This is a genomic window from Acinetobacter sp. 16 (genome assembly GCF_033439925.1).
In the GTDB taxonomy this organism is placed as follows: domain Bacteria; phylum Pseudomonadota; class Gammaproteobacteria; order Pseudomonadales; family Moraxellaceae; genus Acinetobacter; species Acinetobacter junii.
Genome location: NZ_CP137746.1, coordinates 979,201 through 1,440,573, shown reverse-complemented (window position 1 = coordinate 1,440,573; position 461,373 = coordinate 979,201). Strand labels below are relative to the sequence as shown.

The following is a 461,373-nucleotide window of genomic DNA, read 5'->3' as shown; positions in this document are numbered from 1 at the left end:
CGGCCGCTGCCACGTAGACGAACTGCGGCTGGTCGGTGCAGTCGCCGGCCGCGTAGATGTTCGGGTTGCTCGTGCGCATGCCTTGGTCGATAACGATGGCCCCTTGCGCATTGACAGTGACCCCCGCCGCGTCCAGCGCGAGGCTGCGCGTATTCGGTGCCCGACCGGTGGCAACCAGCAACTTGTCAGAGCGCAATTCACCGTGTCCGGTGGTCAGCACGAATTCGCCGTTCACATGGGCGACCTGGCTGGCTTGCGTGTGCTCCAGCACCTCGATGCCCTCGGCACGGAAAGCGGCTGTCACCGCCTCGCCGATGGCCGGGTCTTCACGGAAGAACAAGGTATTGCGCGCCAGGACCGTGACCTTGCTGCCCAGCCGGGCAAAGGCTTGCGCCAGCTCCAGCGCCACCACCGACGAGCCGATTACGGCAAGGCGTTCGGGAATGGTGTCGCTCGCCAGGGCCTCGGTGGAAGTCCAGTAGGGTGACTCTTTCAAGCCCGGAATCGGCGGGACCGCCGGGCTGGCACCCGTGGCGACCAGGCAGCGGTCGAACATCACGACGCGCTCGCCACCCTCGTTCAAACGGACGGTAAGGCTCTGGTCGTCCTTGAAGCGCGCCTCACCGTGCACAACGGTGATGGCCGGATTACCGCCCAGGATGCCTTCGTACTTGGCGTGCCGCAGTTCGTCGACGCGGGCCTGCTGCTGGGCCAGCAGCTTACTGCGGTCAATCGTAGGCACAGTTGCCGCAATACCGCCATCGAACGGGCTTTCCCGGCGCAGATGGGCGATGTGGGCGGCGCGGATCATGATCTTGGACGGCACACAGCCGACATTGACGCAGGTGCCGCCGATGGTGCCGCGCTCGATCAGCGTGACCTGCGCGCCTTGCTCGACGGCCTTCAGTGCTGCCGCCATTGCCGCGCCACCGCTACCAATGACGACGACCTGCAACGGGCGTTCGTTGCCACTGGGCTTATCAGCGGCCCCTATCCAGCCGCGCATCTTGTCGAGCAGGCCGGCGCGGTTGTCCGTCGGTGGCGCATCGGCAAGCGTTGCCTCGTAGCCCAGTCCGGCCACGGCGGTAGTCAGCGCATCCGATGACGTGCCCGCCTCAATGGCGAGTTGCGCTGTGCCCTTCGGATAGGACACCAGCGCCGATTGCACGCCGGGCACTTTCTCCAAGGCTTCCTTGACGTGAGCCGCGCACGAGTCGCAGGTCATCCCGGTGATTTTCAGGGTGGTCATGTATTTTTCCTTTTCTGTGGTGGCTACGGCTGTTGCCGTCAGCCACGTTGTTCTGGCAATTCACAGCTGTCCGGCCCGCAGCGGCGATGTGCTGGCGAGATGAAATCCCAGACCGACACCCCAACCATCAAGGCCAGGCCGACATAGAGCAGTCCACCGCTCTGCCAGCCGTAAGCCCGCATTAAAAACACCGCTGCCAGCACCAAGATCGGGCCTATCGTGCCGAGCGCCGTGCGTCGCCACTGTCGATGATTGAGCCAAGCGATAGCATTGGCGAGTAACGTGATGCCGGCGAACATCGGCAGCAGGATGCCAATGAATAGCCCCTCGTACTGGCTCAAGAAGCCCAGTCCGATGGCCGCGCCAAAGCTGGCGATGGCAGGAAAACAGGCGGCGCAGCCCATCGCGGAAACGACGCTGCCGAGCGCGCCGGTTTTGCCAGCGATGCGCGTGATGAGTCCCATGTGTCGCTCCCGAGTTCGGTTAACGGATCAGCGTTTGAGGCTGGACGGATAGCCCGCGTCCTCGGTCGCCTTGGTCAACTTCTGGACGTTGGTCTTGGCATCGTCGAAGGTGACGACGGCCTGGCGCTTGTCGAAACTTACGTCGGTCTTGCTCACGCCCTCAACCTTGGAAAGCGCGTGCTTGACAGTGATCGGGCAAGAGGCGCAGGTCATGCCAGGCACGGACAGCGTGACGGTCTGAGTGGCGGCGAACACGGGGGCAACGAAAGCGGCGAGAGCGAGGGAGGCAAACAGCTTTTTCATGATGAACTCCTGATTAGTAGAAAAATGGCATGACGTAGGGAAAACCAAGCGCGACCAAGACCAACACGGCGACGAACCAGAAAATGAGCTTGTAGGTGGTGCGCACTTGCGGAATCGCGCACACCTCGCCCGGCTTGCAGGCTGCGGTCGGTCGGACGATGCGCCGCCAGGCAAAGAACAGTGCAACCAGCGCCGCGCCGATGAAGATCGGCCGATACGGCTCCAATACCGTCAGGTTGCCGATCCATGCCCCGCTGAACCCCAAGGCGATCAAAACCAGCGGCCCCAGGCAGCAGGCCGACGCAAGAATGGCGGCCAGCCCACCGGCGAAGAGCGCGCCGCGCCCGTTTTGTGGTTCAGACATACGCTTGTCCTTTCAAATTTGGTTTGGATAGCTTAAGCTTACTTCCGTAGTTATGTACGGAGTCAAGCGATATGCAAATTAATTTTGAGAATCTGACCATTGGCGTTTTTGCCAAGGCGGCCGGGGTCAATGTGGAGACCATCCGGTTCTACCAGCGCAAGGGCCTGCTGCCGGAGCCAGACAAGCCCTATGGCAGCATTCGCCGCTATGGCGAGGCGGATGTAACACGAGTGCGGTTCGTGAAATCGGCCCAGCGGCTGGGCTTTAGCCTGGACGAAATCGCCGAGCTACTGCGGCTGGAGGATGGCACCCATTGCGAGGAAGCCAGCGGCCTGGCCGAGCACAAGCTCAAGGATGTGCGCGAGAAGATGGCCGACTTGGCACGCATGGAGGCCGTGCTGTCTGAACTGATGTGCGCCTGCCATGCGCGGAAAGGGAACGTTTCCTGCCCGCTGATTGCGTCACTAAAGGGCGAAGCAGGCCTGGCAAGGTCAGCTATGCCTTAGCGTGCTTTATTTTCCGATTTCTGAGGTGCCCCCACCCAGAGAGTGACCCGCTTGCCGTGGATGGGCAGATCACGATAGGGAACGTCACGCTTGCCGAACCGTACGAACTCACCCTGCACGCCGCATTCCTCGCAGGCGATGGGATCGGGCACGTCCACCTCGAAGTGCATTTCGTCGTCGGTTGATTTGCAGCCCAGTACTTGGTATTGCGGCAGGTCAAGGATGTTGTCGGGAAGTTCGGTCATGGTGTTGTATAGGCGTAGGTGTCAGTCAGATCCATCCGACTCGGCATTGGTGTTTGCTTTTTTACCCAACAAGCTGCTGGAAACTAAAAGTAAGGCACCGAGGACAATTGCAATATCAGCCAGGTTGAAGGCCGGCCAATGCCAGTCTCGCCAATAGAAATCAAAGGAATCCACAACATAGCCGCGAAAGACCCGGTCAATCAGGTTGCCCATGGCGCCACCGAGGATAAGACTGTAAGCGATGGCTTCTCCTTTATGACGATTTTCAAGGATCAGCTTGATCAGAAAAATCGAGACCACTACCGCGATTCCGATAAAAAAGTAGCGCTGCCAGCCTCCACCATTCGCAAAAAGACTGAATGCGGCACCGGTATTCCATACGTGTACCCAGTTAAAGAATGAGGTCACTGAAATAGACTCGCCATATGCCATTGATTGTTGCACCAGCCATTTTACGGCCTGATCAGACGCTGCCAGCAGGCCCGATATGGACAATAGGGCATACGGCGAGAGCTTTTTGCCAATAATGAGCATTATTTAACCCTTCAACGCCAAAATGCGTCTAGCACCGTTAAGTACAATTACCCCCACGATGGTGCCGATAATCAGATCCGGATAATTGGACCCGGTCCACGCGACCAGAGCGCCGGCGGTGATGACCCCCAGGTTGATCACCACGTCGTTGGCCGAGAATATCCAGCTTGCCTTCATGTGCGCTCCGCCCTCCCGATGTTTGGATATGAGCAGCAGACAACTGGTATTGGCAATCAATGCGACGAAGGCGATCGCCATCATCATCAGCGATTCAGGCTCACTACCGAAAACAAAGCGTCGCACCACCTCGACGAGTACGCCGATAGCCAAAATCAGTTGCAGTACCCCTGCCAGATGCGCGGCACGTACCTGCATTTTCGCACTGCGCCCTACGGCATAGAGAGCCAGACCATAGACGGCTGCATCGGCAAACATATCCAGGGAATCAGCGATCAGGCCGGTAGACTGGGCGATCAGGCCAGCAGTCATTTCCACCACGAACATGATCGCATTGATACCGAGCAACACGCGCAGAGTGCCTGACTCCTGCGTAGCAGAGACTGCCGAGCTCTCAGCGGCCTTGATCGTCTCTGGGTCGGCAATGACGGTTTCCTGAAGCGAGGCGCCTAGCCCCAAGGTCGCCAGTTTCGCGGTAATGGGCTCAGCCTCGCCGTCATGCACGACCTTCAACCGGCGGTTCGACAAGTCGAAGGACAGTGCCCGAATCCCCTCAACGCCGTTCAGGGCCAGGCGAATCATGCGCTCTTCTGATGGACAGTCCATCTTCGGCACGGCATAAACACTGACCCATCTCCCTGGCGCCTCGGAGGAGGCCTGCATATCGATATCCGCCGCAGGCCTTGCATGGTCGCCACAGGGGCCTCCGCAGTTTTTACTCATGATATGACTCCACTTGAATGTGATCGGGTTTTCATTTAAAACTATATAGTAGCTATAATGTCAATAGCGTAGAGAATCCGTTGCGGAGGAACCCGATGCGTATTGGTCAGTTGGCACAGTCAGTAGGGGTAGATACACAGACGATCCGCTTCTACGAACGGCAGGGCTTGTTGCCGCCGCCTGGTCGGCAGGAGAACAGTTACCGTGTCTATACCGAGAAACACGTTGAGCGGCTGGCCTTTATTCGTCGCTGCCGCATCCTGGATCTGTCACTGGCAGAAATTCACGAACTAAAGCGCTATCAGGACGACCCTCATCAGTCCTGTACCGCTGTCAATGCCTTGCTCGATGATCACATCTCTCATGTGCGCTCGCAGATAACCGCTCTACAGGCGCTTGAGAAACAACTCGTTTCACTAAGAGCGCGTTGCAACGATGACCGGGAAGTTAAGGCGTGTGGGGTTCTTGCTGGAATTAGCGAGGGAAGCATGCATCAGCAGTAGGTTGGAGTGCCAACCAGATAATCCGATGAGATGCCGGTTTGCCTCACTCTCATGCAAAGGTAAGATCAACCATTTAATCCGCTTACCCAAAAAAATTAAGGGAGCCAAAGCTCCCTTCAATTAGTGACTAGCCAACTTGTTCAGAATCCATTAATTGACTTACCAAACTGACTAGATAATTCAACTGTGCTCAATTCACAGCTCTAACACTCTGCTGCAACCCCTGCTGAATCTCCTGCACATAGCTCAATTGCGCTGAATGCTCTGTATCTACAGCACTGTCACTGTGTGGATAAAACTCCTCCAGCAATTCCATCCCCTCCTCTGCATGCACCTCAAACTTGGCATTGGCAAAACCCTGCCGTGCAATCTGATCTAATGCCGCCTGATCAAACCCTGCCTGTTTTCCCTGTTGGTCAATCTCCTTGGCTGTCTGAATTGCTGTTTGTAAATCCACGCCTTCCCGTAACGTTAAATCCACGTAATACACGGGCTGACGATAGCTTTGGGTTGTGCTTTTCCCACGCAACGTGAGCTGCAACGGCAAACACGACAACAAACCACCTGATGCCGCATGGTAGTAATTCAAACGTGCTGCCAAAGTGCGAATGCTGTTAAAACCAGTGGTTCTGAAGATAAAAGTCCCAAACTCATCGGCTTCGCCTAAATTGACATGCAGGCGTCCATAAGGCTTACAATGTCCACCCTGTCCAAGTGGGCATAAGTCGGGGGATGGACAAGGATGTTGCTCTACACCTTGTGATGTCATACGCTGACACGTCTGACCATTCCCCACACAAATCGGGCGACCTGTCTGTCGGTCAAATAAACTATATTCAGCTCGAAGATTGAGTTCAGGGTCATTGAAGATCATACGTACAGGGATGCTACGCAGCTTTTGATTCGGTGCTTGACTACGCAATTGCTCATCCAAGGGGTGTTTAATCCAACCGTCCTTACCCTGTATTTGACTGGTAATGGTGAACTGATCGTCTTTCTCTGGCAGACGCTTGCCATTCTTTTCTATTACACGGCCAATACTGATCCGTCCCAAGATGGGTGGTGTGATTGCTAAACCTTTAATCATGTTGAAATTCCTCTGTCGTTGAGATGTTTAGATGTGTTGTCCTATGTGCTTAAAATAAAATCGGCATAAAAAAATCCCATGCAGGGCTGCACGGGATTTCAGATTTCTTCTTGCTGAGTGATTAACTCTAAACTTTGAGCTAATCGTGATAAATGTTGAAACGACGACTGCCTGCTTTCTGCAGTGGGTACTGTTGGATGAGTTCAGGTTGGTGCTGAAGTAAGGACTTGATGTCTAGGCTGATACTGTCCTTGCTCTTTTTCCAAGTCACCGAGCCTTGCTGAAATACGGCACGTTCATGTTCCTGTATCAGTGCCTGAACACGGTGTTTAAGTAGGTCAAATTGGCTTTGGTGCTGTTCAATCTGCTGTTTCTCCTGTATCAGCTGATCAAACAGTTCATTGGCAAGTTCCACCTCCGTTAGATCAACACAGCTCAGTGGGGTATGTTCAGGATAGAGCTGTTGTAAAGCTTTGGCTGCCGATTCACTGGCATCCACTGCTGGTGGAACATCATTTTCTACACATTCCCAAAACAGCCGTTCTGCCTGAATGATCTGTTCAATCAGAGCTTCATTACGACTGACTTTGTAGATTTTGGTTTCCTGCCCACACAGCAACACACAAATATGTGCCGCTTGCTTGCCTGTCACCGCCAGTTGATGTTGTACCTGACACAACACGTATAACGGCACACCATCTCGCCACAGTTTAGCGCCATATTCTCCTGCGGTTTTACATTCCAGTATTTGTACGTCTTCATTGCCCACTACGGCATAATCCAAGTTCGCCAACATAAAGGCTTTGTCAGGATCAGGGTGCTGCAGTACCGCATTGACCCGACGGACTTTATTATTGGTGTGCATGCTGTAGTATTCTGCGACCAAGGGTTCTAACTGCTTGCCCCAATATAAAGGTGCATGCCCTGAGCTTTCATCTTCAATATTTTGCTGTACCCGTCCTGTTTTAATCATCCACAGTTCTAGCATCGACATATAAGGATTCAAGCCACAGGCAGCTGCGGCATCACTGCTGCCTATTCCCTGTTTACGCACTTCCAGCCATGCCTGATAGTCCAGTTGTTTGGTGTTGATCAGACGTTTGGCATTTAAACTACGTTTTGAACCTGATTGACTTTGTTTAAGCTTGTGATTGGCTACAGTTGGTAAATACTGAGATTGAGACGTTACTGTTGGGTTTATAATCTGATTCATGGGTTTATCCTTCTATCATTGATTTTAAAACGGCATAAAAAAAGCCACATCCGAAGATGTGGCAAAGAGGGATCGTTAATTAGGAGGACACTTGATCGTACTGATCACATGCCCTGATGGTAAAGTTTCAAGATTAAATTCAGCTTAAGCCACTAAGCGTAAAGCTTGCTCCAATCCACGTTGTTTCAATGCTGCCCCTGCACCAAACCATGCAGAGTCAAGGCGGTGATCGGTACTCATCGCACGACGTTCATGATCTACAAATTCGGTGATTGCACAAAGCAACCCATAAGCGGTGTCTTTGGCTGAAGATAAGTCTGCCCCACGTCCCTGACCGTTAAACATATTCATGACTTTGGTCATAGCACGTCCATTCGGTTCAGTTTTATTGGGCTGTGGATTGGCTTGGGATGCAACATTACGGTAGTACTGAATAATGTTATCCTCCTGTTCCATTACACTTAGGCTATTGTTGTTAAATACCGCATCAAAATAAGCCGCTGCTTCTTTCTGGGTGACTTTACGTTGGGTGAGTTGTTTCATTTCATACATGTGGTCGTACCATGTCTTGACTGAAATACCGAGTTGATCTTTGACTTTGTCGGCATCAAACTTGGTACTGTGCGGTACTTTGACCACGCCTGCATTGGAACTCTGTCCACGTAAGGCAATGGCTAAAGTGTTGTTACACACCACACGGATATTGGTGAATTGTGCTGTGGTCGCCAACGTACCGTCACATGCGGTTGCCAGCAGAATATAGCCATTGCTGACATCCCCACCTTTCAATTCTGCAGTTTGTCCTGTACGTGCCAAAGCCCAGAACTTTTTCCCACCTTTAAGCACCCCTGCGGTTTCCAATTCAAAGCCTGATTGTTCGGTCAGATCACGGTAGAACTCCAGAATTTCCATCGGTTGGACTTCTTGATAACGCTGACTCACCACCGATAAAGGAGCATGGGTATCTGAACGGTACAGTACCCGTTGTTCTTCATACGGCATGATGATGCTTTGTCCACGTGAGTTTTGAGCCATGTAGCTGACATTGGAGGATTCAATGCGCCAATCCATGCCTGCCTGCTTGGCCCAGACTTCAATCGGTTGGTTTTGGCTAAGTTGATTGCCCAGACCATGCCATGGGGTTTGTCCGATATACGCCATTTGTTCAAGTTGATGTGCCATTTTTATTATTCCTTAAATAAAAGTGAAAGATGTAAAGATGCAGAAATGTGCTGAAAGGGTTTAATTTGAACAATCCAGCTATTCAAAGATGTAACCGTGTAAAGTCAGTGATGCAATTACGGCACCCATGCAAACGCTTGTTGGCAATCCAAACAGAGATACTGCTCGGCATTGCTGTAGTATTTTTCAAAGGCATACTGACTCACCACCACCAGTACGCCACCCACCACTACCCCAACAGCTGCACCGAAGAGCGGTGAAAAGCCTGACTTGCGAGCGACCTGCATGCCAAACATCGCCATCTGTGTAGGTGAAATACAGCGTTGTAACTGTTCAAAATAGTTAAAGTTGGCGTTGCCTGAATCGGTGTATCTGACATGGCTAGACTGACAGTAGGGGCATTGAATAAAGGACATTGAGTATTCCTTGTTAAATGAATTGGGTACGAAAAGCTGAATTGAGGGCATAAAAAAACCATGCCCATTGAGGACACGGTTTGATTGAGTTTTTGCTTTGTCGTGGAGAGTCGAGGGTCGCTATTGAAAGCTATAGCTTGCAGTGCCTTTGTCAGTTTCGACATCAACACGCACTACATTGTCATAGCCACAGCCTTTTAATTTCAGTCTTAAACGTAGACCCATTTTAAAATGCTGTGGATATTCCAACGATCTGCGGTAGCCTTCATAACTGCATTCACCGTTGTTGATCAGCACATTGGTGACATCAATCGGATCTGCGCTGTTAGAACGGATGGTCAATACCGTAGCGGATTGATTTTGCGCATACCAGTTACTGGTATCTTTGACATCCAGTTCTACCGTAAATGTATTTGGATCAAGGCCAGAGTTACACCCACTCAACAACATTCCTGTCGTTACAGTCACTGCCAGTAGGATCGGTTTAAAAAATTGCTTCATACATTTCATCCTCAGCAGTAGTTATAGCTCACGCCATAATCGCCCGTATTTAAGTCAATACTGACCAGATGGATTTCACAGTCTGTGCCATTATCAAATTTATAGACGTAGTAGCGATTACCCGCTTGCTCCGACTCCAGTGCGCCATGTTCTTGCAAGCTAAAGTCTTGCACTGATTTGCCTGTATCTTTTACGGCTTTGGCAAAGATATAGCGTTGATACTTGTCTATATTGTCCTGCTCAAACTGAGGCAGTTCATCATAAGGCAGCATCGACAGTAAGGTATCCGCCGCCTTAAGGTTTTGATCAAACTCAAAACTCAGCAATTCAGGTTCATGATCTGATGGACTTAGACTTTTTCTTCCCGTGGTCAATTCTTTGACATCGATCCCATCCACTTCTGCTGCTGCAATCTCAGTGGATACTGCTTCTGAACCGGCGGATTCTAAAAGTTGTGCAGAGCTGACCTCAGAAGTGTTGGCTGGAACCGTTTTTTCAGTTGCGTATTTAGGGCTAAAGAAGTAGAAGCCTGCGATGCTGATCAAGGTCAGGGCTAAGATTGCCGCCAAGCCCAATATGGTTTTTTGGGTCATTTGAATGTTCCCCTCATTTAGTTGGGCACAGTGACTTGACCATTCTGCGCATTAAAGTGAACAAAGCGTGGACAACCACCTTGAAAGTTCACCGTGAAATTACGCCAACCACGATTGCCAGGATTGGTTTTATAAAGACATTGATAAACCCCACCGCCTGTATGACGTGCTTGAACAAGGTAGGATTCACTGGCTTGTGCAAACCAGCCTGCCTGCGCCAATGATGCGCCTGCAAGTAGTGATGAAATCAGGGTCGTTTTTAGGAAAGTTTTAAACATCATCATTTTCTCTTTTTATAGGCATCACTGGTCTTGGTCTTAATCAGACACAGTGTTCCCCATGTCATAAATGTTGGAATGAATATCTATGTTTTTTGAAGTGTTATAGACGATAAAGCACACAAATCTACGCCCCTCAAAACAGCATGAGAGATTCATCTTCATATCGGTAATATGTACTTGAAAAAGTTTTATTCTTAGAAAGTCATGGACACAGCTATGCACAAAATACACGGCATCAGGTCTAATCACCCAACGGCACAAACATGAAAAAAGAGAAATGTAAAAGACGGTCTTGATGTAAGCGCATGGCGTACTCCTTGTGTGAAAGAGTTCTACCAGAATCACTGTCAATTGATGGTGGCAGAACGAGAAAGGGTTGACAGACTGACACACAAGAATCAGCACGTACAAGGCGTCCCTCCCTCGCCCTACCGCAACGAAGGGGGACGAACGAGTTCGCCACCAAAAAATTACTTTTTTGATGTGCTAGATGATAACGGTCTGTCAAAACCGACTGACGATGTAGGTCAGCAGGCTAGGGATAATCTGCGCAATGTAGAGCGTCAAGCAAGCTAAATAAATGGGGAGTGAAAATATTTATAATTAAGAAATGTTTGAATAAGAATATAGTTAGATTTAGATACAGTTTTTTAAACTACATTCCTTAATCTTCTAAATACGGCTAAAAGAAACCAATCCAATCCAAAATTTGATGAGGGGTAGGTTGTGGGGTGAAACCACAGACAAAAAATAAGCCCTTGTAAAAACAAGGGCTTATTTAGATATTTGGCGGAAGCGGTGAGATTCGAACTCACGGAGGACTCACACCCTCGTCGGTTTTCAAGACCGGTGCATTAAACCGCTCTGCCACGCTTCCATGTGCGTAAGAATACAAAGCTTGATTCCTTTATTCAAGAAAAATTTAACTGCAATGTATTCAAATGCATAATGTTTCATCAATTATCAAAGTTTTGCTGCTAATTCAGCACCATCACGAATCGCACGTTTTGCATCAAGCTCAGCAGCAAGCTTTGCACCACCAATAATATGATATTTAGCAAAGGTATTCTCACCTTCTTTTGGCATCAAATCTTTTACAGATTCTTGACCAGCACATACCACGATCGTATCAACACGCAATAACTGATCATGACCATTATGCTCGATCCACAATCCTTCATCAGTCACAGATTTATATTGAACGCCTCTTAACATACGTACTGCATGTTTTTTGAGTTGTGCTCGATGAACCCAACCAGATGTTTTACCTAAACCGATACCTAGAGGTGTCGTTTTACGTTGTAATAAATAAATTTGACGAACTGGCATTTCCACTTCAGGACGTTGAGTTCCACCTTCAGAAATATAGTCTGGATTTGGATCAACACCCCATTCACGCTGCCATTCAGCTAAAGGTTGTGGTTGAGGCTGATGCGGTGGCTTTAACAAAAATTCTGACACATCGAAACCAATACCACCCGCGCCAATAACTGCGACTTTATGCCCAACTTCAGCGCCTCTTAAAACTTCAGCATAAGATAAAACTTGTGAAGCAGTACTGCCCTGAATTTTTAAAGCACGAGGAACAACACCTGTTGCCACGATAACTTCATCAAAACCTTCACGTTCAAGTTGTTCACGATTTACGCGAGTGTTCAAACGTAAATCAACTCCAGTTTGTTTAAGTTGAACTTTAAAGTAACGAATCGTCTCATGGAATTCTTCTTTTCCTGGGACAACTTTCGCTAAGTTAAATTGACCACCGACATCATCACTTGCTTCAAACAACGTCACTGCATGACCACGACTTGCAGCGACTGTAGCTGCTGACATTCCAGCAACACCACCACCTACCACAGCAATACGTTTTGGTTTTTTAGTTTTAATATAAACCAATTCAGTTTCATAACACGCTTGTGGATTAACTAAACAACTCACACGTTGATTTTTAAACGCATGATCTAAACATGCTTGGTTACAGGCGATACAGGTATTAATCTCATCTACACGATTGGTTGCAGTTTTATTTACCCAGTATGGATCAGCTAAAAATGGTCTTGCCATTTGCACCATATCTGCTTTACCTGAAGCAATAATTTCTTCTGCAACATCAGGCATATTAATACGGTTTGAAGCAATGATTGGAACAGAAACATGCTGTTTAACATGAGCCGTATAGTCTACAAATGCAGCACGAGGCACAGAAGTGACAATCGTTGGGATACGTGCTTCATGCCAGCCAATCCCTGTATTTAATAAAGTCACGCCTGCTTTTTCAAGTGCCTTTGCTACTACGATCACTTCCTGCATTGTATTTCCGTCATGCACGAGATCCAGCATGGATAAACGGAAGCAGATAATGAACTTCTCACCCACTTTGGCACGGATTGCTTTTACAATTTCCACAGGAAAACGCATACGGTTTTCAATATCACCACCCCAGCGATCGGTGCGCTTGTTCACGTGGCTGCTAAGGAATTGATTGATTAAATATCCCTCTGAACCCATGATTTCAACACCGTCATACCCTGCTTTTTTAGCTAGGCTTGCACAGCGTGCATAGTCATCAATTGTAGCCAGAATTTGTGAATCTGACATTTGTCGTGGTTTAAATGGGTTAATTGGTGCTTGAATTGGCGAAGAAGAAACTGAAAATGGATGATATCCATAACGACCAGAATGCAAAATCTGCATAAGAATTTTTGAACCATGCTTATGCACAGCGTGAGTAACAAGACGGTGATGAGGAATATCCACCAAACTATTCATCGTACCACCCGCTGGCAATAACCAACCTTGACGGTTTGGAGAAATACCACCAGTGATAATAAGACCTACGCCCCCTTTTGCGCGCTCACCAAAATAAGCTGCAAGTTTAGGATAATTAAAAAAACGGTCTTCTAAACCAGAGTGCATTGAACCCATCACAACACGGTTTTTAATGGTCGTAAAACCCAAATGTAATGGTTTTAAGATATTTGCATAGCTAGTCATGGTATTCCTTCTATATTTATTGGCTTTGCAACTTGTTGCATAGTACTTTAACTGAATTTTTATACGTGTTTATGACTTTTTTTAAGAAAATGCTGACACTAAAGTCAAAACAAATGTAACCGTTATGATTTACATCTTAAAAATTCAATATTCCACATGAAAGCGCACATAATTTTTCTGCTTAGTTTTTTCTTTCGGGAAAACAAGCTCAATGAAAAGTGTTACAATAGCTCCGATTTTTTATTCTCAAGACCACCTATTCGGGGTCTTTACTAATAAACGTTAGGACAAGCAATGACTGATAATGCAACTATCTTGCAGCACGTACCTGTAGGCAAAAAAGTTGGGATTGCCTTTTCTGGTGGTCTCGATACTTCAGCAGCTTTATTGTGGATGAAGCAAAAAGGTGCGGAACCTTATGCTTATACAGCAAACTTAGGTCAACCTGATGAAGATGACTATGATGCTATTCCAAAGAAAGCTGAACAATACGGTGCAGTCAAAGCTCGATTAATCGATTGTCGTTTACAACTTGCTCTTGAAGGTATTGCTGCAATTCAATGTGGTGCCTTTCATATTAGCACTGGCGGTGTACCTTATTTCAACACAACACCTTTAGGTCGTGCAGTAACAGGTACTATGCTTGTGACAGCAATGAAAGAAGATGATGTGAACATCTGGGGTGATGGTTCTACTTATAAAGGTAACGATATTGAACGTTTCTATCGTTATGGTTTATTGACCAATCCAGCTCTGAAAATCTACAAACCGTGGTTAGACCAAACCTTTATTGATGAGTTAGGCGGTCGTGCGGAAATGTCACAGTTCCTCATCGACAACGGTTTTGACTATAAAATGTCAAAGGAAAAAGCGTATTCAACTGACTCTAATATGTTGGGTGCTACTCACGAAGCTAAGGATTTAGAATACCTCAATGCAGGTATCAAAATCGTAGACCCAATTATGGGCGTTGCTTTCTGGAAAGAAGATGTAAAAATTGATGCAGAAGAAGTATCAATTACTTTTGAAGAAGGTTTCCCTGTTGCATTAAATGGCCAGCGTATTGAAGATCCTGTTGAGCTGATCTTAGAAGCTAACCGTATCGGTGGTCGTCATGGTCTTGGTATGTCTGACCAAATTGAAAACCGTATCATCGAAGCAAAATCTCGTGGTATTTATGAAGCGCCTGGTATGGCTCTATTGCATATCGCTTATGAGCGCTTAGTTACAGGTATTCATAACGAAGACACGATTGAACAATATCGTATCAACGGTTTACGTTTAGGTCGTCTACTTTACCAAGGTCGTTGGTTCGATTCTCAAGCGCTTATGCTTCGTGAAACAGCACAACGTTGGGTAGCTAAAGCGATTACTGGTACTGTCACTTTAGAATTACGTCGTGGTAATGATTACACGATTATGAATACCGAATCTCCTAACCTCACTTATGAAGCTGAGCGTTTAACAATGGAGAAGGGTGATTCAATGTTTACACCAATGGATCGTATCGGTCAGTTAACGATGCGTAACCTCGACATTACCGATACACGTGCAAAACTTGGTATCTACACTGAAACAGGTTTACTTGCTGTTGGTCAAGGTTCTGCAATTCCTCAATTGGAAAGCAAATCAAAGTAAGCGATTGATAAGTAAATTATCTTACAGAAAAGGCTGAATATATATTCAGCCTTTTTTAATAGCTTAATAAGAATCGATGGTAAACAATCATTCCACAAATAGAACAATATATCTCAATTAAAGACTATTTATAACCATTATGAATCGATATTATTACTATCAAGCAAAACATAAGAATTAGGAGATGAAAGATGAATGCTTATCTACATCGTAGTGAAAATCGCGGTCATGTAAAAGCTGGCTGGTTAGATACTTACCATAGTTTCTCATTTGGTAGCTGGTACAATCCGAAATACATGGGTGTGAGTGCATTACGTGTAATTAATGACGATACGATTGCAGCACATAATGGTTTTGGTACGCATCCGCATGACAATATGGAAATTCTAACCTGTGTACTAGATGGCACCATTTCTCATAAAGATAGTATGGGTAATGAAGATCAAATTAATGCAGGTGAATGGCAATTAATGAGTGCGGGTACAGGTGTAACCCACAGTGAAATGAATAAGCATGATAAAGCAGTACATCTATTACAGATTTGGATTCAACCAAATGTTCAAGATGCTGCACCGACTTATCAGCAAATTCAGCTCAACCCAAAGGATCATCCTAACCAATGGCATCTAATCGCAGGCGATGAATCTGCACCAATGTTGATTCGTCAAAATGCTGAAGTAAAAACAGCTGTACTTGAGAAAGATCAACAATTAGAAATCACAGCAACGAAAAAAGTGAACTATGTTCACGTGGTTTCTGGTGAAGTTATGATTGCTGATCATCATGTAAAAGCTGGCGATGCTTTACTATTTGATGAGACTGCAACAATCAAGGGGCTTGAAGATGCCCAAATGATTTGGTTTGACCTACCATAAGTCGAAGTTTAACTCGTATCTCTCCCTCTGAGGTACGAGTTTTTTTAATCATGGTTACTACTATCACAACTGTTAGAATCCGAATTTGATTCATCACTAGAACGACATTCATCAGAATGCCGATCGTCATGTTCCTTATATGAATTAGATGCGGAAGTTGTTGAAGAATATGAATGACTATAATCAGCATTATCCTGTATAGACTTAACTTTCTTCGCTAATAAGATTAAGAAAACCAAACCAATGGTAAAGACTAAAATAATCAATATCAGCACCACAATCCCCTATTGCTACTCTAATTTTTGTTCCCAAATATAGCTTAGATTTTCTTCTAAAAATTGGCATTAAAAAAGCCCGATTAACGGGCTTTTCTACAACCTTGAACATTTTTAAAAACAATCAAAATTGTTTCGTTCGTTGTTAGCTGTGTATACAGGTTGTCATATCTTTGTTCATTTAGGAAAGATTTCTCTTAAATCCTAAATAGTATATGACCTCCTTATTGATTAAATTATCACCAATACTAATCTCGGTCAAGTAGCATTAAATTACAAAATCTAGGGTTAAATGCTTTGCAATTTTAACTAAGCTTAATCATAGTTATTTTTCAATTAATAGATTAAATAGCATGGGTAATCCCCCCTAAAAAAAATAGGATCTAAAAGTAGAATTTTCTCTTAAGATACGAGCAGGAGATTCTGCATGAAAACATCTAAATTTACTGACAGTCAGATCATGTCCATCTTGAAACAGGCAGAATCTGGCACACCTGTAGCGACCCTTTGCCGTGAACACGGCATGAGTAATGCTACCTTTTATAAATGGCGTGCCAAATATGGTGGTATGGATACATCATTAATGGCTCGACTGAAAGAGCTAGAAGCCGAAAATACCAGACTTAAAAAGATGTATGCGGAAGAGCGATTAAAGGCCGAAATCATCCAGGAAGCGATGGCAATGAGCAGCACTGCTGCGCAAGGGTAAAGCCATCTTGCCGGCGTAAGATGGCACAACAGGCAGTTGCCCAGCATGCCATTAGTATTCGTTTGGCTTGTAAAGCATTTGGCATTAGTGAAACCTGCTACCGCTATCAAGCCAAACTCAGCGATGACAATGCACTCATTGCTGAACAGCTCATTGAACTCACTGAGGAAAATTCCGATTGGGGCTTTGGTTTGTGCTTCTCGTATTTACGGCATGTTGAGAGTTGCTGCTGGAATCACAAGCGGGTTTACCGCATTTACTGTGAGTTGGCACTGAATCTGCGTATTAAACCGAGAAGAAGACTAAAACGGCATGCGCCTGAACCATTGAAAGAACCAATCCGAGAAAATCAGGTTTGGTCATTAGATTTTATGCATGATCAGCTTTCCGATGGTCGCAAGTTTCGATTATTGAATGTGATTGATGATTACCGCCGCGAAGGCCTAGCCATTGAAGCAGGGTTCTCATTGCCCACAATCAGGGTTATTCGTACGTTGAATCAATTGCTGGAGTGGAGAGAAAAACCGTTAGTGATCCGATGCGATAATGGTCCCGAATTTATCAGTCACGAATTTGTGCGCTGGGCTACTGAGCACGGTATTCGTATTGAATATATTCAACCGGGTAAGCCACAGCAGAATGCGTATATTGAACGCTCGCTATAATCGGACCATACGTTATAGTTGGCTGAGCAAGCATTTATTTGATACTTTGGATGAAGTACAAGATTATGCAACAAACTGGTTGTGGCATTACAACCATGAAAGACCACATCAAGCTAACAAAGGAAAGCCACCTCTAATGGCTGCTTAACCTCTACTTTTAACTTCGGTTATTTATGGGAGGATTACCATAAAATTTCAGCAATTCATTTGGACAATTTTTCAATACGGCTTCAATACGTTCCAACCAATGATATTCATGATTAAATTCCTTCAAGAACAAAAATAATATACATATATAATTATAGAGCTGATGATGTGCTTTCAGAGGAGCGTTCTTCCCCTTTTTAGGAGGAAAGACAAATGTTCTATTAAATAAGCGGCCCTGATGAGCACAGACATTTCGTAAATATGTAAGAGCATGTAACCATGACTCTAATATTTCTGGTGACAAGTCAAACTGTTTTGCAATTTGTTTACGATCTTTACTATGAACTAGATGTTGAAATAACCTAGACCATGTTCCCAAAGGTAAAACTTCCGCAATCATCCAACATGGCGGGTATTCTGGCGTATCATATTCTTGATAATAATGATGTATAAATGTTTCTCTTAGCTTTTCCTTTTCACTACCAGCATCTGCTTTTTTCGAAGTAAATTGCTTAATTCTACTAAGAAAACCCGATGCTTGAATTGATCAGAACATTGAAACAATGTTTCATTTAAAAACCAATGAGAGCTATTGTACTTAATTGATAATTCATGATTTATAACATTTCTTACTTCCACTTCAATACGGTCTATCGCTGCTAAAATAAGACTACGTAGTTCAGAGTCAATTAAACTAATGTCTATTAAAGTATCAAACTCAACATTGGAATGAAAAGTCTGTAACCTTTTACTGTTGTCACTTGAATTTAGCTCAATTAGGGTAGCATTGTCTTTCAAACCTTTGTGCAACAAAGCCAATAGCTATTAAAAGATTACAGACTTACACGCAGACGCTTTGAGATTTGATTGATCAATTAAACTTTGAGCAGATAAAAATAATTCTCTTGAGTGTCGCCATCCAAGTTCACAATGTTCTGCTGCTGCCCAAACCAATATTACTTCCGCTTGAGCGATCTCAGCCTGAGCACATGAAAAACCTTCATTTTGTTTTAATAATTCAGCATTTGCCCAAAGATCTCTGCGCATGACACTTGATTCAGAAAGAATAGCAGTTGTCAGCGTAAATTTTTCAATTTGTCCTTGTTCTAGTGCCTCAATAATATATTTTGCTTGTTGAAGTGCTTCAGTTCTCGCAGAACTTGGACTCTTTTCACTTCCTTCGTGAGCAGCGTAACTTAACCATGTTAAGGCTTTTATCGCTTGATAATATGCAATATTTTCAGATGGTTTTAAATAAGGTATCAGACGTGTTTGTAATGCCGCAACTTGCTTATCTTTAGGATTATAAGGCTTCTGTTGATTGACATCTTGTACCAAAGAACTAGATTGCTCTCCAACAATAATTTGCTCAGATGCAGACTCAGCAAATACAGAAGTGCTTACTGCAAGCAAACTAGCAGAAACCCCTATATAAAAATAAGAACACATTTTATATAAATTATTGTGAAGATATTTCATGTTTATGGTTCTCTCGAAGCATTTATTCCAGCGTTATTACCAGCAAATAGATTCTCATCGAATTTGAATCTAAAACGAACATAAGCGCCCTGAATTGTTGTATCACTATCTACTAGATCATCATCTTTATAACCTGAGAAGTTATAGCCACCTGACAACCATAGATTTGCTGCAACGAGATACCCAACCTCACCACCCAAGAGAACTCGACGCACTGAACTCATATCAGACCATAATACACCTGTATGTATTCCTGCATCCCATCTTTCATTGATGTCATATATAGCTCTTGCACTGAACATGTGTGTCATACCTGTAGACTCTAAACCAGAGAATGTAGCCTGCACATTTTTCAACGCATATTGACCCGACAAGGTAAAATCACGTGTTGGATGATAATTTAAATGGTTCGAGAAAATATAAACATGTTTAAGATACGGATTGTTTAAATCAGTTTTATTATCATCATAACGATATTCAACTTTAGCTAGTGCATCAAAACGATTGTGTTCTGTATCACGATAAGCCAATCCTAATTGGAAGCGATCCACTAAACGATCACCGCTACTATCATTTTTGCTATCTGTTAGGCTAACAACATTTTTTGCCAATAATGTCACATCATCCGAATATTTATAAGCAACGCCTAAATTGTTCAATATCGTATCTGATTGATCTGTCCAACGTGCTTCAATGCGAGCAACAGCTTTCCAGTTAGGGTTCTTTAAATATTCAATACCTAAAGATGCTGCTGTGCTATCAGAATTTGAGTTATTGGCATTTGATAATGATTTAGTTTGCTCAAAACTCGTATTGGCATAAAAACCTTTTTCAAGTTCCCATCGATTACGTAAACCAATTGCTGCCTCAGCCTCTCTCGCACTAATACCATCCCGAACACGATATTCACTGAAGGCTGTTCCATTATTGTTATATTTACTATCAAGACCGAATACTGTTACATTGCGGCGTTGATTACTATTCAGATCATAAAGACCACCAATGCTTGAAACTAATTCGTGACGACCATAAGCACGGAGTTTGGAATTAATTTGATAATTTGCGCCCAACGCGAAAATACGACGACCCGCTTCAGAAATGTCTTGTTCATATTCAGCAAAGACATTCGAACCTTGCCAAGGTAGTTGACTGATTAATTTAGAGCGAACTGTGACACCATGATATGGTGCAACTTGTGTTGTATTCAGTGTTGCTGAATTAGATGACTCATCATAATACTTTAAACCAAGTTCTACAGCCAAAATACGGTTAATTGCCCGTTCAATACTTGCTGATACACCTTGATTTACGCCACTTAACTGATCTTCTGTGCGAATCGCTTCAAGCTTAGCTAAGCCGATTTTATTTAATTGTACACGTCCCTTAATGCCACTCTCTTTACGACCAGCAGTAATAGGTGCCGCTGTATTATAAAATTCTCTATCAGCTTGGTTATGATAAACTTTCATTTCCAAGTCTTTATAAGAATAGTTTAATTCAACTCGTGCAGCATCACCCGATAACTTACCAGTTGCATCTGGTTTCACATTTCCTGACGTCGATGAATTTAAGTCATCATTAATATTCTCTGAACGAGCAAACTCAGCAATGAATTTACCTTTATCATTGGCAAATTTAACGACAGTATTCACACTTGCTAACTGATCTTGAGTTAGTGGGTTATTACTCTTCACATAAGAACCACCCACTTTAACTTTATCGGTGACTTTTACAGAACCAGACACACCACCAACCGTATATTCTTCACCACCTTGATCAGATTCAACTGTAATTCGTAAATATACTGGGTTTAAGTCAGGGCGAATTCAAACATGAGGTGCGACAGTTTGAAAAGTCTTATGATAATCAACAAGCTGAGCAAATTTCTCTAATGGTGTAAGCCAATCTAACGCTTTTCTAGGACGAGTATTCAGTGACATGGCAACTTGATTTAAATAATGCTGATCTGCCTGATTTAAATCAATCCCTTTAGGTAAATATTGCCTAATTAAACCATTCATATTTTCGCATGTGCCTTTTTGCCAGGGTGAATGTGGGTCACAGAAATATACATCTATGCCTAAATCTTCTTCAAGTATTTTATGTTCTGCCATCTCGCGTCCACGGTCATAGGTCAACGTTTTACGCAGTTCTGCAGGTAAATATTTCAGAGCTTCAGTTAAAGCCTTGCGCACTGATTCTGCCTTTGCATCAGGTAATGTTGCCAAGATACAGAGCCGTGTATTTCGTTCAATAAGTGTTGCTATCGAACTTTTATTGTCTTTACCTTTAATTAAATCAGCTTCCCAATGACCCGGTATTTTTCTTTCTTGAACTTCGGCTGGGCGCTCATGAATAGTTTTAATATCCTGTAATATAGAATCTTTTTTAGGTTCACCGTTAGCTTTTCGCTTTTTATTTTCATGACGTAGACAGGATAATAAGTCTTTTTTCAACTCACCCTTGGGTAATGCTCGTATCGTTGAATAAATCGTTGTATGGCTTACATTCATTGTTTGATCCAAATCAGGAAATGTCTTTAAACGCTTTGCTATTTGCTGAGGAGACCATAAACAACGGATCGCTTCAACAATAAATTTCCAGAGGATTGAATCGATTTTGAGTTTTCTGTGACCACGTCTACGTCTAGCAAAAGTGTTATCAGAAGCATATCGAGCTTGATAAACGTCATTGATGCTATTTCTTTTAAGCTCACGATAGATCGTACTAGGATGTCTTTTAATAAGTTCAGCAAATTTTCTGGCTGAAAAGCCTTCTTTTCTTGACTCAAGCATTAATGCAGTACGATCTTCAAAGTTAAGATGATGGTATGACAATTTTATATACTCCATAAACCCTTTAAATTAATTAGGTGGTTTATGTCGCACTTCAAGTTTTACTCTGCCCCATTACCTAAACTATAAGGACCTGAAATGCCCATAGCACGTTGTTCATTCACAACTTGTTGTGTATTTGTCTGTGCAGCAAACGCAGTAACTTTATATTTATCAGCTTCTACTGTACTACGAACACCTGTCAATGAACGGTTATATTGACCTAAAGATAAGCCGTCATCATTTTCAGTACGTGTTACGTAGTCACCATACATTGCATATGAACGTCCTTTATCGACACGAACATACAATTTACTAGTAGATTGAGCATCAAAGCCTTTGGCAGCAGAGTCACCATAAACTGGGTAATATTCATCTGGACGAATATCACGGAATAATCTTTGGTTTTTATCTTTATCTGAATCATATGCAAGTGTAAGCAGGTATTCACCTTTTACCTTACCTTTCAAAAATAATGCAGCACGACCCGTTATATTGCGCTTACCGTCTTTTGAAGCTGAAATCTCATTTAATTCTTCTTCAAAACCATCATTTGAATTAATACCACTCAATTCTTTAGGGTCAAACTTTTTGAAATTAAAAGAACCTTCAACCATACCTACAGCGATAATCGGTCTTAAATCAGGTAAGAAACGAATAGGTGTGCTTGAGTGGAATATACCACTTTCAACTGATAATGTTCCTTCACCGGCTTCAATTGGCGCTTGAATTGGAACAAGTAAAGTTCCACCTTCAACGAATACTTGAATACCTGGCTGTTTTGGAATTGTTGCTGTTATACAAATCGCTTTCGCCCACAGCAACTGTATTGACTAATCGATCACGCGTACTATTTTTTACACTAGTATCTGTTACGGAAGTTGCGGTAATGTCGAAATCCATTGTACTTGTAGAAGTACAATTCGCTGGGAAATAAACCCCTAATTTAATTCTTTTTGAAGTGCCGTAAGCCAATCCACCTGTATCAATGACACCATCGCCATTAGTATCTGTCAGCAATGTACGACCATCTGCATGATATAAACGAACTACAGCACAACTTGGTACATTACTTTTAACGAAGCTTAAATTATAAGTATCCGTCGCCTGTCCTGTATTCCAAACATAGTTATCAAACTGGATTTCTTTTGCTACACCCCCAAACGTATTATTTTGGGAGTTTAAGTTATTCAAGCCACCGTTTGGCTCGCCATCATCATTCGCGTTACTTGGGCTATTGTTAAGTACAACACCTAAGGTTTGCTGAACGTTAAAAATTACAGTATTGGTTAGCGTATTTTTCAGAATAGCATTTGATGCATTGTATTGTTGATAGTCGGCGGTATTGGCAACTTTTTCGGCAGCATTCGCATTCACAGTGACTTTAAAACTTACTGTGCCTTTACTTAAAGCTGCCACACTTGCAAGCTCTACATCTACTTGCCCATTATTCACTTTATATTTTATTGGCGCATTTGCACCCGTCTCAACATCATCAGCATCAGTTAACGATCCTGAACCATTTCCCCAACTACCGCTACCCGATTTATATGTTACATCTGTAGCTAATATATCTCTCAATACGAGTTTTGCTGCCGCAGTACCCGTATTTGTATAAGCTAACGTATAAGTAATTTCCGTGCCAGTTTTACCCGTGCTAATATTCTGTGATTTCGTCACTTGAATTACAGCATCATCCACAACTTTTGCTGTGTCACTAACGGACATAGCGATCGCATTATCATGCTGGCTTGTAGCTGTTAAAGTAAAATTAGCAACGTTATTTGCAGTTAGGTTGGTTGGAATACTTCCAACGACAACTAATGAGGCAAACTCGCCAGCTTCTAAGCGAAAACTTGTGGTCGAATTCAGTAGATTATTATTATCATCAGGCTCGCCATTCTGATCCCGATCGATGTAAATGGCTACATTATCTAGATTAAATTGATCATTCGTTAACTGAGTAAGGCTTAATTTATAGTCGTCTACAATGTTACCAGTGTTGGTTAAAACATGAGGGAAGTTAACTTTGCTTCCGATAGTTCCGATATTTTGCTGATTACTTTGTAAAGTTAAAGAGTAAATTGGTTGAACAGTTAAAATAACTGCATTTGAATTAATAACTTGCAGATTACCTTGTTCATCATAGAAGTCACCACTTGCAATATTGGTGATACTGCTTCCTGCTTTAGGTTGGGCAAATGCAATAGAACTATGAAATCCAACAAATAAGCCAAATAAAGCGATAAATGAAGTTTTTGAGACAGCACTTTTCTTGAATCGGCTTATCATGTTTCAGAACCCACAAAAAATTAATAAAGTCTTATTAGCATTTTGACAAAAGCATACTGTAAAAACACAAAATTGAACACAAAAAAATCAAATAAAGTGTTTTATATCTAAACACTTTATCTTACGATAAAATTCCATTCTATATCTGCATACTTACTAGACCTATTTCATAAATCATTTTTTACTCAACTCCAAGTTATAAATTCCAGCAATTAGATTGAATCTCAAACCAAGTCTTTTAGCTCTATTACGATAATGCTCCGCAAGGATCTTGAAAGTTTTTAGACTGCCAAATACATGCTCAATTGCTATTCTTCTTTTATTGATTTCCTGATTATAGTTTTTATTTCAGGATCCAATTTACAGCGTCTTTTGGTTTTTACGGCAACAGGCTATTGGGATACAAAGTATAAATCCCCTGATAACCCTTTATCTGCAAGAACAAAGGCTCCTGAAGGAATATGGTTTAAATTTCGTTTGAACAACTCGAAATCATGCATTGCATCGCGACTGCTACATAAACTCAGAATTTGCTGAGTCTTGTAGTGAATCATGGCCTGTACTTTAAAGGTATGGGTCTTTTTCTTGCCGCTATAGCTTTTCTTCTATTTTTTAGGCATTTGGATTGGAATTTCCGTGGCATCTATGATCACAACATTCCAGTCGATGCCTTCGCCCTCGGGTAAATCTTTGGGTAAATTAAACAGATTGGACCAAATCAGGCAGTCTTCAACATGACGGACAATTCTTGAGGCTGTGGGGTCTGAAATCCCGTAACTCGCCGCAACGTGAAATAAGGTTCGGTATTCCCACCAATCGCTTAGACAGAGCAGAACCTGATCCTCCAGAATTAACTTGGGCGGTCTGCCTTTGGCAGAGACATGCATTTTCAATTGGTCAACCATTAAATAAAAGATTGATCATGAGATGCCTGTGTATCGCTTAAACTGAGGATCAGAAAGCTTGTTTGAATCGATGTATTTCATCCGCAGATTATGCACGAATGTCAAGAAATCTAGAGTATAAATATTAACCAAAAAGAAGATCGTTTTTTGATTTATGAAAGAGATCTACTGTTTAAATTAGGGGCTTAGGAAGTTAAGCATATCAAAAAGTATGGTAACTTCCTTATATGAAAGCAAAAAATAATTGCCGCGCTTCACTGGTTTTTGCATAAATCCACCTTGGTGTCGTAGCAGCACCAAACACAAAACCCAAGTGTAAACTTGGGGGCGTTTTGGTGCTAAAACGAAAATAATAAGGTGTTTTTGACGCAGATTTTGACGATTTTAAACCATCAAGCTGACCAATTTAGCATTAAAAACTCTTAAATTGCCTTAATTTTAGCGACTTAACTAATTGATAATTAAGTATAAAATTTTGGTAGGTATATCCAGACTCGAACTGGAGACCTCTACGATGTCAACGTAGCGCTCTAACCAACTGAGCTATACACCTAGAATGAACAGCATAATATTCATTTTTTATAAGCTTCACAAGTTTTTTTGAACCTGTTTTAGTGTAATCGCACAGTCTTTAAGCAAATGCTTAAAGAGCATGAGATTATTTTCATTCTTTTGCTCCTTAAAAATAATTTTTTGATATAACACAATAAGTTGTTCAAATGATTGATGACCATTAGCCTGTTCAGATAAACGATGCATCCACATCTGAAATGTCTCAGAATGTCTTTTTCGCAAGTGAATGGGCAACTTTTTCTGAAACTTTTGTATTTCACGGTCGTAAGACGTTTGTTTGGATCTTTGCACCCACCAATAATAAGCCGCATACAAAATTAGAATTGATCCAAATCCTCCGATTAAAATAATCACATAGGCATAACTTGAATTTAATCCTAAACGTGATAACCAATTTTTTTGCTTTTCTACGTCATATCCAACGACTTTACTCTGCCATTGATAACTTAAATAATCACTCCAAATTCGCATGTTTTTTAGCATTTTAAACTGCTGTAAACGCCAAGCTTCTGATTGCTGATCACCCCAAACTGTTTCGTCTTGGGCTAAATAATTTTGCATGCCTGTGTCAATTCTTTGCGGCGCAATCATCGCTGTTGGATCAATTCTTTGCCATTTACCATTTAGATAAACTTCACTCCATGCATGTGCATCTAATTGTCTTACTTCCCAACTCTGATTATCAGGTGCTAGTTGCCCCCCTTGATAACCTGTTACCACACGGGCAGGAATACCTGCATAACGCATTAACATTACAAAACTAGATGCATAGTGCTCACAAAACCCTTTACGACTTGAAAATAAAAACTGGTCTATGCGGTTTCCACCCAAAGTTCCAGGAGTTAATGTGTATACAAAACCATTTTTGCGATACCAAGCTAAGACACTTCGGATATATTGGTTCGGTTGATGTTGGCTCTGATTCAATAATGTTTCTGCGAGTTTCTGTGCTTTTGGATCTAATCCTTCAATATACCGAGTGTTTATTTCTATTTGTATTGGATTCAAAACTTCTGATTGGGCAGATATTCTGCCTAACCACAACATTTGTATTGGTTGATTTCGCTTTATCAATTTTGATGGGCGAATACTATCATCCTGATAAACCTGTAAATATCGTTCTTGAGGAACTGAATATTCAAGTCCCATGATCCAATTGGATTGTTCATCAGCTGATAAATATTGGTATTTAACTTGTTTTTGAGTAGCGTAATTCACTCGCTTCAAACTTTGATTTGAATAATGACTGGTCCACGTTGAACCATCATACATATCCAATACCAATGCTCTCCAATATAAATCATTTCGACTCGGCAACTGATTCATATTTGCCACAATACGAAATGCTAGAGCTGATGATTGCGACAGCTCCGCAATATCACCTGGTGACATACGATCACTAATCCCTGTCGTCGCGCGATCTTGTTGAATTGGAATTGCCCACAATGGGGGTAACCGCGGGAAGAAAATAAATAATAAAATAAAAAATGGGGTCGCTACTGCTACAAATTTAAATATCTGCTTTAAATCACGTCTGAACTGGTTTGATGCTGATTTTTGCTGAAAAAGTGCGGTTTGAATGCGATATAACCCAACCATACACATGATAAATACAGAAAATACGATTAGCGCCATCCAGAATGCTTGACTATGCAATAACAGACTAGCACTGACAAATAGTGCGAAGTTAAATACAACCAATAGATCTCGAGTATTTTTAACTTCCATTGTCTTTGCAATTAAACAAGTACAAAGAAATGCAACTCCTGCCTCCACACCAAACAAGCTTCGGTATTGTAAAAAGATCAAGGCAATTGAAACTATCGTAAATGGAACAAGTATCCAATTCGAAAATGCTGTGATTTGGTTCTTTAAATATCGCCAAACCAAAACCAACAATACGACAGCCCATAGACCACTCAAAGTAAATGGAATAAAAGGGATTTGCCCAATCAGTATTAAGGCTAGCGCAACTAAAATACAGAAATAAATTTGTTTATTCATCATCAAGCCTGCGCCAGCAAAAGTTTAGCCTTGATTAACTGTGATTGACCTTGTCCACTTTCTAATCGTGCATGAGGCAATATCACAGCATAGTCATCGCCCAATAGTTCGCATTGCTCAATTAAACCCATCATAAAACTCAGTTTTTGTTCATGCCCTTGTGCAGGTATTTGTTGATAATCTATTTCTAAATATTGATGATTGGCTTGAGTTTCGAACATTTTAATAAAAAATCCTTGTCCTCTTGCAACCTGTTTCCAAGCTACATTCTGATAGGAATCACCATGTTGAAATGCTCTTAGCTCTTTAAACTCATCTAAGCTGTCTTGAGTATTGGTAGGTTGGCTTTTATGTTCTTTTTGCCAATCGTGAGCTTTGGGAGCAATCCACACCTTATGCTTAGGATATAAATAAGTCCATGCACGCACTAAACCGAATGGGTAAGTAGAATATATTTTTATGGGTGAAAAATCGTATTGTCCTCGAGTATTTGGATAAAATGGCAACTCAAAAATTTGTTGAGTATGCTCAAAGCAGAAAAAATGTTCTTTCTCTTCACTAATTATTCTCAAATATCGGGTGAAGATACTTTTTTGTTTAAACATTATTTTTAGTGTAAATGAGTTATCCACTTGCCCTATTTCAGGAAAGACAAGCTCTATATCCAGCCGATGTAACTGCTTAAAAGTAAGATAAAAACTAATCCATAAAATTGCACTAATTAAAAAACAAAAACCTAGAATTAACGCTATTATGTAGCAACAGCACAATAAATAGAGTGATTCGCCATTTAAAATAATTCCTTTACACATAAGGAAAGGGATTATGGCTGAATCACATATCGTATCAGGATTAACTAAAAAACGTGCGGAATTGCTTGGTCAAATTGAAGCACATCAAAAAGAAATTCAACGTATCTCTGAAATGCTACTGCATGTAGATCACACTATTAAGTTATTTTCACCTGAATTTGATCTAAGAAGCGTTAAATCTAAGCGTACAAATCAAAGAAACCCTTATTTTGGAAGAGGTGAACTACAGTCATTAGTCTTAACTTGCTTGCGTGAAGCAAAAGAGCCAATGAACTACAAAGATTTAATGATGAAAGTTTTGGACATTAAAGGCATAGATTCATCTGTAGGCAATGATATTTCACCTAGCTTCATCAAAGTGCTGAACCGATTAAGAGATAAAGGTATTATTATAGCCCATAGCAATCATCGTCCTCATTTGTGGGGCATAGCGGATTAGCAGACTAAACGCTCTGATTTACGCTTATTGCCCTGCCAATAGCCACACCAATCTTTATGTGTTCGAGTTTGAGCGCATTTCATTAAAATATCAGTAAAGATTTCACCATTCGACCATCTACGAGTATCTTCACGATAAGCAGCTTCATTGGCATAGTTGGCAAGGTACATCACACCAAACTTGTGCATCTGCCCTAACTGCATACGTCTGAACCGACTAAAATAGCTTTCAGCAAGATTATTGGTCACACCATCTTTAGAACGGTATTCATATTGATGATTGACACGCTTAGTCGTGAAACGAGCATTTAGTGTATCGTATGCGGTACTTTCATCTGCATGGATTGTTGAGCCGTGTTTGATATGCTGATTGGCAAGATGATTAATGTCTTTTTGGTTTTCACTATAAACTACATAAGTTTTGGTTTTATCAGCACCTTGTAGATTACTGTTCATTGCTTTTTGGCGTAGTACCACAATGCACCGTTTATTTGGATTTTGATATTCAGCCTTGCGCCGATCTACACGGTCATCCTTGTGGTTTTTAGGGCGTACATAGCCATTTACATACGCACCATCCATGTGAACATCACCTGATAGTAATTCATCGTCACGCTGATCTATAAGGCTTTCACGGATTTTATGTGCCAATACAAAAGCAGTCTTATACTGAACACCTAAATCCCGACCTAACTGCAAAGCAGATAAGCCTTTTACAGCGTTAGAGTAAATGGCAATAGCAGCTAAATAGATTTTGAGTGGTAGTTTGTGAAAGGCAAAGATCGTACCTGATGTTACGCTGAACGTATGATTACAGCACTTGCAACGCCATTGCTTGCGTCCACGTATGAAATAGTGATGATCTTGGGTATCGCAATGAGGGCATATCGGTTGTTCTTTTCCCCACCGCATTTCTTTGAACAATAAGAAAGCTTGTTCATGGGTGATTTGCATAATTTCATATACAGATAAAGTACGAGCCTTTGCTGATAGTAGGAAATGTTGCTTAGATTCTTTTTTCATAAAATCACCCATCACAAACAAGATATGCTTAATATATTGTAATAGTTTTAATCATCAAATATAATGATTTAAAATATTATAGCGACATGCTATGTCGTTTATCTTTTATGAGGTCAAACCGTGAGTGACGATGAATGGAAAGACTATGCCAAAGGCTTAATTAAGGCAGAAATTGCCCGAAAAAATATAAGCCTGATTGATCTATCCAAAAAGCTTGAAGCAATGGGTATATCAGAAACACCACAAAACATTAGCAACAAGATCAATCGTGGTACGTTTGGGGCAATATTTATGCTTCAAATACTTAAAGCGATTGATTGTAAAGAAATTCGACTATAACCACTTACCAAACCTAAATAGGATATTCTTAATGTCTGATAATTCACTGAAAAAAGGCAGATACACACGCCATAGCAATAAAATTGGGCTTTACTCCACAAGCCATGATCGAATTGGTTTTTTAAATAATAATAACGATGTGGTTTTAAGCTTCCCTTTTAAAGATACTGTGCTTGAAGCAGGTATGAGTAAAGAGGATTCAGGGCGTGAAGAACGCTTTTTACATCAAGAAATTGATGGAAAAGATATTGATACGTTATTTGAGCCAAAAGCATTGACTAATTTTCAATATTATTCGCACCCTTGCACAGCACAGCACAGCACAGCACAGCACAGCACACAGTAGACGAATCTGAAACTAAAATAAATTTTTTTGATCAAAATGGTGAATTACAACAAAACCTTTTAATTAAAGGTAATAACCTACTCGCTTTGCATTCTTTGAAGCAACGATTTTCTAATGCAGTAAAATGTATATTCATTGACCCACCTTATTATTTTATAGATACAAAACCTGCGGACACTTTTGCATATAATTCAAACTTTAAATTATCCTCTTGGTTGGTTTTTATGAAAAATCGCCTTGAAATTGCTAGAGAGTTTTTAAAAGAAAACGGCATTATTTTCATCACTATTTCAGATGATGGCGCACATTACCTAAAGGTATTAGCAGATGATATTTTTGGACGGGAAAATTTTATTGCGGATGTAATTTGGCAATCAAGAAAATCTATTTCTAGTGATGGTTTATTATCTATTTCAAGCACACACGTTCTTACATACGCTAAAGACAAAACAGCAATCAATAAGGCTCATTTTAAATTAGCCTTGGATATAGAGGGTTTTGATCTAGAGGATGAACTAGGTAAATACAAAATTGAACCATTTGATGCTCCTAATGTCCGTGAAAATTTAGAATATAAGATTACCAATCCTAATAATGGAGATGTTTATACGCCACCTAAAGGTCGTCATTGGCGTACAACAGAAAAAGAATACCTCAGTTTACTTGAAAGAAATCGCATTCAATTTGGTTCAAAGGGCTTAACTAAACCACAATTAAAAGTATATTTAGAAGATGCTATTGAAGCAGGTAAAGGAAAAGCTGGGCGAATTCAAACATGAGGTGCGACAGTTTGAAAAGTCTTATGATAATCAACAAGCTGAGCAAATTTCTCTAATGGTGTAAGCCAATCTAACGCTTTTCTAGGACGAGTATTCAGTGACATGGCAACTTGATTTAAATAATGCTGATCTGCCTGATTTAAATCAATCCCTTTAGGTAAATATTGCCTAATTAAACCATTCATATTTTCGCATGTGCCTTTTTGCCAGGGTGAATGTGGGTCACAGAAATATACATCTATGCCTAAATCTTCTTCAAGTATTTTATGTTCTGCCATCTCGCGTCCACGGTCATAGGTCAACGTTTTACGCAGTTCTGCAGGTAAATATTTCAGAGCTTCAGTTAAAGCCTTGCGCACTGATTCTGCCTTTGCATCAGGTAATGTTGCCAAGATACAGAGCCGTGTATTTCGTTCAATAAGTGTTGCTATCGAACTTTTATTGTCTTTACCTTTAATTAAATCAGCTTCCCAATGACCCGGTATTTTTCTTTCTTGAACTTCGGCTGGGCGCTCATGAATAGTTTTAATATCCTGTAATATAGAATCTTTTTTAGGTTCACCGTTAGCTTTTCGCTTTTTATTTTCATGACGTAGACAGGATAATAAGTCTTTTTTCAACTCACCCTTGGGTAATGCTCGTATCGTTGAATAAATCGTTGTATGGCTTACATTCATTGTTTGATCCAAATCAGGAAATGTCTTTAAACGCTTTGCTATTTGCTGAGGAGACCATAAACAACGGATCGCTTCAACAATAAATTTCCAGAGGATTGAATCGATTTTGAGTTTTCTGTGACCACGTCTACGTCTAGCAAAAGTGTTATCAGAAGCATATCGAGCTTGATAAACGTCATTGATGCTATTTCTTTTAAGCTCACGATAGATCGTACTAGGATGTCTTTTAATAAGTTCAGCAAATTTTCTGGCTGAAAAGCCTTCTTTTCTTGACTCAAGCATTAATGCAGTACGATCTTCAAAGTTAAGATGATGGTATGACAATTTTATATACTCCATAAACCCTTTAAATTAATTAGGTGGTTTATGTCGCACTTCAAGTTTTACTCTGCCCTGCATCAACACTTTGGTCTGATGTAACACCTGATACAATTTTATGGACTTCTACTGATACCACCACAAACGCAACAAAGCACCAACAAGCCATGTTTGGTGATGTTGTATTTGAGAACCCAAAACCTGAAAATCTAATTCAACGTGCAATAGAACTATCAACTGATGAAAATGACATCGTTCTAGACTACCATTTAGGTTCAGGAACAACATGTGCTGTCGCTCACAAGATGGGACGCAGATGGATTGGTATTGAGCAAATGGACTACATCGAAGATATAACCAAAGCTCGCTTACTGAAAGTCCTTGAGGGTGAACAAGGTGGTATTTCTAAATCGGTGGATTGGCAAGGTGGTGGTTCATTTGTTTATTTTGAGCTAAAAAAATATAACCAAGATTTTTTAAATCAAATTATGGCAGCGAATAGCAAAGGCGAATTGGATGAAGTCTATGCTGATATGGCTAAAAATGCCTTTCTAAAATTTTGGTTTGATAAAAATGAGTTTGAAAAGGACGAAAACTTCCGTTCCCTTGACTTAGATCAACGCAAGGAATTGTTGATTAGCATTTTGGATGAAAACCAATTGTTTCTTAACCATGCTGATATGCGTGACAGTCGTTACCATGTTTCAGAAGAAGAAATGAATTTAACCGATTTATTCTATGGTGCTAAAAATGACTAAACGTGTAAAAAATAAAGTTAAAGATACGCTAGACCAATTTTTATTTAGTCAAATTGAATCTAACCCTGAATATCAGGAATGGGTGCAAGATTACAAACTCCCGACTTATATAACTGATAACATCTCAAAGACATTACGTGATTATCAAGAAGTTGTGATCAAGCATTTTATTTGGTTATTTGAGCAAGACCCTGACAAAGCAAAGCATCTACTTTTTAACCTAGCGACAGGGACGGGTAAAACGCTCACGATGGCTGCTGCTATTCTGTATCTATATCAAAAAGGCTACCGCAATTTTGTGTTCTTGGTACACCAATTGCAAATTAAGAATCAGGCGGTAAAAAACTTCACCGATTATAAATTTGACAAGTATTTATTTAATCCTAAAGGGGTTAAATTAAATGGTAAAACTATTCATATCCGTGCGATTGATCGCTTTCAAGATGCCCAAAAAGATGCGATTAACTTCATGTTTTTCAGCACAGCACTGTTATATAATCGCCTGACAGAAGACAAGGAAAATAGCTTAACTGCTCAAGATTTTGCGGATAATGCTGTTGTGGTGATTGCCGATGAAGCACACCGTTTAAACGTAGATACACGTAAAAAACTCAAGAAAACCGATGAAGAAGATATTCGCAATTGGGAAACGGCTGTTCAATCGGCAATCTATGCTCGTCCCGATAATTTACTGTTAGAGTTTACCGCTACCGTAGATTTAGAAAACCCTCTCATCCATAAAAAATATCGTGATAAGTTGATTCATCGTTACGATTTTCTGCAATTCAATAAGGATGGATACAGCAAGGAAGTCGGCTTCCTTTATAACGAAGAAACGCAGATTGAAGATCAAAAGCGTTTATTGGTCATCAATGCGGTTGTGATGAGTGAATACCGCAGATTACTTGCTGATCGTGAAATGAATGTTGAGATTAATCCGATTATTTTGATTAAATCCACTAAAATTGCTAAGAGTGAGGAAGATCGGGAGTTTTTCCATAAAGTAATTAGTTCACTCAAAATAAGTGACTTAGATCATTTAAAAAACTTAAGTTCAGGCACACAGCAATCACTCATAGAAGAAGATCGAAACCGATTTATCTCTCAAATGTTTAGTTGGCTTGGTTCACGAAAATCAGGGCTGGTATCCTCTCAAGACCCTAATGGCTTAAATGCGTTTATTGCTGAAATTAAAATGCGTTTTCGTGAAGATAACAGCATGCCGTATAACAGTAAGGAGAAGGAGAAAGCATATCTACTTCCTCATTTAGATAGTAAAAGAAATGTCATTCGAGCAATTTTTTCTGTTAATGCACTCAATGAGGGATGGGATGTATTAAGCCTGTACGACATCATTCATTTTGATATTTCAGAGTCTAAAAAAGTATCACTACAAGATATTCAGTTGATTGGTCGTGGTGCAAGATTGTGTCCATACAAACTGCCAAGAGCTTATAAGATTTCTCAAATTGGAGGGTTATTTGATGAAGAACATAGTTATGAGTTCGACCCATTCAAACGTAAATTTGATAATGCACCTCATGAGCATGGGCGTATTTTGGAAACTTTCTTCTACCACTTTGTTAAAACAGGCACGTTCTTAGATAACTTGCAATATGCCTTACTCGATGAGGGAATTGTCAATAAAAGTATGGAAAAACGGACGATTAAACTCAAGTCCGAATTCCTCAATAGTGAAACCTATAGAAAAGGTTTTGTATTGGTTAATCAACAACTACACCGCAGTAAAACAACGGATACAGAAATTGATGCTACTTTTAGGAGGGAAATCAAAGCAAGTACCTACCGACTTTATACAAGAAGCTTAACGGATAAAGAGCAAAATAGTATTCAGGCAGGGATTCAGTATAAAACCATTCATTTAACGGATGAATACTTTTCACCGTTTATTATCCGTAAGGCATTAATGTCATCAGAAAATAATTTCTTTCGATTTAACCATCTGAAAAATCATATTGTTGGGATAGAGAGCATTGATGAGTTGATTGAAAAATATCTACCTTTATATGAGATTAAATATTCGTATTCGGAAGGTAAGGATATTGATCAACTTGAAGCCCATGAAAAACTGCAATTATTGGTCGGTGTGATTCTACCCGAAGTGCGTAAAGCCATAGATCGGCACATGCCACAAATTACAGGAAGTCATATTTTTAGACCAAAATCACTGTCGTCTATCTTTCAGCAAGAAAAGAACATCTACTTGGTTTCATTCCCTATCCAAGATTTAGATGGTGAAACAAGTGATCATGCACCTGATGAACGTGCAAAACCACAGTCAAGCCATGACAACCCCGATCTACAGTTTGATGTTGAAACTGCCGATTGGTACGCCTACAGTGAGAACTATGGCACAAGCGAAGAAAAACGCTTTGTTAAGTTTGTTGCAACTCAGATTGAAGAGCTTAAATCACGCTACAAGGGTGCAGAAATTTACTTGATACGCAATGAACTGGACTATTGGTTGTTTAGTCCTAAAGATGGTCGAAGGTTCAGCCCTGACTATATGCTGATCATTAATGATGCTGAAAATGGCGAAATGTACTATCAATGCCTAATTGAGCCTAAAGGCGGTCATTTACTTGAAAAGGATGCTTGGAAAGAGGAAGTATTGATAAGTTTGGACGATGAAAGCCAAATTGTTTTTGACGCAGAACAAGATGATTCAAAAAACTATGTTGAGTTCTTAAATGAAGTCAAATCGCATGGTTATAAAGAGGTCAAGTGTTTAGGCTTTAAATTCTACAATACAGAACCACGCACTGAATCAGAGTTTGCCATTGATTTCCAAACAAGAATGCCGAGTTAATCTCGGCTTTTTCTAAATGTAAGCAATTGATTATTATATCTTTGTGCGGTTGCTACATAATATCGTAAATGTAAGCAATTGATTATTATATCTTTGTGCGGTTGCTACATAATATCGAGAATTAAGTTATTTGCGTAGTTAATACCTGCAATAAACGTAATCAAAATTAGCACAAGATATAGAAAACCTTGCCTATATAAAAAGATCAAAATATCTTTTTGTGTAAGTCGCTTCTTTTCATCAATTTGGAATCGTTTTGCAATCCAGTTTTGTAGTGGATGCTTGAATAATTTTTGCATATCCCACTCTCAACTAGAATGCCTCTACCGATTCTAAAATTTTTCTTACTTCATTTTCACCCAAACTGAGACGATGTGAAACTACAGATATAAACACCATCTGCACGTCGTCTGTCGTTACAAAAGCTCGCCCTTCTACTAATGCATAAGCTTGGGATGCAGCTTTTAATGCCAATACTCCACGTGTTGATAAACCATGACGTTGCTTACGTGTTTCAGCGGCCAAATCTAAAATATAGTTAAGTACAGCATCACTTAAAAAAACTTGTTTAGCGAGTTCACGTAAATGCAAAATATCCACTTGATTAAATACAGAATCCAATTGATGAATAAGAAGCTGACGTGAACTTTGTTGAAGTAAAAGTTTTTCAGCTTGGCGAGATGGATAGCCCAAAGACAAACGCATTAAAAAACGATCTAGTTGAGACTCAGGCAAAGCATAGGTTCCACTTTGAAAAAGTGGGTTCTGCGTAGCAAGCACCCAAAAAGGCTGAGGTAATTCATAGTGAATACCATCAACTGTAACCGCCCCTTCTTCCATTGCTTCGAGCAACGCGCTTTGCGTTTTAGGGCTACAACGATTAATTTCATCCGCAAGTAAAATTTGAGTAAAGACAGGGCCTTTTTTAAATTCAAAAATATGTTCTTTTTGATTAAAAATATTGATACCAATCACATCACTCGCCAGCATATCATTGGTAAATTGGATTCGTTGAAAATGCAGTCCCGCCAAACGAGCTAAAGCACTGGCTAATGTTGTTTTACCCAAGCCAGGTAAATCTTCAAATAGCACATGACCACCAGCCAGCAAACAAGTCAGCGCAAGTTTAGTTTGTTGCGGCTTATCTAAGATCAGCTCATTAACCTGAATAAGGAAACTTTCTATTTTATGGCTAAAGCTTTTAATATCTTGTTCTAGTTGCTGATTTTGTATTTTTTTTTCTTGAACAGAAGCTTTTTCCATGCCCCACATAATTCTATCCCCAAAATAAAACAGTGTATGCCTCAACATACACTGTTTTGATTTTTTTTCAAAGAAATCAAATGACTTCTAGCAAGGACATTTTTTCATATTCCCGCCTGACGATGGGTAACGCGCATCGACACAGTGACGATAAAAAGTCTTCGCATCCATCGGTGTCAAATCTGGATGATGCTGTTGCATATGTCTGAGATAGTTTTCGTAATCTGGTACTCCAACCATTAAACGGAAACTTTTTTGCAAGTTCTGCCATAGAAGTGCGATACGAGACCAATTTCTTGGTGAGAAAATCAGGTGTTTTTGCGACATAATAGTGAATTTAATAATCTTCACGATTAAGGAACCACCTTCTTTCGCAATTTTGAAATCCATGCTTATTCTCCCTTCACGCTATTCGCAGTCATCGGTACATCTGAATAAACAGCAGGTGCCTCATTCACAGTAGGCGTTGAACTTGCTAATGCTTTGCGAATTGCTCCGATAGATGCAATTACCATTACGATAGCAACAATCATAAAGAATCCACACAACACCGCGTTGATTTGATTGGACATCACAATTGTTTGCATCTCTGCTACTGTTTTCGCCGGAGCGAGTAGCTCCCCACGTGCAATCGCATCAGAAAAACGGTTCGCTTGAGCAAGAAAACCAATCTTTGGATTCTCATGGAAGATTTTTTGCCAACCTGCAGTCATAGAAGTGATAAATAAGAAAACTGTTGGGACGATTGTGACCCATACATATTTCTCTTTCTTCATCTTGAATAAAATCACCGTACCCAAGATTAATGCCATTGATGCAAGAATTTGGTTACCAATACCAAAGAGTGGCCATAACGAATTAATACCACCTAGAGGATCAACTACACCTTGATAAACGAAGAAGCCCCAGCCAGCAACCGCAACAAAAGTACCAACTAAGTTTCCAAAAAAAGAGCTAGATTGTTTAACCGCAGGTACAACTATCCCGACCGTATCTTGCACCATAAAACGACAAGCGCGTGTTCCTGCATCCACCGCGGTTAAAATAAATAATGCTTCGAACAAGATCGCAAAGTGATACCAAAAAGCCATCATTGAACGACTATTGAAAATTTCAGAAATGATATGTGCCATACCAATCGCAAAAGTCGGTGCACCGCCTGTGCGAGATAAAATGGAACTCTCACCCACTTCTTGTGCGAGTACTGTTAACATTTCTGGTGTAACGATAAAACCTAAATTACGGACAGCTTCAGCAGCTGTATCAACCGTTGTACCCAGCACTGCTGCAGGAGCATTAATCGCAAAATAGATTCCTGGATCAAGTACAGTCGCACAAATCATTGCCATAATGCCGACAAAAGATTCCATCAACATTCCACCGTAACCGATCATACGAATATTTACTTCGTTATCGACGAGCTTAGGCGTGGTACCAGAAGAAACTAGCGCATGGAAACCAGAAATGGCACCACAAGCAATCGTAATAAATAGAAATGGAAATAATGTCCCTGCGAAAACAGGTCCTGTACCATCCACAAAATGCGTAACCGCAGGCATTTTCAAATCAGGCATTGCAAAGACAATACCGATTGCTAAGCCAGCAATTACACCAATTTTAAGAAATGTTGATAAATAATCACGTGGTGCTAACAGTAACCAAACTGGTAAGACTGATGCAATAAAACCATAAATGATTAATGCCCATGTCAATTGCGTTCCACTTAAGGTAAATAACTGTCCCCAATACGGATCTTTTGCGACATCACCACCAAAAACAATCGCGGCCATCATCAAGACGAAACCAATGATAGAGACTTCTGCAATTTTACCTGGGCGCAGATAACGCATGTACACGCCCATAAATAATGCAATAGGAATCGTTGCAGCAATACTGAATACACCCCAAGGGCTATGAGCTAATGCTTTAACCACAACCAGAGCAAGTACCGCAAGAATAATGACCATCACGCCCAATGTACCAAGCATGACGATAACACCAGCAAAAGTACCCAATTCCTGCTTTGCCATTTCACCTAATGAACGACCATCACGACGTGTGGAGATAAACAGCACAAGAAAATCTTGAACTGCACCTGCAATCACCACACCGACGAGCAACCAAATTGTTCCTGGTAAATAACCCATCTGAGCCGCTAGAATTGGTCCCACTAAAGGACCAGCACCAGCAATCGCCGCAAAATGATGCCCAAATAATACGTATTTATTGGTTGGAACATAATCCAAACCATCGTTTAAACGATGAGCTGGGGTTAATCGCCTTGGGTTTAATTCAAAAACCTTGTTTGCGATAAATAAACTGTAGAACCGATATGCAATGCTATATACACAGACAGCAGCGAGAACCAACCAAACTGCATTTACATGCTCACCACGACTCACCGCCAATATCCCAAAAGAAATTGCCCCGATAATGGCAACTAAACTCCATAGAATCTTAGAGGAAAGCGATGTTTTTGCTTGTGTTATCTCCATTCAAAACCTCTCAAATATTTCACTTTTGGTGATTTGGATTTCCATTCCTATATTTTCTTTAGAAAATATCTTCGTGAGTTTATCGTTTATTAAAATAGATTTATCTAATACTTTGGCATAAAAAAAGGGATGATTCTTTATCATCCCTTCGATAATCGTATACTTTGTGTTTAACGATTATGCACGCTCTAGGTAGTCACCAGTACGAGTATCTACACGAACGCTTTCTTCTTGCTGAACGAATAATGGAACACGTACCACAGCACCTGTTTCAAGTTTCGCAGGCTTACCGCCACCGCCAGAAGTATCACCACGTACACCAGGATCAGTCTCAACAATTTTGAGCACAACAAAGTTTGGTGGGCTTACCGTTAAAGGTACACCATTAAATAACATGATTGTACATTTTTCATTTGAATCATCTTTTAACCATTTTGCAGCGTCGCCCATTGCTGTTTTATCAGCAGCGATTTGCTCAAAAGTTACTGGATCCATAAAGTTCCACATTTCGCCATCGTTGTAGAGGTATTCCATTTCTACTTCTACAATATCAGCAGCTTCTAAAGAATCACCTGATTTGAATGTTTTTTCTAATACTTTACCAGAGCGAAGGTTACGTAATTTTACGCGGTTAAACGCCTGACCTTTACCTGGTTTTACATATTCATTTTCCATGATTGAACATGGGTTACCATCCAGCATGACCTTAAGGCCAGCTTTAAAATCATTTGTAGAATAATAGGCCATGAAAGGCGCACTCCAACTTAAAACTCAAATCTATTAATGCTAGACTAGGCCAATAGCCTTTAGGCTAACACTATTTTAACGTATGGCATGATAAACTATTTACTTCAAGAGAAAAACTGGCAATCACAACTCAGTGATCTAATTACTGATCCTTTAGAGTTGTTAAATCTGCTTGAGTTATCCACTGAACAGTTATTATCAGGGGCAATCCTTGCCTCTGAACAGTTCAAATTACGTGTTCCACGCGCATTCGTCGGAAAAATGAGCATTGGAGATCCTTTTGATCCCTTATTGCTACAAGTTTTACCTCATCATTTAGAACTTGAAGATCATCCCGAATTTGTTACTGACCCACTTGGTGAAGAAGCAGCTAATCAAATGGCTGGAGTTCTACATAAATATCAATCACGTTTTTTACTGACTTTAACTGGTGCATGTGCGATTCATTGTCGTTATTGTTTCCGTCGCCATTTCCCATACCAAGAAAACCTACCCAAAAATGATGATTGGATTAATATCAAACAGTATATTGAGCAAAATCCACAAATTAATGAAGTTATTTTGAGTGGCGGAGACCCCCTAACTTTATCAAATCGAAAATTATCACTTTGGTTGGAACGTCTAGCATCTCTCCCTCAGATTAAGATTCTGAGAATTCATTCACGTGTTCCCGTCGTTATTCCAAATCGAATCGATGAAGAGCTGATTTCTATATTAAAAAACAGTAGGCTACGCATTGTAGTAGTGATACACTCAAATCACGCAGCTGAACTTGACGACTTTACTTGTTCAAAGTTATTACAGTTATCAGAACACCATATTACAGTGCTAAATCAAGCAGTTTTACTCAAAGGTGTGAATGATTCTGCAGAAATTTTGAATAATTTAAGTTTGCGTTTATTTGACGCGCGTGTAATGCCTTATTATCTTCATGTATTGGATAAAGTAAAAGGCGCTCAACATTTTGATTTAAGGTCTTCAGAGATAGATCATATATATACTGATGTTTTAGCGAGTTTACCTGGATATCTTGTCCCTAAACTCGTAAGGGAAATTGCGGGCGAAAAAAATAAAACACCGCTTTTTGGGGTTCAAACGTTCTGAGATTGATTACAATGATGGATAATGCATTTTCGGATATTTTTCAAGTTTCCACTGTTTTAAGAAGGGATAAACTCAGTTTTTGTGATTCAAACACTAAAAGCTTGAACGAATGGATTTCAACACTTGCCATAATGCAATTGGGTGATACCTCTAAAGCATTATTCTCAGCTTTACTTGAGCTAAGTGAATTAGAATGTTCAGAAACTTTACGTTTTGATTTAATACAGACACTACACCCTACCATCGAAAATGTTTTAGGTAGTCTAGAAAAGAATTTTTTTAATCAAGGTGTCATCACCTCTGATCGTAATGAACATATTATAGAACTAGCAATGCTTTTGCGTTGTTACTTCGCAGCGATTTATATCAACATTGTTCGCAGAAGTAGCGATCAACTTGAGCATCAAAAATTTTCATTTTTTGCATTAAATCAAAAGAAAAATCTCCAGACTGCAAGAACCTTAGCGACTTTCCAAGCATTACAACAACTCACTCAACTCCTGTATCAGCAACATATGCTTTATAGTGAACCTGTTGCAGGACAATGGCTGATTGCTCACCAACTGTATGATGCGGCTGTAACTCATAAATATCATCACACCACTTTGGAACAACCAGCAGGTAAACCAAGCCTCAATAATGTTGCTCAAGCTTATGCACAACTTATTTTGCTAGATATCTTTAACACCAATCAAATTCGCCAATCTGAAATTCAAGCTTTATTCCAATGTAGCTTTGACTGGGCGAAAATGCTGCAACTATTACCAAAGGAAACTGAATTAACCAAATATGTAGTTGATACCAGTAAAGATCACCCGCCTATTTATAACAAGAAACAGAGTTCAGGATTTAATCCAAATATTTTTATCAGCACCAATAGTCTTTTAGATCATGTCACTGCAACACTTCACAAAAATGCAGAATATATTTCTAAAAATGAAAAAATCTATTTAGCTCCTGCCTTGAAATTTCATGTTCAAACGATTCTTGGCACCACTGCTGAACGACGTCACGAGCGTTATGAGTGCTCTGCACAGTTGCATATTTGTTTTGGATTACTCACCGCTCATTTCTATCTATCTAAAGCAAAGAATTTCGCTGAAACTCTTCAACTTGAACATGGCTATGGATTACAAAGCGAATCTCGCTTTTTGTCATCGTGGGATAAAAAAGAATCTTCTGACAATCAAGAATCTTCCATCCAACGTTTAAGCCGTGAAAGTAAAGCAGTTTATCAAGCAGACATTCTTGATATTAGTGTAAATGGATATCGTATTAAATGGACGACTGAAGCACCTAAAAACCTTCGGACTGGTGAATATATCTTAGTGAAAGAAACCTCACATGGTCATTGGCGAGGAGGTGTTATTCGTTGGCTTAAACAATCCAGTGAAAAAAGCCTTGAACTCGGTTTAGAGGTTTTAGCACAAGATATTTTCCCATGCGCAGTACGTATTCAATCTGACCGCCATGTGAGTAATTACCACCCTGCACTTATTTTAAAAAATCAGAATCTGGATGAAACAAAAACAACAATCATATTGCCAGGTTCGCAAATTTTCAGAGAACAGCAAGCTGTTCATTTACGATTGGGGAAAGAGGAAGTAAAAGTGTACTTATTAACAGCACAGTTAATTACCCAAAGTTTTGTCCAGTTTGATTTCGAATTGCTCAATGAAGAAGATGAACCTAGTCTTCAAAAATTTATGGCACAAAAGAATATGGATACAAATGATCAAGATTTATGGGAAGCATTGAAGTGAGAAATTCTTTACTCTCTAAAAAGTTAAAACGTACTGAAACACGCTTATTAATTATTGATGATAACCAACTTCGTTATAATCAAATTTTGCAATTATTTTCTGCACAAGAACATCAAGTCCAAGCTTGTCTATTGGATGATTTTAAAACATTTGAAAAGCAACTGAATCTACCTTGGGATATGGTGCTTTTCGGTCGAGCTTATGATTTAAAAATCGAACAAACTCTCTCTTTGATTCAAGCATCATCACAACCTAATTTGCCCGTTTTATTTCTTGAACCAGAAGACTTCGATGCACAACAGTATCAAAACTATATTCACAAAGGCATCTATGACGTTCTTAGTTTAAAATCCCCTGATCATTTTTATATCAGCATCATTCGTGCTTTATCATATAGTCGATTGGTACAAGCTGAACATCGTCTATTGAATGAATTGGAAGCCGCACAAACACAAGCACAATCTTTAGTTGCAGAAACTCATAAAGCGGTCGCAGTATTACAAGAAGGAATTCATTTCAGTGCCAACAAAGAGTATGCGACTCTTTTTGGTTTCGAGAATGAAGATGATTTGATTGGTTTACCATTACTAGATGTTTTACAACCTGAAGATTTGGCTCAATTTAAACTACGCTTCAAGAAGATTTCTCAAGGTCATTTTGAACATGCTCGCTTTGAGATCAAAACACTCAATTCAAATGTAAAAAACAATCCATTACATGTAGAGTTTTTACCATCTGGAAATGATGATGAAATTCAACTCAATATCGAATGTCCTTCTCAAGCCACACAAAAATCCGAACCAACTACAGTCGCGCCTACTGTAACGATTGCTCCAGCAGAAAAACTTTCAAGTTTAAATTCATCTTTACAACAAATTAATCGCCATCTTAACAATCATCCTGCAAATGTAAATGCCTTAGTTTTATTTGGCTTAAATCATTGTCCAAATGAAGTTTTTCAATCTGATTGGCGTGGAACAAAGTCTTATTTTTCAAATATTCAAAATTTCATTAAAGAACAAGTCAACGTCCCAATTCATCAAATTGAAACAGCACTCTATGCCGGGTTAATCCAAGCTGAATCCAAAGAAGTATTAAATTCATTATTGATTGGTTTAAATGGTCTACAAAAACCTCAACTTCTTGTGACAGATAATCACACCTTTCCACTCCAATTAAAATTAGGATATTGTGAGTTAAATCAACCAATTTCAAATGAAACTGCTTTTGAACAATTACTCTCAAAAGCTTTTTCTACCCCACTTCCTGTTTTCAATAGTCAAAAGATAGATGCCGATATCGGTCTTACAACCGAACATATTCAAACCTCTGTTAAATTAACCTTATTACAAGAGTTAAAACAGAAACTAGATGCTGGATCCATCCAATTAAAATATCAACAACTATATGATAAGCAGGATCAACATACTCATACCTATGAGGTTACAGCAGGGTTTATTCATGATAATCAATGGATTGATTTAAGTGATCTAGCCGATTTAAAAGATGATCCTGAGTTATCTGTACAACTTGACCGCTGGATTCTTGTAGAAGCGTGTAAACAACTACACAACTTTATTACTCAATATCCAAAAGCTAAACTAATCGTTAATTTGAACCATCACATTCTAATTAATGATAAAAAATTACCTGAGTTGGTCGCAAAACTTCTTACAATTATTGGAAGTAAACAAGCTCATCCGCTTATTGTTCAGTTCTCAGAGCATAGTCTGCAACAAAATCTGTCTCAAGCTCAGCAGCAAGTCGCTCTACTCCGTCAATACGGTGCTGAAATTTCAATACGCAATTTTGGTGATTCACTTTATAGCGAATCTATTCTTACGCAAATTGATACCCAATATTTATGCCTACATAGCAAACTTTCCAAGATGTTAGCTAGCGAGAAAGATATGGCAAAATTACAGGAAAAAATTATGAATTTCATCGGTATGAAATCTGTAGAAATTTTACTGACTGATTTAAATGACATGAATTTATTCGCAAATGCTTGGAATGTTGAAGCGCGCTTCTTACAAGGCAACTACTTCCAAAAGAAACTTGATCGTTTAACTGACGTACAGGATCAATAGAAATCTACAAGCCTCTCCTTTTATAAAGGAGAGGCTTTAGAGACAACAAAAAACGGACATATAGCCCGTTTTTTGTTTTTCTTGATATTAACGTTTGATAGAACGTGACATACCAGAGAAACGTTGCTTGAACTTGTCGATACGACCACCAGTATCTACATTCTTTTGTTTACCAGTATAGAATGGGTGGCAAGCTGAACATACGTCAAGATAAAGAGTTTCTTTACCAAGTGCAGAACGAGTTTCGATTACGTTACCGCATGAGCAAGTAGCAACTAATTTTTCGTATTTAGGGTGAATATCGGCGCGCATGGTCGATGCTCCTATTTAGTAAGAAAGGCTTAAGCTGTTATCGCAATTGATCACTCTCAAGATGAGGAAAGCAGAGTTTTAATACTCGCAGATCAATACCACAACAGACCATTTCTTTTGACTCACCGAGACATCTTAGGTCAGAGCAAAGCCAACAAGTGGCAGAGATTATACGCGAATAAATTATATTTTGCGAACTATTCCTGCATTGATTTTGACCAATGATTCGCAATTACCCCACAAACCATCAACTGAATTTGATGGAAAATCATGATGGGTAATACAATCATCCCCAAAGGCTGCCCAATAAAAAGAATTTGAGCCATTGGAACACCACTCGCTAAAGTTTTTTTAGAACTACAAAAGAAAATCGTAATTTGATCCGCCTGATTGAATCCCAACCATTTAGGCAAATACAATGCAAGTAACATTACTACGGTAAGTAAAACTGAACATGCCAGTGTTAAATAAATCAATGTAATTCCACTTACTTGTTGCCATAGACCAGCGACAACTGCGCTACTAAATGCGCCATAAACAACCATGAGGATTGAACCCTGATCAAAAACCTTTACAACGCTCGGAAATTTACGCATTTGTGGGAAAATAAATGGTCTTAATAATTGACCTAATATAAATGGCACAAGCAGCAATAATGTAATTTGTACAATAGATTTTGTCGGGTCAAAATCATGTTGACTTTGCCCTAAGATAAAATAGCTGACCAAAATCGGTGTGATAAACATGCCTATAATATTAGAAAAGGAAGCACTGCACACTGCACCCGCTACATTCCCTTTAGCCATAGACGTAAATGCAATCGAAGACTGAACCGTGGAAGGTAAGAAACACATAAACAAAAAGCCCCAATATAACTGTTGCCCCAATACTGGTTCTAAAACAGGTCTCGACAAAAGTCCAATCAATGGGAAAATCAAAAAAGTAAAAATAAAGACTAAGGCATGCATTCTCCAATGCAACATTCCCTCTATGACAGCTTCACGTGATAATTTTGCACCATGTAAAAAGAAAAGAACGGCTATTGCGACTGTCGTTAAAATATTAAAATAATAAGCAAGCTGACCTGATATGGGTAACAATGTGGCTAATAAGACCATGAGTACCAATAAAATCGTAAAGCGATCTAGTGCTAATAACTTCAACATAATTCTTTCCCTGACCTACCCTCAAAATAATAAAAAAGCCCAATATGATATTGTTGACCATTTGATCAAACCATCATACTGAGCTCTATAAATAAAGCTAGTTTTTAAATAATTAGACCTCAGTCTAACGCATTAAAACTAATTATTTCTTGCATTCTGATCTTGTTGAATAAGTTCAACTTTGTAGCCATCTGGATCTTCAACAAAAGCAATGACCGTCACACCACCTTTCATAGGCCCAGCTTCACGGACGACCTTACCGCCACGTGCTTTAATCTCTTCACATGCTTTATAAGCATCATCAACACCAATTGCGATATGACCATAAGCATTGCCTAAATCATAACTAGATGTATCCCAATTATGAGTTAATTCAAGAACCGTATTGTTCTGCTCATCACCGTAACCCACAAATGCGAGTGTAAAACGTCCTTCTTCGTAATCACGTTTGCGAAGTAATTGCATACCAAGCACTTCAGTATAGAACTTGAGAGATTGTTCTAAATTACCTACTCGTAGCATTGTATGTAACATGCGCATATTTATTCACCTGTCTGTTGTGTTGTTTGGTTTCGTTCATGATCACGTAATAATTTCGCAACCCAAACCACTAAAATTAGAATCGGAATACCGATTAAAGTCGTCATTAAAAAGAAATTTGGATAACCAATATTACTCACAATTGTTCCTGAATAACCACCCAATAGTTTTGGCGTTAATGTCATTAAAGAACTAAAAATTGCGTATTGAACCGCTGTAAATGAAACACTGGTTAAACTCGATAAAAAAGCAATGAATGCTGCACCAGCCAATCCAGATGCTAAATTATCCATAATAATCGCCAAATATAACCATAAGGTACTGTAGCTTTTAATGACTTTACCAGAAAGTTCAACTGAGCTTTTTTGATCTGGTTGGATTACTTGCACTGGCTGAACATCCATATCTAAAGCGGAATCTGGATGTGTTGCTGTATCAATAAAATAAGGTCTACTTGTAGCTAATTCAGTTTGGTCGTTGTTTTTAAAATTAACGGAAGCTTTAACTAACTTCGTTGGAGAGTTTAATAAAACCTTCCCATCAACTGCTCCAGTGAATATTCCATGAGGATCAATTTTAGCTACAATTTCTTTATCGTCAACCATAATGACAACTGGACGCTCTGTGTCTAATGTATCAACATTTACGCCAGCAAGCTGACCTTTAATAACTAAACTTTGCTTTAAGTCATTTGAGCTAAGTTGATCATTACCACTCATTGGTAATAATTGAATCTGAGGCTTTTGTGATGCAATCAGATATGGAACTGTTAATTGATACTTTGAGTCCGCTTCTTGCTGATATTGACTAGTAACTTGGATATCTTTTGCTTTTAATAACTGTTCACTTGGTACAGATAATTTCCAATACCCCACCTCATCCGTATCTACTTGATAGTGTTTATCTGCGATTTGTACCTCAACCTGAGCTAAAGGTTTGCCTGAGTTTACCAAGCCGATAAAAATCAAATTGGTAGAACTGGCTAAAACAGCACCAACAAACATTAACTTCATAATATTCATTCGCTGTGCCAACAAGCCCCCAAGAAAGCCACCGACAAGGCTAAATAAAACACCATATATTTTTACTGCTTCAGCAATTTGCTCTTTAGTAAAATTCAAGTCCTGATAAAAAACATTTGAAATGACGCCAGCAATAATGTCTGAAATTCTAAAAAAACCAATAAGCAGTAATAATACTAAAGCGAGTTTCAGACCGTAGCGTTTGAAGAAATCAAGAATCGGCGCAACCCATGTTTCTTTCGCCATCTGCTGATTTACGACACCAGCTTTTACTAACCCAGAACCAACCAATAAAGCGACTGCTGTTGCGGTCAAAAAGCGAAGCGCTTCTAAACCAAATAAAGCTGCGGTATCTTTAATCTCAGCCGAAGTGGTGATGTAATTTGTGAGATTACCTGAATAGATATAGCTCACGACAAAACTTGCAACAGCAACAAAAAATACCAATACCAAACGATAATAATCTGTCTTTTTATAGTCTTTATAAATTCGATTTACTTGTGGTTCACGAATACTTAGAGTAGTGATGATCCCGACACTCATGACTGCTGCCATGGCTAAGTAAGTATACTTCCAAGCTTCGTAGATATAATTCCCCTTGGCAGTTCCTAAGTAAGCCGCAAGAAATAATGCACCAGCACCAGCAACAATCATTCCGATGCGATAACCTGCATTGTATGTCGATGCTAAGACAGTTTGCATTTCTGTTTCAGCTAACTCGATACGATAGGCATCAATCACAATATCTTGCGTAGCTGCGGAAAAGCCAAGTAATACTGCCCCAACCGCCATTTGAATAATATAACTTTGACCAAGAGCTGGGTCTGAAAATGCCATGATACAAATCGCACATATAATTAAACACTGTGCAATTAATAGCCATGCTCGACGTCGCCCTAATGTGCGTGTTAGAAATGGGACAGGCAACTCATCAATTAATGGTGCCCAAACAAATTTAAAAGAATAGCCTAATGCAGCCCAACTAAAAAAAGTTACTGCGCTTTTTTCAATTCCTGCCTCACCTAGCCATAAAGATAAGCTAGAAAAAATGAGTAAAATCGGTATCCCCGCTGAGAAACCTAAAAATAACATAATCAAAGCACGGCGATCTAAAAATGCTTTAAATGCAGATGCCCAACCTGTGGTTTGTGTTGTCATTGGTTATTATTTTCCATGAACATGCCTGAATGTGCCTATTCAATCGTTTCTTGTGTTTGCTTGCAAGTTGCTTTGTGCAACGATTGTTTTGTTTTGTCGATAAAAAACACAAGTTCGCTTGATCTTTAGACCTAAAACTGTATACCTTTAACAGAAGTTATAAATACTTCTAAACATCTGCGAAATCTAACCAAATTGACACCGAATGTTAAATGATGAATCACACCATTTATGTTTGTTCGCAAGTCATGAGATATGTTTAGATGCATCTATAGTTCTAATTTCAATTATCGTTTATTTGTTGGATATCAATAGTGACCCAAAAACTTGATCAAATGACTGCAACCGCACTTTCTTTAACACCAACAAACACAACTACAGCAAATTTAAATACCTTTCCAAGCGCTTTTGACCAGACGGATATACAAGAAACATTAAAAAGAACCTCGCTAGCTTCGGAACAACTCACTCATGTTCCAGACCTAGTCAAAATTCCGAATTCGACGAAACGAATCAAACCGCTCAACAATTTTTTAGGGCAAGATCGAGCACGTGCCTCTGTTGAAGCTGGAATCTCTCTGCCTTATTCAGGTTACAATATTTTTGCTGTCGGAACTGCTGGACTTGGTAAACGGACGATGATCAAACGTTTACTGCAACAGCATGCCAAAACGATGCCAACACCTGATGACTGGGTATATGTTAATAATTTTAAAAATCCTAGACAACCTATCGCACTTCGCTTCCCTGCTGGACAAGGCGTAAAGTTCCAAGCTGCACTTCAACAAACTTGGCAAACCATTCTTAAACAATTAGAACGTCGCTTTAGTGCAGAGACCTATCACAATCGAATTGAACGTATTCGTCAAGACACGGGTGATGTACAACAACAAGCACTGTCCGAATTAACCAAAGAAGGCGCAGAACTCGACTTAAAACTCATTTCAAGAAATGACAAGCATGTTTTCGTGCCGATGCAATTAATCGACAATGAATATCAAGAATTAACACAGCATGATATTGATGCTTTAAGCCAAAAAGAACGTTCTGAACTAAGCTCTAATATCCGCTACATGGAGAAAAAGTTAGAGCGTTTAGGCTTACATCTAGGCGATCTTGAAGACGATGCTCGAGATAAAGTTTCACTTTTAAATAGAGATATCGCAGCACAAGTTGTTCTACCTCGCATGGAGCAAATTTTAAATAAAAATAAAGACGTTAAAGGTTTAGAAGAATATTTAAAGCATTATGCCGAAGATGTTATAGAAAACGTTGAACTGATCTTAGAACAAGAGGAAGATGATTTCACGCCTGCTTTGTTCAATCGCGTTCCTTCAAGATATCAAGCCAATGTCATTATTGCCAATAAACCGAATAGTGGTGCTCCTGTTATTTTTGAAGACTTCCCAACCCATTACAACTTACTTGGGCATGTCGAGCAGCTTACTCACAACGGCACAATTACGACAGATTTTACATTAATTCGTCCAGGCTCTTTACACCATGCAAATGGTGGTTTCCTTATGCTTGAAGCTGAGCAATTGCTAGAACAACCCTACGCTTGGCAAGGTTTAAAACGCGCATTAAAGTCAGGGCAACTCAAACTATCGTCTTTGGAACATATGCTGACATTGACAGGTAGTATTTCGATTGAACCTGCCGCTGTTCCACTAGATATTAAAGTCGTATTACTGGCTGAACCTGAAATTTATTATGAAATTTTAGAAGTAGAACCAGAACTTGGTAGCGTATTTAAAATTCGTGCTGATTTTACAGACACATTACAACGTAATGACAGCAATGAACAAGCATATATGCAGCTTATTGCTGATTATGTTCAAGCCGATAAACTTTTACCTTTTGATCGTTCTGCCCTCGCTGCACTGTTAACTGACTCTAGTCGTCAAGCTGAAGATCAAAGCTCTTTGTCACTGCATGCTTCGACACTGGGTGATTTGATTCGTGAAGCACATCATCACGCTTTTAAGAGTGGTGATAAAATCGTAACAGATCAACACGTCAATCAAGCATTACATCATCGCCAATACCGTTTGGGTTATTTACGAGAGCTTTATTGGCAAGACTTATCACGAGGTACTCAATTAATTGAGACTTCGGGGCATCGCTTAGGTCAAATTAATGCCCTCTCTGTTATTCATTATGCTGATGTTGAGTTTGGTCTCCCATCACGTTTGACTGCTTCTGTCTATCAAGGCGGTGGGGATATTCTTGATATTGAGCGAAGTGTAGAACTTGGCGGTTCTCTACACGCAAAAGGCGTGCTGCTCATGGCTAGTTTCCTTAAAGCTCATTTTGGTCGTGAACAAATCCTACACTTCTCTGCTGCTCTTGCATTCGAACAAAGTTATGGACAAGTTGATGGTGACAGCGCAACAGTTGCCGAACTTTCTGCTTTGATTTCGGCTATTTGTCAAATTCCAATTGATCAATCTTGGGCAATCACAGGCTCTATGAACCAACTTGGACAAGTACAACCTATCGGCGGCGTAAATGCCAAAATTGAAGGTTTTTATGATGCTTGTAAATTGCAGGGATTAACAGGAAAGCAAGGGGTTATTATCCCTCGTCAAAACATGCAACATCTAATGCTACGCCAAGATGTTATTGATGCTGTTAATAGTGGTCAATTCCATGTTCATGCAATTGATACGATTGACCAAGCTTTAGAAATCCTGATGGCTCGTCCTGTTGGAACACTCGATAAAAAAGGTCGATATAGCAAAAACTCAATCTATGCTGCTGTGATGGAACAACTTGAGTATTGGCAAGCGATTGAAGATGGTGAAGCAGTTGAAGATGATGAACCAAAGAAAAAGAAAAAGCGTAAAAAAACCAAAAAAGATGAAGTAGATTCAAAAGCAGCTGAAGAATCAACCGCACAAGCGAAAAACTTAAAATCGCTGCGTAAACACAAGAAAAAATAAGATGAAAAAAGCCATGTTCTGATGAGAACATGGCTTTTTTATTTAGGCCACGCCCTGCAAGGAACGCCCACCAGGAAGCTGAGCAAAATATTGTTTTAAGGCATCTATACAGCGATGGACTTTCATTGGATATTGTTCACGTTTCGAGGTCAATGCATGTAAGGTATATGCTGGCATATTCCAATCAGGTAATACCTCAACTAAAGACCCATTCACTAACTCTTTTTGGATATCCATATATAGAATACGCGCGATCCCATGCCCTTGCTGGCACAATGATTTTGCAACAAACACGTTATTTGTACTTAAGCGTGTTTTCATATCGATATTTACCACTTCCCCACTTAAACCATGACGAAATGAGAAATGCTGATAATTTTGCATTAAAGTCACAGGCAACAATTCATGATGACGTAAATCTTCTGGTCTCGAAATCGGAGGGGCTTGGTTTAGATAACTTGGTGAAGCAACAAGCACCTGATCAACTCGTGCTAATGGCACTGCTGTTAACTGATGATCATCGATTTTGAGGCTCATGCGGATTGCAATATCAATTCGCTCTTCAATTAAATCAATATAACGATGATCGGCTTCAAAATGGATTGCAAGTGCTTTGTGTGCAGACATCCAGTGAGAAAGTGCTGGAATAACATGAAGCGCACCGAGTTCTGGTGTCGTTGCAATACGTAAGTCACCGACTAAATCATCGCGCAATTGATTGATGCGAATTTTGCCACGCTCTGCTGCTGCAAGCATTTCTTGACAGCTTAAAAAGAATGCTTGACCCGCTTCTGTAAGGCTTAATTTTCGTGTAGAACGATGAAGCAAAGTCACATCCATATCTTGTTCTAAAGAACGGATTTGTTGACTGACTGCGCTTGTTGTAATTCCCAGTTCTCTAGCAGCACCGCTAAATGAACTTTTTTCAACAACGCACGCAAAGACCCCCATTGCACGCAACTGATCTAGCATAGACTTCCCTCTCAAATTATTAATATGCTTATTGTTCTAATTAAAGCAATCAATATGAGTATACAGAGAAGTCTACTCCTAGACTAGAGATTCTTAACAATTTGTTGAAAGTTTGTTAAACAAATAATGATGTATATTTAGTTAGGTAAAACAGTGGTTGGATTAACAGGTTTACCATCTAATCTAACTTGGAATTCCAGCATGACTCTAGTCGCTCCTGAAGAACCCATTTCAGCAATCTTTTGACCAGCCGTCACATTGTCACCGCTTTTCACCAACATTTTACTGTTATGTGCATAAGCAGTAATGTAACCATCAATGTGCTTGATCAGAACCAAGTTGCCGTATTCTTTTAGACCATCCGCTGCATATACAACTTGACCATTTGCTGCTGCATAGACTGGATCACCCTCATTTCCACCATAACGGGTTCCTTTAACATTACTTGCCAAATTAAAACCTTGAATCACAGGACCGTTGCTAGGTTTTACCCAGCGTAAACCCGATGCTAAAGTTGAAGCAGTTGGTGGATTGACAGGTGTTGGCGTAATAACAGGTGTTTTTGGTACAACTGGCTGTTGAGTCGGTAAGTTAATCGTTTGACGTTGGATAGGAGTTGCTTGAGTGATCGCCTGTGTCGACGTAGTACGCTGACTGACTGAGCCTTTAAGTCTTAGTGACTGATTCACGTAAATTCGATATGGAGCTGCAATATCATTTAGTGCAGCAATATCTAAGTAGTTCAAACCATAGCGGTTTGCGATCCCACTCAGTGTATCCCCTGAACGCACTGTATAGTAATTAGGTGCATTCACGTAGCGTGCGCCACCTTTGTATTGTGGTTTAGATGCACACCCCGTCACAATTACTGTCGTTGCTACTGATAAAGACAATAGGATTGTTTTAATCATTTTCTTTGTTAGAAAAATCGAGACTTGGTTTGAATGCATCTTCACCCTCATCGAAACCTGAATTATATTTGCGCCTAAGAGTATCAAAAAAGTGAAAAAAAACGAGTTCTCACTTTCTATATTCACAAAGTTACAACATAGCAACCGCTAACCATTAACAAGAACATGTAAATTATCTAAAATCGCGTAGTTCGTTGCATCCATTTGAATTGGAGTAACACTGACATAACCATTCGACACTGCAAAAAAATCTGATTGAATATTGCTAGAAACAGCCTGAGGATCAGTTACTGCCTCTCCAGCTAATCCAATCCAATAAACTTGTCTTCCTCGAGGGTCAACATGACTACTTACAGGTTTAGATTGCGCTCTTCGCCCTTGATACGTCACTTTTGTACCTTGGATTTGAGCCACATCTGGAATATTAATATTAAAAATATGACGAGGTGGTAAAATAGGCAATCCATTTGCAATAAAGTCATGGACCCATTGTGCTGCTTGCGCATAATGCAGAGGGTGTTCATATGATCGAACATTTGAACCTGCCAAAGAAACAGCAATCGCAGGATGTTTCATTAACCGTCCTTCAAATGCAGCTCCTACCGTACCTGAGTACAATACATCATCACCAAGATTTGCACCGCTATTGATACCACTCACAACTAGATCAAATTCAAAATCAAATAGACCATTCATTGACAAATAAACACAGTCCGCAGGCGTTCCATTCACTGCCCAGACGTCTTCAGAGATTTGAACTGGTCGCAAAGGACGATCTAATGTCAAAGCACTAGAATAACCACTCCGCTCACTTTCAGGTGCAACCACAACCACTCGACCTAATGGCTTTAAGGCCTGCGCTAAAGCTTGTAGCCCTGGGGCAAAAACACCATCATCATTTGCAATCAAAATATTCACTAAATTCCAGTCTCTTCAAATATTACTAGGGAGTTTTTTCAATTGAATTATTCATAGAATTATATATATTTATAACTTCTTAGTATTAGAAATTTACATTGCCATGAGACATTTATCTAATTTTATTCGATTTTTTGGGGTGAGTTTCACACTTGTAGCAGCATCTGTAGCATTTGCTGACGAAGCGGTTTCAGTCAAAGAAGCAGATGCATTAATCAAAGATGATATTGCAAATGCACAAGTACTTATCGAAATGTGTCCAAACCTCATCGGTAAGAATGCAAAATTTGACCAAAATATCAAAAAGATGGTCGGTTCTTATTTAAGTAACTACTCGGACAAGACTGCATCTATAGAGAGCTTACAAAAAGATGCTGAATTTCAAAGTCTGCTCAAAGATGCACGTTCTGCTGCAACAGAAGTTGAGAAATCAGAACAAAAATCAGTATGTGAAGATGTCCTTAATTTCGAAGAATAAGCTTTGATCTAGGTAAATGTGGTTTTATTTCTAAGATTTAAGATCACATTTTCTCCATTGTTTCTACAGCAAAGATACAAATTTCAATCTCAGTTATGCTATAAGTTATTCAAATTCTTTAAGTCTTGTTTTTGAGTTTGATTTCTTATGACTAAAAATGTTTTAAAAACACTGGGTTTATCATTTCTCTTAGCGTCTACTGCATTTTCTGCAACCACTTATGCAGCAGAAAAAAAATCAGAAACCGAAAAAATTGAAGTTACTCCGACCTCAGAAAATGTCACTCAACAAGAGTTAGCTGCAATTTATGTGCTTTCTGAAATTTGCCCTCCATTAATCGGCAAAGATCTTAAGTTTAATAAAGCCTACGACAATCTTGTTAAAGCCTATTTAGATAATGATCCAAAAGCTGTTGATGTACTCAATAAGCGTGCAAAAAGTAAAGATTTTCAAGCTGCTTTGACAGAAGCACGTAATGATGCAAAAGCCGCATCTGATGAAGATAATCGCCAAATTTGCGACGATGTTAGAAATTATTATTCTAAGTAACCGATTCGTTACAATACTGTGTTAAAAAGCCGACTTCCCCCATAGAAGTCGGCTTTGCTTTGTCCTAAAATGCTAGGCTCTTCTGCTTCACACAAGATATTGGAACGATCTAGAATGAATCAAAAAAGCGCTCTTGCTGCATTATTACTTTTGCCAAGCTTTTCATATGCAGCAACTGTCCTATCTGCTCCACCAGAACTAAATAATAAATCCTATGTATTAATGGATTATGAGACAGGACAGATTCTCGCTGCAAAAAATGAAAATGAAAAACTTGCACCTGCTTCAATGACTAAAATGATGACAAGCTACATCATTGAGCAGAAACTTTTGAAGGGGGAATTGACTGAAAACGAACAAGTACGCATGAATGAATCTGCGTGGTGTCGTGGAAGTAGTACAGAATCATGTATGTATGTACCGCTTAATGGGACAGCAACTGTTCTAGAAATGCTTCGCGGTATTATCATCCAATCAGGTAATGATGCTTCTAAAGCAATGGCTGAACATATTGCGGGCAATGAAGGTACATTCGCCCACATGATGAACCAAGAAGCTAAACGCGTTGGAATGGTAAATACACACTTTATCAACTCAACAGGTATGCCTGCTGATGGTCATTACTCAACTGCAAAAGATATGGCAGTTCTTGCTCAGCATATTATTAAAGACAGCTCAAAGTATTACCCAATTTACTCTGAAAAAGAATTTACATTTAACGGTATCAAACAAGGTAACCGTAATGCCCTTCTCTACACAGACCCAAGTGTAGATGGTTTAAAAACAGGTCATACTGAAGAAGCTGGTTACTGTTTAACAACATCAAGCAAACGTGGTCCTATGCGTTTGATTTCTGTGATTTTTGGTACACCAAGCATGAATGAACGTGCGAGCCAAACTCGTACATTATTGGCTTGGGGTTTTGCAAACTTTGAAACTGCTAATGTTCAACCAGCAAATCAAGTTTTAGCAAAAGCAAAAGTATGGTTTGGTAAAGAAGATGAAGTTCAAATCGGTTTGGCTGAAAACTTCAACGTAACTATGCCTAAAGGTCAAGCTGACAAAATCAAAACTCAAATCGTCGTTCAACCAAAACTGAATGCACCTTTGGCTAAAGGTCAAGTTGTAGGTAAATTAGTTGCAAGTCTTGATGGAAAAGTGATTGCTGAAAAACCACTAGTTGCATTAAAACCTGTTGAAGAAGCAGGCTTCTTTGCTCGTATGATCGACCATATCAAACAGTTCCTTAGCAACTTATTCTAATTCTTAGAGTAAACAAGCTAATCAAGCATTCATGCTATTTAGTATGAATGCTTTTTTATTTTATAATTCATGCAAATTATTTATTGTATTTTCTCATGGCTAAAAACATTCGCCCTTATTTAGATCATTACCCTGATATTGATACGAGTTGTTATATTGATGAAATGTCAGTAGTCATCGGGGATGTCAAGTTAGCTGAGAATGTTTCAGTTTGGCCTTTTGCCGTTATTCGCGGTGATGTCAATTCGATTCAGATTGGTAGAAATAGTAATGTACAAGATCATTGTATGTTACATGTCAGTCATAAAAATCAATCCAAACCAAATGGTTCACCTTTAGTAATTGGTGATGATGTGACTGTAGGTCATCATGTGACCTTACATGGTTGTACTATTGGCAATCGTGTCTTGATCGGTATTAATACCGTTGTTTTAGATGACGTGATTATTGAAGATGATGTCATGATTGGTGCTGGTAGTCTTGTGCCGCCACGTAAAGTCTTAAAAAGTGGTTATTTGTATGTGGGTAGCCCAGTCCAGCAAGTCCGCCCTCTCACAGATAAAGAAAAAGCATTTTTACCTTATTCAGCGCAAAATTATGTAAAAGTGAAGAATGATTATAAACAAAACTAATTTATTAATTCTGTTTATAATATTAACGAAAACCACGGATGATTATGAATAGAACAACAATATATTTGGGTTTATCTATATTAACGATTAATATCTTAACTTCATGCTCTCACTATAAATCTGATAGTGAAATCATGAGTACCGACTCTTATTATGCAACAGCTGAAGCAGCTTCATTGAGTTTCATAGCAAGTGATTTAAAGCATCATCAAATTTTTACTAATAATTTAAATAAATGCCCAGCCTATACATCTCCATCTCAACAAACTCCTCTATCAAATTCATACAGAGATATAATATCTACTTGTGAAAACAATAAATTTAAATGCTATCAGTCTTGTGTGGAAAATGATGCAGTGGCCTGTTATTTAGCAGCGTTATCATTACAAGAAGCAAATTATAAACTTCCAGCCGAACAAGTATTTCAAAGAAGTTGTGAGCTTGGCATCGCCTCTGGCTGTACCAATAGGGCTGCTGGAATGTTGGACTACAAAAAACACTTAACCACTGAACAAAAGAAGTGTATTTTTTCAACATTTGAGAAAACTTGTGACTGGCGCGATCCTTGGGGATGCACCATGTTTGCAGACCAATTAATTTCTGAGGAAAATACTGAACCTAATTATAAAAAAGCTTTAAATGTTCTCAATTATAGTTGTAAACATGGTGATACTGATCCAGCATGCCAATCGGCAAAGAGACTACGAAAATTTATTAATAGTAAAATTAAACCTGATTAAAGCAGTGGGTGGCTAAATCTATGATTCAGCCACCATAGCCAAAAACTCTCAAATTTTGTAGAATACGTTTTTTAAAATCATGGTGCTTTCTATGACCGCTTGGACACCTCATGTCACAGTCGCCACTGTAGTTGAAAAAGACGGACGTTTTCTGTTTGTTGAAGAACACAGCGAAGGCTTTGTACATACCGTGTTTAATCAACCTGCTGGTCATATCGAATGCGGTGAAACGATTATTGAAGCAGCGATCCGTGAAACCTTAGAAGAAACAGGTCATCATGTAGAAATAGATCATTTGCTTGGAATCTATACCTATACCCCTCCCATGTTTCCAGATCGCACATATTATCGTTTTTGCTTCTTGGCACATGTCACCTCGGTTGAGGAAAATGCACAACTAGATATCGATATTGTCGGTGCAGTTTGGATGAGTTTAGAAGAGCTACAAGAATCCGCTCGTGCGCGAAGCCCATTAGTTTTAAAAGTAATTGAAGATGCCCTCGCTGGTAAGAAATATCCTTTATCGCTTATTTATGAGCACCCTTTCTCTCCCTCATTAACTTCTCATTTGGATGCTTAATTAGATGCAACAACGTGTCATCGTCGGTATGTCTGGTGGTGTAGACTCCTCAGTTTCTGCCGCGCTTTTACTTCAACAAGGATATCAAGTTGAAGGTCTGTTCATGAAAAACTGGGAAGAAGATGATGGTACGGAATACTGCACAGCCCTTGAAGATTTAGCAGATGCGCAAGCCGTTGCAGACAAGATTGGAATTAAACTGCACACCGCAAACTTTGCCATGGAATATTGGGATCGTGTGTTTGAGCATTTCTTAGCTGAATATGCAGCAGGTCGTACTCCCAACCCAGATATTCTATGTAATAAAGAGATTAAGTTCCGTGCGTTCCTCGACCATGCTATGACTTTGGGTGCAGACTTTATTGCAACAGGTCACTATGCACGTCGTGGTGTAAGCACGCAAAACTCTCGTGGTGAAACCTATGCACCATTACTACGTGGTGTAGATAATAATAAAGATCAAACTTATTTTTTACACGCTGTTCATGGTCGTGAAATCAATAAGACGCTGTTCCCTGTCGGTGAAATTGAAAAGCCTGAAGTTCGTCGCATTGCTGAACAACTTGATTTAGCAACAGCGAAGAAAAAGGACTCAACTGGTATTTGTTTTATTGGTGAACGTCGATTTACCGACTTCCTTAAACAATATCTTCCTGCTCAAGCTGGAAAAATTGTCTTAGACAACGGCAAAGAAGTTGGTGAACATCACGGCTTAATGTACTATACGCTCGGTCAACGCGGTGGCATCGGTATCGGTGGTATGAAAGGTGCGCAAGAAGGTGCATGGTTCGTACTTCACAAAGACATTGCCAACAATCGTCTCGTCATTGGACAAGGTCATGAGCATCCACTTATGCAAAGTAAACAGCTTTGGAGTGAAGCGATTGATTGGGTTGCGGGTGAACAAGAAATCCCAACTACGGGTTTCCGATGCACAGCAAAAACTCGTTATCGTCAGCCTGACCAAGCGTGTACAATTTATCGTGACGAACATACAGAAAATGGTATTCGAGTTGAGTTTGATGAACCACAACGTGCTGTAACTCCAGGGCAAAGTGTGGTGTTTTACTCAGGAGAGGTGTGCTTAGGCGGTGGTGTCATTCACCATACTGATGCACCTCAACCAGATTTTATTTAAGGATATTGGAATCGAAGCATGGCGGAGTTACCCTTTCAGCACACCCAAGCGTTGAATGTAAGACAAAACCGTGCTTTAGCATTGGCTGCTGTCTTCCAAGCAACTCAGCTGACCCATATGACTGCGATGGCGGGACAGCAGAGTATTGGAGATAGTGGTAATTTTTATTTTGAACTACTGATCAAAGCAAGTTTAAATATTCGTCCAGCGACCAACAATGCGACTCAAACTTTAGATTTCTTTAATCAACTGGCTGATATTTCGCTAGGTTTAAAAACATTAGAAGGTTGTATTACTCAACCATTTAATACTGCACCAAAATCCAGAGTCCCTAAACTTTCGACAGCTAAACTTCCCATGTCCTATGCTATGGCATTATTGCAGTTGGAAAAGAAAGTTTATAGCAATCCTGAATACGTAAAAATTATCGAAACGGCTCAACAAAAGATCCTAAAACAGTTGTCTTTTTTCGATAATAACTATTTGCACCCAAGTATTATTGCCAATTTAGCTCAGACCTATGTTGAAACTGCTGGGCAAATTAATCCACGTATCCTTGTCCGTGGTAATGCTGAAGCTTTTAAAGATATGAATCATACAAATCGAATCCGTGCTTGCCTCTTTACAGGTCTACAACTTGCGCATTTGTGGCGACAACTAGGCGGTAGTTCATGGAGTATGATCTTTAGTAAACGTAAGCTTTTACAAGATATTCAAGCTCTTGCTCGTTTGCAGTATCAGGTCGTTTAAACCCGATGCTAGAGCGAATTTTTTATACTGTTTTACAACCTCTATAAATCTCTCTTTAGGAATAAATAAAGTTCTGCAAGAGAGACAAACTTTAAGGAATCTGTATGAATGCTTTAACCGCACTCTCACCACTTGATGGACGTTATGCGAGCAAATGCGATGCGCTACGCCCTTTTTTGTCTGAGTTTGGTTTAATCCACGCTCGTGTCACTGTTGAAGTGCGTTGGTTACAAGCACTTGCAAATCGTGCAGAAATCATCGAAGTACCTGCATTCTCTGCTGAAACGAATGCTGCTTTAGATGCGATTGTGACGAATTTTTCTGAAGAAGATGCAAACCGCATTAAAGAAATTGAACGCACAACGAACCATGATGTAAAAGCTGTTGAATATTTCCTTAAAGAAAAAATTGCCAATATTGATGAATTAAAAAATGCGGGCGAATTCATTCACTTTGCATGTACATCTGAAGACATCAACAACTTGTCTCACGCATTAATGCTTAAAAATGGTCGTGAAGTTCTTGTTGCAAGCATGAAGCAAATTCTACACGCAATTTCAGCTTTAGCTACAACACATGCTGAACAGCCAATGTTATCTCGTACTCATGGTCAAACTGCTAGCCCAACAACTTTGGGTAAAGAAATGGCGAACGTTGCTTATCGTTTAGCGCGCCAAATCAAGCAATTTGAAAATGTTGAATTATTGGGCAAAATCAATGGCGCAGTAGGTAACTACAATGCTCACCTTTCTGCTTATCCAGAAATTGATTGGGCTGCACATGCACAAGCATTTGTTGAATCTTTAGGTCTAAACTTCAACCCATACACCACTCAAATCGAGCCACATGATTACATGGCTGAATTGTTCGATGCATTACGTCGTTACAACACGATCTTGATCGACTTTAACCGTGATGTTTGGGGCTATATCTCTCTTGGTTACTTCAAGCAAAAATTAAAAGACGGTGAAGTTGGTTCTTCAACAATGCCTCATAAAGTAAACCCAATCGACTTCGAAAACTCAGAAGGTAACCTAGGTATCGCAAATGCGGTATTGGGTCACTTAGGTGAAAAACTTCCAGTTTCTCGTTGGCAGCGTGACTTAACTGACTCAACTGTTCTTCGTAACATGGGTGTTGGTTTTGCACAAAGCTTGATTGCTTTTGATGCTTGTTTAAAAGGTATTGGTAAACTTGAACTCAATGCGAACCGTTTAAATGAAGATTTAGACCAAGCACAAGAAGTTCTTGCTGAGCCGATCCAAACAGTAATGCGCCGTTATAATGTTGAAAAACCTTACGAAAAATTAAAAGCACTTACTCGTGGTCAAGCAATGACACGTGAAATGATGGTGAACTTCGTTAATGGTGATGAACTTCTTCAAGTTCCAGCTGATGAGCGTGCTCGTTTAGCAGAGCTTACTCCTGCTACATATACAGGTAATGCTGCTGAACAAGCAAAACAAATCAATGATTTGATTAGCAAAATCTAAGCTGATCATTCAATCATAAAAAAGCAAAGCCTCGGCTTTGCTTTTTTATTTAAATCAATAAATTAAAATTTTCGAGCCATTTTGAAATATTTGCAAAGCCTAATATTTGTGCACCAAATTTTTGGCTAGTTCTAACAATTTCTAGAAGTTGAGATGCAACTGCTATATCAGCAATCGTCTGCTGATCTCCAACCAACCAACCTGTCTGATTTAAAACCAACTCAATACGTTCTAAGTGTCTAGTAAATTCAGCTTCAATATCGGCTTGAGCCATACGACCTGTACCTTGCATCTTTACTTGAAAACCCAATGCCGATTTCAGTAATGGCTTCATTAAATGCTTTTCAAATGCAGGACGACCTTCTGAGCTGATTTCAACAACTTGATTGAACGCTTTTTTATCACTTACACGAAAATGCACTTCATAAAAATACAAGACTTCATCCGCCCAATCTTCCCAAAGCTCTGTGTAAGCACATTGCATAGGATCTTCAGGATAAAGTCGAGGAAGCTCGGGAAAGTGTTGATCTAAATAACGTGCAATTCGAGTGCTATCTTGAACTCGCTCGCCATTAATATCCACGACAGGTAACTTGCCGACTTTACTAAGCAAAGGGACTTTGCTACCCAGTAAGCCGTTGTAATTTATTGTTTCAAAAGGAATACCTTTGAACTTCAACATCCGTGAAACTTTTTGACAAAAAGGTGAAATTTCCCACTGATGTAGAACAATAGAGTTTGACATTTTTATATCTCATTTGAATGAATTGAACATATTTTTATGATGTTTCACATGGCCATCATAACAAGTTCAAGTCCATTCAAAACAATAATCTTAAAATCATGCTGAACGGCGAATAATCATATTTGTCGCAGTTGCATGTGCATACAATTTTCCATCCTCATCGCGAATATAACCCTCAGAAATTACAAGATTACGCCCAACATTGATGACTTTTCCATCTGCAATCAACGGAGTGTTAAATGGAATCGGACGACACATTTTGATATTAAGGTCTGTTGTTCCATATGACTCACCCGCAGCCAATACTGTATGTGTTGCACAACCTGTGACTGAATCCAAAATTGTTGCTGCAAAACCACCATGCACACCGCCTAATGGATTGGTATGTCGTTCATCAGCAATCGCACTAAATACGATTCGTCCCTGTTCAACCTCTACAGGTTTCATCGGCATTGTCTTTGCAATTCCAGGCTCAGGGAAGTGACCTTGTGCAAATGCTTGCATGATTTCCAAACCCGTCATTTTTAAAGGATTCATTGATTTTCCTCGATCATTATCATTAAAATTTATCAAAAATATAACTTTTGATGGTGTTCGCAATTTGTTGTGGATGGCTCACTATGCCCCAATGCCCTGCTGCAACTTCACTATACTGTACGTCAGTTACCCATTCTTCCATATCTTGGCTCATAAAACTTGGCACAAATGGATCTTTGGTCATGACCAGCATATGTACAGGAATCGTTGTTTTACGCTGTGATGGATTAAGCAAAGGTTGAACCAAATTCTCACGATATAATCCCAAACCACTGATTGAATTGCGTAATTGATAAGGGTCTACATGCGCATCTGTGTTTTCTATATATCCAACAATCGATGGCCAAATTTTTGTCAAACCTAATCGCCATGTTAACTCTGGCAATAAAGGTAATTGAAACATTGCCATATAACCTGAACTGATCGCACGTGTCACCACATTACGATACCCTTGGAATGAACCTTGGTTCCATTGACGTTTGAACCACCAACCGACGTGATCAACACTCGGTGTCATCGCAGTGTATGATTTAATTTGAGATTTCAGCGTATCTCCTAACACCGCCTCCCAGCCTTGTAATGAACCCCAATCATGCCCAACCACATGAACAGGTTGTTTCGGGCTTACAAGACTAATCACCGTACTCAAGTCTTGTACCAAGTATTTAAATGCATATTCAGATTGATTTTTAGGAATATCTGACTGTCCAGTTCCACGAACATCATAGGCGTAGACATTTAATTCGGGATGTAAATGTTCTGCCATTTGATTCCAAACTTCAGCAGAATCTGGATAACCATGAATCAATACAATACTTGGTTTATCTGCAACAATCTGTCCCCAATGATATACAGCGAGTGAGAGATCTCCAGACATAACAAATTGAGTCGTTTTTTCGAGTTTTTTCATGATGAAGATATCCTCGACTTAGCTTTTCAATTTTGTTGATTGTTGCATTGCTTGAGCTGCTAACACGGCAGGTGACTGATTGATATAGGCCTGTGCAAGTTCAGTTGAGCCCTCAAAATAAGGGTGATAACTTGGTTTGAAGAATCGAAGTGCTGTTGTGAAATACCAAATTGGGCCTGGTGTGTATTGATTTTTGCCAGCACGATGCCATGCTTTCCAAAATTTTAATTGTTTAAGACTAGTCATATCGCGTGGCATATCGGGATCAGCTTTTGCTAGTTGTGCTGTACCAGCGGCCATCAAATAAGTAAATATAGGTGCTGTTGCCAACATGATCCCTGCTCGCATCAAATAGCTTCCATTCAAATGTTGAAATAAATCGTAAGCCACTGTGCGATGTTCTACCTCTTCTGCTCCATGCCAAACAAATAAATCACTCACAACTGGATCACAACCACGTTCTTGCCATTTTGCCTCGGTCAGAACATATTGCCCTAGAGCACAAGTAAAATGTTCAGCAGCAGCAACTAAACCGACTCGAAGATCTAACCATGTTTTTTGCAATGGTTTGGGTAATGTACGACCTAAAGGTTGATCAGCCAATAAACGGTCGAATAAATAGACAACACGCTGATATTGGTTTTCAACATCAACACCATATCGCTGTAAATATTCCTCAATCGATATTTTATGTGCCTGAGAATGAATTGCTTCCTGACGGATAAAAGTTTTTACGTCAGCTTTGAGTTGCTCATCCGTGATATGTGGCAGTGCTTTATTGAAGATACGGCAGAAAAAATATTCTCCACGAACCAAAGTAAAGCTGAAATGATTAACGTTGTGGCTCGCGATAGGATCTTGAGGAATCCATTGTAATGGTGAGTTTTCCCAAGCGAATTGAACTTGTCGTGGAATCATTTCCCAATCAGCTGTTGAAACTCGGTTTGGAATTGCCTTCATCATATAGACACCTTTCGATCATCATTTTGCGTTTTCTTGTGCCTTCTATTCAATGTTGATTGAGTTCAATCTTTTAACAGAACCCATCTAGACCTTTAACATTTCAACTTGTGAATGAATGCTAAATCGATAACTGAACAGCGAATTGGCAAAGAAACCTTTTAATACATATTAGTTCTTTTTTGGAACTAACTAAAAGTACGATATCTGTGCTATGATGAATTGTCAATCTAATGGTGTTTTCATTAAGGAAAATGTCCCTTAATGACAATAATTAGCCTATTGAGATAATATTGAGGTCTATATGAAATGGCATGAATTGGGTGAAATGGGTTGCCCTATTGCGCGTAGCTTATCGATTTTCGGTGATCGATGGACTCTCTTGATTATCCGCAATGCTTTTCTTCGCACACGTCGTTTTGATGATTTTCAAAAGCAGCTCGGTATTACACGGCACTTACTCACTGAGCGTTTGAATCGCTTAGTTGAAAATAAAATTTTTGAAAAAGTGTTATATCAAGAAGCACCAAAACGTTACGAGTACAAACTTACAGACAAAGGTTTAGCCCTCTATCCAATTATTATGGCAGTCACGACATGGGGCAATTATTGGCATAATGAAGATAATAAATATCCAATTTTGGAATATTTGCATAAAGACTGTGGTCATAAGACCAAAGCAACCATGACATGTCAGAACTGTCATGGTGAGTTAACTGCGAAAAACACCCTAGCCTATTATGATGCGATGGAAATGGATCAGGTTGTAGAGAACGCTTTAAATAAATAGGTAGGTATTCAAAACTGTTCTGCTTATTAAATAATGAAGAGTAATGATGATTACTCTTCATTTGAACGTAGAACTAGAAACTAAAACCAATATTCAAATTGATGCGATAAAGCCATTTATCACTATTTGGCGAAACCGTAGACGTAAAACCTGTAGCATTGGTAGCTCCACCGATAATATTCGAGTTTTTCCCCCAAGTGTAATCCGCCCATACCATGAAAGGTGAAGCAATAAACATCATCCCAGTAGTATTCATCTGCGAGTCAGACCAATCCTCACGTTTTTTATCTAAATAACTATAATCATTGTAAAAACGGATTGCTTTGAGTTTGCCCATATCTTGCACAGGTAATGTGTATGCGAGGTTTAAACTCGCAATAGTTCCTTCGGAAGCAATGAAATATGCTGGCGTTAAACCATTTGCACCCATCAAGGTCATATCATCATTTACACCATCTGGATTTTTTGCATCATATTGATAATGAATCACTGAGCTTTGGACATTGAAACGTTTGTAATTATTATCAGTATGCAAACCCACTGCATAATATTTGCCGTTGTCATCCGTGATTTTATTATGCAATTGAGCAATTGCACCTGATACACCAATTTCTTGCTTACCAAATTCCATTTCTAACTTACGAACAATCCGTGTATTCACTTGATGACGCTTTTCATTTTGATAGGCTTTTTGTGTTGGAAATGCATTTTCAGCCAAATCATCATAAGTCGCACTTTCAGGTGAATATCGAAGATTAGTTGCGAGCATCTCAGGATAATAGCCTAGCTTCACATCCCAACCTTTGTTGTTAAAATTCCAGTTCAAACCTGGAGCGATGTTATTCCCATAACCCAAAAAGAATGGAATATGATAAGTCCATCCATTTTGCGGATAGGGATAAATTGCAAAGGGTTTATAAACAAAACCTGCTTCTATGCTGTTATGTTCATCCAAATGATATCCCACATAGGCTTTTTCAATTGAGCGCTTCTCTTGATCTTGGAAAAGGTAGCTGGTATTGAAATAGGCATCATCAAACTTGCCTTTCAGATCAACTCGAAAAATATCAAAATATAGTTTTCCAAAACCTCCATTTGGCCCCTCCCAATTTTCATAACGTTGATTCAAACGCACCACTCCACCCAGTTTGACAGAATCCGTTCCATCCTCACTTTTCCATTCCAGTGCTGAACTTTGTGCATATACATTTGATACCGCGCTCATCGACAGTGCTGCAAGCATCATGACTAATGTCTTTTTCATATCATATTCCTTCGCTTCGATACCAACCGTCCTGTTGGCTTGGATTATTGTTTTACCTGTAAAACATAGTTTTTATTGTTTTGTAGGCAAAAAAATTTGCCTACAAATTTTCTAACATCAGTCATCTCAACCAATGTTTAAATTACTCAGTACAATTTCTTTTGTGGTGGACCTGCAAAGTTCAGAGGTCCAATTGAATGCATATCTAGCTCAATCACACTTGGCCCTTGGAAATCAACTGCCTGCTGAATGACTGTTCTAAACTCTTCTGCACTACCGACTTTCCAACTTTTCACGCCCATCGCCTCACCCAAAGCCTGGTAATCAGGTGTGTGTAATTCGTTGAAATACTGGCGTCCTCCGAAGTAATTATTTTGAATACCACGCATTACCCCATAGCCACCATCATTCATGATCATCAGTACCATATTGGTATTTTCTTGCGCCATCGTCGCAATTTCACCTATCCCGAGCATCAAACCACCATCACCGACTAAACCAATCACTTTTTTGTCAGGATTGGCAATTGAGGCACCAATTGCGGTAGCTAAACCTAGACCAATCGCCCCTGCTAAAGAGTGAATATTTTGATTTGGTGATTGTACTGGAAATAAACGACTGCCCCACGTACTGCCTGACATCGTAATATCACGAACAAAAATGCCATCTTGTGATAGTGCTGCACGAAGGTGATCACAGATCAACGCATATTGATCAAGCTGTGTACGTAAAACATTGATTGCTGCCTGTTTCGCATCAACAACTGCTGCATCATATTCAGTATCTATTTTAGATACGCCTGCTAAACCTGTGAGAACACGTTGCAACACATCTTTGGCATCACCACAAATGAAATTACGAATTTTGTAATTACGTTGTTGTGCAACAGGATTAGCATCTACCTGAATAATATTTTCAGGGAACTGCACTGAATAGGTTTTGGTTTCGTTACTACGTAAGCGAGACCCGACTACAACCAATAAATCAGCATCTTTTAAAAGTTGTTCAACGCCTGCGGAGTTATGAAATGCACCTAGACTACGTGGATGATCATCTGCTAACACACCACGCGCATGGGTTGAAGATACTACTGGAATACCCAAGTCAGCTATTGCTTTGACTTCATCCACACTATTGAGCGTACCACCACCGATCCAAAAAATTGGACGTTTGGCTTTTTTGATTTCATTAACAATCAAATCGACTTCAACTTGATCTGCTTGAGGTAATTCCAGTGCTTTGACTGGACCTAGATTCAGTGGTAGGTCAATTTCTGCTGCTTGAACATCAATCGGTAGCTCAACACTGACTGGCCCCATTGGGACAGTCGTTGCGACGCGAATCGCTTCACGGATTACGCCGACCGCATTGTCAGGGCTGGTAATACGAAAAGCAGCTTTGCTCGATGCACGTAAGAAAGTCAGTTGATCTTTGGTTTCATGGATAAAACTTGCATCACGATCTAAATATTCACGTTCAACTTGACCTGTTAAATGCAACACTGGACTGCCCGCATTCATTGCTTCAATCAATGAACCCACCGCATTTCCTGCACCTGCACCTGTGCTCGTTAAGGCAACACCCAAACCTTTAAAGCGTGAATGACCATCTGCCATCGTCACTGCACCTGCTTCACCACGCGCCGCCACAAAGCGAATTTTTTCACGGCGACCTACGGCATCAGCAATTGGTAAATTATGAATTGAAATGACGCCGTAGATACTATCAACTTGATGCGCCTCTAAAACACGAGCGATTGCTTCGCCTACATTTACACGTTCTGTCATTACTATATTCCTCGAAAACTTGTTCTATCCATGAATTTATTAATCGCACCAAGGATTTGGCTGTTCGCTTAATCCCATATAAATGCTTTTTTGTTGCATATACGCCATGATGCCTAAACGACCTTTTTCACGTCCAATTCCACTTTCTTTGAAACCACCAAAAGGGGCAGAAATCGAGAATTTCTTATAGGTATTGATCCAGACTGTACCGACTTCTAAAGCACGCGCAATCTGCCATGCCTTACGGTAGTTTTCAGTCCAAATCCCAGCGGCCAAACCAAAACAACTGTCATTGGCTTGTACGATCAAATCGGCTTCATCGTCATATTTCATGACTACCAGCACAGGGCCAAAAATTTCTTCCTGACAAGTTTGTGCTGAATTATTGAGACCTGTGATAATGGTCGGTAAATAAAAACTACCCTTTGCCAACTCACCATCCGTCAATGCCTGACCACCAACCAAAACTTGCCCACCTTCTTTTTTGGCCAATTGAACATAAGCATCCACAGAAGCTAAATGCTTCGGATTGATCAAAGAACCCAAATGCACGCCTGCGGTTTCAGGATGTCCAACGCGCAAGCCTTTGGTAATTTCAACTAGACGCGTTAAGAATTGATCATAGATACTGCGATGCACAAATAAGCGTGATCCTGCAATACATGCCTGTCCCGCTGAACTAAAAATGCCATAAGCCACACCTTTAGCTGCAAGCTCAATATCGGCATCTTGCATGACGATAGTTGGTGATTTTCCACCAAGTTCTAAAGATGTGGTAATCAACTTGTCAGCGGCAATATGTGCTAAATGACGTCCTGTGCTGGTTCCACCTGTAAATGAAATTTTTCGTACTAATGGATGCTTTACGATTGCATCACCAATCACCGAACCACGTCCAACCAGTACACTCAATAAACCTTTAGGTAAACCCGCTTCTTCAAAGATTTTTGCTAATTCAAGCGCGATCAAAGAAGTCACTTCCGCTGGTTTTAGAATGACTGCATTACCACCTGCTATTGCAGGTGCTAACTTCTGCACTTCACTGGCTATCGGTGAATTCCATGGTGTAATCGCTGCCACAACCCCAACAGGTTCATGCACACTCATGGTCATAAAATCTGGCGCACGTTGTGTGGTTAACTCATCATTTAAGGTTTCACACGCCGCTGCGACATAACGTGCTGTTGCAGCCGCACTCAAGGTTAAGGCACGCGTCTCAGCCAGTGGTTTACCGTTGTCTCTTGTTTGTAGCTTTGAAAGTTCATCAACACGCGCTTCAATAATGTCTGCCACTTTATACAAAATCCGAGCACGCTCGTGTGGCATGCTGTTGCGCCACTCCGCCTTGCGCCATGCCAAATCAGCCTTTTCAATCGCTTCATTGACATCATCCAAACTCGCCGTTGAAATCTCAGCATTCACAGATTGATCTGCTGGAAACAAACTTTGAATCGTGTCACCTCGACCTAATCGCCATTCTCCAGCGATATAAATTTCCTTTACCATGATCAAATCCTTTAAATCTGAATTGCTTGAACACTATTGCGACAGGCACGAATCACACTGAGTGCAGCCAATGTCGAAGTTTTCGGGTTACTCGCCAAAGGCACACCGACCAACTCAATTGTCATTTCACCGAACACACCTTCTGCCACAATGGTGTGCTTGTTTTTATTGATGTTTGGATCAACTGTGAGTTCCACCATGGTTTCATCCATTCCCAAACCTGCAAGCGCAATCGTCGCTGCAACATTGGCATTGGCTGGAAACTTCAATGCAGCTTCACGAGCCGTACCACGGAAAAAAACCGTTGCTTCGCTCACCTGATCTAAATCAACCAATTGCTCTGCATAACTACCACGCCAACTTTTTGGACTTTTGCAGCCCTTATAAGTGACCTTTTCCAAACCACCTTCTTTAGCCGCTGAGATTCCATCAATTCCAGCAATCGCACCTGCCAAAAGATGTAAATGGGCATCATGTTGTTCAGCCGTATTTTTTAGCTGAATCAAAAACTCGTTATCAGCCAAAGTTCCAACCGAGATCAACCCAATAGTCCAACCTTTTTCCAATACCTTTTTCGCATGCTCTTTCACCGCAGCTTGACCCGCAACTTCAATCACGTAATCAGGTGTACCCTGACATTCATCAATCGAGCTAATCACTTGTACTTCAGATGAAACTTGCGCCTGAACTTTTTCAACACTCCGTGCTGGTACCACAATCCATTTAAGTTGTAAGTCTTGCGGCATATGGGCATACACTTCTGCTGCCATCGCGCCAAAACCAATCATCATCAACTGTTTCATGTGCACACCTTATAAATGCTTATTGAATCCGCCAGAGACATCTATCGTTGAACCTGTGGTATAGGATGCTAAAGGTGATGCGAGAAAGACCAAGGCACGTGCAGGTTCTTCGGGCTTACCTAAACGTTGCATCGGGATACCACGATTTTTAGCAATATTGCCTGTCCATTGTTCCCATGACAGATTTGGGTCTGAACGTGTTTCAAAACGGCGTTTCCACTGTGCTGACTCCACCATACCCAAAAGAATTGAGTTCACACGGACACCATATTGAGTAAATTCATGTGCCAGTGAATGCGTTAAATTTAATAGCGCAGCACGTGCTGATGAAGTTGCGATCATGTGCGGTTCAGGTTGCAGGGCTAACAATGAATTGACATTGGTGATTGAGTCACATGCTGAATCTTTTAAATCATTTAAAAATGCGCGAACGGGATGTAATACGCTGAAATACTTCAATTCAATTTCTTTCATCCAATCTTCGTCTTGGGTATTTTCAAAATTCGACACACGACCTTGACCCGCGTTATTGATCAACATGTCGACATTACCTAAGTTTTGCTTTACATCTTTTGCAAATCGTTTTACATCTTCTTTATCCAAAACATTGCAGATACTGGTGTAAATATTGGCATGTGGATATTTCTCTAAAATATAAATTTTCGATGCAGCTAAACGCGCTTCATCTCGACCACACCACGCCACCTTTGCACCTTCCGCAACTAACATTTCCACAGCAGCCAAACCAATGCCTGACGAGCCACCTGTTACAACTGCTACTTTTCCTTCAACTTGGAAGCTCATATCCATATCTCTCGTTTAATTAATTTGCCGATAAAACAATGTCGTTAAACTGATCAGGTTGATCGATATAACTCAGATGACCTGCATCTGTAATGAGATGACATCGGCTCAATTGCATTTCCATCGCCAGCTCCATGATGGCTTGAGCAGGCGTGATTTCATCTTTATCACCTGCAATCACCACACAAGGAACTTTGAGATCTGTTAAATAATTTCTAATCTCGTCATACGCCAACAAATACGATGCTCGCGTAAAACCGTCTAAAGTAAGCTGCCCCATCACCTCACTGACCAATGCCAGTGCTTGAGGGTCTTGTTTATAAATTAAATGTGGACCACGGTTTGCCGCCATCCCCGCATTGCCCAAGCTTTTCAACATATTTGGGCGTTTCAGATAAACCTGTGCTTTGGTATCCTCATCCGAGCGTTGATAACCCTGCGCCGCATTGGCAATGATTAGGGTTTCAACTCGTTCAGGGTAAAGATGGGCAAAAGCACTTGCCTGTAATGCACCTAATGAATGACCTATAATGATGGATTTAGAAATCGCCAATGCATCCATAATTGCTAGTACTCGCTGAGCATAATTGGTTGCATTTGGCTGCTCCGTATCTAAGTTCTCAGATAAGCCATAACCTGGCGCATCCCAAGCAATCACATGAAAATGATGACTGAGTACAGCAAGCTGATTGACCCATGAAGCAGAACCTGAGCTGATACCATGTAAAAGAATCAGTGCTTGTCCGTGTCCAGCTTCGCGATAGGCTTGTACCTGACCATCAATCTCAATGGTTTTCACTGAGTATTGGGCTAAAGTGTCAATCAAAGTCATCATTTCATTCCTTTGTTATAGTTAATCGCTTTGATTAACGTTTGATTTGAGACAATGGATGCTCAGGTGGATAGTTTGGAATAGTTGGTTTTCCAGCACCTAACATCACACACATCAAGGCATCTTCCTGACCTGGATTAAACAAACCACGATAAATACCCGGTGGAATTGAAATCAGATCACGCTCTTTCAATTTGGTTTGAAATTTCTCACCGTTATGCTCAATGAACAGATCAATCTCACCACGTAACATGAAAAACACTTCTTCCACATCTTGGTGGATATGCAATGGACCTTCGCATTGCGCAGGTAACACCATGGTTGAAAAGGTAAAGTTTTCGGCTGGAACTGTATTGCCATCATTGACTACACCTGTTGCTCCAGTTCCCATATAACGCATTTGCGCACGACGATATTTCGGGTCGTAATCTGCTTGGAACTTCAACGCATCGAAGTCATATTTACGTGTTTCAAAACGCGCAATACGTGTGTTTAGCCAACCCAGTTTCGCCTTATCTTCAGCAATTCCCATTGCACCCTGAAAGCGTGGGTCTGCAAATAGAACCGCAATACTAATCTTGTCGAAAAATGCGAGAACAACACATACCATCAGGACAAAAGCAGGAACCCAATGCTTAAATCCACTTTTCTCTTCATTACTCATACTTCATTCCTTCGATTGAGTTATGAACTGGAATTAAATGTTTATGGTTTTAATTTCATGACATTAAATTTAGGGTCTGCTAATAATTTTGGGTCTAATACGGTATTGGACTGCATCCAACGTTTAGCCAGTTTGATTAATTTTGAATCATTGATTGCAATCATATTGATTAAGCAATTTTGATGATCTAAATACAGATAACTACATTGATCATCTGCACTTTTTCTCACCACAATCTGTTCTGTTCTTTCAGGTTGGTAACTACCTAGTATTTGAATATTGAAGTGGTACTGATCTGACCATAACCAAGGAATATCGGTATATTCTGTTTCCATGCCCAACATCGATTTTGCAGCTGCAATTGCTTGGTTCTGCGCATTTGCCCATGACTGAATGCAATAACCTAAACTTGGATGGATTGCGACATCAATCCAGAACTCGCCACCTGGACCAAAATCTTTGCGATAAGGAATCGAGAGACGTAACCAGCTTGCACCAGTATTGGCATATGTCGTCTTGCTGACAAACTGAGATCCAACTCATCCTTGCATCCTCACCTGTTTTATATATAAAACATTATTTGATATAACAAACCTTAATAAAGAATACTCCTATGATGTTTTTTTTGTAAAACTATATATTGTTTAAAATCATAAGCTTGATATTTATTACACATTCATTTACGTTTTACTTAGAAAATTTTGTTTTATATATAAAACTATCTTTTAACTCTACTTTGCAGTTAGAATAGATTCTTAAGAAAATTAAATTTGTAATGCTTTGCGTTTTTATAGGAAAATTAAGCTGATGAACCAAACGATAGAAACAGACTCTCAAGAATCTGAACTCACAAAAAATGATGATCGCTATTTAGTACCCGGTTTGGTACGAGGCTTAGCAATTTTGCAGGCATTTGATCAACAAACCCAAGAAATGACGATCACTGAGATCGCTGAAATTTTGGATGTAAATCGTTCTAGTGCTTTCCGTCTGATTTACACATTAGAATCATGTGGCTTCCTTAGAAAAGCATCTCAAAAAACCTATGCACTTGATTCAAAGGTGATGGAACTCGGCTTCAACAGTTTGTCTAAACAGTCTCTTTTAGATTTAGCAACACCGTTGATGAAAGAACTACGCGATCAAACTAAACTTGCAGTACATTTGTCCATTTTAGAAGGTACACATATTGTCTTTATCAACAATGTGCAATCGAATGGAACATTTACTAGCAATATAGGTCTAGGCACTCGCTGGCCTGCTCATGCGACTGTGATTGGACAAATGCTATTAGCAGACTTATCTGAAATTGAAATCCGTGATCGCTATAAAAATTTCAACCAATGGGAAACTTTTTCTGAACTCACCCCAAAGAATCTTAAAGAGCTACTTCAACGCCTCAGTTTTGTTAAAACACAGCGATCTATGATGGTCAGTTGGGGACATTACAATCATGATATGGCAGCTTGTGGCGCTCCAATTTTCAAACAATCTACAGGAAAAATGACTGCTGTATTGTCTGTAAGTTGCCCTTTAGCAACCTATGAAGAACATTATTTTAAAAATGAAATTGCAGAGATGGTTATCCAAACAGCGGATAAAATTTCTAAATTTATTTATTAGACTAAGGTTAAGTTCATTTTTCTAAAATATTTAGACATTGAGAGTATTCATTAAAATATTTAGTGAATACTCATCAAAGTAAATTAATTTCAAAATACTCCGAAATAAAAAAGCCCTTGTATCAAACAAGGGCTTTTTTATTAATTTGGCAGAGGATCAAGGACTCGAACCTTGACGAACGGTTTTGGAGACCGTCATGCTACCATTACACCAATCCTCTATAACAGCTTGATTAACTTATTTAGTCGTTAATCACTAAAAAGTAAAAGATTACTTTTTAAAATTTGGTGGGGGCGAAGAGACTCGAACTCTTACACCTTGCGGCGCTGGAACCTAAATCCAGTGCGTCTACCAATTTCGCCACGCCCCCGATGGATGTGTATATTAGTGATAAACTTTCTTGCTGACAAGCCTTTTTTATAAAAAAACCATGCATCTGAAAGCTAATGCTTTTTTCATGAGCAAACGAAATTTTTAACCAAATAAAAAAGCCCTTGTTTGATACAAGGGCTTTTTTATTAATTTGGCAGAGGATCAAGGACTCGAACCTTGACGAACGGTTTTGGAGACCGTCATGCTACCATTACACCAATCCTCTATAACCGCATGATTAATTCATTTCTGATTTAACCATAAAAAAAGCAAGATAACCTTGCTTCTTAAATTTGGTGGGGGCGAAGAGACTCGAACTCTTACACCTTGCGGCGCTGGAACCTAAATCCAGTGCGTCTACCAATTTCGCCACGCCCCCGATGGGTATGCATATTAGTGACAAAGCGGCTTTATGACAAGACTTTCTGATAAAAAACCAATTCAAGTGAACATATAATATTCAAATCAAAGATTTATGTTTATTTTTACAACAAATTTATTGTTCGAATCGCATTTCTTAGCTCTGCAACTGAGCCAAAGCGTTCATCCATTTTTTTCTTTAATAAGCCATCAAGTATCGGCAAAAAAAACTGTAGAGAATCTGGAAGTTTGATCTGTAACTGTTGGCAATGCAGTATTGCCCAATCATGATAGGTTTTTGCAGATAATCTCGATTGACAGAGCCATTCATATAGAATAATTCCAAAAGCGTATAAGTCACTTTGTACAGACTTGGGTTGACCATGAAACAGTTCAGGTGCCATGTAATGCGGTGTCGCGGTCAATAATTTCTTCGTACTAATAATTCGTTGACTCTGCTCAAAATCAATCAATCTACAAGTATCTAAATAACTTCTAAAATGCTCTGATTTCAGATCACCATGTATCCAACCACTTTGATGAAGTGCTTCAAGGGCATTTAAAGCAAGTAAAATTTGTTTTCTGATCTCGTGCAGATCATTTTCAGGACTAAATTTTATAAAAAAATCGTTCGTATCTAACGTTAATAGCCCTTCTCCACTTTGCCTCGTTTCATTTAAAAAATTCAGCTTGGATAAATCAATAACGTTATAAGGGACTAAAAAATCCGAACTAGCAATCTTATTTTGGCGATAAAACTCTAATTCGGCGTTAAATGAATCTTCTAAAACTTGGTTGTGTTGCTCAACATGAAACTTTAGCCAATATTTTTTATGACCTTGAGTTAATGTATATAAACGCCGTCCATATGAATGGCTTTTTTGTTTGGTCTGTAACGCTATCTCATCAAACGAATGATCTAAGTCAGAGATCAACATAATAGAATTCATTCTGCTGCTTATTTTCTTGCTTACGTAATGATGCCAAACAATGTTCTATTGTTTTACCGATCCGCGCATGCGTTTCTATTGAGGTGATTTTTGGCCATGTTGCTCGCTCACCTTCTTGCTGCAAAATCTTGAAAATCCTAGGTCGAGGATTTTTTAACATATAGTTATAATGGCGCAAACCATATTTAGCGATGATATTTACATCACCATAATAACGCTGTCCAAGTATGCCATAGCCATGATCAAGTACTCGACGGATTGGGAAAAAACCTCCCATATAATTTCGTGTTAAATCCATCACTTCCATCGCAATCGCTTTCCCTTGATGACGGACAATGCGTTGAGGCCAACTTAATACATCTCTACGAAAACGATCTGTGTCGCTCTGCATAAATGGCACAATATGAGGATTCACCTGACTGGCGATGGTGTAGTTAATATTATAAAGACGCGCCATTTTTTCCTGAGGAAAATCACTACGCATACTCCCATCCACCCATTTTGTCTTTGCCATATAGGGTGTGTGTTGTCCATCGTAACGCTTACTGGTTAGATGCACAGGCGGAAATAATACAGGTACGGCACAAGATGCTAACACTGCGCTCCAAACCAAAACATTAGGTGCAGTTAATGCATTCATAATTCTAGGATTTTGAGCAGTATTATGCGGTGCTACGACAATATTAATATGTCGTTTAGATTGTTGATATGCCTCAGCAAAAGTTAAATCACCCAAATTATTCATTAAGAATTTTTTGAGATACATCACATCAGCCAAACCACCATGCCCCTTAATTAGCTCAGTCACGGTGCGAAAACGGAATGCATCACTAAAAAAATGCTGTCCACCAAGCAACTCAGGGATCTTATCGTTCTTTGAAACACCAAGCATACCCGTCATAATCGCTCCAGCACTCGACCCAGACAGAACACTTGGCATCAAATCTTGCTCAAATAATGCTTTACAAACGCCTGTATGAAACAAACCCAAAGTTGCCCCTCCAGAAAACATGAGGGCTGGTTGTCCATAGGCTTTTTGGCATTCTTCAAAGAATTGAATTTTCTCTTTTAATTGGAAAGTTATACATTCGCTCGAGGCGAGATATTGAAAACAATCACTCACAAGTTCTACATAGTTTTCAATAATTTTTTTTGTTCCTACATATGTTTCAGCAAATAACATCGGATGACCAATATTTGCAAAATCATAAGATAATCCTTCACGGAGAACATAAATTAAATCAAGTGTTCGATGTTGAGTACGATATTTTTTTAATAAGGTGTATCGATTTGATAATGCTTCGGCATCAAAATAGGGCGACTGATTATCGTACTTCCACTCCTCTCTGCCAGATTCCTCATCCAGTTTTAGCGCGATTTCCTTCCATTCTTGATAACTTCTAGCATGCTGCAAATCCTCTTTTAGGACATCAACCCGATGTTTTTGATAGCTATTTTTCTTTTCTCTTACTTTATTTAGCATCGTCTGTCCTATCCCGTCTTCATTTTTCTATTCATGCACTTATACAATGCAAAAACCTACTTAAACAATCAAGTATAAATTCTTGTTATTGTGCATCGTTTTGATGATATTTCCTTTATTTTCGTGCAAGCAGTGCTAGTATCAATCTTCATTAATCACTGAGTTTTGTGTGTTTTTATGGCTATTTTAGACTTACCAGAATCTATTCTTGCATCTTTGTCGAATGTTTTGACTCAATTACAGCATGTTCTGCCACAACCGAAGCAACCGACTGATTTTTCTGCAATCGCTTTTAAATGGGAAAATCAAGAACTGATCGCCATACAACAACCTAAAAAAATGTATCTGGAAGATCTAAAAGGAATAGAGCGTCAAAAAGATAAAATCATTCAAAACACCTTGCAGTTTTTAAATGGCCTCCCTGCCAATGATGTTTTATTAACAGGTTCTCGTGGCACAGGAAAATCCTCAATTGTTCGTGCTTTACTGACAGAATACTCTGATCAAGGACTACGTTTAATTGAAATAGAACGTGATGATTTATCTGATTTACCCAAAATTCAAAAACTGATTGAACAACGTTCTGAGAAATTTATTGTTTATTGTGATGATTTAGCATTCAACGCAGAAGATGAAAATTATCGCAGTTTGAAAAGCGTGCTAGATGGTTCTCTTCAATCAGGTTCGAGCAATTTTATTATTTATGCGACGAGTAATCGTCGTCACCTTCTACCTGAATTTATGCATGAAAATACCCCAGTACGGAAAGTAGACGTACCTCAATACACTGAATTACACCCACAAGAAGCGATTGAAGAAAAAATATCTCTTTCAGATCGTTTTGGAATGTGGCTTTCATTCTACCCAATGGACCAGCAACTATATTTGCAAATCGTTGAACATTACATTGTTAAAGCAGGCTTAGAATATAACGATATTGTTCGAGGCGAAAGCTTGAAATGGTGTCAAGCACGAGGGCAACGTTCTGGTCGTGCAGCATACCAATTTTCTAAACACTGGATTGGTTCAAAAAATTTAGAAAAGTTAGCGAATAAAGATCAAACATAAACTCCTCAGATACTTAACTTGCTTCTTAATAGCACTCGCAATTGTTTCTTCTTCATTAAGTTTTATAAAAACTAGGAAACAATTGCGTTGTCAAAGAACTCTGATTTCAATTAGAAAAACCATATAAATTTCATGTGACTATAAAACAACACCACCTGGTAAGTCAGCATAATTCTCTTTCTAACATTTCCGATAATCATCTAAAACAAACAAATTTCGCTAGCAGATTAGTTTACTTTTCTATAATATTAGGTAGATCGGTATACTCAATACAAAACCATGAGCAGAAAGTCAGCCAAACAAAAAATCTTAGATGCAGCATCTATCCTGTTTTATAACGATGGGATAACCAATACTGGCATTAATAGCATTACAGACAAAGCGCAAGTGGCGAAAATGTCGCTCTATAATAATTTCCCCACGAAATCAGATTTGATTAGCTGCTACATCGAAGCCCGTCATCAAGAATGGTTAGAATTATTTGAAAAAAGGAAAGCTCAAATTCACTCACCTATTGATGGCATTCTCGCTATTTTTGATGCTTACCATGATCATGCAGAGTTTGCCTATGAAAAAGGTTTTAGGGGCTGCGGCTTGTTAAATGCAGCAGCTGAGTTTCCTGCTCATAGTCCTGAGCGTCTAGCAGTCAAAAAGCATAAAGATGAAATTGAAAACATTGTTACTGGCTATCTAATGCAACAATTTGAAGATTCTAAGAAAGTCCAAGAACTTGCTCTTTTAATTTCTTTTATTTTAGAAGGCTCAATTGCTAGAGCTGGTTTAGAAAGCTCAAGCGTCAAAGTATTTGCAGCGAAGCAAATGGTTCAACGATTATTAGAACAAGAGATTAAAAATTGAATAGCAAAACTTCAAACCTCAGCTCCCACTCTGGTTTTATTGCAGTTTTGATTGCCTCAATTTTATGGGGTACTACTGGAACTGCGGCATCTTATGCGCCTAATTTAAGCCCTCTTGCAATAGGAGCAATTGCAATGGGTGGCGGTGGATTACTACAAGCCTTGCTCGCTCATAAAAAGATTTTAGATCATCTACCACAAATCAAGTCTTACTACTCTTTGCTTCTGATTGGAATGATTTCAGTAGCCATTTATCCTCTCGCTTTTTACAGCTCAATGCGTATGGCTGGAATTACGATTGGAACGGTAGTCTCAATTGGGTCAGCACCATTATTTACTGCGTTATTAGAAAAAATTTTCGATAAAAAAGCACTTTCATTGAAATGGTTTATTAGTTTTATTTTTGGTGTTATCGGAGTATTACTTTTATCTGTGGGCGAAACACACTCTCATGGACCAACACAAAGCATTTCGACAGATCAAAAAACCATTGGAATCATTCTCGGATTGATTGCAGCTCTCACCTATTCACTATACTCATGGGCTGCTAAAAAAATGATTGATCGAGGTGTAGATTCAAAAGCATCAATGGGTTTAATTTTTGGTTTTGGCGCTTTAATCTTATTACCAACATTATTTTTTACGGGTTCAAACCTCTTTGATGAGTCTGTAAATCTTTATGTTGTTGCCTATATGATGTTGATTCCAATGTTTCTTGGCTATCTACTATTTGGGTATGCGCTAAAAACAATCTCCGCAAGCACAGCAACTACGCTTACTTTATTCGAGCCACTCGTTGCTGCTTTATTCGCAGTTCTTTTAGTCGGTGAGCAATTAGCACCGATTGGTTGGGTTGGCATGGTTTTGATTTTTGTTTGTTTAGCCGTGTTGTCTAAAACAGACCGTCCAAAATAATTTCGAGTTTCAACCAATATTAAATAGCATAGAGCTATGATCAATAATTCAATATAAAAATTTAAATCGCAGATGCAGAAAATAAACTTTCTCTGCATCTGTTTTTTCTAATACGTTAGTTACTTAGATCAATATTCTTGCGCTAATTTTTCCAAAGTAAATAACATTTTTTTCACCACACTTCTTTTATGCTGCAACATATTTTTGATATTCGCTGGATTGAAACCAGTTAATTTCGCAATACAACGACTGGTCATATATTCACCAGTTTTCTCAAAATGCTTTTCACTCAAAAGTGTTTTGGCATTCGAGAATCTAACCGCTAGCTTATAGTCGCTTAGTTCAGACCATGCACCTGTTTTATATTCTTGAAAATCAAATTCTTTCTTCTGTTGAGCTGGTTTATCTCGAAGAATATTACTCAAACGATTGATAATGATTTTTTCTTCACTTTGTTCAATTAATTGATAAAGTTCAGTTTCTTCAAATGAACGGCCCAAAGAAAGATCTTTTTTATATTGTTCAATCACTTTCTCTTTTGATGTCTCGTTCTCATCACCTTGTTGAATGAGGCATAGAATCTTATATAAAGATTCTAATCGACCACATGTAAAAATATAAGAAATCTTCAACTTGTACTCCGCTATGAGTTTTAGCTCATCAAAATAAATAATTTATTCGACACTTTAACACGATAGCTGTAGCTCCTGAGCTTCAAGCTACACATTAATCAATGATTTGATCTTTAAATGTCTTAACTTAGAACAGAAGATATTTAACCGACCAAATATCAGGTCGGTTCTAAGTCTGTCATCGGCCATCTAGGTGTAGTTGTGACCGCCAAACCATCTTGTTGCCCTGCTTTTAAACGTTGATAACCAGCAAAGGCAATCATTGCACCATTATCTGTACATAAGGCAGGTTCAGCATAATAAACTTGCGCTTTGATCTTTTTCAAAGAGGTTTCTAATTGCTCACGTAAGCGAACATTCGCACTCACACCTCCAGCAATCACCAATCGTTTCAAACCAGTTTGCTTCAAAGCTTTCACTGATTTTTTAACCAAAGTATCAACGATTGCTTCTTGGAAAGAAGCTGCGATATCTGCATCACGATTTTCTTCACCCAATTTTTTCAACTGAACAGAAACCGCAGTTTTCAAACCACTAAATGAAAAATCCAAGCCTTGATGTAACATCGGGCGAGGAAATTCAAATGCTTGTGAATTACCTTGCAAAGCTAATTTGGCAATATTAGGACCACCTGGGTATGGCAATTTCATCATTTTTGCAACTTTATCAAATGCCTCACCCGCCGCATCATCTATCGACTCGCCAAGTAATTCATATTGACCAATTCCATAAGCTGCCATCAGTTGCGTATGACCACCTGAAACTAGTAAGGCTACAAATGGAAATTCTGGTGGAGTTTCAGAAAGTAAAGGCGCAAGCATATGACCTTCCATGTGGTGTACACCGATGGCTGGTTTGTTAAATGCAAAAGCCAAAGTGCGTCCAAATAATGCACCTGTCATTAACGCTCCCATGAGTCCTGGTCCGCGTGTATATGCAATTGCATCTATTTCTTGTTTTTTGACCCCACTTTGCTCAAGCAACTGATTAATCAAAGGAATCATTTTTCGTACATGATCACGTGATGCAAGTTCAGGAACGACACCACCATATTCAGCATGCAGTTTGATCTGACTATATAGAACCTGTCCACGTAAGCCGAGCTCGCTATCATAGAGTGCTAACCCAGTTTCATCACACGAAGTTTCTAAGCCCAAAACAATCATTAAACTGCCTTTACAACGATCAAAAATAATATCGAAGCTATTATAGACTTGTGATCTGAGTTGTAAATGAGTAAAATACTGACCTTCACTTGCGATCTAGTGCAATCGTGCATTGGGTCTTATCCATAATCTTAGAGGATTTTACATGCCACAAGTTAAGTTGAAAGAAGGCGAACCAGTAGACGTAGCTATCCGTCGTTTCAAACGTTCATGCGAAAAAGCGGGTGTTTTAGCTGACGTTCGTAAGCGCGAATTCTATGAGAAACCAACTCAAGAACGTAAGCGTAAAAAAGCTGCAGCAGTTAAGCGTTATCAAAAGAAATTGACTCGCGAATCTGTACGTACTACTCGCCTTTACTAATTAATTTGTGATTGATTGCTGAAAAGACTATGACCACTTTAAAAGACCAAATTACTGACGTATTAAAAACTTCAATGCGTGCCAAAGATATGGCAACAGTAACGGTCATTCGTGGTCTACAAGCAGCAATTAAGCAAATCGAAGTCGATGAGCGCATTGAGCTTGACGATGCTCAGGTTCTTGCGGTCATTGAAAAACAAATTAAACAACGTAAAGAATCGATCAAGGCCTTTTCTGGCGCTGGTCGAGATGATTTAGCTAGTAAAGAACAAGCCGAAGTTGAGGTTATTTCTCAATTTCTACCAGCAGCTATGACTGAGGAAGAACTTGATTCTATCATTGAGCAAACGATTGCTGCTCAAGAAGCTACTAGCATGAAAGATATGGGTAAGGTGATGAATTCTCTACGTCCGATCATAGCCGGGCGTGCCGATCCTGCACAAGTATCTGCTAAAATCAAAGCAAAATTAAGCTAAGCTGCTTTTATCCCCCTCTCTATATTAATGTAAATGGATTCATTTAAATGAACCCATCTATCTATATCAATTAAAATTACACTGAATATTATATTTTTTCAGCATTTGCATTTCTTTTGATTCTGCAACTTGATTAATCACATCTTGTTTCGTCATCGTTGCATATTGTCCAGTCAAAGATGATCGATTACGCTCAATTGCTTGATATAAATCCTGCACATATTGATTGGTAATACCACAGAATTTTGCCTGCTGTTCAGGACTAAAACGCGAAAGTTGAGGATCTAAACTACGCAGAAAACCACGCATATCCTGCGCATAATTTGCAGTAATCTTCTCTACAGAATTTACATATTGTTCAACAGAACTCGCTGAACTCACCCCGATCATGCTTATTGCAAAAATAAAAATAAAAATCTTTTTCATAAATCTTTTAACTTCTCAGTTATTCCTTACGCAGGACATCTTATCTTAATTCAACAAAATTTGGCTTATGCTCAGTAAAAAATTCTTCCTTTGGTGCAGGAAGTTTGCCCTCTGTAACAGAGCCCAAACGCAAACGAATAATATTGGGTAGATCAGTACGATACGAGTAAATTGGACTTCCACAATTCTGGCAGAACACACGAGCTTTATTGGGAGTATGAAAGTATTCTTTTAATTGATCTTGTCCAGATATGAATTGGAATTGGGTTTGATCAATTGGACTATTCCAGCCTGCGATACTACCTTGAGCTTGTTGACAATGCTGGCAATAACACAAAATGCTCTGTTCGATTTCCCCATCATATTGATATTGAACTGCTCCACATAAACACTGTCCTTTTATCATTATTTTCCTCAATTATTAAATTTTCATTCGGCGATCATCTTGCATTTGTTTTAAACGAGAATCAATTTTTGCTGACATCGCCATATTACCTTTCGCCAAACGTTGGGCATGTAGCATTGATTTTATAGCATTTTCTTCATGACCTGACCAATATTCAGCTTCTGCTCGATAACATAAAACATTAATCGCTTGCAAAGGTGAACTCTTATCTAGATTGGTTGCCTGTTGTAATAGTTGCCACCCCTCCACGTCTCTTTGATTTTTATGTATAAATCGTTGTACTAAGGTTTGGGCTTCAGCTGCTTTACCTTGTCTTATAAGCACTTCCGCTAATTTATAAGATAAAGCACGATTTTCAGGCATAGTGCGTTGGATTGAATTGATACTGTTATAAGCCAGATCAATTTTATTTTGACCTAGATAAATATCCGTTTGGATCAATGGAATAAGTACGTGATTTTTTAATTTTAATTTGACTTGATCAAGGCTGGTCTGGGCCTGTGCGTAATCGCCTCGCTCTAAATAAAACTTACTGATCGCAAGTAATCCCGCAACATTCTTTTGATTAGCCAAAGCTTGAAGTTGATTTTCTGTCGCCTGATTTGATACGACATAGGTGTACCATTTCATGATATCAAAATCGAGATCATAAATTTTTGGTTTCACTCGAGGTAACTGGTTTGCACGTAATCGCGCCTCACTCATACGTTCCGTGGTTAATGGGTGGGTAAACCAGAAATCTGGTAGGAAACTGACTCGGCTAGTAGCACGATGCATCGTTTCGAAATAGTCAGCCATACTTTGTGGATTGTAACCAGAGGAATACATGAATTGCATACCGATACGATCCGCTTCACGCTCTTGATTACGACTATAACTCAATTGCTTATCCATTAAGGCAGCTTGAGTACCTAGCATTACAGCGGAGCCAACATCACCATCAGCTTGTGAAGCAATCGCAGCTCCTACGAGGATACCTGCTAAAGCAAGCAATCCTTGCCCTTTGAAGGCTTCTTGGGATCGGCTGTAGTGACGTTGCGAAACGTGTGCTATCTCGTGAGCCATAACGCCAGCAATCTCATCGATATTTTTCGCAGAAGTGATTAAACCCGTGTTTAATGCAAAGAGACCACCAGGAACTGCAAAAGCATTAATTTGGGGGTCTTTAATCACCACTAGACCAATCGGCTGCCCAAGCTGAGTTTGGCTGAGAATACCTGAAAACACTTGAAGAAACTGATCTTCCAACCATGCATCTTGTACAGTTGGCATTTGACGACGCACTTCACGATAGACTTTCTCTCCGATCAATTTTTCTTTTTGCTGATCAAGCAACCCAACACCACTACCGATATCAGGTATTTCAGTTTGACCTGAAATTTGCGGAGGTAAAAAGACCTGTGTATGACTAAGTTGAGTCGTGGCAAATAAGCCACATGCGAGCAGCAACGGTCTCAAGTGGTTTCTCTATGATTCTACTGGAAAAATTTAATATACCATTTGATTTAGGAGAAATTTGCAACGAAGTGTTATAAAAGACAGGAAAATCCTGTCTTACTTTATGATTTTTGAAATTCTAAAGAATTACTGGTCAGGCGAATAACGTTGATCAATACTGAATTTCTCTGGAAATTTAGCATTAATTTCTGCATAAAAAGCCATAATCTCGGTCATATCTTTTTGATAATCACCTGATGGATAAACAATTTTACCAATACCTGTTTTCTTTTTTGCATAATCCATATATGCCAATGCAATAGGTACACCTGCATTTACAGCAACATGATAAAAACCTGTTTTCCATTGTTCTTGTTTCGCACGTGTTCCTTCTGGTGTTACAAGCATCACAAGTTTAGGATGTGTTTTAAATAGATCACTCATCAACTGAACCATGCTTGGTCTTTCCTGACCTTCTTGCTTAGCACTGCGATCTATTCCTATTCCGCCCATCGCACGCACAAAAGGGCCAAATGGAAATTTCATATAGCTGTCTTTGATCGTCAAACGAACATTTACACCTAAAGCTTTCAATGCTAATCGTGCATATAGTGCATCCCAATTACTGGTATGTGGCGCTGCGATCATGACACATTGGTCAATATCCAAGTCCCAGTGATTATCAATTTCCCACCCCATCAAACCCAAAGTTTGTTCAGCTAATTTCTCGAACACAACAACCCCAAACGCAATTTCAAAGGGCGCAAGTGTACCAATAATAGCCAGTTTAAAATGCTAGACTAGATGAATAATTCAGCAATCAACATGTAAGAATTTATTCAAACTTAGGATTGACTAGATAACGAGGTTGTCGATCCTCAAGTGCATCAATAAGATTTTGATAAGCAAGATGAACCATTTTTTTGCGTGTTTCGAGAGTTGCTGAACCAATATGAGGGGCAGTCACCACATTTGGTAGTTGGAATAATGGTGATTCTTGCAAAGGTTCTTTTGCATACACATCTAAGCCTGCTGCAAAAATTTTGTTTTGTTGCAATGCATCGATCAATGCTGACTCATCCACTACAGAACCACGTGAAATATTGACGAACACAGCATGTTTTTGCATTAAATCAAATTGAGCTGAACCAATTAAAGCTTTAGATTCTTGATTTAAATCTACAGCCACCACGATGAAATCAGACTGTTGTAACAGTCGATCTAAATCACAATATTGAGCATTATATGCTTCTGCAACTTCTATTTTTTCACGGCGATTATGATACAAAATATTCATGTTAAAGCCATGAAAACCTCGTCGAGCAATTGCTGCGCCGATATGCCCTAACCCGATAATCCCTAAAGTTTTACCGAAAACATCCATACCGAACTGTTCAGTTGATACTGTACGCTTCCATTGTCCCTGCTTTGTCCACGCATCTAATTGAGGGATTTTTCTTGCTGCGCTCAGCAGTAAACTAAATGCTAAATCAGCAGTCGTCTCGGTTAATACATGAGGTGTATTAGCAAGCCAGATTTTTCTTTGATTTAAATAATTAATATCGTAATTATCATAACCAACTGAAACTGTTGAAATAATTTTTAGTTTTTGTGCTGTCACTAAATTAGTTTCGTTGAGTAAACGACCTGCTCCTATCATCGCGTCAGCATCAGCAACTTCTGTTCGGATCTGCTCATTAATATCACCCATTTTGGGATTCAGCACGACCACTTGATAATCTTGCTGTAACTTGAGTAATACATCCTGATCGATTTGGCTGAATACAACGACTTTCTTCATGATAAGAGTTCCGAACCTTATTGCATAAGTTGCCACAACCGTTTTTTAAGTAGAGGTTGTGTAATCATTTCTTCTAAACTGGCTAAATGTAAAATATTAGAATGTTGAATAAATTCAAGTTTTCCTAAACATAATATTTTCTTGTTATTTGAAGTCGCATCTAAAAATCCTTGAATATAGGATGGTAAACCACGACTGTCCTGAAATTCAGCTAAAGGAAATGGCCACTTTAGCTCAGCATAGTAGCCAAGTTTAGCTTTTTGAATATTTTGCCAAAGTTGCTGTTGTTCAGCATTTAATTGACTGCTCTCAACCAAAATTGAACAGTTCTCTAAGACATACATTTGTAATTCAAATGACTGTACAGAACCTTCAACAACTATCTGCGGTTTAGCTGTCGTTGCCTCTCGAAGAATTGGTTTAGGCGTAATTTCTTGTGGTTGTGATTGAACTTCAACAATTGGTTCTGAGATGATTGGTTCTAAGTCATGCGCTTCAACAAGATCTGATGCGAAGGAAATTTCTTCAATAGGTGTATTATTTTCAACAACCTGATCTCGCCATAGATGTGCAGCAGTATTTTTTTCACACACAACATCTTTAGGAATCCAAATATCAATTCCTATCGCTGCTAGTATGTTTCTTTGCTGCCCAATCATTTGACTACTCTTTCTACCACGTTAGATCATCACAATACTTGTAATGCTGCATAGTCTACCATAAACGGCTTCCCCCTTTATGGCTTCGTTTTATCCAATCACCCTTCTCTGATCAAGACATCTTTCAAGATTTGAAATCTATTTTCACTTAGTTAAAGACACAAATTTCTTAGGTCCTTCCATTTATCGACTAATCCCAACTTTTTCATCATTTTGTCGCTTTCTCTTTTTATTACTAGTCTGGACCGAATGCTCAAATGAAAAGGTGGACTGAATCTATGCTAATCCTTTTTGCTATCGTTGTTTTGCTCTTGCTTGGCATAAGTATTTTATATACACAACATCCCTTATTTGGAAAAATCCCTACTGGTGAACGACTCAAACGTATCGAAAACTCTCCTAACTATCGTCAGGGTCAATTTAGAAATCGACTAGATAAACCTGATATGGCTGACTGCTCCCACACCTTTATTGAACTGTATAGAACATTTATTAAAACTATTCCTCATCGTAGACCCAAAGACATTATTCCCTCTATCAAAACCAATTTACGTACACTCGATCCCAAACAAGATGTCATGATTTGGTTTGGGCATTCTTCTGTTTTTATCTAACTGAATGGCAAAACCTTTTTAATTGACCCAGTGATGAGTGGCAAAGTTTCCCCTCTGCCTTGGGGAACACGTGCTTATCGAGGTACAGATATTTATACAGTCGAGGAATTACCCGAAATTGACTATTTATTGATCTCACATGACCATTATGATTATCTGGATTATAAAACCATTTTGCAACTAAAGCACAAAGTCAAATATGTCATTACTGGTCTCGGTGTCGGAGAACACTTCGAGTACTGGGGCTATTCAAAAGAACAATTGATCGAACGAGACTGGGGTGACAAAATTGAATTTGAAGGTGATATTACGATCATCACCGAAACAACTCATCATGATTCACGGCGTGCCTTTAAAGGCGGTAAAAATCTCTGGGTATCCTTCATCATACAATCACTGAATAGAAAGATTTTTTATACAGGTGATGGAGGCTATGACAAACATTTTGTGGAGATTGGTAAAAAGTACGGACCTTTTGATTGGGCATTGATGGAAAATGGTCAATACGATGCTGCTTGGCGCTCCGTACATTGTCATCCAGATGAAGTTGCACAAGCGACAGAAGAACTCCAAGCACGTAACATGCTACCTGTGCATCATTCTAAGTTTAGCCTCGCAAAACACCCTTGGAATGAGCCAATTAATCGTATTGTAAGATATTCAAAACAAAGAAATTATCGACTTGCCACCCCCATGATCGGTGAATTGGTTGAACTCGATAATGAACAACAAAGTTTCAAGCAATGGTGGGCAAATATACGTTGAGCGATTCGATTAAAGAATCAGATAGAGTTTCTGATTCTTTATTCAGCTCTTAAATTTTTAAGATTAAATCTAAAACTTAGCCATTTAGATAAGTTTTACTTGACTTGTTGTTTTTTTAACCATAATACTTACCCATATGGCTAAGTATGATTTTCAACTCGATCTGTTATTTAATGCTTTAAGTGATCCTACACGCAGAGCAATACTCACTCGTCTTGCAACAGGTGAAGCAACAACCACCTCACTTGCAGAAGAGCATACGATGGCTTTGCCCTCTTTTCTTAAACATTTAAAAAAATTGGAAGAAGCGGGACTGATCACAACAACAAAAAATGGCAGAGTGAGAACCTATGCTCTTCGCCCCCATGCGTTTAGCCCTTTAAAACACTGGTTGCAAGAACAACAAGCCATATGGGAAACACGCTTAAATCAATTAGATAACTATGCATTAAATTTACAAAGGAAAAGAAAAAATGAATCTTGATCCCCAAACAGATTTAAAACTAGAACGAACTGTAGCTGTTCCACGTGAGTTACTTTGGGAATGCTGGACAACTCCAGAGCATATAAAACACTTTTTTATTCCTAAACCTCACTCCATCGTGTCCTGTGAAATAGACTTGAAAGTAGGTGGAAAATTCAACACCTTGTTTGATGTTGATGGCAATCAGATTCCCAATAATGGTGTTTTTCTAGAAGTCGTTGATGGCGAAAAATTAGTATTTACTGATGCTTATACTGAAGAATGGAAACCCAGTGAAAATCCATTTATGACAGCAATTATCCTATTTGAAGATCTCGGAAATGGATCAACGAAATACACAGCTATTGCACGCCATCGTACTCCTGAAGCACGACAACAACATGAAGATATGGGTTTCTTTAGTGGTTGGGGAACGGTTGTTGATCAACTTGAAGCCTACGCTAAAACGTTATAAATAAATATTTTAGGTAAAAAAAGACAGGTTTAGCCTGTCTTTTTTATATATTAACATTTATATATTGCTCAAAAAATCTAGCTAACTCTGAGCACTTCATTCCATTTTGTTAAATAGCTAGGAGATTTGAAGCTCTGAGACATCGCCCAAGCTCGTCCATTTGGCGTAATCAAACGCCCAAGCGTCATTTTATCTTTACCAAATTTTTCATTGATATGATCAAATGTCATCGATAAACTTTTACGTGCCAGCATTTCATCCGTATCATGAAATAAATCAACAGCATGACTATGTTGTGGAATGATATCTAACAAAATGACTTCTGCTTTTTTATAACGGTAACCTTTTTGATAAATTCGGTCTAATCCTATTTGCACAGCCTTCAAAATCTCTAAACGATCATCACTATAATCAGCCAAATACACCACTGTAAATGGACGATAATTCTCTGCTTTATTAAAACGATTTGTACGGATACTAACACCGATCGCCTTACATAGAAGTTTTTGCTTCCGTAACCGTTCAACTGCTCTTAAGGTAAATTCAGTCAATGCTTCGCTTAGGCTATTTTTATCTTGAATTAATTGCCCAAAAGAACGACTACTTAATACCTGTCGTCGATCAGCCAACACGTCTTCAATTTCTAAACAGGCGATGCCACGCAACTCTTTAACTGTATTTTCCAAAACAACAGAGAAATGTTTTCCAATCATTTTCGGATCTGCTTCAACCAAATCCATAACTGAATGAATACCCATCACTTCTAAACGTTGGCGAATCTTACGACCTACGCCCCACACCTCACCTACTGCGGTATGACTCAATAAATCCTCGATCACACAAGGATCTTCATCAACCATATTACAGATACTGTTAAAACATCGATGGGTTTTTGCTAAATGATTTGCAATTTTTGCCTGTGTTTTGGAATATCCAATGCCTATACAACAAGGTAATCCTAACCAGTTTTTTATGGTTGTTAGGATAGTTTGAGCATATTCTGTTAAATCAAAATGATGCTGATATGCTGTTAACTCAAGGAAACACTCATCAATCGAGTAAATTTCTTGTTCACATGGAGCAACGAAACTGCCCAAAATATTCATAAATCGCCGTGACATTTCTGCATACAACGCATAATTACTTGAGAAAACGGCAACCTGATACTTTCGAATAATATCTTCGATCTGGAAAAAGGGAACCGCCATCTTGATACCCAATTGTTTTGCTTCATGCGAACGCGATACCACACAGCCATCATTATTTGAAAGTACCACAACGGGATGCTTTTCTAGCTTCGGATTGAATACCCGCTCGCAACTCACATAACAATTATTCACATCAATCAAGGCAAAAATACGTTGTGGCAGTGGCATTGGATCACCTCATCGGCTTTAAGTTATAGGTCACGACGCCCCAAATCACCAACTCCTGTCCTTCTTGTATATAAATATTTTGATAATCAGGGTTTTCAGCTTTTAACCAAACTTTGGGTGGACTGAAATGATGATCAATCATCAAACGCTTTACCGTAAAGTCATTATCAATCAGTGCAATGACGATATCACCAGACTTTGCAGGGATACTTCGATCAACCACTAAGGGATCATCAATATCAATGCCAGCATCCAACATGGACAAGGAATTTGCTTTTACGATAAATGTCGAGTTTTCATTTCTAATTAAAAACTCATTTAAATCCAAAGCTTGCTCAACATGGTCTTGTGCAGGCGATGGAAAACCTGCTGCAACACGTTCCGTCGCCAAAGGAATATGGTAAATTCGATCATTCTTTGCTTGAACACTCTGAACTTTCAAAGAAGTGCTGAGATCGGTATTAATACCTGTCTTGGCATTATTCAATAACCAGTTTTTAATGAAATCAACTTGTGATTCAGGAACACGTATTACTTTGGTGGGTTCGCTAAATTGAGCTTTACGACCAGCGTTGGTTCGAGCCCCACCATGTTCAAACTCAGTTTTTTTGGACATAACTCACCCCTCCCTTGTTTTCATCGCCTTTATTTAATCTAACTTGAAAAAGTTACAAATTCAAGTTGACGAAAAATTAATTTTGCATAAGAATAAATTTCATAGATCAGATTTTGGCTTGTTTAAGTTAACAAGGATGTCAAACAAACTAACTTTCGATAATTAAATCATATATTTAGGCAACTTACGCTTTGATAGTATTTGATTTAACAGATTGATTATTTTGATCTTTTCAGCAGTTAGGTTTTATTCAAGATTTTTTGATGTGGAGACATGAAAAATGAACAATCAACGTGATGCTATTCTTGGCTATGCTGACGAAAAACACGCTTATTTTATTCGTCTCATTGAGAACAATACCGTTTTGGGTAGTTGTTATGGATTATTCTGTGACAGCCCCAATAGTGAGGCGGCTGAAAGTATTATGACAACTTTATTTTTAAAGAAATCTTTTTGGCTCAATGGTTCTGAATTTCAAGATATTATTCAAGGACTAAATCCAATTCAGTAAAATCATTGATGCAAATTAACTCAGATACGAAACAAGTTTCCGTTCGTGTAAATTTATACAGTACAAGCAACACATTCAGATATTAAGCAAATAATTCATATAAAAGACTCATGATCAATAAAAGATATTTCAGTAAAAAACCACTTAAACCTTGATTTAAGTGGTTTCTTTTATTTCATCAAGATTTATATAAAGCGTTTGTCATTTACTGGAGCAACAAGTTTATAAATTTTTCCATCTGCCTCATTTTCAAAGAGCAAATCGATATTTGGATGAATAATTTCACCATCAACCTCAATATGTTCCACTCGCTTAAAAAAAGGAATGTCTTTATCTTCAAGGTCATTAAGCTGAGCAATTACAATTGATTCATTTTCTTCTTGGTCTTTTACGACCACTGTCACCTTATTCATAGTATTCCTCATTTAATAATAATTCCTGATTAGACTATGCCCTATAGATCAAAGTCTGTCTAACAACGGGTTGTAAGAAATATTATAAGTATTAACAGACTGTTAATTTTTCATCTAAGTTATTGAAATAAAAAATATAGGTTTACAATTATGTGTAACACAGAAAACGTAGTGCAAGAAAACTGATTAAACAAAAGGCTGCCGAAGCAGCCAATATTTGTACTAATTTCCACGATAAGTTGAATAACCATAAGGGCTGAGTAATAAAGGAATATGATAATGTTTCACGGTTCCATCCACTTTAAAAATCACAGGAACTTCTGGAAAAAAGGTCTGTTGCTTTTGTTGATTGAACCAAGCCTCAGTTTTAAAGGTCACTTTGTAAATCCCTTTTTCCAAGGCTTTGTTCTCAGGATATAGCGCAGTAATTCGCCCATTTTCACCCGTAAGTTTCTGATTCAACTTAATCCACTGATCACCAGAGCTTTTTTCAAGAACAACTTCAACATTTGCTGAAGGTAAACCATTTTCCAAATTTAGAACATGGACACTCAATGGGTTCTGTTCAGCAAATGCCGCTGAACTGAATAAGATAAGCGAATAAGGTAAGATTTTCTTTAACATCACAAACTCCTCACAGATTTTTCAATATTTGGATGGCTGATGTAGCACAGTAATCATCGTTTTTAGCACCGCCTGCTCCAGCAACACCAAGCGCTCCGACCACTTGATTTTGGTATCGAATAGGTAATCCACCACCCAATAACAGCAGCTTAGAAACGGTGGTCAAATTTTTTGCATCAGGATTGCTATTTGCTGTTTGACTCAAAGCCAAGGTCGCTGTTTTCGTTGATAATGCTGTAAATGCTTTTTGCTCTGCAGCATCTAAATTGTGTGGACCCACCGACTCATGGCGGTGTGCATAAAGCGTATTACCACCTTGATCAACGACTGCGACTGCAATATTTTGCTGAATGTTTTTGCATACACGCTCAGCTTCACAGGCTATTACTTTGGCTGTTTGAAGATCTAATGAATAAACTTGCTTCAACTCCACAGAGTGTGCAACAGTGCTACTGAACAGTAACGTTAAACCAAGAATTTTAAGCTTATTCATATTGATTCCTGCCTGATATGCTTTGAAAATCTTAAACAAATCCATTCCGCCACAGCATGACAATCACATTACAAAATTGTCATGTTCACAAAGAGTCTGAACAAAAATGTGTATTCTGATTATCGAAGATGAAACGAAGATCGCGTCTTATTTAGTAAAAGGCTTGATTGAGTCAGGCTATACAGCGGAGTGCGTCCATTCAGGACTAGAAGGTTTGGAAAGATTAAAAATGAAATCCTATTCTTTGGTGATTTTAGATGTAATGTTGCCTGATCTTGATGGCTGGGATGTATTGAAAATACTTCGCCAATTTTCTAAGATTCCCGTGATCTTTTTAACTGCAAAGGATCAGATTTTAGATCGTGTCAAAGGCTTAGAACTGGGTGCAGATGATTATTTAGCAAAACCATTTTCCTATATTGAATTACTTGCTCGGATCAAAAGTCTTTTAAGACGCCAACAATATAATCAAGAAAATGAGCTCTCGATTGCGTCATTAAAGATGGATTTAACACAACACAAAGTTTGGCGAGAAGATATATTAATCGACCTTAGTAAGAAGGAATTTAACCTACTTCGATTTATGCTTCTGTATCAAAATGAAATTATTACGCGCCGCCAAATTGCATCAGAAGTTTGGAATATTAACTTTGATACAGATACTAACTTTATCGATGTTGCTGTACGTCGCTTACGCAGCAAAATTGATGATGGACATGATTTAAAGTTAATTCATACGATTCGGGGCTTAGGTTATAAGCTATCGGTTCAAGCATGATGAATCATATCTTTCGCTCATTAGAATTGAGACTCACCCTACTGGTAACTTTTTGCAGCGCTCTCGTTTTATGCGTAGTGGCAATGATTAGTTATGTTGGGATTAATCAAATTTTAATTATCCAACAAGATCGTGCTCTGACGAACCGAATTGAACGACTCGAAATACTTCTACAAGATAGTGAAAATATAAATCAAATTGTTGCTCGTCCTAAGCTCTATCAAAATATGTTAGGCAACCAAGATAACTTGTTTATTTTAATGGATCATAATCAACGTCTAATTGATATTAATCCCTTAAATATTCCCCTTCCCAAATTGGCAACCTCAAGCAGCATCCAATTTACAGATTTGACTCAGACCGAACACCCAACACGCTTGTCATGGAAAACGATCAACATTCATCAAAAGCCTTATGTACTCATTGCGGGCAAGCAATGGTCTGAACGTCTCAATATTCTTGAGCCATTCCGTAACGATTTATTGGTTTCAGTGAGCATCGGGGTTGTACTGATTTTTATATTATCTGCTCTGGCTAGCCATTTTGGACTCAGTACATTAAGAAAACTGCAACAACAAACTCAGGCAATCAATGTCCATCAATTGCAGCAACGAATTCAGCTTGATCAAGCTCCATCAGAAATTGAACAACTGACAGCAGACATCAATACCATGCTGAATCGAATTGAAATCGGATACCAGCAACTCAACCGATTCTCAGAAGACATTGCACATGAATTTCGTACCCCACTCAACAACCTGATTGGACAAACGGAAATCATGCTCATGGGTGAGCGTACAGATGAGCAATTTAAAGAACTGCTGTATTCAAATTTAGAAGATTACCAACGCCTAAAACGTATGATTGATAGCATGCTGTTTCTTGCACGTGCGGATCGTCAGATGGTGATGTTAAATAAACAATGGGTCGATTTACCCAACTTGGTTGAGACGATTTGTGACATTTTTGAGCATCAAGCCGAAGAACAAGCTTGCCAGTTTATTTTGCAGTTAGAACAAACCCAAATATTGGCTGATCCAGAATTACTGCAACGAGCACTTTATAATTTAATTTCGAATGCACTGACACATGGTGGTTTGCAACGTCAGATCTATATTGGCAGTCGAAACAACAAAAAAAATGAACCAAGCTCCACGACTAGTTTATATGTGATCACCAGTGATACGAGCATTGCAAACGAGCATCTTGATTCTCTGTTTGAACGCTTTTATCAATGTATTTCTAGCCGCCATCAAAGCAGCCAAACTGGAGGTCTTGGTTTATCCATCGTTGCCTCAATTATGACCCTTCATCAAGGTGAATATTTGGCTTACAACACTCCAGATGGTATTTGCTTTGAACTCATTTTTCCGAATGATTGCGATAAATAAGCTTTAAAGGTATAGACTTATAACCATTCACTTGTATCATCCGCGACTGGCGTTCCATGCATAACGTGCATAATCATTGCATAGGCAATACTTCCTTTAAATGGAATTTCAGGCAGTTGATCAAATTTGAAGAACTGTGCATCACTAATTTCTTTTTCCTGTATTTTAATTTCACCTGAATGATATTCAGCTTTAAATGCAACCATTAAATTACTTGGAAATGGCCATGGCTGGCTGGCGAGATACTGAATATTTTTGATATTTAAACCAACCTCTTCCAAAGTCTCTCGACGCGCTGCTTCTTCTAAGGTTTCCCCGACCTCCACAAAGCCTGCAATTAAACTATACATGGTCTTATTACGCGTTGTTCTTGCAAGCAGTATCTCATCATCCCCTCTTGTGATAATCGTAATCACACAAGGATTAACACGTGGATATTGGTTATAACCACAACTTGGACACATCATCGCAAACTGATCAGTACTTTGTTGCGTCTTGTCACCACATCGCCCACAAAACTGATGGTTACGTCGCCATTCTAAAAGTTGTACAGCTCGACTTGCTTGCTCAAACTGTTGGTGATTCCAATATTGTAAAAGCTGACGTATCGGTACCAGCTGATAGCCAACAGGTATGTTTTCATTGGGTAATAGATCTCGCGCAACGACCTGCTCGTCCTCTGACAGTACTAAATCACTGTGCAATTTTTCAACTCGTGGTAATTGAAACTGTTCATCAACTAAAAGTTGTTGTTGCTGAAAAATATAAGCAATCGATAGATTTGACATTACATTACCTTAAATTCAATAACATGAGATATATCAATAGAAATGCTAGCAATCCCCAAAAGGACAATTGAGGATAGCAAACGCAAAATTAATGGTGCTTATATTGACGTGAGCAGTAGCCGCGACTGATCTCAGGTGAACGTAGTTGCAAATGCTTGGTTTTTCGACCTGTCACCCGTTTACGCCAGAGTTTAAAACTACTGGCTTGCAAATTTTGCCTCATCAGTTTGATTACAGCAGATTCATTCAGACCATATTCGCGCTCTAGCGCTTCAAAAGGTGTTCGATCTTCCCATGCCATTTCAATAATTCTTGAAAGGTCACCATCATCATAATTTTTAGTATTCAACATAAAATGAAATCACTTCGCTGTCGTTCAATATCAATCTGTTAAATTTCCTAACAAAGCATAAGTAACTCAGGATGAAGAAAGTGTGATTTTTCGAGTTATTCTTTTCATTTGAAATAATATTCAGCACATTGAAAATTAAATAAATGATCAAAGAATCATCCCAATTATTTTTTCAAGATTGACTAATCATCTAAATGCCGATAGTTATCTTAGACAATATTACTGAGGATAATTCTGATGTTTTTGCTAAATGCTGATTTTTCAAAGTTCGCAGTCGTCAAACCTAGAGACTATCAATGGGTAAAATCACCTGGCGGCGAAGTAGAACGTGTCATGTTAGACCGAATTGGCAATGAAGCAGCTAGAGCAACAAGTTTAGTCAAATACGCGCCTCTAAGCTTATTTCCAAAACACCAACATCCTCATGGCGAAGAGATTTTGGTATTGTCTGGAATGTTCACTGAAGATGGTAGCCAACACTATCAAAAAGGATGGTATTTGCGGAATCCGCATAACTCTAGTCATATTCCATCTAGTGAGATGGGCACCTTGATCTTTGTCAAACTCAGACAAATGTCCGAGACTGAAACTGAAGCTGTTCGTATCGATACCCATAACCCGAATAACTGGAAAAAAATGGGACATCGAGACATCTGTGAACTTTACCAATCTCAGCTAGAGCATACTTATCTAGAAAAAATCATGCCCCTACATCCCATCGAATATGATGTAAAAGGTGGTGCTGAAATTTTAGTGATTGAAGGTGAAATCAGCCATAGTGAAGAAACTTATCCAAAAGGTTCTTGGTTACGTATTCCCCCACAAGCAGATTACCAACTTCAATCAGGTCAACAAGGCGCAACACTTTATCTAAAAACAGGTCATCTGCTCGCCATGATTCAGTCAACTCATAAAATTTAATGAGCGACTCCGAAATACATGTTTCAATCAAAGATGATGAAGCAACTAGCGATGCGTATGAACTGACATCACAATCCCAAAACCTGCCAATAAGGTGATAATAGCTGTACCACCATAGCTCATAAATGGTAATGGATCTCCTGTCACAGGAAAAATTCCACTGACCATACCTGAGTTAACAACGACATATAGAAAAAAAGACAATGCTAATGAACCGACAATTAAGCGTCCGAAATTATTAAATGAGTTCAATCCGATCATAAAACAGCGGATGATGATTGCTGCATATAAGCTAAATAGAATCACCACACCAATAAAACCAAACTCTTCTGCATAAGTTGACATAATAAAGTCTGTATGCCGTTCAGGTAAAAACCCAAAATGTGATTGAGTGCCTTGTAAATAACCTTTTCCTGAAAACCCACCCGAACCAATCGCAATTTTAGACTGAATAATATTCCAACCTGAACCAAGGACATCAGCCTCAGGATCAATCAAAGTTGTGATACGCTTTTTTTGATAGCTTTCCAATAAAAAAGTCCAAGCAATCGGAAGAAATAACATCACTAAACCCATAGAGCCTAGAATTAATTTCCAAGAAATACCTGCCAAAAACAATACAAACAGACCACTGGTGAGGATCAGAATGCCTGCCCCCAAATCAGGTTGTAATGCGACTAAAAGTAAAGGAATGACAATTAAAACCAATGAAATCAGAATATGAAATATTCTAGGTGGCAAAGCATTTCTAGATAAAAACCACGTGATCATCAGCGGCATTGCAAACTTCATCAGTTCACTTGGCTGCATACTTCCTAACAATGGAATGGCGATCCACCGACGTGCACCCATTCTCACTTCACCGATAAAAAATACAGCGATGAGCAGTACTAAACTCACAGCATATAGATAAGGGCTAAATGCCTGATAAACTTTTGGAGGAACTTGAGCACAAATAAAAAGTGCTACAAATCCTAAAAGGAAACTAAATCCTTGTTTGAATACCAACCCCATATCTTGAGCCGATGCACTATATACGACGATTAAACCTAAGATCGCATTTAAAATGAGAAGGCTCAATAACCAAGGGTCGAGATGTAATTTATGCCAATACGAAGAATTATTTTTGAGATGCAAACCATCTCGAATGGAATAACGTAAAAATCGGGATTGCGGAACAGGCTTCATGGTGATCTTAAAAATAAGAAAAACGAGCAGATAAATCTGAACTAAGGCGATGGAGTATATATTTAATTTGTTTCTGTGCTCAGATTATTACTTTTATTTTTGTGAATCTTTGATAAATTTGCAGGTACCATTTAAATCAAAGGTTTTATACATATGGACCCCTCACCTTTAAGGCGTATCTTTGGCTCTCTCAGTAGACAGCTTGGAGAACTAGGATGATAGAATTTCTTTTAGACCCTAGCATCTGGATCGCGTTATTAACTTTAATTGTACTCGAAATCGTACTTGGCATTGATAACTTAGTTTTCATTGCAATTCTTGCAGATAAACTTCCTCCAGAACAAAGAGATAAAGCAAGAATCATAGGTCTTTCATTAGCCCTTATCATGCGTTTAGCCCTGCTTTCCATTATCTCTTGGCTAGTTACTTTAACAAAACCTATTCTCCATATATGGACTCTGAGTTTCTCAGGTCGAGACCTAATCCTACTCTTTGGTGGTCTTTTCTTACTCTATAAAGCCGTTACAGAATTACATGAAAAAATAGAAGGCAAACCTGTACATAAAACCCAATCAAGTGTTGCTTATGCAAGCTTTGGTATGGTGGTCACTCAGATCGTTATTCTAGATGCAGTGTTTTCTTTAGATTCTGTGATTACAGCAATCGGAATGGTTGACAATATTTATGTCATGATGGCAGCCGTGGTGATCGCTGTTGTAGTGATGTTGATTGCATCAAAACCATTAACAAACTTTGTAAATAAGCATCCTACTGTTGTTATTTTATGCTTAAGCTTCTTACTACTGATCGGTATTAGTTTGATTGCTGAAGGTTTTGGTTTCCATATCCCGAAAGGATATATCTATTCGGGTATTGCCGTTGCAATCCTAATTGAAGGTTTCAACCAATTTACTCAACGAAATGCTGAAAAACATGCATCAAAACTACCTTTAAGACACCGTACTGCAAACACAATCTTCAAGCTCATGGGTGGCAAAGAGCAAAATGACCCAACGATTATCGATAACAACGATGATTCATTCGGTGCCGAAGAACGCTACATGATCGGTGGTGTGTTAACTCTGGCTGAACGCTCTGTTTCATCGATTATGACACCTAGAGATCAAATTTCTTGGGTCAACATCGATGATGATATTGAAGATATCAGAGCTAAAGTACTTGCAGTACCTCACAGCTTATTCCCTGTCTGTAAAGGCAATTTGGATAAAGTCATTACTGTTGTACGCGCAAAAGAGCTGATCGATTGTTTGGATGAAAAAGAAGAATTGCAAAATCTTTTAAAACGCCAACGTCCAATTTTTATTTTTGAAAAGATGAAAGTGATAGATGCAATTAATACTTTGCGCTCTTCAAAAGGCTCTTTAGTCATGGTGACGAATGAATTTGGAAATATCCAAGGATTGATCACTCCATTAGATGTATTTGAAGCAATTGCTGGTGAATTCCCAGACTCGGATGAACAACTGGATTTGACGAAAGTATCTCATCAAGAATGGGTAGCATCTGGCTTATTAGACCTTTATCAACTTCAACTTGAATTAGGCACACTTGAACTAGTTCAAGAAGGTTCAGGCTATGTAAGTGTCGCTGGTTTATTACTAGATAAATTAGAAGGTCAAGTTGATGTCGGTTCTACATTGACCTATGAGGGAATCTATTTCGAAATTATAGAAATGGATGGCACTCGCATTAAGAAAGTCAAAATTATTTATCCGATCTAAATCCAACCATAAAAAAAAGAGCCTTTCAAAAAGGCTCTTTTTTTTTATATCTCAATCTGACTACCAATTTCGACAACACGATTCGTAGGGATTTGATAAAAATCGCTAATAGGACTTGTATTCTTTTGCATCGTAGCGAATAAATGTTTTCTCCATGTAGTTAACTTATTATCCGCTTTGTAGATCAATCTTTCGCGTGACACAAAGAAACTGATTTCCATCAGATTATATTCAAAATTAATTTTATTGAAAATTTTCTCTAAGACCATAGGTACATTCGGCTGCTCTTTAAAACCATAATTGATTTGTATCCGATAAAAGCCTTTCTCTAAAACTTCGAACTCATATCTCAGTTCATCTTGCACGTATGGGATATCCGAAACTTGCACCGTTACCAACATATTTTTGTCATGAAGAATCTTGTTGTGCTTGAGATTATGCAACAACGCATGTGGTACTACAGATGGAGAACCTGTCAGAAACACAGCAGTACCAGATACCTTATTCATATCTGTACCTAGATATTTAATAAAGGTTTCTAACTGCAACGTATCGCTTTGGAGTTTTTCCTGCAATTGAACCCGCCCTTTCTTCCATGTCATCATCAATGTAAAGACAAAGACAGCGATAAGCACAGGCACCCATCCACCAATAAAGAACTTAAGTAGATTCGAACCTAACAGCACTAAATCAATAAAAATGAATGGTACAGCGAATAAAACCAGTTTCCACGTTTTCCATTTCCAGTAACTATAAGCAAGAAATGCAACCAAAAGCGTATCGCAGAACATGGTAATCGTTACAGCAAGACCATAAGCACCTGCTAAATTACTACTTGTTTTAAAGAGTAAAACTAGGAATAAAATTGAAATATATAGAATCCAATTGAGTAAAGGAATGTAAATTTGACCCACTTCAGACGCTGAGGTATGTAGTACATTCAGACGAGGTAAATAACCCAATTGAATCGCTTGTTTCGCCATCGAAAAAACACCACTAATCAATGCCTGTGATGCGATTACAGCTGCTGCGGTCGCAATAAGAATCATTGGATAGAGGAAAAAGGATGGTACAAGTAAATAAAATGGATTGGTAATCGCTGTAGGATCTCTTAGCAATAAAGCACCTTGACCTGCATAATTCAACATAAGACAAGGCAAAACAACGAGGAACCAACCAAGGCGTATCGGAAGAACACCAAAATGCCCCATATCAGCATAAAGCGCTTCACCACCTGTGACGGTCAAAACGACAGCGCCCATCACAAAAAATGAAATATACGGATTGGTGATAATAAATTGCAATGCCCAATGTGGACTTAAGAAAGCCAAAATCGTTGGGCTTTGAATAATACTCACAAACCCAATCGCACCAATAGACAAAAACCAAAGCAGTGTAATTGGGCCAAAAAACTTACCCATTACGGCAGTTCCATGTTTTTGTACAAGAAACAATGCCGTCAGAATGCCGATACTGATCGGTAATATAAATTTATCAAATGCTGGAGCCGCAACAGAAAGTCCTTCCACAGCCGATAACACAGATATTGCGGGTGTAATAATGCCATCACCAAAGAACAATGAAGCACCAATAAACCCTAAAGCTGTAATCAGAATTTTTGTTCGATTAGAAAGACCTGGCTGACGTAAATTCAAGGCAAGTAATGCCATGATTCCACCTTCGCCATTGTTATCTGCTCGCATTATCACCATCACATATTTAAGAGAGACGATCAACATGATGGTCCAGAAAATAAGCGATAAGATTCCTAAAATATTAATTTCATTGATTGGCATTCCATGTGTTGCATGAAAGCTTTCTTTAAGTGCATAAAGTGGGCTAGTTCCAATATCGCCAAAGACTACACCAAGTGCAGCTAAAGTCAGTATGGGTACACTAGCTTTCTCTACCGTCTGATTTTGCATGTTGTAAAAAAACACTTCTAAAAGTTAAAGTGATACTAGCACTCAATCTATCACTCCCTAAATAATTTATTTATAAGCCAGTTAAATATCTAATATTTAATTAAATAATTACTTATTCAAGTTAAATCACTCTACCTTTGAGTTAATTAAAATAGCGCCAATAAACATGCTCCATTCCTTCAAAAAAACTCCACTTGAGAAGAATTATCAGTTATTATTTGGGCAAGAATTATTCCTGTGAATTGACCATGAATGCTCATACCGTAACGTTGGCTAATGTCTTAACGATTCAAAAACTTAGCAAAAAATTCGGTGAGCGTTTTGCTGTAAGTCAAGCATCATGGTCTGCTCAAAGCGGTCAGATTATTTGCCTGCTGGGACATTCGGGTTGCGGTAAGACAACCATGCTACGTCTGATCGCCGGCCTAGAGACTCCTACTGAGGGTTCTATCCAGCTAGAAAGAAAAGTTTTATGGGATCAATATCAACAGGTTCAAGCTGAAGAACGCAATATCGGTTTTGTATTTCAAGACTATGCTCTCTTTCCACATTTGAGCGTGTTGGAAAATGTGATGTTTGGATTGAAAAAAATCCCGAAGCACGAACGTCAATCTATTGCTGAAAATGCGTTAAAGCATGTCTCTATGTCGCATCATATTCATAGCTATCCACATACTTTATCTGGTGGTGAACAACAGCGTGTCGCTTTAGCTCGTGCACTCGCACCTAAACCTCATGTTTTGCTTATGGATGAACCATTTTCGAATTTGGATCATCGTTTACGTGATCAAATTCGACAAAGCACCATTGATATTTTAAAACAGACTTCGACCACAACTATCATTGTGACTCATGATCCTGAAGAAGCACTTCAAATTGCTGATCAGATTATTTTGATGCATCAGGGTAAAATCATTCAAAGTGGTACGCCTAAGCAGCTTTACTTCCAACCGAAAACACTTTTTGCAGCACGTTATTTTTCCGATTTGAATGAAATAAAAACCCAAATACAAGATCAACAACTGCATACGATTTTTGGAAATATTGATATTCCAAAACATTTGACGAGTAATAACCAGATTCGTTGCTATTTTAGACCCCACCAATTACGTGTTAATCGGATAAAAACTGAAAATAGTCTAGCTGCTAAAATTATTTCGTCGAACTTCTTAGGCTATTCACAACTACTTAAATTAAAAATCGAGGCAGAAGATAAAGTGTTAAGTGCTTATGTTGAATATTCTCAACATTACGACCAAGCAGACACCGTCTACCTATCGTTAGATTTATCTCAGTGTTTCTTTTATGAATCTAATGATTCAATCGAAATCCATCAATCATCCACTTAACTGGTATTTATTATTCAAGTTTCTTCTTTTTAGGGATCAAAAATGAACCAACGAATAAAACTTCATGCGCTTTCAGTTAGTCTTGTCGCACTCAGCAGTGGTTGGGTAAATGCCGCTGAGGTCAATCTCTATACCACTCGCGAACCTGTGTTAATTCAACCACTCTTAGAAGAGTTCAATCAAAAAACAGGTATTAAAGTAAACACTGTTTTTATCAAAGATGGAATGCTGGAACGTGTTAAAACTGAAGGTCGCCGCTCACCTGCAGACGTCATGCTGACAGTTGATTTCGGTAATTTGGTTGATTTGGTTGAAAATGGTTTAACTCAACGAGTGAACTCTAAAGTTTTAAATACCGCGATTCCAGGTAACTTACGTGCAGCCAATGGTCATTGGTATGCGCTATCTATGCGTGCTCGTGCAGTATATGTTTCTAAAGAACGTACACCACTAAAAGCCATCAGTTATGAAGATCTCGCAAATCCAAAATGGAAAGGCAAGATTTGTATCCGCTCTGGTAGCCATCCTTATAACACATGGCTAATTGCATCCTATATTGCTCATCACGGCGAAAAAGCAACTGAGCAATGGTTACGTGGTATCAAAGCAAATTTAGCTCGCCCAGCGAGTGGTGGTGATCGTGATGTTGCACGTGATATTCTCGGTAAAATTTGTGATATCGGTGTTGCAAATACCTACTACGTAGGAACAATGCGTAATGGTGATGCTGAGCAACAACGTTGGGGCAATGCAATTAATGTTGTATTACCTCGCTTTAAAAATGGTGGAACGCATATCAATGTATCAGGTGCAGCTGTAGCAAAATATGCACCAAACCGTAAAGAAGCAGTTCAATTATTGGAATTCTTATCTTCAGACCATGCACAAGCAATCTATGCACAAAGTGGTTATGAGTATCCAGTAAAACCTGGTGTGAAGATTGATCCAATTATCGCAAGTTTCGGAAAGTTAAATATTGATAACGTCCGTCTGAGTGAAATTGCAAAATATCGTAAAGCAGCAAATCTGTTAGTCGATAAAGTTCAATTTAATCACTAAGTGATTTTATGGGCAGGTCATCCATTTTGTTTTGACCTGTCCAATCAAACTTCTTAAACCTGCTCTTCAATAGTTTCTTAATCTCTAATGACCAAAAATAAGCATCACTTTAATTTATTTACATCGCTCAGTGGGGTATTGACCTTACTTGCTTGCTTGCCTGTTATTGCATTGGTTTTAACAGCAATTCAGGGTAATAGTGATATTTTTGGGCATCTGATTCAGTATGTTCTGCCCCCTACTTTGGTTGATACCAGTATTTTATTATTTGGTGTTGGGCTACTCACGATTTTAATCGGGACTGGTAGCGCATGGTTAGTAACCGCATATCAGTTTAGAGGTCGAGCTTTTTTAGATTGGGCGCTGCTGCTTCCCCTTGCAATACCAACATATATCATCGCTTATAGTTATATCGATATTTTGCATCCTATCGGACCAGTACAAAGCTTTCTAGCAGCTAACTTTGGTTGGGAATCTCAACCTGCTTGGTTTCCGAATATTCGCTCTGTTTGGGGCTGTATTTTTCTATTAAGTTTTGTCTTATATCCTTATGTCTACTTAAGCACACGTGCAATGTTTCTCATGCAATCAGCTAGCTTGATTGAAGTTGCACGCAGTTTAGGGCTCAACCCAAACCAAGTTTTTTTTCGAGTCGCGATTCCTTTAGCTCGCCCAGCAATCGCTGTGGGGGCTAGTTTAGCTTTGATGGAAACCATCAATGACATCGGTGCAACCGAGTTTCTAGGCGTCAAAACCCTAACTTTGTCGATCTACTCAACGTGGACGAATCAATCCGATCTCGCTAGTGCTGCACAAATTGCCATTTTCATGTTGATCATTATTACTTTATTGGTCGTTATTGAAAGACTGGGGAGACGCAAACAACGCTATATGAACTCTGCTCAACGTAGTCGATTGATGCCAGCACAACAACTCAGTGGCACAAAAGGTGGTTTATGTTTAACGCTTGGATTAATCCCTATCACCATTGGTTTCCTCATTCCATTCATGCATTTATTGGTGGAATCTTATAAGCGTTTCAAGTATGCAGGTTTTTCAAACTATTTATTACAAGCATCAATCAACACTTTATTTTTAGCTACAGTTGCTACAGTGATCACGATTGCAATCGGATTCTTTATTGTCAGTGCGGCACGCTTTAGCCAAATTACATCGTTTAGCCGAATTGCTAGTTTAGGTTATGCAATACCTGGGACTGTGTTGGCTATTGGTCTTATGTTATCACTTGGTAAAATTGATCATGCGGTAGCTGATTTTCTTGAATTTAAATTAGGAATTCACACAGGCTTACTCTTTTTAGGAACAACTTTTACCCTTATTTATGCCTACAGTGTACGCTTTCTTGCAATCGCAATTGGTGGAATAGAGTCTGGATATAATCGTATCCATGGCGTATTTGATGACGCGGCTCAAAATTTAGGCCGAAATCAATTTTTAATATTAAAAGAAGTTCATCTTCCACTACTCCGCCCTGCAATCATCTCTGCGGCATTACTTATTTTTGTGGATTGTATGAAAGAATTGCCGGCCACCTTGTTACTTCGACCTTTGAATATGGAAACCCTCGCAACTCAGTTATATGCTGAAGCCTCAAGAGGAACATATGAAGATGGAGCAATTGCAGCATTATTAATTGTTTTAGTGGGTTTGATCCCTGTCATTCTGCTTGCTCGTATGAGTAAAGTGTTAAACAAATAAATAAGATTTTAGCGATATAGCGAATTCTGCTATATAGTCCCCAAATAAGAAAGGGTTGTATTTAATCAATACAACCCTTTTTTCTATGTCTACCGAATCATCGATTAGAAACGATAACGAACACCGGCTTCAAATGAACGCTCAGGACCAACATAAATCCCTTGACGTAAACTCGCGATATAACGCTTGTCCTCTAAGTTTTTAACTGCGCCATAAAACTCAACTTGATCATTCAAGGTATAGCGAGTTGTTAAATCGACAGTCGTGTAAGCATCGATTTTTCCAGTAAAGAATCCTGAAGTATTCTCAACAATCGGTTTGGTATTTAATTCATCAGTAAACTGAGAACCTGTATAGTTTGCACTCAACTGACTACGCAAACCTGCATAGGTATAACCTACCCCAAGATTTGCCACCCATTCAGGTGTATATGGTACACGGTCACCATCTTTTGATTTTAGTGAACCATTTTTGTTGTAACGATCGCCTTTGAACTCAGCATTTGCAATCCATGTAAGATTAGCAAACACATCGAAACCATTCTCAAACTCTAAACTTACAGCACCTTCAAGCCCTTGGTTGTATGTTTTACCACCATTGGTCGATTGGAAATCTGAGTTACTGTTAGCTGGAATAATTTGATTGTCAAAGTCCATACGGAAAGCAGTTAACTCGTAACGAACTGCATCTTGCTGACCTCTTAAACCCAACTCCCAACTTACCGCAGTTTCTGCCTCTAGTTTTTGATCTTTCATTCCACTGAGTGAGTCACCATTTAGTGCAGGTGAGAATGCCTTGTAGACACTAGCGTAAAGCTGAACAGCTGGAATGAATTGATAGGTGACACCTAATCCAGGCATTACTTCAGTATTTGAAGTTTTAACTGTTTCATTCTTTTGTTTATCATCACGTTGTTGTTCATAGCGTTCAACACGAACACCAGGCGTTACAGACAATTGATCTGAAATATCGAAACGGTTTTGAGCATACAAAGCAACACTCTTCGCGGAATCTTTGGTATCTTTTGCTGTCGTACCTGAACGAGGTGTAGCACGTTTCGCATTAATCGTAACGTCATCCATTTTCTCATTCATCAAGCGCAAGCCAATCTCAGCTTCACCAGGAATATTAAAAATAGTATTTTTGGCGATCAGACGAGTTTCCGCTCCAATACGTTCAAAAGCACGATTATTGCCACTTACATTATCAGTATAAATCCAACGACCTGCAGCTTGTGAAGCTGTAGCATTCACGCCATAGCGCCAGTAATCACGATTCATTTCACTCCAATACAGCAATGTTTGAAGTTCAGTGTCTGGATTAATATCCCAACGATGATTGATATCAAAAGAATTTCGCTCTGTTAAGAACCAATCATCAGGAGCAGGATTATTCTGTTTCTTGGCATGATACTCACCCAAGAACTGACCACGATATGAAATATTGGCATCATTTTCATAATGAGTAAATTTAACACCAACCCATTGATTATCACCGATGGCTGTACCTGCTTTGATAACGGCATCTTTCATTTCATAGCCTTTATCCATGAAACCGTCACTTTTCGCCCAACTTAAAATCGCTCCAACATTGCTATCTTTCGTTGGAGAACTGCCACCCAATTCAACAGTTGTCTTATAGGTATCCCAAGATCCAATTGATAGATCAACAAGAGCACCATCTTTAGGTTGTTTAGTACGATAATTTACTACACCACCAATATTCATAGGTCCATAACGCAACGCAGAAGATCCCTTAAGAACTTCAATGCTATCCATACGTTGAATACGAGGATTATAATAACGACCATTTCCAACAAATAAGCCAGCCGCTACAGGTACACCATCTTCTAAAATAAGTGTTTTGTAATCAGCCGAACTAATTCCTCGCATACCAATATTGGCAACAATTGCAGACTCCTCTTCAGGTTTAACATACACACCTGATACGCGTTTTAAAATTTCTTCAGTAGAGCTTGGAGTGAATTGTTGAATTTGCTCTTGGCTTACAATTACCGCTGCACCTGGAATTTTTGAAATTGAATCTTCTTGTGAGCCAATCACTTGAATCGTAGGTAATACAACAACTTGTTGAGTTTGTTCAGTAGCAGCATAAAGCATTGGTGCAAAACCACCAAACAGCAAACCACTCATAACAATTTGATTTTTAATAAATAAATACTTTTCCATGTGACCCCTATAATCAATCATCAGATTGAAATTCAGATTAAACTTAAAATAACCTTAAAAAACCTCGCAATTATAATACAAATAAAAACAATTATCAGTTAATGATTCAATATGAGTGGTATTTTTGTTGCTATCAGGTTTCTAAAGCAAAATTCTTCTGGTGCTACATCTATTAAAAAATACTGATAATTTTCGAATATATAGGGTGTGTTGACACTTTTAGCTTAAAAAAATAGCGAAGTAGTAAAATCAAATCGCCAAACCCAATTTTACTATTCGCTATGCCTCGTACCATGCTGACAGATCAACACTGGCAAAAGTTGAAAACTATTTTGCGTAATTTATCTATTCATCACAACTCAAATTTACGTAATTTTATTGAAGCTATTCTCTATAGAATTAGAACAGGCTGTCCGTGGCGAGATATTCCTTCCTATTTCGGTCAATCAAACTCTATTTTCAAACGTTTTAATCGTTTGTCAAGCAGCGGTAAGTTGCTTAGATTATTCAAATTATTAGCATCATGCCCCGATATGGAGTGGATTTTTATTGATGGCTCTCACGTACGTGCTCATCAACATTCTGCCGGTATAGCGAATCAATCCATTTCTAAAAGTGTAGGAGGAAACTCCTCAAAAATACATTTGATTGTTGATTCACATGGCAATCCTATTGATTTCATGATTACCGATGGCACTACACATGACATCAAAGTTGCACCTGATTTAATAGCAACATTAGATTTAAAAGAGACAGAAGTGGTATGCGCAGATAAAGGCTATGATTCAGAACCACTGCGTGAGCAGATCAGAAAAACAGGAACAAAAGCGAATATACCAAAGAAAATAAATAGCCAATCGAACAATGATCATATGGACTGGTATTTATATAAAATCAGGCATTTAGTTGAAAATATGTTTTGTAGATTAAAACAATTTAGAGGGATAGCTACTCGATATGACAAGCTCAAAAGAAATTATCAAAGTGCTGTTGCCTTAGCCTGTATATTTTTATGGCTACCTTTATAGGTTTAATTATGAACAGTAAATGTCAACAGACCCTAATAATTAAGGATTTAAGACACTGATCTACTCGACAAACATGACTAATACTGGGTTAAGATACCTTTTTAGTTCTTCTGTAAATTCTGCGTGCAAACATGAGACTTAGCACTTAAATCATTAAATAAAACCCTACCTTCCTCAATGAAGGCTTAGGAGTAACAAATAAAATAAAAAAACTAACTTACTCTTTTGTTGCTAATTTCCTCATTCATTTTAGGAATCCTTTTTGTCAATCAAGCTCAATTTGTTAAGATGGCTGTCGAAAAAGGGTTTACACCAAAACTGTATTTTATAATTTAGTGATTTTGATATCGAAAGTTAAGATTTCTGAATTTCGATCAATTTTAGGCAGTAATGGTAAAACTTCATTTAGTAATATATTTTCAATTTAAGGACTTATAACGCATGAACAGTGACTCAGTTATGGCTGATCTCTCATCTCACACGCCGATGATGCAGCAATACCTCAAAGTCAAGATGGAGTATCCACATGCGCTTTTGTTCTATCGTATGGGTGACTTTTACGAACTCTTTTTTGAGGATGCCCATTTAGCTGCAAAATTACTTGGTATCACGCTAACCCATCGTGGCAAAACAAATGGTGAACCAATTCCAATGGCAGGTGTTCCCTACCATTCCGCTGAAGGATATTTAGCACGTTTAGTAAAGTCAGGTCGTACCGTTGCAATTTGTGAGCAAGTTGGTGAAGTTACGGGGAAGGGACCTGTAGAACGTAAAGTAGTCCGAGTTTTGACACCTGGTACCTTAACTGACGATGCGCTTTTATCAAGTTATCAATCCTCAAATTTAGTTGCTCTGTGTATACAACAAAATCAAATTGGTTTTGCATTACTTGACTTGAGTGCAGGTATTTTTAAAGTTCAACAACAGACATATAAACAAGAGCAATTGCCAATAGAACTTGCTCGCTTGATGCCAAGTGAAATTTTGATTGATGAGGATTTAGTCGATCAAAACATCATCGAACATATTAAGAAAAATCTAGATTGTCCAATTACCAAAAGACCGAATGTAGATTTTAATCAAAATAATGCTCAAAAGACGTTGTGTGACCAGTTTGCTGTTTCCACCTTATCAGGCTTTGGGTTAGATCCAATTCCTCTGGCAAAGGCGGCTGCGGCTGCGCTTATTCATTATGCTAAAGAAACACAAAAAACGGCTCTACCTCACATCCGTTCTATACAGATCGAACAGAGTACAGATTTTATTGCTTTAGACCCAATTACACGTCGTAACCTTGAAATCATCGAACCGTTATTTGAGCATGGAACATCTTTATTTCAATTAATCAATGATTGTCAAACTGCGATGGGTGGTCGCTTACTGAGTCGCACACTCATGCAGCCCATTCGAGATACAGCAATACTCGATGCTCGTTTGGATGCAATCGAGCAATTATTGAAAGGTTATCACGAATCACCTGTTCGCTTAGTTTTGAAAGAAATCGGCGATATTGAGCGTGTACTCAGTCGAGTAGCTTTGGGTAGTGCTCGACCACGTGATTTAGTTCAACTTCGCCAAGCCTGTGCTCAAATTCCTTTTTTACGACATGCTTTAGCGCCTGTCCTCAACACTGAAAAATCCAAACTATTAATTGAGCTTGATCAGCAACTTGGTGATTTCAAAAGTCTACACCAACATCTTATTGCAGCAATTGTTGAAAACCCTCCTGTACTTTTACGCGATGGAAATGTAATTGCAGAGGGATATGATGATGAATTGGATGAATTACGCAAAATACGTGATCATGCGGGTCAATTTTTAATAGATTTAGAAATCAAAGAGCGTCAGCGAACAGGCATCAATACGCTGAAAATTGGCTACAATCGTGTAAGCGGATACTATATCGAATTAACACGAGCTCAAGCTGAGCAAGCCCCTGCCGATTATATTCGTCGTCAGACACTTAAAAATGCTGAAAGATATATCACACCTGAACTTAAAAGCTTTGAAGATAAAGTACTTTCGAGCGAATCTCGTGCGCTCGCTCGTGAAAAACTACTGTTTGAATCTTTATTGGATGAATTACGCCAAAATATTGCTCAATTGCAGGTGATGAGTGCTGCTATTGCTCATATCGATGTTTTAGCAAATTTTGCACATCAGGCAAGATTAAATAATTGGGCAAGACCTGAATATACACCAGAAACTTGTATCAAGATTCAGGCGGGTCGACATCCAGTGGTTGAGTCATTAAACAAAGCTCCATTCACTCCAAATGATACATTCCTTGATCATCAACATCGCATGGCGATCATTACTGGCCCCAATATGGGTGGTAAATCCACGTTTATGAGACAAACAGCTTTAATTAGCTTGCTCGCTTATTGTGGTTGTTTTGTCCCAGCGAAATCAGCAAAACTCGGCTCTATCGATCGTATATTCACTCGTATCGGCTCAGCTGATGACCTCTCTACAGGCAAATCAACATTCATGGTTGAGATGACTGAAACTTCTCAAATTCTACATCATGCAACAAGTCAGTCTTTAGTATTGATGGATGAAGTCGGACGTGGAACCAGTACATATGATGGCTTATCTCTAGCATGGGCATGTGTACTCGATTTAACCAAACGTATTAAGTGTTTATGTCTTTTTGCAACACATTATTTTGAATTAACAGAATTGGGTAGCGAAGCTGGAATTGACAACTATCACGTCACCGCACAAGAGTTAAATGGTAATTTAATCCTATTGCATAAAGTACAGCATGGACCTGCAAGTCAAAGTCATGGTTTACAAGTTGCAAAATTGGCTGGTATCCCTGCTAATGTGATCAAAGATGCACAAAAACGTTTGAAAATACTGGAAAAACAGCAACATCAGCATTTACAAAACTCTGTGCAAAATGATCTGTTTAGTACAGTTGAACATGAAATAGAAACTAAAGTTGTTGAAAAAGTGATTAAAGTAAAAATGCAATCACCTGCTTTAGATCTTTTAAAGCAACTGGACTTAGATGACCTTACCCCACGCCAAGCTTTGGAACATCTTTATCAACTCAAAGCTTTATCTAAAAGCTCAGATACTATTGAAAATTAACCCTATGTTAGGTTCTCTACTATATTAAAGTTAGAACCTAGCAAATTTTAATTTCTAATTAAGTTTGAAAATGCGTCTTTTATCGTAGGATGAAGTGCAAATAGATTCAGGTTATTGAGAGTTATTATCAACAAAACTCATATAAATCAGCCCTTTTCATTGATACGAATAATAAATATCAATAAAAGGAATTGTTTCTATCTGCATTTTTTGCCTAAAATACGCTATTGAAAATGAAAACCATATTTTTTAGGTAGCTGCCGCCATGACCTTTGTTGTCACAGAAAATTGTATCAAATGTAAGTATCAAGATTGTGTTGAAGTTTGTCCTGTAGATTGTTTCTATGAAGGTCCTAACTTCTTAGTCATCAATCCTGACGAATGTATCGACTGTGCACTTTGCGAACCAGAATGCCCTGCAAATGCAATTTTCTCTGAAGATGAGTTACCTGAAGGTCAAGAAGTGTTTATTGAATTAAATGCTGAATTATCTGAAAAATGGGCTGGCAATAACATTACTCAAATCGGTGAACAACCTGCTGATCGTGAGGAATGGAACGGCAAACCAAACAAGCTTCAGTATTTAGAAAAGTAATTTTCAAAAAGGCCAGTTTTACTGGTCTTTTTTATACCTGAATCACACATTTCTTTGCAATTGTGCCATTTTTAGCCCCCTATTTTGCATTAAAATAGGCACTATACTAAATGTGAATTGCTTTTTTATGATGCGAAATAAATTACAGGGTCTGTTTTCATTATTTGTCATCCCTGTGATGATGGTTGGTTGTGCCACGTCTCCAAAGAAAGTTAGTCCAAGCAAAAGAATATATATTCCTGAAGAACAAGTAGCTTTTAATCGTCCAATCCCTACAAAAACAGAACCTGCATCTTATCGTCAGTGGTTAGGTCAGGGAGAAAACTACGCACGTGTACGCGAATATGAACATTTCTTAATGCGTAATAATGTCGCACATATTATTCCTAGTTTTGAATTGCTCAAAACAGCAAGAGACTGGCAAAAGTGCGGACGTTCAGAATACATGGTTCCAAATCGTGAATTATGGAATAACTCACTTTCAACATTACGAGTATTCAAGTATTTAATCGCTGCAAAAATTCTTACTGATTTCGAAGTTACCTCAGTTTATCGTGATCTCCCACTGAATCAGTGCGCAGGTGGTGCAAGTTCATCAAAGCACTTATTTAATTCCGCAATTGATTTTCGTATTGGACCTGAATACCCTCAACCCCAAGATTATGCATATATTGAACAAACAAAATTCAAGTTATGCCAATTTTGGATTCAGCATGGTCAAAGCCTAGATCTCGGTATTGGATTATATAGTTCAGGTCAAATTCATTTGGATACTCAAGGTTATCGCACTTGGGGTCCTGATTTGACTCGTAATACATCTCTTTGTAACTTCTAAATTGTAAAACTCGAGTAAAAATGAGGTCTTTTGATCTCTTTTTACTTTCAGCACTCATGATTCCTTCAGCATTCAAATTGCACTTCGAAGATAAATGTTTAAAATGCAGCTATCAAATTTATAGGTAAATACAACCATGCAACAGTTGTGGACAGACATTGATGAATATATTAATTCACATCTCATTCCCACAGACGAGAGACTTCAACATGCATTAGATAACACTGACCAGCAGGGTTTTTCTAATCATCTAGCTGTTGCACCTAACCAAGGCATGTTTCTACAAATGTTGATTCAAATGAATCAATGCAAGCGTGTGCTCGAACTCGGTACATTTGCTGCTTATAGTACAATCTGGTTGGCGAAAGCACTGCCTGCTGATGGATATTTGCTTACTGTGGAAGGACGGGATACACACGTGATCCTTGCCCAAGAAAATATTGATTATGCCAATATGCCAACCCAAATTGAGCTTAAAAAAGGTCGTGGCGTTGATATCATGAATCAATTAATTAATGATAATAGTGAACCTTTTGATTTCATTTTTATTGATGCAGATAAACAAAGTTATCCAGAATATTTTGAACTCAGTTTAAAATTGGCACGCTCAGGCACTATCATTGTGCTAGACAATGTTATTCGCTCTGGTGATATCTTAGATTCAAATAATAAAAAACCAAGTATTGAAGGTATCCGCCAAGCTTTTACTGCGCTCCAGAATCATCCTCAACTTTTATCGTGTACTGCTCTACAAACTGTTGGATCGAAAGGGCATGATGGCTTTGCAATTGCAATCGTCAAATAGAGGTTAAAAAATAAACTTTTACTTTTTAATTATAAATATCAATAAATTAAGTATATCAAGGTTGCTTTTCCATATAGTTATCCACAGGAATTGCGGATAACTATATGGAATAAAATGAACTACTTAGCAACAAGCAGCGGTACATTTGCATTTCTAAATATCGTGGTTGTGATGCTACCCAAGAAAAACTGATGAATCTTACTGTGACTAAATGCACCTAATACAATCAGTTGAATATCATGTTCGCGTTGATATTCCAAAATATTTTGTGCTACATCGCCATAACGATATATTGGTATTACATCTAGACCAGCACTTTTAAGATATTTCTCAGGTTCAGTCAGCATCTCTGGATGATCACCAACATACAGTAAATGGCATTGCAGTTTTTTCAATAAATCACTTTGAGCAATTCTCTCCATCATCTTTTGACAAGTCGGAGAGTATTCATAAGCAAAAATAAAACGTTTTGGTGGTGAAAAATGCTCCCCTACGGTAATTACCGTGCAATTCGCCCCACGAATAAAGTTTTCAACATTACTTCCAATTGGTTTATTTTTTTCAGCAGCGCGTTCCCCGACTCGCCCGATGATTACTACATCATTTTCTTTAAGAATATTAAAACTCTGTTCAAGAAAATCACCTTTTTCTTGAATTTTGGTGCTAGTCAAACCGTAATTTTTTTCAATTAATTCAGAGATATGTTTCAGTAAATTATTACTATAATCCAAGGCTAATTCGCTTTGCTTTTGTTCTAACTCAGCCAATTCTTTAAGTAACATGGCATTACTTTCAAAACCGATTACACCACTAATTTCACCTAAATGGTAACTGGCGGGATAGTAATCTAGGATTTGTAAAAGGACTAATTCTCTTTGAGTTTGCTTGGCAACCCAAACTGCAGCCTCCGCCACCGCATCGATACAGGGTGAGGAATCGATACATGCAATAACGCGGTTCATAATCGCCTCTCTTTAGGTTCAATACCTTAGGTCTTCTACTTATTTTTAACTTAACACAGATAGATAGCAGGTTGGTTAAATTTATGTATAGAATCTCTTGAGAGTTTTCTAGTTAATTCTTATTTCCGATAACGAATCAATTTTGCAGGGTTTCCAGCCATAATTGCATGTGGCTCAACATCTTTAGTAATCATACTATTCATACCAATAACCGCATGATCACCAACTTTAATCCCATCCTTAATTCCAACATGAGCTCCTAACCAAACATCACGTCCAATTTCTATGCCTAGTGAGCGAACTGCTTGCTGATAGATCGGTCGATCTAAATCCATACCATGGTCAAAAGCATACAGATGACTATATGCTGCAATTCTAACTTGATCATGCAACTTAATACCTGCGCGACCTCCATCAAGAATACAATGGTGGTTGATCGCGACTTCAGAACCGATTTCTAACGGTCCATGTAAAGTACAATCGCCAGCAATAAAAGTATTATCGCCGATAGTAATTTTACGTCCTCGCTCAGCAAAGATATGTGCTAAAGGTGAAATAAAACAATTGTTGCCAATTTCAACTGTTTCCATTTCCATTAAATAGTTCTGATATTCTTTTTGCCATTCTTCCGCCCATTCTCTATGTTTGGGTTTTAAAGACCAATATAACCATGGCATATAGTTCAATCGATGTTTATGCTGTTCACGATATTTTAATAGTGGATCATGCGTCATCTGTTTGATCCTCAATAAGTTTAAGCTGCTCGCGACCACGCGTTATATCTTGAAGCTTGAGCTTTAATGGTTCAATCTGGTGTATTTGCACTTGTGCCTGAATACTAACACCCGTTTCAGTATAGTTTTCTAGAAACTCTATTTGCTGTTGTAGTAATTCATATTGAATAATAGCCCATTCGTTAAATGCACAACTAAAAGTAATCTTCTTTTTCTCAATTAATTCTATTTTTTCAGCGAGTAGCAGACACTGTCCTGCACACCCACCATACGCCCTGACTAAACCACCAGTGCCTAGTTTTACTCCGCCATACCAACGATTCACCAATACAATAACATTGGTTAAGTCATTCCCCTCTATCGTTGCTAATATCGGGCGACCTGCTGTACCTGAAGGTTCGCCATCATCATTGAACCGTACATGATGACCTATTTTCCATGCCCAGCATTGGTGTGTCGTCGAGATGTCCTTTGTCTCTTCTAAAAACTTTTTTACTTGTTGCTCATTTTCTACAACACTCGCAATCGCCTGAAAGCGACTTTTTTTAATTTCTTCTTCAAAGGTAACGGTTTGAGCAATGGTAAAAGGCATAAAAACATCAATGCAAATTTAAAAACAAAGTATAACGTCTTAAGGTTCAAATAAAAAACCTCGCAATTGCGAGGTTTTTTGAGTTTAGCTTGCTTATCTTTCACGCAAAGCTTCTTTGGCCTTATTAAATGGTTTAAGTAGATAATCCATAACTGTTTTTTCACCAGTGCGGATATCAACTGTCGCTACCATACCTGGTGTGATACCAAACGCATGACCTGCTTTATTGAATAACTTGTCAGAGTCAGTGCGGATATAAACACGATAGTAAAATTGGTCTTGTTTAACTTCATCTCGAATCGTATCAGGAGAAATTACTGTTACTTTTCCAGTCAAACCACCGTAGATCGAATAGTCATATGCAGTGATTTTCACTAAGGCTTCTTGACCAGGTCGAATGAAAGCAATATCTCTTGGAGAAATACGTGCTTCAATTAACAGTTTGTCTTCTAAAGGAACAATCGTCATCAATTTACCGTTTTGCGGAATAACACCACCAAGAGTTGTTACATCAATTTCTTTAATCACACCACGCACAGGTGCTTTAAAGATTGCACGTTGTAAACTATCACTGCGTCCCATCACAACTTGTTGTTGCGTTTCAATATCAGTATTTGCCTTCGATAGCTCTTCTCGGGCTTTTACATAGTATTGATTACGTGTGTCATTCATCTTATTTCTAAGATCATTGGCTTCACGCTTGAGTCTAAGTACTTCTACTTCACTTGCAGCACCTTTCGCAACAAGTGGTTCAGTCATCATCAATTCTTGTTGAACTAATTGTAAAGCTTGTTGGTAACCAGCTAATGATTGTTCTAAATTTTCACGTCTAGAATAATAAAGAGCGGTCTCTTCTTTGACTAATTTAGGTTCTTTGAGCACTTCTGCAGGAAATGCTAAAGGAGTTCCATTCACTTCAGCACGTAATCGCGCAGCAGTCGCTTGAGCAGAAGTTAAAAGTGATTTTGATTCACCGACATTAGATGCGAAGCGTGTTTGATCAAGTTGCGCAAGGATTTCACCTTTTTGAACAATATCACCCTCTTGCACATTTAACTTCGTAAGAATACCACCTTCTAAAGATTGAATAGTTTGCTCTTTAGATGAAGGGATAACCTTACCCGTTCCTGTAGAAACTTCTTCTAGATTAAATAACCAAGCCCAAGTCAAAAAAATCGCTAAACCAATACATACAATCCAAATCACAAGACTTGAACGTGGTAAAGCTGGCTCTTTGTAGGATACATTCATGGAACGGTTGTTAGCTTGTTGTTCGCTCATGAATCTTCCCCTTGTTTAATTTGTTTTTGTTGACCTGCTGATTGATTTAGAACTTGATCTCTTGGTCCATCCATTACAACCTTACCTTCGTTCATCACGATGATACGATCAACCAACTCAAGCACAGCTCGTCTATGTGTTGCGACGACTAATGTTCTGTGTCCTAACCAGCCTTTTAAGTGATCAATTAGTTGTTTTTCGGCAATATCATCAATCGCAGCAGTCGGTTCATCGAGTAATAAAATGTTAGGTTGGCGAATCAGTAATCGTGCTAACAGCAATGCTTGCTTTTGCCCGCCTGAGAAGCCTACACCACCTTCTAAAACTAAATGATCTAAGCCCTCTTTTTTCTCTTGCACAAAGCCTAAAGCACCTGTCACTTTTAAAGCTTTTAAAATGTCATTATCTTTTGCTAAAGGCGCACCTAAGGTCAAATTCTCACGAATTGTTCCGTAGAATAAATGTGCATTCTGATTCAACAATGCCATATCACGGCGCACATCAGCAGGATCGATTAAGCTAATATCGAGACCATCCAAATGCACAGAACCATTTGATGGTGATTGCATACCAGCCAATAATTGTAATAATGTTGATTTACCTGCACCGTTACGACCTAAAATCGCAATCTTTTCACCAGCTTTAATTTTCAAATGACGAAGTGCAAGAATTGGACGAGAATCTTCTTCTGTGTATTGGAACATAACATTTTAAGTTCATAGTCCCCATTTAACACTTCTTTATGAACCAGATGCGCTTGATCAGGTTGATCAACAGGTTTCTGCATTAATTCATCAAGACTTTTCTTCGCAACCTTAGCTTGCTGTAAACGTCCTAAAATCCCTGTGATTTGTGAAATAGGGGCAAGCATTCGTGAGGAAAGGATCGAACACGCAACCAAAGCACCCGTTGTCATCTCGCCTTCCATCACGGCAAAACATCCAACTAATACAACAGCGGCATAGGTTAAACCTTGAATTTTTTGTGTCCAAGCAGTTAATACACCAACGATCTTACGTTGTTGCATACTAATATCCGCAGACACCTCATTCATATGATTCCATTGGTTTTGGAATCTAGATTCTGCTCGTAATAACTTAATATCTTCAATACCTTGTACCGCTTCGACAAGGATCGCATTTCGAATAGATGACTCTCGCATGCCTTCTTGAGCTAACTCAGCTAATTTCTTTTGTACCAAAATACCAGGCAAAATCATTAAAGGAACAACAAGCAACATTACCCAAAAGAGATTCCCACCGATAATCGCAAAGATAATCAGAAACAGGAAGAAAAATGGTAAATCAGCTATCGCACCCATTGTTGTCGATGTAACTAAATCACGAACACCTTCTAACTCACGAATTTGTGAAATAAAAGTACCAGTCGATTTAGAACGTTCACTATTTTTAATTCGTAGTGCATGACCAAAAACACGGTCTGATATTCTTAAATCTGCACGCTTTCCAATAATATCGGATAGGTAAACACGAGCAACACGAAGTACAAACTCAAAAATGGCTGCGATTAGCACCCCACCCGCAAGCACCCAAAGCGTCGGGATCGATTGTGATGGCACAACGCGGTCATAAACCTGCATAGAGAAAATAATCGTAGCTAATGCCAAAATGTTTGCCATTAACGAGGCAAACATAATATCTATATATCGCTTCCAATCTTGAAGAACGATTGACCAAAACCAGCTCGTTTCATACGGCTTGATGTATTCATCAATACGAGCGTCTGGGACAGATTTTTCAGGGCGTAAGATATAGACTGTTTTTATATCTTGCTTAAGTGAACTTATTGAAAACTTTTGTGATAAGCCTTGATCACCACTGAGTTGAACACTGACATTTCCTTCTGAGTCAGCTTTATCGACAACACCAACTTGCCCATCTTTAAATTCAACTAAAATCGGCAAACGCCAAGGGTTGATCATTTCCTCTGTAAATGACACTTTACAAAGGTTCAAACCAACCTGTCGGCTCATTAACAATAAAATTTCATCTAAATTTTGATTTTGATTCCAATCTAATTGTAAACGAACACGCTCTTCTGATGGCTCTATTCGATAATGCTTAGCAATTGTTAAGACCGCTTGTAACCACGGCTGATAGTTTATTTTTGTCATCATGGCTGAACTTCAAACCCCTGAATGGAAATATTATTTAAGCCATAGGCTTGACGTGAACGTCCTGTCGTTGCGATGTACTGAGCAATGTTACTGTAAATATCATAACGTGCTGTTTCTAATTCTGAATTTGCACCATGAATTGCCTGCTCAGCATTCAATAAATCCACAAGTGAACGTGTCCCTAACTTATATTGTTCTTGATACAATTCCTTGGTTTGGACTGCCACCACTCTCCTAGACAAATTTCGTCTATTCTCACCGTAGTCGCTTGTCGACTCATTAAGACTTGCATCTGTCTTTGTTTGTTTTCAATCTGTTCTCGACTATTACGAATTTGATCCAAAACTTGTAGATAGACTGCATTTACTTGAGCTTTAGCAGCTTCCTCAGCAAAACTTGCTGCTCGAATCTGTGAAGAAGTTGCTCCACCTTGATAAAATTGGCTCGTTGCCTCCAACATTATTGCACTATCAAATCCACCCTCTTTATCATTATTTGGATTTCTGCCATTGATCGCTTGGGTCAACTCTCCTTTTACGGACAAAGTAGGAAATCTGCTTAACTGTGTTTGTTGTTTTTGTGAACGTGCTACAGCAATACCTGCTTGAGCTGCAATCATTTGTGGAATTGTATTGAATTGAGGTTCTGCATATAAATCAGATTGTTTCACCAAATCCTCAGGAATAGTCCACTGAATCTTACTGACGTCAAAACCAAGCAAAGTGTATAAGTGTTGTTGATTTTGGCTCAATAAAGATTGTTGAGCGATTAACGCGGATTGAGCAGACTGCAAATAAGACTGTGCTTGTATCGGGTCCGCTTGGCTACTGATACCAGCATTAGCCCTTAGATTCGCCATCTCTTGTATGCGTTTAATACCTGCTATTTGCTGATTCGCGATTTGAATAAGTTTTTTATAACGTTGAATATTAATAATCGTTTGTGCAACATCGAGTGAGATATCATCAATTTTCACCAAAACATTGGCTTGTTCCACAGCAAGTCTTGCTTGTTCTGTATTGACACCAGACTTCACTTTACCGAAGTCATAGACCATTTGAGATGCACTCAAGGCAAGAACTTGCTGACCTCTTGAACTCTTTTGTGTCAAATCACCTGTATTCATACCACCCGTAATCTGCGGATAGTAACCAGCTTTAGCAACATCTATATTTGCATTTTGTGCAGCAAGAGTTGCTAAAGTCTGAGAAATTTCAGGATTACGTTGAACTGCGATCTGTACAGCATCTTTAAGTACGCGAGGCTGACTTTGTATAATCGGTACAGACGCAGGCTGCATAGGTCGCCCGCTACCGACTACGGGTAAATTATTATTCGATGGTGTCACCGTGAAATTACTTAGCTTTTGCATGTTAGCAACTTTGAAATCTTGGTTGCTTTTCGGTGCAAGCAGCTGAGCAATATTATTTTTTAAACTGTGATATTTTTCACTCGGTGTTTCTGCATGTACTACAGGTACGGAAAACGAAAATACACATAATAGCCATTTCAAATCTATACATGTTTTGTGTGTTCCATCATCTACATTTAAATCGTTGTTAATGCTCATATTCTTTTCAAATTGTTATCATTTAAAAGCCCATTCATTCTACTCATTTTTAAAATAAAAACACCATGCGAAAACTACAATTTACACATCGCTTAAATGTTTGTTTTTTGTAATATAGATCACACTTTTTTGCTTATAACTTAGCTATTATTAGCTTTGACCGTAGATTTATTAAATTAAAATCAAATACATAAAAAAGAAGAATGAAAAATATTCCAGTAAAAGTCACGTATCTATTTATTATTTCTATTATTTATAAAAAGAAAAAGAGCTATTTAGCTCTTTTTCATATTGCTCAAATGGCTATTTTTAAACCACAAAATCATCACCTAAATATACTTTGCGCACTTGCTCATTATCTAAAATTTCCTGAGGGGTACCTTCTGCAATGACTGCACCCTCACTCACAATATAGGCTTTTTCACATATCGCTAATGTCTCTCGAACATTATGATCAGTAATCAATACGCCAATACCGCGCTCTTTCAAAGTTTGAATAATATCTTTGATATCACCCACAGAGATTGGATCGACACCTGCAAATGGCTCATCTAGCAACATAAACTTAGGATCTGCTGCTAATGCGCGAGCGATTTCCGCACGGCGTCGCTCACCACCTGATACGCTCATCCCTAATGAATCTTTGATATGGCTAATTTTAAAATCATTCAATAATTCATTGAGACGTTGCTGGCGCTGTTGCTTATTTAAGTCTTTTCTTGTTTCCAAGATCGCCATAATGTTTTCAGAGATCGTGAGCTTTCTAAAAATAGAAGCTTCTTGTGGAAGATAGCCAATCCCTTTTCGAGCACGCTCATGCATCGCAAGATCAGATAAATCGAGATCATCTAAATGAATCTCTCCTTTATCCATACGTACCAGACCGACAACCATATAAAAGCTCGTCGTCTTTCCAGCACCATTAGGTCCCAGCAAACCCACAATCTGCCCGCTCTGCATTGTAAAAGAAACATCTTTTACAACCCAGCGCTTACTATAATTCTTTGCTAAGTGTTTGATACACAAAGTTTGTGGTTGTTGTGCTGATTGTTCCATTAATCACGCGCCCCTGGGAAGCTTTTAGAACTAGAAGGTGGAATAATGATTTGAACTCGATTGGTAGATGAACCTTGAGCCTCAACATCACCTTTATTCATACTATATTTCAAAGTATTACCACGGATGCTAGAACCATCTTGATATAGATAAGCTTTTCCTGACAAAGTAATAATCCCAGTGTTCGCATTATAAATAATAGTTTGAGCTTCGCCTCTTGCTAAGCCCTTATTTACATCCATTTGCTGCTGAAACTTCGCTGGTTGGCCCTTTGCAGTAATGGTTTGAATTTCTTTCTTACTATTTAATGTTGCAACAATAGAATCTGCTTGTAGCTTCATCGTTCCTTGCTCAATGACAACATTACCCGTATACGTTGTGATACCTGTTTTATCATTATAAGTCGCGCGATCAGCAACCAATGATAATTGTTGATTACGGTCTGAGGGTACGGCAAATGCTGAAACTGAGCTAAATGCAACTGCTATACACGCAACATGTTTTAGGAAAGCTAAACGATATTTAGAATTAGGAATTAGGCGCATACTTTCCTCGAACTTTGAAAAACTCATATTGACCATTGTTTAAATTTGCTTTCAGACCTTGGCTGACGAAAGCTGAATTTGGTGATTGCACTGTAACTTGATGTTGTGTTTCCAACTCTCTCGTTTTTGGATACCCAGTCAACTCATCAGTACGAAACTCCATTTTGTTGCCTTGATCTGATAATTTTGTTGCGACAACATCACCCATTAAAACAATTTTAGTATTGTCGTCATAACCTTTGGCTTGCTTTGCATAAAAAGTCGCATCAGGCTTACCTTGTTTAAACATCACGGCATTGAGTTGACCCAACTGTGAAGTTTTTGACTGCATATTTTGTTCTAATTGCTTGATTTCAGCACGAACGTACAAGTTACCTTGTTCATCCGTTTGGGTTAGGTGAACACCCTGAGCTGAATACGTCATATTTTTAGCCGATTCAACATCAAGCTTTTTCGCTTTGCCGCTATAGTAATAGTAGCCACCGCTAATAGAAGCAACCACTACAGCAACAACATATAAAACTCTGGTATCCATAAACAGGGTTACCTAACCTTTGGGTAGTTCATTCTATATTAATGTGGTACAGCTAAGTATTTTGCAAGTAGCTCTTGGTAAACACCTTTTGAAGTAAGCAACATGTCACAAACTTCTCGTACAGCACCACGCCCACCCATTGCTTGGGTGACAAGATGAGCACGACGACGTACTTCCTCATGCCCATTCGGTACAGTAATACTCATACCCGCAATTGCAAATGCAGATAAGTCAGGCCAATCATCACCCATGTATAGACAATCTTCAGGGAGAATATTGAACTGAGCACAGGCTTCACGTAATGCTGCACCTTTATCTTCACGCCCCTGAAATACTAAATCAACGCCTAAATCTGACATCCGTTTTTCAACTATATGGCTTTTTCGTCCCGTGATAATGATCACTTTCATACCAGCCTGTTGAACCAATTTCATTCCTAAACCATCACGAATATCAAATGATTTAATTTCATCACCCGAATTCGTTAATGTTACAAAGCCATCGCTTAAGATTCCATCGACGTCTAGCACGAGTGCTTGTAAATGACGTGCTTGTTCTTGTAAAGCATAAGATGCCATGGCTTAATTTACTCCTGCCTGAATTAGATCATGCATACTAATAACACCAATAACTTTATTGGCATCATCGACAACTACAAATTGATTGATTTTACGCTCATGCATTTTTTCTAATGCTTCTACTGCGCGAGCTTCCTGAGAAACCGTAAGTGGATTTTTAGTCATGACTTCTGCAACAGGTAAATTAACATCAAAACCTTGCTGATGATCGATCATACGACGTAAATCACCATCAGTAAAAATACCGAGCAATCTATCCTGTTCATCAACAATGGTCGTAAGACCAAGACGTTTATCAGAAATTTCGTATAACACCTTATTCATCGGTGTATCAGGTTTAACTTTGGGTAATTCTGAACCTGTATGCATCAAATGTTTTACATGTAAAAGTAAACGTTTCCCTAAAGCTCCAGCAGGATGCGAACGAGCAAAATCATCTGCCGTAAACCCACGCGCCTCCAACAAAGCCACAGCCAATGCATCACCAAGCACTAAGGTTGCTGTCGTACTTGATGTAGGTGCTAAACCTAATGGACAAGCTTCATCAGCGGCACCTAATGTTAAAGGTACATCAGCATTTTGTGGCATTGGCCCTTTATCATCACGACTAATCGTAATCAGTGGAACGCCTAGATGCTTAATCAAAGGCATAAGCATCATAATCTCATCACTTTTACCAGAGTTTGAGATTGCAATCAGCACATCACCACGCACCAGCATGCCTAGATCGCCATGTCCTGCTTCACCTGGATGCATAAAAAATGAAGGCGTACCTGTTGAAGCAAAGGTCGCCGCCATTTTCCGTCCAATGTGACCAGATTTACCCATTCCAGTAACAACAACACGACCTGAACATTGCAATAAAATCTCACATGCACGATCAAAGCGTTCATCTAATTGTGTTGCAAGAACTTCAATCGCTTGCTGTTCGATGCGCAGCGTTTCTAGCGCGCTTTTTTGGAAATTTATCGTTTGTGACATGCAAGTTTGACTCAAAATAATGTTCAATCTACATAAGCGTAGATGATTTTAATCAAAAGAATTGCGGAGATTCTAGCATAACTGTTTGTGAGAGACGTTTCTAAATGTATAAGATTTCTTAGAAAATGAACAAATATAGAACCCCTATAATTTAATCAGTTCATTCCTTTAGAACATGTTTTTTTATGCGGATAACTTTATGAAAAATGATGCATACGTTATGATGTAACGCTAATTTTGTTGAGTGTTAAAAGCCCTTATGCAACCTTTTGTTTTATATAACTCTGAGCAACGTAAAAAAGTTGAATTTGTCCCACGCAAAGAAGGTCAAATCGACATGTATGTCTGTGGTATGACCGTTTACGATTACTGTCATATCGGACACGCTCGAGTTATGGTTGCATTTGACTACATCATCCGTTTCTTACGTAGTCAAGGTTGGAAAGTACGCTATATCCGCAATATTACTGATATTGACGATAAAATTATTGCGCGTGCTAATGAAAATAGAGAAAGCATCCAACAACTTACTGCACGATTTATCGAAGCGATGAATGAAGATGCTGCTAATTTAGGTTGTGCTGCGCCAGATGAAGCTCCGAAAGCGACTGAATACATTGATCAAATGCAAAACATGATCAGCAATTTGGTAGATAAAGGTGCTGCCTATCCTGCAAGCAATGGTGATGTCTATTTTGAAGTCACAAAATTCGATAAGTACGGTCGACTTTCTGGCCGTAAACTCGATGATATGCAAGCAGGTGCTTCAGAACGCGTAGATGTTGAAGTTGAAAAGAAACATCCTTTTGACTTTGTACTTTGGAAACATGCAAAGGAAAATGAACCTGCTTGGGCATCTCCTTGGGGTAATGGTCGCCCAGGTTGGCATATTGAATGTTCTGCAATGTCGACTTGTTGCCTGGGCAATCATTTTGATATTCACGGTGGTGGTTCAGACTTAATGTTCCCTCATCATGAAAATGAAATTGCACAAAGTGAAGCTTCAACAGGCGAACAATATGTAAATTATTGGATGCATGTTGGATTCATCAATGTCGATGGGGAGAAAATGTCTAAATCACTAGGCAATTTCTTTACGATTAGAGATGTGATGGAAAAATTCCATCCAGAAGTGATTCGTTACTTTATCGTCTCCTCACACTATCGTAGTCCAGTCAATTTTTCTGATGTTGCTTTAAAAGAAGCTAAAACTGCGTTGAGTCGTTTCTATCATTCATTTAAAGCCTATCAACAAACATATGGTCAGAAAACTGTTGATGCATTAGATCAAAGTTTTGTTGAACGCTTTAATAACGCAATGTGTGATGATTTCAACACGGCTGAAGCGATGGCTGTTCTATTCGAGCTTAATAAAGAGTTAAATCGCGCAGTTAAAGAAGAACAAGCTGAACAAGCAACAGTTCTCTACTCAACTTTACGTCAGCTCACAAATATTCTTGGTCTAGTTCAACACGATGTAGACGAATTCCTTAAATCAGATATCGGACAAGAAGCTCTAACACTTTCTGATGCTGAAATTGAAGACTTTATTCAGCAACGTGTAGATGCGAAAAAGGCTAAAGACTTTGCCAAGGCGGATAGTATTCGACAGTCTTTACTCGATCAAGGCGTGGTTTTAGAAGACACTCGCCAAGGTACAATTTGGAGACGTGCTGATTAATTCAACACTTAGCATTATAGAGAGTTGACAGTTTAATGAAATTCTCTATAATGCGTCCATATTGCGGGAATAGCTCAGTTGGTAGAGCATAACCTTGCCAAGGTTGGGGTCGCGAGTTCGAGTCTCGTTTCCCGCTCCAAAATTTAAAAAAGCTCTAGTCATTTGATTAGGGTTTTTTTTATTTCTTCTCATTCGATCATAAATCTACAAATAACTGTTTGGCGAATCCAGATTATTATCTATCCATCATTAAGCTTCCTAAACAAATTAAATAAAAATCATAACCATGGTTTGGTAATCCTCCCATAAATAAACGAAGTTAAAAGTAGAGGTTAAGCAGCCATTAGAGGTGGCTTTCCTTTGTTAGCTTGATGTGGTCTTTCATGGTTGTAATGCCACAACCAGTTTGTTGCATAATCTTGTACTTCATCCAAAGTATCAAATAAATGCTTGCTCAGCCAACTATAACGTATGGTCCGATTATAGCGTTCAATATACGCATTCTGCTGTGGCTTACCCGGTTGAATATATTCAATACGAATACCGTGCTCAGTAGCCCAGCGCACAAATTCGTGACTGATAAATTCGGGACCATTATCGCATCGGATCACTAACGGTTTTTCTCTCCACTCCAGCAATTGATTCAACGTATGAATAACCCTGATTGTGGGCAATGAGAACCCTGCTTCAATGGCTAGGCCTTCGCGGCGGTAATCATCAATCACATTCAATAATCGAAACTTGCGACCATCGGAAAGCTGATCATGCATAAAATCTAATGACCAAACCTGATTTTCTCGGATTGGTTCTTTCAATGGTTCAGGCGCATGCCGTTTTAGTCTTCTTCTCGGTTTAATACGCAGATTCAGTGCCAACTCACAGTAAATGCGGTAAACCCGCTTGTGATTCCAGCAGCAACTCTCAACATGCCGTAAATACGAGAAGCACAAACCAAAGCCCCAATCGGAATTTTCCTCAGTGAGTTCAATGAGCTGTTCAGCAATGAGTGCATTGTCATCGCTGAGTTTGGCTTGATAGCGGTAGCAGGTTTCACTAATGCCAAATGCTTTACAAGCCAAACGAATACTAATGGCATGCTGGGCAACTGCCTGTTGTGCCATCTTACGCCGGCAAGATGGCTTTACCCTTGCGCAGCAGTGCTGCTCATTGCCATCGCTTCCTGGATGATTTCGGCCTTTAATCGCTCTTCCGCATACATCTTTTTAAGTCTGGTATTTTCGGCTTCTAGCTCTTTCAGTCGAGCCATTAATGATGTATCCATACCACCATATTTGGCACGCCATTTATAAAAGGTAGCATTACTCATGCCGTGTTCACGGCAAAGGGTCGCTACAGGTGTGCCAGATTCTGCCTGTTTCAAGATGGACATGATCTGACTGTCAGTAAATTTAGATGTTTTCATGCAGAATCTCCTGCTCGTATCTTAAGAGAAAATTCTACTTTTAGATCCTATTTTTTTTAGGGGGGATTACCGTTTAATCAGATTTACCAAAAGTTCAAGAACACTTACACTCATCCCCTACACTTTTTTTCATAACTCTCATAATTTAATCCTTTGTGTTTTTTTAAATTAGGTTTAGTAAAAATGAAAAAATCTACTATTGCCCTATCGATTGCATCTATTTTTCTTGTAGCTTGTAGCAAAACAGAGAATAAAAAACTGAAGAACAAGCACCGACTTCTGCCACAAGTGAAGTAGTAGCAGAAACTACAGTTACAGATAACGCACATACTGCAGAAAATGCTTTAGATTGGAATGGTACTTATAAGGGTGTATTACCCTGTGCTGATTGTGAAGGTATTGAAACTAAATTAGAGTTAAATTCAGATAAAACGTATGAAATTAAAGAAACATATCTCGGTAAAGGGGATGGTAAACCTTTTGAAAGTAAAGGTAGTTTCCAATTCGATAGCAAAAACCCTTCAGTGATTGAACTAGACCAAGCAGGTGATGGACGTAAATATTTTGTCGCTGAAGGTTATCTTAAAGCTTTAGATTTAGAAGGTAATGAAATTACAGGCGAGTTAGCTGATAAATATCAATTGAAGAAAGAAGCTGAATAATAGATTTTCTGCTTAATTATTTTTCTAGAAACATAATAAAAAAAACCCTGCATAAGCAGGGTTTTTTCGAATCAATCAGAAGCGATTAGCCACCAAATTGGTTCATTGTGTTTTTGCTAGCATCACCAGCTTTAAGTGCGTTCTCACCAGCAAAGATTTCTTTGTGATCATCACCGATGTCAGAACCAGCCATTGCTTGGTGTTTAACACATGCGATACCACCGCGGATTTCTTTACGTTGTACGCCAGCAACATAAGCCAACATACCTTCTTCACCGAAGTAACCTTTAGCAAGCTCATGAGTAGAAAGAGCAGCTGTGTGGTAAGTAGGAAGAGTGATCAAGTGGTGGAAAACACCTGCTTCACGTGCAGCATCAGCTTGGAAAGTACGGATCTTTTCATCAGCATCAGCAGCTAATTCAGAGTTATCGTACTCAGCGCTCATTAATTTAGCACGGTCGTAACCAGATACATCTTTACCTTCAGCAACCCAACGGTCATACGCTTGTTGACGGAAGTTTAAAGTCCAGTTGAACGATGGAGAGTTGTTATAAACAAGTTTCGCGTTTGGAACTTGTTTTTTGATGTCGTTTACGAAACCAGCAATACCAGCAACGTCTGGAGTTGGAGTTTCGATCCAGATCATGTCAGCGCCGTTTTGTAAGCTAGTTACACAGTCAAGCACAACGCGGTCGTGTTGAGTGCCTTCACGGAACTGGTATAAACCAGAAGCTAAACGAGTTGGGCGGTGTAATTTGCCATCACGCTTGATAAGGATTTCGTCATCAGAAGCTTCAGAAATATCGATTTCTTTAGTGTCTAAGTAGCTGATGTATTGAGAAGCTAAATCACCTTTCTCTTTAGATACAGGGATCTTTTGAGTTAAGTCAGCACCTTCAGAGTCAGTACGTGCAACGATAACACCTTCGTCAACACCAAGCTCAAGGAATGCATAACGTACAGCATTGATTTTAGCTAAGAAGTCTTCGTGTGGAACAGTTACTTTACCAGCTTGATGACCACATTGTTTAGCGTCAGAAACTTGGTTTTCGATTTGTATTGCACAAGCACCAGCTTCGATCATTTGTTTAGTTAACAAATAAGTTGCTTCTTCGTTACCGAAACCAGCATCGATGTCAGCAATAATTGGCACAACGTGAGATTCAAAGTTGTCGATTTGTGAAATGATTTCAGCAGCTTTAGCAGAATCACCAGCTTGTTCAGCTTTTTGTAAAGCGCGGAACAAATCATTTAATTCTTTAGCGTCAGCTTGACGTAAGAATGTATAGATTTCAGCGATTAGTTTAGGCACAGCAGTTTTTTCGTGCATAGATTGGTCAGGAAGTGGACCAAATTCTGAACGAAGAGCAGCAACCATCCAACCAGAAAGGTAGATGTAACGTTTGCTTGTAGTACCGAAGTATTTTTTGTTCGCAATCATTTTTTGTTGCGCGATGAAACCGTGCCAGCAACCTAATGATTGAGTGTATTTGCTTGAATCAGCGTCATATTCAGCCATATCTTTACGCATGATAGCAGCTGTATATTTAGCGATGTCTAAACCAGTGTGGAAACGGTTTTGAACCATCATACGAGCAGCATCTTCTGGGCGAATCGCACCCCAAGTACCACCTAATTTTTCTTTAACGGCACGAACGTGCTCTAAAGCTGATTGATATGTCATGATATTTTCCTTTCAGGGATTGGCATCGAATGCACGCTGAAAACCATGCTTTTTTATAGGCTAGATTTCAAGCACTTCATCAATATGTTGCACAGCTTAGTCTTTGCCAAGAGATTAATCCAATATTCTTGGGTAATTTTCGGTATTTTTTTTTGAAATATGCCTTTGAACATGAACTTATAGCGAGTCCAAGTCATTACAAACCATTGTTTTAAATAATATTTAATTAAGCTTAACAATGAGATTAGAAAATCAAATTTATTAAAAATGAATATCTTTTAATCGCTCATCTTTCAGAGTTCCACCCCTAAAATTTTATCAAATTGACATTTTTAGCCATTTAATAGGTCATTTATTTTGTTATTTACTAAACAACTGTGCTTGATATCTTTGGTTAATTCTAAACCAAATTTAGATGTACTTTAGTTTTTCTCAAATTGCGTTTTTAACTATGCTTTTTGGCGGATTAAATTACACAAAAGCCTTTAGATATGTCATAATTCAACACAATTTAAATATTTTATTCTCGGTATTTTTTTTATGAATCTGGAGCGGGTCGATCTCAATTTATTAATTTATCTTGATGTACTACTTCGTGAAAAAAATGTCACACGCGCAGCAGAACAATTAGGCGTTACTCAGCCTGCCATGAGTAATATTCTAAGAAGATTGCGTAATCTATTCAATGACCCCCTGCTTATTCGCTCTTCAGAAGGTATGACTCCAACTGAACGTGCTTTAGAACTACAACCCCGTATTCGTGATGCCCTTTCTGATCTATCAATGATCTTAGAGCCGCGAACTGAATTTAGACCCTATACAAGTAATCGCGTTTTCCGAATCATGACATCGGACTATGCTGAAGCAACTTTAGTACCGAGATTAGTTAAAGCTCTTCGTTCTGAAGCACCAAACGTTGTACTCGACTTTTTAACTCCAAGTGATGTTTCATATCGTGATATGGAACAAGGTAAAGTTGATTTAGCAATTAACCGTTTTAATGAAATTCCTCAAAGCTTCCACCAAGTGTTAGTTTGGCGTGATAGCTTTAGCTGTATCCTTAATGACAAACATCCAGCTGTCACCCACCTCAATTTAAAAAGCTATTTAGATGCTCAACATATTTGGGTTTCTAAAACTGGCATGGGCGTGGGTTTTGGTGTTAACCCTGATAAACAAGCTGGTTTGGGCTGGATTGATCAAGCCTTAGAGCGGATTGGTCAACGACGTAAAATTTCAGTATTTACACGTCATTATCAAATGCCAGCGCTTTTAGCTCAAAATGTAGATTTGATTGCGACGCTACCAACACGTATGGCGCGCCTTCAAACTCAAAATCCGAAATTAGTCATCAAAGACCCTCCATTTTATATTCCAGAATTTGAATTAAAAATGGCATGGTGCCCTTTACTCCACCACCATCCTGCACATCGTTGGTTAAGACAATTAATTTTATTTGTCGCACGCCAAATGATTGAGGAAGAAAACCGTGAATTTTTTATAAATAATTCACAATTTTCACAATACTAAAACAAGCTATTGTAAAAATATTGCGAGTTTGTTGAAATATCAGCAAATTCTACTTCTTTTGAGAATATGCTGTTTTCATAAATAAGATTATTACACTGAGGTAAAGATTGAGTTACCTCAGTGCTTTTTTTGTGTTACAACATATTCATAATAATGATGAACCACAGGTGATATGTGAGTCTCTTCCAAAATATTATAGTTATTATTCTACTGATTTCAGCAGCTGGTTTTTTATCACTTACTGAAATTGCACTTGCAGGTGCTCGAAAAGTTAAATTAAAAATCCTCGCAGAATCAGGTGAAACCCGCGCACAAAAAGTTTTGGATTTACAAGAACAATCCGCTGATTTCTTTGCCGCATCACAAATTGGTTTAAATGCAGTTGCGATTCTGGGTGGTATTCTAGGTGAAGCAGCTTTTCGTCCATTTTTTGTAGAAATGATTAAAGGTTTTTATGCTGGTCCTTGGTTAGAAACCATTGGTTTTGCCCTATCATTTACTATGGTCACTTCACTATTCATTTTATTTGCTGATTTAATGCCAAAACGCTTGGCAATGATCGCTCCAGAAAAAATTGCAATTAGCGTTATTGATCCCATTCAAGTTTTTATCAAGGTTTGCAAACCCTTAGCTTGGGGAATTAATGCGATTGCAAACTTGTTATTTCGCTTATTTAAGGTAAATACCATTCGTGATGACAACATTACCTTTGATGATATTTCAGCAGTAATGGATGCAGGTGCACAAGCAGGTGTATTACAAAAGCAAGAACATCACTTTATTGAAAATGTATTTGAACTTGAAGAACGAACTGTTCCCTCAAGTATGACTACACGTGAAAACGTGGTTTATTTTACTTTGACGGAACATGAAGATAGCATCCGTCAAAAGCTAGCTGAATATCCTTATTCAAAATTTGTTGTGTGTAATGAACATATCGACCAAGTTATTGGTTATGTCGACGCTAAAGATATTTTAATTCGTATCTTAAACAAGCAATCCTTCACACAATTGAATGAATCAACTATTCGTAATGTACTCATTATTCCAGACACACTCACCTTATCTGAACTACTAGACCGTTTTCGCTCAACTAAAGAAAAATTTGCTGTTGTTATCAATGAATATGCTTTAGTCGTTGGTGTTATCACCCTGAGCGACATTATGATTACCGTTATGGGTGATTGGGTCACACCAATGGATGAAGAGCAACAAATTATTAAACGTGATAATCACTCTTGGTTAATTGATGGCAGCACACCAATTGAGGATGTAAAACACGTTCTAGAAATTGAAGAGTTTCCAGAAAATGAAAACTACGAAACGATCGCTGGTTTCATCATGTATCGTTTGCGTAAGATCCCTCGCCCTGCGGATGCGGTAGAATATGCAGGATTTAAATTTGAAGTCGTCGATATTGATCATTATAAAATTGACCAATTGTTGGTAACTCAGATTATGCCAAATCAAGAGAATGCTTTAAAAGATCACGAAGAATAATGTAAATATAAAAAAGCCCAATATTGGGCTTTTTATTTAAAAATAAACCAAACAAGCATAGCGATTAAAAAAAGAACAGCAACTAAAAACTGAATACCACTGCGACTACGTTGAGCCAATTGTTCTTGTATAAATACTTGCTCATTTGGGTGAGTATCTAAATAACGATCTACTAAATCTTTAGACTCTTTCAGACCTAGACCCGTTTTTTCACGTGTTATTTTTATCGCATCAATTAATTTACCTGACCTTAATGCAATTAAAGCTTCATGTGGTAACTCTTCCATTTGAGTCATGTGCCAAACATCCTTGTTATTCTAATCCATTAATTTATAAAAATTTTTATATGATAATTATTTAGTTACCACCATACAAAGAAATTAGTTCATCTAATGTCGCTTGATAATGAATAAGAATATCTTCTGATAAAATTTTATATGCATTATCAAATTGCACCATTGGCCAACCTTCTTTCCAAAATGGGAAAATATTATGCAAACCTTCTGTCACAATTGCATCTTCGCGTGTGATAGCTTGAGAAACCTGAGATAAAACTTGAGCTGTTTCTGCCCCATCAATTGCTAAATAATCAATACCACGTACTTTTAAGATTCGGATACGATCTTTTTTATAACGTATTTTTTTGGCCTGTCCTGCATTTAGCCCCAAAGCTAAAGTAACAGCCTCTACAAACTTCTCTTCAAAACTATTATTCAGCGCAACCAAAGCATTTTTGTGTGCTTCTTGACGACCAACTTTCCCACCATTACGAATGATCTCTTTAGCTTCAACATCAAGCTCATCTTTTTTCATAGACTGTAAAATGTCTAAAATTTCGATATCGCTTAAATACTCAGGAGATTGTTCAGTCATGGGAGTCCAAATACAAAAATTCAAAGCGCTATTGTCGCATAAAAGTAAAATTAAAACAGAACTAAAATATTCTTATGTAATGCATAAAAAGATGAAATAAAAAGTTAATTGTACTCTGGATGAATAATTTACTTAATGCCTAAGCATTTATAATCTATAAAAAAACCCGCTTTCGCGGGCTTTTATAAATCAGTTCAGATAATTATAAACGAACTAATTCAACAATTTGTTCTGCTGCTTCTTCAACAGTTTCAGCAGTTAGGTCTGTATCCGTACCTTCAACGGTAGTTGTAATGACAACTACACCTGTTTCACGTAACAAATTGATCTGATCAACTGATAATGTAGATTTTGCAATCGCCACTACACCCTGTTGGATCAATGAACTTTCTAAGGCTAGAGCATTTTCGATTAATTGTGCAGAAATACCTATCACAGCAGGTTTCTGACCTAAACGAGCAGCACGATCTTCGGCAGTAACTGGATTGCTATGCGCAGTCCACTCAACAGCAGCTTCAACCATACCTGCACCAACCGTAACGTTGCTTAAACGATCAATAAAGATAAATGAACCTGTATAACGACTGTCTTGGTATTGATCAAATACAACTGGTGCATCAAACTCAATAACCACATCAGCAATTGCATTCAACTCAAGCTCTTCAACTTGTGTATGTTCAAGTGTATTGACATTAACTCGGAAATTAATCGCTGTAACTTTAGCTGGTACAGTTTGAGTACCAATCTTCACGTTATAAAGTTTACCTTTAACTAAAGGATGTTCAGTCATCCAAACAACTGAAGCACGAACGCTACGTGAAATTAAAGGTTGCTCGCCTGCACGAACCAATACATTACCACGTGAAATATCAATTTCATCATTCAATGTAAGTGTCACTGCTTGACCAGCAGCTGCGCTTTCAAGATTTCCATCAAAAGTTACAATTTCTTTAACTGTTGATTTCTTACCTGACGGTAGTGCTACGATTTCATCGCCTACTTTGATTTCACCAAGCGCAATCGTTCCTGCAAAACCTCGGAAATCAAGGTTTGGACGATTCACGTATTGAACAGGGAAACGGAATTCATGTTTATTCGATTCACGTTTGATTTCCACTGATTCAAGAATATCCATCAGCGTTTGACCTTTGTACCAAGGTGTGCTCGCAGATGGATTTACAACGTTATCGCCATTGAGAGCTGAAATTGGAACAAAAACGATATTTTCTGGACGACGGTTGCCTAACTGATTTACAAACGCATCATATTCAACTTGAATTTCATTGAATCGAGTTTCAGAAAACTCAACCAAATCCATTTTATTGATCGCAACTACGATATTTTTGATGCCGAGTAAACTTGCAATGAAGGTATGACGACGTGTTTGTGTCTGAACACCATATCGCGCATCAATCAAAATGATTGCAAGGTCAGCAGTTGATGCACCAGTCGCCATATTGCGCGTGTATTGCTCATGCCCTGGTGTATCCGCGATGATGAACTTACGTTTCTCAGTTGAGAAATAACGATACGCAACATCAATAGTAATACCTTGTTCACGTTCAGCTTGTAGACCATCTACAAGTAGTGCAAGGTCAGGTGCATCACCTGTTGTACCTACTTTTTTACTGTCTCGAGTAACTGCTTGCAATTGATCTTCATAGATCAACTTTGAATCATAAAGTAAACGACCAATAAGCGTTGATTTACCATCATCGACGTTACCGCAAGTCAAAAAGCGTAGGAGGTCTTTATTTTCGTGCTGTTTTAAATATGCCAAGATGTCTTGGCTAATAAGATCTGATTGATGAGACATTGCTCAAAACTCCACATATTCTTTAGAAATCATTTTAATCTCCCTAAATCCCTCTTTCTAAGAGAGATTTACTTTAGGAAATTAGAAGTAACCTTCCTGCTTTTTCTTTTCCATCGAGCCAGCTTCATCATGGTCAATCATTCGACCTTGGCGTTCTGAACTAGTGGCCAAAAGCATTTCCTGAATAATTTCAGGCAAGGTATCTGCTTCCGATTCGACTGCACCTGTTAATGGATAACAGCCTAATGTACGGAAACGCACCGATTTCATTTGTGGAACTTCACCCTCTTTTAAACGCATACGCTCATCATCTACCATGATCAACGTACCACTACGCTCTACAACTGGGCGAACTGCTGAGAAATAAAGAGGAACAATTTGAATGTTTTCTAGATAGATATATTGCCAAATATCTAACTCAGTCCAGTTAGATAATGGGAATACACGAATGCTTTCCCCTTTGTTTACTTTACCGTTGTAAAGATTCCAAAGTTCTGGACGTTGGTTTTTAGGATCCCAACGGTGTTTCGTATCACGGAATGAATAAACACGTTCTTTCGCACGTGATTTCTCTTCGTCACGACGTGCACCACCAAAGGCAGCATCAAATTGGTATTTATCCAAGGCTTGTTTTAAGCCTTGAGTTTTCATGATATCCGTATATTTTGAACTACCGTGATCAAATGGGTTAATCCCAGCATCACGTCCTTCTTTGTTCTGATGAACAATCAAATCAAAGCCATGTGTTTTCGCCATGTTATCGCGGAAAGCAATCATGTCCTTAAATTTCCAACCCGTATCCACATGTAGTAATGGGAATGGGAGTTTCGCTGGATAGAAAGCTTTTAATGCTAGATGAAGCATAACCGCCGAATCTTTACCAATCGAGTAAAGCATCACAGGGTTTTCAAACTCAGCAGCAACTTCACGGATGATGTGAATACTTTCAGCCTCAAGCTGTTTGAGGTGAGTTAATCTATTCTCAGTCATGTACACTTCCTCCTTTATTCATGCTACCCATAAAATCTATAAGCGGTCTTACACCACCACTTGGAAGACCGTGTGGAGGAACGAGTATCATAACAACTCCAATTTTTCGTGATATCGATGTTATTACCAGAACTTAATTAATGATCTAGTAAGGTTTATTCATTATAATAATTTAGAGAGAGTTCTTTAGCTTGTTTTTTCATATCAATATGCAAAATTATGATATGAATATATAACTTCATTATAAAAGTGAAACCGTCTATTTTAATTCTAGAGTAAGAAAAGAAACCTGTTTCAGCTTCTTTTCTTGGGATTATGATGTTTAAAATTAGAAACGGAACATGTTACGTTCTAATGGAATTTCAACACCTACAGAAACACCACCATCATTGCCATTTAAATCTGAATCACTTACCCAACCATTAATCTTAAGTGGAATTGTTGGCTTTAAATAGTGTGTCCAAGTCAAGTCTAAACCTTTCACAGTATCATCTTTTGGAAATGCAGCATTAATCGTCAAATTAGATTGATTCACTTTGGCATAGATCGCACGCCCACTTAAGCGATTCATTACATCAAAACGAATATCACCGCCGACTGAGTACATTTGTCCATCGCCACCTATTGCATGACCTAATGGGAAACCATGTTGATAATAACCATCAGTGTACTGATGATGGTTATAAGAAATTCCCTTTGCTTTTCCGTTTGTTCGTGTATCTGCCCATTCAGCATAAAGTTGATATGGCATATTTTTGTAACTCGAAGAGAAATCAGCACCAGCTAGGTAAAGATATTTAGCTGGTAAACCACCAGCCTCATCTTCACCGACAAATTGAGTATATAAGCTCATTGGAACATTCAACAACGGTTGCAGTAATAAACGCCCATCAAAACCAGCGATTTGGTTTGATGCATTTTCATCACCAGTACAACCGCTATCATCACAACCATTGTCTTTACCAATCATTGCGTTCCAATAAGCTTTAAAACTATTTGGCTGACCTTTACCACCAATCTGAACTGTACGTGAAGCTCCCAATTCAAGATACGGCAAAGGTTGTGCAGTTAAACGTAATCCAATCAATTTTGCATCTGGTACAGCTTTATAGTCATCTAATTGACCTGCAAAAGCCTGATATTGCCAAGGTCCAATCCAAGACAACCATTTTGTTTCAAAAGCATCTTGAACTGCACGTTGTACAGTCACACCATATACAGGGCGACTTGCATCGCCACGAATTAAGCTACCATCATGCCCTGGTCCCCAATAAGTTGGAATTTGACCTGCAATAACCCATTGATTCCAAAGCTTACCTGCTATATAAGAACCCTCTACATTTGCATCATTTCCATTATCAATTAATGGATCTTTTTCACCATTTACACGAAGTTTAGCATCCCAATTGTCACCACCAGCATTCAATTCAGCTGCGATTTGATATTGAGATTTTTGGTTATCACCAAATGCTTGAGGAACTGTCTTTAAATCCGTACCAGCATGCAAACCCACTTTTACAGTTGCATTGTCTGCCTGCAAAGTGTTTATCACAGAGTTCACAACTTTTTGCTGTGTATTATTAGTCACTTTCGCTTGTGACAACGCTCTTTGAATTTCATCACCACTTAACGGCCATGTAGATGTACTGATTTGAATGACACCTTGCTGGTTTAACCAATTTAGATCAGTACGTAAATTTTCATCGTTGAGCACTAAGCCTTGCGCAAAAATAGTGGATGAAAACGAGGCAAATAATGCGATAGAAAGCGATTTTTTTAGAAACATGTCCAAACTGTTCTCAAGTTTATTTATGAGCACATAATCGTTTTTTTAGAGACACATTTCAATCCTCTAACCAAACAATTACATTTCTTAACGCAGAAAACAAAGAAGCCACTCTTAAGAGTGGCTTCTTTTATTAATCAGTCAAATGTTTAATCTTTACGACGCATATGCGGGAATAAAAGTACATCACGAATACTTGGGGCATTCGCAAACAACATAACGAGACGATCAATACCAATACCTTCACCTGCTGTTGGCGGTAAACCGTATTCTAGTGCTTCAATAAAGTCCGCATCGTAATGCATTGCCTCATCATCACCAGCATCTTTCTCAGCAACTTGGGCTTGGAAACGCTCTGCTTGATCGATTGGATCATTTAATTCTGAGAAACCATTTGCTAACTCACGTCCACCGATGAAAAACTCGAAACGATCAGTAATATGTGGATTATCATCATTACGACGTGCAAGTGGAGAGGTTTCAGCAGGATATTCGGTGATAAATGTTGGCTGACGCAGCTTAGTTTCAACTGTTTCTTCAAACACGATGGTTTGTAACTTACCTAAACCAAAGCCTGGCTTAACCTGCTCTTTTAATACTTCTTGAGTAAACTTAGCCAAGAAATCACGGTCATTTACATTTTCAGGCGTGAAATCTGGATTGTGTTCAAGAATCGCATCAAACATTGAGATTTTCTTGAATGGACCTTTAAAGCTATATACTTCTTCACCATAAGGTACATCTGTTGTACCCAAGATATCGATTGCAAGTTTCTCAAGCATATTCTCAGTCAATGCCATCAGATCTTTATAATCAGCATATGCTTGGTAGAACTCAATCATCGTAAATTCGGGGTTGTGACGAGTTGAAACACCTTCGTTACGGAAATTACGGTTGATTTCAAATACACGTTCAAAACCACCTACCACTAAACGTTTTAAGTAAAGCTCAGGCGCAATACGTAAATAAAGTTCCATATCTAAAGCGTTGTGGTGTGTTACAAATGGTTTTGCAGATGCACCTCCAGGAATAACATGCATCATTGGCGTTTCAACTTCCATGAAACGCTCATTGGTTAAAAATGCACGAATACCTGCAACAACTTTGGCACGAATTTCAAATGTTTTTCTTGTTTCTTCGTTGACAATAAGATCTAAATAACGTTTACGGTATTTTGCCTCGGTGTCAGTTAAACCGTGGAATTTATCTGGTAATGGGCGTAATGATTTGGTTAGTAATTCAAAACCTTCAAGATGCACATATAAGTCACCCTTACCTGAACGACCAATATAACCTTCTGCAGCAATAATATCGCCAAGGTCTAAGCTTTTTATTGTTTCTAAAATATCAGCAGCTAAACCTTTACGATCAACATAAAGTTGGATACGACCAGTCATATCCTGAATCACCATAAATGATCCGCGGTTCAGCATGACACGACCAGCAACTTTTACATAAACCTTTTCACCGCCTTCAATTTGCGCTTTATCTAAATCTTTAAATTGCTCTTGCAAATCAGCAGCATAGTGCTCACGTTTAAATGTGTTTGGCCAAGGGCTTTTGCCAGTTTGTTTGGCAGTATCTTGGATTTGCTTTAATTTGGCATGACGCTGTGCGATTAAATCGTTTTCGGAAAGTGTCTGTTCAGAAGTCGATTGAGCGTTTTGTTGCGTCATCTCTGCCTCGATTAAGTAAAAAATGAAGTGACATAGAATAGCAGATCACAACCCATTTTCGTATTGTTTCAACCAGACAATTCAAAAAAATGAAGATTTTATAAAATTTTCAAACTGATACTTTGCAAATTTAGAACAAAAACCCAAGCCGAATTAGACTCATTTTTCTGCTAAATGTTTAACCATCGCCAATCCTTGATCAAAGCCATTATTCATCATCTCTTCGTATTCAGGTTGAATATCGACTTCTACATGAAGTTGCGTTTCTCCATTGTAATCAACCAACAAATATTTTTCCAAAGAGCCAGCCCAAGCTTTCACATCCTCACTATCAAAATCCTCTTGACCATCTTTAATCATTCCGAGGTGCTTGAAAACAATTTCATTCGGCTCATCTATTCGTTCTATTGTCGATACCATCCCATTTCCATCACCATCAGTAAAATAGGTTTTACCACCTACTTTCCAATCAGACTTCATTTGGGAATCACAAGAAAAGAATTTTGTCCAAACATTATAGGTTTCATTTCCCCATAATATGTCCCAGACTCTTTCAGGAGTCGCATAAATTCTAATGTTGTAACTTAGCGTTTTCATAAATATAACGTCCTTATTATTGTGATAATTCATCATAACTGATTTTCAAATGTATGTTTTTTATTCAAACCAAACTTATACGTTTCATTATTTTCAGCAAATAATAAAGTCCTCGATATAGAAATAATTAGAGCAATTACTCAAATAACAAGACTTTCGGCCCAAATTGCCATACCACTTTTTACATAAATGATTAAACTCTTGCATTTACTTTACTTAAATGTCGTTCTGCGTAAAAATCTAACTCCCGATCAACACAAGTTAGTTCTTTTGCAGCGATCGTAACGACATTATGGAATAGTTTTACTGAAAGGCAATTTGAGCATACCTATCAGTTTGGAGAGTCACATGAAAAAATATCAATGTATCGTTTGTGGTTGGATTTATGACGAAGCAGAAGGCTGGCCACAAGACGGCATTGCAGCAGGGACAAAATGGGAAGACATCCCAGATGATTGGACTTGCCCAGATTGCGGCGTTTCAAAAGCTGATTTTGAAATGGTTGAAATCTAAATAGAACTAAAAGACCATGATCATCATGGTCTTTTTTTCTTATGTTTTATTTTTAAATTAAAAAAATTGGAGAATGTAATGCATCCTATCGTCATCATCGGATCAGGCATGGCTGGTTATACTGTTGCACGAGAATTCCGTAAACTGAGTCCTGAACAAGAACTCATGATGATCTGCGCGGATGATGCGGTAAACTATGCTAAACCAACATTATCCAATGCTTTTGCAGGTAATAAAGCACCTGAACAAATTGCTCTAGGTGATGCTGCTAAAATGGCAGCCCAACTCAATATGCGTATTGAAGCGACAACTTTGGTAAAAGAAATCCATCCTGAAAACCATGAAATCACGTTAGAAAAAAATGGTGAGATTTTTAAACAATCCTATTCAAAATTAGTTCTTGCAGTGGGTGCAAATCCGATTCGTTTAGCAATTGCGGGCGATGGTAGTGAAGATATTCACGTGGTCAACTCATTAGTTGACTATAGTGTATTCCGTGAAAATCTAGCAAAACGCAAAGACAAACGCGTTGTGATTCTCGGAGCTGGATTGATTGGCTGTGAATTTGCGAATGACTTATTACATAGTAACTATGACGTTACGGTCATTGATTTAGCACCTCAACCACTTGGACGCTTATTACCAACTCATGTTGCTGAAGCATTTAAAACCAACTTAGAAGAAGCTGGGATTAAATTTGCACTTTCAACTACAGTTGAGAAAGTTACCAAAATTAATGATGGTGAAGACTACGCTGTGACTTTGGCGAATGGACAAACTTTGGTTGCAGATATTGTTCTTTCTGCTATCGGTTTACAACCAAACACTGCTTTAGCCAAAGCTGCCGATATTCAAACTAGTCGAGGTATTATCACAAATACACTACTAGAGACCAATCAAGCTGACATCTATGCAGTGGGTGACTGTGCTGAAGTAAATGGAACTTTGCTTCCATACGTCATGCCTATCATGCAACAAGCACGTGCTTTAGCAAAAACTTTAAGTGGTCAAAGCACAAATGTTCATTACCCTGCTATGCCAGTTGCGGTAAAAACACCAGCTGCACCTCTTACTGTTTTACCTGCACCAGTTGATGTTGAAGTAAATTGGCAAACTGAAGAGTTTGATGATGGTATGCTTGCTAAAGCAACTGATGCTGAAGGGACATTAAGAGGTTTTGTTTTATTAGGTGCAACTGCTGGTAAACAGCGTTTAACTTTAACTAAACTCGTACCGGACTTGATTCCTGCTCAAGCTTAAGGTTTTAATAAGAGAGTTTATTGAGAAATGGGTTCCAATAAACTCTCTTCCGAAAGTAGATAAAAACAATTCAACTTGGAATGAATACCATGAACAGCGCACTTCAATTTAATGTCTCTCCTTATGCTCCATTTATGCAAGAAACCAAAGTTACTTTGGGTAATGGCATTGAGTTACATGTTGAGGTTGGGGGAAATCCTGAGCATCCAACAATTTTGTTGGTGATGGGTTTAGGCGCGCAAATGCTGTTTTGGCCAGATTTTTTTTGCAAATCCCTAATTGATCAAGGATTTCGTGTTATTCGATTCGATAATCGTGATATTGGTTTATCTTCAAAAGTTCGTCATAAAGGACAACGGCTGAATACTATGAAACTCATGAGTCGATTCATGGTCGGATTAACCAATGAAGGTGCGCCCTACACGCTTTATGATATGGCTGACGATGTAGCTATGCTAATAGATCAGCTAGGTTTAGAAAAAACCTATATTATCGGTGCCTCTATGGGTGGCATGATTTCACAAATCGTAGCAGCTAAATATCCAGAAAAAGTTGAGAAAATCGGCCTTTTATTTACAAGTAATAATCAGCCGTTTTTACCACCACCTTTTCCAAAACAGCTTTTTAGCTTAATTGGAAAACCTGAAGCTCATGATGAAGATGCGATCGTCAATCATAGTTTAAAAGTATTTCATATTATCGGCTCTCCTGGATACGTTAACCAAGTAGAAGCAATTCAGACTATTCGTAAATTATATCGTCGTAGTTTCTACCCAGCGGGTGTACTTCAACAATTTTTAGCAATATTATGTACAGGTTCATTGCTGCCACTTAATAAGACTATTAATCAACCAACATTAGTGGTACACGGTTCAAAAGATCGCTTATTACCGCCAAGTCATGGGAAAGCGGTTGCAAAAGCGATTTCTGGTGCTAAGTTTGAATTAATTCATGGAATGGGGCATGATATTCCTGCACATTTCATTCCTCAACTTAGTGGTTTGTTTGCACATCACTTTAAATCATCACACTAGGACACTATGGCTGCATTACCCTCATTAAGACAGCTATCATATTTAGTTACGTTGTCAGAAACTTTACATTTTACTGAAGCAGCTCGTCGATCATTTGTTACCCAATCAACATTATCGGGTGGCATTATGGAATTGGAGCGTCTTTTAGGTGGCGTCTTAGTTGAGCGTGATCGTCAAAACGTCCGTTTGACTCCTCTAGGTGAACAGGTTGTTGCCCGTGCGCGTGTATTACTAGCTGATGCACAAGATTTGATGCGCCTAAGCAGAGAAATGAGCGAACCATTAACAGGTGATTTGCATCTTGGAATTATTCCTACAATCGCACCTTTTATCTTGACGCAACTTTTAGATGAAGTTCATCGTCAACTTCCTAAAATACAACTTCATCTACATGAAGCACAAAGTGAGAAAATTGTCGAAAAATTAGAACACGGCAATTTAGACATGATCGTTCTTGCTTTGCCATTCGATACTCGTGGTTTAAAAGTTGCTGAAATCGCTAAAGAAAACTTATTTGTTGTTTACAATAAAAAAGATAAGAATGCAGCTGAAGCAACTTCATTAGATGATTTGGATTTAACACGTCTCATGCTTTTAGAAGAAGGACATTGTTTACGTGATCATACACTGAGTGCTTGCCCAGTCGGCGAACGTAAAAATGATCATCGTTTAAAAGCGAGTTCACTACCAACGCTTGTTGAAATGGTGTCTTCTGATTTAGGTTTTACTTTATTACCTGAGATTGCTTTGAAGAACAGTATGATTCACTTTAATGAAGAAATTGCTGTCAAATCGATCGGTGATGCCCCAAGCCGCACACTCGCTTTAGTGACTCGCAAAAGTACTCCACTACAAAGCGAGTTCGATGTGATTTTTCAGATTTTGAAGAAAATCACTGCGCATCTAGAATAAAATAAAATGCCTGTAATATGAATTACAGGCATTTTTTAAAGAAAAACAGTAAAAATTTCTATTTTATTTCCAATAAATTAGGACTTACGCACTATTATTTATAGATTCTCTGTGGTAGCAGATGATTTTTATCGAGAATAAAGTCATCAATGAAGTTTTTGATCATTGGCCTAAATAATTTCTTCTGCCAACGATATATATTTTCAAAGATCCGCTCAAACTGGTTCTTTTGTATCTCAACGTAGGCCATCAAGGCTGAAAAAATATGATTCAAAATCAGTTTAGATCGTCTTACTTGAAACTTTTCAATATGACAAACCTGTTTAATCACCCGGTGATATTGCTCTATTTTCCAATGACTTGAATGTAATTCATGAAATCCCTCAAAGGACAATAAATCATCTTCATCTTGATGCACAATATAAAACCTCTGCTGTTCTTTTAACTGAGTCTTAAATAATTGTACAAAGCCAAAATCTTTGAGCCAGACTACTTGACCCTGATGGAAATCTGGCAATAAACGCAGTTGAAACCATTGTCCTTTTTCTGGGGAAACCTTACGGTTACAGTCGATACCAAACATAAATCGAATACCATATTTTCTTATGGTTTTTAGATTTCCAGTCGATGAATACCAACTATCACCTGTAATAAATTGAATCTTTGCACCCCAACTGAGTACTTCACTTAACATATCCATAAAGTAATCATTCTTGGTTTTACTTTCAGATTTGTCATAAATTCGGAAATTAATTGGAATATTTTGACCATTTTGATCTGTCGCATACAAGGTAATGAGATTAATACCCTTGACGGATCGGTGGTGTTTGCCTGACCAAAAATAGCTAACTAAGTCCATATGTTGACTATATGGTTTATCTAAAACAGTATCATCAATACTGACTATAAGTTTGTTATTATCAATATGTTGAATTGATTCTTGATATAGGTCGTGAGGTGTGTAATCTTCACGCTCTAGAAAGCGATTTACACTATCATGCGAGATATTATAAGTCTCGGCAAGTTGTGTGCAGCTAATAGAGTTCGGTTCTGTCATGAGAAAGCCCATATAAATGGGTAGAGTACAAGTTGCTGTAGAAGCATGTTTAATTCGTCTGATCACAGATACTTTATAAAGTATTTTAGTACTTTTTTGAATCCGTCAATGCGTAAGTCCTATAAATTTACTTGCTCAACCTGTACATCACTCATGCGTCGACCTTGATCTAATAATTGGTCAAAATAAGACTCAACCACTTTAGCTTGATCAGCTGTATTTTCAACTTTATACATGTTTTGACGAAATTCGTTGCTAGAGCGTAAACCTTTCGTATACCAAGCAATATGTTTACGGGCAATACGGCATCCTGAGTATTCACCATAAAATTGATACAGCTCAGCTAAATGCCCCATTAAAACTTGTTTCACTTCTACAATTTCTGGTGCCGCCAAGTGCTCACCTGTCTCAAGATAATGCGCAATTTCTCTAAAAATCCATGGTCGTCCCTGAGCAGCACGCCCGATCATAACAGCATCAGCACCAGTATAATCTAAGACATATTTTGCCTTTTCAGGACTATCGATATCACCATTCGCAATCAAGGGAATATTTATGTTTTTTTTAACTTCACGAATTAATTCATAGCGAGCAGTATTTAAATACATATCTTCACGTGTACGACCATGCAAGGCTAAAGCTGCCACACCAGCATCCTCGGCACGCTTCGCGACACGAAGAATATTTTCCTCACCATTTAAAAAGCCAAGGCGTGTTTTTAAAGTTACAGGTACATCCACTGCTGCAACGACAGCATCTAAAATCCTTGCCACGAGATCTTCATCTTGGAGTAATGCCGAACCCGCGAGTTTATTACATACTTTTTTCGCAGGACATCCCATATTAATGTCAACGATTTGCGCGCCATTCGCAACCTGATATCGTGCAACTTCAGCAAGTTGCTCTGGATCAGAGCCAGCTATTTGTGCTGAAATTGGAGCAAGTTCACCGTCAAAATTAGCTCTGTACAAACTTTTTTTACTCATGCGAAGCGTTTTATCAGCGGTCATCATTTCACTAACCGCATGACCTGCACCAAAGTATTTACATAAGGTTCTGAACGGCCTATCGGTTACACCCGCCATCGGCGCGACAAAAATAGGGGAATGCTTTGATTTATCAAACAATTCTGCAATTACGTTGTTTTTATTCAATTTTCACTTTCCCATATTCTTAAAGGTTTTACATCATTTTCAATCATTCTTAACTATTCTTTACGCCTTATTTGCGCCATAATCACCCTTGTGGCGTAAATCCAACTTTATGGCGTAAATATGGGAACAATTGCAGAACGAATTACAGCAGATGGTAAAACTCGATACAGAGCTCAAATACGAATAACTCGTAAAGGCTTACCACCATTTATTAAAACAAGAACTTTTGCAAAAGAGTCATTAGCCAAAGAATGGATTAAGCGACTTGAAGCAGAGATTTTGGTTAATCCTGCTATTCTAAATCCAGAAGCTAAGGTTGTGTCAAAAACTTTAGAACAATTCATCACTCAATATTTAGATGAAATTAGTGATGAATTTGCTGATACCAAAACTGCAGCACTAAAAAATATCTGTAATTATGATATTGCCCATAAAGATGCATATACCCTTTCACGTCAAGATTTCTCATCATTTGCCATTGAACGACGAAAAGGCAATCCAATTGAAATGATAGATGGAGTTGCCCCAGCAACTGCATTAAAAGATTTATCCCATATCTCATCGGTCCTAAACCATGCTGAACTTGTATGGGGTGAAGATGTTGCACATGCAAAAAATGAATTGTCACATTCGCTGATCGGTCTAAAAAAAGCTCGTATTGTTACTAAATCAAAGGAACGTGATCGTTTAATCACATCAGAAGAACTTCATATTCTGACCAATCACTTTTATAAAGGCTGGAAACGAGTTCGCAATGCTATTCCCATGCACCTGGTCATGTGGCTTGCGATCTATACAGGTCGTCGTGAAGGTGAACTATGTGAAATGCGTTTAGATGATTTTGATAAAAAAAATAGTCAGTGGAAGATCAGAGACGTTAAAAATCCAGATGGGTCGAAAGGAAATCATAAGTTTGCACATTTAGAACCTAATGCCCTCCTCATTATTGAGGAATTACTTGAACCTTCTACTCGAAAAAGAATGCTCGAGCTGGGTTATAGTGATGAGCTTTTATTACCTGTCAATGTACAGACAGTCAGTGATTATTTTCGTAGAGCATGTCGTTTAAATGGAATTGAAGATTTAAGGTTCCATGATTTACGCCATGAAGCTGCAACACGCTATGCAGAGGATGGCTTTACGATACCGCAACTTCAAACAATTACATTACATTCATCATGGAATAGTCTTAAACGGTATGTAAACCTAAGAAAACGTGGTGAACGTTTAGATTATCAGACAGCTATTCAATTTGCCCGACAACAATATGACGATAATTATTCTAAATTTGCTTTAAAACAAAGGTATGTATCAGCTGCTGATATTGCGGATGCAGAGGAAGCTTATTCTCAAGTCCAAACACCTGATGTTATAAATACTGAATTTTCTTTTATTAAAGAACAGTTGGAAAGATTTATGAAATCATTTCGCCCAACTAAAAGTGTTAAAGATATGTATAAAGAAAAATCCAATATACAGAACATATTTGCATGGAATGATGTGCAACAGTCTTTTGTAGTCCCATACATACAAAATGCTTGGGAAAATTGGTTTAATGATAATGGGGCTATTGATTGGAAACAGCTTCCAGATGATACAACTCACTTTAGCATCAAAGGGTTAGACGTATTAAAAATTGAAAATGAACGTGTGTATAAATGGGAAAAAGAAATAGAAAAATGGTTCGATATTACTAAATATTTTGATGCCGATATTTCAAACCTTATCAAGAAATAAACCCTCAATTGAGGGTTTTATTTAGTTCTGGCCAACTATCGTATAACCTCATTGCGTCCAGTGAATGTCCATCAGCTTTTTCTGCCAAGCTTCGATATTCTGCTGTGCAACTTTCGAGTAGCTCTGAGTTGGCAATGGTGTAGTTAATGATGGTTTGCTTGGGAGCACTGGACAAACGTTTGTTGGCTTCACTGAGTTGCTTTGACAACCCATTAGCAGCCAAGTCAGCACTACGAGCGGCAGCATTCGCATCTTGTATTTTTTTAATCGCATTTTGTTCTACCTCTATAATTTTAGCTGACCATGTTTGCATAATGGCGGCTTTTTCCTCTTGAGCCTGATCAATTGCATCTTGATAAGGCTTAATAGCATCAGCTACTGCTTTAGTTTTAACTTTTTCAGCATTTGCCAATTTTCCAGCAAGAGAATTGGCATAAAAAACATATCCAAAGATAAATATCATCAAGCCTAAAATAATGTATTTGTAAAATTTACCTAACACAGCATCAATCATTTAAACCACCCTTTAATCATAGAAAGTTTATTTTTACGATCATCAAAGCCATTTAAACCGCCATTAATACGACGAGTAATCGTGGTTACATCATCATAATCTGCAAATACATTTAAGTTATTTTCAGACCAGTATTTGCAAGCTACAAGCATTCCAACACTTGGCAGCGCAACAATTGTAGGGTTATTTTCAAAATCAATTCCAAGTTCTTGACCATACTTACGATAATTAGCTCGACCAGTTAACTGGATTGGTCCTCGACCTTTATAACGCACACCGTCGCCTTTGTTTACATTACCTAAGTCTTTTCGACCTTCATAAGCTGCACCTGAAGCAATTTCTTCCATATAGCGAAAATTTCCGCTTTCATGAGCAAGTTGAGCAAGGAAATGACAAAAGCGTAACTGCGTCTTGATTGAATATGTCTCTAAGTGCACATTTGCTGCTAATGCTAATTCAGTAGCTCGTGCAGGATTAGCACCAAGTTTTTGAAATACAGCTGTTAAAGTATTACGCCCAAGAATTCCATCAGCTTTCACGCCAACGGCTTTTTGAAGTTGTGTAATATCGAGAGTATTCATTGTTCACCACCTTTACCATTACTAAGTATTGAAATAAATGCAGCTTTGACCTCACTAATAACCTCAGATAAAGGCTTACCATGCATCAGTGCAATGGATTGATAAAGAATGCCAATCGCTAATAATCCAAAAACTGCAAACATAAGCATCACAAAGCCTTGCGCCATGTGAGAATATTTTGATAATTCGTAATATTCAATAAATGCTGAACCACCATAAAGGCTGACTGAAACACTAAATAAGAATTTACCGATTACCCCTAGTGAAACTTGAATCTTCCCCTCTTTATCAATGTCACCACTTAATACTAGGGCAAGAATAGCCCCCACTACGGCAGGCACAACTTTGATGATCCATGGAATTGTGTTTTCTTGCATAACTTGCCCCGAAATAAAACTCTACTTTATTTCGTAGAGTTTTATTTAAAGGCGGTTATTTAGCGAACCTTACAGGGGGTTGATACTGCTCTAAAATTAATCTATCGTAATTTCATATAATTATTATCTTTGAGATGCGCATGAGTGTATTAAAAATTACAACATTTATTTTACTGTGTATTCCAGTAAATCTATATGCAGGGGTTTACAAATGGGTTGATGCAAAAGGTAATGTTACCTATTCAAGTAAGCCACCACCAACGGGTGCAAAACAACAGAAGATTGAAACGATACGCTCGCTTGGATCAGCTCCTGCTCCTCAACGAACATATTCACAGAGCAATCGAAATTCTGCGCAACAATCCTATCAGTCGCAAAATTATAGCCAGTCTCAGCAACCGACACGCTCTACTGAAGATGAAGCATTGCGTCAAAAAATTATTCAGGAAGCTAGTACACCTTATAAAGGAGCTGGTGGTAGATTAACGGCTAATCAGCAACGAACTTTAGCAGCAATGAATGGTGTAAATGTATCGAGTGGTGATAGTTATTCAAACTCAAATAGCTCCTACTCAGCACCAATGCCTCAACGTCAACCAGCCCCAACACATATGACAAGTTGTGATGGATCGGGTTGTTGGGATAATCAAGGCAATCGATATAATGGCAATAATGGTACTTATTATAATAATGGTCGTGTTTGCCGTGATATAGGTGGTCAAATGCAGTGTAACTAAGTTATAAAACATAGAAGATTAGAGAAGCCACCATAAGGTGGCTTTTCTATCACTAATTATTCACCAAAAGCAAAGTAACCAGCTTCACGCGCATCTTGACGATTCCGTGACAAATATATGCCATCTTCCGCACGATCTATGCGACGTTGGCGATTACGATAACTTTGATTAAGGTTCATTCTAGTTATACGACGTGATGGATTTTTGTCATTGAAACCTTGAATTTCTTCCCAAATTTCATCCATCTCTTGTTGGTCATCCATCATTTTCGCTCGTGACCATAAAGCCATTAAACGACTACGACGCTCATTAAGCTTTCGGTTAAGCTGATAAATTGCTGTTTTGCCTTCACTGGCTGTACGAACATCAGATGGTGAGAACCCCATACCTTGGACAAGTAAATCCATTGAACTAACTTCATCCATGATAGATACACCAGTTTTGTCTTGTACACCCTCATCAGCATAACGATAGGTTTTAGCAAAGTTTTTAAGAAACACTGGCAGCATACTTTCCACTCCACGTAGATTATGCCCTTCTGAAATTTCCTGAGCACCTTTTGCAATATTTGCCCCAATTCCACCGATAGGACCTAAAGCTGCTGCCGATGCTGAATCCCACCATTTTTTCCCCTCAAGCCCTTCTTGTACGTCTGGTAATAAAAGATTGTTAATACCAACGCGACCAGAAATATCCACACCAATACCACGTGGCGCACCTTTCATTAGCATATTTGAAATCGTTGGTCCAAATGCTTCAGCAAGATAGTTCCGTAATGCAACTTCAGCATCCCAAGGGTCATCGTCATCCCCACCCATCCAAGATGCAACCGACAACAACATTCCAACCATAGGTAACCCAAGCGTACCAGCAAAAGTTGCGTGCATTGCCAAAATAGCAGCAAGTGATTTACGAGCTTCTTTTCGTTCGGCTTCCGTTTCACCTTTGATTGACTGATATGTCTGACGAGCCAATGTGTAAACCATGTTCTGACCAAACTGTTTAAACAGTAAAAGAACTTTAGCAACATTACCTTGCATGATGCGTGGACGGTTTCCGGAACTATAATCAAAATGCCCCTTATACGTTGCATCTACAGCTTGATCAAATGCTGAATCATGCTTTTCACCTGATTGACGTGCTAGACGATATGCTGCAATAAAAGTGACTTCACGGTTAAATCGTTCAGCACTATGGAACATGACACTCGCTGCACGCATAATCGGGCGTGTTTTCCACATAATTCCACTATCTTCACCTTGGGCTATACCAGCTAAATCATGTGCCTGAGTTACGTCAATCACACCACGTGCCACAGCGTCTTCATAAGCCTGTTTTTCATCTTTACTTAGGAATTTAGAAATATCTGAACTAATCGTTTTGTAAAGGTCAGTCTTTGAGCCTTCCCACTTCACTTTATGAAACTCTACACCCTTCCTAAAATCATTGGATGCTTTCAGTAACTCATTAGCTGCTTTGTCAAAACCCCATTTGGCACCCATGATCGGATATGCAACCAATGCTGTCTGCGATAAGTTGACCATAGCCGCTGCTGGTGATAGCCCCAGGTAATAAATAAAGCCCAAACTGGTTAATGCACTTGATAAAGGATGCCCTTTAGGGTTCATTAAGTTGTCATGACGTTTGTTCATTTCATCAATGACACGTTGAGCTGTCGGCTGATCATAACTATCATTAAGCTTACTTTGTTCAGATGCGTATTTCTGCATATCATCAAGCTGCTGTGCCAACTGATCACCATATCGCAATTTGGCAAGATAACCTGCGCCATGAAACATATTCTGAGCAAATGCACGACGAGCATCCTGACTGAATCCAGCAGTACCCTTTCGATGGATACCATGTTTTGCCCAGGATAAATCAGGCATAGATGATAGATATAATTGACTTAAAGTGTCTTCAAATTCTGCCTGTTCAGCTGTGGATAATCCAAGATTATCAACCTCAGCAAATAGGTTAGTCATAAATCCACGGCCAACGGCATCACGAGAAGCATTAAACTCTTTATCCAACACGACTCGATCAGTTTTATAATGAGGATATTTTTGCATTAATTCTGATCGTAGACTTTGTGCTTCTCCCATGGTTTCAGCACGGCTAACGCTCTCAACTTCACCATTTTGATTACGCATCACCACTACATATTTACCAAAACGAGCCAATGGGAAATATACTCCTTTGACATAACCGAAGAAGTTATCATCCATCTGTTTAAGTAAATCAGCTTTCTTTTGACTAGAAAGTTCTGATCGTAAGATGCGCTCTTTAATTGCTTGATGTACTTTTGCATAGTGCTTTTTATAAGCATCACGTGCTTTTAAATACATTGCCTGAGCTTCAGGTGATAATGAATTGTAATCATCACGTAATTGCTTATATCTGGAAACACTGTCCCCTTTCACATAAGGCTTTGTAGGGTCAATTTTTGCTAAAGTCGAATCATGCATTAACTCTGCAAGTTGATCTTCATCGTTTAAATTTGCCCATTCACGCACGATACTATCAGCTTCAGCACCAGCATCGTTCTTATCAGCATCCATTTGAGCAGCCAATTCATTATATTTGTTTAACTGCGGTAAAATTTTGCTGTAAATTTCAGTAAGTTGTCGACGACCTAAGGCTGATAATCCAATACCTAGCCAATCCGTAAATTTATAACCTGTTTTATCCTTGATAGACTTTGCAGATAAATGTTTAATACTTTCACTTAAATTATTGATTGTATTATCAAAAAACTGACGGCTATACAGAGGTGAAGTAGCATTTTCAGCATTATATGAGGATTTCTCAATCATTCGCTCAGCAAGTGCGACTATGTCATTTGGATTGAGGTTGAGATTTATTCCAAAATTATCAAATAGCGTTGCTTTAACATACGTCACTAAATTGTTTATAAGTTTTTGTAGTGCATTACGCTGTACTACATTACGTTGTTGCATAGTTGATGAGAGTGTTAATAGGTATGGCAAATACTCTAGATGTTGACGCTCAGAACCTTGTTCACGTTCCGCAAGTAATTTTGCAGCCATAGCAACAGGATTGCCCTGATCAACCAATTTATTAAATTGATTCATCAATTCATTATATTGCTTTTGAGTCATCATATTCTGAAAACCTGCATGACCACCCAATTCATGTAGGAATGTTGGTATGACACTTTGATCGGTTAGGTTTGATGCAACAAGTACTGCTTTGCCATTGTGATAATAGCCCTCCACACCCTCAACAGAATAGTCTTGAATAATCTCAAGTTTACCCTGACGCTCTAACTCCTTGATCGTATCTTTACCAAAGCGATCAATCAATACACCCCTTACTTGCTGAACTGTAGAGCCTGAATTGCTCTTAGTACGACGGCTATAAAGTAGAGTATCAGAATCGTTCTTAGATGAAAATTCTTGATTTTTATATTTACCAAAAAAGCTTCGATCAACTACAGCCTTACGAGCTTCTGATAAAAACATCATTAAATCAGCGTCATTGTAACGTGAAAGAAATTTATCAAAGCCACGATCACGGAGCCACTGACGAATATATCCAATAACTTCTTTTAGCTTTTGACGTACAAAAGGACGTGACTTGGCATTTTGTTCAACAAAAGCAAATAATTCTCCAACCAAGGCTTGTTGTACATCTGATTCAGCATAAATTCCTTCTTTCGCACCTTGGGTATATGGCTCAATATATGCACTTTCAAACTGTGCCATATTTACACCATTTTTGCTGGCGATTTTGCGGATACCTTCAAGCCCACCTAAAGCGTTATAGAGTTGTTGCAACTTAGTTTTATATTCTTGGCCAAATATCTGCTGTACACCAAAGTGGCCAACAATTTCATGGGTTAATAATTCCTCATAAGCATCAAATGTAGTAAGCTGTTTATTGCTATCCCCATAAACCTGATCAGCAACCACATAGAGCGTGCCATCATGCCAAACACCGCTTACATCATAATTTTGGGTTTTGCCATTTTCATCTTTGTAGGTTGCATCATTTTGTATGACTTTCGGAAGATCGCTAAAACTAGAAATAACCTGAACACTAAAACCATTGGAATTCACATTCCCGACTTTGTTGACCCCGATCCTATTATTAAGACTGACATTGATACGCCCCCTAGAAGACGCATCTTGTGTAGCGGACATTTTGAGATGTTGAAGAATAGAAAGGACTCTACGAGTAGCACTGACAACGGATAAGGGAGTAAAGGTCGTGTCTAATGGTGAAGCACCTCTACGCTCGTTATCAGGTTTTAATTTGTCACGACTATAAAGTTTAATCCCTGTTTCTGTTTCTTCTGTTTTTAGTGTATCAACCAAATCAGAAAACTTTGCATTTATCGCTTTTCGTTCTGTACCAGTAGGAAATGGTCGCTTAAAACCCCATGGTGTAAAGATTGCTGCACTTTCAGGACCAAAATTCAGAAACGGACTGTAGCCACTATTTTGAGAAATTTTATCTTCTACATACCCTTGGAATGCACGTGCTGTCATTTCAGGAGTAGTAATCCAATAATCTGTACCGCGTCCCTGATCTAACTCTTTTGCGTTCATAGCAAAATCCGTTGGTATCATTTTCGCTTTCTCTGTACCATTTTGAGCTTCTGCCAATAGTTTGAGGCGTTGGGCATAGGTATTCATGTATTGACGTAATCGGTCTAATACACCCTTTTGTTCAGCATTAAATCCTGATCTACCACGGACAGATTTATAAATCACACTCAATTTATCTAGGGCATCATTAGACCAACGTGCACCACTAAATATATTTCTACTATTCTTATTATTGTTGTGACGTATTTCCGTAGTAAGTGCCGTACCTGTAAGCAATAACTCAGCAACCGTATCAAACTCAGCCAGCTGTTCAGCTGAGGCAGCTTTGTTAAAGCGCTTGTAATATTTTGGATCAAGCTCACGATTAAGATCAGCACGTAACTTATCTAATTGATCTTTTAAGTTGTTTCTCGCAGAACTAACGAAGCTTTCAACCTTAACAGTATCTTCAATATAGTTTTCAGATTTTCTAAAAATTGTCTGTACCAATTGTTTATAGGCTTCTTGCACATCTTCACGAACATTTGATTTATAAGAGAATCCAGAAGTGACGCTCATATCTTCAAAGTGTTTTGCAATCTTTAATGATCGACTGCCATCCGCGTTCGTTACCCATTCAGATGGGGCTTTGCCATCTTGTCGACCAAAATAGTGATCTAATGCATGCCACCATTCATGAGCTAATGAACCTGCGCCATTCAATTTGGTCAAGTTAATCACAGCACGTTCGGGTTCATAGTGCGCCTTTGCACCACTTAATCCTTGCCCTCTGGCGCCAAACGCTAAAGCGAGTTCCCCATTTAGGCTAATTGCTGCAGGTGGGATATTTAAAATCTCAGCCAAGTCCATGAGACCATCAAAGGCATCATTTAATAGCTCTTGGCGTTCTGCCTGATTATTCCAGTTCCCAAATTCAACACCACGGAAACCAAACACACGAATAAAATCGGCATCTTTAGCATCACCTTTACGGCGATCTAGTCCTTTTCTTACCGTATTTTCAGGTCGAGGAAGATCAATTTCCCCAAAAGTTGTATTGGTTTCTAGGATTTCAATCGCATGGATTGCCATATATTTCATAGCATCTTCACGTGTTTGAAATTCTTGTTCGACAACTTTAACGCGCTTCCGATCACTAATTTCACGATAGATAGAAAAGCTATCTTTTCCAGCAGCCCACACACGATGCTTTTGAGCTACAGCTAGAATTGGTAGTGCAAGTTCAGCATCTTTTTGGGAATCAAAAAATTGTTTGCCTAGTTGCTTGGCATTCCCCTTCCAATCCTTTTTTCTTGTATCCGTGATAATCCATTTACCAACTTCATTTGGATTACTTGAGGCAGCAATTTCAGTAATCTCAAATCGCTTGGCCCAAGTTGGACGATTGTCCTTTGTAGTAGTGCCAGAGGTTTTGGGGCCAGTCTTCACTGAAGTATCTTTACGAGCACCACCAATTTTTTCACCAAAATCTTGAATCGTTTCTTTTTCAGATGTTGGAGCTGTCTTCTTTAAGGCTTTTGTAGGCTCTGATTGTTCTTGCGCTGTTTCACTTCCTGCAATAGCTCCTCGTCCTGATCGTCCACCGCCAACTGTGCCAGTGTCTGGTTCATTAGGTTGCGGGCTAGTGAAGATGTCTTGCTGCTTTTCGGCTTCACTTTGTCTGAGTTTTTCATGTACTTGTCCTAAAATTTGTTCATTGCTTAAAGGCGCATCACCGAAAAGATTTGGAGATGCTTTTGCAGTCATAGCCAATTGCGCATACGACTTTAATGCGTCTGCAACTTTCTGGCTGCTTCGTGCTTTGTTGAGTTTATCACCACTATAAAAAATACTAATAAAGTCTTTCGTAACCTGGTCAATGCTGCCGTCAAATATATCGTCCTGATTCAACATTTCAGATAAAGATAAGTTTTGCTGACGTGCCTTGCGTACCAGGTGGACCGCTTCAACCAAATTGGCTTCGACGTTCACGCCTTCAACCAAAATGCCATCTTGCACACCTTTACGGACTTGCGCCCATTGTGGTGCCGCTTCAATCAAGGCATTACCAATCGCCTTAATATCGCTGTCTTTAGATTCAATCACCTGGCTAATAATTTGAGCATCATTAAAAGCAGCTGCAAGCAAGGCTGATTCAATACGGCGGTATCCGTCCTGAGTGAGTGATACCCCATCTTTATCGAGCATGGTACCGCGCTCGTTTTTAGATGCTACACCGGTTAAAAAGGCATTCACAAAATCACGATTGGCCGTGTTGTTAAAACTGCCACCTTGTACCAGGTGCAAAATATCCATGACTTTCGGTGCATCAGACATGGCCTGTTCACTTGGGCTCATATCCAGTGTTTCACGCTCATTGGATTCTGTGGTATAGGCTACACGCTCGGCCATATTCATTGGTGTGATACGTTCACGGACCAATACCGGTTGCTGCATGTTGGCCACATCATAGCCCTGTTCAGCTAACCATGCTTTGTATGCGTCTGCTTTGCCTATTTGGTAGGCTTTGCGAATCGCCAGGGTACGACCATTACCGCTTTCAACTTCATTACCAGGCGATACGATAGGCGCACCATTGGTAGAGCTTGCACTATCACCCAATAATTTAGGGTTAAGCTTGTTGGCAATGTCATTGACCTGGGTAATGGATTTTAAAGTGGTGCGGTCACGTGGTTGTAAGGCTTGTGGGTATTCTGCATTAATTGCACCGCTGTCCAGATTTGATGTGATTAAGTCGCTTGCTTCAACGACTTTGTGGCGCACCTCAAATTCACGACCTGCAGGTGTAACAACCGTTTCTGTTTTGCTCTGTACTGTATTTGACTGTTGTTGTTGATTATCGAGTTTTGCTAATTCTGCACGAACGGTTTCTGCACTATCCATGCCCTGAATATCCGCACCCATATCCTCCATCATGTCACGTGCACCGTTATACCAACTACGCAGGTATGGACGGATCTTTTCGACACTCACATCAAGATCATTCGCAATATTTTTAGCTAATGCTGCAAACTTACGTGCACCACGTTCAATATGGTAAACCGCGAGTTCCGCACCAATAGCCATGATTTCAGGGTCAATACCACTATTCAGTTGTGATAGCTTGGCTTTTAGACGAGCTCGTAATTCTGCTGCACGATCATCGGATACTAACGTGTTTTTAGAAGGTTCGGCTTTTGCTTTTGGCTTTTCAGGTTGATATTTTTGTTCCTGTGCTTCCGCTTTCTTCTCAATCTCACGTGCCTGACGTAATGCCACCGCTCGATCTGAAACAGAGCGTAATCCGTTCTTAGCACTAGCTTGTAGTTTTTTAAAAAGTGGATGCTCTGGATCTGCCTTGGCCAAAGCCTTGTTCATTTCCTCTTGCCATTTATTGACAGGGTGTTGTGGTTCTATTTTTTGTCCACTTTCAGCCACTGCTTTAGAGGTATCTGAATTTTTTAACCAATCTTTAAATTGATCTTTAGACATTTGAGTAACAGGACCAACCTTCCAACCTTTGTCAAAATTGGATTTATATGCAGTAATGGCTTCCTCCTGGCTGTCAAAACCAAGCATCACCTTATGCTCATCAAATCTACCGCTGCCCTGATCAATCTGATCTACAATGAAGACATTTTCAGATTCAGGATTTTTACCTACATAGGTATCAATATGCTCTTGATCAGCACCAGTAGTACGCTTGATATATCCGTAATGGTCGCTCATATTATGCGACCATTCGTTACCATCTGGATCGGTACCGCGACGTTCTGAACCGCGTGGATTTTCAATAGCAATATCAAGGCCATGTACCTTGATGTGACCTTTTTTATAATTACCAGCTTCAATTTGTGCTTGAGTTGGTTCAGGTAAATCATTATGAACACTTGTTGCGGCTTCATGTGCTGCATTATCTAAATCAGACTGTTCGTTATTCCCTACCCATTCACCGCTATGTGGGTCCTTAACCGCAGTCACCTTGCCCATGAAGTTACGCGCATCATAGTCAATCTTGTAATTCGGATTGTTCTTGATCTTCTCGTATTCACGATCAGATAATTCATAACTACCTGATGTTTCAATTTCGTCAGCCATCATCGTCACACGCGCATTGGTTAAACCATGTGTTTCACGAACACGATCATTTTCAGCGGTGAAAATTTCAGGATTTGCTTCACGTATACGTTGACGTACTGCATTAATTCGGGTAGTAGATTCTTCTATTTTTTTAAATTCGCCACTCAGGTTTTCTACAGTAGTCTTTTGTGGTTGATTCAAACTTACAGTGTTTTGCGCCTGTTCTGTCAAACCGTTTTGCAACTCTGTAATCTGTTTACGGATTTGTGCCTTTTTCGCTACACTTTTTTCATTTTTAAACTGTTTTTCAAGTTCAGTAAGCTGCAACGCACTTTGTACATTCTTCGGTGTGCTGTTCTTGTCATCTTGTGACAAGTGCCAAATTGCTTGCTGTAGGACTTCATCCTTAGTTGGGCGTTTTGGCCATGCATCGCCTGAAACAAAACTTGAATCACCTTTGAAACTTAGGCTTGAAAAATGCGTATTACCACGACGACCTGCCGATGTAATTTCAGCGGTTTTTGCAAGTTCTTCTGCTCGCTTATATAAATCAGGTAATTGCTGCTTTACCTTTTCATTTGAACGTGCCGATGCTGTGTTTCCTAAATTTGCAATGTATTTGCTGTCCTCTGCATTGTTGGCTTGGGCTTCTTTACTTGCCTGTAAATTCAAATCACGTACTTGAGCACGCAACTTATTTTCATTGTACGGATTTGGAACATCATCCTGATTTGAACTTTCTGTTTTTGGTAAAGTATCTACATCTTGAGTTTGGTTATCTTGAGATTTTGGCTGAATCTCAAAACGCTTGCCATCCTGAACCACCTGATAATCATTGCCTAATTTTTTCTTATCAATGAATGCTTGTGCTTTATCCTGTGTGCCAAACCATTTGTTTTTACCGTCTTGACCTAAGATTGGTTGAACAGTTTGCGCTGTATCTGTTTCAATTTCTCCACCCATTGCATCCACTGCATTGAGGTCATACTGTTGAGAAATTGATTCGCCTGCATTGTCAGCCTGTGTATTACTTTGATCAGGCGTATATCCTAATTGTGGAGTAACAGGTGATGCCCCACTATCCACCGCCAAAGCTGCTGCAGATGACATTGGACCATCATTTGGATTAATACCCAAGCGTTCTGACGGTAGCTGTAACTGTGTTTGAGTATCATCAAAATAGTTTCCACCACTCGGAGAAAGTGGGCTATCTGGGTTATTTGATGGATCAAAATTACCAGATGTATTGAAATCAGTATCACCACTGTAATTATTGTCTAATAAATTATCAGCTTCCATTGACGGCTGATCATAAACAAAAGCTGTGCGACCTTGATTGTCGCCCTGTGGTACATCTCCACGTGGAATATATTCGCCAGTTAAAGCACTATCTGGATTTGAGCCAAATTGTGAAGGTGCCGATGGTAGATTAGGTGAACCTGATTGCTGTTGGTTGTCTTGTGGCCCTGTGTCAGATCGACTATTCCACCAATCACCAGTTTTACCCACACCACTGACTGTGCCACCCATTGCCATACCAGCCAAAGTGCCCATGACTGCTGCATTTTCAACACCATCATGCCAAGGCTTATCCAATGCCATATTCTGTAAAATTTGTTCAGAAACGGATTGAGGTAATTCTTCTAAAAAGCCTTCTGAAATTGCGCCTTTAATCACAGCAGTTGGAATTGCTCTCATCGGTGTCTTAGCAATTTCTTCACCTACTTGTTGCGTGGTTAAGCGCCCTGTTTGCATGGCTGTATCAACATCTGATAAGCCCATTTTCTGAGCAAGACGACCACCAGCATAGCCAAACAAGCCACCCAATGCGCCCGTACCAACACTTGCTAAGGATTGATCTGCAGTTAAACGCCCATCTACCGTTTGTTGGCGAATTTGTTCAGCTTGGCTACCCGCCATAACTGCACCTTCACCAACTGCACCAGCTACAACGGGATTGGCTATACCCGAAGCACGACCTAATGCACCGCCAGCTAACATTGAAGGAACAGATTCAACTACGGTATTAGCAATTAATGAGGGATTTGTTAAGGCAACTTTTGTTTTATCAACGACTTTATCTACCCAATTTCCATCTTTACCAGCATCAGCAAATTCTTGTTGTTGGGCTTTATATTGGTCTGTATGTAAATTACCTAGGGCTTGTTTGGCTTCTTTAGGTCGAAAGCCAACAGTACCATTTTTATTCTCAAGTATTTTACCGGTAGCACCATCAGACATGACATCCATGATACCAACAGCCAATTCAGGTACAGCAACCGCACCTTTTAAAGCAGATAAGCCAGTATCTTTTAAGTGTCCCATTACACCTTTTTTTTCACCATCAAGTGCACCAGTAAATGGTTTTAATGCTGGCTGTTGATTTGTATCAATATTTTCGTCAAGTTTACCTGTAAATGGTTTTAGGGTAGATTCTGACATGATGCACTCCTATTGGTATGTGCATAGCATGTATAAAGGGTTAAAAAAGGTCTAACCTTAGAGGGGGATAGACTTTTCACCAAAGAATATCTTGCATCGGTAATATGCGTCGGCATAAAAATAGCCACCCTAAAGTGGCCATCCCAATCAATTGCCTATAAATCGATTACCTTGAGCATCCTCATAAACAGGCTTGCCATTGCTTGTACCTACTTGACGTGTCATGCCATTTGGTAGATTAGTCGATGATGCAGCTGGTGTATTAACGAACTGCTGTGTCTGAGTATCAAATAATTGTTGCGGGCGATTAACCATTGCCATAGCTTCATTGTTCCATTCCTGACCACCACCCACAGTCATATAACGGTCTTTACCATTATCTGCTTTATTACCTGCATAACGATTAATTTTTTCTTGAATGGATTTACGATCTTCATCCGATTTCGCAGCATCATATTGCTCGTACAATTTCTCTAATCGTGCTGAGTTACGAATGCCAAAACCTTTTTCAGTGGCGTTAAGATTAAATTCTCGATTCGCTAAATCATTGTTTGCTTGAAATTTTTGTGCATCAAAGCCTAAATTTGCATTAAATCGGTTATTAGTACCTTGCTCACCTAGTTCCGTACGATAGTTCTGTCCAGCTTGTCCCATGGCTTCACGCTGTAAAGCAGCAACGTTGTTCGCATCGGTGGTATAACGTTGATTGGCACGATTATCCTCACCTTGCTGTAAATCAGACAAAGTACGGACTTGATTCGCAGTTAATCCTCTTGCCCCTGCAATCGGTGTGCTTGCTGCACGAATTACAGCTTGACGTTCTGCTTCCTGTGCTTCATTACGTTGAGGTGCTTGTACAGGATTATTACCATAACCTCGCATACCCAAGCCTAAATTCATTTCACGTTGAGCGATTGCATTTTGAATCTGTTGTTCAGTCGGTCCCATTTCTTGAGTATTAGCAAATAAATTTGCTACCCCACGAGGGTCATTCACTGGTCTTACTTTGAATCCTAGTCCTTCGCCTTCTCTAATACCATCTGCTCGTGCTTGCGCTGCTGCACCAGGATTAGCATAGCTAAAGCTGTTTCCTTTTTGTTGAATAGCATAAGGATCAGAGTTCTGTACAGATCTTGATGGAGTTTGAACTTCAGGCTGTGTTTGTGTGGTAGGTGGTGCTTTATTATTACCAAATGGATTATTTACAACAGTATTTGGATTATTTTGTTTGGTATTAAATTCAGGTTGAGCTGCCTTTGCTTCACTTGCAATACGTTGTTTATCAGCATAAAACCGACCAGCTTGTCCAAAAGTTAAGGCATTACCCAAATCTGATGCATAACCTAATCCTCTGATACCGAAGTCTTTAGCAAACCCTTTTACAGTACCCAAATCTTCAGGTGACTGATCACCAAAACCAAAACGTTCCCGATAGTCTTCACTTGGTGTGGCAGCATTTGCAAATAAGGCCGATGCCGCTCCTAAATATCCAGTGCCTTTTACAAGTTTACTGTTATTAACGAAATTTCTTACGCCTGCTCCAAAACCACCTCCTTGTGTTGGTGCTGGATTGCTTGGACTTGCTGATGGTGAGCTGGCTGTTGAAGATGTATTTAGTGTTGTGCTTGGTAAAGGTCTATTCACATCACGAGTGATACCAGATACATCACGCATTTGGGGCCCACCAATTCTATTTTGTTGTGCACGACGAATATCATCTGCACTTGGGTAGGCACTTGGTACCAATCCACCATTTGCAAAAAATAACTCAGGTTTATTTTGACCAGGCTTGAAACCCAATTGAGGTTGATCAACAGGTACATGTGTTTGATTTTTCATGGCATCAAGTGTTTGCACACCAACCGAATGAACTTGGTCAGGCGAGAGTTGGAACTCACCGTTACTGAGATTAACTGGCGTGGGACTGCCCATGTTTTTTAAATTATCTGTGCCAATTTTTTGGGTCGAATCAGCAGGCATAATATAACTACCTGCTGGAACATTTTTTTTAACATCATCAGAAGTGCCAGTACCTGCACCTTGAATCAGTCCACTTTCATCTTTTGGGCGTTTTTTTAAGCCGTACATGACACTTATTCCAATATAAATATCATGTATGGTTAATCAATACAGGCTGTAAGCGTTAGCCTTACAGGGTTAGTAGCTATAGTTGTGGCTTTCACTCTTGGATTCAGATTCACTTGCGCTATAAGACAATGAACTTGAACCGCTTCCGCTGATACTTGCCGACACGTGCATGGCTGACATGGCACCAGCGGCAAGCTGCGTATTGAACTGTGCAATGCCTTTCATGCTTTCCGCTGCAAGTTCTGCTTTTTTAATTGCGTGACTGAGATCAACCTCATATTTTTTGATCTGCATTTCAGCATACGCCAAGTTAGTCCGTATATTCATATCAGCATAACGCGCCTGTGTTTCCGCATTGGCGATACCTGTACGCATTTTCATATCAGCAAATTTGGATTGAGTATCTGCATAGGCCAGATTTGTACGCAAATTTAAGTCAGCATATTTGGCTTGAGTATCGGCATTAGCTAAGGCAACACGTGTACGAGATTCAATATAGCGGTTATAAATATCACTACTGGCAATCGTTGTCCTTAACGCCAGATCTGCATAACGCGAATGTGCTTCTGATACGGCGATTGCAGTACGTGAGCGCATATCAGCAAAGCGTGACAAGATGTCTGAATTAGCGATACTGACACGGATTTTCATTTCAACATACTTAGATAAAGCATCAGCTAAGGCAATTCGTGTACGTGAATTAGATTCCACAATATTGTTTTGCGTATTCATCTTTTCAATTGAAAGCTGAATCTGAGATTTCATAGCTTCCAGATTAGCCGTATATACTTCTGTTTCAAGTTGTAGCTTTTTCGACTGTGCATCCATTGATGCGCGATACGATTCTGTATTGGCCTGAAACTCCGCAATTCTTACACGCGCAGCTTCCAACTTCATATCCACTTCTTTCATCTTAATATTTGCTTTAGATGAAAGACCTTCAATAGTGGTGGCGTAAGTACGTGCCATTGATTCATAAGCTTGAACCTTAGTGCCCTCAGCCTTAATCTGTGAATCAAACATTTCAACCTTGATCCGTTCCGCACCGACCTGCTCACTATATGCTTGCACTTCTGCTTTATAAGCATCAAAGTGACTTTTCACTAGGTCAGCACGTACAGTTTCACCTTGGATCAGTGCTTTATACACATCCACATTCGACATAACCGCATCAATCTTGGCTTTAAAAATATCGACAGTCTGTTGGTTGATCTGGCCAATCGCCACTTGTGCATCCACCTGGGAGCGAAATGCCGTGATCTTGGCAATGGTGCCTTCAATTTTGGTTTTGTATACGTCAATCATGGATTTAAACGCATCGGTACGTGCATTAAAAATCGAGATTTGTGCATTGAATAGGCTAAGTTTGCTTTCGACTTGGAATTTAGCCGCGTCCATGATATTTGAAACATATGCCAGCCAGAGATCCTGTTTCAATCGCTCCAAGGCAATGCCTTGTTCTGTCAAAAATCGGATATGTTCAAGTTGCTTTTCAAAAGACTGGATCATAATGTCACGGTTCAGATCCGCAGCTTTTAAACGTGCATCATCTCGAATAGCATCAATCTGCTTTTGGGTGGACCCCTGTGGCAAGCTATAGCCCCGACTAGCCCACTGATCAATCACCTCTTGTACTGCGCGTTCGGTTTCACGACTATTGCGTTCACGTGCACGATTGAAAAGTGAATTTTCAATATCTGCAGGTAAGCCGGTGCCGGTAGCAGTGCCATTCATCCAAGCACGAATTTCAGCAACTAAAGGCTGAATTGCGCTGTCATTGTTGTAACTTTGATAGTCCGTTGCGGCAATTGCCTGTGCCTGTTGCATAATGCTATCAATATCGCTTGGTAGCTCTACACTAAACTCTGGTGGTAATTCATCAAATACAGGTAAGGCTTCTGGCTCATACACTGGTAATGTGATCGCTTGAAGCTCTTCAATTTCAGGCAACACAATTTCAGGTGCGTCAGGGATTTCCACACTGCCAATATCAATATCTGGTCGCACTGGTAAATCAAAATTACCCAAGCTCGGCAATGTTGGGAAGTTTAAGATTGGGTTTTCAGGTGCTTCAGGTAAATTCAGATCAGATAGATCTAAACCACCTAAAAGCTCTGAAACATCGATATTGACTGCATCTCGTCCAATATCCAAACCACTTAAACTGAGTTGCGGCAGTGTACCGATTTCAATGTTGGTGTCGATTTCAGGCAAAGAAAAATTAGTGAGTTCTGACGGAATCTCAATATCATTCTGCATGATCAGTGCATCAGGCAGATTAATTTCAAGTGTAGGAATCTTGGGTAATGTGAGTTCGGCAGGCTTTTCAATATCCAGATCTAGTAAATATGGTGTAGGTACATTTACGTCTAAGTCAGGCGCATCTGGCATATCTATCGTTGGAAATTGAGCATTCTCAGGGCGCGGCAATTCAGGTGCATTACCAACAGGTTCAACCGTAACACCTGATAGCGTCGTCATGGCATTACTCATTTCTCCGAGCAACTGATTGCTGCGCCCTTCAAAGTATTTCATCTTGTCCTGAACTTCGGAAATCGCCTGATCAACGACATTCAGTGTTGGAATCATCATCTTTAAATTCTCCGTTTGGTTTTGGTGATATTCACAATCATGTCGTTAATGTAGGCTGTAGATCCATTAATATTGACTGCAAATTCAAAGTGTCTGCCACGTAAACCGCGACCAAAGACCACACGACCATTGGTTAAATATTCGCTCGGCTCTTTTTGTAGAACATAATTAAACTTCTGCAGGTATCCGCTTTGTGTGGTACCAACATCAACGGATAAATTACCGTCCAGGCTATATTCCAGGATCATGCTTTCTGGATGGACTAAGCCACCATCACCTAGATCTAATTTTGCTGTCTTGATCTGCGCAGCGACTACGCCGGAACCTTGTTTAAGTTCTTCAATACCGTTAGCGGTTACACCATAAAGCTGACCATCAATCACAATCAATTCTTCATAAGGGAAATCATAGTAGCGGCTCATGTTCCAACCATCAGCCGTTGCGGTCCATGCTCCGATAACTTCTCTACCATCGTGGTATTCGTCATCTAGGAATAACAACTCGCTCACACTAGATGAAGCACGTTTAATACCTTCAATGGATTCTGAAAAACTTAAACTGGATTCTGACAGGCTTTGTACTTTCCGCTGCCCCGATACCTGATCTGAAAACACTAGGTTTTCAACCACCAGTTCAATGGTGTCGGATAGCTTTTTAAACTCATCACTAAACTGGATCGTATCTTCAATCGTGTCACTGACTATTCGTACAGCTCGATCATGCAGTTTAAAACTTTCTGATACCTGACTAAGCACCTGATTATATTGCTCAAGCTCTTGACCAAGCCCTAAAGTTTCAACAATTAGGGTTTTTAATTTGTCACGTGTTGTATCCGATATGACCAGACTTTCTTCAATCAGATCACTGGAACGTGATATGGCATGTAGGCTATCGCTTAATTTAAGGCGATCACTGATACTTTGGAATGCAGTTTTATAGGTGAAATGTGCATCGACCACCTTAAATGGCTCGATATGCACCGCCTTATAGGTCGCTTTCTCAATTTCTCCCAGGCCAAGATCCTCAGTGATTAGTTCAGATTGTTTTACAAAGCTATGATCAGCTAGGATAAAGACTTCTTCAATCAGCTGGAATTTACGAACGGTATGAATGACCTGATCGGCAAAGCCTAGTTCACTGTCTAACCGTCCTTTACGGCGTGATAAGTCCTCATCCCCAAGCCGGATGATTTCCTCTACATTGTGTCGAACCTTGCTGAGTATGGTTTCAGTGAAGGAAAATTTCTCAACATCACCCGATGTTGTTTTTCCAAAGGCATCGGAACTTAATACAATTGTTTCCTGAGTATCATCACGATAACTACTCATTGATCACCCCGATAAAGTGGTATGCGCGGCTGTGGTTAACCAGGTTTGAATAACCAGTGTATTTCCAAAAACCTGCATCGTTGGTTTCGCTAATATTGGCATATTCCACATCACCTAGAAAAACCCTACTACTTGTACGGCTCATGCCAAAACCGTACTCATCAGGTGAGGGTAAAAAGTAACGGCTGTCTGGCACCTTATCGGATACTGTTACGATCCGATCATTGATCACCCACTTTATATTTCCTGTAGTTTCTATTGGCGTAGTGGTTGATCTACTATAGGTCCGAACTGGTGGTGCACCCCCACCACCACTACTTTTCCACTCATTGTTATTCGGATGAATTAACCAGGTATAATCAACAGGAAAGCCACGTATCCACGGACCATTATCAGCAAAGTCATTGGCAGGTGAAGGATTGTATCGCTCAAATTCTACCCAAACTGGATTACCATTTACCGGCCACGGTGAACCAGTCATCTTTTCAAGGCTGCCTTGCCAAGCAAAAACAAAATCATTTGTCCAGTAACGATAGCTGTAAGGATCTTGCACAGAACCAAATGTTAAACCTTCCGAATTGGTCTTATTTCCAGATACCATTTTTTTAGCATGAAGTACGGTATTGCGGTTAAACATTGGTACCAAGACTGACAAGGCTACCGATTTGTCACGTACTGTTTCGGTTTTAGTTAAATGTGTGTAATAACGATTACGCCACATAGTCCCTGGACGTTGAAAGAAGCCATCAAAAACAAAGAACGGTTGACTGTCATAGCCTTTATCCTCACCTTTAATCGTGGTCTTGGTTTCAGTAGGTGCAATATCCTCCCGGTCATCAATATCCGTCAGATAAAAATTCCCTGAGATCGTGCTATCACCTGACGTTTCATTTTTATACCAAGAACCTACAGTCATGTATTGCTCATAGTTCGTATCTACTTGACGTTGATATTTTTTACTGGTGTAAAAGTATTTAACTACCTTTAGCGAATCATTATCATAGTAGGCATACATAATAGTGTCACATTCAGCAGAAACACCAAGCTCTAATGGACCAAAATCAAAAGATATACATAAACCTTCGGTATATTCAGGAAATTTAATTTGCGGCTGATTGATCGGTTTTGCTGGATGGTAGAGTTTGCCAGTATATAACTTATGAATCTTTCCGTTGTGTGATGCGATTGGATCGCACGTATATTTATCCCAATAGTCGATTTCAGCGGATACATCGTCACCTAAAATAGAGTTGGCACGTTCTAAAATCACAGAATGTTTAATATTCCTGATTTTATATTTAATCGTTTTCGCAAGGCTCCCTTCTGCCCCAAGTGATGACATAACTTTAGACAAATAAGCCGTTAATTGGTTTTTATCATCATTGCTTAGTTCTGTTTCATTACTGATCGTGACTTTATCGGTACCATAATGAATCGGGGAAGGCTCTAAATTCAGGCTTAAACGAAAGGTTGCAGCTTCGGCAATACCTTTATTGTCGTAGCGATAGCCAGTGTTATAGGCTGCATTACCACGACTGTTGAAAGACCAACCACAAGCAGTAAAGAATGCCTGATACGATAAAAACTCCCCACTATCACAGATTTCGATAATGACCCCTGCGCGAACCCATCGTTGAAAGTCCTCACCATTATCAGGGAATGATTCGCCAGATGGAAATGCTCCAAAAGTTTCCAGTACGTTAATAAGTTCCTGATCGCCAAGATCATAGATATATTCGTGAAATTTAGGATCTGCGGTTAACGGTATGATTGGTAAAGGCATCACATAAACCTTTGCACCGACCTGCACCAACCATGGTCGACTTGCCGAATCAAAAGCTACAGCGTGTGTTTTTCCCCACTTGTAATCATACTGAAATTGACCGGATGTGGGTGGAAGGCCAGTATAGCCAGGCAAGCGAACATCAAAATATTTTTCAAGTAATTCTTGTCGCAACTTATCCGGTAACGTGAAACTAATACGCTCCATATCATTGTCTGGCAGTACATCGAAATCCTGACGACCATAGCCACCTACAAACTGATGTAGTTTTGCCATCGTTCCACTGTACCAACCTGGATTATGGCCAACATACTGTGTTCGCTTTACGATTGTTTCTGTTCTTGGTTGAAACTCAGTAAATTTATCACCAGGCATAATAGTAAAGCGATCTAGTTTTACGAGTTGTGGTATTTCACGTTCCAGTTGTCGGCTCAAGCGATTGCGACATTGTTGAGTAAGTTTAATCTCAACCCTTTCCCCTTCACGAATAGTCGCCTTTTCTATAACACCGCTATAAAACATCGGGATATACATTTTAACCAGGCCATCGTCCTGAAAATAAAACTTCTGCTGTTCCTTTTTATCAGCAATGACACGGAAAACACCGCCCATATCTTGCACGATGAAATAACCACCGTCAGGAAGATCATAGGTGTTTTTCAGGTTTTCGAGTTGACTGGCTTCTTTAAAAGTAAGAAAGCGGTGAATCACAGAAGCGATAAAGTTAATATCGTTGTCAGTGAGTACACCGCTAATTACATGAAGCCCATAGGGTTTAGGGCTTGCCATGGGTTACACCGTTGCGCTTAGGCGATAACCGATCTCGTAAATATCACCATTCTGGAATGTACGTGCTACAGGATATTTACTTGCTGAAATCAGCGTACCAGTAGTACCACCTTTCGTGGAATTGGTGAGAAGTGCCGCACCTGTCACAGTTAATGTTCCAGTCGTTGCAATCGTCAGTTGAGCAGCTGCCGCCATGTTATCAATCGAGTTGCCGTTGGTATCCACCGGTGTCCATTCAGGACGTGTGGCATTGGTATAGCCTTCGGTACCGCTAACGATCTCAGATGCCACCGCTGCAAAATTTGCCGCTGTCCAAGTCGGTGCCGGTGCAGTGCTACCGCTAAATAATGCCAGGTAGTATTTAGCTGTTTTTGCTTTACCGCCTAGTGCCACATTAAGGATATGTGAAATACCTTCATTTACCACAAGGTTATCAGCATGTTCCCATTCACCACCATTGACACGATGGAAGTATTCACCTTTAAACTGAATACCACCAAGTTTGTCGAATGTAATCTGGTTGTCTGTTTCAGTGAACTCACCGCGAGCCAATGCACCCAAAAGTGCAGCTTGATTAATTTTTTCCATTGTCATGACCGGATTTTGTTAAACCAGTCCTCAATGTAGTACAGTGACAATTCGATCATCAAACCTTACAGACTGTCCAGCTTTTGCAGTGATGCCTTTCAATGTATTGGCATGGGCTTCAATCAGGTTTCCAGTGGGCATTCCGATACAATAGCCATTCTCGGCCAACCATAAAACAGTTTCAAGACCTGCAGATATTTCGCCAAGCAAATCACTGTTCACTCGCAGTGCCGTACCAGGCACAGGTGGCTTGGCTCCTGTTTGCACAAGGTTCAATTCTTTTACGTCGGCACCACTGAGAAAGACCACAGTATTACTTTGACCGACCCAAATACCAGATTCAACCGGCTCCACAAAGGTCACACGTTGCGGTAAAGCAATAAAATCATAACGCTCATCACATAGGTGGAAGTTTAAAGCCTGGGAAAAGTACAGCATGTTTTTATCCGCAGTAAGCAATCGACCACGCCAAAGCTTTAAAAACTTGCCAGTACGCATGGGTGAAAGGTGCTGAAACTGAGCAGCACGTGTCAGGTCCTTATCGCTGCTAATGGTAAATGTAGCCGTATTAATGGCTACAGTCGCCACCTTCAACAGTTCAGATCCGTTACGCTCGGTCATGTAAATCACAACCTGGTCAGCATCTTCGCTGTAGTTATACGGCAAGATCAGTTCTATACCGCCTTCAACATTTAGACTTACACTTGAAGATAAGCCTGATTCACGGCCATCTTTAGACCAGGCAATTGCAACAGTGTATGTTCCATCTAGTAGTGATCCAATAGATAAACGCGCCATCGGTTCAGGTGGAGTTTCAATCGTCAGTTTAATCACACTTGCGCCGTCATATTTATATAGGGCAAGCGCATCGGAAATAATAATAAAATTATTCACGACTAGGTAATTTACGCTTCCTTTCAATTCAATATTTAGACTTTCATGTGACCAATCCACCGGATTGATTTTGACCAATTCACCATTTAAGGTACCAAAGGTATCGCCGTGTAATGGGCTATTCCATAGATTCTTATAGGGTGTTTCTGTGACAACAGCACCGGTTTCACGCAGCTGCACACGACCGCTTGAACTAATGTTGACGTTTACAGCATCACGCAGCTTAACAAATGGTTCACGACCAAAACTCGACATGCTCTCATCATCAGAAACATTATCAAGACCACGTAAGGGGGTTAATCTTTTCATTTTGGAGCACCTTTCCTATATTGATCTGAGTTGCCGTCAGGTCGAATGTAATGTGTTTTTAAGCGGATGTTTGGAACACCATATACTGTTTGGCTAAATGCCAATGATTGAATTTCTTTAGGTTCGATGATGATTGGCTTTTTGACTAGGATTACTTGCATACGTTCTTTAAAGCTAGAAATATCCCAATCATTTTCCAGGCTATCAAAACCTACAGCGGAAATATCGCGCACCTTATTGCTGACCCATGTGGTACCAAATAGCTCGGATGTAAAGCCTTTAGGAATCGTAGGCATTTGTGGTCCTACCCATAAGCCTTGTGGCTTATATGGTGTATCACCTGATCTTCCCGCACCCATAGCTAGAGCATTAAATCCGTTTATTTTAACGGTGCGGTGGAAATACTCTACCCAGTTATTACTAAATGTAGCGGCATTAAACCCACCAGGTCGAATATAGCGAGGTCCGAAATAAGGTGACGTTACTGTCGGTCGTCCGTATAAAGCGTTATCAATACTGTCAAACTGCACTAATTCACGCGGTGATCCATCGGATAGGAAATGCCACCCCATACGGAATGATTGAATCCCTATAGGTCTTAAATAATGTTTACGCAGTATTAAATACGGTTTGCCAATACTGCTTTGATTACCTATACCTAATGTAAGTTTACGATGACGTAAGGTTACTGTAGACCAACCAAATACTTCGCCAGGTGTACGACGTCCATTATCACTATTTACATAGTGTAGAGATGCACCTGTATGGTGGTTTATTCTGGCTTGCTCTGGTGATTCCATCACAGCATAAATGGTATGTGGCGATAATCGTGGTCGACCTACTACAGCTTGCGATGCTATAGAAGTAATGGAGATGTTTCGATCCTTTAAACCGACTATATGATCGCCTATTGCAAACTGCTGAATACCAGGTTCGACTAGAATACCATTAGATTGAGCATGGTGACTACCAAACGCAGTCGCAACAAAGCCAGAAGCAAAAATCACATTGGTTTTTAAGCTTGGATTAGATACTTGGCCACGTGGCACCCCAATACCCTGTCCTTCAAAATCTTCAGGACGTGCATCCTCACCATCCCAATCCAGTGTGATCGTTTGTAAGCTGTACGGTGGTGCACCTGTTTTGGTGACATTAATACGACCAGAAGCAAAAGCATTGAACCCTGAAACCGTCATGGACCTGTCACGGAAGGTAATGAGTTGACGACCAAATATTTCATTACCAAAACCTTCTACTGGATAGCGTTCCCACTGTAATCGTATTGTTGGTTTGCCAAATTCTGCTGAATTGGCACCACGCTGTTTTAATTCAGGAGTAAGATTGCGTACAAACGGATCTCCAAAAAGTTCGCGGTGTGACCATCGAGTAGTGATGATATTCCATTTAATATGTAGGGATGGACCACCAAAGGCATCTGTTTCCGATCCTTGCGGTTCAATATAGCGCGTATGTAGATCGAATTTAGGTAGCGGTAGGTAGATTGGTGCAATACTGTAACGGCTTTCTATATGGATATTGCGAATCCGAAAAGCAATCATCGGTTGCCCAAACCGCATAGATTCAAAAGCCCCGACCCAACGGTATTCCCGACGTGTGTTCAACACAGATGGGCTGCTAAAAACCTCATGTTTACCGCCTAGTGCAGAGATCAGATGTGCAGCGTTAAATACCCGGCCCCATCCACTCATATAAGGTGCTTCCATTCCTTCCAGACGAATGCGACGTACCCGATCTGCAATCATGGCAGTACCGAACACGCCAGGCATGAATGAAAGTGGCAGCAAAGGACGCGCATTGTTGTCAATCTGCTGATAACCAAATCGAGCCGCATCAAAACCACTGACTTTCATTTCACGGTTACGGTTGGCAATTGTATTCCACTGGCCAAAGCCGCCAGGGTTTAATCCATCACCTGAATCATAGCTATGCTTAATATACTGGCGTTTATTCCAGACTTTCGCAGTACCATAACGATCGGAAGCCTGTTGACCAAAACTCAAGAATCCGATTGCACGTACCCATCTGGTATGCAATTCAATCTGGTTGATCTCACTAAAGCACTGGCTGTTAAAGCCTTGTGCATAAACCCCCTGTATCTCAGGGATAATCCGTTCTCCAAATCGGACTGCATCAAAACCGCCTGGACGGATATGTTGAGTACCGCCAACTAGATGGTTTGTTTCAAACTCGCGAAAGATACTCGACACCTTGATGGAGCGCACTCTAAACCAGGCTGTAGGTGTGCCAAAGACATTAAATGACCCACCTTTAGCCAGAAGGGTACGCAAACCGTGTTCTATCTTAGGTGCCACCATATCAGGGAAGTTAATTCCTGTTGCGCTGACATAGCGATAGCGAAACCACACCACCGGGCTACTAATCTGCAGTGTGTTTAGGCCGTGTGGATTAATATGGCGCGTTTTATTGCTGACCCAAGTGTTGCCGAATGCTTGGCCGAAGATTGAACCCGGTTTAAGTTCGGGTGGCTTGGCAAGGATATGCTTGCCGAATCTCTGGCTTTCCGGCATATCAATACCACGACCCAGAATGCGACGCACACGGTAACTGATAAATGCGGTACCAAATATGGAGCTATTAAAAGGTTGCGGAATGACAGACGGTGTTTTATTCCAGATGTCGGCTGAACCAAAGGCTTTTGCATCAAATGGCTGTGCAGCGACATTAATTAGATTAGAATGCAGTTCGGACCAGTCACCATAACGTGAATGATCTTCACCCGGTACAGATAGCACACGACGGCTATTCTTGATCGCAATATCACCAAAGATACCGCCTGGAATATGTGGGCTGCCTTCGTGATGTATCCGCTGCATTGGATCAAAGATTTTGGCATAGCCGCTTTGAAAAGCATCTACCTTAAATGGTGTGATGTATCGTGGGCTATGGGATACCCAGGCAGTACCATAACTATCGGTTGTAAACCCTTTAGGTGATGGATTGCGCTGCACCCAGGCCATTCCAAAAGGTCCAGGCAAGATGCCGAACGGATATAGAATCCGTGGCGATACGTTTGGGTTAGGTAAATTCACCGTACCTATGCTTAATGGTTTAAGTACACGATCTGCGCGTGTATTCACTACACCAGGTTGTGAAATAGCAGAAGCATTTAACCCTGATAAATTGACATACCTTACTCCGCCAAGTAGATAAGCATTACCATATAGCGATGGTGTGAATGCAACAGCACGAATATACTGTCGCAGGTTGTAGACTAAAGGACGACCATAAAAGCTGTCGGTAAAGCCCTGCAACGGTAGTGGGCGGTTTAAGTTACGCGCATTGAGATTACCAAAGGTGGTGAACAATGCTCCTACATGTCTAACGATCTGTGTATCATTATGTAATCTAGCAGTACCGTATTGAGCAGCACTAAAGCCAGTGGCTGTGATATATCGATTGCGGTTGATGATGTTTGCAGTACCAATATCACCTGGCGTAATACCGGTCGTATATGCAATCTGTGTGAGGTTAAAAACTGTATGTAGTTGGATTAGATTGGCGTTAAATCCCTGGTGCTTGATAAATTGGGTACCGTATAAGCGCGGCACCCCAAAAGCATCAGCGAGTGTAATACCCCCTACCCCAGATACCACACTATCCCGATTTTTAATCTTATGCTCACCAAATTTCTCGGAGTAAATTGCATAAGGCTTGATCGATCCACGTTCAGCAAAATAGAAAGGTACGTTTAAAGGGTTTTGTTCAACCAGGTTACGTTGGAAGTTAAGATCGAAAGAATGGGCACTATCCGATGTGGAAATTGTTACCATACCATAGGAGGTGCTTAAAATCCCTTCCAGGTAAAGCACATCAGCGGTATTAAGCAGTTTAGATTCGGTACCCAGTATTGGTGCATCTATACCAAACGGAACGATAGGGCGTGGACCAGTACCAAAATCTAAACGTAGAGATATGCTATCGGTTTTATCCGTATTATTCTCAAAATTAATGCTTGGTAGACCTCTACCGGCATTGATTACCACGCCTATCCCAAACGAAGACATAGCAAAGCCAAAGGGTTTTGCGTCTATCGGGCTATCTATCTTAGCCCCACCAAAAGCTAGAGATTCAAAACTTTTGGGCGCAATTGGTCTAGCCCCGGTAAAAAACGATACATAATCGCCAGTGATGATCTCTAATGGTGTTACGAAATTCAGATTTAGGGTGTGAGCTGTATCCGCATAAAATGCCGCAGGGAAGCCGTATGCTTCTTGTTTAATACCACCTACAGTATCGGTAACCTGAGCAGTATTGACAATGCCAAGCTGACCAAACCCAGAACAATCTCCAAGTGTAATTGAAGGCTGAACAATCGGACCAGAGAAGCGCATACGCACTTGACCGGTTAATTTTTCATACTTCTCTGTGAAATCAAAACTTAGATCGATTGCAGCATTACTTAAACCTAACGACAATACTCCAACAGCATCTACACGGAAGCCCTGAACAAAAGAACTCTGAGCGACATTTGAAACAGATGGTGTCCCCAGTGCGCTACTATCGGAAGCCGTTGCTCCAGTAATAGGTAATGCCGTTACGTTAGTCATATTAGATGAGCTCTAATGCCTTATAGTGTGCCTGTATCCGATCTTTGGTTAGGATTTTGTCAAAGAATGCTACTTCACCAAGTACACCTTTAAATGGGTTTGTAATACTGCCCAAGCTACTTGGCACCATACCGGCAATACTAAAACCATTTACTATATCCGCAGAACTCAAAGCATCATGACCGCTATAAGTTGCTAATAAAGTTTTATCTATAGTGATCGTTTCTACTAAGCTACCGTCAACATATAACCGAGCTTCACCTTTAATCTTATCAATAACAACATGATACATGTGGAAATTATCGTAATCGATTGCATAATTAAATGTTCGGTAAGTTGTATCTTGGACATAAAACTTATTCGCTGTGGTACGGTATACGCCACGATAAACACTGGTGTCAGAACCCGTGACAACTGCTACCAATTCGTTTTGGCTCGGAGTCGCTGAATCAAACTTGGCAATAAACGCCATGCTATAGCCTGTCGCATTATTTGGGTTATAGCCGTAAACATTTCTAGCACCACCACCATTAAACCGAGTAGCTAATCCTCCAACCCCCAAAGAAGGTACTTGATAAGTTATAGCGCTTGGGTTAAATATATGGGCAGCACGTCGATTATTGACATAACCTGCACCCACACCAACCTGCTCGAAATAGTTATTTCCACCACTATCGTTTAACCGGTAGTAATACAGCGGATGATCCACCACATATTCAGCGCATACACCTGATACTTTTGCAATTGTCCCCAATATGAGGGCTTGATAATGTTCATTTACTGAGTCTGCGGTCAACTTTCGGTCATACCATGCAATAGCACCTACACCACCGGTCATATTTGCTACGTTGTTTCTTTCTGGCCAGTATTGAACAGCATCATTAGAAATAATAATACCCAACGGAGCCTTGCGCGTACTGTCAATATCTAAGCCGGTGCTTAACAAAGATACTGTAGTAACCAATTGACCATTGATATATAAGCACATATCGTCTTGCAACTTATAGGCAACTATGATGTGTACCACATCCCCATAAGGGGATAAGTCAATATTTGACATATAGGTTGTAGTGGAAGCTGATACACCACTAGAAGAAAGTGGTGAGCCTGTTGAATAAGCATAAACATTCAATCTGTCCGTACTTTTATTATAGTTGATTGCCGGTGCAGGTGCCTTGCTGTTGTAGTTGTAATTATCCCCGCTGTTTAGATATGGAAGATTTCCACCACCGTTGTATGCACCTAAACCAACATTACCTGTACATCGAGATTTAACAATCACGGTTTCCAGAGTAAATTCTTTAGCTGTTGTTCGAGAGTAATGGCCGCCATCCGATGCAGAATAAAATATTAGATTGGATGCAATTGTAGTCAAAGTTGCAATGTGTGGTGCACCAACAAAAGTGGGCGCTTGATAAGTGCTAAGGCCATTATAATTAGTTCGAGCTAGGGCGCGAGAATTACCTAAAACAATCGGACAACGGGTTACTGAAGAATCAAAATCTCCAAACCACGCTGCAATCGGGTCTTTGCTTTTAGATACAAAGTACCAGTTACCGTAGAATATTGACCCAATATGGGCCGAGAATGGTTTTACTCGATCAAAGACCATAGCTTGCTTATAATCACCTGCTACGTCTGGGCTATCATCAACACCAACCACTAGGTAATCATTGGTATCTGCATTAAGGCCATTAAAGATATATGCACCGCCTTCATCGGATTCTGTAACTGCGACTATTTTTAATGTAGAACGATCCACCAAAAGGATTCTTTTTTGAGAAACCACACCGTCCTCAGAAACAATCCCTTTGATTGCACCAACGCCTAATTTATGTGGCATATCAACCTCACAACTCCATAAATGGCAGCAACTTAAAGTAAGTTGCCGTAATAATCTTCCTGCTTCCAGTAGCCTTTTTGGTCATGCCAGTCACAGTAAGATTGGAAGAAATCTTTTTCGCCTACCGCGATTCGATCTTTTACAAAACCACCAATCCAAAGTTCAACTTCACCGTGGTTTCTCTTACTAAGTTGGACACAATACATTTGGAATTTTGGCTGTTTCATTAAATGAATCCAGTCGATTTTTTTTTCATCTGCTGCGTAAACGTCAGCCTTAAACCCTTGCACACCAACACCTTGTGTTGGTGGTTTTTCCGCATCCTGTTTATTTACTTCTTTACTTGTCGCCATGAGCATTACCTTTATATGGGTTCAGCCCCATAAAGCATGGGGCTATCAACGGATAAGAAATTCATGTGAGATAATGGATTCACACCTTGAATATCTTATTTGTTCCGTTATCCCAGGTCACAATAATGTCACCACCATTAGGCGTGATAGGTAGGCCGGTTGCAGTGTCAATATAAGCAATCAATGGGCTTGTTGCTTCTACACCTGTATCCGCATAAATGATGATAGATTCAATGGATGTGCCAGTAACAGAGGTAAAGGTCACATCGGCTGCATCGGCTGCGCCACCTGTCGTAGCTTTTGATGTAAGTGTGACCGGACCTGCAATACGCGCAGAAGTCGGAATATCAGATAAATATTGGTGTACAGATGTTTGTGGTGTATATGCACCTGTATCAACCAAGATGACCTTAATTGTGTCAGTCATCCAGTTAATTTGTGCTTCAAGAAAGCGTTGTCTGCAGAAGTCGTATAATGTATTTGCCATTTCCTCAATACCTCATATAAAATATATAGTTAATTCAATAAAATTAATAAAGTGTAATGACCAAAAAGATTCCTAAAGGTTTATGCCAGTGTGGTTGTGGCAAAACTACCGCCATAGCAACGAGAAATAGAAATAATCTTGGTTGGGTTAAAGGTGAACCATTGCGTTATTTGCGTGGTCATAACAATCTTGCGGAAAGAGGACCTGAAACTGAGGAAGGTATGAAATGGTGTGGTTCTTGCAAAACGGTTCAACCAATAGAAAATTTTGCTAAAAACAAATCCCAATCCGATGGAATGCAAGGTTTTTGTCGATCTTGTGGAAAAATAAAACAATCGGAATGGCGGATTGAAAATAGAGAAAAAGCAAATATGATTGCTGCCAAGTGCCACAGAAAGAAAAGACTTGGTATAGACAACACTGTGTATGAGCAGATGCTTCAAGACCAAGACGAACGATGTGCAATTTGCCATGAGAAATGTATAGCAAAAACCATTAATGGTGTTCAAAAAAGCCTTGCCATTGATCATTGTCATAGAACTGGAAAAATTAGAGGTCTGCTCTGTGGCAGATGTAATACAGCACTTGGACTTTTTGAGGATAATCTCGAAAAAATCAAAGCAGCAATAGATTACTTGGAAAAATATCAATAATTTATTTGCCATGTGCTTGAGTCTCCGTAGCTGAATCGGAAGCACTCATGCGCTCATGTTTAATTTCAATGTGATTATCTGCTTCAACACAAATTCGAGCCAATTGTCCTGATTTTTTGATCAATTGAACTTTGGCACCGCCAATGTAAAGCGTATCTTCGGTCTTTAAATCAATTGTACGTTTGCCCATCTTTGTGCATGATTAAATAAAATAAGTAAGATCATTATGTAAAAAACCCCTGAAAAGCTTTAGCCTTACAGGGGTGCTTATGTCACAAGCAAGTCATGGCATGAATGGAATAACGTTATGCGGTATATCCTCACGAGTAATGCGTCGCAAATCACTATCAGGACGAATACCGAAATAATCTGTAAATTCCTGCTCTGCTAATGCTGACCGATTTGGATCAAAAAATTCTGCATCTGGTACCTTAAACGCTTGGTGTAGAACCCACTGAATCAATTGAACATGGTGAATTTGGTTAATTTCTGGAACATCGGTATCATTTTCCATTGGTGACAATGGCACACGATAGCCTTCCAATTGTAATTCACCGCCTACATCAGGAATTGGAACAAGGCGGATACCTGTATCATCCTGAACAATGTGTTCAGGTTTACCCTGTTTCACTCGCCAATTCTCACCATCATAATAATGATCGAGTAATTCAGCTGACATTAAAGTCAAGTATTGCCCTTTTGTTCCATCACTCGGCTGGAACCACACTCGAGTCAATTCGTATAACGATTCATGTAACTGATAACGAGATGAACCAATCAATATATTAATCTTACAAACATCATTGTTTTGGGATTCATGCAATAAACGACCACGGATACACGCTTCACTTACGGCATCATTAAGCCAATCAATGACACTGGCATCATCAATAAAATATGGTTCTACTTTATCGTTGGCCAGTGTACGAAAACGGCTGATCAGGTCATTTAGCTGCATTACACAACCCCATATTGATGAATCATTTGAGTAACTGATTCTTTTAATTCATCAAGATTTTTTTGTGGGCTAAGTTTCTGCTCATACTTTTCTAAAGCATATTGAACCAAGCCAGCCTTTGTCATTTTTCCAATCGTTTCAATTTCATCAAGAACTTTATTTTCTTCATCAATTTCTTCTTGCTGTTTTTCTTTAGAGCGATTGAGAATACTTGACGTATCATCATCTAAGCCTTGCTCAGTAGATTCAGCAGAAATGGATTCAGGCTCACCCTCATAACGAGTAAACTCAGGATGTTTTAAAAACTTGGTTGCCAAATCACTTGGAATTGATCGCACTTGACCTTGTTCAAAGGTTAAAGCTGATTCGTATAAGTGGTCGGTATATAGAGATTTATTTCCAATATACTGAATTGATACACCTGCAGATTTTTGAACAACATTGGTTGGGGTGATTGTCGCTGTATTAATTGCGACATTCTTTTGATGCTCAACCTTTTGGCGTAGATTCACAACTTCCGCACTCAATGCCAAGTAATCTTCAGGATCAGGCAAGTGCTTAACCAAATGCACCGTTGTACGGAATAAATAATCCTTTGCCTTTTGTTCATCTGGTAATTCTTCATAAGGTAAAAAACATGGATGTTCTTTTTTCTCCATATCTTTTACTTCACCATACTTCCAGCCCTCAGCTTCTTTGACCTTATACCAAGACTCATGAGACTGTTCAGGTGTGGCATCAGGATTTGCCAAATGCATTTCAACGCCAGCAATCAAACTTTGTTTCTGTGATTCTGGTGTGTCATCCCAAGTAGGTTGGCTATCATCACCCATTGATTGGCAATATGCAGCATTAATTGCATGACACATCATCGCTATTGCAATCGTTTTCATCTTATCACCGTAATAAGTTAAAAAATAAAAAGAATGGTGTAGGTCTATCTAAAACCTACACCATCAAAACATTAACGAGGACCTGTCAATTCACCACTAACAATAACTTTGATGTCGCTTGCCTTGGCATTCGCTGCACCACCAGTGGTTAGAATCAATCGTGCAGCCTTAGGCAAGGTTACTAATTTACCTGTATTAGCACGTAATCGACCTGCTGTTGCAAGGTCGCCATTGCTCATGAAGTAAGCTGCATCTTGTGGTACTTCTGTACTATCACCATCAACATATTTAAAGCCAAGTGAACCTGTAACGGTGGCTGTCATACCTGTTTTAATCAGGATTTGAGCATCATCAAGGCGCATACCTTCTGGTAATTCACCTAAATCAATAACATCACCACTTGCTACTGCAGCAGTTGTATCTGAATCAATTACGGCACCTGAAGCATTCGTGGCAAGAAAAAATGCTAACGCTGTAACATTGCCATATGGTGAGAATCCACCAAACTGACCATAACCACTAGGCTTCTTCTTAATTGTCGCCATTTTAAAATCTCCAAGGATTAGAATAAGATGAGGTATGCCCATAACTGGACATACCCAAAACAATTACTGATTAGCACCAATGATTGGCACAGCGGTATCAACAACAGTTACACCATAGTCGGTAAATTCTGTACGCTCACCAGTATCAACAGCGAAACGGATTTTTGATGTACCACGAATGGCACCGATCAATAATTCCCATTTATCGCCATGATCAAGGTCTTTTTCAGACCAGAAGAAAGGCACACCAGACTTATCACTTGCAGCCATTGCTTCCGCAATTGCTTGTCCACCCAAAATAATTGAACGGTCAACAGCGAAAGTGCTACCAAAACTTGATGGTACGATTAAATCTGATTCAGCTTCACTGTCATACGAAGCACAATATTTAATTGTGTCACCTGCATAGAAACGAATCGGACGTGGCATTTTTCGGATAATAAATCCGTTCCATAAACCCACATCACCTAAGAAAAGCGGATGTTGTTTTGCCTGACTTGCTCGCGCAAATGCAGATGATTGGAAAGAACGGAAACCTGGTTGGGCAGCAAATTTGTTGTACTGTGCTGGCGATACAAGCCATACACGTAATGGTGAATCTTCCGCAGCAACATCACCTTCAAACTTACAAATAGGTGGTGGTAAAGCAATTTGATCCAGAACAGTTTTCATTGAATCAACTGAATCCATTGTAAATAGATCAGTTGTTGCAATATCAAACTCACCTGCATTGCTTTTAACGCTCTGCACACCAGAACCATCAACAACATAGTGACGGTTTTTAGTTGGTGCTTTAACACGGTTTACCATGATTTCATTGAAGTTTTTATGATTATCTTTAGGAATAACCCATTCAATGTTGTTATGAGAACCACGTGCACCAGCCATATGCACCAGTAATGACTGATCACAATAGCGATCCATCAAGTTCTGAGCGACTGGACGACCAAGTTTGCGTAAATCAGCTGGGCTACGAATCTGTGACATCACGTTACCCAAATCAACAGGGAAACGAGCTTGGTTCACACGTAGGCGATCTTCATTCAAAGACATCCCCACACCACGACCTTCAGCATACGCACTACCCATAATTGGATATGCACCGACTGGATTTAGTAAGTGGAATGTCACTTCATCACCACGCCCTTTTCCTAAGTCCTGAACACGAACAATAGGCATATGGGATGTGGTTTGTTTACGGAGAGTCGCTTCCGCACCTGCTTCGCCCTTAGGCATTTTCCCAGCCAATAGGTTTAAGGTGCTGTTACGATTCATGTGTGTAGCGAACAGACCTACCGCTTGGGTAACTAAATTGGTCTTATCGCCATAACTTGCGTTAGTTTTAGTAGTCATGTTTCAAATACTCTCATCACGTATGTTTAAACACGTCTATTGAGAAATTGCTCCACTTGGTCGGGTGTCCATCCTTGCATTTCCTCTGCAAGTTGCGCTGGCGACATTGCTGCCAAACGCTCATCACGAGAAACACCAGCAGGACTACCAGCAGGCAAATCACTCAGACTGTTCGGTGGTGGTGTTTGAGCCTGACTCACAGCTTTTTGCGCTACTGCCTTTACTGCATCATTGGCAGGTTGAGCAGCTTGTTGACCTGATTGGGTATTCGACTTATACAATCCTAGAAGTTCTACCACCTGAGCAGCTGAACCTTTATCCAAAACTGTTTCATACGCATCTTTCAGAAAACTTGGTTGTGCATTCTTCCAATCATTAAATTCTTTCGATTCAACAATAGATTCTGCATCTGGGTGTGCTGTAAAGATTTCGTTAAAATGAGCTTGCTCTACACTGACCTGCTGTTGTTGCTGAATTGGAGCTAAAGCAGTTTGTAATTGCTGTTGCACCAAAGTTGAAACCTGTGAATTAACAAGTTTCTGAATACCAGCAGCCAAGTCTTTCTCGCTAAAATCCCCAAAGATTGCAGGGTCTACACCCTGATCAATCGCTTGTTGTGCGATATTTGCTTGGTTGTCCTGTGTGGTTGGAGCTTGTCCGTTATCTTTACGTTCCTGTGCATCAGCTTGAAGTTGTGCCAACTGTTGTTGAGCTTCATCAAACTTTTGCTTCCATTCCTTTTCACCGTTACGTGCTTCCACTAACTTGTCATAGGGAATGGTGTGTTTTCCGTCTTTAGCTAAGATCACAGCATTTTCAGCATTTAACTGGCTTTCATCGACCTGTTGTTGCTGTTGTGCTTGTTGTGTATCAGCTCTTGCGGAGCTATGCTCCTCATGCGTACCGTCTTGACCTTCAACTTTTGGGGTATTTTCTTCTGTAACTTGGGTAGTTGCTGGCTGACTACCATTTTCCGCATTTGCGGTATCGCCATTTGACGCTTGCTCTAAAAGCTGCGCTGCAAGTTCAGGTGATGCTTTACCACCGTTAGCTTCAATCAACTCATTTTGTTGCTCTGTAATATCCATGTCTGTCCTATCACTTATCGCTGTGACCGCAAAGGCGAATGGCTAGAGTTATCTAGCGTTTAGCTGTTGATTGCTCAACATGAGACAAGTGTCTAGGATTTATATATGATGTCGTTAGCCTTACAGGGGGTAGGATTAATGGCAGAATATTGTGCTCAATGCGCCAAGCAATATGGAATGAGTAATGGGTTTATCAATGAATGTAAGCCGAACTATCTAGCAAATGTTATTTGTGAAGGTTGTGGTGTAATTCAGGTGAATCACAAAGGTGAATGTGTGAGCCATGATTGCGACAATGGAAATCATGCCGTTGAATGGAAAATCAAGAAATAAAAAACCAGCATATTGATGCTGGTTTAAAGGTCTCGAATTCGATAGGTTTAAATCAATTCATCTAATAATGCAGTCATTTTGGTTTCAGCTTTTTTGCGTAATTCTGCACTGATTTTATTATTAGACAGTAACTGTGCCACGAGAAAAGCGTTATCACGTTTGGCATTGAGTTGATACTCATTAGAACCAGTGCTACCAATTGTACATGCTTGAGTGCTGCATAAAGGTTCAGTTGCCTTTACATCATCATGTTTAAATTCTGGTAAATCAGGTGTTAGGTTTGAGCCATTATCACTATAACTAACACTTACAATACCTTCTCCAATGCCAAGTTTAAGAGCCTGATCTACCAACTTGCTGATTGGATAACGCAACTCACCTGCTAAGCGAACTGCATTTGTAAGCTCTGGTGATGCACCACATTTTTCAATCGCTTGGCAAAGGTCATAAATTTGGTCAAGGATTGGAATACGTGTATTAAGAAGTTGATCTATACCAGCTTGTAATTCTACTTTGCTATTTTGCTTGTGTAGATTTTCTTTCAACAAATAACCTTCTAATAACCAAATCTTTTCACGAGCATTGTCATAGGCAATTTTCTTCCCAATTTCAGCATCGAAATTTTCAGGACTTGCACATGCAGACTCACCAGTAACTGTAAATCCATTCTCTAATGTAAGAATACAGAATGTTAATGTCTGTAGTGGAAGCGGTGCATCAAAAACTTCTACACCATTATCGCGCTTGCACACGTCACGAGGTAGGATGTATTCAACTGCTTTAATTTTAGAATCAATATGATCTGGCGTTAAACGTGGCGCATTTAAGTTTTTAGATTGAATTTCTTGCTCAATTTGCTGTTCAGTATTTGACATGAACATAATCCTCAATAAAAAGACAGTCGATTTGACTGCCTTAGTATCTGTGAACAATGAAAATTACTCCTGCCTTACAGGGGGCATGTTGTCATTGGTTCGTGGAGTCTCAATCCCCTGCATCCCTGTACCACCTTGCTGTGGTACTGGTGGGTTCATCGGGCTGGTATTCTGTTGTACCTCTGCCAGTCCTTCACTGCCTAACTGTGCCCCTTCACCTTCTAAATATGGTGAACGTACATCACGTGCTGCTGTCTGTTCTGCGGTTGGGAAGTTAGGATCATCACCCATCGGGTTGGGACGCTGATAACCTGCACCTTTCATAATCTCGTCAGCAATAGGTGCGATCTGCGGCATCATTGCTACCTGTGAACCTCCTTGCATTGCTGAATATGCAGCTTGCACACCAATTTGTACTGAACGTGCGTCTATTTCCTTAATTTCACTTACTGCTTTACGCTCTTTAAGTTCAAGCTCTCGACGTTTTAGATCAATACCAGCATCGGCAAGTGCTTTATCAACAGCTTCTTTAATTTGTTGTTCCACTTGTTCTGGTGTCGGTGCCTGTGTAGCTTGACGAATAGATTCAATAATATCTTTCTTGAATGGAATGTCAGTCAAGGCCATCACATAAGGCAATACTGCAACTTGAACCTCTTGAGGTAAGGATTTAACAATCTCAGACAAGGCATTAAGTTGTTGTTCTCGGAAAGTGCTGGTACTTGGAACATCATCAAGTACAACTTTCAAGCGTGTACGTTGAACATCATTACTGACATAAGGATAACCATGTTCATCAACCTCAGGTTTATTGATAACAACTGTACGATCCTCACGTACCGCATCACCTTCAATAATGATAGTCTGTTGCTGAGTGCCCATATCCTCAACGATCATTGATAGTAGCATTTCTCCCATGAGGGTACGTCCATCACGAAAATTATCCATCATCTTCATTAAGGTCTGGTTTGACTGCTCGATCTGTAACTGTTCTTGTTTTCCAGAAGTAGCATTACCTTTTTTACCTTGGAACCCAGAAGTAATATTACTTACTTGCTCAATGGCAGCACGATTATCACTAATCAGTTGGAAATGTTGCTGTGATAATTCATAGTCGCGTTTAACATCAAATCTTGCACCAGGTCTAGCCATGTGTGCTGCATCCAATACAATATCAGCATCAGGACGTGCAACTTGACGACGTAATTGTTCGTCTGTCATAGCCACTGCACCTTTGGTACGTTCAACACGTGTAACACTCATGCCCCAACGCAGTTTAGAAATACCTGAATTGATACTATCCTGACTGTACTTCATGCCACGAACAAAGCCATACGGTATGCCAGTATTATCTTCACGGAACCCAAAAAAAGGTACATAAGGGAAATAATGGTGTGAATATGGCGAAGGACTATCATGTAAAAGGTGTGGTCCAAGCCAATATGAACGACGCAACTTTGATATGGTAGCCTGCTCTACACGTGCAACACCTTGATAAATTGCTAAGTCATGAGCCATATTATTGGCATCATACTCAACGATACGACCATCACTGAACTTTAAAACTGGTACACGCACCCAACGACGGTACCAAACCTCAGTAACGTTTATCTCTTTAGATGTCGGGTTATACCAGTAGTTTTCACTTATCGTCCATGAACGTGCATCAAGCCAAGCATTTTGTAAGCCTGTACTTGCTCCACCATCCAGCACATCAGGTTGTTGCCACCATGAACCGCCATAACGACCAACTGTTTGGATTAGATCCTTGTGTTCAGGGAAAGCACTCATCAATCGTTTAGGATGAACCCAGCGTGTACGACGTAACCAACGTGCATCAGATAAGTCTGGTTCTGTAGACTTCATATCCCAATGAATCTCATTACGATGAACTACAACACAACGATAAGGATATTTAAATGGGTCTTGCTCACGCTTTACCTCAACCCATCCTAAACCACATGAAATTTGAGGACGAAAAGCATCACTACACGCTTTATCTGCTTTAGATAAGCGTTCAGCTTGATTTAATTTGTAGTTCAAGGCATCAGCAACATCATCACCGCCAGTTTCACCATTGGCTTTTACACGCCAATCAGTACGAGTCTGTAGCTCATAACCCATAATCGACAATAAAGCTGGACTAATTCTGTCCTCTACAGCAGGTGGAATACCGATCTGTTGCATACGGTTAAGCAAATCTGTATCTAATTGATTGCCATCTGCATAATCCATCTCTTTATCTGCGATGTGACGCCAATGAGGTTGTTCCTCAATTTCGTGCATGATCTCCGTTAATTCTTCCAGACTGAGCGTATCATCATCGCTAATCTGCTCACTTGTAGCTGTATCTTCTTGAGTAAACATAGCTTTTCCTTATAAACGCCAATCTGTCGGAGGTGCTTCGACATAACCATGTGGATTTTGTTGTGTTGTACCTTGATTCATGCCAGTAAGACTAGCCGTATAGACGTAATCACCAAGCAACCCTGCATCTTTAGCCTGTGCCCACTGTCTAAGTGCATCTGCACCTTCTGAGCAACCATTGGATTTATCAGGCTGATCAATAAACATATTGGCTTGTTGGTTAAACTTTTTCTTATAGCCTTCAATACGTTCGATACCCAATTTACATCGACTTTCATCAAACCAAGCATTTTTTAAATATCTCCTAGTCATACGAATACCATCCATCAATACAGTAATCCGAGGTATGACAATAAACTTATGCCCAGGCAATAATTCTTCTAATGACTCTAAATTTGATTTGTTATAGTCACCAAGCCGTTGGTGTGCTGCATCATGTGGTAAATAATGAATATGATAAAGGTAAGGCTTATCTTTAATGAGTTTTGCGTAATACCTTAAATCTTGGCCATGAGCTTCTTCATAATCAATGAAACGATCTTGTTGATTCATCATTTGATGGAACCAAATTGCACATCCATCACTATTACCTAAATCCCAATACGTGCATGTAGGTACATCTAATGGTTCTATATCAGCAATGCCACCACGTTTGCGCAGTTCAAGCATGTCATCAGCATAGTAATTACCTTCTGTACTGACCTGAAAGGCTTCATCTGGGAATGATGGGAACTCTTGCCACATTAATGCCTGATCACCAGACAGGTCGTTGTCACGCTGAGATACATACCAAGCACGTTGATCGGGATCAATACGCATCTTGATACCCATTTTTTCACTGACAATAATCTCTGTCCGATCAAAAATATTGTGATCTTTTTTAGAAATAACCACATTTGATGAATCAATACGATACTTCGGTTCTTGCCACCAAGCATAAAAATGGAAACGGTAGTCTTTAGGTGTGAGCTTTTTACGTGATGCAAAGTTCTTTTGAGCAATCTGAACCTTGTCAAAGAAGTCACCACCACGACCTTCAGCAGTAGATTCAATAACCAATACACCATTTGTTGGCACTGCTGGTAATGAACCTGTGCGTACTTCTTTGGCTTTACCAGGTGATTGAGCACAAATCTTTCCATATTCAGAAATGTGCAAGCGGTGCAACGTACCACCACGGAATGATGTAGCAACAGAAATTTTAGAACCATTATGTGCAAATTCCATCTCGGTACCGTTATTAGTTTTGAGAGGAAAACGCTCCATAATTTCTGGTGGTAAGTTATCGTACGCAAACTTAACCTTATCGCTGAATATATCCCCAACGGTTTCTAAATTCTGCGCAATAATCCCACAGTGTTGATTGGCATTAAATAAGGCATGATCAAGCCACAATATACAAATCAGTGTGGTGAAACCTAACTGACGTGCTTTTAAAATAATATTGCGGTACCACAACCGATTTAAGAATTTCTTCTGTGCATCATTAGGCTGGAACGGTAATTCAAATGTTGGAGCTTCTTCTACTTGCCCTAACTCATTTACAAAGTCATCACCTTTAATTTTGATCTTATATAAACAGCCACTAAAAATACGCCAAACAGGGTCTGCCAAGCAGCGCTCTAGCTGCTCGGCATTTGCAGGTAATGGCTGTAAGTTAGTGTTATAAATCAATTTTCACTCCATTTTGCACAGTATTTAAGCATTTTTGAAGCCTGTACGTGAATGAAATTAATTTGATGTGGGTGATTAGTCGTTTCATTTGCGTAGGCGCGTCAATATTCAGGATCATCGGCAATTGGTTTAAATGCAGAACTATTTCCAGTGCTCACTCGTTCAAGTAATGCAGTCAGTGCATCGACAGGTTTATTGTTTTCATCATCAAGTCCAAATGCTTGACGTTCTAAAGCAATCAGTGTTTTGAGTGTGTCGCTTAAATCTTTCATAGACTTCACACGACCAGGCATTGAGATGATCTTCATGTAAAGGTCATTTACTTTGTCATTGCCTTTATCATCAGGTGACCACATAAGCTCACCCAACATTTCCAGCAATTTGACATTCTCTTGACCGACCATCATTTCAAGCTCATCAAAGAGGCTCATAGCAATTCTGCGTGAACGTTGAATATCCTTACGTTGATTCAATCGAACATAGGTCAATTGAGTTGCAGCATCTTCGATAATTTCTTGGTCACGTTTAATGGTTACAGGTGTAACCTGTTCCGTAACCATTGCTTGCGTAACCATTGCATCAGACTTGGCTTTAATCTTTTCTGCCAAGTTCCGTGGTATTCCAAGTTTTGTGAAATGTTTAATAATTGCGGCATGAGAAACCTTCTGACCAGTTTCTTCTTCATACGCAGCCGCTAATTGACGTGGACTGAGAATCCCTGCTCTCCATCCACGCTCAATACGGTCATAGTCAATTTTTTGTCTTTTTTCAGTCATTGATTGCTACCTCGTTTTTAATACGCTTGGCAGCATTGATATGTGCTGTTCTACATGCCATGATTTTTTTCATTGAAGCAGTAGGTAATGCAATGACACCTGCTTTCTCGCAAGCAATCTCAATTAATACATCCAACTGAATATCACCTGTAGATGACCACATTAGGCAACGACGGACTTTATTGACAGCACCCTTCGACATAGCCAATTGAGTTGCGTATAAAGTTGCTTGTCCAATACCAGATACGGTATGTGTGTAACCTTTAGTTCCATCTTTAACTTCAATTACACTGGCACTGCCATCTACGTGATAAATAACAATATCTGCACGACCATATTTAAAAGATTGCTCATATAGACAAATACAAGCTTCTGTGTGCGGTATTCTTTCATCAAAATACCCACACTCAGTAGATTCCTTGAACTGTTGAATCAAATCGTATTCAACACCATGTGGAATTTCATTTTGATCTATGATTTTGGTTAATTCCTCTAAAACCACAGATTTAATATTTTCTTTAGATTTTTCAGCCATGACCACCAAACCTCATATTGGTTTAATGATCATGTATATATGTGGGGGAGGTCTAACCTTAGAGGGGGTGAAGCCGTTTTGATAAATTACAACAGCTCTCCTTGCTTGCCTATATCTAATAGATCCCCTACTTGCTTCGATAATTTACGCACTTGACCTGAAACTTCACTCTGAAGTATTGCCATATGATGGCCCATTTCAATATTTGCATATTGCATTGCTTCAGCAACCATAAGATTGCCAAGGTTACGTGCTTCACGTGGCGTTAATGTCAAAATCTGATCATCACCAATTTCAATTTTAACTGTACCATCAGGTAAAACCATCTTGGACATAATACGAGATGGGCGATGTTTAGGGGCTGGAATGAATACACCACGCTGTACACGGATAATCTGGCCACTATCGACAAGATGACTTAAACGATCATCAACGATAGATAATTTGAAGCCTGTCAATTGTGACAAAGTTTCTCTAGTAACGATTTGCTCTTGATTATGTAAATCCTCAACGGCTTCAAGGATTGTTTCAGCGTTAGACTTCATTGTCATACTCCCCTAAATCGTTCTTAAACTTCAACTACGTCGATATTATGAATTAACTTCATCAATTTACGTTTGATGATGTAATCCGCAGTTTTATGACCTTTGGCATCTTCACAGATGAACTGATCATCTTTGGTCCAATAAACAAAGTCTGCTATGTAATCTGTGCCACGTACTTTCTCACCACAAATTTTCTGTGCCGGTATCAGGTTGTATCGAACCTGGGTCTGTAAATCCTTGATCTCACCTGCACGTTGTAAGACCTTTAAATCATTTAAACGACGATATTCATGCTGTGAATCAGCAACTTTTTCACCATCAACAACAACTTTATGATTCCCATATTTTGGTTGTTTAGGTTTTTTGATACGTTGTTGCACAAGTCTTTTGATTTGAGATTGTGATAAATAATTTGTCATAGCTGGTTCACCCGTGCATCAGGTAGATAAAACCCTTTAATTGGTGGTTGTGGCTGTGCAATTAACATTGCTAGTGATAGCCTGCTTAGTCTCATTCCCCACCACCCTTGAGCGCTTGCTCTAACTTCTCGTACACACGTGGCATTGCTTTATCTAGATCATTCATTTCGAAATGCTCTCTGACAAATTTAAGCAACATCAACAATTCATGGTTTTTGTGACCTTCTTGATCTACAGTGGTCCATGCCTTTTTGAGTTCCGCTTCTAGTCCCTTGATATGATCTCGCTGCAAACCACAACCGACTGTTAGTTCTTCCACCCGCTTTTGCAACTCATCAATTTTGGATTGTTGGTTTTGTTCTCTTGCGATAGCAACATCAATGATGTTGTCGATGTGCTTCTCAATAGTTGATGTTGTCTTCTCTTTGCCACTCACAGATAGAACATCCGCTATAGCAAATCTCTTTAATTCGTCAAATTCACTTCTCATCACTTCACCTTCACCCGTGCATCAGCCCAATTACATTCGACAACGGTCAAACCGTCATGCTGAAAACGTGACCACAGACGGTCACCCAAATCATCTTTAAGTTTTTTTAATGTGAAATTGGAAATCAGCATCGTTGGTTTTTTTGCGTCATAACGTGCAGTTAAAACCTTATGAATTAACTCAAGTCGCTTATCACGGTCATGCAATCCATACTCGTCGAGAATGAGTAAATCGTATTGGCAAAGATCATAAATTACAGATTGTTCAGACTGATCTTTCGTGTCTTTATCCCATGCGTTCATGATCCGCTGCGCCATGTCCTCAGACGTGATGTAACGTACATACAATCCGTTATTAAGTAATGTTTTGGCTGTTGCACACCCTAAATGGGTTTTACCTGTTCCAGTTGATCCAACCATGATGAAATTTGATTTATCACCGTTGATCAGAGCTTTTGCGTAGGTAATACATTCGCTTAATGCATTGGCTTGTCCTTGTGTGTTTGTCCTGTAATTCGCGAATACTGAATCTGCGTGACGATGCGGAATCATTGCACCTTCAAAATGCTTGTCGCGTACCATGCGATCAACACGAGCCTGATCACTAGTTTTGGATTTGTTTACATGCTCAACCGCACATTCAGGGCAAATGTGATGTGGTCCAGCTTGCACCATGTTGATTTTATGAATCTGGCAAATCTGTTCAACACAATTAAAACCGTTATGAAAATTAACTAATGCGTTCATCGAAAGCCCTCTGGTATTTCAACGGTACCGTGGAATGGTTGATCATCTGATCTTGGTTGATTTGCCCAAGCATCGTTGACGTTCAGCCCTGTTTGTTTTGGTTTTTCGGTTTTGGTTTTTGTCTGTGCAGGTTTTTTAAATTCCTGAATTAACCAGGTTGCAAACTTGTAGGTTCGCTGGCTGTCAGTGAGATCGATTTTGTTTTCCCAATAGGCATTGAAATTGCCTAAACAAAATTCGTATTCAGGCATAGCGATTACTTGTTCAGCCTGAACACCAACGCTCTGTCGAATTACGTTCAGTAAGATTTCTGGATCAGGTTTCCAAGTTTCATCCGATTTTGAATTTTTTGCCTCGTCGCTTAGTGTGTGTGTATTAATATTATCTATTCTATTCTGTGTCTTATCTGTTGCGATCCCGACATGATTCGGGTTGCTATCGCCCCCCGATCGGGACTCTATAATTTTGGCAATCTTCTTTGTTAATGCTTTGGATTGGGGGGCGATACTTTTTAACCGATGAACTGCATCGCATAGCTGACTTTCTAACTCAGATGTATCTATCTGAATTTCCCAACGCTTAGCGTTCCCTTGTGCCCCAGATATAGCACTGGCAAGCTTTTCAATCCAAGCTTCCAATGCTTTCTCTGCAACTACATGGTGATACAAACGACCATCACCACCATCAACCCATCCACGTAAGGCGTGATCTTTTACTTTTTTCCATTTGGTTCCCATGCCAGATAAGTGCGCAAGCATCTTGTCATTGTTTGGAATACTTGCAGCAGGTATTTGCGACCAGCTTTTTAACCACAACGTCATGCTTGCAACTTTTTCTGAATCATCTCCAAGAATCCATGTTTCAGAATTCAAAAGTCGATCAATATCCAGTGGCATAAATGGAAAATTTGATACATCACACTCTTTCGGAGTAAGTGGAATTTTAGAATTATTCATACCACCTCACCACAAATCTTCACTACATAACCCAAGGCGAGAAAATTCCATCTCACCTAAGGCTATTAGCTCTAATTGGTTTGCAGTCCATTCTTGTTGGCCACATTCAACTGCATGTAAAAATGCTTGTGGACGTGTATAGAACTTCCCATTTTCACAATAGAAACCTTGATGTGCAGATTTCCCCCATTGATTTTGAATATCTGGTACCAAGCCAAGTGACAGAATGATATTGGTACAGTCCGCATGGCGATTAGGTTTTGGTAGAGCGACCATAAGATCACCAGCTTTTACAGCAACTCCGATAATCATGCAGCACCTCGGTATTTTTTCTCATGACTAAAGTTTGCTTCCACCAAGGCTCGTGCAAGTTGAGGGCAAACTGAATTGCCCACCATCCGTGTTTGCTCTGTTTTTGTTAACTTGATTTCATTGCCTGCATCGTCCAGCCCTTTTTCAAAAATATAAGAATTTGGAAAACCTTGCGCTTTAAATAACTCAACTGGTTGAAGCATGCGAAAACCAATGTCAGCAATTGAATATTCCTGCCCTTGAACTCGCACCAATCCAAATCGATCACGTGTTGGGATTGTCCGTAAAGGCTCATTAACCGAATTACCATCTTTTTCATTGCCATAAAATGCTGTTAAAAAAGCACGAACTTCAGCAAATTGATTAACTGTCGTCATAGTATGGATTGGCTCATTTAAATCTTGGCCAATACAATTGTTTTTCATTTTAGAAAGATGGCTGATCACTAGCGAATTATGATCCTTAGCAGTAATTGTATGAACTGGATCTTTTATAGAACTACCAACTACACCGGTATAATTTTTGGCTAAAAAAGCAGACACTAGTCCATGGTGTCCACCAGTTGCGATTGTATGTAAAGGGTTATTAACACCATTACCATGATGTCCTGTTGTATTCACAACTAGGCTTGGGGCAATAAGTGCATGGTGGCCACCTTTAGTTTGGGCGCAGATCGTTCTTAATGGCTCATCAATTGGCATTGCCCGCTTGTTGGATGCATTCGCACATTCAGTTAAAACTGGTGCCATGCCATTAATAATGAACGGATCGGGATTATCAAATACAAACTTCTTAAGCCCACCCGCAATGCGCTCCAGTGTTGCCGTTGCAAGTGGGCGTGTACGTGTGAAGATACTTGGACATTCAATTGACCAATCAATGCATTCAGCTGCTGTACGCCAAGGTTTTAAATTTCCTTTTTGCACCTGTATAGAATCAGGATGACCATGCGTTGGTTGTGGCCATTGAATTTTTAAACCATCACGCCTAGCAATGAGAAAGAATCTCTTACGGATAGTTGGTGAGCCATAGTCACATGCTCGTAATTCTCGATAATCAACTTGGTAACCTTGTTTTTTAAGTGCGTTCACAAATGATTTGAAAGTACGACCTTTATTTTTAGGACATGGTTTCCCATCTGCAGCAAGATCACCCCATGTTTTAAACTCTTCAACATTCTCAAGCATAATGACGCGTGGGCGAGTTTTAGCTGCCCAACGTAGTGCCACCCAAGCCAAACCACGAATTTTCTTTTCAACAGGTTTACTACCTTTGGCTTTTGAAAAATGTTTACAGTCTGGAGAAAGCCAAACCAACCCTACTGGTTGATTACCTGTAACTTGAATTGGATCTATATCCCAAACAGACTCACAGTAATGCCTAGTCTCAGGATGATTCACTCGATGCATCGCTAAAGCTTTTGGATCATGATTAATTGCCACATCAACAGAGCGATTAAATGCTTGCTCTAGACCAGTTGACGTTCCACCACCGCCAGCAAAATTATCAATAATTAATTCATGGGGGAGTAAATTTAAATTCATGCTGCCACCCCCTTATGTTTCACATGCTGTGCCCAGCCTTTACATGGTTTCATGCACTTACGGTCTTTAGCCGATGGATTGACCAAATTTTCAATATCTTTATGGCAATAAAAAACTGCATCCGACTCCAAGGCATGAGCCAAGTCAGATTGAGTAGAAAGACAATGATTTGCTAAAGTACCGCAGCGATAAGCACACGATTCACATAGAACATCTTGATTAGGAGCCTTTTGCGCCAAGATCAGCCCATTCAAAGCACCATGAAAACTAGGTGAAATAAGCTTATCTAGTGCGTATGGGTGCATATCGCCAGTGGTGACGAGATGTAAATACAATGTTTCATCACACGATTGGGCATAATTCACAGCAACATTTAAAACATTGCCAAGTAAATTAAGTAATTCATCATGTGATTTTGCTGAAAACTTATCCTTGATTGCATGTAAGCGTTCAGCTTCAGGCAATTGGATAATGTCTGTTAGAGCGAGAATTGAGGTGTTATCAATCATGATGTCACCTCCACATTAAAAGGAGGTTCAATTACTTGTTTAAGTTCCTGCAACTGACGTTCAAGGCTGCTCATTGTAGATTGAACCTTTTTGCGCATTTCTTGAACTGAGTTATCAGCTTCCAGCAGTGCTATCTTTTCTTTTAATGCATATTGAATGGACCAAATTGAAGCATGTTCCTCTACACCTAATAATTTGCACAGGTCATTTTTAAGTTCTTCAAAGGCTTTCTGTTTCTCTAACTGATGTTCTGCAAGTCGAAAAACATCTAACACATCGTATTTTTTCTGTAGATGCTCAACTCTGTATTGAAGTTTTTCTTCCGTACAATCTCTCTGAGAAAGCAATATCGCTAGTTGCTGACCGTACTTTTTTTCAATCTGATCATGAACATGACGTTTATTAAACTCTTCCATTTTGATACGTCTGGTTGAACGATCTACACCATCAATTACCAGCTTAATCCAGCAATCGGCAGGAAAATTATCTTTAATAGGAAGTAAAGTTGGCCCCTTGACCATACGCCAACCTTTTTCACTGCGAACGATAAGCCCACAGCCTTTAGGAATATCATCCTTATTGATCAAGCCTTGTGGTACAGCGAATATCACACCCGATGCAAATTTAAGATAGCTTTGCCACTTGCCTTTTGTTATGTCTGAACGGAAGTCAGCAACAGATACCTTGCACTCATAAGCCAGTGGTTTAAAATTTGCGTACGATTTGGGTATGCTGTACACATCAGGACGTGGTGAACCAGATTGACCGAGTTGCATGTCCGTCCAGATAATGCGGTCACTGTTTTGACCTAAGTGTTCAGCAAGGTCATTCATTAGTTGATTATGAGTCCACTTTTTCATGAATCACCTCGCAAGGCTTCATTCATTTCTTTGCAAAACACATTAAATGGGTATCGCTTGTCTCTGAATTTATCTGCGACACAAGAAGCAGCATCAATCCTTTTTTGTAGCCCCCTCATTTTCTGCCAGTGTTTTCGCATAACACGGGTTTTAGTTACCAGTGCCCCACGCTCTGACAAATACAGTTGAGCATCATTAAGAAGTTCATCAATGCGTTTCTGCTGTCCCTGATATATTTCCCATGCCAATTGAATGGCAGTGATTTTGTACTGACCGTTTTCCATGATGAATAAACGCTCACCATGGATATAAACAAGGTTGATATAGATTGATGATGATTTAATAGAATGTTCAAACCATTCTTGTTCAGTATCAAAGCAAGGGGATTTTATTGTCTGACCATTGCTTGATTCATTTGCAGGTGTTATTTCTGCAAAATGTACCCATTCATTGGATTTCCCAATTTGTTTAATTTCAACCATACAGTCATCTGTACTTACAACTTCCCAGAAGTCACCATAACCATTTCCAATAGCACGGGTTAGCAAGACAACTTTGTCACCAGCCTTGTAATTGCTCATACCGCACCGCCTATAATTTGCTGATTTACACACAACGAATAGACTCGTTTGCACTGCTCAACATCAAACATGCCGATATGACAATCTTTTTCATTCAGCCCCATTGCTACTGCTAATGCTTTATAGGCATCTTTGCGCTTCATGTGTCCATCACGCCATAACGGATCAAACACTCGATGTGCTATAGACTTCCATTTTCTAAGTTCAGCATTTGCCAATCGACCAAGTGAGTTTTTAGTACCAGGGTGACAACCAACATATGCATCACAAGGCACACATTGGTAGAACCATTTATGTGACAGGTCTGGTCTATGAGGGTAAATGGCTGTGCCATCTACCCCATCAGACTCTTTATTGCAGTATGGACAGATTGGATTTGTCATTAAGCGTTTTTTTGCTTTAAGTTCAGCTGGTGTGGCATGTCGTAAAATTGGGAAACCACGCAATTTGGGTTCTCCTTTTGGATCCTCCAAAAATGCACAAGGATGTAAAAGATGAGGTTTATCTAAAATTAATGTGACTATTAATAAATCGTCATTAAATTCTGGACTTGTAGTCACAACTACATCACCTACCTTAAATTGCAGCTCAACTTTTTTTGAGGAAATTCCAGTGCAATCTATCACTTGGCTGGTACCACATTTCACATATGCACTATCAGGTGCAACACCTAATTCAAATTCACGTTTTTCAATTTGCTGAACTAAACAGTGATGGCACTGTTCCCCTTTAAATTCTGGACATTTGCCAGTGCACTTATGTTCTGTTAAATTACTCATGTTCATTTACCTGAATGTTGATGAATACTAGAAGCTCGACCTGCAACGTCGGGCTTTTTTAATGCCTGCCAAAAACTTTTCAAATTTCTGCATACATTCTTGAATACACTGGTAGACGTTGTATTCTTTGATTTTTCTATGTGCTCAGATGATGATTGACCTGTCTCCAGTTCGATCTTTTTATCTATGGCATCTCTTAACCACTTCGCACGATCACTACCTTGGCTTTCAGCCAAAGTATCAATGATCTCTTGGACTTCCAGCGGTACACGTGTTGACATGGGTGCCAACAGTTTTTTGCTGAATACAAACATTATTTTTGTTTCCATAAGATTTCCTTTTAACTTGCAGATTTTGCGGTTAAGTCTACTGATTGGTGTTTTTCCCAAAGAGCTTCTAATTTCTTTCCAAGCTCATAAGACAAGCGTTTACCGCAAACGCCACGTTCTAAATCACTTACATAATTTTGAGAACATTCAATTTCCGCAGCGATTTGAGTTTGTGTTAAGCCTTTTTCTCTTAAATCAGAGATCATTGTTTGCCACTGATTCATAAGAACCTCCGATATTTTTAACAAATATATAGGTTTTCCGATATTAAGACAATAGCCAAACCGATTGCATTTTGTATCAGAATTCCGATAGTAGTTTTTAGGATTTTTTTATGGCGACTTTAGGTGAAAATTTAAAAAAGCTTCGTAAAGCCAAAAAAATGACTCAAAAGGAATTGGCTCAAAAATCAGGCGTGAAGCAATCTGTAATATCTGATCTTGAAACAGGTAATGCTAAATCAACAGGTTCTATACTTGAATTAGCAAATGCACTTGGTGTAACAGCTGAAGAATTAAAAAAAGGTATCACTCCTGATTTTGATAACAATGTTGTCTCTATCACATCAAATAAGCTTATCCCTGTTTTATCTTGGGTACAGGCAGGATCAATGACATCAGTAGAATCTATTAATCCATCAGACATTACAGAATGGCTTCCTCCGTTAAGTTCTGATGATCCTGACGGCTGTTTTTACTTAAAAGTAGTTGGTATTAGTAATTTCCCAACATACCAAGATGGTGATTACATACTTGTAAATCCATCATTCCAAGTTTGTGATCTTTTATCTGAAGACCTTATTGTTGTTAGAAATAATACAGATGCAACATTTAAGAAACTAATCATTGAAAGTGACGAACGTAAATATTTACAAGCACTTAACCCAAACTTTCAACCTAATATCATTGAATTCGAAGAAGGTATGGAATTGGTCGGCTTGGTGATTGATGCATTCAGACCTCTTGGCGGTTCTCGTCCTAAAAGAGTTAGGAAATCCTGATAGGAAAAAATCATGAAAATAATTTATGGATTATTATCTTTATTGATTCTAAATGGTTGCTCATCAAAATGTGATAATGGATGTTTTATATTGAATGGTGAGGAATTATCTTTTGTGGATGCTGAAATGCTTGTTTCTCAATGTGACCATTTCAGAACCAATTTTTTTAGCAGACAAGCTGTAAGTTTAAGTTATCGAGAAATAGCAGACAGAACAAATAATGATCCAAACACTCCACTTATGAGTACATACATGAGTTATATGTCTATTTCTGAAAGTCCTCTTATATATGATAGAAAAGAAAAAAATCCATATATTAAACACAATCAAATCATACAAGCTTGCGTTCAACTTAGGAGAGACTTTAATACTGACCGATTCTGGACGAATTGATCTTTATGAATAATTATTTCTAACTAATCGTAATTTGCTAAGTCCTGCCATGAGCAGGTTTTTTTGTCATTAAAAAATTAAAAATCGGAATTTCTATAAAAATATCGGTTTTCCTATTGACTCTTAATATCGGTAATGCGATATTTATATCACCAACAACAACCAAACTTGGTGAATTTTATGTCTACCAAACCAACCAACGCACAGCAATTTGTTGCTGACTTAGGTGCAGGAACCTTTGCTAACCAACTCGGTGCAGCTATCAGCATGGTTTCTCAAGGTGCTGTTCAGCACAACAAAAAAGGTCAAATCAAAATCACACTTGATATTGCTCGTATCGGTGATTCAAGCCAGGTCGAAATTGCACACACACTCGCTTTTGTTGAACCAACAGCAAAAGGTAAACGTGCAGAGGACACCACCTCAAAAACTCCAATGCATTTGAATGCTGGTGGTGATGTCACGTTGTTCGCTAACCATACAAGCCAATTATTCACAGAAGACGCTTAAACAGCCCCCTTCTCATTACAACAATTTTACCAACCATCCATAAGGTACTGAAAATGGAAAACTCTGCTAAAGAAATCGTTGAACTTGCGTTACCTGTAAATGATTTATCTCGTGGTGAACTTGTTGCCATTCATGAAAATTTCAAAGTTCATGATTTAGAACAATTTAAAGCTGGTCGTAACCGTGCACGTGGTGTTTTAAAAACCCCATCTTTTGAAGATTTCAAAAGTTATGTTTTAGGTAATACGCAGTCTGAAAATTCTGTTCCTGAAGTAAAAGTTTATGCACCTGTATTTGTTGACCACAAAAATGTATCAGCAACAGCAATTTTAAACTTCAAAGTTGTTGGATTGGCTCAAGGTCATTGTGACCATAAAGCAGTATTACAGCTTGAACCAACTGTAGTTTGGGAAAAGCTTAATCAACTTAAAGATAACAAACTCAATCAAAAGAGTTTTGCAACATTACTTGAAGATTGGGCAAGTGTATTCGCTGCAACAAGTGAAACTGGTGAAACGATCCATATTGCGGAAGCAATTAATGCAGTTCGCAACATGAAAGTTGGCGCATCTTCAACTACTGACTCGTCAGTATCAAACATGCAAGAAACTCGCTCAGTCTTTGACAAAGTTGAAGCTTCAAGCACAGCAGGGAAATTACCAAGTTATTTTGAAATCATTGATCCAGCTTATGTCGGTCTTGATGACAAAACTATTCGCTTGCGTCTTGTAGTAAATAGCTCAGATGGCGAGCCATCGTTTGCATTGCAAATCGTTAAAGAAGAACTCTTGCGCAATGAAATTATTCAAGAATTCAAGGAAAAAGTGATTGCCTTGCTTCCTGAAAACCCTGTCCGTATTGGTACCTTTTCAGCGTAAAACTAAAAATTAGGCAATAAAAAGCCCCGAAATTTTGATCGAGGACGGGGCTTCTTTAAGGGGTATAGCAATCGCTATAAGGAGATTATGAACATGGTTTCACTAAATTTCAAACCATTTTTGTTGGGTTTAGGTGGTGCAGTAGCGATGACAGCAGTTTTAGCATCTGTGCAAAAGTATCAACCAGCCAAGCTACCTGTTGAAGAACAACAGCTAATAACAGTGGCTTCAGACATCTACAAAGTGGATGAGCTAGATTTAGGGCCATACAACGACTGTAAACATGATTGTCATGCAACCTTATTAACAGCAAATGACCAGTATTACATCGAAGTGAATTTTGACTATTCAGGTTTCGATAATGGTAACGGCTTTAATCGTGCTGTAGGCATTCAGATTGATCGCTTAGAACCTGAATTGGTCGGTGATGAAGATGGCGAAATCAATGCATATCTTGATCGTTATGAAATCGACAAGATCAATGATGCTCTTGAAGACTCTATCGCTGTGAAACTTCAAAAGTTTGGAGGTTCTCATGGGCGAGTTTATTGAGATTAAACATGGTCCTACAAGTCAGCCAAATAAGCTGCAAGCATTTGTTTACAGAATGCTATGTCCGATTGTTACTAAAGACTATCAAGTAATCAATATTGGCAAATCGACTCTTTATGTGGCTTTTGAAGGCTTCCCATGGCAAACCATCAAATCACGGGACCCTTTATACAGTTACCACTATGGTGAGAAATGGGGATGGAACCCACTAATAGTAAAAGGTTCTGGTCGATTTGGTGGTGGATGGGCTTTCAAATTTGGCATCACTTCAAATGAAAATTTTCGTGAATTAGTTATTGACGTGGGAATTGGTTCAATTCGTTTGGAAATCATGAATTCACGTAGAGGATTTAGAGCATGAAAATCAAAAAGATTACTTCTCAAATCCGTCGTGATTTCACAGCAATTTATGAATGTGAGCACTGCGGAAATACCGAAACACGTGATGGCTACGATGATGAATATTTCCATCGTAACGTCATACCAGCAATGGTTTGTGTGAAATGTCAGCGTACTGCTGATGATAGCTACCGCCCTCTTGCAACGAAATATTCTGAAAATCAGGTGGTGTGATATGGCTTCGATGACTGAAAGAAAATGCAAATATTGCTTAAAGGTCTTTTTAGCTCGTACTGCTGATGTAAACCGTGGATGGGCTAAGTTCTGTTCTAAATCTTGTAAAGCAAAAGAACAAGAAAAAAGGACAGGACAAAATGCAGCTTACAAAAATATGTGTAAGGAATTAGATGATGAGCGCATATACCACGAAGCCTGTGCAGCAAATGAAATGGGTTGGGATGGGCATAAGGATGCTTATTAAGGAGTTAAATATATGAATACACAAGTCAATCGCGACCAATTCCTTGCAGGTCGTAAAAAAGGTATCGGTGGTTCAGACGTTGCTGCAATCCTTGGTTTTAGTCCATACAAATCACCATATCAATTGTGGTTAGACAAAACTGGTCGCAGTGAACGTAAAGAATCACAAAATGAGTCTGCTCATTTCGGCAACTTACTTGAAGACGTTGTTGCAAAAGAGTTTTCACGTCGCTCAGGTATGAAAGTTCAACGTGTTACTCAGCAGCTTTCTTTAGAAAATATTGGTGAGCCGTGGGCTATCGGTAACATTGACCGCGCTGTTGTAAATCCTGAAATCGCAGGTCGTGTTTTCTTTAAAGATGGCAAGTTGACCACTGACCAAGGTTTGGAATGTAAAACAGCTTCGGAATATTTATCCAAGTTATTTGGTGAAGAAGGTACAGATCAGATTCCAGATTATTACCTAACCCAATGCCTTTGGTACATGAAACTTACTGGCTTCCAAGTATGGCACCTTGCTGTTCTTATTGGCGGCAATAAGTTCCGTATGTATCGAATCGAGCGTGATGACGATTTAATTGAATCAATCTTTAAACAAGTTAAAGCATTTTGGTTCAACCATGTCATTGCTGATGTACCACCAGATCCGACATGTTTTGATGATGTTTTACACCGCTGGTCAAATCATGTTGTGGGTAAACAAGTCGAAGCTGATTTTGAACATATCAAGCTTGCTGAAGAACTTATCACTGTTCAAGGTCGTCTAAAAGCAGATAAGGCTCGTGAAGATGAAATCAAATTAAAGATTGTCTCAACGATGCAGGATGCGGAAATGATGATTAGCCAAGGCAAGTCTATCTGCACCTACAAAGAACAATCCTCTACTCGTATCGACAGTACGCTGTTGAAAAAAGAAGAACCTGATTTATTTGCGAAATATAGCAAAACCTCCAGCACACGTGTTTTCCGTATTTCAAACAAGTTTAAAGAAACAATTTAAGGAATTTTATTATGAACGCATTAACAACCCCACAAAATGGTCAGATTGCCCACTTAACTGCTTTTGACATCATGATGAATCCTGAAATTATGGATCGTTTTGAGCGTATTGCAAGTGTCATGGCTTCATCAAAATTTGCAGTGCCGAAACATCTTCAGGGCAATACTGGAGATTGTTTAGCCATCATTATGCAATCAGCACAGTGGCAAATGGACCCTTTTGCCGTAGCTCAAAAAACTCATCAAATTAATGGTGTATTAGGGTATGAAGCGCAACTTGTGAATGCTGTGATTACCAATCGTGCACCTATCACAGGTCGTTTAAATTTTGAATGGTATGGCGATTGGGAAAAGATCAACGGCAAGGAAGATAAATCATGGGATAAAGGCATTAAAGTTTGGGCAACATTAAAGGGTGAAACTTCTCCACGTGAAATTGATGTTTCTATGGGACAAGTAGGCTCAGTACGCAATTCACCTTTATGGGTAAGTGATCCACGCCAACAACTTGCGTATCTTGCTATTAAACGTTGGTCACGCTTATATACACCCGATGTAATTTTAGGTGTTTATACCCCAGATGAAATTGCTGAACGTGAAGAACTTGATGTTACCCCAGTTCAATCAACGGTAAAAAAACATCAAGGTTCGAGTGGGCTTAAAGCTCAAATGGCTGAACGTGCACAATCTCAAGAAACTGTCATAGATATGGCTCCTAATAACTTTGATGTTAAAGGACTCATTAATCAAATTAATGCTCTAAGCACAATTGAGGAATTAAAGGCTTTAGCTAAAACAATTCCTGCCGATCTTGGCGAACCTGCAAAAACAGATATTTCTACTGCGTATGCCAACCGTAAAAGTTATGTGCAATTACTGGTTGATTTGGATAGTGCCGACACCATCGAATTAATCAACTCAATTATGGCTGAACGTTTTGAACCCAATACAAGTTTAATGAGTGATGAACAAATTGATGAAGTTAGCGCACTATTTGAACGTAAATCAGCAGAACTTACACCTTGACTAATGGCATGTGGTGCCCTCACACATGAGGGTACCAATAGTGAGATAGAAATATGAATCCAACTATTGAACAACAACATGCCATTGATATGGCATTACATGGTCAGTCTTGTAAAGTGACCGCATACGCTGGTGCTGGTAAGACTTCTACCCTTAAACTGATTGGTAATGCAAAGCATCATCAACATGGCATGTACTTGGCATTTAACAAGGCTATTGCAACAGAAGCACAGTCTAAATTTAACCATAATGTTAAGTGCAAAACATTTCACAGCCTAGCTTATAACTCTGTTCCACGCTGGCTGACTAATAAATTAAAAAATCGTCGCCTGATGTCAAACCAATTGGCATCTCGCCATGATCTTGAGAATTATCAAGTACCAGTGGCATTGGTTAAACAACGTGGTGAGGATGACCAGAAGCGTTTATTTAATTCAAAACGTATGGCCACATCTATGATGAATGCCGTTGGTTATTTCTGCCGTTCTAATTACAGCGAAATTCAACTATCACAAGTTTACGCTGCTTTACCTGATTGGATGGATGATACATATCGTGCTGAATTGGCAAATATCCTTTTACCTAAGGCACATGATTACTGGAATGACATTTTAAATCCTGCTGGTATTAACCGTCTCGAACATGACCATTACCTAAAATATTGGGCATTGAGCAATCCAGTGATTAATGCTGACTTTATTTTATTTGATGAAGCACAAGATGCTGATCCTATTATGTTGAATGTTTTGAGTAAGCAACGTGCTCAGGTAATTTATGTGGGTGATCGTCACCAGCAAATCTATGCGTTTCGTGGTGCTGTCAATGCGATGCAATCCCTAGATATTGCTGAAACACGTTTAAGTCAATCATTCCGTTTTGGTGAAAACATTGCTGATCTTGCGAATAAAATTTTGTTCAACGTTTTGGATGAAGAAATTCCATTACGTGGTTTTGAACAAATTGACTCCAATGTTGGTGAAGTCACCGATATGGTTGCAGATGCATTTATCTATCGTACCAATGCTGCTGCCCTTTCCAACATGGTTGAGCTGGTAAAAATTGGACGTGAACCACGTTTGGAAGTTGATACAGGTTCTTTATTAAAAAACATTGAAGATGCCAAAAAAGTTAAATCTGGAATAAAAGTCCACGATGGAAGTGTATTTGAAGGCTTTAGCAATTGGGAAGAAGTCATTGAATACACAAATGAAGTCTCTGGAAATGACTTAAAAGCACTTGTTAGCCTAATCAATAAAGTGGGTGAAGAAGCTCTAATCAGCTCATTACTAAAAAGTAATTCTAGTGATTATGACTGCATTGTGACCACAGCTCATAAGTCTAAAGGCTTGGAGTTTAACAAGGTCAAACTTGGTGGTGATTTCTTTTATAAAGAAGCTGCTGCACCTGGTGAAAAAATCCTAACCGAAGATGAAGCTCGACTTTTGTATGTTGCTGCTACTCGAGCTAAAAAGCAGTTAGATATTTCTGCATTGAATCCACTATTTAAAAAAATTGGATATAACACCCAAGCTGAGGTAAATGCCTTATGCGTTCAGTAGTTAAGCAGAAAAACTTCTTAGGCTTCAAAATCTGGTTAGAAAAACTGGGGTATGAAGTGAAGCAGTTAGATGGTGGTTTTGTGGCACGAGCAAAAAGTCGAGAAGCACAACGAGCATATAAAAAAGCACATCATTATGTGCGTGTTGGCTCAGACCTTTCAGGTAATCAAGCTGCCTATGAGCTTGGGGCTGAATTTGAAAACCATCTTCGTGCACCTGAACAGACTTGCACAGCAAAAGAAGAAAAGGAAATTCTGCATATTGTTAAAGGTGAAGCACATGGAATGGGTTATCTGGTGGCTTGAAATTATGTTGGTAGTGAACGGATTTTTATTTATTAACTTTGAATTATGGTGGCTGTAATGAAAACAAATGTAAATTTTGATTTAGAGAATGAGCTTAAAGCACATCTTAATTATTTTATTCAAACGAATAACTTGCCAGCCGACTTTATATTAAAACAAAACCCTCAAATAGATCGAGAGTTTGAAGTATGAACCGTACCGGGTTTATCGGAGACTTTTTTATTTAAGTTAGGCCACCTGACCTAACGGATTAATCTTATCATAGTACATTGCTTCAAACTCAAAAGGCGATACATAACCCAGTGCACTGTGTACACGCTTTTTGTTGAACCAATCTACCCAATTTAATGTCGCAAGTTGTACATCCGCTAAACCTTGCCAATCTGCTTTTAAATATTCAATCACCTCTGTTTTGTATAAGCCATTCACCGTTTCAGCCAGAGCATTATCGTATGAATCACCCGTTGTACCGACTGATGCTCGTAAATTTGCTGCTTCTAAACGATTGGTATAGCGAATGGAAAGATATTGCACACCTCTGTCGGAATGATGAATCACATTCTTTGGCATGCCTCGATCATGCAATGCTTGCTCCAGTGCATCAAGTACCATATCTGTATTCATCCGTGTTGATACTTTCCATCCAACAATTGTTCGCGAGAACACATCAATAATAAATGCGGTGTAGACCCAGCCTGAATGAGTTTGAATATACGTGAAGTCAGCGACCCACAGCTGGTCAGGATGATCTGCATTAAAATTGCGTTTTACTAAGTCATCTGCTCGTTTTTGATCATCTCGGCTACGGGTGGTTTGTTTATTCTTACCACGCCAAACACCTTGTATACCTAGCTTCTGCATCAATCGAGCAACTGTACAACGTGCGATAACATAACCTTCACGTTTCAATTGTTGCCAGACCTTACGCACACCATATCGACCTAAACTTTCTTTCCAAATACGTTTGATTTGCTCTGCATGATGTAAATCATGCAGAGCACGTTTCGCTCGATGTTCTGGGTTATCAACGAGATCTAAAGCCCGATAATAGGTCGAAGCTGCAATCGGTAAAATTCTACAAATCGCTTCAACACCATATCGATCTTTATTGTTCTGGATAAAATCCACCATTATTTGTGTGGGCGGTCGAGCTCCGCCTGGGCGAAAAAAGCGGCTGCTTTGCGTAGAATTTCATTGGCACGCTTTAATTCTTTAATTTCACGTTCCATTTGCTTCATTTTTTCTTGGTCAGATTTCTGTTGTACTTTGGCAGGATTTAGTTGATCCATATGCTTTAAATACCAAACACGCAATGTTTCAGGAGTACAACCGATTTTAGGAGCAATAGCTGTGATTGCTGCCCAAGTAGAAGGATAATCTTTTTCAGATTCAATTAGTAATTGAACCGCTCTTTCTCTAATTTCGGGGGTATAGTTTGGTTTTTTCATCGGAATAGTCTCTCAGAATATTGAGTCTCCGACAAACCTGGTACGGTTCAGTAAGCGAAAAATCTTGGATTGCACGTGCAACACCAAAGGTACCAGCAAAAGTTATTGTAAAAGCATCTGTTCGATATTGGGAAGATTCTACAATTAATGGTGTTGAAGATACTGATAGTGGTGACAGAACACCTTGTAAAAATGGTGATTTATGGTGCCCTGTCATTAATGTGGCTACTGGAATTATTGAGAATTGGGAAATTGGGAAAACCGCAAGTATTCATTTTAAAGTATCTGATGGTTGTGGTTGGGAGTTAGTAGATTCAATTGGTAATATCATTAAATCCCAAGATGATGGATATGTCCCTAGAACTCTGTGCCCTGCTGAAAATGGTTATGGCGATTACATCATTATGAATATTGATGAAAAAGGTCAAATTGAAAAATGGCGTTTTGATATTGATGATTTTCAAGAGGATGATGAATGATGGATATTCAAAACTTTGAAACAGCTTATTTGAATGCAGGTGGAAAGGCATCTGAGCTTGAAAAAGAAGATGGTGACTATGTTTCATCAAAAGCTCAAATGGGTTGGGAAATGTGGCAAGCAGCCAAATCTCAAGAAATTCCTGAAAATTCACGTTATGTATACTTAAACTGCAATCAGTTGAAACAAGCTCTCGAGTTTGGAGCACCTGATCTATTTCAAGAAAATCAAGGTGATCAGGAAAATATTGATTTTCAACTTGAAACAGAAATGGCTATTGAGTTCATAACAAATGGTCATAGTGGTTCTGGTTATTACTGCTGGTATTCAGATTTACCTGAAGAGGGTTCAATTCTTTTAACAGAAGAACTTGAGACACAGGAGAATGCGTAATGGGAGTAGCTATCAATCGAAATGACCAAATCGACACGTCAATGATGTTGATTCTGCGTTATAAAAGACCAGTTGTTGCCTTAAAAGATATTATTGAAGATTACATGCCACATTTAGATATGGCAGCTGCAAAACAACGAGCAGCTAAATGTAAACTACCTTTTCCAGCATTTAAGGTGGATGGTAATAAATCTGAATACTTTGTAAACTTAACGGATGTTGCAGTCTGGTTGGATTCACTGCAAAAAGAGTCTCAAAGAAATTGGAGTGAGGTGAATTGATTTCACCTCTTTTTTTTACGCCAATTCTACGCCATACGCCACGCAAAAAACACTAAGATATTGATTTTAAATTATTATTATAAATAGTCTAACCCACCCGCCATAGGTGCGACAATCAAATTATTTGACAGTTGATATGGACCAATATACATATATTTTCTTACAAATTCTGATCAACATAGTATACTTCATTCGCCCATTCAGCTCATCTTTTTATGCGGTGTTGCACTGATTATGAATAAATCGACTTCGACTCATCCCTTTTTCAAGACTATTAGCATCTTAACTGCATGCATAAGCTTAGCCGCTTGTGGTGATAATGCTTGGTGGTCAAGTGACAAAGATCCTGAGATGGAGGCTGATCAAATCAGAAAGGTCATTCCTGCACGTGTAAATGATCGTGAATCTTGGTCTCAAGATATTTTCGATATTATGCAAGAGCTAAGCATTCCTAAAACTAAGCAAAATGTATGTAGTATTGTCGCTGTAGTCGATCAAGAATCGAACTTTGTTGCTGACCCTACAGTACCTGGATTAGGTGCAAAAGCGGTTGAGGAAATTAACTCAAGACTAAAAGAAAAGTTCGAAGCAAAACTTGGCGAAAAAATTGGTGGCACAGTCGCTGGTTATTTTGAAGATGTACTCAAAAACCAACCTTCACCAGAAAACAACTATATGAGCCAGATGCGTAAAGTACAAACTGAACGCGAATTAGACTTACTCTATCGAGAAATTTTCGATTACATGGCTCAACATTATCATGTGAGTGCATTAACAGGCGCAGCCAAACTGGTTGGGCAAGACATTGGTGAGAAGTTAAATCCAATCACCACATTAGGCTCAATGCAAGTACATATCAATTATGCAAAAGAGCATAAACGTAAAGCTGGAGGCATAGCCGAGTTACGCAATGATCTTTACACTCAGTATGGCGGTCTATACTACGGTATTCATCGTTTAATGGAATACCCTGCTAATTATGATGAAGCAATTTATCGATTTGCAGATTATAACTCTGGAATGTATTCGAGCCGTAATGCTGCTTTCCAAAAAATGCTAGGTGCATTAACAGAAGCTGAAATTAGTTTAGATGGTGACTTACTCCTATACAATAAAGACGGTGATGTAAGATCTACACAAAGCCAAACTGAAAAAGAATTAATTGCTGTTTTTGCTCAAAATAATGTATTGGTAACTCCACGACAAATTCGTGCTGATCTGAAAAAAGAAAAAGAGAAAAAATTTGAAGATACTCAAACTTACTTAGCTGTTCAAAAACTTTATCAAAAGAAAACCAACAAAGAACCAATGTATGCTGTCATGCCTCAAGTGGTCATTTCAGGTCCTAAATTGAGTCGTGATTACAACACAAATTGGTTTGCAAGTCGTGTTAACGGGCGTTATGAGCAATGCATGCAAAAAGCAAAAAGAATCAAACTATAAATCTTGCACTCTTCGATTTTGACGGGACTTTATATCCCAAAGATAGTTTTACTGGGTTTATCTTTTATACCCTTTCAAAACGTCATATTGTAAAAAATGGCTTGAAAATTCTGCCATGGATTCAAGCCTATTATTTAAATTTATATCCAGCACATGCAATGAGACCAAAACTTTATCAAAGCATGTTCAAAGATATTCCCGTCGATTTTGTAGATCAACTATCCCAAGATTATGCAAAAAAAATAATTAAAAAACTTGATTCAAATTTAATGAAACAATTGCATAAACATCAACAACGTGGCGATCATATTGTGCTGGTTTCAGCTTCAATTGATTTATACCTTAAATATGTTTGTAAATTTTTAAATATCGAACTTATTTGTACAGTAACTGAAATACAAAATGGTCATTTAACTGGTTTTTATCAGTCAGAAGATTGTAGTCGAGAGCAGAAGAAACGACGTATATTGGATCAATATAATCTCTCTAATTATCAACATATTTATGCGTATGGTAACAGTGAAGAAGACTTAGAAATGCTATCTATTGCTGATTTTACCTATATGGTTGGCGAAGATAAGCCACTACCAAAAGTCGATGATTCTCAAGACCATGACATGTGGAAAAAAGGTAAGCGTCCGCTGAACCCCATGCCTATTTTTTAATTTGAGTTGGATTTCCAGCGATGTGGTAGTAATTCTTCTATTTGGGTCGCTTTATGCGTCGGCAGCCTTTTCAGCACATCACTGAGATAGGCATACGGATCCAACCCATTCAGCTTTGCTGACTGGATTAAAGTCATGATATTTGCCGCTCGCTGTCCACTGCGCAGCGAACCTGCAAACAACCAGTTCTTACGGCCCAATGCCCAGGGACGCATTGAGTTCTCTGCCCAGTTATTGTCAATGGGTAGATTGCCATCATCCAGATAGCGGCTTAAGGCTGGCCAACGCTTCAGACTGTAATTGATGGCCTTGGCGGTTGGAGAACTCGATGGCACCGTCAGATAATGTTGGTTGAGCCATTCACACAGTTGTTGCATCACCGGTTGGCTGTGCTGTTGTCGGTATTCGCGGCGGTGTTCTGCTGTACCATCGGTCTTTTTCCTGAGTTCTGCTTCTATCGCATACAGTTTCTGAATCATCAGTAATGCCTGTTCAGCGATCTGACTTTTCCCGGTCACATGTAGCTCATGGAATTTACGACGTGCATGCGCCATGCAGCCCACCTCTATGACATCGCCTGATTTAAAGCGTGCTTTATAACCACTGTAATCATCACAGACCAGATGGCCCTGCCAGCCATTCAGGAACTCTTCTGCATGCTGACCTGAACGGCTATCCTGAAAGTCATAGATCACCGCTTGAACTGGATTGTACTGTGTAGTGGCATAGGCCCAGACATAACCTTTCTTCGGTTTTTTCTCATCATCACCCATCCGCATGATGGTGACCGGCGTTTCATCGGCATGGATCACCCGCTGTTGCAGCACCACCTGTTTTAAGGCATTGGCCAGAGGTTCCAGTTCCACACCGCAGCGACCTATCCAGTCAGATAACGTTGATCTAGAAAGCTCGATTCCCGCCCGCTGATAGATCAGACGTTGACGGTACAGCGGTAAATGATCGGCATACTTCGATACCAGCACATGGCTGAGCAGTTCAGGTGAAGCAATGCCTTTATCAATCACATAGGCAGGCATCGCTTGCTGAGTCAGGGTGTCACACTGATCACAGACCCATTTGCCACGCACATGCTGTTCCTTATAGAACTGTGCCGGTCTGAAATGTAGTTTTTCACTGATATCTTCGCCGATACGACGCAAGGTGCAGCCACAAGCACATTGGGTTGATGTTGGTTCATGCTCGATACGGATGGTGTGTAGATGATCGGGCAGCAGTCGACGTTTAGGTTTGTTGACTGTGGCTTTGTGTGTCGCTGCATCAGTTTTATCTGCATTCAGCCGTTCCAGTTCCAGATCAACAGCGGCAATATCTTCTTCGACCGCTTCATCCCACAGATGGATTTGTTTTGCGGTGAGATGTTCGTTTTTACTGCCAAATTTGTGCTGTTTAAATAGTGCGAGCTCATGCTCGTATTTTTGCGTGAGAATGGAAAGATGTTGAACTTTGGCATCCAATTGCTGGTTTGATTTTTCTAATTCTTGATTTGATTGTGCCAAAGACTGATGCTGCATTGCCAACTGCCGGGTAAATTCCAGCAGTTGTTCATGGGTCAGTTGGCTTAAATCAGGCAGCGTATTCATGACCGCAGTATGCCTGAGGTCATGACGCAGAGGAAATAGAACGTTTGGAGAATAGCAGAATGGACCAAGCTAGTTTAGAGCATCGTCACCACCTGCTGTCGTCCAATGCGCTGCCAAGGCAAACCCTGGATCAGTGCCTGTAACTGTTCTGGGCTGAGGGCTACGCTTTCACCCTGGTGAACTTTAGCCCAGTGAAATTTTCCCTGTTCCAACCGCCGGGCACACAGCCAGATGCCCAGTCCATCATGTACCAGCACTTTCATGCGATGGCCACGTTTATTACAGAACAGGTAAGCACAATGCGGTTTGATGTAGCCAAAGGCTCTCACCACCTGAGCCATGGCCGTATCCATACCTGCACGCATGTCCATGGGCTGAGTAGACAACCAGATTTCATCGATACGGATCATGTTGTAAGTGCCTTGAGTAATTCTGCTAAAGCAGATATTTCTGATACTTGCCATTTCAAGCCAATTTCTGCTTTTGAGTGGGGTAAAGTAATTTGAACCGTTAACATGCCAGTAGGGATAGGATCTAATGGTGCGGAGCAAGATAAGGTAATAAATGCAGGTTTATTCGGTAGTAGTGAGCGATCATTCCCTGGCTTAGCATCAATTAAGCGAATCCATTTGGATACAAGATTTGTATTCAATCCATGTTGCAAAGCGACCGAAGCAATTGAAACCTCCGATGCTTTACACGCCTGAACGATCTGCTGTTTAAATTCAGCACTATATGTTCTTCGTTTTATCGTAAGAGATGCGATGGATGTCTGGTTATTTGTAGTCATAAATTTAAGTTCCCACTTGTTTTTAAGTCAGGACTAAATTAAGGCTTATAGGACGAATTCATAAGGTGTGTTCAGCGGACGCTTACGAAAAAAGTTAAAAAAATATAAAAAAAGCTCGCTTGAAGCGAGCTTTTTACACAGCAGAGTAAATTAATAAATCGCCATGTGATCACGATGGATCATTTCTAGTGAACGTGCTTCACCAAGTACTTGGTAGACTTTTTCGGAAGACAGTCCCTTAACCATTTCAGCTGAGCGCGAACTAAAATTCACACGACCAACGGCAATTCTAGCGCCACTCTTATCTACACATTCCACAACATCACCGCGATCGAAATGCCCTTCTATCGCCTTGACACCTACAGGTAACAAACTACGATGTTTAAGTTTGATCGCTTCAACTGCACCGTCATCTATAACTAAACGACCCGCTGTTTGCAAATGCGCAGCCAACCATTGCTGATGTGCTGTGACACGGTCATTATCAGTCGTAAATAAAGTGCCCAACATTTCACCCGCCATCAAACGAGCAAGTACATTTTCACTTTCACCACTGGCAATTAAAGTTGGACAACCAGATTTTGCAGCAAGGCGAGCTGCGCGAACCTTGGTAACCATACCACCACGACCAAGTACGCCACCACCGCCTGCCATTTCAAACAGCGTGTCATCTAATGCACGAACAGATGAGAATAATTTAGCATTAGGATTACTGCGTGGATCTGAATCAAACATCCCTTGTTGATCAGTCAAAATAATCAACAATTCAGCCTGAACTTGCCCCGCAACCATTGCTGCTAAAGTATCATTATCACCAAAACGAATTTCGTCAGTTGATACCGTATCATTCTCATTAATTACAGGAATGACTCGCCAATCGATTAAATTCTGTAGAGCATCACATGAGTTTAAATAGCGACGTCTGTCAGCTAGATCATCATGTGTAAGGAGTACTTGCGCAGTTTGGATACCATGCTGATCAAGTACGCTAGACCATGTATGAATCAGTCCCATTTGACCAATTGCAGCACAAGCCTGCAAACTGGGTAGATCAGTGGGTCGACTCGCAAGCTTCATGCGTACCATCCCTTCTGCAACTGCTCCTGAAGACACGAGTATGATCTCGTGTCCAGCATTGTGTAGATCAGCAATTTGCTTCGCCCAGTGGGAGATCGCATTCAGATCTAAACCTTGACCATTTGCAGTGAGTAGAGATGATCCGATTTTAACAACGATTCGTTTACACGCATTGAGCTGACGTTGCCCATCGACCACTTCTATCATTTTATCCTCGGTTCACTAATCACGAACGTAGATACTTTCTACGCCGCCTTCATCTTCATCATCATCAAAATCTTCATCATCGTCCAAGTCAGCTTCACGCTGAGCTTTACGCATAGCACGATATGCTTCTTTTGCTGCGATGGTTTGTTCACGCGTTTCAGCTTCAAGCTGTTCACGTAATGCTTTAATTTCTGCAGCGTACTCTGGATCTTCAACTTCACGCTCACGTTGTTGCTCGATTTGATCCATTAAGTAATAAACAACTTCCTTAGTACCTTCTGCCATCAAACCAGAAGTTTTAAATACAGGACCAGTCCACTGCAATTCATCAAGAATGTGCTGACACCACTCATCTCTCGATTCTTCAGGAAGTTGATCAAGTTTATTTAATACAAGAACAATCGGAAGTTTTGCTAATGTCGGAGAGAATTTTTCTAATTCAGCTAAAATTGCACGTGCATTATAAGCTGGATCTGAACCATCAATTGGTTGTACATCAACAATATGCAGAAGAATACGTGTACGTGCCAAGTGCTTTAAGAAGCGAATCCCTAACCCTGCACCTTCAGCTGCACCTTCGATTAATCCAGGAATATCAGCCATAACAAATGAACGATGACGATCTGCATCTACAACACCAAGATTCGGAACCATCGTTGTAAATGGATAGTCAGCAACTTTTGGTTTTGCCGCACTTACAGCACGAATAAATGTCGATTTACCAGCATTCGGCATACCGAGTAAACCTACATCTGCTAAAACTTTCAATTCTAAACGAACTTCACGGTACTCACCTTTGATCCCGTGTGTACATTTACGTGGTGAACGATTGGTAGATGATTTGAAATGAGTATTTCCCAAACCACCATCACCACCGTTTGCCACTTTTACACGTTGACCGTCAGCAACTAAATCACCAATGATGTCGCCTGACTCGGTATCTACGATTGTTGTACCAACAGGTACTTTTAAAATAATGTCTTCGCCACCACGACCTGAACAGTTCGCACCTGAACCATTCTTACCACGTTCAGCACGGAAACGTCGTGTGTAACGATAATCAACTAGGGTGCTGGTATCATCATCGGCTTGAATATATATACTTCCGCCACGTCCCCCATCGCCCCCATCAGGGCCACCAAAAGGGACAAATTTTTCACGGCGAAAACTGGCTACGCCATTGCCACCGTCGCCAGCCTCTACGGTTATGACTGCTTCATCAACAAAGCGCATGTGCCAATCCTCTAAAATCTTAAAAGCGAACTATTTTGCCACATTTTAATAAATTTCTCGAATAGAATAATCAGCAAATGCATATCAAACGCTAAAAAAGAGTTTTTTGTTACCTTTAAGGCTTTACATTCTTCAATGGCAAATCCATTTTCATATCTAAATTCGCTTTTGTGTCTTGCACTGAGTTATACATGATTGCGTTGAATGAGGAAATATTACTCATATTGATAGCATCATTCATATAAAAGCTTGGCTTAAATTGATGTTTTACAGGAAGTGTAACCGATTCATCGAATCCAAAATGAACGGGACCATCAAACACAATTTTAACTGGAATGGTATATGTCCGCTTTAATTCAAATGGTATGTCTAACTTAACTGGCACATTCAATTTGAGTGGAAATTTAGGCAATAATTTATTTTGATAAATTAAATCAGTGGATGTTTCAATAGGCATAAGCTCATCCACTTTCAACATCGTCTGATAATTAATGTTGACCGTAATTGGTGTTTCAACTTCAAAACTCAAATCAGCTAAATATTTTCCTTTTAACGGCAATTGCAATGTGCGATCAATATCTAAAGTAGTTTGTAATTGACCTTCAGACCGAACTCGTAAATGTTCCCCTACCTGAATTTTAGTTCCTAAAGATTCAGGCAATCGAATATCAGCTTGTTCAGCCGATACAATCAAAGATGCCTGAATATTCAGATAAAACCAAAATAAAATCGCCACTAACGTAGTGAGAATCACAAAACTGATCAATAAACTTTTAAGTGATTTGGTGATATCCATTACTCACCTATTTTAACGTCATGAGATGATGCAGGCTCATCAACAGGTTGAGTTTTCACACGATCTAAATACATTGTAGATAGTGGAATTTTCAACTCACCGTCTGCAATTTTTACAGGAAGTGTATTTTTCACATCTACCGATGCACTTAACTCAGAAGTAATCGGTACGTTTAATTTTCCTTGAATTGGAATATTGGCATCAAGCTGTGCTTTTAGAGGAATATTTAGATTTTCTTTAAGCACTGTTCGTACAGGCGCATCAAATTTCAAATGAACTTTTTGATGTAAAGGAACTTGGATATCTATCGGCACAGCAAGTTTTAATGGAATCGTGCCTTTTAATGGCAACGTGACATCATTACCTAATATTTTAACTTGAACTTTGGTATCAATTGGTAAATTTTGATTTACCTGAATCGTTTCCTTAACTGGAATAGTTGTACTAATTGGTACGAGATTATCAAAATAAACTCTTGGTGTAAGTGTTTGTGTTAAAGGAACATTAAGCTGCTCATCTATTGGGATTTTTGCATTGACTCGACCATCAACATCTACATTAAGTGCATCTTTTACTTTTACGCGGACTTGCAATGGTTCTTGTAAATCAATCGCAACATCTTGATCTTTTAAAGGTATATAAATATTAAAGTGTTTAAATACCCACATTGCAATATAAACACCACATAGGTTTGCAACAATGATAAGACCAAATATCGCCAATAAACGTCTAAACTGCAACAATGAAGTAATCCTATCCCTTTGTGATTATTTTCGTCTATTTTAATGTTTTAATCTGCATAGATTCTGTACAGTCAATTAAAAAGCCCAGTCTAAACTGGGCTTTTATTGTATAGCTTTACTAACAAATATTATGCATTTATTTCAGCAGGAACTTTTGCATAGCTCACGCCACACATTTGTTCAGCAATACGTAAAACTTGACAGCTATAACCCACTTCGTTGTCATACCAAACATAAGCAGTTAAACGGTTACCAGAAGTGATTGTTGCTTGCGCATCAAATACACCCGCAGTACGAGAACCGATAAAGTCACTAGATACAACCTCAGTTGAGTTTGTATAGCCAATTTGACCTTGTAGATTAGAGTTGATCGAAATTTGACGAATATATTCGTTTACTTCTTCACGATCTACTTCTTTCTCTAACGTTAAGTTCAAGATCGCAAGAGAAACGTTTGGTGTAGGTACACGTACTGAGTTACCAGTTAATTTACCTTTAAGTGCTGGTAATGCTTTAGCAACAGCTTTAGCAGCACCAGTTTCAGTAATAACCATGTTTAGTGTAGCTGCACGACCACGACGATCAGCTTTGTGATAGTTATCGATCAAGTTCTGGTCGTTAGTGAATGAGTGAACTGTTTCAACATGACCATTTAATACTTTGTATTTGTCATCTAAAACTTTTAATACAGGTGTAATTGCATTCGTTGTACAGCTTGCTGCTGAGATGATTTTGTCTTCATCTAAGATATCAGCTTGGTTCACACCAAATACAACGTTCTTCATGTCACCCTTACCAGGTGCAGTCAACACAACGCGAGCAACGCCAGCGCATTGTAAGTGTTGGCTTAAACCATCAACATCACGCCATTTACCTGTGTTGTCGATAAGAAGAGCATTATCAATACCGTAAGCTGTGTAATCTACTTCGCTTGGGCTTGATGCATAAATCACTTTGATGAATTGACCATTTGCAATGATTGCTTCGTTTTCTTCATCAACTGAGATTGTGCCGTCGAATGTACCGTGAATTGAATCTCGACGTAACAAAGAAGCACGTTTTGATAAGTCACCATCAGATGATTTACGCACAACAATCGCTTTTAAACTTAAGCCACGACCTAAACCAGATTGACTGATGATTAAACGCGCTAAGATACGACCAATGCGACCAAAACCGTAAAGCACAACATCTTTTGGCTCAGCAGCTTCTGAATTACCTTGGATAGAAGAAACAGCGTTTGCAACAAAAGCGTCAACATCACCACCTTGATTTTTATATTCAACAGCAAGTTTGCCGATATCAACTTCTGCAGAACCAATATTTTCAACTTTCATCAACGCTTCCAAGATTGGGAAGGTATGAACAACTGAAAGCTCAACGTCTAACATACGTGTACGACGATGAGTTTTTAAAATTTGGATCACTGAACGGTTAATTAAAGAACGACCGTAAACAGAAACAACAATATTTTTCTCACGGTATAATTGACCAATTAAGGTAATCATGCGTTCCGCGATTTCTTCACGGTTTTTCCAACGACCTTGGTGTTCTGCGTGTAAGGCAATGATAGTTTCTTTGCTCACAGTTACGTCCTCTAATTTATATATACTGGGCGTGAATTTTAAAACGCCACAATTGTAATAGAATTATCATCAATATTGAATCAAAAGCTGCTAATCGGGCTAAGATTTTGTCCCAATTGACTATAAATTCATAAAATACCTATAATTATTTTTATGATTATTAGAAAATCATTTGTATTCAGGCATTATTCTTATCGATTCGCTCATTCATAATCTTCATAGCTTACAAAAATAACTACACCTACTTCATTATTCTACTTCATCGTTTGGTTTTATACGTTTGGGGTAGTGCTTGAGGTTGACCTCAAGTTGATTCTGACGTCGTTTCTGCTCCAAGAGATGTAAAGTACCTTCTAAAATTAGCACCAATACTGCCAACCAAATAGGAATATAAGTCAGCCACTCTTCCGCACCAATTTTTTCACCCAGTAACAAAGACACAAGCGCCAATAAAACAGGCTCTAAATAGCCCAATAGACCAAAAATAATTAATGGCAAATATCGACTAGCTAAAATGTAACTCCCCAGACCAATTGCACTAAGTAAACCTAGACCAATAACCACAAAAAATAAACTTGGAAACTCTAAAAACTTCACATAAGGTGTTGCTCCTGTATGTGTAAGCAAAATAGCAATTGGCAGTATCAACAATAAATCCCACCAAAAACCACCCAAATTATCGGTATGTATCTGCTTTCTTAAAATAAAATAAGCGGCATAGCCTATCGCTACAAATGCGGTTTCCCAAGCAATACTTCCCAGTCGCCAAACTTCATGCCCCACCCCAAATACAGCTAGTAAAACTGCGACCCACTGAAATTTTGAGAGTTTTTCGCCATAAAGAACACTTCCTGCTAGTACTAAAACCAAAGGAAGCAGAAAATAACCTAAAGAAACTTGTAACCCCCGACCATGCATAGGCCCCCATAAAAACAACCAAAGTTGCGCTGAAGTAAGTATCGAGGTAATTATTAATAATAGAATTAAACTTGGCTTAGCTAATATTCTATGAAAGATCGATTTGATATGAACCAAATCGCCACTCATCCACATAAATAAAGTTAAAAAAGGTAATGTCGCAATAATACGCCAACCAAAGGTTTGCTCACTATCGAGCGCACCCAAAAACTGAGTATAAAAATATAAAACACCGAACGTTACTGAAGCCAAAATAGAATAGGCTATTCCTTTAAACATTTTGAACCTCAGCGTTATTAGACGCTTTAATAAATACTTGACTTATCCACTATATAAAAATAAAAAAACCATGCAAGCATGGTTTCGAATAAGTATAACTTATTTATCGATGGTCGGGAAAAATTACATCGCTAACATCAAAACCTAGAGATTTTGCATAGTTTAAATATTCTAAGATGGTTTCTTTTTTAGGATTAGGGGTTCTAGATAATACCCATAAATATTTACGTCTCGGTTCACCAACTAAAACTGTTTGATATTCTTCATCCAATTTCAAAATCCAGTAATCACCTCGTGCTAAAGGAACCCATCGAACACCTGGCAGAGTAAAACTTGAAGTGCGACATAAACCACCTAATTAATTTAAAGGGTTTATGGAGTATATAAAATTGTCATACCATCATCTTAACTTTGAAGATCGTACTGCATTAATGCTTGAGTCAAGAAAAGAAGGCTTTTCAGCCAGAAAATTTGCTGAACTTATTAAAAGACATCCTAGTACGATCTATCGTGAGCTTAAAAGAAATAGCATCAATGACGTTTATCAAGCTCGATATGCTTCTGATAACACTTTTGCTAGACGTAGACGTGGTCACAGAAAACTCAAAATCGATTCAATCCTCTGGAAATTTATTGTTGAAGCGATCCGTTGTTTATGGTCTCCTCAGCAAATAGCAAAGCGTTTAAAGACATTTCCTGATTTGGATCAAACAATGAATGTAAGCCATACAACGATTTATTCAACGATACGAGCATTACCCAAGGGTGAGTTGAAAAAAGACTTATTATCCTGTCTACGTCATGAAAATAAAAAGCGAAAAGCTAACGGTGAACCTAAAAAAGATTCTATATTACAGGATATTAAAACTATTCATGAGCGCCCAGCCGAAGTTCAAGAAAGAAAAATACCGGGTCATTGGGAAGCTGATTTAATTAAAGGTAAAGACAATAAAAGTTCGATAGCAACACTTATTGAACGAAATACACGGCTCTGTATCTTGGCAACATTACCTGATGCAAAGGCAGAATCAGTGCGCAAGGCTTTAACTGAAGCTCTGAAATATTTACCTGCAGAACTGCGTAAAACGTTGACCTATGACCGTGGACGCGAGATGGCAGAACATAAAATACTTGAAGAAGATTTAGGCATAGATGTATATTTCTGTGACCCACATTCACCCTGGCAAAAAGGCACATGCGAAAATATGAATGGTTTAATTAGGCAATATTTACCTAAAGGGATTGATTTAAATCAGGCAGATCAGCATTATTTAAATCAAGTTGCCATGTCACTGAATACTCGTCCTAGAAAAGCGTTAGATTGGCTTACACCATTAGAGAAATTTGCTCAGCTTGTTGATTATCATAAGACTTTTCAAACTGTCGCACCTCATGTTTGAATTCGCCCCTTCTGGTAAAAAACTCACACTTAATTTTGTGTTAAATGGAGCATTTACGACAAAGGCTTCACCTATACTTTGCTGTAAATTTCCATCTTTGTCATAACATTTATTATCAACAACAATATTGCCATTTTCATTAAGTGTATAAGTCGCTGAAACGTTGTAAGCACATTTACGTTCAAAGAACATAGGTTTGCGTGCAACTTCGTACCATACTCCCAAATACTTATCCAACTCCACCTTATCAACGGTTGCTAAAGGCTTTGTTTGAGCATATGCAATTGTGCCGGCAGCCAAACCTGTTAGAACAACACCACCCACTGCAATTTTAGCTAGTCGCCAACTCGCTTTTGGAAAAGTTTTAATAAATGGCATGGGAAATCCTCAAAACAGAAATTTGTTATAAATAGTCATATAGTTAGCTTAGTAACATAGCCCAATTTATAAACAAAAACTGTTGCGATATGTATCATCTAACAGGATTTATCTCCACAATTATGACTGCAACATATGCGCTTTCATTCGAACAATCTCATCACGTAATCGAGCTGCTTGCTCAAATTGTAACTCTTTCGATGCTTTCAACATTTCCTTTTCCAATTTAGAAATGTGTTTTGCAAATAACTTTGGATCAGAGAGTAAGTGTTGCTCATCAGCACTGATTGACTGAGCTTGCTCAAGCACTTTTTCATCGATCTCATCATCACTGAGCACTTCGCCAGTATCAATTTCTTTAATGGTTTGTCGCACAGCACTGCGTGGTGTAATACCGTGAAGCTCATTGAACTCGATTTGCTTATTGCGACGACGCTCAGTCTCATCCATAGCCTTACGCATAGAATCAGTAATGCGATCAGCATATAAAATTGCTTTACCCTTCACATTACGAGCCGCACGACCAATAGTTTGAATCAATGACCGTTCTGAACGCAAGAACCCTTCTTTATCCGCATCTAAAATAGCAACTAAAGAGACTTCTGGCATATCCAAACCTTCACGCAACAAGTTGATCCCAACCAGTACATCATGCACACCTGTGCGTAATTCATGAATAATCTTTACACGCTCAACCGTATCAATATCAGAATGCAGATAAGCTACCTTGACACCATACTCTTTTAGATATGAAGTTAAATCTTCAGCCATTCGCTTGGTCAGTGTGGTCACAAGGACACGTTCATTGACTTGTTTACGAATATTAATCTCAGATAAAACATCATCCACTTGCGTCAAAACTGGACGTACTTCTATTTCAGGATCAATTAATCCAGTAGGACGAACCACCTGCTCAACAATTTGTTCTGACTTTTCCAACTCGTATTGCGCTGGTGTTGCACTGACAAATACCGTCGTCGGAACAATGCGCTCCCACTCTTCAAATTTCATAGGACGGTTATCCAAAGCACTCGGTAAACGGAACCCGTAATTCACTAAGTTCTCTTTGCGCGAGCGGTCTCCTTTGTACATCGCCCCAATTTGAGGAACTGTTACATGCGATTCATCAATAATCAGCAAAGCATCTTCAGGAATATAATCAAACAAGATGGGTGGTGCCTCACCTGCTCCTCGACCTGAAAGATGACGTGAGTAATTCTCAATCCCGTTGGTATAACCGAGCTGTTGCATCATTTCTAAATCATAGCGTGTGCGTTGCTCAATACGTTGAGCTTCGAGCAATTTATCATTGTCTTTAAAAAATTTAAGCTGATCTTTTAATTCATCTTTAATCGTATCAATCGCGCGGGTTAGATGATCTTTTGGTGTTACATAATGACTTTTCGGATAGATTGTTACACGAGGAACTTTACGCACCAATTTACCTGTCAAAGGATCAAACCATCGAATAGAGTCAACCTCATCATCAAACAATTCAACGCGAATGGCATCTTGATCAGATTCAGCAGGAAAAATATCAATAATTTCACCACGGATTCGATAAGTACCGCGTAAAAACGCTAACTCGTTGCGTGTATATTGCATTTCAACTAGACGACGAATAATATCATCTCGACTGACGCGATCCCCTTGCACGATATGCAATAGCATTTGCATATAAGCATTTGGGTCACCCAAACCATAAATCGCCGATACTGAAGCAACAATAATTGCATCTCTGCGTTCTAATAATGCACGAGTTGCAGAAAGTCGCATTTGATCGATGTGATCATTGATCGCTGAGTCTTTTTCAATAAACGTATCTGAAGAAGGAACATAAGCTTCAGGTTGATAATAATCGTAATAACTTACAAAGTATTCAACCGCATTATTTGGAAAAAAAGCTTTAAATTCTCCATAAAGCTGTGCTGCTAGGGTTTTGTTATGTGCCATGACGATGGTTGGGCGTTGTGTTTGAGCAATCACATTTGCCATCGTATAGGTTTTTCCAGAACCTGTTACCCCTAACAACAATTGATTGCGAAAACCTTGCTCAATTCCTTTGACTAATTTTTCAATCGCCTGTGGTTGATCTCCCGCGGGTTGGTAATTTGTCACTAAGTCGAAAGGTTGATTTTCGCTCACAAGCACACTCTTTGATAAAATTTAAAAATAGTTTAACAAATCAATCTGGGCTAGTTGCTGCTTTTCAAGTTTAGTTGCATTTTATTAATAAGGTAACAACTGCCCATCCCAATTTAATAATTTCCCATGCTGATGTTTAGATAAGTTGTTCATCACGGCAATTAACCGATCGGCAGTTTGCTCAGCACTATATAATTTTTCTGGTGAAATATTGCGTTGGAATGGTTTAGATAATTCTGAATCCGTTGTTCCTGGATGAATACTTGCCACGAGAATATTTGAAGATTTACGTGCCCATTCAATACTTAAATTTTTAATGAACATATTCAGTGCGGCTTTGGTCATTCTATAGCTATACCATCCTCCTAAGCTATTATCCTCCAAACTCCCGACTTTAGCCGACAAGGAGAGCCATTTTAGATCATAATTTTTATTTAGAATTGGGGCTAAGGCTTGTGCAAGATGGACATGAGTCATTACGTTTTGTGACAAAGATTTATAAATCCATTCATCTCGAATTTGACTTAACATTTTCTCAGGCATATTAAGATCTTCATGCAGCACACCTGCACAACAATAAATTTCTGAAACCTGAATATGATCCAAAAATTCTCGTACATGGTCTATTTGATCTGGGTCTGACAAGTCAGCTTGTAAATCACATTCTCTAAGCTTCTGGCGACTAATAGCATAAACTTGCTTTGTAGGTTGATGAATTAACTGTTTAAAAAGTGCATGACCAATTCCACCTGAAGCCCCAGCAACAACGATACTCATTTGGATCACCTAAAGATTAATCATTTTTTAAACTTGAGCTTAGACAATAAGATGTGAATTTCATGTCACGAGAATTTTATCGCAATTCCCTTAACTGATTTGAAATAAAAAAGGCACTTAAGAATTTGAAATTCTTAGCATAACAATTAAATATTTTTTTACTTGACCCTATTACAAATCAATAGCAACATGGTTGCAACGACAACGCAAAATACGAATTCCAATGACATATCAATACCATGACGAAACAATCATTACAGAGCTTCCAGAAGACACTGTTTTTGTTTTTGGAAGTAATTTAGCAGGTATTCATGATACTGGAGCTGCACGTATAGCTGCACAACATTTTGCGGCGGTAAAAGGTGTTGGTCGTGGTTGGGCTGGTCAAAGTTTTGCTATTCCAACGCTCAATGAACATTTGCAACAAATGCCTCTTCCACAGATCGAACATTACGTTAATGATTTTAAAATTTATACGAAAAATCATCCCAAAATGAAGTATTTTGTGACTGCTCTTGGATGTGGAAGTGCGGGTTATAAATTTTCGGAAATTGCACCATTGTTTGAAGGCATTTCAAATAATGTGATTTTCCCACAATCCTTCAAACCCTATTTAGAACCTGACCGCAAAAGACTTTTCCCAACATTGACTCAAGAATGGGTGAAAGCTTTTATCAAAAATGAAGTTATTTTTTTTGATGAATACGGTTATGAATCTTATGAAGAAGCTCTCAACACGACTTCGTTGTCACCTGAACAGCAACAAATTGCATTACAAATTTTAAAAGAACCGATGTACCCATGTGATCGGTATGATCGTGGTCGTGAATATGAAATTAACGATACGCTCAAACATTTATCTAGCTTATTTAATTTTGATGAAAATGACGAAAAACCGATGATTTTCATTGGGACGATTATTGCATTGATGGAACTATACGAATTTGATGAAGATGACTTCATTCACCTATGGAATGGAGATATCCAAATTGATCATAGTGTAAATCGTTAATTGATAAGATCAGCTAAACCAAATCCCACAATAATGACAAATACAAGATTTGGTTTACATGGTTCTCTATTTGATAACTGATACACATTGCTTTGTGTATATTTGATTTACATCAATATTATTACAAAAAATTTTAGCTTTCATCACACTGACTTATTTCTTTCATACTTTATCCGCCTATAATCAACATCTGATGAATAAAAAGCACACATAATAAGGATCAGATTGTGTGATTAAACTTAATCAATAGGGACATCTGAATGAAAGCTCAATCTCGTAAATTTATTGTTGCAAGCTCTGCAATTTCGATCATGGTTTTAAGTTATGCTGCGTTTAATCAAAGCAATACAAATCCAACTGCTCCAGTTAAAAACAACTCGATCAATCAAAGTACAACAAACTCTCTATCTACAACTCCATTATCAGTCGCAACACCCAAATTAAAAAGCACGATTCAAGCCCCAACAAATTCAAATACACCGATTAAGAATCAATATATTGTGGTTTTAAATACATTATCTGAGTTACCGAGTACAGCTGCCAAAAATATCGCTCAACAATTTGGTGGGAAAATTCTATTTGTTTATTCAAAAGCAGTTCGCGGCTTTGCGATCAGTATTCCTGAAACAGCAAGTGAGCAATTTATTCAAGCAATGCAAAGAAATCCTCAGGTTAATTTCATTGAGCAAGATGCTGTCATACAAACTAATCTAACCACTCAGTCAAATCCTTCATGGGGCTTGGATCGAATTGATCAAAACAATCTACCACTCAGCAAAAGCTTCAGTTATGAAAATACTGGTGCAGGTGTTAATGCCTATGTTGTAGACACAGGAATCTTGTCAACACATCAGGAATTTACAGGCAGAATTCAAAATGGTTTTAGTGCGATCAATGATGGTCGAGGGACAGAAGATTGTGATGGTCATGGCACACATGTAGCTGGAACTTTAGCAGGCACCACATATGGTGTAGCTAAAAATAGTCTTATCACCCCAGTGCGCGTTCTAGACTGTAATGGCTCTGGTGCAATGAGTGGCGTCATATCAGGCTTAGACTGGATTATTCAAAATGGTCGCAAACCCGCTGTAGTGAATATGTCACTGGGAGGTAGTGCATACAGCACATTAGATACTGCAGTTGATAATCTCGTGAATAACGGTTTCGTTACTGTGGTCGCTGCAGGTAATTCAAATACCGATGCATGTAATAGCTCACCTGCACGAGCGGCAAAAGCAATTACAGTTGCAGCAACAGACAGTAGTGATAATCGTGCAAGTTATTCAAACTACGGAAGCTGCGTAGATTTATTTGCACCAGGTAGCAATATTGCATCAGCATGGATTGGTAGCAACACAGCGACAGCCAATTTAAATGGTACGTCGATGGCATCACCTCATGTGGCTGGTGTCGTTGCAACTTTATTAGAAAGCTCCCCTACAGCGACTGTTCAAACAATAACAACTCAGTTACTCAGTTCTGCTACTGCGAATGTTGTATTAAACGTTTCTGGTAGTCCAAATAAGCTTCTTTACAACACTGTGTCGAGCGTAACTCAGCCGACTACTCCGACTTCGATTGTTAGAATTAGCCAATTAACTGGTTCTTCTGTAATCGTTTCAAAGTTAGGAACATGGCGCGCTAATGTCATCGCAACTGTGACTGATTCAAACAATTTACCAATCGCAAATGCGACAGTAAGTGGAGGTTTTAGTGTTGGAGGAACATCAATAAATTGCACGACAAATTCACAAGGTCAATGCCAATTGAACAGTGGTAATATCAGCCGATTTACGAGCAATACCAAATACAGCGTCAAAAATATTTCAGGTACTAATATGACTTACGCTTCTAGTAGTAATATCGCAAGCTCAGTTACCATTTATCGTTAATAGATAGAACCATTATAAAAAAACCTCGCAAGCTGCGAGGTTTTTTATTTCAATCACACTGTGACTTGATTAACGCTTGCCCATTGAGCGACGTGTGCCACGTGGTGGCATCCAAGTACGATCAGCATACTGCTCAGGTTTTGGTCTCACCTGATTGTGTGTTGACTGCTCATCTGAGTCATCTTGCGCAGATGGCATCGGGAAAGGTAATTTCACCAAAGCTTTTTTGGCTTTTGGTTGTTGCGTACTCATTAAAATTCTCTCGAAATCTAAATTTCTAGCGGCTATTGTAAAGGATTTTTGATATTTTGATAAAAATAAAATATGTAAAAAACAAAATCCTATAAATCTCCAGTATTTGGTAACTTTTTATTCGATTAAGGCAACTTTCGACCACACCTCAGCTTATTTGAGCTAAAATATAATGCTTTTTATTTTTTAATCCCATAAGAAGGAATAATGCCGTGGACGTACGTCTATCTGATCGTGTAAATGCTATCAAACCGTCCCCTACACTAGCAGTGACGAATAAAGCTGCAGAGCTTAAAGCTGCTGGTAAAAACGTGATTGGTTTAGGTGCAGGCGAACCAGACTTTGATACACCTCAACACATCAAAGATGCAGCAATTGAAGCGATTAACAAAGGCTTTACAAAATACACAGCAGTTGACGGCACTCCAAGCTTAAAAAAGGCGATTATTGCGAAATTAAAACGTGATAACAATTTAGATTATCAACCTAACCAGATTTTAGTATCTTGTGGTGGTAAGCAAAGTTTCTTTAATTTGGCTCTTGCGCTCTTAAATAAAGGTGATGAAGTCATCATCCCTGCACCATTTTGGGTAAGTTATCCAGATATGGTGATCATCGCTGAAGGTACACCAGTGATTGTAAAATGTGGTGAAGAACAACGCTTCAAAATCACACCTGAACAATTAGAAGCTGCGATCACACCAAATACTCATTTGTTAGTACTTAATAGTCCTTCAAACCCAACAGGTATGATTTATACCAAAGCTGAGTTAGAAGCTCTTGCTGACGTTCTACGCCGTCATCCGCAAGTTTTAATTGCATCAGATGATATGTATGAACCAATCCGCTGGGAAGATGAATTCTACAACATCGCGACGATTGCTCCTGATTTATATGACCGTACTATCGTACTCAATGGCGTATCTAAAGCTTATGCAATGACAGGCTGGCGTATTGGTTATGCTGCAGGTCCAGCAAAACTAATCGGTGCGATGAAAAACATTCAATCACAATCTACATCGAACCCAACTTCAATTTCACAAGTTGCAGCTGAAGCCGCATTAAATGGTCCACAAGACGTCCTTCAACCTATGATTGAAGCATTTAAGCGTCGCCATGACTTGGTTGTGAATGGTCTGAATGAAATCAAAGGTATTTCTTGCTTACCAGCAGATGGTGCATTCTACGCATACGCAAACATTCGCCCATTGATTCGTGCTAAAGGCTTAAAATCTTGCACAGAGTTTTCTGAATGGTTGCTCGAAGAAACTGGTGTGGCAGTTGTACCAGGTGATGCATTTGGTTTAGGTGGCTTTATGCGTATTTCATACGCAACTGCTGATGAAGTGTTGGTAGATGCTCTAACGCGTATTAAAAATGCTGCTGATTCAATCGAAGGCGTTGATGCTGCAATTGCTTCTATTGAAGCAGAGAAAACAGCTTAAATCCTAAAAAACAAATAAAAAAGACCTGTCTTGTACAGGTCTTTTTTATTTCAGAAATATTAAACCCGTTTTGGACGACTTAATGTCAAATAATGACAATAGAAAGGGAAACTTTCGTTCAAAGCGATTTCTTGGACTTTATTTTCTAAAGTATTCCAAGCATATGCATAGGCTTGTTTAAATAAACTATTCTTTTTAAAAGCGAAAAGAAATAAAGAGTTTTGACCATTTACCCCATCTTGTGTTGGCAACAAATAATGCGATTTTGCTAAGGTCTTAAGCTGATGCTCAGTCCATTTATCACTTAGCCAAAGTTGTAATAAATCACCTAAATATAAGCGCTCATCACTAAAACTTGCGAAATGAATATTTGCGCTTTCTACGACTTGATAATATTGGGAAGGATCGTTAATTATATTGAGATAATTTTGCTTATAGAAAGAAAAATTAGAAAAAATAGATTCAATACGAAGAGTAGTCATTTCGACCTCCGATTTAGCCATTTTAGTGCTGGCAAGTTGGGTTAAATCCACACTGTTTAGACTGATCTAAACACTTTTGTTAAATCAAAATCTAACAACAGCCTCATCAAAATTCAAGTTTTTTTTATAGACTTTGCTCAACTGTGCAAATAAAAAGCATCCAACATCAAAATATAAGAAACTTGATGTTTTTCGCTTGACCGATTTTAAAAGCCGCCTATAATGGCACTCAGATTCTCCCATAGCTCAGTCGGTAGAGCGACGGACTGTTAATCCGCAGGTCCCTGGTTCGAGCCCAGGTGGGAGAGCCAAGATTCAAAAAGCCTTTATCTTTGATAAAGGCTTTTTTTATTGCAGATATAAAATTTAAATGCCCCTATTTCTAGAGGCATCTTGATCAATTCATTTTTTAAGCAGCAATATTTGCAGGAATGCCACTATGAAAACGGAAAGTATCATCTGGGCTTAAAATTAAATTCTTTTCAACCTCACGTATATGATCAATACGCTTCTGAATATTCTCTTCAGGGTCTTTCAATTTTGCTGTTTTAGCTACATCTAAAGCCAGCGCTAAATAATCTTCAAAATGACGAGACTCTGATTTAAGCAAATATCGATAATAACGCCCCAACTCATCATCAACCTTCGGTGCTAGTGAATAAAATCGCTCACAAGAACGCGCCTCAACGAATGCACCAATGATCATCACATCAATCAAAGCTTCAGGTTCATAAGTACGAATTTCTTTGCGTAATTCCCCTGCATACCGCCCCGCACTTAAACCTTTCCACTCTAAACCACGTTTAGTCATGAACTCTAACACTTGCTCATAGTGCAGCATTTCTTCACGAACTAATTGTGCTAACTTTACTTGTAGGTCAGTAAAGAAACTATAACGGAACATTAAGTTCATCGCTGTTCCCGCAGCCTTTTTTTCACAATTGGCATGGTCTTGCATTAAGATATCTAAGTGATTAACAGCTTCATCTAACCAAGCTTGAGGAGTCGTACACCCTAAGAAATCAATAACAGGTTGCATTAACTCATCGTAGTTTAAATTGCTCATCCAATTATCTCTCAGCCACCTGAATTGCTGCTTTCATATCTTTGACTGCTTGGGCTAAACCTACAAATATACTATCCGCAATAATTGAGTGCCCAATATTGAGTTCATGAATTTGTGGAATCGCAGCAATGGGTGCAACATTATTTAGGTTCAAACCATGTCCTGCATTCACAACTAACCCTTTAGCTGCTGCATATTCAGCACCTTTGATAATGCGTTCCAATTCAGCATGTTGTTCTGCTTCAGTTTCAGCATCAGCATAAGCACCCGTATGAATCTCAATGGTTGGAGCACCGCATGCTACTGCAGCATCAATTTGAGCAAAATCAGCATCAATAAATAAAGAAACATCACTACCAATCGCTTTGAGTGCCTCAGTAGCCGCTTTGACTTTATCAAAATGACCTACCACATCCAAGCCCCCCTCAGTCGTTACTTCTTGGCGACGCTCTGGAACAAAACATACATGTTGTGGTTTAATTTCTTTGGCAAACTCAACCATTTCATCGGTAACAGCCAATTCAAGATTCATACGCGTTTTCAATAAAGGACGCATACGACGAACATCATCATCTTGTATATGACGGCGGTCTTCACGCAAATGCAAAGTGATCCCCTCAGCGCCTGCTTCTTCACAGATTAAAGCAGCTTGAACTGGATCAGGATAAGTAGTACCACGTGCTTGTCTTAATGTCGCAACATGATCAATATTTACACCCAATATTGCAGCCATAAAAATATCCTATAGGTTATTACACAAAGCAGTTCAGATACTGCCTCAAGAGAATTAAGATTGAGTATTTTGAATCCACAATTGCCGACTTTTTAAAGGGCGATCGCCCAATAATGCGCTAATCATCTGACGATATAGTTTACTCAATAATAGCAATTGCTCGTTAGCAAAATCCTGTCCAAGCTCATAACTTTGCATCGATGCGATTAAACGTCCTTCTAACGTAGATCTAGATGCTTGCGCAACAGGCATAAAACCATCATTCAGTTGAAATTGGTAATGCTGAAAAGCAAGAATTTCTTGTTGATTTGCATCAATCGAAAAATCTATTGCATAACCAAGTTCTTGCAATAGAACATGTTCAAATTGACGTAAAATCTGTTTCAAAAATACTGAGGCTTGCGGATGTGAAGCTAATTGTTGTAACTGCAACAATATCACTTGGTATTGTTGAAAAGTGTGCGACATGGCTTCTTCTAAGGGACATAAACGCAATAAAATTTCATTTAAATAAAATCCAGCAAAAAAAGCATCACCATGAAAAAAAACAGGCTGATTTAGAATTTCTAATTTAGTGAAATTTTTGAGTTCCGACTTACCTGAAGCTTGTAAGCGAATTGGCTGGTATTGTGGAGGAGGCGTTTGCCTTAAAATTCCATCCACGCGCCCATATTCTTGTGTAAACAAATGCACAATATGACTTTTTTCACGGTATTTACGATGGTGAATTAAATAACCATGTAGAACTTCATTGCGCATCATATGACAAGATCAGTCCTTGTCTTCCCCATTGTCTTTCTGCTTTTCATCATCACCATCAGGAATGACTGCACCAACTACAGCAGCAGTGCCTTTTACAACACCTTTAGTGGTCTTATAGGCAACTTTAACAGGTACGGTTACAAGTTTGTGAATACAACCTTGCAACATGAATACACACATCAGGATAGCAAATACATGTATTAATTTTTTCATACCTGTTCCCTTGTACATTATTGCTTAGATGTCACTATAACCCAAGCTTTTGAGCGCACGCTCATCATCAGACCATCCGCCTTTAACTTTCACCCAAAGCGTCAACATGATCTTTTGTTCAAACATTTTTTCCATGTCTGTACGTGCATCCATACCAATACTTTTTAGTTTCGCACCTTTGTCTCCGATGACAATTGCTTTTTGACCTTGGCGCTCGACAAAAATCGTTGCATCAATATAAGTACAAGGTGGCTTTAGACGACCAGTTTTTTCATTTACTGTCGCTTCTTCTGTTTTAAACGATTCAATTTGTACCGTTAAATCATATGGAAGTTCTTCACCCAACTGACGCATAATTTTCTCACGAATAATTTCACTCGCAAGAAAACGTTCAGAACGATCGGTAATTTGGTCTAATGAATATAAAGGCGCTTGATAAGGCAAATATTTTTCAATAGTGTCACGTAAATGTTCTAGATTAGCACCACGTAGTGCCGACACTGGAACAATTTCAGCAAAGTCCATTAATTTGGCACGTTCACGAATTAATGGTAGCGCTTCATTCTTATTTTCAAAAGTATCTAGCTTATTGATCACCAGAATGACTGGCATTTCTGCATTCTTAAGTTTCTCTAAAACCAACTCATCATTTTGAGTCCATTTTTGAGCATCGACCACAAATAAAACTAGATTCACATCTCGTAATGCTGAATGTGCAGCACGATTCATCATTTTATTAATCGCACGCACTTCTTTTTTGTGCATACCAGGTGTATCTACAAATACAGCCTGAGATTTCTCACGTGAATCAATACCGACAATTTTATGACGTGTCGTTTGTGGCTTACGTGAAGTGATCGAAAGCTTTTGACCTAACAAGTGATTCATTAATGTCGATTTACCAACATTAGGACGACCCACAATTGCAACGAAACCGCTTTTAAAGTCGGAAGGAATTGTTGTCCCTTGCGAGCTAAAGAACTGATCAATTAAATTATTACCATCTTGCGACTCAATTGCATCTGGCTTATTTTCATTTGAATGAGACATTCGGTTATTGCTCCAATAATTTTAAAATTTCGGCTGCTGCAGTTTGTTCAGCAAAACGCCGACTTGAGCCCTCACCAATAAATTTTGGCATCCCTTCAACATTGCATTCAACTTTGAAATGTTGGTTAGGTGCATCACCTTGAATATCTACAACCTCGTAAACTGGGAGAGGTTTTTTACGTGCTTGTAAATACTCTTGCAGGCGTGATTTCGGATCTTTGAGCTGATCTGTCGGTTCGATATGATCTAGATAAGGCTCATACCATTTTAACACAATGCTTTGCAGTAGATTTAGGTCATTACTATCTAAATAAATCGCACCAATAATTGCTTCCACAGTATCAGCTAAAATAGACTCTCGATGATGTCCACCTGATTTTAGCTCACCTGTACTTAAGATTAATGACCGACTCAGCTGTAGGTCATTCGCAATTTTCCCCAAAGCTTCTTGACGGACCAAAGTCGCACGCATTCGCGTTAAACGTCCTTCATTCTCTTTAGGGTAGGTGTGATACAGATAATTAGCGATGATCATCCCTAATAATGAATCGCCTAGAAATTCTAGGCGCTCATAGTTATGCTTATGGCTCACAGAACGGTGAGTCAATGCCAGTTTTAACAAATCAAATTGTTGAAACTGATGACCTATTCGATTCTGTAGTCGAGCATCATTCAGCTTGTTGTTTGGCAGATTTTTGGTCAAAAGTCTTCTCAAAAGTCATAACTAAACTAATATTGAGCATGAAAGGCTTACGCACTTCATACTTTTTCTTTACGATTAAATCATCTTTGTAAGTTACCACCGCGATATCTTTAAAGTATAAATCCCGAACGCCATTCATATCTAGACGTTGATCCATTTGCTGAGCAAACTTTGCTGGTGTGATATTTTCTGGACTATCCTTTAATACACCTTCGATTTGAGTATTGATGATTTTATCGTCCCAATACGCTGGCCATATCGCAATGGCAGCTTTAACTGCAATTGCAAAAAGAACCACCCCAAATAAAATAGCAATATACGAAGCCCCTTGCTGAGATTTACGCATTTTATATTTCCTATGTGTTTTTATTAATCAATCTTACCATTTCGGTTAAAACTTGGAAGATTAAAACCAGGCTCTTTATGCATCCAAATATAGAATGCTCGTCCAGTTAAATTTTCTTCCGGTACAAATCCCCAAAAACGACTGTCCGCACTTTGATCACGGTTATCACCCATTGCGAAGTATTGCCCTTTCGGTACAGTTACCTCCCAATCCTGACCATTACTTTGAATGAATACGTGATTTGCTTTTGCAACAAATGGTACTAAAGCTTCAGCACCTTTTAACTGAGCGAATTGATATTGTTCTGCTAGTGGGTTACGCCCATCTAGATAACGAATTAAATGCTGATGCTCACCCAAAGTCTCTTTAAAATAATACACAGTCGGTGTTTCTAATTGATCTTTTGCTCGATTTACTTCAGTGGCAACTTTGGCTATTTGTTTACCATTGATAATCAATTGCCCAGATTTAAACTGGATATGGTCTCCAGGTAATCCAACTACACGCTTAATATAGCTAATTGTGGGCTGTGGAGGGTATCTAAAAACAATTACTTCCCCACGCTTTGGCTCACCAACATCGAGTACTTTTGAGTTCACAATTGGTAGACGCACGCCATAATCAAATTTGTTGACCAAAATAAAATCCCCAGTCTCTAAGGTTGGCACCATAGAGTCTGAAGGAATATTAAATGGCTCATATAAGAATGAACGTAAAACCAAAACAACAGCTAAAACTGGCCAGAAGTCATAGGCCCATGTGATAATAAAATTTTCCTGATCACGACCTTTATTTGCACGCTGTTTAAATACAAACTTATCAAGCAACCACACTAGAAAAAAAATCAGTGTGGCAGGTACTAAAATCAAATTAAAATCAAAATCCATGGGTGAGTCCTAATTATTTCTTTATCGTTCGACTTTCAATACAGCTAAGAAAGCTTCTTGTGGGATTTCAACACTTCCCACCTGCTTCATGCGTTTCTTGCCTTCTTTCTGTTTTGAAAGTAATTTCTTCTTACGAGACACGTCACCACCGTAACATTTTGCCAATACGTTTTTACGCATCGCTTTTACAGTAGAACGAGCAATAATTTGTGCGCCAATCGCTGCCTGAATTGCAACATCGAACATTTGACGAGGGATCAAATCCTTCATCTTTTCAACCAAAGCGATTCCGCGATGGCGAGCATCCTGACGGTGGCAAATCATTGCTAATGCATCAACTTTCTCACCATTAATTAATACATCAACCTTAACTAAAGATGAACTCTCAAAACGTACGAAGTTGTAATCAAGCGATGCAAAACCACGTGAGCAAGACTTCAATCGATCAAAGAAGTCCATTACCACTTCAGCCATTGGGATTTCAAATGTGATAGATACTTGGTTTCCAAGGAATTTCATATCCTTTTGCACACCACGACGCTCTACACATAAAGTCATCACATTGCCTAGATACTCTTGAGGAACAAGAATATGACATTCTGCAATTGGTTCACGCAAATCTTCGACTGTTGATCCATCTGGCATTTTTGATGGACTGTCGATATAGATGGTTTCACCTTTTTTGGTGAGTGCTTCATAAATTACAGTAGGTGCTGAACTAATTAAATCTAAATCATACTCACGCTCTAAACGTTCCTGTACGATTTCCATATGCAACATACCAAGGAAGCCGCAACGGAATCCGAAACCTAATGCATCTGAGCTTTCTGGTTCAAAAAACAATGCCGAGTCGTTAATTTGCAGCTTTTGTAATGCTTCACGGAATGGTTCAAAGTCGCTAGAATCAATTGGGAAAAGCCCAGCATAAACTTGCGGTTTAACCTTTTTGAAACCTGGTAGAGTGGCAACATCAGGTGTCGATGATAAAGTAATGGTATCACCCACTGGCGCACCAAAAATATCCTTAATCCCCGCAATAACGAAACCTACTTCACCAGCTTCTAGGATATCGGTCTCAGTATGCTTAGGGTTGAAAACACCAACTGAGGTAACTGGATGTGTTTGACCAGTCGATTTCACTAGCATTTTATCGCCTTTGCGGATACGACCTTGTTTAATACGAACAAGTGAAACCACACCGAGATAATTATCAAACCATGAATCAATGATTAAAGCTTGTAAAGGAGCTTCACGATCACCTTCAGGTGCTGGAATAACGTCAACCAAACGCTCTAAAACACCCTCTACACCCAAGCCAGTTTTTGCTGAACATGTTGGAGCATCAGTTGCTTCAATACCAATGATTTCTTCAATCTCGTGAATAACTCGCTCTGGCTCAGCTTGTGGAAGATCAATCTTATTTAAGATTGGTAATACCTCCAAGCCCTGCTCAATTGCTGTATAACAGTTCGCTACAGACTGAGCCTCAACACCCTGTGCAGCATCGACCACCAGTAATGCACCTTCACAAGCAGCTAAAGAACGTGATACTTCATATGAGAAATCTACGTGGCCTGGCGTATCAATAAAGTTAAGCTGATACTCTTGACCATTTGGATGTGTGTAGTACAAAGTAACGGATGCAGCTTTAATGGTAATCCCACGTTCGCGCTCGAGCTCCATTGAATCCAGTACTTGGGCTTGCATTTCACGATCTTGCAAACCACCACACATTTGAATAAAACGGTCAGCCAAAGTGGACTTACCATGGTCAATATGAGCAATGATCGAGAAATTTCGTATATTTTTGATATCTACGGATTTTTTAGCTTGCGCCATGGGTTACCTTGAGAATATTGAACGCTCATAACTTTTTAGTTGCTATAAGCCAAAACGGTTTAACAAAATTGTTGCCGATTATAACAGAAGCCAATTTTAAAGTATTCAAAATAATTATCTTGCTTTCAAAACCTATTGCTTTAGCTTACTCGCGAAGCAACTTAATCTACTTGATGGTACAAAACTGAGAAATCCATAGGATCGAGCTTAGCGGAAATCGGTTGATATGCTTGTGTGAAGCTTGGTGACATACGTTTTGGACGCCCTGTCGAAATTTCAATACAAGCCCACTTAGTATTACCCATAAAAATAATGCTTTGATCTTTAGGTCGATAAAATGCGTACTGACGAAATGAATACAGTGCATTTAGATCGTCTAGCCAAGTTCTTAAAATAATTTCCTCACCTTCAAGCGCAGCTTTCCGATATTGGACATGATGCTCGACTGCCACCATCGCATGCTTAAGTTCAAAATACTGTTTTAACCCCAAACCTAGAGCTTCGATATGTGCTGCAGCTACGTCTTGCATCCATTGGACATACATCACATTGTTAACATGACCCAATACATCTATATGTTTAGCTTCTACTTGAATTTTTAAATCAAAAATTGTGCTCATATTACTTGTTAATCACTCAATTCAACGATCATGGCATACACTAGTGTAATCTAGCTCCAATTTCAAAAATAAAAACCACCCAAAATTTGGGTGGTTTCATGACCATGGATCTTATTTAAGGTAAGCGTAAACCTAAAATTGCACGTTGCCCCTGACGAATAATAGCAACTCGCGCAACGCTATTTTTTGGCAAAGCAGCTACCGTTTTTGCAAACATCTGACTGTTTGTGATCGGAATTCCGTTCACCTGAATAATCACATCGCCCGCGACGATATTGGACAATGATGCTAATCCACCACGCTTAACATCTTGAACTAGAATTCCACCATTAACATCCAAGCGAGCTTGCTCTGCTTGAGTTAAATTACGGATACTCATCCCTAAACCACTTGTTGGATTATTCTTATCTTCTGCAGCTGGCGTATCATCTGGCGCGGTACCAAGTGTTGCCGATATAGTACGAGTTCTATCATCTCGTAAAACATCTAATTGGATCGTTTGGTTCGGTGCTACCCGATTAAGCACATTTAGCAAATCACTTGTGCGCAGAATTGAATTTCCATTGATTTTCAAAATCACATCACCCGACTTCAGACCTGCTTTTTCAGCTGGCGATTTAGGTGTAACTTGTGTGATGAGGGAACCTTCAGGTTTTGGTAATTTATAAGCCTCTGCTAGGTTACGATCAATATCTTGCAACATCACACCAAGATAAGAACGTGTCACTTTACCATTCACTTTTAATTGCTGAACAACATCCATCGCAACATCAATAGGAATAGAGAATGACAATCCCATATAACCTCCAGTTCCACTGAAGATACGAGAGTTAACACCAATCACTTCACCTTGTTGATTGAACAAAGGGCCACCAGAGTTACCTGGATTTAAAGCGGCATCTGTTTGAATAAATGGAACAGAAGTTTCACCACTCATATTTCGAGACTTTGCACTCACAATTCCAGCTGAAGCTGAATAATCAAAACCAAATGGCGAACCAATCGCGAGAACAGGCTCACCAACTTTGAGTCGATTCACATCACCAATTTTTAATTCAGGAAAGTTATTGCCATTCACTTTGAGAACAGCAACATCTGTTCGCTCGTCACTTCCCACTAAGGTTGCATCGAGTTCACGACGATCATTTAGGGTGATACTAATTCTGGATGCATTCTCAATTACATGATGGTTGGTAACTAAATAACCATCTTTACTAATGAAAAATGCGCTGCCGTAGGCAGTTTTTTCTTGTGGTCCCTGCTGCTGTGGGATAATGATCTGATTACCAAAAAAACGACGTAGTATTTCGGGTACTTGTTGCTGTAATAACTCTTCCTGAGTCATTTTCTTGACAACATTTACACTCACTACCGCAGGACTAACCTGTTCTACGAGGTTTGAAAAATCTACTGGTGACGCAGCATTTACTTGTGCAGCTGCTACTGTAAATACCGCAGTGAACAATCCTTGTTGTATATATCGACTTTTCATAGAAGCAAGAACCTACATACTGATGATCGAATAGAAATTTAAGCTAATGTTTTATCATAAGCTACATTTTTATTTCGTTAAAAAATGTTTGTATTTTCGGGGTATACAGACAAATTTAAAAATAAAATTATGGAGAAAATGTGGAGAAATATATTCTTCCTAATTACCTCTTGAGTTTCTATTGAATTACTTAAATAGAAATTAAAACCATGTTGCTTCACGTAACTTATGTTCAATCTGTGTGAAAAGTTTAATTCTTGGCATATAGACTAATTATCTGGTTATTCGCTAAAAATTCGCGCAATTCTAAGCAGAATAGCACTTGCCTTTTTTACAAAAAAGCGGTGTCATTAGCGAACGTTTGATATTGAAGCAGATCGACATGCCTGATTTAGAAACAATTCATCATTTTGACGTGATTATTGTGGGCAGTGGTGGTGCAGGTTTAAGTCTCGCACTTTCTTTACCTCATCATTATAACATTGCAATCTTAGCTAAGGCTGAACTAACTGAAGCTAGCACTTACTATGCTCAAGGTGGTGTTGCTGCGGTATTGGATGAGACTGATTCAATTCAACAACATATTAATGACACTATGATTGCAGGCGGACATCTTTGTGAGCTAGATGCTGTCAAACATACGGTTGAAGGTGGTAAGCCTTCTGTAGATTTCTTATTAAAACAAGGTGTCCAGTTTACTCTAGACGATGATGAACAACTTCATCTCACCCGTGAAGGTGGCCATTCGCAGCGACGAATCATTCACTCGGCTGATGCAACTGGTAAAGCCATTTCAACGACCCTAGTTGAACGTGCGAAAGAACGTAAAAATATCACCATCTTTGAAAACTACATTGCAATTGATCTTATTACCTTGCACAAACTTGGTCATCTAGATCAAACCAACCGTGCAATAGGTTTATATGCTCTTAATGAAAAGACTGAGCAAGTTCATACTTTCTTAGCACCTTTTACTGCATTAGCATGTGGCGGTGCAATGAAGGCATATCTCTATACATCTAATCCAGATATTGCTACAGGTGATGGTATTGCGATGGCGTATCGTGCAGGCTGTCGTGTAGCAAACATGGAGTTTAATCAATTCCACCCAACGTGTTTATACCACCCTAAAGCACGCTCTTTCTTAATTACTGAAGCAATGCGTGGTGAAGGTGCGTACTTACGTCTACCTGACGGCGAGCGTTTTATGCTTCGTTTTGACGAACGCGCTGAACTGGCGCCACGCGATATTGTGGCACGTACCATCGACCATGAAATCAAACGTCTAGGTATTCGTCATGTGTGGTTAGACATTACACATAAATCACCTGAATTTATTATTGAACACTTCCCTACGCTATATGCTCGCTTGCTTGAACTCGGAATTGATATTACCAAAGACATGATTCCTGTTGTTCCTGCTGCTCACTATACCTGTGGTGGTGTAGTTGTTGATTCTAATAGCCAAACTGATCTTGATGGTTTGTATGCGATTGGTGAAACTTCTTATACAGGTTTACACGGCGCAAATCGTATGGCGAGTAACTCGTTACTTGAATGTTTCGTTTATGGTATGAGTGCAGCAGAAGACATTCAAAGCAAACATAATATGGGCTTTGAATTTCCAAACGTACCATCTTGGGATGAATCACAGGTTACTGATGCTGACGAAGATGTTGTCATCTTACAAAACTGGGACGAACTACGTTCAACCATGTGGAACTACGTCGGTATTGTTCGTACGACTAAACGTCTACAACGTGCGTTACATCGTATCGAGATGTTGAAGCGTGAAATCAATGAATACTATCAAGATTACCGAGTCAGTAAGAACCTGATCGAATTGCGTAACCTCGTTTTAGTTTCCGAAATGATTGTACGTTGTGCGATGGAACGTAAGGAATCACGTGGTTTGCATTACACGCTTGATTACCCAGAGCTTTCAAACGAAATTCGTAAGACCGTGTTAACTCCACCAAACTTTAAGGTGGAACAGCCGTTGGTAAATGAGTGATACTTTCAAGTTTTTGATATTTTCAAGATAACTTATAGTTATTATTTACTATCGAGGTAGGCGACATGGATGTCGCCCGTTGAGCTGCGGTATCAAGGATGTACCGTCAGCTCAACAAAGGATTTTTGTTACTTTTCATCCGTGAAAAGTAAGGCATAAGAAATAAAACCAAAACATCACCGAAACTTTTGGTCAATACAGGTTGAGTATATAACCGTATTTACTTCAAATACTGCAATGCTTCTTCAAATACAACATCCGCATTTTGTGTTGCATCCAAACGCTTGATCCGTTCAGGCTCTGCTTGCCATAAAGTCTTATAACCAGCACGTACCTTGGCAAAGAAGCTCAATTTTTCTTGTTCAAAACGATCTAATGCACCACGCTCTCGTGCACGAGTCATGCCCAACTCAATCGGTGCATCCAACCAAAAGGTAATATTCGGCATTTTTGCCACAAAAGTTTGATTTAACAATTGCAGCTTTTCCAGACTTAAACCACGCCCAGCACACTGATAAGCAAAGCTGGCATCAGTAAAACGATCACTCAACACAATTTTCCCCGCCGCTAACGCAGGTAAAATCACTTGTTGTAAATGTTGAGCTCGTGCAGCATAAATCAGTAATAGCTCAGTATCATGACTCATTAGCTCATCATGATTTACTGCCAATAATAATGTACGAATCTGTTCTGCTAATGGTGTGCCACCAGGCTCACGGGTCAGTACAACTTCTTTACCTTGCTGTTCAAAGTACTGATGAATTTTACGAATCAGAGTGGTTTTCCCTACACCTTCTGTACCTTCAAAACTAATAAACATCATTCACCTTGATTTTTCTTTGAACGGAGTACAGACAAGTAATCTTGTACTGCACGATTATGCTCTGCTAGAGAAGCACTAAATTTATGTCCACCATTTCCTGTTGCGACGAAATAAATATTTTTTGAATCGTCTGGATGCATCGCTGCTTCAATCGCTTTTTTGCTTGGTAAAGCAATTGGGGTTGGTGGTAAACCATTAATTGTATAAGTGTTATATGCGGTTGGTGTCCTTAAATCATTACGTGTGATATTACCTATGTAACGATCCCCCATTCCATAAATTACAGTTGGATCGGTTTGTAAGCGCATACCAATTTTTAAACGACGCACAAAAACACCTGAAACTTGCTCTAGCTCGCGATCTAAACTGGTTTCTTTTTCAATAATTGAAGCCATAATTAATGCTTCATATTTATTTTTATAAGGAAGATTGGCTGCTTTATTCGCCCAAGCTTCATCTAAAGATTTCATTTGACGATGATATAAATCCGTTAAGATTTTTTTATCAGTTTCGCCTTTGGCAAAGAAATAAGTATCTGGTGCAAACAAGCCTTCAGGATGTGAATAAGGAATATCGAGTTCTTTTAATAATTGATCCTGAGGTAAATCCAATATTGTTTTAGTGACATTTGAATCTTTTTTGAGGTTGTTAATCAGTTGCTTAAATGTTGTACCTTCTATCACTAAAATTCGATTCATTTGAGCATTTTCAGCATTCGACAACATTTCCAAAACTTGACGAACACTCATACCCTGCGTGACTTCATAAACACCTGCTTTCATCGTGTCATGAATCATGAACTTTTGATAGAGTTTCAAAAGAATCGGAAAATTCACTTTATTTTCTTCAGCTAAACGGTCGATAAAACCAGAATAGGTATCTCCAGAAGAAATGACCAAAAGCTGTTTTTTGTTTTGAACAGGGTAATTCTTGAATAAACTTGACCAGAAAACACCAAAGATCACAATCAAAAAAGCGATGACTGCAATTATAAAAAACTTAATAGAAAACTTAGCTTGTGATTTGGCTTTAGGCTTTTTCTTAGTTTTGCTTGGATTCGGAGGTTTTGGCATATTTAGTCAATCTGGCTAAGTTTTAAAGAATTAAATAAATCAAGATACGGTTGTTGCTGCATTGTTCGACCTTGAAATCGAACTACAGCTTTCATCGGATGCAAAGCATTACAGAAAAATATGTTCTGGATATGCGCGATCTGATCCATTTCAATACAACGTTGTTCACATGAAATATGATTTTGTTGCATACGAGATAGAATGTGCGCACGCATTACACCGTGCACGCCATTATAGCGAAGTTCTGGAGTAATCCATTGATCATTTATACGAATAAAACAATTACTGCTTACACCTTCAACAATATACCCTTGCACGTCCGTAACTAATGCTTCTAGCCAACCTCGTTGATCTGCTTCTTGCTTCAACACAACTTGCTCTAGTCGATTCAAAGTCTTCAAACCAACCAAATGAGGCATATGCAAACCTACAGCATGATTCAGTAAACCACTTTCAATCCATTCAGGCTCTAAATGTTGCCATTGTTTAGGATAAAACCACACATATACATCGGCTGGGTGTAAAGGAAGACTATATCCTCGGTCACCTTCTCCGCGACTGATTACCACCTTCAACGTACCATTCAAGTTTTTTTCATGTTGTGACAATTGATCTAGTGCTTGTTCTATATAAGATAAATCGGCATCCAAGCTTAAATTTTTGCAAGCATAATTCAAACGGGCAATATGTAGTTCTTTTAATTCCATTCCACCATGCACCAATCGTGCTGTTGTGAAACACCCATCACCGTAGTGAAACGCACGATCCAATAAAGGAATTGAATCAATCAACTGCCCATTTTTATAGCATTGCATAAGTTAAAGATCCTTTAGGATACATTCATCGAAGCTATTAATTTTAATAACCTATTGATTTTAAATAATTATAACAACTTCACTCATAAAATAAAAATTTCTTATTTATCAGTTATTCAGCATAACTTATCTCTTTTATGTATTTCTTAATTTTTCATATCAAATTCGATTTTAATTATTTTTTTTGCAAAAAAACTGCAGTTATGCTGCATCCATATTCCAAACAATGATTTAATTTTTGAGGGGTCTCCATGCGTTTATCTCAGGTCAAAGTCGGTGTAATTGCTGCATTACTTTCAGTTTCTTCTTTTGCTGCGCAAGAGTTTTTAAATGTGTCTTATGATCCGACACGTGAACTCTATACAGATTTCAATAAACAATTTGGTGCTTACTGGAAACAGCGCACAGGACAAGATATTGACTTCAAACAATCACACGGCGGCTCAGGCAAACAAGCACGTGCTGTCATTGATGGTTTAAATGCTGATGTCGTAACGCTAGCACTTGCTGCTGATATTGATGAAATTGCTGAAAATGCAAAATTACTTCCAGCAGACTGGCAAAAGAAATTACCAAATAACTCTACGCCATATACATCAACGATTGTATTCCTTGTTCGAAAAGATAACCCAAAGAAAATCAAAGACTGGGGTGATTTAGTCAAACCTGGTGTTGAAATCATCACGCCAAATCCAAAGACCTCGGGTGGTGCTCGCTGGAATTATTTAGGTGCATGGGCTTGGGCAAAACATCAAAAAGGCGGCAATGACGCGAAAGCTCAAGAATTTGTGCGTCAAATTTATAAGCAAACCAAAGTTTTGGATTCGGGAGCACGCGGCGCAACAACTACATTTGCTGAACGTGGTATCGGTGATGTGTTGTTGGCTTGGGAAAATGAAGCTTTCCTTGCCGTTCGAGAGCAACCAGGTAAATTCGAAATCATCACACCGTCTCTTTCTATTTTGGCTGAACCACCTGTTGCCGTAGTAGAAAAAAATGCTCAGAAAAAAGGTAACGCCCAAATTGCACGCGGATATTTGAATTACTTGTACTCTCCTGCTGGTCAAGAAATTGCAGCGCGTAATTTCTATCGTCCTCGCAATGCCGCGGTATTAAAGAAATACAGCAATGTATTCAAACCACTGAAACTAGTAACAATCGATAAAGAATTCGGTGGTTGGGCAAAAGTACAAAAAACCCATTTTGATAATGGTGGAATTTTCGACCAAATCGTCAAGATCAATAGCACAGGTAAATAATCCAACTAAGTCCCACTTTTTCTAAGAGGGACTTCCTCACTTCCATAAAGCAAGGTTGGGAAGGATTCTAAGGAGATTAGACATGACTCATACCGTAATTGTTCCTGGTGTAGGTGGCAGCGAGGCTCAACACTGGCAGTCTTGGCTACAACAAAAACTCATGTCTAGTTCTCGTGTTCAACAGAAACACTGGGATCGTCCAGTCTTGCAAGAGTGGGTTGATCAGTTTGTCAAAACTGTTTCATCTGTAAATGAACCTGTTCAGATCGTTGCTCATAGTTTTGGATGCTTAACCAGTGTAGCGGCTCTCGCCGAGCACCCTGAGCTAAGTGTACAAGTAAAAAATTTAGTTTTGGTTGCACCCGCAAATCCAGCACGTTTTGGTGAGGCAGGTTTCGCTCGTCATAGTCTAACTGACTATAAAGCATATTTTCATAGACTCAGTATTGATGTGCCAACGACGTTATTAATTAGTGAGAATGATCCATGGCTTGGTTATGTCGATGCTTTACAGCTCGCAGAATCATGGAAATTAACACCAATTAATTTAGGACCTGTTGGCCACATCAATGTTGCTTCAGGGTTTGGTCCATTCCCTGAGATCCTGAATTATTTATTACCTGAAAAAAAGAGCTTACCTACCGCTCTAATGAAGGTCGCAAATTTTAATATGAAATTTGCCTAGCCCCATCTTCACCGTATTTTTTGATTTTAGTTTCGTTTATTTGCTTATTTAGCAAATATTTCTCTTTGAGGAAATGTCATGTCGCAGCGTTCCCGAGTGCTGCCAGGGTTTGGTCTCTCGTTAGGCTTTACTCTCGCTTATGTATCTTTGATTGTGCTTATTCCTTTATCTGCTGTATTTATCCGATCTTTAGGAATCGGATGGGATGGTTTATGGGAAATCTTAACTTCAGAACGAATCCTAAAGTCACTGCAACTTAGTTTCAGTGCGGCATTGATTGCTGCGCTAGTGAATGTGATTTTTGGATTATTATTGGCATGGTGCTTAGTTCGCTATAGTTTTCCAGGTAAAAGAATTGTCGATGCATTAGTCGATTTACCTTTTGCTCTACCAACAGCTGTAGCAGGGATTGCACTCACTTCTTTATACGCTCCAACAGGTTGGATTGGTCAATATTTGGAACCGTTAGGGATTCAAGTTGCATATACCCCTATTGGTATTACTCTTGCCCTGATATTTATTGGATTACCCTTTGTTGTTCGAACAGTACAACCAGTTCTCAGCGATATTGAATCTGAATTAGAAGAAGCAGCTTCTGCACTTGGTGCAAATCGCTGGCAGACCATTACCAAAGTCTTACTTCCAATTTTATTTCCAGCGTTGCTGACAGGATTTGCTTTGGCATTTGCTCGTGGTGTTGGTGAATATGGCTCTGTCATCTTTATTGCAGGCAATCAACCGTATAAAACAGAGATTGCTCCCCTCATGATCATTTCTCGTTTGGAAGAATATGATTATGCAGGCGCAACAACGATCGCTGTAGTCATGCTCATTCTCTCATTTGCCATCTTATTTTTAATTAATTTAGTTCAAGCATGGGCAAGCCGTCGTACAGGGAGAGTTGCACAATGAGTTTGAATACAAACAGCAATGCTTTGGCACTCAAATTACAAGCAAGAGATGCCACTAGAGAACCGACATGGGTTCGTTATAGTCTAATTACTATTGCATTAATCTTTTTCTTAAGTTGCTTGGTTCTGCCCTTAATTTTGGTTTTTGTCGAAGCTTTTAAGCAGGGTCTAGAAGTCTATGTAAATGCATTGACTGACTCAGATACGCTATCGGCTGTAAAGCTCACCTTAATCACTGCTGCGATTGCTGTACCGATTAACGTTGTATTTGGTGTTGCAGCAGCTTGGGCTGTAGCTAAGTTCCAGTTCCGTGGTAAAGCCATTTTGACCACCATTATCGACATGCCATTCTCAGTTTCACCTGTGATAGCAGGTTTAATGATTGTTTTAATTTTTGGCTCTCAAGGTTGGGTTGGCGGATGGTTCATGGATAATGACATCAAAATCCTATATGCCGTTCCAGGTATTGTTTTAGCTACTATTTTCATCACTGTTCCATTTGTTGCACGCGAACTCATTCCGCTCATGGAAGCTCAAGGTACTGAAGAAGAAGAAGCTGCAATCGTCCTTGGTGCATCTGGTTGGCAAACTTTCTGGAAAGTAACACTTCCAAATATTAAATGGGGTTTGATCTATGGTGTGATTCTATGTAATGCACGTGCAATGGGTGAGTTTGGTGCTGTATCGGTCGTTTCAGGACACATTCGTGGTGAAACGAACACATTACCTTTACATGTAGAAATTCTATACAACGAGTATACCTTCAGTGCTGCATTTGCAGTGTCATCTTTACTGGCATTCTTAGCAATCATCACTTTGATTTTAAAAACTTGGTTAGAGATACGCCAAGACCAAAGCAACGAACATCAACATAATCCATCTAGCCACTGAGGAATGTACAAATGAGTATTCAAGTTAAAAATATTGAAAAACACTTTGGCGCATTCCACGCGCTTAAAAATATCTCTTTAGATTTCCCAGAGGGCGAGCTAGTAGCTTTACTTGGTCCATCGGGCTGCGGAAAAACAACACTTTTGCGAATTATTGCAGGTTTAGAATCAGCCGATGGCGGGCAAGTATTGCTTGAAGGTGAAGATGCAACTGACATTCATGTACGTGAGCGACAAGTTGGTTTCGTTTTCCAACATTACGCTTTATTTCGCCACATGACCGTCTATGACAATATTGCTTTTGGTTTACGTGTTCGCCCACGTGCAACACGTCCATCAGAAGCTGAAATTAAAAAACGAGTTACGCGTTTACTTGATTTAGTTCAACTTGGCTTTTTAGCTGATCGTTACCCTGCACAACTATCCGGTGGTCAACGTCAACGTATCGCTTTAGCACGTGCTCTAGCAGTTGAACCTCGTGTTTTATTACTGGATGAACCTTTTGGTGCTTTGGATGCTAAAGTTCGTAAAGAACTGCGTCGTTGGTTACGCACACTACATGATGAATTGCACATCACCTCCATCTTTGTAACCCATGACCAAGAGGAAGCTTTAGAAGTTGCTGATCAAATCATTGTCATGAATAAAGGTGATGTAGAACAAATTGGTTCGCCTCGTGAAGTTTATGAAAAACCAGCGACACCATTTGTATTTGATTTCTTAGGTCAAGCAAATCGTTTTGAAGGTGAACATCATGAAGGTATTATTCGTATCGGAGATGATCGCATTCAACTACCAAATCATTTGCAAGCACCGCAAGGAAAAGTCATCGCTTTTGCTCGACCAAATGAATTACACATTCATGCGCAGCCTCAACCGAATACTGTTCAAGCGACTTTTTTACGTGAAGTCTGGATTGCAGGTAGAGTGATCGCTGAATTACAAGATCGTAGTGGGCGTACTATCGAAATTTTACTCAGTGTAGAAGAAGCTAATTTGCATCAATTCAGACCAAACCAAACCGTCTGGATTAGTGCAGCTCAACTTCATTTATTTGCAGACCCAACGACGCAAGTTGCTTAAAATAATACTTGATGACGGCTAAACTACCCATATGGAACTTTAGCCGTTCCTCATCCTATATGCGGAAATAATGATTATGAACTTCCAACAACTCAGAATTATTCGAGAAACAGTTCGTCAAAACTTTAATTTAACTGAAGCTTCAGCGGCACTTTATACCTCCCAATCTGGTGTCAGTAAACATATTAAAGATTTAGAAGATGAATTAGGCGTACAACTTTTTGTGCGTAAAGGTAAACGATTACTTGGTCTCACTGAACCAGGACAGTCCCTATTGAGTATTGTCGAGCGCATGTTAGTTGATGCTGATAATATCAAACGCCTTGCTGACGATTTCAATAAAGTTGATGAAGGTACTTTAACGATTGCAACAACACACACCCAAGCTCGTTATGTATTACCTCCAATTGTGAATCAATTTAAGAAGCTTTTTCCTAAAGTGCATTTGGTTTTACAACAAGCAAGTCCTGTTGAAATCGCTGAAATGCTACTTCAAGGTGAAGCTGATATTGGAATTGCGACAGAATCTCTCACCACAGAGGAAAACTTAGCAAGCGTGCCTTACTATGAATGGCACCACAGTATTATTACACCTAAAGACCACCCTTTAACGAAATTAGACAACATCAGTCTCGATCTTTTAGCAGAGTATCCGTTGATTACATATCACGGAGGTTTTACAGGTCGCTCTAAAATCGATAAAGCATTTGAAGATGCACATTTGCATGCAGATATCGTAATGTCAGCGTTAGATGCCGATGTTATTAAAACCTATGTTGAACTTAATATGGGTGTCGGGATCGTCAATGATGTCGCATATGATGCCGAACGTGACTATCGTTTACAGCAAATAAAAACTCACATTTTTGGTACTAACACTACGTGGATTGCTGTAAGAAAAGGTCATTTACTACGTGGTTATGGTTATGAGTTTATCTCGCTTTGCTCACCTAAAACCGATATTAAAGCACTAAAAAAAGTTGCTTATCCAGAAGAATAAAAAATGGCTCATCTTGAGCCATTTTTCTAAATTCAGAGTCACTTTCTTCATAAAAAAACGAGCATTAAGCTCGTTTTTTTTAGTTCAGTATATGGATTAGAACTTAAAGCTCACACCCACTTTAGCTACTGGCATCCACTCATAACGCGACTTCTCATTGATTTTTTGCTCTTCACCTTTAATCGCATCACTTAACAAATCGCCATTACCATTGGTTTGGTCTGAACCCGCTACTTGTTTTAAAGAGGCTTTGGATTACCAGTATAGTAAGCACCTACTTCACCAAATACACCAACATTTTTATAGACTTGTGGTGCAAAACCAAAACCTAAATATGGTGCAATATCATTATCATACTTCATATCACCTTTCAAATGAATATTTGAATCAGCATTAAAGTCTGTTTTATTGATAGTAAAGTTACGACCCTGAGAAATACGGCGATCTAATTTATACTCATTGTCGATATAAGCCACACCAGTCGCAACATATAGCGAACGTGCTAAACTATCACTTGCACCCCATGGGTAGATCTCAGCGTTTAAATAAGTATTGTTATTATCCATATCCATATCATACTTAGATCCATTGATTTTTAACTCATCAGACCAAGAGATATCACCACCGTTATAACCTAAAGTTAAACCTACATACGGATTTACACGATATGAAATAGCACCACCATAACCTGTAGTACCCACTTCAGCACGAACTGAAACTGGATCTAAGTATGAAGGAAACGTAGAACCTGATTCCTTCACAACTTGTTCATCTGCTGCTAAAGCAGAACCTGCAATCGCTGTTAATGCACCTGCAGCTAAAATAACGCGCAAAGCTTTCATTGAAGTCTCCTCAAAAAATACTTTTATCTAAGGTATAGTTGTTACTGTAATAAAATCTTAAAAGAATGATTGATATCTTTTTATACAGAAACTGATTACTTTTTGTTATTTTTTGATACAAATTCAGAATAATTGTATATTTCAAAATAATGGATAAAAAACAATTAAATCCGAATTTATTACAATTTTATTGCTTAATTTTAAAACACTTTATTGTAACGACTTTTTTCAAAGCTTCTTGATTCAATTTAGTGTAAAATCTTCAAAATTTTTTTGGATGAAGGAAGATCATGTCTCAGCTTTCTACGATCATTGAGCAAGCATTTGAAGACCGTGCAAATTATTCAGCTACGGACTGCCCTACAGAAATTCGTCAAGCCGTTGAAGAAGCATTAACTGGTTTAGACAACGGTACACTTCGTGTGGCTGAAAAGATTGATGGTGAGTGGGTTGTTCACCAATGGTTAAAAAAAGCAGTTTTACTTTCTTTTAAACTCAATGACAACCAACCTATTGAAGCTTGTGATCTACAGTTTTATGACAAAGTTGCAACTAAATATTCAGGTTGGACTGAAGAGCAATTTAAAGCAGCAGGTGTACGCGTAGTTCCTCCAGCTGTTGCTCGTCGTGGTAGCTTCCAAGCTAAAAATGTGATCTTGATGCCATCTTATGTCAACATCGGTGCATATGTTGATGAAGGCACAATGGTTGATACTTGGGCAACTGTTGGTTCATGTGCGCAAATTGGTAAAAATGTACATTTATCTGGTGGTGTAGGTATTGGCGGTGTATTAGAGCCATTACAAGCAAACCCAACGATTATTGAAGATAACTGCTTCATCGGCGCGCGTTCTGAAATTGTAGAAGGCGTGATTGTTGGTGAAGGCTCTGTAATCTCTATGGGCGTATTCATCGGTCAATCGACTAAGATCTATGATCGTGAAACTGGTGAGATTCACTATGGTCGCGTACCTGCTGGTTCAGTTGTAGTTGCGGGAAGCCTTCCTTCTAAATGTGGAACTTATAGCCTTTACGCAGCAATCATCGTGAAAAAAGTTGATGCTAAAACACGTGCTAAAACAAGTTTAAATGATTTATTACGTGCTGACTAAGTTGTAATACTACGGAGCTTACACTGCTCCTCGTCTCTACGATTATCACTGATCGTAGAGATTTTTGTTTTTTAATAGCTTGCTGATTTTGTGGTAACTCTTTATGACTTCCTTACGTTCCTCTGCAATTCCTGTCTCTGATCCTGCTGCTGGTTTGCGTATCACTGAGATTTTTTATTCTTTGCAAGGCGAAGCGAATACATTTGGCTTACCCACTGTCTTCATTCGTTTAACTGGTTGCCCTCTTCGTTGCAGCTATTGTGATACCACGTACTCTTTTGAAGGTGGCGAGCGTCAATCACTTGAACATATCATTGAAACAGCAAGCCAGTTTAAAACACCTTATATATGTGTCACTGGTGGCGAACCACTTGCACAGCCGAATTGTCTTGTATTACTTCAACGCTTGTGTGATCTCGGTTTTGACGTTTCGCTTGAGACAAGCGGAGCTTTAGATGTTTCTAAAGTTGATCCACGTGTTTCGAAAGTATTAGATCTAAAAACACCAACGTCTAATGAAGATCATCGTAATTTACTTACCAATCTCGACTATCTAACACAGCATGATCAGATTAAATTTGTGATCTGTAATCGTGCCGACTATGAATGGTCTAAACAACAACTGGAAAATTTCCAGTTGCAAGATAAAGTCAGTACAGTATGGTTCTCTCCTGCTTTCGCGGTAGAAAAAGGTACTGTTGCTCTGCCTGCTCTTGCACGTGATTTAGCTCAGTGGATTTTAGATGACCATCTCCCTGTTCGCTTCCAATTACAGTTACATAAGCTGTTATGGAATGATGAATCTGGTCGCTAATGATCTTGTGACTGTCTCAAATGAGGCAAATCATCTACGAATAATTTTAGGTTGAATAATGGAAAATAATATGCGTTCTCGTGCCATCGTATTATTGTCTGGCGGTTTAGACTCGACAACATGTCTCGCTTGGGCACAAGCAAACTATGACTGTATCGCTTTAAGTTTTATGTATGGTCAGCGCTCTACAACTGAGCTTGATGCAGCTAAGGCACTTGCACAACGAGCAGGTGTTGAACATCGTGTAATTAATATCGATTTGGGTAATTTAGGCGGTTCCGCGCTTACAGATCATAACATTGATGTACCTGAACAATTACAAGAAGGTATTCCTGTAACTTATGTTCCAGCACGTAACACAATTTTTCTATCCTATGCTCTTGCAGCAGCCGAGGTATTTGACGCTGAAGCCATTGTTATTGGTGTAAATGCTGTTGATTATTCAGGATATCCAGATTGTCGCCCAGAATTTATTGACGCTTTTGCCAATCTTGCAAGACTTGCAACAAAAGCTGGTGTTGAAGGAAAACCTCTTAAAATTGAAACACCTCTGTTACATTTATCCAAAGCGAATATTATACGCTTAGGCATCGAACATGGCGTAGACTATAGCCAAACGGTATCCTGCTATCAGGCAGATGCTCAAGGACGTGCATGTGGCAAATGCGACAGTTGTCGTTTACGTCAGCAAGGTTTTATCGAAGCAGGTGTCGCGGATCCTACGCGCTATGCGGAATAAACGATATAAGGTAAAAATTAGGTACATTATATGAAGTTTTCTAAATCAAATATTATTCTTTCAACAATGATGTCAGCTGCAGCTCTTTTTGCTACAGCATCTCATGCAGCTGATAATCCATTACAAGCAGCATATAAAAGTACCAATGTAAAATCTGCATTAGTCAACGTATGTAAAGATCAAACAGCTAAAGGTGGAAAACTAACCTCTGCGGAAGTAAGTAAATTCTGTAGTTGCCAAATTGATGCACAAGGTAAAGTAACTGAAGCACAAAAATGGGAAATTCAAAGTGCAATTAATGCCAAGAAAAGCCCTAGTTCTTTAGTGTTTGTCCAACAGCAAAATAAAGATTTACAAGCTTGCTTAGGCGCCCCTTTGGTATCTAAGTTAGAAAAATTAACTGAAGAAGCAATGAAAGCTGCTCAGCAACAAGCTCCTAAAAAGTAAGCTTTTATGGTTCAGATTAAAGCCTGCATTTATGCAGGCTTTTTTTAGTTCTGTTAATATTTGAATCACCTAAAGAAATTGACTAAATTCATGCACGACCAATGGAAAACCAATGCTGAAAATCGACGATCAATCGTTTCATTCAGTGGAGGCAAAGATAGTTCTCTCGCCTTGTACCATGCTATGCATAAAGGGACGGTGTTAGGCTTAATTGTAATGTTAGAGGAACAAGGACAACGATCACGTTCGCACGCAATGCCCCTCGATATTATTCGTGCTCAAGCTGATGCGATAAGTTTACCAGTTTATATGACTTCATCGAGTTGGTCTGATTATGAAAGTAAGTTTATTGATTTACTTCATCAGGCTAAAGCTCATGGAGCTGAAGTACTCGTTACTGGCGATCTCGACATGCCACAGCATGGCTGCTGGCACGATAAAGTCACTCAACAGGTTGGGCTCAAGTTAGGCATGCCACTCTGGTTAAGACCACACAAACAAGTCGTTGAGGAATTTATTTCACTTGGTTTTCACAGTGTTATTGTTACCGTCAACCTCAAATTGGGAATGCGCGTTGAAGACTTAGGTAAAACACTTACTTTGGAATATATCCAAGAACTGGAAGATCGCGGCATTGATCCATGTGGCGAAGGTGGTGAATTTCACACCACAGTGATCAATGGTCCCATTTTTAACAAAGCAATTCCTATACGCCATGGTGAAATTGTTTATCATGAAGAATATGCATTTTTACCACTTGAACTAGATCAACCATAACCTTTATTGAAGGATGAGACATGTCTGAGAATATTCAATTACCTGATCAAAGCTTCCCGACAACTGAAGGTGAACTTAACCTGACACAAATCGAAAGTGAATGGTTAGTTTTATATTTCTACCCTAAAGATTCCACACCTGGCTGTACAACTCAGGCGATCGGTTTTTCATGTTTAAAAGATCAGTTTGCAGCTTTAAACTGTCAAATTATCGGTGTCTCACGTGATTCTGTTAAATCTCACCAGAACTTCACTGAAAAGCAATCACTTAATTTCAATTTGATTAGTGATCGACAAGAAATCTTATGTAAACATTTTGATGTCATTAAAGAAAAAAATATGTATGGCAAACAAGTCATGGGCATCGAACGTTCAACCTTTATTTTTCACAATAAGCAATTGGTGAAAAGCTATCGCAAAGTTAAAGCTGCAAGACATGCTGAACAAGTATTGGAAGATTTAAAAGTTTTACAATCTGCTTAATTTGCTTGCCTTCAAAAATGCGAGTTTATACTCGCTTTTTTTTCAGTTAAATTGTAGCCCTAAACTAAAATAACGTATCATTAAACGATTAAAATAACGAACCTAAATCTTAAAAAATGAAATCGATCCAAGTTTTAATTTTATTTCCGTTGTTTATTTCTGGATGCAGTATCAGCACCCCAACACGTTCACAAGAATATTCTACTTCAACCTCTCAAGTTCAGAAATTATCAAACGAAATACGCTGTGAAGACTTACAAAACCCAGCTTATCAACAAACCATCTTGCAGTCGATTAACGAAATTCGGCAACAAGCGCGTCAATGTGGACAACGACATTTTTCAGCAACATCACCCTTAGTATGGAATGAACATTTGGCTAGAAGTGCTTATGCTCATGCCATAGATATGGCTCAATATAATTTTTTAGGGCATCGTAGTCAGGGCGGTTTAGACCTCAAAGCTCGCTTGAAACTTTATCAGTTTAAAGGACGCGGCGGCGGTGAGAATGTTGCACGTGGGCAGAAAAACTTGAATGAAGTATTAACGACTTGGCTAAACAGCCCCATGCATTGTGCCAATATAATGAATCCAAAATTTACAGACTATGCAGTCGCATGTACCTTTGACTCCACTGAAAAACAAAAGCCATACTGGGCACAACAATTCGGAATTCGTTAACAGGAAATACCTATGCAAAATGGCTCGATCGTTCCTATTTTTCGTATCTTTGACATTAAATTAGCACAATCATTTTATCTTGATTATTTAGGCTTCCAAATCGATTGGCAGCATACTTTCGGGGACAACTTCCCTGTTTATCTGCAAATTTCCAAAGACGAGTGCATCCTTCACCTATCTGAACACTTCGGTGATGCGAGTCCGCATAGTGCGATTCGTATTTACTGGGAGAATCTCAGCTTGTTAAAAAATGAACTTGAGGTCAAGGATTATAAGTTTGCTAAACCCCAAGTTGAAAAAACAGATTGGGAAACATTAGAACTGAGTATCACTGATCCCTTTTCCAATCGAATTATCTTTTGGGAAGATGCTTAATTAGTCCACTAAAAGTTGATAATGAAAGACTTTAGAAATAATTTTCCACTCACCCTGCTTTTGTACCAATGTAAGTGCATCATAAAAATATTTAGGTTCAATCACACATTCAACATGTACCATCGCTAGCTGATCATGAATCAAATTGATCGCAATTACCTTATCATGTCTTAATTGGTTTTGAGATGCGGATGAAATACGCTTTCCCACAATAGAGAAATAAGTATCCATATCTAACTTAAGCATCGGATCATCCGTAGCGTTGATATAAGTTGCATCGGAATGAAATACCTCCTGCAATTTATCCACATCACAAAAGTACAAACCATCAAAGTATTTTTCGAGTTGCTGTTGAATCTTAATTATCGAATTATTTTGCATCTTATGTACCTATTCTTTGTCTATTACGTATGGTCGAAACAGATTCACCTGCAACGCCCCAATTATCAGTTTCAATTTCATCAATCACCACAAATGTAGTTGCAGGGTCTTTATGAAGCACCCGAACCACTAAATCTGTAGCCTCTTGAATCAACTGTTGTTTCTGTGCTGTAGAGACATTTTCTTTAGTGATTTGAATTAAAATATAAGGCATAGGGATCTCCTTTTATAATTTTATAAATAGCAAAATACTAAGCTGCTTCGGCTGCTATTGCATCTTGAACTGTTTGACGACGAGCAATTCGCTGCATAAAAGCTGTTAAATGAATAAAATGCCCAAGATCAAGACCAATAAAGTCAGCCCATCGTGTCACCACAAACAGATAAATATCAGCAATGGTAAAATTACTTCCCATTAAATAATTTTGCCCATCTAACTGTTGATCAACCCACGCATAGTGTTTATTTAAAATCATACTAAAGGCAGTTTTAGATTCTTCGCCATAAGACTCATGGAAAAATGGTGAATATGCTTTATGAATTTCTGAAGCAATAAAATTCATCCAAGAAAGTGTTTGATAACGCTCTGGGGTATTTATTTCAGGTAATAAATCCTTACGTTCGAATTGATCAACAAGAAACTGACTAATCACAGCACCTTCCGTTAAAAAAGAACCATCTTCAAGCTGCAACACAGGTACTTGTCCTTTATTATTGAGTCGATAAAAGTCCTCACCCAGTTCGGTTAAATGCTGTTGCAAATCGACTTTGATTAATTCAAATGGAAGCCCAAGCTCTCTTAAAATGATATGTGGGGCTAGAGAACATGCATTTGGTGAATAGAACAGTTTCATAAAAATAACTCCATACAAGGTATGCGAATCATCTTATTGTTTACTTATATGTGCTTAAATAGCTTACAACTCAAATCATTTTTTACATGGTGTAATGAATGAATCACCCTCTAAAACGGATGATGTTTAGTAGCGTCGAATTGTTTTGCTTAGTAGCAGAATATGAAAGCTTTTCCAAAGCAGCCTTACATGCAGGTGTGAGTCCAGCAGCGGTCAGTCGCTCAATTGCTCGATTAGAAAAGCATTTAGAGACTCCATTGTTTGTAAGAACGACTCGACAAGTCCGTTTAACTGCGCAAGGAAAAATCTATTTTGATGAATGTAAACAAGCGCTGAATCAAATTTTAGAAGCAGAACAGCAACTCAAAAATCAAACACAGCAACCCTCTGGTTTAATTCGTATCAGTGTTCCAACACCTTATGGACACTATCGCATCCTACCGTTATTGGCAAAGTTTTCACTGCAATATCCAAGCATCCAAGTAGATGTTCAACTCACCAATAAAAATGTGGACTTTATAGCAGAAGGATATGATCTGGCGATTCGTGGACGACAATTTGCTGATTCAAATTTGATTGCACGGCAACTAGAACAGGCTGAACTGATTGTAGTGGCGTCGCCTGAGTATTTAAAACAATTCGGAACACCGCAAAGCCTTGAAGATTTACAGCATCATCAATGTATTCAGTTTGTTCTTCCCAGTACAGGGAAAAATGTTCCATGGCTATTTAACTCGAATCAACAGTTGATTGAGTATCAAAGTGCGGGAAATATTCGTTGCCTAGACGATATTTTAGGCACGGTTACACTGGCAAAACATAGCGCTGGTTTATTACAAACCTATCGTTTCATTGTAGAAAATGAGCTTAAGAATGGAGATTTGATAGAAGTACTTAGCGAATTTTCAGGTACTTCACGCCCATTTTCTTTACTTTATCCATCAAAAAAATACGAATCTTTCCATATTCGTGTTTTCATCGATTTTCTGCTTAAAGAACTAAAATCTTAAAAACATTCATCCAAATTACTTTTATCACCCGCAAAATATTTACGCTGCAATTCCGCATAGACTTTTGTATTTTTAAATTCAGTCAGAAATTCAATCGTTCCTTTAGGGAAAAATTCAGTTTGAATCTCACCTCGATAATAGGCTTCTCGCACAGGCGTAGCTGAAATAGAATCCTTTAAACTATCCAACTCAACCATTTCCCATTCTGGAAATAACGCTAAATAATACGAAGATTCATCTTTGAAGTGACCAATCAAACCTACTTTTGCATTTGGCTGAACCACTTGATTGACCAATGTTTTGACTTGTTTGACCCATTTTTCATCGTTATACACATCAACCACATGCACGAAATGAATCCGCTTCTGATCATCTTCTGAAAAGTTAGACAGAATCATTTGCTCACGTTCATGGGCTAAAAATGGATTTTTGATATTCCGTTCTGATTGTGCTGAACCTAATGCCAATATCACGTTCTGACTTTGCTGTAACGCAATTTCAATGGTTTGCAGATGTGCCAAATGAAAAGGCTGAAAGCGTCCAATAAAAACAAGATAGTCAAATGTGTACATAGGCGTAATTTCACTTTTTGTGAACTCATCAGTTGCACCATGTAACGCAAATATGCGACATAATGAGAGCACTTTAAAAATCAATCTGGATTAAAGCAAGGATAGTACGATGACACTTAGCTGTATTCAACAACCTCATCAACATTTGCAAGCAAATTTAGAAGATGGCGTACTCACCTTAGCCATTAACCGTTCAGAAGCCAAAAATGCACTTTACGGTGAACTTTATCTTTGGATTGCAAAAGCATTAGATGAAGCTGATACAAATAAAGATGTACGTGTTGTGATTTTCCGTGGTGCAGAACAAGATTTTACTGCGGGTAATGATATGAAAGACTTCATGGGCTTTATGCAAAAGCCATATGAAGGCAAAGCGGGTGATCAACCTCCATTTGTATTATTAAAAGCTGCGGCTCGTTTTTCTAAGCCACTTATTATCGCAGTGAAAGGTGTTGCAATTGGTATTGGTGTAACAATCTTATTACACGCTGACATCGTATTTGCAGACAATACTGCCCTATTCCAAATTCCATTCGTAAGTTTAGGTCTTTCTCCTGAAGGTGCTGCGAGCCGTTTATTGGTCAAACAAGCAGGCTACCAAAAAGCGGCTGAATTATTATTCACAGCGAAGAAGTTTGATGCAGCAACAGCAGTAAAAGCAAATCTTGTAAATGACGTTGTTGAAGATGCCTATGCAACCGCTCAACAAACCGCTCAACATTTAGCAGCATTACCTTTAGCATCTCTAAAACAAAGCAAAGCGCTAATGAAAAAAGACTTAGCTGAAATTATTGCTTGTGTCGATGAAGAAGCTGAAATCTTTATGCAGCGTGTACGCTCACCTGAAATGATGGAAGCTGTACAAGCATTTATGCAAAAACGTAAGCCTGACTTCTCACAGTTCAATTAATACATTTCACTGTTTTTATACAAACCATTTAGTCAAGACTGGGTGGTTTTTTTATTTAACGTCCCAATATTAACAACAAACTTATAGGAACATTTATTCTCATGTCTGAACAAAATCAAACCGAAAAAAAACGCTACTACGAACCTGCCCCTCAAGATATTGATGTTGCCAATTTCCGTAAAGTCATTGAAAGCCGTCGTTCAGTACGTAAGTTCACGGATAAACCAATTCCAAGTGAGATTTTAGATGAATGTTTAGATTTGGCACTGCTTGCACCCAACTCATCAAACTTACAGCCTTGGACATTCTATGTTGTGCAAAATCCAAGCAAGAAAAAACAACTGGTTAAAGCGTGTTTAGGACAACTTGCTGCTAAAACTGCATCCGAATTAATTGTATGTGTCGCTAGAACAGATCGTGTTGATGAGATGGCAAAACTAAATATCACCGAGTTTCCATTTCCCGAAGCACCACCAGCTGTACAAAAGTATTACCGCTTTATTCCCTACAACTATAAAACAGGTTATTTCAATGCCTTAGGTAACTTCAAAAAAGTTGCATTTAAAGTAGCCCGTACACTTGATAAACAACTTCCTGTGACTGCATTTAACCCTGCCGATGCTAAATTATGGGCAACTAAAACCACAGCTTTAGCTTGTGAAAACCTTGTATTGGCTTTACGCGCTTATGGTTTTGATAGTTGTATGATGGAAGGTTTTGATGAACCTTTGGTTCGTAAAATTTTAAAGCTAAATGATCAACAATATCCTGTGATGGTGATTGGTGCAGGTGAACGGGCTACAGATGGTGTGTTCTTCCCGCAATATCGTTTTGATCGTAATTTATTTATTCAAAAAGTATAATTATTCAATATCCAATATTTGCATAAACTCAAAGGCAGGCTCTTCATAAGGATGGCTTGCCTTTAATGATTTTGCCACAACACTGGCTTTTTCTTCAGGCACAATGGTCTCTACACGCCATTCTTCAAGCTGCTCTAGTTCGTCTAATTCTCCTAAAAACGGATTTGCACCTTTAACAGGCTTAAACTGCCCTATTCCTTTGACTTGCCAAGCACAATGCTCATAATTGCCAATACCGCCTGCACCAGCTTCAAAGATAGCCTGTTTGGTGGATTCAAGGTGTGATTCAGGTACATAATAAATAAGTTTTAGCATATTCTTAATGATGTTGAACTCTTGCTGATCATCAATCATAAGCTTAAAAACAATGAAATATCAAAGCGAAATATTCATAACTAGGTAACTAACAACTATGAATACAACTTGGATAGCAACCGTTAAGCCAAACCAAAACCAACCTTTATCTTTGCTATGGATTGTTCTCATGTGATTTGCATTTTTCATCATGTTGTTCTCCGATTCTTATGATCATTATTGAGAATGCAAAAATTGAACCATTTTAAATAATATTAATTAAACTAGTTATGATGATAAAACAACCAATTCCAACTCAAAATGCTATAGGTCATCAAAATGGGATAACTTCAACTCAAACTCTTTTTCTACAACAAGAAAAACAACAAACACATCAGAACTCACCTTTAATTTTTACTGTAGATGATGTGTTCTCAGATCAAGAATGTCTTTCATTCATCGAACTTAGTAATCAATATCATTATGAAACAGCTGATATATTCCTAAACTCAGCTCGTCAAGTGCTCACCAATGTTAGAAATAATAAACGAGTGATTTATGATGATATTCAGCTTGCTGAAACACTATTTTCCAAACTTAAACATTTACTGCCTAAACAATTGAATGGCTGGATATTAAGTGGCTTAAATGAACGTTTCCGTTTTTATCGTTATGAAAATGGTGAAACGTTTAAGCCACATTGGGATGGAATTCATGAAGTAAACGATTGGCACAGTAGCAAACTGACTTTATTGATCTACCTCAGCGAAGATTTTACGGGTGGAGAAACAATTTTTTACCGTGATAGTGGTATGCTGAAACCATGTAAGGAAACTCAAATTGCGAGTGTTCAACCCAAACTTGGGCAGATATTAGTATTTGAGCATCAACAGTTACATGAGGGAGCACCTGTGCTTTCAGGTCAGAAATATGTATTACGTACCGATGTAATGTATAAACATCCGATGCTCTTAAAACATCAGGATCCTTAAATCCAATAAGCTGATATAGGTAAAAGCCATTGCATAATGACTTTTATTTCAACGAATCAAAATACCTATATTTATTGTTTTCTTCAAACCAGCTTATTTTTTATTGCATGCCATCACCTTTTTATTTGTTAAATATCGCTTCTCATATATTGTCATCGCAAAAGCTAAACCACATAAAATCACAAAACCACTGGTCATTGGAACTAATGTCCCGTTATATAACTGTCCAATAATCGAAGCCAGAATTAAAGACAATACAGAAGATGATGCACCAATAATCGCTGAAGCCATTCCTGCGACATGCCCCATCGGCTCCATAGCGATTGCATTTAAATTACCAAATAAAGTTCCAAACAATAAAAATAGAATGCATGCATATAACATAAACATCCAAAAAGAAATCTGAATGCCAACAAGCTGAATAATCAGGAATATCAAAGAAATTAAACATAAACCCAAAAAACCATAAATACAGATTGGACGCATACCAAACTTCATTACGATTCTAGAGTTAGTAAATGAAGCAATCCCCATCACACCTGCTAACACAGCAAAATAAGCACTAAACTCTGCACCTGATTTACCAAACTGCTGCATAAAAATTTGTTGTGAAGTTCCTAAATAACCAATAAACCCACCAAAACAAAAGCCAGCACACAACAGATAACTCATCGTGGTTTTATTACTCACCACTTCCTTAAAACCATCTTTAAATGCTTGTACACGCATAGGCAAACGATTTTCTGGAGCTAAGGTTTCTTCTAAACGTAAAGCAACCCATAACCCAACAATAGTAGCGTAAACCATATATAAGACAAAAATATCTCGCCATCCAAAGAAATGAATAATCAATTGCCCTAAACTTGGTGCAACAGCTGGAGCAACCATAAATACCATCATGATCAAAGACATGATGCGTGCCATTTGGGCACCACTATATTTGTCTCTCACAATGGAAATAGAAGCTACATAAGGGCCAGACCCCCCTATTCCTTGAATAAATCGCCCAACTAAAAACCATTCAAAACTTTGTGTGGAATAACACAACAAGCTTCCTAGAAAATAAATGAGAATGCCTGTAAATAAAATCCGTTTGCGTCCAATCGCATCCGACAATGGGCCTGCAATCAATTGTCCCAAAGTCATACCAGAGAAAATCGTAATGATGACCCACTGTGCCTGATTATCATTTTGTAAAATAAAAACTTTTCCGATCTCACCTAAAGCAGGTAATACTGCATCAATTGAGAAAGAAACGATCGACATTAATAATGCCATCAACAGAGCAAATTCGTGGAAATGGATTTTTGATTTCATTTGTTATTCTCCATCAATATTCATTTTTATACTTGAATGAAATAAGCCACCTTACGGTGGCTTATTTTTTATTACATATTAACCAATGAACTTACGTGCGTTGCGGAACATACGCAACCAAGCACCATCTTCAGCCCAATCTTCAGGCTTCCAAGAATGTTGTAAAGCACGGAAGTTACGCTCTGGGTGTGGCATCATTACTGTTGCACGACCATCTTTAGAAGTTTGTCCTGTAATCGCCTCAGGTGAACCATTCGGGTTCAATGGATAGTGCTGAGTTGGATTACCCAAACTATCTACATAACGCAAGATGACTTGGCTCTCTGCATTTAAAGTGGCAAGTTGTTGTTCTGTCGCAACTAAACGACCTTCACCATGCGCAACTGCGATTGGTAAAATCGAACCTTGCATATCTTCAAGCAACACAGAAACAGATTTCTCTACACGAACATTCACTGCACGCGCTTCAAATACTTCTGACATGTTACGGTGGAAACGTCCCCAATGCTCTGCACCAGGAATCAGCGGAGCAAGTTGTGACATCATTTGACAGCCGTTACATACGCCTAAGCTGAATGTATTTTCACGATGGAAGAATTGTTCGAACTGATCACGTAGTTTCGCATTGAACAATACTGATTTCGCCCAGCCACCACCAGCACCCATCACGTCACCGTATGAGAAGCCACCACATGCCACTAAACCTTCAAAGTCGCTTAAGCTCACACGGCCTGCAAGTAAATCACTCATGTGTACGTCGATAGTATTGAAGCCTACTTTGTCAAAGGCTGCCGCCATTTCCACATGACCATTTACACCTTGCTCACGCAAAATTGCCATATTTGGACGACGTGTATTGATAAACGGCGCTTCAACTGGCTCATTTAAGTCATATGTTGGTTGTGCAATTAAACCTTTGTGGTTCTTATCTGCAATTAAAGCAAATTCTTGATCAGCTGTTTCAACGTTGTCACGTAAACGTTGGATCTGATGTGAAACTTCAGCCCAAGCTTGTTGTAATTCAGCACGCTCAAGCGTTAAACCATTTACAACCAATTGATCAGTTGTATTCACACGACCAACAACAGCAATTGTATCTTTCAAGCTAGATGCTGCAACTTCAACTTCTAACTGCGCCCAATCAGCAGCCGTAATTTGAAGTACTGCACCAATTTCTTCAGCAAATAAGCTTTCAGTTGATTGATTTTCTAGAGCAACACCTAAACGCGATGCGAACATCATTTCAGCAACAGTCGCCAATAGACCACCATCACCAATGTCATGGTAAGCTTTGATCACGCCACGATTGTTCCAGTCTTGAATCAAGGCAAAGAATGCTTTGAAGTCATCAAAACTATCAACATCAGGGGTAACAGAACCGATTGCTTTATATACTTGCGCAAGGATCGAACCACCTAAACGGAATTGACCTTTAGATAAATCGATACGTACAAGTACTGAGTCTGCTAAGTTCTTCAGTTCAGGTGTTAATGTTTTACGTACATCTAAAACAGGTGCAAACGCAGTGATTACGCCTGTCATTGGAGAAGTTACGGCTTTATCTTCACCATCATTCCAAGTGGTACGCATTGAAAGTGAGTCTTTACCGACAGGAATAGCGATACCCAATGCAGGACACATTTCCATACCAATCGCTTTCACACCTTCAAACAAGGCTTGATCTTCACCTTTTTGACCAGCCGCAGCCATCCAGTTGGCAGAAAGCTTGATATCGCTGATTTGTTCGATGTTGGCACAGGCAATATTGGTAATTGCTTCCGCAACCGCTAAACGTGCAGATGCAGCAGGATTTAACAAAGCAACTGGTGGGCGCTCACCCATCGCCATAGCTTCACCTGTAAAGCCTTGCAAGCTTGTCGTCGTTACTGCTGCATCTGCAACAGGAACCTGCCAACGGCCAACCATTTGATCACGGGCAACCATACCTGTAATCGAGCGGTCACCAATTGTGATCAGGAATGATTTAGACGCAACTGTTGGATTCTTCAATACGCGGAAAATCGCATCTTTCAAATCAACTTTTGATGCATCAAAGTCGTTACCTTTACGTTCAATCGTTTCATATGAACGTTGCATACGTGGTGTACCACCCAACATGACTTGCATTGGGATATCGACTGCATTGTTTTCAAATAACGGATCTTCAACAGTCAGATGACGTGCTTCAGTCGCTTCACCAAGTACTGCAAACGGACAACGCTCACGTGCACAAATTTCTTCAAACTGTTCTAAAGATTCTGGACGAATCGCTAACACATAACGTTCTTGCGCTTCATTTGACCAGATTTCCATCGGGCTCATGCCTGGCTCTAAAGATGGAATCTTACGCAGGTTCAATACAGCACCTAACTCGTGATCATTCACTAGTTCAGGCATCGCATTGGATAGACCACCCGCACCCACGTCATGTATAGACACGATTGGGTTAAAGTCTTCTAAGCGCCAGCATGTATCAATGACTTCTTGGCAACGGCGTTCCATTTCTGGGTTTTCACGTTGTACTGAAGCAAAGTCTAAGCTCTCACCCATAGTACCGCTGTCTACAGATGATGCAGCACCACCACCAAGACCGATTAACATGGCAGGACCACCCAATACAATGAGCAAGTCACCTGGTTGAATCGCATCTTTTTCAACGTGGTCAGGACGAATGTTACCGTAACCACCAGCGATCATAATTGGTTTATGGAAGCCTTTAACTTCACCATTCACATTCTGTTCGAAGGTACGGAAATAACCATTTAATGCAGGACGACCAAACTCGTTGTTAAACGCCGCACCACCCAATGGACCTTCAATCATGATTTGTAATGGCGATGCCATACGTGAAGGCTTACCGTAGTTTTCTTCCCAAGGCTGTTCGAAACCAGGGATATTCAAGTTAGAAACCGTAAAGCCTGTTAAACCTGCTTTTGGTTTACCACCACGACCTGTTGCACCTTCATCACGGATTTCACCGCCTGAACCAGTTGCAGCACCAGCAAATGGAGAAATTGCTGTTGGGTGGTTATGCGTCTCAACCTTCATTAAAATATGAGCGGCTTGGCTCTTATATTTATAAACAAAGTGACCATTTTCATCCGCTTTTGGATAAAAACGCATCGTGTCATAACCCACGATCACAGAGGCATTGTCTTTATACGCCGACAATACATCTGTTGGAGATTCTTTATAGGTGTTCTTAATCATTTGGAACAATGATAATGGTTGTTTTTCACCATCAATTGTCCATTCAGAACCAAAGATTTTATGACGACAGTGTTCAGAGTTCGCCTGAGCAAACATCATTAACTCGATGTCATTTGGATTACGACCCAGCTTAGTAAATGCTTCGGTTAAGTAATCAATTTCTTGCTCAGATAAAGCAAAGCCGAACTCATTATTCGCTTTAACTAATGCTTCTTTACCTTGACCCAAGATATCAATTGAGTTGAGTGGCTTCGGCGCAGTTTCTGAGAATAAAGCTTTTGCATCTTCAATTTGAGCAAAAACTGTTTCCGTCATACGGTCATGAAGTACTTGTTTAACTTCATTCGTAATTTCAGTGACACCTTTTAACGTGAATAAAAGACCACGTTCTAGACGGTGTACTGGTGTATTACAGTTTTGGAAAATATCAGTTGCTTTAGACGACCACGGAGAGATTGTGCCAACACGTGGAGTTACTAAAATTTGGATTTCATCACTTGCAGCTTGGCGAAGTTCGAAAGATTGACCATCGTTTAAAAGTTGTAATGCCGATTGATGTTGCTGCTCGTTGAGCGCTTGATCAAACAAATAAACCCACTGGCTGTCAAAAGATTGAACAGAACTCATTGACGCTAAACGGTTTAAGAGTTGAGCTTTCTTAAAAGAAGAATGTGCTGATGCACCGGCCACGATAAACATGTTGACTTTGGCTCCACGGGTGGGTCTAACGAACCTACCGCAATGTGACTTATGAGAGAGCGCATATTCTACTGTGAAAGCCTTCTTTCAGCTAGCCATATCCATCTTAAAAATCAGAGTTTTCTATCCCAAATCACTTAATTTCTTATCGCTTTATGGGTTTAGTATATTCGTAACAATTCGTTTAGTTTGTTCTGATGTACGCATTTCCCATCTCTCATTTTCACGACCTCTTTATTCCAATAGTATAAAAACCAATACTATCAATAGAAAAATCAGAGTGCTTTACACTTACATGACAACTTATGTCGCCCTACTCTAGTGCTTTAATCTTTTTTTTGGCATGATGAATTAAAGTCAGTTTGAATAATGATAAATGGAACAAATGCGTTGGTTGGAATTGCTCTCTGCAATTCGCTTAGGTAGTAAAAAAAGTAGCACCGAATTGGCTAGAAGCCCGTTTCATAAAGATTACGATAGAATTATATTTTCCCAAAGTTTTCGACAACTGAATAGAAAAACTCAAGTTCACCCATTGACTCAGCACGATGGTATTCATACTCGATTGACTCATTCACTCGAAGTATCTTGTATTGGTCGCTCGCTTGGTATGCTCGCCGCAGAAAAGATCAAAGATGAATTACCTATGTGGATTTCACCTGCTGATGTCGGTGCGATTATTCAAGCGGCATGTTTAGCTCACGATATTGGCAATCCCCCTTTTGGTCATGCAGGTGAATATGCGATACGTGAATGGTTTGATGATGCCTCACATCGTGACTTTCTGACCAAACTCACTCCCGAAGAAGAAGCAGACGTTCGTCAATTTGAAGGTAATGCGCAAGGTCTTCGTTTACTGAGTCGTATTGACTACCATCCTGATGATGGTGGTATGCGTCTGACCTGCGCAACACTGGGTGCCTATTTAAAATATCCTTGGTTATCAAAAACCATCGACCAACAAGGCGATACCCCATCCCATCAAAGAGCAAAATTTGGTTGCTATCAATCAGAAAAGGAAATCTTAAAACAGCTTGCTGAACAGCTTGGTTTAATTAAACTGGGTGAATATCACTATTGTCGTCACCCTCTAACTTATTTATTAGAAGCTGCTGATGATATTTGTTATGCACTGATTGATTTAGAAGATGGCATCATTCTTAATATGTTGAGTTATGAAGAAGTTGAACCTATCTTCCTCAACTTGATCGCAGATTTTGGTCTTCCTGAAGAGCTGCATTTACCGCATACCACTTGGCAACAAAAAATTGCAGCCTTGCGTGGTCGTGTAATGAAACGATTAGTCGATGAAGTCACGACGGCTTTTGCAAAACACCACTATGAAATCATCACAGGTCAACTCAAAGGTAGCCTTTTACAATATTGCTCACCTGATATTGAAGCAGGGATTCAAACTGCGAAAAATCTTGCACGTGATCGTATTTTTGAACATCCTCAAAAATCCGGTTTAGAAATTATTGCGCATCAAAGCTTACAGACTATTTTAGATGCTTTTGTGCCTTTGACCATGCCGCATAAAACATTAAGCTTTAAAGAACAACGTTTGATGTCGATTTTGCAACATTCAGGCGCAAATTTTCAAAACAACCATTACAATAATATTATGCAAGTCTTAGATATTATTAGTAAGTTCTCAGACCATCAGGCTTATAGCTTGGCGCAAGAGCTACAAGGGAATAAAGTTGGCTTCTTTTAAAAGAATATGCAAACTCTATTTTCTTAAATGACTTTGGTTTAAATCTTTTCAAATAAATAGTGAAAAATTTTCTATGATCGGATGTTTAATTGGCGAAGTGTTTGCCTTAGAAGCCCCTACTGTATTACTTAATGTAAATGGGGTTGGTTATGAAATCGATACACCGCTTTCAACATTTTGCCAATTACAAAAAGGACAAAAAGTAACGTTATGGACGCATTTAGTCGTTCGTGAAGATGCTCAACAATTATATGGCTTCAGTGAAGCACAAGAAAAAATTATTTTCCGCACCCTACTCAAAGTAAACGGTGTAGGACCAAAAATGGCATTAGGGATTTTATCTACGTTAAGTGTTGAATTATTAATTCACACCATTGAACACGATGATATCAATACACTGATTAAAGTGCCTGGGGTTGGTAAAAAAACGGCTGAACGTTTAATGATTGAATTACGTGATCGTTTCAAAGCACTTTCACAGTCAGCGAATAGCACTTCACAAACAACCACCTCTCAAATTCAATTCATGTCAAACTCACCTGTTGCTGAGGCTGAGGCTGCTTTACAATCGCTTGGCTATAAACCTATTGAAGCACAAAAAGCTGTGGCAGCTGTCAAGGCTGACTATACAGAATCTGCCGATATTATCCGCGCAGCTCTTAAATCGATGATGAAGTAATATTATGCAAGATCGCCTCATTAGTGGAATTGAAAAACCTGAAGATCATTTTGATCGTGCAATTCGTCCGACATCACTTGCTGACTATATTGGTCAGCCCGTGGTTCGCGAGCAAATGGAAATTTTCATTGGTGCTGCTCGTGGGCGTGGTGAAGCACTGGATCATACGCTAATTTTTGGACCCCCAGGTTTAGGTAAAACCACGCTCGCCAACATTATTGCTCGCGAAATGGGTGGAAATCTAAAGTCTACGTCTGGTCCTGTATTAGAGCGGGCTGGTGATTTAGCTGCAATGCTGACCAACTTAGAAGAAGGTGATGTTTTATTCATTGATGAAATCCATCGTCTTTCGCCAGTGATTGAAGAAATCCTCTATCCAGCGATGGAAGATTATCAACTGGATATTATGATTGGCGAGGGTCCAGCAGCGCGCTCTATTAAACTAGATTTACCACCATTTACATTAGTCGCAGCAACAACACGTGCAGGTCTACTCACTTCACCACTACGTGATCGTTTTGGAATTGTGCAACGTCTGGAGTTTTACTCTGTTGAAGATCTTACGCATATTGTAACGCGTTCAGCAAACCTCATGGATGTTCCAATTACTAGAGAAGGTTCAACTGAAATTGCAAGACGTGCCCGAGGTACTCCACGTATCGCCAATCGACTATTACGCCGTGTACGCGATTACGCTCAAGTGAAAGGCACAGGTGAAGTAACTCAAGAAATGGCTCAACGTGCTCTAGACATGCTAAATGTCGATAAAGCAGGTTTAGATACTTTAGATCGTCGTTATATCAGTATGTTGCTTGAACGATTTGAAGGCAGACCTACTGGTGTTGAAGCATTAGCAGCCGCAATGGCTGAAGATAGCGGAACACTAGAGGATGTTATTGAACCTTACTTAATCCAACAAGGTTATGTTATGCGCACTGCTCGCGGGCGTATAGCAACGAATATGGCTTATTTGCAATTTGGTATGACCCCACCTGAATAATATCAATTTCCTTTAATAAAATACTTTCTATAGTGAAGTAATTAAAATAATATACAGATTATTCTACTTACTTCATTATTTTATTAAGGGTTAAAATGAAAAATAATTTTTTCACAACAATATTTTATAGCAGCATAATATTACTAACAGCTTGTGGGGATGGAAGTGATGGTAGTAGTAATGGAACATCCATCCAAAGTAAAGAAAAAAATAGACTACACCAAAGCAGAATCTATTGAGTCGATTGGCTTTGTTGCACAAATAGACGAAAGGTAGAGTTGTTCTAATCTTCAGATATTTATGCAACAGCCACCGTTTTAGCTGTACCAAGTTGAGTAAATTTATTCAAAATATCGACTCTTATTTGCAAGTCAACCACCTGACGATTAAAGCATCGACTAGATACACCTTGTCCAAGTCGTTTCAAGGCAAACATTTTAGCCTCTATTCGGGATCGTCGATGATAACCAATATCTCGTTTCCACTGCTTTTGACCCTTGTCCCAACAGCCTTGTACTGCATGATTCCTTGCTTTACCAATTTCATTTTCCGCCCATAAAGCAGCATTGGAACGAGGAGGGATAATTACATTTGCTTGCCGTTTCAAAATCGCATCATAACAATTCACTGTGTCATAAGCACCATCAGCCGTGACAGATGCAATGGGTTCATCAATTTGATCTAAAAGAGGTTGGAGCATTTCAGCATCACCATATTGGCAGGTCGTGACTTCAACCGCTTGTATTTCTCCACTGTTTGCATCTGTCGCAAGATGTAATTTCAGCCATTGTCGATGTTGGTTTACGCCATGTTTTTTACGCACCCATTCCCCATCACCTGTAACTTTGATCCCTGTGCTATCAACTAAAATATGCAAGTCTTCCTGTGGATTTTTTGCTGATTTATGTAGAAGTGGCTGGAGCTTATCTGCTCGCCGACTCAATGTTGAGAAGTCTGGAACATTCCAGTCGAGGTGAGCCATTTGCAAAAGGCTTTGAATGAAACCTTGTGTTTGGCGTAAAGCCAGTTGGAACAGGTTTCGTATCGTCAGGGCAAATTGAATTGCTATATCAGTGTAGGTAGGTTGCCGTCCTTTTTTTCCAGTAGGTGTTGCAGACCATTGCATTTGGGGATCAAACCAAATGGTGAAAGCACCCCGTTGACGTAAAGCCTGATTGTACTCAGACCAGTTCGTTGTTTTGTATCGGCTTTTTGATTCTGTATTCATCTAACATGTATGGGGATGAAATTTATTTATGCAACAAAGCCGAGTCGATTTATGAACCAATCATTAGTTTATCTCAAGAGAATGACAATATTGCATTGATTGGCACTGAGTTTGCAGAAATATTTATTATGGCATTTATGCTGGTAATAACTTTAAATGTTCTAAAGGCTCATTTACAAAAAATAGCGATAAGAGTATTACATTTAACAACTGTGAATTTGATGACTCATTAAAAAATGAACTCGGCGATATTGTCCAACTACGAATTTATGCCATTTCTGGATCGGTAAATAGCAAAGAAGTATTATCGACAGATTCTGTACGCTAAGAAACCTCATTAAAGAACTTCAAAATCATTCCACCAAGTGATTCGAGTATTACTTTCAATGGTGACTTTGTCAGTAAATACAACCAAGCCACTACTCAATATCAAATCAAAGCAATGGTTCTAAGTGTATTTGATGATGAAACCAAAAAAACGCAACAGTTGATGATTAATAATTATCAACTCAATGTGAATAATCTTATGCTTACTGCACTAGGAAATATTCAAGCTACTCCTGAAAGTAAATTTTTCTCAGTCAATTTCAAAAGTGATGTCAGATTTGAAAATGATACAGATAAAATAGCTTTCTATCCTAATTTTGCTGAAATTATGATTGAAGACACTGACAATATAAAAAATACAATTAAGATTTCAAACACGAGCAATTACAAGGCTTTAATCAGTGCATATGCAGATGGCATAACAGTAACAGGATTCCCTAAAACAGTTGAATGGGATGAACTCAATTGACTTTAAATAATTGTCTTTTCGATCAAGCCCTACATGTTAGGGCTTTTTTTATGCGCATCAAGAATATGTTATTTATTACTATTTCCTTAGTCTCATCGAGAACATATCATTCCTTCATCGCTCCCAGTACGAAACCAATAGGTAAAAGAAATGGCAAATCATTTTGAATTCAACATTCGCGTTTATATTGAAGATACAGATGCAGGCGGTATCGTCTATCATGCCAATCATATCCGCTATATGGAGCGTACTCGAACAGAATGGCTAAGAGCAGCTGGCGTTGATCATTATTGGCACCAAGAGGATTACAACTTTGTGGTTCACCAAATTCAGGTGAAATATGTACGTCCAATATTAATGGATGATTTAATTACCGTTACAGCACGTGTTATTTCGTGTAAAGCCGCATCTTTTGTGTTGCAACAAAATATTTATCGTGGTGAAATCTTGCTGGCTTCAGGTGAGGTTACGTTGGCATGTTTGAATAAAGACATGATGCCACGTCGACTTCCTGACGAAATTCGTGATCTGATTCAAAAAGAATTAGCACAGGACTAAAAATAAACTTTCGGCACTTAACTTATGGCAACAAATTTAGAATCTTCTCTGCATATCTCTGACCTGATTTTACAAGCAAGCCCTGTCGTACAATTGGTGATGCTGATCTTATTACTCGCTTCTATTTATAGCTGGTATTTGATTGCAAAATTGCATATGGGTTTCAAAAAAGCAGAACAAGATGACGAGCATTTTCAAAAAATGTTTTGGTCAGGTGCCGAATTAAATACGCTGTATAACAATGCCCAATTGAACTCAAAGCGTCGTGGTCTCGAAGATATTTTCTATCAGGGCTTAGGTGAGTTTTTAAAATTACAGAAGCGCAAAGCTGATACTACACAAACGATTGAAGGTACAGAGCGTATTCTTCGTGTAGGTTTAAGTAGAGATCAAGGCGGCTTAGAAGTTGGTCTTGGCTCTTTAGCTAGTATCGGCTCAGTTGCTCCTTATATCGGTTTGTTCGGAACTGTTTGGGGGATTATGAACGCATTCATCGGTTTAGCAGCAGTTGATCAAGTTACATTAGCTACGGTTGCACCAGGTATTGCCGAAGCACTAATCGCAACTGCTATCGGTTTATTTGCAGCAATTCCTGCTGTACTTGCGTTTAACCATTTTACCGCTAAAGGCGAAAGTATCTATTCTGACCGCGCCCTATTTGCTGAGGAAATGATTGCACTTCTACAACGTCAATCAATTGGAACGACACAGGAAGATGCATAATGGCAATTCAGCGATCTGGACGTTTCGAGCGCATCAAAAAACCACTTAAAAGTGACATGAATGTCGTCCCTTATATTGATGTAATGTTAGTGTTATTGGTCATTTTCATGGTAACTGCACCGATGATTACCAGTGGCATAAAAGTTGATTTACCTCAAGCCAATAATCATCCAATTGAATCTAAAGATATGCCAGCAATGGTGACGATTGGTAAAGATGGTAATATTTATCTTCAATATCAAGAAAATAAAGATAGTGAACCTCTTTCATTAGAACAGCTTAAATCGATTTTGAGCGATGTTCAAAAACAAGCGGAACAAGAAAATAAACAACTCACCGTATTAGTCAATGGTGATAAATCTCGCCCCTATGGTGAGGTTGTATCACTTATGGCCAGTTTACAAGAAGCAGGTTTAACTCAAGTTGGTTTACTGACAGAGCCATTAAAATAAGTTATGAAAAAATTTCAAGAGCCACCTTTTAAACAAAATGCAATAGCACTAGGTTTTACCCTTGGGGTACATGCAATTGCGATTGTTGGCTTGCTTTTCTTAGGTCTAAGTAAACCGCCTGAGCAACCCAAAAAACTAACCACAATTTTAGTTAAGCCTGAAGACTTACCAGCACCCATCGCAAAACCTGTAGAACAGGAAACAACAGCTGAAAACCAAGCTAATGAGATATTAAGTCCAATTGTTGATAATACTCAACCTGAAAATATTCCTGTTACGCCTCCAACACCTACCGCTCAACAACTTGCTTCTGAGAAGCAGAAACAAGAGCAAGCACAGCAGGCGAAATTAGCTGAACAAAAACGTAAGAGTGAAGAAGCTGCTAAAGAACAAAAACGTCAAATTGATGAGATAGCTAAAGCCAAAGCTATACAGGAAAAACGTCAAGCTGAGCAAGATGCAAAAGCTGAGGAACAAAAACAACGTGCTGAAGAAAAACGTCAGGCTGAAGCAGTTGCAAAAAAAGCTGAACAAGAAGCTCAACGTAAAGCAGATTTGGCTGCTAAAACCAAAGCTGATAATGCAGCTAAGTTAAAAGCAGAACAAGATGCTAAACGTAAAGCGGATGCCGTCGCCAAAGCAAAAGCGGAGGCAGATGCTAAACGTAAAGCCGAAGCAGATGCGAAAGCAAAAGCCGATGCGGATGCCAAACGTAAAGCCGAAGCAGATGCCAAAGCAAAAGCCGATGCGGATGCCAAACGCAAAGCCGAAGCAGATGCCAAAGCAAAAGCCAATGCGGACGCCAAACGTAAAGCCGAAGCAGATGCCAAAGCAAAAGCCGATGCGGACGCCAAACGTAAAGCCGAAGCAGATGCCAAAGCAAAAGCCGAAGCAGATGCCAAACGTAAAGCCGAAGCAGATGCCAAAGCAAAAGCCGATGCGGATGCCAAACGTAAAGCCGAAGCAGATGCGAAAGCAAAAGCCGATGCGGATGCCAAACGTAAAGCCGAAGCAGATGCCAAAGCAAAAGCCGATGCGGATGCCAAACGCAAAGCCGAAGCAGATGCCAAAGCAAAAGCCAATGCGGACGCCAAACGTAAAGCCGAAGCAGATGCCAAAGCAAAAGCCGATGCGGACGCCAAACGTAAAGCCGAAGCAGATGCCAAAGCAAAAGCCGAAGCAGATGCCAAACGTAAAGCCGAAGCAGATGCCAAAGCAAAAGCCGATGCGGACGCCAAACGTAAAGCCGAAGCAGATGCCAAAGCAAAAGCCGATGCGGATGCCAAACGCAAAGCCGAAGCAGATGCCAAAGCAAAAGCCAATGCGGACGCCAAACGTAAAGCCGAAGCAGATGCCAAAGCAAAAGCCGATGCGGACGCCAAACGTAAAGCCGAAGCAGATGCCAAAGCAAAAGCCGAAGCAGATGCCAAACGTAAAGCCGAAGCAGATGCCAAAGCAAAAGCCGATGCGGACGCCAAACGTAAAGCCGAAGCAGATGCGAAAGCAAAAGCCGATGCGGACGCCAAACGTAAAGCCGAAGCAGATGCGAAAGCAAAAGCTGAGGCAGAAGAAGCTAAAGCCGCCTCTGCAAAAAAAGCAGAACAAGAAGCTGCTCAGAAAAAAGCTGAAGCTAAAAAAATTGCCTCGACAGCTAAGCGTGATTTCACAAACAAAATCGAACGTGCTTGGAATGTTCCTACTGGTAGTACGGGTCAAAAAGCCACTGCACGTGTTACATTAAGTGATAGTGGTGCAGTCTTATCTGTGATTGTTAATGCGAATGATCCTGATGTAAAAGCAAGTGTTGAGGCCGCAGTACGCGCAGCTGCACCGTATCCAATGCCTGATGATCCGGATGCACGTCGCGAAGCGAGAAGTTTTACTTCTAGTTTTACAGCAAAATAGTAATGAATAGTTAACGTTACATGCTTTTAATAGCACAAAGCATGTAACTATGTTAAATAATCAACAGCCACAAAATACGAACTCAAGTAATTGTAACTATGGACAAGACTCGTAAATCCCTCCTCGCCCTAGCAGTTTTTACTGCACTTAGTACTGTTGTTTCAGGAACAGCATTTGCACAATTACATTTAGAAATTGCAAAAGCACCAGAACAAGCGCCTAAAATTGCAATCATTCCCTTTACCAATGACAATGCCATTTATCCAATTGTTGAAAATGATTTAAATCGCTCAGGTCGTTTTACAAGTGCATCTAGAAACTTACCTGCATCGGCATCATTAAATCAAATTCAAGCAAGTGATTGGCAAAATGCTGGCGTACCTTACGTCGTTGTCGGGCAAATTAAATCAATAAATGCAAATTCTTTTGAAGTTCACTACCAACTTTATGATGTTCAAAAACAACAATACCTTTTGAATGAAGTGTTAACAGTACCAAATTCGCGTATTCGCCAAGCTGGACATATGATCAGTGATGCAATTTATCAAGCATTGACTGGAATTGCAGGTGACTTTAGTGGACGTATTGCGTATGTATTACGCAATCCCGACACACCTGCCCAACGTTACACATTACAAATCGCGGATACTGATGGTGAACAACCTAAAACTGTACTTTCTTCCCGTGATCCAATCCTATCACCCACTTGGACACCTGATGCTAAGAAAATTGCTTATGTTTCTTTTGAAACCAAGCGTCCTGCTATTTATCTACAAGACTTAGCAACAGGTCAACGCGAAGTTCTAGCAAGTTTTAAAGGGCTTAATGGTGCACCAAGCTTCTCACCAGATGGACAATCGATGTTATTTACAGCATCGATGCATGGTAATCCAGAAATTTATCAAATGAATCTAAATACGCGTCAAGTAAAACGTATGACTACAGACTCTGCGATTGATACAGAAGCTCGTTACGCTCCTGATGGTAAATCATTTATCTTTACATCTGATCGTGGTGGCTCACCACAAATTTATCGTTATAGTTTTGAAGATGGCTCAGTTAAACGTTTAACCTTTAAAGGTGCATTTAATGCACGTGGTACGCTGAGTGCTGATGGTAAAAAGATTGCTTTAGTACACCGCCCTAGCGGAAGTAGTTATAAAGTTGCGTTACAAGATATCAATACAGGTATTACCAATATTTTGACACCAACAAGCTTAGACGAATCACCAAGCTTCTCACCTAATGGGCAAATGGTTGTATACGCAACTCGTGAAGGTAGTCGAGGTCTTTTATCAATCATGTCTACTGATGGTCGTTTCCGTATGAATTTACCAAGTGAGCAAGGTGAAGTGCGCGAACCAGCTTGGGCACCGAAATAAATTTTATTAATTGGAGAACTTCATGAATATTAAATATCTTACACTTCCTTTAATCGCGGCAACACTTGTATTTACTGGATGTGCAAGCCGAAAACCTGCTGCTGAGATTACCACAGGCAATACACCAAATGGTTCCACAACAGTAAATACAACAGGATTGAGTGAAGATGCTGCATTGAATGCACAAAATCTTGCAGGTGCGTCTTCCAAAGGTGTTACCGCGGCAAATAAAGCATTCTTGGCTAAACGTGTTGTTCACTTCGACTATGACAGCAGTGACCTATCAAATGAAGACTATCAAACACTTCAAGCTCATGCACAGTTCCTAGTCGCAAATGCAAACTCTAAAGTTGCACTTACAGGCCATACTGATGAGCGTGGTACTCGTGAGTACAACATGGCTTTAGGTGAGCGTCGTGCAAAAGCAGTTGAGAGTTTCTTGATTACAAATGGTGTGAATCCACAACAACTCGAAGCAGTAAGCTATGGTAAAGAAGCACCAGTCAATACTGGACATGATGAAGCGGCTTGGAAAGAAAATCGTCGCGTTGAAATTAACTACGAAGCTGTCCCACCATTATTGAAATAAACTTACAAATAAAAAAGCTCACTAACAGTGAGCTTTTTTATTTCTTAATCATTTCGCGAAGTCTGCTGATTATCATGATCTGATTGCATCGACTCAATCAAATCATGTTTATTAAACTCTTTATACTCAGGTTTTGCTTCGTACTCTTTCCAAGCATCTTTGACATTTTCTTTAGAAATTTGTTCTAAACTAATCGGTTCGCTTGGCGTGGGAGTTGCATCAAAATTTTTGGTTGTCATCGTTGTTCTCCAAACCTCCTGTTTAGTATGCAATCAACATAGCATGTAATCTGATTCTTGTAATCATAAAAACAACATAAATAAAGTAAGATAATTTTTATTTTGGGACGTTCTCATCTAGAATAGCGAAAATATTTTTATCAACTTTTGACTCGGCTAAATTGGAGCTATTTAATATGTCAAACCAGACCTTATCCCAATACTTAGAACAACAACATGGGAATTTGACACCTGAGTTGGCACAAGTCATCGAAACGATTGCAAACACTTGTAAGACAATTGATCAAGCACTTCAAAAAGGCGCTCTAGCAGGAATATTAGGTAGTGCTGAAAATGAAAATGTGCAGGGTGAAACACAAAAGAAATTAGATGTGATTTCAAATGATTATTTAATCGATGCTTTGAAGTCACACCCACAAGTCGGTGGCTTGGCTTCTGAAGAATTAGATGATTTCACGCCAGCACAAGAAAACGGTAAATATCTCGTACTTTTTGATCCTTTAGATGGTTCAAGCAATATTGATATCAATATGTGTGTGGGTACAATTTTCTCGATTTTACCTGCAAAAAATACGGTAACTCAATCTGCTGACTTTATGCAAGCAGGTACAGAACAAGTCGCTGCAGGCTATGTACTTTACGGACCATCAACCATGTTGGCATTAACAGTTGGTGCTGGTGTTGTGTTCTTTACTTTAGATCCAAATACACAAACATATTTATTAACGACAGAGAACGTACAAGTTTCTTCAGACACTCAAGAGTTTGCAATTAATGCATCAAATCAACGTCATTGGGAAAATCCTGTAAAACGTTATATTGATGAACTTTTAGCTGGAAAAACATCTGTACGAGAAAAAGATTTTAACATGCGTTGGGTTGCATGTATGGTTGGGGATATTCATCGCATTTTATGTCGCGGTGGTATCTTCTTATATCCTTACGATTTAAAAGATCCTAAAAAAGCAGGTCGTTTACGTTTAATGTATGAAGCGAATCCTATGAGCATGTTAATTGAACAAGCAGGTGGAGCTTCAACGACAGGTCGTGTTCGCATCATGGATATTCAACCAACTGAGTTACATCAACGTGTACCTGTTATCATTGGTTCGAAAAATGAAGTTGAACTTGTAACTAGCTATCATTAATCCCTCTTAAAACTCAGAGCATCATAGACTTATGATGCTCTTTTGGACAATTTATTTATGGCTGTTATCTTTCTAGAATCAAAAGACAATGCAAAAATCAAACATTTGCGTGGTTTAATCGAGTTAAATAGTGCTCGAAAAAAGCATCAACAAACTGTTCTAGAAGGTACGCATCTCTGTTTATCTTGGTTACAACAACAAAGAAAAATCTTTTCTTTATTTACAACTGAGCAAGCTTTGGATCATCCTGAGCTGCAAGAAATTATTGAAATACATCAAGGTCATATTTTCATCATAAGTGAAGTACTTTACAAAGATTTGAGTACATTAGGGACTACCCTACCTTGCTTAGCGATTGTTGATCTTCCAAAAACCTCGCAAACCATCGATTTCAAAGCAGATACTTTAATCTTAGAAAATGTTCAAGATCCTGGAAATGTCGGGACATTGCTTCGTTCAGCAGCCGCGGCGAATATAAAACAAATCATTTGCACCCAAGGTTCAGCTTCTCTTTGGTCTCCGCGTGTGTTGCGTGCAGGTATGGGTGCTCATTTTAGTGTTAACTGTTTTGAAAATTTTCAGTTAACCGACATTCTTCCAAAATTTGAAATCCCTGTTTTTGTCACCAGCTCACACCGATCAACAAGCCTTTACTCAAAAGATTTAACTCAAGCCTGTGTCTGGATTTTAGGAAATGAAGGTCAAGGTGTATCTGATTATGCACTTGAGCATGCAGAAGCTGTCACTATCCCACAACCTGGTGGTCAAGAGTCTCTAAATGTTGCGATTGCTGGATCAATCTGCTTTTTTGAAATGGTCCGCCAACGTCAATAAAACGTTAATTTACTTTAAATGCGCTTTATTTGCGGAAAAAATCAATTACACTGCTAAAATAATTGCTTAAGTTGTCAACGCATTCACCATTTTCAACGTTATATAGATAATGAATTGATAATAATGGTGGGTATCCATGACAGGATTTTCCATCTCTATGGATTTAGCACCTAAACAGGCTCAAACCGATAGCGGTACACATACAGGTACTGTTGAACAACGTCTTCGCTTTTTTATGCAAGACGTTACAGGTCGTGCGCTTGTAATGATGGAAAGTGCAACACAAGGTCAACAAGGCATTGCTATGGATTTAGTGCAAGAAGCATTTATCTCATTGCACAAATCATATTCAGACAAAACAGTGGATGAATGGTATCCCCTGTTTTACACCATTCTAAACAATAAATTACAAGACTGGAGACGGAAAGAAGCACGCAGAGCAAGCCCTTTCTCTTTGTTTAAAAAAATTAGTATAGATGATGACGAAGAACTAATTGATGTAGTTGATGAATCAACACCCAATCCATTCGAATTTCTAAATCAAGAAGTAACAATGGAAGAAATTCAGGATGCAATTCATAAATTACCTGTTCGTCAACAACAAGCATTCATGTTAAGAGCATGGGAAGGATTTGACACGATCACTACAGCTCAAATCATGAATTGTAGCGAAGGTAGTGTAAAAACCCACTATCACCGTGCAATACAAGGACTCAGAATCGCTTTAGAGCATTTAAATCCACATTCGGGAGGTTCATCAGATGAATAAAGATGAGTTCACCAAACAAGTGACTTCCAAACTAGACCAACTAGCAAAAGAACAGCATCATAATAAAATGCTGGTTATGAATCATGTTTTAGATACGGTCCAAAAGAAACCGACATCTTACTACAGTATTTGGAAAATGACTGGTTTTGCTTTGGCCGCTGCAATTACAGGTATTGTAGTTTTACCAAACTCAATAGATTTAGCAGATAAGCCACAAAATCAAGTAATCGTAAATCCAAAACTTTCACCACAAATGGTCGAAGATATGGAAATGTTAATGGCGTTTGGCGAGGATCGAGTTCCACATGGCAGCTAAAAAGTTAGCACTTGTTGTGTGTACGTTAGGCTTATTGCAAACAAGTTTTGCAAGTTCAGAACGTTTTTGGGTTTTTTCAAAACCAAATAAACCGACAACAGAAGAAACGTGGGAAGATCTATCACCTGAAGAGCAGCAACTCTTAATTAAACGCTATCAAACATTAAAAGAAATACCAACCAACCAAAGCACGCAACTACAACAGCGTATGGAATGGTTTACGCAGCTACCTGAAGAAGAAAAGCAAAAAATGCGTGATGTATGGCAAAAAATGAATACTCAAGAACGCAATACTCTGCGTAAAAGAATGCAGAATGCCAGTATTGAAGAGCGCGTATCTATCAGAGAAGAATATCTAAGCAAATATGCAGAACATTAAAAATTATTTTAATAAATTAAAAATAGCGCCCTAAGGCGCTATTTTTTATCTTCTATTTTCTAAAACGACGGTAAGCTAATAAACCCATTAAACCAAATATTGAAAACACTCCAATACTCCCGCCACCATTGTTACTTGCATTACGCGTATCATCAGTAGTCGTTGCTGTACTAATAACACTTACTGTAGCAGTATTAGAAATAGCACCATCAGCATCATATACCTGATAATTGAATGAATAGTTAAATGGGTTGAATGTATTAGATTCTTTAATATAAATATTACCACCGTAACATGTTTCTTTTTGATCAGGTTCTGGACATGCACCTTGGCGATCAGCAGTCACAACTAAATTTTTAGTTGGAACATTAGACAATCGTATTGGTAATTCAATCCCATCAGCATTTCTCCAGAATTGAGGTTTATTCGGTTCATTATCAGGACCTTTACCACCCTCACCAGTATCACCAAAATCATTAGATAATTTTAATAAATCTAATGAAACAGTTTGATTCTGTTGATATTTTAGTGTCACAGATGTATTTTTAGCCTCAGGAGCCACATTGACGAATGCCGCTTTGATCAAACCTGAGGATTTAATACTAGAATCAGTTCTCGATTGAATCGTATATTTACAGAAAATCTTATCACCAGCTTGAGTGATGCTATCATCTTTTCTATAAAGAATAATTTGCTCAAGATTACTATTCCACTCACAGACTATGTTTGGTTTATCACCCTCATCGATATTCGTAATCGAGTCATTAATCTGGCCCGTTCCCAAAACTTCTGTTGTGACAATATAATTCTCGTTACTTTGTACACGACAAATTTCACAGAACCCTTATCCTATCAGGATTCTGCTTTCTTAAAATTGCCAAAATTTCCTTAAACTCTTCTTTTTTCCCAAAACCAATTAAACGCTGAATCGCCATTTGAACATAGTCTAAACCATAGCGAAATAAACTCATTGAGAGTCGTCCATGCTTCTTTATTATTATCGCTTTTTTTTGATTATGTTGCCATTCACCCGTTAAGTAACACCAACAGAAGCTTATAGCTAACACCGCAATCAATTTTTTCACTCGTCTAGGGTCTGTCAAGCGCGTATTTTCAAGATTAAACCCGCGTCCTTTGAGACAACTGAATAAGGTTTCAATTTCCCAGCGTAATGCATAATCCTGAATAGCATTGGCATTAAACTGAGGAGAAACGACGAGTAAAAGCTCTCCATTTTCTAACTGTAGTGCACTTATATATAGTTTCACCCGACCAACCAAAATCCGTCGTTTACGACATTCAATTTGACCAACTTTAAGATGGCGAAATAAATCACTAATTTTATGATTCTTTCCTAAATGATTGGTGACAATGAAGTTTTTTTAACACGAATGCAGAAGTTGATGTCTTGTTCAATTAACCATGTAAACCACTGCTCACCGATAAACTCTCTGTCTGCGAACACATTCACAATACGGTCTTTACCAAAAATGGCTATAAAGCGTTGAATCAAAGCAATACGCTCTTTCGTATCTGAATTTCCACGTTTATTAAGCAATGTCCAAAGGATAGGTATCGCTATTCCACGATAAACGATTGCGAGCATCAGGATATTAATATTTCGTTTTCCCCATTTCCAATTGGTTCTATCTAAAGTCAGTTGCACTTGGTCGAATGAAAACATATTGAAAATCAACTGAGAAATTTGACGATAATCAAAATACTGACCTGCAAAGAAGCGCTGCATACGTCGATAAAATGATTGTGGTAAGCACTTGATGGGCAAGGCTTTAGATGCAGAAGAAAGATTACATGTTTGCTTTAAAATGATCACAAGCATGATGAGCGCAAAGCACTTTAAATGTGACTTGTTCCATTTTAGAGATTTGTTTAAGATAAGATATAACTCATTGAGATGTGTCATAGTATTCGTCGTTAGAAAACAATTATTGTGACATTATTTCAATGAGTTATCTATTTTTGTCGTGTACAGAGTTCTCGTTATTAAAAAATTGTATTCTGTGACTACCATCACTCAGCACAATCTCTTGAGGTATTGGTAGTTGATATCGACTTAAATCGATATAAATTGCCCGATAATGTAAATTTTTATTTAGATTTTCATCTAATTTTTTAAATTTTTCTAAATTATACTTATCAGAAGTAAGCAATAGAGGATCATCTGGATTTTTGATTAGAAATTCATATCTCTCAATTTGCGCCTTGTAACCATCAATTATTTGTTTGATAGAGGTATTCGATAAATCCTCTAAATCACCAGCCGTTAATTTCATTAATTCAACAGAACCAATATCACAACTATTGCGAGCATTAGGATCATAGAACAAAGTACCATCAACAATACGTGCGATTCCTCTTTGATCTTTAGGTCCACAGTTATCACTTTCAGCTGCACTCACATCCACTAGATCTGTTGTCGTTTTATTATTATTTGGATAATACAGTGGCATAAATGCCGTACTTTCAGATGCAGGTTGCAAACTACTTAATAATGTTCGCAAATTAGTGATATTACTTATATCTAAGTTTGTATGTTTTCCCTCTGGTATCACTTCTTTAGGCAAATCGCATGTATTTGATCCAGTTAGTGTAAGTGCATTGTAATCTAGGAATATTTGGGCTGATTTTTCCTCTGATGCAGGACCAAGTAAATAACGGCAAGCATAACTACTGATATTATGAGATAGAATATTAAAACTTAATAATTTCAGACCAAGTTTATCGTATAAAAAAATAGTATTGGCTTGGTTTTCAACAATTGTGTTACTCGTTAATTCAAGGCTACTAGCATTACTTAAAATACTAGATGTGTTATTAGTCGTATTGCCTGCTTTTGTGTCTCCTGTAAACTTCAGCACAGTACCATTTGTAGAATTACTAATATTTTGTGCAATTGTATTTGTGCTTAAATTGACAGTAGGTTCGCCACAGAAATCAAATATACTTACAGAACTTGTTGATCCATTTTGAATTATACTGCTTGACGATAAGAGGTGGTCCCACATGTTTGAACAACTAAAAGCTTATTTATAAGTGATACTCTGCTCTAGTTAAGCTACCTTATTTTGTTGTGGTAGCTGGTCATAGTAAAACTCATCTGGAGTCATTTTGTCCAGACTCGAATGAGGTCGTTTCAAATTATAAAATTCAAAATATGCGTTTAATTGCTTCTTCGCATCCAAAACATTGCTGTAGGCTTTGAGATACACCTCTTCATATTTAACGCTCCGCCATAATCGTTCAACCATCACATTATCAACCCATCGACCTTTACCATCCATACTGATTTGAATGCCATTTGATTTCAATACATCAATAAATGCATCACTGGTAAACTGACTGCCTTGGTCTGTATTAAATATTTCAGGTCGACCATATTTTTCAATAGCTTCATTTAATGTTTCTATGCAAAATGTAACCTCCATACTAATCGATACTCTATGCGCAAGTACCTTGCGGCTATGCCAATCAATCACAGCACATAAATAAACAAAGCCTTTTGCCATAGGGATATACGTTATATCCGTAGACCACACTTGATTACTGCGCTGAATAGCCAATCCTTTGAGCAGATATGGATATTTGCGGTGAGCTTGATTAGCCTGGCTTAAATTTGGTTTGCAATATAACGCATTAATGCCCATTTTCTTCATTAAAGTACGTGTATGACGTCGTCCTATATGATGTCCTTGACGATTCAACAAATCACGCATCATACGGCTACCTGCAAAAGGATATTGCATATGTAATTCATCCATACACCGCATCAGCTTCAGATCTGATGCACTCGCAGGTTTTGGGCGATAATAATAACAACCACGGGAGACTTTCAGCAGCTTAGCTTGCTTAGATACTGAAATCTGAAGTGAGTCGTCGATTAACTTTTGTGGTTGAAGCGGCCCAGTTTCTTCAACACACCTTCTAAAAAATCAATTTCTAATGCTTGCTCACCAATTTTTGCATGTAGTTTTTTTAGATCGATGGGTGGTTCTGTTGGAGCTTTTGATTGATCGAAAGCTTGCGAGGAAGCTGAAATTAATTGATTTTTCCAGTCGATAATTTGGTTTTGATGAACATCAAATTCAGCACTCAATTCAGCAAGTGTTTTTTCTGCTTTAATCGCAGCAAGTGCTACCTTAGCTTTAAAATCATTTGAATGATTTCTTCTTGGTCTACGTGCCATAAAATACTCCATATATTGATGTTTATAACATCATTTGGGGAGCAAAATATCACTTATAAGTGTTGTTCAAATTTCCTGATCCACCTCTATATATCAATTTTTCGTTGCGAGTAGACGTTATCATTAAAACAACTCATTCCCAATACACTACCAACTGGGGATTGATTATTCCGAATTACTGCGTTTGATATAGATAAACCTGTAGTAGGCCCAGCAAGAAAAATTGCACCACCTGAAACACCCGCTTGTGACGCTAAAATGCGAACATTTTGCAAAGCAATATCAGCACCAGCATAAATCGCACCACCACGATCATTTGTTCGTGCATTTTTAAGAGTTATATTGTTCAGAGTAAAGGCTTTTGAACCAATTGTTGTATTAAAAATACGCGAAGAATTATTCCCATCAATAATGGTCTTATTCTCAGTCTGCGCAGGATACTGATTAGTAATTAGACTTCTCTTCTCCCAATCAACAGGTAATGCACCATAAATCACAACATTAACATTCGGTGCCAGTTCTTTCTTCAATACATAAGTACCAGCTTCTAACTGAATTTCTTTTCTAGTAGCAGATGAAATATCAGATACTGTACAGCCACCATAGTTTCTCCTAATCTCAGCAGCTTTTAGAGCTTCACGCAATGAACATGCGTTATTGTTCTCACCATCTTCGTCAACGAACGTATTAACTTTAATAACATCATTGCTTGTCGCAGCGAATAATGGCATCGTTGCAACGATCATGGTTGCTAAAATTCCTTTTTTATAATTTTTCATCTCAATCAAATCCCTTTATCAAGCTTTAAATCTTCGGAAACCAATTAATCCTAATAACATTAAAATTGATGTTAATCCCAAACTACCACCTGAAACATTTACTGTTTTACTTTCAAAATTATTTGGTGGATCTTGAACGATCGTTGTGGGAATGGTGATGTAATAATTTGATACATCGTTAAAACGTGTTGTTGTTGTAATAATACGTAAGTTAAATTTGTCAGCACCATGCCAATTGCTATTTGGTGTATAAACAACATTACCAAATTGATCAATTGTAAGTTTACCTTTGGATGGTGTTAATGTCTGTTGCACTTCAAGGCATCCTGGCTGCCAAGTTTGACCATCAGAACGTTTTCCTAATATACGCTCACAAGATGCAGAATCTAATAGTTCTCCATCTAATAGGCTTTCACTTATATTAAATTTAGCAATCTGACCATAAAGAATGTCTTGACCAGCAATTGGAACTTCTGATCTGTTAATTACAAGCTCTATTGCACCTAGATCACAAAGCTCGTCATATCCGCTTCTATTTTTACCACGCTGATCGATTAACTCACAACTTGCCAAACCAATAGAACTACCATCACTGTAAATCCGCCCCTTATTCACAATTAATGAATCAGATAGAGTTGAATATGATGACAATAACCTTGGTTTAAAGAAACCAACCAATTGATCTTTGGGAGTTGTAAATGGACATAGTAGACCATCTGCAGGAGGTGCATCACATATATCTTTTTCAACACTGTCACCCGCAATTAATTTATGCTTTAGATTATTTTTATCCCACATAAAATTTGGTCGTTCAGCAGGTGCATGTAAATTACAGTCTGATGTTGTCAACGTACTTTGAACGACTGACTCATCATCGGATGATGTAACACAATTTGTAGTACCGTTATCAACAATTATACTATTTGATACAAATGCACTTGGAAATTTTTCTTCTGTAGTTGTCTCCCCAGTTGTTGTCTTGGAGGTCCATTTGGGTGCTTGCAAATATAATCCAGCAGCGTTTTTAATCATTGTTATATTATTAACAATCATTCCTTCACGGATATTTGCAACATACCCACCTTTATTCTGGAATATTGTCGTGTTATTTATGCCAGCAAATCGACTTTGTAGTGCTGCACCTGTAGTCTCATCTCTAAAACCAGTTTGAACGAATAATATAGCTCCATCTATGGCAGAGGTACCTATATTGTCACGAATGACCGATTGTGAGATTAAATATCGAGGCATTTCACTGTAAATAACAGCCCCTTTATCCGCTTTATTGCCTTCTAAGATGCTATTACTAATGCGAACAATACCTGCCGTTTTTTCAGTATCAGATAAAATACCAGCATTATATATCCCGCCACCCCGTGTTGCGTTACCAGAAGTTAAGCGAGAGTACTGAATATTTAATGCTTCTCGATTATAGATCAGACCACCATCATTTAACTTAGTCGCTGATCCTTTTAAATTTAATTCATTTAAATTAACTAAAATTAATTCTTTTTCTACACTTCCATCATTAATAAAGAAGATTCGATCACTTCCCACCATTTTTAGTGTCGCGTTATTCGCACCCTTTTTATTATCATTAAAATCACCACTAGTTGCTGTAGTAATCGTCATTCCTACTTTCAACTCAAGCGGGCTTTGTTGCACAAATAGACGAAAGGTAGAGTTGTTCTAATCTTCAGATATTTATGCAACAGCCACCGTTTTAGCTGTACCAAGTTGAGTAAATTTATTCAAAATATCGACTCTTATTTGCAAGTCAACCATCTGACGATTAAAGCATCGACTAGATACACCTTGTCCAAGTCGTTTCAAGGCAAACATTTTAGCCTCTATTCTGGATCGTCGATGATAACCAATATCTCGTTTCCACTGCTTTTGACCCTTGTCCCAACAGCCTTGTACTGCATGATTCCTTGCTTTACCAATTTCATTTTCTGCCCATAAAGCAGCATTGGAACGAGGAGGGATAATTACATTTGCTTGCCGTTTCAAAATCGCATCATAACAATTCACTGTGTCATAAGCACCATCAGCCGTGACAGATGCAATGGGTTCATCAATTTGATCTAAAAGAGGTTGGAGCATTTCAGCATCACCATATTGGCAGGTGGTGACTTCAACCGCTTGTATTTCTCCACTGTTTGCATCTGTCGCAAGATGTAATTTCAGCCATTGACGATGTTGGTTTACGCCATGTTTTTTACGCACCCATTCCCCATCACCTGTAACTTTGATCCCTGTGCTATCAACTAAAATATGCAAGTCTTCCTGTGGATTTTTTGCTGATTTATGTAGAAGTGGCTGGAGCTTATCTGCTCGCCGACTCAATGTTGAGAAGTCTGGAATATTCCAGTCGAGGTGAGCCATTTGAAAAAGGCTTTGAATGAAACCTTGTGTTTGGCGTAAAGCCAGTTGGAACAGGTTTCGTATCGTCAGGGCAAATTGAATTGCTATATCAGTGTAGGTAGGTTGACGTCCTTTTTTTCCAGTAGGTGTTGCAGACCATTGCATTTGGGGATCAAACCAAATGGTGAAAGCACCCCGTTGACGTAAAGCCTGATTGTACTCAGACCAGTTCGTTGTTTTGTATCGGCTTTTTGATTCTGTATTCATCTAACATGTATGGGGATGAAATTTATTTATGCAACAAAGCTACTCAAGCGACGTATTTAATGAATATTCTTTATCACGCTGTAATAGAATAATAGAACTCGCATCTTTATTACCACAACCATGGTAACCATTTTCATATTCTTTTTTGGCGCGATTATTTAGGAAAAAAACTGCTTCACGTAATGAACAAACGGTATCATCCTTATCTTCATCAACTAGTGTAGTGACTTGAATATCTGCTGCATATACATGTCCAGTAATTGCAAATAAAGCACAGGCAAGCGTCCGCTTGAACATACCGTTCTCCTTCTATTTTTCATTTTTCTTCGTATTGCAAATGACTATTTGCAACCACATTCCTTTGTGCGTACTTTGTCATAGCTCTCAAAATTACTCAAGAAATTTTATGCTATTGGCGATATTCATCAATAAGTGCGTAAATTTGCTTGAGTGTTGTATTCGAGAGCTTAGTTTTTTCACCTTTCAGCATTTTTTCAAGTTGCGCCAATGTTTGTAATAACACTGAGGCCTGATGAGGTCCATTATTCAGTAAGTAATCTACGATCTGCTGGTCAAAATGAATCCCTCGCCGATTCATTACAGATTGCAATAAGGCTTGTCTATCGATAAAAGAGCTGCCATTAGGGACTTTAACACTGACAGCTTGAGTTAATCGAGATTGTAGGTCTGGTAATTCTAATTTTAATTCGATTGGTGCAACTCGTGATGAAAAAACTAACTGACCTTCATGGTTATTCATCAAATGAAAGACTGCTTTTTGCCAATGCGGAACTCCACAAATCGCATCAACATCATCTAAAGCTACTAAATCATAAAATTCTAATGACGTGATCGCTTCAATAGGTGCATCTAATAGCTCTAATAACGATACTTTAATGGCTGGACGATTTAGTTCAAGATAGGAATCACATATCGCAGATAAGAGATGGCTTTTACCTGTCCCTGCACCTCCATAAACATAAAATCTACTGACCAACCCTGTATGTAATTGTCTAATTGCGTCAACGATAGGTCCCCATCCTGGACCCGAAAAATCACTAATTCGGGCATCAAGCTGAGGTTCAATATCCAGTTGTAGTTGACGCATATCGTTAATTTTTTCCTCGATTAATCAGGGTGAGTCTTATTAGATGTATCTGTATCTTGAGTTTTTTCTCCCTCAAGATCAATATCTAATTGCTGCGTTTCAAAATGTACTGGTTGATCATTACTCACTTCGAGAACGAATTCTGAAGGTAATCCATATAAACGACTTCGCTCATAATTATTACGGGCATGCTTAAGTAAAACGACAATAACCGCTGCAACAGGTAATGCAATCAACATTCCGAGAAAACCACCTAATTGAGCTCCCGCTAAGACAGCAAAAACAACTGCAACAGGCGATAGACCAATTTTATCCCCTAACAGGAAAGGTTGCAGAATATAGCCCTCTACCATTTGACCAATCATAAAGACAACACCAACTAATAATAGTTGCATCCAATCAATACCAAACTGGAATAATGTTGCAATCACTGCTGCGATAATTCCAACACCGAAGCCTAAATACGGAATAATACTTGCAAGACCGGCGACCATACCGATAATCAAACCAACTTCTAATCCAATCAGTTGCAATCCAACCGCATAAACAATGCCTAATAACAGCATTACAAGAAATTGCCCTTTAACAAATGCTCCAAGAACGCTATGACATTCACGAACAATCGTTAAAGTAGAAGCTTCATAAGGTCTTGGAATAAGGCGACGTAAACTATCTAACATTCTTTCCCAATCAAGCAAAAAGTAAAATGCAATAATTGGAATAAGGATTACGATACCACCGAGTTGAATAAAATTAAGACCTGACTGCGCTACGCGTAATGCCATAGTTTGAATGCTATCTGCACTATAGTTGGTCTGGATATAATCCATAACTGCTTTAGACAATTGCTCAGTATCTATTTCCATAGGTACAACATTAAATGTATGAGATACCCATGGTAAGAATGTTGCATTTATCCAATGAATTCCAGCAGGTATGCTATCTCTTGCATAAATCAGCTGCTCCCAAACTAAAGGCGCTAAAAACCATAAAACAACTGTTAACAGAACACCAATTCCAACGAACACTAAACTGATCGCTAACCAGCGAGGCAATCTAAATTTGACAAGTGTATCGACGAGTGGGCTGAACAAATATGCAATAAAGAATGCACCTACAAAAGGTAAAACAACAGGTTTCAACAGATATAAGACCCAGAGGAGCAATGCGAGTCCAGCGAGGATAAAGATGCGGCGCAATACCTGATCTTGCATAAAATCCAGCCTTTTTTTGTGTAATCGTTATAAATAGAAAAAAATTTTAATAAAGATAGCATTTTCGAGCATAAATAACATAAGAGTTTCGTATATTCAGGTTATAATCTGCCGCCAATGCGGAGACTTCACTATGAGCAACTCAACTTCTACCCCAAATACTGGTTTAAGCTATAAAGATGCGGGCGTCGACATTGAAGCGGGCGACGCACTGGTCGATCGTATCAAATCAGTCGCTAAACGTACCACACGTCCTGAAGTTATGGGCGGACTTGGCGGTTTTGGTGCGTTATGTAAAATTCCAAAAGGTTATGAAGAACCTGTATTGGTGTCTGGCACCGATGGCGTAGGCACTAAATTACGTTTAGCGCTTAACTTAAATCGTCATGACACAATTGGTCAAGACCTAGTCGCAATGTGCGTAAACGATCTACTCGTGTGTGGTGCAGAGCCATTATTCTTCCTAGATTATTACGCTACAGGTCACTTAAATGTTGATGTTGCAGCAAATGTAGTAACAGGTATTGGTAAAGGTTGTGAATTAGCTGGTTGTGCATTGGTTGGTGGCGAAACTGCTGAAATGCCTGGTATGTACGAAGGCGAAGATTATGATCTTGCTGGCTTTGCAGTAGGTGTTGTTGAGCAAAGTAAAATCATTGACGGTACTAAAGTAAAATCTGGTGATGTACTGATCGGTGTTGCATCAAGTGGTGCTCACTCAAATGGTTATTCATTACTTCGCAAAATTTTAGATGTTAAAAATGTTGATTTGACACAAATCGTTGATGGTCGTTCACTTGCAGATGTAGCAATGGAACCAACTCGTATTTATGTAAAACCTGTTCTTGAACTTTGCAAGCAAGTTGATGTCCATGCAATGGCTCATATTACTGGTGGTGGCTTACCTGGTAACTTACCTCGCGTACTTCCTAATGGTGCTCAAGCAGTAATCAACGAGTCAAGCTGGAATTGGCCAGAACTTTTCCAACTATTACAACGCGAAGGCAATGTTGAACGCTTCGAAATGTATCGTACATTCAACTGTGGTGTTGGTATGGTCATCGCTGTTGATGCAAATGATGCTGATAAAACAATCGAAGTACTTAACTCGCAAGGTGAAACAGCATGGAAAATTGGTTATATCCAAGAAAATGCTGAATCAGTTGAAGGCGCAGACGAAAAAATTCGCGTGATCTTTGCATAATGAGAATTGCGGTACTTGTCTCTGGCAATGGTAGCAACTTACAAGCCCTGATTGATGCAAATCTTTCAGGGCAAATCATTGGTGTACTTTCAAATAAAGCTGATGCATATGCTTTGGAACGTGCTAAACAAGCCAATATTGCTACTGCTCTCGTCTCACACAAAGACTTTCCAAATAGAGAAAGTTTCGATGAAGCCATGCATCAACAACTATTAGCATGGCAAATTGATTTAGTTATTCTTGCTGGTTTTATGCGAATTTTAACACCAAGTTTTGTCAGCCAATGGCAAGGTAAAATGTTAAATATTCACCCCTCCCTTCTCCCTTACTATAAGGGTGTCAATACACACCAACGTGTTTTGAATACGGGTGATCGCTTTCATGGTTGTACGGTTCATTTTGTTACAGCAGAACTTGATGCAGGTCAAAGCATTGCTCAATCTGCGATAGAAGTTCATCTTAACGACACGGTTGAAACACTTGCTCAGCGTGTGCACAAACTTGAGCATTTTATTTATCCTCAAGTTGCAGAATGGCTATGTAATGGTCAACTGACTTGGAGAGATGGTCAGGCATTTTTCAATCAGAAACCTTTGGAACGACCAATTCAGTTCGCGCAATTCTAGAATCAAAAAACACATCCTCGGATGTGTTTTTTTATGTCGTATTACAGAGTCTTAACGAATTAGATTTTTAATTTTCATAACTGTTTCTGTCGGATGTTCCAGTGGGAACATGTGCCCACCCTCTACGATTGAAAAAGGAATGCCTAATTTCTTCTTTGCAACCTGAGGAAACTTCTCTTTTAAAAATACACTGTCACTTCCAACCACTAAATGAACAGGCACTCTAGGCTTCGGCATAGGTAACCACCACATTGAAGGCGTTGTCCTAAACAATTCAACTTCATCATCTTTAGGTATCGTAAGTGTTACCCCACCTTTTCGTGGATCATCTGCTAATGCATAGTCAATATATGCCTGAAAACAATCAGGATCAAAATGTTGATAGAATCCTTTATTTCGCAATAGCTCTGCGGCTTGCTCACGAGATTCCCAGTGATCTCTACGACGTACTGATAAACCTGCAGGCGTAATTTTGTCGACTAATTTGGGTTTAAAAAGCTTTGCAAGATGAAATACAAAAGATGCTTTACCTATAATTAAAGGTGGGTCTAGCATAATCACTTGGGAAAATAATTCAGGACGACGATACGCAGCCATCAAAGTCAATACAGAACCTAAAGAGTGCCCTAAACCGATCACCTTACGACCTTTTGATTGCTGAACAATACTATCTATAACTTGATCAACGAGATATGTCCAACCATGGGTAATCGGATAACGTTTGTCTGTTCCTATTTCAGGTACATAGATAATGTCATAATCACTTTTCAAATCATCAAACAGCTTTTGGTAAACTTTTGAAGGCACACCGTTCGCATGAGCGAAATGAATTAAAGGTTTCATAGATTCGTCTTCAAATTTATCGATTGATCAATTATCTCCCGTTCAAAGATCATTACAATTTAAAAGGGAGAACTACAAAGTAATTTATAGAAAGTAAGATGGTGAGAAAATTAAGATCAAGAATCACTAAGTTTTCTTTACGACAAAGAAAACTTAGTGATAAGTCAGATAATATTATTGTAGTTTTGCGTTTTGTTGAGTGTCTAATTGAGTTGCCAATGATGAGCTAATCCCCTCACCAATTTTTGTACCCATTCGACCTAAAATTGACTCAAGCGGATTATGCTGAACAGTGTAATCAACTTTTTGCTCAACCTTCAAATCTCTCATCAAAGTCGTCAAACTACCACTACGATCCGCCACACCTAAGGCAATCGCTTGCTCACCACTCCAGAATAAACCAGAGAAGATCGCAGGGTCATTAGATTTCAAACGCTTACCACGACCTTCTTTAACAGCTTTAATAAAGTGACTATGAACATTATCTAAAACTGACTGAACATGTGCTTGTTGAGTTGGATTAATCGGCTTTGTCATGCTCAAAATATCTTTATTATTACCAGATGTAAGCGTGCGATCCTCAATACCTAATTTTTGAGTTAAACCGCTTAAGCCATAATTTGGCATAATTACACCAATTGAACCGACTAGACTCGATGGATTAACAATAATTTCATCAGCTGCAGATGCAATATAATAAGCACCTGAGGCGCCCATATCTCCAATCACTGCATAAACTTTTTTAGCTGGATATTGCTTTTTCAAATAGCGAATTTCTTGCCAAATTTCGTCTGACTGAACTGGTGAACCACCAGGAGAGTTGATATTCAAAGCAATTGCCTTACTGCCATTTGCTTCAAATGCACGCTTTAATGCTTTATTTGTATCTTCACTATTCACAGCAGATTGACTGCTTGATGAATCAATCGTTCCGATAATATCGACCACTGCTAAGTGATCACTACTGATACTCGTGGTTGCTTTTTCAGTTGTAGTCGAGCAGCTTTTACTCATTGCAATTAAAACAATCAACAAATAAGCAAAACCTAAACATTTAAAAAAGATACTCCAACGACGACTACGGCGCTGTTCTTCTACAGATGCTAAAACAGCTTTTTCCAAGATTTGCCATTCTTTGCCTGTCACATTATTACTATGTGTTGGTTCGTTTTGTGGTTTCGGTGGCCAATCGGACATAAGATTCCAATCCAATAGATTTTAAAGTGGTTTTATTATATACGCTGATTTACTCAAAACTGTTTAAATAACTTGTTTTAACTTATAATTATTTTGTGCGTTATACTCTTTTCATGTAATTCTAAATACCACAAATCAATGACCCAGCCTCAAGCAACTAGTTCAAACTACAAACTGATCAAACTATTCAGCAAACAACCAATCCAACTAGGACGTTTTTTTGCACGCATATTGGCTGGGTTATTTAACAGATTTCAATTATCTAAAATTTCCAAAATTATTCGTTTAAACATAAAAATAGCATTTCCTGAACTGAGAGATCATGAGTTACAGATACTCTCTAAAGAAGCAATTCGCAATGAGCTTACGTCTTATTTCGAATTTTTAAGTATTTGGGGTTCAAGTAATCAGAAAAACATTCAACGTATACATAGCATCACTGGTGAACAGTACTTTCACGATGCTTTAGCAGAAAAAAAAGGACTTGTGCTCGTCATACCCCACTTCGGAACGTGGGAAGTGATGAATTCTTGGTTATCTCATTATACTAAAATGACGATATTGTATAAGCCAGTTAAAAACCCAGATGCAGATCAGTTTGTCCGTGATGCAAGAAGTCGTGAACAGGCTAACCTCGTACCAACAGATGAAAGTGGTGTACGACAAATTTTTAAGGCATTAAAACAAGGCGGAACAACAGCTATTTTACCTGACCACACACCTGATCAAGGTGGTGATATGATTGATTACTTTGGGATTCCACTAGCATCTAGTAGTCTAAGCGCAAAATTAATCCAAAAAACAAAAGCCAAAGCACTCCTGATCTATGCGATGAGAAATGATCAAGATGGATTTGATATGTTTGTTGAACCAATCAATCCCCAAATTTATGAAGGCAATGCTGAGCAAGGAACACTAATTATTCATCAGGCTTTAGAGCAACTTATTCGCCGCTATCCAAGTCATTACCATTGGAGTTACAAACGATTTAGTGCCAACAAAAGTTTAAAGAAAATTTATGATATTGATGAGCAAGAGGCCTTAGCTAGGGTCGCTGAAGTTAGATTGCAAAATCAAAAATAAATCACTTTTATTGCAACCGAGTTAACCATTTACGTTGTTGTCTGTACATGGAAATTACGGTATTTGCATGATTGATTTCAAAGGAGATCGATCCGTTTTGGCTGGTCGTCAACAATGGAATATTTAATGCTCGCAATCTTTGCTGTAATTCAATACTCGGATGACCATAACGATTTTCAAAACCTGCGGAAGCGATTGCCAATTTAGGTTTAATTCTTGCTAAAAAATCATAAGCTGAACTATGTTTGCTTCCATGATGCCCCAAAACAATGACATCTACTTCTAAGTTTGGATATTGCTGTAATAGCTTATATTCTGTTTCCCAACCTGCATCCCCCATAATTAAGAATTTGCGAAACGGTTTGGCATGTTCAAACTCAATATACACAACACATGAATATTCATTTTGTTGATTTTGAACATAACTCAGCTCCTCTATTTTTGGAGATAGAATCTCAACCTGAGCTTGAGCTAAATTCCATTTTTGACCTTGATGACAAAAAGAAAAATTATCTTTAAATGGCAATTTGTCATTTTTTTCATTGGCATAAACTTTTGTGATCTCGAAGGCTTGCTCAATATATGGGAAAGCACCACTATGGTCTTGATCGAGATGTGACAAAATCATTTGATCTAATTTTTCGATCCCCTGCTGTCGAAGAAATGGAACAATCACTCGCTCACCTAAACTGAACTTCTCTTCATTATATGAACCACCAGTATCTATCATTAGGTTATGCTGAGCTTGTTGTAAAAATACAGATTGTCCCTGCCCCACATCTAAAATGGTTAGCATAGTCTTTTGTTGTTTTGCACCGAATAAAATAGGTAAGAAACAAACTAAACCCCAAGATTTTGGTATCGTTCCTTTCGGCATAAATAAAATAAAAATCCCGACACTCAAAGCAAATAACGACAATGGGATATAACTAATACCTTGTAAATCAGGTGTCAGTGACATCAAAACATCTAATAATCCGATTAGTATGCTTAACAACATATTATTGAGGGTGAATAAAACTAGACCTAATGAAGGAAAAATTAGCCAAACACATGCAGCAAAGATATCTAAAGGTACAACCAACATGCTTAATATCGGGATAGCAATCAGATTACTGAGTGGCGCAAACCAAGCAATTTGTTGGAAAAAAATGATAACTAAGGGCATTAAGGCGATAAAGATTTTCCATTGTGATTCGATCAAAATTTTGATTGCAAACTTTATATCCTCAGTTCTATTTTTTATTCTGTCTTTTGGTAGAGTGCTAATCGTTTGATAAATTCTCAATAGGATGAAACATGCACCGTAAGATAGCCAAAAGGCAGCCGACAAGATACTAAATGGATCATAGATGAGAAATAAACACGCGCTATAAATTAGTAACTGAAAAGGCTTAATCGCTTGGCTTGTGATAACGAAAAAACTTGCCAAGGCGACCGTCAACAATGTCCTTAAAGCTGGAATTTCAAATCCAACAAAAGCGACATAAACAATGACACTAAATAAAAATGGAAAAACCAAAATAATCTGACGAGGTTGCCATAGATATAAGTTTGGAAAATAATGCTGTAAAACTCTTTGCAATCCCCATGTCAACATGATTGCAAAAATCAGCACATGAGGACCCGAGATCGCCAATAAATGTGATATCCCAAGTTGCTGAAATTTTTTCTTTAAATCTTTAGCTAATAAACTTTCATCACCTGTAAGCAACGCAAGCAACAATCCTTTGTGTTGTAAATTTGAATGAGCAAGCGTTTGCCTAAATTCAAATCGCATTATTTCAATCTTAAGACCGATTTTTTCCAAGAAATGGTCTTGCTCCTTCAAGTATTTCAAATGACCAAGCCTATACACCTCATCTTGGCTTAAAGGTACGATTTGTTCGACTAAAAATGCTGACATTAAATTTTGTTGTAAGAACCATTTTTCTTGATCAAAAACACCTTGAACGGCATAACTGTGTGCGGGTTTGATTGTTCCGTAAACTCGATAATAGCTCCCCAATACAAAAGCTTCTGGCTGATGATCCTTCTCCTTTATGTACATCAACCAATTCACTAATTGATCATGTCGATTTAAAACTACAGCTTGTTGTTTAACACCCTCTTCAGTGAGTTCATTTATTTTTCGAATATAAACAACAGCCTCAAATGGTTGCGATTCTAATTCGCGTAATTCAAGTCTTTTTTCTAGAGCTTGATCTGCATAGTGATACCCTGCACAAAACATTGCCCAAATCGCAGTGATCAATAACAGTGACTTATAAAATGGGGAATGTCCTTTATTTTTTATTTTATAAAAAATAAATAGAAGAGTCGCAATACAGCACCAAATCCACCAAGTGGAATTAATGATTTCAAAATCACGCCCCATAGCTGAAATACCCACAATCCAGCCAATCAATATAATTTTCAACATATATTTATAATTTAAGTTTTTGATTTTTCTGAGGGCAAAATTAAAGCCCTTTTTCAGGGCTTTAACAAGTGATCATAGAAAATATTTAAACCTGATCAATCCATAAACCATCTTGCATATGCAAAATTGAATCTGCCGATTTTGCTAATTGTTCATCATGTGTCACTATAAGCATTGCCATATTGAGTTCTTTTTTTAGATCGGTCAGTAATTCAAAGATACTCAATGCAGTTTTCCGATCCAAATTACCTGTTGGCTCATCGGCTAAAACTACCGCAGGCTTAGTGACCAATGCTCTCGCTAAAGCAACACGTTGGCGTTCACCACCGGATAACTCACCAGGTTTATGTTCCATTCGATGAGACAATCCAACACGATCAAGAAGATATTCAGCTTGTTTTTTCACATCTTTATAATTGCTTTCACCACGCAACATTAAAGGCATAGCGACATTTTCTAAAGCAGAAAATTCAGGCAATAGATGATGGAACTGATAAACGAAACCTAGATACTGATTTCGCTTATAACCACGCTCAGCCTCACCTAAATTGTCAAAGCGTTTCCCTTGTAAAAAAACTTGCCCTTGTGTAGGTTGATCTAACCCACCCAAGACATGCAACAAAGTACTTTTACCTGAACCACTTGAACCAACAATAGAAACAAACTCACCTGCATTGACCTGCAATGACAAGCCTTTAATCACTTCAACTTTGGTTTTACCATCATCAAAATGTTTAAAAACATCTTTAGCTTCTAAGACAATTTTACTCATAACGCAATGCCTCAGCAGGTTGGACTTTGGCAGCACGTAATGCAGGATAGATCGTTGCCAAGAAACTTAATAATAAAGATACAGTCACAATCACGACAACATCTTGCCATCTCAAATAAGAAGGTAAGTAATGTACGAAATAGGCATCAAATAAGTTCAATCCAAGTGCTGTATTGAACCATGAAATAATGTCACTGATCGTAAGTGCAAGTGTTACACCTAGAATCGTACCTGCAATCGTACCAATCACACCAATAACAGTCCCCTGCACCATGAAAATTTTAGTGATCATAGACGGTGATGCGCCTAATGTACGCAAAATTGCAATATCAGATTTTTTATCCGTTACAACCATGACCAAAGAAGAAACAATATTAAATGCAGCTACAACGATAATCAGTACTAAAAGCAAACCAACTAAAGTTTTTTCCATTTGAATGGCATTAAATAAGTTTCCATGCGTATACGTCCAATTCGATGCATAGAAATTACTTGGTAACTGACTGACAATTTCATCTGCAACCTTAGGAGCAGCAAAAATATCATCTAGTTTTAAGCGAACACCTTGAGCACCGTCAGGTAAACGCAATAATGTCGAGGCATCATTCAAGGCGATATAACCCACCATTGAGTCTACTTCTGCGCCAACACTAAAAATACCAACGATTTTAAAGCGTTTAAAACGTGGTACTACACCTGCTGGTGATGGCGTTGCTTCTGGTAGAACGAGAGTGACACTATCATTTAAGCCTAAACCTAATGCATCGGTCATATCCTTACCGAGGACGATACCAAACTCACCCTTTTTTAATGCACTTAGGTTGCCTGCAACCATATGATTCTGAATGATTGAAACCTTTTTTTCATACTCAGGCTCAATACCTGTCACCATAATACCTGCAACTTGCCCTTGAGCAGTCAACATCCCCTGTAATTGGGTAAATGGAGCCACACCTGTTACATGCGGATGATCCTCAACTTTTTTTACAAGCTCAGGCCAATCTGTTAGAATTTGAGTAGAAGAAACAGTAGCTTGGGGAACCATTCCAAGGACACGGTTTTTAAGCTCACGGTCAAAGCCATTCATTACAGAAAGTACTGTAATCAACACTGCGACACCAAGCGTTAAACCAATCATGGAAACCAAGGCAATAAAAGAAATAAAGTGATTACTCCGCCGAGCACGAGTATATCTCAACCCTATATACAGCGAGATTGGCTTAAACATACCATCTAGTCCGAGGTGATTTATTATGGAAAATTCACAACATCATCTTGTTGACGACAACACTGAACGTCGAGTGATGTCTCGTATTGATGCCGTGTTGAGAATCAACTATCAAATCATTCCTGATGACGTTGCACTGAATGATCCCTATGATTCTCACTTTGTTTTGCCACGCTATTTTCTACTACTTGCAGAATTAGATCAATTTGATCATGCGTTTCGCTACGAATTAGAACAATTAAATGAAAAAGATCAACAAATTGCTCGTATCTTATCCCTATTTAATCAAAAACTAAATTTGATTACAGGATCTTTCTACGACAATATCGTGCAATCCCTACTCCCCGTTCCGGAACAAGTAAATTTTTCTGAAAATGGACTCAGTTTTTTTAGCGCTCAAGATATTAACGAAGGTACATACATTCACATCACGCTTAGTCACCCAGAGAACTTCTTTCACATCGCAGCTACAGCGCAAGTTGCATATAGCAATCCAGATGAACAAGGAAAATTCCGTATCGGTGCATACTTTATTACTTTGAATCCTCAAGATAGAGCTAAATTGGCTGAAACTATTCAACAGTCTGAAAACCCTTAAAAGCCCATCTTTACATTCGACGGTAAGCTCTCAAATCTTTGAGAAAATAAAGTAGTAAACCAAACAACACCACGCTTGCACCCACAAAAACCTGTACAGATAGCTGCTCATCATTCAGAAAGGCACCGATCAATATTGCTAATAAGGGCGTCATCACAGTCGTTAAAGACAAAGTGGTCGGTTTGAGATTTTGTACTAGTTTAAAGTAGCAGAACATCGCAATCAGTGATGCCATGATCACCGTGTAGAATAAAGCCAGTAAAGATTTTGCAGAAGGCATCTGTGTTGGAACATATTGCCAAATCCAAGGCACAACAAGAATCGCAATCAAAGTCGAAACCAAAATTGATCCCGTCGCTTGTGCCATAGCTTGAATATTCGCATTTATCTTTTTGACTAAGAAAATCGAGAGTGAATATGCAAATACACTCACAATCATGAGTCCAATACCCAATGGCTGGACATGGTTCTGATTATCACTCAAACAAATCAAACCTAAGCCAATAATTGAAACAGCCATACCCAACCATTGCAACAATGCTAGTTTCTGCTGAAATCCGAAACGACCAATCAAACCAGCCATGATAGGTGCTAACCCAAACATCAATGCAATTAAACCTGAACTCAAGTAAGCCGTAGCCGCATACGTAAAAATCTGAGATCCGATTAAGCTCAATGAGCCTGCGATGTAACTCAGTATTGAAACTTTATCTACAGGAAATCTTACTTTTAAAATCAACAGGACGACGATGGCTAGTGGCAAAGCAATAAAGAAACGCAGTACTAAAGCCCACATGGGATGTAAATCAGATACACTCCAAACAATCGCCAATGGGGTCGTCGCCCATATGAAAACGAGTAATCCATAAGTTAGAATCAGATTTTTACGTGAGGGCATATCATACTCAAGAAGCGGTTTTACGTTTTTGCTTTAAAATGGTTTGGTCTAAAGAACTTGAAAACTCACGCTTATCTCTTTCAGAAATTGGAGGAGGTCCTCCTGTTTGAACACCAGCACCACGCAAGGTATCCATAAAATCTCGAAGATGTAATCGGGCTTTTACATTTGCAGTAGTATAGATTTCGCCACGAGGATGGATTGCAATTCCACCTTTCTCAATAACCTGTGCAGCCAAAGGAATATCTTGCGTGATTACAATGTCGTTTGGCTGCATACGTTCCACAATTTCCTGATCAGCACGATCTGCCCCACTCATAACCTGAATAGATTTGATTCGTACCGAAGGTGTAATACCGACATTTTGATTGGCAACGAAAGTTACTTCCAACTGATAACGATCTGAAGCACGAAGAATCACTTCTCTTAAAATCTTAGGCAAAGCATCTGCATCTACCCATAATTTGAATGGCAGCACGTAAGCGAAAGCTCATATAAATAAAATGCTAGTGTAGCAGATTGCTAGAAAAGTAGAGGGAAATTGAGCAAAGCAATCATTAAGACTCAATTGATTCGCTGTCTAAGTTTAAAACCCATTTTTTCACATAAATGAATTAATTTTATAGATTTACATATCGAGACTTGAAAAATCGATGTTACCCTCGATTTAATAGTATAAGTTCAATCTTTCCAGCATTACGATTTATGAAAATTCAAAACAGTCCAGAAATCATTACAATTCAAGATGAAAATTTCGGTAATCACGCTGAGCATTGGAACTTATTAACAGATAATCCTGCATCTGACGTACCTAAATGGTTAGGTCTGGCGTTAGATACTCCTGTTATGCCTATGGGATTGTGCACAGAAGAACATGAAATGGATCAATCATTTTGGTTGATTCAAGGTCCAAGTGATCAATCGATTGCAATTAATCAAATTATCGCTGTTGAAGATCAAAAACCACGTGCTTTAAAAACTGCATTTCCAAGTTTCCAAAGCCCGTATAAATACAATGCACAGATTGAACGAATTATTACCTGTAAATCTGCAACTCAAGCGGTATTAAGACTGAATTTAAATAAAAGTACGACTATTTATGCATTTGATAATTTATTTAGTGTTAATCGCTGTAAATATGACAAAGATGAAACTTATCAAGTCCAATTTAATGCTTGGGCATATGAATTAGAAGCGGTGTCAGAAGATGAAAAAATCATTGTGGATGACCCTGCTTCAATTAAACACCATCGTGCATTAAATGCTATTCTGGCTGAGCATAATGGAATTGCACCTGAAAACTTACAAGAATTGATTAATGCTTGGGAACCAAAAACGCCTGAAGATCAAGAACCTGTAACTGTCGACTTTTCTAAAATGGTCGCTTATTTATTTGGTGAAACATTAGGGCAAGAAGATGAGGCTTGGTTCCAAGGTAATATCGTTGGTAAAACTTCAATGCAATTTATGCAAGACGAATATACCCTTTACGATGTCACTTTAGTTTTAGAGGATACATTACCTGCAATATTAATCCGTATTGCAACCAAAAATGATTTGTATAAAAACTTTAACATTGGTCAATATATTCGCGGCAACCTATGGATTCAGGCGAATATTTATGCTAAAACTGCTATAAAGTGAAATAAAATCACATAAATAGCAATTTTTAGGCGTTCTAATGAAAATTATACCAGAACAAACGACCACCAGTCTTATTCATTCAAGTGACCAAGGCCTTAAACTTGATGTTGGTGCTTTTTGCTTTTTTCTACTTGGTATGTTTTTAGCAGCACTTATTTTTCATCAAATTGGCATTTTCTAAAAATTTCATTCTTGTAAAAAAGCCCTCATTTTAGAGGGCTTTTTTTATTTGTCAGCGATTAACCATGGCGTTTTGCAAAATCATCCATAAAGTTAACTAATGCCTGTACACCTTCAAGTGGCACAGCATTGTAAATACTTGCACGCATACCGCCTACTGAACGATGTCCTGCAAGGTTAAGCAAATGTTGCTGCTCCGCTTCTTTTAAGAATGTCTTTTCCAAAGCTTCATCAGCAAGCGTAAATGGAACATTCATCATTGAACGATTTGGAAGTGCAATCGGGTTGTTATAGAAATCACTCGAATCAATATAACCATAAAGCAGTTTTGCTTTCTCTTGGTTGACTTTGTAGATCGCATCCACGCCACCTTGTTCAAGTAACCATTCAAAAACTAAACCAGATAAATACCAAGCATAAGTGGCTGGAGTGTTAACCATTGAGCCATTTTTAGCTTGATCGTTATATTTCAAAATGCTTGGAATTTCAGGTTTTACTTGATCCAACAAATCATCACGAATAATGACTATCGTTAATCCTGCAGGGCCAATATTCTTCTGAGCACCCGCATAAATTAAACCAAATTTACTTACATCTAGCGGAGCAGACAAAATACTTGATGAGAAGTCACATACCAATGGCTTTTCAACATTTGGAACACCTGCAAACTGTAAACCACCAATCGTTTCATTATCTGCATAATGTACATATGCAGCATCAGCAGATAAGTTCCAAGTTGCTTGGTCTGTAATTGCATGCTTACCATCAATCAAAGTACCCGCTTCGATCACATTAATGTCACCGTAACGTTTTGCTTCTTTCAACGCTTTTTCAGACCAAATCCCTGTATGGATATAATCAGCTTTATTATTTTTACCCAACAAATTTAATGGAATCGCTGAGAATTGAAGGGATGCCCCACCTTGAAGAAAAAGTACTTTATAATTTTCAGGAATGTTCATGAGCTTACGTAAGTCAGCTTCTGCCTTTTCTGCAACAGCAACATAGTCGTTACTACGATGACTCATTTCCATGATCGACAAGCCTTTCCCCTGCCAATCCAACATTTCCTGTTGAGCTTTTTCTAAAACGGCAGTAGGTAGTGCAGCAGGACCAGCGCAGAAATTATAAGCACGCATGAGTTTTCCCTTGTGAAAGTGAAACAAATTGAGATGGGAATTTAATCATAGATTGGCGAAGCTTGCAGCAGCTTATCGCTTAAATATTTAATTTTATCTGCAAAATTTTTCGTTCATTCAACTATTTCTTTTTTTAAATACATTCAATTTCAGTGATTCATTATTATGTTTTATTCAAGTGAATATGATTATTTCATTGAATCCAGACTAGATTAAAAACTCTAATTTTTACAATTTAACTACACCAATTCAGGTTGTATAACTATTTAATTAAAAACATAATATTTTAATATTACAAAAAGAACTTAGACTAACGCGAGTATTATTAAATTGCGACAAGCTCAAATGTTGAAACAAAATAATCGACCAAATTTAAGGGTCAAACGGTTTCAAAAAAAACTAAGTATGTGTATCCATATAATCACATGCAGCTTTTTTACAAGTTCAATATTTGCTCAAACTATTAGCTATAGTGAAGCTGAGCAATATATCGTTGAGAATGCATATAGCACACAAGCACAAAGAGCCTTAAAACAATCAGCTCAACTAGAAATGGATGCCATAAAAAATCTTGGGCTCCCCCGTATTGATCTCAATGCAACTGCCTATTCATTTCATAGTGAAACTAGCGTCCCATTAGAGTCAGGCAAACGTCGTTTGGAAAACTCACTTACACGTGGATTTGATGATAAGCTTTCTCAATGGGAAAACGTATTATCACCAGAAGTCATTGATCAAATAAGCCAAGGTTTTGATCAAGTTGTTAGTGATGGTCTAAATAAAGTACCCAATAATGTTGATGTAACCGTCAAAGATCAGGATGTAAGAACTTCAGTTTCTATGGTTATGCCATTATATACAGGGGGGAAAATCTCAAGTGCCAAGCAAATAGCGACTTTGCAGGCTCAACGCTCAACAATTAGCGAGAAACAACAGCAAGATGCTCAGCGTTTTGAAATGATCCAAGCTTATTTTAATGCCCAACTACAACAGCAGTTAGCCAATACCACCCTATTTAATTTTAATGCGATGCAACAGCATTATAACAATGCCCTAAAACTTGAAAAACAAGGGTTTATTAATAAAGGACAACGTATGCAGTTTGAGGTTGCCTTAAATAATGCTGATCGGGCTTATCAAAACGCACAATCTAACCTACAAGCAAGCTTGTTTAGTTTAAAAAATTTACTCAAAACCAGTGATCGTCTTAGCTTAAGTACACCATTATTTGTAAATACCACTCAAAAAAATGATTTAGAAACTTTTCTTAGCAATTATGATCAAAACTCAAGTTTAGTAAAAAAATTACAGATGGATACCCAATTGGCAAATGAAAATATCCGTATCCAGCAAGCAGCCAAAAAACCAAGTGTATTTGCGTTTGGTGAATACGGGTTAGATGATAAAGAAAATTGGATTATCGGCGTGATGGCGAAATACAATTTATTCTCTGGTATTGATAAAAATAAAAATATTCATGCTGCTGAATTGAAACGGTATGCAGCAGAAATGATGACTGAACGTACAAAACAAGAAATCGAAAATATTTTATATAAATCATATAGTGAGTTGAATGCAGCTCAAACAAGTCATCAACTCTTAATCAAAAATACTCGTGCAGCCGAAGAAAACTTACGTATTCAACAATTATCTTTTAAAGAAGGTATGGGAACAGCAACACAAGTTATCGATGCACAAAATGCGCTGAATGCTTTAAAAGGTGAAATGGCGATAAATGCTTATAAATACATATTATCTTTAGCAACATTATTACAAAGCTACGGTTCAATCGAAGAATTTAAGCTTTATGTGAACCAACCTCGTACGGATTATATTCGTTAATTGGAGTACATCATGAATCAAAATATTTCATCACCCAATGCAGAAGATAATCCAAATAGCAATATCGTCGAAAACTCAACAGACAGTCAAGTTGATCAATCTAAAACTGATTTAGGTACACCATCACCACCTTCAAATAACGCAAAAATAAAAATCCTGATCGTCATTATTATCTTATTACTCTTGAGCTTGATTGCTTTTGGCTTATGGAAAGCTTATCAACCAAAATCAATCGAGTTACAAGGGCGAGTAGAAGCTGAAACTGTTCATATCAGTACCAAAGTTCCTAGTCGTATTGAAGAATTCTATGTCACTGATGGTCAAACAGTAAAAAAAGGACAAGCTCTTGTTCGTTTCGTAAGCCCTGAACTTGATGCAAAAAAAGAACAAGCTCAAGCAGCATTACAAAGCGCACTCGCTTTTCAATCAACAATTTATAGAGGTTCTCAACAAGAAAACATTGATACGCTATACGCTAACTGGCAAGCAATGAAGACCCAAGCTGACCTAGCTGCAACGACTTACAAACGAGGTGAAAACCTTTATCAACAAGGTGTTATTTCTCGTCAACGACGAGATGAAATGCTTGCAGCTCAAACCTCTGCAAAAGAAGCCGCTGAAGCAGCTTACCAACAATATGCACGCGCCAAACGCGGCAGTACAGAACAACAAAAATCAACCGCAGATGCTCAAGTTGCTATTGCTCAAGCCGCGGTGAATGAAGCAAATGCATTAACTGCTGAAACAAAACTTTATGCGCCAATTGATGGCACTGTGTCCAAAACATATGGTAAACCAACTGAATTTGTTGCTACTGGTGTACCTGTAGTCAGCATCCTTGAAGATCAGGAATTATGGGTCAGTCTCAATGTAAGAGAAGATCTCTACAACTCGATCTATAAATCAAAAACCTTAGAAGGCTTCATTCCTGCATTGAATCAAAGTGTGACATTTAAAGTAAAGAAAATCGATGCTGAGGGTGAGTTTGCAACGATAAAAACTACGCGACAAACAGGTGGATACGATATTCGAAGCTTTAAATTCCATCTAAGCCCTACAGAAAAAATTCCCGATCTCAAAGTTGGGATGAGCGTTTTATTTAATATCGAAGAGGCAAAGTAACACATGCTTGCCATAATGCTTCGTGAAATACGCTATTTAAAGCGCTATAAAGCTGATTTATTTATGGCAATCATCGCGCCATTATTGGTCATTATACTTTTTGGCAGCATGTTTTCAGCTGGTAAACCTGATCACTTACCCATCGTTGTGATTGATCAAGATCAAAGCGAGATGAGCCGAAAAGTTATTCATGCTTTGAGCGTGAATCACACTATAAAAATTAAAACGATTACAACCAGTCAAGATGAAGCAGAACAATTAATCAATAAAACAGATGCTTGGGGTTTTGTATTTATTCCTGAAGGTGCTGAGCAGCGCTTAGTTAGTGCACAAGATGCACAAATTAGTATTGCTTATAATCAATCTTTCTTTAGCATTGGGAATACAATCTCATCAGCGATGTTGATCAGCACCTTAAATGGAATTGCTGAATATATGGGAGATGATTATTTGTCAAATACCATCCCCTATATAGAAATGCCTACACCTCACATAAAAATATCCACTTTATATAATCCTAATATGAGTTATGAACTGTTCTTGGAGCCATTTATGGTGCCAGCAGTTTTACATTTATTATTATGCTGTTGTGTTGCTTTTGCAGTTGGACAGGAATTTAAACGTAATACATTCAATCAGTGGGTTACTGGTGGAAATGCAATCCACACTTTACTCGGTAAATTATTAGTTTATGTACTCATTTTTTGCTTTTGGACTTGGTGTTGGATGTTTTGGCTATCGAATATCCGAGGTTATTTCATAGCAGGTTCCATCTGTTTAATCCTTACCGCTCAATTTTTCTTGTACTTCGCCTATGCCGTCATTAGTAGTTCTGTAGTATTGGCGACGCAAGATCTGGCAAAAACCTTTGGCTTTTTAGCTCTGTATGGTGGTTCTTCTCCTAGTTTTTCAGGAATCACCCTCCCCCTAAATAATGCACCTGTATTTACTCAAATTTGGTCAATGCTGATTCCCTATACACCTTATGCAAAGTTACAAACTGAACAATGGGTGATTGGCAGCGATCCAATAATTTCACTTATTCCACTTTCTATCTTAATTGCTTTCTCAGCATTGTTCTTCTTTGTGAGTATTCGCTTACTTCGAAAATTGACTCAGGAGCAATGCGTATGAAAACATTTTTAAATTATTATCTGCAAACCTTTAAAAATATTGCAGCAAATACCTCAATCTTCACTACACTCATTGCTGCTGTCATTTTATATAGTTTTTTTTATCCAACTGCTTATAAAGCACAAACAGCGGAAGATATTCCGATTGTTATCGTAGATGAAGAGCAAAGTGTTTTAAGTTCGAAAATCATTAGCCAAGTTTCAAATAGTCCTCATGTGAAAATCATGACAGTAACTGATAATTTCTTAGAGGCAAAAAAATTAGTTCAAAATCAGCAAGCAGAAGGTATTTTACTTTTACCCGACAATCTGACCAATAGCATCACACGTGGTGAAATGGGAGGCATAGGTCTATATTTAAGTACAGCTTATTTCATTCAAACGAAAGAAGTCGGCATAGGTTTAGCAGGTTCTATTGAAGCAACCTTGCAAGAATTTTTGGAAAAATTCGGTGATGCAACTCCTTTTAAACCAGAACTTTCTATTCATCAAATTCCGCTCTTTAATACATTATCTGGATATGGAAGTTATATTTTTCCCGCTGTTGCGAGTTTAATCATTCATCAGACACTGTTATTAGGTCTCGCTATGTTGATTGCGAGCTATCGTGAATCAGGTTGGACTGCAAAACCAATCGAGTTTTGGGCAACTTTTACAGCAATTCTCACAATAGGTTGTCTTGGTTGTTTATATCTCTTCGGTTTTACATTTTGGTTTTATGACTATCCTCATGGTGGAAATTTCTGGGGAATGCTGCTTACAACGCCAGTTTATGTAAGTTGTATTATCGGTCTAGCGATGCTGGTTGGATCTTTGGTGGATATGCCTGAACGTGTAGGACATTTCATTGTTGTCACCTCAGTTCCTCTTTTCTTATTAACAGGTACTGCTTGGCCACACGCAGCTATGCCTGAATGGATGCAATATTTAGCTTGGACTCTTCCATCTACACATGGTGTTCAAATGTTTGTGCAATTAAATCAGATGGGTGTACCTACAGCAATCGTGATACCTAAACTGATTTATTTAGCAACTCTTGGTGGAATCTTGTTGGCTTGCTCTTATTATCGTTTAGTCATGCTAAAGCCAATAAAAAAGGAAGCTAATTAGCTTCCTTTTTTAACAACTTATCACTTAAGCTTCTGGATTATCATCTTTAGGTTCTACTAAAGCTTCCTCAGAATTCACTGCATCAAGCTCAGTATTTTCTACTGATTGCTCTATAGTCTCTAACTCTTCGTCTTCTTCTACAGCTTCAATAGATACAACACCTACTAATGTCTCTGCGTCACTCAATCGAATCAGACGAACACCTTGCGCGTTACGACCTGTGGTTGCCACTTCTGCTGCACGTGTACGAACCAAAGTACCACCATCAGAAATCAACATCAGCTCTTTGGTTTCATCAATCGATACAGCACTGATTAACTCACCATTACGCTCACTCGTTTTAATCGCAATAACACCCTTACCACCACGTTTCTTGGTCGGGAAGTCATCAACTGGAGTACGCTTACCATATCCATTTGCACAAGCACATAACACTTCACCCGTTTCTGGAACAACAACAAGTGAAACAATACGGCTTACAACATTTGAATCGGAAGAATCGTCATTATCATCGCTGTCATCGTTTTCAACTTCGGCATCTTCTACATCGATCGTGTTACTTGCAAAACTAACACGCATACCACGTACACCTTTCGCAGTACGTCCCATTGCTCGAACATCTGTCTCAGCAAAACGAATCGCTTTACCTTCATTTGAGAACAACATGATCTGCTGATTACCATCCGTAATCGCAACACCGATCAAGGTATCTTCTTCATTTAACTCAATAGCACGTAAGCCATTAGAGCGAACATTACTAAACTGTTCTAACTCAACACGTTTAACCGTACCTGATGCCGTAGCCATAAACACATAGTGATTTTCAGGGAACTCAGTCAACGGTAAGATCGCAGTAATTGTCTCATTCGCTTCCAATGGTAACAAGTTCACCATCGGGCGTCCTTTAGCACCACGAGAGGCTTGAGGTACCTCAAACACTCTCAAGCGATAAACTTTACCAACATTTGTAAAGCACAATACTGTCGCGTGGTTCGATGCAACAATCAAATGCTGAATAATGTCATCATCTTTCATTGAGGTTGCTGATTTACCACGACCACCACGACGTTGAGCTTGATAATCCGAAAGTGGTTGAGTTTTTGCATAACCTGTTTGAGAAACAGTGAGTACCACTTGTTCTTCAGGGATTAAGTCTTCACGACAGAAATCAACACCAGATTCAACGATTTCTGTACGACGTGCATCACCATACTGTTGCAGGATTAAAGCAAGCTCTTCACGAATTACGTTCATCAATAAATTAAAGTCATTTAAAATCGCCGTTAATTCAGCAATTTGACCTAAAATCTCAGTATATTCAGCGTGTAACTTATCTTGTTCAAGACCAGTCAAACGATGTAAACGTAATTCAAGGATCGCATTCACCTGTGTTGGTGATAAACGATAAATATCTCCTGACAGACCAAATGGACGTGCAGGATCTTCCCCTTCAATTTCATCTGGGCGAATTGAAATAGCGCCAGCTTTTTCTAGAAGTGCGACAACACCACCACCAGCCCATTCACCAGCCTGTAAACGCTCACGTGCTTCACTAGGATTGGCAGAAGTCTTAATGGTTTCAATAATGGCATCAATATTCGCTAATGCAACAGTCAAACCTTCTAAGATATGCCCACGTTCACGTGCTTTGCGAAGCTCATACATGGTGCGGCGTGTCACAACTTCTTGGCGGTGACGGATAAATGCCGCAATAATATCTTTAAGATTCATCAATTTTGGCTGACCATTATCTAGGCAGACCATATTGATGCTGAAAGAGTTTTGCAGTTGGGTGTGTAAGAATAAATTATTTACAATGACTTCCGCGTTTTCGCCACGCTTCAAATCAATTGCAATACGCATCCCTTCCTTATCTGACTCATCTCGAAGTTCAGAAATTCCTTCAAGTTTCTTTTCTTTAACCAGTTCAGCTATACGCTCAATCGTTTTTGCTTTATTGACCTGATATGGAATTTCAGTAAAGACGATAGTCGTACGACCCGTTTTCTGATCTTCTTCGAAATGATACTTACCACGGATATGAAGACGACCTTTACCCGTACGATAAGCATCTACAATACCTGATTTGCCGTAAATAATACCGCCAGTTGGGAAGTCAGGACCAGTAATATGCTCCATCAATCCTTCAATAGAAATATTCGGATTATTGGCGTAGGCTAAACAAGCATTGACGACCTCAGTCATATTATGCGGCGCCATATTGGTCGCCATACCTACTGCAATACCTGTTGTACCATTGATCAAAAGATTAGGAATACGAGTTGGCATCACTTGCGGAATACGCTCAGAACCGTCGTAGTTATCTTCCCAATCAACCGTGTCTTTTTCTAAGTCGGCCAAAATTTCATGGGTAAGCTTTTGCATGCGGACTTCGGTATAACGCATTGCCGCCGCACTATCGCCATCGACAGAACCAAAGTTACCTTGACCATCGACCAACATATAACGCAAGCTAAAATCTTGAGCCATACGAACAATCGTTTCATAGACTGCAATATCACCATGAGGGTGATATTTACCGATTACATCACCCACCACACGAGCAGATTTTTTATACGCTTTGTTATAATCATTGCCCAATTCGTGCATTGCGAATAATACGCGACGATGAACAGGTTTGAGACCGTCTCTCACATCTGGCAATGCACGAGATACGATTACGCTCATTGCATAATCTAAATATGAATGCTTGAGTTCGTCCTCAATGGCAATCGGTCTGATTTCCGATACGCTCATGCATACTCCTTGTTTACAGATAGAAACATCTACCTGTTTTTATGTCTTCAATCTTGCAAAAATTTAGCTCAAAAAGATTGAACTAAAAATAAAAAATACAGCGAAAAATTATAGCATAAACAACCAACTAACAGGGAGTTAAACCCATTGAAAATAGCATTTTTTTACAATAAAAAATTGATTAGAATTAGTAAGTTAAAAAATATTTTTTGATTGTGCACTTTCAACAATCTTTTTTTAACATGGTGGCTAAAATACACGCAAAAACATCATAAAATTTTAATCTTAAAATCATTACTTCACGTCGATTACGAATTAAAATTTATGATCATTTTTATGTAATTAGCGATATAAATCTGCTTGCTCTCTTTGGAAATATATTAAATCCAATGCTAATGAAACGCCTGTGATTTGAAAAATCATGCTATGCAGCTGACCACGGTGATGGGTCTGATGATTAAAGACATGCGCAAGCACTTCAATAAGAGGCTCAGTATGGCGCTGCCCGTGTCGTGTGTAAGAAATAGTACCATGAAAGGCTTCATCATTAAGCTGCTGCACGAATGCAATCATGCTTTGATCTTTAAGGAATCTCGCATTAGTGAGCGAATCTAAGTCTGCATGAACGATCTCATCTAAAGCATACTGAGACTGCACTGCCCCATGTATACGCTCGAACCATAAAATATCAGCGACCAATATATGATTTGCTGTACGAAACAATGACTCGAAATAAGCCCCACAATTTTGATTGATTTCGTCTTCATTTAAGTCTTTTAAAACAGAGAATAATTTTTGATTCGCCCAAGCGTTATAATTTGCCAACATCAAAAAATATTTTTTAAAACTATAACTCATTAATTAGATCCATTTTTATTATTATTTTTAACATAAAAAAGCGCTCCTGAGCAGAGCAGTAAAGCATCGCTTTAACCGCCTGCGCAAGAGCGCTTTAAACTTAATTCAGAGAATTAAAGTTTAGATACCAATTCTGGTACAACAGTGTTCAAATCGCCCACTAACCAGTAGTCAGCAACGCTGTTGATTGGTGCTTCTTCGTCTTTGTTGATAGCAACAATAACTTTAGAATCTTTCATACCCGCTAAGTGCTGGATCGCACCAGAGATACCGATTGCCATGTATAGATCAGGCGCAACGATTTTACCAGTTTGACCAACTTGGAAGTCGTTAGGTACGAAACCAGCATCAACTGCTGCACGTGATGCACCTTGTGCAGCACCAAGCTTGTCAGCTAATGGGTCAAGTACTTTATGGTAGTTCTCACCAGAACCCACACCACGACCACCAGAAACAACGATACGCGCAGCAGTTAATTCTGGGCGATCAAGTTTCACGATTTCTTCACTTACAAACTTAGAAATACCAGCATCTTTCACCTCAGCAACAGCTTCGACTACAGCAGAACCGCCTTCAGCAGCTACAGCATCAAATGCTGTAGCACGAACTGTACCTACGATAATCGCTTCATCTGATTGAACAGTTGCAATCGCGTTACCAGCATAGATAGGACGCTTGAAAGTATTTGCAGATTCAACAGCAATGATGTCTGAAATCATGCTTACGTCAAGAAGTGCAGCAACACGTGGAAGAATGTTCTTACCAGTTGTTGTAGAAGCAGCTAATACGTATTTGTAACCTTTCGCTAAATCCGCAACTAAAGCAGCTACGTTTTCAGCCAATTGGTTTGCATAAGCAGCATTGTCAGCAAGTAATACTTTGCTCACACCAGCAACTTTAGCAGCAGCATCAGCAACTGCTTGAGCGCCAGAACCAGCTACTAATACAGTAATATCACCACCGATTTTTTGAGCTGCCGCAACAACGTTTAAAGTTGCACCGTTAAGTGTCTGGTTGTTGTGATCAGCGATAACTAAAATACTCATGATTGTATCCTTCTGTATTAGATCACTTTCGCTTCGTTTTTCAATTTTTCTACAAGCTCGTCTACAGACTTCACTTGTACGCCAGCTTTACGTTCAGCAGGTGCTTCAACTTTAATTGTTTTAAGTTTAGTACCAGTTGCAACGCCATAATCAGCAGGAGACTTAATATCAAGCGGTTTTTTACGCGCTTTCATAATGTTTGGAAGAGCAGCATAACGTGGCTCATTCAAACGTAAGTCAGTTGTGATGATTGCAGGAAGTGCAAGCTCAACAGTTTGTAAACCACCGTCGATTTCACGAGTAACTTGAACTTTACCGCCGTCAACTTTAACTTCAGATGCGAAAGTACCTTGACCAGCACCAAGTAAAGCGCCAAGCATTTGACCTACTTGGTTAGAGTCGTCATCAATTGCTTGTTTACCAAGAAGAATAAGTTCTGGTTTCTCAGCATCAACAACGCCTTTGAGGATTTTAGCAACTTCTAGAGCACCAATTTCATCAGCAGTTTCAACTAAAATACCACGGTCAGCACCTAAAGCCATTGCAGAACGGATTTGTTCTTGAGCATCTTTAGGACCCACTGAAACAACAACGATTTCAGAAACTGTTCCTTTTTCTTTTAAGCGAACCGCTTCTTCCACTGCGATTTCACAGAATGGGTTGATTGACATTTTAACGTTAGTAAGGTCAACCCCACTATTGTCCGGCTTAACACGAACTTTAACGTTGGCATCAACCACACGTTTTACAGCGACAAGAGCCTTCATGTAATCCTCGGCTGTTCTAAGCAAGTAAATGTAGTGAAGAGTATTCTAACTCTTCGTTTGAAACTTTTTAGGTGCCCTATCTTGCAATGTATTTGGCATTTCGGTCAAGTCACAATTTCTGCTCGGGGTATAAAAAAGATGAAATGCTCAGTTCACTTATTTGTAGTTGTTGATGTAATTGAATTGCTGTGTATTTAATAGGATATTCATTAGGCTTTGATTTTTTTAATATTTTAATATAATTCAACAACCTAAATATCGACTATTTTTAAAATTTGATGGATCTGTAACGGATCATTTCGAGCAAATCAAATCCCCTTTTAGGCTTCAAAAAATATTGGCAATAAAGTAAGAACCCAAAACCGACATAATTCACTCTCATCACATTTTAATAGTCGCTTATTAATCACCCAACTTTGCAACATAATATAACCAAATTTAGTCTTTTTGAGCCCGTGGATGGGTTTGATCATAAACTCTTGCCAATTGATCAAAATCAACATGTGTATAAATTTGTGTAGTAGACAAATTGCTATGTCCTAACATTTCTTGCACTGACCTTAGATCACCACTTGCAGATAACATATGACTGGCAAAACAATGTCTCAACAAATGAGGGTGTAAATCAACATTCACTCCAGCTCTTTGTGCTTGTAGCTTGACCCGATTCTCAATTTGTCGAGGGGTAAGTCGATTACCACGTTGTGAGATAAAAACAGCACTATCTAAGTTAAATTCACCTTGCCAGATTCGATAAATTTTCAGCCATTCAATTAGACTATCTTTCGCTTTCTGACCAAACGGAACGATTCGAGTCTTATTGCCTTTACCTGTAATTCTTAACAATTGACGATTGAAGTCGATATCTTTAATCATCAAACCTTGTAATTCAGCGAGCCGCAGTCCACTGGAATAAAGTAATTCCAGTATCGCTTTGTCACGCAGCCACAACTGCTGTTCAATTGGTTTATCTGGTGGAGCTTGGTCTAAAATTTGATGTACAGTTTCAATATCGACCATACCTGGTAAGGGTCTAGGCTGTCTTTTTAACTTAAAATCTTCTGATGGATTTTGTTGTAAATATTGTCCTTGTTCAGCCCACTTCATGAACTGGCGTATTGAGGTCAAATGACGCTGCAAACTGCTTGAACTTAACTGATCTTTTTCAACACGATTTGCCAAATATTCGCGTAAGTCAGATGCTTCAATATCGTATAATGCTAAACTCTTGCTGTCACAAAAGTTAAAAAAATCAGTAAGATCACGTTGATAAGCTTCAATCGTATGTTCTGACTGATTTTGAATAATTCGTTCTTTTAACCACATTGATAGCAGTTTTTCAGGAGCTTCCAAGCTATATTCTCTTGTTTGCATGTGCTATTTATAGCGTAGTTTAACAAATTTTTATTCATTAAAGATTATACAAGCATCGAAGATGAACAATTGATGTAATACAATAAATTTCAAGTTTCGAGCGGTGGCTTTATATAATGCTTACTCTTCTGATCCCTTACCTGATTGCAATCACTTTACTCACCATTACACCTGGATTGGATACAACTTTAGTTATTCGCACAGCGACTATTGAAGGAAAAGCTAAAGCCTTTCAAGCAGCTTTGGGTATCACGCTAGGCTGTATTGTTTGGGGTGTAGTTGTTGCTTGTGGGTTAGGTGCGCTTTTAATGACTTCTGATTTGGCATTTAACATGCTGAAATGGATGGGAGCAGCCTACTTAACTTGGCTTGGTTTAAATTTACTATTGAAACCACGAACTCAACTTGCAGATATAAATGATACGACGAATACTCAAAATTGGTTTGTTAAAGGTTTTTTGGGAAACTTACTCAATCCCAAAGTAGGTGTCTTTTACCTCTCCTTTCTTCCTCAATTTATTCCACACACTGCTTCTCCTGTGATTTGGACGATGGGCTTAGTCATGATCCATGTTGTGATTGGGATTATTTGGTCTATCATTTTAATCTCTGCGATGCAATCAATCTCTGCTTACCTAAAACGACCAAAGTTTATTAAGTATATGGATCGTATTACTGGCAGTATTTTTATCCTGTTTGCCTTAAAACTAGCATTTAGTAAAAGATAATCAATCCAATAGCGTGTTTGTGGAACACCCTCGACATAAAGCTAAATAGTTTCTAAAAACCTATTAATTTGCAACGCGACTTCATTGGCACATTTTTCTGCCAACTGATGATCACCACTCTCGACAATATATAAATTAGATTTTTCAATTAAATGATTTAGATACTTACCTACCTCAACGGGGCTAATTGGATCATGATCACCCCAAATCAATAAGGTTTTGATATCTATCGAGGATATGAATTCCTCGTAATTGATGCTGGTTGTGATAAACCAGTTCGGATATTCTGCGTATTCTTGCTGATAAAATTCACGCCAATCTTGAACCTGAAACTGATCTAAATTGACCCCGCTCGAGGTTGCAATCAAGATTAAACCTTTTATTAAAGAGGTTTTTTCTAGTGCAGCTTTGATCGCAAAGATTACACCCATTGACTGTGCAATTAAGATTGAAGGTTGTTGAATCTGCTCAACAACATAATCACTCAAATCATCAAAACTATTTATATCAGGATGTGCAGCCACACCATGGAAACTTGGATAGGCAATCACTTGCTTTGTGTAAGTTTTGGGTAGTTGTGCAATTAAAGGATACCAAAATTGTGTATTACCTGAAGCGCCTGGAAGAAAAACCAAGTTATTCATTATTATCCTTGAGACTTATTATTCTTAGAGATAAACACCCTACTAAGTGCAAGGTGTTTATTTACCACTCAATTTAGCTTTGGAAATATCTTAAATCCAGACGCGCATCATAAACATGCGTGGTTGGACCTGTCATCCACACCACATCGCCTTCACGCCAAGCTATATGCAATTTCCCACCCGCTAACTGAACTTCAACTTCATTAGCGAGTAAACCACGGCGCATACCACTGACAGCAGCGGCACAAGCACCTGTACCACAAGCTAAAGTCTCACCTACACCACGTTCAAACACACGTAAGCGAATATGTTTTTCATCAACGATTTGCATAAAACCAGCATTTACTCTTGCTGGAAAACGAGCATGTGATTCAACTTGAGGACCGATTCCTGCAACATCAGCCGTTAATACATCTGGCACGATCGTAACCGCATGAGGATTTCCCATGTTAACGACATCAATGTTGATGCTTTTATTATCAGCGAGACCCAGTTTGTAAAGACCTTCAGTGTCTTCGTGTTCATCCGTTAGAAATGGAATCTCAGCTGGAAGAAACTTCGGAGGACCCATATTGACACGTACCCAACCATTTGCTCCCAATTCAGGCTCTACAATACCTGCTTTTGTTTGCACACGAATCTTAGTTTTAGTCGTCAGTTGGCGCTCATGTACAAATCGAGCGAAACAACGCACACCATTACCACACTGTTCAACTTCAGAACCATCTGCGTTAAAAATACGGTATTTAAAGTCAGCATCTGGAAAATCAGGCGGTTCAACAATAAGTAACTGATCAAAGCCCACGCCAAAATGACGATCAGCTAAACGCTGAATCGTGACAGTATCTAAATAAGCGCGTTGGGTGACAAGGTCAACAACCATAAAATCATTGCCCAAACCATGCATTTTGGTAAATTCTAAATACATCCAATTTACTCCTCAGGCAATAAATGTTCTTTTTCCCAAAGTGATTCGATGGTTTCACGCTCACGTATTAAATAAGCTTGATCACCACTGACCATCACTTCAGCAGCACGACCACGTGTATTATAGTTTGAGCTCATTACAAAACCATAAGCTCCAGCACCCAATACCGCTAAGACATCATTTTCTTGCAGCGCTAAATCACGCTGTTTCCCCAAGAAATCACCTGTTTCACAGATCGCACCGACCAAATCCCATGTTTTTACTTCAACATCTGAATGTGGGGCAACAGATTGAATATCCATCCATGCTTCATATAAAGCAGGACGAATCAAATCGTTCATTGCAGCGTCAATAATTGCAAAATTTCGATGATTCGTTGGTTTCAACAAATCAACCTTTGTTAATAATGCACCTGCATTTGCAGAAATACTGCGACCAGGCTCCATATAAACTTTCAAACCTAGTTTTTCTAATACAGGGCGCATCGCATTTGCATATTCAGCAACGGTTGGCGGTGTTTCATCTTTATAGCGCACACCTAAACCACCACCAATATCAATATGTTTGAGGTTGATGCCTAACTTTTTCAACTCTTCAATCATTAGAACCACACGATCAAGCGCATCAACGAATGGCTTGGTCTCAGTCAACTGTGATCCAATATGACAGTCGATCCCGACAATTTCTAAGTTTGGTAAAGACGCTGCGTATTGATAAGTTTCATACACTGTATCGCTTGGGATACCGAATTTATTTTCTTTCAAGCCTGTTGAAATATAAGGATGCGTCTTTGCATCAACATCTGGATTGACACGCAATGAAATCGGAGCTTTTTTTCCAAGTTTAGCTGCAACTTTCTGAATACGATCAAGTTCAGCATAAGATTCAACATTGAAACAAGCGATGCCAACATCTAATGCTTTTTCAATGTCTGCTTCTGACTTACCCAAGCCTGAAAAAACGATCTTCGCTGGATTACCACCAGCTGCAAGAACACGGGCAAGCTCTCCACCCGTCACAATATCAAAACCAGCACCTAGTTTTGCCAATACATTAAGAACAGCTAAGTTTGAGTTTGATTTCACCGCAAAACAGATTTGATGATCAATAAAATCAAAAGCACGATCCATATCTAAATAATGTTTTTCCAAAGTTGCTTTGGAATAAACATAGAGTGGCGTGCCGAATTGCAGCGCGAGCTGATCAAGTGAACATTGCTCAGCATGCAATACGCCATTAATGCGAGTGAAACTCATGAAGATGTCCTTATTTACAAACTTAAGGTGAGATGGTTTTGACTACTGTGATGATGATGTTGAGTTTTCAACTTGAGTATCATCATCCTTTTGATCAGATGAGCTTTGAGATTGCGATGCATCATTTTTGTAAAGCAAATACTTTGCTCTTTTATCATGGTTTGGATCAGACGGTAACTGTAAAGCACCAGATTGACCACACGCTGTTAATACAATACTGCTAAACAATAAACTGATCGAACAAATGACTTTAAGCATCTGAGCACCTAATTTTTACAATTCGGAGCAGTATAGCGTGAACCTCAAATTGGCTAAAGTCCAAACATAAAAAAACGCCAACATAAGCTGACGTTTTCATATATCACGGTTGATCTTATTTTTTCTTTGCGAAGAAATAACCAATGATCAGAATAATGAACCAAATTGGACTGACAATCAGAGATTTTCGAGTATCTTCATCCAATGCTAAAACGCCAATCGTACATAAGAAGAAAATAATCACGATCCAGCATGTCATCACACCACCTGGCAATTTAAAAATTGACTGCTCATGAAGTTCAGGAGATCGTTTGCGGTAGTTCATATAACTCCACATAATGATAATCCAAACGCAAATGAACAAAATCGTAGATAAGGTCGTTGCCAAAACAAATGCTGTTACTTCATCGTTAGTTCCGCTTTGTAACTTATATACAAACTGAATTATTGCGCCGATGAAAATACAGATCGCTGAGAAAATCAATGCATTTGCTGGAACAGCGGCTTTAGACAAACCTGCAAATAGTCGAGGCGCTTGTTTATCTGTTGATAAACCAAAAAGCATACGACTCGTTGAGAATACCCCACTGTTCATAGATGACATTACCGAAGATAACACCACCAAATTCATAATAATTGCAGCAGAGGCAATACCAGCCTGAGAGAAAATATTCACAAATGGGCTGACTTTAGGATTGATCTGATCCCAAGGCGTGACACTCATTACGACAAAAAGAGCCAAGACATAGAAAATGATAATACGTATTGGAATCGAGTTAATCGCTTTGGGTAAGTTTCTCTGAGGGTCTTGAGTTTCAGCAGCCGTAGTTCCGACAAGCTCTACCCCAACAAATGCAAAAATTGCAATTTGGAATCCTGCAAGGAACCCTTCGAAGCCTTTAGGGAACATACCTCCATGCGTCCATAAGTTTGAAACGCTGGCTACAGTTCCCGATGTATTGGTAAAACCAGTGAAAATCATCCATAAACCTACAAGGATTAATACAATAATCGCTGTGATTTTCACCATTGCAAACCAGAATTCCATTTCACCAAATAACTTCACGGTAACGAGATTCAGACCCAATACGAATGCTATGGCAACGGTACTAATCAACAAACCACCTAAAGGCGTAAATGACTGTCCACCATTAAAAAATTCGAGGTAATAAATGATCGCGGACAGGTCAGCAATACCAATCGTGACCCAACATAACCAATACGTCCAGCCAACGAAATAACCTGCCCACGGACCAATCAGGTCAGTTGATAAATCAATAAATGATTTATAGTTTAGGTTTGAAAGCAATAATTCGCCCAATGCACGCATGACAAAGAACACCATCAAACCAATCAACATATAAATAAATAGAATTGATGGGCCAGCTAAACTAATCGTTTTGCCTGAACCCATAAACAATCCTGTTCCAATTGCGCCACCAATTGCAATCAGTTGAAGATGTCGATTAGATAGACTACGGTGAAGCCCACTTTGCTCGTTGACCTCACCTAAATTTTGATTCGACATTTTTACAAAAACTCTCCAGTATCTTTCGTTCATTAGCTAATGATCAAATCAAAATGACAATTCGCACCATTTAATGGCATCTTCTTGCACTGTAAATTGTTTTGATGATGTTTTAGCTAACCAATTTTCTGTCTGTACAACTCAATATCTCAAGTTAAATACAAATGGGCCTGATCATACGCACAAGGATGTACCAACTCAATGCACTTTTTTGACTCCATATTTTTCAATAGCTTAAAAATTAGGCAATAAAAAAGCAGCCTCTGAAGGCTGCTTTTTTATCTAGATTTTTACTTTAATTTATTATGATATTACTTTTGTTTATTCTTAATACGATCTTCCCAGAACGTAGCATTACGAATACCAAGTTTTACTGGATCAAAAGTAAACTCTTTAACACCCGCTTTTTGCTGCTGTTCATAATCTCTTAATGCTTTAATCGTTGGTTTCCAAATGAAGTAAGTCACAATAATACCAATGATGTTAATCCAAGCCATTAAGCCCACACCGATATCACCAATTCCCCAAATATAACCCGTCGCACTGATTACGCCATATGAAACAGAAAGAATGATGAAGCATTTGGTGATAAATAATAAAGATGGAGTTTTGGTAATATAACTTAAATAAGTAATGTTGGTTTCAGCGATATAGTAATACGCAACAATCGTTGTAAATGCGAAGAAGAATACAGCTAACGCAACAAAGATTTGTCCAAAACCACCAAATACCGTGCTTACAGCCATTTGTGTAAATGCTGGCGAACCAATTTCAGCTGTAGCAGCAACGTTTTGTACAATAAATTGACCAGCTTCTAATGTACCTTGAACGTTATACATGCCCGTGATCAAAATCATAAACGCAGTTGCTGAACACACGAATAAAGTATCTACATAAATCGAGAATGCTTGTACTAAACCTTGTTGCGCAGGATGCTGTACCTCAGCTGCGGCAGCGGCATGTGGTCCTGTACCCTGTCCTGCTTCATTCGAATAAACACCACGTTTTACCCCCCAACCAATTGCAGCACCCAGACCTGCCATAGGAGAAAAGGCATCAGTAAAAATTAAGGAAATCACACCAGGTAACTTATCAATATTGATGAAGACAATAATTAAAGCCATCAAAATATAGCCTGCCGCCATAAATGGCACCACGAATTCAGCAAATTTTGCAATTCGTTTAATACCACCAAAGATAATGACCGCAAGTAATGCCACAATCACAACTAAAGCTAAAAGCTTATAAGTACCGACGTTTCCAAATACAATCGCACCTTCACCAGTAATTTGAGTGAATGCGTTACCAACCGCATTTGCTTGAATACCTGGTAAGAATAAACCACATGAAATAATTGCTGCGATTGCAAATAGAATCCCTAACCAACGTTGACCTAGACCACGGTCAAAATAGAATGCAGGACCACCACGATATTGACCTTGATATTCAACTTTATAGATTTGACCCAAGGTTGATTCAACATATGCGGTACTTGCTCCTAGAAAGGCAACGACCCACATCCAGAAGACTGCACCTGGTCCACCAAAACCAATTGCGGCAGCAACGCCTGCAATATTACCTACACCAACACGACCTGACAGTGAAACAGCGAGTGCTTGAAACGAAGAAATACCTTGTGCTGATGAGCCTCCTTTAATGAGGAGCCTTATCATATCTTTGATCTGACGAACTTGAACAAACCTTGTTAGGACGGAGAAAAATAAACCTGCACCTAAACATAAATAGATCAGAGCTTTGCTCCAAATAATACTATTTATCCAATCAACAATTTCTGCTGCACTCATAAACACCAACCTTTTGTATAATTTAAAAATATATCAATTGATACATTTTCATTTGTCTGAGCATCAGCAATATTTATGCCATTCAATATAATTCTTATGACAACAAATGAGCAAATGCTCAAAGACCTTCCGTGGAAAAAGTTAATTTAAAGAATTTTTCGACTCAAAAACCTACTATATCTTACTTGTAAAAGTCTTATATCGTGTTATTTTTCTGAGCACTTCCCTTTAACCAGTCAATTACGAAAACACCGTTTACTCTTAATTCCTTATCAAGAAAATGAACGATATTGATCTTTTCCGTAATTACTCTACTTTTTAACTAATTTATCGCAAATTTTCAATTTTATATATGGCAAAAATTAAAACTGTTTATCGATGTGAACAATGTGGCACCGATCATCCAAAATGGGCAGGACAATGCTCTGAATGTGGAGAATGGAATAGCCTCGTAGAAGTTCGCATAGAGCCAATCGTATCCCACAGAGCACAATCAAAGATGGGAGGCGGTTATGCAGGTCAAGCAGCGAGCATCACAACTCTAAATAAAATTTCCGTTTCACATGAAACTCGTCTAGCTACTGGGATTGGCGAATTTGATCGCGTACTCGGTGGCGGTTTAGTGACTGGATCAGTCGTTTTAATCGGTGGTGATCCTGGTATCGGGAAATCTACCATCTTATTGCAAACAGCTACTCATATGGCAGCAGCTAAAAGTTCCGCGCTTTATGTCACAGGTGAAGAATCATTATCACAAGTCGCTTTACGTGCGCAGCGATTAGATTTACCTACTGACCAACTCAAAGTAATGGCTGAAACCTGTGTAGAAAGAATCTGTGAAGTATTGGCTCAAGAAAGACCAGCCGTTGCGATTTTAGACTCGATTCAGACCTTATATACAGAAACCTTACAATCTGCACCAGGTGGTGTCTCACAAATCCGTGAATCAGCCGCCCTGCTCACACGTTTTGCAAAAAATAGCGGAACAGCGTTATTTATCGTGGGGCATGTAACTAAAGAAGGTGCTTTAGCTGGACCACGTGTGCTTGAACATATGGTGGATTGCGTACTGTATTTCGAAGGTCAGTCGGATTCTCGATATCGTATGATTCGTGCCGTGAAAAACCGTTTCGGAGCAGTCAACGAGCTAGGTGTCTTTGGCATGACCGATAAAGGGCTACGAGAAGTCGCCAATCCCTCAGCTATTTTCCTCAGTCGTTATGATGAAGCCATTCCGGGTTCAATTGTGATGATTAGCCGTGAAGGTACTCGCCCATTACTCGTCGAAGTTCAAGCTCTTGTTGATGATGCACATGCTCAACCTCGGCGTGTTGCATTAGGACTTGAACAAAATCGTCTGAACATGCTGCTTGCAGTAATGCATCGACATGGTGGTGTTCAAACTGCGGGACAAGATGTTTATGTTAATGTCGTAGGTGGATTAAAGATCACGGAAACTGGTTCAGATCTAGCGGTATTACTCGCCTGCGCTTCAAGTTTGCGTGGTAAAGCATTACCACAACAACTGGCTGTTTTTGGTGAAGTTGGTTTATCGGGAGAAATACGCCCTGTTCCGAATGGTCAGGAACGGTTAAAAGAAGCGGCAAAACATGGTTTTAAATATGTGATTTTGCCGAGAGCAAATGCACCACAAAAAAGTATTGATGGTGTTCAAATTATTGCTGTAGCTCGTTTACATGAAGCATTGACTGAAGCAATGCAGCTTAGTGATGAACTGACATAAAAAAACATACTTTTTTAGTTGAAATTATCAACGAATACCTTCATAAATACACTTACATATTGGAATTAAATAGGAATTTTCGATGCAAGTACACCAGCGTGGCTTGATGGCAGCTTTATTGATGGCAACTTTGGTCGCAGCACCAATTGCAGAAGCTAAACGTGCGGGCGGTGGCAAAAGTCATGGTATGTCTCGTTCAACAACGACGACTCAATCTCAGCCAACTACTACTCAATCGTACCAACAACCTACAACTAAAACTACGACGACTCAAAAATCAGGTCCAGGCGTAGGTTCTATGGTTGCTGCTGGTGTAGCAGGTGCTGCTGTAGGTGCAGTTGCTGCAAATGCATTGGCAGATGACAACAATCCTACTTCTGCTGAGCAGCAAGCTGCGCAAGAAGAGGAAAAAGGTGGTATTCCAGGTTGGTTATGGGTACTCCTAGCTGCTGCAGTTGCATTCTTTGTATTCCGTAAATTCGGTGCAAAAAAAAAATTAGCCACAGCTAATCCATATGCTCCAAATAATAACGGTCAAAACAACTTTGGCCGTCCTGTAAGCCCACAACCAACTATGCGTCAAACGGCTGGTGACAACACCAATATTTTTGGTCAATCAGTTGGTGGTGGCGTTGCGACTCAGGCACCGTTTGGTGGTGCATCAATGAGCAGTGGCAACCAATTACCTGATGGGACTGAACCTGCTGCTTTCCTTCGTATTGCACGCCAACGCTTCAATCACATTCAATCAGTAAATAGCGCAAACAATATCGAAGAAATTCGTCGTTACTTGACTCCTGAGCTTTATAACTCAATGTATAGCGACATCATGGCTAACCAAGACCAAGATGTGGCTGAGTTTAGCAATCTTAATGCGATGGTTGCTGAAAGCACAACTGAAAATGGACAATATGTGGTTAGCGTTCGTTTCACCGGTACGGTAAGTGAAGATTTAAATAGCTTGCCACAACCATTTACTGAAATTTGGCACTTTGTTAAACCTGTTGGCTCGCAACAAGATTGGGTTGTGGCAGGAATCCAACAAGCATAATTGCTAATATCATTTAAAAAAGGAGCTATTCAATAGCTCCTTTTTTTTATTGGTGCAATTTTATGAGAAATAAAAAAAGCCACTCTCGATTTCTGAGAATGGCGGAGTGTAAACGAAATTTAAGTAAAACGTTGTTTACAATAAGGATAACCAAACATATAAGCATCTTCATAATAATTAATATTTATCAGGAAACATATTCCACATTTGGGGAATAGCCTTCACTTTCTTAATTTTTTTGATGCACATGCTGTTGATTTAAATTTTATGGATAGTTTAGTGCAAAGCTAAAAATGACTAGTTACAACGTAAAAAAAAGAGCTGAAATCAATGTTTAAAACAATCTATTGGTTCAGGTGACTAAGCCTTTGCTTAAGCAACAGATATACTAATAGTGCAATCAGCTCAAAAGATTAAAGCAATAAAAAAGCCTTGCCGAAGCAAAGCTTTTATTTCTGTTCTAAATCTTCTAACTATACTTAAGACACAAACTGTAGGAATGCCCAGTACAAACCACCTGACAAACAGATCGTTGCAGGTAAGGTAAATACCCAAGCTGAAAGAATGGTACGAACTGTTGCGAAATTCAAACCTGATTTATTTGCCACCATCGTACCTGCAACCGCACTGTTTAAAACGTGTGTTGTTGATACAGGCATACCTAAACCATCAGCAGCAGCAATCGTACTCATCGCAACTAATTCCGCTGACATCCCTTGACCATAAGTCATGTGGTTTTTACCGATACGCTCACCCACTGTAATCACGATACGTTTCCAACCCACCATCGTACCTAAACCAAGAGCAAGCGCGACTGCGACCTTCACCCAGTTTGGAATGTATTGTAAGAACGAATCTAAGTTACTACGATATTCTTTTACCAATTTTTCTTGGTCTTTATTCATTTCAGGTAAAGCATCTGCTTTATCTAAACGTTTAAATGTCGTTGTACTTAAATACATGTCATTACGAATTTCACTCACAGCAGCTTCAGGAATATCCTTTAAGTTGCCATAAGTCGCTACACGATCACCCAAATGAGAGGTCATGCTTGCAAGAGCAGGAACAACTTCTGGGGTTTGCTCTTTGGTTTGAATAAATTTCGTCAAAACTTCACGAGCTTTTTCATCAGATAATTCATTCTGATTGACATTCAACACGGTCGCTGTTTGAGCCGAAAGCTGTTCGAATGATTGTAGATGTTGAGCATCTAAGTTTTTATTCAATGAATAAGCCAAAGGAACTAAACCAATCAAAATCAACATGATTAAGCCCATGCCTTTTTGACCATCATTTGAACCGTGCGCAAAACTTACACCCGTACAGGTAAAGATTAAAATCGCACGAATAAGTGGTGGTGGTGGTTTATTACCAACAGGAGGTTGGAACAATTCCAATTGGCGCTTAAAGATTGTTTTAACCAGTAAGAATACAATTGCTGCAAATGCAAAACCGATCAAAGGAGAAAATAACAATGCCTTCCCGACTTTGATGACTTGATCCATATCAATGCCACTGGTCGCTCCAGTTGATGCATTTAACAAGTGATTCATAATCCCCACACCCAAGATCGAACCGATCAAAGTATGAGAACTTGATGCAGGAATACCTAAGAACCAAGTTCCTAAGTTCCACAGAATCGCTGCAATCAACAGTGCAAAAACCATAGCAAAGCCAGCACCACTGCCGACATTCATGATCATTTCAACTGGAAGTAATGCAATAATTCCGTAAGCAACTGCTCCACTTGCCACCATAACTCCAAGAAAGTTACAGAAGCCAGCCCACATCACTGCAACAGGTGCAGGTAAGGCATTGGTGTAAATTACGGTTGCTACAGCATTCGCTGTATCGTGAAAACCATTTACAAACTCAAAACCTAAGGCAATGAATAATGCCGTAGACAAAAGAATAACTGAATATAAACTCAAAGGTGGTACATGCGCTAAATCAGCACTCACCTGAAATCCAATATATATAAGTGTTGAAACAATGATCGTCAAAAACACCGGCATAAAGAATTTCGGTGTAGGTACATGTACATTCGTCGATTTTGCCGAAGAATTGGCAAGCGGTGAATCCGAAACAGGAGGAATATTAGAATTCATGTAGACGGTTAGAGGATAAAAAAATCCCCTGTATTGTTTAATTAAATTATGACAATTATATGACAAAGAGATGTCATATAAAGCTGATATTTCATCATTTCAGCTCATTTTGTGATGTTTTTTGTTCTAATCTTTAATCTATTAAATTAAATATCCCTTTAAATACAATATGATATAAAAACAAAAAGTCTTAAAAACTGTTTGTCTGATTTTGCAACAAATGCTACAAAATATGACATCAATTTGTCATATTTCAGTTCATTCGCTGGTTTTTGGAGCATTATTCCTCATAATTATTACAAATTAATGAAGGTTTTGTGACACATCAAAATTGAACTGAAGAATCAGTGCTCTGTGTTGTTGAAAATACGCGCTTTCTGTTCTCTTCTGTTACAATGCCTCAGCTTTTTATATTTGCCATATACTGGGGTTCCTTATGTCCACGCTTGCCACCCTAAAATCTCTTCTCGCCCAACGCATCTTGATTATTGATGGTGCAATGGGAACCATGATTCAACGCCATAAATTAGAAGAAGAAGATTATCGTGGTGAACGTTTCGCAGATTGGGCTTCTGATCTCAAAGGTAATAATGATCTTTTAGTACTGACTCAACCGCAGATTATTCAGGGTATCCATGAAGCTTATTTGGATGCTGGTGCAGACATTATTGAAACCAACAGCTTCAATGGTACACGTGTTTCAATGTCAGATTATCACATGGAAGATCTTGTACCTGAGATCAACCGTGAAGCAGCACGTCTCGCGAGAGCGGCGTGTGATAAATACTCTACCCCTGATAAACCACGATTCGTGGCAGGTGTGCTCGGCCCGACATCACGTACATGTTCGATCTCACCGAACGTCAATGATCCAGCATTCCGTAATATTACTTTCGATGAACTAAAAGAAAATTATATCGAAGCAACACACGCCTTAATTGAAGGTGGTGCTGACATTCTATTGATCGAAACAGTTTTCGATACATTGAACTGTAAAGCGGCAATCTTTGCGGTCAAAGAAGTCTTTAAGCAAATCGGTTATGAACTTCCATTGATGATTTCAGGTACGATTACAGATGCCTCAGGTCGTACATTGACAGGTCAAACTGCTGAAGCATTCTGGAACTCAGTGCGTCATGGTGATTTGCTGTCAATTGGTTTTAACTGTGCATTGGGTGCAGATGCAATGCGCCCTCACGTTAAAACGATTTCTGACGTTGCAGATACCTTTGTTTCAGCCCATCCTAATGCTGGTTTACCGAATGCATTTGGTGAGTATGATGAAACCCCAGAACAAACCGCAGCCTTTATTAAAGAATTTGCTGAGAGTGGTTTGATCAATATTACTGGTGGTTGCTGTGGTACCACACCAGACCATATCCGTGCGATCTACCAAGCTGTTAAAGATATTCCACCACGTAAAATTCCTGAGACTGTTCATGCTTGCCGTTTGAGTGGTTTAGAACCATTTAATATTTATGATGATTCTTTATTCGTAAACGTTGGTGAACGTACTAACGTTACAGGATCAAAAAAGTTCCTTCGTCTCATCCGTGAAGAAAATTTTGCAGAAGCTTTAGAAGTCGCTCAGCAACAAGTTGAAGCTGGTGCGCAGATCATTGATATCAACATGGATGAAGGGATGCTCGATTCGCAAGGTGCGATGGTGCATTTCCTGAACCTTGTCGCTTCAGAACCTGATATTTCGCGTGTGCCGATCATGATTGACTCATCGAAATGGGAAATCATTGAAGCAGGTCTAAAATGTGTTCAAGGTAAACCTGTTGTAAACTCGATTTCCTTAAAAGAAGGTTATGACGAGTTTGTCGAAAAAGCTCGCCTCTGCCGTCAGTACGGCGCAGCAGTTATTGTCATGGCTTTTGACGAAGTTGGTCAGGCAGATACCGCTGAACGTAAACGTGAAATTTGTAAACGCTCTTATGACATTTTAGTCAATGAGGTTGGCTATCCAGCTGAAGATATTATTTTCGATCCAAACGTGTTTGCAGTAGCAACAGGGATCGAAGAACACAATAACTATGCCGTAGACTTTATTGAAGCGACTGGTTGGATCAAACAAAACTTACCACATGCCATGATTTCTGGTGGTGTCTCTAACGTTTCGTTCTCATTCCGTGGTAATGAACCTGTACGCGAAGCGATTCACTCAGTATTCCTCTATCATGCCATCAAACAAGGCATGACTATGGGTATCGTAAACGCTGGTCAGATGGCGATTTATGACGATATTCCAAAAGAACTGAAAGATGCGGTTGAAGACGTTATCCTCAATCAAAATCAGGGAGAAAGTGGACAGGAAGCCACTGAAAAATTACTTGAAGTTGCAGAAAAATATCGTAGTCATGGTGGCGCAGCCAAAGAAGCTGAAAATCTTGAATGGCGTAATGAGTCTGTCGAAAAACGTCTTGAATACGCTTTAGTTAAAGGTATTACCACGTATATCGATCAAGATACTGAAGAAGCACGTTTAAAATCAAAACGTCCGCTTGATGTGATCGAAGGCCCATTAATGGACGGCATGAACGTTGTGGGTGACTTGTTTGGTTCAGGAAAAATGTTCCTTCCTCAAGTCGTTAAATCTGCACGCGTCATGAAACAAGCTGTAGCATGGCTCAACCCATACATTGAAGCTGAAAAGTCAGAAGGACAATCTAAAGGTAAAGTCCTGATGGCAACGGTAAAAGGTGACGTACACGATATTGGTAAAAATATTGTGGGTGTTGTCTTGGGTTGCAATGGTTATGACATCGTTGACCTTGGCGTGATGGTACCTGCAGAAAAAATTCTGCAAACAGCAATAGATGAGAAATGTGACATCATTGGTTTGTCAGGTTTGATCACCCCTTCTTTGGATGAAATGGTCTTTGTTGCCAAAGAAATGCAACGTAAAGGTTTTAATATTCCTTTATTGATCGGCGGTGCAACCACATCAAAAGCACACACCGCAGTTAAAATTGATCCTCAATATTCAAATGATGCTGTAATTTACGTCGCGGATGCTTCACGTGCAGTGGGTGTCGCAACCACCCTACTTTCTCCTGAAATGCGCGGTAACTTCATTGCAGAGCATCGTGCTGAATATGCCAAGATTCGTGAACGTTTAGCAAATAAACAACCGAAAGCTGCAAAATTGAGTTATGCAGAATCAGTCGAAAACGGTTTTAAAATTGATAATAACTATGTACCACCAAAACCAAATGCTTTGGGTACACAAGTTATTAAGAATTATCCGCTTGAAACCTTAGTTGAATATTTTGACTGGACACCATTCTTTATCTCTTGGAGTTTGGCGGGTAAATTCCCGAAAATTTTAGAAGATGAAGTGGTCGGTGAAGCAGCAACTGATCTTTATAATCAAGCGCAAGCGATGCTGAAAGACATCATTGAAAATAAACGTTTCGATGCCCGTGCTGTGTTTGGCTTATACCCTGCTCAGCGTACTGGTGCAGATACCGTCAGCGTATTTGATGAATCAGGTCAACATCACACTCACACCTTTGAGCACGTACGTCAGCAATCAGACAAAGTGACAGGTAAACCAAACTTGTCTTTAGCCGATTATATTAAGCCTTCTGAACAACCTGAGGATTATCTTGGTGGTTTTACGGTGTCGATCTTTGGTGCAGAAGAATTGGCAAATGAATATAAAGCCAAAGGTGATGACTATTCAGCGATTCTGGTTCAGTCTTTAGCAGATCGTTTTGCAGAAGCTTTCGCTGAACATTTACATGAACGTATCCGTAAAGAGTTCTGGGGCTATAAAGCAGATGAAACGTTGAGTAATGAAGAACTGATCAAAGAGAAATATGTCGGTATTCGTCCTGCGCCAGGTTATCCTGCTTGCCCAGAGCATTCTGAAAAAGCAGTGTTATTTGATTGGTTAGGTTCAGAAGCGAAGATTGGTACGAAGTTGACTGAACACTTTGCGATGATGCCGCCTTCTTCTGTCAGTGGTTTCTATTATTCACATCCTCAAAGTGAATACTTTAATGTGGGCAAAATCTCTCAAGATCAGCTTGAAGATTATGCAAAGCGTAAAGGTTGGACACTCGATGAGGCGAAACGCTGGTTAGCACCGAATTTAGATGATTCGATTGGATAAGCCATAAAAGAAAATCCCCTCAGTTGAGGGGGTTTTTATTAATCACCATTCAAAACGCTCACTATTTTGTTTATCTCTTTCTGCCTCTATCTTCGCTTGCTGATCAATAGCAACTAACCATTCTTTTTCTTTAGAAATAATAAGTGACTCTAATTCAGGAAATACCGATATTATTTTATCTTTCAGAGAATAAATATACTGTAATCTTGTTTGCATAGCTTGCGACCAGGAACCTGAGAAAACACCTCTCATCCTTAATATGTGATGATCAAAAAGTATATTTATTAGATTAGGTTTATCATTACACATATCAATCAAAGTGATTAACAGGTCTTTCCACACAATAGAATTTTGGTTTTCCTCACTAGATGGTTCTCTTTTTTTACTGTGATATAGCCTTGAATTTTTCACCCAAAAATTTATTTTTTCTTGATCGGAATCAATCCAATCTAGTATCATTTTTTCATCTGCATAAGCAAGTACTTTGTCTATGTCATTCTGCCAAAATTTAGACATAAAATTTTGATCTTCAACGAACTCATCAATAAATTTACTAGTGTTACTTTCGATCAGCAGTCTTAATAATTTAAACTTTTTATCTTCACGATGAAAAGAGATATAAGATTCACTACTAAAATTCTCTTTAATATCATTAAATATTCTATTTTGGTAAAACTCGCCACAACCTAGTAAAACTTGCAAAGCTTCTTCAAAGTGATTGAAAGCATCCTCAGAACTAATAAACTCAGGGACATAGTCTAATAAAATAGATTGATATTTTTCAGGTAATTGTTTTTGAAAATAGCATTCTTCCATCAACTCGTATCCAACCATTTGATGAGGACCAACCAAAATCATCGTATCAGCAACCATTTCAAATTGTTTACTGGAAATTTTGCTATGCTTTTTTAACCATGCTAACCTTAAATTACGATTTAAATTAATTTTTTCTGTAAGTAATAAAGTGGTAAAAAAATCAAAATCTTCATCTGTTTTACAACTATAAAATAAGTATATACCGATTATTTTATTGAATCGTTCATCATTTACAAAGAATTCAACCAAGATTTTATATTCGTTAATATTTTTACTTCTAAACCCTTTCAGAATTCCAAAAATAAATTCAGAATAATTTAAACTTTCATCTACATTTATAGTTTTCAAAATCTGAATGCAATCATTTACTGACTGAAAGGCAGCTATACAACTTTCCCCTAAACTTTGCAAATACTGATTACCAATCCAACCAATTCTTGGATTGAGTAATATTTCAAAATTCTCTTTAAGAACCTCAATATTCTGAAGTTGAGAAGATATATAGTTAATTAATTCATCATAATTATCAAATTCAGGAATTAGAATTGCATAATCTTCATTACTATCTTTAGCTAGACGATATAAATAGTGATCATTCACCAATATATAAGATTTTATTAGTTCTGAAATATTGCTTTTTTGAGGTCTCAAGCTTTCTTCCAAGACTTCTAAATCTGATAATAATTTTGGTGCTTTAATTTTCAGCTCATCACTATTCCATTGAATAATATTCAATAGTTGTGAATGAGCATCTGAGAAATATAGTCTTTGATTAAATCTTTCTAAATATGTTTTAACAATATCAACTTTTCCACATTTCCAAATAATATTTTTAAGGCTATTTTTAAAAATCTCTCGTGCTTTGCTATTATTATGATTATCTAATTCATCTAGCACACTAAGTAAAAACTCAATCCACCCGCAAATTTCACTATAAGTTTTCGGCTGATAACTATACTCACTAGTCTGAGAATTTTCGGAATACTCTCTTACTAGATAACTCCCCTCATAGAAATTCAGTGCTTTAGATAAACAATCTAACAGCATCGACTCATATTCGGGCATCACTTTTAATTGATTCAGAGCGTCCTTTTTTTGCTCTAAATTTGCCATTGTTTCAGATGTATAAAGGCTAAACAACGATGTCACTAAATCTCTAATAGAATTATTTCTCTCATCTTCTTTTTCATCTTTAGCAAAATAAATTAGTAAGTCAAAAGCTTTTTTAAAATTATGGGGTTGATAGGCTAAAGATCGTATTAATCTAGAAATTTCAAAAAAATGTGTATTTTCTCTAGTTAAAAAATAAGGGGCAGCATTATGTTTTTGCTCTAGTAATTGTAATATTTGATCTTCCGAGATATGGGCAAGTAATCTGAATTTAACCAAATCCTGTGCATCATATTGATCATTTAAAAGTTTTTGCCCTAACCATCCAGTAGAAGAAAACCATGATGTCACTAATTCTTGTACCTTAGGGACATCATGCAAATAGCTTAAACGTTTAATACAAGACATCTGCAAACGAGGAGGCATATTTTGAATAAACTCATGTAGCTGTCTTACTAACTTCCTTGAAATACATTCTTTAGCTAAATGATTTGCTAGTACATGAGGTAAAATTGCACGCCATTTCCCTCGCTGTTGAACAATGTCTTTATTATTTAGCTCTTCAATTCTTTCAATTGCGTCATAACTATCAACTCTTGCAAATTTCGATAAATAATCTAATTCAGAATATTCTTCGCCTACATCCTCTAAATTAAAGGAATAAACTAATGCACAATTTTGAGCGACTTTATATAATTCATTATTACGCTGCCCTCTTTGCCAAAAAAGCCGCTCAAACAACTCGGAACTCGTAAGTAATGCCAAGTTATCAGTGCGTTCAATGTTAGAGGCTACTGCTAAAGCTAACCGATAGTTTCCCCCTGAAAAATCAGCAATTTTTCTTGCATTCAAATTATTAATTTGGGGGTAATGTCGTTCAATCACTTCCTTGATTATTTCAGTACTATTTGGTTTTAATTTGTAAACTTCCGTACTCTCAGGCAAATCGTCTTGAACATCATACTCAATAGTTAATAGTGCAATTTGAGTATCTTTAATTTTCTTCGTTAAACTGCCATGAGCATCTTGTCCACAATTATCGATAATTAAAATATAAGGTTGCTGTTTCTGAATGAGCTCTTCTACAAAATGCTGAGGCTGTGGATTAGGCGAATCACCAAAATCACAATACCAAACCTTTTTAATATCTAGGCTATTGATTCCGACACGATCATCGAAAAGGGCTTGCGCAAAGCGCGTTTTGCCTACACCTGAGAGTCCTACTAATCTTATAGAATTTCCACCTGTTGATAATTTTTCTCGGATTGTATTTATGCCATCAATCACACTAATTTCATTTTTATTATGATCTCTAGGTACAATAACTTTAACATCTTCATCGATTAAGTATTCCCCTTCAACTTTGTCTTTTGTATTTGACCAATCATCATAGCGTTGCCAACCTTCTAGCTTTTGCTCTGTGAAGAAGTATTTAGCTAAATCATCATGCGCTAAGCAAACGAATTCAGATTCAAAAAATGAAGCATCTCTCCATTCAAGATCAATCATTAATTCTTTAGCTTTAGCTTTAATATCTATTAAAGCCTGAGGGGACATCATCTTTTTTTCAATTCTATTGTATGCTTCTCCCCAAAACTGATTTGTATAAACCAATATTTTAGTTAGCGTGGGGTGATCTCTTTTTGCTTTATCTAGCATTTCTAGAAAGTCATCTTTATGCGTAGAAAGACTCGTAGAATAAAACTTGGCTTGAAAGCCAATAACTTCACCCTCTTTTTCAATTGGATTTTTTTCAATTCCAGACTGATTTTTAAATCCAAACCAGCCTTTGGGTAAATTGAATTCTCGGCAAAATAATAAATAAGCAAACCATTCAAATGTCACTTGTTGATTATTTGAAAATTTTGCTGAAAAAATTTCCCAATTTGGCTGAATCATTCCTTTACCTTATTAATATAAGACTTCTATATAATCATTAATTATAAACGAAAATCATACATAACATTCGCAAATGTGAGAAGTTAAGCTTCGCAATAAAAAGATTCAATATTTGGAATTGACTGTTAAATTTAATATATCCGCTCCACAGACAGCATCGATCTCTTTCAAAAAACTGAATTTTTATATTTAATTTACAAATAGTTATTTTCATAAACTAGATTATCACAAAGCTAATCTACTACAACCCCTTATTTTAATTTCTAAGTAGACATTCGCTCCACAAACAACACACCATCTAAATGATCAACTTCATGTTGAACAATGCGGGCAGGAAAACCCTCAAACGTTGTTTCAATCACCTCACCTTGTAAGCTGTAATAACGCACCTTGATGATTTGTGCGCGCTCTACGACTCCACGCTGATCAGGAACACTCAAGCAGCCTTCCTCCCCCAAACAAGTCTGTTGAGAAAACTCTAAAATTTCAGGATTAACCATTACCACAGCATCCATCTCAGGCGCATCGGGATAACGAGGATTGGGACGAGATGCCACGATAATCACACGCTTGGAGATATAAACCTGTGGTGCAGCAATTCCAACACCATTACGCTCCAACATCGTTGCATGCATCGCAGAAGCCAGTTGCAACAACCATTCACTGTTAAACTCTGTATCTGAGACTAAAGCTGCTTTAATTTTTAAAATCTCTTCACCGCGTTGCGCTACTGGCAAAATTACACTCATCACAGAACCTTATAATTTTTAAATCGAACCTAGATTGATACTATTGGATAATGAATTTGGCTTCTATCATTTTCATTTAAGAATCTTGTCATAATATTTTCTAATAAAAAAACATATGGAATTGGCATGAATGCACTACCACTTTATCTGGGTGTTCTTTTTAGTTCAATTGGCTTAGGCTATTTTATATATGGTAAGAGACAGAAAATGACTGTGCCTCTGATCTGTGGCTTATTGCTTATGCTATTTACTTATTTTATTGAGAGTACAACTATGATCAGTATGATTGGGCTAATACTTTCCATAGTTCCTTATTTTCTGCGCTTCTAGACAATAAAAAAACTCCCCTTCATCAAACCTTTCTTCGTTAGATCAGTCGATTCAGGGGAGTTTTATTTTCAGCTTAAATTAAAGTTGTTTCTTTAATTCATCTTCTACGATTTCAATTTCAAGTTTGCTAAATTTACGAATTTCGCCTTCAGCGTGCTTTTCAAGCATACCGCCAATCAAAGGTACTTTTACTTTCACATTCCAAGTCAATGAAATATCTACTTTTTCACTATTACCTGTAACTTTACGTTCAGCTTTTGCCTCTAAAGGAAGATTTGCGCCAAGTTCTACAGTCGAAGTTAGATTTTTAAGATTAGTGATATCTGAACGTTTTAAGCGGAATGCATTTTTTAATAATTTTTTAGCAACATCTGGAATGCTGACGTCAAGATTGTATTCACGACGCAAAGTATAAATGTCACCATTTACATTTGACTCAAGAATTTCGAGGTTATCCCCTGGAATACGTTTACACACCGCTTCATGCAATGAGGTTTGAGCAACTAATCGTGTAAAATCTTCAATTGAAACACCGTGAATTGTTTCATTAACCGTAAATTGATGCGCCATTTTAAAATTTCCGTTTCGTTTTATTTGGGATTTCATCTCTGCTCGGAAGTATAACATTGAGATAAAAATCGCAAAGGCTGTTTACTCTAAAATAGATGACTGTTCGGATTAATTATTTTTATTGTAGTCATGTCGCATGCCAAGTTTTACCGTGACCTTTTCAGTTCGACTGATATATAGATAGTGTCGCCCATACTCTATGATAGCGTAAAATTGCTGTGCCCCATCATCTAAGCCTGTCGCTGACCAAGTTGTACCTTGCGGAAACTCATCCAACCATTCTGCTTTATAAAAATCGGAAACAGAATCAAATCCCAAATATTGATCAGGATCAGCCATGATTTTCGCAGCAACCTGATCAAACTTCTGCTGTTTAAATGCTTCTAAATTGAGTAACACTGAGATTCCTTTAGGTTAAAGTTTAATTAATAAAAAGAAGCAGACAGTCATGTGAGTTTGAAAGTAAATTACAAAAATACCGATATTTTGTTATATCTCTATTTTGCTGTGGAATTTACTGTATTGCAGCAATATTTTCAGTTTTATCATGCATTTTTGATCATGGTCTAATTTGCTAGACGACGTTCAATATGCTATCAACATAATATAACTTTATCTTTTTACAACGATAAACAATAAGGAGCAAATATGTCTTATCAAAATATTTTAGTTGCAGTTGATGACTCTCCAATTTCTTATGCAGCCGTTGAGCATGCACTGTCTTTAGCTAAATTATCTGGGGCAAAGGTCACGGTATTGAGTGTTGTTGCGGTTGATCCTTATGTGGGCGTAGATTTTTATCAAGTTGCACCCGCAATTACAGAGCATTTTATGCAAGCAGAGGCGCATGCTAAAACACAGTTGCAAGATATCGCTCAGTCATTTACCCGTGATGGAATTCAAGTAACCACCAAAATACATCATGGTCCTGCAAGCGAAGGGATTATCTTTGTCGCGGAGGAAGTCGGCGCTGACTTAATTATTATGGGTTCTCATGGTCGTACTGGTGTTAAACGTTTATTACTCGGTAGCGTAGCACGTGCTGTGTTGACCGAATCACATATCCCTGTGTTGATCGTCAAACAGTAATAAACAAAGCTTCGAAAAAAAACCTTGTGATTTTGCACAAGGTTTTTTCATTTCTTAAATTTATTAAGGCTATTTGCATTACATGGTTGAAATCAATACATAATGATATTATTTTCACAATGAAATTGCTTATTAGGTGTAGTGTGCAAAGCAAGAAACAGAAAACAACTGAGTTTGGGCAATTTTATATCCTTAAAATTGGGACTAAATATATTCATGCTGAATTGCTTGGCAGTACCCAAAATTACCATGCTCAACTTGTTAAAAATTTAGTTGTAGCCGATGTAAAAATTGGGGAAACCATTTACTTACGCGTCAAAGATGAATCCATTCATAGCAAATATGGTATTGAAGTTAAATTTGAGCCAATTGAACGATTGACTGATCTAGCTGATATTGAAAACCACATCTTAGCGGATAGAAAACGAGTGGCTGACATCTATGTCAAGGCTGCACAGGATAATTTGGCTAAAGGTTGGCACAGCGGTGATGCTATTGAAAAAGCTCTATTCTTTAGTGCAAGTCATCCTGACTACAAGCAAATTAATCAGCAAATACGTCTCGGTCGATTAAAAAATATCATCCAAAGTTGCTGTAAGTATGAATGGAAGATGACCCAGCAATTTATGATTTTAAGTCGTTCTGCTTTGCAAATGTTCAATGAAGAAAAGAATCTAGGAGATTTGGATTTAACTCACTTTGAAAAAAATGTTAAAGCAATTCAATCTGATCTAAGTAAAGCGGAAAAAAATGTGGAGCAAAATGCACAACAATATTTGAATCAGCTTAAAGGTTTACTGAAGAAAGAATCTTGATACTCAACCTTGTAATGCAAATAGCCTTTATTAATTAACTTGCAGCTTGATAAAACGGTGCATCACCATTGATGGTGGCGCGGTGCATAATCCGATGCGCATCACCATAATCAAATAAAGCCTTATGCTGTGTGCAACGATTATCCCAAATTGCCACATCACCCTCTTGCCACTGCCAACGTAAATGAAACTGCTCATGAGTCGCGTGGGCGAATAGATATTGCAATAACTCAGCACTTTCTGATTCATCTAGCTCATTAATACGTGTGGTGAAACCTTCGCTCACAAACAAAATCGGCTGTCCTGTCACAGGATGGGTTCTCACCACAGGATGAACAACGGGTGGATTACGTTTGAAGGTTTCTTCCAATTTCTTACGCTCAACGTCATTATGCGCAAAACGTTCAATCGGGAAAGACTGACGAATATCATGTGTAGCCGTTAAACCTTTTAACTTTTGTTGCAAGCTTTGATCCAATGCAGCAAATGCGGCTACTCCACTCGACCACAATGTATCACCACCTACAGGTGGAATCTTGATGGCTTGCAAGACACACCCTAATGGCGGATTTTGACTGAAAGTCACATCAGTATGCCAAAGTTCATTGTCACGTAAATCTTGCTTCCAACTGTCTAGAACAATAATTTCAGGCACATTTTCTACTGTCGGGAAAATAGGATGAATATGTAAAGAACCAAAGCCACGTGCAAGTTCAGCTTGAGCCTGAGGTGCAAGCTGCTGATTGCGGAAGAAAATTACATGATGATCCAGCAAAGCCTGTTGAATTTGTTGTGTGGTATTTTCATAAACCGTATTTAAATCAACATCGTGAATAATTGCACCAATGGTTGGTTTAATCACTTCAATATTTAACGTCATCTTCTACTACTCACACTTATAACTGTTGACCATACCAAGGAGAGAGTTGCTTCTGTAACCAACGCAAAAACAACTCAAAACTCACTGCAACGATCGCAATAACAATAATGCCGAGAACCACAGTATCGGTAATCAAGAATTGAGCTGCTGACTGCACCATAAAACCAATACCACGATCTGCTGCAACTAATTCCGAAGCCACTAGAGTCGACCACCCCACACCTAAACCAATACGGATACCCGTTAAGATATGTGGTAAGGCTGTCGGCAGAATCACATGCCAAAACACTTGCGATTGGCTTGCGCCTAAAGATAAGGCTGCACGCTCACGATTGAGCTGATGACTGATTACGCCATGCGTGCTACTGATAATGACTGGTGCAAGGATGGAAAAGGAAATCAAAAGCACTTTAGTGGTTTCACCAATCCCAAACCAAATCACCAATAATGGCAAATAGGCTAGAGGTGGTATCGGACGTAACAGCTCAACCAAAGGATCAAGTACCGCACGCACCCATTTGTTCAAGCCCATCCATAAACCTAAAGGCACACCAATCGCAATTGCAGCAACTAAAGCCAATAAGACACGAGAAATACTGGCGGCTAAATGTTGCCATAAAGTCGCTTTCATAAAGCCTTGTTGACTGACTTCAAGAAACTTCTGCCATACCGCTTGTGGGCTTGGCAAAAACAAACTTGGAACAATTTTTAAAGCTGTGATCAAATACCAAATCACCAGCACACTGATAACGCTCGATAAACTCAGCACCAAACTACGATGACGAGCGAGAAAATCACCTACAGCATTTCGTCCTGAAGCTGATTTTTTCGGGTCAATTTGTGCAAACTCTGCTGTGTTACTTAGCTCATAGGCTGTATTTTTTGCTTGTCCCGTCATACAGTCACCTCATACCCTGCTTGTTTCTGTACTCGTAGGCGTTCAAACAATTGCTCACGTAATTGAATAAATTTTGGATCGGATTTAATTGTTCGAATCGATTCGCCTTGCTTATAGCGCTCTGCAAAATCTAGTTTTAAAGTTTCAACGATCTTTCCTGGACGAGCTGTCATCAATATCAGTTGATTACTGAGCAACAACGCTTCTTCAATGTCATGGGTAATGAGGAAAAAAGATTTATTTTGTTGAATCCATAAATCCAACACCAACTGCTGCATGGTTTCACGGGTAAATGCATCAAGCGCAGCAAAAGGTTCATCTAATAAAATAAAGGCTGCATGGCTAATCAAGGCACGTGCAATACCAACGCGCTGTTTCATACCACCTGACAGTTCCCAAATATTGGCTTGTGCAACATGGCTCAAACCTACTATCTTCAGGATGGATTCTACTTGCTGATGAATATGTTGTTCTTTTAAACCTTTAAGTTGTAAAGCAAAACCGATATTTTCAGAGACATTTAACCAAGGTAATAGCGCATGATCTTGGAACACCACTGCACGGCGAGCATCAGGTGTCGTTACTACTTCATCATCAAGTTTGATCTGTCCTGAACTTGGTTTTTGAAAACCAGCCAAAATATTCAGTAATGTGGTTTTTCCACAACCAGACTCTCCCAAAATTACCGTCAAAGTGCCCTCTTCAATTTTGAGATTAATATCTTGCAATACGGGTACGGTCTGGTTAGGAAAAGTTAAATGAAGATGCTCAGCAGCTAATACGCTCATTTCGATCTCCTATGGTTGTAAGAATTGAGTGGTAACATTATCTTGATAGTCAGGTTTTACTTGATCCACCTTGCCTTGGCTTTTTAAGAAAGTGGCTGTATCGAAAATATTCTTTGCAAATTCACCCGATAAAGTGGCTTGTTGCTGCTGACGATCAAGGTATATATTTCCTGAAAGAAGCAATGGAATATCTTTGGCATCAGAACCCGTCAATTGTGCGATTTTCTGAATATTGTCTGTATTTTGCTCAAATGCTTTAGGATCTTGGTTATAGCTTTCAATCTGCTTTAAGCTGGTTCTCACGAAGGCTTTTAAGAACTCAGGACTTTTTTCAGCGAAATCTTTACGAACCACCCATAAATCATAGGTTGGTGCGCCCCACTCGCCGACTTGTTTCGAGTCTGTTAAGACATGACCAGTCGCTTTAACTTTGCTTAAGGCAGGTTCCCAAACATAGGTCGCATCAATATCACCACGCTCCCAAGCTGCTGTGATTTCTGGTGGACGTAAGTTAATAATCTTGACTTGGTTATCCGCAATATTCCAATGCTTGAGTGCTGACAATAAGCTGTAATGCGTGGTTGAAACGAATGGCACAGCAATGGTTTTACCAATCAAATCTTGCGGGTTGTTAATGCCTGATTTGTTGCTGACCACTAGTGCCTCAGAACCGCCTAATTTAGCCGTCACCAGAAAGACTTCTATCGGTAAATCACGACTTGCAGCAGCAGCTAGAGGGCTAGAACCGATATTGCCGATCACAACATCACCCGAAGCCAATGCATTAACTACATCTGAACCAGCATCAAATTTACGCCATTGAATTGCTTGATTAGTATCACGTTCATATGCTCCATTTGCCTGTGCAACCTTGGTCGGATCCACACCTGTTTGATAGGCAATCACCACTGCCTTGTTATTTTTAGGCTGAGCTGGTACAGCATCTTTTTGATTTTGATAGATAATAAAAGCAACAATCGCCACAAGGACGATCGCTGTTACAATCAATGGCTTGGTGTTCTTGATGCCCATAATTAGATGATCTTTCAATAATATAGGCTTATGGTATGCGTCACACTTTATGATTAAAAATAAGAAAAAATGCGTTGTTTATGCAATTTAAAAATATATAAGCTAGATTCTTTTATCTTTAGACGTGAAATAAATTTAGGAAAAGTCATCAATTTGAATTATCAAAGCAATAAAATATATAAAGAATTGAATTGGATTCATCTAGAATCATCACCTTCATATGATGTGCCACAAACTCGCGATATTCAAAAAATAAACGCTCTATTTGAGAATGATTATGCAGCAATCTGATGCAACAACCGCACCTGACCACGTTCCTTTTTGGCAAGCCTTTTTATTTTGGCTAAAACTTGGATTTATTAGTTTTGGAGGACCCGCAGGTCAAATTGCAGTGATGCATCAGGAGCTAGTTGAACAAAAGCGTTGGATCTCTGAAAAACGATTTTTACATGCACTCAATTATTGTATGTTGTTGCCTGGACCTGAAGCTCAGCAACTTGCCATCTACATCGGCTGGTTAATGCACCGTACTTTAGGTGGTTTAGTGGCAGGCATTCTATTTGTGCTGCCCTCGTTGTTTATCCTGATTGCCTTGTCATGGATTTATGTACAGTTTGGAGATGTCCCAATTATTGCAGGTTTATTTTATGGAATTAAACCAGCAGTCACGGCAATTGTCTTTCATGCAACTTATCGTATAGGTAGTCGTTCACTGAAGAATAAATTCTTATGGCTCATTGCAGCTGCTGCATTTATCGCAATATTTTTCTTTAATATCCCATTTCCATTGATTGTATTCAGTGCCGCAATACTTGGATATTTACTCAGTAAAAAGCAGCCACATTTATTTAGTCAGCAACCATCTCATCAAAGTAATCAAAAAAATTATGGTGCAGCACTGATTGATGACAATACACCACCACCAGCCCATGCTATTTTTCGCTGGGCGAATCTCGCTAAAATTGTTCTTATCGCAGCATTTTTATGGTGTATTCCGATCTTACTGTTGACCTTCAGCCTAGGCTGGCAACACGCTTATACTCAAATGGCATGGTTCTTTACTAAAGCAGCCTTGCTTACCTTTGGTGGAGCATATGCTGTGCTGCCTTATGTCTACCAAGGTGCAGTAAATTATTACGGATGGTTAAACCCCACTCAAATGATTGATGGATTGGCTCTCGGAGAAAGTACACCTGGCCCATTAATTATGGTTGTCGCATTTGTAGGCTTCTTGGGTGGTTTTAATCAAGCTTTACTCGGAACTGAACATCTGTTTCTTGCAGGTGCCGTGGGTGCAGTAATTGTTACTTGGTTTACCTTTCTCTTTTCCTTCGTTTTTATTTTCGCTGGCGCACCACTAATTGAATCTACACATAACGAGCTTAAGTTTACCGCACCACTCACTACGATCACCGCTGCTGTTGTAGGTGTCATTCTTAATCTTGCTCTATTCTTTAGCTATCACGTGCTATGGCCAAATGGTTTTGATCATGCATTTAATTACGAAGCGGCAATCATTACCGTTGCAGCGATGATCGCACTCTTTAAATTTCAGATTAATGTTCTTTACGTGATCTTTGCTTCAGCAGTTTGTGGTTTGATCCTATATCTCTTTGTTTAAACTATTGAGCTAGAGTTGAGTTATTCGACTCTAGCTTCAGTCTCAGAAATATTAAATATGATGAATTTCAACTGAGGCATGCACAATTTCTTCATGTATGGATAGCTCACGTTTGACTTGATCAGGAGTCAAATCAGCTATCGATGTTTCCAATCCTAAAATACAAGAGAATTTGCCTTTCCCAACTTTCCATACATGTAGGTCTGTGATTTCTACGTGTGGAAGTTGGGCAATTACATCCTTTATTTCTTGTACCACGGGGTGCCCCATTTCAGCATCTAATAAGGTTTTACCTGTTTCTTGAATTAATCCCCAAGACCATTTGGCAACCAGTAATGCACCAATAATTCCAAGCAAGGCATCTAGAAAATTCCAGCTAAAATATTTTGCAGCAAATAAAGCAATAATTGCGAGCACTGAAGTCACTGCATCTGCCACTACATGCAAAAATGCGGCTTTTTGATTTAAATCATGGTGATGATGGTGATCGTGTGTATGCTGATGATCTTCGTGATGGTGATCATGTGAATGATGATGGTGATGCTCATGTCCACCATCATGTAACAACCATGCACAGACCAAGTTTATAACTAAACCTACAACTGCGATTGGAATCGCTTCATTGAAATGAATCGTAACAGGATTAAATAATCGTTCAATCGACTGAATCCCCATCAATAGCGCAACGACCATCAATAAAATAGCACTGCTATAGCCTGCTAAAATTTCTATTTTCCATGTTCCAAAACTAAATCTGGAGTCACTTGCATACTGTCGAGCCATTCGATAAGCAAAGTAAGCCAAACCTAGTGCTAGCATGTGGGAACTCATATGCCAACCATCAGCCAGTAATGCCATCGAATTAAAAATCCATCCACCTAAGATTTCTAAGATCATCATCACAGCGGTTAAAATTGTGGCGATCAAAATCTTTTTCTGGGCTAAAGGATTTCCCTGATCAAATTGATGAGAATGGCGTCTTTCTAGGTTAGTATGCTGCATTTGCTTTAACTTTAAAATATACTCCCCCTCAGTATATATTTTTTCAGGAAAAATGTATGTCTCATCTACACCATGACAAAAAAATTCTAAATCGAGTGAAGCGCATTCAAGGACAAATTACCGCGGTTGAAAAATCATTAACCGATCCAGAGAGTTCATGTATCGAAGTTTTACAGCAAGTCGCTGCGGTTAAAGGTGCTGTAAATGGTTTAATGAATCAATTAATTGAACAACACTTAAAAGAACACGTACTAAAGGATGCTGAACATATTAATGAAGAAGAAATACAAAAGTTTCTTGCTTTATTACAACGTTATTTATAGATACCAAATCTCGTGAGTGAGTTGTTCGATTTCTGATTTATCATGACTCACATACAGCATCGGAATTTTTATCTCTGCTTTGATTTTTTGAAAGAAAGGAATAATCTCTTTTTTGTGCGCGGAATCAAGAGCAGAAAGTGGTTCATCTAATAATAATAATTGTGGTGAGTAAAGTAATGCACGACCAAGTGCAACACGTTGTTTTTCTCCTCCTGAGAGCTTAATCGGCATTCTTTCAGTTAAATGCTCCAATTTAAGCAATTCAACAATATAGTCGAGTTCAAACTGTCGCTGCTCGGGGCGAATATGTTTGAAGCCAAACAGTAGATTCTGCATTACATTTTTATGAGGAAATAACTGTGCATCCTGAAATACCAAACCAATCCGACGCTGTTGTGTACTCAGGTTAATGTTCTGTGCCCGATCAAACCATCTTTGATTCTGTATTTTAATCCAACCTGATTGAGGTTTAATCAACCCAGCAATACTATGCAAAATCGTGGTTTTTCCTGAACCTGAAGCTCCAAATAAACCAATCACAGACTGATCGGATTGAAAGCGTTGATCTAGAGAAAATTGTCCTTGGGTAAGTTGGATATGACAATCAATCATGCTTAACGACCACGTTTATTTTTCTGATAACGATTGAACCATTGCGCAAACCATAGTGCAAAGAAAGCTACGGATAAGGATAAGATTATTAAACGCCAAACTGCTGCTTCAGTATCAGGTTGCTGCATCAAACTATACATGGCTAAAGGCAAAGTACGAGTTTCACTGGCAATATTCCCCACGAAGGTAATCGTTGCGCCAAACTCACCTAAACTTCGGCAAAAACATAAAATACTTCCCACCAAAATTCCGCTACTTGCAAGTGGCAAAGTTACCTGCATAAACGTGCCGAATGCAGAAGCCCCTAAAGTTTTTGCAGCCATTTCTAAACGCTGATCCACCAGTTCAATCGCCAATCGAATTGATTGTACGAGTAAAGGAAAGCCCATTACCGCAGATGCCAATACCGCCCCTTTCCAATTAAACGCAAACTCCAATCCTAGTGGTGCTAGATATTGTCCTATGATGCCTCGATTGCCAAAAATTTGAAGTAACAAATAACCAGGTACAACTGGTGGTAACACTAAAGGTAAGAAAACCAGTGTTTCAAATAGTGATTTACCCCAGAACTCTTTCCTAGCTAAAATCCAAGCAATCAAAATTGCTGGGATTAAACTCACAATCAAACATGTTGCTGCCACTTTAGATGACAGTAGCAACACTTCAAGTTCTTCAGGAGTCAGAATCATCATTTAATTACTTAAGTACGCTAAAACCATATTTTTTAAATACTTTTTTTGCCTGACTGCTTTGTAAAAACTTATAGAATTTCATTGACTCTGTATTCTTCTTTACTAAACCTATTGGATAAATAATAGGTTGATGGGTATTTTCTGGAAATGTTCCAATGATGACGACATTTTTGCTGATCGCTGCATCAGTAGCGTAAACAATCCCTAACTGACATTCACCACGTGCCACAAAGTTTAAGGCTGCACGTACATCCTCTGTTTCCACTAGACGAGTTGAAACCTTATCCCACCAACCGATCGACGTCAAAGCCTGCTTTGCATATTTCCCAACAGGTACACTCTTAGTATCACCTGTACACCATTTACCTTGAACAACCCTAGTGAAATCAAAACTTTTATCTATTTTTAATTTGATTGGACGAGCTTTAGGAGCAATCACTACCAAACGATTACCCAATAAATTCACGCGATCATTTGCCGATACCAACTGTTTTTTTTGCAAATAATCCATCCATTGAACATCTGCTGATATAAAAATATCAGCTGGCGCACCTGCTTCAATTTGTTTGGCTAAAGTTGATGAACCTGCATAAGATGTTTGGATTTGAACTTTATTTTTCTGCTCATAGATCACATCTAATTCATTGATCGCATTGGTTAAACTTGCAGCTGCATATACTGTAACTTTATCAACCGCAAATGCTTGTGTGTGGCTAAATAGGCCAACGCATATAGCCAATGCATATCGGTATTTTTGTATCATCACCAATGGAACGACCTCATCCTCATAATTCGATATATTCTTGCAAACATATCGCTTAATAAAGATACACTAAAAAAGAAAGATTGAGTAATCCCTAATTTTCTAATAGTTATATAAATTAAATACAAAATCGAGTTGTTTTCTAAGAATTAGATTTCTATATAAATTTAAGTAGCCGAAAAAAAACCACATCGTGAGATGTGGCCAAAGGTGTAGCCATGCTTGAACTGTCATGCTGCATTTTTAGAATAAGCGAGAAAACTTAATTTAATATTAAGTCAAAAAATAATTTATTTAGCTTTCATCAAAGTTTTAAAATTCGATTGCTTGAATGAATCATTTTTAAACAACAAGTTATTCAAGAATCTTATATTCACAAGGATTTTACAGTACTGCACCTATATTAAAATTTTGTACTGGTGACAAGCCTATGCGGTACGGCTTAATCTTAGGAGATCAGCTTTCAGAGCAAATTGCCACACTCAAAGTGCTTGATAAAGATCAAGATCTCATTTTGATGGCAGAGTTGGTTGAAGAAGCTACCTATGTACAGCACCATCCTCAAAAAATCGCATTTATTTTCAGTGCAATGCGCCATTTTGCAAAATCATTAAAAGCACAAGGTTGGAAGATTCGTTATCAAACATTTGACCGTACACAAGCTGCTCAAGGATTTATTGATTTTATCCAAGCACAATTAAAAAAAAATCCAGCTGAAGCCTTGATCATCACAGAAAGTGGTGAATTTCGATTACAACAAGCGATTGCAACCACATGGTCTAATCAACTTCAAATCCCAGTACAAATCCTTAATGACGATCGTTTTTTCTGTTCTCCCCAAGCCTTTCGCAACTGGGCTTCAAATACCAAAACCTTACGCATGGAATTTTTCTATCGAAAGCTAAGACAACAAACTGGTTACTTAATGAATGGTAATGAACCAATCGGTGGGAAATGGAATTATGATATCGAAAATAGACAAGCTTGGAATAAGAATGACCCAATCCCTTCAGCTCTACAATTTGATCGAGATCAAATTGACTTAGATGTCATTGAGTTGGTTAAAACAGAGTTTAAAGAACATATTGGTCAGATCAATCATTTCAACTGGGCAACGACTCGACAACAAGCTCTAGAAGCGCTCCAATATTTTATTAATTATCAATTAATTCATTTTGGCCAATATCAAGATGCAATGGTTAGTGGAAAGGATTATCTCTTTCACAGTCTGCTTTCTCCTTATCTAAATTGTGGTCTACTTTCTCCAAAAGAAGTCTGTGATGCTGCGCAACAAGCATACTTTGATCATCATGTTCCGCTAAACGCTGCTGAAGGTTTCATCCGTCAAATCTTAGGTTGGCGTGAATTTATTCGAGGAATATATTGGGGCTTTGTTGCACAAACCTATCTGTAAAGGCTTTTTCAGCGATATAATTTTCAAATGAAGAAGCCTACACACAAAATCTACCGCACAACCAATTGGCCCGCATATAACCGAGCACTTATGAGTCGCGGAAATATTGCCATTTGGTTTGATCCGGCTACGCAATGGTATGCTCCATCAAAAGGCAAACAAGGGCGAAATCAAACCTACTCCGACGCAGCCATCCAATGCTGCTTAATGATTAAATCCTTATTCCGTCTGTCTTTACGTATGGTTACTGGCTTTGTGCAAAGTCTGATTAAACTTTGCGGATTAAATTGGATAGCTCCAGATTACACCACGCTTTGTAGAAGACAAAAGCATATTGATATTGTAATCAGCTACCAAAAAAGTAGCGATGGGCTGCATCTACTCATGGACTCTACAGGCATGAAGTTTCTAGGTGAGGGCGAATGGAAGCGCAAGAAACATGGACCTGAATATCGTCGCCAATGGCGTAAACTTCATATTGGTATAGATGCTAAAACCCTACAAATACGAGCAGTTCAGCTTACAACCAATAATGTCAGTGATTCACAGGTGCTTGGTGATTTACTTAATCAGATTCCACAAGATGAGCAGATTGACTCTGTTTATACCGATGGAGCTTATGACACCAAGCAATGCCGTCAGGTCATTGCAGATCGGCAAGGGCATGCGGTGATTCCACTTAGAAAAAATGCGAAACCATGGAAAGATACAAAGAGTAGCTCGCTAGAGCGAAATGAATTACTTCGAACAGTTAAGCGTTTAGGCAGGACACTATGGAAAAAATGGTCAGGCTATCATCGGCGAAGTTTGGTTGAAACTAAGATGCATTGCATCAAATTATTAGGAGATAAACTCAGTGCAAGGAGTTTTGATAGCCAAGTGAATGAGATCCATGCACGTGTAGCAGTCCTTAACAGATTTACGGAATTAGGTCGACCACTTACCCAAGTTACGCCTTAAATTTGGCTCAATTAGGGGCGCTTTGCATTTCAAATCTTTGTGCAACAAAGCCATATATTGGTTAAAAATGCCAACTTATCCTGATTTAAATGAGTTACAGACAGATCGTAACCTTCCTGATTATTTCTGGACAGCTGAAACAAAAATGCTATGTTTGCGTGAAGCTTTAAGAAATTCTTTGGAAAATGCTTATGCCCATCACATACAACGATTAATGGTGATTGGGAACTTTACTTTATTAAATGGTATTTCACCTAAACAAGTGAATGATTGGTATCTCAGTGTTTATGCAGATGCTTTTGAATGGGTGCAGTTACCTAATACTCACGGTATGGTTTTGTTTGCAGATGGTGGTCTCGTGGCAAGTAAACCTTATGCAGCTTCAGGCAACTATATTCATCGTATGTCTAACTACTGTCAGAACTGCCACTACAATGTCAAAACCAAAACTGAACAAGATAGCTGTCCTTTCAATAGCTTATACTGGAATTTCTTAGCCAAACATCGTGTTTTCTTTAGCTCCAATCACAGAATGTCAATGATGTATAAACAATGGGATAAGCTTAGCCAAGATGATCAAAATACAATTTTGACTCATGCGAATGATCTACAAAAACGTATCGAAGAACTCTAATCATGCATAAGAAACTTCATTTACCTGAAAAAATTTGTGCTTATTGTTTACGCCCTTTCACATGGCGAAAAAAATGGGAAAGAAGCTGGGGTGATGTGAACTTCTGTTCCCAAAAATGTAAACAACTTGCTAAGCGAAAAGCGAAGTCAGATGTAAACAATCACACCTGAATGAGTCGATTATGGTGAAGTATGAGTTGTTTTAATTAAATTACTCAGATCATAACCTTGCTGTTTGACGGTTTGTAAATAGGATTGATAAGTAGCTTCATCAATTGTTGGAGTTTTTGAAAGTATCCATAAATACTTTGTTGATGGTCCGCCAACTAAAGCAACTTTATAATCTGGATCAACTCTCAATACCCAATAATCGCCTTTGGTGAACGGTAACCAACGTAATCCTTTTGGCAAAAAGCTCACTTTCAACTGACTTTTTCCCTGATTTTGTGGATAGGCTACGCCCTCTGAACTTTTCATTTCTCCAGAGGCAGTACGACAACTATTAAGTACCGATATTGTATTGTCAGCTTTAATTGCATATTTAGCGCTGGTATCACTCACACATTGACGTTGAAAATACATCGGTAAATGTGCAATTTCATACCATTTACCTACATATTGATTGATATCAATTTTATCAACTGCTTTTGGTGTGTCTGCAAAGGTTGGGAAGCTTAAAGTGCTTAATGTAATAGACAATACAGATAGACTTAATAGCGTTTTTACTTTCATTTTATCCTCTTCATCGAAAACTATACTTTTCAACTATAAGTAGCTCAGCGTGAATAAAATGTGAGTCATCTCTAAGAGTAAGTTTTATTCTTTTTTATATAAAAAGAAAGTTGGAGATGTCACTCCAACTTTCCGATTAAGAAATTAATTTACCTGTTTATCTTTATAGAAAATCGCATAACTTGCATAACAAGCGATGATAAACAAAACACAACATACAAATCCAACTTGCATCGATGGATCAGTCACCATACTAATACATGTAATGACGCAGAATACCCCACCTAAAATAGGAGTTAATGGGAATAACGGCGCAGCAAATTTGAGATCTTTAACGGTGTTACCAGATTTAATCCATTGTCTACGGAAGTTAAATTGAGAGACACAGATCGAAATCCACACTACAACCATAGTGAATGCAGCAACACCTAATAAATTTTTGAAAATTGTTTCAGGTGCAAAGTGCTCAGACAATAAACCTGGTATTGCACCAAACATCGTCACGATAATTGCAATAATCGGTGTACCTGAACGTGTCAATTTTGCGAAAACTTTAGGTAACTGATTTTTAGTCGATAGTGACCACATCATACGTGAAGCAGCAAATAATCCAGAATTCGCAGCAGATAACAATGCAGTGATAATCACAAAACGAATAATATCTTCAGCATATGGAATACCGATGTAATTGAATACAGTTACAAAAGGACTATTACTTACCGAATTTGCATTTAAACCTGCCATGTCATAAGGCAATAAGGCACAGATCACGATAATCGTACCAACAAAGAAAATCAGGAGTCGCCAAATCGCGGCATTGATTGCTTTAGGAACCGTTTTAGCAGGTTCTTCTGCTTCACCCGCCGCAACACCAATCAACTCAGTACCTGAGAATGCAAAATTCACAATTAGCATAGTCGCAAAAATAGGAAATATTCCATTTGGAAACCAACCATGCTCTGTTAATTTACTAAATAAAGGCGCTGATTCATGCCCATGGTAGGAAATAGCTCCGAAAATAGCGGCTAGCCCCAAACCAATAAAGCAAATGATGGTTAAAACTTTAACCAATGATAACCAAAATTCAGATTCTGCAAATAAACGCGTTGAACTGACATTCAGTGAAAAAATTAATCCTGCAAATAACAGCGTCCATGTCCACATGGAAATAGATGGAAACCACTCCTGCATCAATAATGCTGCCGCAGTAAACTCCGTCCCCAATGTTGCGGTCCAAGTTAACCAATACAACCACGTAATCATGTAACCTGTACCAGGTCCAATATAAGTTCTGGCATATTCACCGAACGAACCTGATACGGGCATATGCACGGCTAACTCGCCTAAGCACAGCATGACCATGTAAGCAATTACGCCCCCAAGTAGATAAGATAAAATTGCTCCAATTGGGCCAGCTTGAGAAATAACATCTCCTGAACCAAGAAACAGTCCTGTTCCAATCGCACCACCTAAAGAAATCATGACCAAATGACGTTTTGTCATTGCACGTTTCAAAGGTTTAGTGACATCTACTTCTGACAACGAAGTATTTAAATGGCTTGATGTGTCTTGTTGCGGCACATATTGCTCACTCAGGAGTTCACCTGAAGGAAATGTTTTTTCATTATTGTTACTCATACACGATCACTCCAACGATATTCTTATGACAACCTGTCCTTGCTGTTTCACTTTCATAACAGTCAATATCCAACGGATATCTTTTTTCTGCGTATTTTTCTACTGAACATCCATATTCAAACTCCATATACATCATTTCCTTGAACCGCTTAAAATCTTTCGAATGGCGTTATCTACATTATTTCTTTGAGAATTAGCCCTGCTCTCAATCCTACTTTGACGTTCGGATTTGGAAATAAAATCCAAACTTGCTGATCACTTGCAATATAATTTCCCGCCTCTTGAGTCGCGATTACATCGCCTTTTTCAAAGGTCGAAAAATTAGGTGCATTCGCATCTAATCGCAGTTGAAAATCCTCACTTTGTTTAACAATTGAATCTACAACCTTGAATTGACGAAGCGATGCTTTTTGTCGTTGAGGTAAAGCGTCACCTGTAATTACCGCACGAAGTACTTGATCAATTGCAGCAAACTCAGCTAAATCATTTTGACCAAATGGCTTTGCTTTACCTAACTCCAAAGTACTGCTGGCAGCCTGAAAATACTCTGTTGTAAAATGAGTAAAAGTTTTACCAACAGCGTTGTGATACACCAAAGCATCAAGATCAGCAGCGTTGAGACTATCTATGAGAAAATCATCGTAGGGTTGCGTCTGATAAGGGAATAAGGCAAATACAGCTAATAGTGATGTGCGTATAGCCGTATGCAAATCATAATGATAGCGTTGAGCATCACTACGACTTTGCTGGAAAAACTCTGCGGTAATTTGCTCTAAAAGCTGAGCACGTTTTGTTTCTTCATCAGAATTTAATTGTTGATAAACTCCACAAAACATGCGGTTCATATCATTTTCTAGATAACGTACACCTTTGCGAATCGCTTGAGGATTACCAAAAACAAAAAGGACTCGCTCCGTCAAACATAAACGAGAAGCGAATAGGTCTTGAACCATCTTTTCAAGTAATTCAATCGGTGCCGTTTCATTTCCATGAATACCCGCAGAAAAGATGATGGCCTTGTTATAGCTTGTTTTAGGCGTGCATACCAATAACCCTTCACCTAGCCATTGCCAAGTAAATTCAGTTGTTTCACCTTGAGTTTGATTAGGTGCTTGCTGTGCAAGAGTTAATTCGAGTAGATCAACCATATGCCATCATTCCCTTGTTTAACCACCTCAAATCCGATGCCATTGTGAGCATTCGGATTTGAGGAAAATCCATATCAATCTTTTAACTACGATGATTAGCGTTGAAAGTGATAAACAGAACCTAAACCTAAAATTTTGGTTAATTCATCTAACGCTGTACGACTCTCAATCAACAAACTTGGATCAGCTAAATCATCCTGAGTTAATTCATCACGATAGTGTTGATCAACCCATTGGTTGAGGGTCTTAAACAAACCGTCATTCATAAATAAATTTGGATTAACTGCTGCTAACTCTTTTTCATTGACCGCGACACGTAAGCGCAAACATGCTGGTCCACCGCCATTACGCATACTTTCACGCAGATCAAACACCTTGATGTCATCAATTGGCGTACCCATCTGAATCATGTCATTCAAGTAGCTCCAAACCGCTTTATTTTGACGAGACTCTTCAGGTACAACGATACTCATCCCACCATCTGCTCGTGTCAAAATTTGGCTATTGAATAAATATGTCGCAACAGCATCTTCAACACTCACACGGTTTTCAGGCACTTCGATCGAAATAAATTCTTGCTCAATCCCTGCCATTTTCTGGCGAATTTCATTCAAGGCTTGTGTTTGATTCAAAAACGCATGTTGATGATGAAAAAGTACTTGTTGGTTACTTACCGCAATTACATCGTTATGAAATACACCTTGATCAATCACGTCAGGATTCTGTTGAATAAATACCGTCCGTTTTGCATCTAAACGATGTAAACGTGCAATCGCCTCACTCGCTTCACGGGTTTGACGTGCAGGGAATTTCTTCGGCGCAACCATACCACCGAGCTGTTGCTGTCCGTAAACAAAAACTTGTACGCCAGCTTGCTCGTATCCACCGCCTAGACGGTTATGATTGGCTGCACCCTCATCACCAAATAGTGCTGCGTCAGGTAAGGCTTCATGATGCGCGAAATATACATCATTATCGAACATCGCTTTAAGGATTCGCGTTGTCGTATGATGCTCAATTGAGCGATGGAACTTATTATTTAGATTTGCGGCTGTAAAATGTACACGTCCATCCGCACTATCAGCCGATGGTGACACGGTGCATGAGTTTGCAGTCCACATTGAAGATGCTGAACTGAGTGAAGATAACAAGGCAGGTGCAGTTCGCATTGCCTGTGCAATGACATCAATATCACTACCTGTAAAACCTAAACGGCGTAAGGTCGGAACATGTGGACGCTCTTGTGGAGCAAACACCCCTTGTTTAAGCCCTAAATCCGCAAGGGCTTTCATTTTCATTAAGCCCTGTTTGGCTGCTAATTTAGGATTGGATGCATTATTACGGTTTTTTGTTGAAGCAACATTACCAAAAGAAAGACCTGCATAATGGTGAGTTGGTCCAACCAAGCCATCAAAATTGATTTCATAACCTGACATTTTTTTCTCCATATCGTCACGGCACGATTTAACTTAGAGCACAATGCCCGGTGATAATTTTGACGGCAGTGTAACGCTATCACTTTCCAGTGAAGCCATCGGCCACGCACTATAATCTGCTGCATAAAACGCGCTTGCACGATGATTACCCGATGCACCCACACCACCAAATGGAGCAGCACTCGATGCGCCAGTTAATGGTTTATTCCAGTTCACAATGCCAGCTCGTGCTTCGATCAATACTCGATCAAATAATTCACGATCAGGAGAAACCAAACCTACAGCTAAACCAAAACGTGTGTTATTGGCGATTTTGAGCGCTTCATCAAAATCGTGATAACGATAGATCGTCGTCAAAGGACCAAAGTATTCATCATCTGGGATTGCATTCACTTCACTCACATCTAAAATGCCTGCACTGAGTAATGAACTGTCAGCTTGAGGACGAGTCATTGCTAACAATGGTTTTGCGCCTAGTGCGATCAATTTGCTTTGTGCAGCCATCATCTGATCTGCCGCATGAGATGAAATCACCCCGCCCATAAATGATTGTGGTTCAGCATCCCAAGCACCGATCACTAAGTTCTTTGCGACTTCAACAAAACGTTGAATGAGTGCATCACCATTAACGCCATGTTTTACAATGATACGGCGTGCACATGTACAACGTTGTCCCGCAGACACGAAAGCGGATTGAATAGCTAGATTCACCACTGCATCAATATCAGTTGCTTCATCAATGATTAAAGCGTTGTTACCCCCCATTTCAAGGGCTAAGATTTTTTCAGGTGCGCCTGCCATTTGTTTATGCAAGTGATAGCCGGTGTTGGCACTTCCCGTAAACAGTAAACCGTCAATTTGTTCAGCAGCAGCTAAAGCCTCACCTGTCGTACGACCACCTTGCACAAGGTTGAGCACACCTTTTGGTAACCCTGCCTGTTGCCACAATTTTGCAGTTTCTTCGGCTGTCCAAGGCGTTAATTCGCTTGGCTTGAACACAACCGTATTACCTGCAATTAATGCAGGAACAATGTGTCCATTAGGTAGATGTCCTGGGAAATTATACGGTCCGAAAACTGCAACTACCCCATGAGGACGATGACGTAAAGATGCGATGCCATCTGGCATTTCAGTTTCACTAAAACCTGTACGTTGGTGATATGCACGGATTGAAATCGCGATTTTTCCAATCATCGATTGTACTTCTGTGAGTGTTTCCCACAGTGGTTTACTGGTTTCTTGACTGATGACTTGTGCAAGTTGATTTTTATTTTGTTCAAGTAAACTTGCAAAGCGTTCAATAATAGCTACACGTTGCTCTAAACCTAAGCGTGCCCATGCGGGGAAAGCTGTTCTAGCAGCATTACAAGCTGCCTCAACATCAGCAACACTAGCTTCATGACCAGACCAAATCTGTTGATTGCTCACAGGGTTGGTTTTAATAAAGCTTGTACCCTTTCCCTGTACCCAAGCACCATTAATTAATAATTCACCTTGCGACATTAGTGATTCTCCATTTTATCTAATGCTAAAACTCGTACTTCATCCTGTTCGTTAACTTGGAGAGCCTGAGCTTGTGCAGATGTGATCATTAAGGTATCGCCATCACAGACTTTGTTATTGATCAACAGCACGCAGTAATTTTTGTATTGGTCATTTGCGACCAAATAGTGTGTATCAGTCGTTTCGATTTGCTCAGTGATTTTGACTTTCACTGTTCGACTTTCTTTGACCGCCCGCAAATCCGCAGTATTCGCTTCTAAAGTAGGTCCAGCATCAAAGATGTCGACATAACCTTGATATTTAAGTCCTTCTGACATCAAAACTTTTGCTGCAGGCAATGTATGCGGATGCACTTCTGCAATTACCGCTCTAGCCTCAGCTGGTAATAGATTGACGTAGACAGGAAATCTTGGCATTAGTTCAGCGATAAAGACTTTTTGACCGATACCACTTAAATAATCGGCGGTCGCGAAATCCATATTGAAGAAGTGATAACCCAACGCATCCCAAAATGGTGAATGACCATTTTGATCTGAGAAACCTCGCATTTCTGCGATTAAGCGATCTTCAAAATACGAGCGAAATGCAGCAATAAATAGAAAACGAACCTTAGAAAGAAACTTACCGTTTTGATTTTTTCGATACTCAGGATCAAGGAATAAGGTACATAACTCACTACAACCTGTATGATCATTACTCAAAAACAAGGTGTCTAAAGCATTGTAAACATTGAGTGCTTTAGAAGCATGTACCTGTTTCGCCACACGAAAGTTGTAGAATGGCTCTTTCAAACCAACCGAAACCTCGATGGCACTTACACCAACGATTGTCTGAGATACGGTGTCTTCTAAAACAAACAAATAGCTTGCATCACACTGCTCAGTCGTACCTTCTAAAGTTCCTATCGTGCGTGCAATTCGCGCTGCCAAGATTTCTTTATTTTGCGGCAAGGAAGTCAGGCCGATACCTGACTCACCTGCTCGTTGCGCTAAACGATAAATGTCATCTAAGTCCCGATGCGCTGCATGTCTAACAATCATCATGGTTAGATGCTCACAGCAGATTTATAGACGTGCTAATGCACGTGAAAAACGATTTAAACCTTCATCAATATCTTCCATTGGAATAATCAGTGAAGGTGTAAAGCGCACGACATCTGCACCCGCAACTAGAGCTAATAAACCCTCTTCACCCGCAAGTGTGACGATATTTTTAGCTTTACCTGCATGTTCATCTTTCAGTACACAACCAATCAACAAACCTTGACCACGAATTTCTTTGAATAATCCATATTGCGCATTGATTTTATTTAATGCATCTACGAAATATTGATGGCGTTGTTTCACACCCTCTAAAACGTCAGGCGTATTAATAAACTCAAAAACTGCACCCGCTACTGCGCATGCCAGTGGATTACCACCATAAGTCGTACCATGATCACCTACTGCATACATGTTGGCATAATGGTCTGTCGTGATCATCGCACCAATTGGGAAACCACCACCTAATGCTTTAGCAGTCGTTAAGATGTCTGGAGTAACACCTGTATTCATATAGGCATACAAAGAGCCTGTACGACCAACACCTGTTTGTACTTCATCAAAAATTAATACCGCACCATTGGCATCACATAAGGCACGTAGACCTTTTAAAAACTCAAGATCCGCTGGAACTACACCACCTTCACCTTGAATCGGCTCGACAATTACGGCACATGTATTTTCATTAATTACAGCTTTCGCTGCTTCTAAATCATTAAATGCCGTATGTTCAATGCCTTCAGGTAATGGTGCAAAGTCTTGAGAATACTTTGGTTGACCGCCAGCAGTAACAGTAAATAAGGTACGACCATGGAAGGCATTTTTAAATGCAACGATATGATTTTTGTTTGGATTACCACTGAGCAAACCAATTTTTCGAGCTAATTTCAAAGCAGCTTCATTGGCTTCTGCACCTGAGTTACAGAAAAACACTTTGTCTGCAAATGTGCTATCCACTAATTGTTTAGCAAGGCGTAAAACTGGTTCATTGGTATAGCCATTGCCAATATGCCAAAGCTTCTGTGCTTGTTCAGTTAAGGCATTGACTGCAACAGGATGCGCATGACCCAAAGCATTCACCGCAATTCCACCCGCAAAATCAATATATTCTTTATCGTTCTGATCCCAAAGACGAGAACCCTCGCCACGGACTAAAATAAAGTTTGCTGGGGCAAAGACGGGAACCATCCAGTCATTAAAATGACTACGTGTAATAGCGACATCATTCATTTTATATACTCACTTCCTGTTTAATCTTTGGGCTTGTGTCAATACCACAAGCCCGAGGCCGAAGCCTGTTCTATACCCTTTATTAACCAGGGAAAATACCGCGTTCTTTACGTGCTTTTAAGATACGTTCACATGCCAAGATATAAGCAGCAGTACGCAAACTGCATCCTTTAAGCTCAGCCGTATTCCAAACATCAGCAATTGCCTGAATCATTAACTTATCAAGGCGCTCATTGATTTCATCTTCACTCCAGAAGTAGCTCGCCATATCCTGAACCCATTCAAAATAACTGACGGTTACACCACCTGCGTTGCAGATAACATCTGGAACAACGGTAATATTGCGTTGAACAAATACATCGTCTGCTTCTGGATATGTCGGACCATTGGCACCTTCAAGCACAATTTTTGCTTTTAGATTTTGTGCACGCTCGACTGTAATTTGTCCTTCCAATGCTGCTGGGATGAGAATGTCCATCTCAACATTCCAGAACTCCTCATCTGCAATCACCGTTGCATCTGCAAAACCCATTACACCACCATGTTCAGTAACATGTTTTTGTAATGCTTTAACATTCATACCTTCAGCATTAAAAATCGTGCCTGTATGGTCTTGTACACAAACAACTTTTGCACCAGCATGGCTAAACAAGTAAGCGGCTTCATTACCAACATTACCAAAACCTTGTACAGCAACTTTACTGCCTTCAACCGCTAAACCTATGCGTTTCGCGACTTCCAAACCCGTCACGTATACACCACGACCAGTCGCACGTACACGACCCAATGAACCACCTAAATGCACAGGTTTACCTGTGACTACACCTGTGACTGTATGACCTTTGATACTTGAGTACGTGTCCATCATCCAACCCATAATGTTGGCATTGGTACCCACATCTGGTGCTGGAATATCAATTTGAGGACCGATAATTGGACTGATTTCACTGGTAAAACGACGAGTTAAACACTCTAACTCGCGTGGAGATAGCGCTTTTGGATTAACACGAATACCACCTTTCGCACCACCAAATGGGAGATTAAGTACTGCAGTTTTAATGGTCATCCATGCAGATAGCGCCATGACTTCATTTAATTCAACGTCTTGGTGGTAACGAATACCACCTTTACCTGGACCACGTGATAAATTGTGTTGTACACGATAACCTTCAAAATGACGGATAGAACCATCATCCATCACGATTGGAACATCAACGATTAATGTACGCTTTGGCGTTTTAAGGGTATTAATAAAATTACTTAAATCAGCATCAAGATAAGGTGCCACTCGATCAATTTGAGTGAGATAAGTTTGCCAAGCACCACCATGTTGACCCGTATATGATAAAGACATCATCTATTCCTTAATTAATCAGTTTTCCCTGTTATCTATAGATTCCCTTTGATTCAAAAGAGAATCCTTTCACTCCATCGTTCCATGACTACATTAGTGACTTGCGCTGACAACGTTAAAAATGTTTGGAGCTTCTATTAGCACTATTATTAATAATCAAAATGATTCACAAAATTCTTTAAAATAATTAAAATGAGATAATTTTTATCAATTTGCTAATAGAAAATATCAAAATGAATAATGTTGATCATATTATCTTAGGATTGCTCAAAGATAATGCACGGATGTCGATCACGGACTTAGCTGCGAAAGTACGCGTTTCACGGGCCACGGTTCAAAAGAGAATCGAGTACATGGAAAGCACAGGCATCATTACAGGCTATACGGTTCGTTATCGCCCAAATGTTGAAAAAAATATCATTCGTGCATGGATGAATGTCATGGTCGAAGGCACTAAGGCACAAGCAGTGATACGAGAACTCCGCTTAGAATCGGCAGTTGAACGTGTACATACCACCAATGGTAAATGGGATATTTTGGTCGAATTACAGTCCGATAGTTTAGAAAATTTCGACAAAGCATTGGAAAGAATTCGTAATATTTCAGGAATTTACAATAGTGAAACCAGTATTTTATTATCGACTTATAAAACTTAAACTTGATCTAGCTTTGTTTGATTTTGACTAATCAGTTGAAGTAAGCTTTAGAGCAAATCTAATCCAAAATCGTGCTTGTTCCCTCCTTTAAAAAGCGGGAACAAACAAGGACTATTTTCTTATTCAAAATGATCATGAACAGTTAAATCTTCTAGCATGTTAAACCATTATGCTTAAAGCGTTATCCAATTTTTTTGATGTTTCTAAACTAAATTTAAGCACCGCATTAAAATTATTTTTTTCAGTGGATGTCACAAAGAAAATACTGCCATTTTTAAGCAAGTGCAAAGCCAACAATTTATTTGCAGTCCATAACAACATCATACGTGGCTCGGACTCTCCGATATAACTTAAAGCAGTTTCTGACTCTACAAACAAACTAGATGCACATGCTGCGGCTTCATCACCTGAGATTTGTCCATGCATCGCCAGAACCAAACCATCAGGGCTAGACAGAGCAGCTCCCGAAAAACCTATACATTGTTCACATTCACGTAAGGTTTTTTCAATAAACACCATCGCTGTTCTTGAAAATTGACCAATCATTTTTTTCTCTCCTATTCGACCATTCATCAAGTAAATTTTTACTGGATAATTGCTAAAGCTTTATCCATCACCACATTATTTTGAACATGCTTTGCAAGCCAATTTTCCAAGACGTATATGAAATCTCACCACGGTGCCTTGCTCAATTTCCGCCTCACAATAATCACAAATTGTTGCTTCATCTAACTGACATTCTTCATATTTTTCAGTGTCTACTAATAAATCACCGACTTGTTTTAACCACGCTTGGGATTTGACAATATCGTTTTTAAATTGCAGCTCATAACGTTCAAATTGTTGAATCAAATCAGCCGATAGCTTATGTTCTAATAAAGTTTGATGCATCAGCAACATACGGTGCTCAAATAACTCATCTGAGATCACCATCCAATGATGTGAGTTTCTTGGTTGCTCACCAAAGAATGTCCCCTCACCTGTAATTAACTGTTTTAAAAATGCAAATTGTTTTCCAATAATTCGATCTATAGTTACTCTTTCAAAAAATGGAGCAAGTTGCTGATCGGCATATACTTTCTTATAGAATTCGGTCAAAATTTTTCTGACTGTATGATCCCCTCCCAACGCTTCCCATAAGGCTGGATTGATCGCTACATCGTTTTCGATTATGACTTGAGGTGCGCTAATTGGGCCTTTCAGGTAGAACTCATTTCCTAACTGATCCAAGCCTTGCTCTTTAACCCACTCCATATCCTTATTAGCAATTTCAATGCTCAATGATGTTTCTTGCTCAGGATCACTCACTAATTTTGCTAATATTGAATACTGTTTTGAGATGTCAGTTATATAAACATGCTGACCTTTTTGATAACTCAGTTCTCTATAAGGCTCTGCTTGAATCAGACTATGATCTGCTTGTGAAATTGTTGACAAAATCATACATTGCGTTATGCAGTCTTCGTCTGACTTCGCAACTAATTTCATATCCGTTGTTGGAACACACTGACACGCGAGTAAATAGTTTTGCCCTTGATGCGTGGTGGGTAGCCTACGACTTGCCTGTTCAGGAATGTCACCAGAAATACATTTCAACATGCAACGATGGCATACACCGCTTTTACATGAAAAATCGATTTCTATACCTGAACGCTGAAAGCATGCTAAAACCGTTTCGTCAGCTTTACTTTCAATCGTATATCCTGCAAATTCAAGATGCGGCATCACGCTCACCTTTTTGAAAATTCATCATGAAGCTCATCGTTGTTTTAAGCAAAGTTAGACTTTGCTTAAAACATACGCATAGACTGAATTATGCGTGGAACGCGCGTTCAATCGTTGGTAAAGCAATACGAGCCTTAGTCAACACCATGCCTAAGTTCGCACCTTTACGGCAAACAAAACATACGATCTCGTTTTGATCTTTCGTGCGAATAAATACGTGAATCAAATTTTCACTATTCACGATAATTTCTTGGAAGTAGTGATAATTATCTTCATCCATCAAACCACGTGATTTTTTAAAGATTTTCTCAATTGCGACAACATTCGGCCCCTGAAAAAGATCAGCTGTAGCGGCAGCTAAAAAATCAAACACTTCCGAAGGATGTGAATCAACCGTTTTAATACTTAAAATCATTCCTGAATTTAAATCTACAAAACCAGCTGCGAGACAGTCTGGTACGCTGGTCATTGCACGATGTAAAGCATCATCTAACATCTTATTTTCCCCTTGTATGGCGAGTTACGCCTTGCTAACTAACACATTAGAATCAATGTGTTTTTCTAAAAAAATTGAAAAATCATACAAAAAATCAATCTGTTGCTCAGATTGAATCATCAAGTAATTCAGAGAACGTATATATTCGATTGCCTCAAGTGCAGTCTTTTGAAGCCTTGCTTTACATAAAAAGTAAACAGCCAACATCGTTCCTGTTCGCCCCAAACCTGCTTTACAGTGCAACGCAATGGATTTGCGATGAGATATTTTTTGGTCAATACATAGACAAAACTGATAAGCATCCTGCAAAAAAGGAACAGACATATCGTCAATCGGGAAATGTGAAACGGTTATGCCAAATTCAGCGGCTAGATCAGGGTTAAAACTTTCCTCGGTTAGTGATACCAAATCAGTAATTCCAACATCCTGTAAATACTTCAAATCAAGTGCCGTCTCTCGAACTACTCCAGGACACGGACAACCAGCAAGCCGTCCGCGAATTAGCCAAACAAACCCCAAAGGGCCTCTAGCTTGGTTTTTTGCATCCGCTTCGTGTTCTAAAAAATCAACATGTTGCAGATTTGTGTCTGTATCTTCACGACTTTGGATTTTCTGCGAGCAGTCTAAAATTGGTTCATTTGATATTTGATCAACGTCTACTAAAGGTTTAGCTAAACTCAAATGTTTTGAAGTCGCTACTTGGAGATTCATCAACGATTGCTCTTGTCGATCTAACTCTTCAGCAGAAAGCTCCGCACAGGACCCGGTTCTCAGAAATTGTTTCGTCATCTCGTGTTGAGGATGTTCAAAAAAAGCTTCTGCTGAGCTAATTTCTTGTATGCAACCATTTGCTAATAAACCAACGTAATTGGCTAATTTTTTAGATCGCTGAATATGGTGAGATACAATCAGAATCGGGATTTTTTTGGCAATTTTTCGGATTAAATCATGCACAAAAATCGCATCGGAATCAGATAACCCCACCGTTGCTTCATCAATCATCAACAGTGCTGGCTCTGACAACAAGGTTTATAAAATTGCTAAATTCTTTGCTTCATGGCGTTCTAAAGTTGCCGTCGATTGGTGAAGCTTTGCCAGAATCCAAGTTTGATCATACTGATCGCATAACTGCTGGATTAGACTGAGTTGTTGTTGTAAATCTAGGCTCGAACGATTAGGTAAATGTGAAAGAATATTTTCTTTAACAGTCTGTGTAATATGAATTAATTTTTGCTGAACTAAGGCAGGTTTTTTATCAGACTCAAATAATGAATAGCCATTAAAAGTGATCTCACCACTGAACTTGAGTTGAGGATTTCCTTGATTCAGACCCGCAAGTGTACGCAGTAAAGTCGATTTACCTGTTCCGGAAGGTCCCATTAAAATAGTAATCCCTTGGCTTAAAACCTTTAAATTTAAAGATCTTAAAATTTTCTTCCCTGAGATTTCTAAATTAAAATTTTTTATCGAAAGTGTTGAATCCTCATCCACTTATCAACCCCAATAACCATCAAAAAGCAAATGCAAAAAATAAAAACAATTAAGATACAATTTATAACATAAATAACATAATTTATCACGGTAATAATTAGTCTAATTGTCAAAACATTTTTTCTCAATTTTATTCTTTGATTCCACCCCGCTCTTTATAGTAAATTTTTTCTTCCAAACAACAATATGATGTATTTTCAATCAAATTCTTTGTTTTATTTCAATTTAAGTAAATGACTTGATTGCTGTAGCGAGTTTATTGTCCGTTGGGTTAATTGAAATGCAAGAATCTATTAATCGATCAAATTACATAGAAATTAACGTTCAAATCCATAATATTTGTGCTATGATGCTCGTTCATATATGGGGGTGTTATTGGCTTCGACGCTGGTGATGAAGCTCATAGATGCATGCCGAGAGCGCATTTTCTCTCGTAAATAAAATTTGCATTTAAATAGTCGCAAACGACGAAACTTACGCTCTAGCTGCCTAAGGGCAGCTTGTCCGCTTCCTAGAATACTTGTGGTTTAGGAACCCGACCGAAGCGCACGCACACAAGTCCGTATAGAGCCAAGCCTCGGGGCTTTATACCAAACTTAGAGGATCGCACCTTGTACCCTGTTCGTCGGGTCACATGGTGTTAAAACAATAGACGATATCTAAGCATGTAGTATTCTCGAGTGTAGTGCTGGCGGACGCGGGTTCAACTCCCGCCACCTCCACCATATACCTAACAAAACATGGCAAAATATGCCAAGTTTTAAAAGATAAAGGCTTGATTCCAAAGGGATTGAGCCTTTTTTCTTGCCTAAACATAACTAAATATAACTAGCCACAGGGATACATGCCATGTATCCTAGCGTGTATCCCCTCATATTTATTGAACTGGCAGGGATACAAGAAAATGAAACGAACAGACATAAAACGCAGACCACTAGCAGACACCGTACTTGCAACCCTTGAGCCTGAATCAAAAGAATATCGGGAGCTAGACGGCAACGGCTTATATTTTCGTGTCAAACCTGATGGTAATAAATCGTGGCAACTACGATATAAAAAAGCTGATGGTAAATGGTCATGGTTAGGTATTGGTGGCTATCCTGAAATATCAGGACAGTTAGCACGTAAAAAAGCGCAAGAACTTTTAAGTGACATTTCAAAAGGTGATAACCCCATCATCACCAAACAAGAACGCAAGCGAAAAGAGATAGAACAGCACAGTGCTACTTTTGAAGTATTAGCACGTGAATGGTTAGACACAAAAAAGGAATCATGGGTGCAAGACACCATGACCCGAAATAAAGGCGCACTGGAAAAACATATATTCCCGATTTTTGGGAAACGCTTGTACAGCACCATAAAGCCTATTGAATGGATGAACTTGTTAAAAAGTATTCAGCAAGAAAAAGGTATTTTTGAGCAAGTGAACCGTATGCGCTCGATGTGTCGTGACATTTACGATTTTGCAAAGGTCACAGGGCGCATGGACTACAATCCAGTTGAGGGCATTCAAAAATACTTACAGCAAGGCAAGAAGCAAAACATGCTGCATGTGGCTGAACCTGAGCTACCAGCCTTATTGAGAGCTATCAATAATTATCCGACTATGGACGTGCGTATAGGCTTGCAACTTTTAGCTATGTTGTTTTGCCGACCAACTGAACTAAGACAAGCCAAGTGGCAAGAATTTGATTTAGAGCAAGGCTTATGGAATATCCCAGCCGAGCGCATGAAGAAACGCCGTGAGCATCTTGTACCGTTGCCAACTCAAGCCACTACCCTATTAAAAGAATTACAAAGCTATGAAACCAATTCTGAATACTTATTTCCGAGCAGATCGGACAAGAGCAAGCCAAAGTCAGACACAGTTTTCATTATGGCTTTGCGCCGTATGGGTTATGAGGGCAGACAAACCCCACACGGATTTAGACATATTGCGAGTACCTTGTTAAACAATCGTGGCTTTGATGAACGTCATATCGAAGCAGCACTGGCACACGTTAAAGATGGCGTGGCAGGTGTATATAACAAGGCTCAATATTTAGATGACAGAGCAAGCATGATGCAATGGTACGCCAATCATTTAGAAGAAATTGCAGATCAGAGCATTATTCAATTCAAAAAAGCACAATGACAAGGCTTGTCGCACTACTAGCCAATAAATGCACAAATATAGGTAAATATAGATTATATTCAGATTGCTAAGTCTAGCCTGACGGGGCGAAAGTCGGACACCCAATCCGATTGGCTTAGCAGCTTTTTTGGGGGTGCTGTGGGAGGCATACATGAGCTTATTAGGCAAAGAAAAGGCTTTAATAAAAAAAGATTATTTCCAAGTGTGGGAGATAGTCGAAATGCTTAGTAAAGATGGTTATAACTCATGGGGCGAGGTTGCAGCATTCTTAGGACATCATGATTTTGACACTGAGTTAACATTATATTGTCGAGATAGCTTTCATCGATTACACGAAGTACCCAGTGATTACTCACCTATTAGAAAGCTCATTAATGAGTTGGATATGGTGTGGTTAGAGGGTGAGGAATCAATACAGAAAATCAAAATCGATATTATTAGTTACTACTGGGCTAAACATGAGATTTATAATTTTAAACCACTTATCGAATTAAATATTCTCCCCTCACCAACACCACTTGAGCCAAATATTGAATGTGACGAGCAAAACACACAAAGCAAAATAGCACCTATAAAAAATATAGATTTTTCGAAACTTTATTTGTATAAAGCCCCATTATTAACACTACATGAGGCAGCATGTATTATTTCCGACCATGACCCCGAAGCAGTAGACAGGTGTCGAAATGACACCAATTTTTCACAATATTTTGCAGCATATTTAAGGGCATTAAGTTTTTTAGATGCCTGTGTGGGTGCAGGGGAAATTGCTTATGACTTTACTACAGGTAGCACTATTGATGCCCTACAACTAAAAAAATACCTAGCAAGAGAGAATATTATTATTGATGGTTTTAATGATGACTTACAGGGTGCTGAATTAGAGAAAAATACAGATGCAAGCAACATAGAGTTGCAGCAGTTAAAACTAGAAAATGAAAAGCTGAAAGCAGAACTTACAGAGAAAGACCAAAAAATAAAAGAGCTTGAATCATTAAACCCAAAAAATGATATGGATTTATTGAGTTTAATTTTTGACGAATCTGCTACAGAAAGATATGCACCTGATTTAGCTTTATCAATTAAGTTATGGGAGCATATTTATATTACTAATCCAAAGAGTGATAGTCATACAAATAAAGCCATTAAATGGCTAGAGAGCAACACAGGCTATGAGGTAAGTAAAAAAGCTGGATCAGCTTCAAAAATACGGGAAATCACAACTCCTTTTGTAAGCTGGGGCAATCTAAGAGATAAAAATTATAAAAAATAAATACCATCTAAATAATTGATTTATATATACCCTACCTACCCAAGCTAGGGTATTTTCTTTCATTACCCCAGTTACCCCACCTATCAATATTTTTGCTTTTATGCCCTAACAATATTTAGCTATGTAGGTGCATAAATGACCATTAATCCTATCCGCGTTCAATTCAAAACCGCTTGTGAGCTACTGGACATAAGCCGCGAATCATTGCGCCATATCGTGCGTACAGATGCCACATTTCCCCGACCTATTAAGACTGGCGACACCAAACAAGCACCAGTCTATTTCGACTATACCGAGCTTGTAGAGTGGCACAACAACCAAAAACAAAGCCTTGCAGGAATGGAGGCTTAATCAATGAATAACACTCAATTAAAACAAGTCCTAGCACACCTTAAACAAGGAAAAACCCTTTCACAAGCTGAGGCTATCGACCTATTCAACTGCTATCGACTGAGCGCAATTATTCAGCGTTTACGAAATGCAGGTTATGACATTGTGACCCATAACGAGCGCAATAAGTCAGGCATTGGCAGACATGCACGTTATGAACTTATTAAGCAGGTGGCAGCATGAGCGAAATTATAGATTTTAAATCTGCAAGCGTGGTGGATGACCTCCCCTTTACAGATGACGAATTGCGGTTAGCGAATATCTATGATGTTGCAGTCGGCTTAATTATTGATATTGAGGAGGGCAAAAACTTCTCAATGGCAGAAATCAAAGCACAAATGATTGAAGTCCTAGAAATCATACAAGAGGAGTTGTGAGCATGAAAATTATCTTTCTTGAGTTACTCAAAGGCTTACTTTTAGGCGTGTGTTTTGTTTTGTTTTGCTTAATTCTTGCAACGTGCAGCCGTTCCGCTTATGCTGTAGACCTCTCAAAAAACGTAAGCGTCACCCCACAGCGTCATTGTGGTTTTTTTGCGCCTCTTAACTGCATCGGCTCTCAATCTTTGCATTTAAACCGCGTAAGCATTTCAGCCATGCAAACAAGGCTGCAATCCCTCTATGAGGGGATGACACGACAAAATAAGTCATTCGTGGCGAATATGTCGGGCGGTACTTACGTTCCGAGAGTGAATCCCCTCACCCTAATCTCTCAAATTAGCGTGACTTCTAAAACTCAAAAACGTAAGGAGGCATGAGCTATGCCTAATCAAATCAATTCTACAAATACACCTAAAAAATACGATGCTGGCGACATGCACGATCTAGCTTCATTAGCTGAATCAGATATGAACTGGATGTGTACAGCAATCAGCCATATCAGAAAAGAAGTAATGAAGTTAAACAAGCTGGCAGAGAGTGGAAAAGAAGTCAGTCAGTATCATTTTTCTGAATTGGTCACTCATTTAGATATGTATGAATATTTAGCAGAAGACCGCCACCGCAACCATGCTAAAGGGGCAGAAGCATATAAGACTGAATGGGAAAGAATAAAAGGGGGTGAAGTATGAATGCAAAAATCACTCTTAACGCTCCCTTAGCGGTCAGCACCGACCCATTAACAGGCAATACAACCGAATATCATTCGATTGAAGATTTTGCAAAAGGCTGTATTGATGAGAGCAATTTTAAAGTTAAGTCTGAGAGCTATATCTACTCTAAATTGCCTAGTTATAACTGTGAAAATTGCGAAGCCTACACGCTCATAAATCCAATCCAATTGAGCAAGGTTATAGGCTATGCAATCAGAGGTACAGCAAGAAAATACGACACCACCACAACACCATTTAAAGAAATAGACAGCCAACAAGTGTCATTCATTATTGGTAAAAAAGGATTGTTTGCAAGCGGTTTAAATAAACCTCATTTATCGTATGTAGTCGGTACAAATGATATGGATTTATTTATTCAACTTGCTAAGGCAGGCAAAGCGGTTTTGCTGCATCAAAGTTTAGATGAAGCGTACAAGATTTTAAACAGTGGTATGCCTGAAAATGTTTTTAGATTGATTGCAGGCAAGTCTACCCCAGTAAACAACGCTGATTTATTTGTTCAAGTTGATGACTCTTTTAGAGCGTTTACCTCTCAACAAATAGAAACGTTTTTTCTTGAGAAACGGAAGCAAATTATTGAATCAGGTGCATTCAATCAAGATGCAGATTCTCAACACTGGGGCGAGTTGCTGCCACTACAACAAGAGGAATCAGTAGCAAGCAACCCTTACCCTATTGATGCACTGCCCTTATTGGCAAAAGAAGCGGTTTTGGCTATTTCCGAGCATGTGCAATCACCAATAGCCATGACTGCCCAATGTGTTATTGGTGCAATGTCACATATTGCCCAAGCTAAAGTAAATGCACCCGATAGATTCAAAGCACACGACGAGCCATGCAGCCTATTTTTACTCACAGAGGGGCAAAGTGGCAGCCGTAAGAGTACAAGCAAAAATCTAGCAGATCGGGCGATTTTGGAATATGAGCGCAAGCAGTACGAAATATATCGAACCGAGTTAGAGCAATGGAAAAGTGGGCAAGCAGGATTGCCAAAAAAAGACCGTGAGGCGTACTGTGCAGAGAATCCACCACCGAATGACCCTAGCACCTTATACAGCGACATAACCCTTGAATCTATTGCAGGATTGTTTATTGATGGAATCTTGCAAAATGCTTCTATTTCAAGTGATGAGGCAGGGCAATTTTTCGGTGGGCATACTATGAAAGCCGATACACGTAACCAAGCATTAGGCGGTTATACAAAACTGTTTGATGATGGGTTTGTGGAACGTACACGCTCAAAGTCAAACCTCAATGGCAGTGGTCGGGCGCATGACGTTCGAGTGACGTTTAATTTACAAGGTCAACATGAAGTTTTAGACAATGCTTTAAAAGACCCAGTGCTAAGAGGGCAAGGCTTTTTACCTAGATTCCTCTTAACTATTCCTGAAAACTTGGCAGGTACACGCCTACAAAATGCAGCATATCGCAACAAAAACGCCAACAAAGACCACAGGCTTATTGCTTATTGGACACGGTGCGAATCATTGCTCGATAGCTGCCCACAGGTGCAGACAGAGCATGAGTTGCATAATGGGCGTTATGTCATTCCTATGAATGAGGAAGCCATAGCGATTGATACAGAGTTTTATAACGTCATTGAGTCGCTGCAACGTGTAGGCAAGCGTTTTGAGTACCTACAAGCGTTTGCGAGCCGTGCAAGCCAATTGGCACGCCGTTTAGCAACGGTATTTGCTTATTTTGAGGGATTGCAACAGATTGACGGCAAAACCCTACAAGGAGCTTGTGAGGTCGTTAAGCATTCATTAAATGAATGGGCAATGTATGCAGAAATTGAGGTTAAAGCGGAAAGTGATGCTGAAAAGCTGATTAAGTGGATTGTCGGTAAATGTGTGCAGCAAAAAACAGACAGACTTACTTACTCATATATACAAACCTCATGCCCTAGACCGATGCAGAAAAACAAAAACCTTTTGGAAATGGTTATTCAGCAACTAGAGGATTCACACCATATCAAGATTGAATCACTAGGGCGTACTCGATACGTTGTAATTAACCCTTTATTACTGGAATCGTGACTAAGTGACTAAGTTAAGCTGAAACCCTTATACAGCAAGGCTTTTCACTTAGCAGTCAGCAAAAATGGCTTTGACTAAATGACTAAGTGGATGACTAAAAACTATATTCATTTAGTCACTTAGTCATTGCGTTATTTAGTGACTACTGAACGCAAAGCCTTATATATAAAGGCATACAGAGCAATTTAGTCATTTAGTCAGCTTTTTAGATAAATGAAATATATTTGAGAATTGAACAATGCCAAACGTAAACAAAGCAATCGTGATGGGTGTGTTAGGTCGTGACCCTGAAACTAAGAATTTTCCCAACGGTGGCAGCATTACGACATTCAGCGTTGCAACTACCGACCACTGGAAAGACAAGACCACTGGAGAGCGCAAAGAGGCTACAGAATGGCACAGAATCAGCACCAACGGACGTTTAGCCGAGATTGCTAGCAAGTACCTCAAGAAAGGTGGAAAGGTTTATATCGAGGGCAGCATGAGAACAAGGAAATGGAAAGACCAAAGCGGTGCAGATCGTGAAGTAACCGAGATTCGGGCGGATATTCTGCAATTGTTGTGATGCTAGATAACTTGGTACAGATAGCTCCTCAAATGTGGGGAGCTTTTATTATATGAATGGTCATAATCACCATGCTTAAATGCAGTCGCAGCAAAGTTTACGCCATTTTTAACGAATACCTATCTTGTATCACTACGTGCAACAAACATTCTCTTTTTATAGGAGTGCAAGTGTGATTGTTCTATCAATAATTTATTGTTTTCTAAGGTCAATCCAAAATTGGATAGGGCTAACCAGTGGGGGGAGCTATCAAGTTGAGTGATGACATAGATCGGACACCACCGACCTACTCACTCATAAAAAAATTTCTGTTTTAGCAAATAAGTTAAAGTTGTTAAAGTTAAAAAATCACTGCAAAGGCTTATATATAAAGGATTTACCTAGTTATAAGCCGATTTTCAAAAGTTAAAATGATGTTAAAGGTGCTTACTATTGCTTACAGCTACGGCGTTCTAAATGTCAGGTTTTATCAGGTTGTGAACTTAGGATTACTTAGGATTTTTGCAGTCTGTAACCATAGGTTTTGATAGGTTCTGACTAACATTTACTAACATGTGCAGCGTTTTGGATGTCAACAATTGTTAACAGCATGGCATCTTTGAATACTAGGTTTTATAAGGTTCAAACCTTATCAATTCTTAACAGTGCAGCAGAAAAACATGCCGTAATCATGCCGTAATGAAAGTGAGGTTTTGTGAGGTTCAAAGCGTTTGAGCATCTTTGAATACTAGGTTTTATAAGGTTTTGTATTTTTAAAGCAGTCCGAAAAACTAACATTTACTAACATTATGACGGCGCAAAATTGCGTTGGCTAAATCCATGTTTTAAAAGCAAAGCTCAAAATTGAGCAACGGTATTCACTGGACGAAAACTTGACCACATTTCAAACGCGACCAAGTGAGTAACTTAAAGTAACTCAGTCAACAAAACGCGCGCGCGCGCGAGGGAGAGAGTAAAACGTGGTTTTAATGCTTAAAATCCCAATAGAGTTACAGTGTGATTATTCGGGCGGTTTACTTCTGCAAATAACCTAAACATAGGACTACCCCCCATTGGTCAAGATGACCATACCTGAGCCATTAATTAGAGGAGCAGCTTAAAAGGCAGTCAAAAATAACGAGCTTTACCATAAAGGATAGGATTCTAAATCTAACCCCACCTGAGCCACCAGTAAGGTGAGCAGATCAAATATTTAGGTTTTGCGTTCCACCAAAAAGAGGAAGCGAAAAACACAACAAATAATTGTTGAAGTGCTAGAGAATTAAAAAACGTGGGCGTGCGAGCAAGTTTAAATCCTGAGTTGGACTCCCCTTTCCCCTACCAAACCCGACAAGAAAGCAGCCTAGCAGCACATAATTTGTATCCCAGTTTGTATCCCTAACTTTTTAATAATATTTTTATTATTTATAAACAATAACTTATTAATTTTGTTCAATTGTCGCCACCCCAAATACCTTTAATAAAAAAGCCACTTACTTAAGTGGCTTTTTTATTGACAAGATTTTTATATTTTTTAATTCTTAGAATATCAATAACGTACAAAACACAAAAATGATTCATTGTTAGAGAAAATATAGAATAAAACCCTCAAGCAACTGATTTAAATATCAATTTCATCATGTTTATTTTAAAAATAGATTTCACTTCGATATTTACATAGTGAGTACTTGACCTTCCCATAATGGTAAGGTCTATGCTTTAAGCAATCAAAGAATATTTATAGGTAAATCCCATGGGAACCGAAATAAATCAAAGATTAAGCTTACAAATTGAAGGTATGACTTGTGCAAGTTGTGTAAGTCGTGTTGAAAATGCTATTAAAAAAGTTGATGGTGTGCGATCAGCCTCAGTAAATTTAGCCACTGAGCGTGCAGACATTACACTTAATAAGCCTTTAGATCGTCAATTATTAATTCATGCAATTGAACAAGCAGGCTATGATGTTCCCAAAGACAGAATTGAATTATCTATAAAAGGTATGACCTGTGCCTCATGTGTTGGTCGTGTCGAGAAAGCACTCAAAGCCGTCTCTGGTGTCACTGAAGCGAATGTCAATCTTGCAACTGAACGAGCAACAGTAAGTGGTTCGGCAAGTGTAGAGGCATTGATCGCAGCAATAGATAAAGCTGGATATGATGCTGTAGAAATTCAAGCTTCGATTGCCGACCCATCTGAGCAGCTTCAGAAAAAAGATCAAGAACGCGCTGAACTTAAACGGGATTTAATTCTTGCCACGCTTTTTGCTATGCCTGTGTTTATTCTTGAAATGGGCTCTCATCTAATTCCAAGCTTTCATCATCTGATTGCTCAAACCATTGGGATGCAAAATAGTTGGTACATACAATTCGTACTGACTACCCTTGTATTAACGATTCCAGGAAGAAGATTTTATTTAAAAGGCATCCCAGCTTTATTTCGTCTAGCACCAGATATGAATTCTTTGGTAGCCGTTGGAACATTAGCTGCATATCTATTTTCTATAGTGGCCACCTTCTTTCCAAACACACTCCCTTCGGGAACAGTCAATGTTTATTATGAAGCTGCTGCGGTTATTGTTGCTTTAATCTTACTTGGTCGTTTTCTTGAAGCAAAAGCAAAAGGACGTACTTCAGAAGCGATTCAACGTTTAGTCAGTTTACAAGCTAAAACAGCTCATGTTCACCGTGATGGACAAATGCTTGAGATTGCAATTGATCAAGTTATTGCTGGTGACACGGTGATTGTAAAACCTGGCGAAAGAATACCTGTTGATGGAAAAGTGACTGATGGAAATAGTTTTGTCGATGAATCCATGATTACAGGTGAACCGATACCTGTTGAGAAAGTGATTGGTAGCGATGTGGTAGGTGGTACGATTAATCAAAATGGAACACTCACTTTTACAGCATTAGCCGTTGGTGGTGAAACCATGCTGGCGCAAATAATTCGCTTAGTTGAGCAAGCACAAGGCTCTAAAATACCGATTCAAGCGGTAGTCGATAAAATCACCTTATGGTTCGTACCAGCAGTAATGATTGCAGCAGTGCTGACATTCTTAGTTTGGTTAATTTTCGGCCCATCTCCTGCCCTAACTTTTGCCTTAGTAAATGCAGTCGCAGTACTGATTATCGCTTGTCCATGTGCTATGGGTTTGGCAACACCTACATCGATCATGGTGGGTACAGGTCGTGGTGCAGAATTAGGCGTGTTGTTCCGTAAAGGCGAAGCTTTACAGCTATTAAAAGATGCAAAAATTGTAGCTGTTGATAAAACAGGTACTTTAACTGAGGGACATCCAGAATTAACTGATTTTGAAGTCACATCTCAGTTTGAACGAGATCAAGTTTTGGCTGCTGTAGCTGCTGTTGAATCCCGATCAGAACACCCTATCGCAAAAGCGATTGTTGATCAGGCCAAGCTAGAGAACTTGGTTCTTCCTAAAGTTGATCGCTTTGATTCGGTTACGGGTATGGGTGTATCTGCAGTGATCAATGATGATATTCAAATTAATATTGGTGCTGATCGTTATATGCAGCAGCTCGGTATTGAAGTACAACCATTCGCAACAACTGCTTTACGTTTAGGTGATGAAGGTAAATCACCACTTTATGTTGCGATGAATGGTCAACTAGCAGGAATTATAGCGGTTGCTGATCCAATTAAATCCACGACTCCCGCAGCGATTCAAGCTTTACACCAATTAGGGCTGAAAGTCGCAATGATCACTGGAGATAATGCACGTACTGCTCAGGCAATTGCAAAACAATTAGGAATTGATGAGGTGATCGCTGAAGTCTTACCTGAAGGAAAAGTTAATGCAGTCAAAGAGCTAAAATCCCAATATGGTCATATTGTCTTTGTTGGTGATGGAATTAATGATGCCCCTGCATTAGCTGAAGCCGATGTAGGTGTAGCGATAGGTACAGGTACAGATGTTGCAATTGAATCGGCAGATGTCGTGCTCATGTCTGGTAATATGCAAGGTGTAACAAATGCAATCGCCTTATCCAAAGCCACAATCGGCAACATTCATCAAAACCTGTTTTGGGCTTTTGCTTACAACACCATGCTAATTCCTGTTGCCGCTGGAATATTATATCCAAACTATGGAATTTTAATGTCACCCATCTTTGCTGCAGGAGCTATGGCATTATCTAGCGTCTTTGTATTAGGAAATGCATTACGTCTACGTCGTTTTCAACCACCCTCAGTACATCTAGGTTGAGGAGAATAAGATGAATATTGGTAAAGTCTCTCAAGCTTCAGGGGTCTCAACCAAAATGATTCGATACTATGAACAGATTGGTTTGATCCCGACTGCGGGGCGTAATAATGCAGGTTATCGCTCCTACTCATCGACTGATGTTGAACGTTTAAAGTTTATCAAGCGAAGTCGAGAATTGGGATTTTCAGTTGTGGAAATCTCAGATTTGCTTGATCTGTGGAATGATCGCAATCGACAAAGTGCTGATGTAAAACGCTTAGCACTCGGACATATTGAGAAATTAGAACAACGCATAAACGACTTACAGCAAATGGCGAATACGCTGAAAGATTTAATCAATTGCTGCGCAGGTGATGATCGACCTGAATGTCCGATTCTTGAGGGTCTCAAAGAACCGAGCAATGAAAATAAGGAACAGCATCACCATAATGATCTGCTATCAATTTCACCATTAGCGAAGAAAAAATAAGGTATTAAAAAGGGCTACGAAAATGTAGCCCTTAAACTTTGTCTAAATGATTTTAGCGCGGTGGGAAACCTGCTTCAGTCAATGCTTCAGCAACCTGCTCTTGTGTTGCTGTTGTTTCAACTGTCACTTTACGACTTGGTGGATCAGCAATCACTTTAGCATTTGCATCCAAAGCTTGAATTGCTCGAGTAACACCGCGAGCACAACCACCACACGTCATATTCTCTACATGAAATTCCATGATATCTCTCCAATAAAATAGATGGTTAATAGAATATATTCCTTCCCATCATTGTAAGGTCAAGCGATTTTTTACTTGATCTTCTTTAGAGTTAGGTTACACCTTAGCTACTAGAAAAAACTCGGAGAACAACTCCAAGTTTAATTCAATGATTTCCACCTAAATCATGCGGTTAATGTGGTGCAGGGCCACCTACTATCGGCTTAGGTTTAGGACTTAACCAAATTAATAGACTCGCAAACACAAACACCAAAGCCAAAATCATAAAGACATGATTTGCTGAAATCGTAATTGCTTCTTTATCGACAAGATTGGCGATCGTTGCCAAAGTAGCATCAGAAGAAAACCCATTTTGCAGCAATGTATTTTGAACCTCTTGTGGATGCAATGAATTAACCATTTCACTACGCGCCACTTTGGTGTGATCATCCCAAATCGTAACTGCAATCGAAGCACCGATTGCCCCTGCCATGGTTCTTAGAAAATTCATCAAACCTGCAGCAGATGCCATTTCTTGGGGAAGAACCGAGCCCATTGCAATATTAGACAACGGAATAAAGAAAAATGGGACAGCAAAACCCTGCAATATCTGAGGCCAAGCCAATGCCATAAAATCTGCATCAGTTACCCAAAATGCACGCATTAAGGTTACAACACCCAGCAAAGCCAAACCAAAACTCGCTAAAGCACGTGGATCATATTTGGTTGATAATTTGGCTACAATTGGAGACATAGTCAAACTACCAAAGCCCATAGTTGCCGTTAGATAACCAGCCCATGTTGCGGTATATCCTAGATTGATTTGCAACCACTGTGGGATCAATACAATACTGCCAAAAAATGCCCCAAACCCAAATGCTAAGGCAGTGACAGAAACTGCAAAACCTCGATGCCTAAAAACATATAAATTTACAACAGGGTGTTTTTCGGTTAACTCCCAAATCATAAAAACAATAAAACCAATCACGGCAATTAAAGCTAAAACGATAATACTACTACTGTTGAACCAGTCTTTTTCATGCCCAAGATCAAGCATGAGTTGTAACGCACCAATCCAAAGTACCAGCAATCCTAACCCAATGGCATCTATGCGTAATTTTTCTGTTTTGGTTTCAGCTACTGACAACAAACGCATCGCAGCGAGAACACAAAATATTCCGACAGGTATATTGATAAAAAATATCCAATGCCATGATAAATTATCGCTAATCAAGCCACCTAAAATAGGACCTAGAATAGGTCCAATCACCGTTGTCATTGCCCATAGCCCCATCGCTTGAGCATGTTTTTCAGGTGGGAAAATACGCATCAATAATGTTTGACTCAGTGGCATTAACGGTCCACCACAAAGCCCTTGTCCGATACGAAAAAAGACCAACATTTCTAATGAAGTCGCTAGACCGCATAAAAAAGAAAAGACCGTAAAGCCAATCAAACCAAAGACAAAGACACGAACCGTACCAAATCGCCCTGCCAACCATCCAGTTAAAGGAACACAGATGGCTTCAGCCACTGCATAAGACGTAATCACCCAAGTTCCTTGAGAACTTGAAACGGCGAGGTTACCAGTGATATGAGGAACAGAAACGTTAGCAATCGTCGTGTCTAACACCACCATAAAGTTAGAAAGTGCAATTACAAAAGCTGCAAGCAATAATCGCCCACCACTGAGTTCTGCAAAAGGATTCTGAGTCTTCATGATGAATTACTTCGATGCGAGATCAATATCTACTTGCATTGAAAGACCTACTCGCAGAGGATGCTCAGCCAACTCTTTAGGATCTAAGGTAATGCGCACAGGTAAGCGCTGAACCACTTTAATCCAATTTCCAGTCGCATTTTGTGCAGGAATCAATGCAAAAGCAGCACCTGTTCCACCTGAGAAACCTTGAACTTTGCCGTGATAAACGACTTCATCCCCATATAAATCAGATGTTAATGTCACAGTTTGACCTGCTTTCACTTTTGCCAATTGGCTTTCTTTGAAGTTGGCATCTACATACAACGCTGAAACGGGTACGACAGACATCATGACTGTTCCAGGTGCAACACGCTGTCCAATTTGAATATTCTTACGTGTTACAACACCATCTACAGGGGCACGTATAATCGTTCTTTCCAAATCTAATAATGCTTGATCAACATGTGCTTTTGCCACTAAAACATCTGGGGTTGAAGCCTCATTGACACCTTGAATCAAAGCATCGTTTGCTGCCAAAGTACTTACCGCAGCATTACGACTCGACATAGCTTGAGCAAGTCCTGCTTGAGCAAGCTCTAAACTAGCTTTTGCAGTCGAAACAGCACTTTGTGATTTACTTAATTCTTCTTTAGAAATTGCACCTGAAGCAGCTAGTTCGTTACGACGTTTTAACTCTAAACTCACTCGATCATATTCAGCTTGGGCTTTATTGACTTGAGCTTGAGCACTTGTGATTTCATCTTTAGTTACGATCACTTGTGAATTCAGAGAGCTGCTATTTGCTTGGCTTTGTTTGTATTGACGTTGTGCTTTAGCTAGCTCCGCTTGAGCCTGTGCAAGTTGAATTTGTGCATCTCGTTGGTCGATTTTAACTAAGATATCGCCACGTTTAACCTGCTGTGTATCCTTCACTAAAACTTCAGCAACTTGTCCACCGATCATAGAGGTCACTTGTGCTGTTTCAGCACCAACATAGGCATTATCAGTGCTTACAGAATGATGAAAAAATAATGCCCAAATCCCATACAAAATTGCAGCTATGATAAGAATCAGGGCAAATAGTCCTAAAAACTTTTTACGCTTTGCTTTCATTGCATCATCAGATAAAGCTTGCTGTTCGTTGGTTTGGGAGTCAGTCATAAATTATTCCTGAAAATTAAATAGATCATTTACTTCTGTTTTAATCAGCCGATCAGTCTATGTATCGAAACTTAACCGAAAGTTAAAAACAAAAGATAAATATGAACAAAAATTTCAGAGGATTCTACCGACAAATAATCATATTACGAGAATAAAAAAAATAACTGATGCGTTCAGTTCTAGCATTTTGATAATAATTAAAACTATTTGTTTTCAAAAATAGAAAAAGCGCCAAATGGCGCTTTTTTTAAATTTTTCAAAAATTAGAAAGCATATGATGCGATTGCAGTCGCTATTGGCTTATCGTCATCATTGACCATCGTCATGCGCATCGTGCATCCTTTACGCCCTAAACGCAAAGTTTCTGCACGAGCGATAAAATATTTACCACGACCAGGTGCAAGATAATCTACACGCATATCAACAGTAGCCAAACGAGAAACTTTTTTAATAGTATCCGGTAAATCCTCTTGTGTTGCACGGCGATATAGCTGTTCCATTGCAACCACTCCACCAATACTATCCAACATCGTTGCAGCAACACCACCATGCAAAATTTGGAACGCAACATTACCAATCAATTCTGGTTGCATCTCAATGTAGCCTTCAATTTGATCATCAACTACACGCATGACCATGCCACAGTGCTTAAAAAATGGTGAAGAATTAAATGCTTTACAAAGCTGTTTTAATACCACGCCATGATCGGCTTTAGCACCTAACTGAATATTACCTGTCCAGTTTTTCTTTACATCATTCATACGCTGCCTGAATCCATAGATCGAAGCTGATGAGCATTGATAAATGCCTGCAAATACTTATGACTTATCATGAATACTGCATCGCATGATCAAAATTTCAACAGCCCTTTTGAAACATCCCATAATTTTTACAAAACCAAAATTATAGGGCTACAATAGTGAGGACATCGAATTGACCTAAGCCGCTAAGTTCTCCCCTAGCATGACTTAAATGATTCAATTATTCCTATAGTGTAATACTGAACATCGAGATTGTTATGACTTATACGTTCAATCGTCCTGCTTTCCCTGCGACTCGCATGCGCCGTATCCGTAAAAATGACCAATTACGAGCGATGGTAAGCGAAACACAATTGACAGCTAATCACTTGATTTATCCAGTTTTTGTACTACCAGGACAACAACAAGTTCAAGACATTCCGAGCATGCCAAATATACAGCGTTTATCTGCTGATTTATTGCTCAAAAAAGCAGAACAACTTCTTGAGTTAGGTGTTTCAAAGCTTGCATTATTTCCCGTTACCCCTCAAGAAGACAAAAGTTTAACTGCTGAAGCAGCATGGCATGAAGATGGATTAGTACAAACCACTTGCCAATTACTTAAAAAAGAATTACCTGAAATGGTACTCATCACAGATGGTGCGCTTGATCCTTATACCACTCATGGTCAAGATGGCATTATCGATGAAACAGGCTATGTGTTGAACGATGAAACTGTTGAATGCTTAATTAAACAAGCATTGAGTCATGCTGCGGCAGGTGCAGATGTTGTTGCCCCAAGTGACATGATGGATGGTCGTATCGGAGCAATCCGTCAAGCACTTGAACAAAACGGTTTTATTTATACCAATATAATGGCGTACTCTGCTAAATATGCATCAAGTTTCTATGGTCCATTCCGTGATGCAGTTGGCTCTGCTAGCAATCTAAAAGGTGGCAATAAATATAATTATCAAATGGATATCGGCAACCGTGCAGAAGCATTACATGAGATTGCTTTAGACATCCAAGAAGGTGCAGATATGGTCATCGTTAAACCAGGAATGCCATATCTAGACGTTGTTCGCGAAGTAAAAGATACTTTTGGCGTACCAACCTTTGTCTATCAAGTTAGCGGTGAATACGCGATGCTTGCAGGAGCTATCCAAAATGGCTGGTTATCGGACAGCGTTATCTTAGAATCATTAATGTGCTGTCGTCGTGCAGGTGCAGACGGTATCTGGACTTATTTTGCTGAAGAAGCCGCACGTAAACTCAAAGAGATGAAATAACTCTCCGAAGCTACAACACTCCTCACCTCTTTAACAAGGAGGGAGGAATCTTTAAATTGGTTTGACGTTAATATGCATATTGCTATCATTGGTGCAGGGATCAGCGGCTTAATGACAGCTCTGGAACTTGCTGAACAAGGCTGTTTTGTTGATATTTTTGATCAACAGCAAGCAGGTCAAGCTGCATCTTGGGCTGGTGGTGGTATTTTATCGCCTATGTATCCGTGGCGATATGCACCCGAAGTTAACCAATTAGCTCAGTTTGGAAAACCGCTCTATCAAATGTGGGATGAAAAACTCTACCCAATCACAGGGATTGATTTTCAGATTCACGATACAGGCATGCTAATTTTCGATCAGGATGATTTTGATATTGGGTTGAGTTATGCAGCTAAGTTCAATGAGCCGATGCAACAATCAGAATATTTAAATCAGAATCAACTCAATCAGATTAATCCACGTGTTTCAACAAAATTCAGAGAAGCCATTTATTTTCCTCATCTATCTAATGTGCGGAATCCTCGCCTACTTCAATCTCTGATTAGTTATTTGAAACAACATCCTTTGGTTCGTTTTTTTGAACATAGTCCAATCGAAAAGTTAATCATTCAAAAACATAAAATTAAGGGCTTGCAAAGCGAAGATGGTCACCAACACTTTGCTGATCATGTAGTTTTAACTTCAGGTGCGTGGACAAAGCATTGGGAAGAACAGTTACAACTGAATATTCCTGTTCGTCCTATCCAAGGTCAAATGTTGTTATTCAAAACACCTGAAAATTGGCTTCCAACGATGTGCATGAATCAAGTGATGTATCTGATTCCACGTCAGGATGGTCATATCGTCTGTGGTTCAAGTATGGCGGACTGCGGTTTTAATACCACTGTAGATGATCAAACTCAGCAAGACATTTTGACAGCGTGCCTAGAAATGGTTCCTGAGCTAGCTCAATTTCCAATCGTAAAACGTTGGGCAGGCTTGCGCCCTAGCTCACCACATGGCATCCCATACATTGGGGCGATTCCAGAGCTTGAAAATTTGTGGGCAAACTTTGGACATTTCCGCAATGGATTATGTATGGGAGCAGGTTCAGCACAACTGCTGCGTCAGCTCATTCTAGGGCAACCGACATGTGTTGAACCAAACGCGTACTCTCCAACCCAACTACGAAAGAAACTCTTAGTCGTCGAGTAAAATTTCACCTAATGCGATATCTAAAGTTGGATATTGAAACTCAAAACCAAGAGCTTGTAAGGCTTTAGGCTGTACATATTGACCATTTAAAATCAATTGTGATTGTTCGCCTAGAGCAAGCTCAAATACAAACTTTGGCAATGAAATAAAGGGTTTGCGCTTTAAGATTTTGCTAGCAATCTTAACGAATTGCTGTTGATTTGTTTGCTCAGGTGCAACGAGATTGTAAACCTTCTGCGCACTATTGGAGTCAAGTAAAAACACTAATGCACTTAACACATCTTGGATATGAATCCACACTACTGGCTGTTGCCCTGAACCAATCTTACCCGCGGCATTTAATCGAATCGGCAACAACATTTGCGGCAAAATTCCACCACCTTGACCAAATACAACCCCCAAACGAATAATCTTCGTATTCTGTTGCGAAAACTTTAAAGCCGTTTGCTCCCAAGCTTGGCAAAGCTCAGACATAAAAATCGCCTGCGCTGGGGTGTTTTCATCACAACTGGTATTCCACTGCTCTTGTGGATCAATACCATAGTAGCCAATCGCTGAGCCAGAAATAATGCATTTAGGAAAAATATGTTGCTGTTGCAACCACTCATAAAGTCGTTGGGTGGTATTGACACGACTATTAATTAATTGCTGTTTACGCTCACTACTCCAGCGTTTCTGACCAATATTTTCGCCCGCTAGATTGATGACATAATCAATTTGTTGGGTTTGAATCTGCTCAAATGAAGTCACCCATTGCAGATCAGGATGTTGTGAAGATTTATTCGTTTGTCGAGTTAGCGCAATGACCTTGTACTGTCTTTTCAACAAAAAAGGTAAAAGATGAGAACCAATAAATCCACTCGCCCCTGTTACCAATACAGTCAATTTTTGCATCGCACTACCTATCAAAAATCATGTGTATAGATAGTCTTAACAGAACAAGGGTGAAGTACAAGTGAACTTTATTAACCTAGTTAAACATCTTGTTCGCCATTCGTTGTGCTTGTGCGCCATAGAACCACAATGTGATCAAATATAGAGGTATTGCAAGCATCAACCACATTACTACAACGATCACAAGAAAATTTGGCTGCTGTAAATACGCAATAAAGTTCTGCCAAACTTCAGGATCATTGCGACTAAAAATGAATAACCCGAGTAATAATCCAAATAAGTTGTACCCCCAAAAAATTAAACTAAACATCAAAGTGAGTTTCTTTTTTTCAGTTGCAGTTGGGGCACGGCGTTGCTGTTTTAAAAATTTGAATAAAACAAAAATAATAGCAATCAAATACGGAATTGCTGTGAGTATACCTGCAATATTATTTGGTAAAATAGCAGCCAGCACGCCTGCTACCAAAGTTGAAACCAAACAAATAATAAAAAACCATAAATAATATAAACGAAGTGAAATCATGTAGTTAAACCCAATTTGAGTGGTTTCATTAATTAATTATAAATTTTTTTCACTTTTTTTTCATTTTTATGTCAACCGATCAACATTCTTTAGCGTTATATAGGGTACAAGGTCGCAGCAACCGAATCTAAATTGCACGGCATCCGCAACGATTTTCGGTGACCTTTCATTATGACTCTCCATCTTTAGCATTTGTTTTGTTAGCAGCCAAAACTTTTGATAAAGATTTTGACCGACGATTTATCATCACTCGAATCGTCGGTTTTTATTTTTCTAATGATACAAAAATAAAAATATAGGATTAGCCATGAACTCGATTATCTATTTTGAAATTCAATCCTCCAATCCCAAACGCGATACTCAATTTTATCAAGGTGTCTTTGGTTGGCATTTCAAGCATGTTGATGGCTTACCCATCGAATATTATCGTATCGAAACGGAAGGGATTCATGGTGGATTACTTCAACGTCCAGTCGCAATCCCCTCAACTGAATGCGGTACCAATGCTTTTACCTGTACGATTGAAGTAGACAATTTTGATGAAACCGCAGCCAAAATTTTAAGCTTGGGCGGTCTTATAGCGATGGATAAATTTGCGATTCCTCATCGTTGTTGGCAAGGCTATTTTCTCGACCTAGACAATAATGTCTTTGGTATATGCGAAATAGATGAGAATGCAAAATGACAGTGTTATACTAAATTTTCATAAAATTAAGATAGTTAATTCAAATAAAAATGAAATGTCCAAACTGTCAAAACGAAGTTGTGAATGAGAATATCAATATCCAAACGGATATGGGGAAATGTCAAAACTGCAATCATCTATTCAGAGTATCTGAAAATTTTGATTCATCGCCCCAATTCGCTTTTGATATTAATCAACCACCCAAAGGTGCTTGGTATAAAAATGACATGCAAGAAATTAAACTTGGTGCAACCTTAAGAAGTCCAATCGCCTTTTTCTTGGTTCCATTTATGCTGATATGGTCAGGTGGTTCATTGGGTGGGATTTATGGTACCCAAATAGCAAACCAAGAATTTAGTCTTTTACAAAGTTTATTTGGTATCCCATTTATCATCGGTACATTAATCTTTGGTTTTTTTACTTTACTCGTCCTGTTTGGAAAAGTTGAACTCACCATAGATCGTCAAGGCGGAAAGGTTTTTACAGGCATTGGGAAATTAGGTAAATCCAAATCTTTTATGTGGAATGAAGTGAGTCGAATCAGAGAAAATCATATTCAAAATGCTTCCAACAAACAACAAGGACAAATCTTTATAGATGCCGCGCAACCCATTCGCTTTGGTTTGGGCTTATCTCCAGAACGTCAACATTATATATTTCATACATTAAAACGAATACAAATGCAGTATAAACCTGAAAGAAGATAATTCATGGCTTTTCTTGAGGAACAATATATTTTAGAGGCTGAGAAAGAACTCAATCTTGTATTTCCATCATCTTTTAAAAATAAAATGATGATCGAAAATGGTGGCAATATTTTTGTTGAAGATGATGATTGGCAAATTTTCCCATTTTTCGATCAATCCAATCAAAAAAGAAAAATACGTACATGCAACCATATCTTGCATGAAACAAAAATTGCGAAACAATGGACTGGCTTTCCATTACATGCCATTGCGATCGCCCGTAATGGATGCGGAGATTATTTAATTTTTCTTCCGCAGAAACACGACCCACATACGCTTTCAGATCTAGTCCATATTTGGTTTCATGGCACCAATGAAATTCAACCCGTTGATTTAGATTTTAAAACGTTGGTATAGAGCCTATTTAAAACGCTAAATCAATTTATCGCATCAGTATTTGATGATTAAAATAAAAATTTGGAATTATTTACCCTGAAACTGTGGCAAACGTCTTTCAAGCATGGCTCGAACACCCTCTTGAGCATCCTCAGATTCAAATAGTGGTTTAAGGTAGTTATCCATTTTATCAAACGCAACTGTATGCCCTAAAGTCACTCCATCGGTTGCAGAAGCTAATAGAGCCTGCACAGCGAGTGGCGCAGCAATACAAATCTCTTTAGCAACTTCGATCGCACGCTCAAGTTGCTTACCTTTTTCTACAACCTCAGAAACAAGATTCAACTCATTGGCTTTTTGGGTATCAAAGGTTTTACCTGTCAATAAATAAGGCATAGCTTTTTGCCAACCTGCCGCCTGTACAAAACGCACAGTTGCTCCTCCAAAAGGCATAATTCCGCGTAGCACTTCAAGCTGACCAAATACCGTATTTTCACTGGCAATCACCACATCAGCATTCAGCATCAACTCCACACCAGCGGTATAACAAATCCCTTGTACTGCGACAACGACAGGCTTTGTTCTGTGCCGCCCACCAACACCCCAGGGATTAATTTGGCTTTCCTCAAAATTAAAAATGCCCTGTGGAATTTTGGGTTGTAATTCAACCAGGTCCAGACCTGCCGTGAAATGATCACCATGTGCAAAAATCACGGCGCAACGTAATGCAGGATTGTTCTCATATTCGGTTAAAGCCAGAGATAAATCCTCAATCATATGACTATCAAAGGCATTTCGTTTTGCGACCCGATCCAAACCAATCAACATCATGCGATCAATAATTTCGCGGCTTACTTTTCCTGAACTCATTTTTGTATTTCCTCATTTTTTTAATAACTTCGACTCTACTGTCAAATATAAATTTATCCAGTCATTGCTGATTCGTTCCTGTTCCAGTCGCTTATTTTTATAGCAATTCTTTCTTAAAGCATGAAACAAACTCAACTCTTCTGCTGTTAAATATTGCGGTTCGCTAAAGACAGAATCAGGTTCATCGACCATTTTATCCTGAAATTGCAGTACTGTGGCTTCATCCATCATTAAAGGAATAACATCCGGAATTTTTTGGCGTACCATGCTCAGGATATTTAAACCCTCTGAATCCAGATCACCCCAGTAATAAACTTTTTTATGTTGTAGCCAAGCCGCATTGAGCCATTTGATATTTTTACCGCCGCCACAGACCACGATACTGTTTTCCAACATAGGTAAGGCTAAACCTGACTGAATATTTTCAACCACAATAATATGTTGGGCAGGCAATTCAAATTCTGTCAATACATCAGTCGAAAGCTGAAAGACTGGAAATCCACCCAATGATTGTTGCACTTTGGCACATAAGGGTTTGATCATTAGCCAGCCTTTAGGATGATCCAGACAATTAAGCCAACTGAGTAATCCACCTGTTGCTTGTATTTCGCCTTGATGCAAGACATCACAAATAGCTTCCACAAAAATCAGATTTTTTTCTAAAAATTTGGTATCGACATGCTGTAAAGGCAATGCTCTTAAATAATGCCCTGCGCCCATATTTGCTTTAAGCTGGGCAATCAAGTGGATCAGTAATTGCCAATCATGTTCAGGGTATTGTTCAATCTGTTCTAAATATTCAATTAATGTAGAAAATAGTGCATATTCTATATGTGGCTCTACAAATAGCTGTTGCAACAGAAAGGAAATTTTGTCTGAAATTTTTTTAAGTCTCTGTTGCTGTCCTAACAACTCCACCATGACATCTAATGTAGGAATGACCAGTTTGACAGGGACATGCTGTGTTGCCAACTGTTTAAATTGACGTTGTTGCCATTCCACCAGATCAGGATAGGCAAAATTTTTCCATGTCTTAAAAAATGTATGGAAATGATCTATATCTGCAAATGCCTGCTGACCTGTCGGGGCTTTGAGTGAAAGTACAATCGGGAATGGACGTTGATGGCGCAAACGTTGTTTTAAATGCCGTGGATGATCCCATTCTTTCTTGCGTAACTGAGCGATGGCATCATCAGGCAAAATTCCCCATGCTACTGTTTTAGCCATGAAGCTCAATTCCAAGTTGCTGCGCCTCGGTGGTTATGGTCTGTTTGCGTTGCTGCATCCGTTCATCAATCTCTTGCCATGTGACTTCACATAAATGACTTTCATGTTGGTCAATATCACGTTCAGCAATCAGTAATGATCGGGCAGATTCACGTGCCAGATTCAGGTTTTTATAGGGTGTAATCAGATTGACATGTATTTTCAGTGCCTTAAATACTTTTAGCACACGACGACTAACTGCTTCAGCGGTATTGGAAAAAGCTTCATCTAAAAATACAGTGCTATAAATCGGGTAATCATAACCATCAGGTGTCAATACATAAGCTAAACTTGCTGCGACAATGGTACCTGCAAAGGATTCTTTTTCACCGCCTGATTTTCCACTAGAGGATTCCAACACATCCCTTATTTCACTTGTTTGCGCATCCACTTCTTCGGCATGGAATGACATTTGATAACGAGGATCAAGCAAACGTAAACTTTCCTGATTATTGGCAGTTGCCGAGCTACTGGCTCTGTCCAAAATCGCCATTAACTCCGCCAAGTGTTTAAAACGACGTTCATATTCTTCACTATTCACGCCAGATAAAACCTGTTTTAAACGTTGTTCGAAATCGTGTACATGTGGATATTTTTCTTTCTTATAGCCCAGTCTTAAATAGCTGCCGAGCTTAAATTCCGTGCGTTGTAATACCTGATTAATCATGTCAATTCGGTCAATGATTTCTTCCCGATTTGCATTCAATTTATCCTGAATCACACTTAAAGACTGAGCGGTGTGTTTATGCAAACGTTGCTGGAATTGCTCAACCAGATTCGGCAAACCCTCCTGCTGTAATTCCTGCAAATAGGCAACATAATCTTCTAAAGCAGCCAGCCCTATCGCCCATTCTCTTTGTAAAGGAATATGTGCCCATTTATCTTTACTGCGGAATGACACCATAATGCCATTGGCTGTATTGCTAAGCGTCGTTTTTTGGTCATTTGCCTGCTCAATTAAACGCTCAAGTTTTCGTTCGGCTTCTGCCTGCAACGCATCATCTAGTTGTTTGACTTCGCCTATCCGTTGTTTCAATAACTGTCGAGCATCATCACTGATTCCGTGCTCGGCTGCTTGTTGTGCTTTTTGCTGTTTTAACTGGGTATCACGATGTTGCTGTTCTAACTGACCTCGGATTTTTTGTGACTCACCTTTTTGTAAGCGAATCTGTTTGAGCTCATTTTTTGCATCTTCCCAACGCTGGCGAGCCTGTTCAGCATCAGAATCTGCCTGCTGTAAACGCTGCAAGTCCTGTTGGGTTTGTTGCTGACGTTGTTGCCAATACGGTAAATTAATAGTATCCCATTGATAACGCTGCAATCTTTCCCACAAGCCTTTTTGCTGATTCACATTATTAAGTAACTGCCGAGCCTGTTCAATCTGTTGGTATAGCTGTTTAAGCTGTTGTTCTAACTGACTATATTCATGTTTAAGCAAGCTCAGACGAGAGGTATTGGAAAAGCCCAGACACCATGCTTTACGATCATCAACACGTTGTTGGTCTTTTTTCTCAAAGCGTCCTCGTTCTAAATGAATTAAGCCCTGGTGAGTCATGGAAAATGGCATATGATCCAGTATTTGGGTATCACTCACGCAATTTAAATCAAAACGCTGTAAATGCTGTTTTAACCAGTCACGATAGGGGTGTTCTCGCCAAAGCAACTTCCCAAGAAAACCATTGTCCTTAAAATGGACATGCTCCACTTGTTTTAGATTAACCACCTGTAAACGCACATGGGTTTTATTATTACGCGCATTGACCCATTTGGTCACCATCGAATAACGATCCTGTGGCACAAGTAATGTGGTTTTGAGTCCACCTAATGCTCGCTCAATCGCGCCTTGCCATGCTTTTTCGTGCTCTTTAACATCAATCAATTCCCCAATAAACATCAGTTCATGTTCATCAAAAGATAAATGCTGTTTTAATTCATCACGTAAACGCAATAAATGCACATCATGAATATTACTATCGGGTCTGGCTTCAATTTCCTGAATATCTTCCTGAATATCTTTGAGCTGTTGTTGGGTTTGTGCGTATTTTCCACTGATTTCAGCAAATTCATCCTGACGTTGCTTGGTATCCTGTTCAGTATTGACCAATTTTTCAGTCGCAATGCCCTGATTTTCCAGCAAAGCATGCTCGGTTAAATCATCCGCAAGTTGTAACTGTCGGGCATCGTCCTGATAACGAGATGCTTCTATAACCAGACTTTTGAGTTTATCTGTAATAAAACCCAGTTCTTTGTGCAGATTTTCAATCTGATGACCACCCAACTGTAAATATTCCTCATGACGACGTTCCTGCCGTGTCTCTGCATCCTGTTCCAGTTGTTCAATCTGCTGAAATTGTTGTTTGAGTTGTAGCAATTCCTGTTCAAGCTGCTGTAACTTTTCAGTCCATAATGCGGCAAATAATTCACCAAAATAAGCAGCGATCGATTGTTTTTCCAAATGAAGCTGCGCTAAACGCTGCGTCAATTCGGCAATTTGTTCAGCACATTGTGGCAAACGCTCTAAATGCTCCACCTGTTCACGCGTATCCACCAGATGCTTATAATTGGCTTCTAAATCAGCAAATTCATTCACCGCCGTTTGTGCAGTTTCTCGTAAATTACTCGGCTCTAACACCAACTCCCGAATCAGCTTGGTTAAATCATCAATTTTCTTTAAACCCAATGCTCGGGAAAGTAATGCAGGTGCATTCTGATTGTCCATAAATAAATATTTACGGTACATATCCTGATAGCTTTTAAAATCACTTTCAAAATAATGAATACGCTGATCTGTCTTGGGATTAAAATGCTGTTTCAGTTGGCGTGTATTACCATCGGCAAAAATCTCTAATACTTCAGTCAGTAAGACATTGCGACTGGCTATCATATATAAACGATTGACATCACTGAGTGAATTTTTGCCTTGTCCAAGCCAAAACAAGCCAATCAGGGTAATCTGAGAACCATCCTCTGCAATATACAAGGCTCGTAGTGCCGTGGTTACAGCTTTTTCTCGTTTACTTTTGACTTTGGTACTGGAACCATCATGTTCAGAGCCGTAACTGCCGCGCATATAGGTCACTAAAGAACGATCTGAACGGTCACCCTGTGCGGCTGCTACGTTAAAACTGGCTTTGCTGGCAGGTTGTAACAATGCCATCAGTCCATCAATAAAGGTAGATTTACCAGCACCATTGTCACCTGTAATCAACGTCCCTTCAGGATCAATTCGGGCTGTATGTAAATTATGGAATGAGCCCCAGTTAAACACGGAAATCTCAGCCAGACGAATTTGTCCCTGAGCAAATAAAGTATCCAAAGTCATTTCTTGCATTATACCTTTCCTTTATTCTGCTCGCATTGATGCATAGCTGCTTTATCTGCCAGTTGCTCATATTCGGTCAATAAACTTTGTAGAAATTCAGCATTGACCACATAACGGATAATCGGTGTAATTTCATAACGCCCATCCTCACCTCGTATTACACTGAGAATTTTCTTTTCACTGAATTTATCTAGTGTGCCACTTAGTTTTTTACGGTCTTTACTGTCATGATTGGTAATCGGAATAAAAGGAATCAAACTTGCCTGAATTCGTTCCAGATCAATAATAATTTTTTGCTCACCTGCGGTTTCCCGCTCCTGATAATATTTCCGTAAAATGAGTAATACCAAAGTGTCATATAAGGTTAAGGTACGCTTTCGAATCAGCGTAGGGAAATCATCTGATAATGCTGTATCGTCATTTTCATCATTGATGTTTTCAGTATTAATAATATACGCCACGCCCTGTTTGGCATCTAAAACCAGTTGAATATATACTTCGGCAAGATGCTGGCGAATCACTGTTTCATAACGACATAACACATCAAACAGTTTTAGATTTTCAGCTGCCAGAATCGTTCCCTGTCGCATCAAATAGACCAAAACCCGTCTGGCTTCATGCGGCATACTAGATAGTTCATCACTTAGCTGTAAATCGGTCTCCACCTCTTGATCTGCTTCAACTTCTATCAGTTCATCTTCGACTTCGGCGATGCGCTGCGGTTGAATATCATGATTTTCGTCTGATGTGGGGCGACGCACCCTATCAAAAAAACTGCTCTCTTGTGGTTGCATGTCTCTACACTCTTATAATGCCAATTCATCTAAATTTTCAGGGAATAATTCTGCACTTAAATAATAGGTCGGGATACGGGCTTGTAGATTCACGCCATGTTGATCCTGAAATTGAATCTGCTCATTTTGTTCTGTTAATTGCGGCGCTTTAATGGCTTTGGCAATTCGTAAGTATGCCACCAATTCCTCCAGACCTGCCTGTAATGGATGTTCTTGGGTTAAATGTGCAATACTCATAACCCCTTTTTTCAGCAATGTATGGCGTGCTTTCTCAGCAACCTCTCGTACCTGTACACTGTCCAGATAGTGCAGCATTTGATTACTCGGTTCTTTACGATTTTGTTGTTGCTGTACGCCACGTGTATCCATGTGTTCATTCGGACTTTTCAAAGCAAAATTTTCAGGTGAGCTGACCTGAACCGAACCGACTGCCAAATCCACCTGCATTTCGGTTTTTAAATCACACTGCTGTTCCAGTGTTAAATTCACTGCCTGTTTTTCCAGTTGCGATAGCAAACGCTCGATCATACGATTTTCCAGTGCAGCTCCACTTTCAATATATGCCCGCAATCCCTCTTCAGTACGGCGACGCACCTGAAATACCCGACCACTTTCCCGCGCCAGTTCACGCATGAGCTGTCCTAGATATTTCTTTTGTGCTTCACTAAGTTGCTGTGCTACGGGGTGATTGAGAATACTGCGTAGTTGTTCCCGAAACTCAGTGGAACGATCCTGATCCTGCAATAATTGACAAAAACCATCAAAGGCACTACCAGCATCGCTTTTGGCAAGTAATTGCTCTTTTTGCATCAATGCCAGTAACACTTCACCTCGTGAAGCATTGCCCTCAATCATATCAATTCTTAACTCTTTATCTAACTGACGAATTTCATCTTCAACTCGCCTAAAATCACCTGTTAAAATAGAAGCCAGTTGATAAATTTCCCGAATCCGTTCTCGTTGCTCCGTTTCATTGAGCTGCGTAACCACCCCTGCATGCAAGTCATCAATTTCTTGTTGAATCTGGGCTTTCTTTTGTTCTAATAAGTTGACACGATCATCAATACTGTCGCTAATGGCAACCACGAAATCCCGTACTGCATCCTGTACAATTCTCAAATGTGATGCAGTAGTACTGCTATGACGCTCGTCCAGATTGCGACAAAAACGCAATACTGTTTCACTGGCATCAGTCTTGCTGAGCATGTCGTCCATTTCACGCAACCAGCCTGCCTTAATCCAGCTATTTAAATAATAGGCTGCATTATTTTCGGTTTGCCACAATCCCTGTTCGCGACTATATTTAATAAATTCATCCAGTAAGCTTCGGGCACGACCATAGGGAACTTCGGTTTCTTCGACAAATAAATCGGCAATAAATGCTAAAATGTGTGGCGCATTTTCTGCTCTTAATAATTTCCAGACTGGACTTTCATGATATAAACGGCGGTAAGTTGCCTGTATCCCCTGAATATTCATATTTTCTCATACATCATGAATATAAAAACTTATCATATCAATAATTCAGTCAACTCTATAGTTGACTGAATAAACTCAACGACTCAAGATGTCGTAGTTATAAAAAATACATTTTTAAGCATCACTTTTATCTTTAACCATTCTTTTGCAAATTGTCATGTACAATTTTATGCTACCTTATTCCCATACAAAAATAGGGATTTTCTATTTCATGACCGTGCGTTTTTTTCATACGTCTGACTGGCATTTGGGGCAATTCTTTTATAATCATTCCCGCCATTATGAACATGAACAATTTCTGACATGGTTACTTGAACAAATCAAACAGAAACAACCGCATGCCTTGCTGATTGCAGGCGATATTTTTGATGTGATCAATCCAAGTTCTCAGGCACAAAAACAACTGTATCAATTCCTCGCCGATGCGCATGAACGCGCACCGCACATGCAAACACTGATGATCGCAGGCAATCACGATTCAGGCTATCGAATTGAACAGGTTGAGCCATTATTAGCGAAATATAATGCCAAAACGGTTGGGGTGATTCGCCCGAATAAAGAAAATAATTTAGATTTAGATCGTTTAATTTTGCCAATCTACGATGAACAAAAACAGATTGTGGCATGGTGTATTGCCCTGCCTTTCGTACGCTCTGCAGAGATAACAGGCTTTAATGAACATACCACTAATAGTCAAAATGCCATTGCCTATTTACATCAACAACTCATTGCCGAGGCAAAACGGCGCAAAACAGATGATCAGGCCCTAATTCTGATGTCACATGCCCATATGCAAGGGGGGGAAACTTCGGATTCAGAACGGCCAATTATTATTGGCAATGAAGAGGCACTTTCGACCAGCCTGTTTGATGACAGCATTGATTATGTGGCGCTGGGACATCTACATAAACCGCAGAAAGTTGGGCAAGATCATATTCGGTATAGCGGTTCCCCAATTCCTTTGTCATTTAGTGAAATTAACTATAAACACCAAGTGCTTGAAGTCACGATCGATCCTATTGAAACTGGAAATCAAGTTGAGTTTGAAGCAATTGCCATTCCACGAGCGATTCAATTACACAAAATTAAAGGTGAACTCAATGACGTCATACAGCGACTCAAAAATCTGCCACAGGGTGTCATTGAATGTATAGATCATCGTGAATATGTTGATATTGAATATCACACAGCCACGCCTCCTCAACCGAATCTCAGACAACAATTTGAAGATGCCCTGCCTAAAGATCGTTACCGTTTAGTGCGGATTTCACGACAATATTTATCCAATCAAACCAATGCAGAAATTGAATCAAAAATTAATTTAGAGCCACCAACACCCGAAAAACTGTTTCAACAAATTTGGGAGAAAAAAGGCTATAGCGCTGATGATGAAGTCACCAAAGACTTTTTAAGCTTAGTTGCTGAAGCACAGAAAAAACTTGAAGATGATCAAACAGTTTAAGGATTTGCCATGAAAATTTTATCCATTCGACTAAAAAATCTGGCATCTCTTGCAGGTGAGCATTTTATTGATTTTGAAAGTGAACCTTTAGCACATGCTGGATTGATTGCGATTATAGGAAAAACAGGTGCAGGTAAATCCACGATTTTAGATGCGATGTGTCTTGCTCTGTTTAATAAAATTCCAAGACTCAAAGACAGTGATGGCAAATTGTTAGATGTAGATGGTTCAGAACTGTTAACCAACTCTCCTCTCACTGTATTACGTCGTGGTACTGGACACGGTTTTGCCGAGCTGTGTTTTGTCGCACAGGATCAAAAACATTATTTAGCGCGTTGGGAAATTAAACGTGCTCGTGAAAATGCCAGTGGCAAACTGCAAAGTGTACAACGCTCATTGAAATGCCTCACCGATGGCGTGGTTGTCGCAGATAAAACCAAAGCCGTCGAAACGCATATTCAACAAATTACACAGCTCAGTTTTGAACAATTCACTCGTGCGGTGCTTTTGGCACAATCCGAAGTCACCGCTTTTTTAAAAGCACGGGATAATGAACGTGGTGAATTATTGGAATATCTGACCAACTCCAGTATTTTTGCCAAGATTGGACAGTTGGCATTTGAAAAAACCAAAGAAGTTCGCTTACAACGAGAAAAATTAGAAAGTGTTTTAGGACACATTGAAATTCGTTCTGATGAAGAAATCGCTGAGTTACAACAGCGATTCAAACAGCTACAGCAACACGTGCAACAACTTGAAAATGAAAAAAATCAATTCAGACAACAACAACAGTGGTTTGAACAACGCGATAAAATCAATAAAGACATAGCGTTAAAAAAACAAGACTATGATCTGCAACTTAAAACCCAAGAAAAAATCGCCAAAGATCGGTACTTACTGAGTCAATTAGAGACATTCGCTGAGATACGCCCAATCGTATTTCAACAACAACAATTGCAAAAAACATTGCAACAACTCGCGCCACAAATTCACCAAAAGCACAATGAATTTAGCACTTTAACCACTCAATTCGAGCAGCAAAAAACGCTTTATGCACAAGCAGAAACAACACTCAATCAATTTCAAGATTTCGAGCGAAAGCATCAAACTGAACTGACACAAGTACGCAAGTTTGTGCAAGAACGTGATTATATTGCTGAAGAATATAAGAAAACCAAAATTCGACTGACTCAATTGGAAAGTCAACAGCAACCACTCATCGAGCAACAACAACAGCTAGAACAAAGCATTCAAAACTTGAGTGCACAACATACGGCTTGCTTAGAACAGTTAAAACACAGTGCTCAATATGTTCCTTTGGATAACGGCTTAAATGCTCATATTCAACAACTCAAGCAATTTATTCAGCAATATCAAAAAGTAGAAAACACGTTAGGTTCTATTCAACTAGCACAGACCCAACTTAAGCAAGATCAAAACACATTCAATAGTTTAATCACGCAATTTGGCACGACCCAACAAATTGAACAGCGTATTGAGCAACAATCGAAACTAAAAGAAACCCAACAAATTCGCCTCAATCAATTGGATGCAATTCAACAAAAACTTCAGCATTATTTTGAATTAAAAAATGAAGTCCTTACGCAGCAAAACAAATTTGAAACAGTACAAAAGCAAGCTCAACAGCTAGAACAACGCAGCAGAGAAACTGAGAAAGATTATCAGGCTGCCAAAACTGAACGTGAGAAACTACAACAGGTTTTGCAACAACAACGTCTGTTGCATGCTGAAAATATTGAACATCTAAGAGCTGAACTCAAGCACGGTGAAGCCTGTCTAGTCTGTGGCAGTACCGAGCATCCTTATCGTGATGACGAGAGCCAAATCTCTAAAGCTCTATATGCCTTGCAACAACAACAAGAATTACAAGCGATTCAACAGGAACAACAGCTTTTCCAACTTTGGCAAAAAGCTCAACAACAATTCACTCAAAGCCATATCGAACAAAATCAATTGCAACAGCAATTGCAGCAATTGAATGAAAAAGTAAAAGCACATGATCAGGTGTTACAACAGCAGGTATCACAGACGAATATTCAACTTGATTTCAGTCTCACTGAGCATGACATCACGACTAAGATGCAATCATTGGTTTTAGAAACGTCACAAACTCAACAGCAGCTTGAAAAGGAATTATTACAACTTAATCAAGCCAATAAAGATCAGCATGTGCTCAATCAAAACATTCAGAATATTCTTCATCAGCTTCAGACCATAGAGCACTTACAACAACAGATTCAACATATCGTGGATTGCCTCAATGCTGACGATAAAATGGCTTGGTCTAAACATGACGTGTCAATCTCACAACATATATTGCAAGCATTGCAACAACGTAGCCAACAACTAGAGCATGCTGAATCGCTCATCAAACAGAAAGAACAAATTAATCAGCAGTTGAATGTTTTAAAGACCAATTTGACGGGACTCACTACGCAACAAACAGAATGTGCGCAACAATTAAAAGACATCGAAATTAAAGGTAAACAGAATACGGATGCTGCTAATCAACTGATTATCACCATGACAGGTTCAGCTGAAATCAAAGCCAATGAATGGTTACAACAACATGATCAACAACGTCAGCAATTACAGAACCAGTATCAGCAAGTGAAGCAAAGTTTTGAACAAGCTCGTCAACATTTTGAGCAGCAGAAAAATGTGCTTGAACAACTCCAATCACAACAGCAACAAAATCATGATGCTCTTGAACTATGTAAAACTGAAATCACTAATTGGTTAGCTCAGCATCAAAATTTTGCAGAAGATCAACTCAGCGAATTACATGCGTTTTCATCAACTCAAGAACAGCAGATTCGAAATGCAATACAACAAGCGGACCGTGCTTTGAGTGAAGCAAATTCTGCATTGAAAACTATGCAAGAACAGTTGAATGTACATCTTCAATCTGAACCCAACATTCAGGTTGAACAACTGACTGAATTGATAAATGCCAATCAAGAAATTTTGCAACAGACAACAGATCAACGAGATCAACTTAAACTGCAATTGGAAGTTCATCAGCAAAATTTAGCCAAACAAAAGAAATTTGCTGATCAGATTCAACAGATCCAGCAACAAGAGCACCGCTGGAATAAGATTTCTAGTTTAATTGGTGATTCAAAAGGTAAAGAATTCCGTGATTTAGCCCAACAGTACAATCTCGATATTTTACTTGAATATGCCAATCAACAATTGGCGATGCTGTCTCAGCGCTATACCCTAAAACGTTTGGATAATTCACTCAGTCTTGCGATTATTGATCATGATATGGATGGCGAAACCCGTTCGGTTGCTTCACTGTCTGGTGGGGAATCATTCCTCACTGCCCTTGCCATTTCATTGGCGATTGCCAATATGGCATCAGGTTCGATGAAAATCGAATCGCTGTTTATTGATGAGGGCTTTGGCACCTTGGATGCATCTTCTCTGCATATGGTGATGAATGCGCTGGATCAGTTACAGAGCCAAGGGCGTAAAGTCATTTTAATTTCACACATTCAGGAAATGCATGAACGCATTCCTGTTCAGATTCAGGTACAACCGATGGGATCAGGTTCGAGTCGAATTGAAGTAGTGGGTTAAAGTGAATAATCCCTTGCCCCAAACAATGCAGTCCCAACTCTAACCATGGTTGAACCCGCAGCAATTGCTGCATCTAAATCAGCAGACATACCCATACTCAAAGTATCCCAATCTTGAGGCTGTGCATGTAATGATTTCACTTGATCAAATAAATTTTTAGCATCAGCAAACGCAGCAACATTATTAGGCGCTGGAATCACCATCAAACCACGTAAACGTAAATTAGGTAGTCGGCTGATTTGCTCTACTAATTCTGCGACCTCATTAGGTTCACAACCATCTTTAGAGTCTTGTCCGTCAATATTGACTTGTAAACATATATTTAATAGCTTTTGAGTTTCTAAACGTTGGCTAGATAGGCGCTCTGCGATAATTAAGCGATCAACACCATGTACCCAATCAAACTTTTCAGCTAAATGTTTGGTTTTATTACGTTGCACATGACCAATAAAATGCCATTCAATTTCTAAATCTTGTAACTCTTCAATTTTTGCCAACGCTTCTTGTAAATAGTTTTCACCAAAACTCCGTTGACCAACCGCATACATTTCGCGCAAGCTTAAACTAGGATGTGTCTTCGATACAGCCAACAATTGCACAGTATTAGGATCGCGTTGTACACGCAGACACGCCTGCTCAATTTGACTTAATACTTGTATACGTGATTGTTCTGATTGATTCATTGACACAGTTCTCATTTACGAAATGTTTTTTTGCTTTCACATTCTATAATGTGTTGGTAACACAGAGTGAAAGCCGTATATTATTCTACAAAATAATGAGACATTTTTTGATTGTTTCGGGGAAATTATGGATATTACAGAATTACTCGCGTTTTCAGTAAAAAACGGTGCTTCGGACTTACACCTTTCAGCGGGTATGCCACCAATGATTCGCGTGGATGGTGAAGTTCGCCGTATCAATTTACCAGCATTAGAACATAAAGATGTACACCGTTTAGTGTACGACATTATGAATGACAAACAACGTCGAGATTACGAAGAAGATCTAGAAACGGACTTTTCATTTGAAGTACCAAATATTGCTCGTTTCCGTGTAAACGCATTTAACCAAAACCGTGGTGCGGGTGCTGTATTCCGTACCATTCCATCTAAAGTCTTAACCATGGAAGACTTGGGTTTAGGAACAATTTTCAAAGATATTTGTGACTACCCGCGTGGTATTGTTCTGGTCACTGGTCCAACGGGTTCAGGTAAATCAACGACATTGGCTGCAATGATTGATTACATTAATGAACATCGCTATGACCATATTTTAACGGTTGAAGACCCAATCGAATTTGTACATCAATCAAAGAAATGTTTGATTAACCAGCGTGAAGTGCATCGTGATACACATGGCTTTAACGAAGCACTTCGTTCAGCCCTTCGTGAAGACCCTGATATTATCCTAGTCGGTGAGATGCGTGACCTAGAGACAATTCGTCTTGCTCTAACCGCAGCAGAAACAGGTCACTTAGTATTTGGTACTCTGCATACCACATCAGCAGCAAAAACCATTGACCGTGTAATCGACGTATTCCCTGCCGAAGAAAAAGATATGGTTCGTGCGATGTTGTCCGAATCATTACAAGCAGTAATTTCACAAACATTGTTGAAAAAGAATGGCGGTGGTCGTGTTGCAGCGCATGAGATCATGATCGGTATTCCTGCGATTCGTAACCTTGTTCGTGAAAACAAAGTTGCACAGATGTACTCTGCGATTCAGACAGGAGCTAACTACGGCATGACCACACTCGATCAAAGTCTTAAAAACTTAGTTTCGAGAGGCATCATTAGCCCTCAAACAGCTCGTACTGTCGCTAAACAACCTGAATCATTCCTATAAAAACTAAAATTAATGGGGAAAGCATATGGATTTTAATGATTTACTCAATCTAATGATTGAACAAAGTGCTTCGGATTTATTTGTTACCGCTGATGTTGAACCTTCAATGAAAATCAACGGTCAGATTGTTCCTGTGGCTAAAGCAAAACTTTCAGGCGAGATTGTAGGTCAGTTATTACACTCAATCATGAGTGATAAACAACGTAAAGAATTCGAAGATACTCGCGAGTGTAACTTCGCAATTATGAACCGTGAGAAAACAGCGCGTTTTCGTGTGAGCGCGTTCCAACAACGTGATATGCCAGGTATGGTATTACGTCGTATCGAAACGGTTATTCCAACGATGGATGAACTAAAACTACCTGCAATCCTCAAAGATTTAGCGATGACCAAACGTGGCATCATTATCTTTGTTGGTGCAACAGGTACAGGTAAATCAACCTCGCTCGCGTCAATGATCGGATATCGTAATCAAAACTCTAAAGGTCATATCATCACCATTGAAGACCCGATCGAGTTTGTACATCAACATGCGGGATGTATTGTGACTCAACGCGAAGTCGGTATTGATACAGACTCTTTTGAAGTAGCTTTGAAAAATACACTTCGTCAAGCACCCGATGTGATTTTGATTGGTGAGATTCGTTCTCGTGAAACAATGGACTATGCGATTGCTTTCGCAGAAACAGGTCACTTAGTACTTGCCACACTTCACGCGAATAACGCTAACCAAGCATTAGACCGTATTATTCACTTCTTTGAAGCTGACCGTCATGCTCAGCTGCATATGGATTTATCGCTCAATCTAAGAGCAATGGTCGCTCAACAGTTAATTCCAACGCCTGATGGAAATTCACGCCGAGCAGCTATCGAAATTCTAATTAATACACCGTTACTATCAGATTATATCCGTAAAGGTGAAATTCATGAGATTAAAGACCTCATGAAACGCTCGCGCGAATTAGGCATGCAAACATTTGACCAAGCGCTTTATGATTTATATAAAGCTGGTGAAATCACGTATAAAGATGCGCTTAAACATGCAGACTCACCAAACGATTTACGTCTCACCATTAAACTTTCTGAAGAAGGTGCAGATCAATTGTTAAGTGCAAGTCGCAACATTACATTTGACGGTCAATAAGCTTTCTTAAATCATTAAAAAAAGGAAGGTTTTTGTAACCTTCCTTTTTTTATTTGTTTTATTTCAGTGAAAATTTCTATCTTTACTAAAATGACACTTATTTCTTACGATAGGCATCCTTGCATTCTTGATTACTACAGTACCCATATAAATTTAATGAGTGTCCTGTCAAAGTAAAACCATGCTGATCAGCTACAGAATGTTGTTCTTTTTCAATAACATCATTAGTAAATTCAATAACTTTGTTACAGTTTAAACATACTAAGTGATCATGGTGATCTTCTTGCATGATTTCAAAAACTGAATGATTATTTTCAAAATGATGACGTTGAATAATTCCTGCAGCTTCAAATTGTGTTAATACACGGTAAACTGTCGCTAAACCAACATCTTCACCTTGTTCAAGCAAAGTTTTATAAATATCTTCTGCACTTAAATGATGTTGTTTCGAATTTTCTAATAATTCCAAAATCTTAATACGAGGAAGGGTAACTTTAAGTCCAGCTTTGCGTAAGTCTTGGTTGGAAATAGGCATGAAAAAAGGTCTCTTAACAAATCTTAAGTTGGAATAGGCAATAGAGTTTAGATGCAGTATGATCTATCCTTGAATCAAATGCATCATCATTTATCAGGATAGTGTAGCAAAATGCAAAAAATCATGCTGGCGTTATTCGTCACTTCAGTACTTAGCGGTTGTTCAGTCTTTGGTGTTTATAAAGTTGATATTCCACAAGGAACACCGTTAACCAAAGCACAAGCATCTCAAGTACAAGTAGGCATGAGCTTTCAGCAAGTTCGCTTCTTGTTGGGTAGTCCAACGGTTACTGATCCACTGAATCCATTACGTTGGGACTATATTTACAACTATATCCCTGGTACATATGCCAAAAAGGCAAAAATACCTGCAGCACATGGACAACATTTAAAAATTTACTTTGATGCAAATGGTAATGTTGAACGCATTGAAGGTTTAGATACAATTCCAGAGTCACAACCTGGTTTACCAGCATCTAAAGAAGCGATCTTAACAGCGCCGCCACTATAACGGCTTTAGGTTATAAAAATAAACCCCTCATGGATTGATCCTTGAGGGGTTTTATTTATGAACTTGATGGTCTAAATCGATTACCTTTGGCAAAACGCCCAACTGGATTCTTTGCAGCGCGTTTGCGACGAATGTCTTTAGGATTAATTGTTAAAGAACGATAGATTTCAACCCGATCTCCGATCTGGAGCTGACTGTCTGGCTGTATTTTGATACCAAACACGCCCAAATGAAGTTTCTCAGGTAAAGTCACCTGCTCGGCTAATCCGCTAGCAATAATCGCTTGTTCAGCCGTCATTCCTTCTAGGAAATCAACCTCTAAATGAAATTGTTGCTCAGGTGTCGCATAAGCGACCCATACACATGCAGTAGATTTCATTAGATCCATTGTCCAATTACAGCAACAATAGCAATTACAATCGACAGTGGTAGAACTAAACGAACAGCGATACGCCAAAAGTTATAGAATAGCTCATTACTGAAACCCATAGATTTACGCAAATGGCTAATTTTCATAATCCAACCTGCAAAAATTGCATAAATCAAACAAACAATTAATCCCCAAACAATCAATAGAAGATTGAAAATCGAACTTAGCTGAGGTGCAGCCCAAACTGCAATTGCAGCAACGATGATCACCCATTGAATTGCTGGAGCCAGTTGACGTTGAGCCAGTTGTTCTTTTGCAAGTTGAATTAATAAAGCAGCAGATACCAATGCAGCAAATAACCATGCAAAAGCGGGGATTTCAACTTGAAGAGAAAAGAATCCAAACGCTACAACTGCAAGTAATTGAGCTAACCAGATCGGTAATACAACTGAAGTCGCGGCTTCTTGTTGACGAACTGTGGCAAGGCTGTTTTGCCAATACAATCCTAACCCTAATCCACTCGCCACAAGCGCAAGAACAGTTGCATTTCCCCACTCTTTAAATTCAATACCAGTCCAATGCCACGCTTGTAATTGAGTTCCAAATACATTTGCCAACACTAGAGATGCAATTACACCCAAAGTCGTTAAAGCAATTAGGAATTGACGTGGAATAAAAGATAATCCGAGTGCAATCACGGCAAGCCCAGCGAAAATGATTTGATTCGATACGCCAAATTGTTGTTGAACTAAAATATCATATGCCGAAAATAAAATACTACCAGCAAAAAAAGGCACTAATACTACAGCCAACCAACCAACTACACGCCATTTTGGAGATGCATCAGCCTCACGTGTTAGATTTGATAAAGCCTGCAAAGCAGTAACTTTAGAACGTTTTGCTAAAGCAATTTCAAGATAACCAATCGGTAGTGCCAATAAAATCATCGTTCCCAACCAAAGCAACCAAAAATCAAATTGGCGCTCAATTTGAATACCTAGAGTTGGTGCTAGTGTTGTGATCATGACAAAAGATAAGCAAAACGCCATCACTGGTGCAAACCAGCGTGACAGAGTTGTGTCCTGCATAATGCATTCCTTGAAAAATCTTTGAACTCATTGCGTTTTATGGAGTTTGCAATGAAATATTCAATCTATTTTGCCTTTCTCCTGTCTGAAAATCAAAACAAAAGATGTCGAAATAAAAAGGCAAATCACCATCTCAGATGATTTGCCGCGCACGAGTTGTTATTGTTTTTATAAGACTCTCTATTTTCACTCATATTTGCCTTATTGTTTTTATCATCTAGAGAGTCGTTTTTTATTATTATGAGAAAAATCTAGAAAACCAGTTTTTCCCCTTTTTCTTTTCATTTTCCTTAATAATTCCCATCATATTTTCTTTGACAGCACCCACATAATCTGCATCATCATGACGAATATGATTAATTAACCATTTTGACAAAGCCTCATGTAATTCTTTATCAATTTCATGCCCCAATTCAAAACGTTCACGATAAGTTTCTATTTTTTTGATAAATAAATCATGAACTCGTTTATGCGGTACACGATATTTGTAGTTTGCTTCTTCTTGTAAACTTTCTTCAAAAGTAAAATGAGATTGCGTATAGTCAATAATATTGTCCAATACTTCTTTCATTTTCACTCGATCATGAGAGTGTTTTAAATCAGCTATTTCATTAATATAATCTAGAATACGGCGATGCTGATCATCAATAACATCTATTCCTGTATTATATTCGACAGACCATTTCAAACCCATATCGAACCCCAAACTCAAACATATTTATTGAATAAGGACATAATATCGGTAAAAAAATTAAATAAAAACACAGCATTTTTGTCAGATTTTGTTTTTTTTCATACAAATAATTTAACTTATTGTTTTACATTTAATTTAATATTTTCACCTATTAAAACACTCAAGTATTTTTTAACCAAAGTATATAAATTAGCTAAAAACCTGATTAAAATTATCGACTTTAAAACCCTTAAATATTATATAAATAAATTAAATATTACTATTTATTATAAGCATATTATTCTAATATTGATCTGCCTTGGTTATTCTTTTTAAGCTCGGATCATTCGCTTCACGGATTAGACGATCTACGCGAGTCAAAGCATGTTTAATTGGCTTACCTTCTTTAAATAAAACCATTTCACCTGCTTGATACGCCGTCCATGTTTCATTATGTGTTAATGGTTCAGTAGTAATTACCGCAACACGATCTTCTGGTGTAGTGACTTGACTAAAATCAACTTCTACATCCAAATCAATCAGATGAGCATGTTGGAAAGGATATTCTCGAACTAACCAATGTAACTTTGTCGTAGCATAAGTATATAACGCCTGTCCATTAGACAAACAAAAGTTAAATGTACCGTGTTCAGCGATCTGAGGAGATAAGCGTTCTAATAATGCAAACAAATCATCAAGTGAAGGTTCAACATATCCAAATGTCTCTACCATTTGATCGAGCAAATAACAAAAAGCTCTTTCACTATCCGTATTTCCAACAGGTTCAAAGCGTCCACTTAATCTAGGGGAAAAATCATGCAAATCACCATTGTGGGCAAAAATCCAATGTCTGCCCCACAGCTCTCTTAAAAAAGGATGAGAGTTCTCTAACGTAATTTTACCTTGGGTGGCTTTGCGAATGTGCGCAATCACATTTCGAGATTTGATTGGATAATTACGAACAAGATCTGCGATAGGTGACTCAACTGCCGACTGATTATCGACGAATAAACGACAAGCTTTATCTTCAAAAAAAGCAATACCAAAACCATCACAATGGTCTGATGTCACACCTGCTCGTTGGGAAAAACCACGAAAAGAGAAAGTGATATCAGTGGGTCTAGCGCAATTCATTCCTAATAGCTGGCACATATCTTTGAACTATTTAACATCTATGCCTATTGTGCATGAGGTACGGATGTATTGTAAATCTCAATATGTGCTCACTATTCGAAGATGAATGCTAAATCTAGTTAGCGCTGAACCATTTTATTCATGACAAATGAGGTTGCGGTCTTATTTACTTCAAGAAAAACAAAGTAATCTAAGCACTTAAATTCCTCATCAAAAAATGCTTCTTTTGACAACTTTGATTGCATCCCTAAATAAGTCTGAAATAATTTCGGCATGCGTTCATCTTGCGGAAAACTATAATCAGGACGCTCAGGTTCAAACGCTCGCTTTGAGCGAATGTCGATAGTTTGATGATCCGCAAGCTGTTGAATCTGACGGTGCGTGTAATAAGTACGGGCCAAGTTATCTTCGAGATGAATACTTACGCAACCCATCAAATATTTTGCACGCATCGACCAAAGAATTTTGGGTGCCATATTTAACCAAAGCATCGACAGAGCTTTACCAGAGCGGAATTGTGGATGCACGCAAGTACGTCCGATTTCAACAATACTCGGTAAGTGTGATAAATGAGGAACGATCTTGAACTCTTGAGCACTATAACTCTGTCCAATCTCATGTCCTTGAAATAATTTAAGTCGTGTATAGGCAACAATTTCACCCGACCATTTATCTTTCAATACTGCATGTTCGCAACCAAAATCATAAAGATCCTGATCAAGATCATCTTCAAAAGTTAAGCCAAATTGATGTGAAAATTGTTTTGCTCTGAAACGTTGTACATCTTGTAATTCTTTTAAAGTGTCAACCCATTCAAAGCGATACTGATTTTGTGATTGTTTTTGACGTAAAGGTGACGTTAATGTCTGACGATAATGATTTAATTTTTCTAGCATAATGAAAGCTCCTTATGACTAGAATCACCTTAAATCCTATTAATGACATTTTAGTGAATGAAAAATGAAGAGATGATGACGGTCATTTACGCTGACCTTTTTAAAAGAGTCTTTGAGATGCAGTACAAAATTTGAATTGAAGAACTATAAATAAAATCCTCCCTTCTATACGAATAAAAGGGAGGATAAGAAAGATTTAAAGCTTAATGCTTCGCACGATTGGTAATTAATGTACCTACACCATGATCAGTAAAAATTTCTAACAAAGTTGCATGCGGTACACGACCATCAACAATATGCGCACTAACCACACCACCTTTTACTGCATCTAGTGCACAACCTACTTTCGGAATCATACCGCCATAGATCACACCTGTTTCAATGAGACGATCAACTTCTTGAGTGGTCAAACCTGTCAATAAGTTTTTATTTTCGTCTAAAACACCAGTGATGTTTGTTAATAAAATTAGCTTCTCCGCACCCAAAGCTTCAGCGACCTTACCAGCAACCAAATCGGCATTAATGTTATAAGTATTACCTTCTTCATCGACACCTAATGGTGCAATCACAGGAATAAAATCACCTTGTGTAAACATCTCTAGAACGTCTGTTTTAACGCCAGTGACTTCACCCACCATACCTAAATCAATTTGTGAAACCGAACCATCAGCTTCTTGTTTTTCCATGAGCAGTTTACGCGCACGAAGTAAATTACCATCTTTACCGGTTAAACCAATTGCACGTCCGCCATGTTGATTGATCAAATTCACGATTGATTTGTTTACACTACCGCCTAAAACCATTTCAACAACTTCCATCGTTGCTTGGTCAGTTACACGCATGCCATCAATACGATCAGATTCTTGCCCAAGACGTTTAAGCAAAGAGTCAACTTGTGGACCACCTCCATGTACAACAATTGGATTAAGTCCGACTGTTTTTAATAACACGATGTCACGAGCAAATGAGCTTTCCAACTCAGGATCTGTCATTGCATTGCCACCATATTTAACAACCAACGTTTTACCTGCAAAACGTTGGATATACGGCAAAGCTTCAATTAAAATTTTAGCTTTATCAATGCCGATATGCTCATGTGGCATATGCCTCTCCTTTTAAGCCTGTGCTAGTTCTTGTGCAATTTGTGGATATCGAGTTTGCAACATAGAAACAAATTTATCGCGAATTTCAACTAACCGATCTGGATGATCTGCATCAAAACGGACAGTAAAATACTCGCCTGTATTGGATGCTCGAATAATGCCAAAACCATCATTAAAATCAAGTCTTACACCATCAATTTTACTTAACTGTGCGCCTAAATCCTGACTTAAAGTTTCAATTTCATTTAAAACACTTAATGGATTAATATCATGGGTACTAATATAAGTATCTTCGGTACAACAACGCTCAGGATATGGTTTTAGCAATGCAGATAAATTTGCTGAACTTGAATGGGTGAGATATTCCATAACACGTAGTGCGGCATATAGACCATCATCATAACCAAAACCACGGCCATCATTGAAAACATAATGCCCAGCATATTCACCACCAAATACAGCAGCACCATTTGATTGCGTTAAATAAGTTCGTAAAAAACTACTTCCCGTGCGAATCATTTTGGCTTGCCCACCTAATTGTTGCACTGTATTGGCAACCATTTGTGAGCATTTGACATCAAATACAATTTCTTTTTGGGGATGATTTTCTAAACACATTTGTGCGAATAAAGAAAGCAAACGATCGGGACTAATAATCGTGGCATTTTCATCTAGCAAAACGACTCGATCACCATCACCGTCTAACGCAATTCCAATATCTGCTTGATGTTCAATAATCAATTGTTGTAGACGTCTCAAGTGTTCAGCATGCGATGGGTCAGGTGCATGATCAGGAAAATGACCATTTGCATCACAACGTAATGCAATCACGTCACAACCAAGCTTTTCTAGTACAACTTTAGCACAACGCCCAGCAGAGCCATGTAAGCCATCCAAAACAACCTTCAATGGTCTGGCGAGTTGAATATCGTCGAGCAAAGATTGTTGATATTGTAAACAATAATCAGGAATTACTTGATGAGTAATTGTCTCATCTCGAATTTGATAATCTACTTTAATAGGAATATTTTGAGCAAACAGCCCAACTTCTTGAATCACTTCTGGACTTGGTGGCTCACCTTTTAAAATCCATTTAATTCCATTATCAGACTTCGGATTGTGACTTGCCGTCACCATAATACCGTTACCACCAAAATCACGAGCAATGTAATACATCATTGGTGATGAGCAGCACCCGATATTAATAACTTCAAAACCTTGTTTTTCCAATATATGCTGTAGAATATCAGCATACGTTGGACTAGTTAATCTTGCATCATATCCAATAACAATTTGATGTTGACCATATTTTTTATATTGAAATGCTAATGCATGCGCAATTGAACGAATTATCGTGGGCGTTAGATTAGAAAGCTTTCCACGGATGTCATAGGCGCGAAAAATATTCAGAGGAAACATATGTTTTATATTCACAGCAAGCCCCTATTCTTATAATCATTCGATTATTAAAAAAAACTTAAACTATTAAGAAATTAATTAACCCTTGTTCAGAAAAATTAAAATAATTAATCAGCTGCTTTTTAATATAAATTCAAATAACAATCAATATGAAAAATGCAATGTTTTTCAGTTAAACATTGCATTTAAAATAATAAGGCTTGGGAATTACTGTTGACCAGTATGTCCAAAACCACCTGCTCCGCGCTCTGTAGCAACAAATTCATTCACTTGTTCAAACTCTGCTTGAACGACAGGAACGAGTACATATTGCGCCAAACGCTCGCCTGGCTCTAGGCGGAATGTATTTTTTCCACGGTTCCAAACAGAAACCATCAGTTCGCCTTGGTAGTCTGAATCAATCAAACCGACTAAATTACCCAATACAATACCATGTTTATGCCCAAGACCCGAACGCGGTAAAATTAATCCCGCAAAGTTTGAGTCTTCGATGTAAATTGCCAAGCCTGTTTTGACTAAAACAGTTTCACCCGCAGCAATTTCAATTGCTTCATCTAAACAAGCACGCAAATCCAAGCCAGCTGAACCTGTTGTTGCGTACGATGGTAATGCCCATTCTTGACCTAAACGTGCATCTAATACTTTAACTTGAACTTTCATTACAACTTCCTACACATAATCTTTAACGTTTCAATAATGCTTTTAAATTGGCAAGATACTGTTGAGCCTGTTCTTTAGGGTCAACATTTGGTGCTAGTTTCTTTTTACGACCGTGCCACTCTAAATCATCTTGTGGTAATTCATCTAAAAAACGACTCGGAGTCATTTGTCGCATTTGACCGCCATTCTTACGTTGCTCTGCAAGCGTTAATGTTAGACCTTGACGCGCACGGGTAATCCCTACGTACATCAAACGGCGTTCTTCTTCAATGGTTTCAGACGCAATCGAGTTCTTATGTGGCAATAACTCTTCTTCTAAACCAATCATGTAGACGTATGGAAATTCCAAACCTTTCGCAGCATGCAATGTCAACAAATTGACTTTATCTGTATCTTCTTCTTCCTGTTGCTGCTCCAACATGTCTAGAAGAACCAATTTACGAATGACACTTTCAATATTTTTTTCATCGACATCGTCTGTACGATTAATTAAGTTTTGGATACTTGTGTACAGACTTTCAATATTATCGATCTTCGTTTTTTCTTGAGCTGGCGTTGCAGCTTGCTCACGAACATAATCAATGTAGCCTGCTTCGTTGATCATTTGACGTACTTTGGGTACTGGTTCGTCATCATCTAACAGTTCACGTGTAAAAGTCGCAATAAAGTCTGCAAACTCATGTAATTGAGTCGCCGCTTTTTTTGGTAAAACCATTGCAAGACGTTGATCAGAAGAAGCCGTCAATAAAGATAGGGTATTTTCTTGAGCAAATAGACCTAACTTTTCTAAAGTGACAGGACCAATTGCACGTTTCGGCGTATTGATAATACGTAAAAAAGCACTGTCATCTTCGGGATTGATAATGAGACGTAAGTAACTCATTACGTCTTTAATCTCAGCGCGGGCGAAGAATGATTGACCACCTGACAATTTATATGGAATTTGCATCTGACGCAGTTGTGTTTCAAGAACACGTGCTTGGAAATTACCACGATACAGAATCGCGTAATCTTTCCAATTTTTTCCATTCATCAATTTATGCGTGATTAAATCTTTAACTACGCGTTCAGCTTCATCATCATCATTTAAACACGTGATTACACGGATGGTTTCACCGTGCCCTTTATCACTCCATAACTTTTTATCAAAGATATGAGGGTTATTTTCAATAACAGCATTCGCCGCTTTTAAAATTCGACTGGTAGAACGATAGTTTTGCTCAAGCTTAATTACTTTAAGATTATGGAAATCATCTTTTAATAAAGCCATATTTTCAGGCTTTGCACCACGCCAAGCGTAAATCGACTGATCATCGTCACCTACCGCAGTAAACTGTCCCATCACCCCAACGAGCAACTTTACTAAGGTATATTGTGCTGTATTGGTATCTTGATATTCATCGACCAGTAAGTAACGAACACGATTTTGCCATTTATCACGAACCTCAGCATTTTCCTGAAGCAATCGTGTCGGCATTACGATCAAGTCATCAAAATCTACAGCGTTATAAGCTCTCAAATTACGTTCGTAAAGTTGATACAAATGAGCAAGCTGAACGTCTTCAGGGGTTTCACATGTTGAATGAGCTTGCTCAGGTATGACCAGATCATTTTTCCAATCCGAAATTTTCTTCATGGCTTTCGCGATCAATTCTTTACTTTCAGCTCCAGACAAGTTGTCACGTTGCATTAGATCCATCAGAATTCTTTTGCAATCATCTGCATCCAAAATCGAAAAATTCGCTTTTAAAGGTAAATGTTTTAACTCTATTCGAAGCAAATTCAAACCAAATGTGTGGAATGTAGAGACTGAAAGCCCTTTGGCTTCTTCACGTGAAAGCAACTTACCGACACGCTCTTTCATTTCACGTGCAGCTTTATTGGTAAAAGTCATTGCAGTAATACGATGCGCAGGAATACCACATTGTTGAACCAGAAAAGCGATCTTTCGAGTGATTACAGAAGTCTTACCCGAGCCTGCACCTGCAAGCACCAACAATGGCCCCTGAACATATTTCATGGCTTCAAGTTGCTTGTCATTGAGTTGACTGGCAGATGACATCGTTGTAATACCTCTCGCGTTTTCGAGCATGATTATAGACATCTATTTTTTAGAATCCCAATAATAAATCTGAGGATATGTATAAATTATGATGTCTTACTCCAAGATAGCGTCACGATTTGTCGTACTAAAAACTTGGCAATAAAAAACCACCCGAAGGTGGTCTTTTTACAGCAGTGTTAATTACTGTTTAGCATAAATGCTGATTTCAACACGGCGGTTTTGTTCTTTACCTGCCGCAGTTGCGTTTGAAGCGATAGGATTAGAAGAACCTAAACCTTGTGCATCAATACGGCTGCTTGAAACACCTTGGCTTGCTAAATAGTTTTTAACTGATTGAGCACGTGCTTGAGACAATGGGATATTGATTGAATCATTACCAGTATTGTCTGTGTAGCCAGTAACTAAGATTGCGCTCTTATTATCTTCAGCTAAAGTTTGCGCCACTTTGTTTAAAGTGCCGTAGAAGTTTGGTTTGATGTTTGATTTATTTGTATCAAACGTGATGCTACCAGGCATGATCAACTGGACAGAACCATCTGGGTTACGGCCAACTTCTACACCAGTACCTGCCATTTGAGCACGTAATTTTTTCTCTTTATTATCGAGATATAAACCACTCGCACCACCAAGGATTGCACCAATCGCAGCTGCGCGGTTGTTTTGTGAAGAAGAGTTAGCATTACCTTTTGAGATACCATAACCTGCAGCTGCACCAATTAATGTACCTAAAGCAGCTTTGTCGTATGAAACACCGCCGATATCATTACCTTGTCCGCTCATTGTTTGGCAACCAGAAAGTACCAATCCAGCCCCTACGAGTGTTGAAATAACTAATGCACGCATCGCGTAGCTCCTGTCTATGTATTTTGTTGTCTGAACAGATAATGAATGAGAAAATTCAGCTAGACCATTGATATTTTGTTAATAATAAACAGTTTATTTGTATTTTTGTAATATTTTGATGCACTTTACATTTCCACTTAATCATAGTTTCTTCATGTTTATCCAATTGTGAAGAAATCAAGGAAATTTATAAGTTAGAATAAGCTTCGCAAACAAACTAAAATTTGTACATATGCGACAGATTCACGTTTTCTGCACAGAAAAATTAATTCAAATGGTTTAAATATATAAAAAAATGTGAATATCAATAAATATACAGTTGTATTTAAACCACTGTTGTTTATAGTTAATCCATCTTTTCAAAACATCTGCCTCAAGGTTCGATTTATGTCTACCGCGAATAAGAAAACATCATTATTGCGAAAGGTCAGTAAAGGTCTTACTGTTAGTTCTGTGATCACAGGAAGTACATTTCTACATGGACCTCCTGTTCTGGCTTTAGGTCTCACTAAATTATTCAAAAAATCTGCCAAAGTAGACGAAACCAATATTCAACTAGCCAATAGCTGGATTGGGGTAAACAACCAACTGATTGAGAAAGTTTTACCAAATCTAAAATGGGACATCACCATTGATGAAAAATTAGATCTCAATCTACAAGGTCGCTATATGATGATTTGTAATCATCAAAGCTGGGTGGATACTACGGTAAATCAATATTTTGGTCTGAATAGAATGCCTCTTACTCGCTTTTTTACGAAGTGGGAGCTGATCTTTATTCCTTTTGTAGGTCAGGCTTTTAAAATCTTGGGTTTCCCAATGATGAAACGCCATACCAAAGAACAAATCGCTAAAAATCCTGAACTCAAACATCGCGATTTGCTAGAAGCACGTAAGGCATGTGAACAACTTTTAAGTCAGCCATTCACCCTTCTCAATTATTTAGAAGGTACTCGATTTACGCCTGAAAAACATGCACAACAACAATCACCTTATAAGAATCTACTTAAACCCAAAGCGGGTGGCTTAGCCCTAGCATTAAACATACTTGGTGACAAGATTGATGCATTAGTGGATATGACGATTGTCTATCCTGAAGGTGCACCGGGTTATGGGGACTTTTGGTTAGGTGACGTTTCAAGCATTGCTGTTGATTTACGCAAAATTGAAATTCCTGATTGGGTTTTGGGTGGAAATTACGAAGATGATGCAGTTTATCGTGAACGCTTTCAGAAATGGGTAGATCAAATCTGGACTGAAAAAGATCAACTTATTAGTCAACTCAAATCGAGATATAATTCATAATCTCTTCAAGGATTGAGCAGAAAGATGACTCAGCAGGACACAGATAAAAACTCTAAATATAACTATGTCAATCCGAACAGTAAGTTCTTCAAGCTGTTTCTTATTTATGACATTTTCATGGTTTTTATTATTGTTTTCAATTTGTTCTGTCTAGGAATGAACTTTTTCCTGATGAGTAATATTGGTGAATGGTTTTTTAACACCATTCACCTCTATAGCGTTTTAGAGTTTTATCGTAGCTATCTACATCCATGGGTTATCACAACCGAAGCTTGGTTTATTATCTTCCTGATTGTTGAGCTTGCGATTCGTTGGCTACTATCAATCATACAAAAGCATCACGCGCGTTGGTGGTTCTTTCCATTTATTCACTGGTATGAAATTGTTGCAATTATCCCCCACTTTCGCTTTCTGCGTTTATTCCGTGCGGGGATTATCGCGTATCGTTTACATGAGCTTGGATATAAAGTTGTACCCGATAGCATCCGCTTAAAAGCAATTTTTTATTATCGTGTTGTCATGGAAGAACTTTCTGATCGGGTTGTGATCACTGTAATCGATGGCATTAAACACGAACTGGATACTAGCTCAAGTCATAAAAAAATTATTCATGATCTAGTCGATCATCATCGTCAATTATTTACTGTGACACTATCTTCAATGTTGCAAGAATCACTCGCAAAAGCTTTACAACAGCAACAACCAATCATTACTCAAAAAGTAGGTCATATTGTTAATCAGGCAATCGAAGATACACCTGAACTCACTCAACTATTACGTCTGATTCCTATTGTTGGCAGTCGCATAGAACAACAAATTCAAAGTATCGGACAACGTTTGGGTGAAAACATTACCGCGGGTTTGATTGAACCGTTCACAGCTGGCTCATTTGAACGTCCAAATGAAAACTATTTACTGATCGCAGAAAAAGTCAGTCAATTAAATATTGATAACCAATACTTAGAAGAACTTGTAGAATCAGTAGTCTATGAAAGCCTCGAAGCGATTCGAAAACAAGTCAAAGTTAAACAATGGCAACAAACATTAAATGAATATGATCAATTGGATAAAAAAACAGTGTGATTACAAGAAAATTTACTAATCAAGCTAGAGAATTCGTGTAATTTGTTCTAGCATTTGCTTTTATTTACAACATGCTTAAACACAATAGAGTGCTTAAAAAGCCCTGAAGGATAAATTATGGCTGACATACGGATTACGGGCAGAATGGTGAATTTTAGTCGACTCACGTTCGACACAAATGACCACGATGCAATCCGACAGCAACTTACTAGCACACTAAACGAAGGTTCCTATTTAGGAACTTTAGTCATTCTAGACAGTACCGTTGAACAAGAATTGATTGCTCTTATACAGCTACTGATTGATATTGGTTTACAACCTATGGCTGTAATCGATGGAATCTTAGGTGATGAAGCACGTGCAATCCAATTCCCTGTATTGCCCGCAGATCAACCTTTACAGCGGATCAAAGCATCTAAAGAACAAGTCATCGAACATGTTGTCGAAAAACCAGCAGATCAGGCTGCAAAAGAAATACCACAAAAAGCTACATCAAGTCCGCATATCACCTCATATCATGATGAAATTTTGCGAACTGGACAATGTTTAGTGCAAGATCAGGGTGATATTATCTTGAATGCTGGCATGAATAGTGGTTCTGAAGTAATTGCATCTGGAAATATTCACATCTACGGGAATGCTCGTGGTAGAGTCATTGCTGGTGTGGGTGGACATATGTCCGCACGAATTTTTTGCAATTCGCTTGAAGCAGAATTAATTTCTATTGCGGGCACTTATTGTGTAGCAGATGATATTCCTAAAGATATGATCAAAAAGCCTGTACATATTTATTTAAATAACAAGCAAGAGCTTGAATTTGAAGCCTTGCAGTTTTAAGTTATCACATTAAACACCAAAAAAGCCCTTTTAGGGGCGTATGACCATAAATAGGAGTGGATTCGGTGGCCAAAATTGTTGTCGTAACGTCAGGCAAAGGTGGTGTAGGTAAAACTACAACAAGTGCATCTTTTGCAACAGGTTTAGCCCTACGTGGTCATAAAACTGTTGTGATTGATTTCGATGTGGGTTTGCGTAATCTTGACTTGATTATGGGTTGTGAACGCCGTGTAGTCTATGACTTTGTCAATGTCATTAATAATGAAGCTCGCTTACAGCAAGCACTGATCCGTGATAAAGATATTGAAAACTTATATATTCTTCCTGCATCACAAACACGTGATAAAGATGCATTGAGTGATGAAGGTGTTGCACGAGTTATTGATGAACTTTCTCAAGAGTTTGACTACATCATTTGTGATTCTCCAGCAGGTATTGAGCGTGGCGCTATCCTTGCCATGTATCATGCTGATGAAGCAATCATCGTAACAAACCCTGAAATTTCATCTGTTCGTGACTCTGACCGTATCATCGGAATGTTAGACAGCAAAACTAAAAAAGTTGAGCAAAACGAAGGACGTATTCGTAAGCATCTTTGTATTACTCGCTTCAATCCTGAACGAGCGGATAAACAAGAAATGCTCACGATTGACGATATTTCAAAAGACATTTTACGTGTACCAACACTAGGTGTTGTACCTGAATGCCCAAGCGTACTTCAAGCATCAAACGAAGGTAAACCTGTTATTTTGTACTCTGAAGCAAAAGCAGGACAAGCGTATGATGATTTAGTTGCTCGTTTCCTTGGTGAGGATCGTCCATATCGACACATCACAGTACAGCCAAAAGGTTGGTTAGCTAGACTATTTGGAGCGTAATTATGGCAGGATTCTGGAGTAAACTTTTTAGCAGTGATGAAAAACCATCAAGTGCACAAACTGCCAAAGATCGCTTAAAAGTTATTGTTGCGTCTGAACAAGGTCTTGGTCGTCGTTTAAGCCAAGACAAAATTGATCAAATGAAAAAAGAGATCATGCAAGTGGTAAGTCGTTATGTTCGTGGTGTAGACGAACAACACATCCAAATGCAAGTTCGTTCAGAAGCTAACATCGAAATGTTGGAAATGAATATCAATTTACCTGAAGATCGATAGAAGTTTTTCAATTAGCGATTTTTTGTAAATCAAGGCAAAATACACAACAGAATTTGAAAAGTTTGAGTTTTATTTTCACAATTGTTTTGAAATACTTTTTTCGAATAAATTTAGAGAATTAACGCTTTTCTGATCCTGCATCGTATTTTGCCTTTATTATTTTTAAATTCAGGAGATTGTCATGGCATTATCACAGCCAGCAACTTTCAATGAAGAATGGTCAGATGAGCGTGTTTTTGCCTACCTCAACCAACTTCCTCCAGCAGGCGTAAATGCTGACTTTCACGTTCTATATCATGCGTTTAAACATATGCGCCCAAATGATTATGAACGATTAATTACTAAATTCTTAGCAGATGGTCGTGACTTAAATGCAACCAACCCTGAAGGGCAACGCATTCATGATGTAATTGCACAATTTCCTCGTCAAAAAGATGGATTCTTAGAAGTCCTAGCGAAATTTGCATAATAAAAAAGCCTGCTTCAAGCAGGCTTTGATTTCTCTGTTATCGGCTACCAATCAAATAAACACCGAGCAAAGTAAAGATCCCACCAGAAATACCATCAATCCATTTGGCAAAGTTCTGGTAAGCATTTCTGAATGTAGGTAGCGAAAATACAAAAGCCACAAGTAAAAACCATACCAATGTTTCAACAGCTATTATGATAAACAATAAGAAATGATGTTGATCAAAAAGTGGATTAGCAAGAAAGAGCGAGAACACACTACCAAAATAAATGACTGCTTTAGGATTGGATAAATTAGTGAGCAAACCTTTTATAAAAAACAACCATGCTGATTGAGGTAAGGTAATTTGTTTGATTTCCTGCTTTTGTTTAGAAAATGCTGAACGCAGCATCTGATAACCGAGCCAACACAGATATAAACCACCAGCAATCAAAAGCCCTTGCTTAAGCCAAGCCATTTTCTCAAAAAGGATATTCAGTCCCATTAATGCCAACAAAGACCACAACATCGTGCCCATGCATATTCCAGCTGCAACTAATACAGCATCTTTACGTGAACGACTTACTGCTGTTTGCGACACAAGGAAAAAATCTGGACCAGGTGTAATCAATGCACAAAAATGAATGAAAATGAGCGTACTTAAAGCGATGAACATAACTGATCTCGATGCTGAGACGATGGTCTATCAGCTTAATTAAAAAAACGTGATTTTTACCATATTTAATCTATAAAAATGAAAATAAAAAAGCCTCGAAATTGAGGCTCTTTTAAATGATCATTTAGTTTAAACCAAAATATCTCGTTTTCCGTTTGCTCCCATTGAGCTCACAATTCCATTCTCTTCCATCTGATCGATAATTCGTGCAGCTCGGTTATAACCTAAACTAAATTTACGTTGAAGTGATGAAGTTGAAGCTTTTCGGGTTTCCAAAACAAAAGAAACACATTGGTCATATAGAGCATCCCGACTAGGATCACCATCGCCATCTTCAAAACCACGTGATGTAGGTTCTTCATCGAACGGCGTCAAGATTTCATCTACATAATTTGGCTCACCACGTTCACGCCAAGCATCACATATACGGTTCACTTCATCATCACTGATAAATGCACCGTGAACACGCTCAGGCTCGATTTTACCCGGTCCAAGGAATAACATATCACCATGTCCAAGTAAGTCCTCTGCACCACCGGCATCAAGGATGGTACGTGAATCGATCTTACTGTTCACACGTAAAGCCACACGCGTTGGAATATTGGCTTTAATGAGACCTGTAATAACATCGACAGATGGACGTTGTGTCGCAAGTAAAAGATGAATCCCAGCGGCACGTGATTTCTGCGCTAAACGCGTAATCATTTCTTCAGCTTTTTTACCCACCTGCATGATCATGTCTGCAAATTCATCGGCAACAATAACAATCGAAGGTAATGGTGTTAATCGAGGTGCTCTTTCTTGAGTCGCTGAATCACTAGGTTTCCAAGTCGGATCAATTAAATCCTCACCATTTGCAATCGCTTCTTCAACTTTACGGTTATAGTCGCTTAATTTACGAATCTTCAAGAATGACATCAACTTATAACGACGCTCCATCTCATTTACACACCAATTTAAAGCACTAACAGCATCCTTCATGTCTGTTACTACAGGTGTCAATAAGTGAGGAATATCACTATAGTTTGCCAACTCAAGTTGTTTTGGATCGATCAAAATTAAGCGCAATTGATCAGGGGTATACTTTAATAACATCGATAAAATCATCGAGTTTACTGCAACCGATTTACCTGAACCTGTTGTTCCCGCTACGAGCATATGTGGTGCTTTGGCTAAATCAGTCAGTACTGGATTTCCTGAAATATCTTTACCCATCGCCATACTAATCAAGTTATTTGGATCACGATAAGTTGGGGTTTCCAATAATTCGATCAAGCGCACCATTTCACGAGAACTATTAGGTACTTCAATCCCGATATATGGTTTACCAGGAATAACCTCAACAACACGTACGGAAGCCATCGACATTGAGCGCGCTAGATCGCGTGAAATATTAGTAACTTTTGATGCTTTAACACCTGGTGCAAGATCAAGTTCAAAACGTGTCACTACTGGTCCAGGCTGTGCTTCCACCACTTGTGCTTTGACATTAAATTCTTGCAGTTTGATCTCAAGCAATTCAGATAATCTAGCCAATTGATCAGCTGTAAAATTCACTTTCTTATTTGGATCAACACGATCTAATAATTCCAAACCAGGCAAGGTAGGTAAGTCACGTCGCTTTTGGGCAACTTGCATTGCTCGTGACATTGGTCGTCCGAAAGCATCAGTTAAAGGAGCATCTAGATCAAAATCATCATCCAAATCGATTTCTAATTCTGGTTCTGCTTTACCAGCTGTTTCCTGCCATGCCTCGATGAATGCTTCCTTAGATAATTTTTCTTTTGGTACTTCAACTTCAATTGGTGCTTTTACGAAAGCAGATGACTGGGCATAACTTGTGCTTGTCGAAGGTGTCTTAAACTCATCTTCGTCTATCAATAAATCATCGAAGTCATCAAATTCAGATTTCTGAGTTTGTTTCACCTCATCATGAGCACTGATCGGAGAATGAATATTTTCTTCAACGACTACAGTATTCTCTGGCTTTACAGCGAATTCAAATTCATCAATATCTTCATCCACCTCAAACTGTTGTTTTTGTTGTAATGAAGAAGTCTGCAACTCTTGATTGAATGGTGTATGAACATCTGTCGCTGTTTTGCTATTTGGAACAGCAGCGAGTAATTCATCAAAAATTTCATCATCATTCCAATCTAAATCACGATGATTAGTTTTCTGAACAATATTAGAATGTGATGATGTATTTAACATCTGATGATCATCAAGTTCGTTACGATCATCTGCAGCTTTCAGTAAAGCATCTATTTCTTGTTTATGGCTTTGTTCATCATGTTGCAGTGCACGCCAAACCTCACCAGTTTGTATGAGTCTTTGACTTTCAGCCTCGAATTGGTGCGCACGTTTTAATGTTTGCTCGAAATCGTCCTCTGGTTTTGTTTCTTGGACATTCATGCGTTGTTGTTCTTTTGCGGCCACATCGGCAAATAATCGCTCAGCCAATACCTGATGATGAGAATCATCAAATTTAGTTTGAGTCTCTTGGTTTATAATATCGTGAGTAGAATGATTGGCTAGTACTGGTTCTGCACCTACAGTAGCAGAAGTCTGAGCATTGGTTTTTAACGGTGTTTCAGTTATCGTAATTTGTTCAGTACGATCATACGCTGACTCTTGTTGAGGTACATTCTTATAAAATAGATCCTGCAAATATGCGGGTGTTTTCTTTAGAGTAATCCATGTTTTATCCCATTGGATTCCAAAGGCTAAAGTTAATAATAAAATACTGAATGCGAGTAAAAATAACGTTGCACCATATATTGTCAGCAAGCCAGTTAGACTTTGTCCCAACTCATAACCAATAATTCCACCAGCTGCATTATCTAGAGTGTCCGCAGGAGTATTCCAATGCAGATAGAACAAACTCGCCACAGATAACACGAGGAAGAATTGTGCCGCATAACGAAACGGACGATTAAGGAAACTTCTTGGCCACCATACTTGGATTGCTTCAATAAACAAAAAAATCGGGAGCAGCAAACTCGCCCATCCTAAGAATCCAAATAACAAATCTGCAATCCATGCACCTGCAACACCGCTCGCATTGGAAACCTGTTGGGTATCACTAGATATATGCATCCAACCTGGGTCAAATGGAGTATAGGTTACTGTGGCAAGAAATAGATAAATGCCAAAAGAAATCAAAAATAATGTCATTAAAAAGCGTTGTGCATAAACACTTGACACCGCAGTCATATACAGTCCTGTAACCCAATTTCGTTATTTGTTTGTCTATTATTTAAGGTCTAAACAACCCTAATCAATAAGTCTAATATTATGCACGTGTTCTTACAAAAAAGATGCACGATTGTTTACTGTTGTTGTTAACATCCTGATCGGATATAGCGCAATTCGATTGAGTTAATCAATATTATCATCATCGATTTAGCCCACTCCCCTACGGATTCACGTATAATTTTAGCATTTTCAATATAAAAAGGATGTTCTTTAATGAGCGCTCGTCACTCACGGTTAATTATTTTGGGTTCTGGTCCTGCGGGTTACAGTGCAGCAGTTTATGCAGCGCGTGCAAACCTTAAACCAACACTCATTGCTGGCTTACAACTCGGCGGTCAATTAACAACGACGACTGAAGTTGATAACTGGCCTGGTGACCCTGAAGGATTAACTGGTCCTGTACTTATGGAGCGTATGCAAGCCCATGCTGAACGTTTTGGTACAGAAATCGTATATGACCATATCAATGAAGTTGATTTAAAAACACGCCCGTTTGTTTTAAAAGGCGATATGGAAGAATACACATGTGATGCTCTCATTATTGCAACTGGTGCGACAGCTCAGTATTTAGGTCTTGAATCAGAAGCAGCATTCATGGGACAAGGTGTAAGCGCTTGTGCTACATGTGATGGTTTCTTCTATAAGAACCAAAATGTCATGGTTGTGGGTGGTGGTAACACTGCAGTTGAAGAAGCACTTTATCTTTCAAATATCGCAGCTCATGTCACATTAGTTCACCGTCGTGACAGCTTGCGCTCTGAAAAGATTCTGCAAGATCATCTTTTTGCGAAAGAAAAAGAAGGCAAAATCAGCATCATTTGGAACCATCAAGTCGATGAAGTATTGGGTGATAATACTGGTGTAACATCTGTACGTATCAAATCTACCCAAGATTCAAGTACACAAGATGTTCAAGTACAAGGTCTATTTGTTGCGATTGGACACAAACCAAATACAGATATGTTTGAAGGTCAATTGAACTTACGTGATGGTTATATTCAAGTTCAAAGTGGCACTTCGGGTAATGCAACAGCAGCATCAATTGAAGGCGTTTTTGCTGCTGGTGACGTTGCTGATAGTATCTATCGTCAAGCGATTACCTCAGCAGGTTCAGGCTGTATGGCAGCATTGGATGCTGAGAAGTATCTTGATAATTTAAACTAATTTACATTAAGTTTAAAAAGCCACCATCTTTATGGTGGCTTTTTTTGTTAAATGATATATACAATCAAAAACATGGCTTTATTTAACAACAATTATATTTTGGATGAATACATGACAACAACATGGACCAATGGCTACCAAACTGAAGTCAATTACACCTATGGATACTATCGTGATCTTAGCCCTAACTTCCAAAAATTCTGCTTACTTTTAAATGGGATTGATAGTCCAGATATTCAAATAAATCAAACACATTGTGAACTTGGCTTTGGACAAGGTGTCAGCATCAACATACATGCAGCAAGTACTGATGCCAATTTTTACGGTACTGACTTTAACCCCGCACATGCAGCTCATGCCAACCAATTAGCACAACATAGCCAAACTAAGCCGTATTTTTTTGATGATAGCTTTGAAGAATTATTAAATCGAAATGATTTACCCATGTTTGATTCAATTAGCCTACATGGAATATGGAGCTGGATAAGCTATGAAAACCAACACATCATTTTGAAATTCATTCGCAAATATTTAAAACCTAATGGTATTGTCTATATCAGTTATAACTGCGTGACGGGTTGGGCTGCCAATATGCCTATACGCGAGTTATTTCATAGCCATTTTAAATTTAATAGCAAAAGTACAAACCCACTGCAAAAAGTAAATGAAGCATTAAATTTTAGCGAAGAACTACTTAAACAAAATCCAATCTTTGCTCAAAGAAATCCCAATGCTTTGCAAAAAGTAATCGATCTCAAACAACAAAATCCAAATTACTTAATTCATGAATATTTGAATCAAGATTGGCAATGCTTTTCATTTCAGCAAGTAGTCAGAATCCTAGATGAAATTAAATTATCTTATGCTGGGTCTACAGACTTAGGAACGCATCTAGATAACATTAATTTTTCAGAAGAACATCAGCAATTTCTAAATGCGATTGAACACCCGATTTTCAAAGAACAATGCCGAGATTATTTTGCCAACACACAATTTAGACGAGATTTATTTATTCGAGGCAAAAATAATTTAACCCCATTACAAGTCCAAGCAAAACTCCGAAAAACAGCATTTGTGCTTCTAACAGCCAAAGAGCAATTACCGAGTAGCATTACAGGACTATTGGGGACATTCAATTTGATAGAGGAAATTTATCAACCAATTGGCAATCGATTTGCTGAAGTTAACTATCAACCGCTCACTATTGCAGATTTAGAAGCTAGTTTTCCCGAGCTTCACTATGCAAAAATCTTAAATGCGCTCGTTATCCTGTGCCATCTTGGACTAGCTCAACCATGTCAAAATAGTGAACCATCTCAAAAAATGTTTGAGCATTGCCACAATCTAAATCACTACATTTTAAAACAAGCGAGTTTTCATCAAAACTATGGCGTTTTAATTAGTCCAATCACTGGCATTGGTATACCGACTGAACATTTTCATCAATTATTTTATCGCGCTCATTTTATAGAAGGTTTAACGACTGCAACAGATTTTGCTTACTATGTGCAAGATGTCATCCAACAACTTGGGTGGTTAGTTTTAGATAAAGATGGTCAAACGGTTTCAGATCAAGTTAAAAGCATTGAAATTATCCAATCTAAAGCCCAAATATTTTTAGAAAGTAAGAAGTTGGAGATCGCGAAACAATTACGTTTATTTAATTAAATACTGATGATCGAATGGCGAAGTTCTAGATTTGCCATTCGACCTTTCTTAGATTAGTTTAATCTGAATCCTTTCCATATTCATTTTATTATGCATCAACTTCCACCCTCTCAATATATTTTTCCTGATCCTATTGAAGCAGATCCTGAGGGACATGGTTTCATCTGTATTGGTGCAGATCTTTCACCGTCTACATTATTTGAAGCCTATACACATGGATTATTTCCATGGTTCAACGAAGATGAACCTATCTGTTGGTGGAGTCCTGAACCACGTTGCATTATCGAACCACAGGCATATAAACCGAGCAAATCCTTACTACGAAATATGAAAAAACATGATTATCGAATTACGATTAATCATGCATTTGAACACGTCATTCGTGCCTGTTCGTTACCACGAAGTTATGCAAATGAGACATGGATTAGTGAAGATATAATTGAAGGATATTCAGCTCTATTTAAAGCAGGATATGCCTATAGTGTCGAAGTCTGGAATAATGAACAGCTTGTAGGTGGCCTGTATGGTGTCACTATTGGTAAAGGATGTTTTGGTGAGTCGATGTTTAGCACCGAAACAGATGTCTCTAAAATGGCATTCTATACACTGATGTTAATTGGACAGGAAAATCAACTGCCTTGGATCGATTGCCAATTGGTCAACGATCACCTTTTAAGTCTTGGAGCACGTACACTTTCTCGCCAAGCCTATTTAAAATCGTTACAAGATGTAATTATTACCCCCTCTATCAATTGGAAAAGTTATCAAGAACGTGTATTTTCAAGTAAAACAATAGCTCTTTTTTCAAAATTAGACGGTTAACGGATTAAGACCTTGGAGGGACAGATTAATGAAATCATACCAACCCAAGTCCCTTTTAAATGACTTACAGTATTACATTACTCCACCACATGACTGCAGTTACCTCGATAACAAATCAGCTCGAATGGTGTTCTTAGATCCAATTCATCGCATTGATGTGGTGACATTATCTGAACTGTCACGTGTTGGTTTTCGTCGCAGTGGTGACTTTGTTTATCGCCCAGAATGTCATTTATGTCGTCAATGTTTGTCGTGTAGAGTCCCTATTCAAGAATTTCAAATGAATAGCAGCCAAAAAAAGGCATGGAAACGCAATCAAGATTTAAGCATGAATATCTTGCCTACCTCGCAAGCGACAGAACAACATTATCAGCTTTATGAGAGATATATAAACGAGCGGCATTCAGATGGTGATATGTATCCAGCCAACTATGATCAGTTTGAGAAGTTTCTCGTACACAGTTGCACAGAAAGTTTTTTTATCGAATTATGGAAAGACCAAAAACTAATTGCGGTCTCTACTTGCGATTTGATGGATGATGGTTTATCTGCGGTTTATACATTCTTTGACCCAGATGAACAACGTCGCTCCTTGGGCGTTTATGCCATTCTTAAACAAATTGAATATGTAAAAACTCTAAATCTTGATTATTTGTATCTTGGTTATTGGGTGCCACACTCAGCGAAAATGAACTACAAGTCACAATACACACCACTTGAACTATTACTAGATGGTCAATGGCGTAGACTCAATCGCCCATTATCTGAGAAAGAAATTCATCAACTCGGAAACTCACTCATGAGCACACTACCTTCAGAGTGGGATGATCTAATCATTAAATAATTTAGGATTTAAATAAAGACGCGAAATCATCAGTGCATGTTTTGACCATAATCACAGCATGCTCTTTTGTACCATCCAAATTGGGATAATAATTTTTGCGTAAATCTATTTGATGAAAATCCGTTTTTTCATACAAACGAATTGCAGCATGATTGCTTTCACGTACTTCTAAAAAAATTTGGATAGGATTATTTTTTAAAAGTTGAATTGAATAATCTAACAACTCGTATCCAAGACCTTTGCCCTGCTGGCTTGGATGGATCGCCATCAGTAACAAATTCGCTTCATCTAACACAGGCTGTAAAATACAAAATCCTACTATTTGATTTTTAGTTTCATAAACTGTGCATTGGTAAGAAAGCAAAGACTCCTGAAATTGTTTTTTAGACCACGGATGTGTTTGAACTAAACATTCAATATCAGCAACTTTATCCAAATCCTTTTCTTGCATCAATCGAATCACGTGAATACCTTGTCAAAAACCTAATTGGCAGATTATCGACAATTTAAAACCAAATTTAAATAAAAAAATGGGCAATCTGATTGATTGCCCATTTTATTTAGTGGGGATTAAAACCTAACTCGGCACGCCATTTATTTAATAATTCAGTGGTGTCGTAGTCATTTGGATGAAATTTAGGTCTTAAAAATGCCAGTAAAGTTGGTATCTGACGGGTCATAAAACCTTTATAACCATACATAAACTTCAGCATATATTTCGTGTCACGCCACGTTAGTTTTCCATCAGTTTTGAGTAGTTTTGCAGTGAAATAGGATTGGGTAATAAAAATCAGACCCATTGCAATCACAAGTGCTAGTGATCTCATAAAATAAGCTTTAGCGCCTTGACCATAAATTGCCTCGTAGACATCAAAGGCAACAGCTTTATGTTCATTTTCTTCAACAGCATGCCACATCCACAAATGATACATGGTCTCATCCATGAACATCGATTGGATATCTGGATTACTTAATAATTCCTCAGCAATTGTAGAGGTAAAATGCTCTAAAGCACATGTTCCAGTTAATCCAATCATTTCTTTGTTGAAACCAAAAGGTTTAAGTAATGTACTGATTACATTAACACCGTAATTGATCACTTTGCCTGTTTGCTCTTCCATCTTACGAACATCATAACCATAGGCTTGAGCAGATGCATTGAACGCTAAATGCTCTTTAGAATGCATCGCCTCTTGACCAATAAAAGCACTAATTTCTTTCTGCAAACGAGGGTCAGCTAATTTAGGATCATTTCTAACTGCACGAGTACTGTTTACAAAAAATTGTTCACCTTCAGGAAATAGCGCTGATAAAGCAGTCATAAAATGCGTGAGTGCAGCATCACCATTTGCCCAATATCGAGGCACATCACCAAACTCAAAATCCATTCGACGTACAGGGAAACTAGCGCCAGCACGATTTGAAATATTGACTTTAGCATTCATACCTTATTCTCCTTAATGATGAATCCATTCTTTGTTTTTATCCATTCTTATTTTATACGCTGTTTATCATGCTTTAATTAAGTGCAGATAAGGTCATAAAAGCATCATCTTAGGACATGTCTTCAAGTTTTTTTGAAAATATTAAAAATAGAAAAAGGGCAAATTCATGCCCTTTAAAAACAAACAGTATTGAAGAAAATAAGGCTTACAAACCTAATTTCGCTTTCCAATCTTTTAATAATTGAACTGTATCTAAATCATTCGGATGGAAACGTGGTTTAAAGTACGCCAGCATTTCTCCTGCCATTCCTGCGATGATCCCTTTTGATGGACTATAACCATACTTATAAATCATTCCCAACTCTTTAAGATTTAGCTTTTTATCTTGCTTAAGCAAACGTAAAGTGAAGTATGACTGAAGAATAAAAATTAAAGTCATCGCAAATACGAGCGCTGTTGTACGTAAGCTGTATGCTTTAATTCCTGTGCCAAAAACAGACTCATATACATCATATGCAACTGCTTTATGCTCATTCTCCTCAACCGCATGCCAGAACCACATATAAGACATTGTGTCATCTGTCATCAAATCTTGAATATGCTTATTACGCAATAATTCAGATGCAATCGTCGCTGTAAAATGCTCTAGAGCAGTCGTAGCGGTGAGATCAACCATCTCACGTGTCATACCAAAAGGTTTTACGATTTTCGAAAAATTATTTAAGGCAAATTGAATGTAACGACCTGTAATTTGTTCTAAGGCTCTTACATCATGACCGTATTTTTGAGCAGAAGCATTGAAATTAATATGCTCTTGAGTATGCATTGCTTCTTGACCAATAAACGCACTAATCTCTTTTTGCAGCTCTTCATTCTCTTTAATCGCTGGGTGATAACGCACAGCACGAACTGAATCAATAAATAATTTCTCACCATCTGGAAATAAAGCAGATAATGCAGTCATAAAATGTGTAAGACCTGCTGAGCCACTCATCCAGTATTCAGGTACTTGATCAAAATCAAAATTCATACGACGTACTGGGAAACTTGCACCTGCACGATTTGAAATATTTACTTTAGCATTCATGCCGCCTACTCCTTTTCAGTGAACTTTTTTCTCTGAGCACTTTTGTTCGTTTTCTTAAGTTTTATATTACGTTTTTATATGGATCAATTAAGTGCAGTTTGGGACAGCAAAGTATCAGTTTGGGACACTATTCAATAAAATTGTCAAACAATTGATATAAAAAAACACCCCATAAGGGGTGTTTTTTTGATCACTCTAGGCGATTATGCAGTTACTTTAGCAACAACACCAGCACCTACAGTACGACCACCTTCACGGATCGCAAAACGTAGACCTGGGTCCATTGCGATCGGGTGGATTAACTCTACTGACATTTCTACGTTGTCACCAGGCATTACCATTTCTACGCCATCTTGTAATTTGATCGCGCCAGTTACGTCAGTTGTACGGAAGTAGAACTGTGGACGGTAACCGTTAAGGAATGGAGTATGACGACCACCTTCTTCTTTAGAAAGTACGTATACTTCTGCATCGAATTTAGTGTGCGGCTTGATTGTACCTGGTTTAGCAAGTACTTGACCACGTTGTACGTCTTCACGCTTAGTACCACGAAGTAAGATACCACAGTTCTCACCCGCACGACCTTCGTCAAGAAGTTTACGGAACATTTCAACGCCAGTAACTGTAGTCGTTTGAGTATCACGGATACCAACGATTTCAACAGACTCACCAACTTTGATGATACCAGCTTCTACACGACCAGTTACTACTGTACCACGACCAGAGATAGAGAATACGTCTTCGATTGGCATCAAGAATGCTTTATCGATTGCACGCTCTGGTTCTGGGATGTAAGAATCAAGCGCTTCTACAAGTGCAAGAACAGAAGCTTCGCCGTAAGGGCCGTCGTTACCGTTTAATGCTTGAAGAGCTGAACCACGGATGATTGGAGTGTCATCACCTGGGAAATCATAAGTAGAAAGAAGTTCACGAACTTCCATTTCTACTAATTCAAGTAATTCTTCATCATCAACAAGGTCACACTTGTTTAAGAATACGATGATGTAAGGTACACCTACCTGACGAGAAAGAAGGATGTGTTCACGAGTTTGTGGCATTGGACCATCAGTCGCAGCACATACAAGGATCGCGCCGTCCATCTGAGCAGCACCAGTAATCATGTTTTTAACATAATCGGCGTGGCCCGGGCAGTCTACGTGAGCGTAGTGACGGATTGGAGAATCGTATTCTACGTGTGATGTATTAATTGTAATACCACGTGCTTTTTCTTCAGGAGCAGAGTCGATTTGTGAGTAATCTTTCGCTTCACCGCCGTAAGTTTTTGCACAAATTGTTGCAATCGCAGCAGTTAAAGTTGTTTTACCATGGTCAACGTGACCAATTGTACCCACGTTTACGTGTGGTTTATTACGTTCAAACTTGGCTTTAGCCATGATGATCTTCCTTTATAAACTGCTCATGAGGGTCGCTCATGAGCGCTTGGTTTTTAACTAAATTTTAGTTGGGTAATATAGTAATCGAAAGATTACTCGTCGTCACCTTTTTTACCGCCAGCTTGGAACTTAGCGATGATGCCTTCAGCCACGTTACGTGGAGTTTCAGCGTACTTAGCGAATTCCATAGAATAAGTAGCACGACCTTGAGACATAGAACGCATTTGAGTAGCGTAACCAAACATCTCAGCTAATGGAACTTCTGCTTTAATTGCTTTTGTTCCACCAGGAAGATCGTCCATACCTTGAACCATACCACGACGACGGTTTAAGTCACCCATGATATCGCCCATGTAGTCTTCTGGAGTTTCTACTTCAACTTTCATGATAGGTTCAAGAAGAATTGGATCTGCTTTCATGAAACCATCACGGAACGCATACGAACCAGCCATTTTGAACGACAATTCATCAGAGTCGACATCGTGGTAAGAACCGTCAAAAAGAACAGCTTTAACGCCTACAACTGGGTAACCAGCCAAGACACCATTCTTCATACGCTCTTGAATACCTTTATCAACTGCACCGAAGAATTCTTTTGGTACTACACCACCAACAACTTCTTCAGCGAATTCGTATTCTTTACCAGCAGCTTCAACATCAAGTGGCTCTAAACGAATATATACATGACCGAATTTACCTTTACCACCTGTTTGACGTACGAATTTACCTTCTTGCTCAACAGTTTTCTTAATCGTTTCACGATAAGCAACCATTGGTTTACCGATATTCGCTTCAACACCGAACTCACGTTTCATACGGTCAACGATGATGTCAAGGTGAAGCTCACCCATACCAGCAATAATTGTTTGACCAGATTCTTCGTCAGTACGTACACGGAACGATGGATCTTCTTTCGCCAAACGACCTAAAGCAATTGACATTTTTTCTTGGTCAGCTTTAGTTTTTGGTTCAACAGCCAATGAAATTACTGGCTCAGGGAATTCCATACGCTCAAGTGTAATGATGTTTTTCTCATCACATAATGTATCACCAGTTGTAACGTCTTTAAGACCTACACACGCTGCGATATCACCTGCACGGATTTCATCAAGATCTTGACGCTCATTCGCATGCATTTGCACGATACGACCGATACGTTCACGCTTAGACTTAACTGGGTTATATACTGGGTCACCTTGTTTAAGAACACCAGAATAAACACGTACGAAAGTTAAGTTACCTACGAATTTGTCGTTCATGATTTTGAACGCAAGCGCAGAGAACGGAGCTTCGTCAGATGCTTCACGAGATGCTTTAGTTTCAGCTTTATCGTCAAGGATACCTTCGATCGCTTTAACTTCTGTTGGCGATGGTAAGAATTCAATCACAGCATCCAACATACGTTGAACACCTTTGTTTTTGAATGCTGAACCACAAAGCATCACTTGGATTTCAGATGCTAATGTACGAGCACGTAGACCTGCAACGATGTCTTCTTTAGAAAGATCACCCTCTTCAAGGTACTTGTCCATTAACTCTTCAGAAGCTTCAGCAGCCGCTTCAACCATGTTAGTACGCCATTCGTTAGCAGTATCAACTAGGTCAGCAGGAATCTCACCATATTCAAACTTCATACCTTGAGATGGTTCATCCCAGATAATCGCTTTCATTTCGATAAGATCTACAACACCTGCAAATGTATCTTCTGCACCGATTGGTACAACGATAGGTACAGGGTTACCGCCTAAACGAGTTTTAACTTGCTCTACAGCACGGAAGAAGTTTGCACCAGTACGGTCCATCTTGTTCACGAATGCTAAACGAGGCACTTTATATTTGTTAGCTTGACGCCATACAGTTTCAGACTGAGGTTGAACACCACCAACAGCACAGTAAACCATGCACGCGCCGTCAAGAACACGCATAGAACGCTCAACTTCAATTGTGAAGTCAACGTGTCCCGGTGTATCAATTACGTTGATACGGTGTTGTTCGAATTGGTTGCCCATACCAGACCAGAAACAAGTCGTAGCAGCAGAAGTAATGGTAATACCACGCTCTTGCTCTTGTTCCATCCAGTCCATTGTTGCTGCACCGTCGTGTACTTCACCAATTTTGTGAGATACACCTGTGTAGAACAAGATACGTTCAGTTGTAGTTGTTTTACCTGCGTCAATGTGCGCAGAAATACCAATGTTACGGTAACGAGTAATCGGGGTTTGGCGAGCCATGATGTCTTACATTCCTAAATGTTATCTTTAAAACAGGACGCATCAATTAAATTGATGCGCACGAATATCCAAGCAGGCAACTTAAATACCCGCAAAGCTCCCACTTTGATAAAGAGCAATGTTGAATCGAGCTGCTGTACGCATGAATATTCTCCTGATTAGGGACTGTTTTATCCGTTTAGAAACGGTAGTGAGAGAAGGCTTTGTTGGCTTCAGCCATACGATGCACGTCTTCACGTTTTTTGATCGCTGCACCTTTACCTTCAGCTGCATCAAGCAACTCACCAGCAAGACGTAAAGCCATCGTTTTTTCAGAACGCTTAGCAGCAGCATCTACTAACCAACGCATTGCTAAGGCAGTACGACGGGATGGGCGTACTTCCATAGGTACTTGATAAGTAGCACCACCAACACGGCGTGCTTTTACTTCGACCATAGGACGAACTTTTTCAAGAGTAGTCTCGAAAAATTCAACTGGGTCTACTTTGTTTTTTTCTTGAACACGCTCTAAAGCACCGTAAACGATACCTTCAGCTACAGATTTTTTACCATCTTGCATTACGTGGTTCATGAATTTAGCGATTGTTTGGCTGCTAAATTTTGGATCTGGAAGGATCTCACGAGCAGCGACTACGCGACGTCTTGGCATTTTAATACACCTAATATTATGACACTTCAGGATGATCCAGCAGTTTGTACAAGTGCCATGTACGCTACGCTGGCCTTACTATACGTCGCTTGAATTACAAATCTATGAAGAATTCAAACAAGCGAAACGCTAAAGGGTTGTTTGGGCTGGTTGCCTAGAATTACTTCTTAGGACGTTTAGCACCGTATTTAGAACGTGACTGGTTACGATCTTTCACGCCAGCACAGTCTAAAGAACCACGAACGGTATGGTAACGTACACCTGGTAAGTCTTTAACACGACCACCACGGATTAGAACAACACTGTGCTCTTGTAAGTTATGACCTTCACCACCGATATAGCTTGATACTTCAAAACCAGAAGTTAAGCGAACACGGCAAACCTTACGCATTGCTGAGTTAGGTTTTTTAGGAGTAGTCGTATATACACGTGTACATACACCACGACGTTGTGGACAAGCCTTCAACGCAGGAACTTTTGATTTTTCAATCAAAGTTGTACGACCCTTACGGATCAACTGATTTGTTGTTGCCATTTGGCAATTCTCCCGTTATTAAACAACCTTAAAAAGAAAAGCACCTCTTTTTAAGGGCACACAATTGTAAGTCAAGAAGTAAAAATGGTCAACATTGCAGGCTAAAGCAAGTGTTGACCATTTCTAGATTTTTGTTAACTTTTAGATGCTTTTATACATCACATACATATTAGCTATGCTTTGTTGATGCAGGCTCAATATCTATTGTCTTTTGTTCGGATAATTGTTCCGTCTCATCCGCCAAGGTGTCATCACTATCAGTCGCTTTAATCGCTGGTTTTTGTTGGGAATATTCATGTTCTGTTACATGTTGCTCAGCAAGCTTCAGAATACCCTCTTCAACCTTTTCATCTTTTGTTGAATTTTCTATGAGCTCATCTTTTGTCTGAACAGCCACATGAGTAATGACATCATTTTTTAGATTTTCGGCTGGAGCTATTTTACTTGCGACATCAAGTTCTGTTGCTTGTAAAAGTTTTGGACTTGCTTTTCTTAATAATGCTTCAGCTTTGTAATATGCCTCTAATGGAGAAATCTTTTCATCAGGATGCTCATTTATATAGAATCGCGCCGCACCAAATACTGATTGTGATTTATGCCCCACATCTTCTAGAAGTTTCCAGCTATAAAAACCACCGACAACTGCACCCGCGATCGGTGTTAGTTTCCCAATCACTGAAGCTTGTGGAATATGATTTAACCACCCCCACTTAAATTGCCCATCAACATCAACCAACCACTTCTTCAACAATTCAACATCATTATTAGAGCCTAATAACTGTTGGAAATGTTGCAAATCATGTGTGTCTAACATTGATTGTAAAGCTTTTAAAGCAAGTAATAATGTTTGTTTTTCTGCGACAAGACCTAAATCAATTTCTTTAAAAATAAAGGCCACGATATCTTGATCAACTTCTTCAGATAAATCGAAACCATGAGAGCGACCAGTTTGGTAAATCGTGCGTAATGCCAAAACGATCGAAGCAGGTATATCGATTGCAGCACCCCAAACTCCAGTAGCACCAGTAATTAATCCCTGGGCAGCTGCAAGTAATTTATTTTGCTCAATGAGTGCCTGACTTAAACGTTGCGAGCGCCCAGTATCCTGTGTCAACTCAGCAAGATCTTTAACTCCTGCTTCTTCGAGAATCTTTTCTGTCAAAGAACTATTTGAACTAAATTCATTCAACCATTGAAATAAATAATCTGAAACTTTTTCACCTAAATCAGGTGAAACAAAAGTCGCCACATTATTCACCTTCGTATAATGCTTACCTAGCAATTGATGTGACAATTTAGGAAGTTGTTGACGCAGCATCTGTTGAGGGCTTTCATATTTCTCCACTTCAAATGGACTTTTGAAACGCGCATTTCCTTCAACAATATTAGATGAATTGGAAAGTTTCGCACCAGATGTTATCGGGGCAACTTGAAGTTTTTGCAATTCAGAGCTGAGCTTTTTAGCCACTCCAAATGCTTGGGCAAATAAACCTGAAGTTTGCTTATTTTTAGAATTTGTCATCAAGTACCTCTACTCTTTAATCTGTGCATTTCTAGGTAAATACTAGGTTGAATACAGATTTATCTCAACTTGAATCTGTATAATTTCATTAGCTTTCACCTTAAGTCGTTCTAAACTTACTAATCTTTACATAACTGAAAATAGACATAATATTTGCCATAAGAAATAAAAAACCTTTCTGCTATCATGGTGTCATTCACTCATGAGCCGATTTGATCGTTATTTTCTCCTGATTTTAACTATAGCGATGTTGTACAAGGCTTAGTATTACCATAAAAGGGAACTGTAAATGAAACGTGTTGTAATCACTGGTATGGGCATCAACTCATGTATCGGTAACTCTTTGGAAGAGGTTACTCATTCTCTAAAAAATGGAATCTCTGGGACACGTTTTAACCCAACTTATGCTGAACTTAATTTCAAAAGTCATGTGAGCGCAGCAGCTGTTCAAGATTTTGATGGCATTGATCGTAAATTGAAACGCTTCATGGGCGTGTGTGCGATGTATGCTTACAATGCCGCTATTGCAGCCGTTGAACATGCAGGTCTCAAACAAGAAGACCTAGCTAACAACCCAAGATACGGTATTGCTGGTGGTAGTGGCGGTAACTCAACTGCTTCTGTTGCAGAGATGGTTAAATTACTGGAAGAAAAAGGTGCACGTAAAATTGGACCTTTCTTTGTTCCACGCAACATGAGTAATACGATTACTGCAAACGTTGGTGTTGCATTAAAACTACAAGGTATTGCTCACTCTATTACTAGTGCATGTGCAACTTCTGCTGATGCAATTGGTTATGCTTACAACCTGATTCAATTAGGTAAACAAGATTTAATGCTTGCTGGTGGTGGTGAAGAAGATCACTGGTCTCAAAGCTTACTTTTTGATGCTATGGGTGCATTGTGTTCTAAATATAACGATACACCAGAAACAGCATCTCGTCCTTATTCAGCTGACCGTGACGGTTTCGTGATCGCGGGTGGTGGTGGCTTTGTGGTTCTTGAATCACTTGAGCATGCTCAAGCACGCGGTGCGAACATTTTGGCAGAAGTAGTCGCTTATGCTGCCAACAGTGACGGTGCAGATATGGTTGCTCCATCTGGGGAAGGTGCTACGCGTTGTATCCTCATGGCACTTGATGAAGCAAAACAACATGGCATTGAACAAATCGATTATGTCAATACTCACGGGACTTCAACACCTGCAGGTGACGTAACCGAATTAAAAGCAATGGAACGTGCTTTTGGCGAAGGTAATGTACCTGCACTAAGCTCAACCAAATCAATGACTGGCCACAGTTTGGGTGCAGCAGGTGTACAGGAAGCAATCTACTCTGTACTAATGATGCAAAATGACTTCATCGCACCGAACATCAACGTTACAGAACTAGATGAAGGCGCGAAAGGTTTCGATATTGTACTTGAAAAACGTGATGCAAAACTGAATACTGTCATGAGTAACAGTTTTGGCTTTGGCGGTGTTAACGCTTGCCTTATTTTCAAGAAGTGGGATGCATAATCCCACATAGGATTATCGATGGATGCACCTTCTGATGCTTTCTTGTGGGTAAAAGCATTACATATTATTGCTGTGGTGTGTTGGTTCGCTGCGTTGTTCTATCTACCACGGCTTTATGTTTATCATGCGATGAGTGAGGATGCTGTAAGTCATCAACGCTTTGAAGTAATGGAACGTAAGTTATATCGTGGCATCATGTGGCCATCAATGATTGCCACGCTTGTGACTGCCCATTTCCTTGTGGATTGGGGTGATGCCACTCGCCATTATCATGAAGCCTTATGGTTTTATCTTAAAGTGGCTTTAGTCGGACTCCTAGTCATTTACCATCTTGTATGTGGCTATTACCGAAAGAAACTCATCGGGAATGCACATTATAAATCTCATAAGTTTTGGCGCTTCTTTAATGAAATGCCAACAGTGATTTTATTTGCAGTTGTCATTCTCGTTGTTGTAAAGCCTCAGTTTTAACTGGGGCTTTTTTTATTTGAATTGAGGTCATATTTTTAATCAAATACAATTATAGAACTCAAATGAACAAACTTCTAAAGCATCGTATTGAATGGTTAAGATCTCGACTGATCTCTGAACTGATTTCCTTTCTCAACATACAAGAATTTGAGTATCGTGGCTTAACTAATGATGAAATTTCGATTGCTCAATCTGTATTTGGTGAACTCATTCATTATTCAGAAGTAAAAATTTTCAATATCCCCTATCTACCTTGGCAACCTGAAAACATATTTATAGCGCCAAATGGCAACCTGTACGTTCATCAAAAATATTTTAGTAAAGATTACTCAAAATGTTCAATCGGATTGCAAAGTCTCTTCATTCATGAACTTGCACATATTCTGCAGTTTCAGCAAAACACAAATGTGATTGTAAAAGGCGCAATATTGCAACTTGGTTATTATCTAAGTTTTAAACAATACAACCCTTACCGGTATCAATTTATAGTTGGAAAGAAATTCAATGAATATAACATTGAACAGCAAGGTGACATCGCACGTGATATTTTTCTAAAAAAAGTTCCAAATATTATTCTTCAGAAATAAAAAAAGCCCTGTCGTTTATTTACAGGGCTTTTCAGCTTGAAACATCATTAGCAATTCTATGCTGCTGTGTTTTTACTGCTCTCTGAGCTAAGTTCATGACTATCATCCATTTCAGTCGTAAAATCTACACGCATCGCATCTTTAACAATTGTACCGATACGTCCCACACCAATTGCCAATCCAAAAGCAATTACTGGATATAAGATTGTTGGAATCACCATAACTTATTACCTCTCATCAAAAGTTTAATTAATCAAACTTACTCTGACTCTTGTACTTGCTCTTGGAACATTAAAGTACCAATACGACCAACTACAACAGCTAAACCAAACGCAATTACTGGAAAAAATACAACTGACATAATCATTACCTCTCTTAACAGACCATTATTTATAAAACTATTTATTTATCATCTTGGTTTAACAAGATAGTTCCCACACGACCTACTGCGATAGCAGAACAAGACGCAACAACTAAAACTAAAAGTACTGACATTTCTATTTCCTCTTTTTATATGCGAAATGCATATTTTTACTGTTACATCTAGTGTACAGATGTTCACATTAATTAGGATAATAGCAGTGCACATTTGTACACTCAAGTGTAGCAAAAGGATTCCCGACGAACGGTCAAAAAAGACTCAATTCAATAAAATTATGTTTTTGATAGATTTAAATTTTACGAAAACTCTAATTTTTTGTATTTTTTTATCCCAATACCGAAATAATCGAAAAAAGAGTGTTTCTATTCATGTCATTGAACTGTCATTTCGGTATGCGAAAGTGACACGAAAAAAAAGAATAAATGACAATGCTAAGTTTATTCATAGTCATGCACCATCACTACGCAACCATTTAAAAATGTTGCTCTTTAAAACAGAAAAACTTGTTATTTTTACGCAGAAAAATGTGCAATTAGTATATATTAGACACCTTGTCATTTTTCTTTAAGATATAGAATGTTTGGCGCTATGATATACAACGTTCTTTAAAATTATACTTACACAAATCAAGAACTTGTATATCAACACATGTTAAGACTCAGGATTAAGTTTGAATGAAAAATTTTAAAATTGCCCTTGCCCAGTTCTCTCCGCATATTGGCAATATTGACGCAAATACTCAAAAGATGGTTGAGCAAGCAAATTTAGCAAAACAGCAGCAAGCCGATTTAATCATCTTTCCAGAATTATCAACAATCGGATATCCAGCTGAAGATTTATTGATTCGACCTAATTTAAGCAAACGCACTCAGAAAGCATTTGCACAATTAAGTGAAGTCAAAGATATCGTCATGGTATTTGGTTTTGTTCATCAAACCGAAGATGGCTACCGCTATAACTCAGCAGCCGTGATGAAAGATGGACAAGTTTTAGGGATTTATAATAAGCATAACTTGCCAAATTATGGTGTTTTTGATGAAAAACGCTACTTCCAAGAAGGTCATCAGCATCTAATTTTTGAATATTTAGGTCATAAATTTGGTGTACTTATTTGTGAAGATGTTTGGTCACTGAATACTGTTAAGCAATTAAGCCAGCTCAATGTAGAAACAGCATTGGTTCTTAATGCTTCACCTTACGAAGTAGGTAAACCGCAACATCGCATCCAAACTTTAAATGAATTAGCTAAACAGTTAAATCTCAATCTGGTTTATGTTAACCAAGTAGGTGGTCAAGATGATCTAATTTTTGATGGTTCAAGTTTTGTAACCAACAAAAATGGAGAAATCGCACTACAAGCTCCAAGTTTCCAAGAATCAATTTATTTTGTTGAATATGATGCAGAGCAAAAAGAATTCAAAAAAACTGAATCAGCCCCTGCACTTGAAACCTTTGCTGAAATTTATCAAGCACTCGTAATGGCAACTCGTGATTACGTTCAACGTTCAGGCTTCCCAGGTGTCATTTTAGGTTTATCTGGTGGTATTGATTCTGCATTAACACTTGCAATCGCAGTGGATGCGATCGGGGCAGATAAAGTTCAAGCAGTTATGATGCCATATACATACACGTCACAAATGAGTGTGGAAGATGCGACCGAGCAAGCTCGTCGTATGGGCGTAACTTTTGGTATTGCTGAGATCCACCCTATTGTAAATAGCTTTATGCAAACGCTTTATCCATTCTTTGGAAACACACCAGCTGATGCAACTGAAGAAAACTTACAAGCACGTACTCGCGGTACGCTATTGATGGGCTTATCTAATAAGTTTGGTAATCTCGTATTATCGACTGGTAACAAATCTGAAATATCAGTTGGTTACTGCACCCTTTATGGCGATATGGTTGGTGGTTTTTCTGTATTGAAAGATGTCTACAAAACCATTGTATTTGAATTAGCAAAATATCGTAATACTTTAAGTGAAACCCCTGTAATTCCAGAGCGCGTGATCAGCCGACCTCCTTCTGCCGAGTTACGCCCTGATCAAACCGACCAAGACTCTTTACCAGCTTACGATGTGCTTGATGCGATACTTTATGCATACATCGAAGAAGATCAAAGCCAAGCAGATATTATTGCGAGAGGATTTGAAGCAGAGGTGGTAGAAAAAGTGATTCGATTGGTTGATCGCAACGAATACAAACGTCGTCAAGGTGCAATCGGACCACGCATCAGCTCACGTGCTTTTAGCCGTGAACGACGCTACCCTATCGTCAACGGATGGACAACGAATGACTGAAAAAATTGTTTCTGAAAAGTCACAATTACTTGCTCAAGCACTTATGCTTGAGCAAGTGGCCTTTTATAAAAACCAACTCACGACACAACTCTCACCCGAGTTTTTCCAACAGTTTATTCAGCTTTTTTTACAACATGCTCCGAATATAAAACTGAAAGAAGTTGTAGAGCTTGATCAAATTCAAGCTGTAGTTAAACGCTATGCTTTTGAAATGCAATTAGGTGCTGGACTATTAGAATTCATTGGAGAAATTGCCCAACATCTTCATGTTTTTTCCCTGCAATCCTCAGCACAACTCCAAGATGTATTCTCAGATCATCAATTTGAAATGTGGCTATCTAAAATCTTAGAATTAGATAATATTCGACAATATTTGAATAAATTTCTAAAAGAAAGCCCATCCATTGAGCAGCTCTGCTTATATATAGCAACCTCTACACTACAAAATAAATTACCCAAACTATTTGCTACAGCTGATGAAGAAAAAGCTCAAGATAGTAAATATGAATGGCAGCAGAAATTAAAAACTTTTTCCTATCGCCAACAACAACGTATTGAGCAAAAAATAGAAGAAAGTATTGCACGCTTTATTCAAGAACAACTTGTTGATTTGAGTCTATTATCAAATGATGATCTAGAAAGTTTGGCACGCAATATATGGGACGATAATAAATCTAAACCACTCTCTGAATACACTAAGCAAGTCACTCCTCTAGATGTAGAAGAGTTCTTTGTGATGATCTATGAGTATTGGAAAGAATTACGCCAGTCTTCATTTTTGCAAGATCTGATTCTCTATGGCGTTAAAGTTTTCTATGATTTTTATAAAGATGAAAGCCTACAAGATGTTTTCACAGCTATTGGCTTGGAAGAAAGCGATCTACGCAATGAGGCAGTTCGTTTTTATCCAAAAGTGGTTAAAGCCTTAGATGAACATAATGTGTTAGAACCCATTATTCACATGGTTTTAAAACCTTTCTACGACAACCCTCAGACCCTACAAGTTATCGAAAAACATCTCTAATCTAGCTCAAGTCAGCGCTGAGTAGAAAAAAACTATAGATAAAAAGAAACCACGCAGGAGCGTGGTTTTTAAAATGGTGGCTATGACGAGACTTGAACTTGTGACCCCCGCATTATGAGTGCGGTGCTCTAACCAACTGAGCTACATAGCCGTAAACTGTGTGCGCATTATCTAGTGTTCCGCTTAAACGGTCAAGTCTATGACGTTGAAAATATGGAACATATGAACAGTTTTTATTCTTTTAAATCACATTTGATCATTTTTCGGCAATTTCATAAAAATATAAAGACTTAACTAAACTGTAAAATTAGTTTGTTAAAAAGGTATTTGAAAAATTATAAAAACTATAGACAAAAAGAGACCACGCAGGAGCGTGGTCTATAAAATGGTGGCTATGACGAGACTTGAACTTGTGACCCCCGCATTATGAGTGCGGTGCTCTAACCAACTGAGCTACATAGCCGAAAACTGTGGGCGCATTATCTTAACTTTCGCTACACACGTCAAGCACAATTTTCAAAAAAACTTAGAAGTGGGCCTATAAGCCGGGTTCTGTCGAGGACGATCATTCCTCTAGGCGTACAATCACTCATACGCTCAAGCGACCTACCCGAATCCAGTACGGGCCGTACCTCAGGATTCCTATTTGGTCTTGCTTCTGGTGGGGTTTACCTTGCCGTGAACTGTTACCAGACACGCGGTGCGCTCTTACCGCACCCTTTCACCCTTACCTCACGAATGAGGCGGTCTACTCTCTGCTGCACTTGCCGTCGGCTTTCGCCGCCCAGGCGTTACCTGGCACCCTGCCCTATGAAGCCCGGACTTTCCTCCCCTGCTTCAGTCACGGAGACCTCCACAGCAGCGACCGTCCAGCCCACTTCGAGGCGCATATTATCAAAGTTCAAAGTTAATTGCTTGTATTTTTTTGCGCTGTCAATTTTTTATATTTTTCCATCAGTTGGTCTTGTGACTCAACATGATTGGGATCAAGAGGAATACAATCAACTGGACAAAATAGTTGGCACTGCGGTTTGTCATGATGACCCACGCACTCAGTACAAAGCGCAGGATCAATCTCATAGATTGATTCCCCCATATAAATTGCTTCATTGGGACATACAGGCTCACAGACATCACAATTGATGCATTCATCTGTTATATATAAAGACACGCTACCAACCTTGTTGATGTTTACGCTCAAATGCCTGAACGACGACAGCAGGCACGAACTTGGTTACATCACCCTTTAAACGAGCGATTTCACGAACTAATGTCGATGAAATAAATGAGTATTGCTCTGAAGGCGTTAGAAATACAGACTCAAAATGAGGATCAAGCTGACGATTCATATTGGCTAATTGGAATTCATATTCAAAGTCAGAAATCGCTCTTAGACCACGAAGTACAGCTGTAGCACGTTGTTCACGGAAAAAATTAACCAACAAGCCATCAAATCCTACAAACTCAACATTGGTTAAATGACTTAATGATGCTTTGGCTAACTCAACACGCTCTTCTAAACTAAACACAGGATTTTTATGATGACCAATTGCAATTGCAACAACAACTTCATCAAACATTTTTGATGCTCTTGCAACTAAATCAACATGTCCATTGGTAATTGGATCAAAGGTCCCTGGATAAATCACACGTGTTTTAGACATGCGTTGTACTCTAAGTGAATGAGATAAGGCATGTATTTTAACAAAAGTTCGCAATAAACGCGAAATTCCTAAACAATGGAAAAAGGTTACGTTTTACGGCACAATAGATGCAATTGTGGAAGTTTGAATTATGGCGCAAGCAACAGTTGTAAAAAAACATAATGGTGGCACGATTGCTCAGAATAAAAGAGCGCGTCACGATTACTTTATCGAAGAAAAATTTGAAGCAGGCATGTCACTTCAGGGTTGGGAAGTAAAATCCTTACGTGCTGGACGTATGACCTTGTCTGAAAGTTATGTCATTTTTAAAAATGGTGAAGCCTTTTTATTTGGTTCACAGATTCAGCCTTTATTGTCTGCATCAACCCATGTCGTACCTGAATCGACACGTACACGAAAGTTATTATTATCTCGTCGTGAACTAGAAAAGTTACTAGGTGCTGTGAACCAAAAAGGTTATTCATGTGTTCCTTTAGCTTGCTATTGGAAAGGTCACTTGGTTAAGCTCGAAATTGCGTTGGTCAAAGGTAAGCAATTACATGACAAACGTGCTACGGAAAAAGACCGTGATTGGCAGCGTGATAAAGCACGTATGTTGCATAAATAGTTTTCTAAAAAAGAGCTTTGTATCAAACAAAGCTCTTTTAAATATACTTACTGATTTATACTGTTTCTTCTTCAACACGACCAAACTTTGCAATCGCAGCTTGTACAATTTTGTCAAAATAAGGATGGGCTTGTTCTAATATATCTAAAGCATCGGTAATTGGGGTTAATGCTTCTACAAGATCATTATTTTCAAAACCTTCAATAACATTTTTGGGTTCTATACCATCTACAATTAAATACCAAAAACCATTTAAAGCATTAAATTTCAAACCTTCTTGTTCAATCTGCGGTATTAATTGATTTTGCTCATTTGCAAATTTACTCCATTTCGTTTTATTCACTTTTTCTTTATAATTATCATAGTATGGAGAAAACCTAAAAACTATACGCTCAACATCATTTTTTATAAATGTACTCAACCACCAATAATTAGAATCACCTCCAATTATACTACTTTCACAATCTAAATTATAGCGCGCATAAAAATTCTGATATTTAAACTCATCTCCTTGCTTTGCTTTCCAAGACTTTGGTGCAAACTGAAGTAAACAGCTCCCATTTAAATCAAAGGTTCCATCCCAATTTTCTAAACCATAAATATGCTCTTGAACAATCGTATCTACAGCCACCAACAATTCATAGCTTATTTCTTCTTCAAGCAAAGTTTTTGCCTGCTCCAAATATTGAATATTCTCAATGATTAATTTTACCGCTTTAATATTGCTCACTATTTTCTCCAAAATTAAGTGATTAGATTTGATTAAAATGTTTTAATATGATCAGCAAACTGCTTTGCTAACCATGCACTATGATTATTTACATCTGACGTTTTTGCATATTGATATAAAATTTTTGAAATAGCTGACCAAGATACTGGAATTAGCCTATTTTTTTTATCATTACGTAAATTATCATGTATCAATTTAGTATTCTCATCCTTATCATTTAACAGAGCATCTTTAATGACTTGCTCATTTGTTGATAAACAACCTGTTTTTGTTAAATAAATAATAGCCCAGTCTTTACTTATATTTTTAGTTTTTAACATTGCTTCGCGATAATATCGTTTAAGTTGATCAACACCCTCATTTGCATATATTTTAACCTCAATAAATAACAAAAATTCAGATGTATCAATTTCTATATCTACCCGATTTTCCAAATTACCCAGTGGAGAACATTCATCTATAGCAGAATAATTTTTAGGTTGGTACTGGTGAAATCGTGGTGGTAATAATTTCAGCAACATTAATAAAATTATATTTCCTTGGCCATGATCACCACGGCAGTCTAGAAACCATTTTAGGACTGGACTATTTCGGACTTCCTTGGTTCCTAAACCTGCTGCCGTCCAAACATTTGCTGATAACCCTTGTGCTCTTGCTTCACGTATTGGTTCTACTGCTATATTAAAATCTTTAAAAAAGTTTTCCAAAGCCATGCTATCTACAAATAAAGGCTGTTCAGGAACTTCCTCGATCGAGGGTAAATCTCTAAATTTCTTAAAGAATAGGTCTAATTTTTGTTCAAAAGTAAGTTGCTGTTGTACAACTTCCTTTTTTTGTGAGCTTATTTCTATCCAATCACTAAAAAATCGACTTAATTGAGTAGAAAAATCAAGTTGCTCATCAACTATCATACTGTTTTCAATTTTGTTTGCTAACTCAATAATCTGTTCATCTTTTTTAGAAACTTCAAGTTCGTGTACTTCTGGCTCTAGTGAAATTTCAAACTGATAAATGTCCCCCTCCTCTTTCCAATTTCCAGAAAACATCTCGTACGAGTCATCCTCAAAAGATCCTTCTAATGCATAATCTAAACTAAATTTTCCTGTCAAATCAGTGTATTCAATATCACCTTTTGAAGTTTGAAATTCAGTCGTTTTATTCAATACGACTCTCCCAGAAAAATCTTGTCTATATTCTGTTGAATAGCCATTGAATAAGATAATAAATTCATCATTACTGCTAATAACTCTAGTTATTTTTGTGGGGCGTCCATCCCAATAAATTTCACCTAACATAAAATTCACTCATAAATTATTTTACTAAGTCCTAGAGCAATTAGTTTATTTGCTCTAAATCTAAATAATATTTCTTTGCTTTATTTTGAATATCATCAAATATATCAAAACTCTCGTTCACCTTTTTCAAAACTTTTTCAATAGGTTCTAAAGTTTTATCTAGCTTCCCTTGCTCATACTCTTTTATAAATAATTCAGAATCGAGTAGATCAATTTTCATCTCAAAAAAAGTGCCATGTCCTTCTAACTCAAATCCTTTATCTTCCAATTTTTTGTATTGCATCAAAGTGTTTTTTCTAAACTCATTCCAATCGCACATTTCTCGATAAACTCTGAGATCAGAAGCTTGGCGAATTCAAACATGAGGTGCGACAGTTTGAAAAGTCTTATGATAATCAACAAGCTGAGCAAATTTCTCTAATGGTGTAAGCCAATCTAACGCTTTTCTAGGACGAGTATTCAGTGACATGGCAACTTGATTTAAATAATGCTGATCTGCCTGATTTAAATCAATCCCTTTAGGTAAATATTGCCTAATTAAACCATTCATATTTTCGCATGTGCCTTTTTGCCAGGGTGAATGTGGGTCACAGAAATATACATCTATGCCTAAATCTTCTTCAAGTATTTTATGTTCTGCCATCTCGCGTCCACGGTCATAGGTCAACGTTTTACGCAGTTCTGCAGGTAAATATTTCAGAGCTTCAGTTAAAGCCTTGCGCACTGATTCTGCCTTTGCATCAGGTAATGTTGCCAAGATACAGAGCCGTGTATTTCGTTCAATAAGTGTTGCTATCGAACTTTTATTGTCTTTACCTTTAATTAAATCAGCTTCCCAATGACCCGGTATTTTTCTTTCTTGAACTTCGGCTGGGCGCTCATGAATAGTTTTAATATCCTGTAATATAGAATCTTTTTTAGGTTCACCGTTAGCTTTTCGCTTTTTATTTTCATGACGTAGACAGGATAATAAGTCTTTTTTCAACTCACCCTTGGGTAATGCTCGTATCGTTGAATAAATCGTTGTATGGCTTACATTCATTGTTTGATCCAAATCAGGAAATGTCTTTAAACGCTTTGCTATTTGCTGAGGAGACCATAAACAACGGATCGCTTCAACAATAAATTTCCAGAGGATTGAATCGATTTTGAGTTTTCTGTGACCACGTCTACGTCTAGCAAAAGTGTTATCAGAAGCATATCGAGCTTGATAAACGTCATTGATGCTATTTCTTTTAAGCTCACGATAGATCGTACTAGGATGTCTTTTAATAAGTTCAGCAAATTTTCTGGCTGAAAAGCCTTCTTTTCTTGACTCAAGCATTAATGCAGTACGATCTTCAAAGTTAAGATGATGGTATGACAATTTTATATACTCCATAAACCCTTTAAATTAATTAGGTGGTTTATGTCGCACTTCAAGTTTTACTCTGCCCTTCTTTCGTAAGATCTTCATATTGAAATGACAATCCACGAATTAAATTATAATTAAGGAAAAATTGTATAGTCATATATCCTTGATCGTGCCTAAAAAAGTTAGAAGTCGGGAATCTGTTATTATTAATCTGAAATTCTTCATTAGGATTGTAATTGTACCCTCTGTCATAATGAGTGAGCTTAAAAAAAGCATAACTGTGCAAGATATTACTATGCTTTTCATCAGCTTTAGGATGAATCCAACTTTGTGGAGTAAACCATAACTCTCTAAATTCAAACTTCGCACTTATTTCCCATATCGTCGTTTGCCAATCTAACTCAAGGACAATAGAGTTTTCAGAGTTATGTATCATAGCTTCTATATCAGTAAAAATTTTATGCGAAATTTTTTCTTCTAAAACATAAGCCTGCTGAATAATAGTAGGCAGGTTATTCAATATAAACTTTATGGATGCATCATTTTCAAAGCTATTATCTTGGAGCTTAATCATTGATCAGGCTCTCCAAACTCACTATTGAATCACCATGATCATTTCTTTCTAACGCAACACTTGCTCTATAAACAATTTCATGACGAAGCTCTTGTGGTGCTATGATTTGAATCAAGTGAGCTTTCTCTACCAACCAATTCATTAAACTCATTGTAATAAAAATCGTAGTCCTCAATTCATAATATTCATGATCTTTGATTTGTTGAATATCCTGATTAGCACAAATAGGTTTAAGTTTTAATTCCTCTAATAACTCTTTGTGAAATACAAAAAAATCTCCTGCTCCGCTCTATCAAAATAAGAATTTTCAAATTCCCGTTCATCTACAAGAATATCAATATCGTAATCATTAATATCAACATGAGCTTTTTCTTCAATTATATTGACCTCATCAAATCTGAATAGATTAAACGTTCTGAGCTCACTTTTACTCCCTACTATTTTACTTGCAATTAAGTATGGCTGCTGTCCATGCTGAATAATGCCTTGTGGTTTTAAAATATATTTAGTTTGCTCACTGCTTCCTTCTTTACGGTACAATGCACTGATCCATAAATTATCATCTAGCAAAGCTTCATAAATCTTTTGTGTAGCAAGTGTTGATTGCTCTTCTCTATTAATTTTCCCATATCCATCAGGTACAAATCTTATTTTGCTATGCCATGACCCGATTTGGGTATCCTTTTCTAATTGTTGTTCCGCAGCTTCGAAAAAACCTTTCACCTTCTTGTAAATATTATTAGGTAAATTGTGACTTAGATATTCTTTTGCCATCACTAGAACCAACGCAAGCTCGGAACTAAATTGTTCTATGCATGCATTTTTACTTAAGCAAAAACTAGATGCATGACGACCACTTGCTTTAACCTCTATTAAGGTTCCAGAAACCAAAATAAATTCAATTGTTTTTAAATCACGTAATATATTCTTTTTTAATGATCTCTCATCAATTTCATTATTATAGAAATGTCGAACTTTATGTTTTAACTCTTCAATAGGATACGCTTTTTGCGGTTCTCGTGGTAAAGCATGGTAAAGATTAAGTATTCTCTCTACTTGGCTCGAAATTGATTTATCCATGATGCAATCTCATTAATCATATGGTTGAAATGAGAATAGCACCCCTGTGAGACAAACAGTGTCTCACAAAATATTTTTTACTTTTTTAATTCTGCTAAATATTTGCCAAATTTACGTGCGGTTTCTAAATCACCTTCTGGTGGTGTTACTTCGACGCTTGCATTATCTGATTGAGTCATTAAACCTAGAAAGCTGGACATACGGTTAATATCTGATGGGCTTCGTCCTGTTGGCATAAACGGCAAACCCGCCCATAACATGCCATGCTGCATCGCAAACAGATTGATCTGTTGCAACACCGCCAATTTATCACCACTTAATCCACCACCATTGGTAAAGCCCGCAGCTATTTTGCCTTGCCAAGTTCGCGCAAGCCATCGCTTAGACGAGTCTTCCATGAATTGCTTGAGCGCAGAAGTCAGACTACCCATATAAGTTGGGCAACCCATTACGATCACATCAGCTTGATCGATTAAATCCCACTGTGGAGCAGCAACAGAAATGAGATGCACTTCTGCCCCTCCCTGTTCCGCACCTTGAGCAATATGTTGAGCAACTTTTGCAGTATGTCCATAAGGACTATGAAAAATTACACAAACTTGAACTTTAGGAGTTTCTTGATCAATAAAAGACATGGAAAATTTAAAAACCAATGAATTGAATCAAGTTTAACATTTTTCATCACAACTAAGCGAATCAACTGCTTATTGAATTAAAATTATTGCATAAACACAAATGTTGCCATACGTCCTGTTTTAGAATCTCGACGATAAGAAAAATAATCTGTTGTTTGTTGAAATGAACATTGATTGCCACCCAAAACATTCTGCACACCTAAGCGATTTAAAATAAACCGAGCGATTGCATATAAATCAGCTAAATATTTACCCTCAGTCTGTCCTGAGATAAATGCAAATTCCAGTTCAGTATATTTTTCACAGAATGCAGCTTTCACCTCTGCCCCGACCTCAAAGCAAGGTTGACTAATCGCAGCTCCTAACCACGCCCATTCTGGCTGTGATTGCATCTGAGCGACGGTATTTTCAATGATACCATTCGCCAAACCTCTCCAGCCTGCATGTAGATTAGCAACCTCTGTACCCTCAGCATTTCCTAAAACAACTGGTAAACAATCCGCTGTCATCATCATGAGTGCATGTCCTGCACGCTGCGTGACTAAGCCATCGCCTTCAGGGGCATTAAATGGAATTTGTTCATTGATAGTTAGACAAATCGTGCTGTGCGTTTGTGTCATCCATGTAATCTTATCAACACCATAGTTTGATAGTTGATTAAGCAAAATCATGCGATGTTGCTGAACTCGCTGTGCCTCATCATTAACATGCAATGCTAAATTAAATCCTTTTAGATTTTGATTTGGCGTTGCAATCGCTTGAGGATGCTCAATACACGTTTGACCGACGTAAACACCTTTAGGCAAACCTTGTACAAATTCCATATTTTATTCCAAAGATCGTTTAATAAGCCTTATTTTCAGTGCGCAATACTTCAACCAATTGCTTAAAGTCCTCAGGCCACGGCGCTTCAAACATCATTTCTTCACCAGTGCGAGGATGAACGAGACCAAGTTTTGCTGCATGCAATGCTTGACGTTTAAAGCTACGCAACATATCAATCAATGTTTCAGAAGCGCCAGCAGGTAAACGCACACGATTTACATAAACTGGATCACCGACCAAACCATATCCTAGATAGCTAAAATGCACGCGGATCTGATGAGTACGTCCTGTTTCTAGTTGCGCTTGAACGCGAGTAAAATCTCTAAATCGTTCTTTCACGTTATAGTGAGTTACCGCTTCTCGACCACCAGGTAGGATCGCCATTTTCACGCGATCGACTGGATGTCTTTTAATCGGCTCATCAATCGTTCCACCAGCGATAATGTTTCCATAAACCACTAGATCATATACACGATAGACTGTTTTTTTAGCGAGTTGTTTACTTAGCGAAAATTGAGCTTCTAGATTTTTGGCAACAACCAATAAACCACTGGTATCCTTATCAATACGATGAACCAAACCAGCTCGAGAAAGTTCTGCAAGTTTTGGCGCATGATAAAGTAATGCATTTACCAGTGTTCCCGATGGATTACCTGCACCTGGATGAACAACCATCCCTACTTCTTTATTGATCACGATAATATCATCATCTTCATATACGACATTGAGTGGTATATTTTCAGGCTGGCTTGTCGTTTGTGCTTCTAACTCAACTTCTAAGGTTAAAAGTTCATTGCCTTCACAACGATACTTCGGTTTTACGATGTTACCATTTACCAACAGATGACCGTCTTTCATCCACTGTTTAAGTTTTTCTCGCGAAAATTCGCTCCATACCATAGCCGCGACTTGGTCGATACGCTGACCGAGATACTCTTCATCGAGTTGTATTTGCAACGATAAACGTGTTGCAGTTGAGTCAGAATTATGATTATCTGCATCCACAGAATCTTCGAGTAAGAAATCTGTTTCAGAGAAGTTTGAATTGGAAGATTGTGCTGAAGTCATTTGATGATCGGTACAAAAATGGTTTAATAGAACCATTGTAGCTCATTGCCCAGAATAACAGAGGAGTTTTTATGTCGCTACCACGTTATAAAATTACGATGCTTGCACTTTCTTTAGGTGTAGCGTCTGCATTTGTGGGCTGTAGCAGCAATCCAAGTAAAAAAGAAGTGGTTGATAAAGGACCACAATCAAGTGAGCAAGTTTATTTCGAAAAAGCACAAAAGTCTCTTGATCGCAATCAATACACTGATGCGGTTAAATCTCTTGAAGCGTTAGATACCTACTATCCAACAGGACGCTACACGCAACAAGCTCAACTTGAACTTCTCTATGCAAAATTCAAACAGAAAGATTATGAAGGCACGATTGCGCTTGCAGAGCGTTTTATCCGTCTAAATCCACAGCATCCAAATGTTGATTATGCTTATTATGTTCGTGGCGTAGCGAACATGGAAATGAACTACGACAGCTTAATTCGTTACACCTCTTTACAGCAGTCACATCGTGATGTGAGCTATGTAAAAGTTGCATATCAGAATTTTGTGGATTTAATTCGCCGTTTCCCAAGCAGTAAATATTCTGTTGATGCGGCTCAACGCATGAAATTTATTGGTCAAGAATTAGCTGAAAGTGAAATGAATGCGGCACGTTTTAATATCCAACGTAAAGCATGGTTGGCTGCAGCTGAGCGCGCACAATGGGTGATTGAGCATTATCCTCAAACACCTCAAACACCTGAAGCTTTAGCGACACTTGCCTACAGCTATCAAAAACTTGGCGACAATTCGACTGCACAGCAGTATATCGAAATTCTAAAACTCAATTATCCAAACCTTGTGAAATCAAACGGTGAAGTCAATCTACGCGCTGCTCGCAAAGAAGGTAGTTGGGTAAATCGTGCTACTTTGGGCTTGTTAGGTCGTGAATCTAAAACAGTTGAAGTGAAAGAAGAAGTTAAAACTGAAGCTCAACAGCGCAGCCTAACCAACCGCCTAAGTTTTGGTTTACTTGATAAATCTGAAACAGAGTCAACCTCTCAACCTGAAGCCGTTGTCACACCAGTAGCACCAGCTGAAAATAATAAGCCTAGTTGGACAAATCGTCTTAGCTTTGGGCTTTTAGATAAACCAGAAGCAACAAACTCATCAGAAGACGATGCTGCAAACTAATTT

Annotated in this window: 426 protein-coding genes, 10 tRNA genes, 2 other RNA genes, 30 pseudogenes and 1 other annotated feature (1 of these 469 only partly in view); of the genes and pseudogenes, 181 read left to right on the top strand and 287 right to left on the bottom strand. The window is 38.9% G+C overall.

From position 1 onward, the window contains the following. The 4 genes in view from merA to merT are tightly spaced (at most 38 nt apart) and all read right to left on the bottom strand, a layout consistent with a single transcriptional unit that may run on beyond the window. Positions 1 to 1,249: the 5' portion of a mercury(II) reductase gene (merA, locus tag R2H34_RS07120; RefSeq protein ID WP_042893591.1), read on the bottom strand. The gene continues 437 nt to the left of window position 1, outside the view; the window shows 1,249 of its 1,686 coding nt (coding positions 1–1,249); the start codon lies at positions 1,247 to 1,249; the stop codon falls past the left edge of the window. Positions 1,250 to 1,287: 38 nt separating this feature from the next. Beyond that, the gene (gene merC / locus R2H34_RS07115) at positions 1,288 to 1,713 is read right to left on the bottom strand and encodes an organomercurial transporter MerC (RefSeq protein ID WP_000522997.1); all 426 of its coding nucleotides are present in this window, start codon (positions 1,711 to 1,713) and stop codon (positions 1,288 to 1,290) included. 27 nt (positions 1,714 to 1,740) lie between these two features. After that, the gene (merP, locus tag R2H34_RS07110; RefSeq protein ID WP_004178136.1) at positions 1,741 to 2,016 is read right to left on the bottom strand and encodes a mercury resistance system periplasmic binding protein MerP; all 276 of its coding nucleotides are present in this window, start codon (positions 2,014 to 2,016) and stop codon (positions 1,741 to 1,743) included. A gap of 13 nt (positions 2,017 to 2,029) precedes the next feature. Further along, positions 2,030 to 2,380 carry a mercuric ion transporter MerT gene (gene merT, locus R2H34_RS07105; protein ID WP_001294659.1) on the bottom strand — a complete coding sequence of 117 codons (351 nt, stop codon included), beginning with the start codon at positions 2,378 to 2,380 and terminating at the stop codon, positions 2,030 to 2,032. 71 nt (positions 2,381 to 2,451) lie between these two features. Between merT and merR the strand changes: the two genes are divergently transcribed. Then, positions 2,452 to 2,886: an Hg(II)-responsive transcriptional regulator gene (gene merR / locus R2H34_RS07100; protein WP_042893593.1), complete on the top strand. Its 435-nt coding sequence runs from the start codon at positions 2,452 to 2,454 to the stop codon at positions 2,884 to 2,886. Between the two features lie 32 nt (positions 2,887 to 2,918). Here the strand turns inward: merR and R2H34_RS07095 are convergent. The 3 genes and pseudogenes from R2H34_RS07095 to R2H34_RS07085 all read right to left on the bottom strand — a co-directional run. Then, a pseudogene (locus tag R2H34_RS07095) lies at positions 2,919 to 3,131 on the bottom strand (transposase family protein); the annotation flags it as partial. Between the two features lie 21 nt (positions 3,132 to 3,152). Continuing rightward, positions 3,153 to 3,665: a signal peptidase II gene (lspA, locus tag R2H34_RS07090; protein WP_000905420.1), complete on the bottom strand. Its 513-nt coding sequence runs from the start codon at positions 3,663 to 3,665 to the stop codon at positions 3,153 to 3,155. 3 nt (positions 3,666 to 3,668) lie between these two features. Continuing rightward, positions 3,669 to 4,565 (bottom strand): cation transporter, encoded by an 897-nt coding sequence (locus R2H34_RS07085; RefSeq protein ID WP_004964805.1) that lies wholly within the window; start codon positions 4,563 to 4,565, stop codon positions 3,669 to 3,671. A 95-nt stretch (positions 4,566 to 4,660) separates the two neighbouring features. On the opposite strand from R2H34_RS07085, the gene cadR reads away from it, so the two are divergent. Next, positions 4,661 to 5,068, top strand: coding sequence for a Cd(II)/Pb(II)-responsive transcriptional regulator (cadR, locus tag R2H34_RS07080; RefSeq protein ID WP_025467722.1), 408 nt, complete (start codon positions 4,661 to 4,663; stop codon positions 5,066 to 5,068). Positions 5,069 to 5,258: 190 nt separating this feature from the next. Here the strand turns inward: cadR and R2H34_RS07075 are convergent, their stop codons facing one another. The 9 genes from R2H34_RS07075 to R2H34_RS07035 all read right to left on the bottom strand — a co-directional run bounded on the left by R2H34_RS07075 (position 5,259) and on the right by R2H34_RS07035 (position 13,335). Next, on the bottom strand, positions 5,259 to 6,155 hold the full coding sequence (locus R2H34_RS07075; protein WP_017395932.1) for a hypothetical protein: 897 nt from the start codon (positions 6,153 to 6,155) through the stop codon (positions 5,259 to 5,261). A gap of 139 nt (positions 6,156 to 6,294) precedes the next feature. Then, positions 6,295 to 7,368: a lambda-exonuclease family protein gene (locus R2H34_RS07070; RefSeq protein ID WP_318342536.1), complete on the bottom strand. Its 1,074-nt coding sequence runs from the start codon at positions 7,366 to 7,368 to the stop codon at positions 6,295 to 6,297. A gap of 144 nt (positions 7,369 to 7,512) precedes the next feature. Beyond that, on the bottom strand, positions 7,513 to 8,550 hold the full coding sequence (locus R2H34_RS07065; protein WP_125274709.1) for a DUF932 domain-containing protein: 1,038 nt from the start codon (positions 8,548 to 8,550) through the stop codon (positions 7,513 to 7,515). Between the two features lie 116 nt (positions 8,551 to 8,666). Continuing rightward, the gene (locus R2H34_RS07060) at positions 8,667 to 8,966 is read right to left on the bottom strand and encodes a hypothetical protein (RefSeq protein WP_125274708.1); all 300 of its coding nucleotides are present in this window, start codon (positions 8,964 to 8,966) and stop codon (positions 8,667 to 8,669) included. 120 nt (positions 8,967 to 9,086) lie between these two features. Continuing rightward, the gene (locus tag R2H34_RS07055; RefSeq protein ID WP_282896559.1) at positions 9,087 to 9,467 is read right to left on the bottom strand and encodes a hypothetical protein; all 381 of its coding nucleotides are present in this window, start codon (positions 9,465 to 9,467) and stop codon (positions 9,087 to 9,089) included. Positions 9,468 to 9,478: 11 nt separating this feature from the next. Continuing rightward, positions 9,479 to 10,060 (bottom strand): hypothetical protein, encoded by a 582-nt coding sequence (locus tag R2H34_RS07050; RefSeq protein WP_318342535.1) that lies wholly within the window; start codon positions 10,058 to 10,060, stop codon positions 9,479 to 9,481. 17 nt (positions 10,061 to 10,077) lie between these two features. Next, a complete protein-coding gene (locus tag R2H34_RS07045) occupies positions 10,078 to 10,338 on the bottom strand; it encodes a hypothetical protein (RefSeq protein ID WP_002058491.1) in 261 nt (86 codons plus the stop codon). A gap of 790 nt (positions 10,339 to 11,128) precedes the next feature. After that, positions 11,129 to 11,218: transfer RNA gene (locus tag R2H34_RS07040), tRNA-Ser, on the bottom strand. Between the two features lie 86 nt (positions 11,219 to 11,304). After that, positions 11,305 to 13,335 (bottom strand): NADPH-dependent 2,4-dienoyl-CoA reductase, encoded by a 2,031-nt coding sequence (locus R2H34_RS07035; protein ID WP_125272436.1) that lies wholly within the window; start codon positions 13,333 to 13,335, stop codon positions 11,305 to 11,307. A 294-nt stretch (positions 13,336 to 13,629) separates the two neighbouring features. Between R2H34_RS07035 and argG the strand changes: the two genes are divergently transcribed. The 3 genes and pseudogenes from argG to R2H34_RS07015 all read left to right on the top strand — a co-directional run bounded on the left by argG (position 13,630) and on the right by R2H34_RS07015 (position 17,645). Beyond that, a complete protein-coding gene (argG, locus tag R2H34_RS07030) occupies positions 13,630 to 14,973 on the top strand; it encodes an argininosuccinate synthase (protein ID WP_004913003.1) in 1,344 nt (447 codons plus the stop codon). Positions 14,974 to 15,164: 191 nt separating this feature from the next. Further along, positions 15,165 to 15,848, top strand: coding sequence for a pirin family protein (locus R2H34_RS07025; RefSeq protein WP_087541005.1), 684 nt, complete (start codon positions 15,165 to 15,167; stop codon positions 15,846 to 15,848). A gap of 702 nt (positions 15,849 to 16,550) precedes the next feature. Beyond that, positions 16,551 to 17,645: pseudogene (locus R2H34_RS07015) on the top strand (IS3 family transposase). Positions 17,646 to 17,654: 9 nt separating this feature from the next. On the opposite strand, the gene R2H34_RS07010 reads toward R2H34_RS07015, so the two are convergent. The 14 genes and pseudogenes from R2H34_RS07010 to R2H34_RS06955 form a co-directional block, all read right to left on the bottom strand. Next, the gene (locus R2H34_RS07010; protein WP_235675706.1) at positions 17,655 to 18,095 is read right to left on the bottom strand and encodes an Abi family protein; all 441 of its coding nucleotides are present in this window, start codon (positions 18,093 to 18,095) and stop codon (positions 17,655 to 17,657) included. An 11-nt stretch (positions 18,096 to 18,106) separates the two neighbouring features. Further along, positions 18,107 to 18,442 carry an Abi family protein gene (locus tag R2H34_RS07005; protein WP_252715319.1) on the bottom strand — a complete coding sequence of 112 codons (336 nt, stop codon included), beginning with the start codon at positions 18,440 to 18,442 and terminating at the stop codon, positions 18,107 to 18,109. A 27-nt stretch (positions 18,443 to 18,469) separates the two neighbouring features. After that, on the bottom strand, positions 18,470 to 19,057 hold the full coding sequence (locus tag R2H34_RS07000; protein WP_151762554.1) for a hypothetical protein: 588 nt from the start codon (positions 19,055 to 19,057) through the stop codon (positions 18,470 to 18,472). A gap of 68 nt (positions 19,058 to 19,125) precedes the next feature. Beyond that, positions 19,126 to 20,940: pseudogene (locus R2H34_RS06995) on the bottom strand (hypothetical protein); the annotation flags it as partial. Between the two features lie 9 nt (positions 20,941 to 20,949). Beyond that, positions 20,950 to 21,918: an IS30 family transposase gene (locus R2H34_RS06990; protein WP_014538385.1), complete on the bottom strand. Its 969-nt coding sequence runs from the start codon at positions 21,916 to 21,918 to the stop codon at positions 20,950 to 20,952. Positions 21,919 to 22,031: 113 nt separating this feature from the next. Continuing rightward, positions 22,032 to 22,748 (bottom strand): annotated as a pseudogene (locus R2H34_RS06985) (hypothetical protein); the annotation flags it as partial. Next, a pseudogene (locus tag R2H34_RS06980) lies at positions 22,741 to 24,249 on the bottom strand (hypothetical protein); the annotation flags it as partial. The pseudogenes R2H34_RS06980 and R2H34_RS06985, both read right to left, overlap by 8 nt. 174 nt (positions 24,250 to 24,423) lie before the next feature. Continuing rightward, a pseudogene (locus R2H34_RS17910) lies at positions 24,424 to 24,594 on the bottom strand (transposase); the annotation flags it as partial. Between the two features lie 47 nt (positions 24,595 to 24,641). Next, a complete protein-coding gene (locus R2H34_RS06975; protein WP_318342534.1) occupies positions 24,642 to 24,803 on the bottom strand; it encodes a hypothetical protein in 162 nt (53 codons plus the stop codon). Positions 24,804 to 24,805: 2 nt separating this feature from the next. Continuing rightward, positions 24,806 to 24,902 (bottom strand): annotated as a pseudogene (locus R2H34_RS17905) (transposase family protein); the annotation flags it as partial. Between the two features lie 126 nt (positions 24,903 to 25,028). Continuing rightward, positions 25,029 to 25,136: pseudogene (locus R2H34_RS17900) on the bottom strand (hypothetical protein); the annotation flags it as partial. Positions 25,137 to 25,630: 494 nt separating this feature from the next. Then, positions 25,631 to 25,707, bottom strand: a tRNA-Val gene (locus R2H34_RS06965). A 35-nt stretch (positions 25,708 to 25,742) separates the two neighbouring features. After that, on the bottom strand, positions 25,743 to 27,731 hold the full coding sequence (locus R2H34_RS06960; protein WP_282896482.1) for a DUF3488 and transglutaminase-like domain-containing protein: 1,989 nt from the start codon (positions 27,729 to 27,731) through the stop codon (positions 25,743 to 25,745). Positions 27,732 to 27,733: 2 nt separating this feature from the next. Beyond that, positions 27,734 to 28,489 (bottom strand): annotated as a pseudogene (locus R2H34_RS06955) (DUF58 domain-containing protein); the annotation flags it as partial. A 67-nt stretch (positions 28,490 to 28,556) separates the two neighbouring features. Here R2H34_RS06955 and R2H34_RS06950 point away from each other — a divergent pair. Beyond that, positions 28,557 to 28,982: a hypothetical protein gene (locus tag R2H34_RS06950; RefSeq protein ID WP_002121608.1), complete on the top strand. Its 426-nt coding sequence runs from the start codon at positions 28,557 to 28,559 to the stop codon at positions 28,980 to 28,982. On the opposite strand, the gene R2H34_RS06945 is transcribed toward R2H34_RS06950, so the two are convergent. After that, a complete protein-coding gene (locus tag R2H34_RS06945; protein ID WP_002121625.1) occupies positions 28,979 to 30,004 on the bottom strand; it encodes an IS1595 family transposase in 1,026 nt (341 codons plus the stop codon). The two genes, R2H34_RS06950 and R2H34_RS06945, sit on opposite strands and share 4 nt — an antisense overlap. Positions 30,005 to 30,124: 120 nt before the next feature. Between R2H34_RS06945 and R2H34_RS06940 the strand changes: the two genes are divergently transcribed. The 3 genes from R2H34_RS06940 to R2H34_RS06930 are packed head-to-tail and all read left to right on the top strand — an operon-like array spanning position 30,125 to position 31,468. Further along, the gene (locus R2H34_RS06940) at positions 30,125 to 30,343 is read left to right on the top strand and encodes a DUF6471 domain-containing protein (RefSeq protein WP_002121548.1); all 219 of its coding nucleotides are present in this window, start codon (positions 30,125 to 30,127) and stop codon (positions 30,341 to 30,343) included. 31 nt (positions 30,344 to 30,374) lie between these two features. Continuing rightward, complete coding sequence (locus R2H34_RS06935) at positions 30,375 to 30,689, top strand: hypothetical protein (RefSeq protein ID WP_126624328.1); 315 nt, start codon at positions 30,375 to 30,377, stop codon at positions 30,687 to 30,689. Further along, complete coding sequence (locus R2H34_RS06930; RefSeq protein ID WP_318342533.1) at positions 30,647 to 31,468, top strand: site-specific DNA-methyltransferase; 822 nt, start codon at positions 30,647 to 30,649, stop codon at positions 31,466 to 31,468. The genes R2H34_RS06935 and R2H34_RS06930 overlap by 43 nt, the downstream gene beginning before the upstream one ends. Here the strand turns inward: R2H34_RS06930 and R2H34_RS06925 are convergent. Further along, a complete protein-coding gene (locus R2H34_RS06925; protein ID WP_014538385.1) occupies positions 31,459 to 32,427 on the bottom strand; it encodes an IS30 family transposase in 969 nt (322 codons plus the stop codon). The genes R2H34_RS06930 and R2H34_RS06925 overlap by 10 nt on opposite strands. A gap of 77 nt (positions 32,428 to 32,504) precedes the next feature. On the opposite strand from R2H34_RS06925, the gene R2H34_RS06920 reads away from it, so the two are divergent. Continuing rightward, entirely contained in the window at positions 32,505 to 33,221 is a 717-nt protein-coding gene (locus R2H34_RS06920) for a site-specific DNA-methyltransferase (protein ID WP_318342532.1), read from the top strand. After that, entirely contained in the window at positions 33,214 to 36,051 is a 2,838-nt protein-coding gene (locus R2H34_RS06915) for a DEAD/DEAH box helicase family protein (RefSeq protein ID WP_318342531.1), read from the top strand. Before R2H34_RS06920 ends, R2H34_RS06915 begins: the two co-directional genes overlap by 8 nt. Positions 36,052 to 36,167: 116 nt before the next feature. Here the strand turns inward: R2H34_RS06915 and R2H34_RS06910 are convergent. The 5 genes and pseudogenes from R2H34_RS06910 to efp all read right to left on the bottom strand — a co-directional run. Next, a pseudogene (locus R2H34_RS06910) lies at positions 36,168 to 36,350 on the bottom strand (DUF58 domain-containing protein); the annotation flags it as partial. A 13-nt stretch (positions 36,351 to 36,363) separates the two neighbouring features. Continuing rightward, complete coding sequence (locus R2H34_RS06905; RefSeq protein ID WP_042891930.1) at positions 36,364 to 37,323, bottom strand: AAA family ATPase; 960 nt, start codon at positions 37,321 to 37,323, stop codon at positions 36,364 to 36,366. A 78-nt stretch (positions 37,324 to 37,401) separates the two neighbouring features. After that, complete coding sequence (locus R2H34_RS06900; RefSeq protein ID WP_004913093.1) at positions 37,402 to 37,704, bottom strand: YbdD/YjiX family protein; 303 nt, start codon at positions 37,702 to 37,704, stop codon at positions 37,402 to 37,404. Positions 37,705 to 37,706: 2 nt separating this feature from the next. Then, the gene (locus R2H34_RS06895; protein WP_004913096.1) at positions 37,707 to 39,809 is read right to left on the bottom strand and encodes a carbon starvation CstA family protein; all 2,103 of its coding nucleotides are present in this window, start codon (positions 39,807 to 39,809) and stop codon (positions 37,707 to 37,709) included. A 177-nt stretch (positions 39,810 to 39,986) separates the two neighbouring features. Further along, a complete protein-coding gene (gene efp, locus R2H34_RS06890) occupies positions 39,987 to 40,556 on the bottom strand; it encodes an elongation factor P (RefSeq protein WP_004913097.1) in 570 nt (189 codons plus the stop codon). An 87-nt stretch (positions 40,557 to 40,643) separates the two neighbouring features. Between efp and epmB the strand changes: the two genes are divergently transcribed. Genes epmB through R2H34_RS06875 form a run of 3 tightly spaced genes read left to right on the top strand, consistent with a single transcriptional unit; the run spans position 40,644 to position 45,513 of the window. Beyond that, complete coding sequence (epmB, locus tag R2H34_RS06885) at positions 40,644 to 41,660, top strand: EF-P beta-lysylation protein EpmB (RefSeq protein ID WP_125297473.1); 1,017 nt, start codon at positions 40,644 to 40,646, stop codon at positions 41,658 to 41,660. 11 nt (positions 41,661 to 41,671) lie between these two features. After that, positions 41,672 to 43,423, top strand: a complete 1,752-nt coding sequence (locus R2H34_RS06880) for a GTPase (protein ID WP_125297474.1) — start codon at positions 41,672 to 41,674, stop codon at positions 43,421 to 43,423. After that, positions 43,405 to 45,513 carry an EAL domain-containing protein gene (locus tag R2H34_RS06875; RefSeq protein WP_151814657.1) on the top strand — a complete coding sequence of 703 codons (2,109 nt, stop codon included), beginning with the start codon at positions 43,405 to 43,407 and terminating at the stop codon, positions 45,511 to 45,513. The genes R2H34_RS06880 and R2H34_RS06875 overlap by 19 nt, the downstream gene beginning before the upstream one ends. Positions 45,514 to 45,600: 87 nt before the next feature. Here R2H34_RS06875 and rpmE read toward each other — a convergent pair whose 3' ends face one another. From rpmE to R2H34_RS06855, 4 genes are all read right to left on the bottom strand, one after another. After that, positions 45,601 to 45,825, bottom strand: coding sequence for a 50S ribosomal protein L31 (gene rpmE, locus R2H34_RS06870; RefSeq protein WP_004662919.1), 225 nt, complete (start codon positions 45,823 to 45,825; stop codon positions 45,601 to 45,603). Positions 45,826 to 46,022: 197 nt separating this feature from the next. Further along, positions 46,023 to 46,991: a bile acid:sodium symporter family protein gene (locus R2H34_RS06865; RefSeq protein ID WP_042891922.1), complete on the bottom strand. Its 969-nt coding sequence runs from the start codon at positions 46,989 to 46,991 to the stop codon at positions 46,023 to 46,025. 138 nt (positions 46,992 to 47,129) lie between these two features. Then, positions 47,130 to 47,531 (bottom strand): lactoylglutathione lyase, encoded by a 402-nt coding sequence (gene gloA / locus R2H34_RS06860; protein WP_004913115.1) that lies wholly within the window; start codon positions 47,529 to 47,531, stop codon positions 47,130 to 47,132. A 2-nt stretch (positions 47,532 to 47,533) separates the two neighbouring features. Then, positions 47,534 to 49,711, bottom strand: coding sequence for an AmpG family muropeptide MFS transporter (locus R2H34_RS06855; protein ID WP_282896481.1), 2,178 nt, complete (start codon positions 49,709 to 49,711; stop codon positions 47,534 to 47,536). Positions 49,712 to 50,025: 314 nt separating this feature from the next. Here R2H34_RS06855 and R2H34_RS06850 point away from each other — a divergent pair, with 314 nt between their 5' ends. Then, entirely contained in the window at positions 50,026 to 52,656 is a 2,631-nt protein-coding gene (locus tag R2H34_RS06850) for a Lon protease family protein (protein ID WP_005402832.1), read from the top strand. A 42-nt stretch (positions 52,657 to 52,698) separates the two neighbouring features. Here the strand turns inward: R2H34_RS06850 and R2H34_RS06845 are convergent, their stop codons facing one another. The 3 genes from R2H34_RS06845 to surE all read right to left on the bottom strand — a co-directional run bounded on the left by R2H34_RS06845 (position 52,699) and on the right by surE (position 55,457). Beyond that, on the bottom strand, positions 52,699 to 53,628 hold the full coding sequence (locus tag R2H34_RS06845) for a LysR family transcriptional regulator (protein WP_282896480.1): 930 nt from the start codon (positions 53,626 to 53,628) through the stop codon (positions 52,699 to 52,701). 137 nt (positions 53,629 to 53,765) lie between these two features. Continuing rightward, positions 53,766 to 54,578: a peptidoglycan DD-metalloendopeptidase family protein gene (locus R2H34_RS06840; RefSeq protein WP_004913130.1), complete on the bottom strand. Its 813-nt coding sequence runs from the start codon at positions 54,576 to 54,578 to the stop codon at positions 53,766 to 53,768. A gap of 108 nt (positions 54,579 to 54,686) precedes the next feature. After that, on the bottom strand, positions 54,687 to 55,457 hold the full coding sequence (gene surE / locus R2H34_RS06835) for a 5'/3'-nucleotidase SurE (protein WP_004959475.1): 771 nt from the start codon (positions 55,455 to 55,457) through the stop codon (positions 54,687 to 54,689). Between the two features lie 103 nt (positions 55,458 to 55,560). Here surE and R2H34_RS06830 point away from each other — a divergent pair, with 103 nt between their 5' ends. The 9 genes from R2H34_RS06830 to purB all read left to right on the top strand — a co-directional run bounded on the left by R2H34_RS06830 (position 55,561) and on the right by purB (position 63,080). Beyond that, positions 55,561 to 55,935, top strand: coding sequence for an MCR_0457 family protein (locus R2H34_RS06830; RefSeq protein ID WP_004953330.1), 375 nt, complete (start codon positions 55,561 to 55,563; stop codon positions 55,933 to 55,935). Between the two features lie 147 nt (positions 55,936 to 56,082). After that, positions 56,083 to 56,484: an MCR_0457 family protein gene (locus tag R2H34_RS06825; protein ID WP_004959481.1), complete on the top strand. Its 402-nt coding sequence runs from the start codon at positions 56,083 to 56,085 to the stop codon at positions 56,482 to 56,484. A gap of 114 nt (positions 56,485 to 56,598) precedes the next feature. Then, positions 56,599 to 57,747 (top strand): D-alanyl-D-alanine carboxypeptidase PBP5/6, encoded by a 1,149-nt coding sequence (dacC, locus tag R2H34_RS06820; protein WP_004913142.1) that lies wholly within the window; start codon positions 56,599 to 56,601, stop codon positions 57,745 to 57,747. Between the two features lie 95 nt (positions 57,748 to 57,842). Further along, positions 57,843 to 58,379 carry a gamma carbonic anhydrase family protein gene (locus R2H34_RS06815; RefSeq protein WP_004913144.1) on the top strand — a complete coding sequence of 179 codons (537 nt, stop codon included), beginning with the start codon at positions 57,843 to 57,845 and terminating at the stop codon, positions 58,377 to 58,379. A 44-nt stretch (positions 58,380 to 58,423) separates the two neighbouring features. Then, entirely contained in the window at positions 58,424 to 59,119 is a 696-nt protein-coding gene (locus R2H34_RS06810) for a hypothetical protein (RefSeq protein ID WP_087540246.1), read from the top strand. A 91-nt stretch (positions 59,120 to 59,210) separates the two neighbouring features. Further along, entirely contained in the window at positions 59,211 to 59,699 is a 489-nt protein-coding gene (locus R2H34_RS06805) for an NUDIX hydrolase (RefSeq protein ID WP_020899799.1), read from the top strand. A 4-nt stretch (positions 59,700 to 59,703) separates the two neighbouring features. Then, on the top strand, positions 59,704 to 60,837 hold the full coding sequence (gene mnmA / locus R2H34_RS06800; protein ID WP_004913150.1) for a tRNA 2-thiouridine(34) synthase MnmA: 1,134 nt from the start codon (positions 59,704 to 59,706) through the stop codon (positions 60,835 to 60,837). Positions 60,838 to 60,855: 18 nt separating this feature from the next. Continuing rightward, the gene (hflD, locus tag R2H34_RS06795) at positions 60,856 to 61,587 is read left to right on the top strand and encodes a high frequency lysogenization protein HflD (protein ID WP_004913152.1); all 732 of its coding nucleotides are present in this window, start codon (positions 60,856 to 60,858) and stop codon (positions 61,585 to 61,587) included. A gap of 104 nt (positions 61,588 to 61,691) precedes the next feature. Further along, positions 61,692 to 63,080, top strand: a complete 1,389-nt coding sequence (gene purB / locus R2H34_RS06790) for an adenylosuccinate lyase (RefSeq protein ID WP_087540244.1) — start codon at positions 61,692 to 61,694, stop codon at positions 63,078 to 63,080. 49 nt (positions 63,081 to 63,129) lie between these two features. Here the strand turns inward: purB and R2H34_RS06785 are convergent, their stop codons facing one another. The 4 genes from R2H34_RS06785 to R2H34_RS06770 form a co-directional block, all read right to left on the bottom strand. Beyond that, complete coding sequence (locus R2H34_RS06785) at positions 63,130 to 63,825, bottom strand: glutathione S-transferase family protein (protein ID WP_087540242.1); 696 nt, start codon at positions 63,823 to 63,825, stop codon at positions 63,130 to 63,132. Positions 63,826 to 63,921: 96 nt separating this feature from the next. Beyond that, the gene (locus R2H34_RS06780) at positions 63,922 to 64,362 is read right to left on the bottom strand and encodes a PaaI family thioesterase (RefSeq protein WP_087540240.1); all 441 of its coding nucleotides are present in this window, start codon (positions 64,360 to 64,362) and stop codon (positions 63,922 to 63,924) included. Between the two features lie 22 nt (positions 64,363 to 64,384). After that, positions 64,385 to 65,272 (bottom strand): alpha/beta fold hydrolase, encoded by an 888-nt coding sequence (locus tag R2H34_RS06775; protein ID WP_087540238.1) that lies wholly within the window; start codon positions 65,270 to 65,272, stop codon positions 64,385 to 64,387. Positions 65,273 to 65,290: 18 nt separating this feature from the next. Beyond that, positions 65,291 to 66,235 (bottom strand): metal-dependent hydrolase, encoded by a 945-nt coding sequence (locus R2H34_RS06770; RefSeq protein WP_004953302.1) that lies wholly within the window; start codon positions 66,233 to 66,235, stop codon positions 65,291 to 65,293. 301 nt (positions 66,236 to 66,536) lie between these two features. Between R2H34_RS06770 and R2H34_RS06765 the strand changes: the two genes are divergently transcribed. After that, positions 66,537 to 67,022 carry a winged helix-turn-helix transcriptional regulator gene (locus tag R2H34_RS06765; RefSeq protein ID WP_087540236.1) on the top strand — a complete coding sequence of 162 codons (486 nt, stop codon included), beginning with the start codon at positions 66,537 to 66,539 and terminating at the stop codon, positions 67,020 to 67,022. A gap of 73 nt (positions 67,023 to 67,095) precedes the next feature. Here R2H34_RS06765 and R2H34_RS06760 read toward each other — a convergent pair whose 3' ends face one another. The 9 genes and pseudogenes from R2H34_RS06760 to R2H34_RS06720 all read right to left on the bottom strand — a co-directional run. Beyond that, positions 67,096 to 68,286 carry a hypothetical protein gene (locus R2H34_RS06760; RefSeq protein ID WP_087540234.1) on the bottom strand — a complete coding sequence of 397 codons (1,191 nt, stop codon included), beginning with the start codon at positions 68,284 to 68,286 and terminating at the stop codon, positions 67,096 to 67,098. A gap of 146 nt (positions 68,287 to 68,432) precedes the next feature. Next, positions 68,433 to 70,073: a thiamine pyrophosphate-binding protein gene (locus R2H34_RS06755; RefSeq protein WP_087540232.1), complete on the bottom strand. Its 1,641-nt coding sequence runs from the start codon at positions 70,071 to 70,073 to the stop codon at positions 68,433 to 68,435. Positions 70,074 to 70,112: 39 nt separating this feature from the next. Continuing rightward, positions 70,113 to 71,579: an aldehyde dehydrogenase gene (locus R2H34_RS06750; RefSeq protein ID WP_087540230.1), complete on the bottom strand. Its 1,467-nt coding sequence runs from the start codon at positions 71,577 to 71,579 to the stop codon at positions 70,113 to 70,115. Positions 71,580 to 71,590: 11 nt separating this feature from the next. Further along, positions 71,591 to 72,382, bottom strand: a complete 792-nt coding sequence (locus tag R2H34_RS06745; protein ID WP_151690723.1) for an aspartate dehydrogenase — start codon at positions 72,380 to 72,382, stop codon at positions 71,591 to 71,593. A 9-nt stretch (positions 72,383 to 72,391) separates the two neighbouring features. Further along, positions 72,392 to 73,186: an SDR family oxidoreductase gene (locus tag R2H34_RS06740; protein WP_282896476.1), complete on the bottom strand. Its 795-nt coding sequence runs from the start codon at positions 73,184 to 73,186 to the stop codon at positions 72,392 to 72,394. Between the two features lie 19 nt (positions 73,187 to 73,205). Further along, complete coding sequence (locus R2H34_RS06735) at positions 73,206 to 74,021, bottom strand: alpha/beta fold hydrolase (RefSeq protein ID WP_087540224.1); 816 nt, start codon at positions 74,019 to 74,021, stop codon at positions 73,206 to 73,208. A 31-nt stretch (positions 74,022 to 74,052) separates the two neighbouring features. Next, entirely contained in the window at positions 74,053 to 74,550 is a 498-nt protein-coding gene (locus tag R2H34_RS06730) for a cupin domain-containing protein (protein ID WP_026057369.1), read from the bottom strand. Between the two features lie 173 nt (positions 74,551 to 74,723). Further along, positions 74,724 to 75,110, bottom strand: a pseudogene (locus R2H34_RS06725) (oxidoreductase C-terminal domain-containing protein); the annotation flags it as partial. After that, a pseudogene (locus tag R2H34_RS06720) lies at positions 75,111 to 75,191 on the bottom strand (hypothetical protein); the annotation flags it as partial. Positions 75,192 to 75,489: 298 nt separating this feature from the next. Here R2H34_RS06720 and R2H34_RS06715 point away from each other — a divergent pair. Continuing rightward, a complete protein-coding gene (locus R2H34_RS06715; protein WP_004959540.1) occupies positions 75,490 to 76,305 on the top strand; it encodes an IclR family transcriptional regulator in 816 nt (271 codons plus the stop codon). Positions 76,306 to 76,451: 146 nt separating this feature from the next. Here the strand turns inward: R2H34_RS06715 and R2H34_RS06710 are convergent. The 6 genes from R2H34_RS06710 to R2H34_RS06685 form a co-directional block, all read right to left on the bottom strand. Next, a tRNA-Trp gene (locus R2H34_RS06710) sits at positions 76,452 to 76,525 on the bottom strand. Between the two features lie 65 nt (positions 76,526 to 76,590). Continuing rightward, positions 76,591 to 76,675: transfer RNA gene (locus tag R2H34_RS06705), tRNA-Leu, on the bottom strand. A 154-nt stretch (positions 76,676 to 76,829) separates the two neighbouring features. Beyond that, positions 76,830 to 76,903 (bottom strand) — tRNA-Trp (locus R2H34_RS06700). A gap of 68 nt (positions 76,904 to 76,971) precedes the next feature. Further along, positions 76,972 to 77,056 (bottom strand) — tRNA-Leu (locus R2H34_RS06695). Between the two features lie 106 nt (positions 77,057 to 77,162). Then, positions 77,163 to 77,987, bottom strand: a complete 825-nt coding sequence (locus R2H34_RS06690; protein WP_004959543.1) for a protein kinase domain-containing protein — start codon at positions 77,985 to 77,987, stop codon at positions 77,163 to 77,165. After that, entirely contained in the window at positions 77,962 to 79,470 is a 1,509-nt protein-coding gene (locus R2H34_RS06685) for a DUF3336 domain-containing protein (RefSeq protein ID WP_004953257.1), read from the bottom strand. Before R2H34_RS06685 ends, R2H34_RS06690 begins: the two co-directional genes overlap by 26 nt. A gap of 177 nt (positions 79,471 to 79,647) precedes the next feature. On the opposite strand from R2H34_RS06685, the gene R2H34_RS06680 reads away from it, so the two are divergent. The 3 genes from R2H34_RS06680 (at position 79,648) to R2H34_RS06670 (ending at position 82,310) form a co-directional block, all read left to right on the top strand. Continuing rightward, positions 79,648 to 80,538, top strand: a complete 891-nt coding sequence (locus R2H34_RS06680; protein ID WP_004959546.1) for an ATP-binding protein — start codon at positions 79,648 to 79,650, stop codon at positions 80,536 to 80,538. A gap of 279 nt (positions 80,539 to 80,817) precedes the next feature. After that, the gene (locus R2H34_RS06675) at positions 80,818 to 81,396 is read left to right on the top strand and encodes a TetR/AcrR family transcriptional regulator (protein ID WP_318342530.1); all 579 of its coding nucleotides are present in this window, start codon (positions 80,818 to 80,820) and stop codon (positions 81,394 to 81,396) included. After that, the gene (locus R2H34_RS06670; protein ID WP_004959553.1) at positions 81,393 to 82,310 is read left to right on the top strand and encodes a DMT family transporter; all 918 of its coding nucleotides are present in this window, start codon (positions 81,393 to 81,395) and stop codon (positions 82,308 to 82,310) included. Before R2H34_RS06675 ends, R2H34_RS06670 begins: the two co-directional genes overlap by 4 nt. Positions 82,311 to 82,438: 128 nt before the next feature. Here the strand turns inward: R2H34_RS06670 and R2H34_RS06665 are convergent, their stop codons facing one another. Together R2H34_RS06665 and tsaD are read right to left on the bottom strand one after the other, a co-directional pair. Then, on the bottom strand, positions 82,439 to 82,942 hold the full coding sequence (locus tag R2H34_RS06665; protein ID WP_087540220.1) for a hypothetical protein: 504 nt from the start codon (positions 82,940 to 82,942) through the stop codon (positions 82,439 to 82,441). Between the two features lie 158 nt (positions 82,943 to 83,100). Next, positions 83,101 to 84,108, bottom strand: a complete 1,008-nt coding sequence (gene tsaD / locus R2H34_RS06660) for a tRNA (adenosine(37)-N6)-threonylcarbamoyltransferase complex transferase subunit TsaD (RefSeq protein ID WP_004959557.1) — start codon at positions 84,106 to 84,108, stop codon at positions 83,101 to 83,103. A 145-nt stretch (positions 84,109 to 84,253) separates the two neighbouring features. Here tsaD and rpsU point away from each other — a divergent pair, with 145 nt between their 5' ends. Both rpsU and R2H34_RS06650 read left to right on the top strand, forming a co-directional pair. Further along, positions 84,254 to 84,469: a 30S ribosomal protein S21 gene (rpsU, locus tag R2H34_RS06655; RefSeq protein ID WP_004652785.1), complete on the top strand. Its 216-nt coding sequence runs from the start codon at positions 84,254 to 84,256 to the stop codon at positions 84,467 to 84,469. 29 nt (positions 84,470 to 84,498) lie between these two features. Continuing rightward, positions 84,499 to 84,945 (top strand): GatB/YqeY domain-containing protein, encoded by a 447-nt coding sequence (locus R2H34_RS06650; RefSeq protein WP_004913195.1) that lies wholly within the window; start codon positions 84,499 to 84,501, stop codon positions 84,943 to 84,945. Between the two features lie 66 nt (positions 84,946 to 85,011). Here the strand turns inward: R2H34_RS06650 and R2H34_RS06645 are convergent, their stop codons facing one another. From R2H34_RS06645 to R2H34_RS06620, 6 genes are all read right to left on the bottom strand, one after another. Then, the gene (locus R2H34_RS06645; protein WP_005402919.1) at positions 85,012 to 85,371 is read right to left on the bottom strand and encodes a hypothetical protein; all 360 of its coding nucleotides are present in this window, start codon (positions 85,369 to 85,371) and stop codon (positions 85,012 to 85,014) included. A 40-nt stretch (positions 85,372 to 85,411) separates the two neighbouring features. After that, positions 85,412 to 85,777 (bottom strand): GFA family protein, encoded by a 366-nt coding sequence (locus R2H34_RS06640; RefSeq protein ID WP_004959562.1) that lies wholly within the window; start codon positions 85,775 to 85,777, stop codon positions 85,412 to 85,414. Positions 85,778 to 85,792: 15 nt separating this feature from the next. Then, a complete protein-coding gene (locus R2H34_RS06635) occupies positions 85,793 to 87,235 on the bottom strand; it encodes a M48 family metalloprotease (protein WP_004959565.1) in 1,443 nt (480 codons plus the stop codon). Between the two features lie 126 nt (positions 87,236 to 87,361). Next, positions 87,362 to 87,949, bottom strand: coding sequence for a 1-acyl-sn-glycerol-3-phosphate acyltransferase (locus tag R2H34_RS06630; RefSeq protein WP_004959568.1), 588 nt, complete (start codon positions 87,947 to 87,949; stop codon positions 87,362 to 87,364). Between the two features lie 100 nt (positions 87,950 to 88,049). Continuing rightward, positions 88,050 to 89,015, bottom strand: coding sequence for a 2-hydroxyacid dehydrogenase (locus R2H34_RS06625; RefSeq protein WP_087540218.1), 966 nt, complete (start codon positions 89,013 to 89,015; stop codon positions 88,050 to 88,052). Between the two features lie 17 nt (positions 89,016 to 89,032). Continuing rightward, positions 89,033 to 89,674, bottom strand: a complete 642-nt coding sequence (locus R2H34_RS06620) for a hypothetical protein (RefSeq protein ID WP_004913212.1) — start codon at positions 89,672 to 89,674, stop codon at positions 89,033 to 89,035. 278 nt (positions 89,675 to 89,952) lie between these two features. Between R2H34_RS06620 and R2H34_RS06615 the strand changes: the two are divergent. From R2H34_RS06615 to R2H34_RS06605, 3 genes and pseudogenes are all read left to right on the top strand, one after another. Next, a pseudogene (locus R2H34_RS06615) lies at positions 89,953 to 91,053 on the top strand (MBL fold metallo-hydrolase). Between the two features lie 136 nt (positions 91,054 to 91,189). After that, a complete protein-coding gene (locus tag R2H34_RS06610; RefSeq protein ID WP_004959578.1) occupies positions 91,190 to 91,537 on the top strand; it encodes an ArsR/SmtB family transcription factor in 348 nt (115 codons plus the stop codon). Further along, on the top strand, positions 91,527 to 91,991 hold the full coding sequence (locus tag R2H34_RS06605; RefSeq protein WP_004959582.1) for an SRPBCC family protein: 465 nt from the start codon (positions 91,527 to 91,529) through the stop codon (positions 91,989 to 91,991). Before R2H34_RS06610 ends, R2H34_RS06605 begins: the two co-directional genes overlap by 11 nt. 77 nt (positions 91,992 to 92,068) lie before the next feature. Here R2H34_RS06605 and R2H34_RS06600 read toward each other — a convergent pair whose 3' ends face one another. After that, a complete protein-coding gene (locus R2H34_RS06600; RefSeq protein ID WP_087540216.1) occupies positions 92,069 to 93,367 on the bottom strand; it encodes a Y-family DNA polymerase in 1,299 nt (432 codons plus the stop codon). A gap of 4 nt (positions 93,368 to 93,371) precedes the next feature. Next, the gene (locus R2H34_RS06595; RefSeq protein WP_004953212.1) at positions 93,372 to 93,983 is read right to left on the bottom strand and encodes a LexA family protein; all 612 of its coding nucleotides are present in this window, start codon (positions 93,981 to 93,983) and stop codon (positions 93,372 to 93,374) included. Between the two features lie 280 nt (positions 93,984 to 94,263). On the opposite strand from R2H34_RS06595, the gene R2H34_RS06590 reads away from it, so the two are divergent. Further along, entirely contained in the window at positions 94,264 to 94,494 is a 231-nt protein-coding gene (locus R2H34_RS06590; protein ID WP_004913221.1) for a hypothetical protein, read from the top strand. A 185-nt stretch (positions 94,495 to 94,679) separates the two neighbouring features. Here R2H34_RS06590 and R2H34_RS06585 read toward each other — a convergent pair whose 3' ends face one another. The 3 genes from R2H34_RS06585 to R2H34_RS06575 all read right to left on the bottom strand — a co-directional run bounded on the left by R2H34_RS06585 (position 94,680) and on the right by R2H34_RS06575 (position 96,024). Next, the gene (locus R2H34_RS06585) at positions 94,680 to 94,907 is read right to left on the bottom strand and encodes a hypothetical protein (protein ID WP_004913223.1); all 228 of its coding nucleotides are present in this window, start codon (positions 94,905 to 94,907) and stop codon (positions 94,680 to 94,682) included. Between the two features lie 222 nt (positions 94,908 to 95,129). Next, complete coding sequence (gene uraH, locus R2H34_RS06580) at positions 95,130 to 95,531, bottom strand: hydroxyisourate hydrolase (RefSeq protein WP_004959593.1); 402 nt, start codon at positions 95,529 to 95,531, stop codon at positions 95,130 to 95,132. A 10-nt stretch (positions 95,532 to 95,541) separates the two neighbouring features. Beyond that, positions 95,542 to 96,024, bottom strand: coding sequence for a GlcG/HbpS family heme-binding protein (locus tag R2H34_RS06575; RefSeq protein ID WP_004959595.1), 483 nt, complete (start codon positions 96,022 to 96,024; stop codon positions 95,542 to 95,544). Positions 96,025 to 96,130: 106 nt separating this feature from the next. On the opposite strand from R2H34_RS06575, the gene R2H34_RS06570 reads away from it, so the two are divergent. After that, positions 96,131 to 96,802, top strand: a complete 672-nt coding sequence (locus R2H34_RS06570) for a heavy metal response regulator transcription factor (RefSeq protein WP_318342529.1) — start codon at positions 96,131 to 96,133, stop codon at positions 96,800 to 96,802. After that, positions 96,799 to 98,193, top strand: a complete 1,395-nt coding sequence (locus tag R2H34_RS06565; RefSeq protein ID WP_039046940.1) for a heavy metal sensor histidine kinase — start codon at positions 96,799 to 96,801, stop codon at positions 98,191 to 98,193. Before R2H34_RS06570 ends, R2H34_RS06565 begins: the two co-directional genes overlap by 4 nt. A gap of 17 nt (positions 98,194 to 98,210) precedes the next feature. Here the strand turns inward: R2H34_RS06565 and nudC are convergent, their stop codons facing one another. Both nudC and R2H34_RS06555 read right to left on the bottom strand, forming a co-directional pair. Beyond that, the gene (gene nudC, locus R2H34_RS06560) at positions 98,211 to 98,981 is read right to left on the bottom strand and encodes an NAD(+) diphosphatase (RefSeq protein ID WP_004953196.1); all 771 of its coding nucleotides are present in this window, start codon (positions 98,979 to 98,981) and stop codon (positions 98,211 to 98,213) included. 88 nt (positions 98,982 to 99,069) lie between these two features. Next, positions 99,070 to 99,333: a TIGR03643 family protein gene (locus R2H34_RS06555; protein ID WP_151691069.1), complete on the bottom strand. Its 264-nt coding sequence runs from the start codon at positions 99,331 to 99,333 to the stop codon at positions 99,070 to 99,072. Positions 99,334 to 99,570: 237 nt separating this feature from the next. On the opposite strand from R2H34_RS06555, the gene R2H34_RS06550 reads away from it, so the two are divergent. Continuing rightward, positions 99,571 to 100,254 (top strand): cupin domain-containing protein, encoded by a 684-nt coding sequence (locus R2H34_RS06550; RefSeq protein WP_151691048.1) that lies wholly within the window; start codon positions 99,571 to 99,573, stop codon positions 100,252 to 100,254. A gap of 45 nt (positions 100,255 to 100,299) precedes the next feature. On the opposite strand, the gene rodA is transcribed toward R2H34_RS06550, so the two are convergent. After that, entirely contained in the window at positions 100,300 to 101,442 is a 1,143-nt protein-coding gene (gene rodA / locus R2H34_RS06545; protein ID WP_004959607.1) for a rod shape-determining protein RodA, read from the bottom strand. Between the two features lie 215 nt (positions 101,443 to 101,657). Between rodA and R2H34_RS06540 the strand changes: the two genes are divergently transcribed. Then, positions 101,658 to 103,184, top strand: a complete 1,527-nt coding sequence (locus R2H34_RS06540) for a TerC family protein (protein ID WP_042893503.1) — start codon at positions 101,658 to 101,660, stop codon at positions 103,182 to 103,184. A gap of 44 nt (positions 103,185 to 103,228) precedes the next feature. On the opposite strand, the gene R2H34_RS06535 is transcribed toward R2H34_RS06540, so the two are convergent. Beyond that, the gene (locus R2H34_RS06535) at positions 103,229 to 105,109 is read right to left on the bottom strand and encodes a potassium transporter Kup (RefSeq protein ID WP_125298135.1); all 1,881 of its coding nucleotides are present in this window, start codon (positions 105,107 to 105,109) and stop codon (positions 103,229 to 103,231) included. A gap of 248 nt (positions 105,110 to 105,357) precedes the next feature. Between R2H34_RS06535 and R2H34_RS06530 the strand changes: the two genes are divergently transcribed. The 3 genes from R2H34_RS06530 (at position 105,358) to R2H34_RS06520 (ending at position 109,236) form a co-directional block, all read left to right on the top strand. Beyond that, positions 105,358 to 106,458: an ABC transporter ATP-binding protein gene (locus tag R2H34_RS06530; RefSeq protein ID WP_042893629.1), complete on the top strand. Its 1,101-nt coding sequence runs from the start codon at positions 105,358 to 105,360 to the stop codon at positions 106,456 to 106,458. 42 nt (positions 106,459 to 106,500) lie between these two features. Beyond that, a complete protein-coding gene (locus R2H34_RS06525) occupies positions 106,501 to 107,517 on the top strand; it encodes an extracellular solute-binding protein (protein ID WP_005402938.1) in 1,017 nt (338 codons plus the stop codon). Positions 107,518 to 107,604: 87 nt separating this feature from the next. Further along, positions 107,605 to 109,236, top strand: coding sequence for an ABC transporter permease (locus R2H34_RS06520; RefSeq protein WP_042893628.1), 1,632 nt, complete (start codon positions 107,605 to 107,607; stop codon positions 109,234 to 109,236). A 104-nt stretch (positions 109,237 to 109,340) separates the two neighbouring features. On the opposite strand, the gene R2H34_RS06515 is transcribed toward R2H34_RS06520, so the two are convergent. Continuing rightward, positions 109,341 to 111,425 (bottom strand): TonB-dependent receptor family protein, encoded by a 2,085-nt coding sequence (locus tag R2H34_RS06515; protein WP_004959629.1) that lies wholly within the window; start codon positions 111,423 to 111,425, stop codon positions 109,341 to 109,343. A gap of 281 nt (positions 111,426 to 111,706) precedes the next feature. Between R2H34_RS06515 and R2H34_RS06510 the strand changes: the two genes are divergently transcribed. The 5 genes from R2H34_RS06510 to R2H34_RS06490 all read left to right on the top strand — a co-directional run bounded on the left by R2H34_RS06510 (position 111,707) and on the right by R2H34_RS06490 (position 117,787). Next, a complete protein-coding gene (locus tag R2H34_RS06510) occupies positions 111,707 to 112,453 on the top strand; it encodes an IS5 family transposase (protein WP_201897680.1) in 747 nt (248 codons plus the stop codon). A 441-nt stretch (positions 112,454 to 112,894) separates the two neighbouring features. After that, a complete protein-coding gene (gene mutS, locus R2H34_RS06505; protein WP_125297428.1) occupies positions 112,895 to 115,552 on the top strand; it encodes a DNA mismatch repair protein MutS in 2,658 nt (885 codons plus the stop codon). 265 nt (positions 115,553 to 115,817) lie between these two features. Then, the gene (fdxA, locus tag R2H34_RS06500) at positions 115,818 to 116,147 is read left to right on the top strand and encodes a ferredoxin FdxA (protein WP_004639922.1); all 330 of its coding nucleotides are present in this window, start codon (positions 115,818 to 115,820) and stop codon (positions 116,145 to 116,147) included. Between the two features lie 127 nt (positions 116,148 to 116,274). Beyond that, positions 116,275 to 116,982 carry a D-Ala-D-Ala carboxypeptidase family metallohydrolase gene (locus R2H34_RS06495; RefSeq protein WP_004913321.1) on the top strand — a complete coding sequence of 236 codons (708 nt, stop codon included), beginning with the start codon at positions 116,275 to 116,277 and terminating at the stop codon, positions 116,980 to 116,982. A 136-nt stretch (positions 116,983 to 117,118) separates the two neighbouring features. Next, entirely contained in the window at positions 117,119 to 117,787 is a 669-nt protein-coding gene (locus R2H34_RS06490) for an O-methyltransferase (RefSeq protein ID WP_004913324.1), read from the top strand. Positions 117,788 to 117,906: 119 nt separating this feature from the next. Here R2H34_RS06490 and R2H34_RS06485 read toward each other — a convergent pair whose 3' ends face one another. The 11 genes and pseudogenes from R2H34_RS06485 to R2H34_RS06435 form a co-directional block, all read right to left on the bottom strand. Next, on the bottom strand, positions 117,907 to 118,749 hold the full coding sequence (locus tag R2H34_RS06485) for a universal stress protein (protein WP_004913328.1): 843 nt from the start codon (positions 118,747 to 118,749) through the stop codon (positions 117,907 to 117,909). Positions 118,750 to 118,868: 119 nt separating this feature from the next. After that, positions 118,869 to 119,483, bottom strand: coding sequence for an acyltransferase (locus tag R2H34_RS06480; RefSeq protein WP_042892440.1), 615 nt, complete (start codon positions 119,481 to 119,483; stop codon positions 118,869 to 118,871). Next, positions 119,473 to 120,075, bottom strand: coding sequence for an IMPACT family protein (locus R2H34_RS06475; RefSeq protein ID WP_004953163.1), 603 nt, complete (start codon positions 120,073 to 120,075; stop codon positions 119,473 to 119,475). Before R2H34_RS06475 ends, R2H34_RS06480 begins: the two co-directional genes overlap by 11 nt. Positions 120,076 to 120,168: 93 nt before the next feature. Further along, positions 120,169 to 121,356 (bottom strand): HlyD family type I secretion periplasmic adaptor subunit, encoded by a 1,188-nt coding sequence (locus R2H34_RS06470; protein ID WP_004959644.1) that lies wholly within the window; start codon positions 121,354 to 121,356, stop codon positions 120,169 to 120,171. Beyond that, positions 121,353 to 123,493: pseudogene (locus R2H34_RS06465) on the bottom strand (type I secretion system permease/ATPase). The gene R2H34_RS06470 and the pseudogene R2H34_RS06465 overlap by 4 nt, the downstream one beginning before the upstream one ends. Beyond that, positions 123,490 to 125,012 (bottom strand): annotated as a pseudogene (locus tag R2H34_RS06460) (TolC family protein). Before R2H34_RS06460 ends, R2H34_RS06465 begins: the two co-directional pseudogenes overlap by 4 nt. Positions 125,013 to 125,372: 360 nt before the next feature. After that, positions 125,373 to 126,119, bottom strand: coding sequence for an LPS export ABC transporter ATP-binding protein (gene lptB, locus R2H34_RS06455; RefSeq protein WP_004913352.1), 747 nt, complete (start codon positions 126,117 to 126,119; stop codon positions 125,373 to 125,375). Next, the gene (lptA, locus tag R2H34_RS06450; RefSeq protein WP_004959662.1) at positions 126,119 to 126,664 is read right to left on the bottom strand and encodes a lipopolysaccharide transport periplasmic protein LptA; all 546 of its coding nucleotides are present in this window, start codon (positions 126,662 to 126,664) and stop codon (positions 126,119 to 126,121) included. Before lptA ends, lptB begins: the two co-directional genes overlap by 1 nt. Continuing rightward, positions 126,648 to 127,199, bottom strand: a complete 552-nt coding sequence (gene lptC / locus R2H34_RS06445; protein WP_004959665.1) for an LPS export ABC transporter periplasmic protein LptC — start codon at positions 127,197 to 127,199, stop codon at positions 126,648 to 126,650. Before lptC ends, lptA begins: the two co-directional genes overlap by 17 nt. A 38-nt stretch (positions 127,200 to 127,237) precedes the next feature. Beyond that, entirely contained in the window at positions 127,238 to 127,777 is a 540-nt protein-coding gene (locus R2H34_RS06440; RefSeq protein ID WP_004913359.1) for a KdsC family phosphatase, read from the bottom strand. Positions 127,778 to 127,780: 3 nt separating this feature from the next. Further along, positions 127,781 to 128,758, bottom strand: coding sequence for a KpsF/GutQ family sugar-phosphate isomerase (locus R2H34_RS06435; protein WP_004959668.1), 978 nt, complete (start codon positions 128,756 to 128,758; stop codon positions 127,781 to 127,783). A 259-nt stretch (positions 128,759 to 129,017) separates the two neighbouring features. Between R2H34_RS06435 and cysS the strand changes: the two genes are divergently transcribed. Further along, positions 129,018 to 130,439, top strand: coding sequence for a cysteine--tRNA ligase (cysS, locus tag R2H34_RS06430; protein WP_004959671.1), 1,422 nt, complete (start codon positions 129,018 to 129,020; stop codon positions 130,437 to 130,439). 63 nt (positions 130,440 to 130,502) lie between these two features. Continuing rightward, positions 130,503 to 130,578 (top strand) — tRNA-Gly (locus R2H34_RS06425). Between the two features lie 193 nt (positions 130,579 to 130,771). On the opposite strand, the pseudogene R2H34_RS06420 reads toward R2H34_RS06425, so the two are convergent. Continuing rightward, positions 130,772 to 131,862, bottom strand: a pseudogene (locus R2H34_RS06420) (IS3 family transposase). A 183-nt stretch (positions 131,863 to 132,045) separates the two neighbouring features. On the opposite strand from R2H34_RS06420, the pseudogene R2H34_RS06415 reads away from it, so the two are divergent. After that, a pseudogene (locus R2H34_RS06415) lies at positions 132,046 to 132,524 on the top strand (copper resistance protein NlpE). A gap of 85 nt (positions 132,525 to 132,609) precedes the next feature. On the opposite strand, the gene R2H34_RS06410 reads toward R2H34_RS06415, so the two are convergent. Next, positions 132,610 to 134,211 (bottom strand): isocitrate lyase, encoded by a 1,602-nt coding sequence (locus R2H34_RS06410; protein WP_026057438.1) that lies wholly within the window; start codon positions 134,209 to 134,211, stop codon positions 132,610 to 132,612. 537 nt (positions 134,212 to 134,748) lie between these two features. Here R2H34_RS06410 and R2H34_RS06405 point away from each other — a divergent pair. Further along, positions 134,749 to 135,738, top strand: coding sequence for a LysR family transcriptional regulator (locus R2H34_RS06405; RefSeq protein ID WP_004913372.1), 990 nt, complete (start codon positions 134,749 to 134,751; stop codon positions 135,736 to 135,738). A 174-nt stretch (positions 135,739 to 135,912) separates the two neighbouring features. Continuing rightward, on the top strand, positions 135,913 to 137,238 hold the full coding sequence (locus tag R2H34_RS06400; RefSeq protein WP_004913375.1) for a hemolysin family protein: 1,326 nt from the start codon (positions 135,913 to 135,915) through the stop codon (positions 137,236 to 137,238). A 32-nt stretch (positions 137,239 to 137,270) separates the two neighbouring features. On the opposite strand, the gene R2H34_RS06395 is transcribed toward R2H34_RS06400, so the two are convergent. The 7 genes from R2H34_RS06395 to R2H34_RS06365 form a co-directional block, all read right to left on the bottom strand. Then, a complete protein-coding gene (locus tag R2H34_RS06395) occupies positions 137,271 to 137,534 on the bottom strand; it encodes a ribosomal protein L7/L12 (RefSeq protein ID WP_005402951.1) in 264 nt (87 codons plus the stop codon). Positions 137,535 to 137,595: 61 nt separating this feature from the next. Then, positions 137,596 to 138,111, bottom strand: a complete 516-nt coding sequence (locus R2H34_RS06390; RefSeq protein ID WP_004913382.1) for a hypothetical protein — start codon at positions 138,109 to 138,111, stop codon at positions 137,596 to 137,598. 202 nt (positions 138,112 to 138,313) lie between these two features. Further along, on the bottom strand, positions 138,314 to 139,927 hold the full coding sequence (cysN, locus tag R2H34_RS06385; RefSeq protein ID WP_318342528.1) for a sulfate adenylyltransferase subunit CysN: 1,614 nt from the start codon (positions 139,925 to 139,927) through the stop codon (positions 138,314 to 138,316). A gap of 81 nt (positions 139,928 to 140,008) precedes the next feature. Continuing rightward, the gene (gene cysD / locus R2H34_RS06380) at positions 140,009 to 140,917 is read right to left on the bottom strand and encodes a sulfate adenylyltransferase subunit CysD (protein ID WP_004913386.1); all 909 of its coding nucleotides are present in this window, start codon (positions 140,915 to 140,917) and stop codon (positions 140,009 to 140,011) included. Positions 140,918 to 141,245: 328 nt separating this feature from the next. After that, positions 141,246 to 142,703 (bottom strand): capsule assembly Wzi family protein, encoded by a 1,458-nt coding sequence (locus R2H34_RS06375; protein ID WP_004913392.1) that lies wholly within the window; start codon positions 142,701 to 142,703, stop codon positions 141,246 to 141,248. A gap of 149 nt (positions 142,704 to 142,852) precedes the next feature. Further along, positions 142,853 to 144,379 carry a lysine--tRNA ligase gene (lysS, locus tag R2H34_RS06370; RefSeq protein ID WP_004953121.1) on the bottom strand — a complete coding sequence of 509 codons (1,527 nt, stop codon included), beginning with the start codon at positions 144,377 to 144,379 and terminating at the stop codon, positions 142,853 to 142,855. Between the two features lie 159 nt (positions 144,380 to 144,538). Continuing rightward, positions 144,539 to 144,976, bottom strand: a complete 438-nt coding sequence (locus tag R2H34_RS06365; RefSeq protein ID WP_004913396.1) for an SRPBCC family protein — start codon at positions 144,974 to 144,976, stop codon at positions 144,539 to 144,541. Positions 144,977 to 145,324: 348 nt separating this feature from the next. Here R2H34_RS06365 and rubA point away from each other — a divergent pair, with 348 nt between their 5' ends. The 4 genes from rubA (at position 145,325) to oxyR (ending at position 148,695) form a co-directional block, all read left to right on the top strand. Then, positions 145,325 to 145,489, top strand: a complete 165-nt coding sequence (rubA, locus tag R2H34_RS06360) for a rubredoxin RubA (protein ID WP_004678010.1) — start codon at positions 145,325 to 145,327, stop codon at positions 145,487 to 145,489. Between the two features lie 78 nt (positions 145,490 to 145,567). Then, positions 145,568 to 146,749 (top strand): rubredoxin reductase RubB, encoded by a 1,182-nt coding sequence (gene rubB / locus R2H34_RS06355; RefSeq protein ID WP_004959691.1) that lies wholly within the window; start codon positions 145,568 to 145,570, stop codon positions 146,747 to 146,749. A gap of 89 nt (positions 146,750 to 146,838) precedes the next feature. After that, positions 146,839 to 147,783, top strand: coding sequence for an esterase EstB (estB, locus tag R2H34_RS06350; protein WP_004913400.1), 945 nt, complete (start codon positions 146,839 to 146,841; stop codon positions 147,781 to 147,783). 6 nt (positions 147,784 to 147,789) lie between these two features. After that, the gene (oxyR, locus tag R2H34_RS06345; protein WP_004953118.1) at positions 147,790 to 148,695 is read left to right on the top strand and encodes a LysR family transcriptional regulator OxyR; all 906 of its coding nucleotides are present in this window, start codon (positions 147,790 to 147,792) and stop codon (positions 148,693 to 148,695) included. Between the two features lie 94 nt (positions 148,696 to 148,789). Here the strand turns inward: oxyR and R2H34_RS06340 are convergent, their stop codons facing one another. Together R2H34_RS06340 and dusB are read right to left on the bottom strand one after the other, a co-directional pair. Then, on the bottom strand, positions 148,790 to 149,818 hold the full coding sequence (locus tag R2H34_RS06340) for a transposase (protein ID WP_080632252.1): 1,029 nt from the start codon (positions 149,816 to 149,818) through the stop codon (positions 148,790 to 148,792). Between the two features lie 53 nt (positions 149,819 to 149,871). Further along, positions 149,872 to 150,837, bottom strand: coding sequence for a tRNA dihydrouridine synthase DusB (dusB, locus tag R2H34_RS06335; RefSeq protein WP_318342560.1), 966 nt, complete (start codon positions 150,835 to 150,837; stop codon positions 149,872 to 149,874). 189 nt (positions 150,838 to 151,026) lie between these two features. Here dusB and R2H34_RS06330 point away from each other — a divergent pair, with 189 nt between their 5' ends. Continuing rightward, positions 151,027 to 152,643 carry a tyrosine-type recombinase/integrase gene (locus R2H34_RS06330; RefSeq protein ID WP_318342527.1) on the top strand — a complete coding sequence of 539 codons (1,617 nt, stop codon included), beginning with the start codon at positions 151,027 to 151,029 and terminating at the stop codon, positions 152,641 to 152,643. Positions 152,644 to 152,647: 4 nt separating this feature from the next. On the opposite strand, the gene R2H34_RS06325 is transcribed toward R2H34_RS06330, so the two are convergent. Genes R2H34_RS06325 through R2H34_RS06315 form a run of 3 tightly spaced genes read right to left on the bottom strand, consistent with a single transcriptional unit; the run spans position 152,648 to position 154,115 of the window. Continuing rightward, positions 152,648 to 153,157, bottom strand: a complete 510-nt coding sequence (locus R2H34_RS06325) for a hypothetical protein (protein WP_318342526.1) — start codon at positions 153,155 to 153,157, stop codon at positions 152,648 to 152,650. Further along, the gene (locus R2H34_RS06320) at positions 153,154 to 153,738 is read right to left on the bottom strand and encodes a glycoside hydrolase family 19 protein (RefSeq protein ID WP_151835258.1); all 585 of its coding nucleotides are present in this window, start codon (positions 153,736 to 153,738) and stop codon (positions 153,154 to 153,156) included. Before R2H34_RS06320 ends, R2H34_RS06325 begins: the two co-directional genes overlap by 4 nt. Beyond that, on the bottom strand, positions 153,735 to 154,115 hold the full coding sequence (locus R2H34_RS06315; protein ID WP_318342525.1) for a hypothetical protein: 381 nt from the start codon (positions 154,113 to 154,115) through the stop codon (positions 153,735 to 153,737). The genes R2H34_RS06320 and R2H34_RS06315 overlap by 4 nt, the downstream gene beginning before the upstream one ends. A gap of 140 nt (positions 154,116 to 154,255) precedes the next feature. Here R2H34_RS06315 and R2H34_RS06310 point away from each other — a divergent pair, with 140 nt between their 5' ends. Then, complete coding sequence (locus R2H34_RS06310) at positions 154,256 to 154,852, top strand: DUF4124 domain-containing protein (protein ID WP_318342524.1); 597 nt, start codon at positions 154,256 to 154,258, stop codon at positions 154,850 to 154,852. Positions 154,853 to 154,908: 56 nt separating this feature from the next. Here the strand turns inward: R2H34_RS06310 and R2H34_RS06305 are convergent, their stop codons facing one another. From R2H34_RS06305 to R2H34_RS06255, 11 genes are all read right to left on the bottom strand, one after another. Beyond that, positions 154,909 to 165,927 carry a PLxRFG domain-containing protein gene (locus R2H34_RS06305; protein WP_318342523.1) on the bottom strand — a complete coding sequence of 3,673 codons (11,019 nt, stop codon included), beginning with the start codon at positions 165,925 to 165,927 and terminating at the stop codon, positions 154,909 to 154,911. Positions 165,928 to 166,074: 147 nt separating this feature from the next. Next, positions 166,075 to 168,015, bottom strand: coding sequence for a hypothetical protein (locus R2H34_RS06300; RefSeq protein ID WP_318342522.1), 1,941 nt, complete (start codon positions 168,013 to 168,015; stop codon positions 166,075 to 166,077). Between the two features lie 69 nt (positions 168,016 to 168,084). Continuing rightward, positions 168,085 to 170,607 (bottom strand): hypothetical protein, encoded by a 2,523-nt coding sequence (locus R2H34_RS06295; protein ID WP_318342521.1) that lies wholly within the window; start codon positions 170,605 to 170,607, stop codon positions 168,085 to 168,087. A gap of 2 nt (positions 170,608 to 170,609) precedes the next feature. Next, positions 170,610 to 171,935 carry a hypothetical protein gene (locus R2H34_RS06290; RefSeq protein WP_318342520.1) on the bottom strand — a complete coding sequence of 442 codons (1,326 nt, stop codon included), beginning with the start codon at positions 171,933 to 171,935 and terminating at the stop codon, positions 170,610 to 170,612. Then, positions 171,928 to 174,507 (bottom strand): hypothetical protein, encoded by a 2,580-nt coding sequence (locus R2H34_RS06285; protein WP_318342519.1) that lies wholly within the window; start codon positions 174,505 to 174,507, stop codon positions 171,928 to 171,930. Before R2H34_RS06285 ends, R2H34_RS06290 begins: the two co-directional genes overlap by 8 nt. A 3-nt stretch (positions 174,508 to 174,510) precedes the next feature. Then, positions 174,511 to 175,095: a hypothetical protein gene (locus R2H34_RS06280; RefSeq protein ID WP_318342518.1), complete on the bottom strand. Its 585-nt coding sequence runs from the start codon at positions 175,093 to 175,095 to the stop codon at positions 174,511 to 174,513. Positions 175,096 to 175,125: 30 nt separating this feature from the next. Beyond that, positions 175,126 to 176,298 carry a hypothetical protein gene (locus tag R2H34_RS06275; RefSeq protein ID WP_318342517.1) on the bottom strand — a complete coding sequence of 391 codons (1,173 nt, stop codon included), beginning with the start codon at positions 176,296 to 176,298 and terminating at the stop codon, positions 175,126 to 175,128. Further along, entirely contained in the window at positions 176,295 to 180,887 is a 4,593-nt protein-coding gene (locus R2H34_RS06270) for a hypothetical protein (RefSeq protein WP_318342516.1), read from the bottom strand. The genes R2H34_RS06275 and R2H34_RS06270 overlap by 4 nt, the downstream gene beginning before the upstream one ends. A 1-nt stretch (position 180,888) precedes the next feature. Continuing rightward, complete coding sequence (locus tag R2H34_RS06265; RefSeq protein WP_318342515.1) at positions 180,889 to 182,730, bottom strand: LamG-like jellyroll fold domain-containing protein; 1,842 nt, start codon at positions 182,728 to 182,730, stop codon at positions 180,889 to 180,891. A gap of 32 nt (positions 182,731 to 182,762) precedes the next feature. Then, positions 182,763 to 183,083 (bottom strand): hypothetical protein, encoded by a 321-nt coding sequence (locus R2H34_RS06260; RefSeq protein ID WP_318342514.1) that lies wholly within the window; start codon positions 183,081 to 183,083, stop codon positions 182,763 to 182,765. A gap of 79 nt (positions 183,084 to 183,162) precedes the next feature. After that, positions 183,163 to 183,570, bottom strand: coding sequence for a hypothetical protein (locus tag R2H34_RS06255; RefSeq protein WP_318342513.1), 408 nt, complete (start codon positions 183,568 to 183,570; stop codon positions 183,163 to 183,165). A 56-nt stretch (positions 183,571 to 183,626) separates the two neighbouring features. On the opposite strand from R2H34_RS06255, the gene R2H34_RS06250 reads away from it, so the two are divergent. Beyond that, complete coding sequence (locus R2H34_RS06250) at positions 183,627 to 184,223, top strand: endonuclease VII domain-containing protein (RefSeq protein ID WP_052417805.1); 597 nt, start codon at positions 183,627 to 183,629, stop codon at positions 184,221 to 184,223. 1 nt (position 184,224) lies between these two features. Here the strand turns inward: R2H34_RS06250 and R2H34_RS06245 are convergent, their stop codons facing one another. The 6 genes from R2H34_RS06245 to R2H34_RS06220 all read right to left on the bottom strand — a co-directional run bounded on the left by R2H34_RS06245 (position 184,225) and on the right by R2H34_RS06220 (position 189,060). After that, on the bottom strand, positions 184,225 to 184,413 hold the full coding sequence (locus R2H34_RS06245) for a hypothetical protein (RefSeq protein WP_042890528.1): 189 nt from the start codon (positions 184,411 to 184,413) through the stop codon (positions 184,225 to 184,227). A 93-nt stretch (positions 184,414 to 184,506) separates the two neighbouring features. Continuing rightward, a complete protein-coding gene (locus tag R2H34_RS06240) occupies positions 184,507 to 185,181 on the bottom strand; it encodes a DUF6682 family protein (RefSeq protein ID WP_174498780.1) in 675 nt (224 codons plus the stop codon). Further along, positions 185,181 to 186,074: a RyR domain-containing protein gene (locus tag R2H34_RS06235; protein WP_318342512.1), complete on the bottom strand. Its 894-nt coding sequence runs from the start codon at positions 186,072 to 186,074 to the stop codon at positions 185,181 to 185,183. The genes R2H34_RS06240 and R2H34_RS06235 overlap by 1 nt, the downstream gene beginning before the upstream one ends. A gap of 71 nt (positions 186,075 to 186,145) precedes the next feature. Continuing rightward, entirely contained in the window at positions 186,146 to 186,619 is a 474-nt protein-coding gene (locus R2H34_RS06230) for a hypothetical protein (RefSeq protein ID WP_070152162.1), read from the bottom strand. Positions 186,620 to 186,682: 63 nt separating this feature from the next. Then, a complete protein-coding gene (locus R2H34_RS06225; RefSeq protein ID WP_061517831.1) occupies positions 186,683 to 187,972 on the bottom strand; it encodes a DUF4043 family protein in 1,290 nt (429 codons plus the stop codon). A gap of 26 nt (positions 187,973 to 187,998) precedes the next feature. Further along, complete coding sequence (locus R2H34_RS06220; RefSeq protein ID WP_318342511.1) at positions 187,999 to 189,060, bottom strand: hypothetical protein; 1,062 nt, start codon at positions 189,058 to 189,060, stop codon at positions 187,999 to 188,001. A gap of 105 nt (positions 189,061 to 189,165) precedes the next feature. Here R2H34_RS06220 and R2H34_RS06215 point away from each other — a divergent pair, with 105 nt between their 5' ends. Beyond that, positions 189,166 to 189,393, top strand: coding sequence for a hypothetical protein (locus R2H34_RS06215; RefSeq protein ID WP_227515190.1), 228 nt, complete (start codon positions 189,166 to 189,168; stop codon positions 189,391 to 189,393). Positions 189,394 to 189,917: 524 nt separating this feature from the next. Here R2H34_RS06215 and R2H34_RS17895 read toward each other — a convergent pair. The 18 genes and pseudogenes from R2H34_RS17895 to R2H34_RS06125 form a co-directional block, all read right to left on the bottom strand. Further along, positions 189,918 to 190,268 (bottom strand): annotated as a pseudogene (locus R2H34_RS17895) (Gp49 family protein); the annotation flags it as partial. Positions 190,269 to 190,331: 63 nt separating this feature from the next. After that, entirely contained in the window at positions 190,332 to 192,635 is a 2,304-nt protein-coding gene (locus tag R2H34_RS06205; protein WP_318342509.1) for a hypothetical protein, read from the bottom strand. Positions 192,636 to 192,644: 9 nt separating this feature from the next. Continuing rightward, positions 192,645 to 194,309: a terminase gene (locus R2H34_RS06200; protein ID WP_318342508.1), complete on the bottom strand. Its 1,665-nt coding sequence runs from the start codon at positions 194,307 to 194,309 to the stop codon at positions 192,645 to 192,647. A gap of 101 nt (positions 194,310 to 194,410) precedes the next feature. Beyond that, positions 194,411 to 195,085 (bottom strand): hypothetical protein, encoded by a 675-nt coding sequence (locus R2H34_RS06195; protein WP_318342507.1) that lies wholly within the window; start codon positions 195,083 to 195,085, stop codon positions 194,411 to 194,413. Then, positions 195,078 to 195,620: a hypothetical protein gene (locus R2H34_RS06190; RefSeq protein WP_111883827.1), complete on the bottom strand. Its 543-nt coding sequence runs from the start codon at positions 195,618 to 195,620 to the stop codon at positions 195,078 to 195,080. The genes R2H34_RS06195 and R2H34_RS06190 overlap by 8 nt, the downstream gene beginning before the upstream one ends. 86 nt (positions 195,621 to 195,706) lie before the next feature. Then, positions 195,707 to 196,165 carry a hypothetical protein gene (locus tag R2H34_RS06185; RefSeq protein ID WP_151835287.1) on the bottom strand — a complete coding sequence of 153 codons (459 nt, stop codon included), beginning with the start codon at positions 196,163 to 196,165 and terminating at the stop codon, positions 195,707 to 195,709. 23 nt (positions 196,166 to 196,188) lie between these two features. Continuing rightward, entirely contained in the window at positions 196,189 to 196,584 is a 396-nt protein-coding gene (locus tag R2H34_RS06180) for a DUF1064 domain-containing protein (RefSeq protein WP_318342506.1), read from the bottom strand. A gap of 91 nt (positions 196,585 to 196,675) precedes the next feature. After that, positions 196,676 to 197,074: a hypothetical protein gene (locus tag R2H34_RS06175; RefSeq protein WP_318342505.1), complete on the bottom strand. Its 399-nt coding sequence runs from the start codon at positions 197,072 to 197,074 to the stop codon at positions 196,676 to 196,678. Then, a complete protein-coding gene (locus R2H34_RS06170) occupies positions 197,074 to 197,820 on the bottom strand; it encodes an ATP-binding protein (protein ID WP_318342504.1) in 747 nt (248 codons plus the stop codon). The genes R2H34_RS06175 and R2H34_RS06170 overlap by 1 nt, the downstream gene beginning before the upstream one ends. Further along, positions 197,817 to 198,776 (bottom strand): DUF1376 domain-containing protein, encoded by a 960-nt coding sequence (locus R2H34_RS06165; RefSeq protein WP_318342503.1) that lies wholly within the window; start codon positions 198,774 to 198,776, stop codon positions 197,817 to 197,819. The genes R2H34_RS06170 and R2H34_RS06165 overlap by 4 nt, the downstream gene beginning before the upstream one ends. 6 nt (positions 198,777 to 198,782) lie before the next feature. After that, on the bottom strand, positions 198,783 to 199,088 hold the full coding sequence (locus R2H34_RS06160; protein WP_086209291.1) for a hypothetical protein: 306 nt from the start codon (positions 199,086 to 199,088) through the stop codon (positions 198,783 to 198,785). Then, on the bottom strand, positions 199,085 to 200,632 hold the full coding sequence (locus R2H34_RS06155) for a DNA cytosine methyltransferase (protein WP_318342502.1): 1,548 nt from the start codon (positions 200,630 to 200,632) through the stop codon (positions 199,085 to 199,087). The genes R2H34_RS06160 and R2H34_RS06155 overlap by 4 nt, the downstream gene beginning before the upstream one ends. After that, positions 200,629 to 201,141 (bottom strand): hypothetical protein, encoded by a 513-nt coding sequence (locus R2H34_RS06150; protein ID WP_318342501.1) that lies wholly within the window; start codon positions 201,139 to 201,141, stop codon positions 200,629 to 200,631. The genes R2H34_RS06155 and R2H34_RS06150 overlap by 4 nt, the downstream gene beginning before the upstream one ends. Beyond that, on the bottom strand, positions 201,138 to 202,001 hold the full coding sequence (locus R2H34_RS06145; RefSeq protein ID WP_318342500.1) for an MmcB family DNA repair protein: 864 nt from the start codon (positions 201,999 to 202,001) through the stop codon (positions 201,138 to 201,140). Before R2H34_RS06145 ends, R2H34_RS06150 begins: the two co-directional genes overlap by 4 nt. Beyond that, the gene (locus tag R2H34_RS06140; protein ID WP_318342499.1) at positions 201,998 to 202,582 is read right to left on the bottom strand and encodes a hypothetical protein; all 585 of its coding nucleotides are present in this window, start codon (positions 202,580 to 202,582) and stop codon (positions 201,998 to 202,000) included. Before R2H34_RS06140 ends, R2H34_RS06145 begins: the two co-directional genes overlap by 4 nt. Continuing rightward, positions 202,579 to 203,361 (bottom strand): zinc-finger-containing protein, encoded by a 783-nt coding sequence (locus R2H34_RS06135; protein ID WP_318342498.1) that lies wholly within the window; start codon positions 203,359 to 203,361, stop codon positions 202,579 to 202,581. The genes R2H34_RS06140 and R2H34_RS06135 overlap by 4 nt, the downstream gene beginning before the upstream one ends. Positions 203,362 to 203,363: 2 nt before the next feature. After that, positions 203,364 to 203,690 carry a hypothetical protein gene (locus tag R2H34_RS06130; protein ID WP_120365269.1) on the bottom strand — a complete coding sequence of 109 codons (327 nt, stop codon included), beginning with the start codon at positions 203,688 to 203,690 and terminating at the stop codon, positions 203,364 to 203,366. Positions 203,691 to 203,701: 11 nt separating this feature from the next. Continuing rightward, positions 203,702 to 203,914, bottom strand: a complete 213-nt coding sequence (locus R2H34_RS06125; protein ID WP_061517850.1) for a helix-turn-helix domain-containing protein — start codon at positions 203,912 to 203,914, stop codon at positions 203,702 to 203,704. Between the two features lie 110 nt (positions 203,915 to 204,024). Between R2H34_RS06125 and R2H34_RS06120 the strand changes: the two genes are divergently transcribed. The 13 genes from R2H34_RS06120 to R2H34_RS06060 all read left to right on the top strand — a co-directional run bounded on the left by R2H34_RS06120 (position 204,025) and on the right by R2H34_RS06060 (position 211,923). Next, positions 204,025 to 204,690, top strand: a complete 666-nt coding sequence (locus R2H34_RS06120; RefSeq protein WP_111883836.1) for a LexA family protein — start codon at positions 204,025 to 204,027, stop codon at positions 204,688 to 204,690. 12 nt (positions 204,691 to 204,702) lie between these two features. Then, positions 204,703 to 205,083: a hypothetical protein gene (locus R2H34_RS06115; RefSeq protein ID WP_111883837.1), complete on the top strand. Its 381-nt coding sequence runs from the start codon at positions 204,703 to 204,705 to the stop codon at positions 205,081 to 205,083. 180 nt (positions 205,084 to 205,263) lie between these two features. Further along, positions 205,264 to 205,593: a hypothetical protein gene (locus tag R2H34_RS06110; RefSeq protein ID WP_010112842.1), complete on the top strand. Its 330-nt coding sequence runs from the start codon at positions 205,264 to 205,266 to the stop codon at positions 205,591 to 205,593. Between the two features lie 53 nt (positions 205,594 to 205,646). After that, positions 205,647 to 206,471, top strand: coding sequence for a DUF2303 family protein (locus R2H34_RS06105; RefSeq protein ID WP_318342497.1), 825 nt, complete (start codon positions 205,647 to 205,649; stop codon positions 206,469 to 206,471). A 93-nt stretch (positions 206,472 to 206,564) separates the two neighbouring features. Then, positions 206,565 to 207,023 (top strand): hypothetical protein, encoded by a 459-nt coding sequence (locus tag R2H34_RS06100; protein ID WP_318342496.1) that lies wholly within the window; start codon positions 206,565 to 206,567, stop codon positions 207,021 to 207,023. Further along, positions 207,007 to 207,384: a hypothetical protein gene (locus R2H34_RS06095; RefSeq protein ID WP_262465552.1), complete on the top strand. Its 378-nt coding sequence runs from the start codon at positions 207,007 to 207,009 to the stop codon at positions 207,382 to 207,384. Before R2H34_RS06100 ends, R2H34_RS06095 begins: the two co-directional genes overlap by 17 nt. Next, positions 207,381 to 207,596: a hypothetical protein gene (locus tag R2H34_RS06090; protein ID WP_318342495.1), complete on the top strand. Its 216-nt coding sequence runs from the start codon at positions 207,381 to 207,383 to the stop codon at positions 207,594 to 207,596. Before R2H34_RS06095 ends, R2H34_RS06090 begins: the two co-directional genes overlap by 4 nt. Before the next feature lies 1 nt (position 207,597). Then, entirely contained in the window at positions 207,598 to 207,843 is a 246-nt protein-coding gene (locus tag R2H34_RS06085; RefSeq protein ID WP_130112730.1) for a hypothetical protein, read from the top strand. Between the two features lie 12 nt (positions 207,844 to 207,855). Continuing rightward, complete coding sequence (locus R2H34_RS06080; RefSeq protein WP_318342494.1) at positions 207,856 to 208,842, top strand: lambda-exonuclease family protein; 987 nt, start codon at positions 207,856 to 207,858, stop codon at positions 208,840 to 208,842. An 11-nt stretch (positions 208,843 to 208,853) separates the two neighbouring features. Next, a complete protein-coding gene (locus R2H34_RS06075) occupies positions 208,854 to 209,867 on the top strand; it encodes a RecT family recombinase (RefSeq protein WP_318342493.1) in 1,014 nt (337 codons plus the stop codon). Positions 209,868 to 209,920: 53 nt separating this feature from the next. After that, positions 209,921 to 211,426 carry a 3'-5' exonuclease gene (locus R2H34_RS06070; RefSeq protein WP_318342492.1) on the top strand — a complete coding sequence of 502 codons (1,506 nt, stop codon included), beginning with the start codon at positions 209,921 to 209,923 and terminating at the stop codon, positions 211,424 to 211,426. Continuing rightward, positions 211,414 to 211,731 (top strand): hypothetical protein, encoded by a 318-nt coding sequence (locus R2H34_RS06065; protein WP_318342491.1) that lies wholly within the window; start codon positions 211,414 to 211,416, stop codon positions 211,729 to 211,731. Before R2H34_RS06070 ends, R2H34_RS06065 begins: the two co-directional genes overlap by 13 nt. Before the next feature lie 57 nt (positions 211,732 to 211,788). Further along, positions 211,789 to 211,923 carry a hypothetical protein gene (locus tag R2H34_RS06060; protein WP_318342490.1) on the top strand — a complete coding sequence of 45 codons (135 nt, stop codon included), beginning with the start codon at positions 211,789 to 211,791 and terminating at the stop codon, positions 211,921 to 211,923. 36 nt (positions 211,924 to 211,959) lie between these two features. Here the strand turns inward: R2H34_RS06060 and R2H34_RS06055 are convergent. Then, positions 211,960 to 213,179, bottom strand: a protein-coding gene (locus R2H34_RS06055) for an IS3-like element ISAba29 family transposase (RefSeq protein ID WP_318342272.1) whose coding sequence is annotated in 2 segments (ribosomal slippage) — positions 211,960 to 212,903 and positions 212,903 to 213,179 — 1,221 coding nt in all. Because the reading frame shifts where the segments join, the coding sequence is not laid out codon by codon here. Then, positions 212,788 to 212,904, bottom strand: a sequence feature (AL1L pseudoknot). It overlaps the preceding gene by 117 nt. A gap of 20 nt (positions 213,180 to 213,199) precedes the next feature. Between R2H34_RS06055 and R2H34_RS06050 the strand changes: the two genes are divergently transcribed. Genes R2H34_RS06050 through R2H34_RS06040 form a run of 3 tightly spaced genes read left to right on the top strand, consistent with a single transcriptional unit; the run spans position 213,200 to position 214,331 of the window. Continuing rightward, a complete protein-coding gene (locus tag R2H34_RS06050; protein WP_318342489.1) occupies positions 213,200 to 213,658 on the top strand; it encodes a hypothetical protein in 459 nt (152 codons plus the stop codon). Next, positions 213,655 to 214,050, top strand: a complete 396-nt coding sequence (locus R2H34_RS06045) for a hypothetical protein (RefSeq protein ID WP_318342488.1) — start codon at positions 213,655 to 213,657, stop codon at positions 214,048 to 214,050. Before R2H34_RS06050 ends, R2H34_RS06045 begins: the two co-directional genes overlap by 4 nt. Beyond that, positions 214,050 to 214,331, top strand: coding sequence for a pyocin activator PrtN family protein (locus R2H34_RS06040; RefSeq protein ID WP_318342487.1), 282 nt, complete (start codon positions 214,050 to 214,052; stop codon positions 214,329 to 214,331). The genes R2H34_RS06045 and R2H34_RS06040 overlap by 1 nt, the downstream gene beginning before the upstream one ends. An 86-nt stretch (positions 214,332 to 214,417) precedes the next feature. Here the strand turns inward: R2H34_RS06040 and R2H34_RS17890 are convergent. Next, positions 214,418 to 214,483, bottom strand: a pseudogene (locus R2H34_RS17890) (hypothetical protein); the annotation flags it as partial. A gap of 82 nt (positions 214,484 to 214,565) precedes the next feature. Between R2H34_RS17890 and R2H34_RS06035 the strand changes: the two are divergent. Together R2H34_RS06035 and R2H34_RS06030 are read left to right on the top strand one after the other, a co-directional pair. Beyond that, positions 214,566 to 215,774, top strand: coding sequence for a DUF1615 domain-containing protein (locus R2H34_RS06035; RefSeq protein ID WP_004959695.1), 1,209 nt, complete (start codon positions 214,566 to 214,568; stop codon positions 215,772 to 215,774). Continuing rightward, the gene (locus tag R2H34_RS06030; protein WP_318342486.1) at positions 215,741 to 216,439 is read left to right on the top strand and encodes an HAD family hydrolase; all 699 of its coding nucleotides are present in this window, start codon (positions 215,741 to 215,743) and stop codon (positions 216,437 to 216,439) included. The genes R2H34_RS06035 and R2H34_RS06030 overlap by 34 nt, the downstream gene beginning before the upstream one ends. Here R2H34_RS06030 and tnpC read toward each other — a convergent pair. The 10 genes and pseudogenes from tnpC to R2H34_RS05980 form a co-directional block, all read right to left on the bottom strand. After that, positions 216,436 to 218,040 (bottom strand): IS66 family transposase, encoded by a 1,605-nt coding sequence (gene tnpC / locus R2H34_RS06025; protein WP_004684361.1) that lies wholly within the window; start codon positions 218,038 to 218,040, stop codon positions 216,436 to 216,438. The genes R2H34_RS06030 and tnpC overlap by 4 nt on opposite strands. Positions 218,041 to 218,114: 74 nt before the next feature. Beyond that, the gene (tnpB, locus tag R2H34_RS06020; RefSeq protein ID WP_004642106.1) at positions 218,115 to 218,450 is read right to left on the bottom strand and encodes an IS66 family insertion sequence element accessory protein TnpB; all 336 of its coding nucleotides are present in this window, start codon (positions 218,448 to 218,450) and stop codon (positions 218,115 to 218,117) included. After that, positions 218,447 to 218,830 carry an IS66-like element accessory protein TnpA gene (tnpA, locus tag R2H34_RS06015; protein WP_004684363.1) on the bottom strand — a complete coding sequence of 128 codons (384 nt, stop codon included), beginning with the start codon at positions 218,828 to 218,830 and terminating at the stop codon, positions 218,447 to 218,449. Before tnpA ends, tnpB begins: the two co-directional genes overlap by 4 nt. Positions 218,831 to 218,980: 150 nt before the next feature. Then, entirely contained in the window at positions 218,981 to 220,114 is a 1,134-nt protein-coding gene (gene proB / locus R2H34_RS06010) for a glutamate 5-kinase (RefSeq protein WP_004913414.1), read from the bottom strand. Positions 220,115 to 220,129: 15 nt separating this feature from the next. After that, complete coding sequence (gene cgtA / locus R2H34_RS06005) at positions 220,130 to 221,347, bottom strand: Obg family GTPase CgtA (RefSeq protein ID WP_004913416.1); 1,218 nt, start codon at positions 221,345 to 221,347, stop codon at positions 220,130 to 220,132. Between the two features lie 115 nt (positions 221,348 to 221,462). Next, on the bottom strand, positions 221,463 to 222,143 hold the full coding sequence (locus tag R2H34_RS06000; RefSeq protein ID WP_004913418.1) for a hypothetical protein: 681 nt from the start codon (positions 222,141 to 222,143) through the stop codon (positions 221,463 to 221,465). Further along, positions 222,143 to 222,886, bottom strand: a complete 744-nt coding sequence (locus R2H34_RS05995) for a hypothetical protein (RefSeq protein WP_005402960.1) — start codon at positions 222,884 to 222,886, stop codon at positions 222,143 to 222,145. The genes R2H34_RS06000 and R2H34_RS05995 overlap by 1 nt, the downstream gene beginning before the upstream one ends. Before the next feature lie 128 nt (positions 222,887 to 223,014). Beyond that, a complete protein-coding gene (locus R2H34_RS05990; protein ID WP_004959706.1) occupies positions 223,015 to 224,472 on the bottom strand; it encodes a glyceraldehyde-3-phosphate dehydrogenase in 1,458 nt (485 codons plus the stop codon). A gap of 249 nt (positions 224,473 to 224,721) precedes the next feature. After that, complete coding sequence (gene rarD / locus R2H34_RS05985; protein ID WP_005402961.1) at positions 224,722 to 225,669, bottom strand: EamA family transporter RarD; 948 nt, start codon at positions 225,667 to 225,669, stop codon at positions 224,722 to 224,724. A 103-nt stretch (positions 225,670 to 225,772) separates the two neighbouring features. Next, positions 225,773 to 226,003 (bottom strand): annotated as a pseudogene (locus tag R2H34_RS05980) (lipocalin family protein); the annotation flags it as partial. A 97-nt stretch (positions 226,004 to 226,100) separates the two neighbouring features. On the opposite strand from R2H34_RS05980, the gene R2H34_RS05975 reads away from it, so the two are divergent. Further along, positions 226,101 to 227,069 carry an IS30 family transposase gene (locus R2H34_RS05975; protein ID WP_014538385.1) on the top strand — a complete coding sequence of 323 codons (969 nt, stop codon included), beginning with the start codon at positions 226,101 to 226,103 and terminating at the stop codon, positions 227,067 to 227,069. Positions 227,070 to 227,078: 9 nt separating this feature from the next. Here R2H34_RS05975 and R2H34_RS05970 read toward each other — a convergent pair. From R2H34_RS05970 to R2H34_RS05960, 3 genes and pseudogenes are all read right to left on the bottom strand, one after another. After that, a pseudogene (locus R2H34_RS05970) lies at positions 227,079 to 227,447 on the bottom strand (lipocalin family protein); the annotation flags it as partial. 120 nt (positions 227,448 to 227,567) lie between these two features. Beyond that, on the bottom strand, positions 227,568 to 229,592 hold the full coding sequence (uvrB, locus tag R2H34_RS05965) for an excinuclease ABC subunit UvrB (RefSeq protein ID WP_318342485.1): 2,025 nt from the start codon (positions 229,590 to 229,592) through the stop codon (positions 227,568 to 227,570). An 84-nt stretch (positions 229,593 to 229,676) separates the two neighbouring features. Next, a complete protein-coding gene (locus R2H34_RS05960) occupies positions 229,677 to 230,369 on the bottom strand; it encodes an SDR family NAD(P)-dependent oxidoreductase (RefSeq protein WP_039908167.1) in 693 nt (230 codons plus the stop codon). A 223-nt stretch (positions 230,370 to 230,592) separates the two neighbouring features. On the opposite strand from R2H34_RS05960, the gene R2H34_RS05955 reads away from it, so the two are divergent. Beyond that, positions 230,593 to 231,381 (top strand): hypothetical protein, encoded by a 789-nt coding sequence (locus R2H34_RS05955; protein WP_004913430.1) that lies wholly within the window; start codon positions 230,593 to 230,595, stop codon positions 231,379 to 231,381. Positions 231,382 to 231,641: 260 nt separating this feature from the next. Further along, positions 231,642 to 233,273, top strand: a complete 1,632-nt coding sequence (locus R2H34_RS05950; RefSeq protein ID WP_039908168.1) for a S8 family peptidase — start codon at positions 231,642 to 231,644, stop codon at positions 233,271 to 233,273. Between the two features lie 69 nt (positions 233,274 to 233,342). Here R2H34_RS05950 and R2H34_RS05945 read toward each other — a convergent pair whose 3' ends face one another. Beyond that, complete coding sequence (locus R2H34_RS05945; RefSeq protein WP_004913435.1) at positions 233,343 to 233,525, bottom strand: hypothetical protein; 183 nt, start codon at positions 233,523 to 233,525, stop codon at positions 233,343 to 233,345. A 212-nt stretch (positions 233,526 to 233,737) separates the two neighbouring features. Between R2H34_RS05945 and R2H34_RS05940 the strand changes: the two genes are divergently transcribed. Next, positions 233,738 to 234,970: a pyridoxal phosphate-dependent aminotransferase gene (locus R2H34_RS05940; protein WP_042890603.1), complete on the top strand. Its 1,233-nt coding sequence runs from the start codon at positions 233,738 to 233,740 to the stop codon at positions 234,968 to 234,970. Between the two features lie 59 nt (positions 234,971 to 235,029). Here R2H34_RS05940 and R2H34_RS05935 read toward each other — a convergent pair whose 3' ends face one another. Continuing rightward, positions 235,030 to 235,452 carry a hypothetical protein gene (locus R2H34_RS05935; RefSeq protein WP_004953089.1) on the bottom strand — a complete coding sequence of 141 codons (423 nt, stop codon included), beginning with the start codon at positions 235,450 to 235,452 and terminating at the stop codon, positions 235,030 to 235,032. Between the two features lie 235 nt (positions 235,453 to 235,687). On the opposite strand from R2H34_RS05935, the gene R2H34_RS05930 reads away from it, so the two are divergent. Next, positions 235,688 to 235,763, top strand: a tRNA-Asn gene (locus tag R2H34_RS05930). 98 nt (positions 235,764 to 235,861) lie between these two features. Here R2H34_RS05930 and R2H34_RS05925 read toward each other — a convergent pair. The 11 genes from R2H34_RS05925 to R2H34_RS05875 all read right to left on the bottom strand — a co-directional run bounded on the left by R2H34_RS05925 (position 235,862) and on the right by R2H34_RS05875 (position 245,163). Next, positions 235,862 to 236,518 carry a tRNA-(ms[2]io[6]A)-hydroxylase gene (locus R2H34_RS05925; protein ID WP_005402967.1) on the bottom strand — a complete coding sequence of 219 codons (657 nt, stop codon included), beginning with the start codon at positions 236,516 to 236,518 and terminating at the stop codon, positions 235,862 to 235,864. Positions 236,519 to 236,522: 4 nt separating this feature from the next. Next, entirely contained in the window at positions 236,523 to 237,251 is a 729-nt protein-coding gene (gene pdxJ, locus R2H34_RS05920) for a pyridoxine 5'-phosphate synthase (RefSeq protein ID WP_005402968.1), read from the bottom strand. Between the two features lie 54 nt (positions 237,252 to 237,305). Beyond that, positions 237,306 to 238,013, bottom strand: coding sequence for a DNA repair protein RecO (gene recO / locus R2H34_RS05915; RefSeq protein WP_005402969.1), 708 nt, complete (start codon positions 238,011 to 238,013; stop codon positions 237,306 to 237,308). Between the two features lie 9 nt (positions 238,014 to 238,022). Next, a complete protein-coding gene (locus R2H34_RS05910) occupies positions 238,023 to 238,226 on the bottom strand; it encodes an NF038104 family lipoprotein (protein ID WP_039908174.1) in 204 nt (67 codons plus the stop codon). 24 nt (positions 238,227 to 238,250) lie between these two features. Continuing rightward, positions 238,251 to 239,276, bottom strand: a complete 1,026-nt coding sequence (era, locus tag R2H34_RS05905) for a GTPase Era (protein WP_004953081.1) — start codon at positions 239,274 to 239,276, stop codon at positions 238,251 to 238,253. Between the two features lie 4 nt (positions 239,277 to 239,280). Beyond that, on the bottom strand, positions 239,281 to 239,979 hold the full coding sequence (gene rnc / locus R2H34_RS05900) for a ribonuclease III (RefSeq protein ID WP_004913454.1): 699 nt from the start codon (positions 239,977 to 239,979) through the stop codon (positions 239,281 to 239,283). Further along, complete coding sequence (locus tag R2H34_RS05895) at positions 239,945 to 240,325, bottom strand: DUF4845 domain-containing protein (protein ID WP_005402971.1); 381 nt, start codon at positions 240,323 to 240,325, stop codon at positions 239,945 to 239,947. The genes rnc and R2H34_RS05895 overlap by 35 nt, the downstream gene beginning before the upstream one ends. 23 nt (positions 240,326 to 240,348) lie before the next feature. Next, complete coding sequence (lepB, locus tag R2H34_RS05890) at positions 240,349 to 241,212, bottom strand: signal peptidase I (protein ID WP_005402972.1); 864 nt, start codon at positions 241,210 to 241,212, stop codon at positions 240,349 to 240,351. A 21-nt stretch (positions 241,213 to 241,233) separates the two neighbouring features. Further along, positions 241,234 to 243,051 carry a translation elongation factor 4 gene (lepA, locus tag R2H34_RS05885; protein WP_004913460.1) on the bottom strand — a complete coding sequence of 606 codons (1,818 nt, stop codon included), beginning with the start codon at positions 243,049 to 243,051 and terminating at the stop codon, positions 241,234 to 241,236. A 161-nt stretch (positions 243,052 to 243,212) separates the two neighbouring features. Next, positions 243,213 to 243,671 (bottom strand): acyl-CoA thioesterase, encoded by a 459-nt coding sequence (locus R2H34_RS05880; RefSeq protein WP_004913463.1) that lies wholly within the window; start codon positions 243,669 to 243,671, stop codon positions 243,213 to 243,215. 115 nt (positions 243,672 to 243,786) lie between these two features. Then, positions 243,787 to 245,163: a Do family serine endopeptidase gene (locus tag R2H34_RS05875; RefSeq protein WP_005402973.1), complete on the bottom strand. Its 1,377-nt coding sequence runs from the start codon at positions 245,161 to 245,163 to the stop codon at positions 243,787 to 243,789. A 376-nt stretch (positions 245,164 to 245,539) separates the two neighbouring features. On the opposite strand from R2H34_RS05875, the gene nadB reads away from it, so the two are divergent. Further along, complete coding sequence (gene nadB / locus R2H34_RS05870; protein ID WP_171053807.1) at positions 245,540 to 247,177, top strand: L-aspartate oxidase; 1,638 nt, start codon at positions 245,540 to 245,542, stop codon at positions 247,175 to 247,177. Positions 247,178 to 247,397: 220 nt separating this feature from the next. On the opposite strand, the gene tmk is transcribed toward nadB, so the two are convergent. Genes tmk through pabC form a run of 3 tightly spaced genes read right to left on the bottom strand, consistent with a single transcriptional unit; the run spans position 247,398 to position 249,888 of the window. Continuing rightward, entirely contained in the window at positions 247,398 to 247,997 is a 600-nt protein-coding gene (gene tmk / locus R2H34_RS05865; protein WP_318342559.1) for a dTMP kinase, read from the bottom strand. Further along, positions 247,997 to 249,073 (bottom strand): endolytic transglycosylase MltG, encoded by a 1,077-nt coding sequence (gene mltG / locus R2H34_RS05860; protein ID WP_005402976.1) that lies wholly within the window; start codon positions 249,071 to 249,073, stop codon positions 247,997 to 247,999. Before mltG ends, tmk begins: the two co-directional genes overlap by 1 nt. A 2-nt stretch (positions 249,074 to 249,075) precedes the next feature. After that, the gene (pabC, locus tag R2H34_RS05855) at positions 249,076 to 249,888 is read right to left on the bottom strand and encodes an aminodeoxychorismate lyase (protein WP_005402977.1); all 813 of its coding nucleotides are present in this window, start codon (positions 249,886 to 249,888) and stop codon (positions 249,076 to 249,078) included. A gap of 251 nt (positions 249,889 to 250,139) precedes the next feature. Between pabC and R2H34_RS05850 the strand changes: the two genes are divergently transcribed. The 6 genes from R2H34_RS05850 (at position 250,140) to R2H34_RS05825 (ending at position 255,716) form a co-directional block, all read left to right on the top strand. Next, complete coding sequence (locus tag R2H34_RS05850) at positions 250,140 to 251,147, top strand: sulfate ABC transporter substrate-binding protein (protein ID WP_004913484.1); 1,008 nt, start codon at positions 250,140 to 250,142, stop codon at positions 251,145 to 251,147. Between the two features lie 82 nt (positions 251,148 to 251,229). After that, positions 251,230 to 251,832, top strand: a complete 603-nt coding sequence (locus R2H34_RS05845; RefSeq protein WP_004913487.1) for an RBBP9/YdeN family alpha/beta hydrolase — start codon at positions 251,230 to 251,232, stop codon at positions 251,830 to 251,832. A 78-nt stretch (positions 251,833 to 251,910) separates the two neighbouring features. Beyond that, complete coding sequence (gene cysT / locus R2H34_RS05840; protein ID WP_004959751.1) at positions 251,911 to 252,744, top strand: sulfate ABC transporter permease subunit CysT; 834 nt, start codon at positions 251,911 to 251,913, stop codon at positions 252,742 to 252,744. Next, a complete protein-coding gene (gene cysW / locus R2H34_RS05835; RefSeq protein ID WP_151760276.1) occupies positions 252,741 to 253,634 on the top strand; it encodes a sulfate ABC transporter permease subunit CysW in 894 nt (297 codons plus the stop codon). The genes cysT and cysW overlap by 4 nt, the downstream gene beginning before the upstream one ends. A gap of 11 nt (positions 253,635 to 253,645) precedes the next feature. Then, the gene (locus tag R2H34_RS05830; RefSeq protein WP_004953049.1) at positions 253,646 to 254,716 is read left to right on the top strand and encodes a sulfate/molybdate ABC transporter ATP-binding protein; all 1,071 of its coding nucleotides are present in this window, start codon (positions 253,646 to 253,648) and stop codon (positions 254,714 to 254,716) included. 76 nt (positions 254,717 to 254,792) lie between these two features. Then, positions 254,793 to 255,716 carry a CysB family HTH-type transcriptional regulator gene (locus R2H34_RS05825; RefSeq protein WP_004953047.1) on the top strand — a complete coding sequence of 308 codons (924 nt, stop codon included), beginning with the start codon at positions 254,793 to 254,795 and terminating at the stop codon, positions 255,714 to 255,716. Positions 255,717 to 255,812: 96 nt separating this feature from the next. On the opposite strand, the pseudogene carO reads toward R2H34_RS05825, so the two are convergent. Further along, positions 255,813 to 256,558: pseudogene (carO, locus tag R2H34_RS05820) on the bottom strand (ornithine uptake porin CarO). Positions 256,559 to 256,848: 290 nt separating this feature from the next. Here carO and dapD point away from each other — a divergent pair. The 8 genes from dapD to R2H34_RS05780 all read left to right on the top strand — a co-directional run bounded on the left by dapD (position 256,849) and on the right by R2H34_RS05780 (position 261,984). Beyond that, on the top strand, positions 256,849 to 257,670 hold the full coding sequence (gene dapD, locus R2H34_RS05815) for a 2,3,4,5-tetrahydropyridine-2,6-dicarboxylate N-succinyltransferase (RefSeq protein WP_004913502.1): 822 nt from the start codon (positions 256,849 to 256,851) through the stop codon (positions 257,668 to 257,670). Positions 257,671 to 257,773: 103 nt separating this feature from the next. Beyond that, a complete protein-coding gene (gene queE, locus R2H34_RS05810; RefSeq protein WP_075696279.1) occupies positions 257,774 to 258,484 on the top strand; it encodes a 7-carboxy-7-deazaguanine synthase QueE in 711 nt (236 codons plus the stop codon). Between the two features lie 70 nt (positions 258,485 to 258,554). After that, a complete protein-coding gene (gene queC, locus R2H34_RS05805; RefSeq protein ID WP_017397575.1) occupies positions 258,555 to 259,223 on the top strand; it encodes a 7-cyano-7-deazaguanine synthase QueC in 669 nt (222 codons plus the stop codon). Positions 259,224 to 259,253: 30 nt separating this feature from the next. Continuing rightward, positions 259,254 to 259,670 carry a hypothetical protein gene (locus R2H34_RS05800; protein ID WP_318342484.1) on the top strand — a complete coding sequence of 139 codons (417 nt, stop codon included), beginning with the start codon at positions 259,254 to 259,256 and terminating at the stop codon, positions 259,668 to 259,670. Positions 259,671 to 259,760: 90 nt separating this feature from the next. After that, on the top strand, positions 259,761 to 260,447 hold the full coding sequence (locus tag R2H34_RS05795; RefSeq protein WP_243484397.1) for a diphthine--ammonia ligase: 687 nt from the start codon (positions 259,761 to 259,763) through the stop codon (positions 260,445 to 260,447). A 20-nt stretch (positions 260,448 to 260,467) separates the two neighbouring features. Continuing rightward, positions 260,468 to 260,929 (top strand): peroxiredoxin, encoded by a 462-nt coding sequence (locus R2H34_RS05790; protein WP_318342483.1) that lies wholly within the window; start codon positions 260,468 to 260,470, stop codon positions 260,927 to 260,929. Between the two features lie 116 nt (positions 260,930 to 261,045). After that, the gene (locus tag R2H34_RS05785) at positions 261,046 to 261,609 is read left to right on the top strand and encodes a CAP domain-containing protein (RefSeq protein WP_004953037.1); all 564 of its coding nucleotides are present in this window, start codon (positions 261,046 to 261,048) and stop codon (positions 261,607 to 261,609) included. Positions 261,610 to 261,621: 12 nt separating this feature from the next. Beyond that, a complete protein-coding gene (locus tag R2H34_RS05780; RefSeq protein WP_004953035.1) occupies positions 261,622 to 261,984 on the top strand; it encodes a glyoxalase superfamily protein in 363 nt (120 codons plus the stop codon). Here R2H34_RS05780 and R2H34_RS05775 read toward each other — a convergent pair whose 3' ends face one another. The 3 genes from R2H34_RS05775 to gstA are packed head-to-tail and all read right to left on the bottom strand — an operon-like array spanning position 261,985 to position 263,219. Then, the gene (locus R2H34_RS05775; RefSeq protein ID WP_151730287.1) at positions 261,985 to 262,365 is read right to left on the bottom strand and encodes a nuclear transport factor 2 family protein; all 381 of its coding nucleotides are present in this window, start codon (positions 262,363 to 262,365) and stop codon (positions 261,985 to 261,987) included. It lies immediately after the preceding gene. 1 nt (position 262,366) lies between these two features. Beyond that, entirely contained in the window at positions 262,367 to 262,579 is a 213-nt protein-coding gene (locus tag R2H34_RS05770) for a tautomerase family protein (protein WP_004953031.1), read from the bottom strand. Positions 262,580 to 262,616: 37 nt separating this feature from the next. Further along, positions 262,617 to 263,219 (bottom strand): glutathione transferase GstA, encoded by a 603-nt coding sequence (gene gstA, locus R2H34_RS05765; RefSeq protein ID WP_151730286.1) that lies wholly within the window; start codon positions 263,217 to 263,219, stop codon positions 262,617 to 262,619. A 98-nt stretch (positions 263,220 to 263,317) separates the two neighbouring features. On the opposite strand from gstA, the gene R2H34_RS05760 reads away from it, so the two are divergent. Then, positions 263,318 to 264,229, top strand: a complete 912-nt coding sequence (locus R2H34_RS05760; protein WP_151730285.1) for a LysR family transcriptional regulator — start codon at positions 263,318 to 263,320, stop codon at positions 264,227 to 264,229. Here the strand turns inward: R2H34_RS05760 and R2H34_RS05755 are convergent. Then, positions 264,226 to 264,801, bottom strand: a complete 576-nt coding sequence (locus tag R2H34_RS05755) for a nicotinate-nicotinamide nucleotide adenylyltransferase (RefSeq protein ID WP_171494178.1) — start codon at positions 264,799 to 264,801, stop codon at positions 264,226 to 264,228. The two genes, R2H34_RS05760 and R2H34_RS05755, sit on opposite strands and share 4 nt — an antisense overlap. A gap of 109 nt (positions 264,802 to 264,910) precedes the next feature. On the opposite strand from R2H34_RS05755, the gene R2H34_RS05750 reads away from it, so the two are divergent. Together R2H34_RS05750 and R2H34_RS05745 are read left to right on the top strand one after the other, a co-directional pair. Beyond that, a complete protein-coding gene (locus R2H34_RS05750) occupies positions 264,911 to 265,711 on the top strand; it encodes an enoyl-CoA hydratase-related protein (protein ID WP_004757674.1) in 801 nt (266 codons plus the stop codon). A gap of 101 nt (positions 265,712 to 265,812) precedes the next feature. Continuing rightward, a complete protein-coding gene (locus R2H34_RS05745; RefSeq protein ID WP_004959784.1) occupies positions 265,813 to 266,574 on the top strand; it encodes a nitroreductase family protein in 762 nt (253 codons plus the stop codon). Here R2H34_RS05745 and R2H34_RS05740 read toward each other — a convergent pair whose 3' ends face one another. Together R2H34_RS05740 and R2H34_RS05735 are read right to left on the bottom strand one after the other, a co-directional pair. Next, positions 266,575 to 266,889: an NGG1p interacting factor NIF3 gene (locus R2H34_RS05740; protein WP_151730297.1), complete on the bottom strand. Its 315-nt coding sequence runs from the start codon at positions 266,887 to 266,889 to the stop codon at positions 266,575 to 266,577. A gap of 60 nt (positions 266,890 to 266,949) precedes the next feature. Beyond that, positions 266,950 to 267,081, bottom strand: coding sequence for a KGW motif small protein (locus R2H34_RS05735; RefSeq protein ID WP_004959789.1), 132 nt, complete (start codon positions 267,079 to 267,081; stop codon positions 266,950 to 266,952). Positions 267,082 to 267,161: 80 nt separating this feature from the next. Here R2H34_RS05735 and R2H34_RS05730 point away from each other — a divergent pair, with 80 nt between their 5' ends. Further along, positions 267,162 to 267,860: a prolyl hydroxylase family protein gene (locus R2H34_RS05730; protein ID WP_005402995.1), complete on the top strand. Its 699-nt coding sequence runs from the start codon at positions 267,162 to 267,164 to the stop codon at positions 267,858 to 267,860. Between the two features lie 93 nt (positions 267,861 to 267,953). Here R2H34_RS05730 and R2H34_RS05725 read toward each other — a convergent pair whose 3' ends face one another. Then, positions 267,954 to 269,177, bottom strand: a complete 1,224-nt coding sequence (locus R2H34_RS05725) for a multidrug effflux MFS transporter (protein WP_005402996.1) — start codon at positions 269,175 to 269,177, stop codon at positions 267,954 to 267,956. 78 nt (positions 269,178 to 269,255) lie between these two features. Next, positions 269,256 to 273,086, bottom strand: coding sequence for a phosphoribosylformylglycinamidine synthase (purL, locus tag R2H34_RS05720; RefSeq protein ID WP_005402997.1), 3,831 nt, complete (start codon positions 273,084 to 273,086; stop codon positions 269,256 to 269,258). Between the two features lie 376 nt (positions 273,087 to 273,462). Here purL and R2H34_RS05715 point away from each other — a divergent pair, with 376 nt between their 5' ends. The 3 genes from R2H34_RS05715 to ruvB all read left to right on the top strand — a co-directional run bounded on the left by R2H34_RS05715 (position 273,463) and on the right by ruvB (position 276,482). After that, positions 273,463 to 274,803, top strand: coding sequence for a deoxyguanosinetriphosphate triphosphohydrolase (locus R2H34_RS05715; protein ID WP_004913557.1), 1,341 nt, complete (start codon positions 273,463 to 273,465; stop codon positions 274,801 to 274,803). Between the two features lie 73 nt (positions 274,804 to 274,876). Next, the gene (ruvA, locus tag R2H34_RS05710; RefSeq protein WP_005402998.1) at positions 274,877 to 275,482 is read left to right on the top strand and encodes a Holliday junction branch migration protein RuvA; all 606 of its coding nucleotides are present in this window, start codon (positions 274,877 to 274,879) and stop codon (positions 275,480 to 275,482) included. Positions 275,483 to 275,486: 4 nt separating this feature from the next. After that, a complete protein-coding gene (gene ruvB, locus R2H34_RS05705; RefSeq protein ID WP_004952988.1) occupies positions 275,487 to 276,482 on the top strand; it encodes a Holliday junction branch migration DNA helicase RuvB in 996 nt (331 codons plus the stop codon). Between the two features lie 298 nt (positions 276,483 to 276,780). On the opposite strand, the gene R2H34_RS05700 is transcribed toward ruvB, so the two are convergent. Then, entirely contained in the window at positions 276,781 to 277,710 is a 930-nt protein-coding gene (locus R2H34_RS05700) for an IS5-like element ISAba10 family transposase (RefSeq protein WP_004763228.1), read from the bottom strand. Between the two features lie 41 nt (positions 277,711 to 277,751). Between R2H34_RS05700 and R2H34_RS05695 the strand changes: the two are divergent. The 8 genes and pseudogenes from R2H34_RS05695 to pal form a co-directional block, all read left to right on the top strand. Next, positions 277,752 to 278,506 (top strand): annotated as a pseudogene (locus R2H34_RS05695) (hypothetical protein); the annotation flags it as partial. A 150-nt stretch (positions 278,507 to 278,656) separates the two neighbouring features. Next, the gene (ybgC, locus tag R2H34_RS05690) at positions 278,657 to 279,064 is read left to right on the top strand and encodes a tol-pal system-associated acyl-CoA thioesterase (protein WP_004913566.1); all 408 of its coding nucleotides are present in this window, start codon (positions 278,657 to 278,659) and stop codon (positions 279,062 to 279,064) included. A gap of 24 nt (positions 279,065 to 279,088) precedes the next feature. Further along, the gene (gene tolQ, locus R2H34_RS05685; protein ID WP_004913568.1) at positions 279,089 to 279,787 is read left to right on the top strand and encodes a protein TolQ; all 699 of its coding nucleotides are present in this window, start codon (positions 279,089 to 279,091) and stop codon (positions 279,785 to 279,787) included. After that, on the top strand, positions 279,787 to 280,239 hold the full coding sequence (tolR, locus tag R2H34_RS05680; RefSeq protein ID WP_005403002.1) for a protein TolR: 453 nt from the start codon (positions 279,787 to 279,789) through the stop codon (positions 280,237 to 280,239). The genes tolQ and tolR overlap by 1 nt, the downstream gene beginning before the upstream one ends. A gap of 3 nt (positions 280,240 to 280,242) precedes the next feature. Further along, positions 280,243 to 280,947 (top strand): annotated as a pseudogene (tolA, locus tag R2H34_RS17885) (cell envelope integrity protein TolA); the annotation flags it as partial. Between the two features lie 417 nt (positions 280,948 to 281,364). After that, positions 281,365 to 282,144, top strand: a pseudogene (tolA, locus tag R2H34_RS17880) (cell envelope integrity protein TolA); the annotation flags it as partial. 98 nt (positions 282,145 to 282,242) lie between these two features. Then, entirely contained in the window at positions 282,243 to 283,526 is a 1,284-nt protein-coding gene (tolB, locus tag R2H34_RS05670; protein WP_004959819.1) for a Tol-Pal system beta propeller repeat protein TolB, read from the top strand. A gap of 22 nt (positions 283,527 to 283,548) precedes the next feature. Continuing rightward, positions 283,549 to 284,115 (top strand): peptidoglycan-associated lipoprotein Pal, encoded by a 567-nt coding sequence (pal, locus tag R2H34_RS05665; protein ID WP_004952979.1) that lies wholly within the window; start codon positions 283,549 to 283,551, stop codon positions 284,113 to 284,115. 44 nt (positions 284,116 to 284,159) lie between these two features. Here the strand turns inward: pal and R2H34_RS05660 are convergent, their stop codons facing one another. After that, a complete protein-coding gene (locus R2H34_RS05660; RefSeq protein ID WP_004913584.1) occupies positions 284,160 to 284,354 on the bottom strand; it encodes an NF038105 family protein in 195 nt (64 codons plus the stop codon). A 176-nt stretch (positions 284,355 to 284,530) separates the two neighbouring features. On the opposite strand from R2H34_RS05660, the gene R2H34_RS05655 reads away from it, so the two are divergent. The 5 genes from R2H34_RS05655 to R2H34_RS05635 all read left to right on the top strand — a co-directional run bounded on the left by R2H34_RS05655 (position 284,531) and on the right by R2H34_RS05635 (position 287,800). Continuing rightward, on the top strand, positions 284,531 to 285,502 hold the full coding sequence (locus R2H34_RS05655; protein ID WP_005403007.1) for a class 1 fructose-bisphosphatase: 972 nt from the start codon (positions 284,531 to 284,533) through the stop codon (positions 285,500 to 285,502). Positions 285,503 to 285,559: 57 nt separating this feature from the next. Continuing rightward, positions 285,560 to 286,336 carry a TrmH family RNA methyltransferase gene (locus R2H34_RS05650; RefSeq protein ID WP_004913589.1) on the top strand — a complete coding sequence of 259 codons (777 nt, stop codon included), beginning with the start codon at positions 285,560 to 285,562 and terminating at the stop codon, positions 286,334 to 286,336. A gap of 157 nt (positions 286,337 to 286,493) precedes the next feature. Beyond that, on the top strand, positions 286,494 to 287,105 hold the full coding sequence (locus R2H34_RS05645; protein WP_004913592.1) for an RNA polymerase sigma factor: 612 nt from the start codon (positions 286,494 to 286,496) through the stop codon (positions 287,103 to 287,105). Continuing rightward, entirely contained in the window at positions 287,098 to 287,421 is a 324-nt protein-coding gene (locus tag R2H34_RS05640; protein WP_004913595.1) for a hypothetical protein, read from the top strand. The genes R2H34_RS05645 and R2H34_RS05640 overlap by 8 nt, the downstream gene beginning before the upstream one ends. After that, positions 287,411 to 287,800, top strand: coding sequence for a DUF3106 domain-containing protein (locus R2H34_RS05635; protein ID WP_004959826.1), 390 nt, complete (start codon positions 287,411 to 287,413; stop codon positions 287,798 to 287,800). Before R2H34_RS05640 ends, R2H34_RS05635 begins: the two co-directional genes overlap by 11 nt. A 52-nt stretch (positions 287,801 to 287,852) precedes the next feature. On the opposite strand, the pseudogene R2H34_RS05630 reads toward R2H34_RS05635, so the two are convergent. The 10 genes and pseudogenes from R2H34_RS05630 to cxpE form a co-directional block, all read right to left on the bottom strand. Then, a pseudogene (locus R2H34_RS05630) lies at positions 287,853 to 288,617 on the bottom strand (GlyGly-CTERM sorting domain-containing protein); the annotation flags it as partial. 16 nt (positions 288,618 to 288,633) lie between these two features. Further along, positions 288,634 to 289,724 (bottom strand): IS4-like element ISAba1 family transposase gene (locus tag R2H34_RS05625; RefSeq protein ID WP_100222571.1). Its coding sequence is split into 2 segments (ribosomal slippage): positions 288,634 to 289,184 and positions 289,184 to 289,724, totalling 1,092 coding nucleotides; the frame shifts between segments, so codons are not numbered across the junction. Positions 289,725 to 289,770: 46 nt separating this feature from the next. Continuing rightward, on the bottom strand, positions 289,771 to 290,826 hold the full coding sequence (locus R2H34_RS05620; protein WP_318342481.1) for a hypothetical protein: 1,056 nt from the start codon (positions 290,824 to 290,826) through the stop codon (positions 289,771 to 289,773). A 45-nt stretch (positions 290,827 to 290,871) separates the two neighbouring features. Further along, positions 290,872 to 292,016 (bottom strand): IS3 family transposase gene (locus tag R2H34_RS05615; protein ID WP_115613877.1). Its coding sequence is split into 2 segments (ribosomal slippage): positions 290,872 to 291,752 and positions 291,752 to 292,016, totalling 1,146 coding nucleotides; the frame shifts between segments, so codons are not numbered across the junction. Positions 292,017 to 292,093: 77 nt separating this feature from the next. Further along, positions 292,094 to 292,783 (bottom strand): annotated as a pseudogene (locus R2H34_RS05610) (CSLREA domain-containing protein); the annotation flags it as partial. An 18-nt stretch (positions 292,784 to 292,801) separates the two neighbouring features. Further along, a pseudogene (gene rbtA, locus R2H34_RS05605) lies at positions 292,802 to 294,433 on the bottom strand (rhombotarget A); the annotation flags it as partial. Between the two features lie 54 nt (positions 294,434 to 294,487). Further along, a complete protein-coding gene (locus R2H34_RS05600; protein WP_057692912.1) occupies positions 294,488 to 295,417 on the bottom strand; it encodes an IS5-like element ISAba10 family transposase in 930 nt (309 codons plus the stop codon). Between the two features lie 42 nt (positions 295,418 to 295,459). Then, positions 295,460 to 295,714, bottom strand: a pseudogene (locus R2H34_RS05595) (CSLREA domain-containing protein); the annotation flags it as partial. Positions 295,715 to 295,826: 112 nt separating this feature from the next. Next, positions 295,827 to 296,525, bottom strand: a complete 699-nt coding sequence (locus R2H34_RS05590) for a DnaA ATPase domain-containing protein (protein ID WP_004913609.1) — start codon at positions 296,523 to 296,525, stop codon at positions 295,827 to 295,829. Between the two features lie 20 nt (positions 296,526 to 296,545). After that, complete coding sequence (gene cxpE, locus R2H34_RS05585; protein WP_004913612.1) at positions 296,546 to 297,739, bottom strand: chloramphenicol efflux transporter CxpE; 1,194 nt, start codon at positions 297,737 to 297,739, stop codon at positions 296,546 to 296,548. Between the two features lie 133 nt (positions 297,740 to 297,872). Between cxpE and purM the strand changes: the two genes are divergently transcribed. Next, complete coding sequence (purM, locus tag R2H34_RS05580; protein WP_042891830.1) at positions 297,873 to 298,943, top strand: phosphoribosylformylglycinamidine cyclo-ligase; 1,071 nt, start codon at positions 297,873 to 297,875, stop codon at positions 298,941 to 298,943. Further along, positions 298,940 to 299,569, top strand: a complete 630-nt coding sequence (gene purN / locus R2H34_RS05575) for a phosphoribosylglycinamide formyltransferase (RefSeq protein ID WP_171133379.1) — start codon at positions 298,940 to 298,942, stop codon at positions 299,567 to 299,569. Before purM ends, purN begins: the two co-directional genes overlap by 4 nt. 51 nt (positions 299,570 to 299,620) lie before the next feature. On the opposite strand, the gene R2H34_RS05570 is transcribed toward purN, so the two are convergent. After that, positions 299,621 to 300,412 (bottom strand): alpha/beta fold hydrolase, encoded by a 792-nt coding sequence (locus R2H34_RS05570; RefSeq protein ID WP_087540478.1) that lies wholly within the window; start codon positions 300,410 to 300,412, stop codon positions 299,621 to 299,623. A gap of 174 nt (positions 300,413 to 300,586) precedes the next feature. Further along, on the bottom strand, positions 300,587 to 301,609 hold the full coding sequence (gene sppA, locus R2H34_RS05565) for a signal peptide peptidase SppA (RefSeq protein WP_042891834.1): 1,023 nt from the start codon (positions 301,607 to 301,609) through the stop codon (positions 300,587 to 300,589). A gap of 138 nt (positions 301,610 to 301,747) precedes the next feature. Here sppA and R2H34_RS05560 point away from each other — a divergent pair, with 138 nt between their 5' ends. Then, on the top strand, positions 301,748 to 302,692 hold the full coding sequence (locus R2H34_RS05560; protein ID WP_042891836.1) for a lysophospholipid acyltransferase family protein: 945 nt from the start codon (positions 301,748 to 301,750) through the stop codon (positions 302,690 to 302,692). A 7-nt stretch (positions 302,693 to 302,699) separates the two neighbouring features. Here R2H34_RS05560 and R2H34_RS05555 read toward each other — a convergent pair whose 3' ends face one another. The 3 genes from R2H34_RS05555 to R2H34_RS05545 all read right to left on the bottom strand — a co-directional run bounded on the left by R2H34_RS05555 (position 302,700) and on the right by R2H34_RS05545 (position 307,114). Continuing rightward, positions 302,700 to 305,114 carry a DNA internalization-related competence protein ComEC/Rec2 gene (locus tag R2H34_RS05555; RefSeq protein ID WP_042891837.1) on the bottom strand — a complete coding sequence of 805 codons (2,415 nt, stop codon included), beginning with the start codon at positions 305,112 to 305,114 and terminating at the stop codon, positions 302,700 to 302,702. 85 nt (positions 305,115 to 305,199) lie between these two features. Then, positions 305,200 to 305,886 (bottom strand): lipoprotein-releasing ABC transporter ATP-binding protein LolD, encoded by a 687-nt coding sequence (gene lolD, locus R2H34_RS05550; protein ID WP_004959844.1) that lies wholly within the window; start codon positions 305,884 to 305,886, stop codon positions 305,200 to 305,202. Further along, entirely contained in the window at positions 305,879 to 307,114 is a 1,236-nt protein-coding gene (locus R2H34_RS05545) for a lipoprotein-releasing ABC transporter permease subunit (RefSeq protein ID WP_042891840.1), read from the bottom strand. Before R2H34_RS05545 ends, lolD begins: the two co-directional genes overlap by 8 nt. Before the next feature lie 25 nt (positions 307,115 to 307,139). Between R2H34_RS05545 and R2H34_RS05540 the strand changes: the two genes are divergently transcribed. Next, the gene (locus R2H34_RS05540; protein WP_004952935.1) at positions 307,140 to 307,712 is read left to right on the top strand and encodes a PilZ domain-containing protein; all 573 of its coding nucleotides are present in this window, start codon (positions 307,140 to 307,142) and stop codon (positions 307,710 to 307,712) included. Between the two features lie 10 nt (positions 307,713 to 307,722). Here the strand turns inward: R2H34_RS05540 and R2H34_RS05535 are convergent, their stop codons facing one another. Together R2H34_RS05535 and R2H34_RS05530 are read right to left on the bottom strand one after the other, a co-directional pair. Further along, a complete protein-coding gene (locus R2H34_RS05535; protein ID WP_042891841.1) occupies positions 307,723 to 308,610 on the bottom strand; it encodes a DMT family transporter in 888 nt (295 codons plus the stop codon). A 7-nt stretch (positions 308,611 to 308,617) separates the two neighbouring features. Further along, complete coding sequence (locus R2H34_RS05530) at positions 308,618 to 309,088, bottom strand: YaiI/YqxD family protein (RefSeq protein WP_004913645.1); 471 nt, start codon at positions 309,086 to 309,088, stop codon at positions 308,618 to 308,620. A 227-nt stretch (positions 309,089 to 309,315) separates the two neighbouring features. On the opposite strand from R2H34_RS05530, the gene R2H34_RS05525 reads away from it, so the two are divergent. Then, complete coding sequence (locus R2H34_RS05525; protein ID WP_042891842.1) at positions 309,316 to 310,254, top strand: hypothetical protein; 939 nt, start codon at positions 309,316 to 309,318, stop codon at positions 310,252 to 310,254. A gap of 37 nt (positions 310,255 to 310,291) precedes the next feature. Beyond that, positions 310,292 to 310,435, top strand: a complete 144-nt coding sequence (locus R2H34_RS05520) for a hypothetical protein (protein ID WP_004913649.1) — start codon at positions 310,292 to 310,294, stop codon at positions 310,433 to 310,435. Between the two features lie 58 nt (positions 310,436 to 310,493). Here R2H34_RS05520 and serC read toward each other — a convergent pair whose 3' ends face one another. After that, the gene (serC, locus tag R2H34_RS05515; protein WP_004959857.1) at positions 310,494 to 311,573 is read right to left on the bottom strand and encodes a 3-phosphoserine/phosphohydroxythreonine transaminase; all 1,080 of its coding nucleotides are present in this window, start codon (positions 311,571 to 311,573) and stop codon (positions 310,494 to 310,496) included. A gap of 345 nt (positions 311,574 to 311,918) precedes the next feature. Between serC and R2H34_RS05510 the strand changes: the two genes are divergently transcribed. The 4 genes from R2H34_RS05510 to R2H34_RS05495 are packed head-to-tail and all read left to right on the top strand — an operon-like array spanning position 311,919 to position 316,780. Continuing rightward, on the top strand, positions 311,919 to 313,415 hold the full coding sequence (locus R2H34_RS05510) for a TolC family protein (protein ID WP_026057426.1): 1,497 nt from the start codon (positions 311,919 to 311,921) through the stop codon (positions 313,413 to 313,415). A 12-nt stretch (positions 313,416 to 313,427) separates the two neighbouring features. After that, a complete protein-coding gene (locus tag R2H34_RS05505) occupies positions 313,428 to 314,537 on the top strand; it encodes an HlyD family secretion protein (RefSeq protein WP_042891843.1) in 1,110 nt (369 codons plus the stop codon). A gap of 3 nt (positions 314,538 to 314,540) precedes the next feature. Then, positions 314,541 to 315,671: an ABC transporter permease gene (locus R2H34_RS05500; protein WP_042891844.1), complete on the top strand. Its 1,131-nt coding sequence runs from the start codon at positions 314,541 to 314,543 to the stop codon at positions 315,669 to 315,671. Continuing rightward, positions 315,668 to 316,780, top strand: a complete 1,113-nt coding sequence (locus tag R2H34_RS05495; RefSeq protein ID WP_042891845.1) for an ABC transporter permease — start codon at positions 315,668 to 315,670, stop codon at positions 316,778 to 316,780. Before R2H34_RS05500 ends, R2H34_RS05495 begins: the two co-directional genes overlap by 4 nt. Positions 316,781 to 316,804: 24 nt before the next feature. On the opposite strand, the gene gyrA is transcribed toward R2H34_RS05495, so the two are convergent. The 5 genes from gyrA to xerA form a co-directional block, all read right to left on the bottom strand. Then, positions 316,805 to 319,537, bottom strand: coding sequence for a DNA gyrase subunit A (gene gyrA / locus R2H34_RS05490; protein ID WP_318342480.1), 2,733 nt, complete (start codon positions 319,535 to 319,537; stop codon positions 316,805 to 316,807). 342 nt (positions 319,538 to 319,879) lie between these two features. Further along, the gene (locus tag R2H34_RS05485) at positions 319,880 to 320,395 is read right to left on the bottom strand and encodes a DinB family protein (RefSeq protein WP_004959871.1); all 516 of its coding nucleotides are present in this window, start codon (positions 320,393 to 320,395) and stop codon (positions 319,880 to 319,882) included. Between the two features lie 113 nt (positions 320,396 to 320,508). Next, positions 320,509 to 321,441, bottom strand: coding sequence for an electron transfer flavoprotein subunit alpha/FixB family protein (locus R2H34_RS05480; RefSeq protein ID WP_004913666.1), 933 nt, complete (start codon positions 321,439 to 321,441; stop codon positions 320,509 to 320,511). A 17-nt stretch (positions 321,442 to 321,458) separates the two neighbouring features. Continuing rightward, positions 321,459 to 322,208 carry an electron transfer flavoprotein subunit beta/FixA family protein gene (locus R2H34_RS05475; RefSeq protein WP_004959878.1) on the bottom strand — a complete coding sequence of 250 codons (750 nt, stop codon included), beginning with the start codon at positions 322,206 to 322,208 and terminating at the stop codon, positions 321,459 to 321,461. A 438-nt stretch (positions 322,209 to 322,646) separates the two neighbouring features. Then, entirely contained in the window at positions 322,647 to 323,534 is an 888-nt protein-coding gene (gene xerA, locus R2H34_RS05470; RefSeq protein ID WP_171053812.1) for a site-specific tyrosine recombinase/integron integrase, read from the bottom strand. Between the two features lie 164 nt (positions 323,535 to 323,698). Between xerA and R2H34_RS05465 the strand changes: the two genes are divergently transcribed. Beyond that, positions 323,699 to 324,310 carry a LysE family translocator gene (locus R2H34_RS05465; RefSeq protein WP_318342479.1) on the top strand — a complete coding sequence of 204 codons (612 nt, stop codon included), beginning with the start codon at positions 323,699 to 323,701 and terminating at the stop codon, positions 324,308 to 324,310. 41 nt (positions 324,311 to 324,351) lie between these two features. On the opposite strand, the gene R2H34_RS05460 is transcribed toward R2H34_RS05465, so the two are convergent. The 6 genes from R2H34_RS05460 to R2H34_RS05435 form a co-directional block, all read right to left on the bottom strand. Beyond that, positions 324,352 to 324,954 (bottom strand): alpha/beta fold hydrolase, encoded by a 603-nt coding sequence (locus R2H34_RS05460; protein ID WP_318342478.1) that lies wholly within the window; start codon positions 324,952 to 324,954, stop codon positions 324,352 to 324,354. A gap of 73 nt (positions 324,955 to 325,027) precedes the next feature. Further along, entirely contained in the window at positions 325,028 to 325,882 is an 855-nt protein-coding gene (dapF, locus tag R2H34_RS05455; RefSeq protein WP_004913683.1) for a diaminopimelate epimerase, read from the bottom strand. Positions 325,883 to 325,887: 5 nt separating this feature from the next. Beyond that, a complete protein-coding gene (lysA, locus tag R2H34_RS05450) occupies positions 325,888 to 327,138 on the bottom strand; it encodes a diaminopimelate decarboxylase (RefSeq protein WP_280094827.1) in 1,251 nt (416 codons plus the stop codon). 42 nt (positions 327,139 to 327,180) lie between these two features. Further along, a complete protein-coding gene (lptM, locus tag R2H34_RS05445) occupies positions 327,181 to 327,396 on the bottom strand; it encodes an LPS translocon maturation chaperone LptM (protein ID WP_004913686.1) in 216 nt (71 codons plus the stop codon). A gap of 115 nt (positions 327,397 to 327,511) precedes the next feature. Further along, positions 327,512 to 328,924, bottom strand: coding sequence for an amino acid permease (locus R2H34_RS05440; RefSeq protein WP_318342477.1), 1,413 nt, complete (start codon positions 328,922 to 328,924; stop codon positions 327,512 to 327,514). 311 nt (positions 328,925 to 329,235) lie between these two features. Continuing rightward, positions 329,236 to 330,729, bottom strand: coding sequence for an alanine/glycine:cation symporter family protein (locus tag R2H34_RS05435; RefSeq protein WP_125297611.1), 1,494 nt, complete (start codon positions 330,727 to 330,729; stop codon positions 329,236 to 329,238). A 352-nt stretch (positions 330,730 to 331,081) separates the two neighbouring features. On the opposite strand from R2H34_RS05435, the gene radA reads away from it, so the two are divergent. Together radA and R2H34_RS05425 are read left to right on the top strand one after the other, a co-directional pair. Next, entirely contained in the window at positions 331,082 to 332,473 is a 1,392-nt protein-coding gene (gene radA / locus R2H34_RS05430) for a DNA repair protein RadA (protein ID WP_099948286.1), read from the top strand. Positions 332,474 to 332,555: 82 nt separating this feature from the next. Then, complete coding sequence (locus R2H34_RS05425; RefSeq protein ID WP_151830505.1) at positions 332,556 to 333,524, top strand: Tim44 domain-containing protein; 969 nt, start codon at positions 332,556 to 332,558, stop codon at positions 333,522 to 333,524. A 479-nt stretch (positions 333,525 to 334,003) separates the two neighbouring features. Here R2H34_RS05425 and R2H34_RS05420 read toward each other — a convergent pair whose 3' ends face one another. Beyond that, the gene (locus tag R2H34_RS05420) at positions 334,004 to 335,632 is read right to left on the bottom strand and encodes an inorganic phosphate transporter (RefSeq protein WP_318342476.1); all 1,629 of its coding nucleotides are present in this window, start codon (positions 335,630 to 335,632) and stop codon (positions 334,004 to 334,006) included. A 436-nt stretch (positions 335,633 to 336,068) separates the two neighbouring features. On the opposite strand from R2H34_RS05420, the gene metH reads away from it, so the two are divergent. After that, positions 336,069 to 339,755 carry a methionine synthase gene (gene metH / locus R2H34_RS05415; RefSeq protein ID WP_318342475.1) on the top strand — a complete coding sequence of 1,229 codons (3,687 nt, stop codon included), beginning with the start codon at positions 336,069 to 336,071 and terminating at the stop codon, positions 339,753 to 339,755. Between the two features lie 42 nt (positions 339,756 to 339,797). On the opposite strand, the gene R2H34_RS05410 is transcribed toward metH, so the two are convergent. Then, on the bottom strand, positions 339,798 to 343,580 hold the full coding sequence (locus R2H34_RS05410; protein ID WP_318342474.1) for a hypothetical protein: 3,783 nt from the start codon (positions 343,578 to 343,580) through the stop codon (positions 339,798 to 339,800). A 263-nt stretch (positions 343,581 to 343,843) separates the two neighbouring features. Beyond that, entirely contained in the window at positions 343,844 to 344,329 is a 486-nt protein-coding gene (def, locus tag R2H34_RS05405; protein WP_318342473.1) for a peptide deformylase, read from the bottom strand. A 126-nt stretch (positions 344,330 to 344,455) separates the two neighbouring features. Between def and R2H34_RS05400 the strand changes: the two genes are divergently transcribed. Then, the gene (locus tag R2H34_RS05400; RefSeq protein ID WP_004952870.1) at positions 344,456 to 344,659 is read left to right on the top strand and encodes a hypothetical protein; all 204 of its coding nucleotides are present in this window, start codon (positions 344,456 to 344,458) and stop codon (positions 344,657 to 344,659) included. Between the two features lie 78 nt (positions 344,660 to 344,737). Here R2H34_RS05400 and R2H34_RS05395 read toward each other — a convergent pair whose 3' ends face one another. Continuing rightward, positions 344,738 to 345,229 carry a DUF2505 family protein gene (locus R2H34_RS05395; protein WP_194597400.1) on the bottom strand — a complete coding sequence of 164 codons (492 nt, stop codon included), beginning with the start codon at positions 345,227 to 345,229 and terminating at the stop codon, positions 344,738 to 344,740. A gap of 108 nt (positions 345,230 to 345,337) precedes the next feature. Then, entirely contained in the window at positions 345,338 to 345,628 is a 291-nt protein-coding gene (locus R2H34_RS05390; RefSeq protein WP_318342472.1) for a hypothetical protein, read from the bottom strand. 249 nt (positions 345,629 to 345,877) lie between these two features. Between R2H34_RS05390 and R2H34_RS05385 the strand changes: the two genes are divergently transcribed. Next, positions 345,878 to 346,318 carry a universal stress protein gene (locus R2H34_RS05385; RefSeq protein ID WP_004913714.1) on the top strand — a complete coding sequence of 147 codons (441 nt, stop codon included), beginning with the start codon at positions 345,878 to 345,880 and terminating at the stop codon, positions 346,316 to 346,318. Between the two features lie 143 nt (positions 346,319 to 346,461). Further along, entirely contained in the window at positions 346,462 to 347,133 is a 672-nt protein-coding gene (locus tag R2H34_RS05380) for a hypothetical protein (protein ID WP_004959923.1), read from the top strand. Between the two features lie 34 nt (positions 347,134 to 347,167). On the opposite strand, the gene tauD is transcribed toward R2H34_RS05380, so the two are convergent. From tauD to tauA, 4 genes are read right to left on the bottom strand one after another with little or no spacing between them, the layout of a single operon-like run. Then, positions 347,168 to 348,013 (bottom strand): taurine dioxygenase, encoded by an 846-nt coding sequence (gene tauD, locus R2H34_RS05375; RefSeq protein ID WP_318342471.1) that lies wholly within the window; start codon positions 348,011 to 348,013, stop codon positions 347,168 to 347,170. A gap of 16 nt (positions 348,014 to 348,029) precedes the next feature. Then, complete coding sequence (gene tauC, locus R2H34_RS05370; RefSeq protein ID WP_075696250.1) at positions 348,030 to 348,911, bottom strand: taurine ABC transporter permease TauC; 882 nt, start codon at positions 348,909 to 348,911, stop codon at positions 348,030 to 348,032. Continuing rightward, entirely contained in the window at positions 348,908 to 349,699 is a 792-nt protein-coding gene (locus R2H34_RS05365) for a taurine ABC transporter ATP-binding protein (RefSeq protein ID WP_075696249.1), read from the bottom strand. The genes tauC and R2H34_RS05365 overlap by 4 nt, the downstream gene beginning before the upstream one ends. Positions 349,700 to 349,708: 9 nt before the next feature. Beyond that, on the bottom strand, positions 349,709 to 350,749 hold the full coding sequence (gene tauA / locus R2H34_RS05360) for a taurine ABC transporter substrate-binding protein (RefSeq protein WP_171462442.1): 1,041 nt from the start codon (positions 350,747 to 350,749) through the stop codon (positions 349,709 to 349,711). 259 nt (positions 350,750 to 351,008) lie between these two features. Between tauA and chrA the strand changes: the two genes are divergently transcribed. Then, positions 351,009 to 352,352 (top strand): chromate efflux transporter, encoded by a 1,344-nt coding sequence (gene chrA, locus R2H34_RS05355; protein WP_318342470.1) that lies wholly within the window; start codon positions 351,009 to 351,011, stop codon positions 352,350 to 352,352. A gap of 51 nt (positions 352,353 to 352,403) precedes the next feature. Here the strand turns inward: chrA and dmeF are convergent, their stop codons facing one another. Next, on the bottom strand, positions 352,404 to 353,354 hold the full coding sequence (dmeF, locus tag R2H34_RS05350; protein WP_042891858.1) for a CDF family Co(II)/Ni(II) efflux transporter DmeF: 951 nt from the start codon (positions 353,352 to 353,354) through the stop codon (positions 352,404 to 352,406). 56 nt (positions 353,355 to 353,410) lie between these two features. On the opposite strand from dmeF, the gene R2H34_RS05345 reads away from it, so the two are divergent. After that, entirely contained in the window at positions 353,411 to 353,677 is a 267-nt protein-coding gene (locus R2H34_RS05345) for a metal/formaldehyde-sensitive transcriptional repressor (RefSeq protein ID WP_004952847.1), read from the top strand. Here R2H34_RS05345 and R2H34_RS05340 read toward each other — a convergent pair. Genes R2H34_RS05340 through modA form a run of 3 tightly spaced genes read right to left on the bottom strand, consistent with a single transcriptional unit; the run spans position 353,672 to position 355,744 of the window. After that, positions 353,672 to 354,289 (bottom strand): ATP-binding cassette domain-containing protein, encoded by a 618-nt coding sequence (locus R2H34_RS05340; RefSeq protein ID WP_005403047.1) that lies wholly within the window; start codon positions 354,287 to 354,289, stop codon positions 353,672 to 353,674. The genes R2H34_RS05345 and R2H34_RS05340 overlap by 6 nt on opposite strands. A 2-nt stretch (positions 354,290 to 354,291) precedes the next feature. Beyond that, on the bottom strand, positions 354,292 to 354,981 hold the full coding sequence (modB, locus tag R2H34_RS05335; RefSeq protein WP_004952841.1) for a molybdate ABC transporter permease subunit: 690 nt from the start codon (positions 354,979 to 354,981) through the stop codon (positions 354,292 to 354,294). A gap of 4 nt (positions 354,982 to 354,985) precedes the next feature. Further along, complete coding sequence (gene modA, locus R2H34_RS05330) at positions 354,986 to 355,744, bottom strand: molybdate ABC transporter substrate-binding protein (RefSeq protein WP_039908219.1); 759 nt, start codon at positions 355,742 to 355,744, stop codon at positions 354,986 to 354,988. Positions 355,745 to 356,174: 430 nt separating this feature from the next. Here modA and R2H34_RS05325 point away from each other — a divergent pair. The 4 genes and pseudogenes from R2H34_RS05325 to R2H34_RS17875 all read left to right on the top strand — a co-directional run. Next, a pseudogene (locus R2H34_RS05325) lies at positions 356,175 to 357,131 on the top strand (cryptochrome/photolyase family protein); the annotation flags it as partial. A gap of 54 nt (positions 357,132 to 357,185) precedes the next feature. Then, complete coding sequence (locus R2H34_RS05320) at positions 357,186 to 358,118, top strand: IS5 family transposase (RefSeq protein WP_075696753.1); 933 nt, start codon at positions 357,186 to 357,188, stop codon at positions 358,116 to 358,118. A 67-nt stretch (positions 358,119 to 358,185) separates the two neighbouring features. Then, positions 358,186 to 358,752: a hypothetical protein gene (locus R2H34_RS05315; protein WP_228270288.1), complete on the top strand. Its 567-nt coding sequence runs from the start codon at positions 358,186 to 358,188 to the stop codon at positions 358,750 to 358,752. 2 nt (positions 358,753 to 358,754) lie between these two features. Continuing rightward, entirely contained in the window at positions 358,755 to 358,922 is a 168-nt protein-coding gene (locus tag R2H34_RS17875; RefSeq protein ID WP_005403050.1) for a DUF2256 domain-containing protein, read from the top strand. Positions 358,923 to 358,931: 9 nt separating this feature from the next. Here the strand turns inward: R2H34_RS17875 and R2H34_RS05310 are convergent, their stop codons facing one another. The 8 genes from R2H34_RS05310 to R2H34_RS05275 all read right to left on the bottom strand — a co-directional run bounded on the left by R2H34_RS05310 (position 358,932) and on the right by R2H34_RS05275 (position 368,835). Then, the gene (locus R2H34_RS05310; protein ID WP_318342469.1) at positions 358,932 to 359,483 is read right to left on the bottom strand and encodes a lipocalin family protein; all 552 of its coding nucleotides are present in this window, start codon (positions 359,481 to 359,483) and stop codon (positions 358,932 to 358,934) included. A gap of 144 nt (positions 359,484 to 359,627) precedes the next feature. Next, on the bottom strand, positions 359,628 to 361,121 hold the full coding sequence (locus R2H34_RS05305; protein ID WP_004913820.1) for an amino acid permease: 1,494 nt from the start codon (positions 361,119 to 361,121) through the stop codon (positions 359,628 to 359,630). A 173-nt stretch (positions 361,122 to 361,294) separates the two neighbouring features. Beyond that, positions 361,295 to 362,269 (bottom strand): succinylglutamate desuccinylase, encoded by a 975-nt coding sequence (gene astE, locus R2H34_RS05300; protein WP_042891353.1) that lies wholly within the window; start codon positions 362,267 to 362,269, stop codon positions 361,295 to 361,297. Positions 362,270 to 362,364: 95 nt separating this feature from the next. After that, positions 362,365 to 363,705 carry an N-succinylarginine dihydrolase gene (gene astB / locus R2H34_RS05295; RefSeq protein WP_042891348.1) on the bottom strand — a complete coding sequence of 447 codons (1,341 nt, stop codon included), beginning with the start codon at positions 363,703 to 363,705 and terminating at the stop codon, positions 362,365 to 362,367. Positions 363,706 to 363,738: 33 nt separating this feature from the next. After that, positions 363,739 to 365,208, bottom strand: a complete 1,470-nt coding sequence (gene astD, locus R2H34_RS05290) for a succinylglutamate-semialdehyde dehydrogenase (protein WP_042891345.1) — start codon at positions 365,206 to 365,208, stop codon at positions 363,739 to 363,741. After that, entirely contained in the window at positions 365,208 to 366,251 is a 1,044-nt protein-coding gene (gene astA, locus R2H34_RS05285) for an arginine N-succinyltransferase (RefSeq protein ID WP_004913833.1), read from the bottom strand. Before astA ends, astD begins: the two co-directional genes overlap by 1 nt. A 21-nt stretch (positions 366,252 to 366,272) precedes the next feature. Further along, the gene (locus R2H34_RS05280) at positions 366,273 to 367,478 is read right to left on the bottom strand and encodes an aspartate aminotransferase family protein (protein WP_004959961.1); all 1,206 of its coding nucleotides are present in this window, start codon (positions 367,476 to 367,478) and stop codon (positions 366,273 to 366,275) included. 82 nt (positions 367,479 to 367,560) lie between these two features. Next, positions 367,561 to 368,835: a Glu/Leu/Phe/Val family dehydrogenase gene (locus R2H34_RS05275; protein ID WP_087539986.1), complete on the bottom strand. Its 1,275-nt coding sequence runs from the start codon at positions 368,833 to 368,835 to the stop codon at positions 367,561 to 367,563. Positions 368,836 to 369,065: 230 nt separating this feature from the next. Here R2H34_RS05275 and R2H34_RS05270 point away from each other — a divergent pair, with 230 nt between their 5' ends. Then, complete coding sequence (locus R2H34_RS05270) at positions 369,066 to 369,488, top strand: Lrp/AsnC family transcriptional regulator (RefSeq protein WP_042891337.1); 423 nt, start codon at positions 369,066 to 369,068, stop codon at positions 369,486 to 369,488. 159 nt (positions 369,489 to 369,647) lie between these two features. Here the strand turns inward: R2H34_RS05270 and R2H34_RS05265 are convergent, their stop codons facing one another. The 5 genes from R2H34_RS05265 to R2H34_RS05245 all read right to left on the bottom strand — a co-directional run bounded on the left by R2H34_RS05265 (position 369,648) and on the right by R2H34_RS05245 (position 373,089). Then, positions 369,648 to 370,034, bottom strand: coding sequence for a roadblock/LC7 domain-containing protein (locus R2H34_RS05265; RefSeq protein WP_087539988.1), 387 nt, complete (start codon positions 370,032 to 370,034; stop codon positions 369,648 to 369,650). A 75-nt stretch (positions 370,035 to 370,109) separates the two neighbouring features. Then, positions 370,110 to 371,213, bottom strand: coding sequence for a 2Fe-2S iron-sulfur cluster-binding protein (locus R2H34_RS05260; RefSeq protein WP_042891332.1), 1,104 nt, complete (start codon positions 371,211 to 371,213; stop codon positions 370,110 to 370,112). Positions 371,214 to 371,301: 88 nt separating this feature from the next. Beyond that, positions 371,302 to 371,709, bottom strand: a complete 408-nt coding sequence (locus R2H34_RS05255) for a hypothetical protein (RefSeq protein ID WP_042891329.1) — start codon at positions 371,707 to 371,709, stop codon at positions 371,302 to 371,304. A gap of 24 nt (positions 371,710 to 371,733) precedes the next feature. After that, positions 371,734 to 372,735, bottom strand: coding sequence for a dual specificity protein phosphatase family protein (locus R2H34_RS05250; protein ID WP_318342468.1), 1,002 nt, complete (start codon positions 372,733 to 372,735; stop codon positions 371,734 to 371,736). 3 nt (positions 372,736 to 372,738) lie between these two features. Next, positions 372,739 to 373,089: an ATP-binding cassette domain-containing protein gene (locus R2H34_RS05245; protein ID WP_228275872.1), complete on the bottom strand. Its 351-nt coding sequence runs from the start codon at positions 373,087 to 373,089 to the stop codon at positions 372,739 to 372,741. A 476-nt stretch (positions 373,090 to 373,565) separates the two neighbouring features. Here R2H34_RS05245 and ssrA point away from each other — a divergent pair. From ssrA to cueR, 12 genes are all read left to right on the top strand, one after another. Continuing rightward, positions 373,566 to 373,925: a transfer-messenger RNA gene (gene ssrA / locus R2H34_RS05240) on the top strand. 179 nt (positions 373,926 to 374,104) lie between these two features. After that, positions 374,105 to 375,334, top strand: coding sequence for a tyrosine-type recombinase/integrase (locus R2H34_RS05235; protein ID WP_042891325.1), 1,230 nt, complete (start codon positions 374,105 to 374,107; stop codon positions 375,332 to 375,334). Positions 375,335 to 375,485: 151 nt separating this feature from the next. Continuing rightward, the gene (locus tag R2H34_RS05230; protein ID WP_052417817.1) at positions 375,486 to 376,607 is read left to right on the top strand and encodes a hypothetical protein; all 1,122 of its coding nucleotides are present in this window, start codon (positions 375,486 to 375,488) and stop codon (positions 376,605 to 376,607) included. 135 nt (positions 376,608 to 376,742) lie between these two features. Next, positions 376,743 to 376,958, top strand: coding sequence for a hypothetical protein (locus R2H34_RS05225; RefSeq protein WP_042891323.1), 216 nt, complete (start codon positions 376,743 to 376,745; stop codon positions 376,956 to 376,958). 3 nt (positions 376,959 to 376,961) lie between these two features. Beyond that, the gene (locus R2H34_RS05220; protein ID WP_019837972.1) at positions 376,962 to 377,180 is read left to right on the top strand and encodes a helix-turn-helix domain-containing protein; all 219 of its coding nucleotides are present in this window, start codon (positions 376,962 to 376,964) and stop codon (positions 377,178 to 377,180) included. Then, positions 377,177 to 377,374 carry a hypothetical protein gene (locus R2H34_RS05215; RefSeq protein ID WP_042891319.1) on the top strand — a complete coding sequence of 66 codons (198 nt, stop codon included), beginning with the start codon at positions 377,177 to 377,179 and terminating at the stop codon, positions 377,372 to 377,374. The genes R2H34_RS05220 and R2H34_RS05215 overlap by 4 nt, the downstream gene beginning before the upstream one ends. 2 nt (positions 377,375 to 377,376) lie before the next feature. Further along, complete coding sequence (locus R2H34_RS05210) at positions 377,377 to 377,754, top strand: hypothetical protein (protein WP_042891316.1); 378 nt, start codon at positions 377,377 to 377,379, stop codon at positions 377,752 to 377,754. A 3-nt stretch (positions 377,755 to 377,757) separates the two neighbouring features. Then, positions 377,758 to 378,066: a hypothetical protein gene (locus R2H34_RS05205; protein ID WP_042891315.1), complete on the top strand. Its 309-nt coding sequence runs from the start codon at positions 377,758 to 377,760 to the stop codon at positions 378,064 to 378,066. Then, a complete protein-coding gene (locus R2H34_RS05200; RefSeq protein ID WP_318342467.1) occupies positions 378,063 to 380,147 on the top strand; it encodes a DUF3987 domain-containing protein in 2,085 nt (694 codons plus the stop codon). The genes R2H34_RS05205 and R2H34_RS05200 overlap by 4 nt, the downstream gene beginning before the upstream one ends. Positions 380,148 to 380,385: 238 nt before the next feature. Further along, positions 380,386 to 380,712 carry a single-stranded DNA-binding protein gene (ssb, locus tag R2H34_RS05195; RefSeq protein WP_042891313.1) on the top strand — a complete coding sequence of 109 codons (327 nt, stop codon included), beginning with the start codon at positions 380,386 to 380,388 and terminating at the stop codon, positions 380,710 to 380,712. Positions 380,713 to 382,444: 1,732 nt separating this feature from the next. After that, on the top strand, positions 382,445 to 384,916 hold the full coding sequence (locus R2H34_RS05190) for a heavy metal translocating P-type ATPase (protein ID WP_087539990.1): 2,472 nt from the start codon (positions 382,445 to 382,447) through the stop codon (positions 384,914 to 384,916). A gap of 10 nt (positions 384,917 to 384,926) precedes the next feature. Beyond that, a complete protein-coding gene (gene cueR, locus R2H34_RS05185; protein WP_087539991.1) occupies positions 384,927 to 385,385 on the top strand; it encodes a Cu(I)-responsive transcriptional regulator in 459 nt (152 codons plus the stop codon). A gap of 52 nt (positions 385,386 to 385,437) precedes the next feature. On the opposite strand, the gene R2H34_RS05180 is transcribed toward cueR, so the two are convergent. The 4 genes from R2H34_RS05180 to R2H34_RS05165 all read right to left on the bottom strand — a co-directional run bounded on the left by R2H34_RS05180 (position 385,438) and on the right by R2H34_RS05165 (position 389,229). After that, a complete protein-coding gene (locus R2H34_RS05180; RefSeq protein WP_004913856.1) occupies positions 385,438 to 385,626 on the bottom strand; it encodes a heavy-metal-associated domain-containing protein in 189 nt (62 codons plus the stop codon). 172 nt (positions 385,627 to 385,798) lie between these two features. Beyond that, on the bottom strand, positions 385,799 to 387,325 hold the full coding sequence (locus R2H34_RS05175; protein WP_004913858.1) for a DHA2 family efflux MFS transporter permease subunit: 1,527 nt from the start codon (positions 387,323 to 387,325) through the stop codon (positions 385,799 to 385,801). A 6-nt stretch (positions 387,326 to 387,331) separates the two neighbouring features. After that, on the bottom strand, positions 387,332 to 388,468 hold the full coding sequence (locus tag R2H34_RS05170) for an HlyD family efflux transporter periplasmic adaptor subunit (protein ID WP_087539993.1): 1,137 nt from the start codon (positions 388,466 to 388,468) through the stop codon (positions 387,332 to 387,334). Between the two features lie 263 nt (positions 388,469 to 388,731). After that, entirely contained in the window at positions 388,732 to 389,229 is a 498-nt protein-coding gene (locus R2H34_RS05165) for a thioesterase family protein (RefSeq protein ID WP_004913863.1), read from the bottom strand. A 257-nt stretch (positions 389,230 to 389,486) separates the two neighbouring features. Between R2H34_RS05165 and hemB the strand changes: the two genes are divergently transcribed. Then, positions 389,487 to 390,500, top strand: a complete 1,014-nt coding sequence (gene hemB / locus R2H34_RS05160) for a porphobilinogen synthase (RefSeq protein ID WP_004913864.1) — start codon at positions 389,487 to 389,489, stop codon at positions 390,498 to 390,500. A gap of 72 nt (positions 390,501 to 390,572) precedes the next feature. After that, the gene (locus R2H34_RS05155) at positions 390,573 to 391,694 is read left to right on the top strand and encodes an NAD(P)/FAD-dependent oxidoreductase (RefSeq protein WP_042891306.1); all 1,122 of its coding nucleotides are present in this window, start codon (positions 390,573 to 390,575) and stop codon (positions 391,692 to 391,694) included. On the opposite strand, the gene R2H34_RS05150 is transcribed toward R2H34_RS05155, so the two are convergent. Both R2H34_RS05150 and R2H34_RS05145 read right to left on the bottom strand, forming a co-directional pair. After that, positions 391,680 to 392,588 carry a TIGR01777 family oxidoreductase gene (locus tag R2H34_RS05150; RefSeq protein ID WP_042891305.1) on the bottom strand — a complete coding sequence of 303 codons (909 nt, stop codon included), beginning with the start codon at positions 392,586 to 392,588 and terminating at the stop codon, positions 391,680 to 391,682. The genes R2H34_RS05155 and R2H34_RS05150 overlap by 15 nt on opposite strands. 76 nt (positions 392,589 to 392,664) lie before the next feature. Beyond that, positions 392,665 to 393,111: an ABZJ_00895 family protein gene (locus R2H34_RS05145; RefSeq protein WP_005403068.1), complete on the bottom strand. Its 447-nt coding sequence runs from the start codon at positions 393,109 to 393,111 to the stop codon at positions 392,665 to 392,667. A gap of 307 nt (positions 393,112 to 393,418) precedes the next feature. Between R2H34_RS05145 and R2H34_RS05140 the strand changes: the two genes are divergently transcribed. Genes R2H34_RS05140 through R2H34_RS05130 form a run of 3 tightly spaced genes read left to right on the top strand, consistent with a single transcriptional unit; the run spans position 393,419 to position 394,899 of the window. After that, a complete protein-coding gene (locus R2H34_RS05140) occupies positions 393,419 to 393,796 on the top strand; it encodes a VOC family protein (RefSeq protein ID WP_042891303.1) in 378 nt (125 codons plus the stop codon). 50 nt (positions 393,797 to 393,846) lie between these two features. After that, positions 393,847 to 394,503, top strand: a complete 657-nt coding sequence (locus R2H34_RS05135) for a hypothetical protein (protein WP_039047317.1) — start codon at positions 393,847 to 393,849, stop codon at positions 394,501 to 394,503. A 3-nt stretch (positions 394,504 to 394,506) separates the two neighbouring features. Further along, positions 394,507 to 394,899, top strand: coding sequence for an SMI1/KNR4 family protein (locus tag R2H34_RS05130; protein ID WP_042891302.1), 393 nt, complete (start codon positions 394,507 to 394,509; stop codon positions 394,897 to 394,899). Between the two features lie 66 nt (positions 394,900 to 394,965). On the opposite strand, the gene R2H34_RS05125 is transcribed toward R2H34_RS05130, so the two are convergent. From R2H34_RS05125 to R2H34_RS05105, 5 genes are read right to left on the bottom strand one after another with little or no spacing between them, the layout of a single operon-like run. Continuing rightward, positions 394,966 to 395,748: a crotonase/enoyl-CoA hydratase family protein gene (locus R2H34_RS05125; RefSeq protein ID WP_004960001.1), complete on the bottom strand. Its 783-nt coding sequence runs from the start codon at positions 395,746 to 395,748 to the stop codon at positions 394,966 to 394,968. A 12-nt stretch (positions 395,749 to 395,760) separates the two neighbouring features. Continuing rightward, on the bottom strand, positions 395,761 to 396,975 hold the full coding sequence (locus R2H34_RS05120; RefSeq protein ID WP_004799659.1) for a Wadjet anti-phage system protein JetD domain-containing protein: 1,215 nt from the start codon (positions 396,973 to 396,975) through the stop codon (positions 395,761 to 395,763). Beyond that, on the bottom strand, positions 396,968 to 400,345 hold the full coding sequence (locus tag R2H34_RS05115) for an ATP-binding protein (protein WP_318342466.1): 3,378 nt from the start codon (positions 400,343 to 400,345) through the stop codon (positions 396,968 to 396,970). Before R2H34_RS05115 ends, R2H34_RS05120 begins: the two co-directional genes overlap by 8 nt. Further along, positions 400,345 to 401,130: a DUF4194 domain-containing protein gene (locus R2H34_RS05110; protein ID WP_042891297.1), complete on the bottom strand. Its 786-nt coding sequence runs from the start codon at positions 401,128 to 401,130 to the stop codon at positions 400,345 to 400,347. Before R2H34_RS05110 ends, R2H34_RS05115 begins: the two co-directional genes overlap by 1 nt. A gap of 12 nt (positions 401,131 to 401,142) precedes the next feature. Then, the gene (locus tag R2H34_RS05105) at positions 401,143 to 402,609 is read right to left on the bottom strand and encodes a DUF3375 domain-containing protein (RefSeq protein WP_042891296.1); all 1,467 of its coding nucleotides are present in this window, start codon (positions 402,607 to 402,609) and stop codon (positions 401,143 to 401,145) included. A gap of 211 nt (positions 402,610 to 402,820) precedes the next feature. On the opposite strand from R2H34_RS05105, the gene R2H34_RS05100 reads away from it, so the two are divergent. Beyond that, the gene (locus tag R2H34_RS05100; RefSeq protein ID WP_042891294.1) at positions 402,821 to 404,071 is read left to right on the top strand and encodes an exonuclease SbcCD subunit D; all 1,251 of its coding nucleotides are present in this window, start codon (positions 402,821 to 402,823) and stop codon (positions 404,069 to 404,071) included. A 9-nt stretch (positions 404,072 to 404,080) separates the two neighbouring features. After that, a complete protein-coding gene (locus R2H34_RS05095) occupies positions 404,081 to 407,677 on the top strand; it encodes an AAA family ATPase (protein WP_087539996.1) in 3,597 nt (1,198 codons plus the stop codon). Here R2H34_RS05095 and R2H34_RS05090 read toward each other — a convergent pair. Continuing rightward, positions 407,674 to 408,360, bottom strand: coding sequence for a YggS family pyridoxal phosphate-dependent enzyme (locus R2H34_RS05090; RefSeq protein ID WP_087539998.1), 687 nt, complete (start codon positions 408,358 to 408,360; stop codon positions 407,674 to 407,676). The two genes, R2H34_RS05095 and R2H34_RS05090, sit on opposite strands and share 4 nt — an antisense overlap. Before the next feature lie 127 nt (positions 408,361 to 408,487). Between R2H34_RS05090 and R2H34_RS05085 the strand changes: the two genes are divergently transcribed. Beyond that, positions 408,488 to 409,525, top strand: coding sequence for a type IV pilus twitching motility protein PilT (locus R2H34_RS05085; protein WP_004960020.1), 1,038 nt, complete (start codon positions 408,488 to 408,490; stop codon positions 409,523 to 409,525). 25 nt (positions 409,526 to 409,550) lie between these two features. Next, entirely contained in the window at positions 409,551 to 410,669 is a 1,119-nt protein-coding gene (locus tag R2H34_RS05080; protein WP_004913902.1) for a PilT/PilU family type 4a pilus ATPase, read from the top strand. Between the two features lie 97 nt (positions 410,670 to 410,766). On the opposite strand, the gene fur is transcribed toward R2H34_RS05080, so the two are convergent. After that, a complete protein-coding gene (fur, locus tag R2H34_RS05075) occupies positions 410,767 to 411,204 on the bottom strand; it encodes a ferric iron uptake transcriptional regulator (protein ID WP_004952725.1) in 438 nt (145 codons plus the stop codon). A 111-nt stretch (positions 411,205 to 411,315) separates the two neighbouring features. Here fur and R2H34_RS05070 point away from each other — a divergent pair, with 111 nt between their 5' ends. Then, positions 411,316 to 411,714, top strand: coding sequence for an outer membrane protein assembly factor BamE (locus tag R2H34_RS05070; protein WP_004913908.1), 399 nt, complete (start codon positions 411,316 to 411,318; stop codon positions 411,712 to 411,714). Positions 411,715 to 411,769: 55 nt separating this feature from the next. Here the strand turns inward: R2H34_RS05070 and R2H34_RS05065 are convergent, their stop codons facing one another. From R2H34_RS05065 to R2H34_RS05020, 10 genes are all read right to left on the bottom strand, one after another. Continuing rightward, positions 411,770 to 412,093 carry an RnfH family protein gene (locus tag R2H34_RS05065; protein ID WP_004960024.1) on the bottom strand — a complete coding sequence of 108 codons (324 nt, stop codon included), beginning with the start codon at positions 412,091 to 412,093 and terminating at the stop codon, positions 411,770 to 411,772. Beyond that, positions 412,093 to 413,172 (bottom strand): hypothetical protein, encoded by a 1,080-nt coding sequence (locus tag R2H34_RS05060; protein ID WP_087540000.1) that lies wholly within the window; start codon positions 413,170 to 413,172, stop codon positions 412,093 to 412,095. The genes R2H34_RS05065 and R2H34_RS05060 overlap by 1 nt, the downstream gene beginning before the upstream one ends. 238 nt (positions 413,173 to 413,410) lie before the next feature. Continuing rightward, positions 413,411 to 413,866 carry a bacteriohemerythrin gene (locus R2H34_RS05055; RefSeq protein WP_004913914.1) on the bottom strand — a complete coding sequence of 152 codons (456 nt, stop codon included), beginning with the start codon at positions 413,864 to 413,866 and terminating at the stop codon, positions 413,411 to 413,413. Between the two features lie 282 nt (positions 413,867 to 414,148). Beyond that, positions 414,149 to 414,997 (bottom strand): class II glutamine amidotransferase, encoded by an 849-nt coding sequence (locus R2H34_RS05050; RefSeq protein ID WP_035335959.1) that lies wholly within the window; start codon positions 414,995 to 414,997, stop codon positions 414,149 to 414,151. 101 nt (positions 414,998 to 415,098) lie between these two features. Continuing rightward, the gene (locus R2H34_RS05045; protein WP_004913918.1) at positions 415,099 to 415,875 is read right to left on the bottom strand and encodes a GNAT family N-acetyltransferase; all 777 of its coding nucleotides are present in this window, start codon (positions 415,873 to 415,875) and stop codon (positions 415,099 to 415,101) included. 203 nt (positions 415,876 to 416,078) lie between these two features. Beyond that, positions 416,079 to 416,978, bottom strand: a complete 900-nt coding sequence (argB, locus tag R2H34_RS05040; RefSeq protein ID WP_004913920.1) for an acetylglutamate kinase — start codon at positions 416,976 to 416,978, stop codon at positions 416,079 to 416,081. Between the two features lie 12 nt (positions 416,979 to 416,990). Beyond that, positions 416,991 to 418,412 (bottom strand): phosphomannomutase/phosphoglucomutase, encoded by a 1,422-nt coding sequence (locus tag R2H34_RS05035; RefSeq protein ID WP_042891290.1) that lies wholly within the window; start codon positions 418,410 to 418,412, stop codon positions 416,991 to 416,993. Between the two features lie 192 nt (positions 418,413 to 418,604). Further along, positions 418,605 to 419,057 carry a dUTP diphosphatase gene (gene dut / locus R2H34_RS05030; RefSeq protein ID WP_042891289.1) on the bottom strand — a complete coding sequence of 151 codons (453 nt, stop codon included), beginning with the start codon at positions 419,055 to 419,057 and terminating at the stop codon, positions 418,605 to 418,607. A gap of 22 nt (positions 419,058 to 419,079) precedes the next feature. Further along, positions 419,080 to 421,119, bottom strand: a complete 2,040-nt coding sequence (gene rep, locus R2H34_RS05025) for a DNA helicase Rep (protein WP_004960037.1) — start codon at positions 421,117 to 421,119, stop codon at positions 419,080 to 419,082. 183 nt (positions 421,120 to 421,302) lie between these two features. Further along, positions 421,303 to 421,965 (bottom strand): OmpA family protein, encoded by a 663-nt coding sequence (locus R2H34_RS05020; protein ID WP_004952706.1) that lies wholly within the window; start codon positions 421,963 to 421,965, stop codon positions 421,303 to 421,305. Positions 421,966 to 422,352: 387 nt separating this feature from the next. Here R2H34_RS05020 and R2H34_RS05015 point away from each other — a divergent pair, with 387 nt between their 5' ends. From R2H34_RS05015 to R2H34_RS04990, 6 genes are all read left to right on the top strand, one after another. Then, on the top strand, positions 422,353 to 423,270 hold the full coding sequence (locus R2H34_RS05015) for an acyltransferase (RefSeq protein WP_004913929.1): 918 nt from the start codon (positions 422,353 to 422,355) through the stop codon (positions 423,268 to 423,270). A 24-nt stretch (positions 423,271 to 423,294) separates the two neighbouring features. Further along, positions 423,295 to 424,353 (top strand): hypothetical protein, encoded by a 1,059-nt coding sequence (locus R2H34_RS05010; protein WP_004913930.1) that lies wholly within the window; start codon positions 423,295 to 423,297, stop codon positions 424,351 to 424,353. 117 nt (positions 424,354 to 424,470) lie between these two features. After that, a complete protein-coding gene (gene minC, locus R2H34_RS05005) occupies positions 424,471 to 425,190 on the top strand; it encodes a septum site-determining protein MinC (protein ID WP_004913931.1) in 720 nt (239 codons plus the stop codon). 65 nt (positions 425,191 to 425,255) lie between these two features. After that, positions 425,256 to 426,068: a septum site-determining protein MinD gene (gene minD / locus R2H34_RS05000; RefSeq protein WP_004913932.1), complete on the top strand. Its 813-nt coding sequence runs from the start codon at positions 425,256 to 425,258 to the stop codon at positions 426,066 to 426,068. 2 nt (positions 426,069 to 426,070) lie between these two features. Next, positions 426,071 to 426,343, top strand: coding sequence for a cell division topological specificity factor MinE (gene minE, locus R2H34_RS04995; protein ID WP_004663449.1), 273 nt, complete (start codon positions 426,071 to 426,073; stop codon positions 426,341 to 426,343). A 181-nt stretch (positions 426,344 to 426,524) separates the two neighbouring features. After that, positions 426,525 to 426,812 (top strand): PA4642 family protein, encoded by a 288-nt coding sequence (locus R2H34_RS04990; RefSeq protein WP_004952694.1) that lies wholly within the window; start codon positions 426,525 to 426,527, stop codon positions 426,810 to 426,812. A gap of 37 nt (positions 426,813 to 426,849) precedes the next feature. Here R2H34_RS04990 and rhtC read toward each other — a convergent pair whose 3' ends face one another. Then, the gene (rhtC, locus tag R2H34_RS04985) at positions 426,850 to 427,467 is read right to left on the bottom strand and encodes a threonine export protein RhtC (protein ID WP_125297734.1); all 618 of its coding nucleotides are present in this window, start codon (positions 427,465 to 427,467) and stop codon (positions 426,850 to 426,852) included. Between the two features lie 129 nt (positions 427,468 to 427,596). Beyond that, positions 427,597 to 430,683 carry a DNA translocase FtsK gene (locus tag R2H34_RS04980; RefSeq protein ID WP_087540003.1) on the bottom strand — a complete coding sequence of 1,029 codons (3,087 nt, stop codon included), beginning with the start codon at positions 430,681 to 430,683 and terminating at the stop codon, positions 427,597 to 427,599. Between the two features lie 255 nt (positions 430,684 to 430,938). Between R2H34_RS04980 and trxB the strand changes: the two genes are divergently transcribed. The 4 genes from trxB (at position 430,939) to R2H34_RS04960 (ending at position 435,223) form a co-directional block, all read left to right on the top strand. Next, positions 430,939 to 431,889, top strand: coding sequence for a thioredoxin-disulfide reductase (gene trxB, locus R2H34_RS04975; protein ID WP_004952686.1), 951 nt, complete (start codon positions 430,939 to 430,941; stop codon positions 431,887 to 431,889). Positions 431,890 to 432,000: 111 nt separating this feature from the next. Continuing rightward, positions 432,001 to 433,557, top strand: coding sequence for a class I SAM-dependent methyltransferase (locus R2H34_RS04970; protein ID WP_318342465.1), 1,557 nt, complete (start codon positions 432,001 to 432,003; stop codon positions 433,555 to 433,557). Between the two features lie 90 nt (positions 433,558 to 433,647). Continuing rightward, positions 433,648 to 434,379 (top strand): leucyl/phenylalanyl-tRNA--protein transferase, encoded by a 732-nt coding sequence (aat, locus tag R2H34_RS04965; protein WP_004960067.1) that lies wholly within the window; start codon positions 433,648 to 433,650, stop codon positions 434,377 to 434,379. 28 nt (positions 434,380 to 434,407) lie between these two features. After that, complete coding sequence (locus R2H34_RS04960; RefSeq protein ID WP_004960069.1) at positions 434,408 to 435,223, top strand: arginyltransferase; 816 nt, start codon at positions 434,408 to 434,410, stop codon at positions 435,221 to 435,223. 1 nt (position 435,224) lies between these two features. Here the strand turns inward: R2H34_RS04960 and rimI are convergent, their stop codons facing one another. From rimI to R2H34_RS04920, 8 genes are all read right to left on the bottom strand, one after another. Beyond that, positions 435,225 to 435,686, bottom strand: coding sequence for a ribosomal protein S18-alanine N-acetyltransferase (rimI, locus tag R2H34_RS04955; protein ID WP_213071584.1), 462 nt, complete (start codon positions 435,684 to 435,686; stop codon positions 435,225 to 435,227). 97 nt (positions 435,687 to 435,783) lie between these two features. Then, a complete protein-coding gene (locus R2H34_RS04950; protein WP_125297735.1) occupies positions 435,784 to 436,668 on the bottom strand; it encodes a metal-dependent hydrolase in 885 nt (294 codons plus the stop codon). Positions 436,669 to 436,873: 205 nt separating this feature from the next. Then, positions 436,874 to 437,755: a metal-dependent hydrolase gene (locus R2H34_RS04945; protein ID WP_125297736.1), complete on the bottom strand. Its 882-nt coding sequence runs from the start codon at positions 437,753 to 437,755 to the stop codon at positions 436,874 to 436,876. Between the two features lie 203 nt (positions 437,756 to 437,958). After that, positions 437,959 to 439,149, bottom strand: coding sequence for an elongation factor Tu (gene tuf, locus R2H34_RS04940; protein WP_004913952.1), 1,191 nt, complete (start codon positions 439,147 to 439,149; stop codon positions 437,959 to 437,961). A 92-nt stretch (positions 439,150 to 439,241) separates the two neighbouring features. Then, a complete protein-coding gene (fusA, locus tag R2H34_RS04935; protein WP_004960080.1) occupies positions 439,242 to 441,380 on the bottom strand; it encodes an elongation factor G in 2,139 nt (712 codons plus the stop codon). A 178-nt stretch (positions 441,381 to 441,558) separates the two neighbouring features. Beyond that, positions 441,559 to 442,029, bottom strand: a complete 471-nt coding sequence (gene rpsG, locus R2H34_RS04930; RefSeq protein WP_004638185.1) for a 30S ribosomal protein S7 — start codon at positions 442,027 to 442,029, stop codon at positions 441,559 to 441,561. Positions 442,030 to 442,189: 160 nt separating this feature from the next. After that, entirely contained in the window at positions 442,190 to 442,564 is a 375-nt protein-coding gene (gene rpsL / locus R2H34_RS04925) for a 30S ribosomal protein S12 (RefSeq protein WP_004638184.1), read from the bottom strand. 169 nt (positions 442,565 to 442,733) lie between these two features. Then, positions 442,734 to 444,086 carry an EcsC family protein gene (locus tag R2H34_RS04920; RefSeq protein ID WP_042892608.1) on the bottom strand — a complete coding sequence of 451 codons (1,353 nt, stop codon included), beginning with the start codon at positions 444,084 to 444,086 and terminating at the stop codon, positions 442,734 to 442,736. 289 nt (positions 444,087 to 444,375) lie between these two features. Between R2H34_RS04920 and R2H34_RS04915 the strand changes: the two genes are divergently transcribed. From R2H34_RS04915 to R2H34_RS04905, 3 genes are all read left to right on the top strand, one after another. Continuing rightward, on the top strand, positions 444,376 to 445,605 hold the full coding sequence (locus tag R2H34_RS04915) for a beta-ketoacyl synthase N-terminal-like domain-containing protein (protein ID WP_004952669.1): 1,230 nt from the start codon (positions 444,376 to 444,378) through the stop codon (positions 445,603 to 445,605). An 18-nt stretch (positions 445,606 to 445,623) separates the two neighbouring features. Next, positions 445,624 to 446,076 carry a CopD family protein gene (locus R2H34_RS04910; protein WP_004952667.1) on the top strand — a complete coding sequence of 151 codons (453 nt, stop codon included), beginning with the start codon at positions 445,624 to 445,626 and terminating at the stop codon, positions 446,074 to 446,076. A gap of 62 nt (positions 446,077 to 446,138) precedes the next feature. Further along, positions 446,139 to 446,663, top strand: coding sequence for a hypothetical protein (locus R2H34_RS04905; RefSeq protein WP_004960087.1), 525 nt, complete (start codon positions 446,139 to 446,141; stop codon positions 446,661 to 446,663). Between the two features lie 56 nt (positions 446,664 to 446,719). Here the strand turns inward: R2H34_RS04905 and R2H34_RS04900 are convergent, their stop codons facing one another. Continuing rightward, positions 446,720 to 446,884 (bottom strand): hypothetical protein, encoded by a 165-nt coding sequence (locus R2H34_RS04900; RefSeq protein ID WP_004913964.1) that lies wholly within the window; start codon positions 446,882 to 446,884, stop codon positions 446,720 to 446,722. Between the two features lie 835 nt (positions 446,885 to 447,719). On the opposite strand from R2H34_RS04900, the gene R2H34_RS04895 reads away from it, so the two are divergent. Both R2H34_RS04895 and R2H34_RS04890 read left to right on the top strand, forming a co-directional pair. Further along, complete coding sequence (locus tag R2H34_RS04895) at positions 447,720 to 449,345, top strand: NAD+ synthase (RefSeq protein ID WP_004913968.1); 1,626 nt, start codon at positions 447,720 to 447,722, stop codon at positions 449,343 to 449,345. Next, a complete protein-coding gene (locus tag R2H34_RS04890) occupies positions 449,338 to 450,369 on the top strand; it encodes a hypothetical protein (RefSeq protein WP_318342464.1) in 1,032 nt (343 codons plus the stop codon). The genes R2H34_RS04895 and R2H34_RS04890 overlap by 8 nt, the downstream gene beginning before the upstream one ends. 74 nt (positions 450,370 to 450,443) lie before the next feature. On the opposite strand, the gene R2H34_RS04885 is transcribed toward R2H34_RS04890, so the two are convergent. From R2H34_RS04885 to coaD, 5 genes are all read right to left on the bottom strand, one after another. Next, a tRNA-Met gene (locus tag R2H34_RS04885) sits at positions 450,444 to 450,520 on the bottom strand. A gap of 235 nt (positions 450,521 to 450,755) precedes the next feature. Then, positions 450,756 to 450,832: transfer RNA gene (locus R2H34_RS04880), tRNA-Met, on the bottom strand. Positions 450,833 to 450,894: 62 nt separating this feature from the next. Beyond that, positions 450,895 to 451,250: RNase P RNA component class A (gene rnpB / locus R2H34_RS04875), an RNA gene on the bottom strand. A 26-nt stretch (positions 451,251 to 451,276) separates the two neighbouring features. Then, a complete protein-coding gene (locus R2H34_RS04870; RefSeq protein ID WP_004913970.1) occupies positions 451,277 to 451,540 on the bottom strand; it encodes a YfhL family 4Fe-4S dicluster ferredoxin in 264 nt (87 codons plus the stop codon). Position 451,541: 1 nt separating this feature from the next. Further along, the gene (gene coaD, locus R2H34_RS04865) at positions 451,542 to 452,033 is read right to left on the bottom strand and encodes a pantetheine-phosphate adenylyltransferase (protein ID WP_004913971.1); all 492 of its coding nucleotides are present in this window, start codon (positions 452,031 to 452,033) and stop codon (positions 451,542 to 451,544) included. A 130-nt stretch (positions 452,034 to 452,163) separates the two neighbouring features. Between coaD and smpB the strand changes: the two genes are divergently transcribed. Further along, positions 452,164 to 452,640, top strand: a complete 477-nt coding sequence (gene smpB / locus R2H34_RS04860; RefSeq protein WP_004663490.1) for an SsrA-binding protein SmpB — start codon at positions 452,164 to 452,166, stop codon at positions 452,638 to 452,640. A 55-nt stretch (positions 452,641 to 452,695) separates the two neighbouring features. On the opposite strand, the gene R2H34_RS04855 is transcribed toward smpB, so the two are convergent. From R2H34_RS04855 to rluD, 10 genes are all read right to left on the bottom strand, one after another. Continuing rightward, positions 452,696 to 453,370, bottom strand: coding sequence for a hypothetical protein (locus R2H34_RS04855; RefSeq protein WP_042892617.1), 675 nt, complete (start codon positions 453,368 to 453,370; stop codon positions 452,696 to 452,698). Between the two features lie 32 nt (positions 453,371 to 453,402). Next, positions 453,403 to 454,665: a PD-(D/E)XK nuclease family protein gene (locus R2H34_RS04850; protein WP_052417827.1), complete on the bottom strand. Its 1,263-nt coding sequence runs from the start codon at positions 454,663 to 454,665 to the stop codon at positions 453,403 to 453,405. 40 nt (positions 454,666 to 454,705) lie between these two features. Then, the gene (locus R2H34_RS04845; RefSeq protein ID WP_318342463.1) at positions 454,706 to 454,984 is read right to left on the bottom strand and encodes a hypothetical protein; all 279 of its coding nucleotides are present in this window, start codon (positions 454,982 to 454,984) and stop codon (positions 454,706 to 454,708) included. Positions 454,985 to 455,020: 36 nt separating this feature from the next. Next, positions 455,021 to 455,989 carry an IS30 family transposase gene (locus R2H34_RS04840; RefSeq protein ID WP_014538385.1) on the bottom strand — a complete coding sequence of 323 codons (969 nt, stop codon included), beginning with the start codon at positions 455,987 to 455,989 and terminating at the stop codon, positions 455,021 to 455,023. Positions 455,990 to 456,083: 94 nt separating this feature from the next. Beyond that, entirely contained in the window at positions 456,084 to 456,593 is a 510-nt protein-coding gene (locus R2H34_RS04835; protein WP_318342462.1) for a hypothetical protein, read from the bottom strand. Next, on the bottom strand, positions 456,586 to 456,735 hold the full coding sequence (locus R2H34_RS04830) for a hypothetical protein (RefSeq protein ID WP_155276661.1): 150 nt from the start codon (positions 456,733 to 456,735) through the stop codon (positions 456,586 to 456,588). The genes R2H34_RS04835 and R2H34_RS04830 overlap by 8 nt, the downstream gene beginning before the upstream one ends. 104 nt (positions 456,736 to 456,839) lie before the next feature. Then, a complete protein-coding gene (locus tag R2H34_RS04825; protein WP_042892620.1) occupies positions 456,840 to 457,673 on the bottom strand; it encodes a WYL domain-containing protein in 834 nt (277 codons plus the stop codon). Positions 457,674 to 457,750: 77 nt separating this feature from the next. Beyond that, on the bottom strand, positions 457,751 to 458,308 hold the full coding sequence (locus R2H34_RS04820) for a flavodoxin family protein (RefSeq protein ID WP_042892621.1): 558 nt from the start codon (positions 458,306 to 458,308) through the stop codon (positions 457,751 to 457,753). An 83-nt stretch (positions 458,309 to 458,391) separates the two neighbouring features. Continuing rightward, positions 458,392 to 459,132 (bottom strand): peptidoglycan editing factor PgeF, encoded by a 741-nt coding sequence (gene pgeF / locus R2H34_RS04815; protein ID WP_087540694.1) that lies wholly within the window; start codon positions 459,130 to 459,132, stop codon positions 458,392 to 458,394. A gap of 19 nt (positions 459,133 to 459,151) precedes the next feature. Beyond that, on the bottom strand, positions 459,152 to 460,201 hold the full coding sequence (rluD, locus tag R2H34_RS04810; protein ID WP_026057388.1) for a 23S rRNA pseudouridine(1911/1915/1917) synthase RluD: 1,050 nt from the start codon (positions 460,199 to 460,201) through the stop codon (positions 459,152 to 459,154). A 71-nt stretch (positions 460,202 to 460,272) separates the two neighbouring features. Between rluD and R2H34_RS04805 the strand changes: the two genes are divergently transcribed. Then, entirely contained in the window at positions 460,273 to 461,370 is a 1,098-nt protein-coding gene (locus R2H34_RS04805; RefSeq protein WP_042892622.1) for an outer membrane protein assembly factor BamD, read from the top strand. Positions 461,371 to 461,373 lie beyond the last annotated feature (3 nt).

Excerpts from the sequence above, each read along its gene's own strand:
- merC (WP_000522997.1), bottom strand. The coding sequence starts at position 1,713 with ATGGGACTCATCACGCGCATCGCTGGCAAAACCGGCGCGCTCGGCAGC.
- merP (WP_004178136.1), bottom strand. The coding sequence starts at position 2,016 with ATGAAAAAGCTGTTTGCCTCCCTCGCTCTCGCCGCTTTCGTTGCCCCC.
- merT (WP_001294659.1), bottom strand. The coding sequence starts at position 2,380 with ATGTCTGAACCACAAAACGGGCGCGGCGCGCTCTTCGCCGGTGGGCTG.
- merR (WP_042893593.1), top strand. The coding sequence starts at position 2,452 with ATGCAAATTAATTTTGAGAATCTGACCATTGGCGTTTTTGCCAAGGCG.
- lspA (WP_000905420.1), bottom strand. The coding sequence starts at position 3,665 with ATGCTCATTATTGGCAAAAAGCTCTCGCCGTATGCCCTATTGTCCATA.
- R2H34_RS07085 (WP_004964805.1), bottom strand. The coding sequence starts at position 4,565 with ATGAGTAAAAACTGCGGAGGCCCCTGTGGCGACCATGCAAGGCCTGCG.
- cadR (WP_025467722.1), top strand. The coding sequence starts at position 4,661 with ATGCGTATTGGTCAGTTGGCACAGTCAGTAGGGGTAGATACACAGACG.
- R2H34_RS07075 (WP_017395932.1), bottom strand. The coding sequence starts at position 6,155 with ATGATTAAAGGTTTAGCAATCACACCACCCATCTTGGGACGGATCAGT.
- R2H34_RS07070 (WP_318342536.1), bottom strand. The coding sequence starts at position 7,368 with ATGAATCAGATTATAAACCCAACAGTAACGTCTCAATCTCAGTATTTA.
- R2H34_RS07065 (WP_125274709.1), bottom strand. The coding sequence starts at position 8,550 with ATGGCACATCAACTTGAACAAATGGCGTATATCGGACAAACCCCATGG.
- R2H34_RS07060 (WP_125274708.1), bottom strand. The coding sequence starts at position 8,966 with ATGTCCTTTATTCAATGCCCCTACTGTCAGTCTAGCCATGTCAGATAC.
- R2H34_RS07055 (WP_282896559.1), bottom strand. The coding sequence starts at position 9,467 with ATGAAGCAATTTTTTAAACCGATCCTACTGGCAGTGACTGTAACGACA.
- R2H34_RS07050 (WP_318342535.1), bottom strand. The coding sequence starts at position 10,060 with ATGACCCAAAAAACCATATTGGGCTTGGCGGCAATCTTAGCCCTGACC.
- R2H34_RS07045 (WP_002058491.1), bottom strand. The coding sequence starts at position 10,338 with ATGTTTAAAACTTTCCTAAAAACGACCCTGATTTCATCACTACTTGCA.
- R2H34_RS07035 (WP_125272436.1), bottom strand. The coding sequence starts at position 13,335 with ATGACTAGCTATGCAAATATCTTAAAACCATTACATTTGGGTTTTACG.
- argG (WP_004913003.1), top strand. The coding sequence starts at position 13,630 with ATGACTGATAATGCAACTATCTTGCAGCACGTACCTGTAGGCAAAAAA.
- R2H34_RS07025 (WP_087541005.1), top strand. The coding sequence starts at position 15,165 with ATGAATGCTTATCTACATCGTAGTGAAAATCGCGGTCATGTAAAAGCT.
- R2H34_RS06990 (WP_014538385.1), bottom strand. The coding sequence starts at position 21,918 with ATGCTTGAGTCAAGAAAAGAAGGCTTTTCAGCCAGAAAATTTGCTGAA.
- R2H34_RS06975 (WP_318342534.1), bottom strand. The coding sequence starts at position 24,803 with ATGATTCACTACAAGACTCAGCAAATTCTGAGTTTATGTAGCAGTCGC.
- R2H34_RS06960 (WP_282896482.1), bottom strand. The coding sequence starts at position 27,731 with ATGAATAAACAAATTTATTTCTGTATTTTAGTTGCGCTAGCCTTAATA.
- R2H34_RS06950 (WP_002121608.1), top strand. The coding sequence starts at position 28,557 with ATGGCTGAATCACATATCGTATCAGGATTAACTAAAAAACGTGCGGAA.
- R2H34_RS06945 (WP_002121625.1), bottom strand. The coding sequence starts at position 30,004 with ATGAAAAAAGAATCTAAGCAACATTTCCTACTATCAGCAAAGGCTCGT.
- R2H34_RS06935 (WP_126624328.1), top strand. The coding sequence starts at position 30,375 with ATGTCTGATAATTCACTGAAAAAAGGCAGATACACACGCCATAGCAAT.
- R2H34_RS06925 (WP_014538385.1), bottom strand. The coding sequence starts at position 32,427 with ATGCTTGAGTCAAGAAAAGAAGGCTTTTCAGCCAGAAAATTTGCTGAA.
- R2H34_RS06915 (WP_318342531.1), top strand. The coding sequence starts at position 33,214 with ATGACTAAACGTGTAAAAAATAAAGTTAAAGATACGCTAGACCAATTT.
- R2H34_RS06905 (WP_042891930.1), bottom strand. The coding sequence starts at position 37,323 with ATGTGGGGCATGGAAAAAGCTTCTGTTCAAGAAAAAAAAATACAAAAT.
- R2H34_RS06900 (WP_004913093.1), bottom strand. The coding sequence starts at position 37,704 with ATGGATTTCAAAATTGCGAAAGAAGGTGGTTCCTTAATCGTGAAGATT.
- R2H34_RS06895 (WP_004913096.1), bottom strand. The coding sequence starts at position 39,809 with ATGGAGATAACACAAGCAAAAACATCGCTTTCCTCTAAGATTCTATGG.
- efp (WP_004913097.1), bottom strand. The coding sequence starts at position 40,556 with ATGGCCTATTATTCTACAAATGATTTTAAAGCTGGCCTTAAGGTCATG.
- epmB (WP_125297473.1), top strand. The coding sequence starts at position 40,644 with ATGATAAACTATTTACTTCAAGAGAAAAACTGGCAATCACAACTCAGT.
- R2H34_RS06880 (WP_125297474.1), top strand. The coding sequence starts at position 41,672 with ATGATGGATAATGCATTTTCGGATATTTTTCAAGTTTCCACTGTTTTA.
- R2H34_RS06875 (WP_151814657.1), top strand. The coding sequence starts at position 43,405 with ATGGGAAGCATTGAAGTGAGAAATTCTTTACTCTCTAAAAAGTTAAAA.
- rpmE (WP_004662919.1), bottom strand. The coding sequence starts at position 45,825 with ATGCGCGCCGATATTCACCCTAAATACGAAAAATTAGTTGCTACTTGC.
- R2H34_RS06865 (WP_042891922.1), bottom strand. The coding sequence starts at position 46,991 with ATGTTGAAGTTATTAGCACTAGATCGCTTTACGATTTTATTGGTACTC.
- gloA (WP_004913115.1), bottom strand. The coding sequence starts at position 47,531 with ATGCGCATGTTACATACAATGCTACGAGTAGGTAATTTAGAACAATCT.
- R2H34_RS06855 (WP_282896481.1), bottom strand. The coding sequence starts at position 49,711 with ATGACAACACAAACCACAGGTTGGGCATCTGCATTTAAAGCATTTTTA.
- R2H34_RS06845 (WP_282896480.1), bottom strand. The coding sequence starts at position 53,628 with ATGCTAGATCAGTTGCGTGCAATGGGGGTCTTTGCGTGCGTTGTTGAA.
- R2H34_RS06840 (WP_004913130.1), bottom strand. The coding sequence starts at position 54,578 with ATGCATTCAAACCAAGTCTCGATTTTTCTAACAAAGAAAATGATTAAA.
- R2H34_RS06830 (WP_004953330.1), top strand. The coding sequence starts at position 55,561 with ATGAGACATTTATCTAATTTTATTCGATTTTTTGGGGTGAGTTTCACA.
- R2H34_RS06825 (WP_004959481.1), top strand. The coding sequence starts at position 56,083 with ATGACTAAAAATGTTTTAAAAACACTGGGTTTATCATTTCTCTTAGCG.
- dacC (WP_004913142.1), top strand. The coding sequence starts at position 56,599 with ATGAATCAAAAAAGCGCTCTTGCTGCATTATTACTTTTGCCAAGCTTT.
- R2H34_RS06815 (WP_004913144.1), top strand. The coding sequence starts at position 57,843 with ATGGCTAAAAACATTCGCCCTTATTTAGATCATTACCCTGATATTGAT.
- R2H34_RS06810 (WP_087540246.1), top strand. The coding sequence starts at position 58,424 with ATGAATAGAACAACAATATATTTGGGTTTATCTATATTAACGATTAAT.
- R2H34_RS06805 (WP_020899799.1), top strand. The coding sequence starts at position 59,211 with ATGACCGCTTGGACACCTCATGTCACAGTCGCCACTGTAGTTGAAAAA.
- mnmA (WP_004913150.1), top strand. The coding sequence starts at position 59,704 with ATGCAACAACGTGTCATCGTCGGTATGTCTGGTGGTGTAGACTCCTCA.
- hflD (WP_004913152.1), top strand. The coding sequence starts at position 60,856 with ATGGCGGAGTTACCCTTTCAGCACACCCAAGCGTTGAATGTAAGACAA.
- purB (WP_087540244.1), top strand. The coding sequence starts at position 61,692 with ATGAATGCTTTAACCGCACTCTCACCACTTGATGGACGTTATGCGAGC.
- R2H34_RS06785 (WP_087540242.1), bottom strand. The coding sequence starts at position 63,825 with ATGTCAAACTCTATTGTTCTACATCAGTGGGAAATTTCACCTTTTTGT.
- R2H34_RS06780 (WP_087540240.1), bottom strand. The coding sequence starts at position 64,362 with ATGAATCCTTTAAAAATGACGGGTTTGGAAATCATGCAAGCATTTGCA.
- R2H34_RS06775 (WP_087540238.1), bottom strand. The coding sequence starts at position 65,272 with ATGAAAAAACTCGAAAAAACGACTCAATTTGTTATGTCTGGAGATCTC.
- R2H34_RS06770 (WP_004953302.1), bottom strand. The coding sequence starts at position 66,235 with ATGATGAAGGCAATTCCAAACCGAGTTTCAACAGCTGATTGGGAAATG.
- R2H34_RS06765 (WP_087540236.1), top strand. The coding sequence starts at position 66,537 with ATGAAATGGCATGAATTGGGTGAAATGGGTTGCCCTATTGCGCGTAGC.
- R2H34_RS06760 (WP_087540234.1), bottom strand. The coding sequence starts at position 68,286 with ATGAAAAAGACATTAGTCATGATGCTTGCAGCACTGTCGATGAGCGCG.
- R2H34_RS06755 (WP_087540232.1), bottom strand. The coding sequence starts at position 70,073 with ATGACAGAACGTGTAAATGTAGGCGAAGCAATCGCTCGTGTTTTAGAG.
- R2H34_RS06750 (WP_087540230.1), bottom strand. The coding sequence starts at position 71,579 with ATGGTAAAGGAAATTTATATCGCTGGAGAATGGCGATTAGGTCGAGGT.
- R2H34_RS06745 (WP_151690723.1), bottom strand. The coding sequence starts at position 72,382 with ATGAAACAGTTGATGATGATTGGTTTTGGCGCGATGGCAGCAGAAGTG.
- R2H34_RS06740 (WP_282896476.1), bottom strand. The coding sequence starts at position 73,186 with ATGAGCTTCCAAGTTGAAGGAAAAGTAGCAGTTGTAACAGGTGGCTCG.
- R2H34_RS06735 (WP_087540224.1), bottom strand. The coding sequence starts at position 74,021 with ATGATGACTTTGATTGACACTTTAGCCCAATACTCAGTGAAAACCATT.
- R2H34_RS06730 (WP_026057369.1), bottom strand. The coding sequence starts at position 74,550 with ATGGGAATTGCTGAAGATAAGGCGAAACTGGGTTGGCTAAACACACGT.
- R2H34_RS06715 (WP_004959540.1), top strand. The coding sequence starts at position 75,490 with ATGAACCAAACGATAGAAACAGACTCTCAAGAATCTGAACTCACAAAA.
- R2H34_RS06690 (WP_004959543.1), bottom strand. The coding sequence starts at position 77,987 with ATGAATTCTATTATGTTGATCTCTGACTTAGATCATTCGTTTGATGAG.
- R2H34_RS06685 (WP_004953257.1), bottom strand. The coding sequence starts at position 79,470 with ATGCTAAATAAAGTAAGAGAAAAGAAAAATAGCTATCAAAAACATCGG.
- R2H34_RS06680 (WP_004959546.1), top strand. The coding sequence starts at position 79,648 with ATGGCTATTTTAGACTTACCAGAATCTATTCTTGCATCTTTGTCGAAT.
- R2H34_RS06675 (WP_318342530.1), top strand. The coding sequence starts at position 80,818 with ATGAGCAGAAAGTCAGCCAAACAAAAAATCTTAGATGCAGCATCTATC.
- tsaD (WP_004959557.1), bottom strand. The coding sequence starts at position 84,108 with ATGATTGTTTTGGGCTTAGAAACTTCGTGTGATGAAACTGGGTTAGCA.
- rpsU (WP_004652785.1), top strand. The coding sequence starts at position 84,254 with ATGCCACAAGTTAAGTTGAAAGAAGGCGAACCAGTAGACGTAGCTATC.
- R2H34_RS06650 (WP_004913195.1), top strand. The coding sequence starts at position 84,499 with ATGACCACTTTAAAAGACCAAATTACTGACGTATTAAAAACTTCAATG.
- R2H34_RS06645 (WP_005402919.1), bottom strand. The coding sequence starts at position 85,371 with ATGAAAAAGATTTTTATTTTTATTTTTGCAATAAGCATGATCGGGGTG.
- R2H34_RS06640 (WP_004959562.1), bottom strand. The coding sequence starts at position 85,777 with ATGATAAAAGGACAGTGTTTATGTGGAGCAGTTCAATATCAATATGAT.
- R2H34_RS06625 (WP_087540218.1), bottom strand. The coding sequence starts at position 89,015 with ATGAAGAAAGTCGTTGTATTCAGCCAAATCGATCAGGATGTATTACTC.
- R2H34_RS06620 (WP_004913212.1), bottom strand. The coding sequence starts at position 89,674 with ATGATTGGGCAGCAAAGAAACATACTAGCAGCGATAGGAATTGATATT.
- R2H34_RS06610 (WP_004959578.1), top strand. The coding sequence starts at position 91,190 with ATGGCTAAGTATGATTTTCAACTCGATCTGTTATTTAATGCTTTAAGT.
- R2H34_RS06605 (WP_004959582.1), top strand. The coding sequence starts at position 91,527 with ATGAATCTTGATCCCCAAACAGATTTAAAACTAGAACGAACTGTAGCT.
- R2H34_RS06600 (WP_087540216.1), bottom strand. The coding sequence starts at position 93,367 with ATGCCACTGCCACAACGTATTTTTGCCTTGATTGATGTGAATAATTGT.
- R2H34_RS06595 (WP_004953212.1), bottom strand. The coding sequence starts at position 93,983 with ATGTCCAAAAAAACTGAGTTTGAACATGGTGGGGCTCGAACCAACGCT.
- R2H34_RS06590 (WP_004913221.1), top strand. The coding sequence starts at position 94,264 with ATGAACAATCAACGTGATGCTATTCTTGGCTATGCTGACGAAAAACAC.
- R2H34_RS06585 (WP_004913223.1), bottom strand. The coding sequence starts at position 94,907 with ATGAATAAGGTGACAGTGGTCGTAAAAGACCAAGAAGAAAATGAATCA.
- uraH (WP_004959593.1), bottom strand. The coding sequence starts at position 95,531 with ATGTTAAAGAAAATCTTACCTTATTCGCTTATCTTATTCAGTTCAGCG.
- R2H34_RS06575 (WP_004959595.1), bottom strand. The coding sequence starts at position 96,024 with ATGAATAAGCTTAAAATTCTTGGTTTAACGTTACTGTTCAGTAGCACT.
- R2H34_RS06570 (WP_318342529.1), top strand. The coding sequence starts at position 96,131 with ATGTGTATTCTGATTATCGAAGATGAAACGAAGATCGCGTCTTATTTA.
- R2H34_RS06565 (WP_039046940.1), top strand. The coding sequence starts at position 96,799 with ATGATGAATCATATCTTTCGCTCATTAGAATTGAGACTCACCCTACTG.
- nudC (WP_004953196.1), bottom strand. The coding sequence starts at position 98,981 with ATGTCAAATCTATCGATTGCTTATATTTTTCAGCAACAACAACTTTTA.
- R2H34_RS06555 (WP_151691069.1), bottom strand. The coding sequence starts at position 99,333 with ATGTTGAATACTAAAAATTATGATGATGGTGACCTTTCAAGAATTATT.
- R2H34_RS06550 (WP_151691048.1), top strand. The coding sequence starts at position 99,571 with ATGTTTTTGCTAAATGCTGATTTTTCAAAGTTCGCAGTCGTCAAACCT.
- rodA (WP_004959607.1), bottom strand. The coding sequence starts at position 101,442 with ATGAAGCCTGTTCCGCAATCCCGATTTTTACGTTATTCCATTCGAGAT.
- R2H34_RS06540 (WP_042893503.1), top strand. The coding sequence starts at position 101,658 with ATGATAGAATTTCTTTTAGACCCTAGCATCTGGATCGCGTTATTAACT.
- R2H34_RS06535 (WP_125298135.1), bottom strand. The coding sequence starts at position 105,109 with ATGCAAAATCAGACGGTAGAGAAAGCTAGTGTACCCATACTGACTTTA.
- R2H34_RS06530 (WP_042893629.1), top strand. The coding sequence starts at position 105,358 with ATGAATGCTCATACCGTAACGTTGGCTAATGTCTTAACGATTCAAAAA.
- R2H34_RS06525 (WP_005402938.1), top strand. The coding sequence starts at position 106,501 with ATGAACCAACGAATAAAACTTCATGCGCTTTCAGTTAGTCTTGTCGCA.
- R2H34_RS06520 (WP_042893628.1), top strand. The coding sequence starts at position 107,605 with ATGACCAAAAATAAGCATCACTTTAATTTATTTACATCGCTCAGTGGG.
- R2H34_RS06515 (WP_004959629.1), bottom strand. The coding sequence starts at position 111,425 with ATGGAAAAGTATTTATTTATTAAAAATCAAATTGTTATGAGTGGTTTG.
- R2H34_RS06510 (WP_201897680.1), top strand. The coding sequence starts at position 111,707 with ATGCCTCGTACCATGCTGACAGATCAACACTGGCAAAAGTTGAAAACT.
- mutS (WP_125297428.1), top strand. The coding sequence starts at position 112,895 with ATGAACAGTGACTCAGTTATGGCTGATCTCTCATCTCACACGCCGATG.
- fdxA (WP_004639922.1), top strand. The coding sequence starts at position 115,818 with ATGACCTTTGTTGTCACAGAAAATTGTATCAAATGTAAGTATCAAGAT.
- R2H34_RS06495 (WP_004913321.1), top strand. The coding sequence starts at position 116,275 with ATGATGCGAAATAAATTACAGGGTCTGTTTTCATTATTTGTCATCCCT.
- R2H34_RS06490 (WP_004913324.1), top strand. The coding sequence starts at position 117,119 with ATGCAACAGTTGTGGACAGACATTGATGAATATATTAATTCACATCTC.
- R2H34_RS06485 (WP_004913328.1), bottom strand. The coding sequence starts at position 118,749 with ATGAACCGCGTTATTGCATGTATCGATTCCTCACCCTGTATCGATGCG.
- R2H34_RS06480 (WP_042892440.1), bottom strand. The coding sequence starts at position 119,483 with ATGACGCATGATCCACTATTAAAATATCGTGAACAGCATAAACATCGA.
- R2H34_RS06475 (WP_004953163.1), bottom strand. The coding sequence starts at position 120,075 with ATGCCTTTTACCATTGCTCAAACCGTTACCTTTGAAGAAGAAATTAAA.
- R2H34_RS06470 (WP_004959644.1), bottom strand. The coding sequence starts at position 121,356 with ATGAGCGAACAACAAGCTAACAACCGTTCCATGAATGTATCCTACAAA.
- lptB (WP_004913352.1), bottom strand. The coding sequence starts at position 126,119 with ATGGAACAATCAGCACAACAACCACAAACTTTGTGTATCAAACACTTA.
- lptA (WP_004959662.1), bottom strand. The coding sequence starts at position 126,664 with ATGCGCCTAATTCCTAATTCTAAATATCGTTTAGCTTTCCTAAAACAT.
- lptC (WP_004959665.1), bottom strand. The coding sequence starts at position 127,199 with ATGGATACCAGAGTTTTATATGTTGTTGCTGTAGTGGTTGCTTCTATT.
- R2H34_RS06440 (WP_004913359.1), bottom strand. The coding sequence starts at position 127,777 with ATGGCATCTTATGCTTTACAAGAACAAGCACGTCATTTACAAGCACTC.
- R2H34_RS06435 (WP_004959668.1), bottom strand. The coding sequence starts at position 128,758 with ATGTCACAAACGATAAATTTCCAAAAAAGCGCGCTAGAAACGCTGCGC.
- cysS (WP_004959671.1), top strand. The coding sequence starts at position 129,018 with ATGCAACCTTTTGTTTTATATAACTCTGAGCAACGTAAAAAAGTTGAA.
- R2H34_RS06405 (WP_004913372.1), top strand. The coding sequence starts at position 134,749 with ATGAATCTGGAGCGGGTCGATCTCAATTTATTAATTTATCTTGATGTA.
- R2H34_RS06395 (WP_005402951.1), bottom strand. The coding sequence starts at position 137,534 with ATGACTCAAATGGAAGAGTTACCACATGAAGCTTTAATTGCATTAAGG.
- R2H34_RS06390 (WP_004913382.1), bottom strand. The coding sequence starts at position 138,111 with ATGACTGAACAATCTCCTGAGTATTTAAGCGATATCGAAATTTTAGAC.
- cysN (WP_318342528.1), bottom strand. The coding sequence starts at position 139,927 with ATGTCTCATCAATCAGATCTTATTAGCCAAGACATCTTGGCATATTTA.
- cysD (WP_004913386.1), bottom strand. The coding sequence starts at position 140,917 with ATGACTGAGAATAGATTAACTCACCTCAAACAGCTTGAGGCTGAAAGT.
- R2H34_RS06375 (WP_004913392.1), bottom strand. The coding sequence starts at position 142,703 with ATGTTTCTAAAAAAATCGCTTTCTATCGCATTATTTGCCTCGTTTTCA.
- lysS (WP_004953121.1), bottom strand. The coding sequence starts at position 144,379 with ATGACGCAACAAAACGCTCAATCGACTTCTGAACAGACACTTTCCGAA.
- R2H34_RS06365 (WP_004913396.1), bottom strand. The coding sequence starts at position 144,976 with ATGAAAACGCTAAGTTACAACATTAGAATTTATGCGACTCCTGAAAGA.
- rubA (WP_004678010.1), top strand. The coding sequence starts at position 145,325 with ATGAAAAAATATCAATGTATCGTTTGTGGTTGGATTTATGACGAAGCA.
- rubB (WP_004959691.1), top strand. The coding sequence starts at position 145,568 with ATGCATCCTATCGTCATCATCGGATCAGGCATGGCTGGTTATACTGTT.
- estB (WP_004913400.1), top strand. The coding sequence starts at position 146,839 with ATGAACAGCGCACTTCAATTTAATGTCTCTCCTTATGCTCCATTTATG.
- oxyR (WP_004953118.1), top strand. The coding sequence starts at position 147,790 with ATGGCTGCATTACCCTCATTAAGACAGCTATCATATTTAGTTACGTTG.
- dusB (WP_318342560.1), bottom strand. The coding sequence starts at position 150,837 with ATGGCGGGTGTAACCGATAGGCCGTTCAGAACCTTATGTAAATACTTT.
- R2H34_RS06330 (WP_318342527.1), top strand. The coding sequence starts at position 151,027 with ATGGGAACAATTGCAGAACGAATTACAGCAGATGGTAAAACTCGATAC.
- R2H34_RS06325 (WP_318342526.1), bottom strand. The coding sequence starts at position 153,157 with ATGATTGATGCTGTGTTAGGTAAATTTTACAAATACATTATTTTAGGC.
- R2H34_RS06320 (WP_151835258.1), bottom strand. The coding sequence starts at position 153,738 with ATGAATACTCTCGATATTACACAACTTCAAAAAGCCGTTGGCGTGAAA.
- R2H34_RS06315 (WP_318342525.1), bottom strand. The coding sequence starts at position 154,115 with ATGCAAGAAAACACAATTCCATGGATCATCAAAGTTGTGCCTGCCGTA.
- R2H34_RS06310 (WP_318342524.1), top strand. The coding sequence starts at position 154,256 with ATGAGTGTATTAAAAATTACAACATTTATTTTACTGTGTATTCCAGTA.
- R2H34_RS06305 (WP_318342523.1), bottom strand. The coding sequence starts at position 165,927 with ATGTCAGAATCTACCCTAAAACCATTTACAGGTAAACTTGACGAAAAT.
- R2H34_RS06300 (WP_318342522.1), bottom strand. The coding sequence starts at position 168,015 with ATGTACGGCTTAAAAAAACGCCCAAAAGATGAAAGTGGACTGATTCAA.
- R2H34_RS06295 (WP_318342521.1), bottom strand. The coding sequence starts at position 170,607 with ATGATGATTCCAACACTGAATGTCGTTGATCAGGCGATTTCCGAAGTT.
- R2H34_RS06290 (WP_318342520.1), bottom strand. The coding sequence starts at position 171,935 with ATGAGTAGTTATCGTGATGATACTCAGGAAACAATTGTATTAAGTTCC.
- R2H34_RS06285 (WP_318342519.1), bottom strand. The coding sequence starts at position 174,507 with ATGGCAAGCCCTAAACCCTATGGGCTTCATGTAATTAGCGGTGTACTC.
- R2H34_RS06280 (WP_318342518.1), bottom strand. The coding sequence starts at position 175,095 with ATGGAAAAAATTAATCAAGCTGCACTTTTGGGTGCATTGGCTCGCGGT.
- R2H34_RS06275 (WP_318342517.1), bottom strand. The coding sequence starts at position 176,298 with ATGAAAAGATTAACCCCCTTACGTGGTCTTGATAATGTTTCTGATGAT.
- R2H34_RS06270 (WP_318342516.1), bottom strand. The coding sequence starts at position 180,887 with ATGACTAACGTAACGGCATTACCTATTACTGGAGCAACGGCTTCCGAT.
- R2H34_RS06265 (WP_318342515.1), bottom strand. The coding sequence starts at position 182,730 with ATGCCACATAAATTAGGCGTTGGTGCAATCAAAGGGATTGTTTCTGAG.
- R2H34_RS06260 (WP_318342514.1), bottom strand. The coding sequence starts at position 183,083 with ATGGCGACAAGTAAAGAAGTAAATAAACAGGATGCGGAAAAACCACCA.
- R2H34_RS06255 (WP_318342513.1), bottom strand. The coding sequence starts at position 183,570 with ATGGCAAATACATTATACGACTTCTGCAGACAACGCTTTCTTGAAGCA.
- R2H34_RS06250 (WP_052417805.1), top strand. The coding sequence starts at position 183,627 with ATGACCAAAAAGATTCCTAAAGGTTTATGCCAGTGTGGTTGTGGCAAA.
- R2H34_RS06245 (WP_042890528.1), bottom strand. The coding sequence starts at position 184,413 with ATGGGCAAACGTACAATTGATTTAAAGACCGAAGATACGCTTTACATT.
- R2H34_RS06240 (WP_174498780.1), bottom strand. The coding sequence starts at position 185,181 with ATGCAGCTAAATGACCTGATCAGCCGTTTTCGTACACTGGCCAACGAT.
- R2H34_RS06235 (WP_318342512.1), bottom strand. The coding sequence starts at position 186,074 with ATGAAAACGATTGCAATAGCGATGATGTGTCATGCAATTAATGCTGCA.
- R2H34_RS06230 (WP_070152162.1), bottom strand. The coding sequence starts at position 186,619 with ATGGCGACAATTAAGAAGAAGCCTAGTGGTTATGGTCAGTTTGGTGGA.
- R2H34_RS06225 (WP_061517831.1), bottom strand. The coding sequence starts at position 187,972 with ATGACTACTAAAACTAACGCAAGTTATGGCGATAAGACCAATTTAGTT.
- R2H34_RS06220 (WP_318342511.1), bottom strand. The coding sequence starts at position 189,060 with ATGGATATTACAGAGCAACAAAATGAGTTGATTGAAGCTAACGGTGGT.
- R2H34_RS06215 (WP_227515190.1), top strand. The coding sequence starts at position 189,166 with ATGATGTCGTTAGCCTTACAGGGGGTAGGATTAATGGCAGAATATTGT.
- R2H34_RS06205 (WP_318342509.1), bottom strand. The coding sequence starts at position 192,635 with ATGTTTACTCAAGAAGATACAGCTACAAGTGAGCAGATTAGCGATGAT.
- R2H34_RS06195 (WP_318342507.1), bottom strand. The coding sequence starts at position 195,085 with ATGACTGAAAAAAGACAAAAAATTGACTATGACCGTATTGAGCGTGGA.
- R2H34_RS06190 (WP_111883827.1), bottom strand. The coding sequence starts at position 195,620 with ATGGCTGAAAAATCTAAAGAAAATATTAAATCTGTGGTTTTAGAGGAA.
- R2H34_RS06185 (WP_151835287.1), bottom strand. The coding sequence starts at position 196,165 with ATGAAGTCTAACGCTGAAACAATCCTTGAAGCCGTTGAGGATTTACAT.
- R2H34_RS06180 (WP_318342506.1), bottom strand. The coding sequence starts at position 196,584 with ATGACAAATTATTTATCACAATCTCAAATCAAAAGACTTGTGCAACAA.
- R2H34_RS06175 (WP_318342505.1), bottom strand. The coding sequence starts at position 197,074 with ATGAGAAGTGAATTTGACGAATTAAAGAGATTTGCTATAGCGGATGTT.
- R2H34_RS06170 (WP_318342504.1), bottom strand. The coding sequence starts at position 197,820 with ATGAACGCATTAGTTAATTTTCATAACGGTTTTAATTGTGTTGAACAG.
- R2H34_RS06165 (WP_318342503.1), bottom strand. The coding sequence starts at position 198,776 with ATGAATAATTCTAAAATTCCACTTACTCCGAAAGAGTGTGATGTATCA.
- R2H34_RS06160 (WP_086209291.1), bottom strand. The coding sequence starts at position 199,088 with ATGATTATCGGAGTTGCTGTAAAAGCTGGTGATCTTATGGTCGCTCTA.
- R2H34_RS06155 (WP_318342502.1), bottom strand. The coding sequence starts at position 200,632 with ATGAATTTAAATTTACTCCCCCATGAATTAATTATTGATAATTTTGCT.
- R2H34_RS06150 (WP_318342501.1), bottom strand. The coding sequence starts at position 201,141 with ATGATTGATAACACCTCAATTCTCGCTCTAACAGACATTATCCAATTG.
- R2H34_RS06145 (WP_318342500.1), bottom strand. The coding sequence starts at position 202,001 with ATGAAAAAGTGGACTCATAATCAACTAATGAATGACCTTGCTGAACAC.
- R2H34_RS06140 (WP_318342499.1), bottom strand. The coding sequence starts at position 202,582 with ATGAGCAATTACAAGGCTGGTGACAAAGTTGTCTTGCTAACCCGTGCT.
- R2H34_RS06135 (WP_318342498.1), bottom strand. The coding sequence starts at position 203,361 with ATGAGTAATTTAACAGAACATAAGTGCACTGGCAAATGTCCAGAATTT.
- R2H34_RS06130 (WP_120365269.1), bottom strand. The coding sequence starts at position 203,690 with ATGGAAACAAAAATAATGTTTGTATTCAGCAAAAAACTGTTGGCACCC.
- R2H34_RS06125 (WP_061517850.1), bottom strand. The coding sequence starts at position 203,914 with ATGAATCAGTGGCAAACAATGATCTCTGATTTAAGAGAAAAAGGCTTA.
- R2H34_RS06120 (WP_111883836.1), top strand. The coding sequence starts at position 204,025 with ATGGCGACTTTAGGTGAAAATTTAAAAAAGCTTCGTAAAGCCAAAAAA.
- R2H34_RS06115 (WP_111883837.1), top strand. The coding sequence starts at position 204,703 with ATGAAAATAATTTATGGATTATTATCTTTATTGATTCTAAATGGTTGC.
- R2H34_RS06110 (WP_010112842.1), top strand. The coding sequence starts at position 205,264 with ATGTCTACCAAACCAACCAACGCACAGCAATTTGTTGCTGACTTAGGT.
- R2H34_RS06105 (WP_318342497.1), top strand. The coding sequence starts at position 205,647 with ATGGAAAACTCTGCTAAAGAAATCGTTGAACTTGCGTTACCTGTAAAT.
- R2H34_RS06100 (WP_318342496.1), top strand. The coding sequence starts at position 206,565 with ATGGTTTCACTAAATTTCAAACCATTTTTGTTGGGTTTAGGTGGTGCA.
- R2H34_RS06095 (WP_262465552.1), top strand. The coding sequence starts at position 207,007 with ATGGGCGAGTTTATTGAGATTAAACATGGTCCTACAAGTCAGCCAAAT.
- R2H34_RS06090 (WP_318342495.1), top strand. The coding sequence starts at position 207,381 with ATGAAAATCAAAAAGATTACTTCTCAAATCCGTCGTGATTTCACAGCA.
- R2H34_RS06085 (WP_130112730.1), top strand. The coding sequence starts at position 207,598 with ATGGCTTCGATGACTGAAAGAAAATGCAAATATTGCTTAAAGGTCTTT.
- R2H34_RS06080 (WP_318342494.1), top strand. The coding sequence starts at position 207,856 with ATGAATACACAAGTCAATCGCGACCAATTCCTTGCAGGTCGTAAAAAA.
- R2H34_RS06075 (WP_318342493.1), top strand. The coding sequence starts at position 208,854 with ATGAACGCATTAACAACCCCACAAAATGGTCAGATTGCCCACTTAACT.
- R2H34_RS06070 (WP_318342492.1), top strand. The coding sequence starts at position 209,921 with ATGAATCCAACTATTGAACAACAACATGCCATTGATATGGCATTACAT.
- R2H34_RS06065 (WP_318342491.1), top strand. The coding sequence starts at position 211,414 with ATGCGTTCAGTAGTTAAGCAGAAAAACTTCTTAGGCTTCAAAATCTGG.
- R2H34_RS06060 (WP_318342490.1), top strand. The coding sequence starts at position 211,789 with ATGAAAACAAATGTAAATTTTGATTTAGAGAATGAGCTTAAAGCACAT.
- R2H34_RS06045 (WP_318342488.1), top strand. The coding sequence starts at position 213,655 with ATGATGGATATTCAAAACTTTGAAACAGCTTATTTGAATGCAGGTGGA.
- R2H34_RS06040 (WP_318342487.1), top strand. The coding sequence starts at position 214,050 with ATGGGAGTAGCTATCAATCGAAATGACCAAATCGACACGTCAATGATG.
- R2H34_RS06035 (WP_004959695.1), top strand. The coding sequence starts at position 214,566 with ATGAATAAATCGACTTCGACTCATCCCTTTTTCAAGACTATTAGCATC.
- R2H34_RS06030 (WP_318342486.1), top strand. The coding sequence starts at position 215,741 with ATGCATGCAAAAAGCAAAAAGAATCAAACTATAAATCTTGCACTCTTC.
- tnpC (WP_004684361.1), bottom strand. The coding sequence starts at position 218,040 with ATGAATACGCTGCCTGATTTAAGCCAACTGACCCATGAACAACTGCTG.
- tnpB (WP_004642106.1), bottom strand. The coding sequence starts at position 218,450 with ATGATCCGTATCGATGAAATCTGGTTGTCTACTCAGCCCATGGACATG.
- tnpA (WP_004684363.1), bottom strand. The coding sequence starts at position 218,830 with ATGACTACAAATAACCAGACATCCATCGCATCTCTTACGATAAAACGA.
- proB (WP_004913414.1), bottom strand. The coding sequence starts at position 220,114 with ATGATAGAAGTGGTCGATGGGCAACGTCAGCTCAATGCGTGTAAACGA.
- cgtA (WP_004913416.1), bottom strand. The coding sequence starts at position 221,347 with ATGCGCTTTGTTGATGAAGCAGTCATAACCGTAGAGGCTGGCGACGGT.
- R2H34_RS06000 (WP_004913418.1), bottom strand. The coding sequence starts at position 222,143 with ATGGATATCACCAAATCACTTAAAAGTTTATTGATCAGTTTTGTGATT.
- rarD (WP_005402961.1), bottom strand. The coding sequence starts at position 225,669 with ATGTTTAAAGGAATAGCCTATTCTATTTTGGCTTCAGTAACGTTCGGT.
- R2H34_RS05975 (WP_014538385.1), top strand. The coding sequence starts at position 226,101 with ATGCTTGAGTCAAGAAAAGAAGGCTTTTCAGCCAGAAAATTTGCTGAA.
- R2H34_RS05960 (WP_039908167.1), bottom strand. The coding sequence starts at position 230,369 with ATGAGTATCGTTGTTGCTGGGGCTTCAGGTGGAATTGGTCATGCACTT.
- R2H34_RS05955 (WP_004913430.1), top strand. The coding sequence starts at position 230,593 with ATGACATATCAATACCATGACGAAACAATCATTACAGAGCTTCCAGAA.
- R2H34_RS05950 (WP_039908168.1), top strand. The coding sequence starts at position 231,642 with ATGAAAGCTCAATCTCGTAAATTTATTGTTGCAAGCTCTGCAATTTCG.
- R2H34_RS05945 (WP_004913435.1), bottom strand. The coding sequence starts at position 233,525 with ATGAGTACGCAACAACCAAAAGCCAAAAAAGCTTTGGTGAAATTACCT.
- R2H34_RS05935 (WP_004953089.1), bottom strand. The coding sequence starts at position 235,452 with ATGACTACTCTTCGTATTGAATCTATTTTTTCTAATTTTTCTTTCTAT.
- R2H34_RS05925 (WP_005402967.1), bottom strand. The coding sequence starts at position 236,518 with ATGAGCAATTTAAACTACGATGAGTTAATGCAACCTGTTATTGATTTC.
- pdxJ (WP_005402968.1), bottom strand. The coding sequence starts at position 237,251 with ATGGCTGCAATATTGGGTGTAAATATTGATCATGTTGCGACATTAAGA.
- recO (WP_005402969.1), bottom strand. The coding sequence starts at position 238,013 with ATGATGCGCAATGAAGTTCTACATGGTTATTTAATTCACCATCGTAAA.
- R2H34_RS05910 (WP_039908174.1), bottom strand. The coding sequence starts at position 238,226 with ATGAAAAAATTAATACATGTATTTGCTATCCTGATGTGTGTATTCATG.
- era (WP_004953081.1), bottom strand. The coding sequence starts at position 239,276 with ATGTCTCATTCAAATGAAAATAAGCCAGATGCAATTGAGTCGCAAGAT.
- R2H34_RS05895 (WP_005402971.1), bottom strand. The coding sequence starts at position 240,325 with ATGCGTAAATCTCAGCAAGGGGCTTCGTATATTGCTATTTTATTTGGG.
- lepB (WP_005402972.1), bottom strand. The coding sequence starts at position 241,212 with ATGGATTTTGATTTTAATTTGATTTTAGTACCTGCCACACTGATTTTT.
- lepA (WP_004913460.1), bottom strand. The coding sequence starts at position 243,051 with ATGGCGCAAGCTAAAAAATCCGTAGATATCAAAAATATACGAAATTTC.
- R2H34_RS05880 (WP_004913463.1), bottom strand. The coding sequence starts at position 243,671 with ATGAGCACAATTTTTGATTTAAAAATTCAAGTAGAAGCTAAACATATA.
- R2H34_RS05875 (WP_005402973.1), bottom strand. The coding sequence starts at position 245,163 with ATGAAAAGTCGATATATACAACAAGGATTGTTCACTGCGGTATTTACA.
- tmk (WP_318342559.1), bottom strand. The coding sequence starts at position 247,997 with ATGTTTATTAGTTTTGAAGGTACAGAAGGTGTAGGGAAAACCACTCTG.
- mltG (WP_005402976.1), bottom strand. The coding sequence starts at position 249,073 with ATGCCAAAACCTCCGAATCCAAGCAAAACTAAGAAAAAGCCTAAAGCC.
- pabC (WP_005402977.1), bottom strand. The coding sequence starts at position 249,888 with ATGCAATGCTATAAAAATGGGCAGTTGATTGATTCAATTCCTTTATTG.
- R2H34_RS05850 (WP_004913484.1), top strand. The coding sequence starts at position 250,140 with ATGCGTTTATCTCAGGTCAAAGTCGGTGTAATTGCTGCATTACTTTCA.
- R2H34_RS05845 (WP_004913487.1), top strand. The coding sequence starts at position 251,230 with ATGACTCATACCGTAATTGTTCCTGGTGTAGGTGGCAGCGAGGCTCAA.
- cysT (WP_004959751.1), top strand. The coding sequence starts at position 251,911 with ATGTCGCAGCGTTCCCGAGTGCTGCCAGGGTTTGGTCTCTCGTTAGGC.
- cysW (WP_151760276.1), top strand. The coding sequence starts at position 252,741 with ATGAGTTTGAATACAAACAGCAATGCTTTGGCACTCAAATTACAAGCA.
- R2H34_RS05830 (WP_004953049.1), top strand. The coding sequence starts at position 253,646 with ATGAGTATTCAAGTTAAAAATATTGAAAAACACTTTGGCGCATTCCAC.
- R2H34_RS05825 (WP_004953047.1), top strand. The coding sequence starts at position 254,793 with ATGAACTTCCAACAACTCAGAATTATTCGAGAAACAGTTCGTCAAAAC.
- dapD (WP_004913502.1), top strand. The coding sequence starts at position 256,849 with ATGTCTCAGCTTTCTACGATCATTGAGCAAGCATTTGAAGACCGTGCA.
- queE (WP_075696279.1), top strand. The coding sequence starts at position 257,774 with ATGACTTCCTTACGTTCCTCTGCAATTCCTGTCTCTGATCCTGCTGCT.
- queC (WP_017397575.1), top strand. The coding sequence starts at position 258,555 with ATGCGTTCTCGTGCCATCGTATTATTGTCTGGCGGTTTAGACTCGACA.
- R2H34_RS05800 (WP_318342484.1), top strand. The coding sequence starts at position 259,254 with ATGAAGTTTTCTAAATCAAATATTATTCTTTCAACAATGATGTCAGCT.
- R2H34_RS05795 (WP_243484397.1), top strand. The coding sequence starts at position 259,761 with ATGCACGACCAATGGAAAACCAATGCTGAAAATCGACGATCAATCGTT.
- R2H34_RS05790 (WP_318342483.1), top strand. The coding sequence starts at position 260,468 with ATGTCTGAGAATATTCAATTACCTGATCAAAGCTTCCCGACAACTGAA.
- R2H34_RS05785 (WP_004953037.1), top strand. The coding sequence starts at position 261,046 with ATGAAATCGATCCAAGTTTTAATTTTATTTCCGTTGTTTATTTCTGGA.
- R2H34_RS05780 (WP_004953035.1), top strand. The coding sequence starts at position 261,622 with ATGCAAAATGGCTCGATCGTTCCTATTTTTCGTATCTTTGACATTAAA.
- R2H34_RS05775 (WP_151730287.1), bottom strand. The coding sequence starts at position 262,365 with ATGCAAAATAATTCGATAATTAAGATTCAACAGCAACTCGAAAAATAC.
- R2H34_RS05770 (WP_004953031.1), bottom strand. The coding sequence starts at position 262,579 with ATGCCTTATATTTTAATTCAAATCACTAAAGAAAATGTCTCTACAGCA.
- gstA (WP_151730286.1), bottom strand. The coding sequence starts at position 263,219 with ATGAAACTGTTCTATTCACCAAATGCATGTTCTCTAGCCCCACATATC.
- R2H34_RS05760 (WP_151730285.1), top strand. The coding sequence starts at position 263,318 with ATGAATCACCCTCTAAAACGGATGATGTTTAGTAGCGTCGAATTGTTT.
- R2H34_RS05755 (WP_171494178.1), bottom strand. The coding sequence starts at position 264,801 with ATGTACACATTTGACTATCTTGTTTTTATTGGACGCTTTCAGCCTTTT.
- R2H34_RS05750 (WP_004757674.1), top strand. The coding sequence starts at position 264,911 with ATGACACTTAGCTGTATTCAACAACCTCATCAACATTTGCAAGCAAAT.
- R2H34_RS05745 (WP_004959784.1), top strand. The coding sequence starts at position 265,813 with ATGTCTGAACAAAATCAAACCGAAAAAAAACGCTACTACGAACCTGCC.
- R2H34_RS05740 (WP_151730297.1), bottom strand. The coding sequence starts at position 266,889 with ATGCTAAAACTTATTTATTATGTACCTGAATCACACCTTGAATCCACC.
- R2H34_RS05735 (WP_004959789.1), bottom strand. The coding sequence starts at position 267,081 with ATGATGAAAAATGCAAATCACATGAGAACAATCCATAGCAAAGATAAA.
- R2H34_RS05730 (WP_005402995.1), top strand. The coding sequence starts at position 267,162 with ATGATAAAACAACCAATTCCAACTCAAAATGCTATAGGTCATCAAAAT.
- R2H34_RS05725 (WP_005402996.1), bottom strand. The coding sequence starts at position 269,177 with ATGAAATCAAAAATCCATTTCCACGAATTTGCTCTGTTGATGGCATTA.
- purL (WP_005402997.1), bottom strand. The coding sequence starts at position 273,086 with ATGTTTATCGTGGCCGGTGCATCAGCACATTCTTCTTTTAAGAAAGCT.
- R2H34_RS05715 (WP_004913557.1), top strand. The coding sequence starts at position 273,463 with ATGGAACAAATGCGTTGGTTGGAATTGCTCTCTGCAATTCGCTTAGGT.
- ruvA (WP_005402998.1), top strand. The coding sequence starts at position 274,877 with ATGATCGGATGTTTAATTGGCGAAGTGTTTGCCTTAGAAGCCCCTACT.
- ruvB (WP_004952988.1), top strand. The coding sequence starts at position 275,487 with ATGCAAGATCGCCTCATTAGTGGAATTGAAAAACCTGAAGATCATTTT.
- R2H34_RS05700 (WP_004763228.1), bottom strand. The coding sequence starts at position 277,710 with ATGAATACAGAATCAAAAAGCCGATACAAAACAACGAACTGGTCTGAG.
- ybgC (WP_004913566.1), top strand. The coding sequence starts at position 278,657 with ATGGCAAATCATTTTGAATTCAACATTCGCGTTTATATTGAAGATACA.
- tolQ (WP_004913568.1), top strand. The coding sequence starts at position 279,089 with ATGGCAACAAATTTAGAATCTTCTCTGCATATCTCTGACCTGATTTTA.
- tolR (WP_005403002.1), top strand. The coding sequence starts at position 279,787 with ATGGCAATTCAGCGATCTGGACGTTTCGAGCGCATCAAAAAACCACTT.
- tolB (WP_004959819.1), top strand. The coding sequence starts at position 282,243 with ATGGACAAGACTCGTAAATCCCTCCTCGCCCTAGCAGTTTTTACTGCA.
- pal (WP_004952979.1), top strand. The coding sequence starts at position 283,549 with ATGAATATTAAATATCTTACACTTCCTTTAATCGCGGCAACACTTGTA.
- R2H34_RS05660 (WP_004913584.1), bottom strand. The coding sequence starts at position 284,354 with ATGACAACCAAAAATTTTGATGCAACTCCCACGCCAAGCGAACCGATT.
- R2H34_RS05655 (WP_005403007.1), top strand. The coding sequence starts at position 284,531 with ATGTCAAACCAGACCTTATCCCAATACTTAGAACAACAACATGGGAAT.
- R2H34_RS05650 (WP_004913589.1), top strand. The coding sequence starts at position 285,560 with ATGGCTGTTATCTTTCTAGAATCAAAAGACAATGCAAAAATCAAACAT.
- R2H34_RS05645 (WP_004913592.1), top strand. The coding sequence starts at position 286,494 with ATGGATTTAGCACCTAAACAGGCTCAAACCGATAGCGGTACACATACA.
- R2H34_RS05640 (WP_004913595.1), top strand. The coding sequence starts at position 287,098 with ATGAATAAAGATGAGTTCACCAAACAAGTGACTTCCAAACTAGACCAA.
- R2H34_RS05635 (WP_004959826.1), top strand. The coding sequence starts at position 287,411 with ATGGCAGCTAAAAAGTTAGCACTTGTTGTGTGTACGTTAGGCTTATTG.
- R2H34_RS05620 (WP_318342481.1), bottom strand. The coding sequence starts at position 290,826 with ATGTGGGACCACCTCTTATCGTCAAGCAGTATAATTCAAAATGGATCA.
- R2H34_RS05600 (WP_057692912.1), bottom strand. The coding sequence starts at position 295,417 with ATGAATACAGAATCAAAAAGCCGATACAAAACAACGAACTGGTCTGAG.
- R2H34_RS05590 (WP_004913609.1), bottom strand. The coding sequence starts at position 296,525 with ATGCGTCAACTACAACTGGATATTGAACCTCAGCTTGATGCCCGAATT.
- cxpE (WP_004913612.1), bottom strand. The coding sequence starts at position 297,739 with ATGCAAGATCAGGTATTGCGCCGCATCTTTATCCTCGCTGGACTCGCA.
- purM (WP_042891830.1), top strand. The coding sequence starts at position 297,873 with ATGAGCAACTCAACTTCTACCCCAAATACTGGTTTAAGCTATAAAGAT.
- R2H34_RS05570 (WP_087540478.1), bottom strand. The coding sequence starts at position 300,412 with ATGAAACCTTTAATTCATTTCGCTCATGCGAACGGTGTGCCTTCAAAA.
- sppA (WP_042891834.1), bottom strand. The coding sequence starts at position 301,609 with ATGTCCGATTGGCCACCGAAACCACAAAACGAACCAACACATAGTAAT.
- R2H34_RS05560 (WP_042891836.1), top strand. The coding sequence starts at position 301,748 with ATGACCCAGCCTCAAGCAACTAGTTCAAACTACAAACTGATCAAACTA.
- R2H34_RS05555 (WP_042891837.1), bottom strand. The coding sequence starts at position 305,114 with ATGTTGAAAATTATATTGATTGGCTGGATTGTGGGTATTTCAGCTATG.
- lolD (WP_004959844.1), bottom strand. The coding sequence starts at position 305,886 with ATGAGTAAAATTGTCTTAGAAGCTAAAGATGTTTTTAAACATTTTGAT.
- R2H34_RS05545 (WP_042891840.1), bottom strand. The coding sequence starts at position 307,114 with ATGTTTAAGCCAATCTCGCTGTATATAGGGTTGAGATATACTCGTGCT.
- R2H34_RS05540 (WP_004952935.1), top strand. The coding sequence starts at position 307,140 with ATGGAAAATTCACAACATCATCTTGTTGACGACAACACTGAACGTCGA.
- R2H34_RS05535 (WP_042891841.1), bottom strand. The coding sequence starts at position 308,610 with ATGCCCTCACGTAAAAATCTGATTCTAACTTATGGATTACTCGTTTTC.
- R2H34_RS05525 (WP_042891842.1), top strand. The coding sequence starts at position 309,316 with ATGAAAATTCAAAACAGTCCAGAAATCATTACAATTCAAGATGAAAAT.
- R2H34_RS05520 (WP_004913649.1), top strand. The coding sequence starts at position 310,292 with ATGAAAATTATACCAGAACAAACGACCACCAGTCTTATTCATTCAAGT.
- serC (WP_004959857.1), bottom strand. The coding sequence starts at position 311,573 with ATGCGTGCTTATAATTTCTGCGCTGGTCCTGCTGCACTACCTACTGCC.
- R2H34_RS05510 (WP_026057426.1), top strand. The coding sequence starts at position 311,919 with ATGTTGAAACAAAATAATCGACCAAATTTAAGGGTCAAACGGTTTCAA.
- R2H34_RS05505 (WP_042891843.1), top strand. The coding sequence starts at position 313,428 with ATGAATCAAAATATTTCATCACCCAATGCAGAAGATAATCCAAATAGC.
- R2H34_RS05500 (WP_042891844.1), top strand. The coding sequence starts at position 314,541 with ATGCTTGCCATAATGCTTCGTGAAATACGCTATTTAAAGCGCTATAAA.
- R2H34_RS05495 (WP_042891845.1), top strand. The coding sequence starts at position 315,668 with ATGAAAACATTTTTAAATTATTATCTGCAAACCTTTAAAAATATTGCA.
- gyrA (WP_318342480.1), bottom strand. The coding sequence starts at position 319,537 with ATGAGCGTATCGGAAATCAGACCGATTGCCATTGAGGACGAACTCAAG.
- R2H34_RS05485 (WP_004959871.1), bottom strand. The coding sequence starts at position 320,395 with ATGAGTTATAGTTTTAAAAAATATTTTTTGATGTTGGCAAATTATAAC.
- R2H34_RS05480 (WP_004913666.1), bottom strand. The coding sequence starts at position 321,441 with ATGAGTATTTTAGTTATCGCTGATCACAACAACCAGACACTTAACGGT.
- R2H34_RS05475 (WP_004959878.1), bottom strand. The coding sequence starts at position 322,208 with ATGAAGGCTCTTGTCGCTGTAAAACGTGTGGTTGATGCCAACGTTAAA.
- xerA (WP_171053812.1), bottom strand. The coding sequence starts at position 323,534 with ATGTGGTTAAAAGAACGAATTATTCAAAATCAGTCAGAACATACGATT.
- R2H34_RS05465 (WP_318342479.1), top strand. The coding sequence starts at position 323,699 with ATGCTTACTCTTCTGATCCCTTACCTGATTGCAATCACTTTACTCACC.
- R2H34_RS05460 (WP_318342478.1), bottom strand. The coding sequence starts at position 324,954 with ATGAATAACTTGGTTTTTCTTCCAGGCGCTTCAGGTAATACACAATTT.
- dapF (WP_004913683.1), bottom strand. The coding sequence starts at position 325,882 with ATGTATTTAGAATTTACCAAAATGCATGGTTTGGGCAATGATTTTATG.
- lysA (WP_280094827.1), bottom strand. The coding sequence starts at position 327,138 with ATGAGTTTCACTCGCATTAATGGCGTATTGCATGCTGAGCAATGTTCA.
- lptM (WP_004913686.1), bottom strand. The coding sequence starts at position 327,396 with ATGCTTAAAGTCATTTGTTCGATCAGTTTATTGTTTAGCAGTATTGTA.
- R2H34_RS05440 (WP_318342477.1), bottom strand. The coding sequence starts at position 328,924 with ATGTCGAATCAAAATTTAGGTGAGGTCAACGAGCAAAGTGGGCTTCAC.
- R2H34_RS05435 (WP_125297611.1), bottom strand. The coding sequence starts at position 330,729 with ATGAGTGCAGCAGAAATTGTTGATTGGATAAATAGTATTATTTGGAGC.
- radA (WP_099948286.1), top strand. The coding sequence starts at position 331,082 with ATGGCAAAAATTAAAACTGTTTATCGATGTGAACAATGTGGCACCGAT.
- R2H34_RS05425 (WP_151830505.1), top strand. The coding sequence starts at position 332,556 with ATGCAAGTACACCAGCGTGGCTTGATGGCAGCTTTATTGATGGCAACT.
- R2H34_RS05420 (WP_318342476.1), bottom strand. The coding sequence starts at position 335,632 with ATGAATTCTAATATTCCTCCTGTTTCGGATTCACCGCTTGCCAATTCT.
- metH (WP_318342475.1), top strand. The coding sequence starts at position 336,069 with ATGTCCACGCTTGCCACCCTAAAATCTCTTCTCGCCCAACGCATCTTG.
- R2H34_RS05410 (WP_318342474.1), bottom strand. The coding sequence starts at position 343,580 with ATGATTCAGCCAAATTGGGAAATTTTTTCAGCAAAATTTTCAAATAAT.
- def (WP_318342473.1), bottom strand. The coding sequence starts at position 344,329 with ATGAGTGTAATTTTGCCAGTAGCGCAACGCGGTGAAGAGATTTTAAAA.
- R2H34_RS05400 (WP_004952870.1), top strand. The coding sequence starts at position 344,456 with ATGAATGCACTACCACTTTATCTGGGTGTTCTTTTTAGTTCAATTGGC.
- R2H34_RS05395 (WP_194597400.1), bottom strand. The coding sequence starts at position 345,229 with ATGGCGCATCAATTTACGGTTAATGAAACAATTCACGGTGTTTCAATT.
- R2H34_RS05385 (WP_004913714.1), top strand. The coding sequence starts at position 345,878 with ATGTCTTATCAAAATATTTTAGTTGCAGTTGATGACTCTCCAATTTCT.
- tauD (WP_318342471.1), bottom strand. The coding sequence starts at position 348,013 with ATGACGTTAAATATTGAAGTGATTAAACCAACCATTGGTGCAATTATT.
- tauC (WP_075696250.1), bottom strand. The coding sequence starts at position 348,911 with ATGACGGGACAAGCAAAAAATACAGCCTATGAGCTAAGTAACACAGCA.
- R2H34_RS05365 (WP_075696249.1), bottom strand. The coding sequence starts at position 349,699 with ATGAGCGTATTAGCTGCTGAGCATCTTCATTTAACTTTTCCTAACCAG.
- chrA (WP_318342470.1), top strand. The coding sequence starts at position 351,009 with ATGCAGCAATCTGATGCAACAACCGCACCTGACCACGTTCCTTTTTGG.
- dmeF (WP_042891858.1), bottom strand. The coding sequence starts at position 353,354 with ATGCAGCATACTAACCTAGAAAGACGCCATTCTCATCAATTTGATCAG.
- R2H34_RS05345 (WP_004952847.1), top strand. The coding sequence starts at position 353,411 with ATGTCTCATCTACACCATGACAAAAAAATTCTAAATCGAGTGAAGCGC.
- R2H34_RS05340 (WP_005403047.1), bottom strand. The coding sequence starts at position 354,289 with ATGATTGATTGTCATATCCAACTTACCCAAGGACAATTTTCTCTAGAT.
- modB (WP_004952841.1), bottom strand. The coding sequence starts at position 354,981 with ATGATGATTCTGACTCCTGAAGAACTTGAAGTGTTGCTACTGTCATCT.
- modA (WP_039908219.1), bottom strand. The coding sequence starts at position 355,744 with ATGATACAAAAATACCGATATGCATTGGCTATATGCGTTGGCCTATTT.
- R2H34_RS05320 (WP_075696753.1), top strand. The coding sequence starts at position 357,186 with ATGAAGAAGCCTACACACAAAATCTACCGCACAACCAATTGGCCCGCA.
- R2H34_RS05315 (WP_228270288.1), top strand. The coding sequence starts at position 358,186 with ATGCCAACTTATCCTGATTTAAATGAGTTACAGACAGATCGTAACCTT.
- R2H34_RS17875 (WP_005403050.1), top strand. The coding sequence starts at position 358,755 with ATGCATAAGAAACTTCATTTACCTGAAAAAATTTGTGCTTATTGTTTA.
- R2H34_RS05310 (WP_318342469.1), bottom strand. The coding sequence starts at position 359,483 with ATGAAAGTAAAAACGCTATTAAGTCTATCTGTATTGTCTATTACATTA.
- R2H34_RS05305 (WP_004913820.1), bottom strand. The coding sequence starts at position 361,121 with ATGAGTAACAATAATGAAAAAACATTTCCTTCAGGTGAACTCCTGAGT.
- astE (WP_042891353.1), bottom strand. The coding sequence starts at position 362,269 with ATGGTTGATCTACTCGAATTAACTCTTGCACAGCAAGCACCTAATCAA.
- astB (WP_042891348.1), bottom strand. The coding sequence starts at position 363,705 with ATGTCAGGTTATGAAATCAATTTTGATGGCTTGGTTGGACCAACTCAC.
- astD (WP_042891345.1), bottom strand. The coding sequence starts at position 365,208 with ATGTCGCAAGGTGAATTATTAATTAATGGTGCTTGGGTACAGGGAAAG.
- astA (WP_004913833.1), bottom strand. The coding sequence starts at position 366,251 with ATGATGATTGTTAGACATGCAGCGCATCGGGACTTAGATGACATTTAT.
- R2H34_RS05280 (WP_004959961.1), bottom strand. The coding sequence starts at position 367,478 with ATGAATGATGTCGCTATTACACGTAGTCATTTTAATGACTGGATGGTT.
- R2H34_RS05275 (WP_087539986.1), bottom strand. The coding sequence starts at position 368,835 with ATGATGTCTTTATCATATACGGGTCAACATGGTGGTGCTTGGCAAACT.
- R2H34_RS05270 (WP_042891337.1), top strand. The coding sequence starts at position 369,066 with ATGAATAATGTTGATCATATTATCTTAGGATTGCTCAAAGATAATGCA.
- R2H34_RS05265 (WP_087539988.1), bottom strand. The coding sequence starts at position 370,034 with ATGATTGGTCAATTTTCAAGAACAGCGATGGTGTTTATTGAAAAAACC.
- R2H34_RS05260 (WP_042891332.1), bottom strand. The coding sequence starts at position 371,213 with ATGCCGCATCTTGAATTTGCAGGATATACGATTGAAAGTAAAGCTGAC.
- R2H34_RS05255 (WP_042891329.1), bottom strand. The coding sequence starts at position 371,709 with ATGTTAGATGATGCTTTACATCGTGCAATGACCAGCGTACCAGACTGT.
- R2H34_RS05245 (WP_228275872.1), bottom strand. The coding sequence starts at position 373,089 with ATGGGACCTTCCGGAACAGGTAAATCGACTTTACTGCGTACACTTGCG.
- R2H34_RS05235 (WP_042891325.1), top strand. The coding sequence starts at position 374,105 with ATGAAACGAACAGACATAAAACGCAGACCACTAGCAGACACCGTACTT.
- R2H34_RS05230 (WP_052417817.1), top strand. The coding sequence starts at position 375,486 with ATGAGCTTATTAGGCAAAGAAAAGGCTTTAATAAAAAAAGATTATTTC.
- R2H34_RS05225 (WP_042891323.1), top strand. The coding sequence starts at position 376,743 with ATGACCATTAATCCTATCCGCGTTCAATTCAAAACCGCTTGTGAGCTA.
- R2H34_RS05220 (WP_019837972.1), top strand. The coding sequence starts at position 376,962 with ATGAATAACACTCAATTAAAACAAGTCCTAGCACACCTTAAACAAGGA.
- R2H34_RS05215 (WP_042891319.1), top strand. The coding sequence starts at position 377,177 with ATGAGCGAAATTATAGATTTTAAATCTGCAAGCGTGGTGGATGACCTC.
- R2H34_RS05210 (WP_042891316.1), top strand. The coding sequence starts at position 377,377 with ATGAAAATTATCTTTCTTGAGTTACTCAAAGGCTTACTTTTAGGCGTG.
- R2H34_RS05205 (WP_042891315.1), top strand. The coding sequence starts at position 377,758 with ATGCCTAATCAAATCAATTCTACAAATACACCTAAAAAATACGATGCT.
- R2H34_RS05200 (WP_318342467.1), top strand. The coding sequence starts at position 378,063 with ATGAATGCAAAAATCACTCTTAACGCTCCCTTAGCGGTCAGCACCGAC.
- ssb (WP_042891313.1), top strand. The coding sequence starts at position 380,386 with ATGCCAAACGTAAACAAAGCAATCGTGATGGGTGTGTTAGGTCGTGAC.
- R2H34_RS05190 (WP_087539990.1), top strand. The coding sequence starts at position 382,445 with ATGGGAACCGAAATAAATCAAAGATTAAGCTTACAAATTGAAGGTATG.
- cueR (WP_087539991.1), top strand. The coding sequence starts at position 384,927 with ATGAATATTGGTAAAGTCTCTCAAGCTTCAGGGGTCTCAACCAAAATG.
- R2H34_RS05180 (WP_004913856.1), bottom strand. The coding sequence starts at position 385,626 with ATGGAATTTCATGTAGAGAATATGACGTGTGGTGGTTGTGCTCGCGGT.
- R2H34_RS05175 (WP_004913858.1), bottom strand. The coding sequence starts at position 387,325 with ATGAAGACTCAGAATCCTTTTGCAGAACTCAGTGGTGGGCGATTATTG.
- R2H34_RS05170 (WP_087539993.1), bottom strand. The coding sequence starts at position 388,468 with ATGACTGACTCCCAAACCAACGAACAGCAAGCTTTATCTGATGATGCA.
- R2H34_RS05165 (WP_004913863.1), bottom strand. The coding sequence starts at position 389,229 with ATGAATGATGTAAAGAAAAACTGGACAGGTAATATTCAGTTAGGTGCT.
- hemB (WP_004913864.1), top strand. The coding sequence starts at position 389,487 with ATGACTTATACGTTCAATCGTCCTGCTTTCCCTGCGACTCGCATGCGC.
- R2H34_RS05155 (WP_042891306.1), top strand. The coding sequence starts at position 390,573 with ATGCATATTGCTATCATTGGTGCAGGGATCAGCGGCTTAATGACAGCT.
- R2H34_RS05150 (WP_042891305.1), bottom strand. The coding sequence starts at position 392,588 with ATGCAAAAATTGACTGTATTGGTAACAGGGGCGAGTGGATTTATTGGT.
- R2H34_RS05145 (WP_005403068.1), bottom strand. The coding sequence starts at position 393,111 with ATGATTTCACTTCGTTTATATTATTTATGGTTTTTTATTATTTGTTTG.
- R2H34_RS05140 (WP_042891303.1), top strand. The coding sequence starts at position 393,419 with ATGAACTCGATTATCTATTTTGAAATTCAATCCTCCAATCCCAAACGC.
- R2H34_RS05135 (WP_039047317.1), top strand. The coding sequence starts at position 393,847 with ATGAAATGTCCAAACTGTCAAAACGAAGTTGTGAATGAGAATATCAAT.
- R2H34_RS05130 (WP_042891302.1), top strand. The coding sequence starts at position 394,507 with ATGGCTTTTCTTGAGGAACAATATATTTTAGAGGCTGAGAAAGAACTC.
- R2H34_RS05125 (WP_004960001.1), bottom strand. The coding sequence starts at position 395,748 with ATGAGTTCAGGAAAAGTAAGCCGCGAAATTATTGATCGCATGATGTTG.
- R2H34_RS05120 (WP_004799659.1), bottom strand. The coding sequence starts at position 396,975 with ATGGCTAAAACAGTAGCATGGGGAATTTTGCCTGATGATGCCATCGCT.
- R2H34_RS05115 (WP_318342466.1), bottom strand. The coding sequence starts at position 400,345 with ATGCAAGAAATGACTTTGGATACTTTATTTGCTCAGGGACAAATTCGT.
- R2H34_RS05110 (WP_042891297.1), bottom strand. The coding sequence starts at position 401,130 with ATGCAACCACAAGAGAGCAGTTTTTTTGATAGGGTGCGTCGCCCCACA.
- R2H34_RS05105 (WP_042891296.1), bottom strand. The coding sequence starts at position 402,609 with ATGAATATTCAGGGGATACAGGCAACTTACCGCCGTTTATATCATGAA.
- R2H34_RS05100 (WP_042891294.1), top strand. The coding sequence starts at position 402,821 with ATGACCGTGCGTTTTTTTCATACGTCTGACTGGCATTTGGGGCAATTC.
- R2H34_RS05095 (WP_087539996.1), top strand. The coding sequence starts at position 404,081 with ATGAAAATTTTATCCATTCGACTAAAAAATCTGGCATCTCTTGCAGGT.
- R2H34_RS05090 (WP_087539998.1), bottom strand. The coding sequence starts at position 408,360 with ATGAATCAATCAGAACAATCACGTATACAAGTATTAAGTCAAATTGAG.
- R2H34_RS05085 (WP_004960020.1), top strand. The coding sequence starts at position 408,488 with ATGGATATTACAGAATTACTCGCGTTTTCAGTAAAAAACGGTGCTTCG.
- R2H34_RS05080 (WP_004913902.1), top strand. The coding sequence starts at position 409,551 with ATGGATTTTAATGATTTACTCAATCTAATGATTGAACAAAGTGCTTCG.
- fur (WP_004952725.1), bottom strand. The coding sequence starts at position 411,204 with ATGCCTATTTCCAACCAAGACTTACGCAAAGCTGGACTTAAAGTTACC.
- R2H34_RS05070 (WP_004913908.1), top strand. The coding sequence starts at position 411,316 with ATGCAAAAAATCATGCTGGCGTTATTCGTCACTTCAGTACTTAGCGGT.
- R2H34_RS05065 (WP_004960024.1), bottom strand. The coding sequence starts at position 412,093 with ATGAAATCTACTGCATGTGTATGGGTCGCTTATGCGACACCTGAGCAA.
- R2H34_RS05060 (WP_087540000.1), bottom strand. The coding sequence starts at position 413,172 with ATGCAGGACACAACTCTGTCACGCTGGTTTGCACCAGTGATGGCGTTT.
- R2H34_RS05055 (WP_004913914.1), bottom strand. The coding sequence starts at position 413,866 with ATGGGTTTGAAATGGTCTGTCGAATATAATACAGGAATAGATGTTATT.
- R2H34_RS05050 (WP_035335959.1), bottom strand. The coding sequence starts at position 414,997 with ATGTGCCAGCTATTAGGAATGAATTGCGCTAGACCCACTGATATCACT.
- R2H34_RS05045 (WP_004913918.1), bottom strand. The coding sequence starts at position 415,875 with ATGCTAGAAAAATTAAATCATTATCGTCAGACATTAACGTCACCTTTA.
- argB (WP_004913920.1), bottom strand. The coding sequence starts at position 416,978 with ATGCCACATGAGCATATCGGCATTGATAAAGCTAAAATTTTAATTGAA.
- dut (WP_042891289.1), bottom strand. The coding sequence starts at position 419,057 with ATGAAAGTTCAAGTTAAAGTATTAGATGCACGTTTAGGTCAAGAATGG.
- rep (WP_004960037.1), bottom strand. The coding sequence starts at position 421,119 with ATGTCATCTGCCAGTCAACTCAATGACAAGCAACTTGAAGCCATGAAA.
- R2H34_RS05020 (WP_004952706.1), bottom strand. The coding sequence starts at position 421,965 with ATGCGTGCATTAGTTATTTCAACACTCGTAGGGGCTGGATTGGTACTT.
- R2H34_RS05015 (WP_004913929.1), top strand. The coding sequence starts at position 422,353 with ATGTCTACCGCGAATAAGAAAACATCATTATTGCGAAAGGTCAGTAAA.
- R2H34_RS05010 (WP_004913930.1), top strand. The coding sequence starts at position 423,295 with ATGACTCAGCAGGACACAGATAAAAACTCTAAATATAACTATGTCAAT.
- minC (WP_004913931.1), top strand. The coding sequence starts at position 424,471 with ATGGCTGACATACGGATTACGGGCAGAATGGTGAATTTTAGTCGACTC.
- minE (WP_004663449.1), top strand. The coding sequence starts at position 426,071 with ATGGCAGGATTCTGGAGTAAACTTTTTAGCAGTGATGAAAAACCATCA.
- R2H34_RS04990 (WP_004952694.1), top strand. The coding sequence starts at position 426,525 with ATGGCATTATCACAGCCAGCAACTTTCAATGAAGAATGGTCAGATGAG.
- rhtC (WP_125297734.1), bottom strand. The coding sequence starts at position 427,467 with ATGTTCATCGCTTTAAGTACGCTCATTTTCATTCATTTTTGTGCATTG.
- R2H34_RS04980 (WP_087540003.1), bottom strand. The coding sequence starts at position 430,683 with ATGACTGCGGTGTCAAGTGTTTATGCACAACGCTTTTTAATGACATTA.
- trxB (WP_004952686.1), top strand. The coding sequence starts at position 430,939 with ATGAGCGCTCGTCACTCACGGTTAATTATTTTGGGTTCTGGTCCTGCG.
- R2H34_RS04970 (WP_318342465.1), top strand. The coding sequence starts at position 432,001 with ATGACAACAACATGGACCAATGGCTACCAAACTGAAGTCAATTACACC.
- aat (WP_004960067.1), top strand. The coding sequence starts at position 433,648 with ATGCATCAACTTCCACCCTCTCAATATATTTTTCCTGATCCTATTGAA.
- R2H34_RS04960 (WP_004960069.1), top strand. The coding sequence starts at position 434,408 with ATGAAATCATACCAACCCAAGTCCCTTTTAAATGACTTACAGTATTAC.
- R2H34_RS04950 (WP_125297735.1), bottom strand. The coding sequence starts at position 436,668 with ATGAATGCTAAAGTCAATATTTCAAATCGTGCTGGCGCTAGTTTCCCT.
- R2H34_RS04945 (WP_125297736.1), bottom strand. The coding sequence starts at position 437,755 with ATGAATGCTAAAGTAAATATTTCAAATCGTGCAGGTGCAAGTTTCCCA.
- tuf (WP_004913952.1), bottom strand. The coding sequence starts at position 439,149 with ATGGCTAAAGCCAAGTTTGAACGTAATAAACCACACGTAAACGTGGGT.
- fusA (WP_004960080.1), bottom strand. The coding sequence starts at position 441,380 with ATGGCTCGCCAAACCCCGATTACTCGTTACCGTAACATTGGTATTTCT.
- rpsG (WP_004638185.1), bottom strand. The coding sequence starts at position 442,029 with ATGCCAAGACGTCGCGTAGTCGCTGCTCGTGAGATCCTTCCAGATCCA.
- rpsL (WP_004638184.1), bottom strand. The coding sequence starts at position 442,564 with ATGGCAACAACAAATCAGTTGATCCGTAAGGGTCGTACAACTTTGATT.
- R2H34_RS04920 (WP_042892608.1), bottom strand. The coding sequence starts at position 444,086 with ATGACAAATTCTAAAAATAAGCAAACTTCAGGTTTATTTGCCCAAGCA.
- R2H34_RS04915 (WP_004952669.1), top strand. The coding sequence starts at position 444,376 with ATGAAACGTGTTGTAATCACTGGTATGGGCATCAACTCATGTATCGGT.
- R2H34_RS04910 (WP_004952667.1), top strand. The coding sequence starts at position 445,624 with ATGGATGCACCTTCTGATGCTTTCTTGTGGGTAAAAGCATTACATATT.
- R2H34_RS04905 (WP_004960087.1), top strand. The coding sequence starts at position 446,139 with ATGAACAAACTTCTAAAGCATCGTATTGAATGGTTAAGATCTCGACTG.
- R2H34_RS04900 (WP_004913964.1), bottom strand. The coding sequence starts at position 446,884 with ATGGTGATTCCAACAATCTTATATCCAGTAATTGCTTTTGGATTGGCA.
- R2H34_RS04895 (WP_004913968.1), top strand. The coding sequence starts at position 447,720 with ATGAAAAATTTTAAAATTGCCCTTGCCCAGTTCTCTCCGCATATTGGC.
- R2H34_RS04890 (WP_318342464.1), top strand. The coding sequence starts at position 449,338 with ATGACTGAAAAAATTGTTTCTGAAAAGTCACAATTACTTGCTCAAGCA.
- coaD (WP_004913971.1), bottom strand. The coding sequence starts at position 452,033 with ATGTCTAAAACACGTGTGATTTATCCAGGGACCTTTGATCCAATTACC.
- smpB (WP_004663490.1), top strand. The coding sequence starts at position 452,164 with ATGGCGCAAGCAACAGTTGTAAAAAAACATAATGGTGGCACGATTGCT.
- R2H34_RS04850 (WP_052417827.1), bottom strand. The coding sequence starts at position 454,665 with ATGTTAGGTGAAATTTATTGGGATGGACGCCCCACAAAAATAACTAGA.
- R2H34_RS04845 (WP_318342463.1), bottom strand. The coding sequence starts at position 454,984 with ATGTGCGATTGGAATGAGTTTAGAAAAAACACTTTGATGCAATACAAA.
- R2H34_RS04840 (WP_014538385.1), bottom strand. The coding sequence starts at position 455,989 with ATGCTTGAGTCAAGAAAAGAAGGCTTTTCAGCCAGAAAATTTGCTGAA.
- R2H34_RS04835 (WP_318342462.1), bottom strand. The coding sequence starts at position 456,593 with ATGATTAAGCTCCAAGATAATAGCTTTGAAAATGATGCATCCATAAAG.
- R2H34_RS04830 (WP_155276661.1), bottom strand. The coding sequence starts at position 456,735 with ATGAATTGGTTGGTAGAGAAAGCTCACTTGATTCAAATCATAGCACCA.
- R2H34_RS04825 (WP_042892620.1), bottom strand. The coding sequence starts at position 457,673 with ATGGATAAATCAATTTCGAGCCAAGTAGAGAGAATACTTAATCTTTAC.
- R2H34_RS04820 (WP_042892621.1), bottom strand. The coding sequence starts at position 458,308 with ATGTCTTTTATTGATCAAGAAACTCCTAAAGTTCAAGTTTGTGTAATT.
- pgeF (WP_087540694.1), bottom strand. The coding sequence starts at position 459,132 with ATGGAATTTGTACAAGGTTTGCCTAAAGGTGTTTACGTCGGTCAAACG.
- rluD (WP_026057388.1), bottom strand. The coding sequence starts at position 460,201 with ATGACTTCAGCACAATCTTCCAATTCAAACTTCTCTGAAACAGATTTC.
- R2H34_RS04805 (WP_042892622.1), top strand. The coding sequence starts at position 460,273 with ATGTCGCTACCACGTTATAAAATTACGATGCTTGCACTTTCTTTAGGT.